The organism is Streptomyces sp. NBC_00576 (assembly GCF_036345175.1).
Lineage (GTDB): Bacteria > Actinomycetota > Actinomycetes > Streptomycetales > Streptomycetaceae > Streptomyces.
In genome coordinates this window covers 4775419-5232395 of the sequence record NZ_CP107780.1, presented here as the reverse complement: position 1 = coordinate 5232395, position 456977 = coordinate 4775419, and the positions used below count along the sequence as shown (strand labels likewise).

At 69.8% G+C, this 456977-nt stretch carries 415 protein-coding genes, 2 tRNA genes, 3 rRNA genes, 9 pseudogenes and 2 riboswitches (2 of these 431 only partly in view); of the genes and pseudogenes, 229 read left to right on the top strand and 200 right to left on the bottom strand.

Annotation, left to right across the window (positions count from 1 at the left end; translation table 11 throughout):
- Nucleotides 1-165, bottom strand: the beginning of a protein-coding gene (locus tag OG734_RS22440; RefSeq protein ID WP_330289312.1) for a LysR family transcriptional regulator. 801 nt of this gene lie to the left of the window's left edge; 165 of the gene's 966 nt are visible here — the first part of the coding sequence; the start codon lies at nucleotides 163-165; its stop codon lies off the left edge, out of view.
- 206 nt (nucleotides 166-371) lie between these two features.
- Between OG734_RS22440 and snpA the strand changes: the two genes are divergently transcribed.
- Nucleotides 372-1052 (top strand): snapalysin, encoded by a 681-nt coding sequence (snpA, locus tag OG734_RS22435; RefSeq protein WP_330289311.1) that lies wholly within the window; start codon nucleotides 372-374, stop codon nucleotides 1050-1052.
- A gap of 167 nt (nucleotides 1053-1219) precedes the next feature.
- Here the strand turns inward: snpA and OG734_RS22430 are convergent, their stop codons facing one another.
- The 3 genes from OG734_RS22430 to OG734_RS22420 form a co-directional block, all read right to left on the bottom strand.
- A complete protein-coding gene (locus OG734_RS22430) occupies nucleotides 1220-3163 on the bottom strand; it encodes an FUSC family protein (protein ID WP_330289310.1) in 1944 nt (647 codons plus the stop codon).
- Between the two features lie 50 nt (nucleotides 3164-3213).
- Nucleotides 3214-3987 carry an alpha/beta fold hydrolase gene (locus OG734_RS22425; protein ID WP_330289309.1) on the bottom strand — a complete coding sequence of 258 codons (774 nt, stop codon included), beginning with the start codon at nucleotides 3985-3987 and terminating at the stop codon, nucleotides 3214-3216.
- Nucleotides 3988-4126: 139 nt separating this feature from the next.
- Nucleotides 4127-5338 carry an RNA-guided endonuclease InsQ/TnpB family protein gene (locus tag OG734_RS22420; protein ID WP_330289308.1) on the bottom strand — a complete coding sequence of 404 codons (1212 nt, stop codon included), beginning with the start codon at nucleotides 5336-5338 and terminating at the stop codon, nucleotides 4127-4129.
- Between the two features lie 82 nt (nucleotides 5339-5420).
- Between OG734_RS22420 and OG734_RS22415 the strand changes: the two genes are divergently transcribed.
- Both OG734_RS22415 and OG734_RS22410 read left to right on the top strand, forming a co-directional pair.
- Nucleotides 5421-5624 carry a hypothetical protein gene (locus tag OG734_RS22415; RefSeq protein ID WP_330289307.1) on the top strand — a complete coding sequence of 68 codons (204 nt, stop codon included), beginning with the start codon at nucleotides 5421-5423 and terminating at the stop codon, nucleotides 5622-5624.
- 68 nt (nucleotides 5625-5692) lie between these two features.
- Nucleotides 5693-7051, top strand: a complete 1359-nt coding sequence (locus OG734_RS22410) for an aminotransferase-like domain-containing protein (RefSeq protein WP_330289306.1) — start codon at nucleotides 5693-5695, stop codon at nucleotides 7049-7051.
- On the opposite strand, the gene OG734_RS22405 is transcribed toward OG734_RS22410, so the two are convergent.
- Nucleotides 6957-7913 carry a hypothetical protein gene (locus OG734_RS22405; RefSeq protein ID WP_330289305.1) on the bottom strand — a complete coding sequence of 319 codons (957 nt, stop codon included), beginning with the start codon at nucleotides 7911-7913 and terminating at the stop codon, nucleotides 6957-6959. The genes OG734_RS22410 and OG734_RS22405 overlap by 95 nt on opposite strands.
- A 197-nt stretch (nucleotides 7914-8110) precedes the next feature.
- Between OG734_RS22405 and OG734_RS22400 the strand changes: the two genes are divergently transcribed.
- Nucleotides 8111-8548, top strand: a complete 438-nt coding sequence (locus tag OG734_RS22400) for an SH3 domain-containing protein (protein WP_330289304.1) — start codon at nucleotides 8111-8113, stop codon at nucleotides 8546-8548.
- A gap of 18 nt (nucleotides 8549-8566) precedes the next feature.
- Here OG734_RS22400 and OG734_RS22395 read toward each other — a convergent pair whose 3' ends face one another.
- Nucleotides 8567-8980 carry a hypothetical protein gene (locus tag OG734_RS22395; protein ID WP_330289303.1) on the bottom strand — a complete coding sequence of 138 codons (414 nt, stop codon included), beginning with the start codon at nucleotides 8978-8980 and terminating at the stop codon, nucleotides 8567-8569.
- A 135-nt stretch (nucleotides 8981-9115) separates the two neighbouring features.
- On the opposite strand from OG734_RS22395, the gene OG734_RS22390 reads away from it, so the two are divergent.
- The gene (locus OG734_RS22390; RefSeq protein WP_330289302.1) at nucleotides 9116-10327 is read left to right on the top strand and encodes a PP2C family protein-serine/threonine phosphatase; all 1212 of its coding nucleotides are present in this window, start codon (nucleotides 9116-9118) and stop codon (nucleotides 10325-10327) included.
- A gap of 115 nt (nucleotides 10328-10442) precedes the next feature.
- The gene (locus tag OG734_RS22385) at nucleotides 10443-11759 is read left to right on the top strand and encodes a hypothetical protein (RefSeq protein WP_330289301.1); all 1317 of its coding nucleotides are present in this window, start codon (nucleotides 10443-10445) and stop codon (nucleotides 11757-11759) included.
- On the opposite strand, the gene OG734_RS22380 is transcribed toward OG734_RS22385, so the two are convergent.
- Nucleotides 11756-13000 (bottom strand): amidohydrolase, encoded by a 1245-nt coding sequence (locus OG734_RS22380; RefSeq protein ID WP_330289300.1) that lies wholly within the window; start codon nucleotides 12998-13000, stop codon nucleotides 11756-11758. The two genes, OG734_RS22385 and OG734_RS22380, sit on opposite strands and share 4 nt — an antisense overlap.
- A gap of 136 nt (nucleotides 13001-13136) precedes the next feature.
- On the opposite strand from OG734_RS22380, the gene OG734_RS22375 reads away from it, so the two are divergent.
- The gene (locus OG734_RS22375) at nucleotides 13137-13961 is read left to right on the top strand and encodes a mechanosensitive ion channel family protein (protein ID WP_330289299.1); all 825 of its coding nucleotides are present in this window, start codon (nucleotides 13137-13139) and stop codon (nucleotides 13959-13961) included.
- A 114-nt stretch (nucleotides 13962-14075) separates the two neighbouring features.
- Here OG734_RS22375 and OG734_RS22370 read toward each other — a convergent pair whose 3' ends face one another.
- Entirely contained in the window at nucleotides 14076-14894 is an 819-nt protein-coding gene (locus OG734_RS22370; protein WP_330289298.1) for an NPP1 family protein, read from the bottom strand.
- Nucleotides 14895-15139: 245 nt separating this feature from the next.
- Here OG734_RS22370 and OG734_RS22365 point away from each other — a divergent pair, with 245 nt between their 5' ends.
- The gene (locus tag OG734_RS22365) at nucleotides 15140-18919 is read left to right on the top strand and encodes an nSTAND1 domain-containing NTPase (RefSeq protein ID WP_330289297.1); all 3780 of its coding nucleotides are present in this window, start codon (nucleotides 15140-15142) and stop codon (nucleotides 18917-18919) included.
- Here OG734_RS22365 and OG734_RS22360 read toward each other — a convergent pair.
- Nucleotides 18912-20087, bottom strand: a complete 1176-nt coding sequence (locus OG734_RS22360) for a glycoside hydrolase family 64 protein (protein ID WP_330293751.1) — start codon at nucleotides 20085-20087, stop codon at nucleotides 18912-18914. The two genes, OG734_RS22365 and OG734_RS22360, sit on opposite strands and share 8 nt — an antisense overlap.
- A gap of 220 nt (nucleotides 20088-20307) precedes the next feature.
- Between OG734_RS22360 and OG734_RS22355 the strand changes: the two genes are divergently transcribed.
- Together OG734_RS22355 and OG734_RS22350 are read left to right on the top strand one after the other, a co-directional pair.
- On the top strand, nucleotides 20308-20799 hold the full coding sequence (locus tag OG734_RS22355) for a hypothetical protein (RefSeq protein ID WP_330289296.1): 492 nt from the start codon (nucleotides 20308-20310) through the stop codon (nucleotides 20797-20799).
- Nucleotides 20796-21116, top strand: coding sequence for a transcriptional regulator (locus OG734_RS22350; protein WP_330289295.1), 321 nt, complete (start codon nucleotides 20796-20798; stop codon nucleotides 21114-21116). The genes OG734_RS22355 and OG734_RS22350 overlap by 4 nt, the downstream gene beginning before the upstream one ends.
- On the opposite strand, the gene OG734_RS22345 is transcribed toward OG734_RS22350, so the two are convergent.
- Nucleotides 21113-21433, bottom strand: a complete 321-nt coding sequence (locus OG734_RS22345; RefSeq protein WP_330289294.1) for a DUF6401 family natural product biosynthesis protein — start codon at nucleotides 21431-21433, stop codon at nucleotides 21113-21115. The genes OG734_RS22350 and OG734_RS22345 overlap by 4 nt on opposite strands.
- A 202-nt stretch (nucleotides 21434-21635) precedes the next feature.
- Here OG734_RS22345 and OG734_RS22340 point away from each other — a divergent pair, with 202 nt between their 5' ends.
- Nucleotides 21636-21830, top strand: coding sequence for a DUF397 domain-containing protein (locus OG734_RS22340; RefSeq protein ID WP_330289293.1), 195 nt, complete (start codon nucleotides 21636-21638; stop codon nucleotides 21828-21830).
- A 3-nt stretch (nucleotides 21831-21833) separates the two neighbouring features.
- Here the strand turns inward: OG734_RS22340 and helR are convergent, their stop codons facing one another.
- Nucleotides 21834-24065, bottom strand: coding sequence for an RNA polymerase recycling motor ATPase HelR (gene helR, locus OG734_RS22335; protein ID WP_330293750.1), 2232 nt, complete (start codon nucleotides 24063-24065; stop codon nucleotides 21834-21836).
- Between the two features lie 34 nt (nucleotides 24066-24099).
- Nucleotides 24100-25377 (bottom strand): glycosyltransferase, encoded by a 1278-nt coding sequence (locus OG734_RS22330; protein ID WP_330289292.1) that lies wholly within the window; start codon nucleotides 25375-25377, stop codon nucleotides 24100-24102.
- Between the two features lie 277 nt (nucleotides 25378-25654).
- On the opposite strand from OG734_RS22330, the gene OG734_RS22325 reads away from it, so the two are divergent.
- The 6 genes from OG734_RS22325 to OG734_RS22300 all read left to right on the top strand — a co-directional run bounded on the left by OG734_RS22325 (nucleotide 25655) and on the right by OG734_RS22300 (nucleotide 32550).
- Entirely contained in the window at nucleotides 25655-27154 is a 1500-nt protein-coding gene (locus OG734_RS22325) for an NCS1 family nucleobase:cation symporter-1 (protein WP_330289291.1), read from the top strand.
- Between the two features lie 218 nt (nucleotides 27155-27372).
- Nucleotides 27373-28716: a helix-turn-helix domain-containing protein gene (locus OG734_RS22320; protein WP_330289290.1), complete on the top strand. Its 1344-nt coding sequence runs from the start codon at nucleotides 27373-27375 to the stop codon at nucleotides 28714-28716.
- Nucleotides 28717-29212: 496 nt separating this feature from the next.
- Entirely contained in the window at nucleotides 29213-29587 is a 375-nt protein-coding gene (locus OG734_RS22315) for a TIGR03943 family putative permease subunit (protein ID WP_443064893.1), read from the top strand.
- Nucleotides 29588-29664: 77 nt separating this feature from the next.
- On the top strand, nucleotides 29665-30297 hold the full coding sequence (locus tag OG734_RS22310; RefSeq protein WP_330289289.1) for an RNA polymerase sigma factor: 633 nt from the start codon (nucleotides 29665-29667) through the stop codon (nucleotides 30295-30297).
- The gene (locus OG734_RS22305; protein ID WP_330289288.1) at nucleotides 30294-30944 is read left to right on the top strand and encodes a hypothetical protein; all 651 of its coding nucleotides are present in this window, start codon (nucleotides 30294-30296) and stop codon (nucleotides 30942-30944) included. The genes OG734_RS22310 and OG734_RS22305 overlap by 4 nt, the downstream gene beginning before the upstream one ends.
- 145 nt (nucleotides 30945-31089) lie before the next feature.
- Nucleotides 31090-32550, top strand: coding sequence for a glycosyltransferase family 39 protein (locus OG734_RS22300; protein WP_330293749.1), 1461 nt, complete (start codon nucleotides 31090-31092; stop codon nucleotides 32548-32550).
- A gap of 10 nt (nucleotides 32551-32560) precedes the next feature.
- On the opposite strand, the gene OG734_RS22295 is transcribed toward OG734_RS22300, so the two are convergent.
- Nucleotides 32561-33199: a hypothetical protein gene (locus OG734_RS22295; protein ID WP_330293748.1), complete on the bottom strand. Its 639-nt coding sequence runs from the start codon at nucleotides 33197-33199 to the stop codon at nucleotides 32561-32563.
- A 312-nt stretch (nucleotides 33200-33511) separates the two neighbouring features.
- Here OG734_RS22295 and OG734_RS22290 point away from each other — a divergent pair, with 312 nt between their 5' ends.
- Entirely contained in the window at nucleotides 33512-34210 is a 699-nt protein-coding gene (locus tag OG734_RS22290) for a GAF and ANTAR domain-containing protein (protein ID WP_330289287.1), read from the top strand.
- Nucleotides 34211-34271: 61 nt separating this feature from the next.
- Here the strand turns inward: OG734_RS22290 and OG734_RS22285 are convergent, their stop codons facing one another.
- Nucleotides 34272-35240 (bottom strand): hypothetical protein, encoded by a 969-nt coding sequence (locus tag OG734_RS22285; RefSeq protein ID WP_330289286.1) that lies wholly within the window; start codon nucleotides 35238-35240, stop codon nucleotides 34272-34274.
- A 268-nt stretch (nucleotides 35241-35508) separates the two neighbouring features.
- On the opposite strand from OG734_RS22285, the gene OG734_RS22280 reads away from it, so the two are divergent.
- Nucleotides 35509-36204: a type 1 glutamine amidotransferase domain-containing protein gene (locus OG734_RS22280; protein ID WP_330289285.1), complete on the top strand. Its 696-nt coding sequence runs from the start codon at nucleotides 35509-35511 to the stop codon at nucleotides 36202-36204.
- Nucleotides 36205-36367: 163 nt separating this feature from the next.
- A complete protein-coding gene (locus OG734_RS22275; RefSeq protein ID WP_330293747.1) occupies nucleotides 36368-37360 on the top strand; it encodes a nucleoside hydrolase in 993 nt (330 codons plus the stop codon).
- A gap of 112 nt (nucleotides 37361-37472) precedes the next feature.
- On the opposite strand, the gene OG734_RS22270 is transcribed toward OG734_RS22275, so the two are convergent.
- A complete protein-coding gene (locus OG734_RS22270; protein WP_330289284.1) occupies nucleotides 37473-38423 on the bottom strand; it encodes an LAETG motif-containing sortase-dependent surface protein in 951 nt (316 codons plus the stop codon).
- A gap of 335 nt (nucleotides 38424-38758) precedes the next feature.
- On the opposite strand from OG734_RS22270, the gene OG734_RS22265 reads away from it, so the two are divergent.
- The gene (locus OG734_RS22265; RefSeq protein WP_330289283.1) at nucleotides 38759-40435 is read left to right on the top strand and encodes a glycoside hydrolase family 13 protein; all 1677 of its coding nucleotides are present in this window, start codon (nucleotides 38759-38761) and stop codon (nucleotides 40433-40435) included.
- Nucleotides 40436-40452: 17 nt separating this feature from the next.
- On the opposite strand, the gene OG734_RS22260 is transcribed toward OG734_RS22265, so the two are convergent.
- From OG734_RS22260 to OG734_RS22250, 3 genes are all read right to left on the bottom strand, one after another.
- Nucleotides 40453-41196 carry a DUF4142 domain-containing protein gene (locus tag OG734_RS22260; RefSeq protein WP_330289282.1) on the bottom strand — a complete coding sequence of 248 codons (744 nt, stop codon included), beginning with the start codon at nucleotides 41194-41196 and terminating at the stop codon, nucleotides 40453-40455.
- 164 nt (nucleotides 41197-41360) lie between these two features.
- The gene (locus OG734_RS22255) at nucleotides 41361-42197 is read right to left on the bottom strand and encodes an ABC transporter permease (RefSeq protein ID WP_330289281.1); all 837 of its coding nucleotides are present in this window, start codon (nucleotides 42195-42197) and stop codon (nucleotides 41361-41363) included.
- Between the two features lie 52 nt (nucleotides 42198-42249).
- A complete protein-coding gene (locus tag OG734_RS22250) occupies nucleotides 42250-43179 on the bottom strand; it encodes an ATP-binding cassette domain-containing protein (protein ID WP_330289280.1) in 930 nt (309 codons plus the stop codon).
- Nucleotides 43180-43315: 136 nt separating this feature from the next.
- On the opposite strand from OG734_RS22250, the gene OG734_RS22245 reads away from it, so the two are divergent.
- The 6 genes from OG734_RS22245 to OG734_RS22220 all read left to right on the top strand — a co-directional run bounded on the left by OG734_RS22245 (nucleotide 43316) and on the right by OG734_RS22220 (nucleotide 47816).
- On the top strand, nucleotides 43316-44014 hold the full coding sequence (locus OG734_RS22245; protein ID WP_330289279.1) for a TetR/AcrR family transcriptional regulator C-terminal domain-containing protein: 699 nt from the start codon (nucleotides 43316-43318) through the stop codon (nucleotides 44012-44014).
- A 132-nt stretch (nucleotides 44015-44146) separates the two neighbouring features.
- Nucleotides 44147-44350, top strand: coding sequence for a hypothetical protein (locus OG734_RS22240; protein ID WP_330289278.1), 204 nt, complete (start codon nucleotides 44147-44149; stop codon nucleotides 44348-44350).
- Entirely contained in the window at nucleotides 44347-44937 is a 591-nt protein-coding gene (locus OG734_RS22235; RefSeq protein ID WP_330289277.1) for a GNAT family N-acetyltransferase, read from the top strand. The genes OG734_RS22240 and OG734_RS22235 overlap by 4 nt, the downstream gene beginning before the upstream one ends.
- A 389-nt stretch (nucleotides 44938-45326) precedes the next feature.
- Nucleotides 45327-45530: a cold-shock protein gene (locus tag OG734_RS22230; protein WP_006373337.1), complete on the top strand. Its 204-nt coding sequence runs from the start codon at nucleotides 45327-45329 to the stop codon at nucleotides 45528-45530.
- Between the two features lie 278 nt (nucleotides 45531-45808).
- Nucleotides 45809-47386, top strand: coding sequence for a DEAD/DEAH box helicase (locus OG734_RS22225; RefSeq protein WP_330289276.1), 1578 nt, complete (start codon nucleotides 45809-45811; stop codon nucleotides 47384-47386).
- Between the two features lie 142 nt (nucleotides 47387-47528).
- Nucleotides 47529-47816, top strand: coding sequence for an SCO5918 family protein (locus OG734_RS22220; RefSeq protein WP_330289275.1), 288 nt, complete (start codon nucleotides 47529-47531; stop codon nucleotides 47814-47816).
- A gap of 204 nt (nucleotides 47817-48020) precedes the next feature.
- On the opposite strand, the gene OG734_RS22215 is transcribed toward OG734_RS22220, so the two are convergent.
- A complete protein-coding gene (locus OG734_RS22215; RefSeq protein ID WP_330289274.1) occupies nucleotides 48021-51131 on the bottom strand; it encodes a beta-N-acetylglucosaminidase domain-containing protein in 3111 nt (1036 codons plus the stop codon).
- 95 nt (nucleotides 51132-51226) lie between these two features.
- Between OG734_RS22215 and OG734_RS22210 the strand changes: the two genes are divergently transcribed.
- Complete coding sequence (locus OG734_RS22210) at nucleotides 51227-52174, top strand: NAD(P)-dependent oxidoreductase (RefSeq protein WP_330289273.1); 948 nt, start codon at nucleotides 51227-51229, stop codon at nucleotides 52172-52174.
- A gap of 23 nt (nucleotides 52175-52197) precedes the next feature.
- Here the strand turns inward: OG734_RS22210 and OG734_RS22205 are convergent, their stop codons facing one another.
- The 3 genes from OG734_RS22205 to OG734_RS22195 all read right to left on the bottom strand — a co-directional run bounded on the left by OG734_RS22205 (nucleotide 52198) and on the right by OG734_RS22195 (nucleotide 53771).
- A complete protein-coding gene (locus OG734_RS22205; protein ID WP_330289272.1) occupies nucleotides 52198-52407 on the bottom strand; it encodes a hypothetical protein in 210 nt (69 codons plus the stop codon).
- A 163-nt stretch (nucleotides 52408-52570) separates the two neighbouring features.
- Nucleotides 52571-53341: a hypothetical protein gene (locus OG734_RS22200; protein WP_330289271.1), complete on the bottom strand. Its 771-nt coding sequence runs from the start codon at nucleotides 53339-53341 to the stop codon at nucleotides 52571-52573.
- 211 nt (nucleotides 53342-53552) lie between these two features.
- Complete coding sequence (locus OG734_RS22195) at nucleotides 53553-53771, bottom strand: hypothetical protein (protein ID WP_330289270.1); 219 nt, start codon at nucleotides 53769-53771, stop codon at nucleotides 53553-53555.
- 194 nt (nucleotides 53772-53965) lie between these two features.
- Here OG734_RS22195 and OG734_RS22190 point away from each other — a divergent pair, with 194 nt between their 5' ends.
- From OG734_RS22190 to OG734_RS22170, 5 genes are all read left to right on the top strand, one after another.
- Complete coding sequence (locus OG734_RS22190; RefSeq protein ID WP_330289269.1) at nucleotides 53966-54517, top strand: SigE family RNA polymerase sigma factor; 552 nt, start codon at nucleotides 53966-53968, stop codon at nucleotides 54515-54517.
- Entirely contained in the window at nucleotides 54514-55878 is a 1365-nt protein-coding gene (locus OG734_RS22185) for an outer membrane protein assembly factor BamB family protein (RefSeq protein WP_330289268.1), read from the top strand. Before OG734_RS22190 ends, OG734_RS22185 begins: the two co-directional genes overlap by 4 nt.
- A 171-nt stretch (nucleotides 55879-56049) precedes the next feature.
- Nucleotides 56050-57204: an ABC transporter ATP-binding protein gene (locus tag OG734_RS22180; protein ID WP_330289267.1), complete on the top strand. Its 1155-nt coding sequence runs from the start codon at nucleotides 56050-56052 to the stop codon at nucleotides 57202-57204.
- Nucleotides 57205-57206: 2 nt separating this feature from the next.
- Nucleotides 57207-57923 (top strand): ABC transporter permease, encoded by a 717-nt coding sequence (locus OG734_RS22175; protein WP_330293746.1) that lies wholly within the window; start codon nucleotides 57207-57209, stop codon nucleotides 57921-57923.
- Entirely contained in the window at nucleotides 57920-58588 is a 669-nt protein-coding gene (locus OG734_RS22170; RefSeq protein ID WP_330289266.1) for an ABC transporter permease, read from the top strand. Before OG734_RS22175 ends, OG734_RS22170 begins: the two co-directional genes overlap by 4 nt.
- Before the next feature lie 89 nt (nucleotides 58589-58677).
- On the opposite strand, the gene OG734_RS22165 is transcribed toward OG734_RS22170, so the two are convergent.
- The 4 genes from OG734_RS22165 to OG734_RS22150 are packed head-to-tail and all read right to left on the bottom strand — an operon-like array spanning nucleotide 58678 to nucleotide 63634.
- A complete protein-coding gene (locus tag OG734_RS22165) occupies nucleotides 58678-59277 on the bottom strand; it encodes a GTP-binding protein (RefSeq protein WP_329274357.1) in 600 nt (199 codons plus the stop codon).
- A complete protein-coding gene (locus OG734_RS22160) occupies nucleotides 59264-59725 on the bottom strand; it encodes a DUF742 domain-containing protein (protein ID WP_330289265.1) in 462 nt (153 codons plus the stop codon). Before OG734_RS22160 ends, OG734_RS22165 begins: the two co-directional genes overlap by 14 nt.
- Nucleotides 59726-59756: 31 nt before the next feature.
- Entirely contained in the window at nucleotides 59757-60233 is a 477-nt protein-coding gene (locus OG734_RS22155; RefSeq protein ID WP_330289264.1) for a roadblock/LC7 domain-containing protein, read from the bottom strand.
- On the bottom strand, nucleotides 60230-63634 hold the full coding sequence (locus OG734_RS22150) for a HAMP domain-containing sensor histidine kinase (protein WP_330289263.1): 3405 nt from the start codon (nucleotides 63632-63634) through the stop codon (nucleotides 60230-60232). The genes OG734_RS22155 and OG734_RS22150 overlap by 4 nt, the downstream gene beginning before the upstream one ends.
- A 414-nt stretch (nucleotides 63635-64048) precedes the next feature.
- Between OG734_RS22150 and OG734_RS22145 the strand changes: the two genes are divergently transcribed.
- On the top strand, nucleotides 64049-65008 hold the full coding sequence (locus OG734_RS22145; protein ID WP_330289262.1) for an ABC transporter substrate-binding protein: 960 nt from the start codon (nucleotides 64049-64051) through the stop codon (nucleotides 65006-65008).
- Between the two features lie 412 nt (nucleotides 65009-65420).
- On the opposite strand, the gene OG734_RS22140 is transcribed toward OG734_RS22145, so the two are convergent.
- Nucleotides 65421-65834, bottom strand: coding sequence for an SsgA family sporulation/cell division regulator (locus OG734_RS22140; RefSeq protein WP_330289261.1), 414 nt, complete (start codon nucleotides 65832-65834; stop codon nucleotides 65421-65423).
- A gap of 205 nt (nucleotides 65835-66039) precedes the next feature.
- On the opposite strand from OG734_RS22140, the gene OG734_RS22135 reads away from it, so the two are divergent.
- The 4 genes from OG734_RS22135 to OG734_RS22120 all read left to right on the top strand — a co-directional run bounded on the left by OG734_RS22135 (nucleotide 66040) and on the right by OG734_RS22120 (nucleotide 72098).
- Nucleotides 66040-67848, top strand: coding sequence for a sigma-70 family RNA polymerase sigma factor (locus tag OG734_RS22135; protein WP_330289260.1), 1809 nt, complete (start codon nucleotides 66040-66042; stop codon nucleotides 67846-67848).
- Between the two features lie 196 nt (nucleotides 67849-68044).
- Entirely contained in the window at nucleotides 68045-69784 is a 1740-nt protein-coding gene (locus OG734_RS22130; protein WP_330289259.1) for a lysyl oxidase family protein, read from the top strand.
- A 194-nt stretch (nucleotides 69785-69978) separates the two neighbouring features.
- A complete protein-coding gene (locus OG734_RS22125) occupies nucleotides 69979-70215 on the top strand; it encodes a hypothetical protein (protein ID WP_330289258.1) in 237 nt (78 codons plus the stop codon).
- 317 nt (nucleotides 70216-70532) lie between these two features.
- Entirely contained in the window at nucleotides 70533-72098 is a 1566-nt protein-coding gene (locus OG734_RS22120) for a carbohydrate-binding protein (RefSeq protein WP_330289257.1), read from the top strand.
- Between the two features lie 94 nt (nucleotides 72099-72192).
- Here the strand turns inward: OG734_RS22120 and OG734_RS22115 are convergent, their stop codons facing one another.
- Nucleotides 72193-72558, bottom strand: a complete 366-nt coding sequence (locus tag OG734_RS22115; RefSeq protein WP_330289256.1) for a hypothetical protein — start codon at nucleotides 72556-72558, stop codon at nucleotides 72193-72195.
- A 51-nt stretch (nucleotides 72559-72609) separates the two neighbouring features.
- On the opposite strand from OG734_RS22115, the pseudogene OG734_RS22110 reads away from it, so the two are divergent.
- From OG734_RS22110 to OG734_RS22090, 5 genes and pseudogenes are all read left to right on the top strand, one after another.
- A pseudogene (locus tag OG734_RS22110) lies at nucleotides 72610-72890 on the top strand (hypothetical protein).
- Nucleotides 72887-73184, top strand: a pseudogene (locus OG734_RS22105) (PIN domain-containing protein); the annotation flags it as partial. The pseudogenes OG734_RS22110 and OG734_RS22105, both read left to right, overlap by 4 nt.
- Nucleotides 73185-73490: 306 nt before the next feature.
- On the top strand, nucleotides 73491-73838 hold the full coding sequence (locus OG734_RS22100) for a DUF1036 domain-containing protein (protein ID WP_330289255.1): 348 nt from the start codon (nucleotides 73491-73493) through the stop codon (nucleotides 73836-73838).
- A gap of 142 nt (nucleotides 73839-73980) precedes the next feature.
- A pseudogene (locus OG734_RS22095) lies at nucleotides 73981-74318 on the top strand (UTRA domain-containing protein); the annotation flags it as partial.
- 102 nt (nucleotides 74319-74420) lie between these two features.
- The gene (locus tag OG734_RS22090) at nucleotides 74421-75089 is read left to right on the top strand and encodes a Type 1 glutamine amidotransferase-like domain-containing protein (protein WP_330289254.1); all 669 of its coding nucleotides are present in this window, start codon (nucleotides 74421-74423) and stop codon (nucleotides 75087-75089) included.
- A 168-nt stretch (nucleotides 75090-75257) separates the two neighbouring features.
- On the opposite strand, the gene OG734_RS22085 is transcribed toward OG734_RS22090, so the two are convergent.
- A complete protein-coding gene (locus tag OG734_RS22085) occupies nucleotides 75258-75728 on the bottom strand; it encodes an NUDIX domain-containing protein (protein ID WP_330289253.1) in 471 nt (156 codons plus the stop codon).
- A 2-nt stretch (nucleotides 75729-75730) separates the two neighbouring features.
- Complete coding sequence (locus OG734_RS22080) at nucleotides 75731-76477, bottom strand: helix-turn-helix domain-containing protein (RefSeq protein ID WP_330289252.1); 747 nt, start codon at nucleotides 76475-76477, stop codon at nucleotides 75731-75733.
- Nucleotides 76478-76806: 329 nt separating this feature from the next.
- On the opposite strand from OG734_RS22080, the gene OG734_RS22075 reads away from it, so the two are divergent.
- From OG734_RS22075 to tgmC, 5 genes are all read left to right on the top strand, one after another.
- Nucleotides 76807-77046 (top strand): hypothetical protein, encoded by a 240-nt coding sequence (locus OG734_RS22075; protein WP_330293745.1) that lies wholly within the window; start codon nucleotides 76807-76809, stop codon nucleotides 77044-77046.
- Nucleotides 76953-77279, top strand: a complete 327-nt coding sequence (locus OG734_RS22070; RefSeq protein ID WP_443064892.1) for a DUF7848 domain-containing protein — start codon at nucleotides 76953-76955, stop codon at nucleotides 77277-77279. Before OG734_RS22075 ends, OG734_RS22070 begins: the two co-directional genes overlap by 94 nt.
- Before the next feature lie 244 nt (nucleotides 77280-77523).
- The gene (tgmA, locus tag OG734_RS22065; RefSeq protein WP_330289250.1) at nucleotides 77524-77787 is read left to right on the top strand and encodes a putative ATP-grasp-modified RiPP; all 264 of its coding nucleotides are present in this window, start codon (nucleotides 77524-77526) and stop codon (nucleotides 77785-77787) included.
- 11 nt (nucleotides 77788-77798) lie between these two features.
- Entirely contained in the window at nucleotides 77799-78758 is a 960-nt protein-coding gene (gene tgmB, locus OG734_RS22060; protein ID WP_330289249.1) for an ATP-grasp ribosomal peptide maturase, read from the top strand.
- Complete coding sequence (gene tgmC, locus OG734_RS22055; protein ID WP_330289248.1) at nucleotides 78751-79875, top strand: ATP-grasp peptide maturase system methyltransferase; 1125 nt, start codon at nucleotides 78751-78753, stop codon at nucleotides 79873-79875. The genes tgmB and tgmC overlap by 8 nt, the downstream gene beginning before the upstream one ends.
- 88 nt (nucleotides 79876-79963) lie before the next feature.
- Here tgmC and OG734_RS22050 read toward each other — a convergent pair whose 3' ends face one another.
- The 5 genes from OG734_RS22050 to OG734_RS22030 form a co-directional block, all read right to left on the bottom strand.
- Nucleotides 79964-80266, bottom strand: coding sequence for a hypothetical protein (locus tag OG734_RS22050; protein ID WP_330289247.1), 303 nt, complete (start codon nucleotides 80264-80266; stop codon nucleotides 79964-79966).
- 317 nt (nucleotides 80267-80583) lie between these two features.
- Nucleotides 80584-81006 (bottom strand): hypothetical protein, encoded by a 423-nt coding sequence (locus OG734_RS22045; protein WP_330289246.1) that lies wholly within the window; start codon nucleotides 81004-81006, stop codon nucleotides 80584-80586.
- Nucleotides 81007-81389: 383 nt separating this feature from the next.
- Nucleotides 81390-82736: an alpha/beta fold hydrolase gene (locus OG734_RS22040; RefSeq protein ID WP_330289245.1), complete on the bottom strand. Its 1347-nt coding sequence runs from the start codon at nucleotides 82734-82736 to the stop codon at nucleotides 81390-81392.
- Nucleotides 82737-82939: 203 nt separating this feature from the next.
- On the bottom strand, nucleotides 82940-84208 hold the full coding sequence (locus tag OG734_RS22035) for a glycoside hydrolase family 1 protein (RefSeq protein WP_330289244.1): 1269 nt from the start codon (nucleotides 84206-84208) through the stop codon (nucleotides 82940-82942).
- Entirely contained in the window at nucleotides 84208-85608 is a 1401-nt protein-coding gene (locus OG734_RS22030; protein ID WP_330289243.1) for a mucin-1, read from the bottom strand. Before OG734_RS22030 ends, OG734_RS22035 begins: the two co-directional genes overlap by 1 nt.
- A gap of 194 nt (nucleotides 85609-85802) precedes the next feature.
- Here OG734_RS22030 and OG734_RS22025 point away from each other — a divergent pair, with 194 nt between their 5' ends.
- The 4 genes from OG734_RS22025 to OG734_RS22010 all read left to right on the top strand — a co-directional run bounded on the left by OG734_RS22025 (nucleotide 85803) and on the right by OG734_RS22010 (nucleotide 90560).
- Nucleotides 85803-86822 carry a LacI family DNA-binding transcriptional regulator gene (locus OG734_RS22025; protein WP_330289242.1) on the top strand — a complete coding sequence of 340 codons (1020 nt, stop codon included), beginning with the start codon at nucleotides 85803-85805 and terminating at the stop codon, nucleotides 86820-86822.
- A 385-nt stretch (nucleotides 86823-87207) separates the two neighbouring features.
- The gene (locus tag OG734_RS22020; RefSeq protein ID WP_330289241.1) at nucleotides 87208-88551 is read left to right on the top strand and encodes an ABC transporter substrate-binding protein; all 1344 of its coding nucleotides are present in this window, start codon (nucleotides 87208-87210) and stop codon (nucleotides 88549-88551) included.
- 112 nt (nucleotides 88552-88663) lie between these two features.
- Nucleotides 88664-89683 carry a carbohydrate ABC transporter permease gene (locus OG734_RS22015; protein WP_330289240.1) on the top strand — a complete coding sequence of 340 codons (1020 nt, stop codon included), beginning with the start codon at nucleotides 88664-88666 and terminating at the stop codon, nucleotides 89681-89683.
- A gap of 1 nt (nucleotide 89684) precedes the next feature.
- Nucleotides 89685-90560, top strand: a complete 876-nt coding sequence (locus tag OG734_RS22010; RefSeq protein ID WP_330289239.1) for a carbohydrate ABC transporter permease — start codon at nucleotides 89685-89687, stop codon at nucleotides 90558-90560.
- Nucleotides 90561-90578: 18 nt separating this feature from the next.
- Here the strand turns inward: OG734_RS22010 and OG734_RS22005 are convergent, their stop codons facing one another.
- The 12 genes from OG734_RS22005 to OG734_RS21950 all read right to left on the bottom strand — a co-directional run bounded on the left by OG734_RS22005 (nucleotide 90579) and on the right by OG734_RS21950 (nucleotide 110934).
- Nucleotides 90579-91064 (bottom strand): hypothetical protein, encoded by a 486-nt coding sequence (locus OG734_RS22005; RefSeq protein ID WP_330289238.1) that lies wholly within the window; start codon nucleotides 91062-91064, stop codon nucleotides 90579-90581.
- A 52-nt stretch (nucleotides 91065-91116) separates the two neighbouring features.
- Nucleotides 91117-92916, bottom strand: coding sequence for a hypothetical protein (locus OG734_RS22000; protein ID WP_330289237.1), 1800 nt, complete (start codon nucleotides 92914-92916; stop codon nucleotides 91117-91119).
- Nucleotides 92913-95108 carry a hypothetical protein gene (locus tag OG734_RS21995; protein WP_330289236.1) on the bottom strand — a complete coding sequence of 732 codons (2196 nt, stop codon included), beginning with the start codon at nucleotides 95106-95108 and terminating at the stop codon, nucleotides 92913-92915. The genes OG734_RS22000 and OG734_RS21995 overlap by 4 nt, the downstream gene beginning before the upstream one ends.
- Entirely contained in the window at nucleotides 95105-97798 is a 2694-nt protein-coding gene (locus tag OG734_RS21990; protein WP_330289235.1) for a hypothetical protein, read from the bottom strand. Before OG734_RS21990 ends, OG734_RS21995 begins: the two co-directional genes overlap by 4 nt.
- 312 nt (nucleotides 97799-98110) lie before the next feature.
- Entirely contained in the window at nucleotides 98111-101668 is a 3558-nt protein-coding gene (locus OG734_RS21985) for a tubulin-like doman-containing protein (RefSeq protein ID WP_330289234.1), read from the bottom strand.
- A 79-nt stretch (nucleotides 101669-101747) separates the two neighbouring features.
- Nucleotides 101748-104132, bottom strand: coding sequence for a VWA domain-containing protein (locus OG734_RS21980; RefSeq protein WP_330289233.1), 2385 nt, complete (start codon nucleotides 104130-104132; stop codon nucleotides 101748-101750).
- Nucleotides 104133-104281: 149 nt separating this feature from the next.
- On the bottom strand, nucleotides 104282-104767 hold the full coding sequence (locus tag OG734_RS21975; protein WP_330289232.1) for a Pycsar system effector family protein: 486 nt from the start codon (nucleotides 104765-104767) through the stop codon (nucleotides 104282-104284).
- Nucleotides 104768-105495: 728 nt separating this feature from the next.
- Entirely contained in the window at nucleotides 105496-106653 is a 1158-nt protein-coding gene (locus tag OG734_RS21970; RefSeq protein ID WP_330289231.1) for a hypothetical protein, read from the bottom strand.
- On the bottom strand, nucleotides 106646-109168 hold the full coding sequence (locus OG734_RS21965; protein ID WP_330289230.1) for a hypothetical protein: 2523 nt from the start codon (nucleotides 109166-109168) through the stop codon (nucleotides 106646-106648). The genes OG734_RS21970 and OG734_RS21965 overlap by 8 nt, the downstream gene beginning before the upstream one ends.
- On the bottom strand, nucleotides 109165-109515 hold the full coding sequence (locus OG734_RS21960; RefSeq protein WP_330289229.1) for a hypothetical protein: 351 nt from the start codon (nucleotides 109513-109515) through the stop codon (nucleotides 109165-109167). Before OG734_RS21960 ends, OG734_RS21965 begins: the two co-directional genes overlap by 4 nt.
- A 41-nt stretch (nucleotides 109516-109556) precedes the next feature.
- Nucleotides 109557-110225 (bottom strand): GTP cyclohydrolase II, encoded by a 669-nt coding sequence (locus OG734_RS21955; RefSeq protein ID WP_330289228.1) that lies wholly within the window; start codon nucleotides 110223-110225, stop codon nucleotides 109557-109559.
- Nucleotides 110226-110400: 175 nt separating this feature from the next.
- Nucleotides 110401-110934 (bottom strand): MarR family winged helix-turn-helix transcriptional regulator, encoded by a 534-nt coding sequence (locus OG734_RS21950; RefSeq protein WP_330289227.1) that lies wholly within the window; start codon nucleotides 110932-110934, stop codon nucleotides 110401-110403.
- Nucleotides 110935-111030: 96 nt separating this feature from the next.
- Between OG734_RS21950 and OG734_RS21945 the strand changes: the two genes are divergently transcribed.
- From OG734_RS21945 to OG734_RS21930, 4 genes are all read left to right on the top strand, one after another.
- On the top strand, nucleotides 111031-112170 hold the full coding sequence (locus OG734_RS21945; RefSeq protein ID WP_330289226.1) for a dihydrofolate reductase family protein: 1140 nt from the start codon (nucleotides 111031-111033) through the stop codon (nucleotides 112168-112170).
- 96 nt (nucleotides 112171-112266) lie between these two features.
- Nucleotides 112267-112340, top strand: a tRNA-Met gene (locus tag OG734_RS21940).
- Nucleotides 112341-112501: 161 nt separating this feature from the next.
- A complete protein-coding gene (locus tag OG734_RS21935) occupies nucleotides 112502-113626 on the top strand; it encodes a PP2C family protein-serine/threonine phosphatase (protein WP_443064891.1) in 1125 nt (374 codons plus the stop codon).
- 247 nt (nucleotides 113627-113873) lie between these two features.
- A riboswitch (cyclic di-AMP (ydaO/yuaA leader) is annotated at nucleotides 113874-114030 on the top strand.
- 11 nt (nucleotides 114031-114041) lie between these two features.
- Nucleotides 114042-115103 (top strand): M23 family metallopeptidase, encoded by a 1062-nt coding sequence (locus tag OG734_RS21930; RefSeq protein WP_330289224.1) that lies wholly within the window; start codon nucleotides 114042-114044, stop codon nucleotides 115101-115103.
- A 109-nt stretch (nucleotides 115104-115212) separates the two neighbouring features.
- Here the strand turns inward: OG734_RS21930 and OG734_RS21925 are convergent, their stop codons facing one another.
- The 4 genes from OG734_RS21925 to OG734_RS21910 form a co-directional block, all read right to left on the bottom strand.
- Nucleotides 115213-116586, bottom strand: coding sequence for a PrsW family intramembrane metalloprotease (locus OG734_RS21925; protein WP_330289223.1), 1374 nt, complete (start codon nucleotides 116584-116586; stop codon nucleotides 115213-115215).
- Between the two features lie 60 nt (nucleotides 116587-116646).
- Nucleotides 116647-117441: a tRNA (guanosine(46)-N7)-methyltransferase TrmB gene (gene trmB, locus OG734_RS21920; protein ID WP_330289222.1), complete on the bottom strand. Its 795-nt coding sequence runs from the start codon at nucleotides 117439-117441 to the stop codon at nucleotides 116647-116649.
- Between the two features lie 289 nt (nucleotides 117442-117730).
- On the bottom strand, nucleotides 117731-118954 hold the full coding sequence (lhgO, locus tag OG734_RS21915) for an L-2-hydroxyglutarate oxidase (RefSeq protein WP_330289221.1): 1224 nt from the start codon (nucleotides 118952-118954) through the stop codon (nucleotides 117731-117733).
- Nucleotides 118955-119077: 123 nt separating this feature from the next.
- Nucleotides 119078-120502, bottom strand: a complete 1425-nt coding sequence (locus OG734_RS21910; RefSeq protein WP_330289220.1) for an MFS transporter — start codon at nucleotides 120500-120502, stop codon at nucleotides 119078-119080.
- 822 nt (nucleotides 120503-121324) lie between these two features.
- Between OG734_RS21910 and OG734_RS21905 the strand changes: the two genes are divergently transcribed.
- Nucleotides 121325-123499, top strand: a complete 2175-nt coding sequence (locus OG734_RS21905; protein WP_330289219.1) for an asparagine synthase-related protein — start codon at nucleotides 121325-121327, stop codon at nucleotides 123497-123499.
- Between the two features lie 170 nt (nucleotides 123500-123669).
- The gene (locus OG734_RS21900) at nucleotides 123670-127158 is read left to right on the top strand and encodes an AfsR/SARP family transcriptional regulator (protein WP_330289218.1); all 3489 of its coding nucleotides are present in this window, start codon (nucleotides 123670-123672) and stop codon (nucleotides 127156-127158) included.
- On the opposite strand, the gene OG734_RS21895 is transcribed toward OG734_RS21900, so the two are convergent.
- Together OG734_RS21895 and OG734_RS21890 are read right to left on the bottom strand one after the other, a co-directional pair.
- On the bottom strand, nucleotides 127095-129068 hold the full coding sequence (locus OG734_RS21895) for a sigma-70 family RNA polymerase sigma factor (protein WP_330289217.1): 1974 nt from the start codon (nucleotides 129066-129068) through the stop codon (nucleotides 127095-127097). The two genes, OG734_RS21900 and OG734_RS21895, sit on opposite strands and share 64 nt — an antisense overlap.
- A gap of 187 nt (nucleotides 129069-129255) precedes the next feature.
- Entirely contained in the window at nucleotides 129256-130050 is a 795-nt protein-coding gene (locus OG734_RS21890; RefSeq protein WP_330289216.1) for a TetR family transcriptional regulator, read from the bottom strand.
- A gap of 380 nt (nucleotides 130051-130430) precedes the next feature.
- Between OG734_RS21890 and OG734_RS21885 the strand changes: the two genes are divergently transcribed.
- The 3 genes from OG734_RS21885 to OG734_RS21875 all read left to right on the top strand — a co-directional run bounded on the left by OG734_RS21885 (nucleotide 130431) and on the right by OG734_RS21875 (nucleotide 134583).
- On the top strand, nucleotides 130431-131810 hold the full coding sequence (locus tag OG734_RS21885; protein ID WP_330289215.1) for an NAD(P)/FAD-dependent oxidoreductase: 1380 nt from the start codon (nucleotides 130431-130433) through the stop codon (nucleotides 131808-131810).
- A 214-nt stretch (nucleotides 131811-132024) separates the two neighbouring features.
- The gene (locus OG734_RS21880) at nucleotides 132025-133707 is read left to right on the top strand and encodes an ATP-binding SpoIIE family protein phosphatase (RefSeq protein WP_330289214.1); all 1683 of its coding nucleotides are present in this window, start codon (nucleotides 132025-132027) and stop codon (nucleotides 133705-133707) included.
- 33 nt (nucleotides 133708-133740) lie between these two features.
- Complete coding sequence (locus OG734_RS21875; protein ID WP_330289213.1) at nucleotides 133741-134583, top strand: class I SAM-dependent methyltransferase; 843 nt, start codon at nucleotides 133741-133743, stop codon at nucleotides 134581-134583.
- A 30-nt stretch (nucleotides 134584-134613) separates the two neighbouring features.
- On the opposite strand, the gene OG734_RS21870 is transcribed toward OG734_RS21875, so the two are convergent.
- A complete protein-coding gene (locus OG734_RS21870; RefSeq protein ID WP_330293744.1) occupies nucleotides 134614-135888 on the bottom strand; it encodes an MFS transporter in 1275 nt (424 codons plus the stop codon).
- 147 nt (nucleotides 135889-136035) lie between these two features.
- On the opposite strand from OG734_RS21870, the gene OG734_RS21865 reads away from it, so the two are divergent.
- The 6 genes from OG734_RS21865 to OG734_RS21840 all read left to right on the top strand — a co-directional run bounded on the left by OG734_RS21865 (nucleotide 136036) and on the right by OG734_RS21840 (nucleotide 143390).
- A complete protein-coding gene (locus OG734_RS21865) occupies nucleotides 136036-136584 on the top strand; it encodes a MarR family winged helix-turn-helix transcriptional regulator (protein ID WP_330289212.1) in 549 nt (182 codons plus the stop codon).
- A gap of 690 nt (nucleotides 136585-137274) precedes the next feature.
- Nucleotides 137275-138801 (top strand): 16S ribosomal RNA (locus tag OG734_RS21860).
- Nucleotides 138802-139124: 323 nt separating this feature from the next.
- Nucleotides 139125-142247: ribosomal RNA gene (locus OG734_RS21855) — 23S ribosomal RNA — on the top strand.
- A 92-nt stretch (nucleotides 142248-142339) separates the two neighbouring features.
- Nucleotides 142340-142456, top strand: a 5S ribosomal RNA gene (gene rrf / locus OG734_RS21850).
- The 16S, 23S and 5S rRNA genes sit together here, the layout of an rRNA operon.
- Before the next feature lie 137 nt (nucleotides 142457-142593).
- Nucleotides 142594-143142 (top strand): GNAT family N-acetyltransferase, encoded by a 549-nt coding sequence (locus OG734_RS21845; RefSeq protein WP_330289211.1) that lies wholly within the window; start codon nucleotides 142594-142596, stop codon nucleotides 143140-143142.
- Between the two features lie 101 nt (nucleotides 143143-143243).
- On the top strand, nucleotides 143244-143390 hold the full coding sequence (locus tag OG734_RS21840; RefSeq protein WP_330289210.1) for a hypothetical protein: 147 nt from the start codon (nucleotides 143244-143246) through the stop codon (nucleotides 143388-143390).
- A 14-nt stretch (nucleotides 143391-143404) separates the two neighbouring features.
- On the opposite strand, the gene OG734_RS21835 is transcribed toward OG734_RS21840, so the two are convergent.
- From OG734_RS21835 to OG734_RS21805, 7 genes are all read right to left on the bottom strand, one after another.
- Nucleotides 143405-144901 carry a type IV secretory system conjugative DNA transfer family protein gene (locus OG734_RS21835; protein WP_330293743.1) on the bottom strand — a complete coding sequence of 499 codons (1497 nt, stop codon included), beginning with the start codon at nucleotides 144899-144901 and terminating at the stop codon, nucleotides 143405-143407.
- Between the two features lie 5 nt (nucleotides 144902-144906).
- A complete protein-coding gene (locus OG734_RS21830) occupies nucleotides 144907-146340 on the bottom strand; it encodes an ATP-binding protein (protein WP_330289209.1) in 1434 nt (477 codons plus the stop codon).
- Nucleotides 146341-146353: 13 nt separating this feature from the next.
- The gene (locus tag OG734_RS21825) at nucleotides 146354-147895 is read right to left on the bottom strand and encodes an SCO6880 family protein (protein ID WP_443065095.1); all 1542 of its coding nucleotides are present in this window, start codon (nucleotides 147893-147895) and stop codon (nucleotides 146354-146356) included.
- A 23-nt stretch (nucleotides 147896-147918) separates the two neighbouring features.
- The gene (locus tag OG734_RS21820) at nucleotides 147919-149253 is read right to left on the bottom strand and encodes a hypothetical protein (RefSeq protein ID WP_330289207.1); all 1335 of its coding nucleotides are present in this window, start codon (nucleotides 149251-149253) and stop codon (nucleotides 147919-147921) included.
- Nucleotides 149243-150130 carry a hypothetical protein gene (locus tag OG734_RS21815; RefSeq protein WP_330289206.1) on the bottom strand — a complete coding sequence of 296 codons (888 nt, stop codon included), beginning with the start codon at nucleotides 150128-150130 and terminating at the stop codon, nucleotides 149243-149245. The genes OG734_RS21820 and OG734_RS21815 overlap by 11 nt, the downstream gene beginning before the upstream one ends.
- 234 nt (nucleotides 150131-150364) lie before the next feature.
- Entirely contained in the window at nucleotides 150365-150673 is a 309-nt protein-coding gene (locus tag OG734_RS21810) for a hypothetical protein (protein ID WP_053742551.1), read from the bottom strand.
- Nucleotides 150674-151191: 518 nt separating this feature from the next.
- Nucleotides 151192-152547 (bottom strand): S53 family peptidase, encoded by a 1356-nt coding sequence (locus OG734_RS21805; protein ID WP_330289205.1) that lies wholly within the window; start codon nucleotides 152545-152547, stop codon nucleotides 151192-151194.
- 358 nt (nucleotides 152548-152905) lie between these two features.
- On the opposite strand from OG734_RS21805, the gene OG734_RS21800 reads away from it, so the two are divergent.
- On the top strand, nucleotides 152906-153508 hold the full coding sequence (locus OG734_RS21800) for a hypothetical protein (protein WP_330289204.1): 603 nt from the start codon (nucleotides 152906-152908) through the stop codon (nucleotides 153506-153508).
- Between the two features lie 63 nt (nucleotides 153509-153571).
- Here the strand turns inward: OG734_RS21800 and OG734_RS21795 are convergent, their stop codons facing one another.
- Together OG734_RS21795 and OG734_RS21790 are read right to left on the bottom strand one after the other, a co-directional pair.
- Nucleotides 153572-154009 carry a glutaredoxin domain-containing protein gene (locus OG734_RS21795; RefSeq protein WP_330289203.1) on the bottom strand — a complete coding sequence of 146 codons (438 nt, stop codon included), beginning with the start codon at nucleotides 154007-154009 and terminating at the stop codon, nucleotides 153572-153574.
- 116 nt (nucleotides 154010-154125) lie between these two features.
- Complete coding sequence (locus tag OG734_RS21790; RefSeq protein WP_330289202.1) at nucleotides 154126-154458, bottom strand: hypothetical protein; 333 nt, start codon at nucleotides 154456-154458, stop codon at nucleotides 154126-154128.
- A gap of 522 nt (nucleotides 154459-154980) precedes the next feature.
- On the opposite strand from OG734_RS21790, the gene OG734_RS21785 reads away from it, so the two are divergent.
- Complete coding sequence (locus tag OG734_RS21785; protein ID WP_330289201.1) at nucleotides 154981-155958, top strand: tyrosine-type recombinase/integrase; 978 nt, start codon at nucleotides 154981-154983, stop codon at nucleotides 155956-155958.
- A 142-nt stretch (nucleotides 155959-156100) separates the two neighbouring features.
- On the opposite strand, the gene OG734_RS21780 is transcribed toward OG734_RS21785, so the two are convergent.
- Nucleotides 156101-157024, bottom strand: a complete 924-nt coding sequence (locus OG734_RS21780; RefSeq protein WP_330289200.1) for an SDR family NAD(P)-dependent oxidoreductase — start codon at nucleotides 157022-157024, stop codon at nucleotides 156101-156103.
- A gap of 84 nt (nucleotides 157025-157108) precedes the next feature.
- Between OG734_RS21780 and OG734_RS21775 the strand changes: the two genes are divergently transcribed.
- Complete coding sequence (locus OG734_RS21775) at nucleotides 157109-157678, top strand: TetR/AcrR family transcriptional regulator (RefSeq protein ID WP_327691411.1); 570 nt, start codon at nucleotides 157109-157111, stop codon at nucleotides 157676-157678.
- A 224-nt stretch (nucleotides 157679-157902) separates the two neighbouring features.
- On the opposite strand, the pseudogene OG734_RS21770 reads toward OG734_RS21775, so the two are convergent.
- From OG734_RS21770 to OG734_RS21760, 3 genes and pseudogenes are all read right to left on the bottom strand, one after another.
- Nucleotides 157903-159411 (bottom strand): annotated as a pseudogene (locus OG734_RS21770) (Tn3 family transposase); the annotation flags it as partial.
- Between the two features lie 214 nt (nucleotides 159412-159625).
- The gene (locus OG734_RS21765; RefSeq protein WP_330289198.1) at nucleotides 159626-159991 is read right to left on the bottom strand and encodes a DUF397 domain-containing protein; all 366 of its coding nucleotides are present in this window, start codon (nucleotides 159989-159991) and stop codon (nucleotides 159626-159628) included.
- Nucleotides 159992-160001: 10 nt separating this feature from the next.
- Entirely contained in the window at nucleotides 160002-160850 is an 849-nt protein-coding gene (locus tag OG734_RS21760) for a helix-turn-helix domain-containing protein (protein ID WP_330289197.1), read from the bottom strand.
- Between the two features lie 198 nt (nucleotides 160851-161048).
- Between OG734_RS21760 and OG734_RS21755 the strand changes: the two genes are divergently transcribed.
- The 5 genes from OG734_RS21755 (at nucleotide 161049) to OG734_RS21735 (ending at nucleotide 165303) form a co-directional block, all read left to right on the top strand.
- Entirely contained in the window at nucleotides 161049-161495 is a 447-nt protein-coding gene (locus OG734_RS21755; protein ID WP_330289196.1) for an ATP-binding protein, read from the top strand.
- A gap of 208 nt (nucleotides 161496-161703) precedes the next feature.
- The gene (locus OG734_RS21750) at nucleotides 161704-162324 is read left to right on the top strand and encodes a Uma2 family endonuclease (protein WP_330289195.1); all 621 of its coding nucleotides are present in this window, start codon (nucleotides 161704-161706) and stop codon (nucleotides 162322-162324) included.
- Between the two features lie 86 nt (nucleotides 162325-162410).
- A complete protein-coding gene (locus tag OG734_RS21745; RefSeq protein ID WP_330289194.1) occupies nucleotides 162411-163196 on the top strand; it encodes a serine protease in 786 nt (261 codons plus the stop codon).
- Nucleotides 163197-163283: 87 nt separating this feature from the next.
- Nucleotides 163284-164291, top strand: a complete 1008-nt coding sequence (locus OG734_RS21740; RefSeq protein ID WP_330289193.1) for a C40 family peptidase — start codon at nucleotides 163284-163286, stop codon at nucleotides 164289-164291.
- Between the two features lie 286 nt (nucleotides 164292-164577).
- Nucleotides 164578-165303, top strand: coding sequence for a phosphatase PAP2 family protein (locus OG734_RS21735; RefSeq protein ID WP_330293742.1), 726 nt, complete (start codon nucleotides 164578-164580; stop codon nucleotides 165301-165303).
- 187 nt (nucleotides 165304-165490) lie between these two features.
- On the opposite strand, the gene OG734_RS21730 is transcribed toward OG734_RS21735, so the two are convergent.
- Nucleotides 165491-167047: an FAD-binding oxidoreductase gene (locus OG734_RS21730; RefSeq protein WP_330289192.1), complete on the bottom strand. Its 1557-nt coding sequence runs from the start codon at nucleotides 167045-167047 to the stop codon at nucleotides 165491-165493.
- 453 nt (nucleotides 167048-167500) lie between these two features.
- On the opposite strand from OG734_RS21730, the gene pstS reads away from it, so the two are divergent.
- The 4 genes from pstS (at nucleotide 167501) to pstB (ending at nucleotide 171646) form a co-directional block, all read left to right on the top strand.
- The gene (gene pstS / locus OG734_RS21725) at nucleotides 167501-168625 is read left to right on the top strand and encodes a phosphate ABC transporter substrate-binding protein PstS (RefSeq protein WP_330289191.1); all 1125 of its coding nucleotides are present in this window, start codon (nucleotides 167501-167503) and stop codon (nucleotides 168623-168625) included.
- A gap of 110 nt (nucleotides 168626-168735) precedes the next feature.
- Complete coding sequence (gene pstC, locus OG734_RS21720) at nucleotides 168736-169743, top strand: phosphate ABC transporter permease subunit PstC (RefSeq protein ID WP_330289190.1); 1008 nt, start codon at nucleotides 168736-168738, stop codon at nucleotides 169741-169743.
- Nucleotides 169740-170798, top strand: a complete 1059-nt coding sequence (gene pstA / locus OG734_RS21715) for a phosphate ABC transporter permease PstA (protein ID WP_330289189.1) — start codon at nucleotides 169740-169742, stop codon at nucleotides 170796-170798. Before pstC ends, pstA begins: the two co-directional genes overlap by 4 nt.
- Nucleotides 170799-170869: 71 nt before the next feature.
- The gene (pstB, locus tag OG734_RS21710; protein WP_330289188.1) at nucleotides 170870-171646 is read left to right on the top strand and encodes a phosphate ABC transporter ATP-binding protein PstB; all 777 of its coding nucleotides are present in this window, start codon (nucleotides 170870-170872) and stop codon (nucleotides 171644-171646) included.
- A 111-nt stretch (nucleotides 171647-171757) separates the two neighbouring features.
- Here the strand turns inward: pstB and OG734_RS21705 are convergent, their stop codons facing one another.
- The 3 genes from OG734_RS21705 to OG734_RS21695 all read right to left on the bottom strand — a co-directional run bounded on the left by OG734_RS21705 (nucleotide 171758) and on the right by OG734_RS21695 (nucleotide 173886).
- Nucleotides 171758-172186: a hypothetical protein gene (locus OG734_RS21705; protein WP_330289187.1), complete on the bottom strand. Its 429-nt coding sequence runs from the start codon at nucleotides 172184-172186 to the stop codon at nucleotides 171758-171760.
- Between the two features lie 73 nt (nucleotides 172187-172259).
- Nucleotides 172260-173258 carry an inorganic phosphate transporter gene (locus tag OG734_RS21700; protein ID WP_330289186.1) on the bottom strand — a complete coding sequence of 333 codons (999 nt, stop codon included), beginning with the start codon at nucleotides 173256-173258 and terminating at the stop codon, nucleotides 172260-172262.
- A gap of 7 nt (nucleotides 173259-173265) precedes the next feature.
- Nucleotides 173266-173886 (bottom strand): DUF47 domain-containing protein, encoded by a 621-nt coding sequence (locus OG734_RS21695; RefSeq protein WP_330289185.1) that lies wholly within the window; start codon nucleotides 173884-173886, stop codon nucleotides 173266-173268.
- 214 nt (nucleotides 173887-174100) lie between these two features.
- On the opposite strand from OG734_RS21695, the gene OG734_RS21690 reads away from it, so the two are divergent.
- Nucleotides 174101-174478 (top strand): metal-sensitive transcriptional regulator, encoded by a 378-nt coding sequence (locus OG734_RS21690; protein ID WP_330289184.1) that lies wholly within the window; start codon nucleotides 174101-174103, stop codon nucleotides 174476-174478.
- Nucleotides 174479-174525: 47 nt separating this feature from the next.
- Here OG734_RS21690 and OG734_RS21685 read toward each other — a convergent pair whose 3' ends face one another.
- The 10 genes from OG734_RS21685 to mshD all read right to left on the bottom strand — a co-directional run bounded on the left by OG734_RS21685 (nucleotide 174526) and on the right by mshD (nucleotide 184467).
- A complete protein-coding gene (locus OG734_RS21685) occupies nucleotides 174526-174714 on the bottom strand; it encodes a hypothetical protein (protein WP_327696482.1) in 189 nt (62 codons plus the stop codon).
- 183 nt (nucleotides 174715-174897) lie between these two features.
- Nucleotides 174898-175743: a hypothetical protein gene (locus OG734_RS21680; protein ID WP_330289183.1), complete on the bottom strand. Its 846-nt coding sequence runs from the start codon at nucleotides 175741-175743 to the stop codon at nucleotides 174898-174900.
- A 307-nt stretch (nucleotides 175744-176050) separates the two neighbouring features.
- Nucleotides 176051-176443: an NUDIX hydrolase gene (locus OG734_RS21675; RefSeq protein WP_330293741.1), complete on the bottom strand. Its 393-nt coding sequence runs from the start codon at nucleotides 176441-176443 to the stop codon at nucleotides 176051-176053.
- Nucleotides 176444-176526: 83 nt separating this feature from the next.
- Entirely contained in the window at nucleotides 176527-177654 is a 1128-nt protein-coding gene (locus OG734_RS21670) for a CHAD domain-containing protein (protein WP_330289182.1), read from the bottom strand.
- Nucleotides 177635-179866: an RNA degradosome polyphosphate kinase gene (locus tag OG734_RS21665; protein ID WP_330289181.1), complete on the bottom strand. Its 2232-nt coding sequence runs from the start codon at nucleotides 179864-179866 to the stop codon at nucleotides 177635-177637. The genes OG734_RS21670 and OG734_RS21665 overlap by 20 nt, the downstream gene beginning before the upstream one ends.
- 294 nt (nucleotides 179867-180160) lie before the next feature.
- Entirely contained in the window at nucleotides 180161-181153 is a 993-nt protein-coding gene (locus tag OG734_RS21660; RefSeq protein WP_330289180.1) for an ABC transporter permease, read from the bottom strand.
- Nucleotides 181150-182154, bottom strand: a complete 1005-nt coding sequence (locus OG734_RS21655; protein WP_330289179.1) for an ABC transporter permease — start codon at nucleotides 182152-182154, stop codon at nucleotides 181150-181152. Before OG734_RS21655 ends, OG734_RS21660 begins: the two co-directional genes overlap by 4 nt.
- Nucleotides 182151-183023, bottom strand: a complete 873-nt coding sequence (locus tag OG734_RS21650) for an ABC transporter ATP-binding protein (protein WP_443065094.1) — start codon at nucleotides 183021-183023, stop codon at nucleotides 182151-182153. The genes OG734_RS21655 and OG734_RS21650 overlap by 4 nt, the downstream gene beginning before the upstream one ends.
- 11 nt (nucleotides 183024-183034) lie before the next feature.
- Nucleotides 183035-183421, bottom strand: coding sequence for a GntR family transcriptional regulator (locus OG734_RS21645; RefSeq protein ID WP_318324005.1), 387 nt, complete (start codon nucleotides 183419-183421; stop codon nucleotides 183035-183037).
- Nucleotides 183422-183531: 110 nt separating this feature from the next.
- Nucleotides 183532-184467 (bottom strand): mycothiol synthase, encoded by a 936-nt coding sequence (gene mshD, locus OG734_RS21640; RefSeq protein ID WP_330289177.1) that lies wholly within the window; start codon nucleotides 184465-184467, stop codon nucleotides 183532-183534.
- 189 nt (nucleotides 184468-184656) lie between these two features.
- Here mshD and OG734_RS21635 point away from each other — a divergent pair, with 189 nt between their 5' ends.
- Nucleotides 184657-186480 carry a bifunctional metallophosphatase/5'-nucleotidase gene (locus OG734_RS21635; RefSeq protein ID WP_330289176.1) on the top strand — a complete coding sequence of 608 codons (1824 nt, stop codon included), beginning with the start codon at nucleotides 184657-184659 and terminating at the stop codon, nucleotides 186478-186480.
- Between the two features lie 100 nt (nucleotides 186481-186580).
- Here OG734_RS21635 and OG734_RS21630 read toward each other — a convergent pair whose 3' ends face one another.
- Nucleotides 186581-188695, bottom strand: a complete 2115-nt coding sequence (locus OG734_RS21630; protein ID WP_330289175.1) for a pectinesterase family protein — start codon at nucleotides 188693-188695, stop codon at nucleotides 186581-186583.
- Between the two features lie 123 nt (nucleotides 188696-188818).
- Here OG734_RS21630 and OG734_RS21625 point away from each other — a divergent pair, with 123 nt between their 5' ends.
- Together OG734_RS21625 and OG734_RS21620 are read left to right on the top strand one after the other, a co-directional pair.
- Nucleotides 188819-189808, top strand: a complete 990-nt coding sequence (locus tag OG734_RS21625) for a helix-turn-helix transcriptional regulator (protein ID WP_330289174.1) — start codon at nucleotides 188819-188821, stop codon at nucleotides 189806-189808.
- Nucleotides 189809-190263: 455 nt separating this feature from the next.
- Nucleotides 190264-191079, top strand: coding sequence for a maleylpyruvate isomerase family mycothiol-dependent enzyme (locus OG734_RS21620; protein ID WP_443064890.1), 816 nt, complete (start codon nucleotides 190264-190266; stop codon nucleotides 191077-191079).
- Nucleotides 191080-191123: 44 nt separating this feature from the next.
- Here the strand turns inward: OG734_RS21620 and OG734_RS21615 are convergent.
- The 7 genes and pseudogenes from OG734_RS21615 to OG734_RS21585 form a co-directional block, all read right to left on the bottom strand.
- A pseudogene (locus OG734_RS21615) lies at nucleotides 191124-191341 on the bottom strand (hypothetical protein); the annotation flags it as partial.
- A gap of 144 nt (nucleotides 191342-191485) precedes the next feature.
- Nucleotides 191486-192937, bottom strand: coding sequence for a HAMP domain-containing sensor histidine kinase (locus OG734_RS21610; RefSeq protein ID WP_330289172.1), 1452 nt, complete (start codon nucleotides 192935-192937; stop codon nucleotides 191486-191488).
- Nucleotides 192934-193671, bottom strand: a complete 738-nt coding sequence (locus tag OG734_RS21605; protein WP_330289171.1) for a response regulator transcription factor — start codon at nucleotides 193669-193671, stop codon at nucleotides 192934-192936. The genes OG734_RS21610 and OG734_RS21605 overlap by 4 nt, the downstream gene beginning before the upstream one ends.
- Before the next feature lie 103 nt (nucleotides 193672-193774).
- Complete coding sequence (locus tag OG734_RS21600; RefSeq protein WP_330289170.1) at nucleotides 193775-193972, bottom strand: hypothetical protein; 198 nt, start codon at nucleotides 193970-193972, stop codon at nucleotides 193775-193777.
- A gap of 29 nt (nucleotides 193973-194001) precedes the next feature.
- Nucleotides 194002-195132 carry a S1C family serine protease gene (locus OG734_RS21595; protein WP_330289169.1) on the bottom strand — a complete coding sequence of 377 codons (1131 nt, stop codon included), beginning with the start codon at nucleotides 195130-195132 and terminating at the stop codon, nucleotides 194002-194004.
- Between the two features lie 131 nt (nucleotides 195133-195263).
- Complete coding sequence (locus tag OG734_RS21590; protein WP_330289168.1) at nucleotides 195264-196289, bottom strand: LacI family DNA-binding transcriptional regulator; 1026 nt, start codon at nucleotides 196287-196289, stop codon at nucleotides 195264-195266.
- Nucleotides 196290-196395: 106 nt separating this feature from the next.
- Nucleotides 196396-197196: a response regulator transcription factor gene (locus tag OG734_RS21585; protein WP_330289167.1), complete on the bottom strand. Its 801-nt coding sequence runs from the start codon at nucleotides 197194-197196 to the stop codon at nucleotides 196396-196398.
- Between the two features lie 243 nt (nucleotides 197197-197439).
- Between OG734_RS21585 and OG734_RS21580 the strand changes: the two genes are divergently transcribed.
- The 9 genes from OG734_RS21580 to OG734_RS21545 all read left to right on the top strand — a co-directional run bounded on the left by OG734_RS21580 (nucleotide 197440) and on the right by OG734_RS21545 (nucleotide 203219).
- Nucleotides 197440-198303: an alpha/beta hydrolase gene (locus OG734_RS21580; protein WP_330289166.1), complete on the top strand. Its 864-nt coding sequence runs from the start codon at nucleotides 197440-197442 to the stop codon at nucleotides 198301-198303.
- A 48-nt stretch (nucleotides 198304-198351) separates the two neighbouring features.
- Nucleotides 198352-198606: a MoaD/ThiS family protein gene (locus OG734_RS21575; protein ID WP_235477113.1), complete on the top strand. Its 255-nt coding sequence runs from the start codon at nucleotides 198352-198354 to the stop codon at nucleotides 198604-198606.
- A 10-nt stretch (nucleotides 198607-198616) separates the two neighbouring features.
- A complete protein-coding gene (locus tag OG734_RS21570; protein ID WP_330289165.1) occupies nucleotides 198617-199753 on the top strand; it encodes a hypothetical protein in 1137 nt (378 codons plus the stop codon).
- Nucleotides 199754-200003: 250 nt separating this feature from the next.
- A complete protein-coding gene (locus OG734_RS21565; protein WP_330289164.1) occupies nucleotides 200004-200747 on the top strand; it encodes an LmeA family phospholipid-binding protein in 744 nt (247 codons plus the stop codon).
- Nucleotides 200748-201013: 266 nt separating this feature from the next.
- Nucleotides 201014-201094, top strand: a complete 81-nt coding sequence (locus tag OG734_RS47980) for an Ms5788A family Cys-rich leader peptide (RefSeq protein ID WP_351335063.1) — start codon at nucleotides 201014-201016, stop codon at nucleotides 201092-201094.
- A 176-nt stretch (nucleotides 201095-201270) separates the two neighbouring features.
- A complete protein-coding gene (locus OG734_RS21560; RefSeq protein WP_330289163.1) occupies nucleotides 201271-202110 on the top strand; it encodes a sulfurtransferase in 840 nt (279 codons plus the stop codon).
- A 66-nt stretch (nucleotides 202111-202176) separates the two neighbouring features.
- Complete coding sequence (locus tag OG734_RS21555; protein WP_055524959.1) at nucleotides 202177-202464, top strand: DUF1416 domain-containing protein; 288 nt, start codon at nucleotides 202177-202179, stop codon at nucleotides 202462-202464.
- 76 nt (nucleotides 202465-202540) lie between these two features.
- Nucleotides 202541-202804: a DUF3099 domain-containing protein gene (locus OG734_RS21550; protein ID WP_330289162.1), complete on the top strand. Its 264-nt coding sequence runs from the start codon at nucleotides 202541-202543 to the stop codon at nucleotides 202802-202804.
- A 28-nt stretch (nucleotides 202805-202832) separates the two neighbouring features.
- Nucleotides 202833-203219 (top strand): VOC family protein, encoded by a 387-nt coding sequence (locus OG734_RS21545; RefSeq protein WP_330289161.1) that lies wholly within the window; start codon nucleotides 202833-202835, stop codon nucleotides 203217-203219.
- Between the two features lie 9 nt (nucleotides 203220-203228).
- On the opposite strand, the gene OG734_RS21540 is transcribed toward OG734_RS21545, so the two are convergent.
- Nucleotides 203229-203591 (bottom strand): DsrE family protein, encoded by a 363-nt coding sequence (locus OG734_RS21540; protein ID WP_330289160.1) that lies wholly within the window; start codon nucleotides 203589-203591, stop codon nucleotides 203229-203231.
- A 277-nt stretch (nucleotides 203592-203868) separates the two neighbouring features.
- Between OG734_RS21540 and OG734_RS21535 the strand changes: the two genes are divergently transcribed.
- The 6 genes from OG734_RS21535 to ygfZ all read left to right on the top strand — a co-directional run bounded on the left by OG734_RS21535 (nucleotide 203869) and on the right by ygfZ (nucleotide 209152).
- The gene (locus OG734_RS21535) at nucleotides 203869-204444 is read left to right on the top strand and encodes an FABP family protein (RefSeq protein ID WP_330289159.1); all 576 of its coding nucleotides are present in this window, start codon (nucleotides 203869-203871) and stop codon (nucleotides 204442-204444) included.
- Between the two features lie 365 nt (nucleotides 204445-204809).
- Nucleotides 204810-205478 (top strand): hypothetical protein, encoded by a 669-nt coding sequence (locus OG734_RS21530; RefSeq protein ID WP_330289158.1) that lies wholly within the window; start codon nucleotides 204810-204812, stop codon nucleotides 205476-205478.
- Nucleotides 205471-207054: an N-6 DNA methylase gene (locus tag OG734_RS21525; protein ID WP_330289157.1), complete on the top strand. Its 1584-nt coding sequence runs from the start codon at nucleotides 205471-205473 to the stop codon at nucleotides 207052-207054. Before OG734_RS21530 ends, OG734_RS21525 begins: the two co-directional genes overlap by 8 nt.
- Nucleotides 207051-207692, top strand: coding sequence for a restriction endonuclease subunit S (locus tag OG734_RS21520; protein ID WP_330289156.1), 642 nt, complete (start codon nucleotides 207051-207053; stop codon nucleotides 207690-207692). The genes OG734_RS21525 and OG734_RS21520 overlap by 4 nt, the downstream gene beginning before the upstream one ends.
- A gap of 31 nt (nucleotides 207693-207723) precedes the next feature.
- Nucleotides 207724-208176: a Fur family transcriptional regulator gene (locus tag OG734_RS21515; protein ID WP_330289155.1), complete on the top strand. Its 453-nt coding sequence runs from the start codon at nucleotides 207724-207726 to the stop codon at nucleotides 208174-208176.
- A 10-nt stretch (nucleotides 208177-208186) separates the two neighbouring features.
- Nucleotides 208187-209152, top strand: a complete 966-nt coding sequence (gene ygfZ / locus OG734_RS21510) for a CAF17-like 4Fe-4S cluster assembly/insertion protein YgfZ (protein ID WP_330289154.1) — start codon at nucleotides 208187-208189, stop codon at nucleotides 209150-209152.
- 38 nt (nucleotides 209153-209190) lie between these two features.
- Here the strand turns inward: ygfZ and dtd are convergent, their stop codons facing one another.
- Nucleotides 209191-209616: a D-aminoacyl-tRNA deacylase gene (gene dtd, locus OG734_RS21505; protein ID WP_330289153.1), complete on the bottom strand. Its 426-nt coding sequence runs from the start codon at nucleotides 209614-209616 to the stop codon at nucleotides 209191-209193.
- Nucleotides 209617-209783: 167 nt separating this feature from the next.
- On the opposite strand from dtd, the gene OG734_RS21500 reads away from it, so the two are divergent.
- From OG734_RS21500 to OG734_RS21490, 3 genes are all read left to right on the top strand, one after another.
- Nucleotides 209784-210419, top strand: a complete 636-nt coding sequence (locus tag OG734_RS21500) for an RsiG family protein (protein WP_330289152.1) — start codon at nucleotides 209784-209786, stop codon at nucleotides 210417-210419.
- A gap of 278 nt (nucleotides 210420-210697) precedes the next feature.
- Complete coding sequence (locus OG734_RS21495) at nucleotides 210698-211969, top strand: GNAT family N-acetyltransferase (RefSeq protein WP_330289151.1); 1272 nt, start codon at nucleotides 210698-210700, stop codon at nucleotides 211967-211969.
- Nucleotides 211970-212321: 352 nt separating this feature from the next.
- Complete coding sequence (locus OG734_RS21490) at nucleotides 212322-213179, top strand: winged helix-turn-helix domain-containing protein (protein WP_330289150.1); 858 nt, start codon at nucleotides 212322-212324, stop codon at nucleotides 213177-213179.
- Nucleotides 213180-213206: 27 nt separating this feature from the next.
- On the opposite strand, the gene OG734_RS21485 is transcribed toward OG734_RS21490, so the two are convergent.
- Entirely contained in the window at nucleotides 213207-213395 is a 189-nt protein-coding gene (locus tag OG734_RS21485) for a hypothetical protein (protein ID WP_327696525.1), read from the bottom strand.
- A 181-nt stretch (nucleotides 213396-213576) separates the two neighbouring features.
- Between OG734_RS21485 and OG734_RS21480 the strand changes: the two genes are divergently transcribed.
- Complete coding sequence (locus OG734_RS21480; RefSeq protein ID WP_330289149.1) at nucleotides 213577-214467, top strand: FadR/GntR family transcriptional regulator; 891 nt, start codon at nucleotides 213577-213579, stop codon at nucleotides 214465-214467.
- The gene (locus OG734_RS21475; protein ID WP_443064889.1) at nucleotides 214467-215252 is read left to right on the top strand and encodes an HAD family hydrolase; all 786 of its coding nucleotides are present in this window, start codon (nucleotides 214467-214469) and stop codon (nucleotides 215250-215252) included. The genes OG734_RS21480 and OG734_RS21475 overlap by 1 nt, the downstream gene beginning before the upstream one ends.
- Here the strand turns inward: OG734_RS21475 and OG734_RS21470 are convergent.
- Entirely contained in the window at nucleotides 215243-215425 is a 183-nt protein-coding gene (locus tag OG734_RS21470) for a hypothetical protein (RefSeq protein ID WP_330289147.1), read from the bottom strand. The genes OG734_RS21475 and OG734_RS21470 overlap by 10 nt on opposite strands.
- A 177-nt stretch (nucleotides 215426-215602) precedes the next feature.
- On the opposite strand from OG734_RS21470, the gene OG734_RS21465 reads away from it, so the two are divergent.
- From OG734_RS21465 to OG734_RS21445, 5 genes are all read left to right on the top strand, one after another.
- On the top strand, nucleotides 215603-216487 hold the full coding sequence (locus OG734_RS21465; RefSeq protein WP_330289146.1) for a GntR family transcriptional regulator: 885 nt from the start codon (nucleotides 215603-215605) through the stop codon (nucleotides 216485-216487).
- Between the two features lie 215 nt (nucleotides 216488-216702).
- Entirely contained in the window at nucleotides 216703-218961 is a 2259-nt protein-coding gene (locus tag OG734_RS21460) for a phosphotransferase (protein WP_443064888.1), read from the top strand.
- 101 nt (nucleotides 218962-219062) lie between these two features.
- Nucleotides 219063-219716, top strand: coding sequence for a TetR family transcriptional regulator (locus OG734_RS21455; protein WP_330289145.1), 654 nt, complete (start codon nucleotides 219063-219065; stop codon nucleotides 219714-219716).
- A 41-nt stretch (nucleotides 219717-219757) separates the two neighbouring features.
- A complete protein-coding gene (locus OG734_RS21450) occupies nucleotides 219758-221863 on the top strand; it encodes a HelD family protein (RefSeq protein ID WP_330289144.1) in 2106 nt (701 codons plus the stop codon).
- Nucleotides 221864-221930: 67 nt separating this feature from the next.
- Complete coding sequence (locus OG734_RS21445; RefSeq protein ID WP_330293738.1) at nucleotides 221931-222446, top strand: HAD domain-containing protein; 516 nt, start codon at nucleotides 221931-221933, stop codon at nucleotides 222444-222446.
- Between the two features lie 30 nt (nucleotides 222447-222476).
- Here OG734_RS21445 and OG734_RS21440 read toward each other — a convergent pair whose 3' ends face one another.
- From OG734_RS21440 to OG734_RS21430, 3 genes are all read right to left on the bottom strand, one after another.
- Nucleotides 222477-224897: an excinuclease ABC subunit UvrA gene (locus tag OG734_RS21440; protein WP_330289143.1), complete on the bottom strand. Its 2421-nt coding sequence runs from the start codon at nucleotides 224895-224897 to the stop codon at nucleotides 222477-222479.
- 66 nt (nucleotides 224898-224963) lie between these two features.
- On the bottom strand, nucleotides 224964-225374 hold the full coding sequence (locus tag OG734_RS21435; RefSeq protein WP_330289142.1) for a VOC family protein: 411 nt from the start codon (nucleotides 225372-225374) through the stop codon (nucleotides 224964-224966).
- A gap of 10 nt (nucleotides 225375-225384) precedes the next feature.
- Nucleotides 225385-225840 (bottom strand): helix-turn-helix transcriptional regulator, encoded by a 456-nt coding sequence (locus tag OG734_RS21430; protein ID WP_330289141.1) that lies wholly within the window; start codon nucleotides 225838-225840, stop codon nucleotides 225385-225387.
- 102 nt (nucleotides 225841-225942) lie between these two features.
- Here OG734_RS21430 and OG734_RS21425 point away from each other — a divergent pair, with 102 nt between their 5' ends.
- From OG734_RS21425 to OG734_RS21405, 5 genes are all read left to right on the top strand, one after another.
- Complete coding sequence (locus OG734_RS21425) at nucleotides 225943-226845, top strand: sigma factor (protein ID WP_330289140.1); 903 nt, start codon at nucleotides 225943-225945, stop codon at nucleotides 226843-226845.
- A 146-nt stretch (nucleotides 226846-226991) separates the two neighbouring features.
- Complete coding sequence (gene rox / locus OG734_RS21420; protein ID WP_330289139.1) at nucleotides 226992-228440, top strand: rifampin monooxygenase; 1449 nt, start codon at nucleotides 226992-226994, stop codon at nucleotides 228438-228440.
- Nucleotides 228441-228522: 82 nt separating this feature from the next.
- Nucleotides 228523-229002, top strand: a complete 480-nt coding sequence (locus tag OG734_RS21415) for a helix-turn-helix domain-containing protein (protein ID WP_330289138.1) — start codon at nucleotides 228523-228525, stop codon at nucleotides 229000-229002.
- A 74-nt stretch (nucleotides 229003-229076) separates the two neighbouring features.
- Nucleotides 229077-229733 (top strand): hypothetical protein, encoded by a 657-nt coding sequence (locus OG734_RS21410; RefSeq protein ID WP_330289137.1) that lies wholly within the window; start codon nucleotides 229077-229079, stop codon nucleotides 229731-229733.
- 184 nt (nucleotides 229734-229917) lie between these two features.
- Nucleotides 229918-230256: a DUF2516 family protein gene (locus tag OG734_RS21405; protein WP_330289136.1), complete on the top strand. Its 339-nt coding sequence runs from the start codon at nucleotides 229918-229920 to the stop codon at nucleotides 230254-230256.
- A 24-nt stretch (nucleotides 230257-230280) separates the two neighbouring features.
- Here the strand turns inward: OG734_RS21405 and OG734_RS21400 are convergent, their stop codons facing one another.
- The 3 genes from OG734_RS21400 to OG734_RS21390 all read right to left on the bottom strand — a co-directional run bounded on the left by OG734_RS21400 (nucleotide 230281) and on the right by OG734_RS21390 (nucleotide 234203).
- Nucleotides 230281-231717 carry a PP2C family protein-serine/threonine phosphatase gene (locus OG734_RS21400; protein ID WP_330289135.1) on the bottom strand — a complete coding sequence of 479 codons (1437 nt, stop codon included), beginning with the start codon at nucleotides 231715-231717 and terminating at the stop codon, nucleotides 230281-230283.
- 351 nt (nucleotides 231718-232068) lie between these two features.
- Nucleotides 232069-233160, bottom strand: a complete 1092-nt coding sequence (locus tag OG734_RS21395; RefSeq protein WP_330289134.1) for a C40 family peptidase — start codon at nucleotides 233158-233160, stop codon at nucleotides 232069-232071.
- Between the two features lie 227 nt (nucleotides 233161-233387).
- A complete protein-coding gene (locus tag OG734_RS21390) occupies nucleotides 233388-234203 on the bottom strand; it encodes a class I SAM-dependent methyltransferase (RefSeq protein WP_330289133.1) in 816 nt (271 codons plus the stop codon).
- Between the two features lie 168 nt (nucleotides 234204-234371).
- Between OG734_RS21390 and mshA the strand changes: the two genes are divergently transcribed.
- Both mshA and OG734_RS21380 read left to right on the top strand, forming a co-directional pair.
- Nucleotides 234372-235676: a D-inositol-3-phosphate glycosyltransferase gene (mshA, locus tag OG734_RS21385; RefSeq protein WP_443064887.1), complete on the top strand. Its 1305-nt coding sequence runs from the start codon at nucleotides 234372-234374 to the stop codon at nucleotides 235674-235676.
- Nucleotides 235669-236181: a YbjN domain-containing protein gene (locus OG734_RS21380; protein WP_330289132.1), complete on the top strand. Its 513-nt coding sequence runs from the start codon at nucleotides 235669-235671 to the stop codon at nucleotides 236179-236181. Before mshA ends, OG734_RS21380 begins: the two co-directional genes overlap by 8 nt.
- Here the strand turns inward: OG734_RS21380 and OG734_RS21375 are convergent.
- A complete protein-coding gene (locus OG734_RS21375) occupies nucleotides 236168-236989 on the bottom strand; it encodes a helix-turn-helix transcriptional regulator (protein ID WP_330289131.1) in 822 nt (273 codons plus the stop codon). The two genes, OG734_RS21380 and OG734_RS21375, sit on opposite strands and share 14 nt — an antisense overlap.
- Nucleotides 236990-237038: 49 nt before the next feature.
- On the opposite strand from OG734_RS21375, the gene OG734_RS21370 reads away from it, so the two are divergent.
- The gene (locus OG734_RS21370) at nucleotides 237039-237503 is read left to right on the top strand and encodes a DUF2000 domain-containing protein (RefSeq protein ID WP_330289130.1); all 465 of its coding nucleotides are present in this window, start codon (nucleotides 237039-237041) and stop codon (nucleotides 237501-237503) included.
- A gap of 25 nt (nucleotides 237504-237528) precedes the next feature.
- On the opposite strand, the gene OG734_RS21365 is transcribed toward OG734_RS21370, so the two are convergent.
- Nucleotides 237529-238806, bottom strand: a complete 1278-nt coding sequence (locus tag OG734_RS21365; RefSeq protein ID WP_330289129.1) for an MDR family MFS transporter — start codon at nucleotides 238804-238806, stop codon at nucleotides 237529-237531.
- Between the two features lie 162 nt (nucleotides 238807-238968).
- Between OG734_RS21365 and OG734_RS21360 the strand changes: the two genes are divergently transcribed.
- Nucleotides 238969-239730, top strand: a complete 762-nt coding sequence (locus OG734_RS21360; protein WP_330289128.1) for a phosphoglyceromutase — start codon at nucleotides 238969-238971, stop codon at nucleotides 239728-239730.
- 909 nt (nucleotides 239731-240639) lie between these two features.
- On the opposite strand, the pseudogene OG734_RS21355 reads toward OG734_RS21360, so the two are convergent.
- Both OG734_RS21355 and OG734_RS21350 read right to left on the bottom strand, forming a co-directional pair.
- Nucleotides 240640-241338 (bottom strand): annotated as a pseudogene (locus OG734_RS21355) (tyrosine-type recombinase/integrase); the annotation flags it as partial.
- Nucleotides 241339-241377: 39 nt separating this feature from the next.
- Nucleotides 241378-242196 carry an IS5 family transposase gene (locus OG734_RS21350; protein WP_330285514.1) on the bottom strand — a complete coding sequence of 273 codons (819 nt, stop codon included), beginning with the start codon at nucleotides 242194-242196 and terminating at the stop codon, nucleotides 241378-241380.
- A gap of 1180 nt (nucleotides 242197-243376) precedes the next feature.
- On the opposite strand from OG734_RS21350, the gene OG734_RS21345 reads away from it, so the two are divergent.
- Nucleotides 243377-243610 carry a YozE family protein gene (locus tag OG734_RS21345; RefSeq protein WP_330289127.1) on the top strand — a complete coding sequence of 78 codons (234 nt, stop codon included), beginning with the start codon at nucleotides 243377-243379 and terminating at the stop codon, nucleotides 243608-243610.
- Nucleotides 243611-243839: 229 nt separating this feature from the next.
- On the opposite strand, the gene OG734_RS21340 is transcribed toward OG734_RS21345, so the two are convergent.
- The 9 genes from OG734_RS21340 to phoU all read right to left on the bottom strand — a co-directional run bounded on the left by OG734_RS21340 (nucleotide 243840) and on the right by phoU (nucleotide 252224).
- A complete protein-coding gene (locus tag OG734_RS21340; RefSeq protein WP_330289126.1) occupies nucleotides 243840-244082 on the bottom strand; it encodes a hypothetical protein in 243 nt (80 codons plus the stop codon).
- A 175-nt stretch (nucleotides 244083-244257) separates the two neighbouring features.
- Nucleotides 244258-244701 carry a hypothetical protein gene (locus OG734_RS21335; RefSeq protein ID WP_330289125.1) on the bottom strand — a complete coding sequence of 148 codons (444 nt, stop codon included), beginning with the start codon at nucleotides 244699-244701 and terminating at the stop codon, nucleotides 244258-244260.
- Nucleotides 244702-245198: 497 nt separating this feature from the next.
- A complete protein-coding gene (locus tag OG734_RS21330) occupies nucleotides 245199-245357 on the bottom strand; it encodes a hypothetical protein (RefSeq protein WP_330294043.1) in 159 nt (52 codons plus the stop codon).
- Nucleotides 245358-245381: 24 nt separating this feature from the next.
- On the bottom strand, nucleotides 245382-246815 hold the full coding sequence (locus OG734_RS21325) for a non-reducing end alpha-L-arabinofuranosidase family hydrolase (RefSeq protein WP_330289124.1): 1434 nt from the start codon (nucleotides 246813-246815) through the stop codon (nucleotides 245382-245384).
- 610 nt (nucleotides 246816-247425) lie between these two features.
- The gene (locus OG734_RS21320; RefSeq protein WP_330289123.1) at nucleotides 247426-247674 is read right to left on the bottom strand and encodes an SCO4226 family nickel-binding protein; all 249 of its coding nucleotides are present in this window, start codon (nucleotides 247672-247674) and stop codon (nucleotides 247426-247428) included.
- A gap of 13 nt (nucleotides 247675-247687) precedes the next feature.
- On the bottom strand, nucleotides 247688-249745 hold the full coding sequence (locus OG734_RS21315) for a HEAT repeat domain-containing protein (RefSeq protein ID WP_330289122.1): 2058 nt from the start codon (nucleotides 249743-249745) through the stop codon (nucleotides 247688-247690).
- Nucleotides 249746-249750: 5 nt separating this feature from the next.
- Nucleotides 249751-250887, bottom strand: a complete 1137-nt coding sequence (locus OG734_RS21310) for a sugar ABC transporter substrate-binding protein (RefSeq protein ID WP_330289121.1) — start codon at nucleotides 250885-250887, stop codon at nucleotides 249751-249753.
- Nucleotides 250888-251273: 386 nt separating this feature from the next.
- A complete protein-coding gene (locus OG734_RS21305; RefSeq protein WP_330289120.1) occupies nucleotides 251274-251426 on the bottom strand; it encodes a hypothetical protein in 153 nt (50 codons plus the stop codon).
- A 108-nt stretch (nucleotides 251427-251534) separates the two neighbouring features.
- Nucleotides 251535-252224 carry a phosphate signaling complex protein PhoU gene (gene phoU, locus OG734_RS21300; protein ID WP_330289119.1) on the bottom strand — a complete coding sequence of 230 codons (690 nt, stop codon included), beginning with the start codon at nucleotides 252222-252224 and terminating at the stop codon, nucleotides 251535-251537.
- A 203-nt stretch (nucleotides 252225-252427) separates the two neighbouring features.
- Here phoU and OG734_RS21295 point away from each other — a divergent pair, with 203 nt between their 5' ends.
- Entirely contained in the window at nucleotides 252428-253753 is a 1326-nt protein-coding gene (locus OG734_RS21295; protein ID WP_330289118.1) for a sensor histidine kinase, read from the top strand.
- Nucleotides 253750-254430 (top strand): response regulator transcription factor, encoded by a 681-nt coding sequence (locus OG734_RS21290; protein WP_189145194.1) that lies wholly within the window; start codon nucleotides 253750-253752, stop codon nucleotides 254428-254430. Before OG734_RS21295 ends, OG734_RS21290 begins: the two co-directional genes overlap by 4 nt.
- Nucleotides 254431-254544: 114 nt before the next feature.
- Here OG734_RS21290 and OG734_RS21285 read toward each other — a convergent pair whose 3' ends face one another.
- The gene (locus OG734_RS21285; protein ID WP_330289117.1) at nucleotides 254545-255231 is read right to left on the bottom strand and encodes a DUF461 domain-containing protein; all 687 of its coding nucleotides are present in this window, start codon (nucleotides 255229-255231) and stop codon (nucleotides 254545-254547) included.
- Nucleotides 255232-255889: 658 nt separating this feature from the next.
- Here OG734_RS21285 and OG734_RS21280 point away from each other — a divergent pair.
- The 6 genes from OG734_RS21280 to OG734_RS21255 all read left to right on the top strand — a co-directional run bounded on the left by OG734_RS21280 (nucleotide 255890) and on the right by OG734_RS21255 (nucleotide 262437).
- Complete coding sequence (locus OG734_RS21280) at nucleotides 255890-256372, top strand: CarD family transcriptional regulator (RefSeq protein ID WP_006380568.1); 483 nt, start codon at nucleotides 255890-255892, stop codon at nucleotides 256370-256372.
- 423 nt (nucleotides 256373-256795) lie between these two features.
- Nucleotides 256796-257548, top strand: a complete 753-nt coding sequence (gene ispD, locus OG734_RS21275; RefSeq protein ID WP_330289116.1) for a 2-C-methyl-D-erythritol 4-phosphate cytidylyltransferase — start codon at nucleotides 256796-256798, stop codon at nucleotides 257546-257548.
- Nucleotides 257538-258044, top strand: coding sequence for a 2-C-methyl-D-erythritol 2,4-cyclodiphosphate synthase (gene ispF / locus OG734_RS21270; RefSeq protein WP_330289115.1), 507 nt, complete (start codon nucleotides 257538-257540; stop codon nucleotides 258042-258044). The genes ispD and ispF overlap by 11 nt, the downstream gene beginning before the upstream one ends.
- A gap of 99 nt (nucleotides 258045-258143) precedes the next feature.
- A complete protein-coding gene (gene cysS / locus OG734_RS21265; protein ID WP_330289114.1) occupies nucleotides 258144-259547 on the top strand; it encodes a cysteine--tRNA ligase in 1404 nt (467 codons plus the stop codon).
- A gap of 109 nt (nucleotides 259548-259656) precedes the next feature.
- Nucleotides 259657-260598: a 23S rRNA (guanosine(2251)-2'-O)-methyltransferase RlmB gene (gene rlmB / locus OG734_RS21260; protein ID WP_330289113.1), complete on the top strand. Its 942-nt coding sequence runs from the start codon at nucleotides 259657-259659 to the stop codon at nucleotides 260596-260598.
- Between the two features lie 117 nt (nucleotides 260599-260715).
- Nucleotides 260716-262437: a DoxX family membrane protein gene (locus OG734_RS21255; protein ID WP_330289112.1), complete on the top strand. Its 1722-nt coding sequence runs from the start codon at nucleotides 260716-260718 to the stop codon at nucleotides 262435-262437.
- A gap of 136 nt (nucleotides 262438-262573) precedes the next feature.
- Here OG734_RS21255 and OG734_RS21250 read toward each other — a convergent pair whose 3' ends face one another.
- The 4 genes from OG734_RS21250 to OG734_RS21235 all read right to left on the bottom strand — a co-directional run bounded on the left by OG734_RS21250 (nucleotide 262574) and on the right by OG734_RS21235 (nucleotide 267002).
- Nucleotides 262574-263305, bottom strand: a complete 732-nt coding sequence (locus tag OG734_RS21250) for a nucleotidyltransferase family protein (protein WP_330289111.1) — start codon at nucleotides 263303-263305, stop codon at nucleotides 262574-262576.
- A 167-nt stretch (nucleotides 263306-263472) separates the two neighbouring features.
- Entirely contained in the window at nucleotides 263473-263922 is a 450-nt protein-coding gene (locus tag OG734_RS21245) for a hypothetical protein (protein WP_330289110.1), read from the bottom strand.
- 201 nt (nucleotides 263923-264123) lie between these two features.
- Nucleotides 264124-265260 (bottom strand): ABC transporter ATP-binding protein, encoded by a 1137-nt coding sequence (locus tag OG734_RS21240; RefSeq protein WP_330289109.1) that lies wholly within the window; start codon nucleotides 265258-265260, stop codon nucleotides 264124-264126.
- Nucleotides 265261-265586: 326 nt separating this feature from the next.
- Nucleotides 265587-267002: an RNA-guided endonuclease InsQ/TnpB family protein gene (locus OG734_RS21235; protein WP_330289108.1), complete on the bottom strand. Its 1416-nt coding sequence runs from the start codon at nucleotides 267000-267002 to the stop codon at nucleotides 265587-265589.
- A gap of 176 nt (nucleotides 267003-267178) precedes the next feature.
- Here OG734_RS21235 and OG734_RS21230 point away from each other — a divergent pair.
- A tRNA-Thr gene (locus OG734_RS21230) sits at nucleotides 267179-267252 on the top strand.
- 52 nt (nucleotides 267253-267304) lie between these two features.
- Nucleotides 267305-267805: a GNAT family N-acetyltransferase gene (locus tag OG734_RS21225; protein WP_330289107.1), complete on the top strand. Its 501-nt coding sequence runs from the start codon at nucleotides 267305-267307 to the stop codon at nucleotides 267803-267805.
- Nucleotides 267806-267834: 29 nt separating this feature from the next.
- Here the strand turns inward: OG734_RS21225 and OG734_RS21220 are convergent, their stop codons facing one another.
- A complete protein-coding gene (locus OG734_RS21220; RefSeq protein ID WP_330289106.1) occupies nucleotides 267835-268758 on the bottom strand; it encodes an aminoglycoside phosphotransferase family protein in 924 nt (307 codons plus the stop codon).
- Between OG734_RS21220 and OG734_RS21215 the strand changes: the two genes are divergently transcribed.
- Together OG734_RS21215 and OG734_RS21210 are read left to right on the top strand one after the other, a co-directional pair.
- Nucleotides 268757-269410, top strand: coding sequence for a rhomboid-like protein (locus OG734_RS21215; protein WP_330289105.1), 654 nt, complete (start codon nucleotides 268757-268759; stop codon nucleotides 269408-269410). The genes OG734_RS21220 and OG734_RS21215 overlap by 2 nt on opposite strands.
- Before the next feature lie 129 nt (nucleotides 269411-269539).
- Nucleotides 269540-272752 (top strand): Tat pathway signal protein, encoded by a 3213-nt coding sequence (locus tag OG734_RS21210; RefSeq protein ID WP_330289104.1) that lies wholly within the window; start codon nucleotides 269540-269542, stop codon nucleotides 272750-272752.
- A 246-nt stretch (nucleotides 272753-272998) separates the two neighbouring features.
- On the opposite strand, the gene OG734_RS21205 is transcribed toward OG734_RS21210, so the two are convergent.
- Nucleotides 272999-274240, bottom strand: a complete 1242-nt coding sequence (locus OG734_RS21205; protein ID WP_330289103.1) for an NAD(P)-binding protein — start codon at nucleotides 274238-274240, stop codon at nucleotides 272999-273001.
- A 211-nt stretch (nucleotides 274241-274451) separates the two neighbouring features.
- On the opposite strand from OG734_RS21205, the gene OG734_RS21200 reads away from it, so the two are divergent.
- Complete coding sequence (locus tag OG734_RS21200) at nucleotides 274452-275096, top strand: pentapeptide repeat-containing protein (protein ID WP_330289102.1); 645 nt, start codon at nucleotides 274452-274454, stop codon at nucleotides 275094-275096.
- A 371-nt stretch (nucleotides 275097-275467) separates the two neighbouring features.
- Here the strand turns inward: OG734_RS21200 and OG734_RS21195 are convergent, their stop codons facing one another.
- Together OG734_RS21195 and OG734_RS21190 are read right to left on the bottom strand one after the other, a co-directional pair.
- Entirely contained in the window at nucleotides 275468-275968 is a 501-nt protein-coding gene (locus OG734_RS21195; RefSeq protein WP_330289101.1) for a hypothetical protein, read from the bottom strand.
- Between the two features lie 267 nt (nucleotides 275969-276235).
- Entirely contained in the window at nucleotides 276236-276811 is a 576-nt protein-coding gene (locus OG734_RS21190) for a TerD family protein (RefSeq protein ID WP_330289100.1), read from the bottom strand.
- A 241-nt stretch (nucleotides 276812-277052) separates the two neighbouring features.
- On the opposite strand from OG734_RS21190, the gene arfB reads away from it, so the two are divergent.
- A complete protein-coding gene (arfB, locus tag OG734_RS21185) occupies nucleotides 277053-277490 on the top strand; it encodes an alternative ribosome rescue aminoacyl-tRNA hydrolase ArfB (protein ID WP_330289099.1) in 438 nt (145 codons plus the stop codon).
- Nucleotides 277491-277863: 373 nt separating this feature from the next.
- On the opposite strand, the gene OG734_RS21180 is transcribed toward arfB, so the two are convergent.
- Together OG734_RS21180 and OG734_RS21175 are read right to left on the bottom strand one after the other, a co-directional pair.
- A complete protein-coding gene (locus tag OG734_RS21180; protein ID WP_330289098.1) occupies nucleotides 277864-278334 on the bottom strand; it encodes a GNAT family N-acetyltransferase in 471 nt (156 codons plus the stop codon).
- A 59-nt stretch (nucleotides 278335-278393) separates the two neighbouring features.
- Complete coding sequence (locus tag OG734_RS21175) at nucleotides 278394-278918, bottom strand: flavin reductase family protein (RefSeq protein WP_330293736.1); 525 nt, start codon at nucleotides 278916-278918, stop codon at nucleotides 278394-278396.
- A gap of 430 nt (nucleotides 278919-279348) precedes the next feature.
- Between OG734_RS21175 and cdgB the strand changes: the two genes are divergently transcribed.
- Together cdgB and OG734_RS21165 are read left to right on the top strand one after the other, a co-directional pair.
- Nucleotides 279349-281085: a diguanylate cyclase CdgB gene (cdgB, locus tag OG734_RS21170; protein ID WP_330289097.1), complete on the top strand. Its 1737-nt coding sequence runs from the start codon at nucleotides 279349-279351 to the stop codon at nucleotides 281083-281085.
- Between the two features lie 249 nt (nucleotides 281086-281334).
- A complete protein-coding gene (locus tag OG734_RS21165; RefSeq protein WP_330289096.1) occupies nucleotides 281335-282345 on the top strand; it encodes a CBM35 domain-containing protein in 1011 nt (336 codons plus the stop codon).
- A gap of 42 nt (nucleotides 282346-282387) precedes the next feature.
- Here the strand turns inward: OG734_RS21165 and OG734_RS21160 are convergent, their stop codons facing one another.
- The 3 genes from OG734_RS21160 to OG734_RS21150 all read right to left on the bottom strand — a co-directional run bounded on the left by OG734_RS21160 (nucleotide 282388) and on the right by OG734_RS21150 (nucleotide 285571).
- The gene (locus OG734_RS21160) at nucleotides 282388-283332 is read right to left on the bottom strand and encodes a 1-phosphofructokinase family hexose kinase (RefSeq protein ID WP_330289095.1); all 945 of its coding nucleotides are present in this window, start codon (nucleotides 283330-283332) and stop codon (nucleotides 282388-282390) included.
- 32 nt (nucleotides 283333-283364) lie between these two features.
- Entirely contained in the window at nucleotides 283365-284495 is a 1131-nt protein-coding gene (gene nagA / locus OG734_RS21155; RefSeq protein WP_330289094.1) for an N-acetylglucosamine-6-phosphate deacetylase, read from the bottom strand.
- A gap of 131 nt (nucleotides 284496-284626) precedes the next feature.
- On the bottom strand, nucleotides 284627-285571 hold the full coding sequence (locus tag OG734_RS21150; protein WP_330289093.1) for an ROK family protein: 945 nt from the start codon (nucleotides 285569-285571) through the stop codon (nucleotides 284627-284629).
- A 123-nt stretch (nucleotides 285572-285694) separates the two neighbouring features.
- Between OG734_RS21150 and OG734_RS21145 the strand changes: the two genes are divergently transcribed.
- From OG734_RS21145 to OG734_RS21120, 6 genes are all read left to right on the top strand, one after another.
- The gene (locus OG734_RS21145) at nucleotides 285695-286981 is read left to right on the top strand and encodes an extracellular solute-binding protein (protein ID WP_443064886.1); all 1287 of its coding nucleotides are present in this window, start codon (nucleotides 285695-285697) and stop codon (nucleotides 286979-286981) included.
- Between the two features lie 132 nt (nucleotides 286982-287113).
- Nucleotides 287114-288418 carry an extracellular solute-binding protein gene (locus tag OG734_RS21140; protein ID WP_443064885.1) on the top strand — a complete coding sequence of 435 codons (1305 nt, stop codon included), beginning with the start codon at nucleotides 287114-287116 and terminating at the stop codon, nucleotides 288416-288418.
- Nucleotides 288419-288480: 62 nt separating this feature from the next.
- Nucleotides 288481-288714, top strand: a complete 234-nt coding sequence (locus tag OG734_RS21135) for a DUF3263 domain-containing protein (RefSeq protein WP_330289091.1) — start codon at nucleotides 288481-288483, stop codon at nucleotides 288712-288714.
- Nucleotides 288715-288856: 142 nt separating this feature from the next.
- Nucleotides 288857-289696, top strand: coding sequence for a trehalose-phosphatase (gene otsB / locus OG734_RS21130; RefSeq protein ID WP_330289090.1), 840 nt, complete (start codon nucleotides 288857-288859; stop codon nucleotides 289694-289696).
- Nucleotides 289697-289796: 100 nt separating this feature from the next.
- The gene (locus OG734_RS21125; protein WP_330289089.1) at nucleotides 289797-290213 is read left to right on the top strand and encodes a hypothetical protein; all 417 of its coding nucleotides are present in this window, start codon (nucleotides 289797-289799) and stop codon (nucleotides 290211-290213) included.
- 28 nt (nucleotides 290214-290241) lie between these two features.
- On the top strand, nucleotides 290242-292956 hold the full coding sequence (locus OG734_RS21120) for a ParA family protein (RefSeq protein WP_330289088.1): 2715 nt from the start codon (nucleotides 290242-290244) through the stop codon (nucleotides 292954-292956).
- Between the two features lie 15 nt (nucleotides 292957-292971).
- Here OG734_RS21120 and OG734_RS21115 read toward each other — a convergent pair whose 3' ends face one another.
- Both OG734_RS21115 and OG734_RS21110 read right to left on the bottom strand, forming a co-directional pair.
- Nucleotides 292972-294369, bottom strand: coding sequence for an alpha,alpha-trehalose-phosphate synthase (UDP-forming) (locus OG734_RS21115; protein WP_330289087.1), 1398 nt, complete (start codon nucleotides 294367-294369; stop codon nucleotides 292972-292974).
- Between the two features lie 136 nt (nucleotides 294370-294505).
- Nucleotides 294506-295450: a glucosyl-3-phosphoglycerate synthase gene (locus tag OG734_RS21110; protein ID WP_330293734.1), complete on the bottom strand. Its 945-nt coding sequence runs from the start codon at nucleotides 295448-295450 to the stop codon at nucleotides 294506-294508.
- Nucleotides 295451-295611: 161 nt separating this feature from the next.
- Nucleotides 295612-295760, top strand: a riboswitch (SAM riboswitch).
- Nucleotides 295761-295774: 14 nt separating this feature from the next.
- Here OG734_RS21110 and thrC point away from each other — a divergent pair.
- The 5 genes from thrC to OG734_RS21085 all read left to right on the top strand — a co-directional run bounded on the left by thrC (nucleotide 295775) and on the right by OG734_RS21085 (nucleotide 301516).
- Entirely contained in the window at nucleotides 295775-297094 is a 1320-nt protein-coding gene (thrC, locus tag OG734_RS21105; RefSeq protein WP_330289086.1) for a threonine synthase, read from the top strand.
- 111 nt (nucleotides 297095-297205) lie between these two features.
- A complete protein-coding gene (locus OG734_RS21100; protein WP_053746535.1) occupies nucleotides 297206-297481 on the top strand; it encodes a MoaD/ThiS family protein in 276 nt (91 codons plus the stop codon).
- A 454-nt stretch (nucleotides 297482-297935) separates the two neighbouring features.
- Nucleotides 297936-298142, top strand: a complete 207-nt coding sequence (locus tag OG734_RS21095; RefSeq protein ID WP_019057200.1) for a cold-shock protein — start codon at nucleotides 297936-297938, stop codon at nucleotides 298140-298142.
- A gap of 400 nt (nucleotides 298143-298542) precedes the next feature.
- Entirely contained in the window at nucleotides 298543-300171 is a 1629-nt protein-coding gene (gene groL, locus OG734_RS21090) for a chaperonin GroEL (RefSeq protein ID WP_330289085.1), read from the top strand.
- Nucleotides 300172-300391: 220 nt separating this feature from the next.
- Nucleotides 300392-301516: an NADH:flavin oxidoreductase gene (locus OG734_RS21085; protein ID WP_330289084.1), complete on the top strand. Its 1125-nt coding sequence runs from the start codon at nucleotides 300392-300394 to the stop codon at nucleotides 301514-301516.
- A 92-nt stretch (nucleotides 301517-301608) separates the two neighbouring features.
- Here OG734_RS21085 and OG734_RS21080 read toward each other — a convergent pair whose 3' ends face one another.
- From OG734_RS21080 to OG734_RS21060, 5 genes are all read right to left on the bottom strand, one after another.
- Complete coding sequence (locus OG734_RS21080) at nucleotides 301609-302283, bottom strand: Uma2 family endonuclease (RefSeq protein WP_330289083.1); 675 nt, start codon at nucleotides 302281-302283, stop codon at nucleotides 301609-301611.
- A 100-nt stretch (nucleotides 302284-302383) separates the two neighbouring features.
- A complete protein-coding gene (locus OG734_RS21075; RefSeq protein ID WP_330289082.1) occupies nucleotides 302384-302977 on the bottom strand; it encodes a Uma2 family endonuclease in 594 nt (197 codons plus the stop codon).
- Complete coding sequence (locus OG734_RS21070; RefSeq protein WP_330293733.1) at nucleotides 302974-303789, bottom strand: hypothetical protein; 816 nt, start codon at nucleotides 303787-303789, stop codon at nucleotides 302974-302976. Before OG734_RS21070 ends, OG734_RS21075 begins: the two co-directional genes overlap by 4 nt.
- Before the next feature lie 304 nt (nucleotides 303790-304093).
- Nucleotides 304094-304360, bottom strand: coding sequence for a DUF397 domain-containing protein (locus tag OG734_RS21065; protein ID WP_330289081.1), 267 nt, complete (start codon nucleotides 304358-304360; stop codon nucleotides 304094-304096).
- Nucleotides 304341-305183: a helix-turn-helix domain-containing protein gene (locus tag OG734_RS21060; protein ID WP_330289080.1), complete on the bottom strand. Its 843-nt coding sequence runs from the start codon at nucleotides 305181-305183 to the stop codon at nucleotides 304341-304343. The genes OG734_RS21065 and OG734_RS21060 overlap by 20 nt, the downstream gene beginning before the upstream one ends.
- 117 nt (nucleotides 305184-305300) lie before the next feature.
- Here OG734_RS21060 and OG734_RS21055 point away from each other — a divergent pair, with 117 nt between their 5' ends.
- Together OG734_RS21055 and OG734_RS21050 are read left to right on the top strand one after the other, a co-directional pair.
- Complete coding sequence (locus tag OG734_RS21055) at nucleotides 305301-305534, top strand: hypothetical protein (protein ID WP_330289079.1); 234 nt, start codon at nucleotides 305301-305303, stop codon at nucleotides 305532-305534.
- A 1-nt stretch (nucleotide 305535) separates the two neighbouring features.
- Nucleotides 305536-305730, top strand: coding sequence for a hypothetical protein (locus OG734_RS21050; RefSeq protein ID WP_330294042.1), 195 nt, complete (start codon nucleotides 305536-305538; stop codon nucleotides 305728-305730).
- A 69-nt stretch (nucleotides 305731-305799) separates the two neighbouring features.
- Here the strand turns inward: OG734_RS21050 and OG734_RS21045 are convergent, their stop codons facing one another.
- The 3 genes from OG734_RS21045 to OG734_RS21035 form a co-directional block, all read right to left on the bottom strand.
- Nucleotides 305800-306090 carry a DUF6355 family natural product biosynthesis protein gene (locus OG734_RS21045; RefSeq protein ID WP_330289078.1) on the bottom strand — a complete coding sequence of 97 codons (291 nt, stop codon included), beginning with the start codon at nucleotides 306088-306090 and terminating at the stop codon, nucleotides 305800-305802.
- Between the two features lie 182 nt (nucleotides 306091-306272).
- Nucleotides 306273-306854: a dihydrofolate reductase family protein gene (locus OG734_RS21040; RefSeq protein ID WP_330289077.1), complete on the bottom strand. Its 582-nt coding sequence runs from the start codon at nucleotides 306852-306854 to the stop codon at nucleotides 306273-306275.
- 69 nt (nucleotides 306855-306923) lie between these two features.
- A complete protein-coding gene (locus tag OG734_RS21035) occupies nucleotides 306924-308675 on the bottom strand; it encodes a hypothetical protein (RefSeq protein ID WP_330289076.1) in 1752 nt (583 codons plus the stop codon).
- A 165-nt stretch (nucleotides 308676-308840) separates the two neighbouring features.
- Between OG734_RS21035 and OG734_RS21030 the strand changes: the two genes are divergently transcribed.
- On the top strand, nucleotides 308841-309035 hold the full coding sequence (locus tag OG734_RS21030; RefSeq protein WP_330289075.1) for a type II toxin-antitoxin system VapB family antitoxin: 195 nt from the start codon (nucleotides 308841-308843) through the stop codon (nucleotides 309033-309035).
- Nucleotides 309026-309445, top strand: a complete 420-nt coding sequence (locus OG734_RS21025; protein WP_330289074.1) for a PIN domain nuclease — start codon at nucleotides 309026-309028, stop codon at nucleotides 309443-309445. Before OG734_RS21030 ends, OG734_RS21025 begins: the two co-directional genes overlap by 10 nt.
- Nucleotides 309446-309482: 37 nt before the next feature.
- On the opposite strand, the gene OG734_RS21020 is transcribed toward OG734_RS21025, so the two are convergent.
- The 4 genes from OG734_RS21020 to OG734_RS21005 form a co-directional block, all read right to left on the bottom strand.
- Complete coding sequence (locus tag OG734_RS21020) at nucleotides 309483-310073, bottom strand: hypothetical protein (RefSeq protein ID WP_330289073.1); 591 nt, start codon at nucleotides 310071-310073, stop codon at nucleotides 309483-309485.
- 122 nt (nucleotides 310074-310195) lie between these two features.
- Nucleotides 310196-310729 carry a GNAT family N-acetyltransferase gene (locus OG734_RS21015; RefSeq protein WP_330289072.1) on the bottom strand — a complete coding sequence of 178 codons (534 nt, stop codon included), beginning with the start codon at nucleotides 310727-310729 and terminating at the stop codon, nucleotides 310196-310198.
- A 58-nt stretch (nucleotides 310730-310787) separates the two neighbouring features.
- The gene (gene murQ, locus OG734_RS21010; RefSeq protein ID WP_330289071.1) at nucleotides 310788-311735 is read right to left on the bottom strand and encodes an N-acetylmuramic acid 6-phosphate etherase; all 948 of its coding nucleotides are present in this window, start codon (nucleotides 311733-311735) and stop codon (nucleotides 310788-310790) included.
- A gap of 116 nt (nucleotides 311736-311851) precedes the next feature.
- Complete coding sequence (locus OG734_RS21005; protein ID WP_443064884.1) at nucleotides 311852-312823, bottom strand: MurR/RpiR family transcriptional regulator; 972 nt, start codon at nucleotides 312821-312823, stop codon at nucleotides 311852-311854.
- Nucleotides 312824-312879: 56 nt separating this feature from the next.
- Between OG734_RS21005 and OG734_RS21000 the strand changes: the two genes are divergently transcribed.
- On the top strand, nucleotides 312880-313284 hold the full coding sequence (locus OG734_RS21000; protein ID WP_330289070.1) for a hypothetical protein: 405 nt from the start codon (nucleotides 312880-312882) through the stop codon (nucleotides 313282-313284).
- Nucleotides 313281-313592, top strand: coding sequence for a DUF4031 domain-containing protein (locus OG734_RS20995; RefSeq protein WP_330289069.1), 312 nt, complete (start codon nucleotides 313281-313283; stop codon nucleotides 313590-313592). Before OG734_RS21000 ends, OG734_RS20995 begins: the two co-directional genes overlap by 4 nt.
- Here OG734_RS20995 and OG734_RS20990 read toward each other — a convergent pair.
- Both OG734_RS20990 and OG734_RS20985 read right to left on the bottom strand, forming a co-directional pair.
- On the bottom strand, nucleotides 313574-314668 hold the full coding sequence (locus OG734_RS20990) for a GNAT family N-acetyltransferase (RefSeq protein ID WP_330289068.1): 1095 nt from the start codon (nucleotides 314666-314668) through the stop codon (nucleotides 313574-313576). The genes OG734_RS20995 and OG734_RS20990 overlap by 19 nt on opposite strands.
- A 40-nt stretch (nucleotides 314669-314708) precedes the next feature.
- Nucleotides 314709-315485, bottom strand: coding sequence for an HD domain-containing protein (locus tag OG734_RS20985; protein ID WP_330289067.1), 777 nt, complete (start codon nucleotides 315483-315485; stop codon nucleotides 314709-314711).
- A 46-nt stretch (nucleotides 315486-315531) separates the two neighbouring features.
- Between OG734_RS20985 and OG734_RS20980 the strand changes: the two genes are divergently transcribed.
- Together OG734_RS20980 and OG734_RS20975 are read left to right on the top strand one after the other, a co-directional pair.
- Nucleotides 315532-316233: a maleylpyruvate isomerase family mycothiol-dependent enzyme gene (locus tag OG734_RS20980; protein ID WP_330289066.1), complete on the top strand. Its 702-nt coding sequence runs from the start codon at nucleotides 315532-315534 to the stop codon at nucleotides 316231-316233.
- A 93-nt stretch (nucleotides 316234-316326) separates the two neighbouring features.
- Entirely contained in the window at nucleotides 316327-317028 is a 702-nt protein-coding gene (locus tag OG734_RS20975) for a copper homeostasis protein CutC (RefSeq protein ID WP_330289065.1), read from the top strand.
- Between the two features lie 281 nt (nucleotides 317029-317309).
- On the opposite strand, the pseudogene OG734_RS20970 reads toward OG734_RS20975, so the two are convergent.
- A pseudogene (locus OG734_RS20970) lies at nucleotides 317310-317645 on the bottom strand (PP2C family protein-serine/threonine phosphatase); the annotation flags it as partial.
- A gap of 7 nt (nucleotides 317646-317652) precedes the next feature.
- Entirely contained in the window at nucleotides 317653-318936 is a 1284-nt protein-coding gene (locus OG734_RS20965) for a cation:proton antiporter (RefSeq protein ID WP_330289064.1), read from the bottom strand.
- A 434-nt stretch (nucleotides 318937-319370) separates the two neighbouring features.
- Between OG734_RS20965 and OG734_RS20960 the strand changes: the two genes are divergently transcribed.
- Entirely contained in the window at nucleotides 319371-319712 is a 342-nt protein-coding gene (locus OG734_RS20960; protein WP_330289063.1) for a hypothetical protein, read from the top strand.
- A 25-nt stretch (nucleotides 319713-319737) separates the two neighbouring features.
- Here OG734_RS20960 and OG734_RS20955 read toward each other — a convergent pair whose 3' ends face one another.
- Entirely contained in the window at nucleotides 319738-322098 is a 2361-nt protein-coding gene (locus OG734_RS20955; RefSeq protein ID WP_330289062.1) for an arylsulfatase, read from the bottom strand.
- A gap of 281 nt (nucleotides 322099-322379) precedes the next feature.
- A complete protein-coding gene (locus tag OG734_RS20950; RefSeq protein WP_330289061.1) occupies nucleotides 322380-324365 on the bottom strand; it encodes a HelD family protein in 1986 nt (661 codons plus the stop codon).
- 454 nt (nucleotides 324366-324819) lie between these two features.
- Here OG734_RS20950 and OG734_RS20945 point away from each other — a divergent pair, with 454 nt between their 5' ends.
- A complete protein-coding gene (locus OG734_RS20945; protein ID WP_330289060.1) occupies nucleotides 324820-324996 on the top strand; it encodes a hypothetical protein in 177 nt (58 codons plus the stop codon).
- Nucleotides 324997-325008: 12 nt separating this feature from the next.
- Here the strand turns inward: OG734_RS20945 and OG734_RS20940 are convergent, their stop codons facing one another.
- Nucleotides 325009-326670 (bottom strand): DNA repair helicase XPB, encoded by a 1662-nt coding sequence (locus OG734_RS20940; protein ID WP_330289059.1) that lies wholly within the window; start codon nucleotides 326668-326670, stop codon nucleotides 325009-325011.
- 199 nt (nucleotides 326671-326869) lie between these two features.
- Here OG734_RS20940 and OG734_RS20935 point away from each other — a divergent pair, with 199 nt between their 5' ends.
- Nucleotides 326870-327412: a hypothetical protein gene (locus OG734_RS20935; RefSeq protein WP_330289058.1), complete on the top strand. Its 543-nt coding sequence runs from the start codon at nucleotides 326870-326872 to the stop codon at nucleotides 327410-327412.
- Between the two features lie 20 nt (nucleotides 327413-327432).
- Here the strand turns inward: OG734_RS20935 and OG734_RS20930 are convergent, their stop codons facing one another.
- Both OG734_RS20930 and OG734_RS20925 read right to left on the bottom strand, forming a co-directional pair.
- Nucleotides 327433-327747 (bottom strand): hypothetical protein, encoded by a 315-nt coding sequence (locus OG734_RS20930; protein WP_330289057.1) that lies wholly within the window; start codon nucleotides 327745-327747, stop codon nucleotides 327433-327435.
- 129 nt (nucleotides 327748-327876) lie between these two features.
- Nucleotides 327877-330435 carry a helicase C-terminal domain-containing protein gene (locus OG734_RS20925; RefSeq protein ID WP_330289056.1) on the bottom strand — a complete coding sequence of 853 codons (2559 nt, stop codon included), beginning with the start codon at nucleotides 330433-330435 and terminating at the stop codon, nucleotides 327877-327879.
- A gap of 225 nt (nucleotides 330436-330660) precedes the next feature.
- Here OG734_RS20925 and OG734_RS20920 point away from each other — a divergent pair, with 225 nt between their 5' ends.
- Together OG734_RS20920 and OG734_RS20915 are read left to right on the top strand one after the other, a co-directional pair.
- Nucleotides 330661-331719, top strand: coding sequence for a hypothetical protein (locus tag OG734_RS20920; RefSeq protein ID WP_330289055.1), 1059 nt, complete (start codon nucleotides 330661-330663; stop codon nucleotides 331717-331719).
- Between the two features lie 66 nt (nucleotides 331720-331785).
- The gene (locus OG734_RS20915; RefSeq protein ID WP_330293731.1) at nucleotides 331786-332457 is read left to right on the top strand and encodes an HAD family hydrolase; all 672 of its coding nucleotides are present in this window, start codon (nucleotides 331786-331788) and stop codon (nucleotides 332455-332457) included.
- On the opposite strand, the gene OG734_RS20910 is transcribed toward OG734_RS20915, so the two are convergent.
- The gene (locus tag OG734_RS20910; RefSeq protein ID WP_330289054.1) at nucleotides 332427-332684 is read right to left on the bottom strand and encodes a hypothetical protein; all 258 of its coding nucleotides are present in this window, start codon (nucleotides 332682-332684) and stop codon (nucleotides 332427-332429) included. The genes OG734_RS20915 and OG734_RS20910 overlap by 31 nt on opposite strands.
- Nucleotides 332685-332880: 196 nt before the next feature.
- Here OG734_RS20910 and OG734_RS20905 point away from each other — a divergent pair, with 196 nt between their 5' ends.
- Entirely contained in the window at nucleotides 332881-333264 is a 384-nt protein-coding gene (locus tag OG734_RS20905) for a cold-shock protein (RefSeq protein WP_006380984.1), read from the top strand.
- Nucleotides 333265-333317: 53 nt separating this feature from the next.
- Here the strand turns inward: OG734_RS20905 and OG734_RS20900 are convergent, their stop codons facing one another.
- From OG734_RS20900 to OG734_RS20885, 4 genes are all read right to left on the bottom strand, one after another.
- Nucleotides 333318-334199, bottom strand: a complete 882-nt coding sequence (locus OG734_RS20900) for a 1,4-dihydroxy-6-naphthoate synthase (protein ID WP_330289053.1) — start codon at nucleotides 334197-334199, stop codon at nucleotides 333318-333320.
- On the bottom strand, nucleotides 334168-334896 hold the full coding sequence (locus tag OG734_RS20895) for a futalosine hydrolase (protein WP_330293730.1): 729 nt from the start codon (nucleotides 334894-334896) through the stop codon (nucleotides 334168-334170). The genes OG734_RS20900 and OG734_RS20895 overlap by 32 nt, the downstream gene beginning before the upstream one ends.
- Nucleotides 334866-335345 (bottom strand): DUF2771 domain-containing protein, encoded by a 480-nt coding sequence (locus OG734_RS20890; RefSeq protein WP_330289052.1) that lies wholly within the window; start codon nucleotides 335343-335345, stop codon nucleotides 334866-334868. Before OG734_RS20890 ends, OG734_RS20895 begins: the two co-directional genes overlap by 31 nt.
- An 82-nt stretch (nucleotides 335346-335427) precedes the next feature.
- Nucleotides 335428-336879 (bottom strand): MFS transporter, encoded by a 1452-nt coding sequence (locus OG734_RS20885; protein WP_330289051.1) that lies wholly within the window; start codon nucleotides 336877-336879, stop codon nucleotides 335428-335430.
- Nucleotides 336880-337386: 507 nt separating this feature from the next.
- Between OG734_RS20885 and OG734_RS20880 the strand changes: the two genes are divergently transcribed.
- Entirely contained in the window at nucleotides 337387-338352 is a 966-nt protein-coding gene (locus OG734_RS20880; RefSeq protein WP_330289050.1) for a DUF3027 domain-containing protein, read from the top strand.
- A gap of 83 nt (nucleotides 338353-338435) precedes the next feature.
- Here the strand turns inward: OG734_RS20880 and OG734_RS20875 are convergent, their stop codons facing one another.
- A complete protein-coding gene (locus OG734_RS20875) occupies nucleotides 338436-339317 on the bottom strand; it encodes a prohibitin family protein (RefSeq protein ID WP_330289049.1) in 882 nt (293 codons plus the stop codon).
- Nucleotides 339318-339543: 226 nt separating this feature from the next.
- On the opposite strand from OG734_RS20875, the gene OG734_RS20870 reads away from it, so the two are divergent.
- From OG734_RS20870 to OG734_RS20845, 6 genes are all read left to right on the top strand, one after another.
- On the top strand, nucleotides 339544-342696 hold the full coding sequence (locus tag OG734_RS20870) for a sacsin N-terminal ATP-binding-like domain-containing protein (RefSeq protein ID WP_330289048.1): 3153 nt from the start codon (nucleotides 339544-339546) through the stop codon (nucleotides 342694-342696).
- 237 nt (nucleotides 342697-342933) lie between these two features.
- On the top strand, nucleotides 342934-343731 hold the full coding sequence (locus OG734_RS20865) for a hypothetical protein (protein ID WP_330289047.1): 798 nt from the start codon (nucleotides 342934-342936) through the stop codon (nucleotides 343729-343731).
- Between the two features lie 450 nt (nucleotides 343732-344181).
- The gene (locus OG734_RS20860) at nucleotides 344182-349122 is read left to right on the top strand and encodes a polymorphic toxin type 27 domain-containing protein (RefSeq protein WP_330289046.1); all 4941 of its coding nucleotides are present in this window, start codon (nucleotides 344182-344184) and stop codon (nucleotides 349120-349122) included.
- Nucleotides 349123-349156: 34 nt separating this feature from the next.
- Nucleotides 349157-349564, top strand: coding sequence for a hypothetical protein (locus OG734_RS20855; protein WP_330289045.1), 408 nt, complete (start codon nucleotides 349157-349159; stop codon nucleotides 349562-349564).
- 170 nt (nucleotides 349565-349734) lie between these two features.
- The gene (locus OG734_RS20850) at nucleotides 349735-350592 is read left to right on the top strand and encodes a hypothetical protein (protein WP_330289044.1); all 858 of its coding nucleotides are present in this window, start codon (nucleotides 349735-349737) and stop codon (nucleotides 350590-350592) included.
- Nucleotides 350593-350712: 120 nt separating this feature from the next.
- Nucleotides 350713-351648: a hypothetical protein gene (locus OG734_RS20845; RefSeq protein ID WP_330289043.1), complete on the top strand. Its 936-nt coding sequence runs from the start codon at nucleotides 350713-350715 to the stop codon at nucleotides 351646-351648.
- A gap of 36 nt (nucleotides 351649-351684) precedes the next feature.
- Here the strand turns inward: OG734_RS20845 and OG734_RS20840 are convergent, their stop codons facing one another.
- The 3 genes from OG734_RS20840 to OG734_RS20830 all read right to left on the bottom strand — a co-directional run bounded on the left by OG734_RS20840 (nucleotide 351685) and on the right by OG734_RS20830 (nucleotide 354806).
- Nucleotides 351685-354126 (bottom strand): HAD-IC family P-type ATPase, encoded by a 2442-nt coding sequence (locus OG734_RS20840; RefSeq protein ID WP_330289042.1) that lies wholly within the window; start codon nucleotides 354124-354126, stop codon nucleotides 351685-351687.
- 152 nt (nucleotides 354127-354278) lie between these two features.
- Nucleotides 354279-354569, bottom strand: coding sequence for a DUF2530 domain-containing protein (locus OG734_RS20835; protein WP_330289041.1), 291 nt, complete (start codon nucleotides 354567-354569; stop codon nucleotides 354279-354281).
- 54 nt (nucleotides 354570-354623) lie between these two features.
- Nucleotides 354624-354806, bottom strand: a complete 183-nt coding sequence (locus tag OG734_RS20830) for a ribbon-helix-helix protein, CopG family (RefSeq protein ID WP_330289040.1) — start codon at nucleotides 354804-354806, stop codon at nucleotides 354624-354626.
- A gap of 155 nt (nucleotides 354807-354961) precedes the next feature.
- On the opposite strand from OG734_RS20830, the gene OG734_RS20825 reads away from it, so the two are divergent.
- The 3 genes from OG734_RS20825 to thpR are packed head-to-tail and all read left to right on the top strand — an operon-like array spanning nucleotide 354962 to nucleotide 357464.
- The gene (locus tag OG734_RS20825; protein ID WP_319095470.1) at nucleotides 354962-355399 is read left to right on the top strand and encodes a MarR family winged helix-turn-helix transcriptional regulator; all 438 of its coding nucleotides are present in this window, start codon (nucleotides 354962-354964) and stop codon (nucleotides 355397-355399) included.
- A 47-nt stretch (nucleotides 355400-355446) separates the two neighbouring features.
- A complete protein-coding gene (locus OG734_RS20820; RefSeq protein ID WP_330289039.1) occupies nucleotides 355447-356850 on the top strand; it encodes an MFS transporter in 1404 nt (467 codons plus the stop codon).
- Nucleotides 356851-356864: 14 nt separating this feature from the next.
- Nucleotides 356865-357464 (top strand): RNA 2',3'-cyclic phosphodiesterase, encoded by a 600-nt coding sequence (gene thpR / locus OG734_RS20815; protein ID WP_330289038.1) that lies wholly within the window; start codon nucleotides 356865-356867, stop codon nucleotides 357462-357464.
- A gap of 168 nt (nucleotides 357465-357632) precedes the next feature.
- On the opposite strand, the gene OG734_RS20810 is transcribed toward thpR, so the two are convergent.
- The gene (locus tag OG734_RS20810) at nucleotides 357633-358625 is read right to left on the bottom strand and encodes an aldo/keto reductase (protein WP_330289037.1); all 993 of its coding nucleotides are present in this window, start codon (nucleotides 358623-358625) and stop codon (nucleotides 357633-357635) included.
- A 186-nt stretch (nucleotides 358626-358811) separates the two neighbouring features.
- Here OG734_RS20810 and OG734_RS20805 point away from each other — a divergent pair, with 186 nt between their 5' ends.
- Nucleotides 358812-359744 (top strand): nuclear transport factor 2 family protein, encoded by a 933-nt coding sequence (locus OG734_RS20805; protein WP_330289036.1) that lies wholly within the window; start codon nucleotides 358812-358814, stop codon nucleotides 359742-359744.
- Between the two features lie 155 nt (nucleotides 359745-359899).
- Here OG734_RS20805 and OG734_RS20800 read toward each other — a convergent pair whose 3' ends face one another.
- Nucleotides 359900-360379 carry a carboxymuconolactone decarboxylase family protein gene (locus OG734_RS20800; RefSeq protein ID WP_330289035.1) on the bottom strand — a complete coding sequence of 160 codons (480 nt, stop codon included), beginning with the start codon at nucleotides 360377-360379 and terminating at the stop codon, nucleotides 359900-359902.
- A 714-nt stretch (nucleotides 360380-361093) separates the two neighbouring features.
- On the opposite strand from OG734_RS20800, the gene OG734_RS20795 reads away from it, so the two are divergent.
- Nucleotides 361094-363013 (top strand): M20/M25/M40 family metallo-hydrolase, encoded by a 1920-nt coding sequence (locus OG734_RS20795; protein ID WP_330289034.1) that lies wholly within the window; start codon nucleotides 361094-361096, stop codon nucleotides 363011-363013.
- Nucleotides 363014-363155: 142 nt separating this feature from the next.
- Nucleotides 363156-365234 carry a M36 family metallopeptidase gene (locus OG734_RS20790; RefSeq protein WP_330289033.1) on the top strand — a complete coding sequence of 693 codons (2079 nt, stop codon included), beginning with the start codon at nucleotides 363156-363158 and terminating at the stop codon, nucleotides 365232-365234.
- An 81-nt stretch (nucleotides 365235-365315) separates the two neighbouring features.
- Here OG734_RS20790 and OG734_RS20785 read toward each other — a convergent pair whose 3' ends face one another.
- Entirely contained in the window at nucleotides 365316-365999 is a 684-nt protein-coding gene (locus OG734_RS20785) for a GDSL-type esterase/lipase family protein (RefSeq protein ID WP_330289032.1), read from the bottom strand.
- A gap of 199 nt (nucleotides 366000-366198) precedes the next feature.
- Here OG734_RS20785 and OG734_RS20780 point away from each other — a divergent pair, with 199 nt between their 5' ends.
- Nucleotides 366199-367185 (top strand): WD40 repeat domain-containing protein, encoded by a 987-nt coding sequence (locus OG734_RS20780; RefSeq protein ID WP_330289031.1) that lies wholly within the window; start codon nucleotides 366199-366201, stop codon nucleotides 367183-367185.
- A gap of 219 nt (nucleotides 367186-367404) precedes the next feature.
- Entirely contained in the window at nucleotides 367405-368982 is a 1578-nt protein-coding gene (locus OG734_RS20775) for a cellulase family glycosylhydrolase (RefSeq protein ID WP_330289030.1), read from the top strand.
- 73 nt (nucleotides 368983-369055) lie between these two features.
- Here the strand turns inward: OG734_RS20775 and OG734_RS20770 are convergent, their stop codons facing one another.
- Nucleotides 369056-369250 (bottom strand): hypothetical protein, encoded by a 195-nt coding sequence (locus tag OG734_RS20770; protein WP_330289029.1) that lies wholly within the window; start codon nucleotides 369248-369250, stop codon nucleotides 369056-369058.
- Nucleotides 369251-369366: 116 nt separating this feature from the next.
- On the opposite strand from OG734_RS20770, the gene OG734_RS20765 reads away from it, so the two are divergent.
- Complete coding sequence (locus OG734_RS20765) at nucleotides 369367-369756, top strand: VOC family protein (protein WP_330289028.1); 390 nt, start codon at nucleotides 369367-369369, stop codon at nucleotides 369754-369756.
- 119 nt (nucleotides 369757-369875) lie between these two features.
- On the opposite strand, the pseudogene OG734_RS20760 reads toward OG734_RS20765, so the two are convergent.
- Nucleotides 369876-370019: pseudogene (locus OG734_RS20760) on the bottom strand (phosphoserine transaminase); the annotation flags it as partial.
- A 592-nt stretch (nucleotides 370020-370611) separates the two neighbouring features.
- On the opposite strand from OG734_RS20760, the gene OG734_RS20755 reads away from it, so the two are divergent.
- Together OG734_RS20755 and OG734_RS20750 are read left to right on the top strand one after the other, a co-directional pair.
- Nucleotides 370612-371811, top strand: coding sequence for a cytochrome P450 (locus OG734_RS20755; protein ID WP_330289027.1), 1200 nt, complete (start codon nucleotides 370612-370614; stop codon nucleotides 371809-371811).
- A 13-nt stretch (nucleotides 371812-371824) separates the two neighbouring features.
- Nucleotides 371825-372037, top strand: coding sequence for a ferredoxin (locus OG734_RS20750; protein WP_330289026.1), 213 nt, complete (start codon nucleotides 371825-371827; stop codon nucleotides 372035-372037).
- Between the two features lie 300 nt (nucleotides 372038-372337).
- Here the strand turns inward: OG734_RS20750 and OG734_RS20745 are convergent, their stop codons facing one another.
- A complete protein-coding gene (locus OG734_RS20745) occupies nucleotides 372338-373636 on the bottom strand; it encodes a CynX/NimT family MFS transporter (protein WP_330289025.1) in 1299 nt (432 codons plus the stop codon).
- 111 nt (nucleotides 373637-373747) lie between these two features.
- On the opposite strand from OG734_RS20745, the gene OG734_RS20740 reads away from it, so the two are divergent.
- Nucleotides 373748-374425, top strand: coding sequence for a FadR/GntR family transcriptional regulator (locus OG734_RS20740; protein ID WP_443064883.1), 678 nt, complete (start codon nucleotides 373748-373750; stop codon nucleotides 374423-374425).
- A gap of 81 nt (nucleotides 374426-374506) precedes the next feature.
- On the opposite strand, the gene serC is transcribed toward OG734_RS20740, so the two are convergent.
- Both serC and OG734_RS20730 read right to left on the bottom strand, forming a co-directional pair.
- Nucleotides 374507-375625, bottom strand: coding sequence for a phosphoserine transaminase (gene serC / locus OG734_RS20735; protein ID WP_330289024.1), 1119 nt, complete (start codon nucleotides 375623-375625; stop codon nucleotides 374507-374509).
- Nucleotides 375626-375702: 77 nt separating this feature from the next.
- Entirely contained in the window at nucleotides 375703-379368 is a 3666-nt protein-coding gene (locus OG734_RS20730; protein ID WP_330289023.1) for an NACHT domain-containing protein, read from the bottom strand.
- 330 nt (nucleotides 379369-379698) lie between these two features.
- Between OG734_RS20730 and OG734_RS20725 the strand changes: the two genes are divergently transcribed.
- Entirely contained in the window at nucleotides 379699-380328 is a 630-nt protein-coding gene (locus tag OG734_RS20725) for an RNA polymerase sigma factor (protein ID WP_330289022.1), read from the top strand.
- Nucleotides 380325-381404 (top strand): CU044_5270 family protein, encoded by a 1080-nt coding sequence (locus OG734_RS20720; RefSeq protein ID WP_330289021.1) that lies wholly within the window; start codon nucleotides 380325-380327, stop codon nucleotides 381402-381404. Before OG734_RS20725 ends, OG734_RS20720 begins: the two co-directional genes overlap by 4 nt.
- A 30-nt stretch (nucleotides 381405-381434) precedes the next feature.
- Here the strand turns inward: OG734_RS20720 and OG734_RS20715 are convergent, their stop codons facing one another.
- Genes OG734_RS20715 through OG734_RS20695 form a run of 5 tightly spaced genes read right to left on the bottom strand, consistent with a single transcriptional unit; the run spans nucleotide 381435 to nucleotide 386253 of the window.
- The gene (locus OG734_RS20715) at nucleotides 381435-382658 is read right to left on the bottom strand and encodes a cytochrome P450 (RefSeq protein ID WP_330289020.1); all 1224 of its coding nucleotides are present in this window, start codon (nucleotides 382656-382658) and stop codon (nucleotides 381435-381437) included.
- Nucleotides 382655-383407, bottom strand: a complete 753-nt coding sequence (locus tag OG734_RS20710; RefSeq protein WP_443064882.1) for a GTP-binding protein — start codon at nucleotides 383405-383407, stop codon at nucleotides 382655-382657. Before OG734_RS20710 ends, OG734_RS20715 begins: the two co-directional genes overlap by 4 nt.
- Entirely contained in the window at nucleotides 383388-383771 is a 384-nt protein-coding gene (locus tag OG734_RS20705; protein ID WP_330289019.1) for a DUF742 domain-containing protein, read from the bottom strand. Before OG734_RS20705 ends, OG734_RS20710 begins: the two co-directional genes overlap by 20 nt.
- Nucleotides 383768-384229: a roadblock/LC7 domain-containing protein gene (locus OG734_RS20700; protein ID WP_330289018.1), complete on the bottom strand. Its 462-nt coding sequence runs from the start codon at nucleotides 384227-384229 to the stop codon at nucleotides 383768-383770. The genes OG734_RS20705 and OG734_RS20700 overlap by 4 nt, the downstream gene beginning before the upstream one ends.
- A complete protein-coding gene (locus tag OG734_RS20695; protein WP_330289017.1) occupies nucleotides 384229-386253 on the bottom strand; it encodes an ATP-binding protein in 2025 nt (674 codons plus the stop codon). The genes OG734_RS20700 and OG734_RS20695 overlap by 1 nt, the downstream gene beginning before the upstream one ends.
- Nucleotides 386254-386488: 235 nt before the next feature.
- Between OG734_RS20695 and OG734_RS20690 the strand changes: the two genes are divergently transcribed.
- A complete protein-coding gene (locus tag OG734_RS20690) occupies nucleotides 386489-389338 on the top strand; it encodes an FAD-binding and (Fe-S)-binding domain-containing protein (RefSeq protein WP_330289016.1) in 2850 nt (949 codons plus the stop codon).
- The gene (locus OG734_RS20685) at nucleotides 389335-390114 is read left to right on the top strand and encodes a metallophosphoesterase family protein (RefSeq protein WP_330289015.1); all 780 of its coding nucleotides are present in this window, start codon (nucleotides 389335-389337) and stop codon (nucleotides 390112-390114) included. The genes OG734_RS20690 and OG734_RS20685 overlap by 4 nt, the downstream gene beginning before the upstream one ends.
- A gap of 149 nt (nucleotides 390115-390263) precedes the next feature.
- Here OG734_RS20685 and OG734_RS20680 read toward each other — a convergent pair whose 3' ends face one another.
- On the bottom strand, nucleotides 390264-390584 hold the full coding sequence (locus tag OG734_RS20680) for a hypothetical protein (protein WP_330289014.1): 321 nt from the start codon (nucleotides 390582-390584) through the stop codon (nucleotides 390264-390266).
- Complete coding sequence (locus tag OG734_RS20675; protein WP_330289013.1) at nucleotides 390584-390895, bottom strand: hypothetical protein; 312 nt, start codon at nucleotides 390893-390895, stop codon at nucleotides 390584-390586. Before OG734_RS20675 ends, OG734_RS20680 begins: the two co-directional genes overlap by 1 nt.
- Before the next feature lie 145 nt (nucleotides 390896-391040).
- Here OG734_RS20675 and OG734_RS20670 point away from each other — a divergent pair, with 145 nt between their 5' ends.
- Both OG734_RS20670 and OG734_RS20665 read left to right on the top strand, forming a co-directional pair.
- The gene (locus OG734_RS20670; RefSeq protein ID WP_330289012.1) at nucleotides 391041-391283 is read left to right on the top strand and encodes a GntR family transcriptional regulator; all 243 of its coding nucleotides are present in this window, start codon (nucleotides 391041-391043) and stop codon (nucleotides 391281-391283) included.
- 27 nt (nucleotides 391284-391310) lie between these two features.
- Complete coding sequence (locus OG734_RS20665; RefSeq protein WP_330289011.1) at nucleotides 391311-391934, top strand: nucleotidyltransferase family protein; 624 nt, start codon at nucleotides 391311-391313, stop codon at nucleotides 391932-391934.
- An 82-nt stretch (nucleotides 391935-392016) separates the two neighbouring features.
- Here OG734_RS20665 and OG734_RS20660 read toward each other — a convergent pair whose 3' ends face one another.
- The 5 genes from OG734_RS20660 to OG734_RS20640 form a co-directional block, all read right to left on the bottom strand.
- Nucleotides 392017-393114 carry a HEAT repeat domain-containing protein gene (locus OG734_RS20660; RefSeq protein WP_330289010.1) on the bottom strand — a complete coding sequence of 366 codons (1098 nt, stop codon included), beginning with the start codon at nucleotides 393112-393114 and terminating at the stop codon, nucleotides 392017-392019.
- A gap of 243 nt (nucleotides 393115-393357) precedes the next feature.
- Complete coding sequence (locus tag OG734_RS20655; protein WP_330289009.1) at nucleotides 393358-393705, bottom strand: MerR family transcriptional regulator; 348 nt, start codon at nucleotides 393703-393705, stop codon at nucleotides 393358-393360.
- Between the two features lie 19 nt (nucleotides 393706-393724).
- The gene (locus OG734_RS20650; RefSeq protein ID WP_330289008.1) at nucleotides 393725-394663 is read right to left on the bottom strand and encodes an aldo/keto reductase; all 939 of its coding nucleotides are present in this window, start codon (nucleotides 394661-394663) and stop codon (nucleotides 393725-393727) included.
- 344 nt (nucleotides 394664-395007) lie between these two features.
- Nucleotides 395008-395322 (bottom strand): hypothetical protein, encoded by a 315-nt coding sequence (locus OG734_RS20645; RefSeq protein ID WP_330289007.1) that lies wholly within the window; start codon nucleotides 395320-395322, stop codon nucleotides 395008-395010.
- Nucleotides 395322-395603: a hypothetical protein gene (locus tag OG734_RS20640; protein WP_330289006.1), complete on the bottom strand. Its 282-nt coding sequence runs from the start codon at nucleotides 395601-395603 to the stop codon at nucleotides 395322-395324. The genes OG734_RS20645 and OG734_RS20640 overlap by 1 nt, the downstream gene beginning before the upstream one ends.
- A 194-nt stretch (nucleotides 395604-395797) precedes the next feature.
- On the opposite strand from OG734_RS20640, the gene OG734_RS20635 reads away from it, so the two are divergent.
- From OG734_RS20635 to OG734_RS20615, 5 genes and pseudogenes are all read left to right on the top strand, one after another.
- Nucleotides 395798-396034: a GntR family transcriptional regulator gene (locus OG734_RS20635; RefSeq protein WP_330289005.1), complete on the top strand. Its 237-nt coding sequence runs from the start codon at nucleotides 395798-395800 to the stop codon at nucleotides 396032-396034.
- 27 nt (nucleotides 396035-396061) lie between these two features.
- Nucleotides 396062-396265, top strand: a pseudogene (locus OG734_RS20630) (nucleotidyltransferase family protein); the annotation flags it as partial.
- Between the two features lie 39 nt (nucleotides 396266-396304).
- Complete coding sequence (locus tag OG734_RS20625) at nucleotides 396305-397435, top strand: lipid II:glycine glycyltransferase FemX (protein WP_330289003.1); 1131 nt, start codon at nucleotides 396305-396307, stop codon at nucleotides 397433-397435.
- Between the two features lie 156 nt (nucleotides 397436-397591).
- Complete coding sequence (locus OG734_RS20620; protein ID WP_330289002.1) at nucleotides 397592-398665, top strand: EamA family transporter; 1074 nt, start codon at nucleotides 397592-397594, stop codon at nucleotides 398663-398665.
- 151 nt (nucleotides 398666-398816) lie between these two features.
- Entirely contained in the window at nucleotides 398817-399422 is a 606-nt protein-coding gene (locus OG734_RS20615) for a dihydrofolate reductase family protein (protein ID WP_330289001.1), read from the top strand.
- Nucleotides 399423-399652: 230 nt separating this feature from the next.
- Here OG734_RS20615 and OG734_RS20610 read toward each other — a convergent pair whose 3' ends face one another.
- Nucleotides 399653-400078 carry a DUF4267 domain-containing protein gene (locus OG734_RS20610; RefSeq protein ID WP_330289000.1) on the bottom strand — a complete coding sequence of 142 codons (426 nt, stop codon included), beginning with the start codon at nucleotides 400076-400078 and terminating at the stop codon, nucleotides 399653-399655.
- 247 nt (nucleotides 400079-400325) lie between these two features.
- A complete protein-coding gene (locus OG734_RS20605) occupies nucleotides 400326-400772 on the bottom strand; it encodes a DUF1772 domain-containing protein (RefSeq protein ID WP_330288999.1) in 447 nt (148 codons plus the stop codon).
- Between the two features lie 91 nt (nucleotides 400773-400863).
- On the opposite strand from OG734_RS20605, the gene OG734_RS20600 reads away from it, so the two are divergent.
- Nucleotides 400864-401442 (top strand): TetR/AcrR family transcriptional regulator, encoded by a 579-nt coding sequence (locus OG734_RS20600; protein ID WP_330288998.1) that lies wholly within the window; start codon nucleotides 400864-400866, stop codon nucleotides 401440-401442.
- Nucleotides 401443-401688: 246 nt separating this feature from the next.
- On the opposite strand, the gene OG734_RS20595 is transcribed toward OG734_RS20600, so the two are convergent.
- Complete coding sequence (locus tag OG734_RS20595; RefSeq protein ID WP_330288997.1) at nucleotides 401689-403143, bottom strand: amidase; 1455 nt, start codon at nucleotides 403141-403143, stop codon at nucleotides 401689-401691.
- A 77-nt stretch (nucleotides 403144-403220) separates the two neighbouring features.
- Here OG734_RS20595 and OG734_RS20590 point away from each other — a divergent pair, with 77 nt between their 5' ends.
- Complete coding sequence (locus tag OG734_RS20590) at nucleotides 403221-403856, top strand: TetR/AcrR family transcriptional regulator (protein ID WP_330288996.1); 636 nt, start codon at nucleotides 403221-403223, stop codon at nucleotides 403854-403856.
- Between the two features lie 78 nt (nucleotides 403857-403934).
- Nucleotides 403935-404264, top strand: coding sequence for a hypothetical protein (locus tag OG734_RS20585; protein WP_330288995.1), 330 nt, complete (start codon nucleotides 403935-403937; stop codon nucleotides 404262-404264).
- Nucleotides 404265-404306: 42 nt separating this feature from the next.
- On the opposite strand, the gene OG734_RS20580 is transcribed toward OG734_RS20585, so the two are convergent.
- Nucleotides 404307-405101, bottom strand: a complete 795-nt coding sequence (locus OG734_RS20580) for a class I SAM-dependent DNA methyltransferase (protein WP_330288994.1) — start codon at nucleotides 405099-405101, stop codon at nucleotides 404307-404309.
- 165 nt (nucleotides 405102-405266) lie between these two features.
- Here OG734_RS20580 and OG734_RS20575 point away from each other — a divergent pair, with 165 nt between their 5' ends.
- Entirely contained in the window at nucleotides 405267-405638 is a 372-nt protein-coding gene (locus OG734_RS20575) for a DUF4440 domain-containing protein (protein ID WP_330293727.1), read from the top strand.
- Nucleotides 405639-406036: 398 nt separating this feature from the next.
- Here the strand turns inward: OG734_RS20575 and OG734_RS20570 are convergent, their stop codons facing one another.
- Nucleotides 406037-407401, bottom strand: coding sequence for a glutamate decarboxylase (locus tag OG734_RS20570; protein WP_330288993.1), 1365 nt, complete (start codon nucleotides 407399-407401; stop codon nucleotides 406037-406039).
- A 161-nt stretch (nucleotides 407402-407562) separates the two neighbouring features.
- On the opposite strand from OG734_RS20570, the gene OG734_RS20565 reads away from it, so the two are divergent.
- From OG734_RS20565 to OG734_RS20525, 9 genes are all read left to right on the top strand, one after another.
- Nucleotides 407563-407685: a hypothetical protein gene (locus OG734_RS20565; protein ID WP_330288992.1), complete on the top strand. Its 123-nt coding sequence runs from the start codon at nucleotides 407563-407565 to the stop codon at nucleotides 407683-407685.
- Nucleotides 407686-407839: 154 nt separating this feature from the next.
- A complete protein-coding gene (locus tag OG734_RS20560; protein WP_330288991.1) occupies nucleotides 407840-408652 on the top strand; it encodes a TIGR03084 family metal-binding protein in 813 nt (270 codons plus the stop codon).
- A 74-nt stretch (nucleotides 408653-408726) separates the two neighbouring features.
- On the top strand, nucleotides 408727-410379 hold the full coding sequence (locus OG734_RS20555) for an acyclic terpene utilization AtuA family protein (RefSeq protein WP_443065093.1): 1653 nt from the start codon (nucleotides 408727-408729) through the stop codon (nucleotides 410377-410379).
- Nucleotides 410376-411980 (top strand): acyl-CoA carboxylase subunit beta, encoded by a 1605-nt coding sequence (locus OG734_RS20550; RefSeq protein ID WP_330288989.1) that lies wholly within the window; start codon nucleotides 410376-410378, stop codon nucleotides 411978-411980. The genes OG734_RS20555 and OG734_RS20550 overlap by 4 nt, the downstream gene beginning before the upstream one ends.
- A 29-nt stretch (nucleotides 411981-412009) precedes the next feature.
- The gene (locus tag OG734_RS20545; protein WP_330288988.1) at nucleotides 412010-413881 is read left to right on the top strand and encodes an acetyl/propionyl/methylcrotonyl-CoA carboxylase subunit alpha; all 1872 of its coding nucleotides are present in this window, start codon (nucleotides 412010-412012) and stop codon (nucleotides 413879-413881) included.
- A gap of 81 nt (nucleotides 413882-413962) precedes the next feature.
- On the top strand, nucleotides 413963-415129 hold the full coding sequence (locus tag OG734_RS20540; protein ID WP_330288987.1) for an acyl-CoA dehydrogenase family protein: 1167 nt from the start codon (nucleotides 413963-413965) through the stop codon (nucleotides 415127-415129).
- 65 nt (nucleotides 415130-415194) lie between these two features.
- A complete protein-coding gene (locus OG734_RS20535; RefSeq protein ID WP_330288986.1) occupies nucleotides 415195-416763 on the top strand; it encodes a 4-coumarate--CoA ligase family protein in 1569 nt (522 codons plus the stop codon).
- Nucleotides 416760-417497 (top strand): enoyl-CoA hydratase family protein, encoded by a 738-nt coding sequence (locus OG734_RS20530; protein WP_330288985.1) that lies wholly within the window; start codon nucleotides 416760-416762, stop codon nucleotides 417495-417497. The genes OG734_RS20535 and OG734_RS20530 overlap by 4 nt, the downstream gene beginning before the upstream one ends.
- Nucleotides 417485-418093 carry a TetR/AcrR family transcriptional regulator gene (locus tag OG734_RS20525; RefSeq protein WP_330288984.1) on the top strand — a complete coding sequence of 203 codons (609 nt, stop codon included), beginning with the start codon at nucleotides 417485-417487 and terminating at the stop codon, nucleotides 418091-418093. Before OG734_RS20530 ends, OG734_RS20525 begins: the two co-directional genes overlap by 13 nt.
- Before the next feature lie 57 nt (nucleotides 418094-418150).
- Here the strand turns inward: OG734_RS20525 and pdxH are convergent, their stop codons facing one another.
- The gene (gene pdxH, locus OG734_RS20520) at nucleotides 418151-418840 is read right to left on the bottom strand and encodes a pyridoxamine 5'-phosphate oxidase (protein WP_330288983.1); all 690 of its coding nucleotides are present in this window, start codon (nucleotides 418838-418840) and stop codon (nucleotides 418151-418153) included.
- Between the two features lie 261 nt (nucleotides 418841-419101).
- On the opposite strand from pdxH, the gene OG734_RS20515 reads away from it, so the two are divergent.
- The 3 genes from OG734_RS20515 (at nucleotide 419102) to OG734_RS20505 (ending at nucleotide 421800) form a co-directional block, all read left to right on the top strand.
- Nucleotides 419102-420202 carry a citrate synthase 2 gene (locus OG734_RS20515; protein WP_330288982.1) on the top strand — a complete coding sequence of 367 codons (1101 nt, stop codon included), beginning with the start codon at nucleotides 419102-419104 and terminating at the stop codon, nucleotides 420200-420202.
- A 122-nt stretch (nucleotides 420203-420324) separates the two neighbouring features.
- Complete coding sequence (locus OG734_RS20510) at nucleotides 420325-420960, top strand: lipoprotein (protein ID WP_330288981.1); 636 nt, start codon at nucleotides 420325-420327, stop codon at nucleotides 420958-420960.
- A 432-nt stretch (nucleotides 420961-421392) separates the two neighbouring features.
- The gene (locus OG734_RS20505; RefSeq protein ID WP_330288980.1) at nucleotides 421393-421800 is read left to right on the top strand and encodes a RidA family protein; all 408 of its coding nucleotides are present in this window, start codon (nucleotides 421393-421395) and stop codon (nucleotides 421798-421800) included.
- On the opposite strand, the gene OG734_RS20500 is transcribed toward OG734_RS20505, so the two are convergent.
- Together OG734_RS20500 and OG734_RS20495 are read right to left on the bottom strand one after the other, a co-directional pair.
- Nucleotides 421790-422356 carry a YrhB domain-containing protein gene (locus OG734_RS20500; RefSeq protein WP_330293726.1) on the bottom strand — a complete coding sequence of 189 codons (567 nt, stop codon included), beginning with the start codon at nucleotides 422354-422356 and terminating at the stop codon, nucleotides 421790-421792. The genes OG734_RS20505 and OG734_RS20500 overlap by 11 nt on opposite strands.
- A gap of 23 nt (nucleotides 422357-422379) precedes the next feature.
- The gene (locus tag OG734_RS20495) at nucleotides 422380-422820 is read right to left on the bottom strand and encodes a GNAT family N-acetyltransferase (protein ID WP_330288979.1); all 441 of its coding nucleotides are present in this window, start codon (nucleotides 422818-422820) and stop codon (nucleotides 422380-422382) included.
- 57 nt (nucleotides 422821-422877) lie between these two features.
- Between OG734_RS20495 and OG734_RS20490 the strand changes: the two genes are divergently transcribed.
- A complete protein-coding gene (locus tag OG734_RS20490) occupies nucleotides 422878-423342 on the top strand; it encodes a GNAT family N-acetyltransferase (protein WP_330288978.1) in 465 nt (154 codons plus the stop codon).
- 209 nt (nucleotides 423343-423551) lie between these two features.
- Nucleotides 423552-424985 (top strand): PAS domain-containing protein, encoded by a 1434-nt coding sequence (locus OG734_RS20485; RefSeq protein WP_330288977.1) that lies wholly within the window; start codon nucleotides 423552-423554, stop codon nucleotides 424983-424985.
- Here OG734_RS20485 and OG734_RS20480 read toward each other — a convergent pair.
- Nucleotides 424973-425728 carry an SIS domain-containing protein gene (locus tag OG734_RS20480; RefSeq protein ID WP_330288976.1) on the bottom strand — a complete coding sequence of 252 codons (756 nt, stop codon included), beginning with the start codon at nucleotides 425726-425728 and terminating at the stop codon, nucleotides 424973-424975. The two genes, OG734_RS20485 and OG734_RS20480, sit on opposite strands and share 13 nt — an antisense overlap.
- A gap of 271 nt (nucleotides 425729-425999) precedes the next feature.
- Here OG734_RS20480 and OG734_RS20475 point away from each other — a divergent pair, with 271 nt between their 5' ends.
- Both OG734_RS20475 and OG734_RS20470 read left to right on the top strand, forming a co-directional pair.
- A complete protein-coding gene (locus OG734_RS20475) occupies nucleotides 426000-426692 on the top strand; it encodes a metal-dependent transcriptional regulator (protein ID WP_330288975.1) in 693 nt (230 codons plus the stop codon).
- Nucleotides 426693-427246: 554 nt separating this feature from the next.
- Entirely contained in the window at nucleotides 427247-428128 is an 882-nt protein-coding gene (locus tag OG734_RS20470) for an alpha/beta fold hydrolase (RefSeq protein WP_330288974.1), read from the top strand.
- 159 nt (nucleotides 428129-428287) lie between these two features.
- Here the strand turns inward: OG734_RS20470 and OG734_RS20465 are convergent, their stop codons facing one another.
- The 4 genes from OG734_RS20465 to OG734_RS20450 all read right to left on the bottom strand — a co-directional run bounded on the left by OG734_RS20465 (nucleotide 428288) and on the right by OG734_RS20450 (nucleotide 432457).
- On the bottom strand, nucleotides 428288-429103 hold the full coding sequence (locus OG734_RS20465) for a hypothetical protein (RefSeq protein WP_330288973.1): 816 nt from the start codon (nucleotides 429101-429103) through the stop codon (nucleotides 428288-428290).
- A gap of 83 nt (nucleotides 429104-429186) precedes the next feature.
- Nucleotides 429187-430800 (bottom strand): transporter, encoded by a 1614-nt coding sequence (locus OG734_RS20460; RefSeq protein ID WP_330288972.1) that lies wholly within the window; start codon nucleotides 430798-430800, stop codon nucleotides 429187-429189.
- Nucleotides 430797-431573 carry an ABC transporter ATP-binding protein gene (locus tag OG734_RS20455; protein WP_330288971.1) on the bottom strand — a complete coding sequence of 259 codons (777 nt, stop codon included), beginning with the start codon at nucleotides 431571-431573 and terminating at the stop codon, nucleotides 430797-430799. The genes OG734_RS20460 and OG734_RS20455 overlap by 4 nt, the downstream gene beginning before the upstream one ends.
- A gap of 230 nt (nucleotides 431574-431803) precedes the next feature.
- Nucleotides 431804-432457 carry a bifunctional DNA primase/polymerase gene (locus OG734_RS20450; RefSeq protein ID WP_330288970.1) on the bottom strand — a complete coding sequence of 218 codons (654 nt, stop codon included), beginning with the start codon at nucleotides 432455-432457 and terminating at the stop codon, nucleotides 431804-431806.
- 340 nt (nucleotides 432458-432797) lie between these two features.
- Between OG734_RS20450 and OG734_RS20445 the strand changes: the two genes are divergently transcribed.
- Both OG734_RS20445 and OG734_RS20440 read left to right on the top strand, forming a co-directional pair.
- Nucleotides 432798-434183 (top strand): transcriptional regulator, encoded by a 1386-nt coding sequence (locus OG734_RS20445; protein ID WP_330288969.1) that lies wholly within the window; start codon nucleotides 432798-432800, stop codon nucleotides 434181-434183.
- Nucleotides 434184-434313: 130 nt separating this feature from the next.
- On the top strand, nucleotides 434314-436149 hold the full coding sequence (locus OG734_RS20440) for a hypothetical protein (protein ID WP_330288968.1): 1836 nt from the start codon (nucleotides 434314-434316) through the stop codon (nucleotides 436147-436149).
- 35 nt (nucleotides 436150-436184) lie between these two features.
- Here OG734_RS20440 and OG734_RS20435 read toward each other — a convergent pair whose 3' ends face one another.
- Entirely contained in the window at nucleotides 436185-437537 is a 1353-nt protein-coding gene (locus OG734_RS20435) for an ABC transporter substrate-binding protein (RefSeq protein WP_330288967.1), read from the bottom strand.
- 117 nt (nucleotides 437538-437654) lie between these two features.
- Here OG734_RS20435 and OG734_RS20430 point away from each other — a divergent pair, with 117 nt between their 5' ends.
- The 4 genes from OG734_RS20430 to OG734_RS20415 all read left to right on the top strand — a co-directional run bounded on the left by OG734_RS20430 (nucleotide 437655) and on the right by OG734_RS20415 (nucleotide 440611).
- Nucleotides 437655-438155 (top strand): SCO4402 family protein, encoded by a 501-nt coding sequence (locus OG734_RS20430; protein ID WP_330288966.1) that lies wholly within the window; start codon nucleotides 437655-437657, stop codon nucleotides 438153-438155.
- Nucleotides 438156-438287: 132 nt separating this feature from the next.
- Nucleotides 438288-439181: a formyltetrahydrofolate deformylase gene (gene purU / locus OG734_RS20425; protein ID WP_330288965.1), complete on the top strand. Its 894-nt coding sequence runs from the start codon at nucleotides 438288-438290 to the stop codon at nucleotides 439179-439181.
- A gap of 6 nt (nucleotides 439182-439187) precedes the next feature.
- The gene (locus OG734_RS20420) at nucleotides 439188-439919 is read left to right on the top strand and encodes a hypothetical protein (RefSeq protein WP_330288964.1); all 732 of its coding nucleotides are present in this window, start codon (nucleotides 439188-439190) and stop codon (nucleotides 439917-439919) included.
- Between the two features lie 182 nt (nucleotides 439920-440101).
- Nucleotides 440102-440611 (top strand): NUDIX domain-containing protein, encoded by a 510-nt coding sequence (locus OG734_RS20415; protein WP_330293725.1) that lies wholly within the window; start codon nucleotides 440102-440104, stop codon nucleotides 440609-440611.
- Here OG734_RS20415 and OG734_RS20410 read toward each other — a convergent pair.
- The gene (locus tag OG734_RS20410) at nucleotides 440529-440774 is read right to left on the bottom strand and encodes a hypothetical protein (RefSeq protein WP_330294041.1); all 246 of its coding nucleotides are present in this window, start codon (nucleotides 440772-440774) and stop codon (nucleotides 440529-440531) included. The two genes, OG734_RS20415 and OG734_RS20410, sit on opposite strands and share 83 nt — an antisense overlap.
- Before the next feature lie 299 nt (nucleotides 440775-441073).
- Entirely contained in the window at nucleotides 441074-441352 is a 279-nt protein-coding gene (locus OG734_RS20405) for a GntR family transcriptional regulator (RefSeq protein WP_330288963.1), read from the bottom strand.
- A 291-nt stretch (nucleotides 441353-441643) separates the two neighbouring features.
- Between OG734_RS20405 and OG734_RS20400 the strand changes: the two genes are divergently transcribed.
- The 4 genes from OG734_RS20400 to OG734_RS20385 are packed head-to-tail and all read left to right on the top strand — an operon-like array spanning nucleotide 441644 to nucleotide 442480.
- A complete protein-coding gene (locus tag OG734_RS20400) occupies nucleotides 441644-441964 on the top strand; it encodes a hypothetical protein (protein WP_330288962.1) in 321 nt (106 codons plus the stop codon).
- Complete coding sequence (locus OG734_RS20395; protein WP_330288961.1) at nucleotides 441961-442158, top strand: hypothetical protein; 198 nt, start codon at nucleotides 441961-441963, stop codon at nucleotides 442156-442158. Before OG734_RS20400 ends, OG734_RS20395 begins: the two co-directional genes overlap by 4 nt.
- Complete coding sequence (locus OG734_RS20390; protein ID WP_330288960.1) at nucleotides 442155-442346, top strand: hypothetical protein; 192 nt, start codon at nucleotides 442155-442157, stop codon at nucleotides 442344-442346. Before OG734_RS20395 ends, OG734_RS20390 begins: the two co-directional genes overlap by 4 nt.
- Entirely contained in the window at nucleotides 442343-442480 is a 138-nt protein-coding gene (locus OG734_RS20385) for a hypothetical protein (protein WP_330288959.1), read from the top strand. The genes OG734_RS20390 and OG734_RS20385 overlap by 4 nt, the downstream gene beginning before the upstream one ends.
- Nucleotides 442481-442589: 109 nt before the next feature.
- Here OG734_RS20385 and OG734_RS20380 read toward each other — a convergent pair whose 3' ends face one another.
- Together OG734_RS20380 and OG734_RS20375 are read right to left on the bottom strand one after the other, a co-directional pair.
- Nucleotides 442590-443441 carry a helix-turn-helix domain-containing protein gene (locus tag OG734_RS20380; protein WP_330288958.1) on the bottom strand — a complete coding sequence of 284 codons (852 nt, stop codon included), beginning with the start codon at nucleotides 443439-443441 and terminating at the stop codon, nucleotides 442590-442592.
- A 12-nt stretch (nucleotides 443442-443453) separates the two neighbouring features.
- Nucleotides 443454-444206, bottom strand: a complete 753-nt coding sequence (locus tag OG734_RS20375; RefSeq protein ID WP_330288957.1) for a DUF6879 family protein — start codon at nucleotides 444204-444206, stop codon at nucleotides 443454-443456.
- Nucleotides 444207-444379: 173 nt separating this feature from the next.
- On the opposite strand from OG734_RS20375, the gene OG734_RS20370 reads away from it, so the two are divergent.
- Together OG734_RS20370 and OG734_RS20365 are read left to right on the top strand one after the other, a co-directional pair.
- Nucleotides 444380-444589: a hypothetical protein gene (locus OG734_RS20370; protein WP_330288956.1), complete on the top strand. Its 210-nt coding sequence runs from the start codon at nucleotides 444380-444382 to the stop codon at nucleotides 444587-444589.
- Nucleotides 444586-444948, top strand: a complete 363-nt coding sequence (locus OG734_RS20365) for a DUF6415 family natural product biosynthesis protein (protein WP_330288955.1) — start codon at nucleotides 444586-444588, stop codon at nucleotides 444946-444948. Before OG734_RS20370 ends, OG734_RS20365 begins: the two co-directional genes overlap by 4 nt.
- An 8-nt stretch (nucleotides 444949-444956) precedes the next feature.
- Here OG734_RS20365 and OG734_RS20360 read toward each other — a convergent pair whose 3' ends face one another.
- Together OG734_RS20360 and OG734_RS20355 are read right to left on the bottom strand one after the other, a co-directional pair.
- Entirely contained in the window at nucleotides 444957-446237 is a 1281-nt protein-coding gene (locus OG734_RS20360) for a zf-HC2 domain-containing protein (RefSeq protein WP_330293724.1), read from the bottom strand.
- Nucleotides 446238-446299: 62 nt separating this feature from the next.
- Entirely contained in the window at nucleotides 446300-446926 is a 627-nt protein-coding gene (locus tag OG734_RS20355; RefSeq protein ID WP_330288954.1) for a sigma-70 family RNA polymerase sigma factor, read from the bottom strand.
- A 364-nt stretch (nucleotides 446927-447290) separates the two neighbouring features.
- Between OG734_RS20355 and OG734_RS20350 the strand changes: the two genes are divergently transcribed.
- Entirely contained in the window at nucleotides 447291-447692 is a 402-nt protein-coding gene (locus OG734_RS20350; RefSeq protein ID WP_330288953.1) for an STAS domain-containing protein, read from the top strand.
- A gap of 145 nt (nucleotides 447693-447837) precedes the next feature.
- Nucleotides 447838-448356 (top strand): EF-hand domain-containing protein, encoded by a 519-nt coding sequence (locus OG734_RS20345; RefSeq protein ID WP_330288952.1) that lies wholly within the window; start codon nucleotides 447838-447840, stop codon nucleotides 448354-448356.
- Here OG734_RS20345 and OG734_RS20340 read toward each other — a convergent pair.
- Entirely contained in the window at nucleotides 448353-449897 is a 1545-nt protein-coding gene (locus OG734_RS20340; protein WP_330288951.1) for a class I adenylate-forming enzyme family protein, read from the bottom strand. The genes OG734_RS20345 and OG734_RS20340 overlap by 4 nt on opposite strands.
- A gap of 192 nt (nucleotides 449898-450089) precedes the next feature.
- Between OG734_RS20340 and OG734_RS20335 the strand changes: the two genes are divergently transcribed.
- The 4 genes from OG734_RS20335 (at nucleotide 450090) to OG734_RS20320 (ending at nucleotide 454465) form a co-directional block, all read left to right on the top strand.
- Entirely contained in the window at nucleotides 450090-451283 is a 1194-nt protein-coding gene (locus OG734_RS20335; RefSeq protein ID WP_330288950.1) for an amidohydrolase family protein, read from the top strand.
- Nucleotides 451283-452416, top strand: a complete 1134-nt coding sequence (locus OG734_RS20330) for an acyl-CoA dehydrogenase family protein (protein ID WP_330288949.1) — start codon at nucleotides 451283-451285, stop codon at nucleotides 452414-452416. Before OG734_RS20335 ends, OG734_RS20330 begins: the two co-directional genes overlap by 1 nt.
- A gap of 9 nt (nucleotides 452417-452425) precedes the next feature.
- Nucleotides 452426-453334, top strand: a complete 909-nt coding sequence (locus tag OG734_RS20325) for an acyl-CoA dehydrogenase family protein (RefSeq protein WP_330288948.1) — start codon at nucleotides 452426-452428, stop codon at nucleotides 453332-453334.
- Between the two features lie 513 nt (nucleotides 453335-453847).
- Complete coding sequence (locus OG734_RS20320) at nucleotides 453848-454465, top strand: ATP-binding protein (protein WP_443064881.1); 618 nt, start codon at nucleotides 453848-453850, stop codon at nucleotides 454463-454465.
- A gap of 394 nt (nucleotides 454466-454859) precedes the next feature.
- Here the strand turns inward: OG734_RS20320 and OG734_RS20315 are convergent, their stop codons facing one another.
- A complete protein-coding gene (locus OG734_RS20315; RefSeq protein ID WP_330288946.1) occupies nucleotides 454860-455795 on the bottom strand; it encodes a cyclase family protein in 936 nt (311 codons plus the stop codon).
- A gap of 106 nt (nucleotides 455796-455901) precedes the next feature.
- On the opposite strand from OG734_RS20315, the gene OG734_RS20310 reads away from it, so the two are divergent.
- The gene (locus tag OG734_RS20310) at nucleotides 455902-456813 is read left to right on the top strand and encodes an SDR family NAD(P)-dependent oxidoreductase (protein WP_330288945.1); all 912 of its coding nucleotides are present in this window, start codon (nucleotides 455902-455904) and stop codon (nucleotides 456811-456813) included.
- Nucleotides 456814-456955: 142 nt separating this feature from the next.
- Nucleotides 456956-456977, top strand: the 5' end (the start) of a protein-coding gene (locus OG734_RS20305; protein ID WP_330288944.1) for an acyl-CoA dehydrogenase family protein. Its footprint extends 1124 nt past the window's final position; 22 of the gene's 1146 nt are visible here — the first part of the coding sequence; its start codon is at nucleotides 456956-456958; its stop codon lies off the right edge, out of view.

Genomic DNA, 456977 nt, shown 5'->3' with positions numbered 1-456977 from the left:
GGCCCGCGTGCGGGTGAACAGCTCGCCGCCGAGTTCCTGCTCGATCCGGCGCAACTGGGTGCTCAACGAGGGCTGGGCCACGCCCAGTTGGCGGGCGGCCCGGTGGAGGCTGCCGGTGTCGGCTATGGCGCACAGCGCCCGCAGGTGCCTCACCTCTAGCTCCATGCGACCGGCTCCGCGTCGCGAATCATGCGCATGCACATATTCATGTCCATGCCATCGAACCCTAGGCCGGAACCGTACGTTCCGACAGACGCACAAAGGCGGTGATAGGGCCGCACTATCGCGACTTGCCATCATCACAGGCGCCGCACAGCCGCCGACACTCACGAGACGACCGACTGACTCATCCCCCACACAAGGAGTCATCGATGAGAAAGCCCATCTCTGGTGTCGTGGCGGCCGCGTTAGGCCTCAGCCTGGCAACTCTCGCCCTCGGTACGGCAGTTCCCGCATCCGCCGCACCCACACCCGCACCTGCACCCGCGTCCATATCCGCGCCCACCGCGAAGGTCGCGTACGCCGGGTCGGCCGAGGAAGCCGCCGGCAACCAGGCATTCTTCGAGGCCGTCCTGAAGTCCGTCGCCGAGAAGCGCGCCGCCAACCCGCGCTCGGCCGCCGCCGTCACCGTCATCTACGACGCGTCCCGCGCGCCCTCCTTCAGCGCCCAGATAGCCAGCTCCACGTCGATCTGGAACAGCTCGGTGACGAACGTGAGGCTCCAGTCGGGCACCGCGTCCGCCGCCGACTTCAGCTACCGCGAGGGCAACAGCTCCCAAGGCTCGTACGCCTCCACGGACGGTCACGGCAGCGGCTACATCTTCATCGACTACGCGCAGAGCCGGCAGTACAACCCGACCCGTATCACCGCCCACGAGACCGGACATGTGCTCGGGCTGCCCGACCACTACTCCGGGCCGTGCAGCGAGTTGATGTCGGGCGGCGGTCCCGGCACGTCCTGCACCAACGCCGTCCCGAACTCGGCCGAACGCTCCCGCGTGAACCGGCTGTGGGCCAACGGGCTCGCGAAGGCCCTCAGCAAGGTTCAGTAGTCAGTAGCAAGTGGGTTGACCCCCAGTGGTCCGCAGTGGTCCGCAGCAGACCCGAGTAACCGAGTAGTCCCCCAGTACCCCCAGCCCCACCCCCCACAGGCGCGGGCCGTCCCTCTGCACAGGGACGGCCCGCGCCCGTCTTGCCCGGCCGGTTACCTCGGGGTGGCTTACTTGGGCGAGGTGATCGCCCTCGCCGCCGCCACCTCCTGCCGTAGCGGCTCCAGCACACTGTCCGCCGGTCCGCTGAGGTCCGTACGCACCGCGTACAGCGTCTCGATACGGCGCAGTCCGTCCGACAACTCCCGTAGCTGTTCGGCGACTTGGGTGATCTCGGCGTCGGACGGTGGCTTGGCGCCCTGCTTGATGTGGACGCGGGCCGCGGTCGTCGCGTCGACGATGCGTTCCACCGCGACGACCAGGGGCCACCAGGCCGCCGCCCGTCGTCCGGTGGGCGGCGGTTCGGTCAGGGCGCGCTGGAACTCCGTACGGACGACGGAGAGATCGCGGTACAGGCGCCGTCGCATACGTGCCCGTGCCGCACCCTCGGTGTCCGGGCGGAACGCCGATTCCACATAGCGGGCCGTGTCCGCGACCGCGTCGGCGAGGCGGTCGCCGACGCGGGTGTGCCAGCTCTCCGGCCACAGGAGGTACCCGGCGACGAGGGCGATTGCGCACCCCATGAGGGAGTCGAGGAGCCGTGGCAGCAGCAGTGCCGTGCCCTGGTGGTTGAGGATGTCGGAGAGGAGAAGGATCACCGGGGTGATGGCGGCAGTCTGGTATCCGTACCCGCGTGGGGTGAGCGCCGGGATCAGCGTGGCGAGAAGGAGGATCACGGGTACGTCCCACCAGCCGCGTGGCACCTGGACGAGCACCGCGGCCGCGATGACCAGCCCCGCGACCGTGCCGAGGGCGCGCAGCAGGGCCCGGGAGAAGACGGAGCCGAAGTCGGGCTTCAGGACGAAGGTGATGGTCAGCGCGACCCAGTACGAACGCGGCACCGGGACGATCGAGACCAGCACCTGCGCGAGGCCGATACACAGGGCGAGGCGCAGTCCGTAGCGCCAGGAGTCGGCGGACAGGACGACGTCCCGGGCGGCGCCGGCGGCCCGTACGCGCAGGGCGCCCGGCCGCCCGAGCCGGTCCTCGACCCCGGAGATACGGAGGTCGGGGGAGCGGCTGCCGACCACTTCGGCGGTGTGGCGCAGCGCCTGTTCGACGGCGCGGGAGGTGTGGTCGGCCGGCGCGGGGATGCTCAGCCCGGTCGGGCCGCTGTAGCCCGTCTCGATGGCTTCGGCGAGGTGACGGACGGCTTCCGGGACCTCGGGCGGCAGCGGGCGGCCGGCCTGGTGGGCGGCTGGGGCGGCCTCGACGACCGGGGTGATGGCGTTCAACTGGGCGAGCAGACGCACCAGTTCGGGGCTGCGGCCGTGGTGGCGGGCGCGCCGGGCGAGGACGAGGTCGTACGACTTGTTGAGGGACTGGGTGACGGCGTACCGGGCGTCCTCGTACCCGTCGGTGGCGCAGGCGGTGAGGAGTTCGGCGACCGTACGGTAGGTCTGCGCGACCGCCGCCCGTTCCGGCACCCCCGAGCGGAGCGGCCAGGCGAGCAGGGCCAGCGCCAGTACGAGCAGGCCGCCGCCGGACATCAGCACCGGCGCGAGCCACCAGGGCCCCGGCAGCGGCAGCCCGGCCCCGATCACGGAGTTGAGGAGCAGCAGCAGTCCGGACACGGAGGCGACCGCGCCGATCGTCGAGATCATCCCGGAGACGAGGGCGACCCCGGTGACAGCGGCGACTGCGGTCCAGCCCTGGCCGTACACCAGCGAGCCGAGGGTGACGCCGAGCGCGCCGAAGAGCTGGGGGATCGCGATGTTGAGGATGCGCATCCGGTACGCGTCGGCGGTGTCCCCGATGACGCCCGAGAGGGCGCCCATGGAGGCGAGGGCGCCGTAGGCGGCGTGGTCGGTGGCGAGGCCGACGGCCAGGGGCAGCGCCATGGCGATGGCGGCGCGGGCCATGGCGGGGCGGTTGACGGGCGGGGCCGGCTGGGGCCGAAGGTTCCGCACCAGCCAGTCGGGAGGTGTGAGGCCGATGGGGAACTCGCGGGGCATGGCCCCCATTATCGCCGGAGCGCTGCCGGCGCAGCCTGCGATGCGGGGGCCTACGGGTGTTCAGGGGCCGGGTCGATCCGCGTCGCCAGGAAGTCGGCCAGGGCCTTGTTGAACTCCGCCGGGCGTTCCAGGTTGGGCATGTGGGCGGAGTGCTCGATCACGTGGAGCGTGGAGTCGGGGAGCGCCGCGTGCATGGCCTCGGCGTCGGAGACCGGGGTGAACTCGTCGTCGGCGCCCACGACGACCAGGACCGGGACGGTGAGCCTCGTCAGCAGGGGGCGGTAGTCGGGGCGCTGCGCGCGACCCCGGAGTGCTGCCGCCGCGCCGCGGGGGTCGGTGGCCGTCATCATGCGGTGGACGTGGGCCTTGACGCCCGCGTCGGCGTACGGGGCCACCATCTTGTCCAGCACCTCGTCGGCGTACCCGCGCATGCCCTCGGCGAGCAGACGGTCCGCCGTCGCGTTGCGGGCGAGGCGTCCCTGCGGCGTCTCGGGCGTGGGGAAGGTGTCGGCGAGGACGACGCCCCGGATGCGCTCCGGGAACCGGTCGCAGCACTCCATGACGATCTGGCCGCCCATCGACAGCCCTCCGAGCACGCACGACTCCACCTTCGCCTCGTCGAGCAACTCCTCGATGTCCTGCGCGAACCGCGAGAGCGGGGTGGCGGCTTCGAGAGCCGCCCGGGAGGTGCCGTAGCCGCGCAGGTCGGGGGTGATGACCCGGCGGGTGGCGGAGAACGCGTCGATCTGCGGGTTCCACATCGTGTGGTCGAAAGGGTGGCCGTGAACGAGGACAAGAGGTGCAAGAGGGGTAAGCGGGGGCATGTGGACGACCCTAGATCGCCCCGACTTCTCGGTGCAATAGGATCTTTGCGCTCGGTGCAATGTGAGAGAACTAGAGAACGGGTACGGGGGATTCGTGACTCCTCCCACGCGTAAACGCGCGGGCTTCTCCTGTCGGTGGCTAGGCCACGTCGGGAAGGACCAGCCCGGCCCTGACAGCGACGTTGAGTGCGCCGACCACGTCCGCGTTCGCGGTGTGGGTGCACGAGACGCATTCGAACCTTGCTTGCGTGGTGCGGTTCTCGCCGGACACGTGCCCGCAGGCGGGGCAGGTGCGGGAGGTGTTACGGGGGTCCACCGGGATCAGTACGCGACCGGCGCTTTCAGCCTTGTGCGCGAGGATGCCCAGAAACACCCCCCAACCCGCGTCGTGGATGCTCTTGTTCAGCCCGGCCTTGGCCGCCGCCCCGTTCGGCAGGAAGGTGCCGGGCGCGTCGGGGTCGGGCTTGGCCTTGGGGGTGCGGACCATGTTCGCGATACGGAGCTGCTCGTGCGCGATCGTGTCGTAGTCGCGGACCAGGGCGAGGGCGGTCTTGTGTGCGTGGTCGGTGCGCTGCCGCCTGACCTTGCGGTGGAGGTTGGCGACCTTCTCCACGGCCCGGCGGTGGCGGGCCGTGCGGTTCTCCCGCTTCCGGCGGGGGAACGCCCTCAGGGCCCGCTGCGCGTCGGCCAGGGCCTCAGTGTTTTTACGGCCGTGGCGGGGGTTTGCGATGTGCTCGCCCTCGGACGTGGTCAAAAAGTGGGCGACACCCATGTCGATACCGGTCACCGCACCCGTCGCGGGAAGCGGCTCGGCGGGGACCTCGTCGCACGCCAGGATCACGTACCACCGGCGACCCTCACGCTTGACGCTGACGGTCTTGACCCGGCCCCTGACCGGACGGTGCCGGTGGACACGGACGTGCCCGACACCTTGCAGGCGGACCCGGGTGACCGGGTCCTGGGGGGTGGAGTCCCAGCGACAGCCGTCGCCGTCCTTGGGGAACTCGACCGTGTCGAACCAGTTCACCCCACGAAACCGCGGGTACCCGGGCGTCTCCCCGGCTTTGACGCGGCGGAAGAAAGCCTGGAATGCCTTGTCCAGGCGGCGCAGCGTGGCCTGCTGGGACGAGAACGACCACCGGCCGTGACGCTCGGGGTCGAAGGCCCGGATGTCCTTGAGCTGCGCGGACTGCTCGCCGTACTTGATGCCGGTCTTCGAGACGTGCCGGTAGGCGTCGCGGCGTTCCTGCAACGCCCCGTTGTACAGCGAGCAGTGATCACGGAGCATCTCCGTCAGCGCCCCGGCCTGCTGGACGGTCGGCCGGAGCAAGAACCTGTACGAGCGGATCACCCTCCGGCCTCCCTTCCATTACGTGATGTGACATCACGCTACCATGCGTGCACTCACATCACGCAACGCCTACCATCGGCCCATGCCCCAACGCCCCCTGACCGGAGCCGAAGCCGCCGAATACCTCGGCATCAGCATCCGCCGCATCCACAACCTGAACGCCGCCGACAACGACTTTCCCGAGCCCGAATACACCGGCCGCACACCCACCTGGACCACGGGCCAGCTCGACGCCTGGCGCACCGCCCACCCCGCCCGCAGACACAACATCCGTACTCAAAGCTGAGGTCAGAGCAACACTGAGAAGCGATTCCCCCCACGCCTAAAGGCGCGGGTCCCCTCGCTAGGAGTCTGATGGACGACTACCGACGCCTCGCCGACCGGATAGCCGACGACATCGCCACCGGACGGCTCCGGCCCGGCGAACGGCTGCCTCCGCAGCGGGCGTTCGCGCGGCGGCGCGGGATCGCCGGGTCGACGGCCGGGCGGGTGTACGGCGAGCTCGTGCGGCGTGGACTGGTCGTCGGCGAGGTCGGACGCGGCACGTTCGTCCGGGCCGCACCGCCCGCACCGGCCGGGCGCGCGCTCGCCGAGCCGGCGCTGGGCAGTCAGGCCACGACGGTCAACCTGGAGCTCAACTACCCGTCCGCGCCCGGCCAGTCGGAGCTGCTCGCCCCGGCGCTCGCACCGCTCCTTCGCCCCGACGTGCTCACCGGGGCGCTGCGTCCGGCGCCCGCCACCGGTACCGCCGAGGCCAGGGCGGCGGTCGCCGGGCTGCTCGCCACCCCGGGCTGGCGGCCCGACCCCGATGGCGTCCTGTTCGCGGGCAACGCCCGGCAGGCGATCGCCGCCGCCCTCGCCTCCCTGGTCCGGCCGGGCGGCCGGGTCGGCGTCGAGGCGTTGACGTATCCGCTGGTCAAGGAGATCGCTGCCCGCCTCGCCATCACCCTCGTTCCGCTGGCCATGGACCAGGACGGACTGCGCCCCGACGCCCTCGCCGCCGCCCACCACTCTGCTCCCCTGTCCGCGCTGTACGTCCAGCCGACGCTGCACAACCCGACGTCGCTGACGACGGGCGAGGTGAGGAGGCGTGAACTCGCGGGTGTGGTCCGGGAGTTGCGCGTACCGGTGGTGGAGGACCGGATCTGGTCGTTTCTCCTGGAGCCGGGAGCGGGAGAGCAGCCCCTCGCCGCCCATGTTCCCGAACTGGCCCATGTCGTCGACGGGTTGTCGAAGCGGGTCGCGCCCGGGCTCACCGTGGGCTTTCTCGTCGTACCGCCGGACCGGGCGGAGGCCGTGGCGGCGGCTGTGCGGTCGGGTGGGTGGAGTGCGGGGAGGTTCGCGCTGGAGGCCGGGGTGCGGTGGATCCAGGACGGGACCGTGGCGCGGCTCGTGGCCGCCAAGCGGGTGGACGCGGCGCGTCGACAGCGGCTGGTGGCACGGGAGTTGGCGGCGGCGGGGGGCATCGTGCGGTCCGATCCGCACGCCTACTACGCCTGGTGGGAGCTGCCCGCGTCCTGGCGGGCGGACACCTTCACGGCCGCCGCGGCGGCGCACGGAATCGCCGTCACCCCGGGCAACGCCTTCGCCGTGGGTCCGCAGCGGGTGCCGGACGCCGTCAGGCTCGGGCTCGCGTCGGTTCCGGAACCGGAACTGGTCCGGGCGTTGCGGACGCTCGCCGCAGTCGCCCGGCGCGGCCGTACCGGTCCGTGACCCACATGCCGACGGCGACGGCGAGGCCGAGGGCGAGGAGCAGCCAGGAGACCGTACGGAGAGTGGCTGTCAGGGCGTCGTAGACGGCGCCGGCGGCGGGTGCGGAGACGCCCGGGGGCAGGTCGGCGAGGGTGAGGTGGCGGACGATCGCGAGCGCGACGCCGAGCAGCGCCCCGCCGAGCGCCGTACCGAGCGCGGTCGCCGTGATCGCCCGGCGGCGCTGGACGGCGAGCGCGATCCCGGTGACGGCGAGGATGCCGGCCGTCACCGGAAGCCAGAAACCGGCGACTTCGAGCACGCGAAAACCTTTCCGGAGCGGTACGAGGTCCTGCGCGGGCAGGACCGCGACCTCGGTGTGCGCGATGGGGATGTGGCTCGCCAACGGCACGTGGTCGGCGGTGAGTTGACGCTTGACCTGGGCGGTGACGGGGGCGAGGTCGATGGTGACGGCGCCCTCGCCGCCGTAACTGCCGTAGCGGCCGCCGGGGTCGTCTTGGTGCTGTCTGTCGGGGTCGTCGCGCAGGGCGTGCAGCACGGCCTCGTGGGTGGCGCGGTTCGCCGTGTCCCAGGCCGTGCGGAAGGCTTCGGTGCGGGTGAACGAGTGGACCGCGTCCTGCACGAAGTGGTTCACGGTGCCTTCGAGCGGGCCGACGTCGACCGCGTGCACGATTCCGGCGCCGACGTTGTCCGCGATCGCGTCCTGGACGTACGGGTTCTCGGCGAGCGGCGCCATCGCGGTGACGTACCGGCCGGTGTCGGCGAGCCCGTACGCAGCCCAGGCCGAGAGCACGCCGAAGGGCAGCAGCAGGCACGCGAGGGCGGTGAGCGCGGCCGAGAGGGCGCTCCGGAGACGGTGAGGCACCCCTCCAGGCAATGGCCCGGGGGTGGGAAGCGCGAGCCGGTTGACTGCATTTGGGTGTGCGGGACAAGCCTCAGCGGTGGAGCCTCCGGTGGAACGTTCACCCGGACGGGTGTTTCCTGGTTTGGGGGACATCAGTGCATTCGCGGTCCCATCCGCGGACTCGTTCGGGACTCATTCGGGGACTCAGGAGGCGGATCATGCGCACCACCTCGGCCCTGCTCACCGGCGGAATCCTTGCCGCGTCGATATCGGTCCTGCCGCTCGGTACGGCGACGGCGGCCACGCCAGGCAGCTCCGGCGGCTCCCACGGCTCCGGGGTCCGGGGCACCGTCGTCTCCGCCGGCGAGCTGAACCTGCGACAGCAGCCGACCATCGACTCGCCCGTCGTCGGGCAGCTGTCCCCCGGCAGTCACGGCCGCGTCGAGTGCTCGGTCGTCGGGCAGACCGTGCGCGGAAACACGCACTGGTACTGGCTGAAGGGCGTCGACGCATGGGCGAGCGCCGCCTTCATCGACACCGGAGGCCGGTCGGTGCCCAGCTGCACCGACCCTTGCCCGGAGTGGAAGGAAGGCGGCCACGGCCACTGGAGCGCCTCGGGGACGTGGAGTTTCAACTGGAACGTCACCTTCGGCTGACGCCACCTGGCGCTGGGATCAGCTCACCCGGTGACCGGTCGCGTCCTCGTGCGTGTAGTAGCGGTAGAACAGCACCGCGGTCACGGACCCCGCGACCATCAGCGAGTTCCCGGACGACCGCAGCACACTCGCCCCGGTCTGGCTGTAAAGGAACCCGAACGCGACCCCGGCGAACGCGCCCCAAGCCACCGCGTGCAGTTCGCGCTTGAGGCGCGGCGCCACTGCCCGTACGCCGATGAGCACCACCATGAACGCCAGCGCGCTCACAAAGCCGAAGAGGACGTTCCAGCCGGTGATGGGACCGCCGTCGCGCCGGTTGGCCGCGGCCCAGAAGCCGTAGACCAGCCCGAGTACGACGGGCAGCACCCGGTTCGCGGCCATGTGGGCCCGGGCGCTGAAGATGTCCGGGAAACCGGACGTCGTGTGAGCCATGAGAGTGCTCCTCACTTCTCGCCCCCGCCCTCCAGAGCACACCTGGGGAGGGCCGCTGGCAAGTCGAAAGACACATCGAAAGATACGTCGACAGACAAGTCGACAGAGGGGGGCGACCGTGTTTCGCTGGATTCCATGAAGCCGGTGCGCCTCGGGCGCCTGGTGGGGCCGGTGAGGCCGGTGGGCACGGACGAAGGCCCCGCCTTCTCGTCGCCCGCCTTCTCGGCACTCGCCGTCGCCGGGCGCAGCGTCGGCTGGGTGCCGCCGCTGGTGCTGCTCATCGGGATCGCGGTCCTCGACTGGAACACCACCGGCGAGTTCCGGATCATCTCGTGGATCGTGCTGGTGCCAGGGATCGCCGCCGCGCTCTGCCGGGTGGCCGGGACGGTCGCTTTCGCGGTCCTGTCCCTCGCCACCTATGTGTTCGTCGACGGCGCCTGGCCGCACCAGTACCAGACCGGGCTGCCCGACTTCATCCTCGTCGCCCTGGGCGGGGTCCTGGCCGTCCTCGCCTGCGTGGTCCGGCTGCGCGGCGAGCGGCGCATGCTGCACATGCGGGACGTCGCCGAGACCACCCGCCGTACGGTGCTGCGTCCGCTGCCGCCGGGCTGGGGCGGCCTCGACCACGCGGCCGTCTATCTCGCCGCCGACGCCTTCGCCCGCGTGGGCGGCGACTTCTACGACGTCCAGCCCGGCCCGCACGGCACCCGGGTCCTCATCGGCGACGTCCAGGGCAAGGGGCTCGACGCGGTCGAGGCGGCCGCCGCCCTGCTCGGCACGTTCCGGGAGGCCGGGTACCACGAACCGGCGCTCGCGACCGTCGCGGAACGTCTGGAGGTACGGATGCTGCGGCACGTCCGTTACCGGGCGGCCATGGGGCGGGACGACGGGGACCGGTTCGCCACGGCTGTCCTCATCGGCTTCCCGGAGAATCGGGGAGAGGCTGCCGCGGGGCTCGCCGTCGAGGTCGTCAACTTCGGGCACGAGCCTTCCCTGATCGTGTCTCCCGACGGCGTACGGAGCCTGCCGCCGGGGGACGGACTCCCGCTCGGGCTCAGTGAGTTGGCCCGGGGCGAGGGTGGGCCGGCGTCCGTGGTCCGGGTGCCGCTCGCCGACGGGGAGACCCTGCTCCTCGTCACCGACGGCGTCACCGAGGCCCGGGACGCCGACGGCACCTTCTTCCCGCTGCGCGAACGCGTCGCCGACGCCGTCGCCGACGATCCGCGCACCGCCGATCCGCAGCGCCTCGTGGCGTTCGTACGGGACGGCACGCTGCGGCACTGCGGTGGGCGTCTCGCCGACGACACGACGGTGTTCGCGGTGCGGCGCGGTACAAGCCGTCCATAGGGGGCGATAGAGGCGATAGACCTACCGCCAATCCCCCTTCGCAGTCGCACCGGTTACGGTGCTGCCTAGGGATGTGACGGACCTGAGGGGCGTGAGCGACGTGAGGGGAGGGGCCATGGCTGGAACATCGGGTTCAAGCGGCTCGATCGGCTCGATCGGCTCCACGACCGGAACCGCGCTGCTGCTCGCCGCCTCGCCCGTGGGCAAGGGCTGTCTGGTGGACGCGGCGTCCGTGCTGCCCGTGCTCGCCGCTGTCTCCCCCGCCGTGCTGTCCGGTGCCGACACCGCGAACGTCGTCGAACTCGCCGACCCGCTGGAGCCGCAGGCCGTGCTCACCCGGCTGCGCGCCGCCGCGGTGGCCCCCGGACCGCTCACCGTCTTCCTCACCGGACAGCTCCAACTCGACCGCAAACAGCACCTTCCGCATCTCGCCCTGGCCCGTACGACCCCCGCGACGATCCGCTACACCGGGTTTCCCTGGCACTGGTTCGCGGAGGAGCTGCGGTTGCGGGCGCCGGGAACCACGACGCTGTTCCTCGACCTGCACGCCGATGCCGCCGCGTGGCAGTACGTCACCGGGCGGGTGTTCGATGCGGGGCGGGGGGTGAGTGTGTACGGGCGGGTGGCTCCGCCGCCGCCTCGGCGGGCGGTGGCGGTGCCGGCGTACATGAAGACGGTCGCGACGATTCTGCGCAGCGGGTACCGGCCTGATGCGGGGCGGTTGCATCAGCAGGCGCTCGGGCGGTTGTCGTCGGAGGGGGTGGCGTACGGGGATGTGGTGCTGGCTTGGGACGCGGTGTCCGGGGCGGGTGTGAACGCCGGGTTTGTCTCGCCCCCGCCGCCCCTGCCCGTCCCGTCCGTACCTGGGGGCTCCGCCCCCAGACCCCCCGCGGAAGAGGCGCCGGCGCCGGCACCGGCGCAGGCAGCACAGGACCCGGCCGAAATGACATCGCGCCGAGCCGAAACGGCACCCCGGCGGCTCGAAGCCGTGAAGGACAGTGATCCGCACTCCTTCATCACCTCCGCCGTTCAGGCCGGCCGGCACGGGGACGCCGATGCGGTTGCCGCTCAGTGGGAGCAGGCCGCCTTTCGGGCGTACGGTGCCGCCTCCGAAGAGGCGCTGCACTGGACCGAGGTGCGGGCCGATCTCGCGATGTTCGCCGGGGATCCGGCCCGGAGTTGCCGGGCCTGGCTGACCGTCGCCGGTACGCGGCTCGGTGCCGGGCAGGCGTCGGACGCGCCCGCTGTCGAGGCGGCCGTCGACCGGGCCCACCACCAGTGGACGAGCCTCGGCGAGAGCGCCGACGCGCGTGAACTCGGCCCGGTGGTCGTCGAGTTGCGGCGCCGCGTGCCCGGTCGGCGCGAAGGGGCCGTACGGCACGCTGAACGGCAGTTGCAGAAGCTGGAGTCCGTCCAGCACGTGCCCGGTTAGGGCGACGACAGGACAGCCAGGGCTCCGGACACCAGTGTCCGCACCCCTGGGCCCACCGTCGACAGGTCCGGTGCGAACAGCGGGCTGTGGTTGCTCGGTACCGCCGCGAGCCTCGCCATCAGGTCGTCGCCGCCGTCCGCCGCGTTCCACACCTCGGCCGGTGTGGTCGTCACGAACCAGTAGGAGTACGGGAGTTGGTCCGTCGCCAGGTGGGCGAAGTCCTCGCTGCCCATCGCGGGGCCGGGGTCGAAGACCGTGCCCGCGCCGAAGACCTCCCGGTGGACCTCGGCCACCTGTTCGTCGAGCGTCGCGTTGTTGACCGTCACCGGGAAGGTCGCGCCCACCCGGATCTCCGGTTCGCGCGGGCAGCCCGCCGCCAGGCACTCGCCCTGGGCGATACGCCTGATCGCGGCCAGCATGCGCTCCCGTACAGCGTCGGACTGGGTGCGTAGGTTCAGGGCGATTCGGGCCGTCGACGGGATGATGTTGTGCCGGGTGCCCGCCTCGATCATGCCGACCGTGAGGACGGCGGAGTCGCGGGCCGCGATCTCGCGCGAGACGACCGTCTGGAGGCGCGTGACGAGGTAGGCCGCCGTCACCACCGGGTCGACCGTCGTTTCGGGGCGGGAGCCGTGGCCGCCCCGGCCGTGCACGATCACGTCGACGTCCGTCGAGGCCGACATGATCAGGCCGGGGATGTGCGGGTAGAGGCCGGCAGGGCCCGGCGCCGCATGTTGCCCCAGCAGCGCGTCCGGGCGCGGGAAACGCTCGTACAGGCCGTCCGCCAGCATCGCCCGCGCGCCCTCGCCCGTCTCCTCGGCGGGCTGGCCGACCAGCACCAGCGTGCCGCGCCACGCGTCCCGGCCCGCCGACAGCGCCTGGGCGGCCCCCGCCAGCCAGGTCACGTGCAGGTCGTGGCCGCAGGCGTGCATCACGCCCGGGACGGTGGAGGCGTACGGGAGGGCGGTTTCCTCCGTGACCGGGAGCGCGTCCATGTCCGCGCGGAGCAGGACCGTCGGGCCTTCGCCGTTGCGCAGGACGCCCACGACGCCCGTGCCGCCCACACCCTCCGTCGTCTCGTACCCGGACTTCCGCAGCGCCTGGGCCAGCAGGCCCGCCGTGCGGTGTTCCGCCAGGGACAGTTCCGGGTGGCTGTGCAGGTCGCGGTAGAGATCCTCCAGGGCAGGGAGGGGGAGGTCTGCGGTGAGGTCGAGGGCGGTGCCGGCGGCGGGAGAGGTCACGTGGGCAGCGTATGCCTCCGACCTGAGCACCCGATCACCCGTTCGGCTGCGCATTCGCGGCCGTCGGCCGCCGCCGCTGATATCCCCGAGGGAGGGGCCGGTAGCACCTACCCACCTACCGAAGGAAGGCCGTCCAATGGCCACCACCAGCACCATGCTTGCCATCGACTTCACCCAGGGGCTCGACGACGCCTGGTCGAAGATCGCCACGTTCGTGCCGAAACTCGTAGCGTTCCTCATCATCCTGGCCATCGGCTGGGTCGTGTCGAAGCTGATCGCCCGTGTTCTCGACCGCGTCCTGCGCAAGATCGGTTCGGAGCGGTTGGCCGAACGGGCGGGTACGGACCGGTTGTTGAGGGATTCCGCGTACGACCTGACAGGGATCGTCTGCAAAATCGTCTACTACGCGCTGATGCTGATCACCCTCCAGCTCGCGCTCGGCGTCTTCGGCGCCAACCCGGTCAGCACGATGATCAACGGCATCGTGGCCTGGCTGCCGCGCGGCATCGTCGCCGTCGTTCTCATCGTCGTGGCGATGGCCATCGCCAACGCCGTGCGCGGGATCGTCGCCGGTGCGCTCTCGTCCGTCTCGTACGGGCGTACGGTCGCCAACATCGTCTGGGGCTGCATCCTGGCGCTGGGCGTCATCGCCGCCCTCGGCCAGGCGGGCATCGCCCGTGATGTCACCCAGCCGGTGCTGTACGCCGCGCTCGCCACCGTCGTCGGCATCCTGGTCGTCGGAATCGGCGGCGGCATGATCGCGCCGATGCGGCACCGCTGGGAGCGGATGCTGACGGCGGCCGAGCGGGAGACCGCGACCGCCAAGGGAAGTGTCAGCGCGTATCAGGCGGGACGCGCGGACGCCCTCGCCAACCAGCCGGTCCGGGAACGGACCGAACAGTCCGGACGGACCGGGCAGACCGGACAGACCGATATGCCGCCGCGTACCGACGACATGTGACCGGGACGGTCGGGTTGGTGCCGCCGGTGGGACGGGGCGGGGGAGTTCTGGTCCCACCGGCGGCTGCTCAGGACGGCCCGGGCGTCACGAACCCGGGCAGCGCGAACCCGGGTGTCAGAACGCGGGGATGGCGGACGCGGCGCGGCTGTCGGCCTCCCGGGCCTTGTTGATGTTGCTCTGGAGGTTGCCGGTCAGCGGGAAGTTGGCGTCGCCCCACTTGGAGTTCCACAGCTGGTCGCGCGGGGTCTTGTCCATGTTCTCCATGGTGACCAGCGCCGGGTGGTCCCAGCCGCCGTCGCCCCACGCCACCGGGGTCTCGCCCCACTTGGCGAAGCGGAAGGCGTGCGTGCTCGCGCCGTCCTTGTGGTAGACGATCTCGACGCGGTTGTAGCTCGACTCGCCGTTCAGCCTGCCCATCGGCACCTCGTTGATCGGGTGGGTGCTGTAACCGCCGTGCCGGGAGGCGGACAGGAAGCGGGGACTCTCCTCGCCCTGCTTCTGGAAGACCACGACGGACTCCCAGTCGTGGCGGTGACCGAAGGCGTCGGCACCGTTGAGGGTCTGGTCCTTCTCGAAGTAGAGCCCGTAGACGTACGCGCACCAGCCGTTCTTGCACCAGCTCTGCGAGTACGTGTTGGCCTTGCCGAGGTGGTTGGTCCGGCAGCCGCCGGTGATCGACCCGGTGTTGTCCAGACCGCCGTTGAGCTTTCCGCTCGCGTCGACGGCCGCCGCGGGGAAGCAGCTGTCCGAGTCGTAGTCCCAGAGCGGCTGGTACTTCTTCTGGAAGGTGCTCGCGTTCTCCGGCAGCGGGTTCAGGATCGCGGCGGACGCGTTCGTCGAGATGCCGACGGTCAGCACGCCGGCGCTGAGCGCGACAAGTGCCGCTCGGCCGAGACGGGCGGTTCTGCGGTGGTGCGTGGATGCCTTGAACATTGCGGGTGCTCTCCACTGGGTCGTGCCGGGAACACGGCTCGGTCGTGCCGTCGTCCGGCGTGGCGGGACCGAGACTGGCAGCCGGAAAGTTGACTGGCACCCCTTTCATCAGGCCGTTCAATTCCGTCGTCGCGAGTTCGTTTTCACCACCCCGACCGTTTTCGTTGTGAACGGGTATGGCGCTCGGCCCGTTTTTCCCTGTGGTGTGGCTCCTGTGCCGTACGGGGATGGGGAGGGTGGAGCTCATGGGGCGTCCCGAGAGACCGGTGGACCCGCAGGCCGGTCCCGTGCAGCTGTTCGCCCATGAGCTGCGGGAGTTGCGGCGGACGGCGGGCGGCTGCTCGTACCGCCGGATGGCCGAGGTGGCAGGGTTCTCCGCGGCGACGCTGTCCGAGGCGGCGCGGGGGGAGCGGCTGCCGTCGCTCGCGGTGGTCCAGGGGTATGTACGGGCGTGCGGGGGCGACCCGGGTGAGTGGGAGCCGCGCTGGAAGGACGCCGAGGCGGAAGCCGCGTCCGCGGCCCGCGACGAGGACGGGGAGGCCGCGGCGCCCTACCGTGGGCTGGCCCCCTTCGATTCGGACGACCGGGAGTTGTTCTTCGGGCGGGACGAACTGGTCGGCGAGCTCCTGCGGCTGGTGCGGGAGCACAGGTTCGCGGTGGTGTTCGGGGCGTCGGGGAGCGGGAAATCCTCGCTGCTGCGGGCCGGGCTGATACCCCGCCTCCAGCAGGAGAGCGCCGGTCCCGAGCGCCCCGACCCTGCCGCGGTACGGGTGTTCACCCCCGGGGAGCGGCCGGCCGAGACGTACGGGCAGCTGCTCACCCCGAAGGAGGGGGACCCGGAGACCTGGGTGGTGGTCGACCAGTTCGAGGAGGTCTTCACCCTGTGCCACGACCGCGCCGAGCGGACCCGGTTCGTCGACCTCCTGCTGGCCGCCCGGGACCCGGACAGCCGGTTGCGTGTACTCGTGTCCGTACGGGCCGACTTCTACGCCCGCTGCGCCGAGCACCGGGAACTCGCGGACGCGCTCGGCGGGGCCGGGCTGCTGGTCGGGGCGATGACGGCGGACGAGCTGCGGGAGGCGGTGACCCGGCCGGCGGCGGCCGTCGGGCTGCTGGTCGAGCGGGAGCTGACCGCGCGGATCGTCGAGGAGGTCCTCGACCGGCCGGGCGCGCTGCCGATGCTGTCGCACGTGCTGCTGGAGACCTGGCGCCGTCGCCGGGGCCGGCTGCTGACGCTGGCCGCGTACGAGGCGGCGGGCGGGGTGCGCGGGGCGATCGCGGCGAGCGCGGAGGAGGTGTACGGGCAGCTGACCCCCGCCCAGGCGCGCAGAACCCGCCAGTTGCTGCTGCGGATGGTCGAACCGGGGCAGGGCGGCGCCGACACCCGGCGCCCGCTGACCCGGGCCGAACTGGCCGAGTCGACGACCGACCACCATGTGCCCGTGGTGGTGGAACGCCTGGCCCGCGCCCGGCTCCTCACCGTCGACGAGGACGGCGTCCAGCTCGCCCACGAGGCGCTGATCACCTGCTGGCCGAGGCTGCGCGACTGGATCGAGGCGGACCGGGAGTGGCTGCGCCACCATCGGCGGCTGGCCGAGGAGACGCGGCTCTGGCTGGAGCACGACCGTGACCCGGGAGCGCTGGTCCGGGGCAGCAGACTGGCCCGCGCCGAGGAACTGTTCGCCGGTGAGCCGGCCGGGGAACAGGGCCGGCTCACCCCGCCCGAGCGCGAGTTCCTCGACGCGGCGCTCGCGGCCCGCACGTCGCAGGCCCGGGCCACCGCCCGCGTCACCCGGCGCTCCCGGGTCCTCGTCGGCGCGCTGTCCGCCGTACTGGCGGTGGCCCTGATGGGCGGGCTGGCCGTCTGGCACCTGAGTGTCGACAACGCGCGCCATCACACCGACGACGCCGCGCGCCGGGTCGCGGACATCGCCGACGCGATGCGGACGACCGATCCGCGCACCGCGATGCTGCTGGGCGTCGCCGCCTGGCGGATCTCGCCGCTGCCCGAGGCCCGCCGGGCGCTGCTCGGCTCCCTCGCCCAGGCGGAACACGCCGTGTTCACCGACCCCGCGGCGGGCGACGGACCGGCACGTTTCCTCGCCGACGACGGCCGTACGCTGCTCAGCGTCGACGGCCGTGCCTGGCGGACCTGGGACGTCGTCGACGGCCGCCGCACCGCCTCCGGCCACCTCCCCGCCGGCGAGGTGCTCGCGGCCGGCCCCGACGCCAGGGTCGTCGCGGTCGCCGGGGACGCCGGCATCCGCCTGTGGGACACGGCCACCGGCCGCTGGACCGGCGACCCGCGTCCTCTCCCCCTCACCTCCGTCATCGACATCGCGGCGGGCGGTTACGTCGTGAGCGACATCGACGACGACCGGGTGCGCCTGCGGTCGGTCACGGACGGCGGCGTGCTGTTCGGGGGCCGGGTGGCGGGCGGGTCGGTGACTCAGGCCGTGAGCGCGGACGGCCGCCTGGTCGCCGTCTGCCCGGCGGGCGGGTCCCCGCAGGTCTGGGACATCGCCCGCCACCGCACCCGTCCCGGCCCCTGGCAACGGACCCGAGGCCTGTGCGACGAGGCGGAACGGACCGCCCTGGTGTTCGGCGCCGGCGGCGACCGGCTCGCCGCGCTCTCGGAGTCCGGCGTGACGGTATGGGACACGGTGTCCGCCCGCGGGGTCGCCCACCTCGACGAACCGGGCGCGGAACGGGCCGCGTTCACCCCGGACGGCACCTTCCTCGCGACCGCCGCCGGCGCGGAGATCCGGGTGTGGCGCCTGTCGGACCCGGCGGCCCCCGTGTTCCGGCACCCCCTCAACAACCAGCACCTGTACGGCCTTTCCTGGGACCCCACCCGCCGGACCGCCCTGCGCTACCTCGAAGGCGGCGCCGTCCACTGCCTGGAACTGGGCCTCGCGGTCACGCCCGCCTGGCGCGAGGACCCGCTGACGGCGGTACGCGTGAGCCCGGACGCCCGCACCTACGCCACCGCCGAACTCCTCGACGACGGCTACCGTTTCGAACTCCGCGCCACCTCCGACGGCCGCCTCCTGCGCGCCCTCCCCGCCCCGCCCCCGCCCGTGTCGGCCGACCCCGCCGACCCGGTGATCCCGGAACACACGTCGGCCCTCCTCGCGTTCAGCCCCGACGGCAAGGCGCTCGCGTACGGTGTCTCGGCGCCCGGCCGTGAAGCGTCCCCGCAACGCTTAACGGTCTGGGATCTGGGCCAGAACCGGGCCCGCGCAACCCTGGAACTCGCGACGCCCGAGTCCGCCGCCCCGGTGGCCGCCCTCGCGTTGGGCCCAGCCGGCGGCACCCTGTACGCGGCCCGCCTACCGGTCCTCGGCAAACCGGTCGACGAGGCGTGGGACACCGACACGGGCCGCAGAACGACGACCCTCAGCGGCCTGACCAGCACCCACCTGGCCGCCCACCCCGAAAGCGGCCTCCTTGTCGGCGACAACCGCACCGCGGATCCCCGCACAGGGAAGGTCGCCCGCAAGGGCCTCGTCCAGGGCGAACAGATCAGCGCCCTCGCCTTCGCCACCGACGGTTCACGCCTGGCCGCGGGCGACCTGACCGGACGGGTCGCCCTGTGGGACGGGGAGTTGAGCGACCGTACGGGCATCCTGCGCAACGTCTTCCCCGCTCCGCTGGGCAAGGAACCGGAAGCGGTGAGCGCGCTGGCGGTCAGCCCGGACGGCGCCACCCTGGCCGTCGGGGGCGGCACCGGCACACTCCAGCTCTGGGACATCACCACCCAACAGCCCCTGGGCGGCCCCCTGACCACACCGGGCGAGCCGATCGACACCCTCGCCTTCAGCGCCGACAGCGGCACCCTGTACGCGGGGAGCGCCCATGTCCCCCTCCAGCGGTACGCGGTGCACCCGGAACAGGCGGCCGCCCAGGTGTGCGCCCGGGCGGGCACGGGGGCGGACCTCTCGCGGGAACAGTGGCGGACGTATGCGCCGGGAGTGGCGTACCGGAGGGTGTGCGCCCAGGGCCAGGGCCCCTCGCTCAGCTGAACGGGTCGAGCGTGATGTACGCCGTCTGCGGGGCGCCGTCGTTGACCAGCGACTCGTGGTTGCCGACGTCGTCGAAGGCGAAGGCGTACGCCTTGCCGTCGGCCATCTGGGCGTGGATCTTGCGGGCGTAGTGGTTGGTCACCGTGTCCTGGTAGAAGCCGGCCGAACTCGGGTCGGGCTGGCTGGAGTTGGTCAGGAGGGTGGAGCGGTTGTAGCCGGCGCACAGGGTGCGGGAGATCGGGCCGTGCACCTGGTCGTTCGGTGCGTCCAGGAGTTTGTGGCAGCCGAAGATGCTGTCGGCGTCAGGCTTCTGGAAGGTGGTGACGACGGCGCCGGAGCTGTTGGTGAAGTTCATGACGTTGCCGGAGACCCGGCCGTAGTACTTGGTGGCCGGCTGGTCCGCGAACGGCGTCACCGTCAGGGTGGAGCCGGCGTACTTGGTCCACACGCGGTTGACGTAGTCGTCCATGACGGTGCGCGGCAGGGCGCCGGACTCGATGCCGTGGCCGGGGGAGAGGGCGCGCAGGATCGTGCCGTCGGACCGCGTTCTGACGAGGTTGGCCCAGCCGCCGGGCTGGCCCTTCAGGGCGTTGAAGAAGCCCGCGTAGCCGTCGGCCTTCAGGTGGCCGGTGTTCTTGACGGCGCCGGCGGTGTTCTTGACGCCGACCGCGTACGGGGCCGAGAACATGTCGACCTGTGTGCTGTTGATCCACAGACCGGCGTCATTGAGCGTGTACTCGGTCCAGTTGAAGAGGATGTCCGCGTTCGGGTCGGAGGGGTTCTGCACCGCGGGCTGCACGAGACCGCCCGTGGTCAGCCTGAAGACCAGCTTCTGGCCGTAGGAGAAGTAGACGCGGCCGGAGAACTTCGGCATCCGGAGTGTCATCGTCTGCCCGTTCGCCGGTCCGGCGATCGACGCGTCGGGCGCGGGGGTCGGCGGGTTGCCGCCCGTGGGCCAGGCGTGGAACGTGCCGTTCGCGTCGGCCCAGCCCTGCCGGCCCGTCGAGAGCTCGGTTCCGATGTTGTAGACGTAGATCTGGTCGCCGCGCCCCGAGTTGTTCCTGAACTCCAGCGGGATGGTGGTCGGCACCGCGGCTTCGGCGTGGGACGGCGCCGGGCCCGCGACCGTGAGTCCGGTGGCGACGGCCGCGGCGGCGACCAGGGGCACCAGCACCTTCCGTACCCTCCGCGCCTTCCGAATTTTCCGCACTTTCCGTTGGGCAAACACGTTGGTCCCTCCTCGTGTCGCTTGCTCGTCGCTTTCCTGAGAGCGCTCTCAGGCTGCTCTGGTGAGCGGGACACGTCAAGGTCTAGACCAAGGCTCGTCACTTGCCGTTCTGGAAACCCGCATCTTTCCATGCTGGAAACTATCGGCTACGCTTTCCGTCATGGAAACAAACGGGGTACGACTGACGCCGGAGCAGGCTCGTGCCGCACTGGCCGACACCGAGCAGGTCCGGGCCTCCGCCGCGGCACTGTCGGCCACACCATGGCCGACCTGGTTCTTCATCGCGCTCACGCTCTACATCGCGGCGCTTCCGATCACCTACGGCGGCATCATGGCCGACACGGACTGGCTGCTGCCGCGCCTCGCCTGGGTGGGCGTCATGCTGGCGATCACCGCGGTGTACGGGGCGCTGCTGGCCGTCGCGGCCAAGGGCTGGCGCGACAGGACCGGGGTGGCGCTGCGGCTGGACGTGCTGCCGAAGCGGGCGGCCGTGCCGCTCATGGCCGGCCTGCCCGTGCTGCTGGTGGGGTCGGCGCTCGCGTTCCGCGTCACCGGGCGGCCGGTGTGGCTGATCGCGGCCTCGCTGATCGGCGTCGCCGTGTCCGTCGGCTTCCACCTCGCCTTCGTCCGCCTGCACCGGAAGACCACGTGAGCGCCCAGGACCACGACCCGCTGGCGGGGTTCGACACCACCATCCACGCCCCGAACCGGCTACGCGTCTGCGCCCTGCTGGACACCGCCGACGAGGCGGAGTTCGGCCTGGTCCAGAACCAACTCGACCTCTCCGCCTCCGTGCTGAGCAAACACGTCACCGTGCTGATGGACGCCGGCTACGTCGAACAGCGCAAAGCCGTCCGCGACACCCGCCAGCGCGTCTGGCTCCGCCTGACCGAGCGAGGCCGGCAGGCCTACCAGGGGCACCTGGCAGCACTGCGGGCGATCGTGAGCCCGACGGATCCGGCGCTCTAGCCGAGGTTCTCCGAGTTCTCCTCAAGGAGGCTGTGCCGTTCCACCAGCCAGCTGATGGCGGTGAGGCGGCACACCGCGTAGTCGTGTCCTACGGGTTCACGCCAGTCGAGTTCGTCGAGTGCGTCGAGGAACCCGAGGGCGTAGTCGGTGAGGTGTTCGCGGTGCGGCTGCCGGGGGACGAGCCCGGGGCCGCCGGCCGCGATCCGTTCCCTGATCTCGGCGACGTGCTGATCCACGGCCGCCGTGAAGGCAGGCTCGAACGCGAACTCTGCGAAGCGGGGCGCGAACGCGCTGCTGATTCTGACCAGAGGGGACATCGCTCCACGGTATGTGGGAGGAGGGAGAGGGGGGAGAGGGGTATGTCATGGTTTCCATCACACCGACTCCTTACTCTCGCACTCGAACCAGACGGTCTTTCCGGTACGTGTGGGATGCGTGGGCAGGCTGTACCAGCCCCAGCGGTCGGTGACGGCCTCGACGATCAGGAGTCCGCGCCCGCCTGGGTGATGGAGGAACGCTATGGAGACCAGCCAGCAGCTGACGGCCGCAGCGTGGCGTAAGTCCAGCTACAGCGGCACGAGTGGCGGCGAGTGCGTCGAAGTAGCCTCCCTCACCCCCCACATCGCCGTCCGCGACTCAAAGGCCCCCGACCTGGGTGCTCTCACGCTCACGCCGGAGGCCTTCGCCGCGTTCGTCACCTCGGTGTCCGCCTAGGAACTAACGGGTGAGGATGACGAGTTGCTGGGTCGCCCGGGTCATCGCGACATAGCGGTCCACGGCCCCCTCGATGCCCTCGCCGAACGTCTCGGGGTCGATGACGACGACCAGGTCGAATTCGAGCCCCTTCGACAGTGACGGGGTCAACGACCGGACGCGTGAGGTCGTCGGCCGGAACCCGGGGTCGCCGATGACGCAGGCGATGCCGTCGGCGTGTGAGGCGAGCCAGGTGTCGAGGACGGCATCCAGGTCCGACACCGAACCGTGGACAACAGGAACCCCGCCGCTGCGGATCGAGGTCGGCACGTTGGCGTCGGGGAGGGCGGCCCGGATGACCGGCTCGGCCTCCGCCATGATCTCCTCCGGCGTCCGGTAGTTGATGCTCAGGGAGGCCAGGGTGACCCGGTCGAGCCCGATCCGCTCCAGCCGTTCCTCCCACGACTCCGTGAACCCGTGCCGGGCCTGGGCGCGGTCCCCGACGATGGTGAAGCTCCGGGACGGGCAGCGCAGCAGCAGCATCTGCCACTCCGCGTCGGTCAGTTCCTGGGCCTCGTCCACGACGACGTGGGCGAACGGCCCGGCGAGCAGGTCCGGGTCGGCGGTGGTCAGTTCGGACTCGTCGACCAGGCTGACCTTGGCGTCCTGGCCGCGCAGCATCCGCACCAGGCCTTCGCCGTCGTCACCGTCGGCGCCGGAGTCGGAGGCGGCGTCGATCAGGTTGTCGACGACCTGGGTCATGCGCTCACGCTGGGCGGCGAGGACGCTCTCGTGCCGGCGCTTTCGCCGGGCCGCCTCCGGGTCGCCGAGTCGCCGGCGTGCCGCGTCCAGGATCGGCAGGTCGGACACGGTCCAGGCGTGGGTGTCCGCGCGCTGCAGTTTCCGTACCTCGTCGGGGCTGAGCCAGGGCGCGCACATCCGCAGATAGGCGGGCACCGACCACAGGTCCGAGACGAGGTCGGCCGCTTCGAGCAGGGGCCACGCGCGGTTGAAGGCGGTGACCAATTCTCGGTCCTGCGCGAGCGACTTGCGCAGCTGGGCGGGTGAGACACCGTGGTCGCCGTCGTGGTCGTCGCTGTCGTGCTTGTCGGCGAGGATCGTGAGGAGTTCCTCCCAGACCTGGTCGCGGGCCTCGTTGTGGGGCACACCGGGCGCCGCTTCGAAGGCCACGGCCCAGTCGCCGGCGGTCAGCCGGACGTCGGACCAGTGGGTCGAGACCGTCATCCCCTGGGTGGGCGGTTCCTCGTAGAACGCGACGGCCTTCTCGATCGCCCTCACCAGGTCCGCGGACGACTTCAGGCGGGCCACCTCCGGGTCGGCCTCGACCGCCGCCGACGCCCCCTCGTCGACGAGGTCCCGCAGGGTGCAGGTCTGCACGCCCTCCTCGCCGAGACTGGGGAGGACATCGGCGACGTACGCCAGGTAGGGCCGGTGCGGACCGACGAACAGGACGCCGCCACGACGGTGACCGAGGCGGGGGTCGGCGTAGAGGAGGTAGGCGGAGCGGTGCAGGGCGACGACCGTCTTGCCCGTGCCCGGGCCGCCGTCGACGACGAGCGCGCCGCGTGATCCGGCGCGGATGATGGCGTCCTGGTCGGCCTGGATGGTGCCGAGGACGTCCCGCATCCGGGGCGACCGGTTGCTGCCGAGGCTGGCGATGAAGGCGGACTGGTCGTCGAGGGCCGCAGCGTGCCCGTCGAACCCGTCCGAGGCGAACACCTCGTCCCAGTAGTCGCTGATCCGGCCGTCGGTCCAGCGGTACCGGCGGCGGCTGGCCAGCCCCATCGGGTTGCCGTGGGTGGCCCCGAAGAACGGCTCGGCGGCGGGCGAACGCCAGTCGAGCAGCAGCCGACGGCCCGTGCTGTCGGTGAGGCCGAGCCGCCCGACGTACACGGCCTGCTCGGGGTCGTCCGCACTGACCATGTGGCCGAGGCACAGGTCCAGTCCGAAGCGGCGCAGGGCGCGCAGGCGGGCGGTGATCCGGTGGATCTCGGTGTCCCGGTCCATCGCCTCGCGGCCGGTGCCGCCGGGGGCCCTGCGCTCGGCGTCGAGACGGTCGGACAGTTCGGCGATCGACTGTTCCAGACACTCGGCGATGGCGGCGAAGTGCCGCTCGTCGCGGGCGATCAGCCTCGGGTCGGCCTTGGGGGAGAGACGGTCGGGAAGGTCGAACGTGCTGGTGGTGGACTTGGTGGTGGACGTGGTGGTGCTCCTGGTCCTGGAGGTGGTCCGGATGGTGGTCTCGGTGGTGGTCCGGGGGTTCACGGCATCAGCTCCGATCCGAGGTCTCGCGGCCGACCGTGTCGAGCAGCAGCTTCGCGGCGACCGTCGCGCCGTCGGTGCGGATCATGGCGGCCACGGTGGTGGCCCGCGCGCGGGTCTCGGGGGCCAGGGCGATGCCGAGCGCGGCGGACAGGGACTCGAAGGTCGGCGTCGGACCGTCGTGCGCGGCGCCGATGCCCAGCTCGGCGATCCGGGCGCCCCAGTAGGGCTGGTCCACGAGCTGGGGTACGACCACCTGCGGGGCGCCGGCCCGGGCGGCGGTCGTCGTCGTACCCGCGCCGCCGTGATGCACGACGGCGGCCACCCGGGGGAACAGCGCCTGGTGGTTGACGTCGCCGACGGCGAGGCAGTCGTCCTGGTCGTCGATCAGGGCGAGGTCGGCCCAGCCACGTCCGACGAGCACGCGCCGGCCGTGCGCGCGCACCGCCTCGACAGCCACCTGGGCGACGTCCGCCGACTCACGCATGGGCATGCTGCCGAAGCCCACGTAGACCGGCGGTTCGCCGGCGTCCAGGAACGCCGACAGCTCGGCGGACAGCGGCCGTTCGTCGGGCAGGATCCACGCGCCGGTCTGTACGACGTCCAGGTCTGCCAGGTCTGCCAGGTCTGCCAGGTCTGCGGCGTCCGCAGGGGACGTTGGCCACGGACCCAGAACCGGGTCGGCCGCGAGCAACGGCCGGCCGGTGAAGACATGCCGGAGGGCGTCGTCCACGACAGGCTGGCCGATCGACGTCCGATGGGCGTTGATCCCCGGCCCGTACAGGACGTTGAAGCTCTCGCTGGTCAGGTCCCACAGCACCCGGTTGTCGGTCTCGTCCGGCGGGAACGGCCGGCCCGGCAGTGCGTGCGGCCTGTGGTGGGGCGACGGCAGCATGGTCGGGAAGTAGGACACGTACCGGAACGGGATACCCAGCTCCTCGGCCACCGACCGGGCCGCGGCCACCGCCGGGACGAGCCCGGTCGCCACCACCGCGTCACAGTCCTCGGCCGCCGTCACGAGCGCCTCGTACTGCGCGGCGGTCAACGCGGCGGCACGCTGGGGCAGGCCCTCCGGTGTCATCGGAGCCGCCCCGGTCACCAGCGTGCGCACCGGCTCGGCGGCCGGCACGAACTCCACGCCGATTCCGGCCAGCAGCTTCGCGAACTCCTCGTCCGACGGTGCGCACACCCGCACCTCCGCACCGAGTTCCCGCAACGCCACCGCGAGGGCGGCCATCGGCTGGACATCCCCGCGCGACCCATAGGTCGACAGCAGAACACGCACTTCGATACTCCCCGTTTCCGCAGTTTCCGGCCCTAGGCCGGAGATTCTGCGGCACGACGGGGGCCTTGCCGCAAGCCCCCCGGTGCGCTATATCTTGAACATGGCAAGGGGTGCAGAACTCCTTGCCCTTTGTTTTTTCTCCCGCCCGCTCCCCCGTGATGGAAGAAAACTTCCATTGACAGGTCAGTTACATGCGCGGCACTTGGGAGAAACATCCGGCCCGTTCTCTTTAGGCCATCCGGCGCCATCGTGGCGACCCGCGCAGGAAGAGAACGCGATGACGGACACGGCCAGAGACACCGAGATCACGGGCAGGGAGGGGTACTCCCCCCGCCTGTACAACGAGGACCTAGCCCCGGCCACCGAGCGCAAGTGGGGCGCGTTCAGCATCTTCAACGTGTGGACCTCTGACGTACACAGTCTGTACGGCTACTTCCTCGCCGCCAGCCTGTTCCTGGTCGCCGGCAACACCTTCAAGTTCCTGATCGGCATCGGCGTCGGATCGCTGGTCATCTACTACCTGATGACGCTGATCGGCAAGGCGGGCGTGCGCACGGGCGTCCCGTACCCCGTCCTGGCCCGCGCCTCCTTCGGCACGTTCGGCGCGAACGTACCGGCGTTGGTCCGGGCGGTCGTCGCCACGTTCTGGTACGGCGCCCAGACCAGCGCGGCGGCGGGCGCGATCGTGGCCTTCCTGATCCGCTACGACGGACCGAAGCACCTGCACGAGACGAGCCGTCTGTTCGACCACAGCGGGCTGGAAGTCATCTGCTACCTCGCCGTCTGGGCGGCCCAACTGCTGATCATCAGCAAGGGCATGGAGACGGTCCGCCGGTTCCAGGACTTCGCCGGCCCGGCGGTCTGGCTGATGATGCTGGTGCTGGCGGTGGCCCTGTCGGTGAAGGCGGGCACGCTGTCCTTCTCCGTGGACATGCCGGCCAAGGACCTGGCCGCGCTGGCGAAGAACGCGACCGGCCTGGACGTGACGCCGGGTTCGTTCGCCGCGATAGCGGCCATCGCGGCGACCTGGGTGACGTACTTCGCCGCGCTGTTCCTGAACTTCGGTGACTTCGCCCGTTTCGCTCCGGACGAGAAGACCCTGAAGAAGGGCAACGTCTGGGGCCTGCCGGTCAACCTGATCCTGTTCTCGCTGGTGGCGGCGATGACAACGGCCTCCGCGAGCAAGGTGTACGGCGAGGTCATCCTCGAACCGGCGGCGATCTCGGCGAAGTTCGACAGCGCGTTCCTCGTGCTCCTCGCCGCCCTGACGTTCGCGGTCGCGACCCTGGGCATCAACGTCGTCGCCAACTTCGTCAGCCCGGCGTTCGACTTCGCCAACGTGGCCCCGAAGCACATCACCTTCAAGCGGGGCGGCCTGATCGCGGCGGTCATCGCTCTGCTTCTCTACCCCCTCCACCCCTGGGACAACGCCCCGAGCTTCGTCAACGCCATCGGCTCGACGATGGGCCCGATCTTCGGCGTGGTCGTCGTCGATTACTACCTCCTCCGCAAGGCCCAGCTGAACGTCCCCGACCTCTACAAGGAGGACGGCGAGTTCCGCTTCCAGGGCGGCTGGAACATCCGCGCCTTCGCGGCGGCGGCAGTCGGCGCGATCTTCTCCAGCATCCTCCCGACGTACGGGCCCGCGGGGTACGGGGCGGCCCTGGGGCCGTACTCATGGTTCATCGGGGTGCTGGTCGCCGGGACGATCTACTTCGGGGTGAGCGGAGGGAAGAGCCCGCTGACCGCGGGTTCCGAGACGCCCGCAGCCTCCTGACCCAGTGGCCCGGCATGGTGCGGCTCCGCCGCCCGTGCCGGGCCAGTGTTCGCTGCGATGATGAGTGTGGCGGCGGCGACGATCGCCGCGCAGACCGCTCTGAAGTGTGAGAGCACGGCAACCTCGCAACAACAGCGACGTATTAAGCACGCTTAACTCGTGGCTTAACGTAGAGGTTGGCGGACCTCAACGGCAAGTAGGCACCTGGGAGTTGGGCGATGGCGGAGCGGGACGACCCGGAAGTCATCGGGCGCAGGGTGCAGCGGCTGCGTATCGAGCAGGGGCTGACACAGCGGCAGTTGGCGGAGCCCGCCTACACCCCCGCCTACATCTCCACCGTGGAGGCGGGACGCGTACGCGCCTCCGACGAGGCGCTGCGGCACATCGCCGAGCAACTCGGGGTGGCGTACGAGGAGTTGGTGACCGGGCGGCCGGCCCACCTGGCCACGAACATCCGACTGCGCCTCACCGACGCCCAACGCACCCTCGCCACCGGCGAGACCGAGGCGGCCGCCAAGCAGTACGGGGAGTTGCGGGAGGAGGCCGCGCGGCTGGGGCTGGTCGGGGAAGAGGCGACCGCGCTGCTCGGGCTCGGGGAGTGCGGGGTGGAGACCGGGGATCTCACGGCCGCCCAGGAGCACTTCGAACTCGCCGAACGGTGTCTCGCCGACGAGCCGCTGACCGGGCGGGTGCCCGCCCTGCGCGGACGGGCCGTCGCGCACTATCTCGCCGGTGAACTCCGTTACTCCGTATACCTTCTCGAGTCCACGATCGACGAGCTGAACCGCACCGGGCTGCACGACCCGGACGCACTCCTCCCCCTCTACGCCAGTTCCATCGCCCCCTACATGGACATGGGCGCCCACGCGCGCGCGGCCCAGGCGGCCGAACTCGCCCTCGCGCTCGCCCCACAGGTGCGCGACCCGGCGCTGGTCGCCCGGATGCACCGCCAGGTGGCCCGGACGATGCTCGCCGAGGGACGGTACGCGGAGGCCGACGCCTCGCTGGCGAAGGCCGCCGAGCTGTACCGGCAGCTGCAGATCCGAACCGAACTGGCCAACTGCCACTGGATGCGCGGGTATCTGTACGCCCAGCAGAACGAACTCGCCCTCGCCGAAGCCGAGTTGAGGGAGGCGCAGACCATGCTGTCCGCCAAGCGCGCCGCGCTCTACAGCAGCCAGGTCACGGTTGAGCTGGCCGACGTACTGCACCGGCGCGGCAAGTCGGACGAGGCGGCGGCGCTGCTGCACGACGTACTGGGGGATCTGTCGTCGGAGCGCGGCGCCGTCCACTCGGCCGCCGCCCACCGGCTGCTCGGCATCATCGCCGAGGACGCCCGCGACACGGACCGGGCGGAGGAGCACTACGTACGCGCCCTCAGTGTCCTGGAACGCGCGGGCGCCGCCGGCGACCTCGCCGACCTGTGCCGGCTGCTCGGCGATCTGCTGCGCCGGACGGGCCGGGTGGAGGCCGCGCTCGACGCATATCGGACGGGGCTGGGGCATCGTACGGCCCCCGGGACCACGACTCTCGGCCCGGCGCCCGCACAGCCTCCTCTCTGACAGCCTCCTCTTTGACGAATCGGGGTCGGCGCACAGTACGGGCGGTTACCGTTCCTGTGGACTGAGAGGGAGTGAGTCCGCTCAGCCGCGCGCCCCGAACGGTCTTGGGCGAGCTGGTCCCCGGCGTTCTCGACCCCGGGTGGCGACACGCATCGTGTGCGTGGTCCTGGCCCGGGAGGCCCCCGCGGCCGGAGGCCGCTGATGAACACAGCCCTCGCGACCTGGCCGGTTGGGTACGGCCAGAGGCGACGGGGAGGCCCTGAACCATCACTCCGGTGGAGCAGGGGCCCCGCACGCTGACGCCGTACCCGGTGTCCCAGGTCGCACAACCACGCTAACCCGAACGGCCCAGCCCGCCGCAAGCCCGCACACGGACGATCACACGATCGAGCTAATTCGACCTCCTGCGCACTCCTTGGTGCGCAGCTCCAACCCTTCGGCCGGGCCTGTGAACATTTGACCGGACCGGGAGGCGGCTCAGCGGGCGGCGCAGGGCGTGGGGACGTTCCCCGCGCTGCCCGTCGGGAGTCCGCTGGAGCTGACGGTCGGCGAGTTCAGTTCGCGCGCGGTCTTCGACAGCGGACGGTCCCTGAAGGGCCGTACCGTCCGTCTGACCGGCTTCGTCACCCACGGGGACGACGGCGCCTGGTACGTCACCCGCCTCCTCGTCTCCTGCTGCGCGGCCGACGCCTCGACGAGCAAGGTCGAGATACGCGCCGCCGACGCCCCGGTCACCGACACCTGGGTCACGGTCACCGGAACGTGGGTGGCGAAGGGGAAGCTGGGCTCGGACGAGGCCTGGCCGCCTGTGCTGGACGCGGGGTCCGTGAGGAAGGTCGCGGAGCCGTCGAATCCGTACGAGAAGCGGTGACGGTTTCCCGGAACCGACCGGATCCGGGGGCGGTGAAAGGATTCCCCCGGTGCCGGACAAGGCAGGTCGTGGAATCCATGACGGAGACGGAACAGAGGGCCACCCGGGATCAGCGGGCCCGCTTCGAGGCGTTGGCGCACGTCGTGACGGAGCCGTTGCACCGCTATCTGCTGCGGCGCGCGGACCCCGACCAGGTCGACGACGTCCTCTCGGAGACGCTGCTGGTGCTGTGGCGCCGCATCGAGGACGTACCGGGTCTGGAGGACGTACCGGGTCCGGAGGCGTCGGAGCGCGTCCCCGACCCCGACGCCGTACTGCCCTGGTGCTACGGCGTGGCCCGCGGCTGCCTGGCCAACGCCCGTCGCGCGGACCGGCGTAGACGCTCCCTGCTGGAACGCCTGACGTGGACGGCAGCGGGCACGGCGCGGGAGACGGGGGACGCCGACCACACCGCCCTGCACGCGGCGCTCGCCCAACTCCGCGCGCTGGACCGGGAGGTGGTCCTCCTGTGGGCGTACGAGGAGCTGACCCCGAGCCGGATCGCCGAGGTGACCGGCCTGAGCGCGAACGCCGTGAGCATCCGGCTGCACCGGGCGAAGAAGAGACTGGCGGCCCAGCTGGAGCGAAAGACCGGCCCGCACCCCGGACATGTGACGGATGAAGGACAAGGAACCGGTACCGGAAACGGAAACGGAAGGAGCAGTCGATGAACGACGACGAGTTGCTGGCCCACCTGAAGGCCACGGACCCGGCACTGACCTCGAAGGCTCCGCGACCCGACGTCACCCGTCTTGTGGAGGCCACGATGAACACGAACACAGCCACAACCACAAAAACAGCCACAGCCACTCAGGGCGCACGGCCGCGCCGGCGCCTCGTACCGGCACTGGCCTTCACGGCACTGCTGCTGGTGGGAGGCGGTGTCAGCTGGGGTGTCGCGCGGGGCGGAGAGGGTCCGGCGGACAAGACGGGGGCAGGTGCGGCGGGAGTCGGTCGGGTGCCCCAGCTCGAGCCCCTGACCCTGATCCTCCCGGAGGGCAACCCGGGGACGGCGGCGTGCGCGGCACCCACGCCCGACCTCCTGCGCCGCCACGAACTCGCCTTCGAGGGCACGGTGACGGCCGAACAGGGCGACCGCGTGGTCCTCCAGGTCGACCACTGGTACCGCCTCGACCCCAATCTGGCCAACCCTTCCGACGAGGTCCGCCTCAGCAACGACGGGGCGTTCTTGGAGGCCCCGGACTTCCGGATCGGCGCCCACTACCTCGTCACCGCCGACGATGGCATGGTCCCGACGTGCGGCGGCACCACCGAGGCCACGGACGAGGCGAGGGCCATGTTCCGCGAGGCCTTCTGAGTTATCCGGTCGCGCAGGGGGGGCTGCGTTGCATATTTTCGTGATCATGACACCCCCAAGTGGCCTCCTGCAGCGCCGTGTTCACGTCCGGCCGGGTCGGCGGTTCCGGCAGGTCTGGGGGGTCTGGCACGTATGGCTGATCCCGATGATGTGGACTCTCGGCCTCGGCCTGTGGGGGCTGTCGCGGCAGGACAGCGTGTGGCGGGACGAGGCCGCGACCTGGCAGGTGGCCGAACGTTCCACGGCCGAGATCTGCCACCTGCTGACGAACGTGGACGTCGTGCACGGCTGCTACTACCTGCTGATGCACGGCCTGTTCGCCTGTTTCGGGGCCGGCACCACAACTCTGCGGCTGCCCTCGGTGCTGGCCATGGCGGTGGCGGCGGCCTGCGTGGCGGCCATCGGCCACCGGCTGGCCGACAGGTGGGTGGGCCTGGCGGGCGGGATGGCGCTCGGGCTGCTTCCGGCCGTGCAGTTCTACCTCCAGGAGGGCCGCCCGTACGCTCTGGTCGCAGCCGGGGCCGGAATCTCCACCTGGCTGCTGGTGAGGGTGTTCCACGGGCGGGACCGGCCGGTGTACTGGGCTGCCTACGGCGGCACCGTCCTGATCTGCGGGCTGCTGAACTGGCTCTCGCTGATGATTCTCCCGGCACACCTGGCGACTCTGGTCTGGACGCGAGCCGGGCGCGGGGTGTGGATCCGCTGGGCGGCGGCCTCCGCGGCTGCCGTGGCGGGTGTGCTGCCGCTGGCCCTGTTCAGCCGAGGCCAGTCCGAACAGGTGTCATGGATACCGCCGTTGACCTGGCACATGGTGATCGGCCCGGCGATCCTGCTGCTGATCGGCGGCGCAGGCGCCCTGCTGGACCGGCCCCGGGCGGGCCGCCTGTCGGTGGCAGCCGTCGCGTTACCGCTGCTCGCGGTGCCGCAGCTCGGCCTCATGGGTGTCTCCCTGATCCAGCCGCTGTTCCTGGACCGGTACATCCTCTTCAGCCTGCTGGGTCTGGCGCTGCTCATCGGCACGATCGTCGGCTCGGTGGCACGGGCCGCCGGACCGGGATTCCCGAGAGCATCGATGTGGATCCTCCCCGCAGTGATCGCCGTGGCGATGGCAGCACTGCTGCCGCAGTCGCTGGCCAAGCGGTCTCCGGCCAGCCGGGTGGACGATGTCCTGGCGATAGCGTCGGAAGTACGGCGGCTGGAAAAGCCCGGGAGCGCGGTGGTCTTCATCCCGGCAGCGCGCCGGGACACCGAATCCGTCTCTCCCCGCGCCTTCGCCGACCTGAGAGACATCGCCCTGGCCGAGAGCCCGGAGGAGTCCGGAACACTGAAAGGCGTGGAGGCGAACCCGAGCCGGATCCGTGCGGCGATGCTGACCCAGCAACGGATCCTGCTGGTGACGGACGCACCCGGGGTGGCGAAACCGGCGACGGCCGCCCGGGACAGAACGAAGATCTCCGTACTGAGAAAGTACTTCACCGCGGTGGCCGACGAACAAGTCCGCGGCCGACGGGTGACGGTGTACGAGCGGCTGGCGTCAGTGCCACGTGCCGCGGCGCCCGGCCTGACAGGCGGGCGCCGCGATATCCGTACGGGACAAGGCACTTGAGGTCGGTCGCTCAGCGCTTCGGGGCGCCGCTGCGGTACGTCGAGATGCCCAGGGCCAGCAGCCAGTAGCTGAGGATCGCGCCCATCGAGGCTGTCGTGCCCCAGCCGTTCGCCGCGTAGAAGTCGGCCGGGGCGTTGCCGAAGAACAGGGACGGTACGAAGGCCAGGTTGATGCCCGCCAGGACGTATGCCGAGCGGGTCGTCCAGCGGGGGAGGAGGTTCGTGCGGGCGATCGTGTAGCCGGTCGCCGCCAGGAAGAGGGCGAGCAGGAGGCGGCTGATCGAGCCGTACAGGATGTACGTGCCGTTCACCTCGATCGTCGGGTCGATCGAGTGGTCGGTGGCGATCACCGCGCCGGCCTCCAGGCCCATGGAGACGAGGACGATCGTCGCGTAGACGAGGCCCGTCGAGTAGGCCAGCGAGGCCGCCCACTCGTACGCCGGGTTCACTCGCTTCACCAGCTCGCGGAAGCTCGTCACGAAGACGATCAGGAAGGCGAGCGCGAAGATCCCGACCAGGAGGCGGGCCAGGACGTTCGCGTCCGGCGGTGGGCCCGAGTAGATGAAGTACAGGGGTACTTCGACGATCAGGGCGACTGCGGCGGCGATGCCCGCGATGCCGGTCAGGCGACGGACGGCCGTCTCGCTCAGGCCGGGCGAGTGGGGCAGGCCGGTGGCGTTGCTGAGGCCGGTTGTGTGCTGTGTCTTCGTCGTCTTGTTCATGTAAGGGATCGTGCCGGTCGCGGCGCTCTTCGTCCCTGGGCCTGAGTGGCCGATGTGGGGGTGGTGCCAGGTACACCTTCCACCGCCCACCGCCCATTGCCCACTGCCTTTGCGGGAACGGAGGGTGGTCGGTTCACAACGATGTGTGCACGCGTAAATTGCATGGGTAAACGGGATGTCGTGGGTACCCGGGACATCTGAAGAACTCGGAGGGACCGAAGGGCTCAGGAGGCGAAGACCGTGCGGTTCGGGGACGGCCCGGGCGACGAGCGGAAGGCCGAGGTGATCGCCGAGCGGGTGCGGGACACCTGCCCCGGTGAGATTCCCGCGCTGCTCTGCGATGTCGCCGTCGAGCTGCTGCCGGTGACCGGCGCGAGCGTGTCGCTGCGCGCCGACGGCGTTCCCATCCAGCTGACCTCGACCGACGACCGCGCCGCCCAACTCGCCGAGATCCAGGCGACCTTGGGCGACGGCCCTTGCCAGTCCGCCGGGAACTCCGGCACCCCCGTCCTCGCGTCCGACCTGACATCCGGCCGGGACGCCCGCCGCTGGCCGGTCTTCGCCCAGGAGGCGACGGCGGTGGGCGTCCACGCGGTGTACGCGTTGCCGCTCGGCAGCGACCGGATCTGCGTGGGCACACTGGACCTCTACCGCGACACCGCCGGCCGGCTGACGCCCGGCGAGCTGCAAACGGCCGGATGCCTGGCGAGGATCGTGACGGTGTCGCTGATGGACCTGTCCAGGAAGGCCCGGCTGGGGGGACTGGTCGCGGACCACGACGAGATCCACCAGGCCACCGGCATGATCATGGCTCAGCTCGGTGTCGGCGCGAACGAGGCCCTGGCTCGTCTGCGCGCGTACGCCTTCGCCCACGGCCGCACGGCGCTGGCGGTCGCGCGGGAGGTGGTGCGGCGCCGGAAGCGGCTCGATCGGGGGTAGCGGTAGCGGTAGCCGTAGGCGTCGGGGGTGCGCGTGTCGGAGGTGGCTCCGGGATCGCGGGTCAGTACAGGTCCTCGTCCTGCTCCTGGTCCCCTTGGTCCGGGTCCTGAGCCCGCTCCCTGTCCTGCGGCTGCGGCCGGACCGGCCCCCGCGTCGGGCTCTGGCTCGGCGCCGGACTCGAACTCTGCGCCGGACTCTGGCTCTGGCCCTCCACCGGCGTCTGTGGCGGGGCCGCGGGATCGTTCCTGGTCTGCTTCAGTCGGTCGGCACCGACCTGGATCGCGCGGACAGTGTCCTCCGTGCGGGGCTCGGTCAGGCCGCCGTTGGTGAGGACGATCGCGTCGTCGCCGACCCGTACCGCGGCGAGGTCCAGGGTGAGCGTCGCCGGGGCGCCGTCCAGTTCGCCCCGCGTCGACAGCCGCAGCCCCTGTCTGGCGTCCCCCGCCTTCGGCAGCCCGACCTCCGTGACGTGCACCTCCTGGCGGGCGCCGCCCGGCCCGACCGCCGTGAACCGGGCGCACTTCTGCGGCATCGTCCTGAGCCAGGCAAGCCGTTTGTCCACGTCGGCGTGGTGGGCGGCGTGGACCTGGTAGCGGAGCTGGCCGCCCTCGTCGTAGTCGTCGAAGCCGGCGACGGCACGGGCGCCGGACGGTTCGCCCAGCAGCTCCTCCGTGTACACGGCGTCGAGGAGGCGTCCGCAGTCGGCGTTGTCCGCCGTCGCCTTGAGCAGCGCGTCCCGCCAGAGCGCGGCGCCCTCGGTAGGGCCCCACGGCGCCCCGAGGTCGTCGTTGGTGAGAAGGGCGCCCCGGGCCTGGTCGTCGGTGAGGGCGGCCGGGGCGGACGGGGAGGCGGAGGCCCGCTGTGCGGCAGGGGAGGTGGGGGAGGCGGCGGATCTGGCCTGCCGACGTTCCGAGGTGTCCCTGGTGCTGCCGGCCCCGTCGTTCATGCAGGCGGCCGTCGCCAGCAGGGTGACCGTCCCGAGGGTCGAAGCAAGCAGACGTACCGCGCGGGGAGAGGGCCGACGGGTCATCAAGGGGTTCCTCCAGAGGTGCCGGTACGTCAGAGCTCTCCTCCGACGGCACCATCGGCGGCGCGATCCCACCAGCGGGCCGGGCCGTACGGGTGAGGGGACCTCCCGGCATGTGGTACCCGGCGGGAAACCGATACTGGCCATTGGTTTCAATGGCTGTTTGACTCACTGGTTGTCAGGTTCCCGGCCGTCAGAATCTTCGGCCGCCGGAGATTCCGGCCATCGGAGTGACCGACCGACTCCCCCCACCCACCTTGGAGCACCCGCCATGTCGAAGATCCTCTTCGTGATGACCGCCGCCGACCACTGGACCCTCGCCGACGGCACCCGGCACCCCACCGGCTTCTGGGCCGAGGAGGCCGTCGCCCCGTACGAGGCGTTCAAGGCGGCGGGGTACGAGGTCGTCGTCGCCACACCCGGCGGTGCCGTGCCGCCCGTGGACCGGGGCAGCCTCGCGCCCGAGGCCAACGGCGGCCAGGAGAACGCCGACCGGGTCGCGGGAGTCCTCGCCTCCTTCACCGAACTCCAGCACCCGCTCAAGCTGGCGGAGGTCGACCTCGCCGACTACGCGGCCGTCTTCTACCCGGGCGGCCACGGGCCGATGGAGGACCTCGCCGTCGATGCCGTCTCCGGCGGCCTCCTCACCCGCGCCCTGGAGTCCGGCAGGCCGCTCGGCGTGGTCTGCCACGCACCGGCCGCGCTGCTCGCCGCCGTGAAGGAGGACGGCACCAACGCCTTCGCGGGCTACCGGCTGACCGGCTTCACCAACGCCGAGGAGACCCAGGCAGGTCTCGCCGACAAGGCGGTGTGGCTGCTCCAGGACCGGCTCGTGGAGCTGGGCGCCGACTTCCAGGAGGGCGAGCCGTGGGCCCCGCACGTGGTCGTCGACCGCAACCTCGTCACCGGCCAGAACCCGGCGTCCTCGGCGCCGCTGGCGGCCGAGCTGCTCAAGAAGCTGGCCTGACCCTCGTAGCCCGCGATCGGACCGAAGCCCCGGGGCGAGCTTGAGTGCCCTGGGGCTTCGTCGTACATGCGGCCGAACTCTGCGAGTCTGTGCAGCCGGGAAAGGAGCCCTCACCGTGACGACCGCACAGCCCAGCAGCCCCGTACAGCCCGACACCCTTGCCCTGCGAGGGAGTTCGGCCCAACCCGGTACCGCCGGCCGCCCCATCCCCGTGATCATCGACTGCGACACCGGCGTCGACGACGCCCTCGCCCTGCTGTTCGCCGTACGCCACCCGGGACTCGACCTCCGCGCGGTCACCTGTGTCGCCGGGAACACGGACGTCGACCAGGTCGTACGCAACACGCTCACCGTCCTCGACCAGGCCGGCGCCCCCGATCTGCCCGTCGCGCGAGGCGCCGAGCGGCCGCTGATCGAGCCCGCGCGGCCCGCCACCCATGTGCACGGACGGGACGGCATGGGCGACCTCGGCCTGCCCGCGTCCACCACCCGGACGCCCGTCGACGTGGACGCGGTGACCCTGCTGCGCCGCGAGATCCTCGCCTCGCCCCGCCCGGTCACCCTCATCCCGACCGCGCCGCTCACCAACATCGCCCTGCTCCTGCGTACGCACCCCGAGGTGACCCGCAACATCGAGCGGATCGTCTTCATGGGCGGCGCGGTGGACGTCGGGAACGCCACGCCCGTCGCCGAGTTCAACGTGTGGCACGACCCGGAGGCCGCCGCGGTCCTGCTCACCGCCGGGGTGCCGATCACGATGTACGGCCTGGACGTCTTCCGGCGCGTCGTCGTGCCGGCGGCGGATGTCCAGCGGCTGCGGGCGAGCGACGAGCCGGGCGCGCGTCTCGCCGGTTTGCTGCTCGCCCACCGCGACCCGGCCACCTCCGGCGACCCCACTCCCACGGGCGGCCTCGGTGACGCGGGCGCCATCTGCGCGGTCGCCGACCCGGCGGGGCTGACCACCAGCCTGCTGCCGGTCGAGGTCTCCCTCGCCCCCGGCCCGGCCCGGGGCCAGACGGTCGTCGACCGCAGGCCGCGCCCCGGAGAGTCCGAGATCCACCAGGGCGCGCGTGAACAGCCGCTGGTGGACGTGGCGTTGGACATCGACGTGGAGCGGTACGTGAAGCTGTACCTCGGGACGGTCGAGAAGCCATAGGGCGCCTGGAACCCGGAAACGACATCCGCCCTGGTGCCGCTCGCAAGGAGCGGCACCAGGGCGGACGACATCTACCTGCCTAAGGCCTACCTGCCTACAGGCCTACGGGCGATCACGAACCGGCGCGAGCCGCCTTGCGTCGCTTCGTCGCCACCACGATCGCCGCGCCGCCGATCAGCAGTGCGGCAGCGGCGCCCGCGATCGGGCCGGTGGCGCTGCCGCCGCCGGTCTCGGCCAGCGGGGGCTGGGAGCTGTCCGGGCTCGCCGGGGTGGCCGGCGGGGTGGACTCCGGCGTCGACTCGGACGGCGTGGGCGTCGGGGTCGACGGCGTCTCGGAGGCGGGCGGGGTCGTCTCGGACACGGGCTCCGAGGGAGTCGGCGTACCCGGGGTCTCCTCGGCCGGAGGCGTCGGGGTCGGGGTGCCCGGGGTCTCCTCGGCCGGCGGAGGCGTGGTCGCGCAGTCCTTCGTACCGCCGTTCCAGGCGGCGATCAGCTTGTCCTTGATGACCGGACGGTCCGGACCCCTGGGCACGTCGCCGTGCTCGAAGCCGTCGTTGGCGTCGAGGGCGCCGTCGAACTTGACCTTGCCGCGGTAGAGGTCGATCTGCCCGAAGCAGCCCGCGTCGGGCACCGCGATGTCGAGCGAGTCGGTCTGGCCCTGCATGACCGTGACGGTGTCGAAGTCGACGAAGACCTGCTCGCCGGAGGTGCCGAAGGTGGCGCCGTGGGCGAGGTAGGAGGCGAGGGAGGCGGTGCAGGTGCTGGCGTCGCCGGCGGTGCGGACCTGGATGTGGACCTTGCCGTCGTCGGTGGGCTTGAGGTTCTGGTCGTCGACGCGGACCGAGTCGAAGAAGTTCTTCCCGTCGAGGGAGAACTGGCAGCGGTCGGTCTCGGTCTTCGTGCCCGCGCCGGAGCCGGGCTTGTAAGCGCCGGGCTTGGAGTCCCAGCCGTCACCGCCGGGCCCGGTGGCCCAGGCCCCCGAGGCGGAGGCCGCGCAGAGCGCGAGCGCGGCGGCGCCCGTCCCCAGGAGGTGCAGCGCGGTGACACGTCTCGCTATGGACATGCGGATCCCATCTTCGCGTGTGCAAGGACCCGGGCACGGCGGGAGGGCAGCGCGTTGCGGCCGGGCCGTGCCGGGGGAGTTTTGTCGAAGGAACGCTGGGCCCATTGGTCATATGCGCCACGGCGTTTCCACATCGTGGATCTTGCGGACCGGGGTGTCAACTTACGGGAATGCAAAGGACATTCGTGAGTCGCCACAATTCCGTCACACAGGGAGGGATGCGTTCCGGGGGCGCACGCGTTCACTTTCCCGGCGAAGTGGACAGAGTTGGGCTTGTCGTCCGCCGGAGAAGAGCACCAGCAACCCATGGAACAAGCACAGCAAGGAGACAACGAGTGCCCGAACCGACTCTGGACCTTTCCTCCCGGGACCCCGACTGGTGGCGCCAGGCAGTCTTCTACCAGGTGTACCCGCGCAGCTTCGCCGACGCCGACGGCGACGGACTGGGCGATCTGAAGGGCATCACCCAGCGCCTGACACATCTGAGCACACTGGGCGTGGACGCCCTCTGGCTCTCCCCCTTCTATCCGTCCGAACTCGCCGACGGCGGCTACGACGTCGCCGACTACCGTGACGTCGACCCCCGTCTCGGCACCCTCGACGACTTCGACGCCATGGTCGCCGAGGCCCACCGCCTCGCCCTCAAGGTCATGGTCGACATCGTCCCCAACCACACCTCGCGCCGGCACGTGTGGTTCGAGGAGGCGCTGCGCTCGACGCCCGGCTCCCCGGCCCGCGACCGCTACATCTTCCGCGACGGCAGGGGCGCGCACGGTGAACTCCCGCCCACGGACTGGCAGTCGGTGTTCGGCGGCAGCGCCTGGCAGCGGCTGACCGAGAACCAGGCGCCGGACGGCCAGTGGTACCTGCACCTCTTCACACCCGAACAGCCCGACCTCAACTGGGCCAACGAGGAGATCCGCGCCGACTTCCGCACCACGCTCCGCTTCTGGTCCGACCGGGGCGTCGACGGCTTCCGTATCGACGTCGCCCACGCCCTGGCGAAGGACCTCGACGTGCCGCTGCGCGACCTCGGCGCCCCGGAACTCAGCGGCGAGGAGGCCCTCGCCGCCCTCCCGCCGGGCACCCACCCCTTCTTCGACCGCGACGAGGTCCATGAGATCTACCGCGACTGGCGCAAGATCCTCGACGCCTACACCCCGCCCCGCATGGCGGTCGCCGAGGCCTGGGTCCCGGGCGCCCGCCGCGCCCTGTACGCCCGCCCGGACGAACTCGGCCAGGCCTTCAACTTCGAGTATCTGCAGGCGGGTTGGGATGCGGAGGAGCTGCGCCGGGTCATCACCGATTCCCTCGTCACGGCCCGCTCGGCGGGCGCCTCGGCGACCTGGGTCCTCTCCAACCACGACGTCGTACGCCACGCCTCCCGCCTGGCGCTCCCCCCGGGCACCGACCTGAACGCCTGGCTCCTGTCGGACGGCACCGCCCCGTCGGTCGACGAGGCGGCGGGCCTGCGCCGGGCCCGGGCGGCGACGCTCCTGATGCTGGCGCTGCCGGGTTCGTCGTACGTCTACCAGGGTGAGGAGCTGGGCCTCCCGGAGGTGGCCGACCTGCCCGCCCCGGCTCTCCAGGACCCGATCTGGGAACAGACGGCGCACACGAGCAAGGGCCGCGACGGCTGCCGGGTGCCGCTGCCGTGGACGACGACCGGGCCCTCGTACGGCTTCGGCGCGGGCGGTGCCTGGCTGCCGCAGCCGGCGGGCTTCGCGTCGTACGCCGTCGAGGCACAGGACGGAGCCGAGGGCTCGACCCTGGAGCTCTACCGCACGGCCCTCGCCCTGCGCCGCCGCCTGCTGGACGGCGAGGCGTTGACATGGTCGGCGGAATCCGCCCCCGGCGTCCTCGACTTCACGCGCACGGACGACTGGCGCTGCGTGACGAACCTGTCGGCCACGCCGGTCGAACTGCCGCCCGGGGAAGTCCTGTTGACCAGCGCACCACTGGAGGAGGACGGCAGCCTGGGCCCGGACACGACGGCCTGGCTCGGAAACTGAATCCACGAGTGCGGAACTCACCCCGCCGTGGGACTGGTCGGGCCGGCGGACGGACTGCCGCCGGTGTTCGGCGGCGGGGTGAGGACGACCGTCGGGGCGCCCGGCACGGGGACGGGCGGGGTGACGTCGGAGGCGGGCAGTTTCGGCGGGGAGGTCTCCTGGAACAACACCGTGTCGAAATTGACGAGCCCGGTCTTCTCCATGACCGTGATGTGGTCCAGAACAGTGGTGTTGGCCTGGTCGGCGAGGGCGCGTACCAGCGTGTTCTTGGTGGTCGACCGGATCTTGGCGACGGTGTTGAAGATCGACCCGTGGGTGATGCGCAGGATGTTGGCGAAGTCGCTGTCGAACTGCGTACCCCTGCTGTCCGCGGACAGCGTGGAGATGAACCCCTGCTGCTGTGGACTGGGCAGGTTGGGAATGGTGACCCCGAGCTGCGGAGCGATCGCGCGGACGGTGGCATCGAGGGCCGCGTGCCCGGCGACCAGATGCTGCCCGGCGGTGATGACGGCCGGCGAGGTCCCCTTCGCGATCGCCATCTGCCCGACCGGGTACTCCCACAGGCCGGCCGCCCGCACCTTCACCACGAAGTCCCGGTCGGCCTCCGTCAACGGCCCTGCGGAGGTCTGCGCGACGATCCGCGTGGGCGAACTGGACACGTTCTGGACACCGAGCATGGCGGGGTAGGCGAGCGCGGCCAGCGTCAGGCCCAGCGCGCCACCCACGAAGAGGGTGCCGGTCGAGCTCCGGGAGAAACGCACCTTGCCTCCTGATGCGACGGGAAGTCGTCGAGGAGGAATACGGATACGGGTGGTGGCCGGAACCTTTCGTCTCCGTATGGCCTCCGTAAAAGGTGCGCCATGAACGCGAGGCGGCGGGCCGGTCGAGGTGACCGGGCCGCCGCCGTCGAAGTCGCTGGTGCTGCCTATCGCCGTACACCCCGCCCGAAGGCCGACCGCGCCCACAGGTACCCGACCACCCCCAGCCCGACGCACCAGGCCAGCGCGATCCACGCGTCGTTGCCGATCTCCGTGCCGAGGAGCAGACCGCGCAGGGTCTCGTTGATGGGCGTGAAGGGCTGGTACTCGGCGAACCAGCGCAGCCCGGCCGGCATCGAGTCCGGCGTGACGACCGCGCTGCCGAGGAAGGGCAGGAAGGTCAGCGGCGTCGGCGCGTTGCTCGCGGCCTCGACCGTCTTGGCGCGCAGGCCCATCGCGGCCGACAGCCAGCTGAGCCCGAAGGCGAGCAGCAGCATCAGCCCGAGCGCGGCGACCCACTCGACGGGCGTCGCGTTCGGCCGGAAACCGACCGCCAGTGCGATGCAGGTGATCAGCACCAGGATGACCAGGACCTGCACCATGTTGCCGAGCACATGCCCGGTCAGCACGGACCCCCGGGAGATCGCCATCGTCCGGAAACGGTTGACGATGCCCTCGGTCATGTCGGTGCACACGGACACCGCCACCGAGATCGTGCCCGAGGTGACCGCCATCAGGATGATCCCGGGGACCACGTAGTTGGTGTAGTCGCCCCGGTCACCGGCGCCGATCCCACCCCCGATCGCCCCGCCGAACACGTACACGAACAGCAGCAGCATCAGCACCGGCATCGCGACGATCCCGATGGTCATGGAGGGATAGCGCTGCATGCGTTTGAGATTGCGCCGCAGCATGGTCATCGAGTCACGGAAGGCGTACGAGCGGGTGGGGACGGCGGCCGTCCTGTCCTGGGGGCGGGCCTGGGGCTGGGTGGCGGTGCTCATGGCGAGGTTCTCCTTCTTCCGAACGTTGCTTCTGTAGGTGAGTGGTCGGCGATCAGGTGAGCGCGAGGAACACGTCGTCGAGGTCGGGCGTGTGCACGGTGAGGGCCTCGGCGTGGAGCTGGGAGGCGTCCAGCAGGTCGAGCACGGCACGCAGGCCGGGCAGCTCGCCGTCGCTCGGAATCCGCAGCGCGAGCTCGTCGCCGTCGCGGCTGCCTGCGTCGAACACCCGGGCGGCGGCGTCGAGTTGACGCTGGTCGGCGAACCGGATCCGGATGTGGCTGCCCGGGACACGGCGCTTCAGCTCCGCCGCCGTCCCCTCGGCGACGAGCCGGCCGCCGCTGAGCACGGCGATCCGGTCGGCGAGCTGGTCGGCCTCTTCCAGGTACTGCGTCGTGAGGAAGACCGTGACGCCCTGATCGGTGACGAGCCCCCGGATGATCTCCCACATGGTGCGCCGGCTGCGCGGGTCGAGCCCGGTCGTCGGTTCGTCGAGGAAGATGATCCGCGGATCGCCGACCAGCGTCATCGCGAGATCCAGCTTGCGCCGCATACCCCCGGAGAAGGTGGCGGTGGGCCTGCGCGCGGCCTCGGTGAGGTCGAAGCGGTCGAGCAGATCGGCCGCGCGCCTGCGCCCCTCCCTCCTTCCGAGGTGATGCAGGTCGGCCATCAGCAGCAGGTTCTCCTCGGCGTTCAGCAGCCCGTCGACGGCGGCGAACTGCCCGGTGACCCCGATGGCCCGCCGTACGTCGTCGGCCTGCCGCCCCAGGTCGTACCCGGCGACCCGCGCCTCGCCGCCGTCGGCGCCGATCAGCGTGGACAGGATCTGGACGGTGGTGGTCTTGCCGGCCCCGTTCGGCCCCAGCAGCGCGAACACCGACCCTTCTTCGATCTCCAGATCGAGCCCGTCGAGGACGACCTTCTCCCCCTTCTCCCCGTACGACTTGCGCAGACCGGTTGCCTCGATCGCCTTGCTGGTGGCCATGACCCTCTCCTCTTCCTCCGACTTTTACACCGTGCAACTGCTTCGACTCGCACACCGTAAAAGAACACTTGCACGCCGTGCAAGTGGATTGGGCGAAAAACTTTTACGGTGTGCAAGTGGGGGTTAGGCTGAGGGCATGGCACGCGAGACACTGACCCGGGAACAGATCGTGCGAGCCGCGATCGAACTGCTGGACGCCGAAGGCATCGAAGGCCTGAGCATGCGCAAGCTCGGCCAGCGACTGGGCTCGGCGGCGACGGCCATGTACTGGCACGTCGGCAACAAGGAGAACCTCGTCGTGCTCGCAGCGGACGAGGCGTGGAGCGAGATCGCCGCACCCGACGTGGCCGAGGTCGGCTGGCGGGCGGCCGCGAGGCAGCTGGTCCACGACACGTACGCGCTCTCGAAACGCCACCCCTGGCTGATCCCGGCCGTCGGCCAGTACTTCGTCTACGGCCACGGCATGGCCCGTATGCAGGACATGTCGTACGCCGTGTACGAGGCGGCCGGCTTCACCGGCTGGGACCTCGACTGGGCGGTGAACACCGCCTACACGTTCGTCACGGGGGCCGCACTGGACGACGCGACCACGGCCGCGATGGAGCGGGCGCGGATCCGGCCGGGGCGGGGCGCGGAGGGGGAGGCGGAGGAGGACATCGTCACCTGGGCGACGGGTATCGCCGCGCAGTACCCGAGGCTGAAGGCGCGCCTCGACGCACAGGCGGGCGGCGACCCGGACGCGATGATCCGGGAGAAGTTCGAGTTCGGGGTGGAGACCATCCTGGACGGCCTGGAGGCACGGCTGCGGACCCGGACGGAGATGGCGGGTGGGTGACGAAACGGGGGAGATCGCGCGAGGCCGGTACGGAAGGGCTGCACGAAAGGGCAGCGCGGCCGGTCACGGCGGCCTGCCCGGGCCGCGGGCTGGCAGGATGGCGCCGGTCACCATCGAAGCAGGGGGAAGAACGTGGCTGTGCTCGTCCTGATAGGCATCCTCGTGCTCGTCGTCGGAGGATGCGTCTGTGTCGTGTGGGCGTCGCGGGGCGGACCGCGCTGGGTGCGCGGCGTGGCCTACGTGACGCTGACGGCGGGCGAAGTGCTGCGCAAGTCGTCCCGTTCGAACGGGAAGTCGGGCGGGCAGAGCTCCTCCTCGGGCGACGACGGCTCATGACGGCCGCCGCCATCGCCCTCGACGTGCCCGCGAGCGCTACCGCCCCCGCCCTTCACCTCCGCCCCTGGCGCCCGGCGGACGTCACCGCACTGGTCGAGGCGTGCCGGGATCCCGTACTGCGCCGCTGGACGAGCCATTCCGTCATCGAGAACGACGAGGACGGGCTGCGCTGGATACGGAGTCAGCGGCGGAGCTGGGAGGCCGGTGACCGGTTCTGCTTCGCGGTCCTTGAGGCTCAACCCGGGCCTGGGCAGGGTGAGTTGGTGGGACAGGTGGTCCTCAAGTGCGTCGCCCCCGGCAAGCGGTCGGCCGAGGTGGGCTACTGGACCGCGGCCCACGCACGGGGGCGGGGAGTCGCCCCGCGTGCCCTGGAGGCGCTCACGGTCTGGGCCTTCGACATGCCCGGCCCCCCTGGCACCGACGGCCTCCGGAGCCTCGAACTCCTGCACCAGGAGGACAACTCGGCCTCGTGCCGCGTGGCGCACAAGAGCGGGTACGAACTCGACCGCGTCCGGCCGGCGACGCCCCCCGAGTTCCCCCGCGACGGCCATGTGCACGTACGGCACAAGGGCACGGACCTCGCCTGAGGCCGCGCCGCCCGGACGTCAGCGGGCCGGACTCCCCGAGTTTCTGGGAGACGCGTCGGAGATGTCCCCCGCGCATACGCCTCGCCGCCCTGTTCGAAGATCGGGACGCCTCGGCAGGGCCGCGGCCGGGGCGCCCGACCGCCGCGGATACCTTGGGCGCCCGCGAGGACGTCCCCATGGCTGGGGACCGCGTTGAGCTGCGGAGACTATTCCCGCCGGACGTGTGACATTGCCGCACATCCCCGGGGGCGGGTTCTGTGCTAGCGTGGTTTTCAGTTGCAGTTGTGGTTCCCAAAGATTTCGGTGTTCTCTCCGGTCGGGGCAATCATTGCGGCGACGCGGGGTCCGCACGGTGCGGACCTCCCGAGCATGCCCCAAGGAGATTTGACATGGCCACCGGTACCGTGAAGTGGTTCAACGCGGAAAAGGGCTTCGGCTTCATTGAGCAGGACGGCGGCGGCGCCGACGTTTTCGCTCACTACTCGAACATCGCCACCCAGGGCTTCCGTGAGCTCCACGAGGGCCAGAAGGTGACGTTCGACGTCACGCAGGGTCAGAAGGGCCCGCAGGCGGAGAACATCCTCCCCGCCTGATCCGCGTGAACCTGGCGATCCACTAGTGGATCGACAAACCCACGTGATTGTGGCCGGGGCCCGCACCTAGGGGTGTGGGCCCCGGCTCACAGTTTTTTTCGGGACGGTTCAGTACCGGACACCGGTCGCCGTCCCTGATTCTTGGGGTCATCCCCTTCACCGCTCGTTTCCTTTCGGCCCGTCCCCACGGCCTTCCTGCCTGTGTGCTGCCGCTGTCGCGGCGGACGCTGTGCGCTGCCGTGAATTGTGTCGACGTGCCGCATTGAGGAAGGTTCTGCATGAACCGGTCGTTCGCCGACCTGGGCCTGCCGCCCTCGCTGCTGGCCTCCCTCACCGCCGAGGGCATCACCGTCCCCTTCCCGATCCAGGCGGCCACGCTGCCGGACACCCTCGCGGGCCACGACGTCATGGGCCGCGGCCAGACCGGCTCGGGCAAGACCCTGGCCTTCGGTCTGGCCATGCTGGCCCGCCTCGCCGGACAGCGCGCCGAAGCGGGACGCCCGCTGGCACTCGTCCTCGTACCGACCCGTGAGCTCGCCCAGCAGGTCGTCGACGCGCTCACGCCGCACGCCCGCGCCATGAACCTGCGGATGACCACGATCGTCGGCGGGCTGCCCATCGCCCGTCAGGCCCGTGCGCTCGGTGCCGGCACCGAGGTCGTCATCGCGACGCCCGGCCGGCTCCGCGACCTCGTCGACCGCCGCGACTGCCGCCTCGACCGCGTCTCCGTCACCGTCCTCGACGAGGCCGACCAGATGGTCGACATGGGCTTCCTGCCGCAGGTCACGCATCTGCTCGACCAGGTGCCGCGCAAGGGCCAGCGCATGCTGTTCTCCGCCACGCTCGACGCGGACGTCGGCCGGCTCGCCCGCCGCTACCTGCACGAGCCGGTGGTGCACCAGACCGACCCGCACGCCGGCGCCGTCACGACGATGGAGCACCACGTGCTCTACGTCGACGACGTCGACAAGAAGACGGTCGCCACCGAGATCGCCGCCCGCGACGGGCGCGTCCTGATGTTCATGGACACCCGGCGCAGCGTCGACCGCCTCACCAAGCACCTGCTGAAGAGCGGCGTCCGTGCGGCAGCCCTGCACGGCGGCCGTTCCCAGCCCCAACGCACGCGCACGCTCGCCCAGTTCAAGACCGGCGAGGTCACCGTGCTGGTCGCGTCCGACGTCGCCGCCCGTGGCATCCACATCGACGACCTCGACCTGGTCGTCAACGTGGACCCGCCCGGCGGCGCCAAGGACTACCTCCACCGCGGCGGCCGTACGGCCCGTGCCGGAGCCTCCGGCAGCGTGGTCACCCTGGTCCTGCCCGAGCAGCGCCGCGAGATGCGGAGCCTGACCCGGGCGGCGGGCGTCGACCCGAACACGGCCAAGGTTGCCCCCGGCGCCGCCGAACTGACCCGCATCACCGGAGCCCGGACGCCATCCGGCATACCCGTGGTCATCCCGGTGCCGGCGCCGACCCCGCCGGCCGCCCCGAAGGCCGACGGCTCCCGCGGCCGGTCCAGGTCCTCGCGGTCCCGGTCCGGTTCGGGATCAGGCTCAGGTTCGGGCTCCGCTTCCGCTTCCGCTTCCGGTACGCGCTCCCGCCGAGGGTCCGCCGAGGGCGGTGCGGCCACGGCGCGTACGGCGGGTGGCGGCGCCGCGGGCAAGGGCCGGACAGCGGGCGGTGGCACTGCCAAGAAGGCGTCGCGTCCGACCGGTGGCGGTGCCAAGCCGCCGCGGGTGTCGGGCGGGAACCCGTCGGCCCGTACGGAGCAGGACTCCACCGGCGAGCCACGCGGCCGTCGGCGCCGGGCGCCCCGGAACAGGCGCCCGGGATCCGACGCACGCCAGGCCGGCTGACCCCGGCCCCAGCGCCACTCACCCCAGCTGCACCTCAGCCGGTCGGTTTCAGGCCGGCCTGCGCCCGCATCAACCGGCCCGGAACAACTGCCGGGCCCCAGTACCACTGACCCCGGACCCTTCTCTGACCTGCGGAGGCACCATGCGTTGTGTGATCGCCCGATTCCCGTTCGACCTGATCATGAGCGAGGTCACGCACAAGATGGACGGGGTCGCTCCCGAGCCCATCACCAGTGCGGCCGTCGGCATCGGTGGAGTGGACTACCCCGTCAAGCAGGTGGGCGCGGTCATCACCCGCCTCGACCGGCGGGACTTCACCGAGAAGGAGATGATCGCTGCGCTGACCCGGCTCGGCTTCACGTGCCGTCCGGCTGCCGCGGCGGCCCCGGCCCGTCCTGCGGTCATCGACCCCTGGGCCGAGATGCAGTAGCACTCCGTCGGTTGGGCGGTGTCTGGTCTGCCGGTACTTTTTGGCTGCGGGTGCGTTGTGGTTGTTCGCGCCCACGCGGCGGAGCCGCAGATCGACACAGCCCCGCGCCCCTTGAACGGCCGGTGTGTTGTCTTCGGGCCGGTGGGGGCTTGTCGCGCAGTTCCCCGCGCCCCTAAAAACGGGGCGCGGGGGAACCGTTCGGATTTAGTTGACCGGTACCCCCGTAACCGTTGCGGCCAGCGGGTATGCGCCCGTTTTCAGGGGTGTGCCGACTGTGCCCGTCGCCGTTGTCACCGGGACGAGTGTGCCGGCGTCGGCTGTTGTGACGTAGGCCGTGGTGCCGTTCCAGTCGAGGGTGACGTCGAAGGCGGAGCGGCCGACGGTGACCGGGGTGCCCGGAGCGCCGGTCACCGTGTCGAGCGGGGTGATCGTGTCACCGTTGCTCGCGCTGACCCAGAGGGTGCGGCCGTCGGGGGAGACGGCGAGGCCGTACGCCTGCCCGGTGACCAGGAAGGTCGGGCGGGTGTCGTTCGTGGCGGTGTCGATGGGAGTGACCGTCGAGCCGCCGGAGTTGGACACGTACACCGTCCGCCCGTCGGGAGCCGCGACCACGTTGAACGGGTTCGGTCCGACCGCGATCGGTGTTCCGGCTTTGCCTGTTGCGATGTCCACCGGACTGACTGTGCTGTCGTGGATGTTCGCCACGTACAGGGTGGTGCCGTCCGGGGTGATCGCCATGTTCTCCGGGCCGTCGCCCACCGCGATCTTCGTGCCCGCCGTGCCGGTGGCGAGGTCGATGGGCTGGACCGCGTCGTCGGAGTAGTCCGCGACCCAGAGGGTCCGCCCGTCGGGGGTGAGGGCGAGGCCCGCCGGCACGTCACCGACCGCGACGGTCGCGGTGACCTTCGCCGCGGCGACGTCGATGACGCTCACGGTGTCGGAACCCTGGTTCGCCGCGTAGGCGGTACGGCCGTCCGAGCTGACCACGACCTCCCCCGGATTGTTGCCGACGGGGATCTCCGTCGACGTACCGGAGGCCAGGTCCACGGAACTGACGGACGCGCCACTGAAGTTGGCGGTGAGAGCACGTGTGCTTTGCCCGTCAACTCCTGTTATCTGCACGGGGATTGCTCGGCTGACCAGCCCATCTCCCGTGACAGCAACCGACCTTACGCCTGCCCCCGCCCCGCTCGCCGCCGTGAAGGTGAGCGTCGCGGTGACCTTGCCGCCTGCCGGGACGCTCACCGTGCCGGTGGACGGGGTGACGGTCAGGCCGTCAACTTCCTTGAGATTCCAGGTGGTTGTTCTGTCGGCGGTGGAGCGGTTGTCCGCGATGGTGAGGGTGGCGGTGGTGCTGCCGCCGGGGGCGAGGGACAGGGAGGTGGGGGTGAAGGACGCGTCCGGGCCCGGGTCGGGGGCCGCGCGCAGTGTCGCGTCGAAGAGGAAGCGGTCCAGTACGCCGGGGGCGATCTGCTGCGGGACCGAGTCGAGTTGCCTCCGCTGCGACTGGAGGCGGGCGTAGAGGGTGGATACGGCGTCCGTGTCGCCGTGTCTCTGCGCGAGCATCAGCTGTACGGCGGTGCTGCCTGCTTCTCCGTACGCGCCCAGCTTGTCGAGCCAGGCCGAAGTCTCGGTCAGGAAGCCTGAGTTGGGGAGGTTGGCGCGGAGGTCGGCGGGGGCGGCGGCCATCGCCCTGAAGTAGGCGGTGAGGGCGCGGGCCGCCTTGTCGAGGCCGTCGCCGCTCTCGTACGCCGTCGTGAACGCCTTGAGGAGCGGGGTGAGGGTCGGGGACTCGGTGGTCTCCAGGAGGGAGGAGTAGTTGTTCTCCGCGAAGACGCGGAGGGAGATGACTGTCGACCTGGGCGCGTTGGCCGCGAAGTCCTGCACCGAGGCGAGGAAGGCCGCTCGGGGGTCGTACGCCTTCGGGTTCCAGGCGTAGGACGCCGAGGTGAAGAGGGCGAGTCTGCTGGCCTCCGCCTGGATCATCGGGTTGGCGGTGATGCCCGTGACCTGGGTGGCCACGCCTGCCTCGCGGCCCGTGTAGGGGCCCAGGAGGAGGCGGCTGGTGGTGTAGTCGTTCACCGGGTAGTTGTCCCAGATGAGGATGGGGTGACCGAACAACTCCCGTGCCTGGCTGGCCTGTTCGGTGCTGATCGTCGGCGCGATGACTCCGACCCCCGTCCATTCGACCACGACGGCCGGGTCCAGCTTCTCGCGCAGCGCGGTCTTGTACGGGGAGTCGGCGAGGTCGGAGTACTCGGTCGGGACCATTTCCAGCGGGGTCACGTCGTCGTGCGCGTCGACGAAGTCCTTGACGACGCTGTTGAGGAGGGCGGACTGTGCGGCGCCGGCCGCTCCGCCTCCGGTGCCGAACTTCCGCTCGTCGGCGGGGCAGTTCCACGCGGTGTAGCTGATGTCGTCCAGCGGTACGGCGAACGAGCGCACGCCGATCGCGTACAGCGACTCGAACTTGGCGACCAGTGCGTTGACGTCGGCGGCCGAGGAGTAGCAGACCGAAAGTCCGGGGGAGAGGGCGTAGGTGAAGCGGACGTGGTTCGCGGCGGCCCGGTCGACCAGTTGTTTCAAGGTGGCCAGTTGGGCGGGCGGATAGTCGTCGCGCCAGTTGGCACGCAGGTACGGGTCGTCCTTGGGGGAGTAGACGTACACGTTCTGCTTCGTACGGCCGTAGAAGTCGAGTTGGGAGAGGCGGGTCTCGTGGGTCCAGGGGGCGCCGTAGAAGCCCTCGATCACTCCGCGCAGGGCGGTCGTCGGCCAGTCCCGGACGGTTACCGAGGGGACCGAGTCGTGGGTGATGAGTTGGCGGAGGGTCTGGGCCGCGTAGAAGGTGCCCGTCGGGTCGACGCCGGACAGGGCGACGGTGCCCTTGCCGGTGGCCAACGTGTAGCCGCCGGAGGGGAGTTGGGTGGGGGGTGCGGCGTGCAGGTGCTTGAGCGCCTTTGCTGTCGCCGGGTTCTCGGTGGGGCCGCCGACGTAGACGGTGAGGGCGGCGGGCGGTATCGGGCGGCCTGCGGTGACGGTACGGATCGTGCGGGCGCCCGCGTCGCGCAGGACGCGTTCGACGAGGGCGCGGGCGGCGGGGTCGGTGGCGCGGCCGATGACCTCGACGACCTGTTTCGGGACCGGTTGGGTGCCGTGGCCGGGGGTCAGCTGCTGGGGTGTCGGCCAGATGTGGGGGACGGTGGCCGCGGTGGCGGAGTGGGGCGTCGCCGCTGCGGCGGGGGCCGGGGCGGTGCCCAGCACACAGAGGGCCAGTGCGGCCAGGAGGCCGCTCGCTGACTTCAGTGCCGGGGTCACGGCCGGCTCCGGTTCACTATTTTATCCATCGTGTGGAATCTTGGTGGATGGATTCACCCGACGGCAAGACCGCGTCAACTTGCTTTACTGATCCCATGACCGACATCGACACCGATATCGACACTGATATCGGCACCCCCGCCCGCACCGTCGCAGTCCTCGGCACCGGCATCATGGGCGCCGCCATGGCCCGTAACCTCGCCCGTTCCGGCCACGCCGTCCGGGTGTGGAACCGGACCCGCGCCAAGGCCGAACCGCTGGCCGCCGAGAACGGCGTCCAGGTCTGCGACACGCCCGCCGACGCCGTACGGGACGCGGATGTCGTCCTCACCATGCTGTACGACGGTGACGCCGTCCGGGACGTCATGCGCGAGGCCGCGCCCGCGCTCCGGCCGGGGGCCGCGTGGGTGCAGTCGACCACTGCCGGAGTGCACGCGATCGGCGAACTGGGCACATGGGCAGGGGAGTTGGGGCTCGCCTTCTTCGACGCGCCCGTGCTGGGGACCCGGCAGCCCGCCGAGGCCGGGCAGTTGCTCGTGCTCGCCGCCGGGCCCGTGGAGCACCGGGCGGCTGTCGAGCCCGTCCTCGCTGCGGTCGGCGCCCGTACGGTGTGGACCGGCGAGGAGGGGGCCGCGGGCAGCGCGACACGGCTCAAGCTCGTCGCCAACAGCTGGGTGCTGGCCGCCACCACCGCGACCGGCGAGGTGCTGGCCCTCGCGCAGGCTCTCGGCGTCGACCCGCAGAGCTTCTTCGACGCGATCGCCGGCGGTCCGCTCGACATGGGCTACCTGCGCGCCAAGGCCGGCCTGATCCTGGACGACAAGCTGACTCCGGCGAGTTTCGCGGTGTCCACGGCCGCGAAGGACGCCCGGCTGATCGTCGAGGCGGGCGAGCGGAACGGCGTACGGCTGGACGTGGCCGCCGCGAGCGCCGAACGCTTCCGGCGCGCTGCCGAGCAGGGGCACGGGGACGAGGACATGGCGGCGGCGTACTTTGCGAGCTTCGAGGAGAAGGGGGAGAAGGGGGACGAGAAGGAGGAGTAGCCGAGGGCGTTTCCTTCTTGCCGTCAGCTCACCCGTACCTTTCGGCTGCCGCAGGTGGCGCACACGGCGTCGGTCAGGGGCGAGTGCATGGCGCGGCCGTCCTCGTCGACGTACTCCAGGGGGTTGAGGCAGCCGGCCGGGTCGAGGATGGAGACGAGGTCGAAGGTGCGGGTCCAGGCCGCGCCGCAGTCGAGGCAGGTGAAGGCGAAAGTCTCGGTGAGGGGCTCGGACATGCGGTGCTCCCTTGTGGCGAGGGCCGTCCGGGTGACTGGATCGACCCGCCGGGACGGAGCGGCGCGCACTGCTGCTGTCGGCGGACCGTCGAGCGTGCGCTGCGCTGATGCCCGCCCCGCCGACAGTCTGCGGGGCGGGCCACCTGGTCAGCGGGCCATCGGGTTACCGCAACGGTGTCAGCGAACCCGTGTCTGCCGTGCTCTCCATCCCCGTGAAGTCCTCTGCGGCGGGCAGCGCCGGCAGTGTGGCCGGGGGCAGCTCCAGCGGAGGCAGCGCGACCGGGGACAGCTCCACCGGAAGGGGTGGCAAGGTGCCCAGGAAGCCCCCGAGCAGGTTGCCCAGGGTGTCCAGGAGGCCGCCCACCAGGCCCGTGACCGTGCCCAGCAGGCCGCCCACCAGGCCGGTCACGGTGTCGACGAGGTCGCTGAGCGTGGCCGAGAGCTCGTCCAGGAGGTCCGAGATCGGGTCGGCCATGACTGCTGCCGCCCTGTTCGTTGTGCCGGTCCGTTGCGCCAGGCGCTGCTTGAGCGAGGCCTTGGCTGTTTCGACCGCCGTCGCGAACCCGGCAGCCTGGGGCGCGGTCAGGCGGCCGGTGCCTGTCTGCTCGGTGAGGTCGGTCAGGACGTTCAGTACCGGGGTGAGGACGTCGTTGCGGTCGGCGCGTTCCAGGGCGCCGAGCCGCTTCAGCGCCCGGTCCGCGTACGTGGAGGGCACGGACGGCACGGAGTACCCGGAGTACCCGGAGTACCCGGAGAACCTGGAGGACCACGACGTGTCGGCGCCGATGGAGGCGTAGACGTCCCGGCTCGCGTCGGTGACGGCGACGGCCGTGCCGACCGGTCCGAATATCAGTGCGGCACAGACGACGGACGACGGTAGGAGGAGCCCGCGGGAGCGGGGACCGAGGCCGGAACGGGATACGAGGGCGCGCATGCGCAGTCCTTTCGAGAGCTGCTCTCTTTGGACCCACGGTGAGAAGCTCCGCCACCCACCGCAACCGCTCGCTGACCTTCAGTAACCCCCAGTAACCTCCAGGATGCTCCCTGACGCGTCGCTGACCTGCGGATTTTCCCGTTGCGGCCCCTCGCTGCCCATCCGGGTGGCATTCGACTGTCAGGGGAGTTGTTGTTCTCCGCGGGAACGGTCAGATCTGCTGCCGGTGCGCCCCGTGCCCCTGCCGGCCCTGCTGCTGCCCGCGGCTCTTGAAGAGGCTGGCGCCCGCGCCGAGCGAGACGACCCCCATGCCGACACCGGTCATGGCGCCCTGCGTTCCGTCGACGACGAACGGGGCGACGGCCGCGACGACGAGGTTGAACAGGAACAGGAACCAGAGGACGGGCTTGGAGGCGAGCAGGGACTTCATGGGGGCTTCCTTCAAGGTGAGGCCCAGAAAGGGCCAGGCGTTTGCTTCCGAGATCAACGATCCCGGGAACGCCTCTCCGTCACGAGGGAGTGCTCTCCCGAACCCGGGGTGTAGCCCGCTACACCTTTACGACGGGACGAGGGATAGCCGCGGGTGGCTCACCGCGTCGTGAACGTTCGAGAAGGGGAGGGTCGATGAAGGCCTCGAATCACGACGAGTTCCGGGAGTTCGTAGCGATGCGCTCCACCGCGCTGCTGCGGCTCGCGGTACTGCTCACCGGAGGGGACCGGCATGCCGCGGAGGATCTGCTGCAGATCGCGCTTATGAAGGCCTACGGGCGCTGGGCGCACATCGGGCAGCACGAGGCCTATGTCCGCAAGGTCATGTACCGCCAGCAGGTCAACCGCTGGCGGCTGCGCAGACACAGTGCCGAGACGACGGTGCCGGTACTGCCCGAGTCCGGCACGGACGCCGACGCCGGGGCGGACACCGAGCTGCGGATCGCGCTGTGGGCGGCGCTCGGGCGTCTGACGAAGCGGCAGCGGGCCGTGGTCGTGCTGCGCTACTTCGAGGATCTGCCGGAGGCCGAGGTCGCGGCGCTGCTGGGGTGTCCGGTCGGCACGGTGCGCAGTACGGCGTATCGGTCGCTGGCCAAGCTCCGGGTGCTCGTACCGGAGCTCGGGCCCGGAGGGCCCGCGGAAGAGGTCCAGTCGCTCACTTATTCGCCGAAGGGGGTCCAGGGATGACGACGGAACAGGTGGAGGAGAAGGTCCGGGAGACGCTGCACGCGGTCGCCCTGGACCGGGTGCGGGCGCCCGGGGATCTGGCCGAGAAGGTGCTGCGGCGGCGTAGTCGGCGCCGTTTCTCGCAGGCCGCGGGGGTGGTGACCGCCGTTGCCGCGATCACCGTGGGGGCGGTGTTCGGCTTCGGGGGCGGTGGTGCGGCCGAGCAGCACCGGCCTGTGCGGCCGGCGTCGGCGCCGGATGGCTGGAAGGCTTGGGAGAGCGGCGACCCGGGCGCCAGTGAGCGGGGCTGTCTGGTGGACGGTGCCGCGCTGTACTGCGCCGGATCCGAGTTCGACGCCGCGAAGACGGACGCCAACACCGGCAAGCGGCTGTGGACGGTCAAGGTCAACCGTGAGGGCGACGGTTTCGACCATCCGTTCGCGGTGCGGGACGGGGTGGTCTACGCCTACCGCAATCACACCTCGCAGAACCTGCCGAACGGGGACTACGACGGCGGTACCGATCTGATGGCGGTGGACGCCGGCGACGGCCGTCTGCTGTGGGCGGTCGAGATGCCGCAGGGCGACCGCAGCGACCAGGCCGCCATGCTCATCGACGGTGCGGTACTGGCGAACACCCCGTCGCTGCGCACGATGTCGGCCCTCGATCCGCTGACCGGCAAGGAGAAGTGGCACTACACCTGGGACAAGGGCATCGCGTGTCAGCGGGCGGTGCTGAGCGACGTGCCCTATCTCCTGTGCACGTCGGACGCCGAGAAGCCGGACGACTCCAGGACCGACACCGACCTCTTCCGGCTCGACCCCGCCACCGGAAGCGCCAAGAAGGTCACGACCGTCCCAGGCAGGCAGGGGCTCATCGGGGCCTCGGAGGACCGGATGGTCCTGATCGAGGCGAAGGACGTGCTCAGCGACGACAAGAAGCTGACCACCGTCAGCGGCTCCGGGCAGCAGACCTCACACCGCTATCGGGTCGAAGGGACGACCCTGGCCGCGTCGGAGGTCGTCGGTGACCGTCTGATCTCCGTGTCCCGGCAGGGCAGGGCCTCGGTCTACTCGCTGACCACGGGACGGACCCTGTGGACCCGCCCGGTCGGCGTCGAGATGCCCGACCAGGACGCGATGCAGGGCATCGCGTCTCCGGTGGTGTCGGCCGGGCAGGGGGTCGTGTACTTCTTCAGCCCGACCGGAGATCTGTCCGGACTCGATCTGCGTACGGGCGAACAGGTCTGGGACGGCCACGTCGACACCGGCAGCACAGGGCCCGACTTCGGAGACTCGGCCCAACTCCTGCTCTACAAGGATGTGTTGATCGCCCGGAGTGGCAGCAGGATCGACTCCCTCCTGCCGCGGATCAGCGACTGACACCGGCCCCACGATCTCGACCGGTCGCGCACGGTCCGGGGCGCTCCGAGAACGGGTCTCTCCCGCGAAAACGGCCAAAACTTAAGCGGTTTAGACTCTCCCCGCAACGGCCCGAAACTCGGCTGGTCGAGAGTGGGCGGAAACAGCCAGACCCGAAGGGTATTCGGCGTTTTGATACGGATAGATTCAGTTTCCAAGCGATACCCGGACGGCACAGTCGCCGTCGACCGGCTCTCCCTCGACATACCGGATGGTTCGATCACCGTCCTCGTCGGCCCCTCGGGCTGCGGCAAGACGACCACCCTGCGGATGATCAACCGGATGGTCGAGCCGAGCGAGGGCACGATCCTCATCGACGGCGTCGACAGCCGTCAGCAGTCGGTCAACACCCTGCGTCGCTCAATGGGTTACGTCATCCAGAACGCCGGACTCTTCCAGCACCGGACGGTCGTCGACAACATCGCCACCGTGCCCCGGATGCTCGGCTGGAGCAAGGACAAGGCCCGCGCGAGGGCGCGCGAACTGATGGAACGGGTGGGACTCGACGCCTCGTTCGCCAAGCGGTACCCCTACCAGCTCTCCGGCGGCCAGCAGCAGCGCGTCGGCGTGGCACGCGCCCTCGCCGCCGATCCTCCGGTGCTGCTGATGGACGAACCGTTCTCCGCCGTCGACCCCGTCGTCCGTAAGGGGCTTCAGGACGAACTCCTTCGTATCCAGGAGGAGTTGGGCAAGACCATCGTCTTCGTCACGCATGACATCGACGAGGCCGTGAAGCTCGGCACGATGGTCGCCGTGCTGCGCACCGGCGGCCGGCTCGCCCAGTTCGCGCCGCCCGCCGAGCTGCTGTCCGACCCCGCCGACGCGTTCGTCGAGGACTTTCTCGGCGCTGACCGGGGCATCCGGCGCCTGTCGTTCTTCTCCTCCGCCGGTCTGGAACTGCTCACCACGCCGATCGTCGCGACCGACGCCACCGCCGAGCAGATCGCTACCCGCGGCGCGACAGACGCTCCGTACCTCCTCGTCACCGGTCTGGACGGCCGTCCACTCGGTTGGAGCGAGCCCGGCGAGCTGACGGCCGGACAGATCGACACCGGCCGACTGCTCTCGTACGGGCGGCCGTTCGTCGCCGGGCGGGACTCGCTGCGCGCCGCGCTCGACTGCGCCGTCCTGTCGCCCACCGGCTGGGCGGTCGCCGTGGACGCCGAGGGCCGGGCCGCCGGAGTCGTCTCGCAGGCGGCCATCGGCGAAGCCATTCGCGGCGCCCACGCGGCGGGCCGTGAGGAGACGCCTCCCACCGGGGCGAGCTTCCAGCAGGCCACCCGGTGAACGTGAACCGCTTCTTCGACATCCCCAGCGATCTCCAGCACGACTGGCTCGGCCTCATCGGGCTCCATCTGCGTGAGGCCCTGCTGCCGGTGCTGGGCGGGCTGCTGCTGGCGCTCCCGCTGGCCCAGCTGTGCGTGCGGCTGCGCTGGCTGTACCCGCCCGTGCTGTGGGTGACGACCGTGCTCTACGCCATCCCGTCCCTGGCCTTCTTCGTCGTCCTCATCGACTACACGGGGCAGACCGAACTGACGGTGATGATCCCGCTCACCGTCTACAGCCTGGTCGTGCTCGTCCCGGCGATCGTCGACGGCGTCCGTTCGGTACCCCAGGAGACCCTCGCCGCCGCGACCGCCATGGGCTTCGGGCCCGTACGCCGTTACATCCAGGTCCAGTTGCCGATCGCGGTGCCCGCCATCATCGCCGGTCTGCGGGTGGCCACCGTGTCCAGCATCAGCCTTGTCAGCGTCGGCATGCTGATCGGCAACCAGGGCGCGCTCGGCAATCTGCTCCACGACGCGCAGATCTACAACCGGCCGGAACTCGCCTGGAACTCCGTGATCACCAGTGCCGCCCTGGCGGTGCTCGCGGACGCGGCGCTGGTCGTCGTACGCATCCTGCTCACCCCCTGGATGCCGAGCGTCACGCGTGGCGCGAAGTCCAAGCCCGCCGGGGTCCGGCCCGAGCCGGCCGTGCCCGCCCTGGAGGACGCAGCCCGGTGAACGTCATCAACTTCATCCACGCCTTCTTCGGCGACAGCGCGCACTGGCACGGCTACGACGGCATTCCCACCCGGCTGTGGGAGCACGTCCAGTACTCCCTGGAGGCGCTCGCCCTCGCCGCCCTGATCGGGCTGCCCATCGGACTGATCACCGGTCACTACGGGCGGGGCGGCAACGTCCTCTCCCTGGTGGCCACCGCCGGCCGCGCCCTGCCCACCTTCGGCCTGCTGGTGGTGACGACCATCGCGCTCGGGTTCGGCATGCTGCCCGTCATGATCCCGCTGGTCGTCCTCGCCGTCCCGCCGATCCTGGTCACCACCTACGAGGCGATGCGCTCCGTGGATCCGCCTCCCGTGGACGCCGCGCGGGGCATGGGCATGCGCGAGTCCGGCATCCTGCTGCGCGTCGAACTGCCCGTCGCGCTCCCGCTGATCCTCGGCGGGCTGCGCTCGGCGGCCATCCAGATCGTCTCCACGGCCACCATCGCCGCGTACGTCAGCCTCGGCGGCCTCGGCCGCTACATCGTCGACGGTCTCTACCAGCACGACTACGAGAAGGTGGTGGGCGGCGCCACCCTGGTCGCCGGCATGGCCCTCGCGACGCTCGCCGTCTTCTGGGCGGCAAGCCGGGTGACGGTCTCACCCGGCGTACGCAGGAGCAACTGACCTGCTTTTAAGGGGCGCGGGGAACTGCGCGACCAGCCACAACTGGCCCGCAGTTCCCCACAACCGCAAGTACTGGTACCTGCCCGTACCTACCCGCCACTCCGGGCGAGCGCCTGCTCCAGCACAACCAGCAGAGCGTCCCGTACCGAGCCGCGCTCGCGGGCGTCGAAGACGAGCAGCGGAACGCCCTCGGACACGTCGAGGGCCCAGCGGACCTCGTCCAGCGTGTGCGCGGTCTGGCCGTCGAAGGCGTTCACGGCGACGGCGAACGGGATCTGCTTGTGCTCGAAGTAGTCGACGGCGGCGTAACAGTCGTCGAGACGGCGGGTGTCCACGATGACCAGCCCGCCGACCGCGCCCTCCACGATGTCGTCCCACATGAACCCGAACCGCTCCTGCCCGGGTGTGCCGAACAGATACAGCTTCAGCGTCGGGTCGATGGTGATGCAGCCGAAGTCCATCGCGACCGTGGTGGTGGTCTTGGTCGGGGTGTGGCTGAGGTCGTCCACGCCCGCCGCGACCTCGGTGATGGCCGCCTCGGTGGTCAGCGGCTCGATCTCGGAGATCGAGCCGACGGCGGTGGTCTTGCCCACGCCGAAGCCACCCGCGATCACCAGTTTCACCGGCAACGGCGGCCGTACGGCGGCCTGTCCGGCCGAGGTGCGTACGAGCGGTTCAGTCGGTGTCACGGAGGACCCTCCGGGAGTCGGGGATGGCCCGCAGACCATCGATAACCCTGCGCAGAACGGATGCGTCGTGGGTGACGCCGGAATCGGGCACGTGCACCGACAGCTGTCCCGCCGTCCGGAGGTCCTCGGCGAGGACCCGCACCACGTTCAGGTGCAGCCGCAGCCTGGCCGCGATCTCCGCGATGGACTGCGGCACGCGGCAGGCGGCGACGATGTCGTGCTGTTCGAAGGAGAGCCGGTCGAGCGCGTCGAGCCCGCCGGTGGTGGCCACCAGTTGGGTCTCCACGGGCATCGTCCGCCCGGACGACGCCTCGCCCGCGCCGCCCGCGACCCGGCCGGCGGTGACCAGAAAGGGCCGGACGGCGGGTGCGGGACCGACGGGAGCGGCGCCGTCCTCGCCGGCCCCACTGGCCCCGCCGGCTCCGCGCGGTGTGCGGCCCTCCGCCATCGGTGTTCGCTCTCTCTACGGTGGCACGCGCTCAGCGCGTATGCGTGGCGCCGACGCTGTTCTTCAGTTCCAGGACGACCTGCGGGCTGAGCGCGGTGCCCGCGCGGTTGGCGAACACCGTCATCTCGTAGGCGATGTTGCCCAGTTTGGCCTCTTTGCCGGTGACCACGCCGAGCACGGCGCCGCTGCCGATCGCGGAGACCAGGACATGGCCGCCCTCCAGGTCGATGATGACCTTGTTCAGGCCGCCCAGGCCGTAGTTGCCGGAGGCGCCCGCGGCCAGGCTGGTGATGCCCGAGACGATCGCGGCCAGCCGTTCGGAGTCGGCGTGCTCGCGCAGCGCCGACACGGCGATCAGCAGCCCGTCGGAGGACACCGCGATGGCGTCCACGACCCCTGCGGTCTCCGTGGCGAAACGGTTGAGCAGCCAGGTGAAGTCGGCTGCGGCGGCCCGCAGATCGGTCGGCTTGGCGTCTCCGGCGGGAGTCCCACCTGTCGACATGCTCACTGCTCGGCTCCTTCCGGAAGGTGGTTCTGGTGGTTCTGGTGGTACGGGGTGTCCTGGACGCTGATCGGGTCGGTGATCGGCTCGGTCCGGTCGGACGCGTCGGACGGCACTGTCCGGTCGGACCTCTCGGGCGAAACGTCGGGACGGCGGTCGTGCCGGTGGTCGTGCCGGCGGTCGGTCGGGTCTTCGGCGGTGGGGCTGGGAGTGAGGGGGCGGGACTCGACGGGGCGAGGGTGTTCGCCTGTGTCGCGGTGCGCGCGGGCCACGGCCGCCTCGAACTCCTCCAGCGAATCACGCACGGCATCCGCGTCGGCGGGGCGGACGGCCTGCCGCGCGGCCTGCTGGGCGGCGGCGTCGACGGTCGTCCGCAGTGTCGCCCCGCGCACCCGCCGCCGGAGCGGACGGGAGCCGTCGGGACCGACGGCGAACGGGTCGGCCCCCGCCTGCGCGGAGAGGGGACCGGCGGGACGGCCGAGCGGGGACGGTCCGGCCCCGTGGCCGACGGCGCCCCGCTCCGCCCCACGGACGGCCTCACCGGCGCCACCTGCCGCACGGGCGAGACCGCTCCCGGGGCCGGCGGGGTAGGCGTGCGGAGACGGCTCGGTACGGGCGGCGGGCTGGGACCCGGCCAGGTGGGCGGGCGACGACTCCGTCGTACGGGCGTCGTCGGCCCTGGGGCGGTCTTCCGCGTGGGCGAGGTCGCTCTCAGGGGCGGCCGGGTAGGTGTGCGGAGGCGGTTCCGTCGTACCGGCGGGGGTGGTGTGCTCTGCCGTACGGGTGTGGGCTCCGGGGCCGTCTTCCGCGTGGGTGTGGAGCGTCGGTTCGGAGGCGTGGGGCGTCGGGGTCCCGGCCCCGTCGGGGTGGGCTCGGGGGGCGGGCTCGGTTGTGGTTCCGGGCTCGGGCAGGTCGGCGCGGGTCGCGGAACCCGAGGGGGGAGCGGAACTTCCCGGCTCGGCCGCGGTGGTGGCCGGAACTCCGGGCTGCGCGGGGATGCCGGAGGACGTGGGCTCCGCCGTACGGGCCGAGAGACCGGGTTCGGCCGAGTGGCCGGAGGATCCGGTCGCAGCCGTACCGCTGGTGGAACCGGTATCGCCCGTCAGGGTGGCGGCAACGGACGCGTCGGCGCCGGTGGAGGCATGTGTCACGGTCGTGGCGGTGTCGCGCGCCGGGGACTCGGAGCCGGTCTCCGAAGGCAGCGGGGCCCCGGTCTCCTGTTCGCCGGGGGACGCGTCGCGGCGGGGGACCCGGCGGGGGAGTGCGGTCGCCTCGTCGTCGGTCGTGGCCCAGGACGGGACCGTGGACGGGATCGAGGACGACGGGGAGGGGCCGGCCGCGCGGGCCGACGGAGCGGCGAGAGCGGCGGGCGGGGCAGGCACGTCGGGGGAGCCGAGCCGGCCCGCCGGCTCCAGCTCACTCGTCGTCAGGAGCAGCGTCGACGGGATCAGCACCTCGGCAGTCACGCCGCCGCCCGGGGTACGGGACAGGGTGACGTCGACGTCCCAGCGGCGCGCCAGCGCACCGACCACGAACAGACCGAGCACCTTCGTCGGGACGACGTCGAGGCGTTCGCGGCGCACGAGGCGGGAGTTCTCCTCGGCGAGGCGCTCGGCGCTCATGCCCAGGCCATGGTCCGCGACGATGATCGACGCGCTGTCGTGGTCGGAGCCGACCACGACCTCGACGGGGCTGTGCTCGGGCGAGAACGACACGGCGTTCTCGAGAAGTTCGGCGATCATCAGTGTCAGGTCACCGATGATGTCGGGCTCCACCATGGCCTCGGTCGCGGCCCGCAGCCGTACCCGCTGGAAGCCCTCGATCTGGCCCAGCGCGGCACGGACGACGTTGGTGAGCGCGGTCGGCCCCGAGTCCAGCACGGTCTCGCGGATGCCGGCCAGCAGCATCAGGCTGTCGGCGTTGCGGCGCAGGCGGACCGCGATGTGGTCGATGGAGTAGAGACGTTCGAGCAGCGCAGGGTCGGTCTCGCCGCGCTCCACCGCGTCGATCAGCGCGAGCTGACGGGTCGTCAGGTTGCTGACGCGGCGGCCGACGTTGCCGAACATCTCGGCGACGTTGCGCCGGCTGAGCACCTGGCGCTCCAGCAGCGCGCCCGCGGTGGTCTGCACCTTGTTGAACGCCTCGGCGAGTTCGCCGATCTCGTCGTCCGCGGTGACCGGCAGCTGACGCAGCCGCGGGGAGCCGGGCTCCTCGGCGTCGTCGTCGGCGACCCGGGCGAGCTCGCGGCCCGCCACGTCGGCGACCTCCTGGGCGGCTCCCGTCAGCGCCAGCACCGGGCGGACCACGGAACGGCGGACCAGGATGGAGAAGGCGATCCACACGGCGAAGCAGAGCAGCGCCAGGCTCAGCAGCAGGGCCGCACGCCACTGGGCGTCGGCGGCGGTGTCGTCGGCCCGGTCGGCGATCTGGTCGATGAGCGAGGAGGTGATCTTCAGCCGGGTCTCGGCCTGCCCGCTGTAGTCGGGGTAGGAGGCGATGGCGGTCTGGAACGCCGCCCGGATCTCGGCCTTGGACTCGGCCTGCAACGCGCTGGGATCCACGGCCAGTTCGGCGTAGTGCTGGCCGATCGAAGCCTGCGAGGTGTTGTGCTCGATGCCGCCGAACTCCTCGGCCTGTGCCTCACCGGCGAACCGGCCGAACCGCTCGGCCTGGTAGGTGAACAGCTCGTAGGAGGCGACGGCGCCGGTGAACTCGATGAGCGCGTTGCTGTCGCCGGTCCGCGCGGAGAACACGCCGGTCTCGTACGCGCCGTGCGCCGCGTCGGCGCGCAGCAGCGAGTCGAGGAGGTTACCGGTGAAGGTGGTCGCGAGGTCGGCGTCGCGGTCCAGGCCCAGCCCGTCGATGAGGCCGTCGGCCGCACCCGAGTACGCCGGGTCGATGTTGGTGGCGGGCAGATAGCCCTGCTCGATGGTGGCCCGCAGACCGGCCAGGCCCTGGACCGCCTTGAGGGCCTGCACCTCGGTGTCCGGCAGCCGGTCGCCGAAGGCGTCGACCACCTTCCGTACCCGCGTGTCCACGTCGGCCTGCGTCTGCCGGTAGGCGTCGGTGGAGGGGGCGCCGCCGTCGAGGGACGCCTCGTGCCGCACGGAGAGCAGAATGGCCTGCTGGTGTTCGTCCTGGAGCGCGGAGACGAGCTGTGCGACCTGGGTGCTGGCGCGCACCAGCCGGGCGGCGTCCTCCGCGCGGTTGGACTCCTGCACCAGATCGACGATGAGGTACGTCAGCAGCAGCGCGATCACCGTCAGCGGGATGCCGACGAGTACGTTCAGCTTGCGCTGGAAGGGCCATCGGTCGGCGAAGCCCCGCAGGCGCCGGCGCGTGGACATCGGTGCCGTGGATGCGGTGGATGCCGACCGGGCGGACGCGTCCACCACTTTCGTGGACACCGGACCTCCTTCAAGAAGGTGTTGCAGACGTACGAGGGGCGTTCGCGTGTATGCCGACCTTCTGCACGCACGTGTCCGGATATGAACGTTACGGAAGCGGCCCCCGAACTCCGCTGTTGCCGACGCCGACTGCTGTGGCGGACGTCAACTCCGGCGAGACTATCCCCTCTTCGAACGGGTGAGCGCGTCGCCCTAAGTCAAGAATCAATTACGAAGCGGTATGCGGCGGCCTGTTGGGGGCCTCTCGGGGGGTACACAGGTGATCTCCCGATCCAGGCACAAGTGATCACGGACCGAAGGCAATCGATGAGTAATCGGTGACCCGGTTGCTCTTGACTGATCAAGAAGTGGCTGGATTGGATCAGGTCAGAGTATTTGAGCTCTCATCAACTCCCCCAGCCCGGAACGGGAACCGTGTATACCAACGCCCACAGCAGCAGGTCCCGCAGGAACCACCCAGGCGCGGCGGTCGTCGCCCTCGGGGCGGTGACGGTCCTGCTGGCGGGATGCTCCTCCTCGTCCGTCGACACGTCCGACCCGCTCGCCGGCGACAAGGCGGCCGGTGACACCGTGGTCGTCGGCTCCAACAACTTCGCCGAAAGCATCCTGCTCGCCGACATCTACGGCGAGGCCCTGAAGGCCAAGGACATCAAGGTGTCCTACAAGCCCAACATCGGCAGCCGCGAGACCACGTACGGCCTGCTCAAGAACGGTTCCATCACCGTCCTGCCGGAGTACAACGGCTCGCTGCTGGCCTACCTGGACGCGAAGGCCGCGCAGACCTCGCTCGCGACCGTGAACGCCGCGGCAAAGGCCAAGCTCGACTCCAAGCTGACGCTGCTGGAGTCGTCGCCGGCCGAGGACAAGGACTCCGTCACGCTCAACGCGGCGACCGCGAAGAAGTACAACCTCACCGCGACCTCCACGCTCGCCGACCTCAAGGGCATCGCGCCGGAACTGGTCCTCGGCGGCTCGCCCGAGTTCCAGACCCGCCAGCAGGGCATGCTCGGCCTGGAGTCGGTGTACGGGCTGAAGTTCAAGTCCTTCAAGGCCCTCGACGCGGGCGGCCCGCTGACCCAGGCCGCGCTGAAGAAGAACACCGTGCAGGCCGGGGACATCTTCACCACGGACCCGACCATCACCAAGGAGAAGTTTCTCGTCCTCCAGGACCCGAAGAACCTCTTCGGATTCGCGAACGTGACCCCGCTGGTCTACAAGAGCGGGCTCTCCCAGGAGGGCGTCGACGCGCTCAACGCCGTCTCCGCCAAGCTCGACACGAAGACCCTGCTCGACCTGGACACCCAGGTGCAACTGGAGAGCAAGGACCCGCTGGACGTCGCCAAGGCCTGGCTGAAGTCGGCCGGTCTGGGCTGACGTTCGCACGGACAGCCTTGACGGAACCGCCCTCACCGTCGGCGAGCTGATCGCGCTCGTCGACGGTGAGGCCGTACCTGCCGTACCTGCCGTACCTGCCGTATCTGCGGTTCCCGCCGTACCCGCCGTGGCCTCCGAGGCCCGTCGGCGGGCCGCTCGCTCCTGGCCCGCCAGGTCCGCGCCCTGCTCCTGGTGCGCGCCGGCCAACTCCTCGCCGGCGGCTCCGGCATCCGGCCCGCCAACGTCGACGCCTCCTGCTCAAGCGCCCCTCGCAGGGCGTGGAGCACCTCTTCGGAATGATCACGAGAGAGGCTGGGGCGGCACTCGCAGACGATCGAACAGCACCCGTGCTCTGGGCACGGCGCGCAGCGCCCTGTGCCCGTCCGCCGCGAGGAACGGCCGCGCACGGGGTTCAGACCCCGCCGAGCAGCAGGGCGAGCCCGCGTTCGACCGCCGGTCCCAGGTCCTCCATGCCCGGCGCGACAACGCCGTACGAGCGATGCAGGAAGCGCTGGAGCTGCGCCGTACGGAACCGGACCACGGCCAGTCCGTAGGGCGAGTGGAGTTCCACGACCGTGCGCGTCTGTCCGCACGGCCACAGGTGGACCTCGCCGATCCCGGCCGGGTTCTCCAGCCCCTCTTCCAGGAGCAGCCGGGAGAAGGTCCAGCTCACACCCTCGCCGTCGACCGAGACATCGCCGGGGAAGTCGATGTGGACGGCGAGGGGGTCGGCGGAGTCGTAGCGCAGGGTGACGACGAGCGGAAGTTCCTGGTAACCAGGGGTGATCAGGCGGGCGCGTGCGGACTGCTCCAGGGTTCTGTACATGATCGACTTCCCGTTCGGGTGAGGCGTTGGGCCAGTTGTGCCGAGCTGCCCTCTCGACCTCCGGTAGTGCCCGCGCATTACGCCGATACGAGAGTTACCCCATGTGACGTGCATCACCTTCTGTAATTATTTGAGTTTTTTGCCATCTAGCCTTACAAACTCATCCCCAATGCCTCATCCGCAGGTAACTGGAGCGTTCCTGCCCATGATTGACAACACCGCCACCGCCACCGCGACCGACGCGTACGCCCGCATCTACGAGGAGCAGCAGCCGCGTCTCGTTGCGTATGCGCGTTCGCTCACCAAGAGCAGCTGGGCCGCGGAAGACCTGGTCGCCGAGGCGCACTTCCGCGTGTGGCGACGGCTGTCGGCGGGGCACGAGATCGACAACGTGCCCGCGTACCTGATGACGACGGTCCGGCACCTGGCGTCCACCGTGGGCAGCAACTCGGCGCGCGAGACCCCGCAGGATCCGCAGGACGGGCCGGAGCGGCTGGAGAGGTCGGAACGGGTCGTCTCCCAGGGGCGGCACGTCGACGACCCCGCCGAACAGGTCTCCTCGGTCGACCTGTTGGTACGGGTGCTGGGCCAACTCCCCGACCGCTGGGTCAAGGCGCTGTGGCTCGCCGAGGCGGAGGGTCAGCCCCTGGCGGCGATCGGCCCCCAGATCGGTACCGGTATCAAGGAGGGCGCGACCGCCGTACTCCTCCACCGCGCCCGTGAGGGCATGCGCCAGGCCTTTCTGCGCGAGCAGCCCGGCGTCCCGGACAACACGGCGTGCGAGCCGTACTGGGTCCGCATGCCCGCGTACGTACGCGGCACCGCGACCCGCCGCCAGTCCGACCAGATCCTCGCCCACGCGGACATCTGCGACGACTGTCGCCACCGACTTGCTTTGCTGATGCGCACGAACGACCGCCTGCCCGCGCTGGTCGGCCCGGCGTTGCTGGTGCTGGTGGTGGGCGGCACGGGGAAGTACCTGCTGTCGTTCGCGGCGGGGTCCGCCGGCGCGTCGACCGCGGTGTCCGCCGCGGCCGGTCACGGTGGTGGGGTGCTGCACGCGGTACGCCATGGCGTGACCGGCGGCGCGAAGATGCCCAAGGCGCTCGCGCTGAGCGCGGGGGCGGCGGCAGCGGCCGTCGCGGTCACCATCGCGCTGACCTCTCCGCAGGTTCAGCTGCAGGAACGGTCCCGGGTCCCGCTGGCGGGCAACTCCTTGGCACCGGTGCCGGTGGCGGAGGTGCCGGCGAGGGTGCCGGTGCCTGTGCCGCTGAAGGTGAGTCCGGTGCCTGTGCCGGAGCGGGTGCCGGCCGAGGTGCGGGTCGCCTCGTCGGTGGTCACGGTGACTCGTGGGAGCGGTACCCGTGTTGATGCCGGTACGGAGACGCCCCCTGCGCCCGTTCCCGGCGCGCCGGTGGAGCCCGCACCGTCGCTGCCTGAACCTTCGGTCGAGGAACCGGTTCCGCCGGCGAGCGATAAGCCGGTGAGCGAGAAGCCGGGGAAGCCGGTGAAGCCGGTGAGCGAGAAGCCGGGGAAGCCGGAGGCTCCTGTGCCTCCCGTGACGTCGGTGGAGGTGCCTCCCGTGACCCCCGAACCCCCTGTGCCGCCGGTGGAGTCGGAGCCGCCTGTGCCTCCCGTGGAGTCGGGGCCGCCTGTGCCCCCGGTGGTGGTGCAGCCTGTGCCTCCCGTGGAGTCGGGGCCGCCTGTGCCCCCGGTGGTGGTGCCTCCCGCGCCTCCGGAGGTTCCTGCCCCGGAACCCGTCCCCGCTCCCACCCCTGAGCCAGAGCCAGAGCCGGTCGCTCCAACTCCCGTGGATCCCGTCCCTGATTACCCGGCCCCGGTGGACCCGGCCCCGGTGGACCCGGCCCCGGTGGACCCGGCTCCTGTGGACCCGGCCCCGGTGGACCCGGCTCCTGTGGACGAGACCCCCGTGGACGAGACCCCCGTGGACGAGACCCCCGTGGACGAGACCCCCGTTCCTGATCCTGGTGTTCCTGACCCCGGGCATTGCTGAACGGGCGGTCGATCGGGGCGTTTTCGGTTGAATTTCTCCTCGCCGAGCAACCTGGACACCGCTTCGCTTGTCTCACAGGTTGCTCACAGACATGGCTTGGGCGCGTGGGGTGCGTCCGTACGTAGGTCGGCCGGTCGTGGGATGTGTCCAGTCCGGTGCCACTTGACCATGGCACCGGCAGACAGACGAGGAACCGATGACCACTCAGCAGCACAGCACCACCAGCAGCAAGAGCGACAGCAAGCGCTTAAAGCATTCGGCACTCGCCGCGGGGGCCGCCTTGGCCGTCGTGGTGTCCGTGGCCGGAGCGGCCCCCTTCGCCGGGGCGGCTACGAGCGCCGCGCCCACGAAGCCGAAGCTCAGGCTCGTCTCCGCGACGGACTCCGTGACGACCCAACGCTGGGAAGGGGAACCCGGCGTCTACGTGGACCTCGGCACGTACGTCACCGTGGACGACATACCGCTGGAGTTCAAGGTGACCCGGAAGTCCTACAAGGACCCGGTGATCGCCGAGCAGATCATCCGCAAGGGCGGCAAGGCGGAGGCGAAGAGACTGCCCGCCGGCCTGGTGAAGGACTTCGCGGGCCTGCCCGGCTTCCTGGAGGTGTCGTTCAGGAACGCGGCCGGGGTGGAGGTCGCGAAGAACAAGGGCGCGTTCTGCCCGAACAACGCCGCAGGACGCATCCGCCCGGACGGCCCCGCGACCTCGCACTTCCCGGAGAGCTGCTCCAGCAACCCGTTCACGCTGGGCGGGGTGTGGGGCATCGAGAAGGGCTGGGCGGCCAACGCCAGCTCGATCGACTACAGCAAGCCGGTGGATCTGCCGGTGGGCGAGTACACGGCCAAGGTGTCGGTCGGGAAGCAGTACCGCGACCTGTTCGGCATCCCCAATGACCAGCCGACCATCAAGGTGACGGTACTGCCGCCGAGCGAGGACGACGGTGAGGGTGGTGAGGGCGGCAGAGCCGGTCTGGCCGCGCGATCCTCCGCCCACCACGCAGGGGGCCACGGAGCCCACGGGTCCCACGGAGCCCAGCACTCCGCCCCGCCCGCGTCGCACCACTACGGTCCGCGGGGCGCGGACATGCCCACTCTCCCGGCCTTCCCCAACGCGCTCGTCGACCGGGGTACGGCACACCACCTGGGTGACGGTCCGGGCCACACCGACGGTTCGCGCGTCGCGCCCGCGCTGAAGGCCGCCGCCAAGCGGCCCACGGGCAGGGCGGGCGTACCGGCCAACGTGCCCAAGCCGGACCTGCGTTCACTGCCGGCGTGGGACATCGCCATCACGGACGGCGAGGACGGGGACGTAGCCGGCAAGGACTACCTGGCGTTCAGCGCGAACGTCTGGAACGCCGGCCCGGCCCCGCTGGTCGTCGACGGTTTCCGTCAGCTGGGCAAGGACCTGATGGACGCCTACCAGTACTTCTACGACGCGAACGGCAAGCAGGTCGGCTACACGCCCACCGGCACCATGGAGTGGGACCCCCGGTCCGGCCACGAGCACTGGCACTTCACGGACTTCGCGAGCTACCGCCTGCTGAGCGCCGACCAGACGAAGGAGGTGCGCAGCGGCAAGGAAGCCTTCTGTCTGGCCAACACCGACGCGATCGACTACACGGTGAAGAACGCCAACTGGCACCCCTACAACACCGACCTGTCGACCGCGTGCGGTGAGAAGAGCGCCCTCTCGGTACGCGAGGTCCTCGACGTCGGCTCCGGCGACACGTACACCCAGTACCGTCCGGGCCAGTCCTTCGACGTCACCGGTCTTCCGAACGGCACGTACTACATCCAGGTCATCGCCAACCCGGAGAAGCGCCTCCAGGAGACCAACCTCAACAACAACGTCGCCCTGCGCAAGGTGATCCTCGGCGGCACGGAGGGCGCGCGGACGGTGACGGTACCGCCGCACGACCTGATCGACGTGAAGTAACCGGTTCCGGCCGGGCGCTGCACCTCCGAGGGGGAGAACCGCCCCCTCGGAGGTGCAGCCTGCTACACCCGCGATCGGGTGGGTCGCTCCATGGTTCCGCCGGCCGGGCAACGGCATTGTTGACCCCAACGAACCGAAGCCCGACGAACCCCGTGAACCCGACGGTTCACCGCCCCGGCCCGGAAGGACCTCTCATGAACGCCCTGCTGACCTCGAAGCCGAGCGCCCCGACGGCCATCCCGACGGACGCCCTGACGGGCGCCCGGACAGTGACTTCCTCCGAGAGCGACCTCACCCCGCTGCTCACGGCCTGGGACCAGGCCCATCCGGCAGTTACCTTCGTAGACGCGGACTGGCGGCACCTCCTGGACGAGATCGCCCACCCGCACACCACCCAGGCCTTCCACCGCCTGGCCGAGGCGGCGGCTTGATCCCGGCAACACCAGCGGCACCAGTAAAACCAGCGACAGCAGCGGCACCACCAATCCCGGCAACACCAGCAATACCAGCGGCACCAGAGGCCCCGGAGAAATCCGGGGCCTCTGTCGTGTGTGCGCACGGGGCAGGCGCAGGCCTTAAGGGCAGATAGCCCTCCACTCCACCCCCAATCGTCCATGCATGTGAACAACGATCATGTACAAGTCTATTGACGTGTCCAGGACTACCCCCCTAACTTCCGAGAGAAAGCGCTTTCCAATCCGGTCCGGCCCAACAGCTGTTCCCCCCGTCCTGGAGATGGAGAACCACGATGCAACTGAGATCCGTCATGGCGTGCGTCAGCCTGCTGGCAGGCACACTCGTCGCGCTGTCCGGAACCACGGCACAGGCCGCGACCACGCGCTACGAGGCCGAGACCTCACCGGCGGTCTGCACCGGCACCATCGACTCCGACTGGACCGGCTACTCCGGCAGCGGATTCTGCAACGGCACCAACGCGGCCAACGCGTACGCCCAGTTCACCGTATCCGCACCCGCATCGGGCACGGCGACACTGAGCGTCCGCTTCGCCAACGGCACCACCACCGCCCGTTCCGTGGGCATCATCGTGAACGGCACGACGGTCACGACGGCGACGTTCGAGGGCACCGGTACCTGGACGGCGTGGACGACGAAGACGCTGACGGTGCCGGTGGTCGCGGGCAGCAACACCATCCGCCTCAACCCGACGGCCGCCGCGGGTCTCCCCAACATCGACTACCTCGACGCGAACGTCCCGGACGGCGGCGGCACCACACCCCCGACTGCCTCAGCGCTGTACGTGTCCCCGTCCGGCACCGACAGTGCCGCGGGTACGTCGTCGGCGCCGACCACTCTCACGTCGGCGATCGGCCGCATCACCGCAGGCGGCACGATCTACGTCCGCGGAGGCACGTACAACCAGTCCTCCACGATCACGATCCCGGTGGGCAACAACGGCACCGCCTCCGCCCGCACCACCCTCGCCGCCTACCCCGGCGAGACCCCGGTCCTCAACTTCTCGGCACAGACCGAGAGTTCGTCGAACCGCGGCCTCCAACTGAACGCCAACTACTGGCACATCAAGGGCCTCGTCGTCGAACGGGCCGGTGACAACGGCATCTACGTCGGCGGCAGCAACAACATCGTCGAGCGCACGGTGACCCGCTTCAACCGCGACACCGGCCTCCAGCTCGGCCGTATCGCCTCCACCACCCCGGCCGCCAACTGGCCGGCCAACAACCTGATCCTGAGCGCCGAGTCGCACGACAACGCCGACTCGGACGGTGAGGACGCCGACGGCTTCGCGGCCAAGCTCACCACCGGCTCCGGCAACGTCTTCCGCTACGCGGTCTCGCACAACAACATCGACGACGGCTGGGACCTCTACACCAAGACCGACACGGGGGCCATCGGCCCGGTGACCGTCGAGGACTCCCTCGCCTACAAGAACGGCACCCTCACCGACGGCTCCCAGGCCGGCAACGGTGACCGCAACGGCTACAAGCTGGGCGGCGACGACATCGCCGTCAACCACATCGTCCGGCGCAGCATCGCCTACAACAACGGCAAGCACGGCTTCACCTGGAACAGCAACCCCGGCACGATGGCGGTGTCGGACAACGTCAGCATCGACAACACGGAGCGCAACTTCAACTTCGACGGCGGCACGTCGGTGTTCCGCACGAACACGTCATGCCGGAGCGGCAGCGGCACGAACGACCGGATCGTCGGCAACTCCGACACGTCGAACCAGTTCTGGTCGGGGGCGAACGGCTCCCGCTGCTCGTCCTACGCGGGCGCGCTGCACTGGTCCTTCGCTTCGGACGGGCGGCTGGTGGTGACGTTCGGAGGGTAGGGGTTTCCTATGCGCAGGACGCCCCCGGGTCGCTGACCTGGGGGCGTCTGCCGTGTCCGCAGGTCGCCGCTTTCCCCCATTCCAGCTAACTTCGTCACGGCCGATCGCTGACGTAGAACTCCGTCCATTCAATGCCCGGGACGCTGAAGTGCGCCCCGACGTTGGCAGCCGCGATGCCCATGAACTCGTGGTGGACGCCTGATCCTTGGCTGCCCAGACTCCATGGTGTCGCGATCTTCCACGCACACTCAAGGACGGTCATCAGCGCAAGTTCTGGAGTGGGGCACTGAAGCGGAGAGACCAGCCGCAACACGGCGAGCTCGGGGAACTTGCAGTACCGCTCATAGCTCTCGATGTCGACGGGGCGATCCAAGCGCGCCGCAATCCGCCCGACCACCCGCTCGGCGGCGCGGCGGTCGTTCGCGTGTACGTGACAGCGCCAACGGATTGTCTCGAACATGGCGGAAACCATACGGCCAGAAGCGGGCACTTGTGGTCCGAATCGGCCTGAATCCAGCCTTGGGGCCGCACCCCGTGCTCTCGGCTGAGCCTGGCGATCACCAAGAAGGCCGCCAAGCGCCGAGGGACAAGCGAAGCCGAGATCATCCGCCAGGGATCCACCTCGCGGCCATGGCGAACCGCGTCTGGGCCGAGCCCCTGTTCTCGCGCACCTTTGACGGCTCGGGCCGTACGCCGTCCAAGGCCGAGGTCCGCGACGCGGTGGCCGACGCGGTACGCAACCTGACGGAGACGGAGACGGACCCCGATCCGCGTTCGGGAACCGCCACGTGATCATCGTCATCGCCGACACGTCCGGGCCCGCTGGCCGCGCTGGACGCGAGTCACCCCGCGCACGGGGCGGCGAACGTGGCGATCCTGGCCGCGGGGCTCCTGGTCATGTCCCCACTCCTGCTGGCCGAGCTCGACCACGTAGCCACGCGCGAACTCGGGCGCGAGGACGCGGCGAGCGCGGTCGACGACATCCGGCGCTGGATGAGCCGGGGCCGTGTCGTCCTGCCGGAGATCACGGAGGCCCACTTGGGCGCGGCCCAGGCAGTCCGAGCCGGCGGGCGGCTAATTAGCCTGATCGGTCCCTGTGCCGAGGCCCCGTACGGGGCACCTCCCACCCGCTGCGGTAAGCCGCTCCTTCTCCCGGGAACCTCCGCCGTACCTGACCGACAGAAACAGGAGGTCCCATGTCGCACGAGGCTGCCGAGGCGGTCGATCCGAAAACCGATGCGGACGAAGAGGCACTGGAACATGCCATCGCAGCGGGTCGGTCCGGCGCTCCCCCCGGCGGGACGGACAATTCGAGCCCGCAAATCGCTCTGACCCGGTCCGACGGAAGCCCGGCTGCCCGCAGGCAGCCGAGCGGGGAGTAGGAGGCGTGCTGTGCCGCTGAGGTTCAAGAACAACTACGAGCGCGAAATCTGGGCGATGTTCGAGCGGTACCAGCCCAACTGCTCTGCCAGCAGCAACTGGCGGAAGGAGGGCTGGTGGCGGATCGGCCCCGGGGAGACCGCCGTCGTCTACGGCGGTGACGCAAAAGCCGTCAACCCGATCTGGTACGCCTACGCCTACGCGGGCGATGGCATCGAGTGGCGGGACAAATTCAAGGAGACGGTTCCGCACAGTATCTTCGAGTGGTGTTCGAACGTCTCGGACACCAACTCGCGGGAGATCCTCATGCTGGAGCTCACCGTGACGGCCCCGGACTTCACGTTCAACTTCAACCCGTAGTCGGCAGGCCCGACCGACCGATCCGGGCCGCCCGCCCCGCCCCAGGCGGGGCGGGCGGACGGTCTGGTCCGGCTCGCGGTCCGAGGTGCCACCAGGCGTTTCAAGCGGCTGAACTGCTGTGTGCGCGGCACGAGCCGCACGTGAACCAGTAGAGGTCAAGGAGGAGAAGGCCGGCCAGGACGTCTCTGCCCGGCTCGGGGCCGTACGGCGTGTGCTGGTCCGTCGGAGCGGTATCTGCTCGACGGGAAGCCCGTTGAGTTCGCCGCCTCCTACCTGCCGCTCGACATCGCGCGCGGGACTCCGATCGCCGAGGCCGATCCCGGGCCCGGCGGCATCTATGCCCGCCTTGAGGAACTCGGCCATCGCCTCGACCACTTCGAGGAAGAGATCCGAGCCCGCATGCCCTCACCCACCGAAGTCTGCGACACCGTCATGGCCGCCGACGCGTGCGTTCTGGCTTATCAACTCCCGGCCACGTGAACTCGCGGGGGCCGGACCGGTAGCCGCGAGGCAGCAGGGATGGCGGCGGTGGCGGCAACCTGATGCATTGCGCGTGCCTGACAGCCATGGTTGGCTCGCTCGGTGAAGCTTCTGTTGACGGCGAGTGGCCTGCGTAATGCGACGCTGCAAGATGCGCTGCGGGACCTGTTGGGAAAGCCGTTTGAGTCGGCGAACGTGGTGTACGTTCCCACGGCGTCCGTCGCCGAGCCCGGTGACCATGGGTGGTTCGTCGCGGATATGAACCGGCTGCACGGTCTCGGCTGGCGGGAGTTTGACATCCTGGAGTTGAACGGCCTGCCTCAACAGATGGTGCTTGAGCGGCTGTTGCACGCCGACGTCGTCTATGTCGAGGGCGGCAACCAATACCATCTCGCGCGCAGCATCACCGGCAACGGTCTGGCCGAGGGCTTCCTGGAAGTGCTGGAGAGCCGGGTCTATGTGGGGGTGAGCGCCGGGTCGATGATCTTCAGCCGGAATCTCACCGAACATTCCGCCGACGTCATCGGGGATGCTGCGGACCTGCACGTGCTGGGCGCTACGACGGTGGAGTCGCCGTTCGGGCTCTTCGACTGGTATCTGAAGCCGCACCTGTACTCGCCGGACTTCCCGGAGCGGGACGACGACTGGGCTGATCGCATCGTCGAGCGGGCGGACTTCCCGATCTACTTCATCGACGACGACACGGCTATTCGCGTCAGTGACGACAAAGTGGACGTCATCTCCGAAGGTCGGTGGCGGTTTCATCCGTGACGCAACCCGCGATGCGGGCGTCGATCTCCGAGCCGAACTCGCGTACTGCGCCTGGAACGTACCCACCGCCCGCCTGGAGGCCCGCGTGAAGTGAGCCTGGTCGGCGCGGCTGTGCTTGGCGGGCCAGGGGGGACCAAGCCCTGAGGGAAGTGGCCGCGAGGCCCTCAGTCAGCCGAGATAAGGCTGGTCGCGGTGCTCCAGAAAGTGTTGGAGGCGCAGCCGTTGGGTGTGGTGCACGGGCAGCGTGTCGAGCTCTTCCTGCGGAACGAACCGGAGTTCTGTGGACTCGTCTGAGATGGCGAGTCGGCCGCCGATGACGCGGGCGGTGAAGCAGACGTTGAACTGTCGGCGGACCTCGCCGTTCGTGTAGGCGATGATGTGCTTCGGGTCGGTGTATGTGCCAACGAGGCCTGTGATCTCGACGTCCAAGCCGGTCTCTTCCTTGACCTCGCGGACGGCCGTTCCAGGCAGCGAGTCTGTGAGGTCCATGCCCCCGCCAGGGAGCGCCCAGAGGTCGTTGTCCCGTCGGCGCTGGAGCAGGATGCGTCCCTGGTCGTCGGTGACGACAGCCGATGCTGCGACAACCATGCTGTTCGGCTTGGGTGCGTTCGGATCGTCGTAGTACTCGGTTCGTGCCACGGTCAACCTTCCTGGTGTACCGGCGTAGCTGTCGCCCACACCGCGTTGAAGCTGGCGGCGTAGGTGTCGAACAGGCCGCCTTCCCTGCTTCGGCGAAGATGCCACACAGGCGCGCCATACGCATTCACCCCCCAGACGTGGGCGTTGACCAACTGCTGGTCATCCGCTCGGTAAAGGGAGTTGTAGAGCGTGGTCCCATGCGTCCGGACTGCGATGTTCGGAGTCCCGATCAGAGGGCGGTAGTGCATCAGGGCCAGTCGGCAGCGCGACTCGATCCCGTGGCCGAACTTCTCCTCCTGGCCGCGCGCATGGACGTTCTCACTGTCAGCGTCACCGACCGCGATGCGGACTGTGCAGCCTTCAGCCGCCCGTTCCCGCAGCAGATCGTTCAGCCGGGGGTACGCCTCGTGCAGGAAGACGGCCGCGTACACGAGCACATCGATCTGCTCACGGGCCTGGGCCAGCATGTCCACGAACGTGGATATGGGGAGGTCCGCCCGCTGCTCGTAGAGCGCGACCAGTTCCGGGCTTATCGCGCGGGCAGAACGAGCCTGCCGAAGCGCCGGCCACAGTGCGTGCACATCTTCTCCCAGGGCTTCTGCCGCCTGAGCAGCCGTGGCACGACGCGGTGTACGCCCGAGATTCACCCAGCGCTCAACCGACTTGGGGTCGACCTCGACGGCCTTCGCAAGGGCGGCATGCGTCCAGCCTCCGGCCGCCATGACAGTACGTAGTCTCTCGTTCGGCATGAGTTTCCCCCCGCTTCTTGGGACGGCGCTAGGGACGTTCTACCCGATGAAGGACGTCCCCAAGTGGGGTTTGTGGGAGGTTCCTTCGTCCTGCTGACCAGCGTGAGGATCACAGACGACCCTGCGGCACCTTGAACGCCGGGGCAACGATCCACCTCGCTGAGGAGCGTCAACGTGCCGAAGAGAAGCGCCTGCCCTCGCACCCCGCTACTTCGGCTGCTGCTTTCGTTCTCTGGACGCCATCGTGAGGCTGGTTCATGGTCCGATACTCGAACGCTGAGCCCAACGACGTGGACAACGGCCCTGGATGCGACCGGGTGGCCTCGGTGATGTCCCCCGACTTCAATGCGGAACGGAGCCAGACACAACTGCCGGTGCAGACCCCGATGGTGGACAGGCGCAACGATCAAGTCGGCCTCGTCATGGGCCACACAGGTCCGTACGTCCAGCTGCGACCTCCGCGGGGCGGCAAGGAGTGGGACGTCCCATCCGGGGAACTGCGCCGGCCCACTCAGGCAGAGGAACTGAGCGCCCAGGTGGCTATGGCCAACGGGCGGTGGGGGCTGTGAGTACACGTGCTGTCCTTCGGTATGAGATGTGGACGCTCGAACCCGACCGTGAACCCGACGCTGAGCCGACGACGTACGCCATGCAGTGCGCGGTGGACGGCGAGACGTCGCCTCTGAGCGAGGACTTCGTCGAACCGCAGAACTGGGTGTTGCGGCACTGTGGTCAGCATCCGTCGCACCACACCTACCGGGAGGTCATCACTCGGCCGTGGCGCTCTTGGAGACGGATGTGATCCGCCGTGCGGTGGGCTGAGCGGCGCGTTCCCCCGAGCCGCTGCTGATCACCAGGCTCCCCAACTCCTGAGGCTGCGTCGTGGGCGTTGCCCGCGCTTCAGCCCTGGTCCCCTCTGAGATCCCCGCCGTCCTTACTGGACAGAGCCGGTCGAGATGTTCCCCCGATCGTGAGAAGCCCGGTAGGGGCGGGTCCCCTTGTAACTCATCAACAACGTCAGCGTCCACCCCGATCAAGGAGACACCTTGCACGCGACCACTACTCCGCCGACCTCGCCCCCGTGGGGCATGCGCCGTATGGCCCCCCTGCGCAACGGGGAACCAACTCCCTGGCAGTACGCGGGACTTGATCCGCGGACGCAGACCGGCCGCTGGATCGGCGGCGACGGTCGCATGACTCCGGTCGAACTCGGTAAGCACGGTACGTCCGTCAACACCTACCCGCCCACCCAGGTCGGCAAGGACGGCAAGGTGGACGGCGATTCCGGCCACGACGCGACCCAGGACTAGGAGACGTGCCCGTGGACGGACGCCCGGTGCTGGTCTCGACCGAGCACGAAGACGCGACCGCCGACCTGGTCATCGCGGAACTGAACCGGCGCCGGGTGCCGGTCGTGCGCCTCGACCCCGGACGGGACTTCCCCGACTCGGCGGTCCTGGCCGGCCGCCTCGGCCCGGACGGGTGGGGCGGCACACTCACGGTCGGAGAACGCTCCGCTCCTCTCGACGCAGTACGCGCGCTCTACCACCGACGCCCCAACACCTACAGCCCGGACGACGGCAGTCAGGAGGCGGGATACACCGCGCGGGAGAACCGGCGCGGCTTGGGCGGTGTCCTCGGCGCGCTCCCTGACTGCGTCTACCTGAGTCACCCGCAGGTCATCGCGCGCGCCGAGTACAAGCCCGCCCAACTGGCCGTCGCACAGCGCATCGGCTTCGTCCTTCCAGTAACCCTGATCACCAATGACCCGACCGAGGCCAAGGACTTCGCCGCCCAACAACCCACGCTCTACAAGCCGTTGCACGCCGCCGCGTACGACGTCGACGGCGAATCCGCGGGAATCTGGGCCGCCCCGGTGGAGCCAGGGGAACTCGACGGGACCGTGAGCCGCTGCGCTCACCTCTTTCAGGCCGTCGTACCCAAGACGTGTGATGTGCGCGCGGTGGCCGTCGGCGACCGTGTGTTCTGTGCCCGTATTGCCGCGCCGCCCGGTGTGGTGGACTGGCGCGCGGAGTACCGGAACCTGCGCTACGAGGCGGTGGAGTGCCCGGACGAGATCCGCAGCGGTCTCCTCGCCTTCCTCGCGGGCTTTGGACTCCGCTTCGGGGCCTTCGACTTCGCCGTGACCGCCGACGGAATCTGGTGGTTCCTGGAGTGCAACCCCAACGGCCAATGGGCCTGGCTGGAGGCGGCGGTTGGCCTGCCCATCACGACGGCCATCGCCGACCTCCTGCAGAACGGAGAATCCTCACGTGACTGACCCCGCATCCGCCGAGCGACTGCGTGCCGACCTCGTGCAGGACCTCATCAAGGCCGGCGCCCTGTGCACCCCCGTCTGGGAAGGGGCCGTGGCCTCAGTACCTCGTGAGGCGTTTCTGACGCATGGCTGGTTCGAGTACGACGACCGCTGGTATTGGCCCACGTTCCCCGCCGACTCCGTCGACAGCCTGTCGCGCGTCTACGAGGACGAAAGTCTCGTGACCCAGGTCGCCGGAGCCGTCTTTCCGGACCAGGTGGAGGGTCGTATCTCCGCAGCCCCGTCCTCCTCCTCGACGATGCCGAGCCTCGTGGTGCGCATGCTGGAGGAACTGGACGTCACGCACGGCACGCGCGTCCTCGAAATCGGTACAGGTACCGGCTACTCGACCGCCCTGCTTGCCCACGTCGTCGGCGATGACAACGTGACCACGGTGGAAGTGGATCCCGAGGTTTCCGCCCGGGCCGGCATGGCACTCGCGGGCCTCGGCTGCCATCCCTTGCGTGTGGTCGGGGACGGCTTGGCCGGACATCCTGGCGAAGCGCCGTACGACCGAGTGATCGCTACCTGCGGAGTTCGTACCGTTCCGGTGACGTGGATCGAACAGACCCGTCCCGGCGGACAGGTTCTGGTTACCGTCGGCGGCTGGATGCACGCATCCGAACTCGTGCGCCTCACCGTCCACGACGACGGCACGGCCAGCGGGCCCGTCCTCGACGGACACGTGTCCTTCATGCTCGCCCGGCCTCACACCCCGCCCCCGCTCGGTCTCCTGCCCGATTTCAGTGAAGCGGAGGCGGTACCCACCGTCCTGGGCGCCGATGCGCTGGACGACTGGACGCCACGTTTCATTGCCCAGTTCGCCGCGCCCCGAGCCCAACTCCTCACCCTGCCCCGCGACGGTGGCATCGACCAGGTCGTCATCGACGTGGAAGCCCAGGTGTGGGCGTGTGTCTCCCAGGATGCGGACGGGCGGTGGACGGTCCGGCAGGGAGGACGTGAACGGCTCTGGGACGACATCACCGAGCAGGTCATGGCCTGGCGCGCGGCAGGCGAAGCGGCAGCTGGACGTCTCCGCCTGCACGTGGGCCCCCGAGGGCAACGCCTCTCCTGGGACTGACCTTCTGCTTCTGGTGCGTCGACAGGCGGCCGGTCGGTTCGAGAGCTGCGGTCGTACAGGCCCAAAGGCCTGACTCTCGACGCGGATGTCAGGCAGCGCCGCTGATGCCCGGGGCGATGAAGCGCCTGTAGAGCGGGTGGAATTCGGGCTGGGGGTCGCTCTGCACGCCCAACTCGCCCTTGAGTACGGGTTCGATCCTGGTGGCGATGAACTGGCCGAAGTGCTCCTCCGACTCCCAGATGTCCAGCACGTGGAAGCCGTCGTCCGCGAACCACGCCACGTGCAGCACACACCCGTCGGGGGGCTCCTCTTCCCAGCGGACCTTCTTGCGCACCGCGTCGTACAGGTCGGGCGTGATCTCGGGCCAGACAAAGGTCATCGCGACTGCCATGAAGGTGCCTCTCAATCGCCTTGGCGCGGTGCATCCGCACGAGTGTGTGCACGACGACGCTAGGCAGCTCAGGCCGGCCGGGCACTTCGGCGCGGGCCGTTCGGGTAACCGGCCCGTGGGCCGGCGTGGGCTCGGCGCCTCCGTGGGCTGGGATTCTCGTTCTCGTGTGGCAGCAGTCGGGGCCGGAGGCCTTGTCCGATGCGTCGGCCCTCGACGGGACCGCGCGACCGACCCGCTGCGAGGGCCACTATGTCGCGGCGTTCGCAGCGGGTCGTCGGTGCTCTGTGCCCGGTGGGGTTTCCCTCGGAGGGCAAAACCTACTTGAGGTTGAGTGTTTGGGTTACGGAGGTGGGCTTGGCGGGTATGTTCGGCCTCTTGATTGTGAAGTTCTTGTTGAATGTTTGCGTGTCGCCATTGTCGTCCACGCAAGTGACCGTGGCGGTGGCCGCCAAACCCTTCGGCAGCTTCGGAATCTGCGTGAACGTCAGTGAGTACGTCTCTTGCTCGTCCTCGCCGGAGAGGTTGTCCGCCTTGGCATCCTTGCCCTTCGGCGTTATCGACACGTCAGTCACCAACGCATCCGCGAATCGCTCGCAGCTCGCGGTTCCCGTGACGATGACCTTGTTTTTTGCTGGATCGGCGTGTGCGGTGCTGGTCGCTGTCGCGGGAACCGCGACTACCAGCGAAGCCACGGCCGTGGCGGAGGCGAGCCTTCTTGTCCTGCTACTGAAATCCCGCATTGCAGTCTCCACTCGTCTGCTTCGGGCCGCGCTGACGAAGACGTCGAGCTGGGTGAATCCGGGCCACGGCGTCTAATTCGCCACCTGCGGTGTGCCGTCGCGTGGGTTGACGCGCCTGCCGCTGTGGGCCGCGCAGATCTCGCACTGCTCTGCTCGTGCGTGGGGTCGGTTGTGCTGCGCATGGGCTGGCGCTGAAGTGCTGCTTGTGCCGGTGTGTTCTGGCGTCCGACGCCCATCGATCTGCTTGCCGCCTGCGACTGCTGCGGCTGTGGCGCTTGCAATTCGACCGTAGCGAGCCCGGGGTGGTGTGTCCACTTTTGGGCTAATCGATGCGATTGACGCCTCAACTGTCGCAACAACGCCCCGGGCTGCTGTCCACTTGCTCAGGGCAGGATTCCCAGGCTCCCGCAGTTCGATCTCGCCGGCTTGCCCGAGAGGCGGTCCGTCAGCCACCTCACCGCGCTGCCCTGGTCCGTGAGGAGTGGGGCGAAGTGGTTGAGGAGGGGGCTGACCACGTTCGGGAGGATCACCGGTCTGTACGTGACGTCCGCGCCCTTCGCGCACCAGTCCGCGGCCAGGCGGCGGGCCTGGGCGTGTGGAACCAGGTTGTCGCTGATCCCCGTTGCTATGCGGATCGGGCTCGATGGTTCGAGGTTGCCGATGCGCTGGCTGTTCAGGAAGGTCTGGAGGGCCGGGGTGGACGCGATGATGTCGGAGATGGACTTGCCGTCCGTCGTCCATTTCGTGCTCTTCGCGTAGCCGTAGCCGAGCAGGGCGTCGCCCACGCACATCGTCGACAGGTCGGTCAGGGCTGCTTTGCCCTTCGCGTTCAGGTGGGCCTCCGCTATCGGCTTCAGTGTCGGGTCCGACTGGAGGAAGCCGTTGAGCGACCAGGCCAGCGCGCCCGCCAGTTCGCTTCCGTCGATCGCCTTCGTGGTCGCGGCCAGGTCGGCCGGTGGGGCACCCGAGTAGGTGCCGGCGAGGGTGATGTCGGGGGCGTAGGCAGGCTGGAGTTCCGCCGCTGCCGCCGTTGCTCCGCCGCCCTGGCTGTAGCCGAACAGGCCGACCCGGGACTCGGAGGTGACCGACGTGCCGGGGAGGGAGCGGGCGGCGCGTACCGCGTCCAGCACCGCGTGGGCCTCGTCGAGGCGGTTGACGTACGTGTGGAGGCGGTCCGTCGCTCCCAGGCCGGCGTAGTCCGTGACGACGACCGCGGCGCCCGTCGCCAGGAGGCGGTAGATCGCCACGTCCTCGTAACCGACCGACACCGTACGGCCGTTGAGGAGCAGCGGGTTCTCCAGGCCCAGGGAGGCGGCGCACTGGTCGCCCTGGCCCATCGTGCCCGGGGCCACCGCGACCAAGGGGCGCGGCCCGCCTCCCTTCCAGGTCGCCGTCGGTTCGATGTACGCGCCGGTGACCGCGACCGGGGCGCCGTTCGAGTCCGTGGACTTGTACATCAGGCGGGTTGCCCGGCCGGGCAGGGGGCCGTCGAGGGTGGGGAGGGAGATGGCCAGGGGGAGGGGTTCGGTGCGGATCACCGCGCCGTTGGGGGCGGGGAGGGTGGCCGGCGGCGTGTAGAACGCCGGGATCTCCACGCCCCGGGACACGACCGTCTCTGTCGAAGACGCGTCCGCTGCCGTGGCTGTTGCTGTTGCGTACGAGAGCGCCTGAGCGCCCAGACAAGTCGCAGCGGTGACTGCTGCGGCCAGGAGCCGTCTGCGTGCGGGCATGGCGAACCTCCTGTGAAGCGGGGGGCAGGAAGCAGAAGGAACCAGGAGGGGCAGCGAGGCCGCCTCTCCTTACTGAGTGGTTCACTGAGTGGTTCGCCAGGACCGTACCTACTGGTCGGTTACCTCGGGTAGCAGTCGGTAGGTTACGGTTGAGTAACTTGACTCGCTGTCTAATTGCGGGGTCGCTGCCGTCACCGTCGTACTCACGCCCGTGGCAGTACCCCCGCACGCGCCAGGCCGCCCAGCCAGACCGCCGACGGTCGTGGGGTGCGTTCGAACGTGTCGGGGTTGATCTCGATCAGGCCGAACGTCGGCTTGTAGGAGCCCCATTCGTAGTTGTCCAGGGCGCTCCAGTGCAGATAGCCATGTACGTCGAGGCCGTCCTCCAGTGCTGCCGTGACCTCCTGGAGCGCGCCCGTGGTGTATGCGATGCGGCGGGTGTCGTCGGAGGTCGCGATGCCGTTCTCCGTGACGATCAGGGGGACCGCGCCCACGATCCGTGCCGTGTGGCGCAGGGCGTGGCCCAGGGCCTGGGGGTAGAACTCCCAGCCTGTGAGCGTGCGTTCGGCTTCCGCCGGCGCCGGGACGGGGTGGCCGTCCGGGTCGATCCTCGTCCTCGTGTACGACTGGACGCCGATCCAGTCGTCGTCCCGGGCGGCCTCGATGAAGACGTCCTCGCGGGGGTGGCTGTAGGCCGCGGTCGCCGCCTCCGCGCCGGGGAGGGGCTGGTAGACCTGGTTGGCGATCGACCAGCCGACCCGGATGTCGCCGGAGGCGGAGAACGACCTGATGACCGCCGTCGCCCGGTGATGCGCCTGGATCAGGGCGTCCGTCGTCGCCTTGTCCGGCAGCGGGGTTCCGGCCGTCGGAGTCTCTCCCGCTGCCGCGCCCAGCTTCCGGATCGCGTCCGCCACCGCGATCATGTTCGGCTCGTTGATCGTGCACACATGCCGTACGTCGGTGCCGATGACCGGCGCGGTCGCCCGTACGTAGCGCTCCCACAGGTCGATCGCGCCCTCCGCAGTCCAGCCGCCCCGGTCGGCGAACCAGCGGGGGAGCGTGAAGTGGTGGAGGGTGACCATCGGGCGCAGGCCGCGTTCCAGGGCGCCGTCGACCATGCGGCGGTAGTGGGCGAGTTCGGCGCGTGAGAAGTGGCCGGGGGCCGGTTCGATGCGGGCCCACTCGATGCTGAAACGGTAGTCCGTGAAGCCGAGTTGGGCGAGGAGGTCCATGTCCTCGGGCCAGCGGTGGTAGCTGTCGGCCGCGTCGAGGCTGGGCTCGGCGATGCGGCCGTCGCCGCTGTGCTCCAGCTGCCACCAGTCGCTGTTGACGTTGTTGCCCTCGATCTGGTGGGCGGCGGTGGAGGCTCCCCACAGGAAGCCCTCGGGGAAGGGCAGGCCTTCAGCAGCGCAGTCAGGGATGCCGTCAGGGATGCCGTCAGGTGTGGTGGTTGGGGCGTTCGTGGCGGGCATCAACGTGGTCCTTCCTGCGGGCCCGGCCAGATCGCCGACGCGTCGTCGCGGGTCGGGTCGGGCAGGCGGATCGGGCGTACGGGGACGGGGGTGGGGAGTTCGCGTCCCTCCGTCGTTGCCGTCCAACTTGTCGGGTGGCCCGAGTAGTGGAGGGTCGTGAGGGCGTACACCCCGTCCGCGTACACCTCCACGTACTCGCCGACCGTGAGGACGCGCAGCGTGGTGGCCGGCTCGGCGAGGATCGTCTCTTCGAGACGGGCGCCGTCGGGGCCCGTGATGCGGAGGTTCTTGCCGTCGCAGGCCACGGTGAGGGCGGGGGCGTCGCCGGCCGGGGTGGTGGTGCGGAGGGTGATGTCGACCGGGGCCGTGACGTCGATGTCGCCCATCGCGTGGAGGGTGGGGGCGGTCGTTTCGGCGCCCAGGTAGGCGTTCAGGCCCGGCCACCATTCCAGGCGGGGCGGCGAATCCGGCGGTGTCACAAGGGACTTGGGCTGCGCGAGCATGCCCCGGCAGCGGTCGCCGGCGTCCGTGAGGCCGACCTTGCGGGGGGTGGTGTGTACGACGACCCGGGAGCCGTCGGGGGCGGTGACGACCCGGGGTGCGTAGGCGCCGGTCGGGGCCAGCGGGCCCCGGCGGGTCCAGGGGCCGCGCAGGGCCGGGGCCGTCCAGGACTCGATGCAGCGCGTCTGGCCCACCGAGCAGAGGAGCAACCAGCGGCCGTCGTCGAGGCGTTCGAGGACCGGGCACTCCAGCTCGTCCGTGTCACCGGGGGCGACGATCGGCGGGTGGACCGTCCAGTGCTCCAGATCGGGGGAGGTGGCGAGCGCCACGCAGCCGCTGACCTCCACCGGGAGCGAGGCGTCGCTCGCGCAGACGACCATCACCCAGCCGCCCGGGCCCCCGGGGGCAGTGTCCATCCCGGCCGCCACTCCTTCGTCGTCCCGTACGACGAACGGGTCGCGCCAGCCCATCCGGTCGCCGGTGCGGTACCAGCGCGGGTCCGCCTCGACGACCGGGGAGGTGCCGTGCCGTCGCCAGCCCGTGCCGTCGGTGCGGTCGGAGTACGCGAGGCCGACCGACTGGAGCGGAGTGCCGTCGGGGGAGAGCCCGGAGACCCCGGTGTAGAACATCGCCATCCCCGCGCCGTGCCGGAACGGATGCATCGTCCATACCGCCTGCTGGTCGAAACGGCCGGGCAGGCCGTTGCCGAAGGCGATGCCCTGTGGCTGCCAGTCGACCAGGTCGGCGGAGGTGGCCCGGCCGTAGGACGTCTCCATCCGGAGATGGTCGAACTCGGTGGTCCAGGGGCCCTGCAGATGCAGCACCGTGTACGTGCCGTCGTCCTCGTCGCGCAGAAGGGCGAAGTCGTTCAGGCAGTGGCCGGGCGGGGCGTATCGCATGCGCAGATCCTGTCGGCTCACAGCGCCCAAACGCGTGCGCTGAACATCGATCAAGGTGGACCATCTCGGGAATCGGCCCAAGTAAATATGAACGCAAACGCTTGCGCAACAGCCCGGTCAGGTTTACGGTCACGGCACTCGCAGGGTCACATCGACGTGACGCCGGACGCGAGAACCATCGGGAGGAACGCACCGTGACGGCCAGCATCAACGACGTCGCCCGCGCCGCCGGCGTCTCGGCGTCCACCGTGTCCCGCGCACTGCGCGGCCGGGCGGGCGTGTCCGAGGAGGTGCGGGACCGGATCGTGGAGGTGGCCGCCGGGCTCGGGTATACGGCGTCCCGGTCGGCGTCCAGTCTGGCGAGCGGGCGCACCTTCACCATCGGGGTCGTCGTCCCGTACGTGGGCCGCTGGTTCTTCGGCACCGTGCTGGACGCCGCCGAGCATGTGTTCAGCGCCGCCGGGTACGACGTATTGCTGTACAACCTCGGCTCGCCGGAGATTCGCAAGCGTTTCTTCACCAGGCTGCCGGTGCGCAAGCGCGTGGACGCCGTGCTGTCGCTGCTGATCCCCGACGAGGAGGAGACCGCCGCGCTGCTCTCCCTCGGGGTGCCGCTGGCGACGACCGTCGGTGGTGCCCGGCCGGGCTTCACCGTGGTCGGCATCGACGACCGGGCGGGAACCGAGATGGCCGTACGGCATCTCGTCAACCTCGGGCATCGACGGATCGGCATGATCGCGGGGGCCAGTGAGCCGCTGCACTGGACCACTCCGATCGAGCGCCGCCAGGGATATCTGGGGGTGCTGGCGGAGGCCGGGATCACGCACGATCCGGCGCTTGAGGCCGACGGCGAGTACACGGTCGCGGGCGGTGAGCGGGCGATGACCCAGCTGCTGGCCGCCGCGCGTCCGCCGACCGCCGTGTTCGCACAGTCCGACGAGATGGCGATGGGGGCGCTGCGTGCGCTGCGCCGACATCGGCTGAAGGTGCCGGACGACGTGTCCGTCGTCGGCTTCGACGATCACGAACTCGCCGAGGTCGTCGGGCTGACCACTGTTGCCCAGCCCGTCGCCGGGCAGGGCGCCGAGGCCGCCCGGCTGCTGCTCAGCCAACTCGACGAGCCCGGGGCGGAGTTGCCGGAGCAGGTGCGGATGCCCATCCGCCTCGTCCTGCGCGAGACGACCGCCCCGCCGCGCCCCCGCGGCCCGCAATAACCCGCTGGCCCCCCAGTAACCCCTGGCCCTCAGCAACCTCTGGCCCTCCAAGTAGCCCCTGGCCCCGGCAACTTCTGGTCCTCAATGACCCCCCGGCTCCAGCAACCTCTGGTCCTCAATGACCCCCCGGCTCCAGCAATCTCCGGTCCTCAATGACCCCCCGGCTCCAGCAACCTCTGGTCCTCAATGACCCCCGGCCCCAGCAACCTCTGGTCCTCAATGACCCCCTGGCCCCAGCAACCTCTGGTCCTCAGCAACCCCCCGGCCCCAGTTCCTAGGCCCCGCGAGTTCCCAGTCCCGCGTTCCCCACGCCGCGAAAGTCCAGTTCATCAGCGTTTGCAACTCCCAACCCTCGCCACAGCAATGACGCACGGAGGCACAGTCCATGAGCGCGATCAGCAGAAGGTACCGGCGCACATTCAGTACGGGCCTGGCCCTCGCCCTTCCCCTTGTGGCGCTAGCCGCCTGCGGTGGGGGCGGCGGGACCGACGCCTCGGCGGAGGCGGGCAGCGGCACGGGAACGATCAAGGTCTGGGCCCATCAGGGCGCGGCGAGTGAGGCGGCCGCGCTGCAGAGCGCGGTGAAGTCCTTCAACTCCTCCCAGGACAAGATCAAGGTCGAGCTGACGCTGATCCCCGACAACGACTACACCAAGACGATCACCGCCACCGAGGCCGCCAAGCTGCCGGACGTACTGGAGTTCGACGGCCCGACCATGGCGAACTTCGTCTACAACAAGAAGCTCGCCCCGATCGATTCGTACGTCTCCGCGACGACCATGTCCAACGCCACGGACGCCATCAAGGCGCAGGGTGAGATCGGCGGCAAGCACTACGGCCTGGGCATGTTCGACTCCGGGCTCGGCATGTGGGGCAACAAGAAGCTGCTGGACGCGGCCGGGGTGAAGTACCCGACCGGCCTGTCCGACGACTGGACGGCCGCCGAGTTCACCGCCGCCCTCAAGGTGCTCAAGGCCAAGGACGCCGACGGAAAGGCCCTCGACCTCCAGGAGACCGGCGGCTACGCCAACGAGTGGGGGACGTACGGCTTCGCGCCGATCGTCTGGTCGGCCGGCGGCTCGCTCATCAAGGACGGCAAGGCGGAGGGCGCCCTCGACGCGCCCGCCGTCGTCTCGGCGCTGAAGACCTTCCAGTCCTGGAAGCCCTACGTCGACCCCAACACCGACGGCAACGCCTTCGCCAAGGGCCGCGTCGCGCTCAGCTGGGTCGGCCACTGGATGTACCCCGCCTACAGCAAGGCTCTCGGCGACGACCTCGTCGCGCTGCCGCTGCCCGACTTCGGCAACGGGCCCAAGACCGGGCAGGGTTCGTGGGCCTGGGGCATCGGAGCCGACACCAAGAACGCCAAGGCCGCGGGCGCCTTCCTCGACACCCTCCTGGACGACACCAACGTCACGGCGATGACGACGGCCAACGGCGCGGTCCCCGCGACGAAGACGGCGCTCGCGAAGAGCGAGCTGTACAAGCAGGGCGGGCCGCTCCAGCTCTTCGCCGACCAGCTCGCCAAGCCCTGCGGCGACACCGACATAACCAAGTCCTGCGTGGCCGTGACCCGTCCGGTGACCGCCGGATACCCGGTCGTCACCGCGAAGTTCAGCGAGGCCCTCAACTCGATCTACGGCGGTGCCGACCCCAAGAGCGCCCTGGAGAAGGCCGCCCGAGCCATCGACCAGGACTTCTCCGACAACGCCGGCTACCAGCTCCAGTAGCACTCACTCGTCGGCGGGGCGGGCTGCCGACGCCGTACGCATCCACCTGTGTACGTACGTCGTACCCGCCCCGCCGGGAACAGGACCGAACCGGACCGAACAGGAGCCCTCCGTGAAATCCGTCGAACGGGCGCCCGGCGCGCCCCATGCCCGGGACCAGGCTCAACCCGTGACTCCACCCGTGACCTCCGTCAAGCCCGTGCGTCCCGCGCGTCCGGCGCGTTCCGGGCGCGGCAACCGTGACTGGCTGCACGGACTGCTGATGTCCGCCCCCGCCCTCGTCGGCCTCATCGCCTTCGTCGGTGTCCCGTTCGGCTACGCGGTCGTCCTCTCCTTCTACAACGTGCGCCTCGGCTCCCCGCTGGCCCCCAGCTTCTTCGGCCTGGAGCAGTACCGCCGGCTGCTGACCGACCCGGACCTCTCCGGGCCGTTCCTCCGCGCCCTCCTGAACAACCTCACCTTCGCCGTGGTCGTCGTACCCCTCCAGACGGGGCTCGCCCTCGGCCTCGCGATCCTGCTCAACCGCAAACTCAAGGCGATCGGGTTCTTCCGGTCCCTGTTCTTCATGCCGGTGGTCTTCCCGATGGCGCTGGTCGCCGTGATCTGGCGGCTCATCCTCGCCCGCGGGGACCAGGGCATGCTCAACTCGGCGCTGCACGCGGTGAGTTTCGGCAACTGGGGGGCCTTCGACTGGCTCGGCGACGGTGCCACCGCGATGGCCTCGATCATCGTGCTGTCCGTCTGGCAGGGCGTCGGCTTCCAGATGGTCATCCTGCTGGCAGGCCTTCAGCAGATCCCGACCGAGCTCTACGAGGCCGCCCGGCTGGACCGCGCCACCGCCTGGCAGCAGTTCCGCCATGTCACCCTGCCCGGCATACGCGGCACCCTCGTCTTCGTCGTGATGCTCACCTCGGTGCTGTCGTTCCGGGTCTTCGACCAGGTGTACGTCCTGATCCGCGGCGGCGGCCTGGACGAGGACGCGACGCGCACGGTGATGTACCAGGCGGTCACGACCGCCTTCGACCAGAACAACATCGGCCAGGCGTCCGCGATCACCGTCGTCTTCTTCCTGATCGTCGTCGCCATGACCATCGTCCAGCGCCGCGTGGTCCGGCCCGACAACGAGGACTGACATGAGTACGAGTACAAGTGCGGGTGCGCGAATTGAGAGGGCCAACAGGCAGCCACTGCGCCGCTTCCTCGACTACGCCGTACTGAGCGTGCTGGGGTTGCTGTTCGCGCTGCCGGTCCTCTACCTCTTCCTCGGCAGCCTCAAGCCGTCCGACGAAGTCCTGAACGGCCTCTCCGGCTTCCTTCCCACCCATCTCTCCTTCGACAACTACTCGGCCGTGCTCGACGCCCTCAACTCCGACAGCACCGGCTACTTCTGGCGCTTCATGGGCGTCTCGCTGCTGCTCGCGTTCGTCGTCGTGACAGGGGGACTGTTCGTCAACTCGATGGCGGCGTACGGGCTTTCACGCCTGAAGTGGCGGGGCCGGGAGGCGCTCTTCACCCTCGTCCTGCTGCTGATGCTGGTCCCGTTCGAGTCGGTGGCCGTCCCCCTGTTCTACATGTTCAACGGGCAGCGCAACACGCTTCTCATCCAGGCGCTCCCGTTCGTCGCCAACGCCTTCTCCGTCTACCAGTTCCACACGTTCTTCCGCTCGATCCCGACCAGCATCGAGGAAGCGGCCCGACTGGACGGCGCCGGGCCCTGGCGTACCTTCTTCGCGATCATCGTCCCGATGAGCAGGCCGGCGTTCGCGTCCGTCGCGATTCTGACGTTCCTCACCCAGTGGGGCTCGTTCCTCTGGCCGGTACTGATGGTCTCCGACCCCTCGGTACGGCCGCTGCCGCTGGAGATGAGCGTCTTCCAGGGCCAACTGCCCCCGGACTGGGGGCAGATCCTCGCCTTCGGTGTGCTCCTGGTACTGCCCGTCCTGGTGGTCTTCGCCTTCTTCCAGCGGTGGTTCGTCCAGGGGGTCGCCAGCTCGGCGGTCAAGGGGTGACGACTTGAGGTCGTCTGCTCAGCAGCCGGTGGCCGTCGGCGTGAACCTCAGTTTGTCGAGCCGGTCCGCGTCGACGGCCTTGGCGTAGGTCGCTTGGGTGACCTGGTACCAGACGGCGTCCTTGGAGGTGTCGCCGCCCACGTCGTTCAGACTCACGCACCAGCGTTCCTGACGGACCACCCGGGTGTACGTCTCCGTGCCGCTGCGGACGGTCGTGCACTTGCGGGAGCCCTTGCTGGACCTGCACTTTCTGACCATGTGCGGGCGGGTGGCCTTGGCCGTCTTCCTGGAGATGTGACGGACGTCGTCGCGGAGTCCGGTGACCGTGGTGGCCGTCGACGCGGCCCCCTCGCCCTCGTCGTACTGGTCGCTGCTGCCCCCGCCGGCGGTGGAGTCCCGCCACGGGTCGTCGTCGTCCTTCCCGCCGCCGCCACCGCATGCGCCGAGGGCGGCCATGATGACCACCGTCAGACCGGCCGCCATCAGGCGTCTCTTGCTGGACATTCCTTGTTCCCCGCCCGCCGTTGTCTTGAAAACGACGGTCAGCGTACCTCCCTCACATCACGATCAGCGCGATCGCGATGAGTACGACGATCATGGTGAAGAACACCCCGAGCACGCACCCCACGTTGTTCGACAGCTCGGAGAGCCGGGACATGGGGGTCTGAGGTTCCAGTGCGGTGAGCGGTGGCGGTGGGGGTGGGGGAACGGCCGGCTGTGGTCTCTCCTTGCGGGCCAGCGCTTCGTGCAGGAGCTGTCGCCATACCGTCGGCGGCAGGTCGGGGACCTCGCCGTTCGCCGGGGAGATGATGCTCTGCTCAAGCCAGTTGCTACCGATGGGGTGGGGGGCCCGGCTCATCCTGTGCAGCAGTTCGTACAGATGGTGCAGATAGCGTGGGTCGCGGGCCAGTGGGGCGACGGCCCAGGTGAAGAGGTCGGCCGCCCGGCCTGCCTGGGCCGCGCCCGACATGGGCTCCCCGGGCTGTCCATGGGGTGCCAGGTACAGGTTCTCGCTGAGTACCCGCTCGCACAGGGCGTGTTGCATCTCCAGGGGGCGTGCCTCGCGGCGCTGGTGGGTGCCCAGCTCGGAGAGGAGCAACTCCACTGAGTCCGAGGGGAGTTCGCCGGAGCGCAGCTCGTGCAGCAGTACCTCGTCGGGCAGTTCGCGCAACTGCGCCATCAGGTAGCTGCGTTGCATGTGGTTCCCGCGTTCATGTCCGCGCAGGTCCTCGTGGAGTTGGTGAGTCTGGTGAGCCTGGTGAGGGGGTGCGTACGGGGCTTGGGGCTCCTCGTACTTCGGTGCGCGGTACGGCGGTTGTGGTTGTGGTTGTGGCTGCGGTTGGTGGTGCTGTTGGTGGTGCTTCTCCCCGTACTGGGAGTGCTCGGCGTGCTCGGGGTACTTGGGTCGGCGGTCCGGTTTGAGGATCTTCTTCAGCAGGTCCTGTCGGCGCTCCCAGTCCATCGTCGCGCCGCCGCTCAGCTCCCTCGTCAGCTGGGGTACGCCCGGGGGAGCACTCCGGTGGGCGAGGAGGTGCTCGACCAGGCGGGACGCCGCCTGGTGCTCGAAACGGGGGTTCGCCGTCTTGCCGCCCATCACCCTCGCCAGGGGGCCGGAGCCGCCCGTGTCCTGTTCCCAGCGGGGGACGGACGTCAGGCGCAGGGGGTGGGTGTCGACGGTGTCGTACGTCGCGAACGTCCACTCGTGGCCCGGCCAGTCGTGGAAGAGGAGGAACAGGCCCAGGTAGACCAGCGGGGTCTCGTCCCGCTCCGGCCAGCCCGACAGCTTCTCCTCCTCGACGAGGAGCGACACTCGTTGCGCCGGGTCGCGCAGCCACTCGGCCGTCGCCAGCATCAGCGCGCCCCGCACGCTGTCCAGCCGGGCCTCCATCTTCGGCAGCCGCTGGCGCACATGGACGTCGAGTTCCGCGCAGTCGATCATCGGCTGCGAGCCCGTCGCCCGTTCCGCGGACTCCCGCTTTCCCCAGCCGCCGTACGCCAGAGCCAGGCACTGACGGGTCTTCAGGGTGCCCGGGGGGCCCATCAGGACGTGGCTGATCGTGCTGGGGCGGCCGGTGCGGTCCATGGTGGGCCAGCGCTGGACGAGCAGGACCTCGCCGTCGCGGGAGAGGGTGCGTACGACGCTGGGGCGGGCCGCGCCGGGACCGGACACCCATAGCAACGGGCCCAGTTCCCGGCCCAGTTGCTCGGCCCGGTCGGCCGGACAGGAGTGGGCGACCGCCTTCATGCCGGTGCCCTGACGGCCGCCCTGGTTGCCCTCCCAGCGGAAGACGATCTGATGCACCGAGGGCGCCGACAGCGTCGAGGACGTCCCCTGGAACTCGCTGAATTCGCTCACTTCTCTTCCCCTCCCCGTTCCTGTCCCCGATCCCGATCCCGTTCCCGTCCGGGCCCTCCGGCTCCGCGCGCCCCGGGCACCCCGAACGCCCCGGCCGAGTCTTCGGCCGAGCCCTCGGCCGGCACCGCCTCCCAAGCCGCCGCCTCGCCCCTCGCGAACGCCTCCGGGCCGCCCGGGACGTCGATCAGACCGTGCATCGCCAGCAGGGAGAGCAGCGGTTCCAGTACGCGCCGGGGCGCCGCGCCCGCCGGATAGCGGCCCTGGTCCTCCTGGCCGCCGGTGGCCGACGCGACGTGCAGGGTGCACCGGCGGATCGCGTCGAAGGGGCGAAGCCAGGCCTGGCCCGCATGGCGCCGCAGGAACGTGTGGACGTCCTGGCTCTCCTCGCGCAGCTGGACGGGGTCGAGGGCGGTGAGGGGCCCCCGGCCCAGCCAGCGGTCGACCGGGGACTGGAAGCGCAGCAGGTCCGCCTTGCCCAGGACCATCGTGGCCGCCACCTCCAGGTACGGGCCCGTCTTCGGGAGCCGGTCCAGGACCGTCGCGAAGGCGAGGTCGCCGTCCCGGTTCACCTCCACGCCCCCGCGTTCCCTCGCGTGGTCCAACTGCGGGAGCGGGAGCGCCAGTACGGGGTCGACGACGAAGACCAGGGCGTCCACCCCGAGCAGGAACCGCAGGGCCGCGTCCGTGCGGACGAGGTCCTCGCCGCCCAGGTCGAAGAAGGCGACCGGACGTACCTGCCCGTTGGCGTCGGTGATGAGGAGGGACTCGACGAAGCGGGCGAAGCCTTCGAGGCCCACGCCGGTGGTGTGGTCCAGGACGCGGCCGTTGCGCAGGGGCTGCACCCGTTCCCGTACGAACCGGGCATGCTGCTCGGGGTTGACGGACTGCCAGGTGAGGCCGAACGGTTCGAGGCCGCCGTCGGTGATCTCGGCGATCATCTGGGTCAGCAGATGACTCTTGCCGGTGGAGGACTGGCCGACCATCGCGACCGTCAGCGGCCGGCCGTACGTCAGATAGGGCACGGGGATGAAGTGTTCGGGGAAGTCCGGGTCCGCCGTGCACTTCTGGACGGCGCCCCGCATGACGTCCTGGCGGCGCAGCTTGCCGATGCCCGCGAGGTTCAGGGGCTGGTACTGCATGCGGCTGTCGGTGACGTACAGCGCGCCGAGGTCGAGCTGGATGGTCTCCAGGCAGTACGGGCAGAGCACCTCGCTCTCGCTCAGCCCGGTCCCGGCACCGGAGGTGGGCGCTGTGGGCGCCTGCCGTTTGGCGCGCAGGGCCTGTTCGAACACCTCCCGGTCCTGGTGTGTCTCCTCGGGGGGTGAGGTGAGTGTGGTGCGGCGGGAGGTGCCGGGGGACAGCAGGTCGAGGAGTTGGGCGGGGGTCGGGCGGGCAGTCGCGCGGGGCGCGAAGGCTTCGCTCAGGGTTTCGTTCAGGACGCGGTGTTCGGCCAGGTCGGCGGGGGCCCGGTCGGGGTGGCCGGGGCGGCCGGTCACCAGTCGGTAGAGCACCTGGGCGGCGCTCCACACCGCGTCCCGGGAGTCGACGTCGCCCTCGCTGCGGCGCTGTTCCGGCGACGAGTAGGGGGCCCGGCCCCACGGGGTCCGGGGGCGGCCGACGGCGGTGACTCCCTCCAGGCCCCAGAGCTGGAGGGAGGTGCCGTCCCAGAGCACGGTGGTGGGCGAGATACCGCGTGGGACGAGGCCCTGGCCGTCCAGGAGGCACAGGGCGAGCATCAGGTCGCGGGTGAGGACACGTTGGTCGGTCGACGACATCACGTGGGTCTTGGCGGCGGTGGCGCCGCGCGGCGGGTCGTACAGGAGGAACGGCTCGGCGGTGTCCAGCTCGTAGCCGATGAGCCGGGGGAAGAGCGGGGCGAACTCCGTGCCGTCGACCAGCCGGTGCAGTCGCAGCGCGGTGCCCGCCTCGGTGTCGAGGAGGGCGCGGGCGGCCGGTTCCGTCGCGTCGGCGGCGGAGAGGCGGACCTGTACGCAGCGCTGTCCCTGGCCCCGGTCGTCGAGCAGGGCGTTGCGGATCAGCGGGGGCAGTTGCGGGTCGCGCCGGGACTCGGGGCCGAAGCGGGCCCGGGCGACGCGGCGGCGGCCGGAGGGGGTGCTGAAGCCGAGCTTGGCGTCGGCGGGGCCCTCGGGACCCGCCGGCCGCTCCGGTCCGGGGTGCGTGGTGCTGGTCACCAGCGGTCGCCGTCCCCTCGCTCGTAGGCGCCGTCGTACGGACTGTCGTGCCCAAACCCGTCCCCGTACTCGTCCCCGTCCCCGTCACCGTCTCCGTCGTGGCGGGGGCGGAAGGTGTCGACGACGCCCGGGCGCAGCGGGGTGAGCCGGAGCAGGCCCGCGTAGCGTCCCGACGACGTCCACTCCACCTCCTCCGGCCGGCCCGAACCGTTCGTACGCCACACCTTCTCGACCTCGTCGCGTACGGCCAGCGGCGCGAACCTGATCCACACGGCGGCCGCCGGGTCGCGGCTGAGCAGCGCGCCCTGTTCGGGCGAGGACAGTTGGACCACGGCCTGCCGGTCGGTCTCCGCGCCGACCAGTCCGGCCGGCCCCCGCGGGTCGGTGCCCAGCAGGTTCGCCGGGGCGGGCCGGCTGCGGCGGGCGGTGGGGAAGGGCGGCGCGGCCAGCACCCCGTTGTGGCGCAGGTGCCTGCGGGCCGTCGACAGGAGTTCGGCGACCCGACCCTCGATGCGGGTCGCGGCGAGCGTGCCTGCCTGGCCGCGTTCCACGGCGCCCCAGTAGGACCGCATCGCCTCCATGGCGGCGTCGGCGAGGTCGGCGGTGAGCGTGGCGACCAGCTCCGGGCCGCCCTCGGCGGTCTCCCGGTCCAGCCAGCGCGGTGTCCCGTCGGCGCCGTTCGGCCGAGGGGCGTCGGGCGGGGCGGGGTGCTGCTTCCGGGCGGATGTGGAGGTGGGTGCGGATACGGGGGGATCGGTGTCGTCCGTGGGGTCCGTGGCGTCGGCGGGGTCGTCCCAGAGAGGGGCGTCCGGCCAGGCGTACGCGCTCATCCAGTCGTCGTCGTTGTTCTCGTCCGCGGGTCCGTCGCCGGCCCCCGAGAACGCGTCCGGTGTGCTCGACAGCCAGTCGTCCGCCGCGAACTCGCCGTCCCCGTACGTGTCGTACGCGCCGCCCCCGCCCTCGACGGTCGCCGTCCGGTCGGGCTCGGGCACCGCCTCGGCCTCGGCCGCCGCTGCCGTCGCCCGCAGTACCCCGGCGACGGAACGGGCCGCGTCGGCGCAGTTCAGGCGTTCCTCGACGGCCCAGTGCTCCTGGACGCCCTTGGCCAGCAGGGCGTCGAGGCCGTTGAGGGCCTGGCGGAGCGCGCGGGTGGCGTGGCCCGGGGCCCAGGCGTCGGCCGCCCCGCGCCAGAGGCGGCGGGCCGTTTCCGCCGCCGCGCACAGGCCGATCAGCAGACCGGACGTGCCCAGCCAGGGCGCGGGGTCGGCGGCGTACGCCACCAGCGCCCCGGTCAGGGCACCGCCCCAGGCCGCGATCTGCGGGCCCACCGCCCACCGGCCGGGGCGGCCCGCGCCACGCAGCCGGGACGCGCCGAGCAGCGAAACGGCCAGGAAGAGCAACGGGACGACGAGCGCCAGCGAAAGCAGCGGCCCCTGCCACAGCGCACCGAGCAGCCCCGCCACGGCGGCCACCGGCCCGGCCGCCGCGGGACTGCGCACCGGGTCGTCCGGCTCCCCGGACTGCCTGGCCACCGCGTCCGACCTGAACGCGGCGAGCTTCGGGAGGAGTGCCGAACCCGGTACCGGTTCCACCCGGCCGGCCAGGGCGGTGAACCTCTGGGCCATCGACCGCAGGGCGAGTCCCTGGCCGAGCAGTTTCTCGGCGTACTCGCGCAGGCCCTCGCCGATCCGGTCCCGCATGCCCTCCACCGTGGGCAACCGCAGCCCCAGATCGGTGAGTTGGGCCGCCGCCTCGGCGGTCGAGGACGCCGTGCCGGAGCCGGTGCCGCTGCGCAGGGCCCTGCCCACGAGTGCCTGGTAGGCGTCGAGGGCCTGGCGGGCCTGGTCGAGGTCCGCCTCGAAGGCCGCCCGGCGGCCGGGGCGCAGCAGTCCGGGGAGGGTGCCCAGGCCGGCCAGCGCCTCGTCGGCGTAGTCGAGGGCGTCCGCGCAGGCCTGGTAGGCGTCGTCCGCCGGGCCGCCCGGCTGCCGGTACTGCTGGTCCCGGCCGCCCCGGCCGGTCGCCAACACCCTTAGCGGTTCCGGGAGATCGGCGCCGGACACGACGGCCGCCGGCGGTGCGTGGTCGGTGTCCTGGCCCGCGAACCGGTTGAGCGCGTCGCGCCAGGCCCGGTCACGCACGTCGGGGGGCAGATCCTGTTCCAGGAGGCGTACGCCGGGTGCGGCGACGGCGTCGGGCAGTGCCGCCAGGTCCGTCAGCACGCGCCGGTAGACGTCCGGCACCGACAGCACGTCCACCAGGACGGCCAGGGCGTCGGGGTCGTCGGGCGCGGGCTGCTCCAGGGCCGTGCGCGCGGAGCGCAGGTCGCCGGCCCACAGGATGGCCGTACGGTCGTTGCGCAGGACGGCGGGGCGCAGCAGTCGCCGGTCGGGCCGGAACGCCTCGTCCTCGCCGGCGTACGAACCGGGTGCGCTGCCCACCAGCAGGACCAGGATCCTGACCTTGCCCACGGCCCGGTAGGCGGCGAGGAGTTCGTACTGCCGCTGGTGGTCGGTGAGCCCGGCCGGGGTGTCGGTCACCAGGAACAGCGGGTCCTCGGGCTCCGGTTGCCCGGCCTGGGCGAGCCGGCGGGCGACGCGCGCCCGCAGTGCCTGGGCGGTGTCGAGTTGCGCCGCCCCGGCACGCAGGTCGAGCGGGATGACGACGGGGCCGAAGCCCATGGGCACGCTCACCTGAGACCTCCGGGGATGCCCCGGCCCTCAGGCCGGTGCGGAACCGGACTCCTGCGGAGTAGGGCAGGGAACGGGGTTTCGCCAGGGCAAAAGGCCGCCCACGCGGTCGGGTACGCTGATCGCCGTGCGTTGCGAGAACCAAGCGCGTACGACGTGCTGATCGAGAACCAAGACAGCACATGCACCTCCAAGCTTTGCGGCACAAACCGGGCTGGTTTCAACCCGGCTGGTGTTGATCGTGGAAGACCTGTTGGGTCGCTGACCCGCAGGCGGCGTGAGCCAGGAATCCCCCTGCTTCGGCCGGGGGAGGATTCAATGGGCGTCTCCGTCCCAGGGGGAGCTGTCGCCGTCCCGGCGGTCGTACCGGCGCTCGTCGGGGTCTTCTCGGTCCTCGCGGTCGCCGTCGGGCTGGTCCCAGGGCGCGGTGAGGTGCTCCGCGCCGCGCGGGGACCCGTTGACCCGGCCGTAGTCACGGCTGTCACGCTCCTCGGCGGGGAAACGTGAACTGCCGCTGTACCTACCGGTGTTGTCGTAGCGGTCGTCATCGCTGCGGCGGCGGTCGCCGTACGGCTCGTCGTAGTCGTCCGGGGAGGCGCGGCGCGCGCGCTCGCCGGTGTTGTCGGCTTCCGGGGAGCGGGGTGGTGTCGTGCCCCAGTCGTCCTCGTCGTCGGCCGGGCGGCGGGGGGCCTCCGGCTGCGGGCGGCGGCGGGGGGTCGGGGTGCCGCCGCGGACGTGTTCCAGGAGGGTGCGCAGGGTCGGCTGGACCGCGCGTTGGTCGCCGAACTCGGTGTCCAGGGCGGCGGGAAGGGTCTCCGCCCAGAATTCCCACAGGGGGCGTACCCAGCCCTCGACGCGTTCGCCGTCGCGTTCGCGGCGCTCCGCGAGCAGGTCCAGCTGGCGTGGGGCGATCTTCTCGACGAGTTCGACGAACAGGGGGTGCGGGTCGCTGCCGCTCCTCGTCAGGCCCGTCGGCTGGGCGCCCATCAGTTCGCGGCAGTAGTCCTCGACGGTGCGCTCGTCGTCGAGGACGGTCCAGCGTTCGTAACTGCGCAGCAGTTCCGCCCAGCTCGACACGCCGCCGGGGAAGTCACCCAACCGCAGCCGTACGCCCGGTACTTGGGGACCCGTCTCGGGGTGCAGGCGCAGCCGGACGCGGTCCGGGGACGCCGTCTCGCCGTCCACCACGTCGACCTGGCCGTTCCACATGCAGCACAGCAGCCGGTGCAGGATGACGCGGCGGTCCTCCTCGCCGCTGACCATCCAGCTGTCCCGGTAGCCGAGCCGCTGGCGCCACCGCAGGACGTCCTGAGCCTGCTCGTTGTCCTTCGCCCTGGCCCACTGTCGGAGCACCTTGCGGGCCTCGGGGACCTGGGTGAGGCTCATCTCGCTGCGGAAGAGGACGACGGTGACCGAGTCGCTCTCGACTCCCCGGTACTCGACCGAGTTTCGCGCGTCGGAGGGCAGGCGGAGCGCCTTGCCGAGGTACTGCTCGACCTCGTCGACGGCCTCCACGCGCGGGTAGGTGACCAGCACCCGCAGGGGGCCGGTGCCCTCCGGGGTGAAGCCGACCGGCAGCAGCCCGGTCAGTTTGCGGCCGAACAGGTCGAGGGCCTCCTTGCTGACCTGGTCGGTGGCGTCCGAGTCGCCGGCCGCGGCGGCCAGCAGGGTACTCATCGACGGCAACAGGGGGCGCTCCTCCAGCCGTTCGCCGCCCTCGGCGAACAATCGGGTGATCCGGCCTTCCAGTTGTGCCTTCACGACCGACACCGCGCTGTCGGGGCTGCGCCGACTGATGCCGTGGACGTCGCGCCACGTCTCCCCGTCGACCAGCTTCAGCAACAGCGCCGCCGCGTCCTCCGTCTCGCGCAGTCCCTCGCGGCGGATCAGCCTGGTCACCAGGTCCTCGTAGAAGTGGTTGAGGGTGCGCTGCGGCGGCAGCAGGTACGAGATGCCCGTGCGGTCCTCGTACAGTTCGAGGCCCTTCTGCGCGGACACCTTGCGCTCCTGGTCGCTGTGCGCGCGGAACGCGTTGACGAGCCGGGCGATGTCGGCGCCCGCCGTGTCGGCCGGAGCCCGCCAGTGCTGCTGCTGTTCCCGCCAGGCCTCGTGCCAGATGGTCCGGCAGCGCCACTGGTACCAGGCGTCCTGCTCCTGGAGCGCGGCCTGGACGTCGTCGTCGCCCCAGCGGGCCGGTGACATGCCGGCCAGCCGGCCCTTGATGCGGGGGATCTTGGGCGGCTGTTCGGTGATGCCCGGCGGGCGTTGCGGGGCGCGGGAGCGGTTGTCGAGCATGCCGAGGAAGCCGAGCCGGGCGATCGGGTCGTCGGTGTCGGTGGCCGGGACGCCCCGGACGACCCGGTCGGCGTGGAAGGGGTCCACGTTCAGGAGGAGTTTGTCGATGGCGGGGCGCGGCGAGAAACGGTCGGCCATCGTGGCGGCGGAGCGTTCGGTGACGGACCGCAGGTCGGCCAGCAGCCGCTGCATGTCGGAGATCCGCTCGCCGAGCGCCGCCTCGACGGCCTTGCCGCCGCGTGGCAGCGGTTCGGGGTCCAGGACGGGCAACTGCCTGCGTTCCCACAGCTCTTCGAGGTGGGAGTCGGCGAACAGCTGCCGGATCATCGGCACCGTCGTCTCGCGCAGCGAGGTCCGGGGCCGTTCCACGAGGTCGGTGACCGCTTCCCGGAGCATCCGGCCGGCCACCAGGTCGGCGAGCTGGTCCATGGGGACGGTCATCGACGCGACGAGGCTGGTGGAGACGCCCTGGCGGCCGATGCCGGTGGGGGAGAGGGCGCTGCGGTGCACACCCCGGTTGATGAAGCTCGCGGCGAAGGTCTGGAAGTCGTCGTCGCTGACCGTGGTCCGGCCCCGGGTGCGGGTGTCGCCCAGTTCGGTGCCGATCAGCGACATCACCAGGGAGACGATGGAGCGGCGCAGGTCGTCGGCGCGGATGCCGGCGGTCGGGCTGAACAGGAACGAGGTGGGCAGGATGCCGGTCCGCAGCCGGATCGGCTGGGTGCCCGGGTAGCGGACGCCGAGTCCGGCGCTCTGGTCGAGGTCGCCGATCTCGGCGCCCTCGGTCGGCGCGTTCTGGCCGTCGACCAGCCGGAACAGGTCGACGAGGGCGCGCGCCGCGTTGAGTTCGGCCTCGCGTCCGCCGCCGGTGGCCGAGGTGAACGACGACGGCATGACGACCAGCGGGTAGATCTTCACGCCGTTGAACCGGCGCAGCTGGAAGGCGTGGTTGATGAGGTGCAGATAGTCGAGGAAGATCCCGGCACCCGTCCCGCCGGCCACCGAGAAGGCGACGAACACATCGCAGCCGGTGACCTTTCCGCCGCCCAGCTCGGCCAGTTCGCCGCCGGCTCTGGCCATCGCGTCGATCGCCTGGAGCAGCGGTGTCAGTACCGGGTTGAGGCCGTGCCGGAGCGTGGCGAACAGGGCGGCGCGGCCGACGGTCGGGAGCTGTCCTGCGCCGTTGTGGAGCGGGGTGACGCGGGGTTCGTCGGTGCGCGGCGGCAGCCAGTCGGCGACCTCGGCGCGCATGCTGGCCCGGAGCATCTTGGTGACCTCCGGCGAACTGTCGAAGTTCGGCAGCAGGTCGTGGGTGGCCCGTGAGGTACGGGAGTAGGCGGCGCGCAGCGACGGGTCGACGTTGAACTGCGGCAGCCGCATCAGGTCCGACTCGCTGTAGTCCGCGTACACGAACTGCAGGCAGTCGGGCAGCTGGTAGGGGGCGTTGCCGCTGAGCCGGCTCAGTGCCGAGCCGTCCGGGCCGCACAGCTCGGCGCGCAGCCTGCGCTCCAGCTCGGCGCCGACCAGGCCACCGGTGCCGCCCAGGCCGACGAAGAGCATCGGCTGGAAGATCTTCATGGGTTTCCTCCCCGCTCACGGCCGCTCGGCCGCGTGTTCGTGCTCGGTACGTCCGTGGGTGTGGGTGTGGGTGTGGGTGTCACAGGTACGTCTGGTCGTAGGCGCTCGCGCTGCCCTGTCCGCCGGGGTCGGTACCGGGCGTGGGACCCGTGGGGCCGCCGGCGGACGGTGAACCGCCCTTCCCGGAGCGGGAGGTGCGGGAGGTGCGGGTGTTGCGCGTCTTGCGCTTCTTGTGGGTCTCCTCGCCGAGGGCGAGGCTGAGCCCCTCGGTCAGCTGGACCGGGCCGCCCGCCGACAACGGGGTACGGCCGCTGCCGCGCCGGCGCAGCACCGCGCCGCCGTTTGGGTTGCGCTGGACGGCGTACGGGCCGTGCGTGCGGCGCTCGATGCGGGGACTGATGTGGGCCTCGGCGACGCCGAACTCGTACCACTGCTTCTGTCCGTGCCCGGCCACGTGTTCACCCGGCAGGAACTCGCCGTTCTCGTCGACCAGCCGCAGCACCAGACCGCGCGGGTCCCGGCGGGCGCGGCGCAGCCGGATCACGGCGAGGACGGCGGCGACGATCGCGGCGATCAGGACGGCGGCGACCAGGAACGCCCACCAGTACTGGTCCCAGACGCCGGGCTCGGGCGTCACGTGCACGGACAGCGGGGAGCGTACGAGGGTGAGGTTGTCGTCGGTGGTGTCGACGACGGTGACGTTGCCCGCCAGGGACAGCCCGTCGTCGGTGAGGCGGTCGCCGAAGACGTCGGCGGGGGCGACCTCGACGGTGACCTTCCGGGTACCGGACTCACCCGGTTTCAGGGTGAGTTGGGCCGGGGTGACCGTGAGCAGGCCCGCCTTGAGGTCGGTGACGGACAGCTTCAGGGTGTGCGGGGCGTCCGTGGTGTTGTGGACGTCCAGGGTGCCCGTGACCCTGGCGCCGGGGTGGACGTCGGCGGCGAGGAACTCCAGGGCGGTGGTGACGAGCGGCTCACCGTCGGCGAATCTGCCCTCCTCGCTGCGCGTGTCGGCGCTCAGGCCGGCGGCGGTCAGTGTGGCGCTCGCCTTCAGTGCGCCGTGGGCGCTCGCCGGGATCTCGGCGGTGCCGGTGAACGAGCCGTCGCTGGCCCTCTCGTCCTTGCCCTTGCCGTCGTCGGTGAGGGTGAGCGGGAGCGGGTCGAAACCGTCGCCGGTCAGCTCGCCGCGGACGCGCAGCCCCTCGTAGTCGCGCGGGTCCTTGATCTGGTAGCCCTCGCGGGTCTGGACCCGCATCGTCACGGTGACCTGGTCGCCGGCCTGCGGGGAGGACGGGTCCAGGCTGATGGCGCCGCCCAGTTCGCCCTGCCACAGCACACTGACGGCGACGGGCAGCGAGCGGTGCCCCTCCGGGGCCTCGGCGCGCACCTTCCACACGCCGGGCAGCGGGTCGACGATCTTCAGCGCCTCCACGGTGCCGGTGGAGCCCGCCAGTTCGAAGCTCGACTCGTGGAAGGTGCCGGACGTGGGCACCTTGTGGCCGGCCGGGTCGGTGTAGGTGATCCGCACCTTCGGGTCGCCCTTGTCGACGACGATGCTGCCCACGGTCGCCAGCGGGGAGATGGCGATCTTCAGGGTCGCGGGCGGGCGTTGCGGCTCGGGGCCCTCGACGTGGCGCATGCAGTGGGCGGCGGCGAAGATCCGCTCCAGGGTCGTGCCGACGTCCTTCGCGCCGGAGACCTTGCTGGCCCGGGGCTTGGCGGAGGGCAGTTCGGTACAGCCCTTCTGGTAGCCGCCGGCGGCTATCCGGTCGAGCTGCTTCTGGTCCGGCGCGGGCCCGAAGCCGAGCGGCCAGATCTGTACGCCCTGGGCGGCGGCCTCCTTCAGCGCCAGCGTCAGCTTCCGTTCGCCCTCGGCCGCGCGGTGCGCCTTGTCGCCGTACTTGGGGCTGTCCTCGACCTCCATCTTCCCGTCGGTGAGGAGGAACAGCACCCGGGGCCGCACCGCCTCGTTGCTGTCGACGGCGGTGAGGTCGTGCACGCCCTGCATGATCGCGCTCGGGAAGTCGGTGCCCGTGCCCTCGCCCGCCTTGCGCTTGCGCAGCGCCTCGACGCAGCCGCCGATCTTCTTGCGCCCCGCCGGGTCCAGCGTCGTGCGCGGGCACACCGGGTCCACCACGTGCTGACCGGCGCCCTCGGCGGCGGCGAAACCGAACACCGTGATCCGGGAGGACGAGGACACGTCACCCAGCGCGATCCGGGCGGCGGCGGCCTTCTCGACCGCCATGTCCGCGTCGGCGAGGCTGGCCGACTCGTCCACGGCGACCGCGTAGTCGACCGCCGGGAAGGCCGGTTCGGTCTCCGCCACCGGTACGGCGTCCCGACCGGAGTACCGACCGGTGGGCGCCGACAGGGATATGAGCACCGCGGTGGCGCCCAGCACGGCGAGCGCGGCGCGGCGCGCCCGGCCCCTTCTTGTCTCTCGTACTCCGTTGACTCGTCCCACGGCCGTCCCCTGTTTCCCGTTTTCCGGTGTTCCTGGATCGTCGCTACTCGGTGCGCGCCGGTTGCGTGGTGCGCGCGGATACGTCGTGATAGGTGAAGTTCCTGGCGCCGGCGCGACCCCGGCGCGACCCGGAGAGCCGCGGCGCGACCTCAGCGCGCCGTCATGCTCCAGGCCAGGGCCAGCGCCGCCGAGGGGGCGAGCGAGCCGACGCCCCAGCGGATGGCCCGGTACTTGGCGGAGAGGATCGCGCTGACGTCGACGGCCTGGACGAGCAGCCAGCCCGCCGGATCGCGCCCCGCCTCGGCGACCCGGGCGGCGAGTGTCGCGAGGTCGTGGCGGGCGCCCACCAGGTCGCCGAAGTACGTCACGTCGGCCCCTCCCTCCCGGCCCTCCCTGACCGTGCCGGTGCGCGGCATGAGCGCCCCGACCAGCGCGGTCACCGAAACCGCCCAGAGCAGGCCGGCGACGATCAGCGTCACGTCGGCGGGCCCGTGCCAGCCGGGGGCGCCCTGCCAGCCGATGAGGAAGGCGGGCAGCGCGAGCGTCCCCGACAGCAGCACCGCCGCCTTCGAGTCGGCCCGCCCGAGGTCCTCCCTGACGGTGCTGAGCAGCCGCTCGGCGACGCGCTCGCTCACGCGTTCCCCAGAGCGGTCGGGCCCGTGCCGACCCCCGTACGGCTCGGGCCCGACCTGTCCTGTGGTGCCGCCGGTTCCTGCGGTTCCCCGGGTCCCGCCGGTTCCTGCGGTTCCCCGGGTCCCGCCGGTTCCTGCGGTTCCCCGGGTCCCGCCGGTTCCTGCGGTTCCCCGGGTGCCGCCGGTTCCTGCGGTTCCCCGGGTCCCGCCGGTTCCTGCGGTTCCCCGGGTCCCGCCGGTTCCTGCGGTCCCCCGGGTGCCGCCGGTTCCTGCGGTTCCCCGGGTCCCGCCGGTTCCTGCGGTCCCCACGGTTCCGCCGGTCCCCACGGCTCCTGCGGTCCCGCCGGTCCCGACGGTTCCTGGGGTTCCCCGGGTTGCCCCGGTCCCGACGGTCGTGCCGGTTCCCCCGGTTCCCCCGGCTCCCCCGGTTCCCCCGGTCCCGACGGTTCCCCCGGTTCCGCCGGTTCCGCCGGTTCCGCCGGTTCCCCCGGTCCCGCCGATCCCCCCGGCTCCCCCGGTCCTCCCGGTCCTCCCGGTTCCCCCGGTTCCCCCGGCTCCGCCGGTACCGCCGGTTCCGCCGGTTCCGCCGGTCGTGCCGGTTCCGCCGGTTCCGCCGGTTCCCCCGGTTCCGCCGGTTCCGCCGGTTCCGCCGGTTCCGCCGGTCCCCCCGATCCCCCCGGCTCCCCCGGTCCCGACGGTCGTGCCGGTTCCGTCGGTTCCCCCGTCCCCGGTCATTGGTCCGTCGCCTCCCCGTCGTCGTTGTTGCCGTCCGCCCAGTCCCAGCCGTTGTCCCGGGGGCGCCTGCGGCGCGGCGGTTCCGGGGCGGAGTCGTCGTCCGGGTAGGGGTCCGCCGGATACGCGTCCTGGCGGCGGACGCGGGTGGGCGGTTCGTCCGACACCCAGTCCGGGGTGAACGGTTCGGCACCGGACGGCTCCAGCTCCGGAGCGGGCCGGCCGGGGCGGCCGTCACGGCCGTCGCGGCGGGCGGGCAGCGAGCCGATCGGGCCGGTGACCCCGCCCAGTCGCCCCCGGTTGAGGAGGCTGAGGGCCTGCGTCTCCACGTCGTTGGACTGGATCTGACCGCTCTCCACCATGTCGAACAGCCGGTCGACGCGCTCCTTCTCGTCCTGCCGGCCCTCCTGGCGGATCTTCTCCAGGAAGTCCTTGGCCTCCGTCGGCTCGGCCGCCAGCATGTAGCTGAGCTGCTCCAGCTCCCCGCCCTGCAACATGGCCCGGAACCGCGCCTGGTGCACCCGCGTCACCTCGGCCGAGGCATGCGCGTCGCGGATGCCGTTCATGTGCTCGATCGCCCGGTCGTCGACGCGCAGCCGGACGTACAGCCTTACGTTCAGGCCGAGTTCGGCCCCCAGCCCGCTCCAGCGTCCGCCCGCGCACTCCCGGGTGATGGCCCGGTTGGCCTGCTCGGCCTCGTGCACCCGGTAGGCCGAGGTGACCTCGTGGAGCCGTTCCAGGATCGGCGCGGTGAGCCGTTTCGCGATGTCCGTCACGACCTGGACGGCGGCCAGATGCGGGTCGTCCACCGTCCAGTGGATATCCACCTCGGCCTTGAAGAAACTGGTGCCGCCGGCCGCCGGCAACTCCATCTCCAGCGGTGTCTGATAGGTGCCGAGGGCGATCTCGCAGACGGTGTGGGGCCGGGCCAGCGCCCGCTTGTCGACGTGCCGCGTCCCGGTCACGGTGACGACGCTGTGGCCGCCGTTCCGGTAGAACAGCACCAGTGCCTTCTGGGCGCTGACCTGCGGCTGGACGCCGTTCGGCGGGTACTCCTTCAGGAACGGACCCGTCGGCCCGGCGGCGGCTCTGCGGGCCTGCAGCCGCTCCTTGGCCCGGGCCCGCGCCTGGGCCTGCGCCTGGTCGTTGTCAGCCATGACTTCTCTCCTCCTGGCCGCTCCGGGTCCGCTGGTTGACGGCGAGCCACCACAGGGAGCGCGCACGGACGTCGGGGAACGGGTCGTCCGGGTCGTTCATCATTCGGCGCAGCAGCCAGTCCAGCCGCCGCCGGTCGGTCTCCTCGGCGGCCAGCGCCGGCAGCAGCGCCGCCAGCCCCGGCCGTGTCCACTCGGTGCCGTCCTTGCGTACGGCGGTGCGCAGCATGCGCTCCAGCGCGTCCATGGCCACATCCTTCGAGCGGGCCGTGTTCAGCGCGGTCCACAGCAAGTCGGCGATGGGCAGGGCGAGTTCGGGCCGGGTGTCGGCCAGGGCGAGCGCCAGGGGCCAGTCGCCGCGCTCACCGAGCGAGGGCTCCGGCTCGTCGATGAGCAGCTTGTCGACCCTGGTCTCGGCGAGCCAGATCGCGGCCGCGAGCCCGAGGGTCTGGTGCGCCTCGCGCTTGTGCTGGGTCCAGTCGGCCATCCGCCGCAGCACCTTCGGTGCCTGCGCGCTGTCCGGCAGCGCCAGCAGCCGTACGACGTTGAACGCGGCGGCGGCGCGCAGCGACTGCTCCCCGTCGTCACGGACCCCGATGCGGGCCAGGGCGTCCAGGGCATCGCCGGTCGTGTCCGCGCAGTTGCCGTAGCCCAGCGCCGCCGCCGCCGTCGAGCGCAGGGTCCAGGTCGGGGACCGGCTCCAGTCCTCGATCAGCTTCCGTACGGTCTTGCGGTGCGAGGGGTGACCGGCCGCCTGGTCCATCATCGTGGCCGCGAACAGCCTGCGGTGGGCGGTGCCCTCGGCGAGCGGCCGGACCAGTTCGGCGAACCCGTGGTCGAAGTCCCGTACGCACAGCTCCCCGGCGGCGACCGCCGCGCGCACCCACACCTGGGGGCGCTGGTCGTCCGCCAGCAGCCGCAGCCAGCGCACGACCGGCGCGCGCACCGGGAAGTGCCGCTCCCACAGCTCGGCCAGCACCGCGGAAGGCAGGGCGCCGCCGCGGTACCAGATCAGCCGGGCCGGCACCCCGGCGCCGGCCACCTCGACCTCGCCGGTGATGCTCTCGGCGCGGGAGAGGGCCAGGTCGGCCTCCGGGTCGTCGCAGAACAGGGGGCGGGCGGGCGTCTGGTCGGGGTCGCACTGGACGGACAGTTCCCAGGTCAGCAGATGCGCGGCGGAGGACACCGCGCTGTGCGAGGCCCCGCCGAGAACGGCGAGCGCGATCCGGAACGCCACGGGGTGGAACAGGGCGGCGGTGCCCGGCCGTTCCGCGCTCCCCTCCCCGTCCCGCTCACCCTTGCGGACCCGTGCGGCGAGCGTCCGGTCCACGCCGGCGAACCACTCCTGGGCCTGGTCGGCGGCGAGGCTGCGGCAGCCGGCCAGCAGCTCCTGCTGCGACAGATCGCCCAGCAGCCGGCCGGCCAGCAGGGAGGCGAGGAGTTCGGCCTCGGCGGGCCGCAGATCCTTCAGCCCGACCGCCTCCACGACCTCCTCGCGCTGTGCCAACTCCTTGGCACGGGCGAGTAGTTGCTCTACTCCGGCGCCGTCCTCCGGAGCGGCGGCCACCTGGCCCTCCAGTCGCTCCTCCAGCCGTTCCCGCAGCCGGGTGGTGAGCAGTTCCTGGGTGGGCGCGGGCGGGCAGATCATGCCGTAGCGCCCGGCGAGCAGCGGGCCCGCCGCCGAGCCGACGGTGACGACGAGCACCGCGAAGGACTCGCACCGGGCCAGGGCGGTGGCCAGTTCGTCGAGGTCCATCTCGTCCGGGGGCAGCACGCCGGGCCGGGTGAGGGACAGTTCCAGGAGGTAGCCGGTACGACGCGGGAACTCGTCCCCCGTGCCCAACTGGCCCGCCAACTGCCGTACCCCGCCGTCCGGGTCGACCCGGCGCACCGGCGAACCGGCGGCGGGCTCGCCGTCCGTGCCCTCGGACGCGTCGGCGGTGACCTCGTCGAGAAGGGAGAGCGCCGTACTCGTCCGGCCGGTGCCGGGGGCGGCGCCGAGCACCAGCAGCCGGCGGGCGCGCAGCGCGTTGCGCAGCCGTACGTATCCGTCGGGGACCACGTGCACCCGGCGGAGCCTGCGCAGCTCGTCGGCGGGCACGGGGCCGCTGCGCAGGCGCAGTCGGGCGTCGGTGCCCAGGAAGATGTCGCCGAAGTGGGCGCTGCTGATGAACGAGCGGTCGACGCTGGTCAGATCCCGGCCGGACTCGAACAGCATCCGGGTGGCGCGGCGCGTACGGGAGGCGGCGGCGAGGTCGGTGGGGCCGTCCTCGCCCTGCTCCTCGGCGAAGGGGGCGCGGGTGTACTCCTTGAACCGCTCGGCGGCGAGCGCCCGTTCGTTCTCCTTGTCGTCCCGTTCGCTGTCGTCCTTCTCTTCTTTTCCGTCCTTCTCCTCGGAGCCCCCCTTCTCTTTCCCTTTTTCCTTCTCCTTCTCTTTGTCCCTGCCCTCGGGCTGGTCCCGTTCGGGGGTGCTGTCGGGGCTCTCGGGGGCGTCGTCCGACTGCTGGTCGTCGCTCATGCGCCCCCGCCCTTCCGCCGGCCGATGTGCACGGGCTGCTGGTAGGTGTTGTCGTGGTGCACCGAGATGTCGCCCTGGGCGGCGAAGCTGGTACCGGAGTCGGTACCGGGGTTGGTGCTCGGGTAGGTACCGGAGTCGTCGACCGGGATGTTCACGGGCGGGTCTGTACGGGGGGAGCCGGCCGTGGGCGCGGCGACCGGGCCACCGGGAGCGGCCCGCCCGGGCAGGTGGAACCAGGCGGTGGTCTCGCCCTCCTTGAGGGTCAGCCGGGCCGAGGTGTAGCGCTCGGGTTCGATGAACTTGCCGCCGCCGCTCACCACGTCCTCGTACAGGGAGCCCGAGGTCACCAGGACGAGGTCGGCCTTTCCGTGATCACCCCGGAGGGCTGTCAGCCGACGCTCAGCTCCGTGAGGCCGCCGTGCCCGCCGACGCCGCCCAGCTCGCCCAGCGGCAGCGTGTGCTGGGTCTGCAGGACCTTCGCGCGGAGGTAGCGGACGTTCGCCGGGGTGGTGAACACGCCTGTGGGGACGCGGTCGTGGACGTCCATGCCCAGGGCCCGGAGCTGGTTGCCCTTGTCCGGGTTGTTGGAGAGCAGGTCCAGTGAAGTGATGCCCAGGGCCTCAAGCATCTGGGCCGCCGCCGTGTAGTCGCGGGCGTCTTCCGGGAGGCCCAGCGCGGCGTTCGCGGCGTAGGTGTCGAGGCCCTCGTCCTGGAGGGCGTACGCGTCGAGCTTGTTGTAGAGGCCGATGCCCCGGCCCTCCTGGCGGAGGTAGAGCAGGACGCCGCCGTGCTCGGCGATGCGCTCGACGGCCTCGCGCAGCTGGGGGCCGCAGTCGCAGCGGGCCGAGCCGAAGACGTCGCCCGTGAGGCACTCGGAGTGCAGACGGACCAGCGGGGTGGTGCCGGGCGCCGGTTCGCCGAGGACCATCGCCACGTGTTCCTGACCGTCGGTCAGGCCGTGGAAGGTGACCAGTTCGGTCTCGACGCTGTAGCCGTCGTGGAAGCGCAGCGGCACCCGGACGCGGGAGCGCTGGGTGGCGGCGGGGAAGTCGGGCATGCGGGTCTCCCGTTGGTTCTCGATCGATCCTCGGATCTGCTTCCGCTTCCGCGGGTCCTGCTTCCGCCGGCCCCGCCTCAGCTCTGCGCTCTGCTTCAGTTTTGAAGCAGATCCTCACTCGAATGGTGACCCTACCTCATGCTTAAAAGTTAAAGCAACGGATTTGTGAGGTGGCTCATGCGTCCGCGTCGCCGGAACCGCACGACGAGGAGGACCGGCGCAGCCACGGCAGACCCTCCGGCGCCGACTCCGTCCCGTCCCCCTGGAGCGCCTGCTCGATCCGCGTACCGATCTCCTCCAACTGGCCCACCTGCTCCGGAGTCAGATGGTCGAAGAGGGCCGCGCGGACCGTGGCGACATGCCCCGGGGCGGTGCGTTCCAGCACCGCCATGCCCTCGTCGGTCAGCGCGGCGACGGTGCCCCGCTTGTCCCACTTGCAGGCCTCGCGCCGTACATGACCGTCCTTCTCCAGCCGCGCCACCGCGTACGTCAGCCGACTGCGCGTGATCTTCAGCTTCTCGGCGAGATCGGTCATCCGCAGCCGCCGTTCGGGCGTCTCGGAGAGGAAGGCCAGGATCGTGTAATAGAGGTGTGGCATCCCGGCGTCCTGCTGGAGCTGCCGGTCGAGCGCGTCCTCCAGGAGCAGGGAGGCCGCGATGTACGCGCGCCACGCGCGCTGCTCCTCGGGGGTGAGCCAGCGGGTCGTCATGCGACCAGTGTAGGTTTGTTTAAAACTTGAACCAAGCCGTGGTCCCGTAGGCGCCGGAAGCGAGCGCCGAAAGCAAGCGCCGGAAGAGAGTGCCCCATGCCCCTCCCGTACGTCCTGTTGTCCGCCGCCGTCTCCCTCGACGGCCACCTGGACGACACCGGCCCCGAACGGCTGCTGCTCTCCAGCCCCGCCGACTTCGACCGGGTCGACGAGGTACGGGCGTCCAGTGACGCGATCCTCATCGGCGCCGGCACCATCCGTGCCGACAACCCGCGTCTCCTGGTCAACTCGCCCGAGCGGCGGGCCGCGCGGCTGGCGGCAGGCAAGCCCGAGTACCCGCTGAAGGTGACGGTGAGCGGATCCGGGGAACTGGACCCGGCCGCCAACTTCTGGCACACGGGCGGCGAGAAGGTCGTGTACACGACGGACAAGGGCGCCGAGCAGGCCCGGCGGGCGAACCTCGGTGCCAGTGTGCACATCGTCTCCCTGGGCCCCGGCCCGCTCGACTGGCGGGCGCTTCTCGAACACCTGCACGATGTGCGAGGTGTGCGGCGCCTGATGGTCGAGGGTGGCGGCACCGTCCACACGCAGCTCCTCCAACAGGGCCTCGCCGACGAACTCCAGCTCGTCCTCGCGCCCCTCTTCGTCGGCGACCCCGACGCCCCCCGCCTCTTCGGCCCCGGCGGCTACCAGGGTGGCCGGCTCCGGCTCACCGAGACGCGCCGGATCGAGGACGTCGTCCTCATGCGGTACGAGCCCACCGCCCCCGGCGCCGGCCCGCTCGCCTCCGCCGCCGACCGGCACTGGCTGGCACTGGCGTGCGAACTGGCGGAGCGGTGTCCGCCGTCGCGCACGGCGTTCAGCGTCGGCGCGGTGGTGGTCGCCGCCGACGGTACGGAACTGGCGCGCGGGTACTCCCGGGAGGGCGGCGACCCGGTCGTGCACGCGGAGGAGGCGGCGCTCGCGAAGCTCGACCCGGCCGACCCCCGGCTCCCGGCGGCCACCGTCTACAGCAGCCTCGAACCCTGCGCCCGCCGCGCCTCCCGCCCCGCACCCTGCGCCCGGCTGATCCTCGACGCGGGCGTACGCCGGGTGGTGACCGCCTGGCGCGAGCCGGACACCTTCGTGGTGGCGGCGGACGGGAGCGGGCTGCTCGTGGGGGAGGGCGTCGAGGTCGTCGTACTCCCCGAGTACGAGGAGCGGGCCAAGGCTCCCAATGCCCACCTGCCGGGATGACGTGCCGCGCCGTGCCGTGCCGTGCCCCTCATCGAAGCCCCCGATTCAAACGTGGTGATCAGCGTCCCGCAGATGGCGTATAGTTGTGTTCAGCGGCGCGGGGTGGAGCAGCTCGGTAGCTCGCTGGGCTCATAACCCAGAGGTCGCAGGTTCAAATCCTGTCCCCGCTACTGAAGGCCCAGGGCCGGAAACCAAGAGAATTGGTTTCCGGCCCTGAGTCATTTCCCCGGTCGTTCCTCGACCGTTCCCGGCAGCTTCTTAGCCCGGTCGGTCCACCTGGCTCGCCCGGCGCACCCGCTCCCGGAAACCTGGACAGGACGCGGTGGGGCGGATGAGCCGGCGGGAGACGAGACAAGTGGCGCGGTCGGCGGGAGAACCGGAGGCGGTGGTGATCTCCCGGGTGCGGACCCTCGTCAGCGTCCTGCCCGCGCTCCTGATCGTCACCGGGATCGTCTACGACTACGCCACCCCGCGCGACTTCACCGCGGTCCCCTTCTTCACGGCCGCCCCGCTCATCGCCGCCCCGCTCTCCTCGTTGCGCACAACGGTGGTCACCAGTGCCGCCGCCCTCGTCGCCGCGTACGTCGTCCACCTCCGCCTCGGGTTCGCCGCGAACGCCGACTCGATCACCGAGACGGTCACCGTGGCCACGGTCGCCGTCCTGGCGGTCGTCATCAACCAGGTCGTGCGCCGGGGCGACCGGCGCCTCGCCTCGGCCCGCGAGATCGCCGAGGCCGCGCAACGCGCCGTACTGCCCCAGCCGCAGGCGCGTATCGGCGGTTTCGAGATCGCCGCCCGGTACGAGGCCGCCCAGGAGGGCGCCTTCATCGGCGGCGACCTGTACGCGGTGCAGGACACCGCGTACGGCGTGCGGGTTGTCCTCGGGGATGTGCGCGGCAAGGGGATGGGGGCGGTGGCGGCCGTCGCCGTCGTCATCGGGGCGTTCCGGGAGGCCGCCGAGCAGGAAGCGACCCTGGAGGCGGTCGCCCAGCGGCTGGAACGGGCCCTCGCCCGCGAGGGCACCCGGCGCGACGGGCTCGAAGCCGCCGAGGGTTTCACCACCGCCGTCCTCGCCGAGCTCCCGCACGGCGACGGGATCGTACGCATCGTCAACCGCGGCCACCCGCCGCCGCTGCTCCTCGCCGCCGACGGCACCCTGCGCACCCTCGACCCGGCCGAACCCGCGCTGCCGCTCGGCATGGGTGACCTCGGCACCTGGCCCGACCGTGCGGAGGAGACCACCTTCCCCGGTGGCGCGATGCTGCTCCTGCACACCGACGGGCTGTCCGAGGCCCGCGACGAGCACGGCGCCTTCTTCGACCCGGCCGCCCGGCTCACCGGCCGCGTCTTCCGCACCCCGGCTACTCTGCTCGCCGCCCTCGCGGACGAGGTGCGCCGGCACACGGGTGGCGGCACCACGGACGACATGGCGCTGCTCGCCGTACGACGGCCGTGACATCGGTTCTCAGTGATTGTCACCAAAGGTGACTGAATGATCTCACTGCGCATAACATCTGACACACCGTCAAAACTGATGAGTCACTTACGGCATGGTCAACTCGCCCGATTTTCACCGGTGGTGACCCAGAAAGTCCTCGGGAAAAGGGTTAACGATCAACGGGAACAGCTTGGAATCCGGTGGCCAGGTCTATTAACGTTCGATAACGCAGCGCGGTTGTCCCAGCCGTCACAAGAGTCGGCTCCGTGCGCACGCGCCGAATCCCGCAAGGGAACCGGGGAACCATCCCTTGGGGTGAATCGCTCGTCCGCCTCCGTGGCAACACGGCAGGTATACGCGCGTAGGAGACCTTCCTGCTCCGAACCCGTCAGCTAACCCGGTAGGCGAGAAGGAAGGAAAGGAGCACGCCCACGTGGCGTCAAACCCGGCTGCCCCAGAGGCCCCGTTCGTGCCGAGTCAGCGCAGCAGCGAGACCGAGGACGGGAAGATCCCGACCTTCGGCTTCGGCGGCCGCACCGACGAGGGCCCCTGGGAAGAGTGGAATCCCACCGCGGACTCCACCCGACCCGTTCGCGGCCGGCACCGCGTAGGCAAGCAGCGCGGCGGAGGGCTCGCCCGCAGTTCCACCGTTCTCGGCGTCGGCGTCATAGCCGCTGTCGGCGGGGCCGGCATGGCCACCGCGCAGACCGGCAAGCCGCCGGTCTCCATCTCCATCCCCGACCTGCCGTCCGTCGGCTCGCCCTTCGCGAGCGACGACTCGGACCCCGAGCCCCAGGGCTCCGCCACCGCGCTCAGCAGCGTCGGCGTGACCACCGAGGAGACCGAGCAGGGCACCAGCGACGCGGGCGAGGCCCTGCGCGCCCGCATCATCCTCCAGGCCGAGCGGCAGAAGGACCAGGCCGAGGCCAAGGTCCAGCGAGCCGCCGAGGACGCCGCCGCGAGGAAGGCCGCCGCCGAGGCCGCCAAGGTGAAGCGCGAGGCCGCCGAGAAGATCGCCGCCGAGAAGAAGAAGGCCGCGGAAGCCGCGGAGGCGAAGAGGGAGGCCGCGCGTCTCGCCGAGCTCGCCAAGCAGTACACGCTGCCGACCTCGTCGTACACGATCACCTCGACGTTCGGCCAGGCCGGCTCGCTGTGGTCCTCCGGCTACCACACCGGCCTCGACTTCGCCGCGCCCACCGGCACGCCGCTCAAGGCGATCCACAGCGGCACTATCACCGAGGCGGGCTGGAGCGGCTCGTACGGCTACCGCACGATCCTCACCCTCGACGACGGCACCGAGCTGTGGTTCGCCCACCAGTCGTCGATCAACGTCAGCGTCGGCCAGAAGGTCGCCACGGGTGACGTCATCGGCCGCGTCGGCGCCACCGGCAACGTCACCGGGGCCCACCTCCACCTGGAGGTGCACACCAGCAGCTCGGACAGCGCCGGCATCGACCCGATGGCGTGGCTGCGGAGCATGGGCCTGAACCCGTAGGACAGGGGCTACACAGTCCCTGATCCGTTCCTGTGAATTGCTGCAACGAGGCCCGTGGCGGGAAATCTTCTCCCGTACGGGCCTCGCCGCCGTCCCGTGCTCTGACGGGCTAGGAGCGGTACGGGTTGTAGGCCGGGTACGGAGTCACCGGCCCGTACCCCTGTTGTCCGTATCCCTGCTGCCCGTACGGCTGCTGTGCGTACGGCTGTTGCCCGTACGCCGGCCAGGTGACCGGGAGTACGGGAGCCGGTGCCGGTGCGATCGTGCGCGCCGCGTGGTCCAGGGCCGGGCGGGCCACCGCCCTGCGCTGCCACAGCTCGCCCAGCAGCTCCTGCTCCCGGACGACGAAGTCGGTGCCCGCGCGGCCGAGGCGCCCCCGGTGGCGCAGGAACGCGAGTGAGGTGGCGTACGCCTCGTACTGCGCCACCTCGCGCGCCGCCGGCCTGCCCAGGTGGCGGCGGGCGTACTCGCGGGCGAGGCGGCGGGCGCGCATCGAGCCGAGGGCGTACGGCTCGGCCGGGGCCAGCCAGCCGGCCAGCGCGTACGCCGGCAACTCGGCGCGCACGGTACGCAGTTCGCGCTGGCGGGTCCAGATGACCAGCCAGGTCAGCAGCCCGAACGCGGGCAGCATGAACGCGGCGTACACCGCGATGAACCCGTACTCCCCGAAGGTCGACGAGCCGTTCCAGAAGGCGTGCATGCTCATCGCGAGCAACAGCCCGGACAGCGGCAGCAGCACCCGGCGGACGTGCTGGCGCTCGCCCGACAGCGCGGAGATCCCGAAACCGATGCCGGTGAGGACCGTGAACAGGGGGTGCGCGAACGGCGACATGACGACGCGTACGAAGAAGGTCGCCGCGGTGACCGAGGCGATCCCGGTGTCCCCGGTGAGCTGGTCGGTGCCGAACGCGGTGCCGAGATAGAGGATGTTCTCGGTGAAGGCGAAGCCGGTGGCGGTGACCCCGGCGATGACGACCCCGTCGACGATCCCGGTGAAGTCGCGCCGCCGGAAGAGGTAGATGAGCAGTACGGCGGCCGCCTTGGCGGACTCCTCGACTATGGGCGCTATGACGGTCGCCCCGAGGGTGTCCGCGCCGGACGGGTCGGCGGTGGCCGTCGCTATCCATCTGGTCGCGAAGCTGTTGGCGACGATCGCTATCAGTGCCGCCGCGCAGGCGCCCCAGGCGAAGGCGAAGAGCAGGTTCCGCCAGGGCCCCGGCTCGACCCGGTCCAGCCACCGGAACGCGGCGACGAGCAACGGCACGGGCAGTACGGCGAGCCCGAGCCCGACCAGGAACCCCTCGGTGCCGGTCTGTTCGCGGACGAGGGCGAGGATGACGAGCCCGGAGAGCGCGAGCAGGCTGGTGAGGGCGCCGTACCGTACCCAGGGCCGCTGCCACCAGTGAGCGTGCCGCAGCGCCCCGCCGGCGGGACCGTCGGTGGGGCCGCTGGGGTGCGTCGGGTACGGGGGAAAGGTGGCCACGGCATTGACCCTAACGAGGGAGGGACGCGGCCCGCGACGGTGCGGGAAAGATGCGGTGCTCTACGAGTGCTGTACGCGGCGGAACAGCAGGTCGTTCACGACATGACCCTTCTCCAGTCCCTGGCCCTCGAAACGGGTCAGCGGCCGGAACTCCGGACGTGGCGCGTAACTGCCCCCGGGCTGGGTGTTCTCGAACTCCGGGTGTGCGTCGAGCACATCGAGCATCTGCTCGGCGTACGGTTCCCAGTCGGTCGCGCAGTGCACGTGTCCGCCGGGGCGCAGCCGGTCGGCGACAAGATCGAGGAACTCGGCCTGAATCAGCCGTCGCTTGTGGTGCCGCTTCTTGGGCCAGGGGTCCGGGAAGTAGACGCGCAGGCCGTCGAGGGAGTCGGGGGTGAGCATCTCGCGGAGCAGGATGATGGCGTCCCCGTTGGCGACGCGGATGTTGGTCAGCCCGTGCTGGTCGGCGAGGTTGAGCAGGTTGCCCTGGCCCGGGGTGTGCACATCGACGGCGAGGATGTTGGTACGGGGATCGTCGGCAGCCATCCTCGCGGTGGCCTCGCCCATCCCGAACCCGATCTCGAGTACGACGGGCAGGTCGTCCCCGAACAGCTCGCCGAGCCGGAGAGCGTGCCCGTCGATGTCGAGCCCCCACTTGGGCCACAGCCGCCGCAAGGCATCACCCTGCCCGGCGGTGACCCGGCTGCGCCGGGGCTGAAAGCTCCTGATCCGCCGCTCGAAGTGCGACCCGGCAGGATCGGCCTGCGGCCCACCGGGAAACCTGGGGGCACCCTTGGCGCGGACGAGAGCGGGCGTCGGCTCGGGGGCGGGGGCGGAGTCAATGGAGTCAGACACAGTGGGGTCGATTTTACCGCCGCGCCAGGATCATCCGTCTCGCCCGGCGGTTGAGAGGCACCGTCGGCCCAGCCCAGGCCGAGTTTCCCACCCGCGCACCCGTCTCGGCACGATTGCAGGGCGGCCTCGAACCTCTCGGTGCCGGCCCAGGCCCGCATCTCCAGCCCGTCCGGCGTTTGAGGACAAGGCCCCTTCAGGGCCGACAGCGGGGGTCTGGGGGCGCAGCCCCCAGGAACGGGATGGGACGGGTAGGGGCGGCGGGGGCGAAAAACCCCACGGCACCCTCGCCTCACCCACCCAGCACACCCAACGCCCGCCGAGCCACCTCCCGCCCGATCGGCAGCGAAGCGGTCGCCGCAGGCGACGGCGCGTTCAGCACATGCACCGCCCTCGCCCCCTCCTGGATGAGAAAGTCGTCCACCAGCGTCCCGTCCCGCAGTACCGCCTGCGCCCGCACCCCCGCCGCCGCAGGCACCAGATCTCCCTCCGACACCACCGGCAACAACCTCCGCACCGCCCGCGCGAACGCCCTCTTGGACACCGACCGCCGCAGCTCCCCGCCCCCGTACCGCCAGTGCCGCGCGGCTATCCGCCACGACCCCGGCCACGCCACCGTCGCCGCCAGCTCCCGCATCCGTACGGTCCCCCACCCGTACCCCTCGCGGGCCAGCGCCGGCACGGCATTGGGCCCGATGTGGACGCTCCCGTCGATCCCCCGGGTGAGATGCACCCCGAGGAACGGGAACGCCGGATCCGGCACCGGATACACCAGCCCCCGGACCAGCTCGGGCCGCGCCAGCGTGAAGTACTCGCCCCGGAACGGCACGATCCGCATTCCCGGATCGTCGCCGGTCAGCCGCGCCACCTCGTCGCAGTACAGCCCGGCGCAGTTGACCAGCACCCGCCCCCGCACGACCTCGCCGCCCCCCGGCCCCGCCGTCCGTACGGCCACCCCGAGCTCCGGCCGCCGGTCGATCTGGACGACCTCGGCCCCGTACCGGATCTCCGCGCCGGAGGACTCGGCGAGCTGCCGGGCGACCGCCACGTAGTCGCACACGCCCGTCGTCCCCACGTGTATGCCGGCGAGTCCCTGTACCTCCGGCTCGTACTCGCCGATCTGGGTGGGGCCCAGTTCCCGCACCGGAATGCCGTTCTCCCGGCCGCGCTGGACGAGGGCGTGCAGCCGGGGCAACTCATCCCGCTCCGTGGCGACGATCAGCTTGCCGGTGACGGCGTGCGGGATGCCGTACTCCGCGCAGAACTTGACCATCTCGGCGGCGCCCCGCACCGCGTACCGCGCCTTGAGCGAGCCCGGCCGGTAGTAGATCCCGCTGTGGATGACGCCGCTGTTGCGCCCTGTCTGGTGCCGGGCGGGGCCCGACTCCTTCTCCAGCACCGTCACCCGCGTACCCGGCGCGGCGCGCGTGATCGCATACGCCGTCGACAGGCCGACGATCCCCCCACCGATCACCAGCACGTCACAGTCGTAAGCGAACCCACGCGTCAGCTCCACCGCGCTCCACCTCCTGCTTTCGATAGTGCACTGCGCCACTGACAGTCACTTCAAACGCAGGAAGCGGACACACGTTGCAGCGTCTTCGGACGCGGTGAGTTACGCGGTGAGTTTCTACGGTTTCTACGCTGGAGTCATCAGCAGAGGCCGAGCCCGCTCGCGCAGCTCCACCACCCGCGGCTCGTCCCCGTACGGCTCCAGCCGGTGCAGAAGATCCTTCACGTACTCGGTGGTGCGCGCCGAGGAGATGCGCCCCGCGACCTCCACCGCCCGTACGCCCTGCTCGCATGCCGCGTCGAGATTGCCCGACTCGAGCTCGGCGACCGCCGAGACGACCAGCCGCAGTCCGTGCGAGCGCACGAACTCCTCCGTCGGCTTCGACAGTGCCTGCTCCGTGAAGCGGCGGACCTGGCGTGGTGCCTTCAGGTCGCGGTAGCACTCGGCGGCGTCGGCGGCGAAGCGGTCGTACCCGTAGAAACCGAGCCAGGACGGATCGTTGTCGCCGTCGCGGGCCCGCTCCAGCCAGCCCTCCGCCGAGCGCAGCGCCGCGCCGGCCGCGTGGGCGTCACTCGCGCGCGCGTGGGCCCGTGCCTCGACCAGCCGGAAGAAACTCATCGTGCGGGCCGTCGCGAGACCCCGGTTGCGCTCCAGGGCGGCCTGGGCGAGGTCGACACCCTCGTCACCGAAGCCCCGGTAGGTCGCCTGCAGAGACATCGAAGCGAGGACATAGCCCCCCAGCGGCACATCGGCCGCTGCCCGCGCGAGCCGCAGCGCCTGGATGTAGTACCGCTGCGCGGCCTCCTGCTGGCCCGTGTCGAAGGCCATCCACCCGGCGAGGCGGGTGAGTTCGGCGGACGCCCCGAACAGCGCGCGTCCCACCTCGTCCGAGTACGACCCCAGCAGCAGGGGCGCCGCCTCCACCCTTAAGCACTCGGGCACCATCGACGAACGCCAGTCGCCGCCGCCGTACTTGGAATCCCAGCGCCTGGCGTCCTCCGCGGCCTCCCGCAGTTTCTGCACATCGCTGTGGCCGACTTTCAACGGTGCCCCGGAGCCCTCGGCGGGGCTCGCGTCGCGTGCCACCGAGCTGTCGGCCGGGGTTATCAGCCATCGTGAGGCGGGCGTTGCGTATGCGCTCACTGCGAACGATCCGGCGAGCGACTGCCAGATGCCGCCGGAGCCGGCACGGCGGCCCGCGAGGTCGAGGCGGTAGAGGTCGGTGGCCGAGCGGACGGCCTGTCCGACGTCCCTGGGGAAGGCGAGGCCCACTTCGGGTGCGGGATCCGCGTCCGCCAGGCCGATCTCGTGGAGCGGCACCGGGCGGCCGAGTTTCTGGCCGATGGCGGCCGCGATGAGGTGCGGCGCGGCGCCCTGCGGCACCATGCCCTTCGACACCCAGCGCGCCACCGACGTCTTGTCGTAGCGAAGAGTCAACCCGCGTTGAGCGCCAAGGTCGTTGACGCGACGCGCGAGTCCTGCGTTGCTGATTCCCGCGAGGGCGAGAACGGTGCCGAGTTTTTCGTTCGGCCCGCGTTGCTCCCTGGACATGCGCCACCCCTCGACACAGACGGCTGCCGCGCTGGCATAACCATGCGGCATTCGTAAACCCAGCGTAGTTCGCCGCATCCCAAGCGTTAAGGGGCATTGTTCCGGATGGCGGGATTGTGGTCCGTACGGAAGTTCTGGGGATGTACGTACCGTTGCGGCGTGCCCCCGCTGTGTGGCCGTGCGCCTGTCCGTGCGCTCTTCTCCGGCCATGGCGGGAGCGCTTCCATGGATCCTGCGTGGGTCGGCCCGCTGTACTGGATCCAGTGGGCTGGGGGACACCGCCGCCTACATCCCCGCGGGCGGCGGACCGGTCCGGGAGGCGAGCTCCGCCTCCCGGACTGTGCGTCGGCTCTGCGCTCCGCAGAGCCTGTACGGAGCGTGCGCGAGCCTGTCCGCGCTTCGCCAACTTGGCCGAAAACAGACCCCGTCCTCTCGGGCCGATTACCCCTCCCACCATGGAAATTGAGGGCGCGTGGGGCGTCTTTGGGGAGCGTAATGGGGGCGCATTCAGGTCGCGGTCGTGGCGCGAACTCCCTGACAGCGCGGGTTGTGAACTTCCTGCCCGGGTTCGGCGATCCCCTGATTCCCATGCCGAAGCCCCTTGCCCTGAAGCTCGAAGAGCCTCGAAGAACCTCGAACTCCCTTGATCTGCGCGTGCGTTCGGGGCTACGCGGGCATGTTCCAGGGGGTGCACAGGAGTTCGCAGGGGCGCATTCCGGGGAGCGCGAGCGGCTCCGCCGTCCCTCCGAGGCGCGTCCTTCATGGCAGCATGGTGCCGAGTTCGTACGGTGCACTGGTTGTCCACAGCCTGTGGAGGCGTCGATGCGGTGGTTGGTGGGATGGAGCAGCACCGCAGCTGTGGCCGCCAAGTACGCGACAGGGCCTGGCGGTTACGCGGCCGACGGTGCCGGGGTCGGAAGCGGAACCGGAGTCGGGGCCGGATACTCGGCGGGTGCGACCGGTTACGACGGTGAGACGGTCCACCCGGTCGGTTCCCAACTCCTCTGGGGAGACCCGGATCCGCTCTGGGCGGTCGGCGACTGGCGCCCCGACGAGGTGCGCGTCGTGCGGGCCGACGAACAGACCCGCATCGCGGTTCTGGGCACCTGCGGAGCCACCGACGAACAGTTGCGGGTCGCCCTGTTCGCCGCCCGCGGAGGGGCACTTCGCCATCTGACGGCCTGGCCTGGCAGCTACACGGCGATCGTCCAGGTGGGCCGCAGACTCATGGTCTGCGGCGACCTGGCGGGCGCGCGCCCGGTGTTCTACACCCCGTGGGCGGGCGGCACGGCCTATGCGACGGCGGCCCTCCCGCTCGCCGACCTCATCGAGGCCAACCTCGACTTCGGCCACCTCGCCGCCCTTCTCGCGGCCCCGGATGTACCGGCCGCGCTGCACGACTCGACCCCTTACGACGGCGTGCGGCGCATTCCGCCCGGGCATGCGCTGATCCTGCGCGCCGGGGCGCGCGAGATCGCCGGGTACGAACCGGTCGCCTCTCTCGCGGTCGCGGCTGCCTCCGTGGACCCCGACAGTGCGGTGGACGGCGTACGGGACGCGCTGGTCGAGGCGGTACGCGCCCGGCTGTCCGCGCCTCGCCATGTGCCCGACGCCAACATGGACCCCGGGCCCGTGCCCGGGATGGGCCCCGCGGAACGGCGTGCGGCGCGCGGAATGCCCGTACCGGGGATAGGGGCCGACCTGTCCGGCGGCCCGGCCTCGGGAACGCTGGCGCTCCTGGCGGCTGGCCTGCCGGGCATGCCGGGGACGGTGCTGGGCCACGGCACGGGCGCGGGGGAGCGGCTCGTGGCGGTGACGTTCAACGACCTGGTGGTGGGCGGGCGCGAGGCGGAACTGGAACGGGCGGGGAACCTCGCGGCGAACCCGCGCCTGCACCACGTGGTGGTGGCGGGCGGCGAGGACGTCCTCCCGTACGCCGACCTGGAGGGCCCGCTGACCGACGAGCCGGGCCCGTCCCTCGTGACGGCGGCCAGACACCGCGCCCGCCTGGCCGCGGGCAGCGCGGACCACTTCACCGGCTACGGCGCCCGGCAGGTGCTGGACGCCCACCCCGCCCGCCTCGCCGACCTCCTGATGGACCGCAAACGACGCCACCTGGTCCGCCCGGTGGCGGCGCTCGCGAAGGCCGACAGCTCGGTGATGGTCCCCGCGCGCGTGTACGGCGCTGCCCGCAAGCTCGCCCGTACGCCCTACAAGGCCGGCATCGAGAACCTCGCCGACCGCCTGATGCAGCGCCGGTTCGACGAGCCCGGGGGTGCGGTGGGGGCCTCGCTGGCCGCGCTCACCTGGGCGAGACCCGGCCCGGCGGCGCGCTGGCTGACCGGTGAGGCGCTCGCTGAAGTATCGGTTCGCCTGAACTGGGCGACGGACCGCGCGGGCGTCGGCGTCGGCCCCGGGCAACGCCCCGGAGACTTCCGCGCGCGTACGGCACTGGCCCGCCAGGCGGCGGACGTACGCGTCCTGGAACAGGCCGCCGAGATCCGCTTCCAGCGCCTCCACACGCCCTTCCTGGACAACCAGGTGGTACGCGCGTGCCGGGCCCTCCCGGAAGCCCTGCGCGTCCAGCCGGGCGCCCGCGCGTCCATCCTCCGTACGGTCCTGGAAGGCGCCGGCGTCGCGGACCTGCCCCCCGGCTGGGGCACGCCGTCCCACGCGTCGGCGAACGCGGCGTCGCGGACGGGCCTGCGGGTGTCGGCGGAGTCCCTGATGGCCCTGTTCGACACCCCGTTGCTGGCGGAGGCGGGCCTGGTCGAAGCCCGAGTCGTCCGCAAGGCGATCAGGGCGGCCGCGGAAGGCGAACCCCTCCCCCTGGACGGTCTGGCGGATCTGGTCTCCCTGGAGGTATGGCTACGCCGCCTCCTCTCCCGCCGAGGCACCTGCTGGACCGGAACCCCGGCCCGCCAACGAGCCGTACCGGGGGGAATCACCCCCCAGAGGGGCGCGCTGGGAGCGGGCGCGGGCGCCCACAGTGGGTGAGGGCAGGAGCAGGAGTACCTCTTCGGCCCCGGCCGGTATCTCCAGCCCGTCTGGGGGTCCCCCCTCTGGGGGAGTTCGAGGACAAGGCCCGTTCAGGGCCGTCGCGGGGGTCTGGGGGCGCAGCCCCCAGGGATGGGACGGGTAAGGGCGGCGGGGGCGAGAATAGGCCGGTGCGGTACAGAATCCTGGGCGTCACCCAGGCCGAGGACGACCACGGCACCGCCGTACCCATCGGCGGCCCCCGCCTCCGCGCCCTCCTCACCGCCCTTGCCCTGCGCCCCAACCGCACCACCACCCCCGAAACCCTGATCGACGAGGTCTGGGCGGACACCCCGCCCAAGGACGCCCCCGCAGCCGTCCAGGCCCTCATCGGCCGCCTACGCCGCACCCTCGGCAAGGGCACCATCGCCTCGGACCCCGGCGGCTACCGCCTGGCAGCGCCCCAGGACCACATCGACCTCCACGTCTTCGAACGCCTCGTACGGCAGGGCAAGGCCGCCCTGGACAGTGCCGACCCCACGACGGCCGCGCGCACCCTCTCCGAGGCCCTCGCCCTCTGGCGCGGCCCCGCCCTGGCCGACCTCCCCGACCGCACCGCCGCGACCCGCCCCGAGGCCCTGCGCCGCGAGGCGACACGCGCGCGCGTGGAGGCCGACCTGAGACTGGGCCACGCCCACGACGCCGTGCCGGAGCTGCAGGAACTGACCGGGGCCCACCCGTACGACGAGCCGCTGCACGTCCTCCTCATCCGCGCCCTGCGCGACACGGGCCGCAGCGCGGACGCCCTCGCCGCGTACGAGACGGCCCGCCGAACCCTGGCGGAGGGCCTGGGCACGGACCCGGGCCCGGAACTACGAACATTGCACAAGGAACTGCTGGCACAGCAGATCGGGCCGCCCGCCCCACTCAGGCCAACCACCCCCACCCACAACGCCACCCCAGCCCAACACCCCCACCGCAACGGCAACAACAGCAGGAACGGCAACAACAGCAATAGCACCAACATTCGTCCCCGTCTGACATCTTTCGTCGGGCGGGAACCCGAGATCGAGGCCATCCGTTCGGATGTGCACAGGACCCGTCTCGTCACCCTCATCGGACCGGGCGGTTCCGGAAAGACCCGTCTCGCCGAGGAAGCCGCCGCCGGCCTCCCCCAGGCGTGGCTCGTCGAGCTCGCCCCGCTCGACCGGCCGGAGGCGGTCCCCGGCGCGGTGGTCAGCGCGCTCGGTCTGCGCGAGACCGTGCTCAGGACCACCGAGCTGACAACCCAGCAGGACGACCCGCTCGCCCTGCTGATCGAGTACTGCGCCCCGCGCAGTCAACTCCTGATCCTTGACAACTGTGAACACGTCATCGACGCGGCGGCCGAACTCGCCGAAACCCTCCTCACGCACTGCCCCGGGCTCACGATCCTCGCCACCAGCCGTGAACCCCTGGGCGTCCCCGGCGAGTCGGTGCGCCCGGTCGAACCCCTCCTCCCCGACCCGGCCCGCCGCCTCTTCGAGGAGCGCGCGGCGACCGTACGCCCCGGTGCGCACACCGCCCTCCGTGACACCGAGGCGGTGGCGGAGATCTGCCGCCGGCTCGACGGACTGCCCCTCGCCATCGAGCTGGCCGCCGCCCGCCTGCGACTGCTCACCCCTCGTCAGATCGCCGACCGCCTCGACGACCGCTTCCGCCTCCTCACTTCCGGAAACCGCATGGCGCTGCCCCGCCAGCAGACCCTGCGCGCAGTCGTCGACTGGTCCTGGGACCTGCTCGACGAGCCGGAGCGGACGGTGCTGCGCGAGGTCTCCGTCTTCGCGGGCGGCTGGGACCTCACCGCCGCGGAGGCGGTGTGCACCGGCCCGGTGGCCGACCTCCTTGGGGCGCTCGTCGACAAGTCCCTGATAGTCGCGACGCCGCACGAGCACGACGAGAACGACCAGAACGACGAGAACCACGCATTCGGCACGGGCGTACCCGGGATGCGCTACCGCATGCTGGAGACCATCCACGAGTACGCCACCGAGCGCGCCGCGGAGGCCCCCGAACTGCGTGCCGCCGTCGAGCGACGGCACCGCGCGTGGGTGCGCACGCTGGTCGAGACGGCCGAACCGTTGCTCCGCTCCGCCGAGCAACTCCCGTGGATCGCCCGCCTGGAGACGGAGCTGGACAACATCAGGGCGGCCCTCGACCGCACGATCGACGAGGGCGACGAGGAGGAGGCCACCGCCCTGGTCCTCGCGATGGGCTGGTTCTGGTGGCTGCGCAACTTCCGCCGAGAGAGCATGGAATGGCTGACGCGGGTCCTGGACCTGGATACAGGGCCGACTCGACAGACGGAGACGGACGGGCGAGAGGGAGAAGCGGGAGAAGCCGCCCGCCGCACGAACGGCTATGTGAACCGCCGAATGAACCTCCGTATGCTCCGCATCTTCCTGATCCACGACGCCGACCCGGCCACCGTCCCCCGAGACGAGCACTGGCAACGCCAACTCGCCGAGGTACGCGCCCACTTCGAGCGCGGCGGCCCGGAAGCGGCCCGGCTGCCCGGCATCGCCTGGCCGTTCACGTTTCTCTCCGACCGTCCGGGCTCCCCTGGTCCCGTCGACCTGGACAACGGCCAGGTGGCCGTTGCCGCCGCCCTGGACACGGCGCTCGCCAACTGCCGTGTCCACGGCGGCGACTGGGAGGTCGCCGTGACCCTGATGTTCCGTACGCACCTGGCCGTCGACTCGGCGGGCGGCCTGCGCGGCCGGCGGGTGGACGACGACCTCGCGGAACTGCGCGTGCTCAGTCGGCGCGTCGGAGACCGCTGGGTGCGGGCCCAGGTGTGCAGCGCGGCCGGGGAGGCCGCCATGTTGCGCGGCGGCTTCGATGAGGCCAAACGGGAGTACGAGGAGGCGCTGCGGCTCGCCCACGAGGTGGGCGCCCATGCCGAGGGACCGTTTCTCATGGCACGGCTCGGCGAGATCGCCTACCGCGAGGGCGATCGGGCCCGCGCGCTGACCGCGCTGGACGAGGCGAGCAGGGCGGCCGAGCGTTACGGGGTGGCGGACTCCCGGGCGTTCGTCCTGCTGCTGCGGGCGCAGATGGCGCTGGGGGAGGGGGATGTCGTCCGCGCGCGTGCGCTGTGCGACCAGTCCCGCGCGGAGATCGCGCACGGCACACCGCCGCCGCAGTTCACAGCGGGGCTGGACGCGATGGACGCCCTTGTGACGGCCGAGGAGTGCGGGCCCGAGGTGGGAGTGGCGAAACTGACCGCCACGCTGCGAGAGGCCGTGGCGCAGCGCTGCGCCGAGGTGATCACGGCGGCGCTGGTGGACAGCGCGGCGAGACTGCTGGCCCTCCTCGGCGATCTGCCCCGCGCGGTCCGCCTGCTCGCCGCCTCCGACAGCTGGCGGGGCGACCACCCGCGCCCGATGCCGGACCGCGCGCGGGCAGAGGAGACGGCGACCGAGGCCCGCGCGGCCCTGGGAGCGGACCGGTACGAGTCCGAACGCAGGACGGGATCGGAACTCAGCGTGGACGACGTCCTCGACGAACTCGCCCACCTGGACACCTCACCCGCCACTGAGCGCACCCCGACCACGCCCGTCCCGGGCACCCTCCGTCACCGGCACATGAACTTGGACTCCGCCCAGTCCGCGAGTGCCACCGAGTCGAACGGTGAGTGAGGTTCCACGACCAGCCGGATCGTCTTGCGCCCGGTGAGGTGGACGTGGACGGGTACGGCCTCCTGGCCGCCCTTGACCAGCTCGGACCGCCACATGCGCTCCCCGTCGGCGAACACCGAGAAGCGGACCTGGCCGAGGCCGAGCGTCAGGTCGTCGACACCGACCAGGGCTTCGTACGAGGCGCAGTCGCGGTTGAGGTCGATGGTGACCGAGGACTCCCCGTGGACGGTGACCCCGTGCTCGTACCGCTTGTCCGCGATCGCCACCCCCCACCGCTGCCACACCCAACTGCTCTCGCCGAGCCGCATCTCGGGCTTGGTGCCGTCGCCGGTGATGCCGTACTGCAGCTCGTTCCACTGGTAGTCGGCCGGGGCGGGCGCCGGCGGAGGAGGCGGTGGAGGCGGCGTCGGGGTGGGACTCGGGGCAGGTGCCGGGGGCGGAGGCGGGGTCGGGCTGGGGGTCGGAGTCGGGGTGGAACTCGAGGTGGGCCTCGGGGACGGAGCCGGGGTGGGGGTGGGGCTCGGGGTGGGCCTGGGCGCCAGAGCCGGGACGAGGGCAGGGGGCGCCGGCTCGGGTTCCTGCCCGGGCGGCGTCGGGCTCGGTGTCGGTGTCGGGCTCGGTGCCTCTGGCTGGATCACCGGCGCGGACGGGGACGGCCGGGCGACCGGCTCTTTCGGGACCTCGTCGTTGGCCAGCGCGAACACCACCGCCGCGATCCCGACGGCGACAACGCCCGCCGCGATGCCCGCCTTCACCGGCGCGCCCAGCGCCTCCGAGGCCGCCGCGCCGCCACCGGCCCCGCCGGACGACGAACCGCTCGCCGCGGCCGCCGCACCACCGACGCCCACCGCACCCGCTCCGGCTCCCCCGGCGACCAGCGCGGCGACCTTGGCGTACCCGGCGGCGCCGAACCAGCCGATGACCGCGATCGGTACGACGGCGGGGATACCGCTCGCGACTTCCTTGATCTGGCCCGCGGCCAGCCGGCACTTGACGCACTCCTCCAGGTGCTTGCGCAGCCCCCGTTCGGCCCGGGTACGCAGACCGCCGCGGGCGTAGGCACCGAGCCGGTCGGCGTATCGGGAGCACTCCTCGTCGGTGACGAGGGTCGCGCTGACATGTGCCTGGAGGTAGGCCTGCTTGAGCCCTTCCCGGGCCCGGCTGGCGAGCACGCGCGTGCCGTTGGCGTCGAGCCCGAAGAGGGTGGCGACCTCGCTCGGCGACTCGTCCTCGACCTCGGTGTGCCACAGCACGGCCTGCCACCGCTCGGGCAGCGACCGGAACGCCTGCATGGCCATGGACTGCTCGGCCTCGTGCATCGCGCGTACGTCGGCACCCAGGTCCAGAGTGTCGTTGTCGGCAGACACCGCGGACGTCGCAGACATCGCGGATCTCTCCGAGCCGCGCGCGGCCTGCGTCGCGAACACCGCGAAGTCGTCGACCAGTTGCTCACGCTTCGCCGACGTCGTCCAGTTCGCGGCGACCCGGCGGACGGTGGTGAGCAGATAGGCGCGTACCGCGTACTCGGGTCCTGAGCCGCCGCGCACCGCCTGGAGCACACGGGCGAAGACCTCGGCGGTGAGGTCGTCGGCGGTGTGGCCGTCACGGCAGCACGTGCGCGCGTACCGGCGTACGGCGCCGGCGTGGCGCCGGTACAGCTCCTCGTACGCCGTGTCGTCGCCCGAGCGCATCCGCCCGATCAGGTCGGTGTCGGACGGCGGCAGCACGCTGCCCCCGCGCTGCGCCGGGACGCTGCCCTCCATCGGGTCGTCGAGGTACTCCGGGTACTCCGAACCGTCCACGGAGCCGCCCAGGTACTGCACACCGCCCGGGCCGCCCTGGCTCGGCACCTGCGGCGAGGTCAGTCCGCCGCCGTCACCGAGAGACTCGTCCCGCCCGTCAACGCTCATCGCGGAAAGCCCCTGCCGCCTGCGCAGCTGCCTGCACATCGAGTCCCGAACACCGGGTCAGAGTGCCATATTGGCTTTTGTTCAGGGACCCCGGAACGAGCCAACCACTCATCCGTGGGGACTTCCCGCAACGAGGTACCAGCGTTCACCCGAACGGGGAATGCTCAACCGACACATTTGTGGACCGTCACAGGGGCCGCGACCGCAACCCCTCCAGCAGGATGTCCAGCAGCCGCGAAGAGGCCGCCGCCTGCTGAGCGGCGTCCGGCAGCGAGGGCGCCGCCGTCGCGATCACCAGCAGGACATCCGACACCGACACGTCCGGCCGCAGTGCGCCCGCCTCGCGCGCCCGCTCCACGAGCCGCCCCACCACGTCGAGCAGCGCCGCCGCGCCCGGGTCGTCCGCCAGCGGGGCCGCCTCGGCGTCGTCGGGTACCAGTCGCAGCTCCCCGGTGCCGAAACCGGCACCCGTCGGCTGGTTCCGCTGCTGCGGCACCCGCGCCTCATCGACACCGATGTCACCGGAGCCGCCGGAAGCGTCGTCGTCGGCGACGCCGACCCGCAGTATCTGCGGCGGCAGCAGCCGCCCGGCGCCCGAGGCCACCGACGTCCGCAGGAAGCGCGACAGCGCCGACCACGGCTCGTCCTCCTGGCCGAGCGCCGCACGTGCCTGGTCGGTCAGCCGGGAGGTCTCCTCCTCGGCTATCCGCCGGACCAGAACATCCTTGCTCGGGAAGCGCCGGTACACCGTGCCGACACCCACCCGCGCGCGCCGTGCCACGTCCTCCATCGGCGCGCCGTACCCCAGCTCGCCGAAGACCTCACGGGCTGCGCGCAGTACGTGCTCCAGATTGCGCTGTGCGTCCACACGCAGCGGCGCCGTACGCGATGTGTCACCACGTCCGTTGCTCGCCGCCGCGCTGACCGGTCCGCCTGGTGCGATGGCGGACGCGGATGACCAACGAGAATCCTGAATGTGCATAATGTTCCCCCGGTAATGACGTCTCCCCCCGGAGACTCCCCGCCATTGGCAGCCGGAGCGTACGGAACAGGCACTGAACAACGGGCCCACCCGTCGCGGAGCGGACCCGAAAGAGCGCATCCCCCTACACCCCGTCGGCCTACGAACATAGTTGAGCGAGGGTCAATTCAGAAGGGGCGCGTTCCGCGCGGGGTGCCGCCCGATCGGAGTAGGTGTCGGATACGTCCCGGATGCACCCCTTCCTGTCACCCGGCTCACACCCGCTGACCTGCGGTTTTGCCCTGCGCGACGACGATTCGGGCAACGTTGCGGTTCACCGCCCGCTGGTCACACAAATTGTCGGGCCTGTGGACAAACGCGAGCGCTGGGTGCGTCATGGGATGGTGAAGGAACGTGCGCGCATTCTCGTTGTCGGCGGCGGCTACGTCGGTATGTACACGGCCCTGCGCCTCCAGCGGAAGCTCCAGCAGGAGCTGAAACGGGGCCAGGTCGACATCACTGTCGTCACTCCAGACCCGTACATGACCTATCAACCGTTCCTCCCGGAGGCGGCGGCGGGCTCCATCTCGCCCCGCCATGTCGTCGTACCGCTGCGCCGGGTCCTCGACCGGTGCCGGATCGTCGTCGGCGAGGTCACGGCGATCGACCACGCCAAACGCACCGCGACCGTCACCACCCTCGCCACCACGGAAGAGGGAACGGGCGCCCAGCAACTGACGTACGACGAACTCGTCCTCGCCCCCGGCTCGGTCTCCCGCACCCTGCCGATCCCCGGCCTCGCCGAACACGCCATCGGCTTCAAGACGGTCGAGGAGGCCATCGGCCTGCGCAACCACGTCATCGAACAGATGGACATCGCCTCCTCCACCCGCGACCCCGCGATCCGCGACGCCGCCCTGACCTTCGTCTTCGTGGGCGGCGGCTACGCCGGTGTCGAGGCGCTCGGCGAGCTGGAGGACATGGCCCGCTACGCCGCGCGGTACTACCACAACGTCAAGGCCGAGGACATGAAGTGGATCCTCGTCGAGGCCTCGGGACGCATCCTGCCCGAGGTCGGCGAGGAGATGGGCAAGTACACCGTCACCCAGCTGCGCCGCCGCAACATCGACGTACGCCTGGAGACCCGCCTCGACTCCTGCGCGGACCGGATCGCCGTCCTCAGCGACGGCGCCCGCTTCCCCACCCGTACGGTCGTGTGGACCGCAGGCGTCAAACCCCACCCCCTCCTCGCCGCCACCGACCTCCCGCTGAACGAGCGCGGGCGCCTGAAGTGCACCGCCGAGCTGCGGATCGAGGGCACCACGCACGCGTGGGCCGCGGGAGACGCCGCGGCCGTCCCCGACGTCACGGCCGCGGAACCCGGCAAGGAGACCGCCCCCAACGCCCAGCACGCGGTCCGCCAGGCAAAGGTCCTCGGCGAGAACATCGCCCGCTCCCTGCGGGGCGAACCGCTCGAAACGTACTCCCACAAATACGTCGGTTCAGTAGCCTCCCTGGGACTCCACAAGGGTGTCGCACACGTCTACGGGCGCAAGCTGAAGGGCTACCCTGCCTGGTTCATGCACCGCGTCTACCACCTGAGCCGGGTGCCCACCTTCAACCGCAAGGCCCGGGTGCTCGCCGAGTGGACCCTGTCGGGACTCTTCAAGAGGGAGATCGTCTCCCTCGGTTCGCTCGAACATCCCCGTGCGGAGTTCGAACTCGCGGCCGGTGGAAAGCCTCCCCAGCACCCGAACCAGGACCCGAAGGGGTCGTCCTGACCGGATCCAGGAACTCCACCGACGCGGCCGGCGTCTGAAGGATGTCGGCCCGGCCGACCACACTGCCAGACTGGTCCACGACCTGGGGCGAGCCGCCGCTCGCCCTTCGAAACGCATGAGGCTTTCCGCAAGTGCTGCATCTCCCGGGGAACACCACCCGTACCTCCGGCCGACCCGCTGCCGGCCTGTGCCGACAAACACGAGGCAAGGATTCGTGAACTTCACGCGCTGGAGCGCCCGACTTCCCGGAACGCAGCGCCGCGCCGCAGCGCGGACCGATCACACGATCACTCCGGACCGACTCGGCGAGAGCTCCGGCCCCGGCTCTGTACCTGCCGCCCGCGCCGAGCAGCTCACCGACGGGACGCCCTGCCTCCCCGTGGTCGACGACCTGCCCACCCGGGAGGTCCTCGACCGTATCCCGGCCCTGGTCGCCCTGGTCCACGGCGCCGACCACCGCATCGCGTACGTCAACGACGCCTACACGGCGGCCTTCGGCGTACGCCCCGAGGGCACCCCCGCCCGCGACGCGGCCCCCGAACTCGACGAACTGGGCCTGCTGCCCCTCCTGGACCAGGTCCTGCGCAGCTCCAAGCCCCGCACGGTCAAGTCCCGCAAGGCACACAGCGGACGCTCCTACACGATCACCTGCACCCCGGTCGACGTGACGGCCACTCCCGAAGGAAGTGGCGGCGTCCTCATCTTCGCCGCCGACGTCACCGACCACGCCGAGGCCGCCGAACGCCTGCGCGCCAGCGAACGCAGCCAGCGCGAGACCGCGGTGACCCTCCAGCGCTCCCTCCTCCCCCAGGAACTGGAGGAACCGGACGACCTCCGCGTCGCCGCCGTCTACCATCCCGGCGGCACGGAAGCGGCGGTGGGCGGCGACTGGTACGACGTCATCACCCTGGGCGGCGGCCGCACAGCCCTCGTCATCGGCGACGTCATGGGCCGAGGAGTGCGCGCGGCAGCGGTCATGGGCCAGCTCCGTACGGCGGTCCGCGCGTACGCCCGCCTGGACCTCCCCCCGCACGAGGTCCTCCAGCTCCTCGACGGCCTCGCCACGGAGATCGACGCCAACCAGATCGCCACCTGCGTGTACGCCGTCCACGACCCGAACGAGGGCAAGCTGGTGTACGCCTCCGCGGGCCACCTCCCGATCCTGGTCCGCGACGAGAACGGTGTCGTCCAACGGGCCGACGAACCCACGGGCCCGCCCCTCGGCACGGGCGACTGGATGCACGCCTCCGGCTCGATCCCGCTGACCCCGGGTTCCACGGCGGTCCTCTACACCGACGGCCTGGTGGAACGCCGCAACGAGGACCTCGACGAGGGCATCGCCGCCCTGGAGCGCGCCCTCGCCGGCGCCACGGGCAGCCCTCAGGTCGTCTGCGACCGCCTTGTCCGCTCGGCAGGCGTCACCGCGGACCACGACGACGACGTGGCGGTCCTGGTGCTGCAGCACCCGGCCCGCACCGGCCCCGACAGCGACCTGTTCCGCAACGCGGCCCTGGAACTCCTGGGCGGCATCGAAGCGGCCCCACGCGCGCGTGCGTTCGCCTCAGGCGTCCTGACGAGCTGGCGCTTCCCCACCGAACTGCACGACCTGGGTGTCCTGGCGGCCAGCGAACTGGTCGCGAACTCCCTCCAGCACGGCACACCCCCGATGCGCCTGCGCCTGCGCCGCACCGACCGCCGGCTCATCGTCGAGGTGACGGACGGGGACGACCACCTCCCCCTGCGCCGCACCGCGGAACCCGGCGACGAATCGGGCCGGGGCATCGCCATCATCGCCACGGTCGCCACGAGCTGGGGATCACGCCGGACACCGGGGGGCGGCAAGGCGGTGTGGTGCGAGTTCGTGCTGCCGGGAGGCAAGGCTTCGCGCGTCCCCTAGGCGAACCCACCGCGGCCTGCTAGTAGGTCCCCCATGGCAGATCCCACAGGTTTCCCCCTCAAAGACAACGCCACACACGACGCCACGCACAGTGCCACGGAACACTACGAGCGCTACAGCGCCCTCATGATGGCGCCCTTCGTCACCGAGGTCATCGAGGCCGCCGACCTCTTCCCGGGCGCCCAGGTCCTTGACCTGGCCTGCGGCACCGGCTTCGTCGCCCGCGCGGCCGCCGCCCAGGTCGGACCCACAGGCCATGTGGCCGCCGCCGACCTCCTGGAGGGCATGCTCAGGATCGCCGCCCGCAACGCGCCCCGGATGTACCCGGACATCGAGTTCACCCAGGCCCCGGCCGACAAACTCCCGTACCCGGACAACTCGTTCGACGCGGTCCTCTGTCAACAGGGCATCCAGTTCTTCCCCGACCTGGACGCCGCACTCACCGAAGCCGCCCGCATCACCCGCCCGGGTGGCCGTTTCACGGCCACGGCCTGGACCCCACCCGCGGATCGCTCCCCGTACTTCGCCGCCCAACTCAAGGCGGTCACCGAACACGGCACCCCGGAGGAGGAGGCACGTTTCGCCGCCTCCCTCTCCTACCCCGCCGACCGCCTCACGGCCGCCCTGACCACCGCCGGCTTCAACGACATCACGACCCGCGAGGTCACCTTCGCCATCGCCTTCCCGGACGTCGCGGGCTTCGCAGCCGGCTACCTCGCGGCCGTTCCCTGGGGCCAGTCGATCGAGGAGGCGGGCGGCCCGGCCCGCTTCACCGAGGCAGCGGAAACGATCCGCGAGGCCCTGGCCACCCACACGTCCCCCGACGGCTCGGCAACCCTCCCCTTCACCTCGACCGTGGTCACAGCCACCCGCTGACAACAGGACGCCCCGAGCCCGTGCCTACTACTACGTAGTAGGCACCACGGACTCCACCGGAGCCCCACCCTGCGCGACCACCCGACTCCGCCTCGCCAGAGCCGGCTGATTCTGTACGGGGGTCAGCTGCCGTCCCAGCCGTACGGCGAGGACGCTGATCCCCAGCGAGAACAGCAGGAACATCACGATGTACGGCCCGTGCAGCGAGGCCCCCAACGGCCCACCCACCGCCGGACCGACCGCCAGCGCGAGCTGCTTCACCAGGGCGAACGCCGAGTTGTACTGCCCCGCCATCCCGGCCGGCGCCAGATCGGCCACCAACGGCGCGATGGTCGGCGACAACATCGCCTCCCCGAGCCCGAACAGCGCGTACGTCGACACGAACGCGGCGGTCGCCATGGCCTGGCTGCCGTGCCCGAGCCCCGCATACCCGGCCACGCCCCACGCGACGGCCCAGAGGATCCCCACGGCCGCGATCACCCGGGACCGCTTCTGCCGCTCGACGAACCTGAGCACCGCGAACTGCGCGACCACGATCACCGCGGTGTTCGCCGCCAGCGCCGAACCGAGCGCGGACGTCGAAATCCCGGCCGCCTCGACCCCGTACGCACTCAGCCCCGACTCGAACTGCCCATAACAGGCGAAGAAAAGAACAAACCCCAACACACACAGCTGCACCATCGCCCGGTTCTCGAGCAACTGCTTCCAACTGCCCTTGGCCTGAGCGGGGGCACCGTCGATCCGCGGCGAACGAGGCATCCGTACGGTCCTCATGATCACGGCCAGCAGCAGGAACATCGCCGCCTCGATGGCGAACAGCAGGGTGAACGAGCCGACCCGGGTCGTATCCACGAGATGCCCGCCGATGAGCCCGCCGACGCCGAGCCCCAGGTTCTGCAGAAAGAACTGGGTGGCGAAGGCCCGCGACCGCGTCTCCGCCGACGAGAAGTCCACGATCATCGTCGCGAGCGCCGGCTGCATCACTGCCTGCCCGGCCCCCAGCGCCACAGCGGCCAGGAGTACGGCTGTCGCGTTGGCGGCGAGCCCGAGGCCCAGCGCACCCACAGCGGCGGTGACCAGGGCGACGAGCAGCACCGGCAGCGGGCCACGCCGGACGATGGCACGCCCGGCGAACGGCAGCACGATCAGCGCTGCCACGGCGAAGACGGCGAGTACGAGACCCGCCGTCATTGCTCCCAGTCCCCGCACCTGCGCCACATAGACGTACAGATAGGGGACGGTGAAGCCGAGCCCGAACGCGCTGAGTGCGTTGCCCACATGGATCCGGCGCATCTCTGCGCCCATCGCCCTGGTCACTTTCACCTGCCTTGATCGTGAAGTCGTACGCCAACCGAAGGGGTTAGAGGTGAAGACTTCGAAGCTAAAGTTAAGAGTTGAACAGTACACCTCGAAGGACTTCGACGCCAATCGCTCGCATGGGATACTGCGCACATGGGTGACACCCCCGCCGTCGGTGAGCCGACGCTCGATGAGCAGATCGCCGCCTACCAACGCGAGTTCAGAGACCTGGACCCCCAGGTCGAGAAGATCGTCGCGGCTCTTGGCCGGCTGAACCGCCGCATGAACGTGGCGTACGGCCGCCAGACCGCAACGCTCGGCATCAGCAACGCCGAGTGGGAGGTCCTCAAGGCGCTGGTGCTTTCCGGTGCCCCGTACCGCATGGGCCCGAGCGACCTGGCGAAGCGGCTGGGCCTGACTCCGGCCGCGATGACGCACCGGATCGACCGGATGGTGACGGAGGGGCTGGTCACCAGGGAGCGCGACGAGTCCAACCGCGTCCGCGTGATCGTGGAGCTGACGGACGAGGGCCGCGAGAAGTGGTTGGAGGCGATGCGTCTGGCCACTGTCTTCGAGGAGGACCTCCTCCAGGACCTCTCCCAGGACGAGCGCACGAGGCTCGGCGACGTTCTCACCCGTCTCCTGCGCAGAGTGGAGCACGCTCAGCCGGACGCCGGCGGGCGGCTCAGCGACCTCGACTAAAGATCTTGACAGCGGCGCCCCGGAGGTGGGAAGGGGGCGCTTGACATCCCCCTCCCCGATCCGTAAAGTTCTTCGGGTTGCCACGGGGCCGTAACGGTTCTGCGGCAGCACCTCCGCCGCAGCAGCGGCAACCCAAACCATCAGCATGATCTCCCAGTCGGGATGATTTCGGCTTGCCCGAATTCAATTCGAATGGGGCTCCATGGAGTTCGATGGAGCATGGCGGCCCGATTGGGAATCGCCGAGAGGATCCGCTAGGGTTTGAGACGTCGGAACGGCCCAACAGCCGGGAAGACAAGCCCCGCTGACTGGGAATCAGGCCCGAAAGGATCTGATAGAGTCGGAGTCGCCGGAAAGGGAAACGCGAAAGCGGAAACCTGGAAAGCACCGAGGAAATCGGATCGGGAAACGGTCTGATAGAGTCGGAAACGCAAGACAGCAAGACCGAAGGGAAACTGCCCGGAGGAAAGCCTGAGAGAGTCTCTCGGGTGAGTACGAAGGAAGCGTCCGTTCCTTGAGAACTCAACAGCGTGCCAAAAATCAACGCCAGATATGTTGATACCCCGTCTCTCCCGTTCGGGAGGGCGAGGTTCCTTTGAAGTAGTAAACACAGCGAGGACGCTGTGAACGGTCGGGCTTATTCCGCTTGACTGTTCCGCTCTCGTGGTGTGACCCGATTACGGGTTGACATTCACGGAGAGTTTGATCCTGGCTCAGGACGAACGCTGGCGGCGTGCTTAACACATGCAAGTCGAACGATGAAGCCTTTCGGGGTGGATTAGTGGCGAACGGGTGAGTAACACGTGGGCAATCTGCCCTGCACTCTGGGACAAGCCCTGGAAACGGGGTCTAATACCGGATAATACCTTCCCTCGCATGGGGGTGGGTTCAAAGCTCCGGCGGTGCAGGATGAGCCCGCGGCCTATCAGCTTGTTGGTGAGGTAGTGGCTCACCAAGGCGACGACGGGTAGCCGGCCTGAGAGGGCGACCGGCCACACTGGGACTGAGACACGGCCCAGACTCCTACGGGAGGCAGCAGTGGGGAATATTGCACAATGGGCGAAAGCCTGATGCAGCGACGCCGCGTGAGGGATGACGGCCTTCGGGTTGTAAACCTCTTTCAGCAGGGAAGAAGCGAAAGTGACGGTACCTGCAGAAGAAGCGCCGGCTAACTACGTGCCAGCAGCCGCGGTAATACGTAGGGCGCAAGCGTTGTCCGGAATTATTGGGCGTAAAGAGCTCGTAGGCGGTCTGTCGCGTCGGATGTGAAAGCCCGGGGCTTAACCCCGGGTCTGCATTCGATACGGGCAGACTAGAGTGTGGTAGGGGAGATCGGAATTCCTGGTGTAGCGGTGAAATGCGCAGATATCAGGAGGAACACCGGTGGCGAAGGCGGATCTCTGGGCCATTACTGACGCTGAGGAGCGAAAGCGTGGGGAGCGAACAGGATTAGATACCCTGGTAGTCCACGCCGTAAACGGTGGGAACTAGGTGTTGGCGACATTCCACGTCGTCGGTGCCGCAGCTAACGCATTAAGTTCCCCGCCTGGGGAGTACGGCCGCAAGGCTAAAACTCAAAGGAATTGACGGGGGCCCGCACAAGCAGCGGAGCATGTGGCTTAATTCGACGCAACGCGAAGAACCTTACCAAGGCTTGACATACACCGGAAAGCATCAGAGATGGTGCCCCCCTTGTGGTCGGTGTACAGGTGGTGCATGGCTGTCGTCAGCTCGTGTCGTGAGATGTTGGGTTAAGTCCCGCAACGAGCGCAACCCTTGTTCTGTGTTGCCAGCATGCCCTTCGGGGTGATGGGGACTCACAGGAGACTGCCGGGGTCAACTCGGAGGAAGGTGGGGACGACGTCAAGTCATCATGCCCCTTATGTCTTGGGCTGCACACGTGCTACAATGGCCGGTACAATGAGCTGCGATGCCGTGAGGCGGAGCGAATCTCAAAAAGCCGGTCTCAGTTCGGATTGGGGTCTGCAACTCGACCCCATGAAGTCGGAGTTGCTAGTAATCGCAGATCAGCATTGCTGCGGTGAATACGTTCCCGGGCCTTGTACACACCGCCCGTCACGTCACGAAAGTCGGTAACACCCGAAGCCGGTGGCCCAACCCCTCACGGGGAGGGAGCTGTCGAAGGTGGGACTGGCGATTGGGACGAAGTCGTAACAAGGTAGCCGTACCGGAAGGTGCGGCTGGATCACCTCCTTTCTAAGGAGCATTTCTTACCAGGAGCCTTCGGGAGCCTGGTCAGAGGCCAGTACATCGGCGAATGTCTGATGCTGGTTGCTCATGGGTGGAACGTTGATTATTCGGCCGGTTTCACGGGTTGGAGGCTGCAAGTACTGCTCTCGCAAGAGGGCGTGGAAAGCATGATCTCCGGGCGGGGACGGGTCGGGCACGCTGTTGGGTGTCTGAGGGTACGGCCGGTAACGGCTGCCTTCAGTGCCGACCCCGGTAAAGATCTGCTTCGGCGGGTTGTGACGGGTGGTTGGTCGTTGTTTGAGAACTGCACAGTGGACGCGAGCATCTGTGGCCAAGTTTTTAAGGGCGCACGGTGGATGCCTTGGCACCAGGAACCGATGAAGGACGTGGGAGGCCACGATAGTCCCCGGGGAGTCGTCAACCAGGCTTTGATCCGGGGGTTTCCGAATGGGGAAACCCGGCAGTCGTCATGGGCTGTCACCCACATCTGAACACATAGGGTGTGTGGAGGGAACGCGGGGAAGTGAAACATCTCAGTACCCGCAGGAAGAGAAAACAACCGTGATTCCGGGAGTAGTGGCGAGCGAAACCGGATGAGGCCAAACCGTATACGTGTGAGACCCGGCAGGGGTTGCGTGTGCGGGGTTGTGGGATCTCTCTTTCACGGTCTGCCGGCCGTGAGACGAGTCAGAAACCGTTGATGTAGGCGAAGGACATGCGAAAGGTCCGGCGTAGAGGGTAAGACCCCCGTAGTCGAAACATTAACGGCTCGTTTGAGAGACACCCAAGTAGCACGGGGCCCGAGAAATCCCGTGTGAATCTGGCGGGACCACCCGTTAAGCCTAAATATTCCCTGGTGACCGATAGCGGATAGTACCGTGAGGGAATGGTGAAAAGTACCGCGGGAGCGGAGTGAAATAGTACCTGAAACCGTGTGCCTACAAGCCGTGGGAGCGTCGCTGTATGTGCTTGCACATACAGTCGTGACTGCGTGCCTTTTGAAGAATGAGCCTGCGAGTTTGCGGTGTGTTGCGAGGTTAACCCGTGTGGGGAAGCCGTAGCGAAAGCGAGTCCGAATAGGGCGTTTTAGTAGCGCGCTCAAGACCCGAAGCGGAGTGATCTAGCCATGGGCAGGTTGAAGCGGAGGTAAGACTTCGTGGAGGACCGAACCCACCAGGGTTGAAAACCTGGGGGATGACCTGTGGTTAGGGGTGAAAGGCCAATCAAACTCCGTGATAGCTGGTTCTCCCCGAAATGCATTTAGGTGCAGCGTCGTGTGTTTCTTGCCGGAGGTAGAGCACTGGATAGGCGATGGGCCCTACCGGGTTACTGACCTTAGCCAAACTCCGAATGCCGGTAAGTGAGAGCACGGCAGTGAGACTGTGGGGGATAAGCTCCATGGTCGAGAGGGAAACAGCCCAGAGCATCGACTAAGGCCCCTAAGCGTACGCTAAGTGGGAAAGGATGTGGAGTCGCACAGACAACCAGGAGGTTGGCTTAGAAGCAGCCACCCTTGAAAGAGTGCGTAATAGCTCACTGGTCTAGTGATTCCGCGCCGACAATGTAGCGGGGCTCAAGCGTACCGCCGAAGTCGTGTCATTCATACACATATCCCCAACGGGAGTATGGATGGGTAGGGGAGCGTCGTGTGCCGGGTGAAGCTGCAGCGGAAGCTAGTGGTGGACGGTTCACGAGTGAGAATGCAGGCATGAGTAGCGATACACACGTGGGAAACGTGTGCGCCGATTGACTAAGGGTTCCTGGGTCAAGCTGATCTGCCCAGGGTAAGTCGGGACCTAAGGCGAGGCCGACAGGCGTAGTCGATGGATAACCGGTTGATATTCCGGTACCCGCTGTGAAGCGTCAAACATTGAACCAGGCGATGCTAAGTCCGTGAAGCCGCCCCGGAGCCTTCGGGCAAGGGGGAGTGGTGGAGCCGGCGGACCAGACCTGCAGTAGGTGAGTGATGGGGTGACGCAGGAAGGTAGTCCATCCCGGGCGGTGGTTGTCCCGGGGTAAGGGTGTAGGACGGTGTGTAGGCAAATCCGCACATCATGAGTCTGAGACCTGATGCCGAGCCGATTGTGGTGAAGTGGATGATCCTATGCTGTCGAGAAAAGCCTCTAGCGAGTTTCATGGCGGCCCGTACCCTAAACCGACTCAGGTGGTCAGGTAGAGAATACCGAGGCGTTCGGGTGAACTATGGTTAAGGAACTCGGCAAAATGCCCCCGTAACTTCGGGAGAAGGGGGGCCATCACCGGTGATTGAATTTACTTCATGAGCTGGGGGTGGCCGCAGAGACCAGCGAGAAGCGACTGTTTACTAAAAACACAGGTCCGTGCGAAGCCGTAAGGCGATGTATACGGACTGACGCCTGCCCGGTGCTGGAACGTTAAGGGGACCGGTTAGTCACTCTTCGGGGTGGCGAAGCTGAGAACTTAAGCGCCAGTAAACGGCGGTGGTAACTATAACCATCCTAAGGTAGCGAAATTCCTTGTCGGGTAAGTTCCGACCTGCACGAATGGCGTAACGACTTCTCGACTGTCTCAACCATAGGCCCGGTGAAATTGCACTACGAGTAAAGATGCTCGTTTCGCGCAGCAGGACGGAAAGACCCCGGGACCTTTACTATAGTTTGATATTGGTGTTCGGTTCGGCTTGTGTAGGATAGCTGGGAGACTTTGAAGCGGGCACGCCAGTGTTTGTGGAGTCGTCGTTGAAATACCAGTCTGGTCGTGCTGGATGTCTAACCTGGGTCCGTGATCCGGATCAGGGACAGTGTCTGATGGGTAGTTTAACTGGGGCGGTTGCCTCCTAAAGAGTAACGGAGGCGCCCAAAGGTTCCCTCAGCCTGGTTGGCAATCAGGTGTTGAGTGTAAGTGCACAAGGGAGCTTGACTGTGAGACCGACGGGTCGAGCAGGGACGAAAGTCGGGACTAGTGATCCGGCGGTGGCTTGTGGAAGCGCCGTCGCTCAACGGATAAAAGGTACCCCGGGGATAACAGGCTGATCTTCCCCAAGAGTCCATATCGACGGGATGGTTTGGCACCTCGATGTCGGCTCGTCGCATCCTGGGGCTGGAGTCGGTCCCAAGGGTTGGGCTGTTCGCCCATTAAAGCGGTACGCGAGCTGGGTTTAGAACGTCGTGAGACAGTTCGGTCCCTATCCGCTGCGCGCGCAGGAACATTGAGAAGGGCTGTCCCTAGTACGAGAGGACCGGGACGGACGAACCTCTGGTGTGCCAGTTGTCCTGCCAAGGGCATGGCTGGTTGGCTACGTTCGGGAGGGATAACCGCTGAAAGCATCTAAGCGGGAAGCCTGCTTCGAGATGAGTGTTCCCACCCACTAGATGGGGTAAGGCTCCCAGTAGACGACTGGGTTGATAGGCCAGATCTGGAAGCCCGGCAACGGGTGGAGGTGACTGGTACTAATAGGCCGAGGGCTTGTCCTCAGTTGCTCGCGTCCACTGTGTTGGTTCTGAAACCACGAACAACCCCACACCCAAGGTCACGGGTGTGGTGCGGTTGATGTGTTTCACCGTGTTTCGGTGGTCATAGCGTGAGGGAAACGCCCGGTTACATTCCGAACCCGGAAGCTAAGCCTCACAGCGCCGATGGTACTGCAGGGGGGACCCTGTGGGAGAGTAGGACACCGCCGAACAAATATTGCGAAAAGCCCCGTACCGGGTACACCGGAACGGGGCTTTTCTGCGTTCCAGGGCTATTTCAGGAGGGTGCCCTGGGGAGGTAGAAAAAAATATGCCGCTCGCGGTCCAGGCCGGCACTACCGTGATCTGTATGAGTAGCTTTGTGGTCCGCTCCGTGCGTGCGGACGAATGGCGTGCTGCCAAGGGGCTCCGGTTGGCCGCGCTTCGGGATCCGGCAGCGCCGATCGCCTTCTTGGAGACATACGAGGAAGCCGAGGCCAGGCCGGACTCCTTCTGGCAGGAGCGGGTGGCCGCGGCAGCAGAGGGGATGCGAGAGCGGCAACAGATCATTGCCGAAGGCCCGGACGGGGAGTGGGTCGGGAATGTGGTCGTACTGATCGAGGAAGCTGGTACGACCGACTGGGCGGGGTTTCCGGTCGAGAGGAAACAAGGTCACCTCGTCGGGGTGTACATGCGGCCCGAGCATCGAGGGTGCGGGCTGACGGAGGTGCTCTTCGACGAGGCCTTGGAGTGGGCGTGGGCGGCCGGCGTGGAGCGGGTGCGGCTTCTGGTGCACGAGAACAACGGGCGGGCGGGGGCTTTCTACCGGAGGGTGGGGTTCCTGGCGAGTGGATGGACCGTGCCCGCGCCCGAGAGTGTCGAGGGGCGGGAGCTGGAGTTCGTCATCGACAGGCCGTGATCCAGGCGTGCGGATCCGAGGACTGCGGGAGGGCCGCAGACGTACAACGGACTGTCCTTCTACGGCGTACTCCCCGTGGCACGGGAATCAAGAGTGACGACGTGGAAGAACCGCTCGGACCGTTCCAGGACATCTGGGATGCCTGGCAGGAAGCGGACGACGAGATCGCCCGGGCTCGGGCCGAGCACAGAATGAAAGGTCAGGCGTCGCAGATCCTGGGCAAGTACGCGGACCAGTACGGGATTTGAGCCCCTCGGGTTTTCTAGCGAGCCGGGATTTCGTCGTTGGGCCATCTTGCTCTGAGTTGTTCTCTTGACCGGAGCAGGGCCAGGGTTGGCATACCCCGGTCCGCTCCGGTGGCGATCAGCTCGGGGAGCTGGGGAAGCGGAGCGACCGCCGCGACGTCGTCCAGGACGAGTGTCAGTGGTGGGTCGAGGCGACCGGAGGATGACCGTTCGGCCATGCGCCGGCCGCGCTCGACCACGCTTGCGGCCAGTGCCGTCAGGAGGGGCATCGCGCCCGGGTTCGTCCTGGGGTCCTCGATCGGTTCACCGACCACATAAAGCGTGCCCCCTTCGGCGATGAAGGAATCCAGCACGAGGGCATCACTTCGATTCGCCGTGCACGCCTCGCGGATGTTCACCATCGAGAGCGCGGCGAGGGCACGGCTCGTCAACTCCTGTGCCATGTCCCGGCGTTCGGGATGCGCGGTGAGGGCGGCTTCGAGTTCACCGGCGGCGCCGGAGGCTGCCTTGGGGTTGGTCCGGAGGATGCGTACGGCTTCCTGGACGTTGGTGCCCTGGGACCAACGGTGTACGTGGCGGATCGTGCGGGCGTCTATTGCGGCGGCGTGGAGGTAGCTGCGGAGGAGGGTCTCGGCGGTTTCCGTGGTTGTCCGGTCGATCTTGGCGGTGGGGCGGACCGGGGTGAGGAGGGCGGCTGCTCTTGCGGCTGCGGTGGGTCTGTCTTCGCAGCCTGTGGTGGGGGGCCAGTGGAGGCGGGCCGGGGTGTCGCAGAGGTGGGTGGGGTCGTAGAGGAGGGTGGGGCCGAGTCTGGCTCGGGCGTCCTTTGTCTCCTGCCAGAGGGTGGGGTTGGAGGTGATGATGAGGGCGGGGCCCTCGGCGTCCTGGATGGCTTGGGTTGCGGTGAGGGCGCGGGTGTCTGCGGGGCCGTAGAAGACTTTTTCCCATCCACCCACCCGTTTGGCGTCTGTTGCCATGGGCGCCGTCGAAATCATCTCCGAGGGTTCCGGTGGAAGAGCCGTCGGGGGAGGTGGTGAAAGAACCTTCGGGGGCTCCGGTGACGGTGCTTCCTCGGGGGGCTGCGGCTGTCTCTTCGCCTCGGTCGGCGGTTCCGTTCGTTGTACCGGTACCTCGTGGTGAGTTGGTGCAGGAGCTGCCCTTCTCGCCGCTCTTACCGCCTTCCACCGTGCCAGGGTGCCCACCACGAAGATCGTCAGGACGAACAGGATCATCAGCTGGCCGATGAACAGGCCCCAGAACAGCCCCCATCCCGAGAGCTGACCCGCGGATGTCGCCGGCCAGGCGCCCGGAACATCGCGTGGCTCCGTGATGAGGTGGCGCAGCGCCTCCGGAGTACGGGTGAACGTGATCCCCTGTGGCCAGGCGCCGTGGGAGAGCAGGCCCGCGAGGCCTGTTGCCGACCAGACCAGTACCGTCAGGCCGAGCAGGAACCCGATCAGGCCGACCAGCAAGCCGTCGGAGACGCCGCCGCCCCGTTGCTGTTCGTCCGCTCTCATGGTCGTCACGCCACCGTTGACTCGGAGGAGTCGTCGAGGTCGCTGAGGTGCTGTTCGACGAAGGACGCCGCGCGTTCTTCGGCCTCCAGTTCCGCGGCTCTCAGGGCGTCGTCGGTCAGCTGGAGGTCGCGGTCGCGGGACGACTCCGTCATCGCCCGGTCGGTGAAGACGAGGGCGCGTTCTGTCTCGGTGACCAGGTGTTTGACGACCTGGACGTTGCCGTTGACGTCCCAGACGGCGATGCCCGGTGTCAGGGTCGGGATGATTTCCACCGCCCAGCGGGGTAGGCCGATCACTCTGCCTGTCGCCCTCGCCTCGTCGGCTTTCTGGGCGTAGATCGTTCGTGTTGACGCCATTTTGAGGATCGCGGCCGCTTCTTTCGCCGCCGCTCCGTCCACCACGTCGGAGAGATGGTGGACCACCGCCACGAAGGACAGGCCCAGGCGGCGGCCGAACTTCAGCAGGCGCTGGAAGAGTTGGGCCACGAACGGGCTGCTGATGATGTGCCAGGCCTCCTCGACCAGGAAGATGCGCTTCTTCCGGTCGGGGCGGATCCAGGTGTGCTCCAGCCAGACGCCGATGATCGCCATCAGGATCGGCATGGCGATGGAGTTGCGGTCGATGTGACTCAGGTCGAAGACGATCAGCGGGGCGTCCAGGTCGATGCCGACCGTCGTCGGGCCGTCGAACATGCCTCGGAGGTCGCCGTCGACCAGGCGGTCCAGGACCAGGGCGACGTCGAGGCCCCAGGCCCGTACGTCGTCTATGGCGACGTTCATCGCTTCCGCCGACTCCGGTTCAGGGTGGCGGAGTTGCTCGACGATGTCCGTCAGTACCGGCTGGCGTTCGAGGATCGTTTCGTTGACGTAGGCGTGCGCGACCTTCAGGGCGAAGCCGGAGCGTTCGTCCAGGCCGTGGCCCATCGCCACTTCGATGATCGTGCGGAGCAGGGCCAGTTGGCCTGTGGTGGTGATGGCGGGGTCTAGGGGGTTGAGGCGGATGCCCATGTCCAGGGCGGCCATCGGGTCCAGGCGGATGGGGGTTATCCCCAACTCCTCCGCGATGAGGTTCCATTCGCCGACGCCGTCCTCGCCCTGCGCGTCGAGGACGACCACCTGGCGGTCCCGGAAGCGGAGTTGGCGTAGGACGTAGGTCTTCTCCAGGGCTGATTTGCCGTTGCCCGATTCGCCGAGCACCAGCCAGTGCGGGGCGGGGAGTTGTTGGCCGTACAGCTGGAAGGGGTCGTAGATGTAGCCCTTTCCGGAGTACACCTCGCGGCCGATGATGACGCCGGAGTCGCCGAGGCCGGGGGCGGCCGTGGGGAGGTAGACGGCCTGGGCCTGGCCCGTGGAGGTGCGGACGGGCAGGCGGGTCGACTCGATCTTGCCGAAGAGGAAGGACGTGAAGGTGTCGGTGAGGGCGGTCAGCGGGTCCCGCATCAGCGCATCAGCCCTACCTTCGGATTCCGGTGGCGAACGGGAGTGTGTTGACGAACGCTCGGTGGTGCTCTCTGTCGCACCACTCCAGCTTCAGGTACGACTTGCCCGCCGACGCCCTTATCGTGCGCTTGTCGCGCGCCAGGGCCTCCGGTGAGCGGGAGGAGACGGTGATGTAGCCGACCAGGTTCACGCCGGCCGCGCCGCTCGCGAGGTCCTCACCGCGCTGGTCGATGCGGTTGTGCGAGGCCACGTCGCGGGGGTCGACCGTGCGGTTCATCTTGGCGGCCCGGCTCGCCTCCGCGTCGTCGTTCGTCTTCTCCGTCAACATGCGCTCGATGGCTACCTCGGTGGGTTCGAGGTCCATCGTGACGGCCACCGTGCGGATGACGTCCGGGGTGTGGACGAGGAGCGGGGCGAGGAAGTTGACGCCCACCGGGGTCATCGGCCACTCCTTCACCCATGCGGTGGAGTGGCACCAGGGGGCGCGCGTCGACGACTCGCGGGTCTTCGCCTGGAGGTACGTCGGCTCCATGGCGTCCAGTTCGGCCGGCCAGGCGTTGCGCTTCGTCATCGCCTGGAGGTGGTCGATCGGGTGGTCAGGGTCGTACATGGAGTGGATGAGGGAGGCCAGCCTGCCCTGGCCGAGGGGCTGGCGGACGCGGATGTCCGCCTCCTGGAGCCGGGAGCAGATGTCCGTCAGTTCGCGGGCCATGACCACCGCGAGGCCTGCGTCCCGGTCGACCTTCCGGCCGCCCTGGGGGCGGGCCGCGCGGGCCATCGTGTGTGCCTCGGCGGCCAGTTCACGGTTGAAGTGCATACAGGCGACGAGGTACGCGCGGTGCTGCTCACTGCTTGTCGACACCATGGACTGGAGCTGGTCGTACGAGTGCTGCAGCCACGGCGGGGACTTCTCGTCGCCGCGTACGGCCACGTCCTTGGCGTGGGCGTCCGGGTCGGCGGGGAGGGTGCGGGCGAGCATCTGGAGGCGGGTGACAAAGCCGTCGCCGTTCGCCACGTGCTTGAGCAGCGTGCCGAAGCGGTCGACCAGGGCCTCCTGGTCCTCGCTGTCGCGCAGGCCGACGCCCGGGCCTTCGATCTCGATCGCCGCCGTCACCGTACGGCGGTCCGCGTGCAGGAGTACGGCGATCTCGTCGGGGCCGAACGGGGCAGCGAGCCAGTTGATGCGGCCGATGCCCGGGGGCGGGCCGATCTCGACCTCGCGGCCGTCGATCTGGGTGCCGGCCTCCATGACGGAGCTGCGGTAGGCGGTGCCCTGGCGGAGCGAGCGCTTGTAACTGCGGTTGATCTCGAACCACTTGTAGAACGTGCGGCGCTTGTACGGGACGTACACCACCGCGAGTGCCAGCATCGGGAAGCCGGTCAGCAGCACGATGCGCAGGGCCAGAACGGGCACGACCAGGCCGCACACCATGCCGAGGAAGGCGCCCACGATGATGAGCGCGATCTCGCCGGACTCACGGTTGCGGCCGACGATCGCGTTCGGCCGGGCGCGGCCGATGAGATATGTACGGCGGGGCGAGACCGTGTGGGACACGTGGGCGACATGGGAATCCGTCGTCAACGCCCGTCACCTCCAGGGCGGTTGGATCGGTTGCTGTTGCCGGCGTGCGGGCTGCTGCGCGGCGGGGGTGCGGCGGAGGGGACAGATCCGCCGCCGCCCGAGGGCCGTGAGCTGTGCGCGGCCACGCCGCCGGACGCGGGGTTGGCCGGGCGCGGTGCGGAGGACGACTGGCCGCCGCCTCCACCGCCCCCGTTGTTGTCCGCGCGGGTGCTGTGGGTCTTGATGCCCTGGGCGACGAGGGTCGCCGGGGAGCTGATGACGGCGGCGGCCTTGCCTTCGGCGCCCTGCATGATGCGGTTGTTGCGGGAGCCCGCGATCTCGTCGCCGAAGCCCGGTACGAAGCGGTAGATCATCGCGCTCGCGAAGATGGCGAGGAGAATGATGGAGAGGCCGGAGACTACGGCGGAGAAGGCGTCGGGCCCGTCGTTCGTGGACAGCGCGCCGGCCAGGCCGAGGACGATGGCGATCACCGGTTTGACCAGGATGACCGCGATCATGATGCCGGCCCAGCGGCGGACGTGCCCCCACAGGTTCTTGTCGACCAGCCCCGCGTACACGACCGTGCCGAGCAGCGCGCCCACGTACAGCAGAGCGGCCCGGATGACGAGCTCCAGCCAGAGGATGCCGGCCGCGAGGATCGACACCATGGACACCACGATCAGCATGATCGGGCCGCCGCCGATGTCCTCGCCCTTGGCCAGCGCACCGGAGAAGGTGCCGAAGAACGTGTCGGTCTGGTCGCCGGTCGCGCTTGCGAGGACCTCGGTGACACCGTCGGTCGCCGAGACGACGGTGTAGAGGATGAGGGGCGTGAAGGCCGAGGCCAGGACGGTCAGCCAGAGGAAGCCGATCGCCTCGGAGATGGCTGTGGTGAGGGGGACGCCCCGCATGGCCCGCTTGGCGACCGCGAGCAGCCACAGCACCAGGGTGAGGACGGTGGAGGCGGCGAACACGACCGCGTACTGCTGGAGGAACTTGGCGTTGGTGAAGTCGACGCTCGCGGTCTCCTTCACGGCCTCGCTGAGCTTGTCGACCGTCCAGGAGGCGGCGTCGGCGCAGCCCTTGGCGAGGGAGGACAGCGGGTCGAGGGTGGAGGCGGGGTTGGTGACGGATCGGGATCCGGCGCCGCTCTGCTCGCCTTCACAGATCTTCTTGGCCTCGCCGAAGAGCAGTGCGCAGTCGGAGTTGCCGGCCGTCGGGGAGGGCGTGGGTGACGGCGTCGGTGCCGCGTACGCCTGGGACGCCAGGAGTACGGCCGCCGTCTGTACGGCTGTCAGCGCGCCGGCGAGCTTGAGCACGAGGTAGGGCCTACCTGGCGTGTTACCGGGCATAGGTGAACCCTCCGTACTCGTCGATGGCCTTGCTGATCTCGTCGGAGGCGGCGGCCCGGTCGTCGCCGGGAACCGGGTTGGGGCCGTCCTTCTCCGAGTAGGAGACGATCTTCCAGTCGCCGCCCGACCAGCGCATGTCGTACGTCCAGGTCTTCCACGACGAGGTGACCGGGCTGGTGGAGGTCTCGCCGGCGATGCCGGTCAGGCCGACGTACCAGACGTCGACGGTGGCGGTGGCGTCGCCGTACGCCACGGTCTTGGTGCCGACCGGGGTCACGCGGGAGACGAACGTGCTGCCTGCGGGGGCGTTGCCGTTCGCGTCGAGCCCGAGTCTCGTGAGGAAGCTCGCCGAGTAGGCCTTGTCGAGGGGGGCCTTGAGTTTGGCGGCGGCCTCGGCGGTGAAGAGGGTGTCGAGGATCGTGTTCCGGCTGTCCTTGCGGAACATGCCGGTCGAGCCCAGCGACACCGCGTAGTTGGCCGCCGCGGACTGGACGCCCTGGCGGTTGTGTGCGAACCCGGACGGGATGCCGGCTGCCTTCTTCGTGACGGGCTGCTCGCCGGAGGCCGTGGTGGGCGCCGTTTCGGGTTGGCCGGCGCTGTCGCTGTTGCCGCCGGAGCCGCTGCCCGCCGTGGAGGAGGACGTGGACGTAGGCGAATCGTCTCCTCCGCGGTTCGCGACGGCGATCGCCGCGATCAGCAGGGCGACCACGGCGACCCCTGTCACCATGCCCCGCGAGGACTTGGGGCGCTGGGCGCCGCCGTAGGTGCCGCCGTTTCCCTGGTCGTGGTAGCGGGTCCGGGTCTGGCCGGTGCCGCCGTACCCGCCGTCGTCGGGGCGCGCGGAGTCGCCGTTGCTCTGGCTGTCACCGAGGCTCATTGCGCGCCCGTCCCCTCGAACTCGGTATCGAACTCGTGTCGAATCCACGCGTACGGGTACGCGTGACAGTACGACGGTAGCCGTGCTGGTTCCCGCGCGGGCGCGGTGTGGTGACTCGACATCAGGGAGACGCAACCTCAGTCGGTGGGCACGACGGGTGGGTGGGTGGTGGGAGGAAGAACCGGGTTCGTCCGGCGGTCCGACTGACGGTGCGCCACGCGCAGGTGGCGCCGGCTACACCGCCATGCCGTACACGATGGTGAAGAGGGTGCCGAGTGAGCCGATGATGAACACGCCTGTCAGGCCCGCGATGATGAGGCCCTTGCCCTGTTCCGCGCTGAAGGTGTCACGCAGCGCGGTGGCGCCGATGCGCTGCTTGGCCGCACCCCAGATCGCGATGCCCAGGCACATCAGGATGGCCACGGCCATCACGACCTGGACCATCGTCTTCGCTTCGGTGCCCAGGCTGCCGAAGGGGCCCCAGTCCGGAGCGATCCCGCCGATGATGGTGTTGATGTCGCCCTTTTCGGCCGCAAGCCACATGTAAGTCACCGCCCCTGTCGGGTAGTTCCGCGCGCCCCCTGCCGCAGTGCAGAGGTCAGGTCCATTCTCGCCGACAATGATGCTGCCGGATGTCGACTTGGCGTCATTGATTGGCGGGTTTCGTACGAATACCTTGCCGCCGACCCACGCGGCACCCTATGGGGTGAGCGTGGGGCGGTGTGCGAGGGGTTGAACGGATCGTATGGTCACTCTGTGTATCACGGCAGGTTACGCCGGGCAATGAGGTGTGGGCGGAACCTGTGGTGTGGTTCCGTCGTTGACCACCGATGGCCACCTGTGACCACCCGCACGGTCACGGACCGCTTCTGACGGTCCGTATCCAGGTGAAGGCTATCGCGGACCTCGGACATGGCGACGGGCCGCGGCTGGTAGCCGCGGCCCGTTCCCCAGTGCCCGCCGGTGATCCCCACGACCTCCGGTGGCGTTTGTGTGTTGAGTTGTGCTTTGACCTACGTATTGGCTGGATCTGGTGGTTCTGGGTCAGCCGGTGAGGTGGTTCAGCCGGTGAAGGCGCTCACACCCTGCGGGGTGCCCCAACCGGTCGGGCCGTCGTAGCCGGACCTGGCGGTGCAGTAGTAGCTCGTGGAGCACGTGCCGTTGTTGCCCGAGGTCACGTCGTTGAGGGCCGAGGTGCCGGCCTTCGTGTAGGGGAACGAGGCGGGGTAGGAGCTGCTCGACGGGGTGCCGGCGAGGGCGTAGACGCCCGCGATGATCGGGGAGGCGGCGCTGGTGCCGCCGTAGGTGGCCCAGCCGGACTCGCCGTAGGTGTCGTAGACCGAGACGCCGGTCGCGGGGTCTGCCACGGCGGAGACGTCGGAGATCATGCGCTTGGTGCAGCTCGTGTCGGTCTGCCAGGTCGGCTTCGCGTCATACGAGGAGCAGCCGGAGCCGGTGCCCTCGGTGCTGCTGGTCTTCCACACGCTCTCGGTCCAGCCGCGGGTGGTGGAGGCGGTGGACAGCTTGGTGCCGCCGACGGAGGTGACGTACTTGGAGGCTGCCGGGTACTCGGAGCCGTAGCCCGAGTCGCCCGCGCTGACCGTGATGGCGACGCCGGGGTGGTTGAAGTACGAGCTGTCGTAGCTGGTGTCGGAGGAGGACTCAGACCCGCCGTAGCTGTTGGAGACGTACTTGGCGCCCAGGGTGACCGCGCGGTTCACGGCGGTGCCGAGGTTGGCCATCGAGGACGAGGTGGCCTCGACCAGCAGGATGTTGCAGTTCGGGCAGATCGCGCTGGCCATGTCGAGGTCGAGGGAGATCTCGCCGGCCCAGCCGCTGTCGGCGGCGGGGAGGGAGGTCGTCGAGCCGGTCTGGCTGACCTTCTTGAAGCAGCCGTTGGCGACCGTGCAGGCGGAGAGGCCGTAGTACGAGCGGTAGGCCGCGAGGTCGGACGCGGCGTTCGGGTCGTCGTAGGCGTCGACGATCGCGATGGTCCTGCCGGCGCCGTTGGAGGAGGCGGCGGAGGTCAGTCCGTAGGCGGACTGGAGGTCGCTGGGGCCGTAACCGGTGGGGGTGGCCGAGGTGGCGTTCGGCTTGATGGTCGCGGGTGCGGTGCCCTTCCTCGCCGCCTGCGCCTCCTGGAAGGCGGTGGTGCCGCCGGTGACGCGCAGGGCGTTGCAGGACGCGTGGCCCTTCGCCGGGGTCTCGCCACACTGGCTGGTGTAGGTCACGTGGGCCTTGGCGACCTGTGCGGCGATGGTCTTGGCGGTGACCTTCGGGGTCGCGGGGGTGGCGGCGCCGGCCTGGGCCGCGGTGCCGAGTCCGGCGAGAGCGAGCGCTGCCGTGGCCACGGCGGCGGTACCTATGCGGCGCCATCTGCCGTGCGTGGACTGGCTGCTGGGGGGTGACGTACGCAACGTACAGCCTCCTGTTAGGGGGTGGTCAGGGGCGGTGCGGGTGGGGGGTACAGGGGTGGTGCTTGCCGCCGGTGCGGTGTCCCCGGCGGCGGGTTGGCGGCCCGCGACGACCATCGCTTGTTGAGTACGTGACAACAAGATGGGTTGCGGAATCCTGACTTCCGCGTGACTCAAGGGGGTTGCTGGGTTACCGATCTCTGGCGTGGTGATGGGTGGGGGGAGGGGGTGGCTTGACCTTGAGCACGGGGCGTCCACAGCCTGTGCACATTTGTGTGCGGGGACGCGCGTAGAAGCGTGTGGGGTGGTTGTGGGGTGGAGTGGTGTGGTTCGGGGTTTGGCGGGGGTTCAGCTGCGGCTTGTGGTGCGACTGTTGGCGGGGGTGGTGCGGCGGGTGCTGGGTGGTGGTCAGCCGCAGCCGTGGTGGATGCCGAGGCGTTTGCTGACGGTGGTGTCGGCCGATGTTGACGCCGGCGCCGGGGTTGGGGCGGTGTGGATGGTGTGGCGCCCGGGGGCTGCGCGAGAGTCTGTGCCGCAGGAGCACATCGCGTTCGTGGAGTGGTACGAGGAGCAGTGGCGGTACGTGGGGGGCGGTATCTCCTCCGCGAACGATCCCGCCGATGTCGATGTCGACGTGATCGAGGTTCGCGGCGGCTCGGGCGCGCTCAGCCTCACCCGGCGCCTCGACCCGCCGCGCTCCTTCGAAACGGCCCCCTGGATCGCCTGCGTCTGCGTCTACCTGGGGCCGGACGTCGACCACATCCTCGTCGGTGACCGCAGGTTCGACGCGTCTGGGCAGCGCAGGGTTGTCGCTGTCTGGAAGGGGCCGCAGATCAGGAGGGGGGTGCGGCCGGTCATCGTGGCTGTCGGGTGTGACGGTGGTGAGTTATCCCGTATTGGGCCGCTCGACAGCTTGGACAGCCGTACGTGGGCTCGGGTGTGGGGGGAGTCCGAGGGGCCTTAGCTTGTCTTTTAACCTCTGTGCGCTTGTGCCTGCGGGTGCCTCTCCATAGGCCGCGGTTTCTGATCACGCGGAAGGGGAGAGCTGTTCGCGCACCCATTCGGGATCGGGGTTGGTGTGCGGCTGGCCCGCCACGACGACGGTCGGCACGGTCTCGTTGCCGTCGTTGGCTGCTCTCACCGCTGCGGCTCCTGTCGGGTCGCGCCAGATGTTGACCCAGTGGAACTGGCGGGCGCTGCGGCCCAGCCGGATGCGCAGTCGTATGCAGTACTTGCAGCCCGGTCGCCAGAAGACGACCGGTCGGCCGTCGACCGCGCTGCGGCGTTGTGCCTCTTGCCCACCGATCGACCTCGGGAAGATCAGGGGTGAGTTCACGCCGGCGAGCGCCAGGAACGCCAGCAGGAGTGCTGCGGCTATGCCGGGGCTCCCCTTGAAGATCTGCCCAGCCGCGACGGCTGAGCCGCTGAGTACAAGCAGCATTGGCAAGGTCCAAGCGCGCATCATGGTGATGCAGGCTACCGATGAGTCGAAATGCCCCTCGAACTAGGCCGCTCACCTGGGCATTCGCCGGACAGGTGGACGGCCCCCGCATGAGCATGCGTTCCGTCAGAGAACCGCACTCATACGAAGGCCGCAGGGGTGAGTCTGTTCTTGGTCACTGGCCGGACAGCCCGCTTGGTGAAGCGCGAGGCTAGGCCAGGCAGGCCCTGCACCAGGATCACAAGATGGCCGGTGAACAGGTGCCTCGCCGACACCTCGCCATACCGTTCGATGTGGTTGAACACGGCCAGGTGGTCGGGGGCGGCGCGGGTACGCCAGTTGGAGACCTGCTCGCGGGTCAGATCCTTGAGGACCAGCTCCTGGAGGACGTCCTCGCCTCTCGGCTCCGGCGCGGGCGCAAGGGGGACCGGATGCGGGCCGGGCAGCGCGACCAGGCCAGGGCGATTCCGCAAGAACCTCAATCTGGACGAGATGGCTGTGGCCGGTGGCCGCGTGGCCACGAAAGATCAGACGGCGGATGCACCCCACTCGCCGGAATCGCATCCTTCCCGGTGATGGCCCGATCCTGATCATCCGAGAGGACACCCATGTCGCCCAGCCCGTCCCGAGGCGCGCGCCGAACTGTTTCCGGTCTCGCCACCGCTCTGCTGGCCCTGGCCGGCCCCCTGGCGGCCCCGGGCTCACCCGCGGCGGCCGCCGCGGAAACCGGGCAGGTCAGTACGGTCACCTATACGGCGGCGGAGCGGACCGCCGCCCTCTCGTACTGGACGGGGGTTGAGGAACATCGGAACGAAAACCGGCGCTAAGGATCTGTCGGCCCTGGTGGGCGGCTGACGGAGCGTCGGCGGCCGGACCCGTCTGAAGTCTTCCCGCAGATAACGCCCTATTATCTGCGGCATCGCTGATCACGACCTGCGGCGACGTTCTCGGGGCCGTGCGCGAAGCGGCCCCGTTATCTGTGGCAAGGGGAAGCGGTGCCCGCTGTCGTACGACTGCCCGCCGGGAAGGCGTTGACCGTCCGCGCGGCGGCCGACGTGTTCCTCGACTCGCTGGACAACGCGAACACGCTCCGGTCGTACGGAATCGGCGTCGGCAAGACCGCCGAACACCTCGGCGAGGCCCGCCCGCTCGCCACCGTCGCGGACGACGAGATCGGCGGCGCCCCCGAACAGCTGTGGGGCGAGGCGGCGGTCAACACGTGGAACGCCCGCCGGGCGGCGGTGCTGTCCTGGCTGGGCTGGTGTGCCGAGCGCGGGTACGACCGCCCGAAGGTGCCAGCCTGGGTGAAGCGGATGCCCCCGCCGGACTCGGAGACTCCGGCCCGCTCGAAGATGGCGGTCGACCGACTGATCGCCCGCCGCGACGTCCATCTCCGGGAGAAGACGCTGTGGCGGATGCTCTACGAAACCGTCGCGCGGTCGGAGGAGATCCTGGGCGTCAACATCGAGGAGCTGGACCTCGCCGGGCGCCGGGCTCCGGTGAAGGCCAAGGGCGCGAAGCCGCGCACCCGCCGCCGCGGCGTTACGCGCGAGGACTACGTCCTGGAGCCCGTGTACTGGGACGCCGGTACCGCCCGCCTGCTGCCCCGGCTGATCAAGGGCCGTACGCGGGGGCCGGTGTTCGTCACCCACCGCAAGCCGGGTCCCGGCAAGGTCATCGCGCCGCGTGACGTGTGCCCGGACACCGGGCTGGTCCGGCTGTCTTACGGCCAGGCCCGCGCCCTGCTGGAGGCGCACACGGCCATCGGCGGCGTACCGGGCACGGGCTGGGGCCTGCACGAATACCGGCATTCCGGGCTCACCCACCTCGGCGAGGCCGGGGCCAGCCTGCCGATGCTGATGGCCAAGTCCCGGCACAAGAAGCCGGAGAACGTACGGCGCTACTTCCACCCGTCGGCGGAAGCGATCGCCGAGGTCACCAGCCTGCTCGCACCCGGCGACGCGCGCCGCTGACCCTGCTGTCACCGGTGTGCCCTACCGCCGTCCCGGCGCCCCACGCCGCCAGGGGCATAGTCGGCCAAGGTCCTCCGGGGCCCGCGAGTAGCAGCGCAGGCCGACTCTCTCCTCCTGGTCGGCCGGATCGCGGGTGGAGGCCTCAGACGGAGAACCGGACGTCGGTGAGCTGCTCGGACACGGCCCACAGGCGCTGCTGGACGGCCGTGTCGTGGGACTTCTTGCTGGAGGCGACCACCTCGGGGTATCCGCGGGTTCCGCCCATGCCGTTGGGGCCGTAGAACTGGCCTCCGGTGACGGCGGGATCGGTGGCCGCCCTCAGGGTGGGCAGCGTTCCCATGGCGGCCGGCTGGGTCAGCAGAGGCTGGACCAGTTCGGCCCCCTTGCGCACCAGGCCGCTCATGTTCTGAGTGAGTTCGGTATCCGACGCGCCGGGATGCGCGGCGGCGGCGATGGTGGTGTGGTGCGGGGCGAGGCGGCGCTGGAGTTCGTAGGTGAACATCAGGTTGGCCAGCTTGGCCTGACCGTAGGCGGCGACCCGGTTGTAGGAGCGGTCGAACTGCAGGTCGTCGAAGTGGATGTCGGCCCGGATGCGGTGGCCGAAGCTGCTGACGGTGACCACCCGGGAGCCGGGCACGGGCAGCATCAGGTCCAGCAGCAGGCCGGTGAGCGCGAAGTGCCCGAGGTGGTTGACCCCGAACTGCATGTCGAACCCGTCCTCGGTCTTCTGCCGGGGTGTGAACATCACGCCCGCGTTGTTGATGAGCAGGTCGATCTTCGGATGCGCCGTGTGCAGCTCATCGGCGGCCGTGCGTACCGATTTGAGGGAGGCGAGGTCCAGGCGCTGGAGGCTGAGCTTGGCGCCCGGGGCACGCTCGCTGATGCGGGCGAGGGCCTCGCGGCCCTTGTCGAGGTTGCGCACGGCGAGGACGACGTGCGCGCCATGCTCGGCCAGGGCCCGCGCGGTCTGCAGCCCGAGGCCGCTGTTGGCGCCGGTGACGACGGCGACCTTGCCGTCCTGGGTAGGTATGTCCTGTTCGGTCCACCGGTCGGTCGTGCTGGCCATGATCAACCTCCATAAGGTGAATGACGCTTCATGTTGTAGAGTGAAGCATCATTCATCTTTCGTCAAATGGTCCCGGAGGGCTCCATGACCTCACCCCGACCGCTGCGTGCCGACGCGGCCCGCAACCGCGCCAGGATCATGACCGCGGCGCATGAGCAGATCACCGAGCACGGGCCCGAGGTGTCGATGGAGCAGATCGCCGCTGCTGCGGGCGTCGCGGTCGGAACCCTGTACAAGCACTTCCCGAACAAGAGCGACCTGGTCGCATCCGTGGTCGCCGCCTCGTTCGAAACACTCGCCGATGACGCCGAAGAGTGTCTGCAACGCGAGAGTCAGGGTTCACCCGCCATGGCGGAGCTGACCGGCTTCCTCAGCCGTGTGATGGACACCGTCGCCCACAACCGCGCCGTCAAAGCAGCCGCGTACGCGCTCGGCGCCGACCACGCAGCCCACCCCGCCATGCAGGAGGTGGAGACCCGCGTCACCCAGGCCCTCGGCCGGCTCATCCGCACCGCACAAGCCCAGGGCGGTCTGCGCGCCGACTTCACCGTCGACGACCTGTACCTGATGCTCTTCACCCTCCCCGCCGACCAGCCACCCACCGCCCGCGCCCGATGGCTCGCCCTCCTGCTCACCGGGCTCACCGCCCGCTGACCGACCGGGTACGCCGCCGTCGCGGCCACCGCCGGGACGCCCTCTACGACCGCCTCGCCTGCCGACAGAAGGCGTACCGGGCCCGCCGACGGGCCGCCGAGCGGGTCCGCGAAGCCGTAACGGCCCCGGCCGGTGTGACGACTCGCGGAACCAGCTCCGGGGCTCTGGCCAGCACGGACGCCTAGGTCAAGATGGTGGCGACCTCGACGCGCCGCCGTACGACGTCACTCGTCGTCAGCAGCGTCCTTGTCGCGCAGCGGGCGCATACCGCCGGGCAGCTCGGGCAGCTTGAACGAGTACCGGCCCAGCATGTTGATGTGTTGTCGCACGAACGGCGAGAGGCGGGCGACATCCTCGTCGCGGACGTCGAACCCGTCCGCCCGCAGCTGGTCCACCGCGGCGTCCATGTACCTCGTGTTGAAGAGAACGACGGCGTTGAGGACCAGGCCGAGCGCGCCGAGCTGGTCCTCCATGCCGTCCTGGTAGCGCTGGTAGAGCTGCCCCGAGCGGCCGTGGAAGATCTTCCGGGCGAGTGCGTGGCGGCCCTCCTGGAGGTTGGCCTGCGCCTTGATCTGGCGGTGGTAGCCGGGCTCGTCGGCCAGCCGCAGGATGTGCAGGGACTTGGCGATCCGCCCGTAGTGCGCGATCGCGTCCCCCAGCGGGGTCGGCCGCCCGTCCCGCGACAGCATCCGGATCACGTCGTACGCGCGTACCGCGCCGGTGTGGATGGAGCCGATGATCCGCAGGATGTCCTCCCACCAGCGCTCGATCCGGGCGAGGTCGACCCGGCCGCGGGCCGCTTCCTGGAAGGCGCCGTAGTCGGCAGTGCGGTCGATGCGCCACATCTTCTGGTCCGGCAGGTCAGCGAGCTGCGGCGCGTACGCGAACCCGGCCAGGGTGAGGAGTCCAAAGACGATGTCGCTGTACGAGGCGGTGTCGGTGACGATCGTCTCCGGGCGCTTGCCGCCGTCGCGGTCGTAGAGGACATCGAGCACGTACAGGGAGTCGCGCGGGGTGCCGGCCACCACCTTCCCGCCGAGCCCCGCCGCCTGGTCGTTGATCATGTTGAGCCAGGTGGCGCCGCCCCGGCGCCCGAAGTACTTGGGGTTCGGCCGGGCGTAGACCGAGGGGACGGGGACGACGAACCGCATGCCGTCCACGGAGGTGACCAGCCCGCCGCCCCACGCCTGCGCGAGGCCGATGGACTCCTGGTGCTCGATGAGGGTGGCGTTCGCGGCCCGGTAGGTGGCCAGCCGCAGATACGTCTGGTCGACGTGCGACAGCCTGCCGTACTTCAGCTCGTCGATCCCGCCGATGACCGGCGTGTAGCCGATGTTGCAGCCGTGCGCGACCAGCAGCGCGGCGACCGTCACGTGCAGGTCCTTGAGCCGGGCCTCGCCGCCGGTGATCGAGGTGAACGCCTGGTCGGCGCCGGTCCACGAGAACACCTCCAGCAGGACCTCCGGCAGGTCGACGCGGGGCATCATCGCCTCCACTGCCTTCCGCAGGTCGAGGAGCGAGGCGGGTTCGGGCTCCGGTTCCAGGGCGGCGAAGTGCAGGCGGCCGTCGTCGTCGAACACGATCTGGGAGTTCGCCGGCACCCGCCCGGCGACTTCCCGGTATGTGCCGTCCAGCAGCGCGGCCCGCGCCGCCAGGTGCTCACCCGTCTCGCCGGGCAGGTTCAGGGAGGCCAGCACGGTCGGGCGGACCTGCTCCCATCCCTCGCCGTCCAGCATTGCCCCGGCTGCGTCTGGTCGTCGTCGCGGTCGACGGGGGCGGGCCGAGGTTGTGCCGGGGGTGCTCTATCCGCAGGCGGTTCCCGCCGCCTGCCTCTTCGGCAGCCACCCGCCCAGGCCAGGCTTCAGCCGACGTTCGAGGATCTACGGATCAGCCGGGCGCGGCCATGCGTACTCGTCACGCTCCGCGTGACGCCACCGCCGGGCTCTCTTAGGCGAAGTGGTCGAACTCGCCTGCCCGTACGCCCAGGACGAAGGCGTGCCATTTGCGTCGGTCGGTGGTGACGACGGTTTCGGGGGCGGTGGTCGAGCGGAGGTGGACGGGGGCGTCGGGGGTATCGGGGGTTTGGTTGAGGGTGACTTCGATTTGGGGGGTGGTTGTCTTCGGTGGGGGCGTGTCGGTCTTCAGGGTGGTGAGGAGGGTGCGGAAGGCGGTGGGGGTGGTGGTGAGTACGGCTCCGGTGGGGTCGCCGGATTCTGTGAGGTGGATTGCTCGGGGGGTGGTGGGGGTGGTGGCGATGTGTATGCAGGAGTCGCCTTCGGAGCAATAAGAGGATTTCTGCCAGTGCGGGGTCATGGGCGTTCCTTCACAGTTCTCGCATCACGGTGTGGATGAATTCGCGTGTTTTATCCGGATTGAGCGCGACGGCCTCGATGCGGTCGAAGAGGGTTCGGTATTTGTGTAGTTGCGCCTCGGCGTCGAGGAACACAAGGCCGTGGGACTGGTCGAGGTGGACGGTGTCCAACTCCGGCACCGGGCCGTGCGCGTAGTAAATGGACTGACCCGACCCTGGGTAGGCCCCCGCGTCAAAGGTGATGGCGCGCAGGGTGACGTGGTCTCGGTCGCTCATTTCGAGCAGGTGTTGCAGTTGCTGTCGGGCAACCGAGGACCCGCCGACCTTCATGCGTAGGGCTGCCTCATGGACGATCGCCTCGTACGGGGTGGGGTTGTCGTCGCGGTAGAGCACCGCCTGTCGTTTGATGCGGAACGAGAGGCGGTGTTCTACGTCAGGGGGCGGAAGTTCAGTGACCGCCTGGTGGAAGATCTCGCGTGCGTAGTCGCGGGTTTGAAGCAGGCCGGGGATACGGGCAGTTGTCGCGCCGCGCAACGACTGGGCGTGGTGCTCCAGTTCGGCCAGATCGAGGAGCGAGCTGGGGACCAGATCGCGGCACTCCTCCCACCAGCCCCGTTTGCGGTCGCGCGTCATGCGGGTGAGTGCTTCGACGAGAACCTCGTCGGGGCACTCGTAGTGGAGGGCGAGCATGCGCACACGGTCGGGGCTCACGCCCATGCGGCCGGCTTCCATGTTGCTGACCTGGTTCTGCTTGATGCCGAGGAGTTGCGCCGCCTCGGTCGACGAGAGTCCCGCGCGCTCGCGCATCTTGCGCAACTCGCTGCCCAGTCGGGCCTGGCGGCCGGTGGGGGCGCTCTTCATGGGCACTGTCGTTCTCCCTCAACACCACTTCGTCACCCACACGGGTGGTTAAGTCAGAGCTGACCGCATTTTTGACTAACACCTTATTGGTTCGCGCTACCTTGATTCTCAGGCGCCTCGCCCAGAAGCACACCGCTCGACGGAGCGACGAAGTCACTGGGCAACCGTCCAACTCCCCTCAGTGATCGGAGACTTCCGATGGCCACCGTATCCCCGGCCTGGCACTACACCCTTCAACTCCCGCGCGATCCACGCTCGCCGGGTATCGGCCGCGCCACCGTGCGGACCGTTCTGGCCGCCCGCGGGCTCGCCGGAGCCATTCCCGCCGCCGAACTGGTCGCGTCCGAGTTGCTCACCAACGCCCACCAGCACACCAAGGGGCCGTACACCCTCCGCATCGTTCAAATCGGCGAGCCGGACCGGTTCCGGGTCGCCGTCTGGGACACCGATCCGAGGGTGCCGGTCGGGTTTCGGGTCGACGGCGCCTCCGTCGACGCACCTCCGGCGGACGGTGAATGTGGCCGGGGGCTTCATCTCGTACGGGCCTGTGCGGACTCGTTGGGTGTTTCCGTGCTGCGGGAGCTGGGGGCCTCGAAGGGCGGGAAGCTGCTGTGGGCCGAGTGTCAGTGGGGTGGCCTAGGGTGACGACAGGTGAGCGGATTGTGATTGAGGGGGCGGTGTGACGCAGGTCGAGCAACGGCGCAAGGGGGCCCCGTGCACTCGTACGGGCTCTGAAGCCGAGGCGGCGGACGGAGCCGCACAGTACGGTGGATTCGACGCTGAGCGGGATGTCGGACCTCCCACCGACCCCGTTCGCGCAGCCGCAGAGGTGGAGGGACGGAGGCAGCGAGCCATGTCCGTGTCGCCCGGTGCCTCGATGTATCCGCGACCTCGGCCGGGGAATCTGCGCGAGATCGCCGAGAAGATCGAGGACGCGACGGGTCTGCGGGTGCAGATCCTGGGAGGAAAGCTCGTGATGTCCCCTACTCCGCGTGGGAAACACGCGGGTGTGGTCAAGCAGGTGCGCCGGCAGCTTGAGGCGGTTGTTCTGCCTGACGGGCTGGACGTGTACGAGGTGTCCTCGATCGCTCTGCCCGAGGATCCGGACGACTACGCGACACCAGATCTGATCGTGCTGCCCCTCGAATGGGAAGAGGACGACGACTGGCTGGCCGACGCCGCGGATGCCGCGCTCGCCGTCGAGGTCATCTCCCAGTCCGAGAAGTCCCGGGACATCAGAGACAAGGCCGACTGGTACGCGGTCGTTCGTGTGCCTGTTCTCTTTGTCATCGATCCCAGGAAGGGCACCTGGGCCCTGCACACCCACCCGGACAACGGCGCCTACCGTGACGTGCTGCCGGGCAAGTTCGGGGAGTCCGTGCTGCTGCCCGCGCCGTTCGGCATCGAGATCGTGACGGACGGTTTTCCCGTGTACGGCGTGGCTCCGAGATCGTCCCGCACGTCCGGGGGGTGACCCTCTTTCAGGTTTTGCGGGTTCACGGAAGATTCTCAGCAACGAGCCGTGGTCGTTCTTGATTTCGGGCGGCACAGTGGCCCCTGATGAAGCGCCTCACTCGTTCCCCTGGCAAGCGGCGGCACGTGCTTTTTCCCGTGGTCGCGCTGCTTGCCGTCACCTCGGTCTCCGGTGCCGGTCCCGGCAGCACCGCCTCAGGGTCTCTCGGGGTCGTTGCTGCGGCCCGTGCGGTGCCGCCGCGTAGTGCGCGGGTGGGGGCGTTGTTCGGCGGTGACTTGGAGGGCGGGCACTTCTGTACGGCTTCCGTCGTGCGCAGTGGCGGGCGGGATCTGATACTCACCGCCGCGCACTGTCTGAGTGGAGACGGGGACACCGACGTCGTCTTCGCGCCCGGGTATCGGGACGGTCGGGCGCCGTACGGGCTGTGGCGGGTTACCAAGACCTTCGTGCCGGGGGCCTGGGGCGATCGGTCCGACGAGGACAGTGACTTCGCCTTTGCCGTCGTCGCCTCGAAGGGCGGGCGCGATCTGGAGGATGCCGTGGGGGCGAATGTCTTCGTTTCCGGGCGGGCTACCGGGGCCGGCAGTGTCGTCGTCACCGGGTATCCCAACGTGCTGGACATACCCCTCACCTGTACCAACCGGGCCACCGTGCAAAGCCGTACGCAACAGCGCATCGAGTGTCCCGGCTTCACGGACGGTACGAGTGGGAGTCCCTGGGTGGATGCGGAGGGGGACGTGGTGGGGGTGCTCGGGGGGTTCGAGCAGGGGGGCTCGACTGATGACGTGTCCTACAGCGCTGTGCTCGGGGGTGCGGCTGCCGCTCTGTATCGGGAGGCCACCGGGGGCACCGGTTTTCCCGACTCCTCTTGACGGGCGGCGCGTTTCGTCATGATCACCCCGGGGTGTGGGTAGCGCCTCTACACTGACGTGGGCGTACTCCCTGGCGGTGAGGGGCGGTTGACGGTGCGTAAGGCATGGATCGTGGCGAGTGTTGCCGTCGGGGGCACCCTCAGCTTCGTGATGCTGCTCGTCGTGGGCGTCTACCTTGTGGCCGGGAACGTTGCCGGTGGGGTGGCCAGCGGGAGCGTCGCGCTTGCCAAGGGGGCCGTGCCGGCCGCGTATTCGGCGCTCGTGCAGAAGTGGGGCAATCTGTGCCCCGCCATCAATCCCGCCCTGCTTGCCGCACAGCTGTACCAGGAGAGCGGATTCAATCCGAATGCGAAGAGTCCGGCGAAGGCGGAAGGGATAGCGCAATTCATCCCCGGAACCTGGGCCTCGCACGGAATCGACGGCGACGGTGACGGCGACCGCGATGTATGGGACCCGAATGACGCGATTCCATCGGCCGCGTCGTACGACTGCGAGCTCGCCTCGTACGTGAAGGACGCGCCCGGAGACCCGACGCACAACATGCTCGCCGCTTACAACGCGGGGGCGTACGCCGTCATCAAATACGGGGGCGTACCGCCGTATTCGGAGACCCAGAACTATGTGAAGACCATCACCACGCTGCAGACGAGCTTTGCCGCTCCTGTGGGTCGTGTCGACCCCTCCGAGCAGGCGGCAGGGGCGATCAACTACGCCCAGGAGAAGCTCGGCACGCCCTACCTCTGGGGCGGCACCGGTACCGCTGAGCAGCAAGGACGCTTCGACTGCTCCGGGCTCACGCAGGCCGCGTACGAGAGTGTGGGCATCCAGCTGCCGCGCGTTGCCAACGATCAGTACAACGCCGGTGCGCATCCCTCGCGGGACGAGCTGTTGCCGGGCGACCTTGTCTTCTTCTCCGACGATCTCACCAACTCGCGGGCTATCCGGCATGTCGGGATTTATGTGGGCGGCGGTTACATGATTGACGCGCCGCGGACTGGTGCGGTCATTCGGTTCGATCCGATCGACACCCCTGATTACTTCGGGGCGACCCGGGTCACCGAAGATGGCGCGAAAGCGCTGCCCACCGCGGTGTGAGCGCAGCGTGAAACCATCCCCTGAGCTGCGAGTATGCGTCTCTCTTCGATAACGTCTGCGTGATCATTCGGTGGAGAGTGGAACGTATAAACGGAGACCGTGCGTTCCTGTTCCAGTAGAGGATTCGATGGCGCTTGGATCGGGCGTCGCGTTTGTCGTGTTTGTCGCGTGTGCTGGTGTGGCACGTGTCAAGCATTGGCAGCGGTGGGTCCCTGCGTCACGGGTGAGCAGGAGCAGCGCACGGAAACAGTGCGCTCTGGAAATGACGACGAAGGGCCGCAGCACCATGGCTGGACTCGCCGAAACCGGGTCGAATCCCGACGTCGACCTGCTCTACGACATCAATGGCCTGGCCAAGGACGCGCCCCGGTGGTTCGACCGGGTGGTCGAAGTCGTCGGCGAGTACGGGCTGTTGGCGGCCATGGTGCTTGTCGTGGTCTGGTGCTGGTGGAGTGTGCGGCGGCGGGGTGACGGTGATGCGGCCGTGTCCGTGGCCGCCTTGGTCTGGGCGCCGCTTGCCGCGGCCATCGCTGTGTTGGTGAACATCCCCATACGGGGTTTCGTCGAGCGGCCTCGGCCGTTTCTCGATCATCAGGGGCTTGAGGTACTTGTCTCCGGGAAGACCGACTACTCGTTCGTGAGCGACCACGCGACGATCACCATGGCGATGGGGGTCGGGCTGTTCGTGGCGAACCGGAAGTTCGGGCTCGTGGGGATAGGGCTCGCGCTGGTGGAGGGGTTCTGCCGGGTGTACATGGGGGTGCACTACCCGACTGATGTGGTGGGTGGGTTCGCGCTCGGGACGGCGGTTGCCCTGCTGTTGTCGCCGCTGGCGATGGCGCTTCTCACTCCGGTGACCCGGGCTGTTGAGAGGTCGGGTTGGGGTGGGGTGCTCATTCGGGCTCGGGGGGCGGCGGGCTCGGGTGGTGCGGGGTCCGGTGCCGGGGCGGGGCGGGGGGCTGGGGTTGCTGGGGGTCGGGCGGAGACCGAGGAGCGGGATCTGGCGGCGTGATGGGCGGGCGGGTTTCTCGCCCCCGCCGCCCCTACCCGTCCCATCCTGAACCTGGGGGCTGCGCCCCCAGGCCCCCCTCCGGCCCTGAACGGGCCTTGTCCTCAAACTCCCCCAGAGGGGGGACCCCCAGACGGGCTGGAAATGCGGGCCGGTGCTGGAGGGGTGCCTGACCGCAGCCGACCGGCGGCTACAGCGCCTGCGGGTAGGTGAACACGCGCTTCGGGTCGTACTGCTGCTTCAGCTTCGTGAGGCGTGTTGCCGCGTCGCCGTAGTACGCCTTGCGCCAGTTCTTCAGGGTGGGGTCCGTGTAGTTCTGGTAGGCGGCGCCCGAGGCGTACGGGGCCATGGCGTTGTGGGCCGATGTCAGCCAGGACTGGGCCGCCGTGCCCGTCGTACCCGGGCGCCAGGCCGCGATGTACTGGGCCAGCATCCTGGAGCGCCGGTGGACGAATGCCGTCGCCGTCGGGGAGACCCGGTTCACCGCGCCGCCGAGTGCCGTGAACGCGATGCTGCCGGAGCCGCCCTGGACCGAGGCGATGCGGGAGAGGAGCGTCTGGATGCCCGCCGTGGACAGTGAGCGGTCGAAGAAGTCCGAGCGGGCCGCGTAGGTTTCCCGGCCCAGCGCGCCCTGCGGGGAGCGGCCCGGGGTTCGGCCCGGCAGGTGGCATTGCGCGTCCGTCGCGAAGGACGAGCAGCCCGCGTACACCTCCATCGCCTCCTCGTACGAGCGGCGCTTCAGGGAGACGCTCGATGCCGGGGAACCGATTCTGTCCGCCAGGCGGTCCACCGCGTTCTGCAGTTCGGTGTACGTGCCCAGGGAGAACGCCGAGATGGAGATGGTCGGGGTGCCGCCGGCCGCGTTCGCCACGTGCAGGGACGACCAGATCTCGTCCGGCTGCGTCGGGCCCCACTCCTGCCATGCCCTCATCACCGCCGCCGCCTTCCGCCACGGCCAGGACATGTACGCCGCCACCGCCCTGGGTGCCGGGTGGGTGCGGAAGTGGAGTTCGGTGACGATGCCGAAGTTGCCGTTGCCCGCGCCTCGCAGGGCCCAGAAGAGGTCCTTGTTCGTGGTGGCGTTCGCCGTCAGTTCGCGGCCGTCCGCCGTGATCAGGGTGGCCTGGGTGAGGCTGTCGCAGGTCAGGCCGTATGCCCGGGACACCACTCCGTGGCCGCCGCCCAGCGTCAGGCCCGACACCCCCACCGTCGGGCACGAGCCCGCCGGAATCGTGACGCCCTTCGCGGTCAGCGCGCGGTAGACGTCGATCAGTTTCGAGCCCGCGCCCACCACCGCTGTGCCGCCGCCCGCCCTGACGCGGTTCAGTTTCGACACGTCGACGATCAGGCGGCCGTTGCCCGAGGACCAGCCCGCGTACGAGTGGCCGCCGTTGCGGATCGCCACGGGGACGGAGTGGGCGCGGGCGTACGACAGGACCGTACGGATGTCGTCCGCGTGGGCGACGTACGCCACCGCGGCCGGCTTGAGTCCGTCGAAGCGGGTGTTGTAGAGCTGGCGGGCCGATGCCCAGGAGGCGTCCCCGGGGCGGATGAGCGGGCCGTCGAGGTCGCGGCCGAGGGCCGTCCAGTTGGCGGGGGCCGAGGCGCTCGTCGCGGTGAGAGGGGTCGTCCCCGTGGGCGTGGTGGCGGCCGTGCCTTCCGCGCTGCCCTCCGCGGTCGTACACGCCGCGGTCGTCATCGCCGCCAGGGCGGCCACGCCGCCTCCCATGAACGTACGCCGCTGCATGGTGCTCCTCGGTGTCACGGTTCCTCGGCTCCGAGGTTTCCTAGGTTTCTAGGTTCCTCCGTTTGAGCCCGGGTTGGCTCCCACCGAACGAGACGGGTTCCATGGAATGTGGGTTCCCTCACCGGCCGCGTTTGCGGAGGAAAGGGAAACGGAGGGGACGGAAAGGGAAGGGGGTATTCCGGGCTTGTACAGCAGAGACCGGGCGGCCGGGGCCGATCCCCGGGTCGGGACCCACACGTGTTCTCCCCGTGAGCGTTCCGTGACCTCACCGCACCGACCGCAGGGGTTCACCCCCCGTTCACTTGCGCCCGTAGGTGGCTTCACCTGATCTGCCTACTTTCGGCCTTACCGGTGCTGCGTGTGCCCTCCTGGGCGCCCCGGCACCATCAAACTTCGCGACCTCGCACGCCGCCGGATTTCAGGCCGGCGGCTCCTGGAAGGAAACACCCGACAGTGAAGCTTCAGCGCATGAACCGGCGGGCCCTCACCCTCGGTGCTCTCGCCGTCTCCGGCGCCCTGGCCCTCACGGCGTGCGGCTCCGACGACACCGGCACCGACAAGACCGCCGGCGGCGCCTCCACCGCGGCCAACAGCTCCATCAAGTGTGACGACGCCAAGGGCCAGCTGCTGGCCGACGGCTCCTCCGCGCAGAAGAACGCGATCGACGCCTGGGTCAAGGCCTTCACTGCCGCCTGCCCCGGCGTCCAGATCAACTACAAGGGCGGCGGCTCGGGCGCCGGCGTCACCGCGTTCACGCAGGGCACGGTCGCCTTCGCCGGTTCCGACTCGGCGCTGAAGCCCGAGGATGTCACCGCCTCCAAGCAGGTCTGCACCGGCGGTACGGGTATCGACCTCCCGGCGGTCGGCGGAGCCATCGCGCTCGCCTACAACCTCCCGGGTGTCGACAACCTCGTCCTGGACGCCCCCACCCTCGCGAAGATCTTCGACAGCAAGATCAGCAAGTGGGACGACGCCGCGATCAAGGCGCTGAACCCGACCGCGAAGCTGCCGAGCACCAAGATCCAGGCCTTCCACCGCTCCGAGGACTCCGGCACCACGGACAACCTCACCAAGTACCTGATCGCCACCACCCCCGAGAACTGGAAGTACGAGGGCGGCAAGGCCTGGCAGGCGAAGGGCGGCCAGGCGGCCTCCGGTTCCAGCGGCATCGCGGCGCAGGTCAAGCAGACCGAGGGCGCGATCGGCTACATGGAGCTGTCGTACGCCAAGGAGCTGTCCACGGTGTCCGTGGCGACCGGCGCCAGCGCCCCGGTCAAGCCGTCCTCCGACTCCGCCACCAAGGCCATCGCGGCCGCCACGGTCGTCGGCACCGGCAGCGACCTCTCGCTGAAGCTGGACTACAAGACCAAGGCCGAGGGCGCGTACCCGATCACCCTGGTCACGTACGAGATCGCCTGCGACAAGGGCAACAAGGCGGACACCCTGCCCGCCACGAAGGCCTTCCTCCGCTACATCACCAGCGAAGAGGGCCAGGGAATCCTGAGCGGGATCGACTACGCGCCGATCCCCGCCGACATCATCGCCAAGGTTCGGACCACCGTCGAGAGCCTGGCCTGATCTGAGCGTGCGGTCGGGTTCCGCCTCCGAGGGGGACCCGGCCGCACCGTCCGGTGCACCGCCGCCAGGAGCCGCATCCCCGGGTGCGGCCCCGCAGACCGGAGAACCCGATGGACATAACCACCAAGAACGCAGACACCTCACCCCACCCTCCCCAGCCGCCCGCGGTCGAGCAGAAGCGCGCCGCCCGTGGTGCCACCCGCCTCGGTGACCGGATCTTCCTCGGTCTCTCCCGCGGCTCGGGCATCCTGCTGCTGGCGATCATGGCCGCGATCGCGATCTTCCTCACCTATCGCGCGGTCAACGCCATCAGCAAGGACGAGGGCAACTTCCTCACCACCTTCGAGTGGAACGCGAACCTCAACCCGCCGGTGTTCGGCATCGCGGTCCTGGCCTTCGGCACGGTGGTCTCCTCGGTCATCGCCATGGCCATCGCGGTTCCGGTCGCCGTCGCCATCGCGCTGTTCCTCACGCACTACGCCCCGCGCAGGCTGAGCGGTCCCATCGCTTACGTGATCGACCTGCTCGCCGCCGTACCGTCCATCGTGTACGGCCTGTGGGGCGCCATGATCCTCGTGCCGAACATGAACGGCCTCTTCGGCTGGCTGAACGACTACCTCGGCTGGACCGGCATCTTCTCCTGGGAAGAGGGCGCGCCCCGCTCGATGCTGACCGTGGGCATCCTGCTCGCGATCATGATCCTCCCCGTCATCACGAACGTCAGCCGTGAGGTGTTCCGGCAGACCCCGCGGATGAACGAGGAGGCTGCGCTGGCCCTCGGTGCCACGCGCTGGGAGGTCATCCGCATGGCGGTGCTGCCCTTCGGCCGCTCCGGTGTGATCTCCGCGTCGATGCTCGGCCTCGGCCGCGCGCTGGGCGAGACGATGGCCGTCGCCACCGTCCTCTCCCCGAGCTTCCTCATCCAGACCAGCCTGCTCGACCCGGGCGGCGGCACCTTCGCGCAGAACATCGCCGCCAAGTTCGGTGAGGCGTCGGAGTACGGCCGTGACGCGCTCATCGCCTCCGGTCTGGTCCTGTTCGTCATCACTCTGGTGGTCAACGGTGCGGCCCGCGCGATCATCGCCCGCCGCGCCGAGTACTCGGGGGCCAACGCATGAGCACCGTCGTAGCCGAGAAGCGCCCCAGCACCCTGCAGGGCGCCAGGCTCCCCAAGTGGTTCCCCTGGGCGCTGGCCGGCGCTTCCGTCGCGCTCGGGATCGGCATCAGCTTCGCCGCCGGCCTGGACAGCAGCATCCAGTGGGGCCTGATCGCCGCGATCCTCTTCGTCGTCGGTACGTACGTCATCGCCACGAGCGTCGAGGGCAAGCGTCAGGCCAAGGACCGCATCGCCACCTCGCTGGTCTGGGTCGCGTTCCTGCTCGCCCTGGTGCCGCTGATCTCCCTGCTGTGGACGACCGTCTCACGCGGTGTGAAGGTCCTCGACGTCTTCTTCCTGACCCACTCGATGGGTGTCGTCGCCGACAGCGAGCCGGGCGGTGGCATCTACCACGCCATCATCGGCAGCCTGGAGCAGGTCGGTCTGGCCACCGCGATGGGCGCGCCGATCGGCGTACTCACCGCGATCTACCTGGTGGAGTACGGGCGCGGCACGCTGGCCAAGGCGGTCACGTTCTTCGTGGACGTCATGACGGGCATCCCGTCGATCGTCGCGGGCCTCTTCATCCTGAGCCTCATGCTGCAGTTCGACATGCAGCCGTTCGGCTTCGCCGGCTCGCTGGCCCTGGCCATCCTGATGATGCCGGTGGTCGTCCGTTCGACGGAGGAGATGCTGAAGCTCGTACCGAACGAGCTGCGCGAGGCGTCTCTCGCGCTCGGCATCCCGAAGTGGCGCACCATCCTGAAGGTGGTCCTGCCGACCGCCATCGGCGGTATCACCACCGGCATCATGCTGGCGGTCGCCCGTATCGCGGGCGAGACGGCACCGGTCCTGCTCCTGGTCTTCGGCAACCCCTTCATCAACAACAACCCCTTCGAGGGTGCGCAGGCCTCGCTACCGCTGTACATCTACCAGCAGTACGCGAACAGTGGTGGTGCGGAGGCGGCGTACGACCGTGCCTGGGCGGCGTCGCTCACGCTGATCGCCTTCGTGATGATCCTCAACCTCGGAGCTCGCGGTATCGCCCGCTGGAAGGCCCCGAAGACAGGTCGCTGACGCGGCCGTACGACAGCGACCTGTAGCCGGCCTGGCGGCCGGCTGACCCCTCGAAAGAAGCAGTGATATCCATGGCCAAGCGAATCGACGTAAGCGGCCTCAGCGCCTACTACGGCTCCTTCCGCGCGATCGAGGACATCTCGATGACGGTCGAGCCGCGCTCGGTGACGGCCTTCATCGGCCCCTCCGGCTGCGGCAAGTCCACCTTCCTGCGCACCCTGAACCGCATGCACGAGGTCACGCCCGGCGGGCGCGTCGACGGCAAGGTCATGCTCGACGACGAGAACCTGTACGGCACGGGGGTCGACCCGGTGGCGGTACGGCGTGAGGTCGGCATGGTCTTCCAGCGGCCGAACCCCTTCCCGACGATGTCGGTCTACGACAACGTGGCGGCGGGGCTGCGGCTGAACGGCTCGTACAAGAAGTCCGAGCTGAGCGACGTCGTGGAGAAGTCGCTGAAGGGCGCGAACCTCTGGAACGAGGTCAAGGACCGCCTGAACAAGCCCGGTTCGGGTCTGTCGGGCGGGCAGCAGCAGCGACTGTGCATCGCGCGGGCGATCGCGGTCGAGCCCAAGGTGCTGCTGATGGACGAGCCCTGCTCGGCCCTCGACCCGATCTCGACCCTCGCGATCGAGGACCTGATCGGTGAGCTGAAGGAACGGTTCACGATCGTCATCGTGACGCACAACATGCAGCAGGCGGCGCGGGTCTCGGACCGTACGGCGTTCTTCAACCTCGCGGCGGTCGGGCAGCCCGGCAAGCTGATCGAGATCGACGAGACGGAGCGCATCTTCTCCAACCCGTCGGTCCAGGCGACGGAGGACTACATCTCGGGCCGCTTCGGCTGAGTCGAGGTCCCCTCCATACCCCTCGCGGTGCTGCATGGCGGTGCCACCGCGAGGTCGAATAGGGCCCGCCCCTGGATTCGCTCCGGGGGCGGGCCCGTTCGTGTGATCCGGTCAGGGGTTGCTGCCGTTGGCGCGTATGGATCGCCAGGTGCTGCAGGTGTCGTCCAGGACGTTACCGTTGTCCTGGAGACAGACCTTGATGTAGACGACGGCGGTCTCGGCGGGGTTCTTGTTCCGCCACACGCATTCGAGGGCGCCCGCGCCGTTGCCGTTGTAGATCTTGGTGGTGTCGCCGCCGCTGCCGATCTTCCAGTATCCGGCGACTCCCGCGCCGTCACTCGAGTTGTCGCACACCTCGAACCTGTCGCCCTCGGCGTAGAAGTCTATTGTGCCCGCCATGTACGCGTACTTGCCCGATGCCACGGAGCGGGCGGTCAGGTCGCCGTAGGCCGCGGCGGGTCCCGCCCCGAAGAGCAGGGTCGCGGTGACGGCCGCCCCCATGCCGACGCCGTACACGAGTCTCTTGCGGTCGAACTTCATACTTCCCCCTGTAAGTCGGCCATTGATTCGAACACTTGAGTGTCGATCGAGCGCACAGTAACAACGGGAAGGCCTACAGGAAGGCCAGTTTCACGATCCAGAAGCCGACCGCCGCCACCACAGCCGCCGCCGGCATGGTGATGAACCAGCCCAGGACGATGTTCTTGGCTATCCCCCAGCGCACCGCCTTCACCCGCTTCGTCGCGCCCACGCCCATGATCGCGGAGGTGATGACGTGGGTCGTGGAGACGGGAGCCTTGAACAGATACGCCGTGGCGAACATGATCGACGCGCCCGTCGTCTCCGCCGCGAAGCCCTGGGGTGGGTCCAGCTCGATGATCTTGCGGCCCAGGGTGCGCATGATGCGCCACCCGCCCGCGTACGTGCCCAGGGACAGCATCACCGCGCAGGCGATCTTGACCCAGACCGGGATCGGGTCGCCGTATTCCTCGACGTCCGCGATGACCAGGGCCATCACCACGATGCCCATCGTCTTCTGGGCGTCCTGGAGGCCGTGGCCCAGGGCCATGCCTGCCGCCGACACCGTCTGGGCTATACGGAAACCGCGCTTCGCCTTGTGCGGGTTGGCGCGGCGGAAGATCCACATGATCGCCGTCATCACCAGGTAGCCGGCCAGCAGGCCCACCACCGGGGAGACGAACATCGGGATGACGACCTTCTCCAGGACGCCGGACCAGTAGACCTTCGTACCGCCCGCCAGTGCCGCCCCCACCATGCCGCCGAACAGCGCGTGCGAGGAGGACGAGGGGAGGCCGAAGTACCAGGTGACCAGGTTCCAGGCGATCGCGCCGACCAGCGCCGCGAACAGGATCGCCATGCCCGAGGAGCCCTCGGGCGTCTCGATCAGGCCCTCGCTGACCGTTTTCGCGACGCCACTGCCCAGGAACGCGCCCAGCAGGTTCATCACCGCGGCCATCGCCAGCGCCGCGCGGGGCGTCAGCGCGCGTGTGGAAACGGAGGTCGCGATCGCGTTCGCGGAGTCGTGGAAGCCGTTCGTGTATGTGAATCCGAGCGCGACGCCAATGGTCACGATCAGTGCGAAGGTGTCCATGAAGAGGTCAGGACTCCTTGACGGCGATGGTCTCCACCGTGTTCGCCACGTGCTCGAAGGCGTCGGCCGCCTCCTCCAGCACGTCCACGATCTGCTTGAGCTTCAGCACCTCGATCGCGTCGTACTTGCCGTTGAACAGGTGTGCAAGAAGCTTTCTGTGGATCTGGTCCGCCTGGTTCTCCAGCCGGTTCACCTCGATCCAGTACTCCGTGAGGTTCTCCATCGTGCGGAGGTTCGGCATCGCCTCCGCCGTCAGCTCCGCCGCCCGCGCCAGGACCTCGATCTGCTGCTCGACGCCCTTGGGCAGCTCCTCCACGTTGTAGAGGACCACCAGGTCGACGGCCTCCTCCATGAAGTCCATGATGTCGTCGAGTTGGGAGGCGAGGTTGTAGATGTCCTCGCGGTCGAACGGCGTGATGAACGAGGAGTTCAGCTGGTGGAAGATCGCGTGTGTGGCGTCGTCACCGGCGTGTTCCGCGGCGCGCATACGCTCTGCGATCTCGGCCCGGCCGGAGGCGTCCGCCCCGAGCAGTTCCATGAGGAGTCGCGAGCCCGTGACGATGTTGTCCGCTGACGCGGCGAACATGTCGTAGAAGCTCGTCTCCCTGGGGGTCAGACGAAATCGCACGTGAGGTCCTCGGAGTCCTTCGGATTCGGTCAGGCTGATGCTAGGCGCAACATCCGGCCACGGCTAACGGGTCGGCCCCCAGTGTCGCCCATCGGACAGAGTGGACTGCACAGTGGTCTATACCCGGCCCTATACCCAGCAAAGTTGGTTACCATATACCCGGCAGGGGTATATCTGCGGTTTTGTGTCTGAGTTCTGTCAACGGGAGGATGCGATGACGACCACCGAGGCCGGCGCGGAGACGCCCGATGTGGCGACCGACGTGGTGAGTGATGTGGTGAGCGATGTGGTGACCGATCACGATCGGGGTGTGCACGGGTACCACAAGCAGAAGGACGAGCACCTGAAGCGGCTGCGCCGGATCGAGGGGCAGATCCGCGGGCTCCAGCGGATGGTCGACGAGGACGTCTACTGCATCGACATACTCACGCAGGTCTCCGCCTCCACCAAGGCTCTCCAGTCCTTCGCGCTCCAGCTCCTGGAGGAGCACCTGCGGCACTGTGTCGCGGACGCGGCCCTCAAGGGCGGTACCGAGATCGACGCGAAGGTGGAGGAGGCGACCAAGGCGATCGGTCGTCTGCTGCGTACCTGAGTCCGCGTACCTGAGTCCCTGGCCCACCCCGTTACGTCCGTCGGTTTTCAGCCAGCCGACGTGACCTTGCGTCCCTCGCGCTCCTCCGCCACCCTCAGCACCTCGTCGATGCTCTCCAGGCTGAGCCGCTCCTCGCCGGCCGCCGAGGCCGCGATGATCAGGTCGCCGCACAGTTCGATCTCGGCGAGGGCCACGTGGTCCTGAACTGCCGTACCGCCGACCGGAGCCACGTGCATCACCTCTTCTCTGCCGTCACCGCTTCCTAGAGTAGGGAGCGGTCTACACGCCGCGCATGGCACGGACGGGCTAGTCCTTGCCGCTACGGCGGACGCAGCAGGGGTGTGCCGGGTTGCTCGCGCGGCTCGGGTGCCCGGCCTTTCCGCTTCCCCTGCCGCTTCCCCGTTTTCCGTACGACAGTCTCACTGTTCGGCGATCCGGCCCGCGTAAATATCCGCCGGCCGCGGCAGCCGTACGTGCACGGGGGCCCCGAAGTCGTACAGCAGCGTCGTCGAGGCGACCGCGACCGTGCCCTTCTGCTGCCCGTTGACGAAGCTGAACCGGTGCAGGAGCTTGCGGATACGGCCCTCGTCGTCGAGGTAGACGTCGAAGGGGACCCTGGCCGTGGCGAACCCTTTCGCCGCCGCTTCCAGCGGGCCCCTGTTGCCCGGCGAGGCGCTCTTCGCGGCGTCGGCGAGGTCGGCGGTGCCCCGGTAGTGCCGTACCTCGGTGCCGCCGACCCGGGTCCGGCCGACGTACGTCGCCTCGCGCGTCCCGCGCAGTACCTCGGCGGCGGCGAACGGGTCCGTGGCCCCGCCCGTCACCAGGTTGCCGTCGGACAGGGTCGCCGTGTCCACCCGTACCCACTTGTCGGCGGGGACGCCCGCACCCCGGTTCTTCATGAACAGGGCGCCGGGTGCGAGGAGTTCGGTGATCGGGCGGTGCGGGCTGGCGCCCGCCGGGTCCTGGGGGAGCAGCACCCTCAGGCGGCCGAGCTGCTTGCCGTAGTCGTAGACGCCCTCGCCCCGGATGGTGACCCGGGTGCCGCCGGTGGCCATCTCCATGGACGTGGTGGTTCTGGACGTGCCCGCGTCGACCAGTGTCGCGGCGGCGCGGTGCAGAACGCGGACCGTGTCGCCGGGCGGGCGCGCGTCCTCGGTGGTGGCTCTGCTGTCGGCCGTGCAGCCGGTGGCGCAGACCAGGAAACCCGTCGTCGCCGCTGCCATGACGACCGTCCCGCCCGCTCGCCAGTGTCGCCGCCGGTTCATCGCCGCCCACCCCCAAGCCGGGCCGTCGGTCCACGGCCGCCGTCGTCCCGCTTAACGAGGGGTGGGGGAGGTTGTCACGCGCATACCAGTGCTTTGCCGTGGATGGGTACCGTTGTCGGTGTGGCACAGCAAGATCGAAGCGAACCTTCTCAGTTGCCCGACGAACACTCCGTTTCCATGGTGGAGCACGGGCCGTTCTGCTTCGCCAGATGCGTCTGCGGGTGGCGCGGGCCGGCCCGTCGGGCCCGCAGTCTGGCCCGGACGGACGGCAAGGGGCATGTGGGCGACCGGCCCTAGCTTGCCCGCCCTACTCCGTCGGCAGGGCCGGAAGTTCGTCGATCAGGTCCTTGTCGCGGGGCTGGGTCAGGCGTTCGCGGGCCGCCGCTGAGGGCAGCCACAGGATGCGGTCGACCTCGTCGTTCGGGGCGAAGGCGCCGGACGTTGCCTCCGCCGCCCAGTAACTCACCTGTTTGGGGCGGCCGTTGGCCTCGTAGTGGGAGGTGGTGAGGGGAGCGCCGGGGGCGGCTTCGTAGCCCGTCTCCTCCTTGACCTCGCGCAGCGCTGCGACGAGTGTCTCCTCGTCCCGCTTCAGGCGGCCCTTCGGGTGCGACCAGTCGTCGTACTTCGGCCGGTGGACGAGGCAGATCTCCAGGCCGCCGTCCACGGGCGAGCGACGCCACAGGACGCAGCCCGCGGCCAGTACGGGGCGTTCGTCGGGATGTTCGTCGGGGTGTTCTCCCGGTCGTTCTTCGGGGCTTTCTTCGGGGCGTTCTTCGGCGGACGTCACCTCGTACTCATCGCCTTCTTCTCCCAGGACTGCTGGAACGCGAACCGTGCCGCCTCGACCTCGTGGCGCTGGTCGGCGTGGAGCACGCCGAGTGCGTACGCCGTCGCCGGGGCGATGCGTGGGGTGCGGGCCGCCGCTGCCGCCGCCGCGGCGGCCTCGGACGCGTCCCGGTGCCGGTTGAGTGCCGTGCCGGCCGTCAGCATCCGTACGTCGACGCGGGCTTCGTCGCCCTCCAGGACCTCGTGGGCGTAGCGGCGCAGGCGCAGGAGGAGGCGTACGTGGTGCCAGGGGGCGTCCTGGGGGTGGGGGGCCGGGTCGGGGGAGAGGCCGTGGACGAGGGCCTCGGCGTTGTAGGGGTGGCCGGCGGTGAGGAGGGGGAGGGCGGTCACGGCGTCGCAGAGGCGGTCGTGGGCCGCGGTGGCCAGGGGGCGTAGATCGGCGGTGGTGGCGGTGGGGGTGAGGGGGACTTCGCTGGCGAGGACCGCGACGTTGTCGGCCACCGCGTGGAAGCGGCTTGAGCCGAGGGCCTGCAGGGCTGCCGAGTGGGCTCGGGTGCGGGCCAGGGTCAGTTGGCGTTCCAGCAGGGCGCCTGCTTTCGCTGCACCTACTGTCAGGTTGCTGCGGTCCGGGGGCGCCGGGTGGGACTGGGGGCCGGCGGTGCCGGGTTCCGCTTTCAGTGGGACGGGATCCGCCCCAGCGGAACGACTGCCCACAGCTGGGCGGGTTCGACTGTCCACAGCTGGTTGCGTCGGGAAAGGTGCCGCCCCCGACAGGCGCTGCAGGGCCAGTAGCAGGCGTTCCTGGCGGGCCGCGTAGGCGTGTTCCCTGGCCAGGGTGCCCGAGAGCCAGGCCAGTTCGGGGTGCATCGCCTCCGACCAGGTGGGGTCCAGGAGGGGGCGGAAGGTGTGGAGGGTGCCCGTGATGCGGCGGGCCGCGTGGTGCAGGGCGCGGGCCGCGTTCCCGGGCTCCTGCCCGGGGGAGGCGGAGCCCGGGCCGGTCTCCCTGTGCAGGCGCAGGGCGCGGAGGAACTCCGTCGCCTGCGCCCGTAGGTAGTCCGCCAGGGCGTCCGCCGTCACGGGGCCGGCCGTCGTGGGGTCGGTCGGGTCAAGGTGTTGCTGGGCCACGCCTGCGCCTCCGGGCGTCTATGAGCATCTCCTGGACGTGCCGCAGCGGATGGCCCTCGGAGTCCGTCGCGTGCCGGGTCCACTCGCCGTCCGGGCCCAGGTGCCAGGACTGGGTGAGGTCGGACATGCCGGTTTCCAGCATTCGGCTGAGCGCGGCCCGGTGGGCCGGGTCCGTGACCCTGACGAGTGCCTCGATGCGGCGGTCGAGGTTGCGGTGCATCATGTCGGCGCTGCCGAACCACACCTCGGGCTCGCCGCCGTTGCCGAAGGCGAAGAGCCGGGAGTGTTCGAGGAAGCGGCCGAGGACGGAACGGACCTTGATGTTCTCGGAGAGGCCGGGGACTCCGGGCCGTACGGCGCAGATGCCGCGGACCCAGATGTCGCACGGGACGCCTGCCTGGGAGGCGCGGTACAGCGAGTCGATGAGCGCCTCGTCCACCATCGAGTTGACCTTGATACGGACATACGCGGGGCGTCCGGCACGGTGGTGCTGGACCTCCTTGTTGATCCGCGAGATCAGGCCGTCCCGCAGGGACTTGGGGGCCACCAGGAGGCGTCGGTAGGTCTCGCGGCGGGAGTAGCCGGACAGGCGGTTGAACAGGTCCGAGAGGTCCGCGCCCACCTGCTGGTCGGCTGTCAGGAGGCCCAGGTCCTCGTACAGGCGGGCCGTCTTGGGGTGGTAGTTGCCGGTGCCGACATGGGAGTAGCGGCGCAGCGTGTCGCCCTCCTGCCGGACCACCAGGGACAGCTTGCAGTGGGTCTTCAGGCCGACGAGCCCGTACACGACGTGGCAGCCGGACTCCTCCAGCTTCCGTGCCCACTTGATGTTCGCCTGCTCGTCGAAGCGGGCCTTGATCTCGACGAGCACGAGGACCTGCTTGCCGGCCTCGGCGGCCTCGATGAGGGCGTCCACGATCGGGGAGTCGCCCGAGGTCCGGTACAGGGTCTGCTTGATGGCGAGGACGTCGTCGTCGAGCGCCGCCTGCTCCAGGAAGGCCTGGACGGAGGTGGAGAAGCTGTCGTACGGGTGGTGGAGGAGGACGTCCCGTTCGCGCAGGGCGGCGAAGATGTCCGGCGCGGACGACGACTCGACCTCGGCCAGGTCGCGGTGGGTGCCGGCGATGAACTTGGGGAACTTCAGCTCGGGCCGGTCGAGGGAGGAGATACCGAAGAGGCCGGTGAGGTCCAGCGGACCCGGCAGCGGGTACACCTCGGCCTCGGTGATCTTCAACTCCCGTACCAGCATGTCGAGGACGTACCGGTCGATGGACTCCTCGACCTCCAGGCGCACCGGCGGCCCGAAGCGGCGCCGCATCAGTTCCTTCTCCAGGGCCTGCAGGAGGTTCTCGGCGTCGTCCTCCTCGACCTCCAGATCCTCGTTGCGGGTGAGGCGGAAGGCGTGGTGCTCCAGGACCTCCATGCCGGGGAACAGCTCTTCGAGGTGCGCGGCGATGACGTCCTCGAGGGGCACGTACCGGCTCGGGGAGGCCTCCAGGAAGCGGGACAGCAGCGGCGGTACCTTCACGCGCGCGAAGTGGCGGTGTCCGCTCACCGGGTTGCGGACGATCACCGCGAGGTTCAGGGAGAGGCCCGAGATGTACGGGAAGGGGTGCGCCGGGTCGACGGCCAGCGGGGTGAGGACCGGGAAGATCTGGTGGCGGAAGAGGGTGAACAGGCGGGCCTGCTCCTTCTCCGTCAGCTCGCTCCAGCGGACCAGGTGCACGCCCTCCTCGGCGAGCGCCGGGGCCACGTCCTCCTGGTAGCAGGCGGCGTGCCGGGCCATGAGCTCGCGGGAGCGGGCCCAGATCATCTCCAGGACCTCGCGGGGCTGGAGGCCGGACGCGGAACGGGTGGCCACACCGGTGGCTATGCGGCGCTTCAGGCCGGCCACCCGGACCATGAAGAACTCGTCCAGGTTGCTGGCGAAGATCGCCAGGAAGTTAGCCCGTTCGAGAAGGGGGGTGTCGGGATCCTCGGCCAGTTCGAGCACCCGCTCGTTGAACGCGAGCCAGCTGCGCTCCCGGTCGAGGAAGCGGCCCTGCGGCAGCAGCTCGCCGTCGTAGGGGGCCTCCTCGTACTCGTCGAGGTCGGCGTCGATGTCGGGTTCCAGGTCGGAGACCACGGCCGACACTGTGTGCGGGCGGTGGGACGTCAGAGAACCGACGGACGGCTGCGCGTGCTGGACCTGCGACTGGGCGTTTGGCTGGCTCATGACCCCATTGTTCCGCGCCCGGGCCGGTACAGGCGCGTCGGAACGCGCGGGTGTGAGCGCGGCGGGGGCGGACTGGGCCGCTCCGGTCCCGTTGGCGCCCTCTGGGGGCGGTGAAGACTCAGGCACGGCGGGCGTCATTGGGTGAGCCTTGCAAGCCTGGCTGAATCACTGGTTACGGGGACATGACGTGCGGGATATCGGCGGGCGGCTCGCGGGGGGCGGGTATGCCCCTTCTCCCCGGTGGAAGGGGCATACCCGGGTCGGCGCGGCGGCGCTGAGACCGTGCGCCGGGCCTCAGACCGTGCGGCGGCGCAGCAGCCAGAAGGCGGCGGCCGTCGCGGCGGCGGCGAGGGCGAGGACCAGGCCGGTCTCCATGAGCTGGAGGGGCCAGAAGTGGGAGGACGGGTGGTAGTCGCGGTAGTAGCCGACGACGTCGTGGCGGGCGAGGCACTGGGTGTCGGCGACGCAGATCGGGTCGGTGATGTGCTTCCCGGTGGAGGTCAGGGCGCCGTCGTCGACGACCATGCCGATGTAGTCCGGGTAGCCGTTCTTGCTGGTCAGGGTCTCGACCGGCCACAGGTACGGACGCAGCAACGAGATCACGAACTCAAGGGTCAGGAAGGCGAAGAAGGTGGTGCCGAGAGCGGCCATGGACCGTCGTACGAGCAGTCCCATCAGGGCGCCGACCGCAAGGCCGAGCAGGGCGTACGCGGGGACGAGGGCGCCGTTCGCGAAGTAGTTGCTGTTGTCATGCCACTGCCGGGGCCCCCTCCCGCGGAACAGCTCGGCGTGCGCGCCCCACGCCAGGTGGTGCAGGAGAGCGAGGAGGAGGGTGCCCGCGGTGATCAGTACGGCCGGTACGGCGAGCTGGGCGGCGAGCCAGCGGGCCGGGGACACGGACTGGGTCCAGGCCAGCTGGGCCGTGCCGTTCTCCAGCTCGCGGCCGATGAGCGCGGCGCCCGCCCAGAGGGCCGCGAGCAGCGGTAGCAAGTTGATGAGGCCGCCGCTGATGTCCTCGGCGGTGTCGTAGCGGGTGTACGCAGGGCCGGCGAAGTCGCAGCTGTCGCCGGTGACCGCGTCGACGCAGCCCCTGCGGACGAACTCGGTGAAGGCCGCGTCGGTCCCCCAGCCGTATATCCACAGCGTCGCCCCGGCGGCCACGGCGACCAGCAGCAGCAAGAACCAGAGGGCCCAGCGGTGCAGGCGGAGGGTGGCCCGGACGAGGCCCGGGAGGGCGAGGGTGCGCCGCGGTCTCGCGGGGGCCGTGCGTGCGGTGGTCGTGGTCATCGGGTGGCTCCCGTGCGGCGCTTGAGGAGGACGAACGCGGCCAGTGCGGCCACCGCCGCGAGGGCGAGGAGGAGGCCGGTCTCCATGAGCTGGAGGGGCCAGAAGTGGGAGACGGGGTGGAAGTCGAGGTAGACGCCGGCGACGTCGTTGCGGGTGACGCACGCGGTGCTGTCGCCGCAGAGCAGGTCGGGGATGCGGGCGCCGGTGGAGGTGTAGGAGCCCTTGCCGACGATCATGCCGTCGGGGGCCTCGAACCCGATGGGGCTCTTCCGGGTCTCGGCCGGCCACAGGTGTGGGCGCAGGGACTGGAACTGCTGTACGACGATGCCGATGCCGACGATTCCGATGCCCAGCCCGGGCAGCGAGCGGCGCGCGATCATGCCCGCGAGGACGCCGAGGGCCAGGCCGAGCAGGGCGTAGGCGGTGGCGGAGATGCCGTTGGCGTTGAAGATCTGGGGGTCGTACCAGTTCCAACTGCCGTACCAGCGCGCCAGTTCGGGGTGGGACGTCCACATCATGCGGTGCAGGACGGTGAGGAGGAGAGTGCCGGTGACGATCAGTACGGCCGGTACCGCGAGCTTGCCGGCCAGCCAGCGCGCCGGGGACACGGACTGTGTCCAGGCCAGCTGTGCGGTGCCGTTCTCCAGCTCACGGCCGATGAGCGCGCCGCCCGCCCAAGCGGCGGTCAGGAACGGGGCGACGGCCATGAGACCGCTGCCGAGGGCCATGCCCGTGTCCCAGCGGCTCATGTTCGCGCTCGCCATGTCGCAGCCGAGGTTCGGAGTGCCGTCACCGCAGCCCGACCTGGCCAGTTCCGCCAGGGCCGAGTCCGCGCCCGGCCCGTACGTCCACAGGATCACGCCGGCGGTCACGGTGACGTACAACAGCCAGAACCAGAGTGCGGAGCGGTGCACGCGCAGCAGGGTCCAGGGGAGGCCGTGGAGACGGCGGGTGCGCTGCTTCGCGGGTTGCTTGGGTGCCGCGAGTGCGGTGGCGGTCATACGGCGGCCTCCGCCGACTCGGCTTCGTCGATGTGCAGCGCCGGTGCCGCGGGGGAGCGGAGGTGGGCGAGGACCAGTTCCTCCAGGGTGGGGGTGGCGCTCTGCCAGGTGCCGGCGAGGCGGCCCCCGGAGCGGATGAGGGCGGTGGTCTGGCGGCCCGTCGTACGGGACTCGATCACCGTGTGGCCGTCGAGGTCGGCGGCCGGGCCGGTGACCAGGGCGTGGGCGCCGAGCAGGTCGTCCAGCGGGCCGGCGAGGCGGACCTGGCCGGCGCCCAGGAGGAGGACGTGGTCGCAGGAGCCCTCCAGCTCGGCGACAACGTGCGAGGACATGACAACCGTGGTGCCGTTGTCGGCGGCGTCGGCCATCAGGGTGCCCATCAGCTCGTGCCGGGCGAGCGGGTCGAGGTCGGCCATCGGCTCGTCCAGGAGCAGCAGTTCGGGGCGCTTGCCGAGGGCGAGGGCGAGTGCGACCCGGGTGCGCTGGCCGCCGGAGAGGGTGCGGATCTTGGCGTCGGGGTCGAGGGCGCCGTCCGCGACGACGCCCTCGGCGACGGCCGCGTCCCAGCGCCGTGGGTTGAGCTCCCGGCCCAGGCGGAGGGTGTCCGCGACGGTGAGCTGGGGGTGCAGGGGCTTGTCCTGGGCGACGTACGCCATGCGTTCACGCGCCTCCGCCGGGCTGGTGCCGAGGACGGTGAGCGTGCCCTCGGTGGGCCTGAGCAGCCCGGCCGCGTGGGCCAGCAGCGTCGACTTGCCGGCGCCGTTGGGCCCGACGACCGCGCAGACGCGCCCGGCCGGCAGCCGGAACGTGCACTCGCGCAGCGCCCAGCCCTTCCGGCCGAACCGCTTGCCCAGTCCGGCCGCCTCCATGGCGGTGTCGCTCATCCTTGGTCCCCCTTGAAATGCGTGTCGAGTACGGAAGTGAACAGCGCCGCCACGTCGTCCCGTTCGAGTCCGGCCGCGCGGGCCCGGCCGGCCCAGTCGGCCAGTTCGGCCCCGAAGGGGGAGTCCGCCGGGGCGGCCCCCAGCGACTTGCGGACGAACGTGCCGAGGCCTCGCCGCGCCTCGACCAGGCCTTCGCGCTCCAGCTCGCGGTAGGCCTTCAGGACGGTGTTCGGATTGATGGCGGTGGCCTCCACGACCTCACGGGCCGTGGGCAGCTTGTCGCCGGGTTCCAACAGGCCCAGACGTAGGGCCTGTTTGGTCTGCTGGACGATCTGCAGATAGGTGGCGACGCCGGTGCGTCTGTCGATGCGGTACTCGACCACTCGTACAACCACCCTTTCACTAATTGAGTAGTGAAAGGGTGGACCAAGAGAGGGGGCGGTGTCAAGATCACCGCCCCCTCGTCCGACGACTGCCCGCGCGTACCCGCGTGCTACGACTCTGTTCGGTACATGAGGTCCGTCTCGTGGGTCTCGAAGCCGAGTCGCTCGTACAGGCTCACCGCCGCCGTGTTGTCCGCGTCGACGTACAGCATCGCCGTGGGCAGCCCGCGCTGGGCCAGATGGCGCAGGCCGATCGTCGTGAGCGCCCGGCCGAGGCCGCCGCCCTGGGCCCCGGGGCGCAGACCGATGACGTACACCTCGCCGAGGCGCTCCGCCGCGTGCGTCTTCGTCCAGTGGAAGCCGATGAGTTCGCCCTCGCGGAAGGCGAGGAAGAAGCCCTCCGGGTCGAACCAGGCCTCGGCCTTGCGGTCGTCGAGGTCGCGCTGGGTGAGGGAGCCCTGTTCGGGGTGGTGGGCGAAGGCGGCGGCGTTCACGGCGAGCCAGGCCGCGTCGTCCTCGCCGGGGAGGAAGGTCCGTACCGTCACGTCTTCCGGGAGCTTCGGCTCGGGCAGCTCCAGGTCGGTCAACGGCCGGCGCAGCTGGCGCAGTTCGCGGAAGAGGGTCAGGCCGAGGACCTGGGCCAGATGCCGGGCGGCGGAGTGGCCGCCGTGCGCCCACACGCGCAGCCGCTTGCCGGAGGCGGCCAGCAGGGCCGAACCGAGGGCGCGCCCGTGACCGTGACCGCGGTGGGCCGGGTGGACGACCAGCTCGGCGGCCGGGGCCTCGACCGGGTCGGTGTCCTCCAGCTGTGCGTAGCCGACGAGTTCACCGCCGGCGGTCAGGAGGAAGTGCGACACGCCCTGGCGGGCGCCCCCGCGCAGTTGGAGCCGTCCCTGCTCGGACACCGCCTGCTGGCCGTCGGTCCGGGCGGCGTCCGCGAGCAGTGCGAGGACTGCGTCGGCCTGCTCGGGGGTGAGGGTGGCCAGGGTGTCGATGGAACGAGACAGGCCGGGGGGGGCAAGGGGCGCGGTGTCGTCGCTGGTCATGGCTATGAGGGTAAGGCCTGCCCGATTCATGGCGAATCTCCCGGGGAGGCAACCGTTCCGTAACCCTGAACCCCTGTCGCGCTACGCGCGTTGACCCTAGGCTGCGCCGGGACGGGACTGAATTCTCACGGTCTTCTTACGTCGCACCTGCTTCTTACCCCGTACTTGCTTCTTACTTCAGGGGGGCACATGCCAGCCACACCCCAGCCGTACCACCGCCGCAGACGCCGTACGCACGCGCTGCTCGCCGGCGCCGCCGGCATCGTCACGGTCGGCGCACTCGCCGCCGCCGCTCTTCCGGCCAGCGCCGGCGACAGCTCGTACAAGCCCGCCGGTAAGGGCCAGAGCAAGCCGAGCCGCTACCAGGACGTGCAGCTGCTGTCCTTCAACGACCTGCACGGCAACCTGGAGCCGCCGTCCGGCTCCTCCGGCCGGGTCACCGAGATCCAGGCCGACGGCACGACGAAGACGATCGACGCGGGCGGTGTCGAGTACCTCGCCACGCACCTGCGCGAGGCGCGCGGGGACAACCCGTACTCGATCACGGCGGCCGGCGGCGACATGGTCGGTGCCTCCCCGCTGATCTCGGGCCTCTTCCACGACGAGCCCACCATCGAGGCGCTCAACGGCCTCGACCTCGACGTCACCTCGGTCGGCAACCACGAGTTCGACGAGGGCGCCAAGGAACTGGGCCGCCTGCAGAAGGGCGGCTGCCACCCGACCGACGGCTGCTACGTCAAGGGCAAGAAGTTCAAGGGGGCGGACTTCCCCTACCTCGCGGCGAACGTGCTCGACGAGAAGACCAAGAAGCCGATCCTCAAGCCCTACTGGGTGTGGAAGAAGAACGGCGTCAAGATCGGCTTCATCGGCGTGACCCTTGAGGACACCCCGGGCGTCGTCTCCGCCGAGGGCGTGAAGGGCCTCAAGTTCAAGGACGAGGTCGAGACGATCAACAAGTACGCCAAGGAGCTGGAGAAGCAGGGCGTCAAGTCGGTCGTCGCGCTGATCCACGAGGGCGGCCTCCCGGCCTCGTCGGCCTACAACTACGACTGCAACGCGGCGGGCGGCGGCTCCGGCATCTCCGGGCCGATCGTCGACATCGCGAAGAACATCACCCCGAAGGTCGACGCGCTGGTCACCGGCCACACGCACGCCGCGTACGCGTGCACGATCCCGGACCCGTCGGGCAAGCCGCGCACGGTCACCTCGGCCGCGTCCTTCGGCCGCCTCTACACGGACACCACGCTGACGTACGACCGCAAGACGGGTGACATCGCCCGTACGGCCGTCCGCTCCGCGAACCACGTGGTCACCCGGACCGTCGCCAAGGCCCCGGACATGACCGACCTGATCGCCCGCTGGAACACCCTCGCGGCGCCCATCGGCAACCGCGCGATCGGCTACATCTCCGGCGACATCAACAACACCGGCACCGAGTCCCCGATGGGCGACCTCATCGCCGACTCGCAACTGGCGTACGGCAAGAAGCTCGACCCGGAGACCGACCTCGCGCTGATGAACCCGGGCGGTATCCGCGCGGGGCTCACCTTCGCGGCGAAGGGCGCCGAGGGCGACGGTGTCGTCACCTACGCCGAGGGCTTCACCGTCCAGCCGTTCTCCAACACGGTGAACCTCCAGAACTTCACCGGCGCCCAGCTGATCTCCGTACTCCAGGAGCAGGTGAGCGGCACGAACGCGGCCTCGCCGAAGGTGCTCCAGGTGTCGTCGGGGCTCACCTACACCCTTGACCTGACGAAGGCCGGCGCCGCGCGCCTGGTCGCCGACTCGGTCAGGCTGAACGGTGCGGCGATCGACCCGGCCGCCTCCTACCGCGTCGCGACGAACAACTTCCTCGCGGGCGGCGGCGACGGCTTCCCGACGCTGGGCCAGGGCACGAACGACCTGGTCGGCGCGGACGACCTCGCGGTGCTGGCGGACTACCTGACCGCCAACTCCACGGCTACGACACCGATCGCGCCGCCGGCGGCCAAGCGGATCACGATCGTTCAGTAGCGGTAGTGGTGCGCTAGCAGTGCGGTAGCGGTGCGCTAGCGGTTGTATCCCAGAGGGCCCAAGGCATGTCGCCTCGGGCCCTCTGTGATGCCCTGTCCGGTCAGCCGGCCGTCGGCGTCCAGTCGCCCAGCCAGTCGGCGACCTCCTGGCCCGTGGCCTGGGCGTCGGTCAGCTGCGGGCGGTCGGTGCTCGCGGCGCCCGAGCCCGCGCCCTTGTTCTGGTACTCGGCGAAGCGGTCGTCCTTCCAGGAGAAGCCGCTCATGTCGGTCCAGGGGGTGGTCCTGATCGCGGCGCTCAGGGTCGTGTTGCGGATGGTGGTCTGCGGGTCGAGGCTCGCGTCGCCGCCCGCGTGCCAGGGGCGGCCGAGGTAGAAGCTGCGGTCGGAGACGTCACCGTTCACCGTCGAGTTGGCGATCAGGATGCCCTTGCGGTTCGCGGCGGTGCTGGGGGCCGTGACATAGCCGGCCGAGGTGCCGTTCCAGCGCTTCTTCAGCGTGATGACGGACTTGTCGATCACGGCGGTGGCCCGGCCGAAGATGAAGTCGGTGTTGCCGATGACATAGGAGTTGGTGATGTAGACGCGCCCCAGCTTGTCCTTGGACGCGGTGTCCACCAGCAGGGTGTCCTGGTCGCCGCTGACGATGACGCCGTCGAGGAACACCTTGTCGGCGGAGGTGCGCAGGGCGACCGCCTGGTTGGCGATGTCCTGGTGCGCGGCCTCGTCGAAGTCGTTGGAGATGGTCAGGTTGCGGGCCTGGAAGTCGTCCCCGTCGACGGCGACCGTGGCGCTGCCGCCGGTGCCGTACGTGCCGGAGCCGTCGGGCTTCGGCGTACCGGACGCGTTGTTGTAGACGATCGTGGTGTCCTTGCGGCTGCCGCCACTGCCCTGGATGGTGACGTGCGGCTTGTTCGACGGGACCTTGACCAGCTCGCGGTACGTGCCCGGCTTGACGGAGATGACCACCCGGGAGGCGTTGTTCGCGGGTACGGCGTTCACGGCGGCCTGCACGGTCCGGTACTGGCCGGAGCCGTCAGCGGCGACGGTGAGCGTGGTCGCGGCGGCGGCCGTTGTACTTGTGGTGGTAGCGGTGGTAGCGGTGGTCGCCTTGGCCACCGAACTACGCGGCCCTACACCGGACTTGAGGAGAGCGGGCACGTCGGCGGCTTTGTCGAGCGTGTAGGTGTAGTAGGTCTTCGGGTCCCAGGCCGCGCCCGATCCCCCGCTCTCGTTCTTGCCACTGGTCCCCGCGAAGACGTTGCCGCGCTGGACGAGGGTGGCGGTGGCGTCCCGTACGACGGGGTTGGTCATGCCCTGGAAGTAGGAGTTCTCCAGCACCATGTTGGTCTTGCCGCGCGAGTAATTGCCGTACGAGGACTTGATGGTGGTCCCGGCCTCGTCCTCCAGGTAGTTGTTGTAGAGGTGCGCGTGGGCCACGTTGTCGGTGGACGGGTTGCGCTGCTCGGTCTCGCGGATCCAGTTGTGGTGGATCGTGATGTCGGCGGTGGTGTTCTCGGTCCAGCCGATGCCGAACGCCTTGTTCTCCTGGCTCAGCTTGTTCCAGGACACGGTCAGGTAGGTGGTGTCCTTGCGGCTGTCGATCAGCCCGTCGGCCATGTGCCGCAGGTCGTTGTGGTCGATCCACACGTGATGCGCGCCGTCCATCTGGATGGCGTCGAAGTCGTGCTCCTTGTCGTTCCAGATGCCCTGGTACGCGTCCCGGATGGTGAGATTCCGGATGATGACGTTGTGGACCCCGGTACCGAGGAAGAACCCACCACCGACGATGTGCCCGGAAGTTCCCGCCCCGATGATGGTCTTGTCGGAGGCGACCTTGATCTCCTTGCCGACCGGGTTCATGTTGATGGTCGCCGCGACGACGATGATGTACGGCTCGGACGCGGTCGCGTACTTCTCCAGGTCGGCGAGCGTCTTCACGGTGACGGTCTGGCCGTCCCGGCCACCGTAAGTCCCGTTCTGACCAAGGGCGTTGACCGACGCGAAGCCGTTGGCAACGTCGGTGACACCGGCGAGCGCGGAGGTCGTGGCAGCCGCGGCGGCCGCCTTGGGCTGCGCGTCCTGACCGAACACGCCGAAGACACCGCCGTAGGCCATGGCTCCGGCGGAGGTGAGGGCCAGCGGGATCCCGGCGAGCAGAGCGGTCTTGCGCCGGCGGTGACGACGAGGGGTACGGGGCTTGCTGCGGGTTTCGCTCACGGCTGCTTCCGATCAAGTGAGGGGTTAACTGGAGGGAGAACCACGTCAGTTGGCTGTCGCAGCTGAGGAAGGAAAGGTTGCCGTGCTGACGAGACGAAGATCGGGAACCGGAGGGGAAGCGGAATGATCGGGACGGTGTTCCGTACGGAGGACGTACCTGCGCCGGACAGGTTCGACTACTGGCAGGAACTGGTCGGCCGGACGCGCTCCAGCGCACTCGTCAGCGAGCACGCCGCCGACTTCTGGGCGGAGCAGCGACTGCTGGAACTGGGACCGGTGGTCGTGAGCCAGATGTCGTTCATGCCGACGCGCTACCGGCGGACCCCGAAAATGGTGCGCCAGGAGGACCCCGAGTTCTATCACCTGACCCTGCTGCTCGACGGCGGACTGGCGCTCGACCACGCCGGGCAGGCCAGCACGTTCACCTCACGTGACCTGCACCTGGCCGACAGTTCGCAGCCGTACGACGTCAGGTCGGCGGACGACCGGCAGGGCGGGATCGTCACGGGGATGGCCGTGGACTTCCCCAAGGCGCTGCTGCCCCTGCCGCCGCACCGCGTACGGGAGTTGCTGGGCCTGAACCTGCCGGGGCGCGACGGCGTCGGCGCGCTCCTGGCGGAGTTCGTCGTCGGGCTGAACCGGCAGATCGGCACGCTTCAGCCGTCCGACGCGCCCCGCCTGGGCACGGTCGTCCTCGACCTCATGTCGGCCTGGTTCGCGCAGCTGCTGGAAGCGGAGTCCGCGTTGTCGCCGGAGACCCGGGGGCGGGCCACGGCAAAGCACGTCCAGGACTTCATCCGGCAGAACCTCCACGACTCCGAACTGGCACCGCCGGTGATCGCCGCCGCCCACAACATCTCGCTCAGCTACCTGCACCGCATCTTCCAGCAGCAGACACAGGGCGAACCGGTCGCGACCTGGATCCGCCGCCGACGCCTGGAGAACGCCCACCGCGACCTCGCGAACGGCTCGCTGCGCTGCACGCCGATCCACGTCATCGCCGCCCGCTGGGGGTATCCGCGCCCGTCCGACTTCACGCGGGCTTTCCGCGCGGAGTACGGGATGTCCCCCAAGGAGTACAGGCAACAGGCGCTGTTCGAGTTCGGGCGGTAACAGGCCGGAAGTAGACGCAGCGCCAAGAAACTGTGGACCGACTGCCAACGACAACAGGGCGCCTGACCGGCATTGTTGATTCCGCAACGGGGGAAATCTCGGTCGCGAAGCGGAGCCGCTGCTCGGCTTCGCGACCGAGGAAACCCGGTATCACCACTCCGCCGGGTCCATCGGGCTCCGCCCACCCCGGCTGACCGCGATCCGCAGGACGTCCGCCTCGCACAACGCGCGGGTTCTGAGCGGATTTTCGCGAACGGTGATCTGCGGCAACGCGGTTACTCCAAGGCCTGTCGCAGGACTCTCACAGATGAACATTTATGGCCATGACCGTGTGTGACGCACGGTCGGCGGCGGAGAGGTCCTCCATCATTTCTCCGCGGTGGTGAGGGTCCGCCCGCGATGGCGGCTGTGAAAATCGCTGTCCGATTGTCGGAACGCAGTGGTAGAGATTCCGGGTGACAATGACACTCGAGTTCCCCGTTCTGCTGCGACTGATCGACGAACGGTCGACTGCCTTCCGCGCCGCGGTCGCCTCCGCGCCCAGCCTCGACGTACAGGTGCCGACCTGCCCGGAGTGGACGCTGTTCGATCTGGCGCAGCACATCGGCGAGGGGCGCCGCGACTGGGCCGCCACCGTCGCCGCAGGGCCTGCTCCGGCCAAGTCCGCAGCGGAGGGCGCCCCGGCTGCGCCTCGGGAGCGCGAGGCCCTGCTGGCCTGGTTGGCGGAGTCCACGGCGCAACTGCTGGACGCATTGCGGAAGGCCGGCCCGGATCGCGGTTGCTGGACGTGGTGGGAGACGTCGCAGTCGCCGCAGACCTCCCGTGCCGTAGCTCGGCACCAGCTCCAGCAGTTCGCGGTGCACACCTACGACGCCCAGATCACCGTGGGTGCCCCGCAGCCGCTGCCGGCCGAGGTGGCCCTCGACGGTGTCGACGAGTTCCTGTCCACCTGCGTCGCAACGACAAGTGCCTGGCCACACAAGCCCGCTGCCGTCGACTTCCACGCCTCCGAGGGCCGCTCCTGGCGCCTCTCGCTCTCCGCCGACGGCGCACGGACCGCCCGTCTCCCCGGGCCCGGCACCATATCGGCCACCGCTGCCGGCCATGACCCGGCCGCCGCCTCCGCCTCCGCCTCCGCCTCCGCCTCCGCTCGGGGCACGGCCGGCGAGCTGGTCCTCAGCCTGTACGACCGTATCCCGTTCGACTCCCTGGAGCTCGACGGCGACCGACGTCTCTTCGACCAGCTCAGCGCCTGGGACCCGGATGAGTAGGACGTGACGATGCGCCACCTCGTACGCCCTGGGGCATGCCGCTAGCGGGTCGTCCAAAGCGCCACGGCGTTCAGGACCAGGCCGAGTGAGCCGAGCTGGTCCTCCATCCCGTCCCGGTGGAGGGTCTTGGCAATCCGCCCAGGGAGCGGGCCACCCGCAGCATGTCCGGCCATGCCGTGAGAACGTTCTTCACATTGACCTTGTTGCGGGCCAGCGCCTCCAGCGGCCCGTACCCGCCCGCCGTCTCGGCGCTGCCCGTTCGCTCCGAGGGGGCCGTACCGGACATACCCTCGATGCCGGAGCGGACCCCGAAGGCGCTGCGCGAAGCCGTCGCCCGGCACGCCGGAATTCGCTGCGCTGCGAGGCGGCTGGAACCCGGTCAGTGAGCGGCGGCACCCGCATGCTCCTAAGCCGTCTCCGGCGGCGGCACCGGTGCCCCCGGCAGCCGTACGGTAGCCACCGTGCCGCCACCCGACGCGCGTGCCAACGTGACCTCGCCGCCCGCCTGTTGGACCGTGCGGGCGACGATCGACAGGCCCAGGCCGGAACCGGGCAACGCCCGTGCGCTCGGGGAGCGCCAGAAGCGGTCGAAGACGTGGGGGATCTCGTCGGCGGGGATACCGGGCCCGTGGTCGCGGACCGTGAGGACACCGGCCGCGAGCTGCACCTCGATCGTGCCGCCCTCGGGGCTGAACTTCACCGCGTTGTCCAGGATGTTGACCAACGCTCGCTCCAGGGCGGAGGGCTCCGCCCGGACGAACCAGGGCTGGATGTCCGCCGTGATCGTCAGTTCGGGGCCGCGCAGGCGGGCTCGGCGCAGGGCCGACTCCACGGTGTCCTCCAGGGAGACCACCTGGACGCGTTCGCCCCGCTGGCCCTCCGAGCGGGACAGTTCCTGCAAGTCGCCTATCAGGGCGGCCAGTTCGGTCATCTGGGCCTTCACCGAGGCGAGCAGCGCCTTGCGGTCCGCCTCGGGAATCGGGCGGCCCGTCTCCTCGCTGCGGGTCAGCAACTCGATGTTGGTGCGCAATGAAGTGAGGGGGGTGCGGAGTTCGTGGCCCGCGTCCGCGATCAACTGCTGTTGCAGCTCACGGGAGTTGGCGAGGGCTGAGGTCATCGAGTTGAAGGAGTGGGAGAGGCGGGCGATCTCGTCGTCGCTCTCCTCGTCCACGGGGATGCGGATGCTCAGGTCCTCGGTACGGGCGACGTGTTCGACGGCCTCGGTGAGCTTGTCGACCGGGCGCAGACCCGCGCGGGCCACGGCCAGGCCTGCGGCCCCGGCGCCTACGACTCCGATGCCGGAGACAAGGAGGAGCAGGAGGGCGAGGTCATTGAGTGTGGACTGGGTGTTCTTCAGGGGGAGGGCGACGAGCAGACCGGCGTTGGAGGTGGTCTGCGTGTTCGGATCTGTAATCGTGAACATGGGCAGAACGAGGACCCGTACGTCGTCGCTTTCCGAGTCGGTGCCGTTGCGGTACGTGCCCCGAGTGGTGTTCCCCTTCTTGATCAGGTCCTTGTCGCCCTGGGTGACCTTGACTGTGCCGGCGGAGTACGGAAGGACGCAGGCCTTCCCCTCCTCCGTGACCACCTCGAAGTAGGTGTTCCGGGGTCCGTTGCCGAGGTCCTGCGAGGTCTGCTGGGTGCAGTTGTTGACCGCGGACTGGGACTGATCCTGAAGCCGCGGCATGCTCAGCGACTTCTGCAGGTCCTGGTCGACCTGGTCGTACAACTTCCCCTGCACGATGAACCAGCACGTCACCGAAACCGCCGCCACCGCGAACGCCACCGCCGCCGCGACCAGCAGCGCCAGCCGGGACCGGATCGGCAGGGACCGGTACCGGCGTACCAATCTGCTCATTCCGCGCCGCCCTGGCGCAGCACATACCCCACACCCCGCACCGTGTGGACGAGGCGCGGCTCGCCGCCCGCCTCTGTCTTGCGGCGGAGGTACATGACGTACACGTCGAGGGAGTTGGAGGAGGGTTCGAAGTCGAAGCCCCAGACCGCCTTCAGGATCTGCTCACGGGTGAGGACCTGGCGAGGGTGGGCCAGGAACATCTCCAGGAGGGTGAACTCCGTGCGGGTCAGTTCCACCGCCCGGCTGCCGCGGGTCACCTCGCGCGTCGCGAGGTCCATGCGCAGGTCGGCGAAGGTCAGGGCCTCGTCCTCCGGGAGGCTGCCCGCCACCGCGGCTGCCGCGAAGGAGCTGCGGCGCAGCAGGGCTCGTACCCGGGCGAAGAGTTCGTCCAGCTCGAAGGGCTTGACCAGGTAGTCGTCCGCGCCCGCGTCCAGGCCCGTCACCCGGTCGCCGACCGTGTCCCGGGCCGTCAGCATCAGGATGGGCGTGGTCGTGCCGGCTCCGCGCATACGTCGGGCCGCCGTCAGGCCGTCCATCCTCGGCATCTGGATGTCCAGGACGACCAGGTCGGGCTGGTACGCGGTCGCCTTCTCCAGGGCGTCCGCGCCGTCGACCGCGACCTCCGTGTCGTATCCCTCGAAGGCGAGGCTGCGCTGGAGTGCTTCGCGCACTGCCGGCTCGTCGTCGACGATCAGGATGCGCTGGATGTCGCGGTCGCCTTCGGCGGGGCTCATGGTCGTGGATTCCTCGGGTGCGGTGCGGGGGGACGTGCCGGGCTTCTTCAGCCTCGCACGTTTCCGGTCTGCTGCGGCGAAAAAGGATCAGCGGTGGAAGGGATCAGCTGAGTGCGGGACGGCGACTGCGTGTCGTTGCCCTGCGGGTGGCCGTCGTACGCGTGACCGTCGCGACCTCCGGGGGCCTGGTCGTCGCCGTCGGCGGGTGCAGGGCGTTGGCCACGCCGAGGGCGAGGTCCAGGGCGGCCGGGCCCGTGTCCGCCGTACCGACGGTCAGCTTGTGCGAAACCTGCTTGATCATGACGTACCCCTGTCTCTGTTTCTCGTGCGTCAGGTGGTGGAGCCCGAGCGCAGCGTCGCCAGGTCGGACTTGACGGTGTTGATCGGGATGGCGAAGCCGAGACCCGCGCTGCCCGCGTCCGACGAGGACGAACTCGCCGAGTACATCGCGGAGTTGATGCCGACGATGTTGCCGTTCATGTCGATGAGCGCGCCGCCGGAGTTGCCGGGGTTGAGGGACGCGTCCGTCTGGAGGGCCTTGTACGTCGTCGTGGACGAGCCGGTGTCGCCGTTGAACTCCTGGCCGCCGAACTCGAACGGCCACCCGCCGCCGCTGCCACCGCCCTGCTGTTGCTGCTGGCCCTGGCCCTCCTCCGTGGCGACGGTGACGTCACGGTTGAGGGCGGACACGATGCCGCTGGTGACCGTGCCGGTCAGGCCCTCGGGGGAGCCGATGGCCACGACCTGGTCGCCGACCTGGACGCCGGCGGAGTCGCCGAGGGTCGCCGTCTTCAGACCGGAGGCGTTGTCCAGCTTGATGAGGGCCAGGTCCTTCTTGCTGTCGGCGCCGACGACCTTCGCGGTGTACGTCTTGCCGTCGCTCGTCGACACCTTGATCGACGAGGCGCCGGAGATGACGTGGTTGTTGGTGATGATCTCGCCGTCGGTCGTGATGATCACGCCGGAACCGGTCGACGAACCGGCGTTCGAGGTCGCGTTGATCTCGACGATGCTCGGGCTGACCGCCGAGGCGACCCCGGCGACCGTGCCCTTGGCGCTCGACGGCACCACGTTGGTGCTGGTGCTGCTGGAGGTGACGGCGGAGTCCGAGTTGGTCAGCTCCTGGATGCCGTACGCCGTGCCGCCGCCTATCGCCGCGGCGACGATCGCCACGGCGGCGAGGAGGGCGAAGGGGCCCTTGGCGCGCTTCCTGCGCCCGGCGGGGGGCGTACTCTCCGGGGCCGGAGCCTCCGCGGGGAGGGTGGCGGTGGCCGCGGGAGCGGCTGCGGGCTGCTCGTACGTGGCCTGCGTGGTCTGGTACGCGGGCTGCTGGACCGTCGGCGGCTGGTACGCCGGCGGGGGCGGCCACTCCGGGTTCACGGGGGAGCTCTGGGTGGAGGACTCGTAGGAGTTCTCGGGGGAGTTCTCGTACTCGCCGCTGCGGCGGAAGCTCTCGGTCATGGAACAGAGCTTGGCGCCCCAGCATGAGAGCTGGCTGAGTGCTCCCTGAGAAGCCCGGCAGAAGCTCGTACGCCCGATATAAAGACGTGCGGGCCCCGTACAAAGACGTGCGGGCCCCGCAGTACCGGCTCCTACTCGCAGCCGCAGGAACGCCGAGTCACCAACCGCGACGGGAACTGCTTCAGCCGTTCGCGGCGCGCGCCCGCCACCCGTACCCCGTCGTCGAGGACCAGGTCGACGGCCGCGCGGGCCATGCCCGGGCGGTCGGAGGCGACGGTGGTGAGGGGCGGGTCCGCCAGGGCCGCTTCCTTGATGTCGTCGAAGCCGGCCACCGCCAGCTCGCCGGGCACGTCGATACGCAGTTCGCGCGCCGCGCGCAGCAGGCCGATCGCCTGGTCGTCGGTGGAGCAGAAGACGGCCGGGGGGCGGGTGGCCGGGTCGGCGAGGATTTCCAGGGCGGCCTTGTAGGCGTCGTACCGGTTGTAGAGGACCTCGAAGAGACGGCCCTCGGTGGAGATGCCGGCCTCGTCCATCGCGCGCCGCCAGCCCTGGACGTGGTCGGAGACCGGGTCGCCGACCGCCGGGGTCTCGGCGATGCCGCCGATACAGGCCACGTACTCGTAGCCGTGCTCCAGCAGGTGGCGGACGGCGAGGTAGGCGCCGCCGAGGTCGTCCGTGACGACGGCGACGTCGTCTATCGCCTCGGGGCGCTCGTGGAGGAGGACGACCCGGGCGTCCCAGGCCTCGATCTCCGCCGCCGCGTTGTCGTTGAGGGCGTGGCTGACCAGGATCAGCCCGGAGACCCGCATACCGAGGAAGGCCCGCAGATAGTGGACCTCGCGCTCGGCGATGTAGTCGGAGTTGCCGACCAGCACCATTTTTCCGCGCTCGGACGCGGCCTGTTCGACCGCGTGCGCCATCTCCCCGAAGAAGGGCTGGCGCGCGTCCGGCACGATCAGGCCTATGAGGTCCGTGCGCCGCGACGCCATCGCCTGGGCGACTCGGTCGGGCCGGTAACTCAGTTCCTTGATAGCGGCGAGGACACGCTCGCGCGTGGCCGGGGCAACCGGCCGGGGTCCGTTGTTGATGACATAGCTGACGACGGCGGTGGAGGTCCCCGCCAGTCGAGCTACGTCATCCCTAGTCACCTTGGCCACGCGCGGAGTCTACGCGGATGGACCCGCTCTGGGCAGGGCGTAAGGCGTTCGTTCTACCCGCCCGGAGCGTGGACCATGCCGTGCGCCGTCACCCGGCTACCGCCGGTCACGCCTCGGCGGTGACCTCGGAGGACTCCGCGACGGCGTCCAGGGCCGCCGTATCGCCCGTAACGCCCGCATCGTCCGACTTCGCGAGGGCGGCCTTGGCCTTCGCCTCGTCGGTCGCGCGCTCGCCCTTCTCCGGCGTAACGAATCGATAACCGACGTTCCGGACGGTCCCGATCAGCGACTCGTGCTCGGGGCCGAGCTTCGCGCGCAGCCGACGTACGTGCACGTCGACCGTACGGGTGCCACCGAAGTAGTCGTAGCCCCAGACCTCCTGGAGGAGCTGCGCGCGCGTGAAGACGCGGCCCGGGTGCTGGGCGAGGTACTTCAGGAGCTCGAACTCCTTGAAGGTGAGGTCGAGGACCCGGCCCTTCAGCTTCGCGCTGTACGTCGCCTCGTCGACCGAGAGGTCGCCGTTGCGGATCTCCATGGGGGAGTCGTCGTTGACGATCTGCTGCCGGCCCATGGCCAGGCGGAGACGAGCCTCCACCTCCGCCGGACCGGCGGTGTCCAGCAGAACGTCGTCGATACCCCAGTCGGCGGTGACGGCCGCGAGGCCGCCCTCGGTGACGACGAGGATGAGAGGACAGCCGGGCCCGGTGGAGCGAAGGAGCTGGCACAGGCTGCGCACCTGAGGCAGATCGCGTCGGCCGTCGATCAGGATGACGTCGGCACCTGGGGTGTCGACGAGAGCGGGTCCCTCAGCCGGAGCCACGCGCACGTTGTGCAGCAGCAGGCCGAGAGCGGGGAGTACCTCCGTCGACGGCTGGAGGGCATTGGTCAGGAGGAGAAGTGAACTCATCGCGTCCCACCTACCCGGATAGTTGTCGCCATACGGTCGTGCACGGTTCGCTCGCCCATAACGTCTGGTTCCTCCTCGGTCCCTGCGAGGACGTTTGCGGCACTGCTGTGCGATCTATGTGCTGTACACCTGCGGTTTCTGGAGCGTTCCGCTCGTATCCCGCTTCGTATACAGCGCCGCCGAAAGCACAAAAGGACTCGGGGGCTGCGCTGCCCGAGTCCTCTGCCAAGCAGAATAGCCCACATGTGCACTGGTCCGGCAGGTGATGTGACGCGATCTTTCGTCGTCCCGAACTCTGAGACGGCCGGTCGCACCCCTCTGAGGAGGTTTCTGACCACCGACGACGGGGTGACGATCGATGCCGTATACGAGCCGGGAGGCGTTGTATACGACGCCTCGGCGCCACCTTCCGATCATCTGGCGTTCGTCGTCGCGCACGGTTTTACGGGGGATGTGGACCGGCCGCACGTTCGACGGGTGGCGGAGGCGTTCGCGCAGTACGGGGCCGTGCTGACGTTCTCCTTCCGGGGGCACGGGGCGTCGGGCGGACGCTCGACGGTCGGCGACCGGGAGGTCCTCGATCTGGCCGCCGCGGTCCGCTGGGCACGTGACCTCGGGCACACCCGGGTCGCCACGGTCGGCTTCTCGATGGGTGGCTCGGTGGTCCTGCGGCACGCGGCCCTTTACGGACCGCAGCGCGGGGGGCGCACGGGGGCGGCGTCGGACGTGGTGGTTTCGGTGAGTGCGCCGGCCCGTTGGTACTACCGGGGTACGGCCCCCATGCGGCGCGTGCACTGGCTGATCACCCGTCCCGAGGGCCGCCTGGTGGGCCGCTACGGACTCCGGACGCGGATCCACCACCGGGACTGGGACCCGGTGCCGCTGTCTCCGGTGGAGGCTGTACCGCGGATAGCACCGACCCCGCTGCTGATCGTGCACGGCGACCGGGACGGCTACTTCCCGGTGGACCATCCCCGAATGCTCGCGGCAGCGGCCGGCGACGCGGGCGAACTGTGGCTGGAGCCGGGGATGGGGCATGCGGAGCATGCGGCGGGCGATGAGCTGTTGCGCCGTATCGGGGACTGGGCTGTCGCACGCGCGGGCTAGCCTGGGCGGTGTCACAGCCGATCGATCGAGGAAGCAGAGAACAGGCAGATGCCAAAGGTCACGGTGCGCTACTGGGCCGCCGCGAAGGCCGCGGCCGGGGTCGCCGAGGAGCCGTACGACGCGGCCACCCTCGCGGAGGCGCTCGACGAGGTCCGCGAGCGACACCCCGGCGAACTCGTCCGCGTCCTGCGCCGATGCTCGTTCCTCATCGACGGTGACCCCGTGGGCACCCGCGAACATGAGACGGTACGGCTGGCCGAGGGCGGCACGGTCGAGGTGCTCCCGCCGTTCGCAGGAGGGTGAGCGCAGCGCTATGAGCAACCAGCAGCCGTATGGGCAGCAGGACGACGGGCAGTACGACGGGCAGTACGGCGATTCGTACCAGAACCAGAGCCAGAACCAGGACCAGGGGTACGACCCGTATCAGCAACAGCAACAGCAGCCGCAGGCCCAGGCCTGGCCCGGGCAGCAGCAGGCGTACGACGACGCGCAGGCCCAGCAGTACACGCAGCAGTGGCAGGGGCAGACCTGGGAGACGCAGATGCAGGCCCCGGTGACGACGCCTCCGGCGGCCCCGGCGGCTCCTGCCGCGGTGGCGGAGGCGCCGGGGACTCCGTACCTGCCGTCGCAGGGGCACGAGGCCGGTGCGGCGGACGCCGGGTACGGGCCCGCCACGGTCGCCGGCAACGCTCGTATCACCGATGCGCAGCGGGCCAGGCTCGAGGGACGTTCGCCGATCATCGAGCCCGGGCTGCAGCCCGCCGCCCTCACGGCGGTGCTGGGGCTGCTCATGTCCGGTACGGCGGCCATCGGCTCGTACGCGCTGGTCGTGCCGCTGGTGATCCTGCAGGCGGTCACGGCGGCCGGCTGGTTCCGGCTGAACGGTATGTGGCCCGCCCGGCAGGGCATCGCCCTCGCCTTCGCGGGCGCGCTGACGGCGGACGTCGCGCTGCTGGCGGCGGGGCGCGAGAACGCGCCGGCGGCGATCCTGGGGACGCTCGGGGTCTGGGTGCTGCTGACCCTGGTCCTGCAACTCCGGTCCCACGCGGACCCGGACACCCGGATGTACGGGCTGATGGCGACGATCGCCTCGGCGGCGCTGGCGATCATCGCGGCGGGGCACCTCGCGGCGGATCCGGACGCGGTGACCGTCGGGGCGGCCGCGGTCGCCGTGGCCGTTCTCGCCCGCGCGTTGCCGTTGCCGACGGCGGCGTCGGTGGGGGTTGCCCTGCTGGCGGCTGCGGGGGCCGGGATCGCGGTCGGGGGGATGACGGAGCTGGGGAGCGAGGGCGCGTTGCTGGGGGTGGCGGCGGGGGTCTGTGCGCTCGTCGGGCACCGGGTGGCGAGCTACGACTACCCGTCGAGGTTCGTGCACTTCACGGCGGGGGTGGCGTTGCCGTTGGCGGCGGCTGCACCGGCGGTGTATCTGGTGGGGCGGGCGTTGGTCTGAGGGGTGTGTTTCCCACCTGCCCCCTCGGCGCCGGCCCGCACTTTCAGCCCGTCTGGGGGTCCCCCCTCTGGGGGAGTTTGAGGACGAGGCCCGTTCAGGGCCGTTGGGGGGTCTGGGGGCGCAGCCCCCAGGAATTGGATGGGACGGGTAGGGGCGGCGGGGGCGAGAAACCGCCCGGCCTGTCACAAGCGATCTACAACCACACCCACCCCACCCCTGGCGGAGCCACCCCCCAGGTACCGTCGCGAACATGCGTGCACTCCGAATACTCCTCATCGTCGCCGTGATCCTCGGCGGACTCTTCGTGATCGCCGACCGCGTCGCCGTCGGATTCGCGGAGGACGAGGTCGCGGACCGCCTCAGGACCAGCGAGGGTCTGGCCACCACCCCGGACGTGTCGATCAACGGCTTCCCCTTCCTCACCCAGGTCGCCGGCGGCGAACTGGACGACGTCAAGGTCGGCATCAAGGACTACGAGGCCGCCACCGGAACCTCGGGCCAGAACATCCGCATCGACGACCTGAACGCCCAGATGCGCGACGTCGAGTTCACCGGCGACTACAGCTCCGCCACCGCGGCCACCGCCACCGGCAGCGCGACCATCACGTACGCCGAGCTGCTGAAGGCGGCCAAGTCGACCGAGTCGGGGCCCGTGGAAGTGATCCCGGGTGTGACCGCCACGGTCGTGGGCCTGTCGGACGGCGGCAACGGCAAGATCAAGGTCGAGGTCGAGGCAACGGTGGCCGGCAAGAAGCTGGCGCAGCCGGTGTCCGTCCTCAGTACGGTCACGGTCGACGGCGACACGGTGAAGGTGAAGGCGGACTCCCTGCCCAACCTGGGCATCGACCTCGCCGACGGCAGGATGCGCGCGGTGACGGACTTCGAACAGAAGATCGAGGGCCTGCCCGGCGGCATCAAGCTGGACTCGGTCGAGGCGGCGAAGACCGGTGTGGACATCACGGTGAAGGGTTCGAACGTCAGCCTGGCGGGGTAGGACGCGTCAGGGCCGAGACCGCGCGCAGGGCCCAAGCCTCAACCCCAGAGCCCAAGCGTAGAGGCCGAGCCCAGCCCGGGCGTCCAACTGGCGAGACGCTTCCGTCCGTACCGCAGATGTGACGACGGACGCACCCCCCACCCTCCTCGCCCGCACCCCGCCAATATCCGCCTCACCCCCTCCCGCGTCCCACATTGTGGACGATCGCATCTCATCATGCGACACGCCGGTGACATCCCCGGCAATCCGTCCCTACGATCGACGCTATGCAGCGACAGGCGGACCTCACGAAGCGGCGGGCAGTAGACCTGTGCCGCGTCGCCGCCATGCTCTGTCGCCCTTTCTGAGCGGGAGCGCGCGGCGTCCAGCAGCGCATCCCTCCCGCGTCCCCCGGCGCCCTGTCCCAGGGCCCTCGTGCGCGCGTCGCAGCAGGCCTGACCGCACACGACCGGGTACGACCGACACGTACGTACCCCTCTGCTTACGCACCACCCCGCCGCAACTGCCCCGGAGGAGAAACAGCATGAGCCGCAGCGACGTCCTGGTCGATGCCGACTGGGTCGAGGCCAACCTCGACAATGCCGACATCGCCATCGTCGAGGTGGACGAGGACACGTCCGCCTACGAGAAGAACCACATCCGCAACGCCATCCGGATCGACTGGACCAAGGATCTTCAGGACCCGGTCCGCCGCGACTTCATCGACGAGGAGGGCTTCGAGAAGCTCCTCTCGGCGAAGGGCATCGGCAACGACACCCTCGTGGTCCTCTACGGCGGCAACAACAACTGGTTCGCCTCGTACGCCTACTGGTACTTCAAGCTGTACGGCCACGACAGCGTCAAGCTGCTCGACGGCGGCCGCAAGAAGTGGGAATTGGACGCCCGCGAGCTGGTCGAGGAGGTCCCCGAGCGGGCCGCCACCGACTACAAGGCCAAGCCGCAGAACAAGTCGATCCGCGCCTTCCGCGACGACGTCGTGGCGGCCATCGGCTCGCAGAACCTGGTCGACGTCCGCTCGCCCGACGAGTTCAGCGGCAAGCTGCTCGCCCCCGCCCACCTCCCGCAGGAGCAGTCGCAGCGCCCGGGCCACGTCCCGTCCGCCCGCAACATCCCGTGGTCGAAGAACGCCAACGACGACGGCACCTTCAAGTCGGACGACGAGCTCAAGGAGCTCTACGCCGACGAGCAGGTCGACCTCGCCAAGGACACCATCGCGTACTGCCGTATCGGTGAGCGTTCCGCGCTCACCTGGTTCGTCCTGCACGAGCTGCTCGGCGTGGAGAACGTCAAGAACTACGACGGCTCCTGGACCGAGTACGGCTCCCTGGTCGGCGTTCCGATCGAGCTCGGCGCCAACAAGTAAGCGACTCCCCCGTTCACCCCGACCGGCCTTCCTTCCGTCCGGTCAGACCTCTTGATGGAGAAAGACATGTGTGGAGCGAAGGCCGGCGGCCCGGACGCCTCGACGATCAAGCCCGGTGAGACCACGATCCAGGGTCAGGTGACCCGCGACGGCGAGCCGGTGGTCGGATACGTCCGCCTCCTCGACTCGACCGGCGAGTTCACCGCCGAGGTCCCGACCTCGGCGACCGGACAGTTCCGCTTCTACGCGGCCGAGGGCACCTGGACCGTCCGTGCCCTCGTCCCGGGCGGCACGGCGGACCGTACGGTCGTCGCCCAGACGGGCGGCCTCTCGGAGGTCGCGATCGCCGTCTGACGGCAACAGCAGCACGACGATGGGCCGCACCCTCAGGGGCGCGGCCCATCGCCGTGTACGGGCCTACCCTGGACGTATGTACGCGCGACGGCGCCACGCCTACTTCGCCATGATGGGAACGTGCATCGGACTCTTCGTCCTCGCCTGCGCGGTCGTACGCCTCTGGTCGGTGCCGGTGGCGGTCGGTATGTGTGTGGTGGCGATGGTGATCCCGCCCCTGGCGGCGATGGTCGCCAACCGCCGGGGCCCGGACGACCGCTGGTGGGACGACCCGTCCGGCGACCCGAAGTCCGACGAGTGGTGGGACGAGCTGGACGGCAAGAGACGGCGGCAGCAGTAGCCGGGATCAGCAGCCGGGAAGGGGACCTGTGGGGCGTACGAGAGTGTCCACCGTCGTGCTCGACGCGCATGACGCGCACGAACTGGCCGGCTTCTACCGCCGCCTCCTCGGCTACGAGATCCGCCGCGAGGAACCCGACTGGGTCCTGATCGGCCCGCCACCCGGCACCGAGGGCGTCTCCCTCGCCTTCGAGACGGAGCGCGCGTATGTCCCGCCGGTCTGGCCCGGCCGCGACCCCGGCGACCAGCAGATGATGCTCCACCTGGACATCGAGGTCGACGACCTCGCCGCCGAAACCGAGCGGGCCGTGGCAGAGGGCGCGAGACTCGCCGAGTACCAGCCCCAGGACGACGTACGAGTCCTGCTGGACCCGGCGGGCCACCCGTTCTGTCTGTGGGTGGAGACGCCGGAGTAGGACGGCGGCTCAGTAGACGAGCGCCTGTGTCCCGTCCGCCATCGCCTCCTGGACGAAGACCTGCGCGCCCGCGATCCGTACGCCCTCGATGACGTCCTTCTCGGTGATGTCCCGCCGGGCCGCGCACTGGGTGCAGAGGGTGAGACGCCCGGCCGAGAGGACCGAGTCGATCAGGTCGGGCAGCGGCGCGGCGTGCGGCAGCTCGAACTCGGCGGCCCGCCCCGGCAGCGCGAACCACGCCGACTCCCCGGTCAGCCACAGGGACACCTCGACCCCACTGGCCACGGCCACCGCCGCGACAGTGAACGCCTGAGAGCAGCGCTCGGGGGCGTCGGCCCCCGCCGTCACCTTGATCACGAGCTTCTTCGCCATGGCCGCATGGTAGGCCGGTCCGACTCGGGGCGCCGCCCTGGCCGAGTGAGCCGGGCCCGGGCCGCGTAAGCTGGGCCCGGCTCTTGTGCACACAACCGATCGTCCGAGGAGCACCCCGTGCTTGAGGCATTCTTCGAAGCCCTGCTGGTTCTGGTCGCCGTCGGCGTTCTCGCCTTCGCCGGTCTGACGGTCAAGAAGCTGTACCAGGGCCAGCGCTGACCACCGGCAATACGACCGTCGACACCATCCCGGACCGCGTCAAGGAACTCCGCAGCTCATGATCGAGATCCCGTCCGACCTTCACAAGGACCTCCTGCCCTTCGTCTTCCTGCTCGGCAACTGGGCAGGCGCCGGTGTGTACGACTTCCCCGGCGACGAGAAGTGCAACTTCGGGCAGGAGGTCACCTTCACGCACGACGGACGTGACTTCCTGGAGTACCACTCCCACTCCTGGGTGCTGGACGCCGACGGCAACAAGGTCAGGCCCCTGGAGTCCGAGTCCGGCTACTGGCGCATCGACGCCGACCGCAAGGTCGAGGTCGTCATGGTGCGCCAGGACGGTGTCGTCGAGGTCTGGTACGGCGAGCTGGCCGCCAAGAAGCCGCAGATCGACATCGTGACCGACGCCGTGGCGCGGACGGCGGCCTCGGGGCCATACAGCGGCGGCAAGCGGCTGTACGGGTACGTGAACAGCGACCTGATGTGGGTCGGCGAGAAGCAGACCCCGGACGTCGAGCTGCGCCCGTACATGTCGGCGCAGCTGAAGAAGGTCGTCACCCCGGAGGACGTCGAACGCTGGGCGAAGGCCCTGCCGGACGATATGCCGGACGACGGGATCGCCTTCTTCAAGTAAGAGCGAGCGGCGAACAAGCATTGAACCTAGGGCCTCGCGGCGTCCGCGAGGCCTTTTTCACGGCCTTGGGGGCTTAACAGGGCTGAGGGCGGGTGGCGGGCACTCACAGCAGGGGTTAACAGTTGTAGCTGCACTGCAATGCGCTTGAGGGAGTCACTGCTTTCGGCTATCCTCGAGACCAACGCACGGAACCCCGGCCGCAATTGGACTGCGGCCGGGGTTCCGACAAGCTGTGCCCTGGGTGGCATGCATACAGAGGCGGCCCAGAACGTACGCCGTCGACTCTAGCACAGCGGCTCATTCTGCTCATTCCGTATGGAGAAAACGTCCCGGGCATCCGTGTGCCCGGAAGAAGGGGGGAAACAGTGGTCGACAGGATGCCCGAGTGGATCAAGCGGTACTTCTCCAAGCCGCGGCTCAAGCCTTACCTGCGTGCGGCCGGGGGAGACCCCCGGGCCGCGATGCGGCTGTACCGGTGGAACGTCGAGGCGTCGGCTGCTCTGTACATCCCGCTGCAGTGCGTCGAACTCGCCGTGCGCAACGCCCTGCACGACTGCCTGGTCGCCAAGTACGGCCGGCCCGACTGGTGGGAGGTGGCGCCGCTCGACGGGGGAGGGCATGACCTCGTCGTCAAGGCGCGTAAGAAGTGTGAGGACAAGGAGAGGAAGCGGTCGAAGGAACAGAAGCGGAGGAGGCGGCCGGTCACCGTCGACGATGTCGTCACGGAGCTCACCTTCGGTTTCTGGACAACCCTGCTCGTGTCGCGCTACGACCGGGTCTTCTGGGTGCCCACCCTGCACAGGGCGTTCCCGCACGTCGGCCGTCGCGACGACTTGTACGACGACCTGTGGGCCGTGGTCCGCCTGCGCAACCGCGTCATGCACCATGAGCCCATCCATGGCGACGGCCTCGCCGCCGACCATGCCAGGATCTATCGGGTCCTCGACGCTCTCGACCCCGACCTGAGCAAGGAGGTCCGGGCGATGGACCAGTTCCCGTCCGTGCTGGCGCGCAAGGAGGATGCTCTTGAGTGACTTCGGCGAGGTGCGCGTCTCGCGCTCCGACATCGCCCGGCTGGCCGGCGTGAAGCGCCCCGCCGTCACCAACTGGGAGCGGCGCCACGCGGACTTCCCCGCCCCCGTCGAAGGCGGCGACCTTGACAGGTTCCGCGCCGACCAGGTCCTGGAGTGGCTGTCCGGCCGTACGATCCCGTCCAGCGCTCTGGAGCCGGGCGAGCTCACAGGGACGACGTACGGCGACCGTTTCCGGGCGGGCCTGAGCGGGCGTCGGTCGGGGAGTTTGCTGTCGGCCGTGGAACAACTGGCCGCACGGGACGCGGAGCGGCTGCGTGGCCGGCTGCGCATGTCCGAATACCTGTACGTGTTGCTGTCCCTGGTCTTCATCCAGATCCGGGAGCCGGACCGGTGGTCGGCGCACTTCGTCAAGGACCCGGAGACCGCCATGAGGCGTCTGGTGCCGGGTGAGGAGAGTTACGGCCAGGTGCCGCTGCCCGAGGTCGTTCGGATTCTGGACAGCAATCCGCCCGGATCCCCGGGCGAGAGCCGCCAGGCCTTCGACCGCCTTCTCGAGTTCCTGCGCAGCACGGGCGCGGGAGCGGCCGAGGAGTTCTACACGCCCCGGTCGGTGAGCCGGGTCATGGCGAGGGCCCTGGCCGCTCAGGGTTCCGCGAAGCGGTTGCACGACCCCTTTGTCCGTACGGGGGAGCTGCTGTCCGCGTACCTGGACGCGGTCGCGGAACAGGGCGGCGGGGTGCCGGAGTCCGTCACCGGCCGCGCGGACAGCTTCGAGGCCATGCAACTCGCCGAGATGAACATCGACCTCCACGGCGCGCAACGCCCCCGTGTCCTCCCCGGATCCAAGTACCCCGCGCGGAGCGACGACTTCGGTGACCTGCCTGGCCCGTTCGACGCGGTGATCACCAATCCGCCCTTCGGCAGCGTGGGCCAGTCGCCGTATTACAAGCCGAGATACTGGCGCTACGGCGAATCCCGTTCCGGGGAGTTCGACTGGCTCCAGTACGTCGTCTCCCGCCTCGCCCCCGAAGGCCGCGCCGCCGTTCTCATGCCCGCAGGCGCCGCCTCCCGCGGCAGCGCCGAGCGGCGGACGAGGGCCTCGATGATCGAGGACGGCGTCGTCGAGTGCGTGATGTCCCTGCCGGCGCGGCTCTTCGAACTGACCGCGGTCCAGACGCACATCTGGTTCCTTCGCGCCCCTCGCGGCCGCCCGGAGCAGGTCCTCTTCGTGGACGGGTCGGATCTGGGCAGCATGGCCACCCGGACACGCCGCGCGCTGGCGGACGAGGATGTGGACCGGCTGGTGCTGGCGTACACGTCGTGGCGCGAGTCCGGACACGGTGTCCAGCCGGGACTCAGCCGGGCGGTGGGGTTCGCGGAGATCGCGGCACAGGACCACCGACTGGAACCGGCGCTCTACGTACGTGAAGAACTGCCCTCGCCGGGCGCCGTTGACGCTGTGGCCGCGGCGCGGAACCGTCTGGCGGAGCTGTCAGAGGAACTCGAGAGGCTGCACGAGCAAGCGAAGACAATCGACCGCCTCGCAGATGTGCGGCTGAGGAGGTACGGCCTGTGAACGACGCAACCGGCGGCCCGGGGCCCCTGCCCGCAGGCTGGCAACGCCTCGCTCTGAAGGAACTCTGCTCCTTCCAGGTGGGGCCGGCCGTCAAAGGGGAGGATCGTACGGACTCGCACGCTGGCGTGCGACTCGTGCTGCCCCGGGACGTCGTCCACCAGCGGATCACGCCCGCCGAGAGCGTCGGGGTCGTCCCCGAAAAGGCGCGCACGCTGCGCAAGTACCGGCTCGTCCTGGGCGATGTACTCCTCATCCGGACCGGGACCGTCGGCCGGTGCGCCATGGTCACCGGGGAACAGGAGGGTTGGCTGTACCACGCGAACCTGGTCAGGCTTCGGCTCCAGGACCCAAACCTGTCCATGGCGGCCTATCTGACCGGATATCTGAGCGCGGGATTCGCACAGGGCTGGATCCACCAGCGGTCGGCCAGCGCGGTGATCCCGTCGGTGAGCGCCCGTGAGCTGGGTGAGCTGCCCGTGTTCGTGCCCCCGCCAGAGGAACAAGAGTCCATTGGCGCCACGCTTGCCGTGCTCGACGAGAAGGTCCGCGTCCACACGGAAATCGCCCGGGCGACCGGCGAGTACCGGGCGCTGCTCGCCGATCTGCTGATGACGGGTGCGCTGTCGCCCGGGGCGTGACGTTTGTGCGCGGCAGCCTAGACTGGACGCCGTGGTAGGCACCGATTGGAAGAGCGACCTCAGGCAGCGCGGTTACCGGCTGACCCCGCAACGCCAGCTTGTCCTCGAAGCTGTGGACACCCTTGAGCACGCGACCCCCGACGACATCCTCGTGGAAGTGAGGAAGACGGCGTCGGGGGTCAACATTTCCACGGTCTACCGGACCCTGGAGCTGCTGGAGGAACTGGCGCTGGTCAGTCACGCCCATCTCGGACACGGCGCACCGACGTACCACCTCGCCGACCGGCACCACCACATCCACCTGGTCTGCCGCGACTGCGAGAACGTGATCGAGACGGATGTCTCCGTCGCCGCGGACTTCACCGCGAAGCTTCGCGAGGACTTCGGGTTCGAGACCGACATGAAGCACTTCGCGATCTTCGGCCGCTGCAAGGACTGCTCGCTGAAGGCCTCGACCGGCAAGGCTTCAACTACCGAGTCGTAGGCTTGTCCCTATGAAGAGCCCTCTGCTGTCCCTGCCCGGCGCCGTTCCCGCCGAAGGCGTGGACGAAGGCGTCGCCGCCCACTACGGCGAACTGTTCCGCGAACAGCGTGCCCTCGCCGAGGGCACCGGCTTCGTCGACCTCTCCCACCGCGGCGTGATCGCCGTCACCGGCGACGACCGGCTGAGCTGGCTGCACCTGCTGCTCACCCAGCACGTCAGCGACCTGCCCGTGGGTCAGGCCACCGAGGCACTGGTGCTGTCCGCGCACGGCCACATCGAACACGCGCTGTACCTGGTCGACGACGGCACCACCACCTGGGCGCATGTGGAGCCGGGGACCCAGGAGGCGCTGATCGCCTACCTGGAGTCGATGAAGTTCTTCTACCGCGTCGAAGTCGCCGACCGGACGGACGAGTTCGCGGTCGTCCATCTTCCCGCGGGGGCCATCGCGGAGGTGCCTGAGGGCGTCGTCGTACGCGAGACCGCGTACGGGCGTGACCTCTTCCTGCCCCGCGCCGAGCTGGAGTCGTACGCCGAGAAGGCCGGGCCGGCGGCGGGGCTGCTGGCGTACGAGGCGCTGCGGGTCGAGCAGCACCGGCCGCGCCTCGGGTTCGAGACCGACCACCGGACGATCCCGCACGAGCTGGGCTGGATCGGCACGGCGGTGCATCTGCAGAAGGGCTGCTACCGGGGGCAGGAGACGGTCGCCCGGGTCCAGAACCTGGGCAAGCCGCCGCGCCGGCTCGTGTTCCTGCACCTGGACGGCAGCGAGGTCCACCTGCCGCCGCCCGGCACGGAGATCCGGCTCGCCGACGACGGGCCCGACGGGCGGAAGATCGGCGTCATCACGACGTCCGTACGGCATCACGAGCTGGGTCCGGTCGCGCTCGCGCTGGTGAAGCGGAACGTGGCGGTGGACGCGCGGCTGGTCGCCGATACGACGGCGGCCGCGCAGGAGGTCGTGGTCGAGCCGTAGTTCTTCTCGTCCTCGGTCTCTCGACCCCTTCTCGGCCCCTACATCTCCACGAGTACCGTGAACGGGCCGTCGTTCGTCAGGGAGACCCGCATCTGGGCGCCGAAGCGGCCCGTCGCCACCGTCGCGCCCAGGGAACGGAGTTGGGCGACCACCTCGTCGACGAGCGGTTCGGCGACGTCGCCGGGGGCTGCCGCGTTCCAGGTGGGGCGGCGGCCCTTGCGGGCGTCGCCGTACAGCGTGAACTGGCTGATGACGAGCAGCGGGGCGTCGATGTCGGAGCACGACTTCTCGTCCGTCAGCATGCGGATCGACCAGAGTTTGCGGGCCAGTTGGGCCGCCTTCTCCTTCGTGTCCTCGTGCGTGACCCCGACGAGGACGCACAGGCCCTCGCCCGCGATCTCTCCGGTCACCTCGCCGTCCACGACGACACTCGCGCCGTCCACTCTCTGCACCACTGCACGCATACGCCCATCATGCCGTGCCGTTCGGAGCGGTCCCGCAGCGCCCATGGAGGGATTCTTTTTGATCCTTAAGCCCCTATCTGGGGCCGTTCGGGGGGACTCGGTCACATAGCGGCCACTTGGGGTGGCACGATGCTCCCATTCGCCTGTCGAGGGGACGGTAGAGGCACATGAGCACACCGAGTACCGGGCGGCCTCATACGGCCGCCCGGCCGCCCGATCAGCGCACCGGCACCGGCACCGACGGTACGGTCACTGCGGTCGCTGCTTCGGCTACTTCGATCGGTTCGTTGCTGGCCGCCGCTCCACCCGGGCACGACCTCACCGTGCTGCGGCTGTCCGAGCTGCGCGCCCTGCGCCGGGACGCCCAGCGGGACGAGGCCGACCTCAGTTACGTACGACGGCTGCTGCAGGGGCGCATCGACATCCTGCGGGCGGAACTGGCGCGGCGCGGGCCCACGTCCGTGGTCGCCGTGGGGGAGGGGTCGGTCGTCGAGCGGCTGTCGGAGATCCTGACGGACGCGCCGGCGCGGCAGCGGTCGTCGGCGCGGCACGTGACGCTGGGGACACCGCACAGCGAGGAGTACGGGCGGCTGGCGGCGGAGATGCTCGCCGAGGTCGAGCTGTCGGACCTGGACGCGCGTACGGATGTGGAGCTGACGGCGGCGATGGGGCGGCTTGTGCGGTACGAGCAGCAGGTTTCGCTGCGGCGGCAGGGGTTGCAGCGGACGGCGGACGACTGCAGCGGGGAGATCGCCCGGCGGTACCGGGTGGGCGAGGCGCAGGTGGAGGACCTGTTGATCTGAGGGTGCGGTCCGGTGGTCGGAGTTGTCTCGCCCCCGCCGCCCCTACCCGTCCCTCCCCCAGAGGGGGGACCCCCATCGGGGGCGCTGCCCCCGAACCCCCGCTCCTCAATCGCCGGAGGGGCTAATTTTTAGCCCGTCCGGCGTTTGAGGACGAGCGCGTTCAGCGCGACGGGGGGTCTGGGGGCGCAGCCCCCAGGTTCAGGATGGGACGGGTAGGGGCGGCGGGGGCGAGAAAAACCCGCGCGACACCCTGCCCACCCTCGTCCTAGCCTGACCCCATGACCTCCCGTGCCGACATCGACGTGCGCACCGTCAACGAGGACGGACTCCGGGAGTGGACCAGGGCCCTGAGCACCGGGTTCCTCCGGTCGCCCGAAGTCACCGACGTGGAGCTGGAGGCGCGCCGCGGGGGGTTCCTGCCGGGGCGGACCCTCGGCGCCTTCGACGGTGAACGATGCGTGGCGACGTTCCGCTCGTTCCCGCAGGAACTGAGCGTGGGCGCCGGCGCAACCGTCCCCGCCGACGCGATCTCGAACGTCACCGTCTCGCCCACCCACCGCCGCCGAGGCATCCTCACCCGCATGATGACCCAGGACCTCGACGCCGCGAAGGAGCGCGGGGACGTCGTCGCCACGCTGATCGCCGCCGAGTACCCGATCTACGGGCGGTACGGCTTCGGGCCCGCCACCTGGGCCTCCCAGTGGTCGATCGACGTACCGCGCGCAGGCCTCGACCCCCGCTGGGCGGGCCCGGCGGACGGCGGCCGTATCGACCTTGTGGACGCGGCGGACGTACGGAAGCTGGGGCCCGAGCTGCACTCGCGGCTCGCGCGGCAGCAGCCGGGGGTCGTCAGCCGTGACGAGCGCTGGTGGCAGGTCAACACGGGGATGGTGCGGTTCGGGGAGTCCTGGGACGAGCCCTTCTACGCCGTCTACCGTTCGGCGGACGGCGAGGTCGACGGGCTTGTCTCCTACGAGGCCGACGACAAGTGGGACGCGAAGCAGCCGCAGGACACCGCCGACGTGAACTGGCTGATCGCCGTGACGCCGGCCGCCGAGCGTGCCCTGTGGCAGTACCTCTGCTCGATCGACTGGATCACGAAGGTCAAGACCGGCTGGCGCGCCCCGGACGACCTGCTCCCCTTCTTCCTGCCGAACCCGCGGGCCGCCAGGCTCGTCACACACGCGGACTGGCTGTGGGTGCGGATCCTGGATGTCGTACGGGCTCTGGAAGCGCGTCCGTACGACGGGACGGTTGGCGGCGGCAGCCGCGGTCTCGTCCTGGAGGTCGTCGACGCGGCCGGGTTCGCCGGGGGACGGTACCGGCTGGAGGTGTCCGCGGAGGGCGTCGGCTCCTGCACGCCCGGTGTCCGCGACGCCGTCGAACTCACGCTGGATGTACGGGAGTTGGCGGCGCTGTGGCTCGGTGACGAGTCGGCGGTGCGGTTGGCCGCGCTGGGACGGGTGCGGGAAGAACGAGCGGGCGCCGCCCGTGTGGCCGACGCCCTGCTGCGTACGTCCAGGCGGCCTTGGTGCCCGGACATCTTCTGATCCGACCTGACCTTTCCGACCTGACCTTTCTGACCTGATCTTTCTGACCTGACTTCTTCTCTCGTTCTTTCTCGTTGTACTCATCCGTAGCTGTTCAGTTGTGGTTGTTGTGCGGTGTGGCTGTCGTGCGTTGTGGTGCGGTCGTGGTGGCTGCCGAGCTCCCGGCTCCCCTCCGGAGGAGAGTTCGGTGGCCAACCTCTGGAAGGTTTCACCATGTTGTCGAAGTTGGTAGCCAACTTCACAGTACTTATCTCCACTTGGAGGCGTCTCATAACCACCTTCCCTTGAACTGCCGAAAGATGGCGGGAAGTTGTAGTGTTTGGTTGTGGAGCCTCAGAGGTCACACCGCGAAGTGGCCGACGCCCTGCGCAGCCGGATCAGGACCGGTGAGCTGCGGCCAGGCCAGCGCATGCCCACTCAGGCCAGGCTGGCCCAGGAGTTCGGCGTCGAGCGAGGTGCCGTACGGGAGGCGCTGCGCATCCTGCACACCGAGCGTCTGCTGACCAACGTCAGCAAAGGCAGCCCGGCGACGGTCGCCCCCGATCCCGGACCGGCGCTGACCGGCCCCGCGGCTCCGCCGCTGCCCACCACCGTCGCCCTCGCGCCCCGTATCGAGGCGGCCTTCGCGGCGCCGCACGTCCGGATCGGCGCCCTGTGTCTGACGTCCGTGTCGCTCACCCTCGCCATCGGGGAGGCGCTGCGCCAGATTCATGCCGGACGGCTGAATCCAGCCAGTATCGACGTCCGGGTACTGCTGCCGAGCCGTGACATCGACCTCGCGTTCCCGGCGCCGGTGGAACTGGCGGACGGGTCGCCTGCCGGGGCTTCCGCCACCGGGCGGCTGCAGCGCCGCTGGCTGACCCACCGCAACGCCCAGGGGCAGGTGCTCCGGCACAACCTGCTGGCCCTGCGCAGCACGCACGGTATCGACGTGCGCGTCTCGTTCCGGGCCCTCCCGTTCACGCCACCGGTGAAGCTGTATCTGCTCAACAAGACGGAGGCGCTCTTCGCGTACTACACGCTGAAGAGGCGCGAGGAGGAGATCGACCACGAGCGGGTGGAGATGTACGACGCCGAGGGCGTCCGGTCGATGTTGTTCGCGTTCGAGCAGGGCGCCGGGCTGCGCGACACGACGTTCGTGGAGCAGTCGCACCTGTGGTTCAACGCACTGTGGGAGACGATCAGTTCGGAGCTGACGCTCACGGACTGATGTCTCCCGGGGTCGGCCGAACCACCGTTACAGGGTGGGTCCGGTGACCAGCAGGGCGAGTACCACGGCTCCGATGGAGCTGATGGTCGCGTTCCTGGCCTTGATGCCTATGGTGAGCAGCAGCAGTCCGACGACGCCGGAGGTGCCGTACTGCCAGCTGACGAACTGCTGGAAGCCGCTGATGAAGACGGCGGCGAGGAGGGCGATGGCGGGCATGGTGGTTCCTCCTTCAAGCTTCAGGGGCGGTGGCAGGTGCTGGCAGGGTGGTGGAGAAGTGGTGAAGCTTCTGCCAACTTCATCAAGTTGGTAACCAACTCTGAATAGGTTGTCCCCACTTGGCCACTACTCATAAACAACTTTTAAACAACTCCCCAAAGATGGATCGGAGTTGTAGCGTTTGGTTGTGACTCAGGAGAGCGTGGCAGTGAACGGCAGCAGAAGACAGTCGCCCCAGGAGATCGCCGCCGCCCTGCGTGACCGCATCCGCACCGGCGACCTGCAGGCTGGTGACCGCCTGCCCACTCAGGCCGAGTTGGCCGAGGAGTTCGGCGTCGAGCGAGGTGCCGTACGGGAGGCGCTGCGCATCCTGCACACCGAGAAGTTGCTGACCAACGTCAGCAAGGGCAGCCCGCCGCGCGTCGCCGACGTGACCCCGCCCAGGGAAGGGCCCCAGCCGACGATGGTGGGGCTGGCGCCGCGCCTGACGGAGGCGTTCCAGGCGCAGCATGTGCACATCGACGTCGTGTGCCATACGGCGGAGACCCTGACGGTGGCCGTCGGTGAGCAGATCCGGCTGATCCATGACGACCGTATGCGCCCGAAATCGATCGACGTCCGCATTCTGATGCCCTCGCGCAAGATCAGTCTGGCCTTTCCGATCTCCGTGGACGGTGGCGGTGACGACGACCCCGTCCACAAGCGCTGGCTGGAGATGCGCAACGCGCAGGGCCACGTGCTGCGCCACAACCTCCAGGCGCTGCGCAAGTCGCACGGCATCGACGTCCACGTCACCTTCCGGGCGCTGCCGTTCACGCCGCCGGTGAAGCTGTACCTGCTGAACGGGGAGGAAGCGCTGATCGGGTACTACCTGCTCACGCGCCGCGAGGAGGAGTACGAGAGCCAGACGCTGGAGATGTTCGACGTCCTGGGCGCCGAATCACTTCTCTTCTCCTTCGAGAACCGGGAAGGCCGGCAGACCAGTCAGCGGGACACCGCGTTCGTGGAGCAATCCCAGAAGTGGTTCGACGCCCTCTGGGAAACCATCACGACGGACCTGACACTCTCCTAGTGACTTCAGATACGAGGCAGACCGGGCCGGCCATCGCGAAGACCGCGAGCGAGATCCAGAACGAGAACGAGACGGTGGAGAGCCTGCGGCAACTGATCGCACCCGCACGAGTGGTCCTCTGGGACTTCGACGGGCCGATCTGCCGGCTGTTCGCGGGCTATTCGGCGGAGCTGGTGGCGATCCGACTGGTGGACTGGCTCGAAGGCCGGGGGCTGCACGGCCTGTTGACGGCGCGAGAACTGGAATCCCTGGATCCGCACCGGGTCCTGCGCGCCGTCGACCGCAGGCACCCCGGCAGCGACCTGGTGGCGGAGCTGGAGGAACGCCTTACCCAGGAGGAACTCAGGGCGGTGCCCAAGGCGATGCCCACGCCGTACGCCGACATCCTGATACAGACCTGGAAGGCGGTCGGATCCAGACTCGCGATCACCACCAACAACTCCCCGAGAGTGGTACGCACCTATCTCACGGACCGAGCCCTGACCGGGTGCTTCGCCCCGCATGTCTACGGCCGCACCCAGGACCTCCACCTCCTCAAGCCGGACCCCCACTGCCTCAACCGCGCGCTGAACGCGATGGGCGCGGCCCCTTCTGCGGCCCTCATGATCGGCGACACCCCCTCGGACTACTTCGCGGCACGAGAGGCCGGAGTGCCGTTCCTGGGCTACGCGCGTCACGAGGAGAAGGAGAAGAAGCTCAGAGCAGCGGGTGCGGAAGCGATTGTGGAGTCGTTGGCGCCGGTACTACGGGCGGTCCGCAGGCAGGCTGGGGCTGCTCAGGCCTGAGTCATCATCAGCACGAGTACGACGGCCGCGCCGACGGCCAGGCCGTTGTGGCGTACTCGGATTCCGATGAGGAACATGCTCAGGGCCACAATGCCCAGCGCGCCGAGCCGCGATTGCAGCGCGGCCCCCATGGCGAACCTGCAGAGCGCCCACGTCACTTGGAAGAGGATCATGCCCCCACCCGCCCCTTCGACTTCCCGGATTGCGTCCAACTGGACTGGCGATTGGACTGGTTGACTACTTGACTGAGTTGTTCCCAGTCCAATTGATCGACTAACCAGGGCGATCGGTGGACTGCTTGCCTGAACGAAATTGGTTTCTCAAGAGGTTGGGAGAGGTACGTTCGTTGTGTGACCGGACGACGGACGCCAGACGGCCGTGGCAAGGAGTTCTGGCGCCTCTCGGAGGCGCTGCGGGCTCGCCTGGCCGACGGAACCTATCCCCTGGGTTCCCTGCTGCCGCCGCAGCGCGAACTTGCGGCAGAGTTCACGGTCTCCCGGGACACGGTGCAGCGAGTGCTCAGGGAGCTGAACAACGAGGGCTGGATCGAGTCCCGGCAGGGCAGCGGCTCCAGGGTCGTCAAGGTGCAGCAGGTCCAGTCGTCGACGAGATCAGGGCAGGAGATGACGCTGGGGCCGCTGATCAGCGAAGCGTTCAAACGCTCCGAAGTCACTCTCGATGTCTACACGCTGACGGCTGAATCGATGGCCACGCACCTGCAGCTCCAGGTGGAAGAGATCCGGGCCGGCCGGATCAAGCCCGAACGCATTGCCCTGCGTGCGCTCCTGCCCTCCGAATCACTGGACCTTCCTTATCTGCGTGCGGTGAACCGGGAGGACACTCCCCGGCTTCGGGAGCGTCTGCACGACATCGCTCGGCGGTCCACGGGGTCGATCTTGAAGAGCCTGCGGGAACTGCGCGCCGAAAAGCTGGTGCCGACCGTCGAGCTCCACATCCGTCATGTAGAGATTGCCCCGACGTGGAAGCTGTATCTCATCAACGAGGTCGAAGCTCTTCAGGGCCTGTACGTGCCCATCAAGCGTCCGATCGTGATGGATACGGGTGAGGAGATCCCGGCGCTCGACGTCCTTGGCCTCGGAGCCCCGCTGGCGCACTTCGTCAAGGACGACGACCCGACGTCACAGGGGTCGCGCTTCATCCAGGACGCACAGCGCTGGTTCGACGCCATGTGGGACCACGTGGCGGAGGAGCAGTCACAGGACACAGCGCCGTAGCGGCCGTGCTGTAGCATCTGCGCACCGCGTGAGTAAACCGCTTTCGTTCCTGCGTAAGAGAAGGCAAACAAGCCTGCCTCGGACGACCTGAAGCAAATGGGTGGCAAACCACTCATTCTGGCTAACGAGCCTTGACTCCGGTCGTGCGGGACGCATTCCGATCGTAACGTTTGCCTGCCTTTCGTCACCTCGCGCGAGCAACTCAGGAGCGGCCAGTGGGCGCACCCCCTGTTCCCCGGCCGCTGCTACGGGAACGTGTCGCCGTCGAGCGGCCCGACCCTGTGTCGGCGTTCGTGCTGCAGGCCTCGCAAACAGGGATGGCGGCCAGCGGCCACCACAACCAGAACTACGTCCTCCCACTGACGGAATCCGCGGCGCGGGCAGTGCGCCGCGAAGCCGGTACGTCGGTGATCGTGCGGGTGAGACGAACCGACGCGTTGCCCGTGGTGATCAGAACCTGGGAGCGGGAGTCGGCGATTCTGGGTGCCATCCAAGGGATCCTGCCCCATGTGCCGGAGTGTCTGGTCGCGCACCGGGACTTCGCGATCCACAGCTTTGTGGACGGCGTACCGCTCTCCAGTGTCTGCGCGGACGGCAAGCCCGTCGACGGTCTGGTGATCAGGGCGCTGGCGCAGTTGCTCGCCCGGATGTCCCAGGTCCGCCGGGAGGTGCTGCCGCCGCTGCCGGACAGCTGGCCGCGCAATGACGACAAGGACGGCCAGGGTTTTCTGCGGATGCTGGCGCGTTGCGCGGACCGTCAGATTCGTCAGCCCAATTGGGCTGTCTACGGTGGGCTGTTCGCGGCCCTCGGTGTTCCCGAGCACGCTCTCACCGGACTGGCCGAACGGGTGCCCGCCATGGCCCGTCGCCCGTACAGCCTGCTCCACGCGGATCTCCACCGGGACAACGTGATCGTCACCTATCGTGGCGAGCCGCCGCTGATCTGCGTCGACTGGGAACTGGCCACGTACGGCGACCCCTTGCACGACCTCGCCACCCACCTCGTACGTATGAAGTACCCGGACTCCCAGTGGGACGAAGTGGTGGGTGCCTGGGCCGAAGCCATGCAGGCGACCAGGCCCGCAGCCGTCAACGGCCTCCACCGGGATCTGCCGCACTATGTCGCCTTCGAACGGGCGCAGTCCGTGTTCCCGGACGTCATGCGGGCGGCGAGGTCTCTGGAGGAATCGTTCGACCAGAAGAGTCTGGACGAGGCGACGGTCGCTGTGTGCAGTGCGCTGGAAGCGGCGGCCGGCCCGCTGGGGCTGACCGGTGTGCCGAGTGTCGCCGAGATCGAACGGGTCCTGTCCCGCTGGCAGGCGTCTTCGTCCCATGAGAGCGCGGGTTCCCGTCCGGTTGTCGGCTGGGAACCGGACCGGCGGCTCTCCGAGCACCCGGACTTCCCCTACCCCGCGGTGCTGTCCGCGCTGATCGCGGAGGGTGCGGCGCCTGCGGGCCGGGTCTTCAAGGGGACCGCCCACCTCAATTCCGTGGTGCGAGTCCCGGAGGCCGACCTCCCGGTCGTGGTGCGTCGCAAAGTGGCCGACGTCTGCCGGCGCGAGCCCAGTTTCCTGAGCGAGCACGCGGTGCTGCAGGCCATCGAGCAGTCCGGGGTCCCCGTGACAGCTCCCAGGGTGCTGGCCCTCGGCGAGAGCTACCACAAGGACAGCCACCACAAGGACCCCTTCGCCATCCACACGTACGTCGGTCCGAGCGACAGTGATCAGCCTCCGAGCCACCCCGTGGGCGGGCTGCTGCCGCACGAGGCCGACCAGCTCGTCGACCAGCTCTGCGCGCTCAGGAACGTGGACTACCGCCCCCTGGACCCGGCGGCAGCCGAGCCCGACTTCGTGTTCTACACCTGGCTGAGCCGTCAACTCATGGATCTGGTCCGCAGCTTGCCGAAGGGATCCCAGCAGCTGGCCCGGCTGCTGGGGCTGCCCGACGCCACCCGCCTGGGCCAGATCCTGTCCCGGCACCAGGTGACGCCCCGCGCGCTCTCGCTCCTGCACGGTGATCTGAACCCATGGAACCTCGTACGCCGCCACGACGCGGAGCCGTTGACCATCATCGACTGGGAGATGGCGATGGTCGGGGATCCGCTGTACGACCTGGTACGCCACATGCATCTCACACCCACCCGGACCGAGATCCGCGACCGCATGTTCAAGCGCTGGGAGCGCGGCCTGCCCGCCACCTACACCAAGGACTGGGAGCGGGACTGGCGGGTCTACCGCTGGATCGAGACCGTGCGCTCCGCCTACGTGGACCTCGACCGTCTGGTCACGGGCGAGAGTCTGGACGCGCCCAACGTCCGCAGGGCGGTGGATTCCTACGCGGTGACGCTGGCGGTGGCGACCGGCTCGCTCGGCCTTCCGCTGCGCGTGACGGCGAACCCGTACCTGGCGCGGGCGTTGCCTTATGGCGACCACGGCGATGGCACGAAACGGGTGGGCTTTCGCGCGGGGGGATGAGGCGCTCTGCCGGTCCCTGGACCCGGACCCGGTTCGGGACCTGGTTTCCGACCTGGTTTCCGACTTGGGAGTGCGCGGGGTGGAGTGCGTAGTCTCGCCCCATGGCAGGAACAGGGCTGCGTGAGCTCAAGAAGCAGCAGACGTACCAGAACGTGTCCGACATCGCGATCCGGCTCTTCCTCGCGAAGGGCTTCGACGCGGTCTCCGTCGCGGAGGTCGCTGCCGCGGCCGGGATCTCGAAGCCGACACTGTTCCGGTACTTCCCGGCCAAGGAGGACCTCGTCCTGCACCGCTTCGCGGATCACGAGGACGAGGCGGCACGGGTGGTACGGGCGGCCCGTGCCGATACGGGTGCGGGGGCGTCGCCGGTCGACGCGCTGCGCCGGCACTTCCTCGACGGACTGAGCCGCGAGGACCCGGTCACCGGGCTCAACAGCGCCCCCGAGGTGCTCGCCTTCCACCGTCTGCTCTACGGCACCCCGTCGCTGGTCGCGCGGGCGTACGAGTACCAGCAGCGCTCGGAGGCCGTACTCGCCGTCGCCCTCGGTGACACCCTCGCGGCCCGGCTCGCGGCCGGCCAGATCATCGCCGTACAGCGGATCCTCGCGCAGGAGAACTGGCGGCGGATCGCGGCGGGGCAGGCGGTGGAGGCGGTGCGGGAGGACGCGGTCGCGGCGGCGGAGGGGGCGTTTCGGCAGCTGAAGGCGGGGCTGCCGTGGCTCGGGTCGGCGAATGCGGGAGACGCAACCGGGTAAAATATTTAACTGGGTTACGTTATTTTGGTAGGCTCGCTGGAATGACGCCGCCGGACCCTGCCCGCATCGATCCGCACCCCCACTCCCACCCCCAGGCCCTCCTCCGTGACTCCCTGGGCCGCGAACGCGCCCATCACGACATCTGCCGCACCGCCCTCGCCGCGATGATCGACGGCGCCCGGGAACACGTCGCCACCGGCGCGGACGTCTCCGCCTCCGGGGCCGACGCGGAAGTACTCGGGTACCAGCTGCGCAGCAAGGCGAAGGAACTGGGCGAACTGCCCGACGGGCCCCTGTTCTTCGGTCGGTTGGACTTCGACAGCGGTGGCCGGGGCGGCGAGCACAGCGGCGCGAGCTACCACATCGGGCGCCTGCGGATCAGCGAGCACCCGACCCGCCCGCCCCTCGTCGTGGACTGGCGCGCCCCCGTCTCCCGGGCCTTCTATCAGGCGAGCGCCCGCGACCCGCAGGGCGTGGCCGTACGACGCCGGTTCGGCTGGGCACCCGGCAGCACGGGCGACTCCGCCGACCTGACCGGCCTGGAGGACGAGCACCTGGATGAGAATCCGACGGAAGTGGGCCCGGGTGAACATGAGTTGGCGGGCGGCTCGGACGGCCTGGTCGCCCGCGAGATCGCTCGCCCCCGCGTCGGGCCCATGCGGGACATCGCCGCGACGATCCAGCCCGAACAGGACGACCTCGTACGGGCGGGCCTCGGCGTCTCCGTCTGTGTGCAGGGCGCCCCCGGCACCGGCAAGACGGCCGTCGGGCTGCACCGGGCCGCGTACCTCCTCTACACGCATCCCCAACGCGTCCAGCGCGGCGGCCTGTTGATCCTCGGCCCCAACCGCACGTTCCTCTCGTACATCTCCGAAGTCCTGCCCGCCCTCGGCGAGACGGGGGTACGGCAGTCGACGGTCAGGGACGAGATCGCGGCCCATCCGGTGCGCGGAGAGGACGACGAACGGGCCGCAGTCGTGAAGCACGACGCGCGGATGGCGGAGGTGCTGCGCCGGGCGCTGTACGCACGGGTGGTGACGGAGGGATACGCCAACGCCCTTGAGGTGCCGGACGATTCGTACCGCTGGCGGATCCCGGCGGCCGAGCTGGCGCGGATCGTGGCCGGCGTACGGGCCGAGGAACCGCCCTACGCCGTGGGGCGCGAGCGCGTACGGACGCGGGTCGTGAGCCGGATCCAGCGGGAGGCGGAACGGCGGGCGGGGCCGCAGCCGAACGCCTGGGTGCGGCGGATCGAGCGGGCGCGGACGGTCGGGGCGTACGTCGAGGCGGTGTGGCCGAGGGTGCGTCCGGAGGAGGTGGTGGCCGAACTCCTGGGAGACGCGGGGGCGTTGGCACGCGCCGCCGAGGGGGTGCTGGCGGAGGAGGAGCAGCGGGCGGTGTGCTGGGCGCGTCCGCCGAGGTCGTGGAAGTCGGCACGCTGGTCGGCCGCCGATCTGGTCCTCCTCGACGAGGTCGCCGGTCTGATCGAACACCCCGAGGGATACGGCCATGTCGTGATCGACGAGGCCCAGGACCTCTCCCCGATGGAGTGCCGGGCGATCGCGCGCCGGGTACCGTACGGCTCGCTGACAGTCCTGGGCGACCTGGCTCAGGGCACCACACCGTGGGCGGCACGGGCCTGGGGGCCCTTGTTGGCCCACCTGGGCAAACCGGACGCGATGGTGGTCCCGCTGACCACCGGGTTCCGGGTGCCGAGGACGGTGGTCGCCTTCGCCAACCGGCTGCTGGCCCGCCTGGACGTACCGGTGCCACCGGCCCGATCCCTGCGGGGTGATGGGGAGTTGAGGGTCGTGGAGGCGACCGACATCGCCGGTGAGGTGGTGGCCGCGGTGCGCCGGGCGCTGGACGGGGAGGGGTCGGTGGGGGTCGTGGCGGCGGACGGGGAGGTGGCCGGGGTGCGGGAGATGCTGGATGCGGCGGGGGTGGCGGTGAGCGGGGGGCGGGTCGCGGTGATGCCGGCGAAGGCTGTGAAGGGGCTGGAGTGGGACCACGTGGTCGTGGTGGAACCGGCGGCGATCGTGGAGGGTGAGGGGGCGACCGGGCGGGGGCTGCATCGGCTGTACGTGGTGCTGACGCGGGCGGTGTCACGGCTGGAGATCGTGCATGGGCGGGCGTTGCCGTTCTGAAGGGGGGAGGGGAGCTGTGACTCACGGACCGGCGGGGCCTCTGTCCGTCCCGCCGCCTCTCCGCCCTCTGCCTCCTCTCCTCTTCCTGGATGTCGATGGGCCGCTGATCCCGTTCGGCGGCACGGCGGAGCAGTATCCGGACGGCTATCCGACGTACCGGCCCGCCCGGCGGCTGCGCGTCCCGGCGGCGGAGACGAACCCTCTGCTTCCCCGGATCGACCCCGCCCTCGGGCCTCGACTGGCCGCGCTGGGCTGCGAGTTGGTGTGGGCCACGACCTGGATGGACGAGGCGAACGAGTGTGTCGCCCCGTGGCTGGGCCTGCCTGCCCTCCCGGTGGTGGACTGGCCGGAGCCGGATCCCGACGACCTGCCCGGCGTGCCCGGCGTGCACTGGAAGACCCGCCCGCTCGTCGAGCTGGCGGCCGGGCGGGCCTTCGTCTGGCTCGACGACGAGGTGTCCGACACCGACCGTCGCTGGGTGGCGGAACACCACCCGGGCCGGGCCCTGTTGCACCGGGTCGACCCTCACCACGGGCTGCGGGACGCGGACTTCGCGGCCGTCGAGGAGTGGCTCCAGCCGTAGGACGACGGGCAGTGGTCGCGGCCCCTGCGGTCAGGCCCCCACGTACCCCGCCAGGTGCTCCCCCGTGAGGGTGCTGCGGGCCGCGACCAGGTCGGCGGGGGTGCCCTCGAAGACGATGCGCCCCCCGTCGTGGCCCGCGCCGGGGCCGAGGTCGATGATCCAGTCGGCGTGGGCCATGACCGCCTGGTGGTGCTCGACGACGATGACCGACTTGCCGGAGTCGACGAGCCGGTCGAGCAGGCCGAGGAGGTGTTCGACGTCGGCGAGGTGGAGGCCGGTCGTCGGTTCGTCGAGGACGTACACGCCGCCCTTGTCGCCCATGTGCGTGGCCAGCTTGAGGCGTTGGCGTTCGCCGCCGGACAGGGTGGTGAGCGGCTGGCCGAGGCTGAGGTAGCCGAGTCCGACGTCGGCGAGCCGGTCGAGGACGCGGTGCGCGGTCGGCGTACGCGCCTCGCCCGCGCCGAAGAACTCCTCCGCCTCCGTCACCGACATCGCGAGCACCTCGCTGATGTCCCGGCCACCGAGGTGGTACTCGAGGACCGCCGCCTGGAACCGCTTCCCCTCACAGTCCTCGCAGGTCGTGGCCACGCCGGCCATCATCGCCAGGTCGGTGTAGATGACACCGGCACCGTTGCAGGTGGGGCAGGCGCCCTCGGAGTTGGCGCTGAACAGCGCCGGCTTGACGCCGTTGGCCTTGGCGAACGCCGTACGAATCGGGTCGAGCAGTCCGGTGTACGTCGCCGGGTTGCTCCGTCGGGAGCCACGGATCGGGGTCTGGTCGACCGCCACGACACCGTCGGCGACAGCACCCCGGGTCTCGACCAGCGACCCGTGGATCAGCGAGCTCTTGCCGGACCCGGCGACACCGGTCACGACGCACAGCACCCCGAGCGGGATGTCGACGTCGACGCCCTGGAGGTTGTGCTTCGTCGCGCCGCGGATCGGCAGCGTGCCGCTCGCCTTCCGTACCGTCTCCTTGAGGGTGGCACGGTCGTCGAAGTGGCGGCCGGTGACGGTGCCGCCGGTCCGCAGCCCCTCGACGGTGCCCTCGAAGCAGACCGTGCCGCCCGCCGTACCCGCGCCGGGGCCGAGGTCGACGACGTGGTCGGCGATCGCGATCACCTCGGGCTTGTGCTCCACGACGAGCACGGTGTTGCCCTTGTCGCGCAGCCGCAGCAGCAGGTCGTTCATGCGCTGGATGTCGTGCGGGTGCAGGCCGATCGTCGGCTCGTCGAAGACGTACGTGATGTCGGTGAGCGAGGAGCCGAGGTGGCGGATCATCTTGACGCGCTGCGCCTCGCCGCCGGACAGGGTGCCCGAGGCGCGGTCGAGCGAGAGATAGCCGAGGCCGATCTCCACGAACGAGTCCAGCGTGTGCTGGAGTGCGGTGAGCAGCGGCGCCACCGAGGCGTCCTTGAGGCCGCGGACCCACTCGGCCAGATCCCGGATCTCCATGGCACAGGCGTCACCGATGCTGATCTTCTTGATCTTCGACGACCGGGCGCCCTCGCTGAGCCGGGTCCCCTCGCACTCGGGGCAGACGGTGAAGGTGACCGCCCGCTCCACGAACGCCCGGATGTGCGGCTGCAGCGCCTCCTTGTCCTTCGACAGGAACGACTTCTGGATCTTGGGGATCAGCCCCTCGTAGGTGAGGTTGACGCCGTTGACCTTGACCTTGGTCGGCTCGCCGTAGAGGAAGTCCCGCATCTCCTTCTTGGTGAAGTTGCGGATCGGTTTGTTCGGGTCGAGGAAGCCCGACTGGGCGTAGAGCCCCACCGTCCACTGGCTGTCCGACTTCCAGCCGGGGATGGTGAACGCGCCCTCGGCGATCGACTTGGAGTCGTCGTAGAGCTGGGTGAGGTCGATGTCGGAGACCGCGCCCCGGCCCTCGCAGCGCGTGCACATACCGCCGGTGCGGTTGAACGTCGCCTTGACGGTCTTGGTCTTCTCGGCACCGCGTTCGACGGTGATCCCGCCGCTCGCCCGGACCGAGGCCGTGTTGAAGGAGTACGCGCTGGGCGGTCCGATGTGCGGCTGGCCGAGTCGGCTGAAGAGGATGCGCAGCATCGCGTTGGCGTCGGTGGCGGTGCCGACCGTGGAGCGCGGGTCGGCACCCAGCCGCTGCTGGTCGACGATGATCGCGGTCGTCAGCCCTTCGAGTACGTCGACCTCGGGCCGCGCGAGCGTCGGCATGAACCCCTGGACGAACGCGCTGTACGTCTCGTTGATCAGCCGCTGCGACTCCGCGGCGATCGTGTCGAAGACCAGCGAACTCTTGCCCGAACCGGAGACACCGGTGAACACCGTCAGGCGACGCTTCGGCAGCTCGATGCTGACGTCCTTGAGGTTGTTCTCGCGCGCACCGTACACACGGATCAGATCGTGGCTGTCGGCGCTGTGCGGTGCGGCCGGCGCGTCCGGCTGCGGGTCCGTCCTCGGGGTCCTGCTCATCGGGTCTCCGTCTCGTCTGGGTTTGCTGTGGGCTGCCGCAGGCTGCTCCCGAGGGCCTGGGCCTGTCTAGCCCTTCGGCTTCTGCGAGATCCGTACCAGGTTGCCCGAGGGGTCGCGGAACGCGCAGTCGCGCGGGCCCCACGCCTGGTCCATGGGTTCCTGGAGCACCTCGGCGCCGGACGCCCGTACCTTCTCGAACATGGCGTCGAGGTCGTCGGTGCGGAAGACGAACATCGGCATGACGCCCTTGGTGAGCAGTTCCTGCAGGGCGTCGCCGTCGGCCGGGGAACGGCCCGCGTGCGGTTCGGAGAGGACGAGTTCGAGGTCCGGCTGCGCGGAGCTGCCGAGGGTGACCCAGCGGAATCCGCCGGATGCGACGTCGTTGCGGACCTCGAAGCCGAGTGCGTCGCGGTAGAAGGCGAGCGCCTCGTCGGGGTCGTTGACCGTGATGTGGCAGTACTGGAGTGCGATGTCCATGCCGACAACGCTAGGCGGCGGCCGTACGGCCCGCTTCTCGAATCCTGCTCGAAACGGCCGTGCCCGGCGCGTTTCTGCTCGGCCGGGTGTACACCTTCGCCACACAGGCGGGCATCGCCGTCACCGCGTCGTGCTCCCGGCCGCGGTACGCGCTCGGTGTCTCCCCGACGACCTCGGTGAACCGTGAGCTGAACGAGCCCAGCGAGGTACAGCCGACGGTCATGCACGCGTCGGTCACACTCATGCCGGCGCGGAGCAGCGTCATCGCCCGCTCGATCCGGCGGGTCATGAGATAGCTGTACGGCGTCTCGCCATAGGCCGCCCGGAACCGCCGCGAGAAGTGCGCCGGTGACATCAGCGCGTGCCTGGCCATGGTCGGCACGTCGAGCGGACGCGCGTACTCCCGGTCGATCAGATCCCGTGCCCGGCGCAGATGCGCGAGGTTGGCGAGTTCCTGCGGGTCCATTCCGCGACGGTACCACCGGGCTCCGGCGCCGGTCCTGAGCCGAGCGGACGCCCGGCATAGGATCCAGCCGGTACCCGTGGCGGCGGCGGAGGCATCGGCATCATGGACGAGCTGGACGACCTGGACGAAGCCGCGGAAGTGTTCCAGCGGCTGCGTCCGCGCCTGTTCGGCATCGCCTACCGCGTCCTGGGCAGCGTGTCCGAGGCCGAGGACGTGGTGCAGGACGCGTGGGTGCGCTGGCAGGGCACCGATCGCGGCGCGGTGCTGGATCCCGGGGCGTTCCTGGCGAGGACCACGACCCGTCTGGCGATCAACGTGGCGCAGTCGGCGCGGGTCCGCCGTGCGGCGTACGTGGGTCCGTGGCTGCCGGAGTTCGTGGACACCGGGGTGGATCCGCAGGTCGGCGCGGAGCGGGGCGAGGCGCTGGAACTGGCCGTACTGCTGGTCCTGGAGAAGCTGAATCCCGTCGAGCGGGCGGCCTATGTGCTGCGGGCGGCCTTCGACTATCCGTACGAAGAGATCGCGGGCATGCTCCAGCTGGGCCAGGCCAATACGCGCCAGATCGTCAGCCGGGCCCGCAAACGACTGTCCGCCGACCGCCGTGACCCCGTCGACGCGGTGGAGCATCGGCGGCTCCTCGAAACCTTCGTCGCGGCGGCACGGCACGGTGACGTGGCCGCGCTCGAGAACGTGCTGTCCGCCGATGTCGTCGCCTACGCGGACGGCAACGGCATGCGCGGTGTGGCACGGCTTGACGTCGTGGGTGCCGGGCGCGTGGCCAGGATCAGTGCCTTCACCAGGAAGTTCTTCCCGGGGGCCGACTACGGCGTGGCCGAGGCCAATGGCCAACCCGTCATGCTGGTCGTCAAGGACGGCATAGCCGTCGCCCTGATGAGCGTCACGGTGGGACCGGACGGTATCGACGGGCTGTACTGGATCCTGGCGCCCGACAAGCTGCGGGCGTACGAGCGCTCGACACAGAGGCTCATCACCGGTCGGCCGTAGCCAACCTCCTCCACTCTCAAGCTATAGCCCACCGGGGGGCTTGCGGCAAGACCCCCGTCGTGCCGCAGAATCGTCGGCCGAGGCAGCCCGGGCCTATGGAAATCGCGGAGATTGCGGTAATCAAGGCTGCCAACATGGGGGTTTTCATGATTGACGTGATCGTGGTCGGCGGCGGACCCACCGGCCTGATGCTGGCCGCCGAGCTGCGGCTGCACGACGTGCGCGTGGTCGTACTGGAGAGGGACGCGGAGCCCACCCCGGTGGTCCGTTCGCTCGGTATGCACGTGCGCAGCATCGAGGTGATGGACCAGCGCGGTCTGCTGGAGCGGTTCCTCGCGCACGGCAAGCAGCATCCGGTCCGCGGCGTCTTCTTCGCCGCCATCGACAAGCCGGCGCCCGACCGGCTGGACACCGCGCATCCCTACGTACTCGGCATCCCGCAGACCGTCACCGACCGTCTGCTGTACGAGCACGCCCTCGAACTCGGCGCCGAGATCCGGCGCTCCGCCGAGCTGGTCGGGCTGAGCCAGGACGAGGAGGGGGTGACCGCGGAGCTCGCCGACGGCACGCGGCTGCGCTCGCGCTACCTCGTCGGCTGCGACGGCGGCCGCAGCACGGTACGCAAGCTGCTCGGCGTCGGTTTCCCCGGCGAGCCCACTCGGGTCCAGGCGCTGCTGGGCGAGATGGAGGTGGGCGTACCGCAGGAGACGGTGGCCACCGTGGTGGCCGAAGTCCGCAAGACCGAGAAGTGGTTCGGCCTCGGACCATTGGGGGGCGAGGGGGTGTATCGCGTCGTCGTGCCCGCCGAGGGGGTGACCGAGGACCGCTCGGTCCCGCCGACCCTCGACGAGTTCAGGCAGCAGTTGCATGCGTACGCCGGTACCGACTTCGGCGTGCACTCCCCGCGCTGGCTCTCCCGCTTCGGCGACGCCACCCGGCAGGCCGAGCGATACCGGGTCGGCCGGGTGCTGCTGGCCGGCGACGCGGCGCACGTCCACCCGCCGGTCGGCGGGCAGGGGCTCAACCTCGGCATCCAGGACGCGTTCAACCTCGGCTGGAAACTGGCCGCCGAGATCACCGGCCGGGCACCCGAGGGACTGCTGGACAGCTACCACACCGAACGGCACCCGGTGGCCGAGGACGTGCTGGACAACACCCGCGCCCAGACACTGCTGATGTCCTCCGCCGAGCCGGGCCCCCGGTCCGTGCGCCGGCTGCTGTCCGAACTGATGGACTTCGAGGACGTGAAGCGGCATCTGATCGAGAAGCTCACCGCCATCGGTATCCGCTACGACTTCGGCGAGGGCCACGACCTGCTCGGCCGGCGCCTGCGGGACGTGACGCTGAAGCGGAGCGATCGCCTCTACGACCTGACGCACGGCGGCCGGGGCCTGCTCCTCGACCAGACGGGCCGGCTCTCGGTGTCGGGCTGGGAGGACAGGGTCGACCACGTCGTCGACGCCAGCGGGGAACTGGACGAACTGAAGGTGCCCGCGGTGCTGCTACGGCCGGACGGGTATGTGGCGTGGGTCGGTGAGGATCAGGGGGATCTGCGCGGCGTGCTGGCCAAGTGGTTCGGCGCTGCTGGGAGTTGAGCGCGCGGGTACGGCAGTGGCGTAGCGCACTATTGCAAGCAGACGCTTGCAATAGTTAGCAACGGTGCGGCACAGTAGAGACATGGCATCGCTCAACGTCGGCAATCTTGGTGAGTACCTGCGCGAACAGCGGCGCACCGCGCAGCTGTCCCTCAGGCAGCTCGCCGAGGCCGCCGGGGTGTCCAATCCCTATCTGAGCCAGATCGAGCGCGGGCTGCGCAAGCCGAGCGCGGAGGTGTTGCAGCAGGTCGCCAAGGCGCTGCGGATCTCCGCGGAGACGTTGTACGTGCGGGCCGGCATCCTCGACGCCGAGCGCGATCGGGACGACGTGGAGACGCGCGCCGTCATCCTCGCCGATCCCACGCTCGGCGAACGGCAGAAGCAGGTGCTTCTGCAGATCTACGAGTCCTTCCGCAAGGAGAACGGGTTCGAGATCGCGGAGACTGCCGAGCCGGCCGATCCGGACGGCGCCCCAGTCTCAACGGACGTCCCCGTGCCGGACGTTCCGCGCACAGACATAGGCACCGGCAGCGACGCCGACCCGCACCAGACGGCCAGTTGATGCAAGCCAGACCAGCCTGACGTACGCGGCAACCCAAAACCCTCAGTTCGAAGCAACCCGGGAGGACCATCACCATGGCCATCACCGAAGACCTGCGCAAGACCCTCAGCGACCCCACGCCGTTCTACTTCGCCGCCGGCACCGCCGACCTCGCCCTTCAGCAGGCCAAGAAGGTGCCCGGCCTGGTCGAGCAGCTGCGCGCCGAGGCGCCGGCCCGGATCGAGGCCGTACGCGGCACCGACCCGAAGGCGGTTCAGGAGAAGGCCGCCGCTCGCGCCAAGGAGGCGCAGGAGAAGGCCGCCACCCGTGCCAAGGAGGCACAGGAGACCATCCAGACCAAGGTCGGCGAGTTCATCAGCACGCTGGACGGCGACTTCAAGAAGCTCGGCTCCACCATCGACGCCGACCTGAAGAAGCTCGGCGAGAGCGCCCAGGACCTCGCTCTGCGCGGTGTCGGCGTCGCCGCCGAGTACGCCGTGAAGGCGCGCGAGACGTACGAGAAGGTCGCCGAGCACGGCGAGCAGGCCGTGAAGACCTGGCGTGGCGAGGCCGCCGAGGAGATCGAGGAACTGGCCATCGCCGTAGAGCCGAAGGCCGAGCCGAAGGCTGAGCCGGTCGAGGTCAAGGCGACCGAGGCGAAGGCCGAGCCCGCGCCGGCCAGGAAGCCCGCCGCCAAGAAGGCCCCGGCCCGCAAGCCCGTCGCCAAGAAGACGACTCCGCCCGCCAAGTAGGCGAAAAAGTTTGAACAGTCAGAACAGTTAGAACAGTTTGTACGGGGCTTCCACTAGGGGGCTTGTACGGGGACGGGCCGGGCACTCCATGAGAGCCCGGCCCGTTCTTGGAGTATCCGTTTCGCGGTTGCGGGTACGGTGACCGCGTAGGGACCAACCGAGTCTGGTGGTGGACGTAGTGCTGATGCAGGGATTCGTTGGGTTCATGGGGCTGCTGAGCATGGCCTTTACCCTTTTCAGCGGCTTCGCGCTCTTGGACGCCGCTGTGCGCCGTGAGGACGCCTATCGCGCCGCCGGCAAGCAGACCAAGCCCTTCTGGCTGATCATCCTCGGGATCGCCTTCGTGGTGAGCCTGATCTTCGGGATCCTGTCGTTCCTGCCGATCGCCGGCCTCATCGCGACGATCGTGTACGTGGTCGACGTACGACCGGCACTGCGCGGTCTCCCGGGCGGTGGCCGCAGCCGCAGAGGCGGCGGCTCCAGCAGCGACGGTCCGTACGGGCCCTACAACGGCGGTCGCTGACCCCCTGACTGCTCTTCCCGCGGTCTACGCCCCGCGGTCCAGCAGCAGTACCGCCAGGTCGTCCGTCAGCTCCCCGCCGTTCAGCTCGCGCACCTCGCTCACGGCCGCGCGCAGCAGTTTCTCGCCGCGCAGGCCCTGCGCCAGCTGGCGGCGGATCATCGCCACCATGCCGTCCTGGCCGAGCCGTTCCCGGCCCGCGCCGATATGGCCCTCGATCAGACCGTCCGTGTAGAGCATCAGCGTCCACTCGGCCCCCAGCTGCACCTGCGTACGAGGCCAGCGGGCACCCGGCAGCAGTCCCAGCGCCGGGCCGTTGTTGTCGTACGGCAGCAGTTCCGCGATGACCGGGGAGTCGGAGAGTCCGGTGAGTGCGGCGAGTCCGGCGAGTGCGGGCGCCGGGCGGACCAGCAGCGGGGACGGGTGGCCGGCCAGGCACAGGCCCGCGCTGCGGCCGTCCGGCGCGATGTCGACCGTGCAGAGCGTCGCGAAGATCTCGTCGCTCTCACGTTCGTGTTCGAGGACCTGCTGAAGCGTGCCCAGCAGCGCGTCGCCGCACAGCCCCGCCAGGGTCAGCGCGCGCCACGCGATGCGCAGCTCCACGCCGAGCGCCGCCTCGTCGGGGCCGTGCCCGCACACGTCGCCGATCATCGCGTGGACGGTGCCGTCGGGCGTACGGACCGTGTCGTAGAAGTCGCCGCCGAGCAGCGCGCGTGAGCGGCCGGGGCGGTAGCGGGCGGCGAAGCGCAGCGAGGAGCCGTCGAGGAGCGGGGTGGGGAGCAGGCCGCGTTCCAGCCGGGCGTTCTCCTGGGCCCGCAGCCGGGACTCGGTGAGCCGGCGTTCGGCCTTGTCGGAGCGTTTGCGCTCCACCGCGTAGCGGATCGCGCGGCTCAGCAGCCGGCCGTCCAGCTCATCGCGGAAGAGGTAGTCCTGGGCGCCGACGCGCACCGCTTCCGAGCCGCGCGCGGCGTCGCCGGAGGCGGTGAGCGCGAGGACGGCGTGCCGGGGCGCGAGCCGCAGTACGTGCTTGAGCACCGCCAGCTCGTCGTCGTTCCCGTCCTCGGCGTGGTGGGGTGCGGGCAGCGCGAGGTCCAGGAGGATGCAGTGGACGTCGTCGGTGAGCAGCCGCTCGGCCTCGGTGAGGTTGCGGGCCGTACGGACACGGATCGGTTTGCCCGCGGCGTCGAGGAGTTCGGGCACGACCGGCGAGCCGCCCGGGTCGTCCTGGATCAGCAGCAGGGTCAGATGTGTGCCTGGGGCCGTGCCGGAGGGGGCGGCGTTGGCGTTGGCGACGGAGTCAGCGGCGTCCATGCCGGTCGTCGCCTGCTTGCGCGGAGCCGATTCGCCGCCCGGTCCGCTGGGGCCGGGGGTGCCTGTCGAGGTCCCTCCGGGCACGGCCGGGGTCGGCGCCTGACCGTTTTCCGCGGCCGGGATCGCTCTCTGCCGCGGTATGGGTACGGGCATCGTCGTGGGTTCCTTCCCTCCCCCCGAGGGCACGATGGGCGAGGGGTCTCGATCCACCGACCGGGACCATAGCGGTTGACGGGCCCGCAGCGGAATGGTTGGCGGTGCGTCCACAGGGTGGCGACGGTGTCACATGCCTTGTTCCGTAACGCACTTGGGCACAGGGTTGCCCGCCCGGAGATGACGAATGTCACGTCCACCAGAGGGGCGGGCGGCGCCGGTGGGTGCGGTGGGTCACGTGGGGCGGGTCACGCGGCGGGTGGAATGTTCCGGATGGCGCAAAAGGTGCCGTATTCGGCGAGTTGCCGCAGGCCGACCCCGGGTCCATGCACCCGGGTTCACACACCCGGCTCACGCACCCGGCCGCACCACCCCGAGTATCGGCATCGACCCCGCCCCCGCGATCGTCACCGTCCGCCCGGGCCGCGGGGCGTGCACCATGGCGCCGTCGCCCACGTACATCGCGATGTGACTCGCGTCGTCGAAGTAGACGATCAGGTCACCGGGACGCATGTCCTTGACGTCGACGTGCGGAAGCTGCGCCCACTGCTGCTGCGAGGTGCGCGGGATGGCGACCCCGGCTGCCGCCCAGGCCGCCTGTGTGATGCCCGAGCAGTCGAACGTGTCCGGGCCTTCGGCGCCCCACTCGTACCGCTTGCCCATCTGCGCCGTCGCGAACTCCACGGCCTTCTTGCCCTGCGCCGTCGCCTTGCCGTCGATGTCGCCGAGGATGCCGGAGCTGAGCCAGGACGTCTGCGCCTTGGAGGCGGCCTCGCGCTCCAGCTCCGCGAGGCGCTCCTTCTCCTTCTTCTCCAGCTGGGACTCCAGCTTCTCGGCCGCCGCGACCTGCTGCTTGATCTTCGTCTGTGCGGCGGCCTTGGCCTTCCGGCTCGTCTCCAGCTTCGTCCACTGGGCCGAGGCGTCCTGCGCGTACAGCTCCAAGTCCTGCTGGGTGCGCGTCATTTCGGCGAGCAGGCCCGTGGTCGCCTTCTGTCCCTGCCGGACCCGGCTGACGCCCTCCAGCCACGCCTGCGGATCGTCACTGAGCCACAGCCGCGCCTCCGGCGGCAGGCCTCCCGAGCGGTACTGGGCTCGGGCCGCGGCACCTGCGCGGTCCTTCAACTCGGCAAGCCGTTCCTGCCCCTTGACGATCTCCCGGGCCAGCTCGACGATCTCGGCGGACTGCCGCTCGGCCTGCTCCTCCGCCGCGTTGTACGCGTCCGTGGCGACCGCCGCGTCGTGGTAGAGCTTCTCCAGCCTCTTGCGTACGGCTTCCAGGTCCTTGTTCGGCGGCAGCGTCACACGCGGAGTTGGCGTGGGCGTGGGTGTTGGGGTCGGCGTCGGGGCGGGGCTCGCGAACGCGGTGCCCGCTCCGCCGAGGACGGTGATCGCGCAGACCAGTCCCACGGCTGCCGCGACCAGACTCCGCTTGCCGGCTCCCATTTCCCGCACCCCCGCATATTTCGCCCATTTGATTAACCGTCAGTAACTTACGGACGCCTGGGGGATGGTGCCATGTCACCGCAGAAAGCAACAGGCCTCCCGCAAGGTGCCTGCCCTCCCCAAGTCCCCAGCATGTCCCCGGCATGTGTGACGAACGGCGCACGGAGATCGTTGCCCGCGACCTGTGGGCAATTTGAGGCACCTGGAAACAGGGGGGTGCCGGCAAGTCAGCCCCGAGGCGCCAACGCCCCCCACGCCACGGTCACTTCCCCCTGCCGCCAGCGCGCCGCCCCGTCCGTCACCGGCCAGTCCGCCGTCAGGTCCCGCACCGCCCGGATCCAGCGCTGGCGGGCCCCGTACGAGGCGTAGGGCGCCGCGGCGGCCCAGGCGCGGTCGAAGTCGCGCAGGAAGGCGTGCACCGGTTCGCCGGGAACGTTCCGGTGGATGAGGGCCTTCGGGAGGCGCTCGGCGAGGTCGGAGGGGCGGTCCAGGGAGCCGAGCCGGGCCGCGAAGGTGACCGTGCGCGGCCCCTCGGGCCCGAGGGCGACCCACACGTGCCGGCGCCCGATCTCGTCGCACGTCCCCTCGACGAGCAGCCCGCCCCCGGGGATGTCCGTGACCGGCGCAAGCCGAGCGCACAGGCGTGCCCAGACCCCGGCGACCTCGGCCTCCTCGTACTGCCGCAGCACGTTCGCCGCGCGGATGAGCGCCGGCCGCTCCGGCACCGGGATCTCGAACCCGCCGTGCCGGAAGACGAGCCCCTCGTGCTCGTACGGTTTCGCCGCCGCGACCCGGGCCGGTTCGATCTCGACGCCCACCACGCGCGCGCGTGGCGCCACGGTACGCAGCCGCGCGAGCAGCTCGACGGCCGTCCAGGGCGCGGCGCCGTACCCGAGGTCCACCGCGACGGGGGAGGGGGCGCGGCGCAGCGCGGCGCCGTGCGTGGCCGCGATCCAGCGGTCCATGCGGCGCAGCCGATTGGGGTTGGTCGTCCCGCGCGTCACCGTTCCCAGCGGGCGGGTCGTCGATGCGCGGGGAGCCATGGGTACGAGGGTAAGGGGCGGCGCATTATCGAACGGTTGAGCGGAAAACGGTAATGATTTCGCAAAGAGGAAATGGGTCGCCTCCTCCTGGCGTTGACCCTTCGGAGCTGTGCGAAGGGCGAACCGCGCAGAGCAACAACAGCCGGGACCGAGAAGGAGGAACGCCACGTGAGCCAGTACATCGGCCTGCTGGGCCGCCGCCGCAGGCCCCGCCGGGTAGCCATGCTCTCCGTGCACACCTCACCCCTCCACCAGCCCGGCACGGGCGACGCCGGCGGTATGAACGTGTACATCGTCGAGCTCGCGCAGCGCCTCGCCGCGATCAACATCGAGGTCGAGATCTTCACCCGGGCCACCACGGCCGCCCTTCCCCCGTCCGTCGAGCTGGCCCCCGGCGTCCTCGTGCGCCACATCGACGCGGGCCCCTACGAGGGCCTCCCCAAGGAGGACCTGCCGGCCCAGCTGTGCGCCTTCACCCACGGCGTCATGCAGGCCTGGGCCGGCCACCGCCCCGGCCACTACGACCTCGTGCACTCGCACTACTGGCTCTCCGGCCACGTCGGCTGGCTCGCCGCCCAGCGCTGGGGCACCCCTCTGGTGCACGCCATGCACACCATGGCCAAGGTCAAGAACGCCGCCCTGGCCGCGGGCGACAACCCCGAACCGGCCGCCCGCGTGATCGGCGAGATGCAGGTCGTGGCCGCCGCCGACCGTCTCATCGCCAACACCTCCGAAGAGGCCGACGAACTCGTACGGCACTACGACGCCGACCCCGGCAAGGTCGCCGTCGTCCACCCGGGCGTCAACCTCGACCGCTTCTCCCCGGCCGACGGCCGCGCCGCCGCCCGCGCCCGCCTGGGCCTCCCGCAGGACGCCCTGATCCCCCTCTTCGCGGGCCGAATCCAGCCCCTGAAAGCCCCCGACGTACTGCTCCGCGCGGTCGCCGTCCTCCTGGACGAGCGCCCCGAGCTGCGCGCCAACATCGTCGTCCCGATAGTCGGCGGCCCCAGCGGCAGCGGCCTGGCCAAGCCGGAAGGCCTGCAGAAGCTCGCCGCCCGCCTGGGCATCGCCGACGTCGTACGGTTCCGCCCGCCCGTCGGCCAGGACCAGCTGGCGGACTGGTTCCGGGCGGCCTCCGTCCTGGTCATGCCGTCGTACAGCGAATCGTTCGGCCTGGTCGCCATAGAGGCGCAGGCGGCGGGCACGCCGGTGCTGGCGGCGGCGGTCGGCGGCCTCCCGGTGGCCGTCGACGAAGGACGTACGGGATTCCTCGTACAGGGCCACGATCCGGCCGCCTACGCGCGCGTGCTGCGCGATTTCGCCGACAACGACACCCTGACCGCCCGGATGGGCGCGACGGCGGCCCAGCACGCCCGGCGCTTCGGCTGGGACGCCTCGGCCGCCGCCACGGGGGACGTCTACACGGCCGCGATGCAGGCCCACAGGCGTCGCGTACGCTCGCTGCATGGCTGATTCGGCGTCGATCATCGAGCAGGTCCTCACCGAGGCCGACCTGGACTGGGAGAGCCCGAAGCCCGGCAACTACGTCGTAAAACTCCCGGGCACCCGCAAACTCTCGACGACGGTTTCGCTCCTCGTGGGCAAGCACTCCCTCTCACTCAACGCCTTCGTGATCCGCCACCCCGACGAGAACGAGGTGGGGGTCCACCGCTGGCTCCTGGAACGCAACCTCAAGCTGTACGGCGTGAGTTACGCGGTGGACCGCATGGGCGACGTCTACGTGACGTCCAAGCTGCCCCTGTCGGCGATCACCCCGGAGGAGATCGACCGCCTCCTCGGCTCCGTCCTGGAGGCGGCCGACGGTGGCTTCAACACCCTCCTGGAGCTGGGTTTCGCGTCGGCGATCCGCAAGGAGTACGCCTGGCGGGTGTCCCGGGGCGAGTCGACCCGAAACCTGGACGCGTTCGCCCACCTGACCCAGCGCCCAACGACGGCTACGACTGCTACGACCGACTGACGTCGCGACCGAGCCGGTACCGCCCGGGCGGCACGCCCACCAAGCGCTTGAAGTGCCGCGTGAGATGGGCCTGGTCGTAGAACCCGGTGGCCGTGGCGACCGCCCCGGGAGACTGCCCGTCGAGGAGCAGCCGCCGGGCGCGCTCGACACGACGGGCCGTCAGATACCGGTGCGGCGGCATCCCGAAGGCCGCGCTGAACGCCCGTACGAGATGCGCGGGATGCGCGTGCACGAGCCGCGCGGCCTCGTCGAGCGTGATCCCGTCGACGAGCCGCTCGTCGAGCAGCGCGCGCAACTGCCGGGCGAGCGGCGGATCAACACGCGCGGGACGGGGTACGTCCGCCGCCCGTAACCGCGTACGCAGCCGCTCCGCGACGAGCGCCAGCCGGCTCGCGGCCTCGAACTCCTCCCCGGCCCGCACCAGCGCGCCGTGCAACTGCCCGACGCGCAGCCGCAGCAGGGGATCACGCAGATCGGGCCGGTCGACGGCGGCCCCGATCAACTCGTCGCCGAGATGGGTGGAGTCGAGATAGAGCACCCGCTTACGGAACCCGTCCGGGGTCGCGGGCGACCCGTTGTGCGGCACATGCGGCGGCAACAGGGTCACCGTGTCGTGCGGGGTGCCCCGCTCGTGCCGGTCGAGGTCGTACCGTACGGCGCCGTCGTCGACGATGAGCAGCGTCCAGGAGTCGTGTACGTGCATCGGGTAGGCGTACTCGACGAAGTGGGCGTGGAACACCTCAAGGACACCCGGGACGCGCGGGCGCCAGGCGGAGACGTCTCGCTGCTGCGAGGGTGCGGCGGCCACGCAAAGAACGTACAAGACGCAGAGGTGCGCGGGTCGGCAGTCTCAAAGCATGAACGCACCGCACACCACCCAGGCCCCCACCCCCGAACCCACCCCCGACCCCATCCGCTTCGACACGAAGATCGCCGTGGTCCTGCGCGAGGACCTGGAACCCTGGCAGCGCCTGAACGTGACCGCGTTCCTGGTCAGCGGCCTGGGGACGACGGTCCCCGAGGTGATCGGCGAGCCGTACGAGGACGCGGACGGCACGCCGTACATGCCGATGTTCCGTCAACCGGTCCTCGTCTTCGAGGCCACCAAGGAGACCCTGAAGACGGCCCACGGCCGGGCGGTCTCCCGCTCTCTGCCGTGCTCCGTCTTCACGTCCGACCTGTTCGCCACGGGCAACGACCGGGACAACCGGGCGGCGGTACGGGCCGTGGGCGCGGGGGAGCTGGATGTGGTGGGGGTGGCGGTGTACGGACCGAAGAACGCGGTGGACAAGGTGGTGAAGGGGGCGCGGATGCACCCGTGAGCCGGGGTGCCTACCGTCCGGGCGGTCAGACTGCCTGTTCGGCCACAGCCTCGGACACCGAGGCTCCCGACGGCGAGTGAGCCGGGCCCGTGCCGTCGTTCCCTTCCGCAACCCGCTCCATCAGCACCCAGTACCCCACCCCCGCCACCGTCCCGATGACCGCGCACAGGCCCCACAGCCACTCCGCGCCGAAGTGGTCGATGACGAAGCCGGACATCAGCGGGGCGACCAGCCCGGCCACCGCCCAGGACATCGTGTACATGCCCTGATAGCGACCGCGCCCGTGCACCGGGGACAGCCGCACGACCAGCCCCGTCTGGGTGGGCGCGTTGATGATCTCGGCCAGGGTCCACACGCACACCGTGAGGACGAAGACGCCGACCGATCCGGCGAACGCGGTGAGCCCGAACCCGTACCCGGCGAGAAGAGACGAGGCCACGAGAAGCCGACGGGCGTCCCGGTGCTCGATGAAACGGGTGACGGGGATCTGCAGCACGACCACCAGCACGCCGTTGACGGCGATGACCATCCCGAAGTCCGCCGGGGTGAAGCCGGCCTCGCCCATCGCGATCGGCAGCCCGACCGCGCCCTGCTGGAAGATGAGAGCGACGAGGAAGCACAGCCCGACGACGCTCATGAAGCGCCCGTCGCGCAGCACGGTCCCGAGCCCGACGGAGGCCTCCGCCTGCTCCTCCTTCGTGGCCGGCGTCGGCCGTGACTCGGGCAGCTTGAGGAAGACGACGACCGCGCAGGCCAGCGTCATACCAGCCTCGACGAGGAACCCGGCGACATAACTGACCTCGGCGATGAAGCCGGCGCCGGCGGAGGAGACGGCGAACCCGAGGTTGATCGCCCAGTAGTTGAGGGAGAAGGCGCGCACGCGGTCCTCGGGCCGCACGATGTCCGCCATCATCGCCTGCACGGCCGGCCGCGAGGCATTGCTCGCCATACCGACGAGAAAGGCGACGGCCGCGATGGCGACGGGATCGTGCACGAAGCCGAGCAGCGCGACGGAGAACGCCGTGGACGACTGCGCGATGAGAAGTGTGGGGCGCCGTCCGAGCCGGTCGGTCATGACCCCGCCCCCGATCGACGAGACGACCCCGCCGAGCCCGTGCAGCGAGACGACCAGACCTGCGTACGACGCGGAGTAGCCGCGGTCGAGGGTCAGATAGATCGCCATGAAGGTGGCGACGAAGGCCCCGAGCCGGTTGACGAGGGTGCTGGTCCACAGCCACCAGAACTCGCGGGGCAACCCGGAAACGGACTCTCGGGCAGCGCGTTTCAAGGCGGCCAGTGACACAGGTATCCCCCACGGACGTAAGCGGCTCGAACGGTGATGACACCTTACGAGCGGGTCTCGCGGGGGAGCCACTCAATTAGCAGATCCCGTCAACCGTCCCGTCAGCTGTCCGGTTGCCGGGCGGCCGCGCAACGGATCAGGACGTTCTATTACGCTCGGGGCATGGCCGACGCACCGTACAAGCTGATCCTCCTCCGCCACGGCGAGAGCGAATGGAACGCGAAGAACCTGTTCACCGGCTGGGTGGACGTCAACCTCACCGACAAGGGCGAGAAGGAGGCGGTCCGCGGCGGTGAGCTGCTCAAGGACGCCGGCCTGCTCCCCGACGTGCTCCACACCTCCCTCCAGAGGCGCGCGATCCGCACGGCCCAGCTGGCCCTGGAGTCCGCGGACCGCCACTGGATCCCCGTACACCGTTCGTGGCGCCTGAACGAGCGCCACTACGGCGCCCTCCAGGGCAAGGACAAGGCCCAGACGCTCGCCGAGTTCGGCGAGGAGCAGTTCATGCTCTGGCGCCGCTCGTACGACACCCCGCCCCCGGCGCTGGAAGACGGCACGGAGTTCTCCCAGTCGGACGACCCGCGCTACGCGACGATCCCCCCGGAGCTGCGCCCCCGCACGGAGTGCCTGAAGGACGTCGTCGTCCGCATGCTCCCGTACTGGTACGACGGCATCGTCCCGGACCTCCTCGCCGGCCGCACGGTCCTGGTCGCGGCCCACGGCAACAGCCTCCGCGGCCTGGTCAAGCACCTCGACGGCATCTCCGACGAGGCGATCTCCGGCCTGAACATCCCGACGGGCATCCCCCTCGCCTACGAACTGGACGCCGACTTCAAGCCGGTAAAGCCGGGCGGCACCTACCTCGACCCGGACGCGGCTGCGGCGGCGATCGAGGCGGTCAAGAACCAGGGCAAGAAGAAGTAGGAATAGCGATCATGCCCCTGAGCTGCGCATACGGCGCTGCTCAGGGGCATTTTCATGCCGTGGAACCTATCTGGAACCTATCTGGAACCTCAGCCCGTGTGATCCTGCGGCCGGAGAGCCTTCCGGGCCAGGTCCCGGCTGCCCGGCATGAGGTGCACGTACATCGTCAGAGTCAGTCCCGGTTCGGAGCGTCCGAGGTACTGCTCACGGCCCTGACGCACTCCTCTGTATGAGATGGCGAACACGCTAGTTGCGAACGGTCTGAAGCACATGAGTGGCAACCCACTCATTCTGGCTACTCAGCCTGGACCCTGGTCGTGCGTGTCCCTACGGGGGTGTCACTGTGTTGCACCGACAGACGAACCGCCCGGCCGCCGGGATCTTGGCGGAGCACGACGGCCGGGCCTGGACGAAGGACAACGAATGTCCCTCACTGCCATTGTGGTCCTAGCATTAGCTGGCGCAGCCGTCATCCTGGCCTATCGCAACGAGAAACTAGGCGCCGCTCTCATGACAGGAGCCGCCGTGCTGGCAGCGCTCTACGTATTGCTTGGTACTCAAGACGCTATGGAGGACGCGCCGCCGTCCCCCGTCCCGGCGGCCAGTACAACTGCGCTGGGACGGGGGACGGCGGGTGTGCACCCCAGTGAGGCTGTGCCACCGCCCTGATGAGGCGAATATGGGCGCCTCCACGCGCGGCCCGCTAGACCTAGCATCCGTTCGGCCGTGCCGCTGTCACGGAGGGCGGTAGAAGGAGCGGCCTACGGCGTCCCCTGAGGCTCGCGCATCGACCACCGTTGGGGTTGTCGCCGTGCTCCTGTCCCGCAGGTCTTGTCCTGGAGGCAGGAGCACGGCGACGGCTGAAAGTGGCTCTGTCCAGGGGATCTGGCTCGTTGCCCACTGTGGGCCTCAGGGTCCCGGATCTTGCGGCCGGAGCACGCGGCCGAGAGCCTTCCGGGCACGGTCCCGACTACTGGGCATGAGGTGCGCGTACACCTTCAGCGTCAGGCCCGGGTCGGAGTGCCCGAGGTACTCGGCAAGGGCCTTGATGCTCTCTCCGGCGTCCAGGAGCACGGACGCGTAGAAGTGCCTGAGCGCGTGCATGCCGTGCTCGCGAGCGGCGGCGTGCTCGCGGCTCTTGGCCTTTGGGATGACGCCTGCCTTCGCGAGAGCGGGCTTCCAGTGGTCCTCGTTCAGCGACGTGCGCCAGACGTGCCCGCCATTGGGGCCCATGAAGATGAGCCGCTTCGTCACGGGCTGGCCGTTGGCCCGCATCCACGGCAGGGTGATCTCTACCGGCGGGAACCGCATGATGTGCTCCTTGAGTGCATCTGCCACGGGATCGGGCAGCGGTACGTCACGGAGCTTGCCGCCCTTCGGCGGAGCGAACACGGCCTTGCTCAGGCTCAGCTTGAGTTGCTGCACCACATGCAGGTTGCCGCTGTCGAAGTCGATGGCGTCGACCGTAAGTCCGAGGATCTCGCCTTGCCGCAGACCACAACCGGCGCCCAGGTCGACCATGGGCCGGAACCGTTCGACCATCGCGCCGCGTACGGCGAATACGCGCTCCGGCTCCCAGGGAACGACCCGCCGCGCGCCCACGGCCGGGCGGCTCTGGCCTGCGGGAACGGGCTCTTAGGGGTCCTTTCAGAATGCTGGATTCTTCCGGGCCAGGGTCATGCAGTGGGCGAGCTGGAGGAAGGCGTCGTGCATGTCGTCGCGTGCTTCCCAGCGGGTTCGTAGGCGGCGGGGGCCGTGGAGCCAGGCGATGGCGGACTCGGCAACCCACCGGACTTTGCCCAGGCCGGAGCCGTGCGGCTGGCCGCGCCGGGCGATCTTCGGTGTGATGCCGCGCTCGCGCAGACGGCGGCGGTAGATGTCGTGGTCGTAGCCGCGGTCGGCGTATAACGTGCGGGGCTTGCGCCGGGGCCGGCCCCGCTTGCCGCGTACCGGTGCCAGCCCGTCGACCAGCGGCAGGAGCTGGGTGACGTCGTTGCGGTGACCGCCGGTCAGGGACACCCGCAGCGGGATGCCGTGCGCCTCGGTCAGCACGTGATGCTTCGAGCCCGGCCGCGCGCGGTCAACCGGGCTCGGACCGACTTTTGGGCTGCTGCGCCCCCGCTTGGCCTGCACGTGCGAGGCGTCGATCGTGGCGCGGGAGAAGTCGAGGCGATCAGCCGCCCGAAGCCGGTCCAGCAGCACCCGCTGGAGTTCCTCCCACACCCCGGCCTCCTGCCACTCGGCCAGCCGCCGCCAGCACGTGGGACCCGAACCGAACCCCAACTCCTGCGGCAGGAACTCCCACTGGACACCGGTGTACAGGACGAACAGCACCCCCTGGAGCGTCTTGCGGTCATCGATCCGCTTGCGCCCCGGGTGCCGGAACCGCCGCTCATGCTTCGGCAGCAGCGGCTCGATCACCGCCCACAACTCGTCACTGACCTCCCACGGCTTCCGCCGCGCCATGATCACACCCCACAAAACACGGAGTCACATACAACCCCACCGTGCCACAAGAGGATCATTCTGCAAGGACCCCTTAGGGGCAGTGCGTGTCTGGACGCTAGTGGACGCTAAATAAATTGTTTAGCGTCCGCAGGAACAGTGCAGGTCAGAGGGTGTGATGGATGCCCGGTGGAGGCTGCGGACGCTGTTTTCCCTCAACTCTCTAGTAAGAGCAGAGGGAGGCTCTTCAGGAGGGCAAGGGTGTCGGGTGCGAGCCCCGAAGTCGCGGCGTAGCGTGGAACCCGTCGGAGGCATGTGCAGAAGCCGCGGCGAAGTACTGCGGGCCATGCTCCTGACTTACGGCGGGACACGTCATGGTCATCGCACGCACGGTCGTGGCAGCTGCGACCACAACGGTTTTCATGCTCGGATGCGCGGCTGCTGGCCTCGGTGCTGCGCAGCTCGCCTCCCAGGCGGACACCACCGTCACCCAAGCCGACCGTCAGAAGCCCCGGCCGATACAGCCAGCCTCCCCTCCCGGACTCGTGCAGTCCGGCGTAGACCGCCCTGACGAGGCAAACACCCCAACCACCGGGCGTACGAACCAGTTCAAGTAGGCGCCGCACGCCATTCAGCAACCGCAGGACTCCATCATGGTCATCGCACGACGGGCCGTAGTAGCAGCGGCCTCGGCGGCTCTCGCCCTGGCTGGCGCTGCTGGCATCAGTGCTGCACAGCTCATCGCCCAGGCGGACGCTACCGTCACCCAGGCCGACAAAAAGCCCCGCCCGCTACAGCCAACCTCCCCTCCCGGACTCGTGCAGTCCGGCGTAGACCGCCCTGACGAGGCAAACACCCCACTCACAGGGCGTGGGAACCGGCTCAAGTAGACGCCGCACGCATCAACAAGCCCCCCACTGAAGAGCCATGGTGAGCCGCACAGAGCGGGAGAGGCCCGACCGTGTGCGCCCACGTCCGCCGTCTGCCCCTTGGAAGGCACCCAGGACGGCTTTTACCTGCGGGGTGGGCCGGGTCGCCCCGCAGGTAAAAGCCGCCCTCAGACGCCTTCCAACGGAGCGGCGCCTCCGGGGATCAGCACCAGGTGACGGCTGGCGCGCGAGCATGGCGAGCCTAGAGATGTGCGGGCCGCTGGCCGTTCCGCGTTGGGTTTGCCTCGATGCGGCGGCGGAAGGATGCGGATATGCCCAAGCCGAGGAACTTCACTGCGTGGTTGAAGACCCATGCCGATCAGCGCAACTCCATCGGGGATCTCGCTCGGGATGTCTCCGCCGATCCCGACTGGCCCTCAGGGAAGGGAAGGCAGGGTCAGCTTGACTACCTCGAAGAGTGCGGTGCCATCACGGCGGCTATGGAGACACTCGAACGTGCATGGACTCAGTACGAGGCGTATCGGGTGGCCCAAGGCGATGCCTGAGCCCTCGGGAGGTTGAGGTCCACGGGCGGGAGCTTCCGTGATAGCGGCAGGGGTCACCCCTCCGGGGGCCCGTATCGGGCCGATTTCCAAGGTCCGGGAAGGCCGGTCGCTATCTGCTAACGCGCTGGTCACCTGCGGTTTTGGCCGCTAGCGGGTCGCTAACGCTAGCAGTCCCTGCCGCTAGCGTTAGCGATGCCATGAACCACGTTCTTGAGAAGTTCGGACAGCATCAGGGATTGCGCACCACAACCCCAGAGATGAACCACTGGACCAGAGTGGCAGCAAGGTGAACACCTGCCCGAGCCGCCTCCAAAGTCTCGGGCACCGTGGCGGTCTGCTTTCCATGCCGGGAGATTTGCCCATCCCAGAGCGCGCGCATCATCGCCTCGACAGGGGCGATCGGGTCCTTGCCAGATGGAGTGTCCAGAGCAGTGGTGAACTTCGCCCGAGCGTTGCCGATCTCGCCGAGCATGGTGCCGAGAGTAGCTCTGGCATGGTTCGGCTGTACCACTGAGTGAGCAGCGGATTCCACTGCCTTGATGGACTCGCTGTATGCGCGCACCGCGTCGGGTTGACGGCCGTATGCGGCTTTCCAAGCGGCAGCGAGGTGCTCGGAGGCTGATCCGGCTGAAGACTCGGATGCCGCTTCAGCGACAGTGTGGCTGACTGCATCGCGGACGGCTGGCGCGATCCGAACCTCCAGCCCGTCTTGCTCTGAGTTGATGGAATAAGCCGACCCCCCCCTGGTCCAAGATGAACTCCAGGTCCAGGAGCGACTTACTGCTTAGCCGTCCCACTTGAGTCATGATTTGCAGCATCTCATCGACGACGTCCAAGAGATCATCGTCGATGATCTGGCCGAGGTAGGCCGCAACGCTGCGGCGAGATGGCACCACGATCCGCAGTCGCAGGGCTACGGCCTCCGCCACCGTGGTCTTTTCCAGGGACGTGTTGGTCTGGAGGACAGAGTCAACCCACTCCCGAAGGGGCCTGCCAAGATGATCCGGGACACCGTCGTATGGAGCGTCGTCGTCGATGGCCTCAGCAAGGCCGGCGCGAACGGTGAAGCGCTGACGTCCAGTTGTGGTCATGGAGCGGAAGCCTACCGACCACAGCATCGGCAAAAGTATCGATATAAGGGGCTCGCGAGCAGCTTCAGCGTTGTGGCGAATGGAGCCTCTGGCCGGGCCAGTCCTGGGACCTCCGAGGACGACCACCGACGACAGACGACGACCACCAACAACCGCTCAGTCGCAGGTCAGTTGATGTGCGCACGCCTCTGACCAGGGCCAAAAAGCGGGCCCGCCAGACCCAGGGCAAGAAGAAGTAGCTTTCGTGATCATGCCCCTGATCTGCACTTATGGTGCAGATCAGGGGCCTTCGTCTGCTCTGGGCCCTCGCTGGCCCTGCTTCGCTTGTGTCTTGAACTGGGCAGCGACGGCTACACCGCTGCTCCCGGAAAGGTTGCTGCCCGGTCCAAGTTTTTCGGACCTCGCTGCCGGCCGTGCGACCTCGGGCGCGCGCAGACCGAAACACCCCTTGCCCAGCGGGCAAGGGGTGTTTCGGTGGGCTGAACCGGATACCGGTGTCAGCAGGGGGAGTTGGTCTGCGTGAGCAGGCCCATCCGGTAGGGCATCTTGATGTAGCCGTCACCGCAGGCCACGAACTGGAACTGCTGGTTGGTCCCGTCGTCCAGTGCCTTGCCGCTGTTGCGGTTGACCATGACGTACCAGGCGTTCGTGTCCACAGTGGCCACCGTGGATCAGGCGGGTCAGCGCTGCAGGGTGAGCAGGCCCGGCCGGTACGGCAGTTTCAGGTAGTCGGTGCCCTCCGGTGTGTTGGTGGGGAGGCCCTGGTAGAGGAACTGCAGGTTGCAGGGATCGATGGTCATGGTCTGATCGGGGTTGTTGCGGACCAGGTCACCGTGGCTGACGCCCTGGGCCCAGGTGGAACCGCTGTTGGCCTGGCCCGCGAAGGGGCTGCTCTCGCTGCCGGCCTGGACGGTCCACGGACCGTTCAGGCTGGAGGCGGTGAACGAGCGGAAGTAGCGGTTCGTCCCCTGCGCCTCAACGATCATGAGGTACTGGTTCTGGCCCTGGACCTTGTAGACCTGCGGCGCCTCGAACAGAAGGTCCCTTGTGTCGCTCATGACCGTCGTGTACGAGGAGCCGAAGTTGCCCGGGAAGTTCCCGATCGGCATGCTCGCCCGGTAGATGTTGCCGTTGTCAGCGGCGAAGAACAGGTACATGTTCTGGTCGTCGGCGATCATGGTCGGGTCGATCGGGGCGTTCTTCTGGTCCGGCCCGGGGCCGTCGGGGAGGCTGCCGGTGAACAGCGGCTGCCGGGCGGACCAGCCGTTGGGGTTGGTGGGGTCGCTGGACGTGCGGTAGTAGAGCGGCCACTGACCCCACTGGTCCACCAGCACCCAGACGTTCTTGGGCGCGAAGTAGAACACTTGGGGCGCCACCGCGGACTCGTTCATCTGGGTCTGGCCGGCCGTCGCCATGTCCGACCAGTTCGTGAAGGGACTGAACCCCGTCGAGCCCCACTTCGTTCCGTTGGAGGTGGTCGCGTAGACCAGGTGCTTGCCGTTGTACGTGGTGGTGGTGAAATCCTTCAGCGCGACCTGCCCGTTCGCCGGCTCCGCCAGTGGGCCGGTCGATGTCCAGCGGTACGTCGACGGAAGAGCACACGCGTTGCCCGCCCCGGACAGGCCGGTCCACTTCTGGTTGGTGCCGCCGTGGCACGACCAGATCTGCACCGCCGTGCCGTTGGCCTTGCCCCAGCCCGAGACCTCCAGGCACAGCCCGGACCGCACGCCGACGATCGTGCCGTCGGAGTTCACCCGCCACTGCTGGTTGTCACTGCCGTTGCACGTCCAGATCTGCACCGGGGTCCCGGGCGTGGTGGCGCCGCCCCGGACATCCAGGCACTTGTTGCCGTACACGGTCAGCTGGCTGCTGTCCGTCGACGTCCACTGCTGGTTGGTTCCGCCGTGGCAGTCCCAGATGTGCACGTTCGCGCCGTCGGTCTGGCTGAAGCCCTCCACGTCGAGACACCGGCCGGAATCAACACCGCGCACATCGCTGGTGGTGGCCGCCTGAGCCGGGCCGGCCACGAGCAGCGCCGCCAACGCGGCCAGGGCCGCAATCACGGCGGCGAGCACTGCGGACGGGCGTCTGAGGCTGAAACTACGTCTGTGCATAAGGACCTCGTCATCCTTGAGCAGGCGGCTCCGGTCTGGCCCGTCAGAGGCTGTCCGGATGTCGGTGCGGCACGACCCTGGCTGTCCGGTATACCGAACAAAGGTCGAAGTACCGATCGGGAGAATGCTAGACATCCCATGAATGACGTCAATACTTCTCGCAAAATCCGCGAGCAGAAACGTTCGCAGGCTGAAACCAGGTGGCTTCAAGTCCCGTGGTTGTACGGGTCTTTGGCGTGAGGGGCAGGTAGCGGTGCGGGCGCGGGCATGGTGCTCCCCGGAGGCAGGGGCCTCGACCCTGTGCCGCATCGCCCGCGGAGGGGCGGCGCGATAGGCGATCATCGCCCCATGGAGCGAGTCCTGGATCTCGACGAAGCTGGCGACGGCCGACGCGGGACCGTCTCCCGATGAGTGCGCGGCCGACAGAACTGACTTTTCTGTCAGTACCGGGCCGTCCAGGGGCTGTTCCGGGGCCGCTCAACAGTGGCTGATGACAACCAACGACGAGCAAGAAGAAGTAGCCCTCGCGATCATGCCCCCGAGCTGCGCATACCGCGCGGAACGGGGGCATTTTCGCGGCCTGGGCCCTGGACCCTCTGACAGGGGACCCTCACACCGCCAACGGCACCGGATGGATCTCGTCGGCGAGATGCCCCGCGCGTTCGTGGATGCGTTGGACCGCTTCCGCCGACGGGGCCTCCGAGAGGCAGTAGACCGTGCCGGAGGCGGGGTCCGCCCAGGCCTTCTCGAAGTGGACTCCCTCGTCCTTCTCGATGTCCAGGTCGGCCTGGTGGGCCTGGTTCAGCTGGTCGGCGGTGATGCCTTCCATGCCGTGGTGGACGTCCATGAACTGGGGCATGGCGTCGCACCTCCTATCCCTGATCTGGTCCCTGGTCTGGTCCCTGAGCTGGTTGGTCCGGTCGCTCTTCCTGCTTCGTACCGCTTGCCTGTACTTCATCTTCTGCCCGTACGGCCGCCCCGGCGACCCCGACCGCAGCCCGCGCCAGCAGCCCGTCGATCGTGCCCCGCAGCGCCTCGTCGTTCAGTACGGCGCGGTAGTCCCCGTAAGGAGACAGCCGCCGCTCCCTCGCCCGGATCGTGCACAGGGCCGCCTCGATCTCCGGAGTGATCCTGCCGATGCGGCTCAGCGCCTCCAGAGCCAGGTGGAACGAACCGTAGCTGTCGTCGCCCTCGGCGATTTCTGTGACGAAGCGGGCCAGCACCGGCAGGGTCGGTTCCGGGTCGCCGGTGATCGACCAAAGGGCCGTCGCCGACGCCAGCCGGAGCCACCAGCTCTGGCTGGTCACCATGAGGGCGCGGATGCGGGGCGCGTACGCGGAGGCGGCCGGGCCGAAGTCGGCCAAGTGGTGCACCGGGCCGCCGTCCAAGGGACCCTCGGCCGCCAGCACCGCCTCGCCGAGCAGCCTCAGCGTCCGCTCACCGTTCCCCTCCGGGTCGCCGCCGATGCGCCACACGGCCCACGCCACCTTCCAGCGGTTGGCCTCCCAGTCGAGGATCGCGCAGTCGCGCAGCGCCGGTACGGCCGTCACCGCACCCTCGCCCATGGCCACCAGCACGTCGGCCACCGTCAGCGAGGTGCGGGCGCTGGCCAGCAGCGGCAGTACGTCCGGGAGAGCCGGCAGCGACACCGGGCCCCAGGCCTCCAGGACCTTGCAGAACTCGTGCGTCAGCGAACCGGCGATGTCACCGTTGCCCGCGTTGTGCCGCAGTGCCGCACGCAACGACGGCAGCAGCGCCGGCGCATGTGCCCGCAACGGGATCAGTACCTCGAAGATCTCCGGGCGACGCGGGTCCCCCAAGGTGTAGGAACGGCCGTACTGCTCGCGGTACGGCTCGTACAGGCTCTCCACCAGCCCCGGCAGTGCCCGTGCGTCGCCGATCCGGGCCAGCGCCCAGCGGGCGTGCTCCCCGACCGTGCCCTCCAGCATCTCGTCCTCGCCGGTGTCGTCGAGGCGGGCGGCGAGTTCGTCGGCGTACGGCGCCGAGCGGGTGCCGAGCACCGCGAGCAGATGGGCCGCCCGCACCCGTACCGTCGGGTCCCGGTCGTCGAGCCGGGCGGCGGCCAGGGGCGCGAGAAAAGGTTCCGCGGACCGACGCTCCACCAGCAGCCGCCACGCCTGGTCCAGGACGCACCGCCGCAGTACGACGTCCTCCGCGTCCCCTGAACACCTGTCGGCGAGGCCGAGGACGAAGCGCGTCGCCGCCGCCGAGTCGTCCGCCTGCTTCAGCAGCAGCCAGAGCGAGCAGTCGACGGCGGTCTCGAAGGCGTACGCAGTTTCCTCGCCGGGCTCGGTGCCCCGTACGGCGATCACCGGACGGTTGACCGGGTCCGTCAGGACGTCCACCATCAGGTCGACGTGCCGGGCGGGGACCGCCGGGTCGATCGCCGCCCAGGCCTGTACGGCCGTCAGGCGCAGCACCGGGTCGTCGTCGAGCAGGAGGCCGTGCAGCAGGGCGGAGACCTCCGGCTCCCACTCCGTCCCGGCCGCCGCGGCCGTCAACGTCGACAGCAGCAGGTCCCGTACGGTCGCGTCCTCCTCCGCCCGCCAGCGCTCGAGGAGCTTCGCGGGCGCCGGAGTCAGGCCCAGCGCCGCGTACCGTACAGCCCGGTCGGGATCCGAGAGCAGCGCCTCGGCCGCCGTACGGTGGCGTTCCCACGCCGCCGGCCAGCCGGGGTCCACCGCCTCGGGCGGGGCGGTCGCTGCCTTCCGGGCCAGCGTGCCGACCAGGTCGACGAGGTCGACCCGTACCCCGCCGGGAGACGCGGCGAGCCGCAGCAGGTCGGGGAGCGCTGCGGTCGCCGCAGCGGTCAGATCATTCCTGCCCGCGCCGACGTGGGTGTAGAGGGCCCAGCAGTCCTCCTCCGTCAGCTCCGAGCCCCGGCTTCGGCGAAGCAACTCGCCGGTCACGCCCGTTACTTGAGGCCGATCGCAGCGCAGGCCGCCGCGTACTCCGGGGTGCAGATGTCCTGGATGGTGTAGACGCCGTCCTGGATCACGGTGTCCTTGATGTTGTCCCGTGTGAGGGCCACCACCGGTACCAGCTGCGACGGGATCTTCTTCTGCGTCGGGCTGTCGACGCTGTCGCGGGTCAGCGCGTCGAACTCGATCGAGCGGCCCTGGACCTTGGCCACCGCCATGGACGCGGCGTTGTTGGCCTCCAGGATGAACGACTTGTAGACGCTCATGTACTGCTCGCCCGAGACGATCCGCTGCACCGCCTGGAGGTCCGCGTCCTGCCCGGTCACCGGCGGGATCTTCGAGGCTCCCGCCTCCTTCATCGCGTCGATGGCCGCGCCGGCCATACCGTCGTTCGCCGAGTAGACCGCGGCGATGTTGCTGAGCCCGACGGACCTGATCGCCGTCTCCATGTTGGTCTTGGCGACCTCGGGCAGCCAGTCCTTGGTGTTGTACGACGCCGCGATCTGGACCTTGCCCTCGAGCTCGTTCATCGCGCCGGTCTGGAACCGCGCCGTGTTCGGGTCGGTGAGCGAGCCGTTGATCATGACGATCTTGCTGGTCGCGGCCTTCTCGCCGAGGGCCTCGACGATCGAGCGGCCCTGCACCTCACCGACGAGTTCGTTGTCGTGGGAGACGTACGCGTCGATCGGGCCCTCCGCGAGCCGGTCGTACGCGATGACCGGTATGTCCGCCTCCTTGGCCTTCTCTATCGCCGGCGCGATGGTCTTGGCGTCGATCGCGTCCACCACGAGGACGTCCACCTTCTCGGCGATCATCTCCTCGAGCTGCTTGCCCTGCTTGGCCTCGTTCGCCTCGGCGTTGGCGTAGAGGACCTTGCCCTTGCCGTTGGTGAGGGCGGTGACCTGCTTCTTGAAGAGCGGGTAGTCGAACTTCTCGAAGCGCTTCGTCTTCTTGTCGGGCAGGAGGAGCCCCACCGTGATGTCGTCGCCCTTCTTCGGCGCCGCGGAGCCGCTGCTTCCGCCGGTGCCGTCGAGGACACCGCACGCGGCGAGCGAGAAGGCCGAGGCAGCAGCCGTCACCGCGATGGCGGTACGGCGTACGGCGGTCCGACGGGGGGTACGAGCGTTCACGGCAGGTGCCTTCCAGGCGGGGAACAGCATGACGAACCCAGATACAGAACAGATACGGAAGCCAACGCGGCGGCAGCACGTGACGTCAAGAAGTGCTGGTTAACGAGATGGCAACAGGGTGCCTGCTGTGCATGGACAGCGCCTGAGCGTCAACTGCTGTGAAGTGTATGCCGGTTCAACGATGATCGATGTCGCCTTCTGATGCTCCGAACAGGGCGAACGGGCCCCACCGCACACAAACCCCACACAAAAGGACCCCGCCTCCGCGATGGAGGCAGGGTCCCTGGGACGCCGAGCCGCACTGATGCCGATCTGGAGCCGAATCCGAGCCGGAATCTGATGTCGTACCTGAAGCCGTATCCGATGTCCTGTCCAGTGGCGATGCGTCAACCGCACTGGCAGGGATTGCCCGACTGGCAGCCGCATCCGCAGCCGGAGCCGCAGCCGCAGGCGCCGAACAGGGGCAGGTTCTTGATCTCGGCGGGGTGCTGCGTCTCGCGTTCCTGCGTCGGGTCGGGCGTGCTGGGGGTCTCGGCCATGGGGCCCTCCTGGAGAGCTGGTCCTGGAGACGGGTGCCTTCTCGTACTTTCTCCCCATTGCATGCCCGTCCCGCCGGGCGCATCAACGGCGCACAGAGGCTCGGAGGGTTACGCGCCCTCGACCCCGGTGGGCGGCTGCACGTCCTGCTGCAGCTCGTCCGCGTGCTCACCCGTCACCAGGAACACCACACGCTTGGCGACCGACACCGCGTGGTCCGCGAAGCGCTCGTAGTAACGGCCCAGCAGCGTGACATCGACCGCCGTCTCGATGCCGTGCTTCCAGCGCTCGTCGATCAGGTGCCGGAAGAGTGTGCGGTGCAGGAGGTCCATCTCGTCGTCGTCCGTCTCCAGCTGCATCGCCAGGTCGACGTCCTTGGTGATGATGACCTCGGCCGCCTTCGCCATCAGGCGCTGCGCGAGCTGGCCCATCTCCAGGATCGTGGCGTGCAGGTCGCGCGGGACCGCGCGCTCCGGGAAGCGCAGCCGGGCCAGCTTGGCGACGTGCTGGGCCAGGTCGCCGGAGCGTTCCAGATCGGCGCTCATCCGCAGCGACGTGACGACGATCCGCAGGTCGGTCGCCACCGGCTGCTGGCGGGCCAGCAGCGCAATGGCGCGGCCTTCCAGGTCGTGCTGGAGTTCGTCGACCCTGGCGTCGGCCTCGATGACACTTTCGGCCAGCTTCAGGTCGGCATCGAGTATCGCCGTCGTGGCACGCCCGATAGCCGACCCGACAAGTCGGGCCATTTCGACCAGACTATCGCCGATCGAGTCAAGTTCCTCGTGGTACGCGTCACGCATCAGGTGTCCCTCTCTTGACGTCCGTTCGGGGGCAAGCACCGGGCCCCGTGACCCCCACGCTCCCACGTTCGGCCCTGCACGCGTCGTTTTCCGCCCCGACAAATGAACCAATACTGGCTCCAAGGTGAACTCTGGGCGACGAGTGTTCGAGGTCGCACCCTGATGGCTGTGGCCGGGTCGTATCCCATGCCTAACCTGAGTGCATGGACGTGAACGCGGCAGTCGCCGCAGCGGCAGCGATCGCCGGGGTACTCACCGGTGTCATCGCCATGCTGGCGTTCCGCTGGAGCGAGCGTGACCAGAAACGGCCCACCCGCACCTCCCTGCACACCGACCCCGTACTGCCGCCCGGCGTCGACACGGTGCTGTCCGTGCTGCGGTCCTCGGCCGTCGTACTCGACGAGGCGGACGCCGTCGTCAAGGCCAGCTCGGCGGCGTACGCCCTCGGACTGGTCCGTGGCGGAAAGCTTTCGGTGGAGCCGATGCTCCAGATGGCCCGCGACACCCGGCGCGACGGCGAGATACGCCAGGTCGAGCTGGACCTCCCCAGACGCGGCACCGGCCGCGGCGAAGCCCTCGCCGTCTCGGCGCGCGTCGCCCCGCTGGGCTCACGGCTCGTGCTCCTCCTCGTCGAGGACCTCACCGAGGCCCGGCGCATCGAGGCCGTACGACGCGACTTCGTCGCGAACGTCAGCCACGAGCTCAAGACCCCCACCGGCGCCCTCTCCCTTCTCTCCGAGGCAGTCATGGGCGCCTCGGACGACCCCGAGGCCGTCGAGCGCTTCGCCGGCCGGATGCAGATCGAGGCGACCCGCCTCACCAGCCTCGTCCAGGAACTCATCGACCTCTCCCGGGTGCAGAACGACGACCCGCTGGAGGACGCCGAGCCGGTCCGCGTCGACGAGCTCGTCGCCGAGGCCGTCGACCGCTGCCGCCACCAGGCCGGCACCAAACACATCACCATGGCCGCCGGAGGCACCGCCGACCTGCGCGTCTGGGGCAACCGCGGCCAGCTCGCCGCCGCCCTGGGCAACCTCGTCGAGAACGCCGTCAACTACTCGCCCTCCGCCACCCGCGTCGGCATAGCGGCCCGCCGGGTGAACGCGCCTGGCGGGGACCTGATCGAGGTCGCCGTGACCGACCAGGGCATCGGCATCTCCGACAAGGACAAGGAGCGCATCTTCGAGCGCTTCTACCGCGTCGACCCGGCCCGCTCCCGCGCCACCGGCGGTACGGGTCTCGGGCTGGCGATCGTCAAGCACGTGGCCGCCTCGCACGGCGGGGAGGTCACGGTGTGGAGCTCCGAGGGTCAGGGCTCCACGTTCACCCTGCGGCTGCCGGAGGCGGGCACCGGCCGCCGAGCCCGCGCGAACCGGCCGCACCTGTACGACCATGACTCACACCCCGAGTCACTCCCAGACTCCGACCCCGAAGCCGGGGACGGACCGTCCGACCACGGCGAAGTGGCCGACCGGACCACCGGTACATCCCCTTACGATCCGCTTCACGCCCCGGAGGTCCATCCGTGACCCGAGTGCTCGTCGTCGAGGACGAGGAATCCTTCTCCGACGCCCTGTCGTACATGCTCCGCAAAGAGGGTTTCGAGGTCGCCATCGCGGCCACCGGGCCCGACGGACTCGACGAGTTCGAGCGCAACGGCGCCGACCTGGTCCTGCTCGACCTGATGCTGCCGGGCCTGCCCGGCACGGAGGTCTGCCGTCAGCTGCGCGTCAAGTCCAACGTCCCGGTGATCATGGTCACCGCCAAGGACAGCGAGATCGACAAGGTCGTCGGCCTGGAAATAGGGGCCGACGACTACGTCACCAAGCCCTTCTCCTCCCGCGAACTGGTCGCCCGCATCCGCGCCGTCCTGCGCCGCCGCGGCGAGCCCGAGGAGGTCAGCCCGGCCGCGCTGGAGGCCGGCCCGGTCCGCATGGACGTCGACCGCCACGTGGTCACCGTCTCCGGTGCCAAGGTCGACCTCCCGCTCAAGGAGTTCGACCTGCTGGAGATGCTGCTGCGCAACGCCGGCCGCGTGCTGACCCGTATGCAGCTCATCGACCGGGTCTGGGGCGCCGACTACGTCGGCGACACCAAGACCCTCGACGTCCACGTCAAGCGCCTGCGCGCCAAGATCGAGCCGGACCCGGGTGCGCCCAGGTACCTGGTGACGGTCCGCGGTCTCGGATACAAGTTCGAGCCGTAAACCGGCCCCAACACCCGGCCGCCGCACGTACGTCGAAGGGCGGGACCTCCTGGAGAGGTCCCGCCCTTCGACGTACGCGCTCGTGTACGACGGCCCGGTGGCCGCCGACCGCGGTTACTGACCGGCGACCGCCGCATCCGTGGCCGTCGCCGAGATGTTCGGCGTGGTCCCGGCCTCGGGCGTCGTGCCGGGCCCCGTGGGGGTCGGGCTCGGGGAACCGGCCGTTGCCGGCTCGCCGGAGGTGGAGGGCGAGGGGGAGGCGCCGGTGGCGCCGCCCGGTACCGCCGGGGCCTCCGTCGGGCCCCATGACGCGTAGAAGCCCTCCGCCGGGACGACGAACGCGCGCAGGCTCACGTCACCGGTCTTGCTGAAGGTGAAGGTGATCTTCTGCGCGTTGCCGTCCTGGACCGCCTCGCGGCTGCTGGCCAGCACGGCGGACGCGTTGTTCGCCCCGCCGATGATGAGCGAGCCGCCGGCCGGGATGCTCAGGCTGCCGCCCTTGGCGGGCTTCAGCTCGGCGGTCTTGCCGGTGCCGGGGACGGTGATCGACTCCAGCGTCTGGGCGGTGGCGCCGGTGTTGAACACGGTCGCCGAGACGGCGGCCGGGCCGGTCGACTCCAGCTCCGGCTGCGTGATGACGACGACGTTCTGCAGCTTGATGACGCCAACGGTCTTGGCCGCGTTGTCCGGCTTGATCTCCAGCGTCTGGGCGTTGTTTCCGGCTGCGCACCCGGCGAGCGTGGCGACCGAGAACGCGAGGGCGGATGCGGCGAGGGCGCCGCGTCGAAGGCTGCTGCTCACGGCGGCGGCAACTCCTTGGAACGCACGGGCAGCTCCTTATAAAGCCGCCCTAAGTGACTGTCAGCGGCCTTAGGTTACCGAGCCGTTCCCGTGCCACCGCACCCGACCCGCCTCTAGAGGCGGGCGGGGGAGCCGGCTCAGGAGAGCGCGGGTGCCTCGGGAGTCACTTTGACCCCCTTCTTGATCCTTCTCAGGGCACGGCAGTCCGGCATTCACATAAGCGCCGTCGGCAAACAGAGGATCCTGTCCTGCAAAATTCCGGTGAAGGAATGGACGGCATCGGGAAATTGATCACTCATGGAGAGTCTGCTCGGCCATCCGCCGGATCATCAAGCGTCGTGATCAATTCCGGATTCGTCCCGCGCCCGACTCCGCTCACCGAACGGAGTAGCGTAAGTCGCACACTTGGAAGCGGACATAAGTGGATGTTTGGTCGCCCGCAAGGGCCTCCGGGTGTGTGTGGCGTCCGGGTTTCACTTCGTTCGGAGAGCCGCTCCGACCTGCGAATACCCCCCTCGCCTTCGTCTCCGGGGCCCTGCCGAAGCACGTTCCTGTTGCAGTTGTCAAGCCCCGAGATATGCCCTGACCTGCGAAAACGCCATTCAGAAGCCGCCGTTTCCGTGTTACCCTGGATAGCCACGGAAGGGGTACCTGTCACATGACGTTCAAGGTTGGCGACACCGTGGTCTATCCCCATCACGGGGCCGCGCTGATCGAGGCCATCGAAACTCGCCAGATCAAAGGCGTGGACAAGACCTACTTGGTGCTGAAGGTCGCCCAGGGTGACCTGACTGTACGTGTGCCAGCGGACAATGCGGAGTTCGTCGGCGTACGTGATGTGGTTGGTCAGGAAGGGCTGGACCGGGTCTTTGAGGTCCTGCGCGCTCCGTATGCCGAGGAGCCCACGAACTGGTCGCGTCGTTACAAGGCAAATCTGGAGAAGCTCGCCTCCGGCGATGTCATCAAGGTTGCGGAAGTCGTACGTGACCTGTGGCGTCGTGAGCGTGAGCGCGGACTGTCCGCCGGTGAGAAGCGCATGCTCGCCAAGGCTCGCCAGATCCTGGTGAGCGAGCTCGCGCTGGCGGAAAACACGAACGAGGACAAGGCCGAGGCCCTGCTCGACGAGGTGCTCGCGTCCTGAATCCGACTGAACGAACCTGACTGAACGCAGGCCCTGAAAAGCCCGCGCACTCAGTTCGGCAGCACAGTCAGCTCATCAAGCAGCACAGTGAAATGCCGCGGTGCCCGATGACGTATCCAATGTCGCCGGGCGCTGCGGCATGTTCATGCCCGGATGTCCTGCGATCTGCGAGGTATCGCGGACGAGGTATCCGGGACCCCAGCAGCAGCTGCGGATTCTCCAGCAGATTTCCCCACCGGCAGTTGGTTCTCCGCAGTCGTACTTTCTCTGCGGTCTGCCAGTAGCACTGAAGTACTGATACTTGTGTGCCGGGCCCGGAACCGACTCGACCGGAAGTCACGGAAGGGTCCGATCGAGGCTCGCGCCCGGCACTCCTCCAGGCCATACCCACGTGGGCTCGGCACACAAACCTGACAGGAACCGATGTCTGACGAATCGCGCCCCACACCGCCCGGGGCACGTACGGCCGCCGTGATTCCGGCCGCCGGCCGGGGCGTACGCCTCGGCCCGGGCGCCCCCAAAGCGCTTCGCGCGCTGAACGGCACGCCCATGCTCGTACACGCGGTGCGCGCGATGGCCGCGTCCCGCGCCGTCTCGCTCGTCGTCGTCGTGGCCCCGCCGGACGGCGCCGCCGAGGTCAAGACCCTCCTCGACGCCCACGCGCTGCCCGAGCGCACCGACTTCCTCGTCGTACCCGGGGGCGAGTCCAGGCAGGAGTCGGTGAAGCTCGGCCTGGACGCGCTGCCGCCCGGCATCGACATCGTCCTCGTGCACGACGCCGCCCGCCCACTCGTACCGGTGGACACGGTGGACGCCGTGATCGAGGCGGTACGGGAAGGTGCGCAGGCCGTGGTTCCCGCGCTGCCGCTCGCGGACACCGTCAAGGAGGTCGAGCCGGCCATGACGCCCGGGGAACCGGAGCCGGTGCTGGCGACACCGGAGCGGGCGCGGCTCCGCGCGGTCCAGACACCGCAGGGGTTCGCCGTCGCCACGCTCGTACGGGCCCACGCGACGGTCACCGAGAACGTCACCGACGACGCGAGCATGGTGGAACAGCTGGGCCTGCCGGTCGTGGTCGTGCCCGGCCACGAGGAGGCGTTCAAAGTGACGAGGCCACTGGATCTCGTACTCGCGGAGGCGGTACTGGCACGGAGGAGGCTGAACGATGGCTTCTGAGATTGCCGCAGGGGGGCCGGTTCTGCCCCAGGTCGGTATCGGTACCGACATTCACGCTTTCGAGGAGGGCCGCGAGCTGTGGTGCGCCGGCCTGAAGTGGGAGGGCGAGGGGACGGGGCTCGCGGGTCACTCCGACGCGGACGTCGTCGCCCACGCCGCGTGCAACGCGCTGTTCTCGGCGGCCGGCCTCGGCGACCTGGGGCAGCACTTCGGTACCGGACGCCCGGAGTGGTCCGGGGCTTCCGGGGTGACGCTGTTGACGGAGGCGGCGCGGATCGTCCGGGCGGCCGGGTTCACGATCGGCAACGTCGCCGTGCAGGTGGTGGGGCCGCGGCCCAAGATCGGGAAGCGGCGCGAGGAAGCGCAGAAGGTGTTGTCGGAGGCGGTGGGGGCGCCGGTCTCGGTGTCCGGCGCTACGACGGACGGGCTCGGGTTCCCGGGGCGGGCGGAGGGACTGATGGCGGTGGCCACGGCACTGGTGGCCCGGACGGGCTGAGCCCCCGAAGGGCTGGGTCGTAGACGGCAATGTCACGAATATGTGGCCCTTGTGGACAAGGGTCGCAGCGCACCGGGTGTGGGCCACTACCCTGGACCCGTGACCATTCGCCTGTACGACACCAGCGCCCGGCAGATCCGTGACTTCGCCCCGCTCACGCCGGGTTGTGTCTCGATCTACCTCTGTGGCGCCACCGTGCAGGCCGCCCCGCACATCGGGCATATCCGGTCCGGCCTCAACTTCGACATCCTGCGCCGCTGGTTCACGTACCGCGGGTACGACGTCACGTTCATCCGCAACGTCACCGACATCGACGACAAGATCATCAGGAAGGCCGCCGAACAGGAGCGCCCCTGGTGGTCCATCGGTTTCGAGAACGAGCGGGCCTTCAACGACGGTTACAACGCGCTCGGCTGCCTGCCCCCGACCTACGAGCCGCGTGCCACCGGGCACGTGACCGAGATGGTCGAGATGATGCGCGGGCTCATCGAACGCGGACACGCCTACGAGGCCGACGGAAACGTCTACTTCGACGTGCGCTCCTTCCCCGGATACCTGCAGCTGTCCAACCAGGAGCTCGACAACCTGCTCCAGCCCTCCGGGGACGGCGAGACCGGCAAACGCGACTCCCGTGACTTCGCCATGTGGAAGGCCGTGAAGCCGGGCGAGCCGAGCTGGGAGACGCCCTGGGGGCGCGGACGGCCCGGCTGGCACCTCGAATGCTCCGCCATGGCGCACAAGTACCTGGGTACCGCCTTCGACATCCACGGTGGCGGACTCGACCTGATCTTCCCCCACCACGAGAACGAGATCGCCCAGGCCAAGGCCTTCGGCGACGACTTCGCCGCGTACTGGCTGCACAACGCCTGGGTCACCATGAGCGGCGAGAAGATGTCGAAGTCCCTCGGCAACTCCGTCCTCGTCAGCGAGATGGTCAAGGCCTGGCGCCCCATCGTCCTGCGCTACTACCTCGGCACCCCGCACTACCGCTCGATGATCGAGTACAGCGAAGACGCCCTGCGCGAGGCCGAGTCGGCGTTCGCCCGGATCGAGGGCTTCGTCCAGCGCGTCGTCGAGAAGGCCGGGGGTGTCGTCGAGCCCGCCGCCGAGGTGCCGCCCGCCTTCGCCGAGGCCATGGACGACGACCTGGGCGTGCCGCAGGCCCTCGCCATCGTCCACACCACCGTCCGGCAGGGCAACTCCGCCCTCGCCGCCGACGACAAGGAAGCCGCCGTCGCCCGGCTCGCCGAGGTACGCGCCATGCTCGGCGTCCTCGGCCTCGACCCGCTCGACCCGCACTGGGCCGGGGACGTCGGCGACCGGGGTGAAGATCTGCACGGGGTCGTCGACAGTCTCGTACGACTCGTCCTCGATCAGCGTGAGGCCGCCCGCGGGCGCAAGGACTGGGGCACCGCGGACGCCATCCGCGACCAGCTCAACCAGTCGGGCCTCGTCATCGAGGACGGCCCGCAGGGACCGCGCTGGACCCTCGGCCCGCGCTGACCATTTCCCCGCAAATACCTGCATTTCCTTGATCGATTGGGCCGCCCGGGTCTCCGGGCGGCACACTCATAGACGTACACACGCACGCCTTCACACAGACAGGTAGGTCATGGCCGCTAACAACCGCCGCATGTCCGGCAAGAAGGGCGCGCAGGTCGGCAGTGGCGGCCAGCGGCGCCGAGGGCTCGAGGGCAAGGGCCCGACGCCGCCCGCCGAGGCGCGCAAGGGTCACAAGAAGAACCGTATTGCCGGTGCCAAGGCCAAGCAGATCCAGCGCCGGCCCGCACCCAAGGGGCGCGGCGGTAAGGCCTCCTCCGAACTCGTCGTCGGACGCAACTCGGTCGTCGAGGCACTCCGCGAGGGCGTCCCGGCCACCACGCTCTACGTCCAGCAGTTCATCGACAACGACGAGCGCGTGCGCGAGGCACTCCAGCTGGTGGCCGAGCGCGGCGGGATCCACCTCATGGAGGCCCCCCGTCCCGAGCTCGACCGGATGACCAACGGACTCAACCACCAGGGCCTCGTCCTCCAGGTCCCGCCGTACGTGTACGCCCACCCCGAGGACCTCGCCAACGCCGCCTACGACAACGGCGTGGACCCCCTCATCGTCGCCCTCGACGGTGTCACCGACCCCCGCAACCTCGGCGCCGTCGTCCGCTCCGTCTCCGCCTTCGGCGGGCACGGCGTCGTCGTGCCCGAGCGGCGCGCCGCCGGCATGACCGCCGGCGCCTGGAAGACCTCCGCCGGCGCCGCCGCCCGTACGCCCGTCGCCCGTGCCACCAACCTGACGCGCGCCCTGGAGGCGTACCAGAAGGCCGGGATCCTGGTGGTCGGTCTCGCGGCCGACGGGGACGCGGACCTCAGCGATCTGGCCGCCCTCGGCGGGCCCGTCGTCATCGTCGTCGGCAGCGAGGGCAAGGGGCTGTCCCGGCTCGTCGGGGAGACCTGCGACCACCTCGTACGGATCCCGATGCCCGGTGGCACCGAGTCCCTCAACGCCGGTGTCGCCGCCGGGATCGTGCTGTACGAAGCGGCCCGCCGACGCGCCTGAACACGCGTGCATGACGTCACCCGTACGGGGGAATCCGGGCGGGTGACGTGACCTTGACGGGGTCCGGACACATCCGCCAGGTCAAAGCAGTGTCCTAACCTCACGTCACTCGGTTAGATGAGTGTGGACACCAGAACACCCCGCACACCCACGGGGGACCGCTCGTCGGGATACGACGACGCTCCCGCGCTGAGCATGGTGAAGGTGCCGAGCGATCCGGCGCAGGTCATCGTCAACCATGCGAGCTTCCGCGTGCAGTTGGGGGCCTCGACGCGGCGGGCGGCACCGTCGTCCCGCGTCGCCCGGCACCTCGGCGCCTCCGAGGACACGGCGCGCATCCCCGTCGCAGGCGCCGGCGGCGTCACGGCCGTCCGACGCCGGGCACCCGTCGTCTGGAGCGGGAAGTCGGCGCCCGACGACACCGGCGCCCACCGGCTGCTCCAGGCCGTACGGGGCTCCAGCGTGCGCCACGGCGAGCAGCCGCCGGTCGCCGACGCCGGAGCGACGCAGGTCATCCCCCGCATCGACGACGAACTCGACTACGCAGGCAGCACCCTCGACCAGACCGTCGAGACGCCGATCGTCGGCAGCCAACGCACCCACGGCTCCGACCCCGACACCGGCCGCCTGCTCCCCAACATGCGCACCGCCGGCAGCGCATACGAGGAGACCGGATACGGCGACTCCGGATACGGCCAACCCGGCTACGGGGACGACGAGTTCGACTACGAGGGCCACGAAGGCCACGAGCGGGACACCGACGGGAGACGGAAGCGCCACGCCAACGACCCCGTACGGCACGCCTATTACCCCGGCCGCCGGATGAACCTCGGCGTCGTCCTGCTCCCGCTCCGCATCTTCCTCGGCTTCATCTCCATCTACGCCGGCATGGGCAAGCTCTGTGACCCCGTCTACTTCGACGGCGGCAAACGCGGCTCCATGATGAAGTGGCTCAACACCCTGCACCCCTGGGAAGTCGCCGAGCCACTACGGCAGTTCGCTCTCCAGCACCCCGTCGGCTCCGGACTCGTCATCGCCTTCCTCCAGGTCATCGTGGGAGTCCTCACGGTCCTGGGCCTGTGGCAGCGCGTCGCCGCGGTCGGCGGCGCGCTGCTCTCCGGCGCACTGCTCGTCACCGTCAGCTGGAAGAGCGTCCCCGTCTACGACGCCCCCGACATCATCTACCTGGCCGCCTGGTCGCCGCTGATCATCGCCGGCGCACCCGTCTACTCCATCGACGGCCGACTCGCCGGCAGCGCCTGGCGCCGACTCGGACCCCGTACGGACATCTGGGAACTGCGGGCCTACGTCCTGCGCCGCGGTGCCCTCGTCACGGCCGTCGTCATCGGGCTCACCCTCCTCATCGGCTCGCTCCTCGGCGGCGCCGTCCGAGACGCCGACCGCGTCGTCGTCCCCGGCCCCGGCGAGGCCCCGCGCAACGAACTCCCCGGCTCCCCGCTCCCGGAGGAGTCCGGCGAACGCCGCGCCTCGAAGAGCCCCTCGGCGGCCACCAAGTCACCGACCCAGAGCGCCACTTCGGCCGCACCCACGACCGGCGACGCCGCCACCACCCCCGAGGAGGCCCGCGAGAGCGGCAGCGTCACCGGAAGCCGGCCCAGCCAGACCCAGGGCAGCGCCGGCCAGGCCCCGCCGCAGCAGACCACCCCGGCCCAGCAGGCGCCCAGCACCAGCGCCGGACCGTCCTCGTCGGGCAGCACGGGCACCCCCGGCGGCACCAACGGCGGCTCCACGGGCGGCAGCACCGGAGGCACTGGCGACGGCAGCACCGGCGGCTCCTCCACGGGCCAGCCGGGACTGGTGGGCGGCCTCCTGGGCTAGCAGCGGTAACTACGAGGATGGGGTCCCGCACTGTGAAAGTGCGGGACCCCATCGACGTAACCGCCGTAACAGCCATACGTACAAAGGCCTTTGGCGAGGAGGCGAAGAGGCGAAGGGCCGGCCGACGGCTAACGCCTCAACGGCCCAGCGCCGCCAGCTCCTTCGCGGCCTCCGTCAGGTCCTTCGCGGTGTCGATGGCACGCCAGTAGGCACCGTGCGGGATCGGGAAGCCGGCCAGGCGGAGTTCCCGGGCCAGGTGGGGGAACGTGGTGCGTTCGTGGTCGCCGCGCTCCGGGAGCAGGGCGGCGAACTCGGAGGAGAAGACGTACACGCCCGCGTTGATCTCGAAGGTCGACGGAGGGGACTCGATGAAGTCCGTGATGTGACCGAAGCCGTCCGTCTGGACAGCGCCCCACGGCAGCCGCGGACGGGCCAGCGCGAGGGTCGCCACAGCGTCCCGCTCGGCATGGAAGTCGGCCATGTCACGCAGCGAGAAACGGGTCCAGATGTCACCGTTGGTGGCGTACCAGGGCTGATCCGGGGCGGGAAGGTGTGCGGCCGCGTACTTGAGGCCGCCACCACGGCCCAGGGGCTCGGTCTCGACGACCGTCGTGACGTTCAGCGGCAGATCGGCCGTCTCCAGCCACTTCTGGAGGACTTCGGCGAGATGGCCACAGCTGACCACGACATCCGTCACACCCTCCTCGGCGAGCCAGACAAGCTGATGGCCGATGATCGGCGTCCCCGTGCCGGGGATCTCGACCATCGGCTTGGGCCGGTCGTCGGTGTACGGGCGGAGCCGGGAGCCCTGGCCGCCGGCGAGGACCACGGCCTGAGTGGGGCGCGACGTGGCGTTCGGATCGGTCATGTTCGAACTGTACGGGGCGCTCCGCGGGTTTGGCGGGCGAGGTCTGGGGGTGCGGACGGGGTGGAACTGGGGGTGGGGATCTGCGGGTCCGGTGGGGGCTGGGCGCGCAGATCCCCGCGCCCCTGGAGGCGGCCCCCTGCGGGGGCGCCTCCAGAGGCGTCTGACGCCTAGCCGTGGACCGCCGCCACTCCCGTGGCGAAGGACGTGTCGCAGACCGGGCGGGCGAACGACTGGGCGCGCGACGGGCCGTACATGCGGACCGCGGCACGGCCCAGGGCGCGGGCGATGGAGGTGCAGTGCCTCGCCAGCGTCGGGTGGCCGTTCACCGCCTGCTGGAGGTGGGTGAGGGCGATGCCGGGGTCCTTCTCCTGGAGCTCCAGGAGAAGCTGGTCCCGCAGGACGTCCTGCGGTGCGGGGGCAGCGGCGGCCCGGGCGGCCAAGTCCTCGGAGGCTGCCGTGAGCACCGAGTCCGAGGGATTCCCCGACCAGTTGACTCGGGTGACCGCGAGGGTCCCGGACAGCACCAGGACGACGGGCAGGACAAGGGCGAGGCTACGGCCGATCCGGCGGGCGGGGCCACGGCCACTTCGCGTCAGTTGGTTAGTGGAGTGCTTCACGCGAGTGAGGGTAGCGCTCGGTGCTGATTTGGCGACATTTAGTCACCCAATCGGGGGATGAACTGGTGCCTTTTTATGGGTAGGGCGTTGACGTACGCGATTCGAAATGACTGGTCTGCCGGGGTATCGGACATCGGGGAGCGCGCGCATGCGAAGGGCCCCGCAGCAAGCCGCAGGGCCCTTCGGTGTTCAGGTCGCGTCTCAGTCGGTGAGGCGCTCGCCCGTGGAGGTCGAGAACACGTGGGTCTCGCCCGGACGCGGCACGACGTGCAGCGTGGCGCCCTTGTCCGGGACGGCACGGCCGCTGACGCGGACGACCAGGTCCTTCAGCTCGCCGTCGACCTTGGCGCTGCCGTAGACGTAACCGTCGGCGCCCAGCTCCTCGACGACGTTCACCGTGACGGCGAGACCGGCCGGGGCGTCCTCCGTGGCCTTGGACAGCGCGCTGGCGGCGGCACCGTTGTGCTCGACGATGTCGAAGTGCTCCGGACGGACACCGACCGTGACCGTGGTGTCACCCTTGTCCGCGGCGGCCTTGAGAGCCTCGCGGTTGACCGGGACGACCGAGTTGCCGAACTTCACGCCGCCGTCGGTGATCGGGACCTCGATCAGGTTCATGGCCGGCGAGCCGATGAAGCCGGCCACGAAGAGGTTCTTGGGACGGTCGTACATGTTGCGCGGCGAGTCGACCTGCTGGAGCAGACCGTCCTTCAGCACGGCCACCCGGTCGCCCATGGTCATGGCCTCGACCTGGTCGTGGGTGACGTACACCGTGGTGATGCCCAGACGACGCTGCAGCGACGCGATCTGCGTACGCGTCGACACACGGAGCTTGGCGTCGAGGTTCGACAGCGGCTCGTCCATGAGGAACACCTGGGGCTCACGCACGATGGCACGACCCATGGCGACACGCTGACGCTGACCACCGGAGAGCGCCTTCGGCTTACGCGCCAGGTAGTCCGTGAGGTCGAGGATCTTCGCCGCGTCCTCGACCTTCTGACGGATCTCGGCCTTGTTCACGCCGGCGATCTTGAGCGCGAAGCCCATGTTGTCGGCGACCGTCATGTGCGGGTACAGCGCGTAGTTCTGGAACACCATCGCGATGTCCCGGTCCTTCGGCGGCAGGTGCGTGACGTCGCGGTCACCGATGCGGATGGCGCCGGCGTTCACGTCCTCGAGCCCCGCGAGCATGCGGAGCGAGGTGGACTTGCCGCAACCGGACGGACCGACGAGGACGAGGAACTCGCCGTCCCCGACCTCGATCTCCAGACCATCGACGGCGGGCTTCTCGGTGCCCGGGTAGATGCGGGTCGCCTTGTCGAACGAAACAGTGGCCATGGGTACTAGGCCCCCTTCACCGGCAGGAACGTGCCGGACGATCCGTAGTGGAAGGTGGTGTAGTCCACGTACGCGGACTGGTTCAGGACGGTACCCGGGGTTTCGGCGTCTGTCAGTACCTGGGGGGATGTGAACTTCGCGAGAATTTTCGAGACGGAAACTTACGAGTAGGCAGAGCACCGCACTTTTGACCTTGCCGTGAGGCTTCCTGCTTCATCACGCACCGCCGACGCACACAGCCTTCATGAACTGCGCCCGAACGGTCTTACACGCGCTCCACAGGCATTCCGGCCGACGGCCCGTCGGTCCGTACCACCCAGCCGCCGCTAAGCGGCCAGCAGACAATCCTCCAGCTCCGACGCCCTGATCAGCGCCGGTACTCCCTTCGTGGGCGGCAGCCCGGCCGCCACCAGCCAATACAACCGCAGGCCCTCGTCACGAAGGTTCACAGCCGCATTCACATCCCGGTCATGGACGACCCCACACTCGGCACACGTCCACTCCCGGACCCAGACATCCAACTTCGGACCCTTGGTATGACACGCGGAGCAGCGCCGCGTGGAGGGGAAGAACCGGTCGACGATCACCAGCGTCCGCCCGTACCACTCGCACTTGTACCGCAGCTGCCGCAACAACTCGCCCCAGGCGGCATCGATGATCGCCTCGTTCAACTTCGCCTTCCGACGACGACCCTTGCCACGCGCCGGACGCATCAGATTCGCAATGGCCAGATCCTCCACCACGAGCACTTGGTTCTCGCGCACCAGGCGGGTCGTGAACTGGTCCAACATGTCCCTGCGAACGTCACCGATGAGCGCGTAAAGACGCGCGATCTTCCGCCTCACCTTGTCCCGGTTGGCCGAACCCCTCACCTTCTTGTGCAGCTCCCGCTGCAACCGCGCCAACCTCTCCGCGTACCGCCTCAACAGACGCGGATGATCGACCTTCGTCCCGTCGTCCAGAGTGACCAGCGACGCCAACCCCAGATCCAGCCCCACCGCCATCGGCGCCAGCGAACCCGGCACAAAGGCGGTAGGCAGAGGCGCGATCCGCTCCTCCACGAGCGTCGACACGAAGTAGCGCCCAGCCCGGTCCCGCGTCACCGACAAACGCACCGGAACGGTTCCCACAGGCAGCGCCCGCGACCACCGGACATCCAACGGCACCGACTGCTTCGCCAGCGTGATGAGCCCCGTACCCGGCCGCTCCAAATCCTCCACCCACCGGAAACCGGTCCGCACATACGTCGCCGAATCCCGCGAACGCCCCTTCTTCTTCCGCTGCGGATACTTCCCCGACCCCTTGAAGAACCGCCCAAACGCCTGATCGAGATGCCGCAACGACTGCTGCAGCACCGTCGACGACACCTCCCCAAGCCATGCCGTCTTCTCCGCCCGCTTCCAGCCCGTCAACGCCCGACACGACTCCGCGAACCCCACATTCACCCGATGCCGCTCCCACGCCCCGGACCGCAGCGCCAGCCCCTCGTTGTAGACCCACCGACAGGCACCGAACGTCTTCGCCAACTGCTCCGCCTGCTCGGCGGTCGGGTAGAAGCGGAAGCGGTACAGGCGGTGCTGCGTATCCGGCTCCTTGACGTGCGCCTTCAACGGAGTCGCCGTGCGCTGGTGGTGCTTGCGGCGGTCGCCGATACCGAGGGCCTCGCGCTTGATGCGCTCGGCCTCCTCGCCTGTCACCGCTTCCAGCCTCGGCTTCTCCACCGACTCCCCCGGCTTCCCCATGAATCCCTCCCCGACGATCCGATCTTCGGAACGCACGTCAGAGCGATCAACGAACGGGTGCGCGGATGGTTACGTTTGGTTTTCGACGCCCAGGTCAAACACGAACTCCGTGGCCTGGGGGATCGCGCTCTGTGTACAGTGGAGCCGCCTTCGCGTACGGCGTTGTGGTGCGCGGTGCCTCCTTAGCTCAGCTGGAACGAGCAGATCACTTGTAATGATCAGGTCGTCGGTTCGAATCCGACAGGGGGCTCAACAGTCCAGGTCAGCTCCGAGCTGACCTGGGCTTCTTTTATGCTCGCGCCATGACTGATCAGCGCGAGGTTGTGGTCGTCCGCTGGCCGGAGCAGTCCCCTTCCGCTGATAGCGGGCTGGCCGGGCTGTTGGCCGCCTATCACCTGCGGACCGAGGCCGAGAAGGGCCAGGCCGTTGCCGACGTGGACGGGCTGCCGGGGCGGTATCGGGCGGAGATCTCGGATCCGCGGGCCGCGTTCGTCGGCGATGTCGTGCTGGTGGCCCTGAGCGGGGGCGCTGCCGTGGGGTGTGTGGTGGTGGCCGCTTCCGTCGGTGGGCGGTCGGAGATCAAGAGGTTGTGGACGGATCCGGAGTTCCGGGGGCGGGGGATCGCTTCCGGTCTGCTCCGTGCCGCGCTTGCGGGTGCTGCGGAAGGTGGGGTCAGCAGCGTGCGGCTGTCCGTGTGGGAGTGGCGGGTCGGGGCCATTGCTCTGTACGAGCGGTTCGGGTTCGTCGTCACCGAGTCGTGGGATGGGCGGGAGCGGCTGGTGTGTATGGAGTGCGTTGTGTGAGTAGTGGTTCCGGTTGCCGTCGCCGTGGGTCAGGGGTGGCGTAGTCGGCGTGCGATCTCCAGGTCCGGTTCCTCTGGTGGGTCGCCGTCTTTGATGTGCCACAGGGTGTTCTGGAGTACCCGGGCGAGGGTCCACGCGCGTGCCCGTTCGCGGTCCAGGGACAGGGCGTCTGTCAGGGCGTCGAAGCGCCAGAGGATGTCGTTGGCGTCGAAGCGGTTGTTGATGGCCGGCCAGAGGTCGAAGGCGGGGTCTCCGGCCAGGGGTTTCGGGTCGATGGCGAGCCAGGGGGCGCGGTGGGCGGCGAGGACGTTTTCGTCGTGGAGGTCCCAGTGGAGGAGGCGGTCGCCGGGTTCCGGGGCCACTTCGCGTAGGGCTGCCGCGCAGTCCTTGAGGAGGGTGCGGGCTTCGGGGTCCGGGATTTGGGGGAGTGCCTGTGGCGCTTCGTTCAGCATTCCTTCTGCGATGTCGCCGAGGAGGCGGATGCCGGGTGGGGCCGGTATGGCGGTGAGGTGGGTCAGGAGGTCGGCGATGATCAGGGTGGCTTCGTGGGCGTCGGGGTGGTGGGACAGCATTCGGGTGTGGTCGAGGCGTTCCAGGAGCATCGTTCCGGTGGTGGGGTCGTGGTCCAGGAGGCGTACGGCGTGGTCGCCGTTCCAGTGGCGGAGGGCGGTTGGTTCGTCTTTGCTCTCGTCGTCCGGGAGTTGGAGTTTGAGGGCGGCTGGGGTGTCGTCGGCGCGTAGGACCGGGAGGACCAGGGCTGTTACGCCGTGCATTGCCTGGCCGTCGATGCGTAGGTTCCAGTGGTCGAGGAAGTCGGCGGTGCGGGTGGGGAGTGCGGTGATGAAGGCGCGGCCTGCCTCCCCGTTGTACTTGAGCTGTGTGGCGGCCAGTTCGTCGGGGACGCGGATGCGGATCACTTGGCGACTGTATGTGCGTGCGTAAATTTGGGGCATGCGATTTTCGGCGGGTCCGCGCGGGGTGTGGGCTTACGTTCGTAGTGCTCCGGGCACTTATGTGTGGCTGCTGGTCCTGTTCTTCACGACGGTGGCCATACATCACATGTCGGCGGAGTTTCAGGAGGAGTTCCTGCGGCAGCGGTCGACGAACATCAATGAGTTGTCGGACCATCCGGTGCGGGTGTTGATCTCCAGTGCGATGTGGATCGACGGGTGGTGGACTCCGTACCTCGTTCTGTATTCGGTGTTTCATGCGTCGGTCGAGCGGTGGTTGGGGACCGTGCGGTGGCTTGTGGTGTGTGTGAGTGCGCATGTGTTGGCGACGTTGGTCAGTCAGGGTGCGGTGTGGCGGGCGATCCGGGACGGTTCTGCGCCGGCGTCGGCGGCGGACACGATGGATTTCGGGGTGAGTTACGGGCTGGCGGGGGTGGTGGCCGTGCTCGCGTATCGGGTGGCGCGGCCTTGGCGGTATGCGTATGTGGGGGGTGTTCTTGTGGTGTACGGGGTGCCGCTCGTCTTGTCTCGTACGTTCACTGATCTCGGGCATTTCACTGCGGTGCTTGTTGGGTTTGCCTGTTGGCCGTTGACGGGTCGGCGGGGTGGGGAGGTGTGGAGTCCGAGGGAGACGCTGGGGGCGTTGAGGCGTTGATGTTCGGCCTTGTCGCTTGGCCCTCCGTTTGTTGCCCGGATGTGGGCGGGTGTTGTGTCAGATCTGTGTGCCACCATCGTCACGTTGGCCTTCATGGGCCTCAACGACCATTGTTCCGGGGGGATTTCGATGTTTGGCTTCTGCCTGTCCGAAAGACGCGGGCGGTCGGCGGTGCCGCTGCTCGTCTGGGCCGTCCTGGTCGCGCTGCTCGGCTCGTTGTTGACGTTGACGACGACGGTGGGGGCGGCGCCCGCGCGGGCCGTTGAGTCGGAGTGTGCGCCGCTCGCGCTCGCGCCGTTCGGTGATCCGGGGGAGGCCGTGGCCCGGGGCACGCTGGAGGGTGGGGCGCAGGCCTGTTACACGGTGACGGCCCAGGCGGGGCGGCATCAGGTGTCTGTGGAGGATCCCCGGGACGGCGCTTACGCGAATGTCGTGGATGCCGACGGTGCGTCCGTCGAGTGCACGGCGCCTGGTTACGGCGTGCGGTGGTGTGATTTTCCGGCGGCGGGTGTGTACACCGTGGTGGTCGACAACTCGGGTTCCTCCGGGGCCACGGACTATCAGCTGGCCGTTGTCGCGCTGGCCGGGTCCGAGGGTTGTGCCGAGCCTGTCGGTACGTCCTGGGGGCAGCCGGTGACGAGCGGTACGGCGGTCAGCCCGGTCGAGGTCGACTGCCGGTCGTTCCGGGGCGCGCCGGGTGAGCGTGTTGTCGTCTATCGCGGCTCGAATGTACGGCAGTGGATCACTGACGCGAGCGGTACGGACATCTGTGTGCGCGACGACGAGGACGGGTGTGTGCTGCCTGGTGATGGCCCGTATCGCGTGCTGTCGTACGTCTTCAACGACGACCAGCTGCCGTATGACTACGAGTTCCAGGTCCGAAGGCTGTCTGACGCCGAGGGTTGCCCGGTGGTGGCGGTCGGTGTGTATGGGACGGTGCCCGAGGCGGGTGGGGTGCGTTGCCGTTCGCTGAGTGTGCTCGCCGCGGGCCGGTATCTGGTGAATCCGATCGGCCGTGAGCAGGGCGACGATCTGTGGTCGTACGTCTATGACGGTGCGGGCAGGAAGGTTTGTCAGGCGGGTGGTTGGTGCGCGTTTCCCGCCGCCGGTACGTACACGCTGGTGGTGGGTGACCCCACTGCGGTCAGCGACTCGGAGTACGCCACGGTGTTCCTCGACCGGACGGGCACCGAGGGGTGTCGTACGGTCGGTTGGGGGCTGTACCAGGGTGAGTTCGGTGGTCCGGGTCAGTACGACTGTCTGGTGCTGCCGGGTGCGCGGGGGGTGCCGTTCGGGGCGTTGACCTCGCTCGGCGGGCGGCCTGATGCGGACTACGAGGTTGTCGACAGCGCGGGTGTCGGGCAGTGCGACGAGACGACGCTGAGTGCGGGCACGTGTGCGCCCACCGGCACTGCGCCCTATCGTCTGCTGGTTCACTCGGATTCTGGGACGTTGGCGGGGGCGTACGGCATCGACCTGGTTCGTACGGACACTGCGCAGGGTTGTGCCGAACTGCCTGCCGGTAGTTTCGACGTGAACGGTGCCAAGGCGTCCTTCGCCACTGGGGGCGGTGTCTTCGCGCACTGTCTGACCATCCCGGCGAACGGACACACGAAGGCGGAGATTTTCCAGTTGATCGCCACCTCGGGCGGGGTGAGCGCGGGTTTCTCGGTGGTGGACTCCACGGGCAAGCAGGTCTGTGAACGCTGGGCCACCACCAATGGCTGGACGGTGTGTGGACTCACTCCGGGCAGCGCTCACACGGTGCTCGTCAATGGCTGGGACAAGGTCGCCACGTACACGCTGGCGCGCCGGGACGTGACGGCTAGCGCTGGTTCGGCGGGTTGTGTCACGAGTGCGGCGGCCAAGGTGGGTGGCGCGTCCCTTGTCGGTGCGTATGGAGGTCCGGGCACCCTCAGTTGCCGTCGGATCACCACGTCGGGCGCCACGGATGTGGTGCACATGAACGTGCGGGACGCTCTGGGCACCGGCAACATCGCGGTCATCGGTGCTGACGGGAACACGGAGTGCTCGTATCGCAACAACGCCTGTGCGGTTACCGGTTCCACCAGTCACCAGGTCCTCGTGCAGGTCCCGGCGACCCTGAGGGCGCCGGATGCCTTCCGTTTGGACGCCCTGCGGATCGCGACCGCCGAGGGTCCGGCGCCGGAGTGCGTGAAGGTGCCGTCGGTGGCGTACGGGTATGGGCCGATCCTGGGCAGGCTGGACGAGGCGCACACGGCGGTGTGTGCGGCGCTGCCGACGTCCGGGTTCGACCACTTCAAGACGGAGATCAAGGACACGACCGGCGCCGCGGACACGGCGGTGCCTGCGCTGTACAACGCGTCGACCTGGGCCAATGGCTGCATCCACTACATCCCGGAGGGTTACGACTGCGACCCGCTCGGCTCATCCTGGGCGAGTACTCCGAGTGTGTTCGTGCTCGGTCTGCCGGAGAAGGTGTCCGCTACCTCCTACAGCGCCAGGCTGGTGTGCTCGTATGCGCAGTGCGGCCCTGAGAAACTCGATGTCACAGGGGTGAGTCCGGCGACGGGAGCCGCCGGCACGAAGGTCACTCTCACGGTGACGGGGGCCGCGCTTCCGGCGGATTCCGTGGTCAGGCTGGCGCAGTCCGGTAGGACGTTGACCGCGCGGACGGTAGGCGTGTCCCCGGACAACCGGACGCTGACGGCGACCCTCGACCTGACCGGCGAAACCGCTACCGGTACGTGGAGCGTCAGCGTGATCGCGCGGGGCCGGGAGTTCCAGCGGGGACTCTTCACCGTGGCCGAGCCCCAGCTGAGGAGCACCGCCCCGCCGAAGGTGACCGGCACGGTCAAGGTCGGTGCCAAGGTGACGGCGGCGCCCGGGAGTTGGTCGGCGGCTCCGTCCTCGTACAGCTTCCAGTGGAAGGCCGACGGCAAGGCGATAGCGGGGGCGACTGCGGCGGCGTATGTCGTTCCCGCCGGGCAGCTCGGCAGGAAGCTGAGTGTGACCGTCACCGCGGTCAAGGGCGGTTGGAAGAGCGGGTCGGCGACCTCGGCCGCGGTGGCCGTGGCGAGGGGGGATGCGCCCAAGGCGACGAAGCTGCCGGTGATCGGCGGGACGGCGAAGGTCGGGAAGGCGCTCAAGACGTCGGCCGGGACGTGGAGTCCGGCGGCGACGTCGTACGCGTACCAGTGGTACGCGGGCGGTCAGGCGATCGCGGGGGCGACCAAGTCCTCGCTCGTGCTGAAGGCGGCCCAGAAGGGCAAGAAGATCACCGTGAAGGTGACCGCGCGGCGGGCCGGGCACCAGGACGGGGTCGCGGTGAGCAAGGCGACGGGGGCGGTCGCGCGGTGAGTTGAGGCGGCCGGGGCGGCTGGTGGACGGTCGTTGTCGGTCGTTGTCGGTCGTTGTCGGTCGTTGTCGGTCGTTGTCGGTCGTTATCGGTTCGGCGGTTCGGCGGTTCGGCGGTTCGAACGGTGAGGGGGCGGGCCTTGGTGGGCTCGCCCCCTCAACTGTGCGTCATGGCTCCAGTACCACCTTGCCGGTCGTGCCGCGGTTTTCGAGGGTGTGGTGGGCGGCTGGGGTCCCTACTCTTTGACCTCAAGCGCGCTTGAGGTCAAGAGGGTTGAGAGGGTCGAGATGGTGGAGGCGGTCGCGGTTTCGGCGGTTGCCCAGTGCCAGTGAAACGGCGGTCAGCGCGCTGTTGAAGGAGACCTCCGCGAGGACGCCGGGGGCGGCCACCTGGTCGCCGGCGAGGTAGACGCCGTCGCCGCGTTCGATCGCGGGCCGGTCGCGCCAGCTCGTACCCGGCAGGTCGACCGCGCCGGTACGGCCGTTCGCGGTGGCCTCGCGGCGCCAGGTGACGCGTTCGCGCCAGCCGTCGAAGGCCAGGTCGAGCAGTTGTTCGGCGCGGGCGATGCCCTCGGTACGGGAGGCGCGCGGGGCGATCGGGAACTGGCCCTGGAGGAGCTGCTCGCCGGCCGGGGCGAGGGTGCGGTCCTGCGCGGTGAAGCGTTCCAGCCAGCCGGGTGCGTCCAGGTCGGAGACGACGAAGGGGTCGCCGCGCCGGGTGCGTACGGCGAGGTCGAGGAGGACCGTACGAGCGCCGGTCCAGGTGAGGGTGTCGTCGCCCAGGAGGCGTCGGGCGGTGTCGAGGGAGGTGGCGACGATGACGGGCGTGCCGGTGGGGAGCGTGTCGACTCGGGACAGCGTCTCCACCCGTACACCCAGGTTCCAGGCGCGGGCGGCCATCCGGTCGATCACGCTGGCCCAGCCGCCTCGGGGGTAGTGGGCCTCGGGTGGGAGGGCGGCGGCGCGGCGCAGTCGTTCCTGTACGAAGGCCGCGGACAGGGTGCCGGGGTCGTGGTGGAAGAGGGCGACGGCGGAGTAGTGCGCGGCGGCCAGGGCGCCCTTATCGCCTGCCTGCTCGGTGGCCCAGGTCATGAAGTCGACGTCCATGGGGGCCTGTTGGGCGCTGCGGCGCAGCAGCTTGAGCATGGCGAGGGGTGGGGTGCGGCGCAGGGCGCCCTGGTGGCGGAAGTGGAATCGGGCGGCTTCGAGGGGCGGGAGTGGGGCGAGCGGTCCGATCAGGTCGCGGCGTGTGAGCCAGGTCCAGTGCGGGCCGCCGCTGTAGAGGGCGTGCGGGCCGTCGTTCGTACGGTAGGGCCCCTCGGCGGTGCGGCCCCGGCCGCCGAGGGTGTGGTGGGCCTCGTACACGGTGACCTTGGCGCCGGCCTCTGCGGCGGCGATGGCGGCGGTCAGGCCGGCGAAGCCGCCGCCGATGACGGTGATGGGTGTGCGGGCGGGGGTGCCGGTGCGGGTGTGGGTGCGGACCGGGTGCATGTTCTGGGTCTCCCTGTGGTGGGCGCCTTTCTGCCTTCTGCCCGTAGGACGGCTCGCGGGGGCGGAATGTGACATGGGGTGGTGCGGGGAGCGTTTTTGCAGGTCAGGGGGATTGTCAGTGGTGGGGTGCAGGATGGGGGGCATGGCGAGGCGAGTGGTGGGTGGAGCAGGTGGTTCCGGGGCCAGGGCCGGTTCTGGTTCTGGTTCTGGGGTGAAGGGGGCTCGGCGGCCCGAGGTGCGGTTGCCGTCGCTGGAGCCGTTCGGAGGCGGGGAACTGGAGGCGGACGGGGACTACGACGGGCTGGATTTCCGGGAGGCCGACTTCGCTGGGCAGGACGGCGGCGGTGCCCGTTTCATGGACTGCGCGCTGACGGGGTGCGCGCTGGACGAGACGCGGCTGCATCATGCCCGGCTGCTCGACTCGGTCCTCACGGGCATACGGGGCGTCGGCACGAACCTCGCCGAGTCGACGCTGCGTGATGTGGAGCTGGTCGATGCCCGGCTGGGCGGGGTGCAGTTGCACGGTGCTGTGCTGGAGCGGGTGTTGGTGCGGGGCGGGAAGATCGACTATCTGAACCTGCGCAAGGCGAAGATGAAGGATGTCGTCTTCGAGGGGTGTGTGCTGGTGGAGCCGGACTTCGGGGGTGCGGTGCTGGAGCGGGTGGAGTTCGTGGACTGTGTGCTGAAGGGGGCGGACTTCAGTGAGGCGAGGCTGAGAGACGTGGACTTTCGGCGGGCTGCGGAGTTGGGGTTCGCGCGGGGGGTGGATCGGTTGGCGGGGGCGGTGATCAGTCCTGTGCAGTTGCTTGATCTGGCGGGGGTGTTCGCGGCGGAGTTGGGGGTGCGGGTGGAGTAGGTGGGGGTGTGTTTCCCACCCACCCGCCCGTCTCGGTCTGTTTGGCGGGCGCCCTCGAAAGCGGCACATTCGTCTCGCCGGGCGGCTGAGAGGCAACGCCGGTGCAGCACAGGTTGTGTTTCCCACCCGCCCACCCGTCTCGGCACGATTGCAGGGCGGCCTCGAACCTCCCTCGGCGCAGGCCCGCATCTCCAGCCCGGGTGGTGCCTCTTCAGCCCGGGCGGTACCTCTTCATGGCCCGCATCTCCAGCGTCGGCCTGCACCATTCAGCCTGTCCGGCGTTTGAGGACGAGGCCCGTTCAGGGCTGTGGCGGGGGGCCGGGGGCGGCAGCCCTCGGGGGATGGGGCGGGATTCTCGGGGGCGCTGTCGCTCAGCGCACCCTCGGGAAGCGGGCCTGCAGTGTCCAGATGGCCGGGTTTTCGCCGAGGGCGTCGTGGAGGTCGATCAGGTCGGCCAGGACATCGTGCAGGAAGTCCCTCGCCTCCTTGCGGAGTTCCGCGTGGGAGAAGGTGAGCGGGGGCTCCTCCGCCGGCATCCAGTCGGACTCGATGTCCACCCACCCGAAGCGGCGCTCGAAGAGCATGCGGTCGGTGGACTCGGTGAAGTCCAGCTCCGCGTACTGGGGGCGGGCGGCGCGGGAGCCCGCGGGGTCCTGGTCCAGCTGCTCCACGATGTCGCACAGTGCCCACGCGAAGTCGAGCACCGGCACCCATCCCCAGGCTGTGGACAGTTCCCGGTCCGCCTTGGTGTCGGCGAGGTAGACGTCTCCGCAGAACAGGTCGTGGCGCAGCGCGTGGACGTCCGCACGGCGGTAGTCGGTCTGTGGGGGGTCCGGGAACCGGTTGGAGAGGGCGTAGCCGATATCGAGCACGGAGGTGATGGTGTCACGGCGGGATTGCCATCCATGAACCCGTGTCCGCACGGGCGCGACCCGTGGCGCGACGCGCGACGGGTCATACCCGTGACTCGCCGACGGCGGGGGTGAGGAACTCGTCGACGGCCTGGGACATCCCCGTGTGCGGGCACTGCGCGGGCACTGTGTTGCACGGCGACGCGGGCACGCGAAAGCCCCCGTCCAAACGCCAACTCGCGTTCGGGCGGGGGCTTTTCAGCCGCCGTGTGCAGCTCGGCGATCGACTCAGACGTTGACGCCGAAGTCCTGGGCGATGCCTGTAAGGCCCGAGGCGTAGCCCTGGCCGACGGCGCGGAACTTCCACTCCGCGCCATTGCGGTACAGCTCGCCGAAGACCATCGCCGTCTCCGTCGCCGCGTCCTCGGAGAGGTCGTAGCGGGCGATCTCGGCGCCGCCCGCCTCGTTCAGGATGCGGATGTAGGCGTTGCGGACCTGGCCGAAGTTCTGCGAGCGGTTCTCCGCGTCGTAGATCGAGACCGGGAAGACGATCTTGTCGATGTCGGCCGGGAGGCCGGCGAGGTTGACCTTGATCGCCTCGTCGTCGCCCGCGCCCTCGCCCGTGCGGTTGTCGCCGGTGTGGACGATCGTGCTGTCCGGGGTCTGCTTGTTGTTGAAGAAGACGAAGTGGGCGTCCGAGTAGACCTTGCCCTGTGTGTTGACCGCGATCGCCGAGGCGTCGAGGTCGAAGTCCGTGCCGGTGGTGCTGCGGACGTCCCAGCCGAGGCCCACGGTGACGGCGGTCAGGCCCGGAGCCTCCTTGGTGAGCGAGACGTTGCCACCCTTGGACAGGCTTACAGCCATTGTTGGGAGTCCTTCCCTCGTTTTGACATACGTGCGTACATGCGTACGTGCGTGCGGGGCGGGAGCCCCGTACGGGGACGAAGCTACCGTCACCCCTATGAACGCCGACGGGGGTCCCGAAGGTTCCGCGTGCCTTTACTTTCTTTACCTACCTTGACGGCCTGTCGTGCTGTCGTGCTTGTCGTGATGCAAACAGGTTGTGATGAAAACGGGGTGACGTGGACCGGACAGTCGCGCGACCATGGTGGGCATGGCCGGTCCCTACCTCATCCGCGGCTCCGTCTCGCTCCCCGAGGCCGAGCTCATGTGGCGTTTCTCGCGGTCCGGTGGTCCGGGCGGGCAGCACGTCAACACCAGTGACTCCAGGGTGGAGCTGAGCCTCGACCTCGCGAGTACCGAAGCGCTGCCCGACGTCTGGAAGCAGCGCGCACTGGAGCGCCTCGCCGGCCGGCTCGTCGACGGAGTCGTCACCGTCCGCTCCTCCGAGCACCGCTCCCAGTGGCGCAACCGAGAGGCGGCGGCCGTACGCCTGACCGCCCTCCTCGCCGAGGCCACCGCACCTCCGCCCAAGCCCCGCACGCCCACCCGTATCCCGCGCGGAATCAACGAACGCCGGTTGCGGCAGAAGAAGGCACGCGCGGATGTGAAGCGGGGTCGTACGGGACGGGACTGGGGTTAGTCGCTAAGGGTCCTGTTAACGGTCCTCGGTCAGCCGGTCGCCCTGGAGTGGAGGGGTGGCCGAGGAGTGACCGAGGGTGGCGGCGGATGAACGATCGTGAATTTCCGGACCGCCGGGAAAAAGAACCGCGGAACGGCCCGTGGAATGAATTTCTCGCCCTGCCATTCGTGTTGCACGCATCGAAGTCGTCTCCGGGCCGTTGCCCATCGAATGCCCGGTGCGGATGCCGAAGCCGATGAAACCGTTCGGGGGAGACCGGCGGCGCGGCGGGGGCTCCGGCGCGCCGGGTTCCGCGTGTGTCGTCGGCGGCGCGCGGCTGGAGCGAGTCCCGACATTTACGTTCGTACACGCAAAGATCGGCGTGATCGACTTTCTAGGCCAGTTTCAGCACCCCGACCGTCTGGCCCCCGCTCGTCTCGCCGGTGGGGCGAAAGCCCAGGGAGAGATAGAAGGGCTCGGGACCGGTCGGGCCGGGGTGCCAGGTGACGTAGAGGTCGGTGCCGCCGCGGCGGCGGACCTCGGCGGCGACGGACTCGACGGCGAAGCGGCCGTAGCCCTTGCCCTGTTCGTCGGCGGCGATGTTCAGGCGCCACAGGCCGGAGCGCAGGTCGGTGCCGGTGTCGCCCCAGTTGATGTCGAAGAAGGCCATGAGGAAACCGACGGGCCGCTCGCCGTCGAGGATCAGCCGGGGCCAGGCGGTGCGCGGATGGACGTATGCCTCGGCCAGGGACTTCACGACCGGGTCGACCGCGTGTTCCTGGTCGGGCCGGACCCGTACGGCGACGGCCGCGTCGAAGTTGTCGGAGCTGATCCGCTCCAGCCGGAGCGTGTCGTCGTTCGTCATACGGGCAAGCTATGCCGCCTGGCGCCGGCGTGACCAGCGGGTTTCCCGTCGGCCCGGCTTCAGCCCAACTGCCGGTACCGGCCCCGGAAGTACGCCAGCGGACCCCCGTCCGCGCTCGGTGCCGTAGCCGTCGCCGTCAGGACGCGGCCGATCACCAGGGTGTGGTCGCCGGCCGGCACCCGCTGTTCCGTACGGCACTCCAGGGTCGCCAGGGCGCCGCCCACCAGGAGGGCGCCGGACGCCTCGCCCCTGATGGAGGGGAGGTCCGCGAAGAGGAGGCGGTCGCTGATGCGGCCCTTCATCGCGAAGCGGCCCGCGATGTGCCGCTGGTTCTCGGAGAGGACGGAGACCGCCCACAGAGGCTGTTCGTCGAGCAGGTCGTCCATCCGGGAGCCCTCGCGCACGCTGACCATGACCAGGGGCGGGTCCAGGGAGACCGACAGGAAGGCGGTCGCCGTCATACCGACGTCCTCACCGCCGGGGGCCTGCGGGTCGTCCGGGTCGAGCGACAGCTCCTGTGCGGTCACCAGGACCACGCCCGAGGCCAGGCGGGACATGGCGGCGCGGAAGTCGTCGTTGCTCACTCCCCCAGGATGCCCGGCGGGACGGGAGGCGCGTGGGGCGGGGGAGGCGGTGGTGGCTGTGGTGGTGGCGTGTGGGGCCGGCGGGGTGGGTACGGCAGGGGGAGTCAGCACACGGAAAAGCTATTCGCCGTTTCCCTGTCACCGCATCGGGCCAGCGCCCGAAGCGGGACCTAGGACTCCGGACCGAGACCCAATGATCGGGAACGGCCACGCGGACTTCTTCTCGCCCGTATCCTCGCTCGTAGTATCCGCACAGATACAAAGTTTGCGTTCAGTAAACGCACAGGAAGAACCCAGAAACTCCACTCAATTGCTCATCTTTCGCTGTGACTTGAGTCACAGGTGCCCATTTTTGTTGACCCTGTGTACCGAGTGGGCAGCGCGCTGTGATTCAGTGGCGGGGAAGGTGAGAAAGGCGGAAGGAGGGCGAATGGAGACCGACCAGGAGCCGTATGTCCGTCTCGCGACCTTGCGGCAACTGCACCAGGTCATGGCGGACATGAACACCGCGCGCAGTCTGGCGGACACCCTTCAGACCGTCGCAGACGGCGTCGTCAACGGCCTTGGGTACGAGTTGGCCTGCGTCAACCTCGTCCGCCCCGACGGCGATCTCGTCGTCGCCGCCTTCGCCGGGAACTCCGCCGCCGAGGCCCTCATCACCGGCCGGGTCGGCTCGCGTGATTCCTGGGAGCGTCGGCTCGCCATGGGTGAGACCTGGGGCGACCTGGTCTTCATACCGCACACCGAGGGCTGGGTCCTCGACGACGACGATGTCCCGCAGTGGTACACCGACGGCCCCGCCCCGCGCTTCGAGGACGAGTGGCACCCCTCGGACCGGCTCTTCGCGCCGATGTTCACCCCGAGTGTGCCCGGCGGCACATGCGGCGAACTGATAGGCGTGCTGTCCGTGGACCGGCCGCGCAACGGTCGCCGACCGGGCGCATGGGGTAAAGAAGCGCTCCAGATGTATGCGTTTCAGGCCGCCATCGCGATCAGCAACGCGCGTCTACGTGCGAATATGCAGCGGGCACTGGTCAGACTCGAGCGTGAACAGCAGGCACTGAGGGCCAGTGAGGAAAGCTTCCGTCAGGCCTTCGAGTACGCCCCCTCCGGCATGGCCATCGCCGAGATGGGCGGCGACCAGCACGGGCGAATACTCCGGACCAACGACGCCCTGTGCCGCCTCCTCGGCCGCCCCGCCTCCGCGATGCGCCGCTACTCCTTCTCCGACCTCGTGCACCCCGAGGACATCGGCACCCTGCTGCGCACCTCCGCCGAGGGCGGGCGCACCGAGCTCAGGCTCTGCCGCCGTGACGGCTCGTATCTGTGGGTGTCGCTGCGCAACTCCGTCGTCGCGGACGCCGCCGACGGCCCGCGCTTCCTGCTCACCCACGTCGAGGACATCGAGGAGCGCAAGCGCCGCGAGCTCCAGCTCGCCCACCGCGCCTCCCACGACTCCCTCACCGGCCTGCCCAACTCCGCCGAACTGCGCGCCCGGCTCAGCTCTCGCCTCTGCCAGCGCCCGCAGACGGCGGTGCCCGGCCTGGTCGAGTCCGTCGACGCGGCCTACGGTCACGCTCAGGTGGACGCCTACGGCACGCACGACCAGTACACGACGGCGCCGGTGCCTGTGCCTGTGCCGGACGGCGGACTCCAGCCGTACGACGTGAACGGCCACCAGTTCGACTTCCGCGCCGCCCCCGACGCATACGGCGCGTACGACCACCACGTCCACACCGTCGCCCCCGAGGGCGAGCAGGACGACGGGACGAAGGGGCTCGCGGTCCTCTTCTGCGACCTCGACGGCTTCAAGTCGATCAACGACCGCTTCGGGCACAACTCCGGCGACGCGGTGCTGATCGAGGTGGCCCGGCGGCTCAGCGGAGCCGTGCGCGACGGCGACACGGTGGCCCGGCTCGGCGGCGACGAGTTCGTGGTCCTCGCCGACGGCCTCGGCCGGGCCGACGCCCAGGACCTCGCCGTACGCCTGCGCAACGAGATCATCCAGCCGATCCGGGTCGACGGCCGCGCGATGCGGGTCGGTGCGAGCTTCGGCATCGGGTGGGCACACTGCGGAATGACGGCGGACGAAGTCCTGAAGTCGGCCGACGAGCGGATGTACATCGAGAAACGATCTCGTCCCAGACAGCACCGCCGGGCGGGATGACCTCCAGGTCAGCGGCCCTGTGGGGCTTTGTAGCGACCCTGTGGCAGGCCTGTAGCAGTTCTGTGCGGCCGGAGTCACCCGTTTGGGGCAGCGAGAGCGGGTAGGCTCGTCATTCGCATTGCATTGCAATGCACTGGTTGCCTGCGCGGCTCGTTCCGCAGGCCCTCGCAACACCCCCGCAGTGCCTCGCACGACCTCGCAACACCTTGTGACCAGCCCCACCCCGCACCTGTTGAGGAGTACCTAGGGATGACGCCCGGCAATAGCGGCGCGAGCACGCCCGAGGACGACGATCCGTTCGGCTACCTGTACGAAGACGGGCGGGCCAACGGAGCCCAGCCGCCGAGCAGCGGCTACGGCTACCCGAACTCGGTCGGCCGGGTGCGGCCGGTCGGCGAGCGTCAGTACAGCCCGCCGGCGGGCCCGGGACAGGCCCCCGGCCAGGGCCCGGGCCAGCAGCCGGCGTACGGCCAGACCGCCCCGACCGCGCAGTACGGCCAGGCGATCCCGCAGCAGCAGGGGGCGTACGGCAGCCCGAACGCCCACTACCAGGCGCCCGAGGCGTTCGGCGGCGGCCCCGCGGCTCCGCAGCAGCCCGCGTACAGCAACGGTGGCGGCCGAGGCGGGCGAGGCGGTGGCCCCAACACCAAGGGGCTGCTGATCGGTGCGATCGCGGTGGTCGCCGCGGTCGTCATCGGGATCGGCGTGGCCATGATGGGCGGCGACGGCGACAAGGACAAGGACAACGAGGCCGGCCCGACCCCGACAACGGGACAGAGCGCCTCGCCGTCCCCCTCGACCAGCAAGTCGGCGCCGGCCACGGAGGAGGACCTCCCGGCCATCGACGCGAAGGCCCTGCTCCTCGGCGGCGGCGCCGCTCCCGCGTCGGACGTCAAGGGCGCGAAGGCGGCCGACGGTGTCTATGTGGGCAACTTCAACAACGTGGGCGCGTCCGTCACGTGGAACGTGAGCGGCATTCCGGCGGACGGCAAGTACTCGCTGTACGTCGGTTACGGCGTACCGGGCAAGGACGCCGACGCCACGCTCAGCGTCAATGGCACGGCAGCCACGAGCCCGGTCAATCTGAAGAACCACGCGAAGGCCGCCGAGGGCGACTACGCGAAGGGCTGGACGGAGACCTACAACTACGTCGAGCTCAACAAGGGCACCAACACCATCAAGATCTCGTGCGAGCAGGGCAACCAGTGCGACGCGAACATCGATCAGCTTTGGCTGGTCAAGGGTTGGGTCGGCGACTGATCTGGCTGACCTGAAGGGGGCGGGGTCCCGTCGGCGCAGGCCCTAAGCCGCCGTCGCCTCGCCCGTCACCGTCACCCGGCCCAGCAGCTCCTCGTACGTCGCCCGGTCGAACTCGCCCGCCACCGGGGCCAGTACGGTCGCCGCCGACAGGGCCACCGCCCGGGTCAGGCGTTCGGGCCACGGGAGCCGGTCGACCAGGCCCGACAGCAGGCCCGCGACCGCTGAGTCGCCGGCGCCCGTCGGATTTCCCCGGACGTGGGCCGGCGGGGTTGCCCGCCAGCGGCCCTCCGGGGTGAGTGCGAGCAGTCCGTCCGGGCCCAGGGAGGCCACCACGGCCCGTGCACCGCGCTTGCGGGCGTTCCGGGCCGCCGTCAGCGGCTCGTGGGAGCCGGTGAGTTCGGCGAGTTCACCGGCGTTCGGCTTGACCAGGTCGGGGCGGGCCGCGACCCCGCGTCGCAACGGTTCACCGCTGGTGTCGAGCAGCACGGGTACGCCGGCTGCCCGGGCGGTGCGGACGAGGTCGGCGTACGCGCCCACCGGTACCCCCGGCGGCAGGCTGCCGCACAGGGCCACCGCCGAGACGGACGGCAGCAGTCCCTGGTACGCGTCCTGGAAGGCGGACCACTCGGCCGGGGTGATCTGCGGTCCTGGCTCGTTGAGTTGGGTCGCGTCCGTGGGCTGTGCGACTCCGGCCGTTTCGTCGATCACCGCTATCGTGCGGCGAGTTGAACCCGAGACCGGGACCAGGGCGTCCAACACACCTGGTGCGGCGGTGAGTTGCTCCTGTACGGCCCGTCCGGTCGCGCCGCCCGTGAAGCCGGTGACCGTCACCTCGTGGCCGAGGGCGGCCAGGACGCGGGCCACGTTCAGACCCTTGCCGCCCGGGCGTTCGGTCACCGAGGTGACCCGGTGGGAGGCGTACGGGCGTAACTCCCTTACGCGGTACGTGATGTCGAGCGCGGTGTTCAGCGTCACCGTGAGGATCATCCCGTCGGCCTCCCCCCTTCAGCTCAAGGTACTCAAGGTAGTTGGGGCTCCACTACCCAACTCCCCTTGCGCATCACTCCCTTGAGCGCGAAGTCCGCGTCCAGCAGCACCAGGTCCGCGTCCTTGCCCGGTTCCAGGGAGCCCACCCGGTCGTACATCCCCAGCAGCCGGGCCGGGTTGGCGGACAGTGCGGCGACCACGTCCGTGACCGGGAGCCGGTCGACGGTGACCGCCCGCCGGAACGCGCGGTCCAGGGTGAGTGTCGAGCCCGCGATCGAACCGCCCTCGACCAGCCGTGCCACACCCTCGCTGACCTCGACCTCCAGCGGGCCGAGCAGATAGCGGCCGTCGCCGAAGCCGGCGGCGTCCATCGCGTCGGTGATGAACGCCACGCGGTCCGCGCCCGCGTGGTGGAACGCGAGTTGGAGGGCCGCGGGGTGCAGGTGCGTGCCGTCGTTGATGAGTTCGACGGTGACGCGCTCGTCCTCGAGGAGGGCGGTGATCGGGCCGGGGGTGCGGTGGCCGAGGGTGGGCATCGCGTTGAAGAGGTGCGTGGCGACGGTGGCGCCCGCGTCGATGGCCTGCACCGTCTGCTCGTACGTCGCGTCCGTGTGCCCGATCGCCGCGAGGACGCCGTGTTCGACGAGCAGCCGTACGGAGTCGAGGCCGCCGGGGAGTTCCGTGGCGAGGGTGACCATCCTGGCCTGGCCGCGCGCCGCGTCGATCAGCTTCCGTACGTCCGCCGGGTCCGGGTCGCGCAGCAGCGCCTCGGAGTGGGCGCCCTTGCGGCACGGTGAGATGAACGGGCCCTCGAAGTGCACGCCGGCGATGTCGCCCTGCTCGGCGAGTTCGGAGAGGAGGCCGGCCTGGGCGGTGAGGGTGTCCATGTCGCCGGTGACGGTGCTGGCGACGAGGGTGGTGGTGCCGTGGGTTCGGTGGGTGTGGATGCCCTTGAGGACGTCTTCGGCGGTGCCGGCGGTGAAGGAGGCTCCGCCGCCGCCGTGGTTGTGCAGGTCCACGAAGCCGGGGACCAGCCAGTGGTTGGTTACGTCGATCACGTGGGCGTTCTCTGAGGCGTGCTCGGTGAACTTGGTGCCCTCGACGGCGAGTTGGGCGTCGTTGATGATGCCTGTGGGGAGTACGACCTGGGCGCCTCTGAACACCAGGTTGTGGGGTGGGTGCGGGCCGGTGGGGGCTTGTCGCGCAGTTCCCCGCGCCCCTGGGTGGGTTGCCGCTGGGTGCGATGCCAGTGGGCCCGTCTCCACTGGGTCCGTTGCCCCTGGGGTCGTTGCCATCAGGGCGTTACCTCCGTGAGGTCGGTCATGGTGGTCAGGAGATCCCAGGCGAGCAAGCCCGCGCCGAGGCAGCCTGCCGTGTCGCCGAGGGCTGCGGGGACGATGGTCGGAAGCTTCTGGAAGGTGATCCGTTGTTGTACCGCGGTGCGCAGCGGTGTGAACAACGTGTCGCCGGCCTCGGCCAGGCCGCCGCCGATGATCAGGGTGCGGGGGTCAAGGAGGGTGAGGGCGGTGACCAGGCCGTCGGCGAGGGCGTCGATGGCGTTCTGCCAGACCTGGTGGGCCCGCGGGTCGCCGGAGTCGACCGCCTTGGCGCAGTCCGCCGCGTCCGCGCCGGGGGTGTCGGAGGCCGCGGCCCATGCCTCGCTCACCGCCGACGCCGACGCGTACCGTTCCAGGCAGCCGCGCTGGCCGCACGGGCACGGGGTCCCGCCGGGCCGTACGACGATGTGGCCGATCTCGCCCGCGAAGCCGTGCGCGCCCGCCTCCACCCGGCCGGCGACGCCGATCGCGCCCGCGATGCCGGTGCCGAGGGCGACGAAGAAGAAGCGGTCGGCTCCCTGGCCGGCCCCGATCCGTCCCTCCGCGAGGCCACCCGTCCGTACGTCGTGGCCGAGTGCGACCGGCAGGCCGAGCCGCTGGGTGAGCAGTTCGCGCAGGGGTACGTCGCGCCAGCCGAGGTTCGCCGCGTAGACGGCGAGGCCGCGCTCCGCGTCGACGATGCCGGGGACGGAGACTCCGGTGGCGGCGGCGCTCTCGCCCAGGTGGGTGATGCCGTGGGCGCGGAGGTCGGTGGCGAAGCCGAGGATCGCCTCGACCACGGCGTCGGGGCCGCGCTCGCGGCCGGTCGCTCGGCGCGCCTGGTGGAGCAGAGCGCCGTCCGGCCCGATGAGGGCGGCTTTCATCGCGGTGCCGCCCACGTCGAGGGCGATGACATGTCTCACGGGGACAGTGTGGCCCGTCTACCCTGAAGAGGTCTAGTCCACTTACGTGGTGTAGACCTTATAGGGCTAAGAAGTTGAACGTACCAATGAACATGTATGTGAACGACCAGTTGGGATTCTGTAGTGCAGCGGCGTAGGACAGGGATGATCGCGGCGGTGTCCGCACTCGGCATGACGGCAGCACTCGGAGGCTGCGGAGGTACCGGCTCGGGTGAGGTCACCCTGAAGCTGGTCGCCGCCGACTACGGCGACTCCGACGCCAACAGCTCCCAGAAGTACTGGGACAGCCTGGTCAAGGAGTACGAGGACGCCCACCCGGATGTGAAGGTCGACGTCAGCGTCTACTCCTGGAACGACGTCGACCGCAAGGTCAAGGAGATGGTCGTCGCCGGTGACGCGCCCGACCTGGCGCAGATCGGCGCGTACGCCGACTACGCGGCCAAGGGCGACCTGTACCAGGCCGACGAGCTGCTCTCCATCCCCACACAGGCCGACTTCGTCGCCCAGCTGGCCGACGCCGGCAAGGTCAAGCGCACCCAGTACGGCATGCCCTTCGCCGCCTCCACGCGCCTCCTCTTCTACAACAAGAAGCTCTTCACCGCGGCCGGCCTCACCCCGCCCACCACCTGGAGCGAGCTGGCCGCCGACGCCGCCGCGCTGAAGGAGGAGGGCGTGAAGACCCCGTACGCCCTCCCGCTCGGGCCCGAGGAGGCGCAGGCCGAGACCATGCAGTGGCTGCTCAGCGGCGGCGACAGCTACACCAGCGCCGTCGGCACCTACGGCATCGACTCCCCGCAGAACATCAAGACGTTCACGTGGCTCAAGGACGAACTCGTCGGCAAGGGCCTCACCGGCCCCGTCGCCCCCGGCAAGCTCAACCGGGCCGCCGCCTTCGCCGCCTTCGCGCGCGGCGAGGTCGGCATGCTCAACGGCCATCCCTCGCTGATGAAGGCCGCGACGGCCAAGGGGGTCGACGTCGGCATGGTGCCGATGCCGGGCGCGGAGGGCTCGACGCGGTCCGCGATGGGTGTCGCCGACTGGATGATGGCCTTCAAGAAGAACGGTCACCTGAGCCAGATCGGCGACTTCCTCGACTTCGTCTACGACGAGAAGAACGTGCTCGCCTTCTCCCGCGAGTACGACCTTCTGCCGGTCACCACCTCCGCCTCCCGGACGATGTCCACCGCCGCCCGGGACAAGGACCTCGCCCCCTTCCTGGAGGAGCTCCCGACCGCCCAGCTCTACCCGGTCGGCAAGACGTCCTGGGCGCAGGTCAGCGCGGACATCAAGCAACGGATCGGTACGGCGCTGGCGGCGAACGGCAGCCCGGCGACGGTCCTCACCGAGCTCCAGGCGCAGGCCAACTCGGAGGAGGCCGCGGAGAACAACGCGGAGAGCAGCGCCGAATAGCGCCGAATAGAGCCGAGTAGAAATGTTGCACGGCCGAAACGCCCGGGGCATTGGACCGGGCCCCTCGATGCGGGAGGCTCTACGCGCGTCCACAGAGCGTGGCGCGCGTGCCTCCCAGGGGAGCGGTCTGCCGTGCGACAAGTGTGGGGCGGGTATCGCGGGCCGGTCTTCGCCGCCGTGACGATGCTGAGTCTGGGTTCCGTCCTCGTGCTGGGCGGCTGCGGCTCGGGCGGCGACGGTGAGGGGTCCGGCGGCGTCACCCTCACCGTGGTCGCCACGAACTACGGCGACGACGTCGTCAAGAACTCGGAGTCGTACTGGAACGGGGTCAGCACGGCCTTCGAGGCAACCCACCCCGGCATCCGGCTCGACGTCAGGGTGTACGAACCCGGCGAGGCCGAGGCGCAGGTCGCCAGGATGGTCGCCGCCGGCAACCCGCCCGACATCGCCCAGATCAGCGGCTACGCCGACTACGCGGCCAAGGGCGATCTGTACCGGGCCGACGACCTGCTCTCCATCCGCGTCCAGGGCAACTTCCTGCCCAACCTCGTGGACGCGGGCACCACGAGCCGTACCCAGTACGGCCTGCCGTTCCTCGCCTCGACCCGCCTCCTCTACGTCAACAAGACCCTCTTCGCCGAGGCCGGCCTCGAACCCCCCACCACCTGGGCCGAGTTGAGGAAGGCGGCGCAGGCCCTCGACGAGCGGGGCGTGAAGTACCCGTACGCGCTCCCGCTCGGGCCCGAGGAGGCGCAGGCCGAGACCCTGCAGTGGCTGCTCGGCGGGGGCGGCGGCTACACGGGGGACACCGGCGACTACGACATCGCCTCCGCCCGCAACGTCTCCACCCTCACCTGGCTGCGCGACCGCATGGTCGGCGAGGGCCTGACCGGCCCGGTGCCCCCGGACCGCCTCAACCGCAAGGCCGCGCTCCAGGCCTTCGTCGACGGCGAGGCGGGCATGGTCAGCGCGCCGGGCGCGCTCGTACGGGAGATCGAGCGGTCGGTCGAGCCGGTCGCGTACGAGGCCGTCCCGATGCCCGGCCGTACGGCGGGCACGACGACGGCGACGGTCGGTACGACGGACTGGATCGCCGCGTTCAAGCACGGCGGGCATGCCACGGAGATCGGTACGTATCTCAACTTCCTGTACGAGGACAAGAACGTGGTGGATCTCGCGGGGACCTACCAGCTGCTGCCGGTGACGTCGTCGGCGGCCACGTCCATGCGCGCGAACAAGACGTACGAGGCCCTGTGGGACGGCCTGGACGCGCTCGGCGCCGCCCAGCTGTACCCCGTGGGCAAGCCGACGTGGACGGCCACCAGCCGGGACATCCAGGAGACGATCGGCGGGGCGGTGCTGGCACGGGGGAATCCGGGGGCGGTGCTGGGGGCGATACAGGAGCGGGCCACGGCGGCGGAGGCGGCCTCGGGCTGACGCCGGATGCCAGTGCCGGATGCCAGTGCCGGATGTCAGTGGCGGGGGCTACGGTTTCTTCCATGGACGGGGAGCAGCTGGAGCGACGGGAACAGGACATTCTCGCGCTGGAGCGCCGGGGGTTCGCGGGGCCGGGGGCGAAGGAGCGGGCGATACGCGAGGAGCTGAGGTTGGCGCCGGTGCGTTATTACCAGCTGCTCAACGCACTGCTGGACGACCGGCGGGCACTGGAGTGTGATCCGGTGACGGTGAACAGGTTGCGGAGGGTGCGGGACGCCCGGAGGGGGGAGCGGTAGGCGACGCCGGGTTTCCTCGCCCCCGCCGCCCCTACCCGTCCCATCCCTGAGGGCGCTGCCCCCAGACCCCCCATCGCGCTGAACGCGCTCGTCCTCAAACGCCGGACGGGCTGGAGGGGTGCCGCCCGATAGGGTCGCACCCATGGACTCCCTGCCTACGCCCGTGACAGTGGCCGGCCGGGACGGGCTGGATGCCGTCCTCGCGAACCCTGCCGGCGCCGTCGTCGTCCTCGATTTCGACGGCACCCTCGCTCCGATCGTCGCCGACCCCGAGCAGGCCCGCGCCCACCCCGACACCCTCCCCGCCCTCTCCGCCCTCGCCCCCAACGTCGCCTCCGTGGCCGTCCTCACCGGTCGCCCCGCCGGTGTCGCGGTCCGGCTCGGCGGGTTCGCGGGCGCGCCCGGCCTGCAACACCTCGTCGTCCTGGGCCACTACGGCACGGAACGCTGGGACGCCGTGACCGGCACGGTCAGTGCCCCCGCCCCGCATCCCGGCGTCGCCGCAGTCCGTGCCGAACTCCCCGGGTTCCTCGAACGCTTCGGCGCCTGGCAGGGCACCTGGATCGAGGAGAAGGGCCGGGCCGTCGCCGTGCACACGCGGCGCGCGGCGGATCCGCAGGCCGCGTTCGAGGCCCTGCGCGAGCCCCTCGCCGACCTGGCGACCCGGCACGGTCTGATCGTCGAACCCGGCCGCCTCGTGCTGGAGCTGCGCCCGCCCGGCATGGACAAGGGTGTCGCCCTCCAGGAGTACGTCCGTGAGACCGGCGCGACCTCGGTCCTCTACGCCGGCGACGACCTCGGCGACCTCCCGGCGTTCGCGGCGGTGGAGAAGCTCCGCCAGAACGGCATCCCGGGTCTGTTGGTGTGCAGCGGCAACGCCACCGAGGCGGTGACGGAGCTGGCGGAACGCGCCGACCTGGTCGTCGACGGCCCCGCAGGCGTCGTACAGCTGCTGACGGCCATCGCGGCACAACTACCCTGATTCTGCGGGCACCGTCCCGTTGGGGGAAGACGTGACGGGCTGACACCCGAGGCGGTGATTGTCACGCAAAGCCGCGGGGTGTCACCGTACGATCACCCACATGGTCGACGTAGGGGTGAGGCAGCTGCGACGCAGCAGGGACCGACTGGAGCGGCACGGGGAGGAGCTGGCCGACAGCGACGATCACGCCACGGCCGGCCTGCTGCTCTTCTACAGCGCCGAGTGCGGTCTGAAGGCAGAGGTGATGCAGCGGCGGAGCCTGCGGGACACCTCACAGCTCCCCAATGACCTGCGCACCCACGACCTGCGAGTACTCGCCAAGGAACTCAGGTGGTCGCCGCAGACCCAGAGCGCTCTCCAGGGCTGCGCCAGACCTCGGAACAACGGCCAGGCGGTTCCGAAGGTCGAGCCTCCGGCGCTGCACGAGGCGTGGAGGTACGGTGCGGATCTGGAACCGGACGACGAGAAGCAGGCGCTGGACGCCTTGCGGACACTGATCTCGGAATCCCGGAAGTGACGTCGTGAGCAGGGAAGCGGGATCACACGTGGACATCGGTGACCACAGCGGTGTTGTACCGGGCCGCCTCTTCACCTGGGTGGATGTCGACGAGCACCTCTCGTATCTGGCCGAGGCCGGACAGTGGCCCGAGTGGCTACTCGAAGCCGATGCCTGGTGGGACCAGTTGGCGCTGACGGTCCGTTCGCACGCGACCGAGGACATGGTTCGGGCATGGTTGGACCGTGCTTTCGGCCGCGGTTCGGTGATCGGGGAGCCCGGGCGGCCGATGCTTGCCCTGGACCGGCCTCGCGGGCTCGGTGCCGAAGGCATCCCCGTGACCCTTGACGCGATCGACGACCGCTCGCCGGAGCGGCGGGTGCCGCGTCTGACCGAGCGCAGAACGACGGCTGAGCTGGCTCAGACGCTCCCTCGGCCGCGATCCGACCGATTCGCGGGCGATGTGCAGGTCATCGCCTTCCACTCCTTCAAGGGCGGAGTGGGCCGCACCGTGCATGCGGTGGCGCTCGCCGACCAGCTGGCCAGGCAAGGGCGCCGAGTACTGCTCATCGACGCCGACCTTGAGGCACCGGGCATCACATGGATGCACCAGGCCCAGGGCGGGACGAGTGACATCAGCTACGAGGACGTGCTGGCTCTGCTCCACGGCACGGACGACGGGGGTACCGCCTCGGTCACCGAGATCGTGCGTGACTACCTGGCAGGTCAGTTCGTGGTGGGCACCGGACCCGGACGGCTCGCGATCCTTCCCGCCACACGCCGGTCCAGGCTCGGCCCGCCGCGTGTCGAACCGGTCGACCTGCTGACACATGACCGGTCGGCCTACTTCCTCACCGAGTCCCTGGCCGAGGTGGCCTCGGCAGCCGAACTCGACACCGTGATCATCGACTTGAGGGCAGGAGCGTCCGAACTGTCGGCGCCTGTCCTGCTCGACCCGCGCGTGCAGCGGGTGTTCATCACCACGCTCAGCCATCAGTCGCTGGACGGCACTCTGCGGATGATCGGGCAGCTGGGCGCCAAGGCACCCGCGCTGCTCGGCCAGGACCCCGCCCCCGCAGCGGTGGTCACGCAGTACCGGATGGACGTCCACGACGACGAGGCCGAGGGAGCGAGGCGGAAGTTGTCCGACGCTCTTCTCGGGACGCTGAGCGTTTCGGAAGGCGATGAGCAGGAGGGGGACCTCGACGTCGACACCCAGGCGCTGACCGCCGCGCTGGTCAGCCCGTTCCGCGACGAGCTGCTCGCGCTGCCGGGCAGCTGGGACGAGGTCGTGGAGGTCGTACGCCGCTGCGGTCTGGGGGAACGGGTCGCGGAGTTGGCTCCGCAGCCGTCGTCAGGTGGGGGCCTGCGAGCGGAGGAGAGCGGTCCTGTCGGCATCGAGGAGCTCAGGACGATGCTGCGGGACCGGGCGGCCTCGCTCGTCTTCGCAGAACGGACCGGACTCGACGGCGCGCTGGGATTCCTGTCCACCGAGCCGCTGCGTCGGCTGATCGGTGACCACCGCGGGTCCCTGCCTGTGGCGGTGGTGGTCGGTGCGAAAGGCGCCGGAAAGACCTTCACCTACGCGCGGATGTGCGCCGCGGGAAGCTGGTCCGGCTTCGCCGAGAAGGCGGGGCTGAAGGTGCTGGACGACGCGCTCGTCGTGCCTGTCCTGGATCCCGCCAACCTCGACCAGGAAACCACCGGAGAGCGGAGCACCAGCCCCCAGGATCTGCGCGACCTCGCTGCGGGCGGCGAGGGGACGACTCGTACGCAGATCCTTCGGCTGCTCAACGAATCTCTGAGGTCGCCTGAAAATGGCACGGACCCGGATTTCTGGCTCTACATCTGGCTGCGCTGCATGGCGCTGGCAGGCGGCAGCGAGGCCGCCCGGGACATCGACTACGACGCCGAACACGAACTGCTGGAACTCGGACGTCAGCGACAACTGCTCTTTGTCTTCGACGGGTTGGAGGACTTTCTCCAGGAACTCGAAGGCGAGGCCAAGCGTGTCGCGCTGCGTGCACTGCTCGTGGACGTTCCCGAATGGCTGCGATCGCTACGAGGACGGCCGCTCGGTCTGGTGGTGTTCGTGCGCCGGGACCTGGCGGCGTGGGCCATCCGGCAGAACCTCGGCCAGTTCCTCGACCGGTATGACCCCTACGCGTTGCGTTGGGATGCCCAGGAAGCCCTGAGGCTCGCTCTTTGGGTCGCGGTGACTGCCAAAGCCGTGCCAGAGCCGCCGGAGCGGGAGCTGATGGAACTCTCGTACGAGGAGATCACGCGGGCTCTGCATTCGGTGTGGGGGGCGAAACTCGGTTCGGACAGCTCCCGCGAGGCCTGGTCGGACCGCTGGGTACCAGCGGCGCTGGCGGACTTCAACGACCAGGTGCAGGCTCGCGATGTCGTGCGCTTCCTCCGGGAGGCTGCCAATCTGTCAGCGGGAGACGAGCGGACGGACCGGTTGCTCGTCCCCACGGCCATGCGTACCGCACTTGTCCAGTGCAGTTCGGAGAAGGTCAAGGAGATCGGACAGGAGAACAAGAAGCTCGGCGATCTGCTGCGCGGGTTGGAAAGGTACGCCCACGAGGTACTCATGCCCTTCAGCGCCGACGACGTCGGACTGGACGCCAACGGCATCGAGGTACTGCGTGACGCCGGAGCGCTGGCCGCCGACTCGGATGGTCGCTACCGACTGCCCGAGATCTACCGGCACGCCCTCGGTTTCCGAACCCAGGGACGGGCCCGTGTCGTACGGCGTTGAAGCAGTAACAGCCCGTCAGCCCAGCGCGTTCAGCTGGTCCAGGAACCACTGGGCCGGCGGCAGCGCGGTCGCCGCCGCGGCCAGCCGCTTCGTGCGTTCCGCCCGTTCGCCGGCCCCCATGTTCAGCGCCTCCTCCAGCGCCCGCGCCGTCTGTGTCACGTCGTACGGGTTCACCACGATCGCGTCCTCGCCCAGCTCCTCGTACGCCCCCGCCTCCCGTGACAGCACCAGCGCGCACCCTTCGTCGGAGACCACCGGGATCTCCTTGGCGACGAGGTTCATGCCGTCGCGGATGGGGTTGACGAGGGCCACGTCGGCGAGGCGGTAGGCGGCCAGGGAGCGGGCGAAGTCGTCCTTGACGTGGAGGACGACCGGGGTCCAACCCGGGCTCCCGTACGCCGAGTTGATGTCGTCCGCCACCCGTTGCACCTCGGCCGTGTAGTCGCGGTACACCGCCAGGTCCTGCCGGGAGGGGTATGCGAACGCCACGTGCACGACCCGCTCCTGCCACTCCGGGCGGTCCTCCAGCAACTGCCGGTACGCCAGCAGGCCCCGCACGATGTTCTTCGACAGCTCGGTACGGTCGACGCGCACGATCGTCTTCCGGCCGTCGCCGCCGATCTCGGCCCTCAACGCGGCCATCCGCTCCTCGACGTCCGGCTCGTGCGCGCGCCTGCGCAGGAAGTCCGCGTCCGCGCCCAGCCCGTGCACCCCGATCCGCGTGTCGCCGAGGCCGCCGACCAGGTCCCTACAGCAGGCGGTGAACGCGTCGGCCCACCGGCGGGTGAGGAAGCCGAGGCGGTCCGCGCCGAGCATGCCGCGAAGGAGCTGCTCGGAGATGTCGTACGGCAGCATCCGGAAGTAGTCCGCCGGTGCCCACGGCGTGTGCGAGAAGTGCCCGATGCGCAGGTCGGGGCGCAGTTCGCGCAGCATCCCCGGGACCAGGCACAGGTGGTAGTCCTGGACCACCACCGACGCGCCCTCGGCCGCCTCGTCCGCCAGCGCCGCCGCGAACGCGCGGTTGTAGGCCTCGTACGACGCCCACTGGCGCCGGAACTCCGCGTCGAAGACCGGCTCCAGCGGGGTCTGGTACAGCATGTGGTTCACGAACCAGAGCACCGAGTTGGCGATGCCGTTGTACGCGTCCTCGTGCACGGCCGCAGGGATCGCGAGCATGCGCACGCCCGGCTCGCCCTCTCCCCGCCGTACCGCCTCGCGGTCGCCGTCGCCGAGGGCCGAGCAGACCCACAGGGCGTTCGCGTCGGGCCCGATCGCCGACAGCCCGGAGACCAGCCCGCCGCCGCCGCGCCGGGCGTGCAGCGAGCCGTCCTCGCGGACCTCGTACGTGACCGGGCCACGGTTGGACGCGACCAGCACCCGGTACTCACCTTGCACACCCTGCGTTGAAGCCATACGCCTCAACCTAGCCCGGCCCGGAAACGCTCAAACGTACACACGTACGCCTCAGCCGTATACAAGACCGCACAGGACCTGCTCCGGGACCTGTTCCGGGACCTGTTCCCGGGCCTGTTCCGGGACTCGTCCCGGCCTACGCGACCTTCCTCCTCGCGTACTCCGCGATGTCCGCCATCGGCGGGCGTTCCTCCGTGTCCACCGAGTACGTACGCGGTTCGAAACCGTTGTCTCCGCGCTCGAACTGGGTGAGCGAGGGGCGGATCAGATGGCCGCGGGCCAGCCGGAGCTGTGCGGTGCGGTAGATCGCGGCGGACATCCGGCCCAGGGCCTGGCCGTCCTGGTGGCGGTGCTTGCGCACACCCACGTCGACCTGCGCCAACGCGTCCAGGCCCACCAGGTGCAGGGCGTCGATCAGCATGCCCAGCTCCACGCCGTAGCCGACGGGGAACGGGAGCTGTTCGAGGAGTGAGCGGCGGGCCGCGTACTCGCCGCCGAGCGGCTGGACGAAGCCGGCCAGCTGCGGCCAGTGCATGTTGAGGAGGGGGCGGGCCATCAGTTCGGTGACCCGGCCGCCCTGGCCCGCTGCCTGGCCGAGCGGGCGGTCGTACATCGCCTTGACGAGATCCACACCCGGGTCCGTGAGCAGGGGGCCCACGATCCCGGAGACGAAGTCCGACGAGAACTCCTTCAGGTCCGCGTCGATGAAGCAGACGATGTCCCCGCTGGTGACCAGGAGCGAGCGCCACAGGACCTCGCCCTTGCCCGGTACGGCCGGGATACGCGGCAGGATGTCGTCGCGGTGCACGACCCGGGCGCCCGCCGCGGCGGCCACCTCGGAGGTGCGGTCGGTCGATCCCGAGTCGATGACGACGATCTCGTCGACGAGCGGGACCTTCAGCATCAGGTCACGGCGGATGACGGCGACGATCTCGCCGACCGTCTCCTCCTCGTTCAGCGCGGGCAGGACGACACTCACCGTGGCGTTCGAGGAACGCTTGGCGGCGATCAGCTTCTTGAGCGGGCGGTCACCAACGGACCAGGAGCGCGTGCTGAGCCAGCGCTCGACGTCTTCCAGCACCTGCGGCTCTCCCTTACGTTGCATGGGGGGAAGCGCGATCTTCTATCTCGCGGTTCGGACGGCTCCCACCACCATCCAAGCCTTCGGTTACAGTCTTGAACAACGCGGGTGACCATCGCATGTCCGAGGTCGCCGGTGTTCACAACCTCACAACTTCATACCGCTCATCCAGAGGGGCAGAGGGATACGGCCCGATGAAGCCCCGGCAACCCTCCAGCCGGTCTTGTCGCATGTTCATGTGGCGAGGCTGCCGGCTCGGGAAGGTGCCAAATCCGTCTCATGGCGAAATGCGTCGTGAGGAAGATGAGGAAGGGCCTCGCCTCCATGGCTGCGCAAACTCAAACTGTCGAGAGCACCGAGAGCACCACTGCCGGCTCCGGCACCCCTGTAGATCTCGGTCCCGCCACCGCACTCTCCTGCCGCGAATGCGGCCACCGCGTCCCCCTCGGTCCGGTGTTCGCCTGCGAGGAGTGTTTCGGCCCGCTGGAGATCGCCTACGACTTCGGCATCCATTCGGCGGCCGACACCGAGGAACTCCGCAAGCGCATCGAAGCGGGACCCGCGAACATCTGGCGCTATGCGCCCCTGCTGCCGGTCCCCGCGAACGTCGCCGAGAAGCCGAACATCAACCCCGGCTGGACCAAGCTCGTCCAGGCCGACAACCTCGCCCGTGAGCTGGGTGTCGACGCCGGCAAGCTCTTCGTCAAGGACGACTCCGGCAACCCGACCCACTCCTTCAAGGACCGGGTCGTCGCCCAGGCCATCGAGGCCGCCCGCGCCTTCAACTTCACCACCCTCTCCTGCTCCTCCACGGGCAACCTGGCCGGTGCCGTGGGCGCCGCCGCCGCCCGGGCCGGTTTCCGTTCCTGCGTGTTCATCCCGCACGACCTGGAGCAGGGCAAGGTCGTCATGGCCGCGGTGTACGGCGGCGAGCTCGTCGGCATCGAGGGCAACTACGACGACGTGAACCGCTTCTGCTCCGAGCTGATCGGCGACCCGGTCGGCGAGGGCTGGGGCTTCGTCAACGTCAACTTGCGCCCGTACTACGCGGAGGGCAGCAAGACCCTGGCGTACGAGATCTGCGAGCAGCTCGGCTGGCAGCTGCCGGACCAGCTCGTCGTGCCGATCGCCTCCGGGTCGCAGCTCACGAAGATCGACAAGGGTCTGCAGGAGCTGATCAAGCTCGGGCTGGTCGCCGACAAGCCGTACAAGATCTTCGGCGCCCAGGCGGAGGGCTGCTCGCCGGTGTCCGTGGCCTACAAGGCCGGGCACGACGTCGTACGGCCGCAGAAGCCCAACACCATCGCCAAGTCGCTGGCGATCGGCAACCCGGCGGACGGGCCGTACGTGCTGGATATCGCGCGGCGGACCGGCGGGGCGGTGGAGGACGTGAACGACGAGCAGATCGTCGACGCGATTCGGTTGCTCGCGCGTACGGAAGGGATCTTCGCGGAGACCGCCGGTGGGGTGACCGTGGGTGTGGCGAAGAAGCTGATCGAGAATGGTCTCCTCGACCCGACGCTCACGACTGTCGTGTTGAACACCGGGGACGGTCTCAAGACGTTGGACGCGGTGGCCGACGTCGGGCTGACTGCGACGATTCGGCCCAGCCTTGAGTCTTTCCGGGACGCCGGCCTCGTATAGCCGTTGTTGTCTGCGGGTCCGTGGGGGCTGGTCGCGCCCACGCGGCGGTAGCCGCACATCCAGCACAGCCCCGCGCCCCTTTGGGGCGCTCCACCTGACCGGAGGTCAATCGTGAGCGTTTCCGTCCGCATCCCCACCATCCTGCGTACCTACACCGGTGGACAGGCCGAGGTGGCCGCTGAGGGTGGGACCCTCGCTGAGGTCATCGCTGATCTGGAGAAGAACCACACGGGGATCGCCGCCCGCGTGCTCGACGATCAGGGCAAGCTGCGTCGCTTCGTCAACGTGTACGTCAACGACGACGACGTCCGGTTCGAGCAGGGGCTGGAGACGGCGACGCCGGACGGTGCCGGGGTGTCGATCATTCCGGCGGTCGCCGGAGGCTGATCCCGGGTTTGATACCCGCGAGTAGTAACCGTCGGTAACATTGATTACCGAGAGTTCATCGAATTGCCCCCTCCGTGAGAGAAGCGGAGGGGGCAATTCTGTATGGTTGAGCGCGGTACAGTTGGGGAAGCCGCACCACTTCGCTCGCCGCACGCGTATTAATTCCTGCCGCGCACCCAACGAGAAGTAGCCAAAGTGTGCAGGCCTTTTGCGTTTTTTGTTCTCTTTGTGGGGCCCGGCTTGCCCTGAATCCGCGTGAATTCTCCGCATATTTACTGACCTGGCGTGCCCGGATTTCTCGTCCGATTGACCTGTTGCAGAGGGCAGTTGGACAGATACATTCGGCCGCGGTCGACGCGTTCCGGCGCACACCTCCACCGGTTGGGGGGGTGAGGTCTGACCCGGATCCGCGAAGTGCGGATCCGTGCAAGGGCCAGTAATAGGGGAGTTAGGCATGGCTCAGGGCACCGTCAAGTGGTTCAACGCGGAGAAGGGGTACGGCTTCATCGCGGTCGACGGTGGTGCGGATGTTTTCGTCCACTACAGCGCGATTCAGATGGACGGCTACCGCACCCTCGAGGAAGGTCAGCGGGTCGATTTCGAGATCTCGCAGGGCCAGAAGGGGCCGCAGGCGGACATGGTCCGTCTGGCGACCAGCTGAAGCAACGCGCCGGCGCATCGCAAGCGACGTTCTTCTTCCTTCGTTGAAGGATTCGAAGGGCTCGTACCCCGTGGGACCTCACGGGGTACGAGCCCTTCGGCATGCCCGCGGCATGTCCGCCAACCTGTCGGCCAACCCGTCGGCATGCCTGCGGCGGTCCGTGGATGGCGTGGGCGACCCCCCTGTTCACCTGCGGATCTTCGAGAGCCGCTTGCACTCGGTAGGGGCGAGTGCTAATTATTGGCGTTAGCACTCTGAAGGTGAGAGTGATAACGAAGGACCGGGTGGGTGAGGTCCGCAGGCCAGGTGGTGCAAGGAATCACCGAGGCAGGCAGGCCGTCCGTCGCGGGCGCCAGCGCGGTCCGGAGCAATCCACCCCAGTCCGGGAGGACCACTTCACATGGCCAAGATCATCGCGTTCGACGAGGAGGCACGGCGCGGTCTCGAGCGCGGGATGAACCAGCTCGCCGACGCCGTCAAGGTCACCCTCGGCCCCAAGGGCCGAAACGTCGTCCTCGAGAAGAAGTGGGGCGCCCCCACGATCACCAACGATGGTGTTTCCATCGCCAAGGAGATCGAGCTCGAGGACCCGTACGAGAAGATCGGCGCCGAGCTGGTCAAGGAAGTCGCGAAGAAGACGGACGACGTAGCCGGCGACGGCACGACGACCGCGACTGTCCTGGCCCAGGCGCTGGTCCGCGAAGGACTGCGCAACGTGGCCGCGGGTGCGAACCCGATGGCCCTGAAGCGCGGCATCGAGAAGGCCGTCGAGGCCGTCTCCGGTGCGCTGCTCGACCAGGCGAAGGAGGTCGAGACCAAGGAGCAGATCGCTTCGACCGCCTCCATCTCCGCCGCCGACACGCAGATCGGCGAGCTCATCGCCGAGGCGATGGACAAGGTCGGCAAGGAAGGCGTCATCACCGTCGAGGAGTCCCAGACCTTCGGTCTGGAGCTGGAACTCACCGAGGGCATGCGCTTCGACAAGGGCTACATCTCGGCGTACTTCGCGACCGACATGGAGCGCATGGAGTCCTCGCTCGAGGACCCCTACATCCTCATCGCCAACTCCAAGATCTCCTCGGTCAAGGACCTGCTCCCGCTCCTGGAGAAGGTCATGCAGTCGGGCAAGCCGCTGCTGATCATCGCCGAGGACGTGGAGGGCGAGGCTCTCTCGACCCTGGTCGTCAACAAGATCCGCGGGACCTTCAAGTCCGTCGCGGTCAAGGCCCCGGGCTTCGGTGACCGCCGCAAGGCGATGCTGAACGACATCGCGATCCTCACGGGTGGCGAGGTCATCTCCGAGGAGGTCGGTCTCAAGCTCGAGAACACCTCCCTGGACCTCCTGGGCCGTGCGCGCAAGGTCGTCATCACCAAGGACGAGACCACGATCGTCGACGGCGGCGGCTCCGCCGACCAGGTCGCCGGCCGGGTCAGCCAGATCCGCGCCGAGATCGAGAACTCGGACAGCGACTACGACCGCGAGAAGCTGCAGGAGCGCCTGGCGAAGCTCGCCGGCGGTGTTGCGGTCATCAAGGCCGGTGCCGCCACCGAGGTCGAGCTCAAGGAGCGCAAGCACCGCATCGAGGACGCCGTTCGCAACGCGAAGGCGGCCGTCGAGGAGGGCATCGTCGCCGGTGGCGGCGTGGCCCTGCTCCAGGCCACCTCGGTCTTCGAGAAGCTCGAGCTGACGGGTGACGAGGCGACCGGCGCCAACATCGTGCGTCTCGCCCTGGAAGCCCCGCTCAAGCAGATCGCCGTCAACGGTGGTCTCGAGGGTGGCGTCATCGTCGAGAAGGTGCGCAACCTTCCCGTCGGCCACGGCCTCAACGCCGCGACCGGTGAGTACGTCGACATGATCGCCGAGGGCATCATCGACCCGGCGAAGGTGACGCGCTCCGCGCTGCAGAACGCCGCGTCGATCGCTGCGCTCTTCCTCACCACCGAGGCCGTCATCGCCGACAAGCCGGAGAAGGCCGGCGCCGGCGCCGGCGCCGGTGGCGGCATGCCGGGCGGTGACATGGACTTCTGATCGACCTCTGGTTGATCACCGTCCTTCGTACCGAGGGCGGCACCCTTCTCCTTACGAGGAGGGTGCCGCCCTCGGGCGTTTATCCCGTGTAGTGGCCGGGATCACAGCAGGCGTTCCCCGGCGGGCGGAATGGAGGGCCGGAGGGCCGTAGTTGATGCATATGCAAGCAACTGCGTCTGTACCTCCGTTCGTCTCCCGTCCCCTTCCGAGGAGCCCCCACGTGACAGCCCCCGCCCAGACCTCCCGCGCGGCCCAGGTCCTCGCCCGCCCTGTCACGCTGAACGGTCTGACCGTGCCGAACCGGATCGTGATGGCGCCGATGACGCGCAAGTTCTCGCCCGGTGGCGTCCCCGGGGAGAACGTGGCCTCGTACTACGCGCGCCGTGCGGGCGCGGGAGTCGGTCTGATCGTCACCGAGGGCACGTACGTCGGACACGAATCCGCCGGTGACAGTGACGGCGTCCCCCGGTTCCACGGCGAGGAGCAGCTCGCGGGTTGGGCGAAGGTCGCCGACGCCGTGCACGCGGCCGGCGGGAAGATCGTGCCGCAGCTGTGGCACATCGGCATGACGAGGGAGGCCGGGCAGCCCCCGTACGCCGACGCGCCGCCGGTCGGCCCGTCCGGTCTGCGGCTGGACGGCACCGCCGGCGGTGGCAAGGAGATGACGCAGGAGGACCTGGACGACGTCATCGACGCGTTCGTCGAGGCCGCGGTGGCCGCCGAGCGCATCGGCTTCGACGGAGTCGAACTGCACGGCGCCCACGGCTACCTGATCGACCAGTTCCTGTGGGCGGACACCAACCGTCGCACCGACGCGTACGGGGGCGACCTGGTCGCCCGTACGAAGTTCGCGACGGAGATCGTGGCCGCCGTACGCGAGGCCGTGTCCGCGTCCTTCCCGATCATCTTCCGGTACTCGCAGTGGAAGTCGGGCGCCTTCGACGCCCGCCTCGGCGAGACCCCCGCGGAGCTGGAGTCGATCCTCACCCCGCTCGCGGCGGCCGGCGTCGACGCCTTCCACGCCTCCACGCGCCGCTACTGGCTCCCGGAGTTCGACGGCTCGGACCTCAACCTGGCCGGCTGGACGAAGAAGCTCACCGGCAAGCCCACCATCACGGTCGGCTCGGTCGGCCTCGACGGCGACTTCATCCGGGGCTTCGCGGGCGAGGGCTCCCCGATCAAGAGCATCGACGACCTCCTGGACCGCCTGGAGAACGAGGAGTTCGACCTCGTGGCCGTGGGCCGCGCGCTGCTCCAGGACCCGGAGTGGGCGGCGAAGGTCCTGGAGGACAGGACGGGCGAGCTGAAGGCTTACGACGCGTCGGCGCTGGGGTCTTTGAGCTGAGCCGAGTCGGGCCACGGTTGTGTGGTTGATGGTGGGCGGCTCCTTCTCGGGGCCGCCCTCTGGATTTCGGGCCGTGGGGTGTCGGCCGAGGCTCAGTCGGCGTAGTCCTTGAGCTTCTCGGTGTTGAGGGTGACATTCACGGGTGCGGGGAGGTCGACCACGGCTCCGTACGGGTACGAAGGGTTCTGCTGGTAGGAGCCGTTCTTCGGCTCGCTGTACACGACCAGGGTGTGGTTGTCCCGGTCGATCAGCAGGTACACGGGGATGCCTGCCTCCGCGTAGCCGCGCGCCTTGTTGATGCGGTCTCGTCGGTCGGTGTCGCGGTCGTGGGAGGTGACTTCGACGACCATGAGGACACCGTCCGGCGAGGCCCAGTTCTTGTCCTCGGCGATGAAGTGATCCAACGGCGCCAATGCGGCATCCGCGGTGGCGTTCCCTTTGCGGTAGGCGCCGATCTTGAGATCCTGTTCGTGGTACATGGCCAGTTCGGGACGCAGTTGCATGAACAGCCGAATGAGCCACACCACGATGGCCCTGTGGCGATTGTCCGGCAACGGCTTGACCTCTAGCTTTCCGTCGATGAGTTCGAGCTTGACGCCCTCCGGGGCCCTGCGGGCGAGCTCTTCGAAGTCCTCGACCTCGATGTGATCGCCCTTGACGTACAGCCGTCCATCGAGGAATTCGAGCTGCACGTTCTCGGGGGCCTTACCGGCCAGCTCTTCGAAGTCCTCGCGGGACATCTGCGGGCGCCTGGTGCCAAAGGTCATGGTGGGCTCGCCTCCTTCCCACCATGGTGCCTCGGCTGTGTGCCTCCGGACCGTTGGAGCGGTCATACGTGTTGCCTTTCGCGTCGGTCGGGAATCCCGGTCATGGCTCGGTGTTCCGCGCCATGTAGTTCTTGAGCCTCTCGGTGTTCAGCGCGACGTCCACCGGAGCGGGGAGTTGGACGGTCGTTCCCCAGGGGTACGAGGCGACCAGCTGGTAGTGACCGTCCTTGGGCTCGCTGAAGACGGTGATGGTGTTGTCGTCGCGGTCGATGAGGATGTGGACGGGGATGGCGGCGGACGCGTAGCCGGTGCGCTTTGCGTCGTGGTCGCGATGGTCTTTGCCCGAGGCGCGGTGGACGATTTCCACGACCGCCGAGACATCGTCCGGACTTGCCCAGTGGCTGAGGCCCGGACGGTGGTCCCTCGGCAAGAACAGGGCGTCGGGCAGATAGCGGCCTGCCAGCGAGGCTTCTGTGCACAGCCCGGTGTACGGATACGCATCCCAGAGCCTGTCCTCCAACGTGAACTGACTCAGCAGGGACATCAGGATCGCGCCGTCCATACCGACCGGGCGCGGTTTCACCTCCACCCTGCCCCGGACGAACTCCAGCCAGACGGTCTCGGGTGCCCCACGGGCCAGGTCCTCGAAGTCGTCGAGCGGCATCTGCGGAACGTGCGGGTGCGTTCTGGTCATGTACGGCTCTCTTCGCGGCGTCGGGACATCTCGGCGCGGATACCGGCTGCGCGGGAGTGGATCGCGGAGGCGGGCAGGGGCGAGGCCGGACGGTGCGGGGTCTCGCCCCGGCAGGTGCCGCAGATGCCGCCAGGCAGGGCCTCCGGGCGGCCCGGCACACCGCACTTCGCGCACTCCAACACGCGCAGAGACGGCCGTACGGCAGCGGGCTCCGGCGGGATTTTGCTGGTCAGGCGGCGACGGATCAGGCCGGCCGGGTGGTGGACCGGCGTCGGCAGCCCGTTGGTGAGGGCGTGCAGTACGGCCTCGTCGCTGGCTCCCCGCGCGAACCACTCCCCGACCAGCGGAGCCAGCGCCGCACAGTCCGCCTCGGACAGGGAAAGGGCGGGGGCGGTACGGCCGAGGGCGACGAGCAGGATGAACGCGCGGGAACGGGTCGGACGCCGGTGCGGTTCCTCTGCCTGCTCCTGCGGTACGTCGCCCCGGGTGAACGCCGCCCACCAGTCGTCGCCGCGTGCCGTGCGGGTGAACCACGTTCGGGTGATCCAGAGTTGGCTGCCGGTGCCGGTCAGGTGTTCGCGGCCCCGGCGCAGGTGGCCCGCCTGCCGGAGGTTGTTGAGGGTCGTACGGAGGGCGCACTGTCCGTACGGGAGGTGCTTGGCCAGCGTCTTTACGGAGATGTCGGCGCCGCCGGGCAACCGGTCGATGTACGCGGCGACTGCTGCCTCGCGGGCCGGGAGATGCGCGAAGTCGTGGTTCGTGCGGGGGCGTTGGTCCGGGGCGTCGCGTTTGCCGTAACCCGGATTGGCCATCGGGTGGGGCGGAGGCGCGTGCGCGGGCAGGACGGCAGCACTAAACTTGGCTTCAGCCACGGGATTTCCTTTAAGCGGTGTGATCTCGACGGTCAGACCCCTGTCAGGTGTTAGCCGCATCTGACTGGGGTCGTTTTGTTTGCTGTCTCGGAACGCTAACCCGTCGTGACTCTGCGTGGCAAGCCGAACGCGTCAAGTCAACACGCGGGGTGGGAGGGCGGGTTGAGGCCCGCCTCCCATTCCTAAAAAAGAGGGCTCGGGGCTGGCCGCTTGAGCTTCGGAGCGGGTGGCGGGGCCAACAGCCCTACTGCTGCTTGAGGTCGGCGACGAACGCCGTCCACGCCTCCGCCCGGAACGCGAGCTTCGGGCCCAGGGGGTTCTTGGAGTCACGGACGGGGACGAGGGCAGGGTGGCCGTCGGAGACTTCCAGGCAGTTGCCGCCGTCGCCGCCGCTGTACGTCGACTTGCGCCAGCGGGCGATCTCCAGGCAGTTACCGCCCTCGCCGCCGCTGTACGTCGACTTGTGCCAGGTGGCCGTATTCAGGGCGTGCTCAAGAGTGCTCTTCTCCATGTTCGTAATCCTGCGCCACCGACTCGATGAGGGCCAGCGAATCCTGAGGCGAAAGTGCCGCCGCCTGGAGGAGGTTGAACGTGAGGGTGTGGCGGGCGACCGTAGCCGGGTCGTCCAGCAGCTTCCCCATGTTCGGGCCCTCGACGAAGGAGAGCGGCGGTGCGTCGTCGAACTCCATGAGCTTCAGAGAGCCGGTCATCGAGGCGTGAGCCCCGGCGCCGAACGGCAGCACCTGCACGATGATCCGATGCTGCCGGATCAGTGCCGCGACGTGCCGCAATGCTTCTGCCATCACCGCTGCGCCGCCGACCATCCTCCGGAGCACCGCCTCGTCCAGAACCGACCACAACAACGGGGATGTTGGGTTGTCGAGGAGGCGCGCGCGGTCGAGGCGGCTGGCTACGTCTTCGTCGATCTCGGCGTCTGAAGCCGTTGGCTTATAGGCACGGAACACCGCCGCCGCGTACGCCTTTGTCTGGAGCAACCCGGGAATGAGGAGGTGGGAGTGTTCCCTGATGGCCGTAGCCATCTCCTCGGCCTCGGCCGCTTCCGTGAAGTGGTCGGGGTACTTCGACTTGGCGAGGGCGGCGCAGTTGCGCTCGAAGAAGTCCTTGGTGCCCAGGATCTGGTCTATCTGCACGGCGAGATCGTGCATCATCCGCCTTGTCCCGGACTCCAGTTGGCCGATGAACGAACCGCTGACGAATAGCGGTCGGCCCAGTTCGTCCTGGCTCAGGCCCGCCGCCTCGCGGGCGTGGCGCAACTCGGCGCCCAGGAAGGCCCGGGGTGAGGAGGACGGGTCGAGGTCCTTCGGTGCTGCCATCGCAACTCCCTGTCGCACACATGGCGTTGTTGGGTTGTCCCCTCTGGCCAGGTTAGACACCTATTCGCCACGCTGTGTGGAGAACATCAACACTCAGAGTGGAGAGGGACAGGCGCGATGGAGCTGCTGTCGAACGGGCGGGTACAGCCGACCGAGGAAATCGTGGCGCGGTTGCGGGCGGCGCTGAAAGAGGTCGGCGTGGCGCTGCCGTCGCTGGGCGTCGACCCCGTGAGCGGGGCGAGCGGCGAGCCCTTCGCGCTGGTGGTCCTCGGGCGCTGCAACGTCCGTACGGCGACGCGGCTGGTCGCCGTACTGGAGGGCGTGGCCGTGGGCGGCGACGAGGGTGCGTGAGGTGGCGTACGCCCTCGATGTGCGCGACGGGCGGATCGGGGAGGTCATGGGGCGCGAGGGCGGGTACGTGCAGCTGCGGCCCGTGGGCGGCGGGTGCGAGTGGGACTGCCCGCCGGAGGCGTTGGGCGAGGCGGCGCCGGGGGATGTGCTGCGGGCGCGGGTGCGGCGGGTCAACCGGGAGGGGCGGCTGCCTTGAGGCGAGCGGGTGATCCGGCCCGGGCGAGGCCGGGCCGGATCAGGTGAGCTGAGGTCAGGTCAGGTCAGGTCAGCAGAGGCGGCCGGTGTAGAACGCGCCGTCGATCTTGCTGCTGCTGCCGAGCCAGGTGTCGCCGGGGGCCACGCACTTCTCGTAGTTCGGGCCCCACACCTCGACCTCGATGATGATGCGTGAGCCGTCGCTCGTGCAGTGGTTGTAGTACGCGTCGCTGCCCGTCTCGTAGAACCCGCAGGGGTTCGCGGCGGCGGTGGCCGCGGGTGTGGCGACCGCGAGCACCAGGGCGCTGGTCAGGGGGGCGACGACGGCGAGGGTGGTGGACAGGAAGCGGCGGACGTTCAAGGAGGGTCTCCTGGCAAAAAGGAATGATGCGGACACCGGCAGCATTAACGATCACCGGCCGCTGATCTGCCCCTTTGCCCCGGACGAGGGACGTGGTTCACCCGGTCGTGTGGATCAAGGTTTGCGGTATCAGGGGGAGTGCCAGAGCACCTTGCCTGCGGGGGGCTGCTTCTCGATGTCCTTCATCGGCTCACCCGGTAGCGCAGGTGCAGTACCCGGTCGCCCTGGATCACCGTGTGCGGGTCCTCCAGCAGGTACTGCGATTCCGTCGATCCGAAGTACCGCTTCCCCGAGCCGAACACGACGGGTACGACGTCCATCGCCACCTCGTCCACCAGGCCCAGCGCGAACGCCTGACCGCCGACCTCGCCCGCCGCCACGGCGACGATGCGTTCCCCGGCGAGCTCCCTGGCCTTCGCGATCGCCTGCGTGACGTCGTCGACGAAGTAGTAGGACGCCTCGGGATGCCATCCGTCGGGCCTGGGCCGGTGCGAGACGACGACCACGTGTTCGCCGGCCGGCGGTGACCCTTCCCAGCCGTTGGTGATGTCGAACAGGTGCCGTCCGACCACGATCACCCCGATGCTCGCCCACATCGGCCTGACGTACTCGGCGGACGCTTTGGAGATCTCGAAGCCCGCGCCCTCCTTGCCGAGCTGGGTGTCGCCGTTGAAGTACCAGTCGAACAGGGGGCCGACCTGGTCGTCCGCGTCGGCGATGAAACCGTCCACAGAAACGACGTTGTGCATGACCACGGTGCTCATCACAGCTCCTATGGGTGTCCGAGGGCTCGCGTACTCCTCGTATCCATAGACCGGACGCGGCCCCGAAACTCATCGCTGTACGACGCTGCTCCCGGGCAACCGGTATCGGTAGACGAACGTCGGGAAGCCCTCGCCCGTCTCCTGCGCCCAGGCCTGTACGACCGGCTCCCCGTGCTCCGCTCGGGCATCGGCAAACGCGGTCACGCAGCGGGCGTGGACGTCGGTCCGGTCGGTGCGGCGGGTGAGGGCGAGGAGGGAGCCCAGCGTGGCGACCGCCTCGGCGGGGCGGTCGGCCGACAGGTGGGCCCGCGCCGCCGCGTCGAGCGTGATGGCCAGGCCGGACCGGGTCGCAGCGAGCGCGGATGCCTGCCGGTCGGCTTCGGCGGCGTCGCCTTCCCGCACGTCCTGCAGGACCGACTCCGCCTCCTCGTAGCAGGTGACGGCCGCCGGGTGAGCGCCGCTGCGGCGCAGGGCGCGGCCCAGGATCTGCAGACGACGGCCTGTGAGGACGTGGTAGGTCTGCCAGTCGGACTCGGCCAGCCGCCGGGTGAGGGCCACCGCTTCGCGGGCGGCGGTGACCGCGCCGTCGGCGTCGCCGTCGTCCGACCGGCGCAGGCTCAAGTTGGCCAGGACGCGGGCGAGTTGCGGCTCGTAGGCGTCGGGGTCGCGGTCCGCGGCCTGCCGGTAGGCGGTCGCACTGCGCTCCGTCACCTGTACGGCGGAGCGGTGGTCTTCCGACGCCCGGTGGCAGTCGGCCAGCCGTTCCAGGTGTTCGGCGAGGTGGGGGCCGTAGAACTCCGGATTCTCGGCGGTGAGAGAGGAGCACAGGTCCACCAGCTCCTGGAGGATGCCCAACTCCTCGACGTGTTCCTCCAGTTCGCCGAGCAGGTCCGCCAGACAGTTGAGCGTCACCGTCAGCCACTGCTCCCCGGCCGCCCTGTCCCGGTCGGCCAGGGCGCGGGCCTCGGCGACGGCCTCGCCTGCGGTTGTGCGCGCTGTGGGCAGATCGCCGGCGGCCTGGTGGCAGCGGGCCAGGTCAACGAGGAGCCGCACGCGCAGCGGGCGCACACTGTCGGGCAAGGCCCACATGAGGGCGCCGCCGGTTGCCTCACGTGCCTCCCGGCCGACGGTCAGGGCGTCCTCGTACCGGCCCAAGTGCCGTAGCCCGGAGGTGAGTTCGCTCAGGACGCGGGCCCGCACCAGCAGTACGGGTCCCAGCTTCCGCAGCGGCATGGCCCGCAGCGCTACGGTGCACTCCTCGTAGACCGCCACGGACTCCTCCGTACGTCCGAGGGTGCCCAGCACCAGCGCGTACGTGCGCAGCGCACCGGACAGGTGGGCCGGTGCCCGCTCCCGGCGGGCGGGCATGAGCGCGCGGTACGCCGTCACGCAGTCCCCGGTCGAAGCCAGCGCCTCGTCGAGCCGGCCCACGTCGAATTGCGCCTGCGCCCGAAGGTGCAGCACGGAGGCCTGCTGGGCCGGCGACCAGCGTGCGCCCGGTACGGCCCGCGCGGCCTCCAGCGCGGTGAGCGCCTCTTCGTAGCGGCCGACGAGGAGAAGCGCGGTGGCGTGCTGGGTCAGGGAGCGGGCAAGAAGGCCGCGGTGCCGTGGACGGGGGTCCTCCGTCTCGACCAGCGCCCGGTACACGGCGACGGCCTCCTCGGCCCAGGCGAGTCGCAGCGTGGGCGGCGACGGCCGCAGCAGCACCCAACCGGGGGCGAGGCAGCGCATCAGCGCGGCGCCGAGCAGCGGCCCGCCCAGCCGGGGAGTCAGCCGGGCCGCGGCCCGTGGCAAGGGCAGTAGCGTGCGCACCAGTCCCATAGGGCCCCCTCCTGGTCGTCAACGAGAGGACGAAGAAGCGCCCGCGACGGTTGCGGTTCGGAAGGGCGGATCGCGAGCGGCAGTGGTTCAGACACCTCTTTCAGGGAAATCCGTGCATACTGAGGAGAGGAGATCGTGTGTCTGGAGGAAGCTATGTCGCGTACCATGATCGACCTCGACGATGCACTCATTGCTGAGGCTGCGGAAATACTGGGCACTACGACCAAACGAGCCACGGTAAACGGTGCCCTGGCGGAGTTCGTGGCGGCGGCGAAGCGGCAGCGGTTCATGGACATGCTGGAAGACGGGGTCTTCAGCGATCTCGGCGATCCGGAAGTGATGGCGAAAGCGTGGCGGTAGAGCGGTATCTCGTCGACAAGAGTGCGTGGGCGCGTACCGGAAATCCGTCGGTCAGGGCTGTGTTGATGCCGCTCGTGCAGCGAGGGCTCCTGGCGACGTGCGCTGTGGTCGACCTTGAGATCCTGTTCAGTGCCCGTAACGGGGAAGAGCATGCGGCGGGACGGTCGGTCCGCAAGGGTTTCGAGTGGCTGCCTCTCACCGATGAGATCGGCGTTCGGGCTATCGAGGTCCAGGGGCTTCTGGCGGAGAAGGGTATGCACCGCGAGGCGTCCATCCCGGATCTGCTGATCGCTGCCACGGCTGAGCGGCACGGGGTGACGGTGCTTCACTATGACGGCGACTTCGAGCACATCGCCGAGATCACCGGGCAGCCCGTCGAGTGGGTCGTGGAGCGTGGGTCCGTGCCGTAGCCAGGGCTCCTCTGGCCCGTGAGGCTTCCGGGGAGAGCTACAGGTTCCCCATCGGCTCGATGTCCACCTTCACCGGTGTGCCCCAGATTCGCAGGACCTCGTAGTCGGTGAACTCGTGGACCAGGCGGTAGGCGATTCCGGGGCGGGGGGCGCGGCGCTCGGCGGAGAGGTAGCGCTCGGCCTCGATGCGGTCGCGGCGTGGGGTGCCGCAGAGCTGCCAGACCTGGCCGGTCCAGACCTCGGGGAGCCAGCGCTGCTGGGGCTGGGGGCGGTCGGCGCGGACGCCGTAGCGGGACATCGTGCGCTCGGGGGGCGCCGTGTCCGGGTCGGTGGGGCGGGCCTGCGGGTAGGTGCCGTTCTGCTGGGAGCGGCGGGCGCTGCGGCGGCGCGTCTCGCAGAGGAGGCAGAGGTCATTGGCGCTCTCGTCGACCGGGCCGTTCGGGTGCTCGGCGCAGCGGGTCGTGGGCGCCGAGCCGGTCACCGTGTCGTCCAGGATCGCCAGGGCCCGTTTCAGGTCGGCCTTGATCTCGTGCAGTTTCGTGTCGCCGGTGTCGCCGGAGAGCGCGTCCCCGTGCTCGCCGAGGACGCGCAGGGCTCGCCCGAGGGCGGTCAGCTGGGCGTGGTTCACGGTGGTCGTCCCTTCGGCGTGCTGCGGGTGCGCTGAGCGCTCAGCGGTCTCCACCGTCGCACACGCCACTGACAACGCGAGCGCGAGTACGGGTATGCCTGTGCCTGGGCACAGGCACAGCCCTATGCCTCGAACTCCGTCAGGTCGATCGCGTGCACGATCAGCTGGTGGCCGTACACAGGGTGGGTCGTCTGGCGTTCCTCTGTCAGGCCCAGCTTGCGGATGATGTTCTCGGAGGCGTCGTCGCCCCCTCTGCTGATGCTGATCACGCGGTCGAGGCCACGGTCCTGGAGGGCGAACTCCAAGGTGGCGTGGGCGGCCTCGGAGGCGTATCCCTGGCCCCAGAACTGTGAGCCGAGCAGCCAGCTGATCGCCACCTCGTGCGCCAGCTCCGGCAGGAACCCGGGCACGGACAGGCCGACCGCGCCGATCAGTTCACCCGAGGCGAGCAGCTCGACGGCGAAGAGGCCGAAACCCTCCTCGTCCCACTCCTCCTCCCACCGCTCGATGGCCTCCGCCGTGTACTCCAGGTCACGCACCGAGCCGTCGTCGATCCAGCGCATGACCTGGGAGTCCGCGTGGATCTCCGACAGGGGCACGAGGTCGTCGTCGGTCCAGCGGCGGAGCAGGAGTCGGGGGGTGTGGATCTCGGTCATGGCGCCCATCCTGCCCGACGGCCGAACGCGCGCATGCATCAGTGGCCTCTCAGGCCCGTCAATGAAGGGCCGCTGCCAGCGCCGCGCGCAGGTGGCCTTCGTTCTCCGCGAGGAGACGGGCTGCCGTCGGGCCGTCGACCGAGCCGAGGACGACCAGGATCGCGTTCTTCGTCTCGCCGTCCGTCGCCGCGAGCGCCGCCTCGATCTCCTCGTCGTCCGCACCGGTCGCCAGGGCGACGATCCGGCGGGAACGGGCCCGGAGTTTCTCGTTCGACGCCCTTACGTCGACCATCAGGTTCCCGTACGTCTTGCCGAGGCGGATCATCGTGATCGTCGACAGCATGTTGAGGACCAGCTTCTGGGCCGTGCCCGCCTTGAGCCGCGTCGAGCCGGTCAGCAGCTCGGGGCCGACGACGATCTCGATGCCGTGATCGGCGGCCGCCGCGAGCGCGCTGTGCGCGTTGCAGGACAGGCCGATCGTCAACGCGCCCAGCGCGCGGGCGTGTTCGACGGCGCCGACCGCGTACGGCGTACGGCCGGACGCCGAGACGCCGACCACCGTGTCCAGGGCGGTGACACCGAGCGCGTCGAGGTCACCGGCGGCCAGCTCCTTGGAGTCCTCGGCGCCCTCGACCGAGGTGACCATGGCCTCGGGGCCGCCCGCGATCACGCCCATGACCTGCGCGGGGTCCGTGTTGAAGGTGGGCGGACACTCGGACGCGTCCAGCACACCCAGCCGGCCCGGCGTACCCGCGCCCGCGTAGACCAGCCGGCCCCCGCGTGCCATCCGGGCCGCCAGGGCGTCGATCGCGGCGGCGATCTCCGGGAGCCGGTCGGCGACGGCGGCCGGGACGGTCGTGTCCTCGGCGTTCATCAGCCTGGCGATGTCGAGGGTGGGAAGCTGGTCGATCTCGGCCAGTTCCGGGCGGAACGCCTCGGTCGTCAGCGTCTCCAACTCCTCCTTCAGAGCGCGGTAGTTGGAGGAGGCGTCAGCGGTTGAGGTCATGGCGTGCGGCTCTTCTTTCCGATCTTCCGGTAGGGCGGCTGCGGCTGCGGCTGCCTACCGGTGTTACGGCTGTCGGTGTGCGGCCCGGACGGGGAGGCGCCCGGGCGCGGGCGGGCCTAGCGGCGTGATGTCGTGCCGCTGCTGCGCGGGGTGTGGCGGTGGGCGAGGGCCTCGTAGGAGGCCGAGAGCGCCGGTGCGGCCGTCTCGTACGTCCGCTGCGCCACGCCTATGAACAGGCAGTCCACGACGAGGAGTTGGCTGGTGCGCGAGGACATGGCCGCCGGGCGCAGCTCGCTCTCGCGGGCCGTGGAGGTGGTGAGGATGTGGTCGGCGTACTGCGTGACGGGCCCGTCGGGCCGCCCCGTGATCGCGACGGTCGTGGCCCCGCGCTCGAAGGCGACGCGCAACGGCTCGATGACGTCCCCGGTCGACCCCGAGTGCGTGATCGCGATGGCGACGTCCTTCGCGCGCAGCTGAACAGCGTTGGTGACGGCGAGATGCGGGTCGCTGTGGGCGTGCGCTATCAGCCCTATGCGCAGCAGCTTCTGGGTGAGGTCCTGGGCGACCAGCCCGGAGGCGCCGACGCCGTAGATGTCGATGCGACGGGCGGCGGCCAGTGCGCTGACGGCGGCGGTCAGCTGGACCACATCGAGCCCGGCGGCCGTGTCGGCGAGGGTCTGCTGCTCGTCGTACGCCAGTTTCGCCACGACGTCCGCGATCGGGTCGTCGACCGCGATGTCGGCGGTCACGGCGGGGGAGCGCCCCGACTGCTGGTGTGCGGCGAGGCCGGCGAGCGCGAGGCGCAGGTCGCGATAGCCGGGGTAGCCGAGCAGCCGGGCCGTACGGACGACCGTCGCCTCGCTGGTGCCGGTGAGTTCGGCGAGGCCGGTGACCGTGAGGGCCGCGCAGCCGGCCGGGTCCGCGGCGACCGCCTCGGCGACGCGCTGCATGGAGCGGGTCATGGAGGGCGCCAGTGTGCGCACCTTGGCGGCGAGGGCGGCGGGCGCGGGCGGGGCGACACCCGGGATGCCGCTGGGCGCGCCGGAGGTGCCCGAGCTTCCGAAAATTTCCTTCACGTCTCGGCTCACATGATGAAAGATATTTTCCATTCGGGACTACGGTCAAGAGTGCGCACAATGGGTGCATGACCCCCACCGGCGACCCCAGTAATCCCGTCACCCTTCTGGAGCAGGCGTTGCACGCGGCACGTGCCCTGGTGCTCGCCGACCTGGCCGCACGCGAGGTCGCCGAGGCGGACGTCGTCTCGATGGTCGAGGAGTCGGTCGTACAGCGCCGCTGGTGGGTCGAGCAGTGGCCGGACGGCGCGGCCTTCGTGGCGGGGCTGGTGGCACAGGACGTCCAGGACGCGCTCCTGGAACGGTTCGGCCGCTGGCCGCTGTGCCCGGTCTGCGGCGCCGGCGATCCACACGCCCTGGAGGTCGAGCCGGAGTTGGGCCCCGACCCGCAGTGGGTGTGCCACAAGGCGGGGGTGCGGGTCGCGGCGGTCGGAGGGCTGGCGGCGGCCTCGGGCGGGATGGCGTCGTCGTGACCATCTACGTGGATCCGCCGGTCTGGCCCGGGCACGGCCGCCTCTGGTCACACCTCGTGAGCGACGTCTCGTACGAGGAACTGCAGTCGTTCGCCGACGAGTTGGGCGTACCCCGGCGGGCCTTCGAACGCGACCACTACGACATTCCGTCGCATCGGTACGGCGAGGTGGTGGCCGCCGGGGCGGTGGAGGTCAGCAGCCGCGAGGTGGTGCGGCTGCTGCACGGGGCGGGACTGCGCAGGCGCAAGGAAGCGGGCGGTGAGCGGGGCGGGCCCGGTCGGCCGGGTCGTCAGCCGCGCAACTCGTAGGCCTGGAGCCCCTCTTCGTCGAGTTCCTCGCTCACCGGCACGAACCCGGCGCGGGCGATCACCGCCCGGGACGGGGCGTTCAGCGGCTCGATGGTCGCGAACAGGGACCGTACGTCGTCCCGCGCCAGCGCCCACTGGGCCAGCGTGCGCAGCGCCTCCGTGGCGTAGCCGTTGCCGCGGGCGGCCTCCGCGAGGTCGTAGCCGACCTCGGCCTTGCCCTCCTCGTCGGGGGCGCCGTGGAAGCCCATGCCGCCAACGGCGCGGTCGTCCTCCCGTCGTACGAGGACGAACAGGCCGAACTCCGGGCGGTGTACGCCCGCTTCGTACGCCTTGGTCACCATCCCGGCGGCGTCCCGCGTGCCCTCGAAGGGGCCGCCCTCGATCCAGTCGAAGCCGCCGGTGCCGCCCGCGCCCAGGTCGGCGGCGGCCGCCGGGGTGACACCCTCCAGGCGGAGGCGTTCGGTGTCGAGGACGAGGTTGTTGGTCCAGCGCCACTCGGCGAGTTGGGCGCGGCCGGGAAGGTTGGCGCGGCCGGTCGCCCAGAGCAGGGTCTGCCAGTGGTCGGGGCCGGGCTGGACGTTCGGGAAGATCCGGGTGAGAACGAACTCCGCCAGGTGCGCGGGCGCTTCGTAGGTCAGCCCCAGGCCCTCGGCCATGTCGTAGGCGTGCAGCAGCACTTCGGCGATGCCCATCGCGGCGAAGCCCTCACGGTTCGCGCTGCGGAAGGGGAACGGGTGGAAGCCGCGCGCGGCGCGGGGGGCGGTGCGGACTGCGGCGGTGAGGAGGGCGCCGGTCGTCGTGATGACGTCGAGGATGCCCTCGTTGTCGGCGGGATCCAGACCGCCCTCACGGCCGTCGATGGTGATGGCGAAGGGGACGTAGCGGTTCTGCGCCCGTCCCGCCAACTGGCCGGCGTACGCGACGAGATCACTGGCGACGTGCTCAGCTGTCTGTCGGCAACTCCACTCCAGGCGCCCCGCGTTGACGTCCGCCCAGTCCTGTCCCACCGCCGGCCGCAGCAGCGCCACCATGCTCGCGACTGCCTCGTCTACTTCGTCTCCACCCGTGCTCAGCATGCGGTGAGGATAGGGGGTCGGATGCTGTCAGGGACACGGATTAAAGCCGCTCCAGCTCCGCCGCGATGTTGGCGCGCGCCGCCTTCTCCCACCGCTGCGTCCCGTACGGCGTTCGGAACAGCCGTGGCAGGGCGAGGAGTTGGCGCAGTACCGCGGCCCGGCCCTGCCTGAAGGCGTCGTCCGGGACGAAGGCGTACTCCTCGCGGACGGCGGCCGTGTAGGCGGCGTACGTGTCCGGGGGAGCGGCCAGGATCGCGAGGTCCGCGTCGCACAGGACCTGGCCGTTGAGGTCGTCGGGCGCGGGGGCGTGGGTGACGGTCAGGCGGACCAGGCGGGCCACCTCCGCGGTCTTCTCCGGTGCCACTCCGGCCTCGGGCAGGGCGCGTTCGGCGAGCCGGGCGGAGCGCTCCTCGTTCTCGGAGCGGTCGGGGGCGTACACCGCGTCGTGGAACCAGGCGGCGAGGCGTACGAGGGCGAGGGCGAGGTCGGGGTCGGGGGCGGGGATGGGGGTGGGGGTGGAGGCGGGGGCGGGGGCGGGTGTCCCGGCCTGGTCGAGGTCCAGTTCCCGTTCCAGTACGTCGATGTGGTCGAGGACCGCGGTGAGGTGGGTGAGCGTGTGGTAGCGGCGCTGGGGTTCCTGCCAGCGGGCGAGGAGGTTGTCGGCGTAGGGGGTGGGGTCGGGAGCGGGGGCGTTCTCGGGGGCATTGCCGGGGGTGGTTTCGGGGCTGGTGTCGGGGGTGGCGCGGGCTGCTTCCAGGGCCTGGGTCCAGCGGGCGCGGAGGGCGTCGAGGGCATCGAGGGCGGCTTGATCGGGCATGCGGGCATTCTCCCGTCCGGGTGCGTCGGCCCCTAGCGTGGGAGGCATGACGTCTTCTGCCGATGTACCTGACGTACGTGACCCCGAGCTGCCCGGGCGGCTCCTGACCGTCGAGCGCGACACGCTGATTCCGCTGTTGCGGGCCCGCCCCGAGGCCGACTTCGGGATCGTCACCTCCGGGTGTCCCGAGTGGACCGTGCGGGAGGTGCTCGCGCACTGTTCGGCCGCGTTGCTGAGGGTGGTCGAGGGGCGCTTCGAGAAGGGGGTGTTCTCGCCCGAGTCGAACGACCGGGACATCGCCGAGCGCGCCGACTGGACGAACGCGCGGGTCGTGGACGAGCTGGAGAAGGGGATGAGCGCGGCCGGGGCCGTGATCGCCAGGGCCGGCGGGGCGCTGGACGGGCTCGCGCTCGGGGAGTGGGTGCACGCCGGGGACGTGCGGGAGGCTCTCGGGGAACCGGGGGCCTACGCGGGGCCCGGGCTGCCGTACGCGCTGGCTCTGCTCGCGCGGCTCAGCCGGGAACGTGGGCTGGTGCCGCTGCATGCCGATGTCGATGAGCTGGACGAGCCGTTGCGGCTGGGGGATGTGTCGGGGGTGCGGACGCCGGGGCGGTTCATCGGGGGTGGTGCGGCGCTGGTGCGGTTGTATGCGGGGCGGTCGGTGGTGGGTGCGGGTGCGGGGGCGGATGTGGGTGCGTTCGAGTTGGTGGGGGTGGAGGTGGGGGAGTTGAACATGTACGGAGGGTGAGTGACGTGGGCGGGCTCGTGGGCGTACTCTTTGGATTGGACTAGACCTGTAGTCGATCCACAGGGAACCGACGGGAACCAGGGAAGGGGTTCGATGAGCCAGCGCGCAGTCCTGGAGGTGATCGCCCTCGGTGTCGAGGACGCCGTAGCCGCCCGTGACGGAGGTGCGGACCGGCTGGAGCTGGTCACCGACATGGCGGCCGACGGGCTGACGCCGGACGTCGCGACCTTCGCCGGGATCCGGGACGCAGTCGACCTCCCGCTGCGGGTGATGCTGCGGCTGACGGACGGGTTCACCGCAGGGGATGCCTGGGCCGTCGACGCGCTTCTGCGCGCGGCCAGGGAGCTGCGGGGTGCTGGTGCCGACGAGTTCGTGTTCGGGTTTCTTGGCATCGAGGGTGCCGTCGATTTCCCGGTCGTCGAGCAGATCGTCGCCGAACTCGACGGCTGCCGTTGGACGTTCCACCGCGCGATCGACCGGGCCGCCGATCGGGACGCCCTGCGCAAGGAGTTGCACGGGCTGCCCGGTCTCGACACGTATCTCACCGCCGGCTCGGCGGCCGGCGTCGACGACGGGCTTCCGACGCTGCTCGCCGAGGCGGCGCGGTGCGAGGAGCCTGGGTATGAGCAGCGGCTGCTGGTGGGGGGTGGGCTGCGTCTGGAGCATGTGCCGCGGCTGCGGGCGGCGGGGGTGGACGCGTTTCATATTGGGGGTGCGGCTCGGCCCGGGGGGTGGGGGCAGCCGGTGTCGGTGGGGGCGGTGGCGGAGTGGCGGGGGGTGTTGGACGGGGGCTGATGTGGGGGTCTTCTCGCCCCCGCCGCCCCTACCCGTCCCATCCTGAACCTGGGGGCTGCGCCCCCAGACCCCCCATCGCGCTGAACGCGCTCGTCCTCAAACTCCCCCAGAGGGGGGACCCCCAGACGGGCTGGATGGTGCCGGCCCCCGCAGAAGGGGGTGCCGCGGACGGTGCTGGAGGGGTGCCGGCCGGCGCAGAAGGGGTGCCGGACGGTGCTGGAGGGGTGTCGGCCCGCGCTCAGTGCGACCGGTACGAGCGCCGAGCTTGTCGGCGGGTGTGGTCAGAGGCGGAGGACGACCAGGGCGGTGTCGTCGGTGATACCGGCGGGCGGGATCAGGTCGGTCAGGATGGCCTCGGCGAGCTGGTCGGGGTCGGCGGTGCGGTGGCCGGTGAGGGAGTCGGCGAGCCGGTGGAGGCCGGTGTCGATGTCCTCGTGGCGGCGCTCGATGAGTCCGTCGGTGTAGAGGACGAGCGTGGAGCCGTCGGTGAAACCCGTCCGGCTCTGTGTGCGGGATTCGTGTTCGGGGCGGGCTCCGAGCGGGGGATCGGTCGCCTGGTCGAGGAACGTCACGGTGCCGTCCGGGTGGCAGAGCAGGGGCGGCGAGTGCGCGCCGCTGACCCCATCAGCGTGGGCCGTCGTCGTGCGCGAGGGTGTTCTCCCGGAGGTTCGGTTCCGCGCGGAGTGTCCTGGTGAACCATCCTCCGTAGCGGTTGCCCAGGAGGGGCGCTGAGGCTCCGTGGAGAATGATGCTCAGGCCGACGGTCACGGCGATGACCTCGCTCAGCAGGGTTCCCCCGGGCAGGTGTTCTTCCAGGGCGAGCAGGCCGAACACCAGAGAGGCGAGCCCGCGCGGGCCGAACCAGCCGACGTACGCGATGGAGGCGGGCCGCAGGCCGGTGCCGGCCAGGGCGAGTGCGACGGGCAGCATCCGGACGATGGTCAGGCTGAGCAGCGCGTAGACGACCATCCGCCACGTCAGGTGCTCGAGTGTCGGTCCCAGGATGACCGCGCCGAAGACGAGGAAGCTCAGCGAGGCGAGCAGGAGGCCGAGGCGTTCGGTGAACCCGGTGCTCCGCGCGGGGTCTGAGTCCTTGGGACGGATGCCCAGGTCGGCGGGGGTACGGCGCAGGTGGATGCCGAAGGCCAGGCCGGCGACCCAGGCGCCGATGAAACCGCTGCCCTCGCCCTTGGCGCACAGGACGTACGCGATGACCGGGACGCCGAGAACCAGGAACTGCCGCCAGTCGGAGCCGCTCCACCCCCGGGCGAGCGACCAGCGCAACAGGCTCGCCCCGGCCCAGCCGGCCGCGACTCCGATCGCACTGCTCAGCAGCAGCGCGCGCAGGAAGGTCTCGGCGATGCCCGGATGGCCGTGGCCCTCACCCGCTGCCGCGAGTGCCAGCACGAAGAACGGAAGGGCCAGGCCGTCGTTCAGACCGGATTCGACGGTCAGGCCGCCACGGACCAGCCGCGGCACCTGCTTGTTGGAGAAGGCCTGCTGCCCGAGCGCGGCATCCGTCGGCGCGAGGATGATGGCGGCCAGGGCCAGCTCCCACACACCCAGGCCGGGCAGCAGGGGCCAGGCCACCAGCCACCCCAGAGCCATCGTGACCGGCAGGCCCACCGCGAGCAGCCGCAGCGGCAGGAACTCCTCCCGGCGCAGGTCCCGGGCCCTGATTCCTGCCGCGTCCGCGAACAGCAGGAGCACCAGGGCGCTCTCCAGCAGCGTCCGCGTGACCTCGGGATCCTTCGCGCGGTCCAGCAGGTCCAGGCCCAGCGGGCCGATCGCCACACCGACGAGCATGAACACCATCGGTCCCGAGAGCACCGTGGTCGACAAGCGACGGGAGAGCGCCCCGTAGCCGACGACCGCACCCCCGGCGACCACGACGGCCCAGCCGTTCATCCGCACTCCTCACACTGGACATCCGTCGTCGTCAGGGCGGCTGCGTCGGGGGCAGCGTGACGGGTTCCCGGGCACGCCATCTCACCCCCGCGGAGGCACGAAGCCTGACCCTATGTCGCCTCCGGCCAGGCCCACGGAACCCTTGGGCCGAACCCGCGCAGCCCGGCCCGGTCGGCCCAACGAGAGGCGACTGCACCGAGCCGAACGGGGTGAGCGAGCGCTGCGGCACTGAGCAACGCTGGTAGAGCCGGCCCGTGACGCACGGACCTCGACCGACCTCGACCTGCACAGCGCGTTCGTCGTCGGCGATCGGCTTCGCCGTGGCGCGACCCTTCTACCCGGCACCGCTTCCGATGAATGCCCTGCTCACAAGGGTCGCCACCGTGTGACAATCGGAGTCGGCCGGTGTTTTGTGCGCAAGTGAGGTGTTCTCGATGGCGGTGACCGTACCGGTGGGCGATGCCCGGGTCGTCGCGGTCCGCGCCGCGCTGGAACCGTTCGCGTGGCAGTCGTTCACCGCCGAGTTCGTCTGCCACCGTGCGGTGGCCGCCATGGACGGTGGGCAGGCAATTCCCCGCCCCCGGGGTCCGCGGAACGGGCTGAGCCCGCAGGACGAGTGCGCCGAAGCGCTGGTGGAGGTTCTGAGGGTCTGCCGGTGGCGGTCGCTCACCATCGACGGTCTGAGCCGGCTGCTGGTGTGCGCCGCGGAGACATGGCGACAGGAGCGGGCCTGGTTCGACGTCCGGCTGGGCCTGCTGCTGGACGGTATCGGCTGACCACCAGCAGGCCCGGCCAGGGCCCTCACTGCCGGGCCATGTGCATGCGCATCTCGCTCGGGGCGTCGACGATCAGGTCGCCGGACAGGTCGACGGTCACGCTGTGCAGGGTGCCGGTGAATCGGAACGGCGCCCGGTAGTCGGAGGTGACAGCCGAGCCGGGGTTCGCGCCGCAGGCCATGCCTCCAGGGTTGAAGGCGACCGGGGTCGTGAACGGCATGTCGATCTCGGCGACCAGGCGGTCGTCGACGTACAGCTGGGCGCGACCGGGCGAGCCCTTGCCTGCCGCGATGTCCGGGCTTCCGGTGGGCTCGAACTCGAAGCGCAGCGTGTGACGGCCTTCTGGGACGGTCTCGTCCGACGCCACGTGGTGCAGCGTCCGGTGGACGTAGTTGTGGGCGTAGTTCAGGTGGTTGTCCTTGACGTAGAAGGACCAGCCTCCGGCGTTGGTGCCCTGGCACAGCAGCACGCCCTCGGCGCCGCCCGGCGGGATCTCCACATCGGCGGTGATGCTGTGCGGGCGGTTGAGGACCCGCGGGGCGACGGCGGCCGACAGGACCTGTGTGCCGGGACGCAGGGTGTAGCTGGTCCGGGCCGCGGCGATCTGCGGCCGTTCGAGCATCATGCGTTCGAGGGCGCTGCCGTCGATCGGCAGCACGTTGTACTTGCCGGCCTCGACGTACCACAGGGCGATCATCTCGATCAGTTTGCCGCGGTGCTCCTGGGCGAGGTCGCGGGTCTCGGCGACGTCCTCGTCGACGTGGTAGAGCTCCCAGTGATGGGCGTCGAGGTCGTCCAGGTCCGTCATGGTGATCGGGGTGCCGAACGGCTTTCCGGCCTCGACGAACGAGGGGCCGGGCCAGGGACAGACCGCACGCCAGCCGTTGTGATCGATCGCCCGGTGCCCGAACATCTCGTAGTACTGAGTGCGGTGACGAGTCGGTGTGGCGTCGTCGTCGAAGGTGTGCGCGAAGCTGACCCCGTGCAGAGGCGACTGGGTGACGCCCCGGATGGCGGCGGGCGGCTCGATGCCCAGCACGTCGAGGACGGTGGGCACCATGTCGATGATGTGCGCGAACTGGTCACGGATCTCGCCGCGGGCCCGAATGCCCGCCGGCCAGTGGACCAGGAACGGGTCGCTCACGCCACCCCGGTAGGTCTCCCGCTTCCACCGCCGGAACGGCGTGTTGCCCGCCCACGTCCACCCCCACGGGTAGTGGTTGAACGTCTCCGGGCCGCCGATCTCCTCTATCCGCGCCAGGCTCTCCTCCAGAGACTCCGGCGCGTTGTTGAAGAACTGCAGCTCGTTGGTCGTCCCGGTTGCCCCGCCCTCGGCGCTGGCGCCGTTGTCGGAGACCACCATGATCAGCGTGTTGTCGAACTCGCCGATCTCCTTCAGGAAGGCCATCAGCCGCCCGATGTGGTGGTCGGTGTGGGAGAGGAACCCGGCGTAGACCTCCATCATCCGCGCCGAGAGGCGGCGCGCGTCCGGCGACAGGGACTCCCAGGCCGGCACGTCCGGGTCGTGCGGGGACAGCTCGGAGTCCGCGGGCACGATGCCGAGCTGCTTCTGCCGGTCGAAGGTGCGCTCGCGGTAGGCGTCCCAGCCGTCGTCGAACATGCCCCGGTAGCGGTCGGCCCAGTCCTTCGGCACATGGTGCGGGGCGTGCGTCGCACCGGTGCAGAAGTGCAGGTAGAACGGCTTGTCAGGGGCGACCTGCTTGGCATCCGCGACGAACGACATCGCTCGATCGGCCAGGTCCTCGGTCAGGTGGTAGCCCTCCTCCGGCGTCGCCGGCTGCTCGACCTGGTGGTTGTCGTACACCAGATCCGGATGCCACTGACTGGTGTCGCCGCCCAGGAAGCCGTAGAACCGCTCGAAGCCTCGTCCCAGCGGCCACCGGTCGTAGGGTCCCGCGGCCGACTCCTGTTCCGAGGGCATCAGGTGCCACTTGCCGACCATGTACGTGTTGTAGCCGTGCTGGAGCAGCATCTCGGACAGCATCCCGTTCTCGAACGGGATCTGCCCGTTGTAGCCGGGATACCCGGTGGCGAGCTCGGTGATCGACGCCATGCCGTTGGCGTGGTGGTTGCGGCCGGTCACGACGCAGGAGCGCGACGGCGAGCACAGGGCGGTGGTGTGCATGTTGCTGTACAGCAGCCCACCCGCCGCCAGTGCGTCCAGGTTGGGCGTCTCGATCGGGCTGCCGTAGCAGCCCAGCTGGCCGTACCCGGTGTCGTCCAGCACGATCATCAGCACATTCGGCGCACCCGGCACCGCCCGCACCGGCTGCGGCCACGCAGGCGTCGACTCGTCCGTCGTCCGCCCGACCACCCCAGGGAATGCCCGCCCCGGCTTGTACTCACTCCAGGATGTCTGCGACATACACGGCCTCCGTTCCACCGGCGCGCACTTCTCACCTCGGCCGGCATTCGACGTCTCTGAGCCATGAGGCACACCGTGAGTCCACCGGCCGGGCACCAGGCCCGCGGTCCGTCCACGAAGCATCGGTGCCCCGCGCCCCAGCGGAGACCTGCCTTGCTTGCCTACGGCACTCGATTACACGCTAGGCCGCTGGGATCAATGCCGCCAACTGGACATGTCCGCGTTCGGGCCCGAGGGTGCCTGGCGGACGGGCCGGGACGGGCGGGTGGGAGAGAAAACCGTCAGGACAGTTCACGCGGCAGCGGCGCCGTGTGCGTCACGATCAACCCCGACACCGCTCGGGTCAACGCCACGTACAGGCGCCGCAGGCCCGTGCGTTCGTCGGGTTCGCCGTCCACCACCGCCCGGGGTTCGTCCAGGACCACGTAGTCGTACTCCAGGCCCTTCGCCAGCGACGCCGGGACCAGGGTCAGGCGGGTCTCGTACGTCGTCTCCTCGCCGGGGGACAGGAACCCGATGCCCGCCTCTCCCAGCGCCTCCGCCAGCGCCGGGATCCTGGCGTCCGCCGCGATCAGGCCCGTCGAACCCTCGTTCCGCAGCAACTCCTCGCAGGCCGCGACCACTTGACCGTCCGCAGAGTCCGCCTCGCTGATTGCCCGTACCTCGAAGAAACCCGGGTTCTCGCGGACCGACGCCACCGGGGTCAGACCCGGCGCGATGTGCGGCAGCAGGCGTGAGGCATACGTGATCACGTCCGTCGGGACGCGGAAGCCCGCCGTCAGTTCCTCCACCACCGCATCCGACTTGCCCAGGTGACCCAGCGCCTCCTCCCAACTCCGCGTCGCCCAGGGCGTCGTACCCTGCGCGAGGTCGCCGAGGACCGTCGCCGAACCCGTCGTGCAGCGCCGGCCCACCGCCCGGTACTGCATCGGCGAGAGGTCCTGCGCCTCGTCCAGGACGACATGCCCGAGCGAGTGCGTGCGCTGGACCAGGTCGGTCGTCTCGTCGATCAACACGGCGTCCGCGGCTGACCACTTGGCCGACTTCACCGACCGTACGGGCTTCGCCCAGAGGATCTCCTTCTGCTCGTCCGCGTCCAGGATTCCGGCCGCGTGCACGGCGAGGAAGTCGGCGTCGCTGAGGAGGTGCAGGACGAGTTTCGCGGGGTCGACGGGCGGCCAGAGGGTCTTCACGGCCGCCTTCACCGCCGCGTTGCGCGCGACGGCGTCCTGCACACGGTCGTCGGGGGCCTCGCCCGACCGTTCCATCTGCACCAGCACCACATGCGCGATGCGCTGCGGCAGAGCCTCGCGGGCGGCGCCGTAGCGAATCCCACGATCCAGCAACTCCCGGACGATGCCCTCGAGTTCGTACGCCGGGACGCGCCAGCGCCTGGATCCGCGCACGACCATCACGGGCTCGGTGGGCAGGGTCACGTGGGAGTAGACGGCACTCCGGAGGACGTCCGCCATCCGTGCGTCGCCCTTGATGACGGCCGCCGCCGCGTCGTCCGTGCCGCGCACCTCGACGTGGGCCACCAGGTCGTCGACGGTGGCCTGCTTGACGTCCAACTCGCCGAGGGCGGGCAGCACTTGCTCGATGTAGTGGAGGAAGGAACTGTTCGGCCCGATGACGAGGGTGCCGGTGCGGGCCAGCCGCTCGCGGTGGGCGTAGAGGAGATACGCGACCCGGTGCAGACCGACGGCCGTCTTTCCGGTGCCGGGACCCCCCTGCACGCACACCGAGCCGCCCAGCCCGCTGCGTACGATCTCGTCCTGCTCGGGCTGGATGGTCGCCACGATGTCGCGCATCGGGCCCACGCGCGGGCGCTCGATCTCCTGCTGGAGCAGTTTGCTGGTGGTGGCTGCCTTCGATGGATCCGCGGGGTCGGAGAGGTGCTCGTCCTCGTACGCCGTGAGGTCTCCGCCGGTGTACCCGAACCGGCGGCGCAGGGCGACATCCAAGGGGTCGGTCTTGGACGCCCGGTAGAACGGCTGGGACACCGGGGCGCGCCAGTCGATGACCATGGGGTCCCCGTCGGCGTCGTGGACGTGCCGCCGCCCGATGTAGAACTGTTCCCCTTCCGCGCCCTCGGCCTGCTCGGCGCCGGGAGCGTGCAGGTAGTCGAGGCGGCCGAAGAACAGCGGGGTGTGACTGAGGTCGGCGAGAGCCTTGATCCGCTCCCCGATCTGACGGGAGAGGACCGCCGCGTTGACCCAGTTCGCGGTGACGTCCTTGATGTCGAGGGACTCCGCGTCCTCACGCATCGCGCGAAGGGCCGCCCGGGAGGCGGCGAGGTGGGAACGTTCGCGGCCGAGTGGATCGTCGGAAACAGGGCCGGAAACAGGGCCAGAAGCGGGGTCGGAAACGGTGCTGGACAAGGGGGTGCCTCCGGGTGCCTGCGCGTGACTGCTGCGGGGTTGTGACGTCGAGAGCCGACCGGTTTCCGTCCGGGCGGCGGCGCTCCACGACGGGAGGCGGGCAAGAGCGGAGATTTTAGGGGACTCGGGCGGGCGGAGGCCAATCAGTTTCCGCGCACCACAGCGCAACCCCGGCTCACACGCCAGCGCGTACGACAGCGCGTACGGCGCCCGTAGTCCCCTAGGGGACAGCCTCCACCTTCCTGTGGGGGAGACGTCCACCCTCAGTCGTACAGGGAGACGACGGAGGTTCGGCCCGCAGGCCGATGGCATCGGCGGGCCCGGAAGCGAGCATGGACACATGAGCGCAGCAACCTTCACCCCGGCCACTGTCCACTCCGGCGCCACCCCCGTGCGGGGAGCCCACCGGCACCCCTTCGGCGACGCCCTCCGCGCCGTCAAGGTGTTCGCGGGCGCCGCCCTGAGCGTCGTACTGCTCGGTGAGTACGGGGAGGAGGCGGGCGTGCGCCGCAGGTGAGCGGTGTGCAGCTCAGCTCTCGGTACCCTCGATGTCCCCGGCGAGCAGCTCGTCCGCGTCCATGATCCGGTACGCGTACCCCTGTTCCGCCAGGAACCGCTGGCGGTGTGCGGCGAAGTCCTGGTCGATGGTGTCCCGGGCGACCACCGAGTAGAAGTGGGCCTTGTGGCCGTCGGCCTTCGGCCGCAGTACGCGGCCCAGCCGCTGAGCCTCCTCCTGACGTGACCCGAAGGTCCCGGAGACCTGGATGGCGACGGTGGCCTCCGGCAGGTCGATGGAGAAGTTCGCGACCTTGGACACGACCAGCACGCTGATCTCGCCCTGGCGGAACGCGTCGAAGAGCTTCTCGCGCTGCGAGTTCGGGGTCTCGCCCTTGATGACGGGCGCGTTCAGATGCTCGCCCAGTTCGTCGAGCTGGTCGATGTACTGGCCGATGACGAGGATCTGCTGTCCGGCGAAGCGCCGCACGATCGCCTCCGTGACCTTGCGCTTGGTCGCGGTGGTCGCGCAGAAGCGGTACTTCTCCTCGGTCTCGGCGGTGGCGTACGCGAGCCGCTCCGACTCCGTCAGGTTGACCCTGACCTCCACACAGTCCGCGGGCGCGATGTAGCCCTGCGCCTCGATCTCCTTCCAGGGCGCGTCGAACCGCTTCGGCCCGATGAGCGAGAAGACGTCCGACTCGCGCCCGTCCTCGCGTACGAGGGTCGCGGTGAGACCGAGCCGCCGCCGGGCCTGCAGATCGGCGGTGAACTTGAAGACGGGCGCGGGCAGCAGATGCACCTCGTCGTAGATGATGAGCCCCCAGTCGCGGGAGTCGAACAGCTCCAGGTGCGGATAGACGCCCTTCCGCCTGGTCGTCAGCACCTGGTACGTCGCGATGGTGACCGGCCGGATCTCCTTGCGCGTCCCGCTGTACTCGCCGATCTCCTCCTCGGTCAGCGACGTCCGCTTCACCAGCTCGTGCTTCCACTGCCGGGCCGAGACGGTGTTCGTGACGAGGATGAGGGTGGTGGCCTTCGCCTCGGCCATGGCCCCGGCCCCGACCAGCGTCTTCCCCGCCCCGCACGGCAGGACGACCACTCCGCTCCCGCCGTGCCAGAAGTTCTCCACGGCCTGCTGCTGGTACGGGCGCAGCGCCCACCCGTCCTCGGCCAGCCCGATCTCGTGCGCCTCGCCGTCGACGTACCCGGCGAGGTCCTCGGCCGGCCAGCCCAGCTTCAGCAGCACCTGCTTGATCTGCCCGCGCTCGGAGGGGTGCACGGCCACGGTGTCCGGGTCGAGCCGGGCGCCGACGAGCGGCACGATCCGCTTGGAGCGCAGGATCTCTTCGAGAATCGGACGGTCGGTGGTCGTGAGGACCAGTCCGTGGGTCGGGTGCTTGCTCAGCGTGAGCCGTCCGTAGCGGTCCATCGTCTCGGCGATGTCGACGAGCAGCGCGTGCGGCACGGGATAGCGGCTGTACTGCACGAGTGCGTCGACGACCTGCTCGGCGTCGTGCCCGGCGGCCCGCGCGTTCCACAGGCCCAGCGGAGTCACCCGGTAGGTGTGGATGTGCTCCGGCGCCCGCTCCAGCTCGGCGAACGGCGCGATGGCCCGACGGCAGTCGCCGGCCTGCTCGTGGTCGACCTCAAGGAGCAGGGTTTTGTCCGACTGGACGATGAGTGGACCATTCACGTACGTGCACATCCCTTCCGTACGGCCTACGGCCAAACGTCCAGTGTGCCTTACCTGCGCATGGTCACGGCGGGGCGCGGATCACACCGCAGCACAGCCCGCATCACAGTCGACGGGCCCTACGGGCAACCCCGGGGCAGAGATGTCTGTCTGGTACGGCGGGAGCGGCGCGGGAGCGCGGCGCGGTGAGGAGCCTGCGGTGCAGTCGGTGGGGCGATGGGCGTCGGGGCTGGGAGCCGTGGCGGTGCTGATGGCGACGGGGGTGTGGGTGCTCGGGTCGGGGACTGTCGACAGCCGTCTCTGGGGTGAGGTGCGGCCGGTGATCGAGGCCCGGCTCGTGGCCGACTCGCGGGGCAGCGGGTACGGGGAGACGGTGCCGGATCTCCGGGCGCGGTGGTTCTGCCGGGCCGAGGCGCTGGACCTCGGCGAGGACGACGGTGTCGTACGGGCGGGTGTCAACACGCTGTGCATGGAGTACGGGGTCCGCGCGGGCGCTCTGGTGGAGTGCGGCGGCGCCCGGTACCCGCAGGTGCTGCGGCTGGCACGGGAGGCGGACGGCGACTACCGCGTCGTGTCGCGGGAGGAGCCGCCGGACGGTGCGGGATACGGGGAGTGGACGGAGGACAACTTCAGCTTCTTCGCCGAGTCCGACGCCGACGACACGATGTCGTCCACCGCCCTGGAGACCGCCGCCCGCTCCCACTTCGGCCTGCCCGCGCACGCCCGGGTCGCGGCCTGCTGACCGGCCTGCTGACCGGTCGGCTACTTCAGTTGCGGCAGATTGAGGTTGTTGACCAGCGGCCCCTCGATGGTGACGCCCTGGGTGACGAGGGACTCGACGCCGGCGACGGGCAACGGCAGCGGCAGTGCGGACGGGGCCGCCGACGACTCGGACGCGAGTACGACGACGAGCGCGGCCACGGAGACCAGCACTGCGGCGGCGGACATGGCGACGAGGGAACGGGTGCGGACGGGGGGCTTGGCACGCATGGGGACGTCAGGGGCCTTTCGGGACGGGAGCAGCCGGACCAGCTTGATCAGGGCGTCCGGTGGCTGCCCAGCGGGCCGTTCACGCATGCGGGACGGGCCTGAAGCTCCCCCGTGCGTGGGAAGTCTCCGGCGTGGCGTGCATGAATTCGGGTCGACACCCGTGTGGGTGACCGCACCGCGTGACCGACTGCGTGACCGACCGCGTGACCGGGGTGTCTACGGCTGGTCGTCCGCCAGCTCCGCCACCCCCGTGATCCGGTGCAGCGGATACGTCCGTACCTCGTCCGCCGTGTGGTCGTACGCCGTCACGAAGCCGCCCTCCACGCGGATGGGGGCGATGACACGCTGACTGGCGGCGCCCTCGGCGTTGACGTACCCGATCCACACGGCCTCGCCGGTCATCACGGCGGCCTGCACGGTGGCCAGGGTCTCGGCGGGGCTGGTGCGCGGGAGGTCGCCGTTCGCGGCCGGGGTCTCCGTCGGCTTGCGGGGGGTCGTCGAGGCCAGGTCGCCCGCCCTGATCGCCCGGATCGCCGCCGAGAGCAGCGTGCCGTCGGGAGCCGGCGGGCCGTCCGGTACCGGGTCCGGGGCCGTGCGGGCCGGGGTGCGGTGGGCGTGGGCGCGGGTGATCAGGACGTCGCCCTCGGCGGACTCGGCGGCCGGCGCGAAACCCATGCCTCGCAGACCGTCGAGGAGGGTCGCCGGGTCGGTCTGCGCGGCCAGCACCGTGGGCGCCAGCCGCCGCAGGCGCAGGTTCGCGGACCGTTTGTCGGCGAGGATCTCGCTGAGCACCGAGTCGTCGTCGCAGCGCACGTACGCCGAGGCCGCGCCGATCCGCAGGTGTCCGTGTCGGCGTGCGACGTCGTCGATGAGGTAGGCGAGGGGCTGCGGGACCGGCGTACGGGAGTGGGCGGTCAGGAAGTCGTGCAGGTCGGAGGCGGAGCGGCCGGCGTCCAGGGCGCGTCGTACGGAGCCGGGGGTGAAGCGGTAGACCGTCGCGCCGCCCTTCGACTCGACGTCCGCGAGCACGCCGAGAATCTCGGCCAGGGGGCGCTTGAGGGGGCCCGGGGCCACCGCCGTCAGGTCCGCCTGGAGGAGGACGTGGTCGAGCGGTTCGGGGAGGAGAGGGGTGAGCAGGCGGGCGGCGGTGGCGGAGGCGACGGCCTGCTCGGGCGGTGAGAGGGGCTCGGGGACGGGATGCGCGGGATGGTTGTGGTGGTCGTGGTGGTGGACCGGGAGTTTGTCGCCGGGGCCCGTCGGCTCGGCCGGCTTCACCGGTGCGGCGGGGGCGCCGAGCAGGGCCCGGCCCTGGGACGACAGTGCCCCCCGGCCCGTGATGCCCAGCGACTCGGCCTCGGACAGGGTCCAGCGGGCGAGCCTGGTGCGCAGGTCCTCGTCGCCCTCCCGGTCCTGCTGTGGGCCGCGCGTCGGACGCTCCCAGTGCAGCCGGGCCAGCACCGACTCGACGGTCGGGGCCGTGCCCTCCGGGAGCGCGGCCAGCAGGGCCAGCACCCGGTGGCGTACCTCCGGCGCGGCGGACCGGTCGAGGGCCGGGCCGAGGGCGGACAGCGTACGGTCCTTGGCGTCCCGGCCGCCGATCACTCCGGGCGTCCGGGTCGCCGTCAGCCACGCCTCCGCGAGTCGCGCCCAGCGTGTGGCGGCGGGCTGCTCCAGCCACTCGTCGTACGCCGGGGTCGCCGCGTAGCGCTCGTCGGCCTCGCCGTCGGACGCCAACAGGCCTGCCGCGTAGGCGAGTTCGACCCAGAAGGCGGCGACCGGCTCGGACACGTCCAGGGCGACGGCCGTCCGCTTGAGGTCGCGGACACTCAGCCCGCCGGCCCGCAGCACCGCCGGGCCGCCCTCGTCCCAGTCCTTCAGCAGCTCCTCGACGGTCGCGAGAGCCGTGTACGCCTGTCCGGCCGCCGCGTTGTCCACAACCTGTGGACGATGGGCGGCGGCCGCCTCGACCCCGGGCGGCAACGGCTCGGTCGTACGGTGCGCCCGCCCGTCGCGCAGATGCAGGGCCACCTCACGCGGCAGTACGACGGTGCCGGGCGCCGTGGGGAGCAGGAGTCCCCGGTCCAGCAGCCAGCGCAGATGGGCGGCCGGCTCCGCGGTGACCTGGCCGTACGGCGGCCCCCAGACGAGGCGCCGCAACACGTCCACGGAGTCCGATGAGGCACTGTCGAGCAGCGCGGCCATCCGCTTCCGGTCGGTGAACAGAGCCGTCAGGGAGGCCACCGCGCTCACCGCGTCGTGCGTCGACGTGAGTCCCGCCGCCGCCACGATCTCCTGGACCCGGCCCGGCGACATCCCGGCAGTCGCCTCCGCGACCGTCGGACCGAGCCCCGTCGGCGACGGATGCTGCGGCGAGGGCGCCAGCAGCTCACGGGCGGTACGCACGAGGCGCAGCCGGTCCGTACCGCCCCACACCAGGGCCTGCTCGCGCAGCACGGAGAGGGCGCGGGGCAGGGCTGCGACGACCGCCGGATCGGTGGCGTCGCCCGCGAGGAGAGCCAGCAGATCGTCGTAGGCCGCCGGGTCCGGGGCCACGGCCAGCGCCTGTGCCGTCTGGAGCGTGAACCTGTCCAGGCGCTCCAGGGCGCGCACGACCGACGCGCGCGTGCCGGCGCGGGTGGCCAGCTGGGTGAGGTCGGTGGGGACGGGGGTGATGAGGTCCGGCCGGCTGCGCAGCAGCGCGGCGAGTGACGCGTCGTCCCGCGCGCGTAGCGCCTCCGCGAGAGAACGCGGCGCCGGTGTCTCCTCGGTGCTCATCCCGCCCACGGTAGCGGGTGGGTGCGGTGAGGTGTCTTTTTGTCGGTGCGGGGAGTTGGGTGGGCGTCTTCTGGGGGCTGCGCCCCCAGACCCCCCTACGGCCCTGAACGGGCCTTGTCCTCAATCGCCGGACGGGCTGAGGGTGCGGGCCGGTGCTGAAGGGGTACTGGCCGTGCTGAAGAGGTACCGCCGCCCTTGATGGAGATGCCGGTAACGTCTGGCTTCGTGGGTATCGAGAGCGACCAGGTCGTCTACGAGTATCTGAGCAAGGTCGGCGACCTGGCCCAGCAGCGACAGTTGCCGTCCGGCGCCCGGATGCGTCTGGTCTCCGGGCTGCGCGACGAGATCGACCGTCGTCGCGCCAAGGCGCCGGTCGACAGCCCGGCCTCCGTACGCCGCATCCTCGACCGCATCGGCACCCCGGACGAGGTCGTGGCCGGCGCCGGCGCGGGTCCCGGTGCGCCCGAGGCGCCGCGTGCCTCCGTGCCCGTACAGCGCGACCGCGAGGAGCCGCAGCGCAAGGGCAAGAGCAAGGGGCTCGGGCGTCTTGTACCGCGTCCGCGTCCGGCGGAGGCGTCCAAGGCGGCGGAGCCGTTCGCTCCGTTTCCTTCGGGGGGTGATCCCGCTCCGCCCCATCTCGGGGGTACGGACGGGCTCCCGGACACCGACTGGTGGCTGGCGCGTCGCACGGGCCCGCTCGGGGATCTCACGGACGTGGACAGCCTTCCGCCCGGGTTCGTCGGCGGGGTGGAGATCCCAGACCTGCTCAAGCCGCCACCCAGGTTGGAGAAGGCAGGGGAGAAGGCGAGGGAGCGGGCGAAGCCTGCTGACGAGGCTTCCGAACCCGCCGTCGCCGAAGGGCACGAAGGATACGAAGGAGGCGACGAGGGGGAAACCGATACCGCACCGCGCCGGCGTCCCCGGCTGCGCATCCCCCTCCCCTCCGGCCGCTGGAGCAACCCGCTGCTCCTTCTCGCCGCCGGCCTCCTCGTCGCGGGAGCCGTCCTCGGCAACCTCTACGCCCTCCTCATCGGCTGGGCCATCGCCTACGCCTCGCGCCGGCTGTCCCAGGCCGAGACGAAGTGGGCGGTCGTCTATCTGCCCGGAGCGGCGGTCGCGGCCGGCGTCGGATGGCTGTGGGGCCGTACGCAGGGACGCTGGGGCGAGCCCATCGCCGAGGGGCACATGAACGAGGCCCTCACCCAGACCTGGCCGTGGGTCCTACGGGGCGCCGCGATCGTTTCCGCCCTGTTCCTGGTCTGGCGCTCCCAGCGCTCGCGCTGAACACCGTCACCGACCGCTCTCCGACCGCTCTCCGACCGCTCCCGCACAATGGTGCATATGACATCCATGGCCTCGCCGGCGTCCTCCCGCGCGCTCACCGTCGGGTTCGACCTCGACATGACCCTCATCGACTCCCGCCCCGGCATCCACGCCTGCTATCTGGCGCTCGCCGAGCGGACGGGCACGTTCATCGACGCCGACCTGGCCGTCACCAGGCTCGGACCGCCACTCGCGGACGAGCTCGTGCACTGGTTTCCGGCCGATCGCATCGAGGCCATGAGCGATCTCTACCGTGCGATGTATCCGGCCATCGCCATCACCGCGACCCCCGCGATGACCGGCGCCCGCGAGGCGATCGCGGCCGTACGGGAGTCCGGCGGGCGGGCGATCGTCGTCACCGCCAAGTACGAGCCGAACGCCAAACTCCACCTGGCGCACCTCGGTATCGAGCCCGACGAGGTCATCGGAAACCTGTGGGCCGAGCAGAAGGCGGTGGCGCTGCGCGAGCAGGGCGCGAGCGTGTACGTCGGCGACCACGTCGGAGACGTACGCGGCGCGCGAGCCGCCGGTGCCCTGTCGGTCGCCGTGCCCACCGGGCCCTGCGACGCAGCTGAGCTGCGCGCGGCCGGTGCGGACGTCGTCCTCGACGACCTCACCCGCTTCCCGGCCTGGCTGGCCTCCTATGACGGAGACCCGGGCGACCCGGGCTACTCGGACGCGACGGCCGCGCGCGCCTGACGGCGGCCCTCGGCCACCGACCGGAGCACCCCGGCGCCCGCGACGAGGAAGCCGACGCCCATCAGCATGCTCAAGCCGAACATGAACGTCGGGAATGGCGTCGTGCCGAGGAGAAATGGGGCCACGGTGACCAAAGTGGCCACCGCACCGACGAAGAACACGATGGCACCGGCACGGATCAGCCGATCTCCGGCCGCGGCGGAATTCGTTTGGGTTTTGTCACGCACTCGACCAGGGTAGTTCCCTGCCCGAAGGAACAACCCGGTGGCGTCTTGTCACCCGCCTGTCGACCATTAGCCTTGGTACCGGCGGGTCCAGCGACCCGCCCAAGTGCTATCAAGACCCGTTTTCCCGCCAGCAGTTCGTAGCAGTTTCAAGCAGCCCGAAGCAGTTTTCCGACGAGTATGAGGACGAGGAACAGACGTGCCCACCGGCAAGGTCAAGTGGTTCAACAGTGAGAAGGGCTTCGGCTTTCTCTCCCGCGACGACGGCGGTGACGTCTTCGTCCATTCCTCGGTCCTGCCCGCCGGAGTCGATTCCCTCAAGCCGGGCCAGCGCGTGGAGTTCGGAGTTGTCGCCGGCCAACGCGGTGACCAGGCGCTTTCCGTCGTGATCCTGGACCCGACCCCGTCGGTCGCGGCCGCACAGCGCAAGAAGCCCGACGAACTGGCCTCCATCGTCCAGGACTTGACGACCGTCCTGGAGAACATCACGCCGATGCTGGAAAGGGGCCGTTACCCCGAGAAGACCTCGGGCGCGAAGATCGCGGGCCTGCTGCGGGCGGTCGCCGACCAACTGGACGTGTAAGACGGGCAAGACGTGCAAGACGTCTCCGGAGATTGCGAAGACTTCGGAGACCTCTAGGGGAAATCGAGTGCGTTCGGGCCGAGGGGCGGCACCAGCCCCTCGGCCGCCGCGCGTGTCAGCAGCCCCCGGACCGCCGCATAGCCGTCCTCGCCGAGGTCGGCGGTGAACTCGTTGACGTACAGGCCGATGTGCTGGTCGGCGACCTTCGGGTCCATCTCCTGTGCGTGCTCCAGGACATAGGCCCTGGAGGCCTCAGGGTCGTCCCAGGCGGCGCGTACGGAGGTCCGGGCGGCCTGGGCCAGCAGTTCCAGCGTTCCGGCTCCCAGCGACCGTTTGGCGATGATCGCGCCGAGCGGGATCGGCAGCCCGGTCGTCGCCTCCCAGTGCTCGCCCATGTCCGCGAGCTTGTGCAGCCCGTAGTTCCGGTACGTGAAGCGCGCCTCGTGGATGACCAGCCCCGCGTCGACCTTCCCGTCCCGCACGGCCGGCATGATCTCGTGGAACGGCATCACGACGACCTCCCCGACCCCGCCCGGGACCGTGTCCGCCGCCCAGAGACGGAACAGCAGATACGCCGTCGACCGCTCGCTCGGCACCGCGACCGTACGTCCCGTCAGGTCGGCCCCCGCCTCACGGGTGAGCACCAGCGGGCCGCAGCCCCGGCCCAGCGCACCCCCGCAGGGCAGCAGCGCGTACTCGTCGAGGACGTACGGCAGCACGGCGTACGACACCTTCAGTACGTCGAACTCGCCGCGCTCGGCCATACCGTTGGTGATGTCGATGTCCGCGAAGGTCACGTCGAGCGCGGGCGCGCCCGGCACCCGGCCATGGGCCCAGGCGTCGAAGACGAAGGTGTCGTTCGGGCAGGGCGAGTACGCGATCTGCAGCGGCTGTCCGGTCTGCTCAGTCTGCGGGCTCGTGTGGATGCTGCTCATGTGGGTTCCAACTCTCCAGTACCGGCGTGAGCTTCCCGAAGGCCTCCGTCAGGGCCGTGAGCGCGTCGCCGATGCGCCAGGCGGCGCGGTCGCGGGGGCCGACGGGGTTGGACACGGCCCGGATCTCCAGCACCGGCACACCGTGCGCGGCGGCGGCCTCGGCGACGCCGAAACCCTCCATCGCCTCGGCCAGCGCTCCGGGGTGCCGGGCGCGCAGTTCGGCGGCGCGTTCGGCGCTGCCGGTGACGGTGGAGACGGTCAGGACGGCGCCGGCGCGGGCTCCTGTCACGGCCGTGACATCTCGTACGAGTGCTTCCGGCGGACGGTGGGTGACGGTGCCGAAACCGAGCGCGGTGACGGATACGAACCCGTCCGGGGTCTCGGCGCCCAGGTCCGCGACGGTGATCTCGTCGGCGACGACCAGCGAGCCGACCGGTGCCTCGGGCTGGAAACCACCGGCGATGCCCGTCGAGACGACGAGGCCGTACGGGGTGCCGCGGAGGGCGGCGGTGGTGAGCACCGAGGCGACGGACGCTGCGGAGGCGGCGGTGCCGACGCCGACGGCGATGACGTCGACCGGTCCGTCATCGGCTGGGAACGCCTGTGCCACCGCGTCCCGTTCGACGGGGACCGCGGTGGCGACCAGGACTCGTACCCCTGACGTCGTCAGGAGTCCTTCTTCAGCCGGAACGACCAGAGGCCGTTGACCCCCTTCTCGCCCTCCTTGATGGAGACGAGCGTCGAGTTTCCCTGGGCGCCGTACTGGGCGTTGAAGAAGACGCTGCCCGGGATGTTGCGGTAGGTCTTGGTGCTGGAGTCGGTCAGCGGCTGACCGTTCAGCAGGATCGTCCAGCCCTTGTCGGCGATGTCCGGGTCGACACCGAAGCGCACAGTCTCTTCCGGGTCGACCTTGATGCTCTTGATGTCCGTGTCCTTGAGGCACTCGGCCACGTCGGCGGTCTTCAGCTCCTTGCCGTCGTCGTAGCAGGAGGCCTCCGAGCTCACCGAGGAACGGCCGACGGTGATCGTGGAGATCGGCGTCGGCTTGTCGCAGGCGGACAGGACGAGCAGTCCGGCACCAACGGCGCCGACGGCGGCAACAGCGCGGCGACGGCGCGCAGTGGAAGCGGAACGCAACGAGGTCATGGCCGAAGGCTATCGGGCACCCGCGGCACGGTCGTCACGTGGGTACGGCGAGCCGGGCGCAGGTAGGACCCGCTGAGTGGTGTCAGGCGACGCGGGGGTGGGCTCGGCCCCCGTGACGGGCCGAGCCGACCAGGCCCTTGACCGTGGTCAGCCAGCCGACGGCGACGATCGCGGCGGCCACCCCGAGGCCCAGTCCGCCGACCAGCGGCAGCGCGATACCGACCGCGCCGCCGAGCACCCAGGCCATCTGGAGCAGCGTCTCCGAGCGGGCGAACGCGGAGGACCGGACGAGTTCGGGGACGTCCCGCTGGATCAGCGCGTCCAGGGACAGCTTGGCGAGCGCCTGGCAGAACCCGGCGACCGCGGCCAGACAGGCGACCAGGGCGGCGCTGAAGAAGAGCGCGGCGACGATCGACGCGCCGAGGACCACGGCGACGACCGTCACGATGATCAGCTCCGGCGCGCGTTGCCTCACGGCCGCCCCGACCGCCGTACCGAGCGCGTTGCCGACGCCCGCCGCGACGGCGACCATGCCCAGCGACCACGCGGCGCTCTCACCGGTCAGCGGATGCTCACGGAGCAGGAAGGCGAGGAAGAAGGTCAGGAAGCCGGAGAGGCAGCGCAGGGAGGCGTTGGCGGCGAGGGCGTGGGTGACGGCCGTACCGACCGTGCGCAGGCCGGGTCGCTTGACTGGGTGGAGATGGGGCCCGTGCAGATGCTCCGGGTCCGCCGCGAGCAGAGCGGTGTCCTCGCCCTTGGCGGAGTCCACCTTGGGTGGGAGCGAGAAGGACAGGAACGTACCCGCGATGAAGATCACGAAGGCGCCGTAGAGCGGCCAGCGTGGACCGAGGGCCTGGAACACCGCGCCGATGGGGGCCGCGATGCCGGTGGCGAGCAGGCCGCTGAGCGTGACCCGCGAATTGGCCTTCACCAGGGAGAAGCCGGGTGGCAGGAGGCGGGGTACGACGGCGCTGCGGACCACGCCGTACGCCTTGGAGGCGACCAGAACACCCAGCGCGGCCGGGTACAGCTCGATGCTCCCGGTGGCGACCGCGCCGGCGAGCAGCAGGGCGAGGAGGGCGCGGGCGAGCATCGCGCCGGCCATCGCGGCGCGGCGGCCGTGCGGGAGACGGTCGAGGAGGGGGCCGATCACGGGAGCGAGGAGGGCGAAGGGCGCCATGGTGATGCCGAGATAGATGGCCACGCGCCCGCGTGCCTCGTCGGTGGGGACGGAGAAGAAGACGGTGGAGGCGAGGGCGATGGTGATCATGACGTCGCCGGCGCCGTTCACCGCGTGCAGTTCGATGAGTTTGCCGAGCCCCGACTCCCCGGCGCCATGCGCGTGGGTGGCCTTGCGGATGCCCCGGGCGGTGCCGGTCACCGGAAAGTGCAGGGCACGGCCGACCGCACGCACGGACCCGTTCACCCGGTCCCGTACGCCACGCCGGCCGCTTTTGGTGCCGGTGCCGCTCCGGTTGCTCTCCTCGGCCCCGCCGATTCCGGTGGCGCCGTGGGGCGACCTCTCGGTTGCCACCCCGCCATAGTGCCCCGAGAACGGCGTACCTAGTGCGGTTACCGCGCGTATGGGGCCGAGTGGGGGCCGAGTGGGGTGGGGGAGGAGGGGGCCGGAGGGGGCCGGACTGGTCTCTCGGACGGTTCGGACGGGTCCTCTCGGACGGTTCGGGCCGGTCCTCTCGGACGGTTCGGGCGGGGTGTTTTCCGGCCATCGGGGGTTGGGAAGAGTGAGGTGAGAGACGAGTGCGAGGGGAGCCGGAGTTGCCACGGTTCGATGTCGGTCGTCGAGAACCGTCCCGTCGGTGTGGGCCCCGGGCGCTGGAGAAGGTAGCGTGCGTAGCGCGCAGTGGCGGTTGTTCTCGGCCGCGCGCCTCTCGGTCATCCCGCAGAATGGATGACGTAGGTGCGCCCGAGCGCGATCGGGCGCGAACGTTGACGCGGCCCTTTGGTCCGCTCCGTTCGCAACCGTTCGCACCCCGTCGGGACGGGCGCACTCGTGAGACGGCGTAGGAGAGAAGCGATACCTGTGAGCGCAGCGACAACGCGAAGCCGCACCCCCGACCGCCTGTGCGCCGAGGCCGTCGACCTCGCCCTTTCGGCGGCGGAGGAGGCGGCGGCACCAGGGGTGGTGGGTGAACACGCGGGCCTGGTCTCAGAAGGAGACCGGGTCGTCACGCACTTCTTCGAGTGCAAGGAGTTCGGCTACCGGGGCTGGCGCTGGGCGGTGACGGTCGCCCGGGCGTCCCGGGCCAAGCTGGTCACCCTGGACGAGGTGGTCCTCCTCCCGGGCCCCGACTCCCTCCAGGCACCGGAATGGGTGCCGTGGAGCGAACGCCTTCGCCCCGGGGACATGGGCCCCGGGGACCTGCTCCCGACGGACGCGGAGGACCTGCGTCTGGAGCCGGGCTACTCGGGCGAGGACGAGCCCCTGCCGAACTCCGTGCTGGCATCGAGGTCGGCGCCGGCCTCTGTTCCGGCTTCGGTGGAACTGGCCGCGGATCTGGCGGACGCCGAGGACGCGGACATCACGGCGGGCTCACCGGCCGACTACACGGTCGTACCGGCCCGCGGTTCGATCGCGTCGGTGGCGGAGGAACTGGGCATGCGCCGGGCGCGTGTCCTGTCCCGGTACGGCCTCCATACCGCCGCTGACCGCTGGGAGGACGCCTACGGCCCCCAGACGCCCATGGCCCAGGCCGCGCCGGCGACGTGCGTGAGCTGCGGGTTCCTCGTGGCGATGGGAGGGTCGCTCGGGCAGGCGTTCGGCGTGTGCACGAACGAGTTCGCCCCGGCGGACGGGCGTGTGGTGTCCCTCGCGTACGGCTGCGGAGGGCACTCCGAGGCAGCGGTGATGCCGAAGCCGCCGGTTCCGCCGCCGCCGGTGATCGACGAGACGATGGTGGACCCGTTCCCGCTGCGGCCCTCGGCGGATTCCGGGTCGGTCTCTGTGGGCGGCGCGGACGCGGACGCGGCGGAGCTGGGGCACTCGTAGGGAGTGCGGTGGGGGGCTGGGGCGCGGGACCGCGCCCCAGCCCCCCACCGGTCCGCAGCGAACGAACCGCCTGTCCAGCGGAGCTAGTTCTTGCCGTTGTCCACGATGACCGGCGTGCCGTTCGCGTTCGTGCCGCACGGCACCGCGTACACCGGGTTGGCCTTGGCGGCTTCCTTGTAGGCCTCCAGGCACTGGTTGTACAGCACCTTGTCGCTCAGTGACTTCGAGAGGATCTCGTTGGCGCGGGCGATGCCCTCCGCCTCGATCCGCTTGCGCTCGGACTCCGCCTTGGCCGTACGCGCCGCCTCGACGGCCCGCTCGGTGGACTGCTCCTGCTGGATCTTCTTGTCGATCTGGTCCTGCAGCTTGTCCGACGGCTTCACATTGCGCAGATTGACGTTGGTGACGTCGATCCCGCGCGGCGCCAGACGCTCCTTGATGAGGGCGGCGATCTGCGAGCCGATCTGCTCGCGGGCGGAGGCGTAGCCCTCCTCGCTGGTGTGCTTCGCGAAGACGTTACGGATGATCTCGCGGCTGTCCGGCAGAACCAGCCGCTCCTCGACGGCCTCCTCACTGCCCGCCAGCCGGTACAGCTCGACCGCCTTGGCCGGGATGACGGCCCACTTGATCGTCACGTCCGCGTACAGCACCCCGCCCTGCGCCGACCGGACCTCGACCACGTCCTTGTCGTAGAGGTCGAGGTCCACGGGACGGGTCGAGAAGGACGTGACCGAGGTGAACGGCGACTTGAACTGGACGCCGGAGGTCATCGGTTTCCCGATCTTGCCGAAGGTCACCGGCACCCCGACCTCGTAGGCGCTCACAACATGCACGCACGCGAAGACACCGGTCAGCACGGCTGCGACGGCGCTGAGTACCGCCCCGATCTTCCAGCCGCCGACGTCCCGGCCCCGGCCGACGAAAAAGAGCACGACCGCCGCTATGAGCAGCAGTATGGACAGCACGAACACGAAAATCCCCCCTGAGGAACAGGTACCTGATACGTGGTACCCGGTATGTGGATCGGCGCCGCCTCGGGCGTGATCCGCAGGGAATGGTAAGGGGCGCCGGTTTCAGGGCTTCCGTCCCCTGGGGCATATGCGGCTCCTGGGGCCGACGGGGCAGGTGGGCGGGCGCCCCGTCCGGCGCGCGGTACCTTCTTGCTCACGCCGATGAGGAGAGTGAACGTACGTGAGCAAGTTCGTGCGACCGGCAGCTGAGGGCGCGGATCCTTTCGGTACGGCCCGTCTGCGCCGGGGTGTTCTGGACGCGTGGGCCACCAGCCCCGCCCGGTTCCGTGAGGATGCCAACGCCGAGGAGGATCTCGTCCTCGGTGGCTACCGGGACCGGCTCGTCGTAGAGCTCGCTCAGAACGCGGCGGATGCCGCGGCGCGGGCCGGGGTGCCCGGGCGGTTCCGGCTCACTCTCCGCGAGGGTGTCCTCGTCGCCGCCAACACCGGCGCCCACTTGGACGCCACCGGCGTGGAGTCCCTGTCCACGCTGCGCGCCTCCGCGAAGCGGGACGCCCAGGGCGGCCAGGACGGCAAGGAGACGGGCGCCGTCGGACGGTTCGGGGTCGGCTTCGCCGCCGTCCTCGCCGTGAGCGACGAGCCCGCCGTCGTCGGGCGGCACGGGGGTGTGCGGTGGGCGCTCGCCGAGGCCCGCGAGCTCGCCGCCGAGACCGCCCGGCACAGCCCCGGACTCGGTGACGAGGTCCGGCGGCGCGACGGTCATGTGCCCCTCCTCCGGCTGCCGTTCGCCGCCGAAGGCACCGCCCCGGCCCCTTACGACACGGCCGTCATCCTCCCGCTGCGCGACACCGCCGCCGCGGATCTCGCGGAACGGCTGCTGAGCGGCGTCGACGACGCGCTTCTTCTGACGCTGCCCGGTCTGGAAGAGGTCGTCATCGAGGTGGGGGACCAGGCCCCTCGTACGCTGCGTCGGTTCACCGAGGAAGCCCTCACCCTCGTAGAGGACTCCCGGGACGGTACGAGCCGTTGGCGCACCGTCTCCGCGCACGGCCCGCTGGACGCCGCCCTGCTGGCCGGGCGGCCGGTCGAGGAGCGGCTGCGTCCGCACTGGTCGGTCACCTGGGCCGTGCCCGTCGACGCCGACGGGACTCCCGTACCGCCCCGGACCAGCCCCGTCGTGCACGCGCCCACGCCGAGCGACGAGCCGCTGGGCGTACCGGCGTTGCTCATCGCCTCCCTCCCGCTGGACACCGCCCGCCGGCATGCCGCGCCCGGCCCGCTCACCGACTTCCTCGTGCAGCGCGCCGCCGACGCGTACACCGAACTCCTCGCCGACTGGCACCCCGTGGGGGAGGGCATCATCGCCCTCGTGCCCGGCCCGCTGGGCAAGGGCGAGCTGGACGGGCAGTTGCGCCAGGCGATCCTCGAACGGCTGCCGCGAACCGCCTTCCTCCCACCCGCACTCGACCCGGGAGACGACGACGAGCTGCCCTCCGCCCTGCGCCCCCGGGACGCTGAGGTCGTCGAGGGCGCCGGGGCCGAGACGGTCCGCGTTCTCGCCGAGGTGCTGCCCACGCTGCTGCCCGCCGGGCTCGAACGCCGCGTGGAACTACGGACGTTGGGTGTCTCCCGCCTCCCCCTGACCGACGCCGTCGACCGGCTCGCCGGCCTGGAGAAGGCGCCCGAGTGGTGGCACCGGCTGTACGACAGCCTGGCCGGCGTCGACCCCGACCGGCTGACCGGACTGCCCGTGCCGCTCGCCGACGGGCGTACGACCATCGGCCCGCGCCAGGTCCTGCTGCCCACCGGCGGCGAGGTACAGGGCACCGCCCCCGAGACGCTCGCCCGCCTCGGCCTGAAGGTCGCCCACCCGGACGCCGCCCATCCCCTCCTGGAGAAGCTCGGCGCCCTCCCGGCCACCCCGCGCGCCGTCCTCACCACCCCGCAGGTACGGGCCGCCGTCGCCGCCTCCCTCGACGAGGACGCCGCCGGCCTCTCATGGGACGACGAAGACACCCCGGACGCCGAGGAGTTGGCCGACACGGTCCTCGCCCTCGTCCGGGACGCGGGCCTCGAACCCGGCGACGAGCCCTGGCTCGGCGCCCTCGCCCTCCCCGACGAGGACGGCGACCTGGCCCCCGCCGGTGAACTCGTCCTTCCCGGCAGCCTGTTCGCCGAGGTGATCAGGGAGGGTGAACTGGCGGCGGTGGATGGTGAATTGGCGGACAGGTGGGGCGAGCAGCCGCTGGCCGCGTGTGGCGTCCTGGCGAATTTCGCCTTGGTCCGCGCCACCGACGTCGTCCTCGACCCGGACGAACTGGAGCCCCGCGACAACGACTTCGCCGAACCCGACGACCCGGGCCTGCTCGACGCCGTGGACGTGTGGAGCGAGGACATCCTCGACCGCTTCCCCGACTCGCCCGTACCTCCCGTCGCCACGGAACTGGTCGCCGTACGCGACCTGGACCTCGTCGACGACGACCGCTGGCCCCAGGCCCTCGCCCTCCTCGCCCAGCCGCCCCTGCGGGACGCGATCGTCCAGCCGGTGCGTGTCCTGCTGCCCGACGGCACGCACGAACTCGTACGCCCGTACACGGCTTGGTGGTTGCGCGGAAACCCGGTACTGGACGGGCGCAGGCCGGCCGGTCTGTTGGCGGCCGGCGGCGACCCGCTGCTGCGCGGCCTGTACGAGGAGGCCGACGCCACCGGGTTCGACGACGAGCAGGTGCTGCGGGCACTGGGCGTACGGACGTCGGTGGCCGCCCTCCTCGACGAGCCGGGCGGCGCGGCCGAACTCCTGGACCGCCTCGCCGACCCCGAGCGGGAGGTGAGCGGCGCCCAACTGCACGCCCTCTACGGGGCGTTGGCCGACCTCGACCCGGAACAGGTCACGCTGCCCGACGATCTGCGGGCCGTGGTCGACGGGCACGTGGAAGTGGTGGACGCGGCGGACGCCGTGGTGGTCGACTCACCCGACCTGCTGCCGTTCACGGCGGGGGTGCCGCTGCTCCCCGTACGCCCGGCACGGGCCGCCGAACTGGCTGAGCTGTTCCAGGTACGGCGGCTGAGCGAGTCGGTGACGGGCGAGGTGACGTCGGAGGGCGCGGAGCACGACGTACCGGAGTCGGTACGGGTACTGCTCGGTCCGGCGACCCCGGCCACGTACGTCGAGCACGAGGAGCTCGTCGTCGACGGCGTGGAACTGGACTGGCGGAGGACCCGGGACGGTGTGGTGCACGCCGCGACCCTGGAGGGCGTCGCGGCGGGCCTCGCCTGGGCGGCCGGACAGTGGCCGCGGCGGTTCGAGGTGGCGGCGCTGATCGAGGACCCGTCGAGGACGACGGAACTGGCGCGGGATCGCTGGTTCGACTGAGGTGAGGGGTGGGGGTGTGCTCGCCAACGCCGCCAGGAACGGTAATGCGAGCACAAAATCCCCGTGTTCTTCGCAACATTCCGCAACTTCCGTACAACCATCCCCACCCGTCACAGATCTGAGCGGTCGAGTCAACAGACTCCAAGATCACTCGGGCCCGGGTGCGACGCGAGCCGCACGGATGGACTCCGTGCGGACCAGCACCGCCGGGCCCCCTTTCTCCACTTGGGGAAACGCATGCGCATACGTGCCACTGTGGCCGCCGTCACCGGCGCCCTGGCCCTCTCCGCCTTCGCCGTGCCTGCCGCGCAGGCCGCCTCGGCGCCCGACGTCACCTTCACCAAGGTGACCGTCAACAACGGCAAGCCGATCGTCGCCCGCGCGACCGGGACCACCTCCGTGCCGGTGACGTACACGTTCAAGCACGCCGCTGGTCTCAGCATCAGCTCGAACAAGCTCCTCACCGGTCCGGTCCTCTACGTCGGCGCCACCCTCGACATCGCGAAGGTCCGCCTCGGCGGCGACGAGCCGGGCACCTGCACCGCCACCTCGTCGACCGTCGCCAGCTGCAAGGGGTTCATCGACCTGCACACCAGCGGCGAAGACGGCAGGCTCTTCAACACCGACGCGCGTAAGTGGAGCGTGGGCGCCGTCGCCATCACGGACAGGGGCGACCTCAAGACCCAGGGCGGCCTCGGCATCACCCAGATCCTGTTCCACTCGAAGCTGTCCACCACCGACGCCACCCCGGAGCCGGTCAGCAAGGGCGCGACCATCACGGTCAAGGGCACCCTGACCCGCGCCAACTGGAAGACCCGCAAATACGAGGGCTACACCAACGCCCCGGTGGCCCTCCAGTTCCAGAAGAAGGGCACCAGCGCCTTCGTCACCGTCAAGACGGTCAAGGCGGGCGCCGCCGGCGCCCTGAAGACCACGGTCAAGGCGTCCGTCGACGGCACCTACCGCTACGCCTTCGCGGGCTCGACGACGACCGCGCCTGCCGCGGCGGGCGGTGACTACGTCGACGTGAAGTAGGCGGCTTCCCGGTGACAGGTGATACGACGTTGGCCCCGGCGGAAGAGATTCCGGCGGGGCCAACGTCTGTTTGGCGGGTCGTGCTCCAGGCTTCGGTTCGACTGTGATATAGGTCTCAAGGTGACGGAGGGTGTGGAAGGCCCTTGGTTCGGTAAGAGGTCGAGGAGCAGGTTTTTCGCGAGCTCCACACAGCATCCGCCCGGTTTCCTCATGGGTGCCACGGTTACCAGGTGTAACTGCCGTGTGTGACAACGTCCTTGCCCTGTGGATCAGCGACGTGTCTATGGTGGCGTCCGCTCCTGGACGGACCTGACCAGTCCGCCTGTCCGGGAGCGTCCGGCGTATCCACGGGGGGATCGCCCAACATCATGTGCGGCCCCATGTGCGGGCCTGCCGTGTCCCTCCCAGGAGTGCGCCTTCAGCAGCCACCCCTTAGAGAGAGGGATACGCGTGTCGCGTAGACCTGTACGGAAGCAGGCCAGACGCCCGAGACGGCTGGCAAGTCTGGCGACTTCGATCGTCCCGCTCGCCTCCCTGGCGCTTCTCGCCACCGTAGCGGTGCAGCCGGCTTCGGCTGTCGGCCAGAATCCGCGTACCAGCCCGGCCGTCGACTCCTACGACGGGTTCGATGCCAAGGCCGCCGAGCAACTGCGCTTCGACCAGTGCCTGATGGCCGACGGTCTGCGCAGGGGCGGGCCGAATCAGTTCGGTCTGGCCAGCACCTCCCTGCCGCTGCCGGCGGATCAGCTGCACCAGAAGGCTGACCGCACCTACGGCACGGGCGCGTTCGCCGTGGCATGGCAGAAGGACAGCGACGACTCCGACGCCTGGGTGAAGAAGACGGAGGACACCCGTCAGTCGTGGAGCACCGCCGTCAGCGGCCTGGACAACTACCCCGGCGCCGCCGCGAAGGAGAACTTCTTCGACAAGACGGGGCTGCTGCCCTGGCTCTACCAGTCGTACTTCAAGTCGGTCGACCTGCAGTCGCCGTTCTACGACCCGTCACCGCAGGCGGACGACAAGACGAAGAAGGCCGCCCTCGCGATCGGTGATCCGCTGTACACCAGCGGTGGGACGAGCCAGGAGCAGGAGGCCTGGAAGCTCTGGAAGAAGAACTCCGGGCCCATCGTTCCGAACGAGATATTCGTTCCGCGGGTGTTCGCCGATGACGCCCGTGTCTTCCTGGCTTCCGGGGGCTTTCCCAGGACCGCGCCGGCGCCGGGCACCCCGGAGTTCCGCATCGCGGTGGAGGACCTGAAGACCCGGTTCGCCTCGTGTGCGTGGCACGGTCCGATCGACCCGGACCGGGTGCTCGGCAAGGAGGTGGCGCAGGCGTCCGCCGAGTGGCAGCAGGAGATCGCCTCGCAGGCCACGCAGCGCAGCCAGATCCTTGCTGCCGGCAACAGCGGCGGCAAGGCGTTGCAGGACGGCGCGTTCGCCTTGGGCAAGCTGCTGGGGCAGTCGTGGATCGCGGACTACTCCACCCGCTGGCTGGACTACTACACCGAGGGCGGCTTCAACTGGATCGGCGACGGCCAGTTGGAGATCCAGGTGCCGGGCGCTGCCGGCAAGTGCATCGAGGTCACGGGCGCCGCCAAGACCAACGGCACCCCGGTGCAGATCAACACCTGTAGCGGCGGGGTCGCCCAGAAGTGGCAGTTGTGGGCCTCCTACGACGGCGGCTACACCCTGCAGAACCCGAACTCGGGCAAGTGCCTGGAGGTGCTCAACGGCGGCAACGCCGACGGCACGAAGATCCAGATCCGTGACTGCGGCAGCGCCAAGGCCCAGCAGTGGAAGTTCGACGTGCGCAGCGCCAGTCCGCTGGTGAACGCCGCGTCCGGCAAGTGTCTGCACCTGCCGACGTTCGACAACAGCAAGGACGCGGTGCTGTCGACGTGCAACGGCTCCACCGCGCAGAAGTTCCGGATCATCGCCAAGACCCACACCGGCAGCGCACCCGCGAAGGCCGATGTGGACAAGGCCAAGGCGGCCATCACCGCTGCGCAGGCCGAGGCGAAGAAGCAGCTCGCCGTGCTCAAGACGCAGTTGGAGACGGCGAAGAAGGCCGTCACCGCGTCGGACACCGCGCTCCAGGCCGCCTACGGCATCGCTGACACCAATGGTGCTCCGCGGGGCCGTGGTCTGCTGGTGGGTCTGCAGAAGAACCAGGTGACCAAGGGTGCGGCTGCCGCGCTGCAGGCGCTGGAGAAGGCCGGTGAGACGGCGGAGGCCGCGACGCGTGCGTCGGCCGGGGACAGCGCGACCATCGCGCAGCGCGCGTTGGCGCAGGCGGCGCAGTCGAAGGCGGAGTTCCGCAAGGAGGCCGCCGAGGCGGCGGAGTTGCAGGCCAAAGCCGCGGCGGACGCGGCCAAGGTGCACCGGGACAACGCCAAAAAGGACAAGGAGACCGCGGAGGCGAAGCTCGCGGTCGCGGTGAAGGCCGAGGGCGACGCGAAGGCGGCGGCCGCCGACGCGCACGCCAAGCGGCTGGCGGCGGAGGCCGAGGAGAAGACGGCCAAGGCGGAGAAGGAGAACGCGGCCGCCAGGCAGGCAGAGGCCGCCGAGCACCGCAGGAACGCCGAGTCTGAGGCGACGAAGGCCAAGGACGCCAAGGACCAGGCCGAGGCCGCAAAGAAGACCGCCGAGAGCAGGCGCGATGACGCGGTCAACGCCAAGGACCACGCCAAGGAGATGCGCGACGACGCGTGGGACGCCGAACAGAAGGCGGACGCGGCCCGAGCGAAGGCCGACGCCAAGCAGGCCTACGTCGACTCCCTCGACGCCGGTGACGCGGCGGACGCGGCCCGCGCCGCGGCGAACGACGCGGACAAGGCGGCCGACAACGCCGAGGCCGCGGCGGGCCGGGCCCGTTCTGAGGCGGACGCCGCCACACGGGCCGCGGCAGCCGCGGACGCCGCCGCGACGCGTGCCGAGGCGGCCGCGAAGCGCGCCCGTTCCGACGCGGATGCCGCGCAGGCGGCCAAGCTGAGGGCGGATGCGGCCGTTCGGACGGCTACCAGCGCCGCGGCGGACGCGATCACGGCTTCGCAGCATGCCGCGTCCGAGGCGAAGACGGCGGTGCAACTGGCCGACGAGGCCGAGCGGCACGCCAAGGACGCCAGGACCCAGGCCGACGGTGCCAACAAGGAGGCCGGCAACGCGGTGGCCGCCGCGGCGAAGGCCGCCGGGTTCGCGCACGTCACCGCGCAGGCCGCCGCGGACGCGGGTAAGGCGGCCCAGCAGGTCGCCGCCCCCGCCAATGACGCGATCGAGCTGGGCTCCGCGTATGTCGACGCAGACTCCGCGGCCGGTCTGGTGGTGCTGACAGGGCAGTCGTCGAAGACGATCGCGGAGCAGCAACAGGCCGTCGCCGACGCGCATGCCAAGAACGCCGTCGCCGAGGCCGACGCCGCGAAGAACCTCGCCGACCAGGCCAAGGGCGACGCCAAGGAGGCGTACACCCACGCGGCGAACGCCGCCAAGTACGCCGCCGACGCCCGCACCTACTCCAAGGAGGCCCTGGGCTACGCGGCCGACGCAGCCAAGGCCGCGGCGGCGGCGCAGGCGTCACTGGCCCGCACGATCGAGTACGACCGGCAGGCCGCCGCAGACGCCGCAGCCGCCGACAAGGCGGCCGGCAACGCCGAGGGCTACGCCAAGGACGCCCGCGACTCCGCCGACGCGGCCGCACTCGACGCCGAAGCCGCCCGCTCCGCCGCCGCCCAGGCCGAACAGGACGCCAAGGACGCCCGCGCCGCAGCCGACCGCGCCGCCGTCGCCGCGACCGAGGCAGAACAGGCCGCCAAGGACGCCGACGCGTACGCCAAGGAGGCCGAGGAGACATCCAAGCGAACAGAGACCAAGAACCGCAACGACCAACTCGAGGCCGGTACTGGCGGAGTCGACGGCGTCTTCTACAAGACGCGGGCCGAACCCGTCGGCGACCCGGAGATCCTGAACAAGGAGAACTGCAACGCCATCGTTCACGTCGGTGACTGCGTCATCACCGCGAACATCACCTCGAAGACCATCGTCGACATCTACCTGTGCACGGCCACGAACATCCCGGATGTGCAGTCGGGATGCCCCGCCACCGAAACCCTGTACATCGACACCGTCGAGCTGAAGCCCGAGACCGAAAAGGTCACGTACACGATCTCGGCGCTGGAGTTCAACGACGCAGTCGCCAAGGGATTCGTGAAGGCCCTCACCGAGGACTTCGTCGGCTGCTGGGACAGGATCACGACGGGTGGCGGCGGAACCCTGGGCAACTGCGGGTGGGCGGTCTTCGACGTTGCCCTCCTCGTCTTCGGCAATGTCGCCATCAAGGCCATCAGGAACGCCGTGACGGCTTTTGACGCCGCCATGAGAACCGGCATCGCCATCGACGACGCATGGAGGGCCCTGCGCGCCGCCGGCCTCACCGAGGCCGCCATCGAGGGACTCACCGCGAAGCTCGCGCTGACGAAGTGCTTCCCGGCCGGCACCAAGGTCGCGACGGAAGACGGTCCCAAGTCCATCGAGGACATCGAGGTCGGCGACCGGGTCTGGTCGCAGGACCAGGTCACGGGCAAGAAGACCCTGCAGCCGGTGCTGAACCTGTTCAACCGGACCGTCGACTCCGTGGTCCGGATCATCACCGCCGACGGCCAGGTCGAATCGACCGACTCGCACCGCTTCTGGGTTCGTGAACGGGGCTGGGTCGAGGCCGACGAACTGCGCGCCGGAGACACCCTCGAGCCGCGGGAGGGCAGCGCCACAAAGGTCCTCGGCACCGCGGTCGTCAAGGGACCCGTCGAGGTCTTCAACTTCGAGGTCGCGCGAAACCACACGTACTACGTGTACGCGGGATCGACGCCGGTCCTGGTGCACAACGAGTGCCTCAAGGCGCTCGCCGACAACCTCGTCAGGGACGGCGACCACATCGTCCTGGGGATCAACCCGTACTCCGAAACGCTGGCCAGAGGGACCCTGGGCGGTACCGGCGGACTGAGCGGTGCCTGGGCACGGACGTTCAACCACAAGCTTCTCGGCAGGCCGGCCCCTGGCGGTGACGGGCGTCCGATCTGGATGGTCGGCGTCGAGAAGGCGCTGGACAACAGGTCGGTGAAGTTGAGCATTTCACTGGACGGTGTCGTGGACGCGAAGACCGCGGCAGAGGCCCTGAGTAAGCTCGTCGAACGCGGGAAGCCGCTGGTGGGCGGCGACTGGCAGACGGTGGCCAGGGTGAACAGCAACAATGGCACCGCATGGGAAGTGGCGACGCTGCGTCTCAAGGTGATCCTTGGCCGTCGGGACTTCGAAGCCGTCGACTGGTACTTCACCAAGCCGGGCGACAAGGCGCCGAGCCTCGTCAAGGACATGCCGACTCCGGACTGGGCCCAGTGACCCGAAGACCCCGAGGACAGGAAGAACACAGAGAATGCCGGATTTCGTACGAGAGGGACGTCTGTTCCGGGTGGTCAGCTTCGCGGCGTCGCACCGGCAGTTGCTGCTGCGCAGCGACGCCACCGCCGTCGACGATACGGACACCCGCGTCGAGGTGTACTTCGGGCACGTGGAGCTCATGCTGCTCAAACCCATCTACCAGAAGGGGATCCACGTCCGTCCGGCGTCGGAGGCGGAGTTCGCGGTGTTGAAGGAGCGTCATGCCCTTCCCGCGGGGGATGCGGCCTTCACCTGGATGATCGAGCCAGGCGGGGAGAGCTTCGTCGTCTCCGCCGAACCCTCGTGGCGTGAGGCGGACCGCAAGTTCGAGGACCCGTCCCTGTTCGACTTCGCCCAGCCCTGGCCCCCGGACTTCCCCGTGGAGTACGGCAGCGTCGGCTGACGCGGAGATGACACACTGAGGGCGCCCCCTGCCACAGGGGGCGCCCTCAGTGCCGTGCACGCCCCTTCACTGGTGAAGGACCGGATGGACATCGTCGGCACCCGTCGGAGCCTGGCCGGCGCCGAGGCCGTGCTCGACCACCGTCGGTCCCCTTCTCCTATTGGGAACGCATGCGCATACGTGCCACCGTGGCCACCGTCTCCGGCGCCCTGGCCCTCTCCGCTCTTGCCGTGCCGGTCGCGCGGGCCGACGGATCGGTGTCCCGTGTCGAGGTCGCCAAGCCGTACGCGCTGAACGCCGCCTTCTCCAACGTCAAGGTCAACAACGGTAAGTCGATCGTGGCGGGCACCAGCGGCACGCTGACCGTGCCGATCACCTACACGCTGACCCACGGCACCGACGTCGACCTCGCCGCCGAGGACTTCTTCACGGACGTCGAGCTGTACTACGGCAGCTCGTACGGCACCTCCGAAGCCGGGTTGTACGGCGACGACTGGGCCCACTGCACGGCCGCCTCGCCGACCGTCGCCAACTGCACCCAGTCCATCGTGATCCACCCGGCTCAGGACCTGTTCACCGCGACCGCCGGAAAGTGGAAGGCGTACGCGTACGCGAGAGCCCTGAACGGTCAGGACACGGGCAGCGACGACTACGACGTGACCAAGACCGGGCTCGTCGAGAAGGACGGCATCGCCGGACCCAGCGTCCTGCGCCTCGCCAAGCTGACGGTCAATGCTTCCCCGGAGCCGGTGAAGAAGGGGAAGACCATCACCGTCACCGGCAGGCTGGCCCGGGCCAACTGGGACGGCGCCAACTACACCGGGTACGGGAACCAGCCGGTGAAGCTGCAGTTCCGGAAGAACGGCACCAGCACCTACACCACCGTCAAGACGATCAAGACGGTGGCGAACGGTGACTTGAAGACCACCGTCACGGCGACCGCCGACGGCTTCTTCCGGTACCTCTTCGCGGGGACCACGACCACCGCTGCCGTCACTGCCGCGCCCGACTTCGTCGATGTGAAGTAGCCGCCGTGTAAGGGGCCCGCAAAATTACGTCCCCTCCGCACAACCAACCACTGCCGCCATGAATCTGATCATCGGGGCCAACAGGCTTCACGATCACTTTTCTCCACGTGGGGAACACGCATGCATATACGTGCCACCGTGGCCGCCGTCTCCGGCGCCCTGGCTCTCTCCGCCTTCGTCGTGCCGGCCGCGCAGGCCGACGTCCACGCCTCCGGCGGTGACTCCAACTACCGCGCGGCCGTCGCGAAGGTGCTGGGGGTCGGCAAGACCGCGTTCATCACGTCGCCCGTCGATGACGGCGAGCCGTACCCGTTGAACGTCACCTTCTCCAACTTCAAGGTTGCCAAGTCGATCACCGTCGGCGCCACCGGTCATGTCGTCGTCCCGGTCACCTACAAGCTGACCCACGGCACCGAGGTCAACATCAAGGCCTCCGACTTCATGAGCGGCCCCGTTCTCTACAGGGGATCTGACGCCGAATCGCCCGACTCGCTCGGCGTGCTCGGCGGAGAGAAGGCCGCCACCTGCACCGCCACGTCGACCACGGTCGCCAACTGCAAGGCCAACGTCGACATCTATCCTGCTGAGGGAGACCTGACTGTCCCCGACGCCGGTGCCGTCTGGACGGCCGGCGCATTGGCCATCGCCTTCAACGGCCAGGACCCCGAGGGCGAGGTCATCGACCCCTCCAAGATCGGCATCGCCCAGCAGGGCGACCTCGGCACCACAACCGTCAGGCGCCTCGGCAAGCTGACGGTCAACGCCTCCCCGGAGCCGGTGAAGAAGGGCAAGACCATCACCGTCACCGGCAGACTGACCCGGGCCAACTGGGACGGCGCCAACTACACCGGGTACGGGAACCAGCCGGTGAAGCTGCAGTTCCGGAAGAACGGCACCAGCACCTACACCACCGTCAAGACCATCAAGACGGTGGCGAACGGCGACCTGAAGACCACCGTCACGGCGACCGCCGACGGCTTCTTCCGGTACGTCTTCGCCGCTACGCCGACCACCTCGGACGCGTTCGCCGCGCCCGACTTCATCGACGTGCAGTAGTCAGTAGCCCGTAGCCCGTGAACTAACCCCGCACCCCTACGCCGGGAAGCGGCGGTCCACCCACCTCCACAGGACCTCCAGGGTGGCCGCCGCCACCGCCGCGATGCCCACCGCGATCCACGGCATCGTCACGCCCACCAGCCTCAGCGCGAAGAACTCCTGGAGCGACGGTACGACGAGTACCAGCAGGAAACCCGCGCCCATCGACGCGACCAGGGCGATCCGCCACCAGGTGTACGGGCGGGCGATGATCGCCAGTACCCACATGGAGATCAGGAACAGGGTGAGGGTCGCCGCGCTCGTCTCCGCTTCCAACGCGCCCTCGCCCGTGTAGTAGTGACGGGCGATCAGGTATGTCGCGAAGGTTGCCACGGCCGCCAGGACGCCGCCCGGGATCGAGTAGCGCATCACCCGGCGTACGAAGTGGGGTTTCGCGCGTTCCTTGTTGGGGGCCAGGGCCAGGAAGAAGGCCGGGATGCCGATAGTCAAGGTGGAGAGCATGGTCAAGTGGCGGGGTAGGAAGGGGTATTCGACCTGCCAGCAGACCACCAGGACGGCCAGGAGGACCGAGTAGACCGTTTTGACGAGGAACAGCGTCGCTACTCGGGTGATGTTGCCGATGACCCGGCGGCCCTCCGCGACCACCGAAGGCAGCGTCGCGAAGCTGTTGTTGAGGAGGACGATCTGCGCCACGGCCCGTGTCGCCTCCGAGCCCGATCCCATGGCCACGCCGATGTCGGCGTCCTTCAGGGCCAGTACGTCGTTCACGCCGTCGCCCGTCATCGCCACCGTGTGCCCGCGTGACTGCAACGCGCCCACCATGTCCCGCTTCTGCTGCGGGGTGACCCGGCCGAAGACCGTGCCCTCGTCCAGCGCCTTTGCCATCTCGCCCTGAGAGGACGGGAGTTGGCGGGCGTCCAGGGTCGTGCCGGTCAGGCCCAGTTTGCCCGCCACCGCGCCCACCGACACCGCGTTGTCGCCGGAGATGACCTTCGCGTCGACGTCCTGCTCGGCGAAGTAGCGGAGCGTGTCCGCAGCGTCGGGGCGCAGGCGCTGTTCCAGGACGACCAGGGCGGTGGGGGTCGTGGTGGTGGCCACTTCCGGGTGGTCGAGTTCGCGGGTTGTGCGGGTGAGGAGGAGGACACGTAGGCCGGCCTGGTTCAGGCGGTCCGTCTCGGCGAGGGCCGGGTCCTCGGAGGCGAGCAGCACGTCCGGGGCGCCCAGGAGCCAGGTGCTCGTCTCCCCGTTGCCCTCGCTGAACGTCGCGCCGCTGTACTTGCGGGCCGAGGAGAACGGCAGCGACTCGGTGCAGCGCCAGTCCTCGCTGTCCGGGTAGGCGTCGATGATGGCCTGGAGAGAGGCGTTCGGGCGAGGGTCGGACTCGCCGAGCGCGCCCAGGACGCGTCGTACGTACGTCTCGTCGCTGCCGCCCAGGGAGCGCAGCTCGGTCACGTCCATGCCGCCCTCGGTCAGTGTGCCCGTCTTGTCCAGGCAGACCGTGTCGACGCGGGCCAGGCCCTCGATCGCCGGCAACTCCTGCACGAGGCAGTCCTTCCGGCCGAGCCGGATGACACCGATCGCGAAGGCGACGGACGTGAGCAGGACGAGGCCCTCCGGGACCATCGGGACGATGCCGCCGACCGTACGGGCGATCGAGTCCTTCAGGTCGTTGTCCTTGACGACCAGCTGGGTGATGCACAGGCCGATCGCGGCCGGGACCATCATCCAGGTCACGTACTTGAGGATCGTCGAGATTCCGGTACGGAGTTCCGAGTGCACGAGTGTGAAACGGGACGCTTCTTCGGCGAGCTGGGCCGCGTACGCCTCGCGGCCGACCTTCGTGGCGGTGAAGGCGCCGCCGCCCGCGACGACGAAGCTGCCCGACATGACCTGGTCGCCGGGCTGTTTGACGACGGGGTCGGCCTCGCCGGTGAGCAGCGACTCGTCGATCTCGAGCCCGTCGGCCTCGACGCACTCGCCGTCCACGACGATCTTGTCGCCGGGCCCGATCTCGATGAGGTCCCCGAGCACGATCTCGGAGGTGCTCACCATGGCGGCGACGCCGTCGCGGCGGACGGTGGGTTTGGCTTCGCCGATCACGGCGAGGGAGTCGAGGGTCTTCTTCGCCCGCCACTCCTGGATGATGCCGATTCCGGTGTTGGCGAGGATGACGTACCCGAACAGGCTGTCCTGGAACGGGGCGACGAACATCATGATCAGCCAGAGGACGCCGATGATCGCGTTGAACCGGGTGAAGACGTTGGCGCGGACGATCTCAGAGACGCTGCGGCTGCTGCGTACGGGGACGTCGTTGACCTCGCCGCGGGCGACGCGTTCGGCGACTTCGGCGGCGGTGAGGCCGTGGGCGCGGGGGCCCTCGCCGGGTGCGCCTTTGCCGGGCCCGCTGCCCGAGGTGGCGCTGGGGAGGGGTACGGGGTGCGCAGGATCGAGTTCGGCGTCGGCGTCGATGTGCGTCATGTGTTCGACGTTACGTGCGGATTTACGGCTTCACCCGGTGAGTGCACCAAAGATCCGACCTGGGGAGGAGGGGTGGCGGTGGGAAATGGTGCGGTGGTTGTAGTCGGGGTCGGGGTAGGGGTCGGGGTCGGGGGCTGCGCCCCCAGACCCCCCTACGGCCCTGAAGGGGCCTTGTCCTCAAACGCCGGACGGGCTGAAGGTGCCGACGTCCTTTTGATTGCCGCGTCCCGGCCTCGGACGTACCAGATGCCGATCAGGCCCAGGCCCGCGCCCGCGAGGCACGTCCACACCCACCACTCGTGGTTGTGGTCCTCGTACCAGCCGTAGAAGGGGAGCTGGGCCAGGAAGAGGACGAACCAGAGGATCGTGCCGCCCGTGATGGTGGCGACGACGGGGCCCTCCAGGGGCTCCGGCGCCTCGTGCTTCGGTGTCCACTTCGCCATGTGCACAGCTTACGAGGCCGCCCGTCGGCTGCGCCGTGGGCCCGTGAACCCCGCTCACGTGACCCCGTAGAACCTCTCCGTCTCCTCGACCGCGCTCTGGAACCGCTCGTCGAAGTCGTCACGGATGAGGGTCCCGACCACGTAGTCCTGGACGCTCATTCCCCTTTTCGCCGCATGGTCCCGGAGCCGGTCGAGCAGCTCCCCGTCTATCCGCAAGCTCAGCACGCTGGTCCCCATGAAGACGAGGGTCGCGGGCCGGTGCGGGGCCGCGGGGGGCTTTTTATGGTCGTTTCACTCGTATGGGTGATGTGGAGGTTCGGTGGCCCTTGTCACGGGCATCCTCGCGCGCCGAGAGTGGTCTTTAGTCAGAGTAATGAGTTACGCTAAAGAACATGCCGGACCTAACCCATGGCGACGACGCTGCCGCCGTGAACTCACTTCGCTCCGCCGTGATGCGCCTGTCGCGCCGACTCAAGCACCAGCGGGTCGACGAATCGCTGAGCCCCACCGAGATGTCGGTGCTCGGCACCCTTGCCCGCTGCGGCTCGGCCACGCCGGGTGAGCTCGCCCGCAAGGAGCATGTGCAGCCGCCCTCCATGACCCGTATTGTCGCGTTGCTGGAGGGCAAGGGACTGGTCCGGCTGGAGCCGCATCCCGAGGACCGGCGCCAGAAGGTCGTCACCCAGACCGAGACCGCCGAAGCGATGCTCGAAGAGAGCCGTCGCAGGCGGAACGCCTGGCTGGCCGGTCTGGTCGAGGACCTGGACGAGGACGAGTGGGCGAAACTGCGCGCCGCCGCCCCCGTACTGGAGAAGCTCGCGCATCTGTAAGCAGGACCAGCAGCACCAAGCAGCACCAAGCAAGGAGGCGATCCCCTTTGAGTTCGGGAACCGGAGCAGACTCCGCACCCGCACCAGCCGCCCACGACCCCCAGCCCGCTCCCCCTGAACGCACTCGCAAGTCCTCGATGTTCAGCTCTCTGCGCGTCCGTAACTACCGTCTGTTCTTCCTCGGCCAGGTCGTCTCCAACATCGGCACCTGGATGCAGCGCATCGCCCAGGACTGGCTGATCCTCAGCCTCACCGGGTCCTCCACCGCCGTCGGCATCACGACGGCGCTGCAGTTCCTGCCGATGCTGCTCTTCGGCCTGTACGGCGGTGTCCTCGTCGACCGGCTGCCCAAGCGCCCCACACTGCTCGTCACGCAGGCCATGATGGCCGTCACCGGCCTCGCGCTCGCCGCCCTGACGCTCAGTGGTGACGTCGAGGTCTGGCACGTCTATCTCGCCGCCTTCGCCGTCGGTCTCGCCACGGTCGTCGACAACCCGGCCCGGCAGTCCTTCGTGTCCGAGCTGGTCGAGCCCGAGCAGCTCCAGAACGCGGTCAGTCTCAACTCCGCGAACTTCCAGTCCGCCCGCCTCGTCGGACCCGCCGTCGCCGGTCTGATGATCACCGGCGTCGGCACGGGCTGGGCCTTCCTCTCCAACGGACTGTCCTTCGTCGCACCCATCGCCGCCCTCCTCCTCATGCGCGGCCGTGAACTGCGCTCCGTGGAGCGGGCGCCGCGTGCCAAGGGGCAGCTGCGTGAGGGTCTGCACTATGTCGCCGGGCGGCCCGACCTGATCTGGCCGATCGTCCTCGTCGGGTTCATCGGCACCTTCGGCTTCAACTTCCCGGTCTTCCTCTCGGCGTACGCGGACGACGTCTTCCACGCGGGCGCCGGCGCGTACAGCCTCTTCAACACGCTGATGGCGGTCGGCTCCCTGGCGGGCGCCCTGCTCGCCGCCCGGCGCGGTACGGCGAAGCTGCGCGTCCTCGTCGCGGCGGCCGTGGCCTTCGGCGCACTGGAGATCGTGGCCGCGACGGCCCCCTCCCTGTGGCTGTTCGCGCTGCTGATGGTGCCGATCGGGATCGCCGGCCTGACGGTCAACGTCACGGCGAACACCTCGGTCCAGATGTCCACCGACCCGGCCATGCGCGGTCGGGTCATGGCCCTGTTCATGATGGTCTTCATGGGCGGTACGCCGGTCGGCGCACCGATCGTCGGCTGGATCACGGACCAGTACGGCCCCCGGGTCGGCCTCGCCTTCGGCGGCATCGTCGCGACGGCCGCCGCCCTGACGGTCGGTCTGGTCCTGGCCCGGGTGGGTGGCCTGCGCGTCTGTGCCGTCTGGAACTCCGGACACCCGCGCGTCAGCCTCGTCAAGCGGCAGGAACAAGGACATGAAGAGGAGCGGGAGCAGGACCAGGGGCGGCGGGAGCCGGTGACCTCCGTGGCGTGAGTACGGTGAGCGCCATGAGTGCCACCAGTGCCATGAACACCGCCAGGCTCTTCGCCGCCGTGCTGCCGCCCGACGACGTGTCCGAGCAACTCGCCGCCGCGGTCGCCGGGTTGAAGGGCCTGCCGGGCGCGGACGGGCTGCGCTGGACCGGCGTACCCGGCTGGCACTTCACCCTCGCCTTCTACGGCGAGGTGGACGAGGACGTCGTACCGGAACTGTCCGAGAGACTGGCACGGGCCGCCCACCGTACGGACGCTTTCGCGCTGTCGGTGCGCGGCGGCGGGCAGTTCGGGCACGGGCGGGCGCTGTGGGCGGGCGCCGCCGGTGACGTGAGCGTGCTGCGGCTGCTGGCCGACCGGGCGGAGGCGGCGGGGCGGAAGGCCGGCGTGGAGATGGGGGAGCACCGGCGCTACAAGGCCCACCTCACCGTGGCGCGCAGCCGCGAGGCCTTCGAGGTGCGGCCGTACGTCGAGGCTCTGGACGCGTTCACGAGCCGCACATGGACAGTGGACGACCTGGCGCTCGTACGCAGCAATCTGCCGAAGTCGGGGGTGCCGGGGGAACAGCCCCGGTACGAGGTGGTCGCCCGTTGGCCCCTAGGAGCGGCCGGTTAGGCTCGACGGCGTGAATCCGAAAATCCGGAACCGGGTAATGGCCGGTGTGCTCGTACTGCTGTTCGTGGCGGTGGCCGTGGCGGCGGCGGTCGGGAAGTGACGTAAGCCGGATTCCGGCCTGCGTCGCGACCGCCGCCCACCTGTCCTGTTACGACTGCCGCCCGCGCCTCACCAGGCGAAGGCCTCCGGTGACGGGCCCGGGCCCGGGAAGATCTCGTCGAGCGAGGTCAGCAGGTCGTCGCTCAGCTCCAGCTCGACCGCCCGTACCGCCGATGCCAGCTGCTCGGCGGTGCGCGGGCCGACGATCGGGCCGGTCACGCCGGGGCGGGTGAGCAGCCAGGCGAGAGCCGCCTCTCCTGGCTCGATGCCGTGCTTTTCGAGCAGGTCCTCGTACGACTGGATCTGGGCGCGTGAGGTGGGGTCGGCGAGGGTGTCGGCCGCGCGGCCACTCGCCCGCCGGCCGCCCTGGACCTCCTTCTTGATGACTCCGCCGAGCAGCCCGCCGTGCAGCGGCGACCAGGGGATGACGCCGAGGCCGTACTCCTGCGCGGCCGGGATGACCTCCATCTCGGCGCGCCGCTCGGCGAGGTTGTAGAGGCACTGCTCGCTGACGAGCCCGATGGTGCCGCCGCGCCGGGCGGCGATCTCGTTGGCCTGGGCGATCTTGTACCCGGGGAAGTTGCTCGAACCCGCGTAGAGGATCTTCCCCTGCTGTACGAGCACGTCGATCGCCTGCCAGATCTCCTCGAAGGGAGTCGAGCGGTCGACGTGGTGGAACTGGTAGACGTCGATGTAGTCGGTCTGGAGCCGCTTCAGCGACGCGTCCACCGCGCGGCGGATGTTCAGCGCGGAGAGCTTGTCGTGGTTGGGCCAGGCGTCGCCTTCCGGGGCCATGTTGCCGTACATCTTGGTGGCGAGGACCACCTTGTCGCGGCGCTCACCGCCCTTGGCGAACCAGTTCCCGATGATCGATTCCGTACGGCCCTTGTTCTCGCCCCAGCCGTAGACGTTGGCCGTGTCGAAGAAGTTGATGCCCGTTTCCAGGGCCGCGTCCATGATCGCGTGACTGTCGGCCTCGTCGGTCTGGGGGCCGAAGTTCATGGTCCCGAGAACGAGTCGGCTGACCTTGAGTCCTGTGCGTCCGAGCTGCGTGTACTTCATGACTGTTCAGCCAACGTCGTGGAGTGCGCTCTAGGCAAGGGCGGGCTGGGCGGGGGCGACGGACCTTGACACTAACTTGTGGTTAGTGCTTACGTATGCGCAGCGTCACTCGCTTTAAGTTTCAAGATTCTGGCTCGACGTCAAGATCTGGTTCGTCGTCAAGACCCTGAGAGAGGGACCATCGCCGTGACCCCCCACAAGCCCGCCCGCCGCATCCTCGTCGCCGCGCTCGCCGCGTCCGCCCTGCTGGGCGCCGCGACCGTACCCGCCGTCGCCTCGCCGTCCGCCGGAGGGCGCCATGCCTTCGGGTACGTCGGTGAAGGCGCCCGGCTCGACTACCAGAAGGGCGTCGCCGTAAGCGTCCTCAAGGGCGTGTTCGAGCGGGGTGACACCGCTGTCGTGGACAGGTTCGTGCGGACCGACTACATCCAGCACAACCCCCTCGCGGCCGACGGCTCCGGGCCGCTGAAGAACCTGGGCGTCGCGATGCACCAGCAGTTCCCCCAGGCGAAGTACGACGTCAAGCGAGTCATCTCCGAGGGCGACCTCGTCCTCGTGCACTCCAACGTCGTGCTGACGCCGGGGAGCCGGGGCTCGGCCGTCTTCGACATCTTCCGGTTCCGGGGCGGGAAGATCGCCGAGCACTGGGACACCGGGCAGAACGTGCCGGACACCAGCGCCAACGGCAACGACATGTTCTCGACGGTCAGCCGGCCGCAGACCGGTCAGCCGGGGTCGCGGTGGCTCACCGCCCACAACAAGAAGCTCGTGACCAAGGCGTTCGACCAGCTCATCGTCGACAAGGATCTCTCCGCGCTCGACAAGTACTGGGGAAGCGAGTACCACCAGCACAATCCCAACATCGCGGACGGTGTGGCCGGCGCGCGGCAGGGGCTCGGAGGGTACTTCCAGGCGTTCCCGGAACTGGCCGTCTCCCGTAAGCGGGTCGTGGCGGAAGGGGATCTGGTCGCCGTTCACAGCCACTACGTGAACGCGCCGGGCGAGCGGGGCCAGGCCGTCGTCGATCTGTTCCGGGTGCGGAACGGGAAGATCGTCGAGCACTGGGACGTACTTCAGGACGTGCCGGCCACTTCGGCCAACGACAACACGATGTTCTGAGACGAGAGCGATGTTCTGAAGTGAGAGCGGCGCTCTGAAGGCAGATCGATGCTCTGAGGTGAGAGCGGCGCTCCGAGTTGCGGGGCCGCCGCCCGGCCCCCTGCTGGGCGGGCCCGACCGGGTCGCCCAGCAGAGGTCGTTCGACTTCGCCGTCGTCAGAGCTGGGCGAACATGCCGGGCTGGTAGTCGCCGGCGGGCTGCTGGACGATGACGTTCATCCGGTTGAAGGCGTTGATGAGGGTGATCGTGAGGACCAGGGCGGTGAGCTGCTCCTCGTCGTAGTACTTGGCGGCGTTGGCCCAGGCCTCGTCCGTGACCCCGCCGGCCGCGTCCGCGATACGGGTGCCCTGCTCCGTCAGTTCCAGTGCGGCGCGCTCGGCGTCGGTGAAGACCTTGGCCTCTCGCCAGGCCGCGACCAGGTGGAGGCGCTGCGCGGTCTCGCCCGCGGCGGCGGCGTCCTTGGTGTGCATGTCCGTGCAGAAACCGCAGCCGTTGATCTGGCTGGCGCGGAGCCTCACCAACTCCTGCGTCGCGACCGGCAGGGCCGAGTCCGCGGCCGCCTTGCCTGCCGCGACGAGGTGCTTCGTGGCCTTGGTGGCGGTGGGGCTGGCGAAGAGGTTCAAGCGGGCTTCCATGGTGGGCTCCTCCGTCTTGTGCTGCCCTTGTCGGGCGTTACACATGGACGACGGAGCGGCTCGCCAGGATGTGACTCGAGCGAATGTGACGTGCGTCACTCTATGGCGCCCGGGAATCGGTCTTGCTCACCGCGGAGACGGCGGCTGGTTCCGGAGCAGGGGGATTTGAGGCCGCGGAGGTAGCAGTCGTCGAAACCGGAGCCATGACTGCTTCTGTACGTACCCGGACCGGCTCTATGACCGCGGAGGGGTCCAGTGCGACCGCGGTGCTCAGCAGGGGAACCGGAACGGAAGAGTTGACGGGGTGCGAGCGGACCCGGGCTCCGGGACCGGATCGCCGCCCTTTGCACAACGCCTCCCATTCTCCTCCGCCTCTCCGGTCCTCGCTCGTCGTCAGTGCCGGCGCCCCCTGCTGATGCCGCATCAGCAGAGGGGCGGGGTCGGGCCGAACTCGGTGTGGCAGAACGCTCCTTCGGGGGAGTTTCGGGCCTTCCCGCTCCGAATGCGATCACATGTCAGGGCGCGGAGACTGGGGGTATCGCGATAGCACCCGGCCTGTTGCGGCCCTCACTTCACGGAGGCGCAGAGATGCCAGCGGAGATGCCGACCGAGATGCCAGCCGAGACCCCCGTAGTGTTTTTCGACATCGGCGCGACACTCGCCGATGCGAGCTTCGAAGTTGACGGTTCATTGACTCTGCGGCCGCGACCCCGTGTGTTCGAGGTGCTCGACGCGCTCGCGGGGGTGCGCAGGGGCATCATCTCGAACCCGGGTGAGGGAGCGGCCGCACGCGCCCGTGCGAAGGCCGCGCTCGACGAGGCCTTCGCGGGCCGCTTCACCGACGACGGCCTCATTCACTGGGGTCCGAAGACCGCGCGCGGGATCTTCGACAACGCGGTGGCGAGCGCGGGTGTCCCGGCCGACAACTGCGTCTTCGTGGGTGAGGATCCCGACGAGCGTGCGGTCGCCCGCGAGGCCGGTCTGCGCGGGGCGGCCCATCCCGTGTTCACGCGCGCGGCCGTGGAGGGCCGGCGCGTCTTCTGGGCGAGGATCGAGCTGCCCGAGGGCCGGAGCCTGGCCGAGCTGGAGGCGGTCGCGAGCAGCGCCGAGGTCGTTCCGGTGCATGTCGCCGACGGCGGGCTCGTCCTCGCCATGACGACCGCGCAGGGCGTGGACGCTCTCGAACAGGGCGGGTTCACGGTCCGCCTTCAGGATCAGGTGGAGGAGACAGCGGCATTCCTCGTACGGGACGACCGCCAGGTCGCGGCCCCGCCGGACCTTCTGTACGCCTCGGCCGAAGAACGGGCGCGGGGGGCAGCGGCCCTGCGGGCGTCGGCCGCGTTCGACTTCGTCGCGAGCGAACTCGCCGGGACAGGCCGGTCCAGGGGGCTGGGGCGGGACGGGCGGGACGGGCGGACAGTCGTATCGCTCGGGCCGGCCCCGGGGGGCGTCTACATCGCTGCCGCCGCCGGTGTCCCCGTCGAGGAGGTGCACATCGAGGGTGCGAAGCCCGGCCACACCGAACGTCTGCTTCCCGACCCGGCGTTGCTGTCCCGTCCGGGCGAGTCGGACGCCGAGGGGCTCGTCCAGGGGTCGGGCCGGGGACTCGCCTCAGCCGCCGGATTCGCCGCCGCACCCTCCGCCGCGACGATCGCTTCGGTACGCGCGGCCGTCACCCCGGCGGTCATACGCGACCACGTGGCCCGGATCTCGGGCGTCGACCCGCTGGTCGATGGTGAGCCGAGGAGGGTCCGCAGCCGCGACGCGGCGAGCGACGAGAACCCGCTGGTGGCCGACGCGCTCGCCCACCGGCTCCACGATCTCGGCCTCGCGGTCAGACTCCACAGGTTCACCTGGCGGGGCCACCGGCTCTCCAACGTCGAGGCCGAGTTCCCGGTCGCGGGGTCGGACGGCGCCGTACTCGTCACGGCACACCTCGATTCGACCGCCGACCAGGGCGAGTACGTCGACGAGAACGGCCACCCGCGCCCGTACGACCCCGCTGTCGACCCGGCGCCGGGCGCGGACGACGACGGGAGCGGCGTGGCGGCGGTCATGGCGGCGGCCGAGTGCCTCAGCGAGATCGTCGCCACCGGAAGGGAGCCGACCCGGACGCTGCGCTTCGTCCTGTTCAACGCCGAGGAGCAGGGGCTCGTCGGCAGCAAGGTCTACGCCCGTGCGGCGGCAGCGGCAGGGGACAGCATCGCGGGCGTACTGCAGATGGACATGATCGCGGGCTTCCAGAGCGACGGGGGCGGCGCGGGAAACGGCGCACGTCCGGTCGAGATCCACGCGGGTTCGGCTGTTCCCGGCCCGGCGGTGGGCGCTTCGGACACCCTCGGCGACCTCGTCGAGGCGGCCGTGGGGGAGGTCGCGCCCGACCTCACGACGCAACGGCTCACGGGTGCCGACGACCCGGCCGCGGGCCGGAGCGACCATGCGAGCTTCCACGAACGGGGATGGGCCGCAGTCGCCGTATGCGAGAACTTCTTCGACGACACCGCGCCCGCCACCGGCACCCAGCAGTACCACAAGCCGGGCGACACCCTCGGGGACCAGGACCACAACACGGACTACGCGGCTTCCATCGCGCGCGGGGTGACCACAGCGGCCCTGACGCTCGCGGGCCTGTGAGCCCGCCGTCGGTCCCTGACCAGCGAGCCTCGATCCCCAACAACACCCAAGCCCCGATTCCCCATCTCCACCCCCACCCCCATCTCCACCCCCATCCCCATCCCCATCTCCACCCTCAGCCTCAAGGCAAGGAGCGGACGCGATGACTAGGACGATCGACAGACGGGACACCGGATACGACCATCTCGCCAGTACTGCTGGGGCCGCCTCCTTCCTCGACGAGACCGACCGGGTGGCAGCAGAGGTCGACCACACCCTCACCGCCGAGCGCAGCAAGGTGAACCGCTTCACCGGGCATCTGACCGAACTGCGGGTGGACGGCGCCCCGGGTTTCACCGACGCCGACATCGCGCACATCGAGGCCGGCGGGCACGCCACGGATGACACCCGGGACGCCGGCTATCTCGCCAAGGCCAAGGAGTACGTCTCCTCTGTCTCGGAGGCGATCGGATTCGCGGCGGGCGAGCCGGTCGAGTTCGAGGCCGACCCGACGGTGACCAGGACGAGCGACGGGATGCGCGTCGTCAGCCTGCAGCAGAGGCACAACGGTATCGAGGTGTGGGGGATGCAGCCGAAGGTGTGGCTGCACCCGGACGGCACGGTCGACCGGGTCGTCGGCGACACGGTGAGTGTGCCCGCGAGTCTCTCGACGAAGCCCGCGGTCTCGGCCGAGGCCGCCCTGCGGGTGGCGGCCGCGAAGGCCGCCGAGCCGGTGACTCTCCGGGGGCCCTTCGGCGACAGCGAACTCCCGCGTCTCGACATCTCCTACGGATTCGGGCGCCTGTCGGTGCAGCCGCAGGCCGACCAGCCGATGACCTTCGACGGGGGAGCATTCGAGGAGGCCGTTCCCGCCCGGCTCGTCTACCTCTACATGGGCGGCGATGTCCGCCTCACCTGGTTCTTCGCGTTCACACGGCCGAACTTCACCGTTCAGTACCACGCTTTTGTCGAGGCCGACGAACGGACCGTGGACAGGGACGCGCCCGAACTCCTCTACTTCTACGACACGAACAACCATGCCGTGGGCGGACTGGTCTTCCGGGAGAACCCGGTCGACAGTCCCTTCGGCGAGGTCACGTTCCCGCTGTCGCTGGACGCCTATCCGATCCAGGTGACGCCCGAGGTGCTGCCCGAGCTGCCCGAGGGGTTCCCGCTGGCCTGGACGGTGTCCAGCAACGGAAGGCTGGCGACCGACGGCAACAACGTGCGCGCCGTCAACGGCAGGAGCCGACAGCCGTTCCAGGTCCCGGTCGACGCGGTGGGCGACGCGGTGTTCAACGCCGACGCGAACACACCCGAGCAGCTCGTCACCAACATCTTCTACTTCTGCAACTACGCCCATGACTTCTTCATGATGCTCGGCTTCACGGAGAAGAACGGGAACTTCCAGGCCGTGAACAGACCGGGACACGGGAAGGGCGCCGACGCGGTCCTCGCCCTGGCGCACCCGGGACCGGTGGCGGGCACGGCCAACATGGCCACAAGGGCCGACGGACTGACGGGCGTGATGAACATGGGGCTGGTCACGGGCACCGGCCGCCACACGGCCAACGCTTTCGACGTCGTCATCCACGAGTACGTCCACGGGGTGACGAACCGTCTCGTCGGCGGGCTGTTCGACGCGAACGGCCTCCTGGAGGATCAGTCGGGCTCCATGGGCGAGGGCTGGAGCGACTACTTCGCCCTGACGATCATCAACTTCGCACGTGCGCGGGAGCACACGGTCGTCGGCGACTGGGTGGTCGACAACCCCGGCGGCATCCGGCAGCGGCCCTACGACGCGGACTACCCCGGAACCTTCGGAGACATCGGCAGCAGCAGAGGAGAGGTTGAGGGCGCCGGCAACGCCGACCTCAGTTACCGGGAGGTGCACGACGTCGGCGAGATCTGGTGCGCGGCGCTCATGGAGCTGACCCGCAAGGTCACCGCCGCGCTGGGCAGCAAGGAACGGGGATACCGGCTGACCTGGCAGGCGGTCGTCGACGGTCTGAAGCTCACCCCGAAGAACCCGTCGTTCCTCGTCGCGCGCGACGCGATCCTGCGGTCCTTCAAGGCGATGGAGGGCGGACGGCTGACCAGCGACGAGTACAGGGCGGTCCAGCGCGCCGCCTGGGAAGCCTTCGCGCGATACGGGATGGGCTTCGACGCCTTCTGCCCGAACGCGTCCTTCGACGGCTGCCAAGGCGGCAACGAACTGCCCCCGGTCGGCCACGCGGACTGAGGCGACCGCAGCCGCAGCCGCAGCCGCAGCCGCAGCCGCAACGGCCCAGGCTCACGGCGACCAGGGGACCGCCTGATCCGGTCAGTGTCCTCCGGCCCCGTACCGCTCCCCCAGATCCCAGGCCTCGTACAACGAGTCCGCGAACGCTCCCGCGATCTTGTGCTCGCCGCTCGCGTTGGGATGTGTGCCGTCGTACGTGTCGTGGTGGATGTCGTACGACGGTGGCGGCGACGTCAGGAGCAGGGGGGAGCGGGGTTCGTCCAGGTCGGCTGCCGTCTTCGCCAGGAGTTCGTTGAAGCGGGTGACCTCGGCGGCGAAGGGCGGGTCCGTTTCCGCGCGGACGTTCGGGATCACCGGGAGCAGGGCGATGGCGATGCGGGGGTTGGACCGGCGGGCCTCGGCCACGAAGCGGCGCGCGTTGGCCGCCGTCTGTTCCGCGTTCGTGTAGAAGCCGAGGTCGATCAGGCCCAGGGAGACCAGCAGGACGTCCGGCTTGTGGGCGCGTACCGCGTCCGCGATCAGCGGGGTCAGGTGGTGCCAGCCCTCGCCCCAGCCGGCCAGGTGGGCGCGGGGGAAGTCCGGTTCGGCGTACTCGTACGAGTCGGCGGTGTCCGTCGCCTTGTCGTACAGCGCCTCGCGCGGGCCGACGATCCGGAACGGGCCGCCGTACGTCTCCCGCAGGTGCTGCCACAGCCGGTAGCGCCAGGTGTGTTCGCCGGCGCTGCCGATGGTCATGGAGTCGCCTACGGGCATCAACCTGAGCATCCGCTCATGATGCGGGATGGGAAGGACAGAGGAAGGGCCGTGAGGCAGGTGTGCTGTGTGAGTCAGGCCACCCGATGTCAGGTGTATGTCAGCTTGTGGGCAGTTGTGCGTCGGTGAGTCGGCGATCCGGTGGCGGATCCGGCGGGGCGCTCAGGGTCGTGAGCGTCGTATCGATCGCCGGGATGGCACGCTTGAGGGCATGCGCCGATCGCTCGCCCTCCTCGCCGGGGGCCTACTCGTCGGGGCGCTCGCCGCGCCCGCCTCCGCTGCCGATGGTGACGAGGGCTTCACCATCAAGGACCCGCGGATCACCGAGTCCAGCGGTCTCGCCGCGTCCCGCCAGCACCCCGGCATCTACTGGACCCACAACGACAGTGACGACGGGGCCTTCCTGTACGCGATCGACAGCGCGACCGGGCAGACCGTCGCCACCGTCACCATGACCGGCGTCGGCAAGCCCCGCGACATCGAGGCCATCTCGATCGGGCCGAACAACCAGATCTACGTCGGCGACATCGGCGACAACGACGGCGTGACCTGGGATTATGTCTGGATTTACCAGCTCGCCGAGCCCAAGGTGCTCAAAAACCAGACGATCCGCGCCACCCAGTACGTCGTGAAGTACTCGGACGGTTCCCGCGACGCCGAGTCCCTCGTCGTGCACCCGAAGACCGGGCGCGTCTACATCATCGACAAGCAGGAGGACGGCGGGCATCTGTACGCCGGCCCGGCCAAGCTCTCCTCCTCCGGCACCAACCTCTTCCGGCCCGTCGCCCCCGTCGACATGTGGGCCACCGACGCCGCCTTCTCGCCCGACGGGCAGCAGTTGGCCGTACGCGGGTACTTCGGGGGCGTCTCCTACGCCTGGAACGGCGGCAAGCTCAAGCGGCAGGGGCAGCTCGACGTGCCGCTGCAGGGGCAGGGGGAGTCGGTCACGTACAGCCGCGACGGTTCCAAGATCATGTACGGGAGTGAGGGTGCCGAGAGTGGGGTCGCGGCCGAGGACGCCCCTTCGTACGGTAAGTCCGGTGACTCCGACTCGCCTGGTGGCAACGGGAGTTCGGCCTCGGGTAACGCGGGGGGCGGGGGCTCGGAGGGGAACGTCAAGACCGGGGCCATCGCTGTCGCCGTGCTCTTCGTCGCTTTTCTCGGGGTCAGGCGGCTTCGGCGGCGGCCGTCGGCGTGATCGTCCCGGCGGGCGTTTCCGCGAGCCGAACCGCTGAGCGGCCGAGCGTTCTGGTGAGCCTTCCGGTGAGCGCTCCGGGCGACTGCTGAACTCCGTACGCATTCCGGGGTGCCGCGAGTATTGACGTGGGCATGTTGTGTCAGTTTCCTGGGAGGTGCGCGGTATGTGGGAGCGCTCCCATCGATTCCGGGGCCGCGCCTCCCGAGAGGAACGAGCGACATGTTCCGCTTCCACGACTTCGGCAAGGGCCGCAAAGTCCGCAGCTGGCGAAGAGTGCTGTGTTCCGTTGCCGCCGCGCTCCTGTTACCGCTGGGAGCCGGTGTGCAGGCCGCTCACGCGGTGGACGCCGACGCGGCGGACGTCCGCGCGGCGGCCGCCGGTGCCGGCTACTGGCACACCAGCGGGCGGCAGATCCTGGACGCGGCCGGGCAGCCGGTCCGGATCGCCGGCATCAACTGGTTCGGCTTCGAGACCGGCAACTACGTGCCCCACGGCCTCTGGTCCCGCGACTACAAGAGCATGATCGACCAGATGAAGACGCTCGGCTACAACACCATCCGGCTGCCGTACAGCGACGACGTCTTCAAGTCCTCCACCGTCCCCAACAGCATCGACTTCAGCAGCGGCAAGAACGCCGACCTGCAGGGCCTGGGCTCCCTCCAGGTCATGGACAAACTGGTCGCGTACGCCGGTCAGATCGGCCTCAAGGTCATCCTGGACCGGCATCGGCCGGACTCGGGCGGACAGTCGGCGCTCTGGTACACGTCGGCGGTGCCCGAGTCGACGTGGATCGCCAACCTGAAGGCACTGGCGGCGCGTTACTCCGGTCAGGACGCGGTCGTCGGCATCGACCTGCACAACGAGCCGCACGATCCGGCCTGTTGGGGCTGCGGGGACACGGCGAGGGACTGGCGGCTGGCGGCACAGCGGGCGGGCAACGCGGTTCTCTCCGTGAATCCGCAGCTGCTGGTGTTCGTGGAGGGCGTGCAGACGTTCAACGGGGTCTCCGGCTGGTGGGGCGGCAACCTGATGGGGGTCGCGCAGTATCCGGTGCAGCTGGATGTGGCGAACCGGGTGGTGTACTCCGCCCACGACTACGCGACGAGCGTGGCCCAGCAGAGCTGGTTCAGCGATCCCTCGTTCCCCGCCAACATGCCGGGGATCTGGGACAAGTACTGGGGCTACATCTTCAAGCAGAACATCGCGCCGGTGTGGGTGGGGGAGTTCGGTACGACGCTCCAGTCGACGGTGGACCAGCGGTGGCTGGCCGCGCTGGTCGACTATCTGCGGCCGACCTCGACCTACGGCTCGGACTCCTTCCACTGGACCTTCTGGTCCTGGAACCCCAACTCCGGTGACACGGGCGGGATTCTGAAGGACGACTGGCAGACGGTCGACACCGTGAAGGACGGGTACCTGACGAGCGTGAAGGCGCCGGGCTTCCCCGGGAACGGTGGCGGTGGCGGGGGAGGGGGCGGTGGCGGTGGCGGCAGTACGGCGGCCTGCGCTGCCTCCTATGCCGTCAGCAGTGACTGGGGCGGCGGATTCAACGCCGAGGTGAAGGTGACCAATTCGGGGACGGTGGCGCTCAAGTCCTGGAAGGTGACCTGGACTTGGGGAGGTTCACAGGCGGTCACGAGCATGTGGAACGCGTCGTACACGCAGAGCGGATCGACGGTCACCGCTGTGAACGCGGTTCACAACGGAAGTGTGGCGGCGGGGAGTTCGGCGAGCTTCGGGTTCGGGGGAGCGCCTGGGGGTGGGGGTGTGCCGGTGGTGAGTTGTACGGCGACGTGAGCGGCTGAGGCTGCGGGACGGGGGTGCCCGGTGGCTGCGGGGACACTGGGCACCCCGTCCCAGGTCGACGTATCTAGTGATCCATCGACATCACGACGTACAGACCCGCCACGGCCGCGACCGCACAGACAGCGACCGCGACGATCAGTACGCAACCGAGCACCCCTGTTGTGCCGGCGACCGCCGCCCAGCCGAACCGCGTTGCCCGCTCGGCGCGTTGGACCGCGTCGCGGTACTCGCTGTCGTCGTCCCAACTGCGATCAGTCACGCGATCACCTCCCCCGGCCGGACTGTACGGCAGGTAGGATCTACGGCGACATCGCGTGTCGGTCACCGGCTGGGTGAGGCATGGAGGTGTCGGGAGATGCCCTTCGGAGGCATTCCTTGTCAGTCGAGTTGAACCACACGATCGTCCACGCCCGAGACAATCGGGAGTCCGCTGAATTCTTCGCGAACCTGCTGGGTCTCGAAATCACCGCCGAGTGGGGCCCGTTCATCGCGATCGAGCTGAGCAACGGCGTCACACTGGACTTCGCCACGATCCCCGCGGACAGCATCACCCCACAGCACTACGCCTTCCTGGTCTCCGAGGAGGAGTTCGACACGGCGTACGCGCAGATCAGCCGACACGGCATCGAGCACTACGCCGATCCCCAGCGGAAGCAGCCTGGCGCGATCAACCACAACGACGGTGGCCGCGGCGTGTACTTCATGGACCCGGCGGGCCACGCCATGGAACTCATCACCGTGCCGTACGGCGGCTGGACCTCGTAGGTCTCGTAAGCACACGCGCCGAGGGCCGCACTCCGGAGTGGAGTGCGGCCCTCGGCCACTGATTGTGCCAATTCCGTCGCGGACGGCTCCGAAGAAGGGGCCTTGGTGGCTACAGCTTCTCGATCACGTACGTAGTCGATGCGCTTCGTCAGCGCCTCGACGTCCGTCGGGGCGCTCTCCGGGAACATCGCCACGCGGAGCTGGTCGCGGCCGAGCTTGCGGTAGGGCTCCGTGTCGATGATGCCGTTAGCGCGGAGGACCTTGGGCGAGGGCGGCGGCCCATACTGGGTGGACGCAGGAAACAGGGTCTCCAACAGTGCGGCGATTGCCTTCGGGACGCTGAGGGATGCTGAATTCGGCCCGGCCGTAACCCTATGGACCGCCTGTCGTTCTACCTGATATCCGCCGCGTGCTTGAAATGCGCGCGGTCCCCGCCACTGGCACCGCGGCTTTCCGCGGTGGCCGGTTCAGCGTCCGGCGGGGCGACGATCCCAGGGTGTGCCCGCTCGAAAGAGCCGGGGCAGTCCAGACGTCGGCATCGCGTCACCGCCAGTGACGCCCGCATACGGGCTCTACCCAAGGATCGGCCCGGACTCGTCCGCGCTCGTTACCGCTTCCACCCCTCGGGACCACGCGACAACCCAGGATCCTTAAGAGTTCCAGAGACGCTTGAACCGGATTTCCGAGGTGCGGCCGTCCCGTGGTGAATCCCACCGTCCGTTTCCCCGCTCAGGGGCGGCGATCCCCGGCCAGATTGCCCCGCCACCGATCTGGCCGAACTTGCCGTCGCTCTATGGATGCCCTGGGCATCTAATGAAGGTCTGCACGACGCACCCTTCGTCTGCGAGGTCTTCCATGACGGAAACGGAACCTGTCGCCTTCCCCCAGGACCGGACCTGCCCCTACCACCCGCCTGCCGCCTACGCACCCCTGCGCGCCACCCGCCCGCTGTCCCGGGTCACCCTCTACGACGGCCGTCCGGCCTGGCTGGTCACCGGACGAGACACCGCCCGGGCCCTGCTCGCCGACCCGCGTCTGTCTACCGACCGCACCCGCGACGGATTCCCGGCGCTCACGGCACGGTTGGCGGCGGTCAAGAACCGGAAGACCGCTCTGCTGGGCGTCGACGACCCGGAGCATCGCGTCCAGCGACGCATGACGGTTCCCGGTTTCACGCTCCGGCGGGCCACCGAAATGCGCCCGCGCATCCAGCGGATCGTGGACGAGCGCATCGACGTGATGATCGCCCAGGGGCCGCCCGCCGAGCTGGTGAGCGACTTCGCGCTGCCGGTCCCCTCGACCGTGATCTGCGCCCTGCTCGGGGTGCCGTACACCGACCACGACTTCTTCGAAGGACAGTCCAGGCGCTTGCTACGCGGCCCGAAGGCCGAGGATGTCATGGATGCCCGGGATCAACTGGAGGAGTACTTCGACGAGTTGATCGACCGCAAAAGCAAACAGCCGGAGCCGGGCGACGGCGTGCTCGACGAACTCGTGCACCGGCAGCTGCGAGACGGGGAGCTGAACCGTGAGCAACTGATCGCCCTGGCGATCATCCTGCTGGTCGCCGGCCACGAGACGACCGCCAACATGATCTCGCTCGGCACCTACACCCTCCTCCAACACCCCGACCGACTCGCGGAGTTGCGCACCGACCCCGCGTTGATTCCGGACGCGGTCGAGGAGCTCATGCGGATGCTGTCGATCGCCGACGGACTGCTGCGGATGGCGCTGGAGGACATCGAGGTGGCCGGGACGACCATCAGGGCGGGTGACGCCGTCGTCTTCTTGACCTCGGTCATCAACCGCGACGAGGACGTCTACGTCGACCCCGACACCCTGGACTGGCACCGGCCCGCCCGCCACCACGTCGCGTTCGGCTTCGGCATTCACCAGTGCCTCGGCCAGAACCTCGCCCGCGCCGAACTGGAGATCGCCTTGCGCACGCTGTTCGTCCGGCTGCCCGCCCTCCGCCTCGCCGCCCCCGCCGACGAGATCCCCTTCAAACCCGGCGACACGATTCAGGGGATGCTGGAACTCCCCGTGACCTGGTAAGAGGCTCCGTTTCATGCCTGACGACACCCACATCGAGATCGACCAGGACGTCTGCATCGGGGCGGGCCAGTGCGCCCTGACCGCCCCGGGCGTCTTCACCCAGGACGACGACGGCTTCAGCACCCTCCTGCCCGGCCGAGAGGACGGCGGCGGCGACCCCCTGGTCCGGGAGGCCGCCCGGGCCTGCCCCGTCGCCGCCATCACGGTGTCCGAGACGGTCGGCTGACCGCCTGGTGACTTTCTTGTCCCTACGAGGGGTCACAACGCTGCGCGTACCGCGCTGCCCGAGGGCGCGGGTCCTCAGAGAATGGGCCCATCGAGGCCCGCTTTCGCTGTTGTCCACGAAGTGAGTCGGCGGTGGTTGATGAGGCTGTGGCTATGCCGACGAGGACGAGGAAGTAAGTGCACGCAGGGGGAGCGCTGGGAGGTGTAACGAGCATGAGCTGTACGGCGACATGGGGGTGTTTCTGGAGCTGGTTCAGTGGCTTCGGGATTTGGGGGAATTCGGGGAAAGGTATGTTTCTCTTCAGCCGATCTGGCGATTGCGGCCCGCCAGCAGGCCTGCCGCGATCTGGACCAGGGTCAGCAGCAGGATGAAGGCCAGGGGCAGCCGCCAGCCGTCGGAGCGGTCGTAGAGAACGCCTACGACTACGGGTCCGGGAATCGCCAGCAGATAGCCGAAGCCCTGTACGAAGCCGGAGAGCCGCACGACGGCGGCGCCGTCCCGGCCGCGCATGCCGATCATCGTCAGGGCCAGCGGGAAGGAGCAGTTGGCCACGCCCAGGAGGAGCGCCCAGAGCCAGGGCGCGGCGGCCGGATCGACCCACAGCCCCGTGAATCCGGCCAGGCCGCACGCGCCGATCGCCGCCGCGATCCCGCTCTGGTGGCGAAGCTTCCCGGCCATGGCCGACAGGGCGAAGGACAGGGGTACGCCGAGCAGGGAGGTGCCCGAGAAGAGCAGGCCCGCGGTCTGGGCGGAGAGTCCGGCGTCGCGGAAGATCTGGGGCAGCCAGCCGATGATGATGTAGGCGGAGCCGGCCTGGAGTCCGAAGTAGGCGGTGAGTGCCCAGGCGGTGCGGTCCCGGGAGAGCCGGACCCGGGGAGGGTGCTGCGGGTCGTACGGGGCGTTCGCGTTCACCGGCTCCGCTCCCGGTGGCCGCCGGCGGCGGGCGAGGGCCAGCCAGGGGGGTACGGCCATGGCGGCCAGGATCGACCAGGCCCCCAGGCCGTATCGCCAGTTGCCGCCGAACGCCTCGGTCAGCGGGACGGTCGCGGCGGCTGCGGACGAGGCGCCGACGTTCAGAGCCATGGAGTACAGGCCGGTCATCGTGCCCACCCGGTCGGGGAAGCGCTCTTTGACGACGGCCGGGAGCAGCACGTTGGCGATGGCGATGCCGGCGAGTGACAGGGCGGTCAGCGCGACGAACAGGGCGGGGTTGGCGGCGAACGGCCGCAGTGCGAGGCCGGCCGTGAGCACCGTGCCGGCGGCGGCGATGGCGCCGGCCGCGCCGTAACGCCGGGCGAGAGCCGGGGCCGCGGAGCCGATCAGGGCGAAGCACGCGGCGGGGATGGAGGTGAGGACTCCGCTCAGAGTGCCGCTCATGGACAGGCTGTCGCGCACCTCTTCGAGAACCGGCCCCAGGCTGGTGACCCCCGGCCGCAGGTTGAGTGCCGCGAGTACGAGCGCCGCCACCGCGAGTCCCCGCATCTCTCGGGAAGTCCGGGAGGTGGGGGAAGTGGGGGAGGTGCTGAGGGGGGTGTCGGGGGTGTTGGAGGTGTTCTGGCCGGGGTGCGAGGCGTGCCTGTTGAGCTCACTCTTCGACATAGGGCCTATCGTAGACTCATCCTATGACTCGATGTCTAGTGGTTCGGAGGTAGATTCATGGGATGAGTCTCAGGTGGGTCCACCCGACAAGAACTGTCATAGACTGATGGGATGACTATGGATCCCGTTCGCCGCCAGGCGCTTTCCGACCAGGTGATCACCCGACTGCGACGGCAGATCACCTCCGGGGCCTGGCCTGTGGGCTCACGCATCCCGACCGAGACGGAGCTGGTCGAGCAGCTCGGCGTGGCCCGGAACACGGTGCGGGAGGCGGTCCGGGCCCTGGCGCACACCGGCCTGCTGGAAATCCGCCACGGCTCCGGGTCCTATGTGCAGGCGACCAGCGAACTCGCCGGCATGATGCGGACCCGCTTCGAAAGGGCCCGGACGGAGGACGTCACCGACGTCCGCAGCGCCCTGGAGATCCGGGCGGCGCGTCTGGCCTGTGTCCGCCGCACCCCGGACGACCTGGAACGGCTCGAACTCCTGCTGCAACAGCGGCAGCAGGCATGGTCGGCCGGAGACCGGCTCGGTTTCGCGAACGCGGATGTCGCCTTCCACCTGGCCGTCGTCAGCGCGTCCCACAACACCGTGCTGGCCGAGTTGCACGCGGACCTCGGTGAGGTGATCCGGGACTCGCTGCTGGACCATTTCGGCGACACACTGCGCCCCGAGCAGTTCCAGGACCACGCCCGTCTCGTCGAGGCGATCCGCGAACGCGACAGCGACCGGGCGGCGCACGAGTCCGGCTCCTACATGGACTGCGCTCCCGCCGAGAAGTACGAGTGACGGTCATCGTTCTCCCGTACGACGACGGGGGCGCCCGGTGATCAACACCGAGCGCCCCCGTCGTCGTCGTACGGGAAGCGGTTACAGCTTCTCGATCACGTAGTCGATGCACTTCGTCAGCGCCTCGACGTCCGTCGGGTCGACCGCCGGGAACATCGCCACGCGGAGCTGGTTGCGGCCCAGCTTGCGGTAGGGCTCCGTGTCGACGATGCCGTTGGCGCGCAGAACCTTGGCGACGGCGGCGGCGTCGATGTCGTCCGTGAAGTCGATCGTGCCGATGACCTGCGAGCGCTTGGCCGGGTCCGTCACGAACGGGGTCGCGTACTTGACGTCCTCGGCCCAGCCGTACAGCGTCCGGGCGGAGGTGGCCGTGCGGCGGACCGCCCAGTCCAGGCCGCCCTGGCCGTTGATCCACTCCAGCTGCTCGTTGAGGAGGAACAGGGTGGCGAGGGCCGGCGTGTTGTACGTCTGGTTCTTGCGCGAGTTGTCGATCGCCGTGGGGAGGCTGAAGAACTCCGGGATGTGGCGTCCGCTCGCGTGGATGCGCTCGGCGCGCTCGATCGCCGCCGGGGAGAACGCGGCGAGCCAGAGGCCGCCGTCCGCCGCGAAGGACTTCTGCGGGGCGAAGTAGTAGACGTCGGTCTCGGCGACGTCGACCGGCAGACCGCCGGCGCCGGACGTGGCGTCCACGAGGACGAGGGAGCCCTCGTCGGCACCCGGTACGCGCTTGATGGGAGCGGCGACACCGGTGGACGTCTCGTTGTGGGTGAAGGCGTACGCGTCGACGCCCGCCTCGGCCTCCGGGTCCGGGTGGGTGCCCGGGTCCGAGGAGATGACGGTCGGGTCGGCGAGCCAAGGGGCGAGCTTGGCGGCCTTCGCGAACTTCGAGCTGAACTCACCGAAGGTGAGGTGCTGCGACTTGTTCTCGATCAGGCCGTGCGTCGCGACGTCCCAGAACGCGGTCGAGCCGCCGTTGCCGAGGATGACCTCGTAGCCGTCGGGGAGCTGGAACAGCGCGGAGATACCCTCGCGCACCTTGCCCACCAGGTTCTTGACCGGGGCCTGGCGGTGGGAGGTACCGAGGAGGGAACTACCGGTGGCGGCCAGCGCGTCCAGCGCTTCCGTCCGCACCTTGGAGGGGCCCGCGCCGAAACGTCCGTCGGCGGGCTTGATGTCAGCGGGGATCTGGATGTCAGCCACGGGCGGGAGCCTATCGGCTCCGCGAAACCTGGGCGAAACGTCGTCCGTCGGATGAGACGAGGTCAATGCGGATGAGGTCAACGCGGACGGGTGCTGCCTGTGTCGTCCGGGTCGATGTCCCGGGCCCGGTCGCTCATCTGGTCCCAGAAGCGGCGCATGCCGGCTATGGGCACCTTGCGCTGCCAGGGCGCCTCCCGGCGGAATCGCAGGGAAGCCCACGCCCAGGGCTGCCACTTCTTCAGCACGTCGCGCTGGTGCAGGCAGAAGACCTCGCTGAACTCCATCCGCAGGTTCTCCACCTTGGCCGGGTAGGGGCACATCTTCATCCGGCACTCGTCCGTGCAGCTGGATCCGGGCTGCGACGCGCGTTCCGCGCCCCGGACGGGGTTCAGCCTGGTGCGGTCCTTGCGTACGCAGGACGGCAACTGGGCCGGCTCGCGGGCACAGACGTCCAGGATGCGGAACAAGTCCTTCGGCCGGTACGACCGTTCGCCGAGCACCAGCATCAGCAGTACGTCCGCGAGCAATTGCTGTGCCGTGGGGTCCAGGGTGCTCCACCCGGTGGACGGCGGGATCCACAGATTGTGGGCCCGCTGCTCCCCGGGCAGCCCGACCTCGGTGCCGATGCGGGAGGCCAGGGCCGCCTCGTCGATCCACAGGAACCGCTCGGGTCGCCGGGTCTGCAGAGCGCGCACCGCCAGCTTGGCGGCGCCCTCGACCAGAGGGTGCTCCGCCCGGTTTCCGCCGCCCAGCGACAGCCACTCCTTCACCTGGCCCCTGGGGTCCGACCCGTGGCCGCGGATCGGCTGGTCGGCGTTGACGTCGTCGGGCAGGCTCCACAGGGTCAGGGCGTGCAGAAGCGTCAGACGCGTGTACCAGAACGTGCTCTGCTTCAGCAGCTCCTGGGCCTGCTTGACGAGGAACTCGCGGGCCTTGCGGTTGGACCGGGGGCCGGGCCGCCGGTTGGCGGCGTACTTGAATCCCTGGGCCAGCGCCGCTCCCAGGCCGACGGGGGCGCCGGGGCCGTCCTGGCGAATCCTGGCATCGGTTGTTTCCCCGGTCGCCATCCGGACCCAGCTGTCCAGGTCGTCGCGAGGGCTGGCGAGGTGGCGGGACATCATGGAGGACTCGACGAGCAGCGGGAGGAGCCAGGCCCGCATCGTGTTGCAGGCCCAGTTCCCCTTCTCCGCCAGGGCCTCCTCCTCGGCGTACCTGCGTTCCTTCCGTTCCCTCACCTCCATCAGGTCCCGCTGCGACCTGCGGTCGTTCCTGTCCGCCTCCTCGGGGGATGGCCTCATCTCCTGGCCATTGCACTCGCGTTGGGTCACGATCGACGTACAAGCCGCGGAAAGTCTGTCGCACAGCGCCTGGTACGCCGGTTCGCCGCCTGCTCCTATCTCCTTGACGATCGCCTCGCGCACCCGGCGGTCCGTCTCCTTGCGGCCGATCCCGAACAGGACGCCGTACGGCGGGTATACCGGGTGCTCGCACCCCGGGTTGCGGCTCCGGGCGGCGGCCACGCGGCGTACCGCCGTTCCGCACTGCTTCACCAGGGCGAGTTTCGCCTCGCGGAGCCTGGTGGGGTCCTCGTTCTGGCCGAGACGGTTCCAGTCCTTCGAGATCTCCGAGACGAGGTCGTACTGTCTCGGGGCGCTCCCGACGCTGTCGATCTCCACGGCGGCGCCGTAGATCTCGAGCGCCCTCAGCCGTGGGCCGCCGCGCTCGTCGGGCTCGCCGTTACCGGTCGCCGGAAGCTGTTCGGCCACCTGCTGGGCGCGCTCCGCGGCGGTCAGCAGATTCTTGGCCTGCTTCTCCAACAGCTCGCACATCGTGTCCACGGGGCATGGCCGCCCGCGCGCCGCGGAGTCACCGCAGGTGCACTTCCCCTTCTGCGACCGGGAGTACAAGGTGAGAGCGATGAGGAGTTCCCGTCCGCCCCGCCGCAGTGCCCGGGCGAGGTGCGCGTCCGGGTGTGTTTCCGGGTGTGCATCCGGCGGACCGTCGGTCGCCGGGTTCTCGAACATCTTGTCCAGGAAGCGGGATCCGAGATAGGCCTGCACGATGCTGTGCTGAAAACGGACCTTGTCACCGTCCTCGTGGACCAGGCCCATCCGGGTGCCCCAGGTCGCTGCGATCCGGGCGTCCACCCTGGGGCCCATCCACCGGTCGGCGCCGTCCGGGGTTCCCTGGCAGGGGTGTTCCTGGCCCTGGTGTTCCCGACACCGGTGTTCCTGTCCCTGATGTTCCTGTCCCTGCCCGGAGGCGCCGGGCTTGTGGGTGTACTCCTTCGGCGACCACCGCAGATCCGCCATCCGGTCGTCCAGTTTCTGCGCGGCGCGCTTGTTCCACGGTGCGTCCGATGTGAGTTCCCCGAGGTTGACGTCGGCGCTGTCCGAGGCCAGGCCGATGCACGCCAACGCGGAGATGTACTCCACGACCGCCAGCCTCGTGTCGTGGTCGATGGGCAGTTCGGGGTGGACGTCCCCGTCGACCAGCGCCTGGATCCACGTCTCCATGAGTTCCGCCCGCAACGTCCAGCTGTCATGGAGCTGGAGGTCCGGATTCCCGCCCCCGGTCCACAGGGGTTCCAGCAGGTCCTTTCTGTGCAGATCCTTGGCGATCTTGAGATAGATGGGGGATTCCGCCATGTTGGCGGCTTCCACGATCCGGTCGAGCAGGGTCGGATCGGAGCGCCAACTGCCGCTGCGAGCGATGTAACACAAGGCCGCCTCGTTGCTCAGCGGCTCCAGCTCCGAGACGGCCGCCTGCATCGCGCGCAGCGGCTCGTGCGGCCGCGAGGCGATGACCAGCGGCAGCCCTTCCTGGCCGGCCCTGCGTATCGCGTCCCGGATCAGATTGTCGCGTCGGCCGCACAGGTGGTCCTGGCCGAACGCCTCCTCCAGACCGTCCGCGAGGACCACGATCCGGTCGGCCCGCTGCCGAAGCCACCTCCAGATTCGGTCGATCTCGCCGTCGGACCGTACCTTCGACCGCACGATGTCGCGGAAACGCGCAAGCGCCATTTCGTCGAAGTTCAGCGGCTCGTCACCCTGGATGTCGCGCAGCCGTATCGGGATGGGAACGGCCCCCGCGGCCGCGAGTTTCTGGGCGAGCCGGACCAACAACGCCGTCTTCCCGACACCGATGCCCCCGACGACGACATGAGGCCGTCGGACCTTCTTGTCGCCCAGGTTCTTCATGATGGCGTTGCAGAGCTGGTCGCGTCCGACCACCTCGTCCATCAGGCTGCCCGCCGTCTGCACCAGGCGGCTGGGCTCGTACCTCGCCTGGTACGTGCAGAACCGGCGGACCTGCCACAGCCGCCAGGACAGAAACAGGAGGGTCGAGGCGGCCAGTACGAGTATGGGCATCGCGACGCCGCTGACCACGTCGCATGCGGCGGAGTTGTTGTTGGCCTTGTTGTCGTCGCCCCCGCACAGCTTGTGCGGTCCGAAGCCGCCCACCCACGACGTCTTTCCGACGAGATCCAGCACCGCGACGAAGACCCACGCGAGCAGTCCAGCGGTCAACAGGGCGACGACCGCGACCAGCGCGGTCGTCCACGGCGGATTCCACCACCGTCTGGCGCGCGTGACGCCCCGGTGGATCAGCCACCGGGTGCGGAGGTGCCAGAAGGCGGCGACGAACGGGCGCCGGCCGTGCGCCCACAGTTCCCGGAGAGGGCCTCCCTCCGGCGGACCTGTGACGATCTTGACCTTGCGCTGATGGAGTGCGTATCCCATTGACCACCACTCCGTCGGCTCCGCCGGGATCGGCCGGGGGCCGACGCTTCCGGTTTGGGATGTAGAGGTGGAGGGATCCCTTCATCCAGTTCACCAGCCCTTGCGTGACGTCGCCACTTGGCGGAACTCGGCCAGTTGGGGCGGCTGGAACTCGCCCCCGCCGCCCCTGCCAGAGGGGGGACCCCCGGACGGGCTGGGAATGCCGGCCGGTGCTGGAGGGGTGCGGGCCGGTGCTGCCTCGAACCTCCGTGAACCCGATCCCCGTTTCTTGGCAAGTACTGAGAGAACGCTGTCCAATTCCTCATGACCCTCTGACGACACGGACCGTCCATGACTGATTCCCTCTGCCGGCCCTACCAAGGGGCCGGTGCGGAGGCGGATGCCGTGCTGATCGCGGCGTCGCTCGACGAACCGGAGCGCTTCGCGGCGCTCTTCGACCGGTACGCGCCCGCCATCCATCAGTACGTCGCCCGGCGACTCGGTCATGACGCGGCCGAAGACGTCACCGCCGACACCTTCCTCACCGCCTTCCGGATACGCGCCCGCTACGACAGCGAGCGCGCCGGCGTCCGCCCCTGGCTGTACGGCATCGCGGCGAAACTGATCAGCCGGCATCGCCGTGAGGAGGTGCGAGCGCTGAAGCTCCTCGCCCGTACCGGGCACGATCCCGTGGCCGAGACCTGGACCGACTCCGCCGACGACCGCGTCGCCGCGCAGGCCGCCTCCCGGCCCCTCGCCAAGTCGCTGGCCAAGCTCTCCGAGGGCGACCGGCACGTACTGCTGCTGTTCGCCTGGGCCGAGTTCAGCTACCAGGAGATCGCCGAGGCACTGGACATCCCGGTGGGCACCGTCCGCTCACGGCTTAACCGGGCGCGTCGCAAGCTGCGCGCCTCGGCCGGTGCGCACAGCCCCTTCAGTGAAACGTTCGAACCGCACGCACCCGAAGGCGACCTCACATGAACGATCTCTCCGAACTTCCCGAAGTGTCCGCACTGCGTGAGATGCGTTCCGATGTACCCCTTCCCAGCCCTGAACTCCTCGCACCGCAAAGGGAGTTGCTCACGGCGGCGTTCCGGGAGGAGACCGTCGGAGCTGGGAACGGGGCCATGGGTACGCCCCTGTCCCTGTCCCTCCCCCGGCGTCGTCTCGTCCTCGTGGGTGCCGCGGCGGTAGCCGGTCTCGCCGTCGCCGGTGGTGTTGTCGCGTCCCTGTCCGGCGACACCACCAGTACCGCATCGCCGGCCGGCCAACTGCTCTCCGCGCAGGCCTCCGCCGACACCCTCGAACTGGCCGCGGCCACCGTCGAGAAGCTCGGCGCGAACGAGCCCCGTCCGAAGCAGTGGGTCTACGAGAAGAGCACCTCCTTCGGCAGCGACGGGCCCCAGACGTCCGAACAGTGGACCCGCTGGGACGGCACCGGCGCCGCCCGCCTGCCCGGCTCCCCGTCCGCGGGCAACTTCGAGGACTTCGACCCGAACAAACTGCAGGTCTGGTACGGCCCCAACCAGGAGGAGAAGTGGAAGGAGGAGGGTTACGACGACCGGTCCCAGCGTCAGTTCTACCGCTTCCTCGCCACCCTCCCCAGCGACCCCGACCGCATGATGAAGCGCATCCGCCAGGAGCACGCCATCGGCGACATCCCCGGCGAGACGCCGGCGGAACGCGACTGGCGGGAGATCGACGTCCTCTACCGCTCCGTCCTCATCCCGCCGAAGGTCCAGGCGGGCCTGTTCCGCGCGCTCGCGAAGATCCCCGGTGCACGGGTGGAGAAGGGCGTCGAGGACCCCCTCGGGCGTCCGGCGATCGGCGTGACCGTGACCTATGCCAAGCCCAGCGCCGCCGGCTGGACGGGCAAACAGGAGATCTTCTTCGACCCCGAGACGTACGCCTATCTGGGGGAGGTCCAGGGCGTCGGGCCGATCGAACTTCCCGAGGGAATGAGCCAGTCGCCGGAGGATCTCCAGGAGTCGGATCCCGGGATCATCACGGCACGGGCCGCCTGGGGCGTCGTGGACAAGCCCGGCGCGCGCCCCTGAGGTGACCCGGAGGCGCCCCTGAGAAAGGGCCTACAGCGGTACGACGCCCAGCGCCGGCGTAGGAGTGAACCGCACCGGCAGTTCCGTAAGCCCCCGCAGCCAGGGGGACGGGCGGCGGGTCAGGGACTCGGCGGGGACTGCCAGGTCGATGTCCGGGAGGCGGTCCAGGACGACCTCGATGCCTGTCCTCGCGATGACCTCCGCGACCTCCTGCGCCGGGAACGGGCACCGGTGTTCCCCGTGTCCGAAGGAGAAGTGGGCGTTGTTGCCGCCGGTGAGGGCGGAGCCGTCGGTGCGGACCTGGGGGTCGGAGTTGGCGCCCTGGAGGCCGAGGAGGAGCAGGTCGCCCGTACGGATGTGCCGGCCGCCGAGCCGGGTGTCGCGGGATGCCCAGCGGCCCGGCATGGTCTGCACGGGCGCGTCCTCCCACAGGACCTCGTTCATGGCCTCGGCGACACTGCTGCGGCCGCCGAAGAGGGAGGCCGCGAACCGTTCGTCCGTGAGCATCAGGCGCAGCGAGTTGCCCATCCAGTGGGCGGTCGGATCGTTCCCCGCCGCGATCATGATCATCAGGTCGTGGGTGATCTCCTCGTCCGTGAAGCCGTACGGGTTCGCGAGCATCCGCGAGACCACGTCGTCCGAGGGGTGCTCCTTGCGGGCGGCCAGCAGTCGGCCCATCGACGCGATCAGGTGCTGCTGACCGGCCATGCCGGTCGCCTGCCCGTCGGTCATGGCGAGCGCCGCGGTGACCAGGCCAGGACCGTCCTCGTCGGCGAAACCGAAGAGCCGGGCCATGACCCGTACCGGCAGCCGCATCGCGTACTCCTGGACGAGGTCCGCCTCGCCCCGGGCGCAGATCGAGTCGATCAGCTCGTCCGCGAACTGCTCGGTGTACGCCCGCAGTTCGACCGGATCGGCTTCCTCCAGCGCGCCGCCGACCATGGCGGCGCGCCGGCGGTGGCGTTCGCCGACGGTGTAGAGGATCGAGGGCTGGCCGCGGCCGATCATCGGCAGGTGCGGCCAGTCGGCGGGGATCCTCGCCCACTGGTTCCAGAGCCCCGAGTCCCGGCTGAACAGCTCGGAATCGCCGGTGACCTGATGCAGTTCGCGGTAGCCGAGCACCAGCCACGCGGGTACGTCCCCGTCGAGCAACACCGGTGTCACCGGCCCGTGTTCGTGCCGCATCTCCCGGTACAGCCGGTCGGGTTCGGTTCGCAACCGGGGGCCGTTGAGGGGGACATGGGCGGCGGTCACCGGGGCAACTCCTCGTTGGATGCGGACACTTGACCATCGTACGAACGTGAAAGTGAGAGTGAACCCGAACCCGAACCCGAACCCGAACCCGAACCCGAACCAGAACGGGAACGCTGGTAACGGTGTTTCGCGTGTTCCACGAGCGCGATCAGTACCCGCTTGCTCGAACTCCGGGCGCGCGCGTCGCAGTGTACGAGCGGTACGTCGGGGTCGAGGTCGAGCGCGTCGCGGATGGCCTGCGGGGCGAAGTCGGGGCCGCCGAAGTCGTTGTTGGCCACGACGAACGGTGTGCCGTGCTGTTCGAGGCGGTCGATGGCGTACCAGGAGTCGTCGAGGCGGCGGGTGTCGACGAGGACGACCGCGCCGAGCGCGCCGGCGAACAGCCGGTCCCAGAGGAACCAGAAGCGTTCCTGGCCCGGCGCGCCGAACAGGTACAGCACGTTGCGGGCGTCGAGCGTGATGCGGCCGAAGTCGAAGGCGACGGTCGTCGCGTTCTTGTCGCGCACCGCGCTGACGTCGTCGACGGCCTCGCCGGCCCGCGTCATCGTCTCCTCGGTACTGAGCGGACGTATCTCGCTGACCGAACGCACCAGCGTCGTCTTGCCGACCCCGAAGCCGCCGACGACCACGATCTTCAGCCCGTTGTCGGCGGAGGCGTGGAGCGGTGGCCGTGGGTCGGCCGCCGGCCGTGGGCCGGCGTCGGGGCCGGGGCCGCCGGCTCCTGCCGGGTCAGAGGTTGCGGAGTCCAACGAGCACCTGCTCCAGGATGTCGGGGTCGGTAACGGCGGTCCGGCGCGGATGGCGGGCGCTGACGCGGCCCGCGGCGAGGAGGTCGGCGAGCAGGATCTTCGTGATGCCCACCGGCAGCCGCAGCACGGCGGCGACCTCCACCACCGCCGTGGGGCGCTCGGTGAGCCGCAGGATCGCCGCGTGCTCGGACTGCATCCCCGGTACCGGACCGCTCTCGGCGACGACCAGCGTCACCAGATCGAACGGATTGCCGGGCGCGGAGCGGCTGCGCCCTCCGGTGAGGGTGTAGAGACGGTCCGGAGAATCGTCCCTTCCCGGGCGGTTCCCCGGTTGTCCTGCCGGTTGTCCCGCCGGTCGGCTCATGCCGTACGGGGCTGGGCCGTACGAGGCTGAACTGTTCTGGGCTGGGCGCGCAGGTGCTCCCCGAGCTGCTCGACGAGTTCGCTCATGTTGTGGCCGACAAGACCGGCGTCCGCGTCCTCGGCGGTGACGACGGCGAGGTGCGCGCCCTGGCCGGCCTCGACGATGAACAGCACCCCGCCGTAGAACTCGGTCATCGCGGTCCGCACGCCTCCGGTGCCGTCCCCGAACTCCACGGACGCGCCGTGCGACAGGGACTGGATTCCGGCGGCGATCGCGGCGAGCTGGTCCGCCTGGTCGACGGACAGCTCCGGCGTACGGCACAGCTTCAGGCCGTCCCGGGAGAGCACGAGCGCGTGCCGGGCACCCGGGGTGCGCTCCAGGAGACCCTCGATGAGCCAGGTCAGCTTCTCGTCGGCGGTCGTCGGGCCGGGGCCGAGGCCAGTACCGGTGCCGGTCATCAGGTGGGGTCGCCTTCCGGGTGGGAGGTGGAGGTGGGGGACGGCGGCGCGGCTTCAGCCGGGGGTGCGGGTGCAGGTGCGGGTGCCTGTTCCGGGCTCGTACTGCCCTGGAAGGCCGCCTGGTCAGGCACGGTGCCGCGTACGGCCTGCCGGAAAATCCCGAAACGGGCCACACGCTCGCGCGTGTCGTCGGGTTCGGGGTCGGGCGGCGCGAGAGGGATCGAGAACCTCGACTCGTCGGCCCGTGCGGCTCCCCGGGCGCGCTCGGCCTCGGCGAGCGTACGGCCACGGCGTCGCTGCGGCAGCACACTGGAGGGCACGTCCGCGGTGTGGCTCTCCGAGTGCTCCGGTGCCGGTGCCGGTGCCGGTGCCGGGGCTGGGGCATGGTCGGGGGACTCGTGGGTGGGCACGGGGTCCGGGTCCAGGTCGCCGACGGCGGCGCGAGCGGCTCCGTACGACTGCTCCGGGTACGACTGCCCCGCGTACGGCTGTTCCGCGTACGGCTGCCCCGCGTACGGCTGTTCCGCGTACGGCTGCCCCGCGTAGGGCTGCTCCGGGTACGCCTCCTGCGCGGAGGGCCCGTCCGCGTACGGTCCCGTCGGATACGGCTCCTCCGGGTACGGCCAGTCCGCGTGAGCCTCCTCCGCGTACGACACCCGCGGGTCCTGGTCCTGGCCCTGTTCCTCGGAACGGGCCTCCCAGGGTTCGCCGGGCGTGGGCACGGGCGCCGTGGGTGCCTCCGGTACCGGCGGTGCCATCCGCGTCGGCGGTGTCGGCGGTGTCGGCATCGGCAGCGGCTCCGCCGCGACCGTGTCCCCGGCCAGGATGTCCTGTGGGATGAGCACCAGGACGCCGGTGCCCCCGCGCGCGGAGGGGCGGAAGGAGACCTTGAGGCCGTACTTGCGGGCCAGCCGGCCGACGACGGAGAGACCGAGGCGGGTGCCGGTGAGGCCGCCGAGTCCGACGCTGACGGTGCTCTCGCCGTTCCTCCCGGGCGCCCCGTTCCGCCCGACCTCGCCGGAGACGGCCTGTTCGGCGCGGCGCAGCTGCACCTCGCCCATGACCAGGCCGCTGTCCTCCACGGACACGATGACCCCGGCGGGCACCTCCTCGACGTACACGTGGACCTCGGCGGTCGGCGGCGAGAAGTTCGCGGCGTTGTCGAGGAGTTCGGCGAGCGCGTGCATGACGCCCTCGGCGGCGTGTCCGGCGACGGCGGCGTCGCTGGTGGAGTGCACGCGCACGCGTTGATACCCGCTGATGCGGCCCATGGCGCCGCGCAGGATCGACTCCATGACGATCGGGCGGGCCCAGCGGCGGCCCGAGCGGGCGCCCGAGAGGACGGCGATCGAGTCGGCGAGGCGGCCCGCCTGGGCGGTGCGGTGGTCGAGGTGGAGGAGGTCGGCGACGACGTCCTCGTCCGTGTGCCGGTCCTCCATCGCGCGCAGGTCGGCGAGGGTGCTCGTGGCCAGCGCCTGCATACGGCCGGCCGCGTTGGCGGTGGCCGCGAGGGCCGCCGCCCGCTCCTGGTTGGCCCGGCGCAGCTCTTCGGCGAGGCGGGCGTTGCCCTCGGTGAGCAGGGTGATCTCGTAGGCCTTCTCCCGCTGGATGCGGGTGAACTCCTGGGCGGAGGCCTCGGTGAGACGGGCGCGTTCGCGGGTGAGATCGGCGGACACGCGCGCGTGTTCCCGTTCGAGATCGGCGGTCAGCCCGGCCCGTACCTGGTTGAGCTCCTCGGTGAGGCGGGCCCGGTCGTGCAGCAGGCGACCGGAGTCGTCGGTGACGGTCGCGAGCTGTTGGCGCAGCAGCCGGGAGGACCGGATCCCGTGGGTGGCGACGGTGACGGCCACGCACAGCACCAGCGCGGCGACGGCCCCGCCGAGCGTGAGCGGGGCGCGCGCCTCGTCCGGCGCCCGGGCGACCGCGCCGGCCACCGCCAGCGCGGCGAGCACGGCGGTGAGCAGCGGGGCGGGCAGGAGGGCGCGGTAGGCGGGGCGTTCGCCGGGTTGGCGGGGCGCGGTCATCAAGCGGTCCTCGGTCGGTCTCGGTCGATTCCTCGGTCGGTCCTCGGCGGTGTCCTCGGTGCTGTTGCCTGCGTTCGGTTCGTGAGTGTGAAGTAACTGTTGGTGCTCAACTGGCCGTAACTATAGGGGAGTTAGTGATCGAATTTGAGGTGTTTCGGTTCGGTCCTCACAAACCGTCCACGTCTCACGGGGTGCCCGGACAGTCACTGTCAGTGGCGGGAGGCATGCTGGGGGCATGACGGATCTTCGGCCGCTGGAGGCGGAACTGCGGGGGGCCGTTCGGGGCGAGGTCGGTTTCGACGCGACGTCCCGGGCGCTGACCACCATGGACGCGTCGAACTACCGGCGCGTCCCGCTGGGCGTGGTCGCACCGCGCGACGCGGACGACGTGGCGGCGGCCCTGGCCGTCTGCCGGGCGCACGGTGTGCCCGTCGTGGCGCGCGGCGGGGGCACGTCGATCGCGGGCCAGGCGACGGGCACGGGGGTCGTTCTGGACTTCACCCGGCACATGAATCAACTCCTCTCCCTCAACCACGAGGAACACACGGCGGTTGTTCAGCCGGGCCTGGTCCTCGACCGCCTCCAGGAGGCCGCCGCCCCGCACGGCCTGCGCTTCGGCCCCGACCCGTCGACCCACGGCCGCTGCACGCTCGGCGGCATGATCGGCAACAACTCCTGCGGCGCGCACTCCGTCGCCTGGGGCACGACCGCGGACAGCGTGCGCGAGCTGACGGTGATTCGCGCGCGCGGCGACCGCCTCCGTCCGGGCCGGGACTGGGCGGGCGCCCCGGACGGCCTGCGCCGGCTGGCCGAGGGCGAGTTGGCCCGCCTGCGCACGGGCTTCCCGGATCTCCCTCGCCGCATTTCCGGGTACGCGCTGGACGCGCTGCTCCCCGAGAAGGGCGCGGACGTCGCCCGCTCCTTCTGCGGCTCGGAAGGCACCCTGGGCATCGTCACGGAGGCGGTCGTACGCCTGGTCGAGGCCCCGCGCGCACGTGCGCTGGCCGTGCTGGCGTACGCGGACGAGAGCGCGGCGGCGGAAGCGGCGGCCGGCCTGCTGCCGTACGGTCCGCTGACGGTCGAGGGCATGGCCGCCGACCTGGTCCGCACCGCCACGGACCTGCCCCGGGGCGGCGCCTGGCTGTTCGTGGAGACGGGCGGCGCGGAAGCGGCTCAGGCACGCGCGCGTGCGGACGCGATCGTGCGCGCGGCGGACGTCACCGACGCCCTCGTGGTGTCCGACCCGTCCGGCCAACGCGCCCTGTGGCGCATCCGGGAGGACGCGAGCGGCACGGCGACGAGGATGCCGGACGGCACGGCGGCGTGGCCCGGCTGGGAGGACTGCGCGGTACCGCCGCCCCGACTGGGCGCGTACCTACGGGACTTCAGGGGGCTGCTGCGAGACCACGGGCTGCGCGGCACGCCGTACGGCCACTTCGGCGACGGCTGTATCCACGTACGCATCGACTTCGACCTTCTGACGGCGCCCGGTGTGGCCCGCTTCCGTCGCTTCTCGGAGGAGCTGGCGGAGCTGGTGGTGTCGCACGGCGGCTCGCTCTCGGGCGAACACGGCGACGGCCAGGCCCGCGCGGAACTCCTCCCGAGGATGTACGCCCCCGAGGTGATCGCCCTCTTCGAGCGCACGAAGGCCCTCTGGGACCCGGACGACCTCCTGAACCCCGGCATGCTGGTCCGCCCCGCCCGCCTCGACGAGAACCTCCGCTTCGCGGTCCTCCCCCGCGAGCCGGTGGACGTGGCCTTCGGCTACCCGGCGGACGGCGGGGACTTCTCGGCGGCGGTGAGCAGGTGTGTGGGCGTGGCCAAGTGCCGTACACCGGCGCCGACGCTCGGTACGGGGGGCGGTGGAGGCTCGGATGTGATGTGCCCGTCCTTCCGGGTGACGGGTGAGGAGGCGCACTCCACGCGCGGGCGTGCCAGGCTGCTGCACGAGATGCTCGCCGGCGAGGTGATCACGGACGGCTGGCGGTCGGAGGAGGTCCGCGACGCGCTGGACCTGTGCCTCTCCTGCAAGGGCTGCCGCTCGGACTGCCCGGTCGAGGTCGACATGGCCACGTACAAGGCCGAGTTCCTCCACCACCACTGGTCCGGCCGACTGCGCCCGGCGGCGCACTATGCGATGGGCTGGCTGCCGGTGTGGCTGAGGGCTGTCGCTCGTACACGTACGGCGTGGGTGCTCAACTCCCTCGCCTCGGTAGGCGTGTTGGCGGCGCTGGCGAAACGGCTGGGCGGAATCGCGCCCGAGCGGGAGATTCCGGCGGTGGCGAGGGAGACGTTCAGCCGGTGGTGGGGGAGGCGGGTCCCCGGGAGGGACAGCGGGCGCCGGATTGTCATGGTCTGGCCCGACACCTTCACGGAGCACCTGACACCGTCGGTGGGGCGGGCGGCCGTACGCGTACTGGAGGCGGCGGGCCTGGAGGTGACGCTGCCGCCGCCCGCCCGCACCGGGGTCTGCTGCGGCCTGACTTACGTCTCGACCGGCCAACTGGACCGAGCCCGGGCGGTGTTGCGCCGCACGCTCGACATCATGGAACCGGTACTGGAGACGGGGACCCCGGTGGTGGTCCTGGAGCCGAGCTGCGCGGCAGCACTCCGTACGGACCTCCCGGAACTGCTGCACGACGACCCACGCGCGCGGCGCCTCGCGAACGCGGTCCTCACCTTCGCGGAGACCCTGGAACGCCACGCCCCCGACTGGACCCCGCCCCGAGTGGACCGCCCGGCGACCGGCCAGACCCACTGCCACCAGCACGCGGTACTGGGCGACGCGGCGGACAGACGGTTGCGGGAGGCCGCCGGCCTGACGGGTGAACTGGCAGGCGGCTGCTGCGGGCTGGCCGGCAACTTCGGCTTCGAGAAGGGCCACTACGAGGTGTCGACGGCCTGCGCGGAGGAGCGGCTGCTGCCGGCGGTGCGGGAGGCGGGGGAGGGGGCTGTGGTGCTGGCGGACGGGTTCTCGTGCCGGACGCAGCTTCAGCAGTTGGGCGGGGTGCGGGGGCGGCATCTGGCGGAGGTGCTGGCGGAGAAACTCGAAACGGAACTGGAACTGGAAGGGGACGCGACATGAGCGCGGCCGAGTTGAACCGGGTGGCCGTCCTCTCCGACATCCACGGGGTGCTCCCGGCCCTTGAAGCGGTGCTCGCCGAGCCGGAAGTGGCCGCCGCGGAGCGCGTCGTCCTGACGGGGGACATCACGGCGGGCCCCCAGCCGGCAGAGGTTCTCACCCTCCTCCGAGAACAGGGCGACCGGGTGCTGTGGATCGCCGGGAACGCGGACCGGGAACTGGTCGAGTACCGACGAGGAAAGCGGACGTCGATCCCCGACCCCATCGCCCCCTTCGCAGCAGCCCAACTCACGGACACCGACGTCGAGTTCCTGGCGGCCCTGCCCACCTCCCTCACCCTCCCCGTCCGTGGACTCGGCGACGTCCTCTTCTGCCACGCCACACCCCGCGACGACGAGGAGATCGTCCTGGTGGACTCCCGCCCCGATCGCTGGACAGAAGTCTTCGCGGACGTCCCCGAAACGGTCCGCACGGTGGTCTGCGGGCACACCCACATGCCGTACGTCCGCCTCGCCCACGGCCGCCTCGTCGTGAACCCCGGCAGCATCGGCATGCCGTACGGCCGCCCGGGCGCCCACTGGTGCCTCCTCGGCCCCGGCACCGACCTGCGCGTGACGCGGTACGACATCCCGGCCGCGATCACCCGCCTCGTCGCGGAGTGCGCGTACCCGGAGATCGCCGACTGGGCCGACTACTACCTGAACGCCCGGGCGACGGACGCGGAGGCGTTGGGCGCGTTCGGGCCGCGTGACGGGAGAGGAGAGGCGCCGACGGGGTGAGGCGGGTGAAGCCGGGCGGCGTGACCAAGGGCGGTTCAGGGCGCCTCGGTCGAGCTATCGCTGAGCAGGCGTGGCCATGTGGGCACGGTGATGGGGCCCGGGTCGGCTTCGGGCCCGCCATCGCGTCATCAGGCTGGCGGCCCTGCCGCTCAGTTCAGCCGGTTCAGCCGTTGCCCCCGGCTCTCGGCCACGCGGAGCGCATCCCGGAGGGCTTCCGTCAATCGCTCGGCCAGAAAGCGGAGTTCGCCGCGTGGCGTGTCCGGGAGCAGTTCGCGGGCGTGGGCGAGGAGTTCCGTGCCCATGCCGAGCTGGATGGACTCCGTCGCGTCGGCCAGGCGGGACACGGGGCCGCCGTGGTCGTCGGCGATCAGGTAACAGGGCTTGCCCTCCTGGCCGGTCCAGGGCAACAGACGTGGCCGGTGCGGCAGTTCGGGGGCATTCGTCGACTCCGGTTCCGTTTCCGCTCGCATCAGGCGACCTCCGTCCCGTGGATCCAGTACGGGCCGGGCACGTCGATCCCCAGGGTGGCCGTCGCCAACTCCCGGTGCCGTAGCCGCTGTTCATGAGCGGTGAGGTACGGGCGTACGGACCTGGTGGTGGTGCCATCGATACGGGTGCCGGCGTCCAGGCTGTAGGGGCTGCGGTGGGTGGGGAGTGGGGTTCGGGCTGGGGGCGGACTGGTGGGCGTGAGGGGGGTGGTCGGGTGTGTGCGGCGGTGGGTGCCGTGTGGGGTGGCTAGCAGGCCCACCCAAGTGATGAGGCGGCCGATAAGGTCGCTCATGTCATCAGCTCCTGTCTGGTTCAGCTGGTGGCCGTGCCCCCGAACGGCTTGCTCCCGTTGCGGGGGTCTTCTCGGCTATCCAATCGCGGTCTACCGAAGTCTACCGCGGTCGCGCGGTCTACCGCAGAGTTTTAGCGTCAACTGCATGACACCCGAGCTCGATCGAACCCGACCCGTCTGGCGCCAGGTCGCCGCAGTCATCACCGCCCGCATCGCCGACGGGGAGTACCCGGTGGGTGCCCGTGTGCCGTCGGTCGTTGAACTGTCCGCCGAGTTCGGCATCGCGAGTTCCACCGCCCAGAAGGCGCTGGCCCACCTCAAGGCGGAGGGGCTGATCCGTGCAGAGGTCGGCCTGGGCTCTTTCGTCGCCGAGCGCCCCGAGGTGTAAGGCGTTGCCCTGTGGTATGCAGGGCCGATGATCGGTCGGCTTGCCCTCGATGAACAACTCGGGGCTCTGCGCGAGGTGTTGTCGCGCAACGACGTGTTGGTGGAGGTGCTGGCCCGCACCGCGACGCTGGATCTGCCCGGGTGGTATCTGACGGCCGGGTGCCTGTTCCAGACCGTGTGGAACGTGGTCACGGACAGGCCGCCCACGGACGGCATCAAGGACTACGACGTCTTCTACTTCGACGACGGTGACCTGTCGTGGGAGGCGGAGAACAGGGCGATCGGTGCTGGGCGCGAGGTCTTCGCCGGCCTGCCCGCCGAGGTCGAGATCCGCAACGAGGCCCGGGTCCACCTCTGGTACGAGGAGAAGTTCGGCGTCCCGTGCCCGCCGTACCGGTCCACCGAGGCGGCGATCGACAGTTTCGCGGCGACGACGTGCTGTCTGGGCGTACGCCTGGAACGGGACGGCCAGTGGCGTGTGTACGCGCCGCACGGGCTCTCGGACGTGTTCAACCTCGTCGTCCGGCCGAACCCGGTCCTTGCCCCGCAGGCCGTCTACGAGGCGAAGGCGGCGCGGTGGGGGGAGCAGTGGCCCGAGCTGACGGTGCTGGACTGGCCTCGGCCGAGGGGGTCACGGGACAGCCGGAGCTGATCGCCAGGGGGTACCGCTCAGTGGCCCTGGGCTGCCGCCGGGCGACGGGCGTCGAGCACCCGGGCCGTCGGCGGCCATGTGATCAGAGCAGGGCTCGGATGGCGGCCCGCTGTTCTGGCAGGCCGACTTTCCTGAGCCAGCGGAATTTGTTGCCGATGTTCCCCCAGCAGTTGTCATTGGCGGTGACGGCTTGCAGGAGCTCTCGTTGCGCGGCCGACAGTGGCAGGCCGGGGCTGTAGCCGGTGGGGAAGGCTTTGACGAGCAGCGGACCCCAGTCGCGGTCGACGGTGAAGTCGCTGGCGAGCGGTATAAGGGCCATGGCCGCCGGAGCCAGGTCTTCGAAGGCATCGACGCGGTCAAGGACGGCCTGCAGGAGGGTGAAGCGGAGCCAGCCGTCGAATTGAGGGAGTGCGTCGGGGAACCAGTGGTCTGCCTCGACCGGGTTTTGCAGGGCTTCGAGCAGGACGGCGGTGGCGCGTGGCATGCGCGCGCATCCGCTGGCCAGGGCGGCGCAGGTGCGCACGGCTGGATCAGGATCGTTGAGGAGGCCGGTGGTGTCCTGGCCCCAGGCGCCCAAGGCCAGAGCTGCGGAGGAGCGTTCTCGGCGGCTGCCGTCCGCTGCGAGAACGCTACGCAGGCGGTGGGCGGCGCGGGGAACGAGTTCGGCGAGGCCGGGTGCCTTCAGAAGCAGGGTGACCGCTCCGAGGGCTGCCTCTCGGGTGTCCGGATGCGGATCGTCGAGGAACGGTTCGACCGCGTCGTAGAGCTCGCGTCGGATACTCCGGCATGCGTGGATCGCTTCGAGCTCGTCTTCGTCCTCGCCGTCGTACTCATCCCCGCACTCGTCCTCGCTGCCGGGAACCTCGCCGTAGGAGGCCGAGTCGGCGATCTGGCCGAGCCAGTCGAGTAGTGCGGCCCGTAGGGGTCGGGTCCGGTCGTCCCAGGGGAAGAAGCTCTCGTGCTCGGCCAATGTTTGGCGGTGGGTCAGGATCGCTGCGACGAACAGTGCGGCCGGCGGGGTGGAGCTGTACAGGGATCCTTGATGCAGCACGGACATATCGAGCATTCCCAGTGCCTCGGCCTGCACCTCGGGATCCTCGTTCAGGAGTTGGCACAGGTACGGCGGGGTGTCCTCGGCGCTCCCATATGCATGCTGCAGGGCGCCCCATTCAGTTGCCATGAGCAGCTCTCTGGCCGTCGAAGGCAGTCGCGACCAGATGGGGGTGCCACGTTCCTCGTCTCGATTCGTCACATGCACACCCTGCCGAACAGCACTGACAACCGGTTGCGCAGGGCTACCGGGGGTCCCGGCAGGCATGTCTCACCTGAGGTTGCGCCGTTGCCGGCTCCGACGGCGTGGAGTTCGGGATCGTGGGCAAGGCGGGGTGGACAGGGCGGGAGCCGAGTGCGGGGCTCCCGGCCCTCAGCTGTAGTAGGCGATCTTCTCGTCGAGAACCTCCATGGCCCGGCACAGAGCCGCCGCCCGCTGCTCCAGGGCGGACCGGCGCCCGCGAAGGAAGGCGACCCGGTCCTGCGGAGAGTGTTCGGCGCGCAGAATGGCGACGAACTCCCGCAGGTCCGCGATGCCGAGGCCGGCCTCGCGGAAGCACGTGACCAGGCCGATCCAGAAGAGGTCGTCTTCGGTGTACTCCCTGCGCCCGCCGGCGGAGCGCCGGATCGGGCCGATGAGCCCTTCGCGCTCGTAGTAGCGCAGTGTGTCGATGGAGACACCAGTACGGTCGGCGGCGGTGGCCGGGGCGATGGTGGTCATGAGGCTCCTTGGGCGGCTGCTATCGCGCTTCGTCGAAGCGCGCCAGGTGCTCGTCGCTGAGCCGCACACGGCGTGCGGCGAGTGCCTCCTCGATCTGCTCCACCCGGCTCGCGCCGACGATGGGGTCGATCCCCTGCCGCATCAGCCATGCCAGGACGACCTGGTTCCGCGTGGCCGAGAGCTCGCGGGCGACGTCGTCCAGGACCGAGAGCACCTGGATGGTTCCGGGGTGGTCATATGTTTGCGGAAGCGGTTTGTCCGCGCGCACGTAGGAACCCCACATCAGCGCGCTGTACGACCATACGGCGAGCCCCTCCGACCGCGCGAGGTCCAGGTCCTCGGCGGCGAGCATGCGGTGGCCGGCCTCCGCGAGAGGGGTGAGCGGGCGCGGCTGGACGAGTGAGTGGCGCAGTTGCAGGGCCGTCCACGGTTCCACGCGCTGCTCCCGCGCGAGTGACCGGGCGCGCTCGACGCGCCAGGCGGCGTGGTTCGCCGCCCCCACCCGCAGAGCTACTCCCTTTGCGACCAACTCGCCGAATGCGCCGACCGTCTCCTCCAGTGGAACGGTGCGGTCCTCGGCGTGGGCCCACAGCAGATCGATGTGATCGACTCCCAGACGTCCCAGGCTCTCCTCCACACCGGCGTGGACGGCGGGGGCGGAAAGTCCTTCGGCGCTCTTCGGCCAGGAGTGCGGGACGAGCGGGTTCTGCCGGACCTTCGTCGCGATCCGTACCGCGTCGCGCGCGCCCGGGCGGGCCCGAAGCCACGCGCCTATCACGCGCTCGCTGGCGCCGCCGACGCCACTGGGGTCGTTCCAGAAGGAGTAGCAGTTCGCGGTGTCGAGCCAGACACCGCCGCCGGCGACGAAGGAGTCGAGGATCGCGAAGGCCCGGTCGGGATCGACGCGGGTGCCGAAGTCCATTGTTCCGAGGACGATCTGGGGATCGGTGGTGTTCATGCCGCCCATGCTCGTATCTGGAGCGCGCTCCAGGTCAAGGGCGGTCGTGGCGGACGGTCCGGGACCCGGTCTCCGCCTCGTGCGACGGACGCGCGTGACGATGCCCCCGTCGGCCGCGATCTTGGTAAGCGGCCTACCGAACAGCTCGCACCAGCGGAGGAGGTCCGCCTTCGGATTGGGTTCGATCACGCTGGGCAGTCTTTCTGCCGGCACTGGCAACTGGCCCTGGGCGGCGGATCAGCTTCCGAAGTCACCGCGAACGACAACCGCGGCCAGTGACACAGCGATGAGGGCCCGGACGGCTCCGGGCCCCCAGCACGGCGTCGGGCGGGTGTCCCTGCGGCTCAGTTCAGCCGGCTCAACCGCTGTCCCCGGCTCTCGGCCACGCGAAGCGCATCCCGGAGAGCCTCCGTCAACCTCTCGGCGAGGAAACGGAGTTCGCCGAGTGGCGTGTCCGGGAGTAGTTCGCGGGCGTGGGCGAGGAGTTCGGTGCCCATGCCGAGCTGGATGGACTCCGTCGCGTCGGCCAGGCGGGACACGGGGCCGCCGTGGGCGTCGGTGATCAGATAACAGGGCTTGCCCTGTTGGCCGGACCAGGGCAACAGGCGTGGCTGGTACGGCAGTTCGGGGGCGTTCGTCGACTCCGGTTCCGCTCGCATCAGGCGACCTCCGTCCCGTGGAACCAGTACGGGCCGGGCATGTCCAGCCTCAGGGTGGTCATGGCCAACTCCCGTCGCCGCAGCCGCTGTTCATGGGCGGTGAGGTACGGCCGTACGGACCTGGTGGCGGTGCCGTCGATACGGGCGCCGGCGTCCATGCCGTAGGGGCTGCGGTGGGTGGGGAGTGTGGTTCGGGCGGGCGGTGGAGCGGTCGGTACGAGAAGGGAGACGGTCGGGAGTGTGCGGCGGTGCGTGCCGCGTGGGGTGAGCAGAGTGCTCACCCAGATGATGAGACGGCCGATAGGGTCATTCACTGTCATCAGCTCCGTTCAAGTTGACTGGTGGCCATGCCCCGGGGCGGCCGGAATCCGTTGCCGGGGTCTTTCAAAGCTATACCCTACTGCGGTCTACTGCTGCATGAGCGGTGAACTGTGAATCGCGCAGAATACGGCCGTCTGCGCATGGTGGTGCGGTGATGGAATTTGCTGCCGATATCCCCCGCTGGCGCCAGGTGGCCGAGGTGATCCGCCGCCGTATCGAGGACGGCACGTACCCGCCACGGACTCGCATCCCGTCCGTTGTGGAGATCACCGCGGAGTTCGGTATCGCCGCCGTGACTGCGCAGAAGGTGCACAAGGGCCTGCGCGCGGAGGGGCTCATCTACACCGAACCGGGCCTGGGCTCTTTCGTTGCCGAGCGCCCCGAGGCGTAAGGCGTTGCCCTGTGGTAGGCAGGGCCGATGATCGGTCGGCTTGCCCTCGATGAACAACTCGGGGCTCTGCGCGAGGTGTTGTCCCGCAACGACGTGTTGGTGGAGGTGCTGGCCCGCACCGCGACGCTGGATCTGCCCGGGTGGTATCTGACGGCCGGGTGCCTGTTCCAGACCGTGTGGAACGTGGTCACGGACAGGCCGCCCACGGACGGGACCGCCGGAGTTGATCTCCTAGGGTGGTAGGCCGAACCTGCTGAAGGAGCCCCGCTCGTGCCACTCCGTGTCCAGCCCATCAGCCGTGCCGAGCATCTGGGGTTCGTCGCGGGCCGGCCCTCCGCCAGCCATATGCAGGTGCCCTCGTGGGGTGACGTGAAGCCCGACTGGCGGGCGGAGAGCCTGGGTTGGTTCGACGATGAGGGGGCTGGGAGGCTCGTCGGCGCCGGGCTGGTGCTGTACCGGCCGTTGCCCAGGCTCAAGCGGTACCTCGCCTATCTGCCCGAGGGGCCGCTGATCGACTGGGCGGCGCCGGATCTTGACCGGTGGCTGGTGCCGATGGCCGCGTATCTGAAGAGCCAGGGCGCCTTCTCGGTCAAGATGGGGCCGCCTGTCGTCGTACGCCGGTGGAGTGCGGACGCGGTGAAAGCGGCGATCGCCGATCCGGCGGCACGGCGGCTGCGCGACGCCGAGGCCACCTCGTACGAACCGCACGCCTTTGATGTCGCCGACCGGCTGCGACGGATGGGCTGGCAGCAGAGCGAGCCGGGCGGGGAGGACGGCGGGTTCGCTGCGGGGCAGCCCCGGTACGTGTTCCAAGTGCCGTTCGCCGGGCGGTCGTTGGAGGACATTCACCGAGGGCTCAACCAGCAGTGGCGGCGCAACATCAAGAAGGCCGAGAAGGCGGGCGTGACGGTGGTCCGGGGTGGCTACGAGGATCTGCCGGCCTTCTACTCCCTCTACGCCGAGACGGCGGAACGTGATCGCTTCCTTCCGCGCCCGCTGCCCTACTTCCAGCGCATGTGGAGCGCGCTGACCGCAGAAGACCCCGACCGTATGCGTCTCTATCTCGCCCATCACGAAGGCGAAGTGCTTGCAGCAGCCACGATGCTCACCGTCGGCGAGCACGTCTGGTACTCGTACGGAGCCTCCACGAGCCGTCGGCGCGAGGTCCAGCCCAACAACGCCATGCAGTGGCGCATGATGGCCGACGCTCATGAGCTGGGCGCCGCCGTGTACGACCTGCGCGGCATCACGGACACGCTGGAGGACTCCAACCACCTGCTCGGCCTGCTGCGCTTCAAGGTCGGTACGGGGGGTGAGGCGGCCGAGTATCTGGGGGAGTGGGACCTGCCCCTCAATCGGCTGCTGCACAAGGCGCTGGATCTGTACATGTCCCGGCGCTGACGGAGGGAGGGCGGGGAGGTAGGCGCGCCGGAGCGCGGGCCGGGGCGCGTCAGGTGTACACGGGTTCGCATGCCCTTCCTGGTCCATTACTCTGGACGGTAAGGTGCATCTCATTGTACGGAGATCGCGCGTAGATCCTGGGAAGGCCCTGTAAAGATGCCCAGTGTTGAGCGTCTGCCCTCGTGGGCCGTCGTGGCCGGACCGGTTGTGGCGGCCGGGGTGGGTGACGCCGCGTTGCCTTCTGCCAACCTGCCCGCTGTGGTCGCTCCCGCCCCGGGGGGCTCTCGGGGGCGGCACCGCGGGGCGCGTAAGGGGTGGGGGACCCTCGGGGCCGTTGGGCTGGTGCTGTCCGGGGGGATATCCGTGCAGTTCGGCGGGGCGCTCGCCGTGACGCTGTTGCCGAGGGCCGGGGCCTTCGGGATCGTGACGCTGCGGCTGGTGGCCGCCGCCGTGATCATGCTGTTGGTGTGCCGGCCCAGGGTGCGTGGGTACTCGCGCGGTGACTGGGGAGTGGTCGTCCTCTTCGGGGTGACCATGGCCGCCATGAACGGGCTGTTCTATCAGGCCATCGGACGGATTCCGCTCGGCCCCGCCGTCACGCTGGAGGTGCTCGGGCCGCTCGTCCTGTCCGTCATCGCCTCCCGGCGCGCCCTCAATCTCGCCTGGGCCGGTCTCGCCCTCGCCGGCGTCTTCCTGCTCGGCGGGGGCGGCTTCAACACCCTCGATCCCGTAGGGGCCGCCTTCGCCCTTGCCGCCGGTGCCATGTGGGCGGCGTACATCGTCCTGAGTTCCCGTACGGGGCGACGGTTCCCGCAGGCCGACGGGCTGGCGCTCGCCATGGTGGTCGCCGCGGTGGTGTTTCTGCCGTTGGGGGTCGTCGAGTCCGGAGAGCAGCTGCTCGACCCGACCACCGTGGCCCTGGGTGCGGCGGTGGGCGTCCTGTCCTCCGTGCTGCCGTACACGCTTGAACTTCTCGCCCTGCGACGCCTGCCCGCCTCCACCTTCGCGATCCTGATGAGCCTGGAGCCCGCCGTCGCCGCGACCGCCGGGTTCCTGATCCTCGACCAGGCCCTCTCCGCCCCCGAGGCCCTCGCGATCTCCCTCGTCATCGTGGCGAGCATGGGGGCGGTACGGACACAGGTGGGCCGGAAGAAGGCCCCGGTCGGCGGTGTCGAGGAGGCCACTGGATCGGCTCAAGTGGCCCGGAAGCCCCTGGAGTTGGAGGCCTAAGGCCTGTCATTTGGATCATCCCGGCGTCCAAGAGGCACCGCCCCTCACAGCCGGGCTGATCCAACGACGGCCCGAGTACTGCGCCCGTGGAAGTTCCGGCGATGAGTTTCCGGCGGTTGTGCGGTCTACCTGTCGACGAAGGGAGCGCACCATGCGCAAGATCACCATTTGCACGTTCCTGTCGCTGGACGGCGTCATGCAGGCGCCGGGCGGTCCGGACGAGGACGCTGAGAGCGGCTTCGAGCACGGCGGCTGGCAGAAACCGGTGGCCGACGACGAGGTCGGCACGGCCATCGCGGGCTGGTACGAGCACTCCGACGCGATGCTGCTCGGCCGCAAGACGTACGACATCTTCGCGTCGTACTGGCCGACCGCCGATCCCCGCAACCCGTTCACCGATCGGATGAACAGCATGCACAAGTACGTGGCGTCTCGGACCCTGACGTCCGTCGAGTGGCAGAACTCCACGCTGCTGGAGGGCGACATCGCCGACGCCGTACGCGATCTGAAGGCGTCCGACGGCGGCAACATCAACGTCGTCGGCAGCGGCGACCTCGCCCAGACCCTCATGCGGCACGGCCTCGTCGACGAGTACCGGCTGACCATCCATCCGGTGATCATCGGCACCGGCAAGCGGCTGTTCGCCGACGGAGCGATCCCCACCGCGCTGGAGCCGGTCAGCGTCTCGACGACGAAGGGCGGCACCATCGTCGGCGTCTACCGGCCGAACGGCAAGCCCAGCTACGACAGCTACTGAGCGGTTTCGTTCGGATCACCGAGCGGAGCAGAGGAAGATGCCCGCGACGTGGAGTCGGGCCAGGTAGATGGTCGCGGTCTTCGCGTAACGGGTGGCGATGCCGCGCCATCCCGGAGAATCGAGACCAGGCCGCCGCCCACTGGAAGAAGGTCGTGCGCCTCGTCTTCCCGGCGGGCACTGACCGGCGAATACCGACGCGCCGGCGAATACCGACGCGCGCCAAGGTGGCGTCAGGCGGGCTGCATGGCGGGCGTTGCCGGAGCGGCCGCGGTCTTGCGGGTCTCTCGCATTATCAGCAGGCCGTTGACCACCATCAGCGTCGCGGTCAGGCCGTGGACGCCGAGCGCGGTGGCCACGGAGCCGTGGTGGGCCAGCACGGTGGTCATGTCGCCGTACGCGGCGAGGGCCTCCACCAGCAGCACCCAGCCCAATGCCCGGCGGTGGCCTGTCACCAGCAGGATGCCCAGGACCAGGGCCAGGACGACGTCGCGGATTCCCTTGATGATCAGGAAGCCGTCGCCGTCGCCGGACGGCCAGCTCGGCAGGCCGAAGCTCGGCGCTGTCGTCTCCGGGCTCAGGATGAACTCCACCCCGAACCAGAGGATGAAGAGGATGAAGGCGGCGACCAGGACAGTGTTGATCTTCTTCAGCGACATTGTTCTTCTCCTTGCGAGTCTTCGCCGGTTTGGTGAGCTTCGTGGAGCTTGCTGAGTCGTGTGGAGCCTGGTCGGGCCGCGCGGACGCGGCTGATCGAGGGGCGCAGTTTGTCGGGATCGCAGTTGTGGGACCTGAGCGGCAGCTGCATTCCCGGATGTCGGGAGTTCGGTGGCCCGCTGCCGCCCGGGGAGCGGGGATCGTGCGCCGCCTGCGCGGTCTCGGGCCGCCGGGCCGCGGGCCGCGGGCTCAGGTGAGGGCGGCGACGAGCAGGGTGAAGGCGGCGATGATGACGGCGACGCGGACGTAGTGGAAGCGCTCCCAGCGCTGCATCTGCTGCTTCCAGTCGGCGGGCCGGTTGTCGGGGGTCCAGGTCTTGTTCCGGTTGTTGATCGGGACGAGCAGCAGGAGCGACATGACCACGCTGAGGAGCAGCAGCGCGCCGGCGGCGGCGACGAGGCCGGTGCCGTGGTGGTGCCGTCCGGCGATGGCCCAGAGCGCGACGAGGACGAGTGAGCCGATGTACCAGACCGGCATCACGGCGCCGAGCATCCGGCCCCCGTGGGCGTGGCCGAGTTGGCGGCTGTCCTCGGGGAGGGCGTTGAGGATCGGGTTCATGACGAAGGCGACGGAGAACTCCACCCCCACCATCACGCCGACGGCCACGGTGGTGAAGACCTCGAGTGCGTTGAGCATGGTGACCCCTCCAGATATCTAGTGTTGCTAGCCGATGAGGCAACGCTAGTACTACTGCCGCTCCATTGTCTAGCGGTGCTAGGATCGAATCATGTCGGTACAGGAACGCAAGGAGCGCGAACGGGCGGGCCGCGAACGTCTCATCGTGGCGACGGCCCGCGAACTCGCCGAGCAGCAGGGCTGGGACGCGGTCACTACCCGCCGGCTCGCCGAGCGCATCGAATACAGCCAGCCCGTCCTCTACAGCCACTTCCGCGGCAAACGGGAGATCATCGGCGCCGTCGCCCTCCAGGGCGCCACCGAGCTCGCCGCGGCGGTGCGCGCCGCGACCGCCGCCGCGGACGGCCCGCGCGAGCGGGTCGCCGCCCTCGCCCGCGCCTACCTCGACTTCGCCGCACGCAACCCGGCGGTCTACGACGCCATCTTCCAGCTCGACGGCGGTCTCCCGTACGCACAGGAGGACACCCCGGCACCCCTCAAGGACGCCTTCGCCGCGCTACTGGAAAGCCTCGGCGAGGTCGCCGGGGACGGCATCGACCCGGGACTGTTCACCGAGACGTTCTGGGCCGCCCTGCATGGACTGGCCACCCTGACCCGGGCCGGACGGCTCCCGCCGGAGGACACCGAGCGCAGGGTGGAGCTGGTGGTGGACAGGCTCGCCATGGTCTGACACACCGTCCCGGCGGGCAGGCAGCCGGGGCCATCGGGCGGTCGGCCGTCGATGTGCGGCAGTAGCCGATGAGCATCGTCGGAAACTGCCCGAAGGACCTTTCCCCGACGTTGATTTCCGACGTGAGTTGCCGACACTGTTCACTTTGGGTTCGTGATCACACGCGTGAGTGTCGGCAGGCGATCGTTTGCCGACACCCGGCCAGCAGGGAGGGCCCGTCTCCCTGCCCCGCTGTCTTAGCACTGCCTACCGCGCGGCCGCTGGGACCTCCGGGCGAGGGTCGATCGGTGTGAGCACTCCGAGGCGGTCCTCGACCTCCTGGGCGGCATCCAGGCACAGGTCCTCCCGGAACGCGCGCCCGACGATCTGCACGCCGGACGGCAGGCCGTCGGTCACTCCGGTCGGTACGGCGACCCCGGGTACGCCCGCGAAGCTGGTCACCGTGCACAGGCGCATGCCCGAGCCGACTCGGTCCCGCCCTGCCTGGTCGCGTGACTCCAGCCCCGGCTCGACGGCCGGCTCTGTGAACACCGGCCCGAGCAGCAGCGGGTACTCGTCGAGGAACTCCGCCCAGGAGCGGCGGATGCCCAGCCAGACCCCCATCAGCTGCATGAACTCCGCCGCGGTCGCGGGCGGGGTCTTCTCCATCGTCATCTCGATGTAGCGATCTCCGCCCTCGCCGAGCAGTGTCCGCACCACCGGCCAGGTCGGGGCGAATTCGGTCACGACGATCCGGTGGTACGCCTCAAGTGCCTCATCCAGCCGCGGAACGTCCGCCATCTCCCGCACGTCGTACCCGGCGTCCCGCAGCGCGTCGGCCGCGGCCGCGACAGCACCGCGGACCGTGGAGTGGACGCCGTGGCCGCCGGGATCGGCGACGACCGCGACCTTCACCGGTCCCGGCAGCGGCTCACCACGGACGGGCACCGGTACGGCCCGCGGGTCCCGCGGGTCGGTCCCGGCCAGCGCCTCGTATGCCAGCCGCAGGTCGGCGATCCTGCGGGCCAGGGGCCCGTCGGTGACCAGCATCTGTGAGGCTGGTCCTGGGTCGTCCGGGCCGAGAATACGGTGGTCGGCGGGGAATCGCCCGGCGGTGGGCTTCAGTCCCGCCACGCCGCAGAACGAGGCCGGGATCCGTACTGATCCGCCGGAGTCGTTGCCGAGCCCGAGCGCGGCCATGCCGGTGGCTACGGCCACTGCGTCGCCGCCGCTGGTGCCCCCCGGAGTCCGGCTCCGGTCCCACGGGTTGACGGTGTCGCCGAACAGTTCGCTGCGGGTGTGCATCCCGGCCAGGATCAGGGTGGGTATGTTGCTGTGCCCGATCGGTATGGCTCCGGCGGCACGCAGCCGGGCCACCGGGGGTGCGTCGGCCGTCGCCACCAGATCGCGGAAGCGCGCGATACCCATCGTGGTCGGCACGCCTTCGACGGCGGTGGTCTCCTTCACCGTGAACGGCACCCCTGCCAGAGGCCCCAGCTCTTCGCCTGCGGCCCGGCGTAAATCCGTCCGCGCCGCGGCTTCACGGGCACGCTCGGCCATCAGCTGAGTGACCGCGTTGACCTGCGGGTTGACGTCGGCGATGCGGTCCAGGTGGCTGTCGACCAGTTCGGCAGCCGATATGTCTCCACGGCGGACCGCCTCTGCCTGGGCTGCGGCCGGCATCTTCCATAGGGCATCCCGCACGGTTCTTGTCCTCCCCATTCAGGTGTCGAAGGGCTCGCGGCGGAACCATAACCCAGAAGCGATACGCTCGTATTGGAAAAAGGAGGCGCCCGAACATGCCCAAGCAGGTGGACTACGAGAGCCGACGCCGACGGATCGCCGAGGCCGTCTGCCTCCTCGCTGACCAACACGGGCCTGAGGGGGTGACCATGCGCGACGTCGCCACCCGAGCGGAGGTCTCCCTGGGCGCCGTTCAGCGTTGCTTCGGCAACAAGGAGGAGATGCTCCTGTTCGCCGTCGACCACGTCGGCGAGCGCATCACCGAACGTGTACGGGCCCACCTGTCCAGCAGCCCGGCCCTGTCGGCCGCTACCGTCCTGGGCCACGCGGCCACCGAGATCGCCCTGCTCCGCAGAGAGCACCGCGCCGAGGCACGGGTGTGGCTCGCGTTCGTTGCCCAGGCCGCCGTCAGCGAGCCACTCGCCGCCAAACTCCGCATCAGTTACGCCGCTCTCCAGGGCCTCCTCGTCCGCCTTATCACGGAGGCCGACGAGAGCGGCCGGGCCGACGATGATCCCGCGACGCTCGATCCGCAGCGTGAGGCCCGGGCCCTTCTCGCCCTCGCGGACGGCCTGACCAGCCATGTGCTCATAGGGCACTTGACCGCTGAGGAGGCCGAGGACGCCCTGCACGCGCATGTGGTCCGCCTCTGGGGACGTCTCCACACCAGCCGTCCCGGAAAGGCCGTCTGACACTCGTGGCGCTGATCGCCTTGCGCGCGCCGTGTCGGCTGCGCCTGGCCACCGGAGACGCTGCCGTCGTACGAGCGGTTGCTGAACCTGGGGCGGGAGGCGCTGGCGGACGGCAGACGTTCACGCCGCGACGACCCCGGGATGGGCATCGACATCGACGTGAGGGACGACGAGCAGTTCGGCGTGCTGCTGGACCTGGCACCGCACACGATCAACGCCGAGGCGCGCCAAGGAGACCGGCGGATCCTCAGCGCAAACGACTCGGGCACCTCGCTGTGGCTGGCGGTCACACGGGAGCAGGAGGCGGAACTGCTGGGGCGACTCGGGGAGTTGGGGGTCCCGGCGGCCGTACTCGCCGATGCTCCGCGACGCCGCCGCAGATGGTGGAGCGGTCGACGACCGAGGTGACCTGGGGGACCTGGGTGACCGAGCCGCGCCCGGTGCCTTGGTTCAGACGGCCGGCTTCTCCCACACCGACACATGCTTCGTGCTCTCGCTCGTGAACGGCTCCCGCGTCCACCCCTCCCACCGCTCGCGCAGCCGCATCCCGGCCAGCTGGGCCATCAGATCGAGCTCGGACGGCCACACGTACCGGAAGGGAATCGACCGGTAGGACCCGCGCCCGTCCACCACCTCGACGTAGTTCGAGCTGGTCGCCTGGGTGGCGACGTCGTACACGTCGAAGGCCCAGCGCGTCGGGCTCGTGTGGAACGGCACGACGTTCTGGCCCGGCGGCAGCTTGCGCAGCTCGGGCACCATGACCTCGACGACGAAGGTCCCGCCGGGCGCCAGGTGTGCCGCGACGTTGCGGAAGCACGCCACCTGCGCCTCCTGCGAGGTCAGGTTCATGATCGTGTTGAAGACGAGGTAGGCGACGGAGAAGTCCCCGTCTGTCGTACCGGCCCGCGTCGCCGAGAAGTCCCCGATCGTCACCCCGATCGCGTCCCCGCCCTGCTTGGCCCGCATCCGGGCCACCATCGCCCGGGACATGTCGATCCCGTGCACCTCGACCCCGCGCCGCGCCAACGGCAACGCGATACGTCCCGTCCCGATCCCGAGTTCGAGGGCCCGCCCGTCACCTGCCAACTCGGCGAGGAAATCGGCCGCCGGTTCGATGGCGGCGGGGGCGAACATGTCGGAGGAGGGGTCGTCGTACTTCGCGGCTACGGGTTCTCCGAAGTAGCCGTCATCGGCATTGTCATCGACGGCTCGGCCTTGATCGGTACTGGCGTCTGAGGCAGTCACCGGGGGACCGTACTGCGGGAGAGGCTGCGGTGCATCCGGATTTCCGCCGCCTGGAGCCGCCCGCTCCGTCTCCGCCACCCCGCCCGCGTAGGGCACTGTTGGCGCATTGAAGCAACCTCTGGAGGAGCACCCGTGTCCGAAGTCAAGGCCGAACTCGACCAGTTGATGCGCGCCTTCCTCGGTGCGTTCACCAACACCGGCGACAGCCGGCCGAACGTCGACGTGGTCCGAGAGGTGTTCATTCCACAGGGAATGATCATCAAAAACGTCGGAGGCGAGCTTGTGATCTACGACCTTGACGCGTTCGTCGAGCCCCGGGAGAAGATCCTCACCGATGGGACGCTGACGGAGTTCTCCGAATGGGAAGTCGCCGAGCGGACCGAGATTTTCGGATCGATCGCGCACCGGTTCAGCGAGTACCGCAAGTCCGGCTTCCTCGACGGTGAGTGGTTCGAGGGCGCCGGCCGCAAGACCACCCAGTTCGTCCGGACGCCTGCCGGCTGGCGGATGAGCTCGATGGCCTGGGACGACGAGTAGGAACACAACCGCCCACGCGGGCCACCGTGAATCTGCGTTGGCCTCGGCATTTCATGACGGCTTGGCAGTGCAACTGGCGGGCTGTTTCGGCGCGTTGGGCTGTGGATGGCCAGCGCGAGGCCCTGGCTGTCACGTCGGGTGGGCGCCCGGTTCCACGGCTCCGGCGGGGTCGGTCCTGCCCGCATGGAAGGGCGGCGGTACGGATACGCGGGTAGGGCCCGATGCGCTTCCTCACTCGGAGAGCGCCTCTTTCACGCGACGACCTGGACCCTGGACAAGTCCCATCGTTGCGGGTCAGGAGCACTCTCCGCGTTTCTGATCACCTGCCGGACGCCCTGCCGCGTGAAAGCGCGCGACCAGGCTCAGTTCTGGAGCCCGAGTGCCGACACGGAGGGGTGTCAGTACCCGGTGCCGCGCTTGACCTGGGCCCGCTCGATCCCGTGGGCTGCACCCTTGTCGTCCAACGTGCGACACGCGTCCTCAATGTCCTGGCTCAGGCGGTCGACCTGCTCGCGGCTCAGGGTCTCCTTGACCAGGGCGCGCAGGATCTTCACCCGCTCCGCGTTGGGCGGGAGCGTGTATGCCGGAACCATCCAGCCGCGCTCGGCCGAGAGTTGCCAGGCGATGTCGGACTCGTCGTAGGCGTGCTTGCCGACGAGGCGGAAGGCGACCAGCGGTAGCTGTTCGAGGTCGCTCCCGATCACTTCGAAGCGGCCGCTGCTACGCAGGTTGTCCGCCAAGGCGCGGGCGTTCTCCTGCATGATCTTCATGACGTAGGTGTAGCCCTGGCGACCGAGCCGCACGAAGTTGTAGTACTGCGCAAGCACCATCGACGCACCGGTGGAGAAGTTCAGTGTGAACGTCGCGTCGGTCTTGCCCAGGTAGTTCTCGTAGAACACGAGGTCCTTGGCCAGGTCGGATTCCTCGCGGAAGATCAGCCATCCGATGCCGGGGTAGACCAGGCCGTACTTGTGTCCCGACACGTTGATCGAACGGACTTGCTGTAGCCGGAAGTCCCATTTCGAATCCGGGTAGAGGAAGGGCCATACGAATGCGCCGCTGGCGCCGTCGACATGGATCGGGATGTCGAGGTCCCGCTCCTTGCGGATGTCCCGCAGGAGCTTGTCGATCCCCACGACATCGTCCTTGTGGCCGGTGAACGTGGTGCCCAGGACGGCGACGACGCCGATCGTGTTCTCGTCGAGGTGGGGCTCCACATCCTCCGGTCCGATCGTGTACTTGCCCTCGGCGAGCGGCACGATCCGCGGCTCGACGTCGAAGTAGCGGCAGAACTTCTCCCACACGACGTGGACATCCCCGCCGAAAATCAAGTTGGGCCGGTCCATCGACAGGTTGGCCGCCTGGCGGCGCTGGCGCCACTTCCACTTCAGCGACAGCGCACCGAGCATGATCGCCTCGGAGGAGCCCTGGGTCCTGCAGCCGGTCGTCCTGCCCGGTGCGTGGAAGAGGTCGGCGAGCATGCGCACGCAACGCTGCTCGATCTCGGCGGAAATGGGATACTCCGCATGATCGATGAAATTGCGGTGGAGGTTCTCGGCGATCAGCTGTTGCGCCTCCGGCTCCATCCACGTGGTGACAAACGTGGCGAGGTTGCGCTGTGGGTCGCCCTCCATGGCCAGATCCACATCCACGAGCCTCATCGCGTCCATCGCGGCCATGCCCTCTTCGGGGAAAGTCTCCGAGGGTGCGGGCGCGGTCAGGAATCGGTTGCCGAACAGTGCCGCGTCGTCGCTTTTAGTCATATGGACAATTCAAACGGTGACGGATCCTCCCTTGGTGAGGGACACACCGAGTCGGAACGGCAAGCCACCGATCCGGCCCCCTCGGGCGCTCGGGCCCTCCTGCTCCATTCCCGGCGTGGCCGCGACACTGATCAACAGCAAGGCCCGCCGTCGTCTGGCCCGTGACCGTGACCGTGACCGTGACCGTGACCGTGATCGCCACGACGCCACTGACCGGCCGGGCCCTGCTGTGGGTGCTCGCTCCCTCCGCCCTCACCACCACGGAGAAACCGCAGGCGCAGTGATGGCAGAAAGTCCGAGGTTGGCGTCCCCCGCTCCGACTAATGCAAGCACGCTTGCTTGTTTCTGGTGTCGCTGCCATCCTTCGAGAACGGACCGCTCCACGCCGCACCACGCCGCAACGCCCGGCACGCCGTCGTGCCCGAAAGGAAGCGCCTCGTGTCCGACCAGTCGGCCGTCATCGACGACCTACGCCAGGAGGGCGCCCAACTCGACCAACTGGTAGCCGAGTTGGGCCCCGAGCAGTGGGCCCTCGACACCCCCGCCCCCGCCTGGACCGTCGCCCACCAGATCGCGCACCTCGCCTGGACCGACCGTGCCGCACTCCTTGCCGTCACCGACGCCGGCGCCTTCGCGGGCGAGGTCGAGAAGGCGCTCGCGTCACCCGAGGGCTTCGTCGACGAGGGTGCCGCGCAGGGCGCCGCACAACCGCCCGCGCGGCTGCTCGCCGAGTGGCGTGCGGGCCGGGCCGCGCTGGAGGCGGCCCTGCGCGCGGCCCCCGCCGGAACACGCTTCCCCTGGTACGGCCCACCCATGTCCGTCGCCTCCATGGCCACCGGCCGCCTGATGGAGACCTGGGCCCACGGCCAGGACATCGCCGACGCGCTCGGCGTCGAACGCGCCCCCACCGACCGGCTCCGGCATGTCGTACGGATCGGCGTACGCACCCGGGACTTCGCGTACGCCGTACGGGGCCGCACCCCGCCCGCCGACGAATTCCGCGTCGAACTCGCGGCCCCGGAGGGGCAGTTGAGCAAGCCGGGCGAGTTGTGGACGTACGGCCCCCCGGACGCACCCCAGCGCGTCACCGGGCCCGCCATCGACTTCTGCCTCCTCGTCACCCAGCGCGCCCACCGCACCGACCTCGCCCTGCGCGCCGAAGGCCCCGACGCCGACCAGTGGCTCGACATCGCCCAGGCCTTCGCGGGACCCCCGGGCAGCGGACGCGCACCGAACGGGGCCACGCGGTGACGGCTCCCCAAGGCCACCCGGCGCCCCTCCGCATAGGCAACGCCTCCGGCTTCTACGGCGACCGTTTCGAAGCCATGCGCGAGATGCTCACCGGCGGCCAACTCGACGTCCTCACCGGCGACTACCTCGCCGAGCTGACCATGCTCATCCTGGGCCGCGACCGCCTCAAGAACCCGTCGGACCCCTCGGCGGGGTACGCCCGTACCTTCCTGCGGCAGTTGGAGGAGTGCCTCGGTCTCGCCCATGAGCGGGGGGTACGGATCGTCGTCAACGCCGGTGGCCTCAACCCTGCGGGCCTCGCGGAGAACGTCAGGAAACTCGCCGACCGACTCGGCATCCCCGCCCGCGTCGCCCACGTCGAGGGCGACGACCTCACCGCCGGCCACCCCAACAGCCTTGCCGCACATGCCTACTTGGGCGCCTTCGGCATAGCCGCCTGTCTGCGCGAGGGCGCGGACATCGTCGTCACCGGCCGGGTCACCGACGCCGCCCTCGTCGCCGGGCCGGCCGCCGCCCACTTCGGCTGGGGGCCGCAGGACCACGACCAGCTCGCGGGCGCGGTCGTCGCCGGGCATGTGCTGGAGTGCGGTACGCAGGCCACCGGCGGCAACTACGCCTTCTTCGCCGAGCACGTCCGTCAGGACCCCCGCATCCTCCGCCACCCCGGCTTCCCCCTCGCCGAGATCCACGCCGACGGCACGAGCGTCATCACCAAGCACCCCGGCACCGGCGGCATCGTCGACATCGGCACGGTCACCGCCCAACTCCTGTACGAGACACAGGGAGCCCGGTACGCCGGCCCCGACGTCACCGCCCGCCTCGACACCGTCCGCCTCACCCAGGAGGGTCCCGACCGGGTACGTATCCACGGCGTACGGGGGGAAGCGCCCCCGCCCACTCTCAAGGTGGGCCTCAACCGGCTCGGCGGTTTCCGCAACGAGGTCACCTTCGTTCTCACCGGACTCGACATCGAGCACAAGGCCGCGCTCGTCCGGGGTCAGATGGAAAGCGCGCTCAGCGCGGCCAAGTCCCGCCCCGCCGACATCAGTTGGACCCTCGCCCGCACCGACCGCCCCGACGCCCCCACCGAGGAGACCGGCAGCGCCCTGCTCCGGCTCGTCGTACGCGACCCGGACCAGAACACCGTGGGCCGCACCCTCAGCGGCGCCGCCGTCGAACTCGCCCTCGCCAGCTACCCCGGGTTCCATGTCCTGGCGCCCCCCGGAAAGGGCGCCCCCTACGGGGTCTTCGAGGCGGAGTACGTCCCACAGGACGCCGTGGACCACACGGCCGTCCTGGACGACGGCCGCCGGATCCCCGTACCGCCGCCGCACGACACCCTCGTACTGGAAGAACTGCCGGAGGCACCCCTCCCCGAACCCCTGCTGTCAGCACCGACGAGATCCGCTCCCCTGGGCCTTGTCGCCGGTGCCCGCAGCGGCGACAAGGGCGGCAACGCCAACGTCGGTGTCTGGGTGCGCACGGACGAAGCCTGGCGCTGGCTCGCCCACACCCTCACCGTCACCCGATTCCGCGAACTGCTCCCGGAGACCGCCGACTTGACCGTCGTACGACACACCCTCCCGCACCTGCGCGCCCTCAACTTCACCGTCGAGGGCATCCTCGGCGAGGGCGTCGCCGCGCAGCACCGCTTCGATCCGCAGGCCAAGGCGCTCGGCGAATGGCTGCGCTCCCGGCACCTCGACATACCGGAGGTACTGCTGTGACGGTCCTGGCTTCCGTAGTGGACACCGCAGGCCCCGAACACGCGTCCCACCGCGAGTCCATGCTCGGCAAACTCGCCGCCCTCGACGCCGAACACGCCAAGGCCCTCGCTGGCGGCGGCGAGAAGTACATCGCCCGGCACCACGCCCGCGGCAAACTCCTCGCCCGCGAACGCATCGAGCTGCTCCTCGACCCCGACACCCCCTTCCTGGAGCTGTCGCCGCTCGCGGCCTGGGGAAGCGAGTACGCCGTCGGAGCTTCCCTCGTCACCGGTATCGGGGTGGTCGAGGGCGTCGAGTGTCTGATCACGGCCAACGACCCGACCGTGCGCGGCGGCGCCAGCAACCCGTGGAGCCTGAAGAAGGCCCTGCGCGCCAACGACATCGCCCTCGCCAACCGGCTGCCCTTCATCAGCCTCGTCGAGTCCGGCGGCGCGGATCTCCCGTCCCAGAAGGAGATCTTCATCCCAGGGGGAGCCGTCTTCCGCGACCTGACCCGTCTGTCCGCCGCCGGGATTCCCACGGTGGCGGTCGTGTTCGGGAACTCGACGGCCGGTGGGGCGTACATCCCCGGGATGTCCGATCACGTGATCATGGTCAAGGAGCGCGCCAAGGTGTTCCTCGGCGGGCCGCCCCTCGTCAAGATGGCCACCGGCGAGGAGAGCGACGACGAGTCGCTGGGCGGCGCCGAGATGCACGCGCGCGTGTCGGGCCTCGCCGACTACTTCGCCCTCGACGAGCACGACGCCCTGCGCCAGGCCCGCCGGGTCGTGGCCAGGCTCAACCACCGCAAGGCGTACGCCGATCCGAGCCCCGCCGACGTCCAGTCCCCCAAGTACGACGCGGAGGAGCTGCTGGGGATCGTCCCGGGTGATCTGAAGGTGCCCTTCGACCCCCGCGAGGTCATCGCCCGCATCGTCGACGCCTCCGACTTCGACGAGTTCAAGCCCCTCTACGGGACCAGTCTCGTGACCGGCTGGGCCGCGCTGCACGGCTATCCGGTCGGCATCCTCGCCAACGCCCAAGGGGTCCTCTTCAGCGAGGAGTCGCAGAAGGCGGCCCAGTTCATCCAGCTCGCCAACCAGCGCGACATCCCGCTCCTCTTCCTCCACAACACCACCGGCTACATGGTCGGCAAGGAGTACGAGCAGGGCGGCATCATCAAGCACGGCGCGATGATGATCAACGCGGTCTCCAACTCCCGCGTCCCCCACCTCTCCGTCCTCATGGGGGCGTCGTACGGCGCCGGGCACTACGGCATGTGCGGGCGCGCCTACGACCCCCGCTTCCTCTTCGCCTGGCCCAGCGCCAAGTCCGCCGTCATGGGCCCCCAGCAGCTCGCGGGCGTGCTGTCGATCGTCGCCCGCCAGTCGGCCGCCGCCAAGGGGCTGCCGTACGACGAGGAGGGCGACGCCGCGCTACGGGCCATGGTGGAGCAGCAGATCGAGTCCGAGTCCCTGCCCATGTTCCTCTCCGGGCGGCTGTACGACGACGGCGTCATCGACCCGCGCGACACCCGAACCGTCCTCGGCCTGTGCCTCTCCGCGATCCACACCGCCCCCTACGAGGGCGCCCGCGGCGGCTTCGGCGTCTTCCGAATGTAAGGAAATCAACAGTGCCTGGGGAATCAACTGTGATCACCTCCGTACTCGTCGCCAACCGCGGGGAGATCGCCTGCCGGATCTTCCGCACCTGCCGTGAGCTGGGCATCCGGACGGTCGCCGTGCACTCGGACGCCGACGAGAACGCCCTCCACGCGCGCGTGGCCGACGCGGCGGTACGGCTGCCAGGGGCCGCCTCCGCGGACACCTATCTGCGCGGCGACCTGATCGTGCGGGCGGCGCTGGCGGCGGGCGCGGACGCCGTGCACCCCGGGTACGGCTTCCTGTCGGAGAACGCCGGCTTCGCGCGTGCCGTACTCGACGCGGGGCTCGTGTGGATCGGCCCGTCCCCGGCCGCGATCGAGGCGATGGCGTCCAAGACGCGCGCGAAACAGCTGATGGGGCTCAAGCCGCTGACCGGCGTCACCGAGGCCGACCTGCCGGTGCTGGTCAAGGCGGCGGCGGGCGGCGGCGGGCGCGGAATGCGCGTCGTACGTCAACTTGCCGAGCTGGACGGTGAGTTGGAGGCGGCCCGTGCCGAGGCCCACAGCGCCTTCGGTGACGGTGAGGTCTTCGTCGAGCCGTACGTCGAGGGCGGCCGGCACATCGAGGTCCAGGTCATGGCCGACACCCACGGCACGGTGTGGGCCCTCGGCACCCGCGACTGCTCCCTCCAGCGCCGCCACCAGAAGGTGATCGAGGAGTCCCCGGCTCCCGGAATCCCGGAGACGCTCACCGCGGAACTCCACGAACTGGCCGTACGGGCGGCCCGTGCCGTCGACTACACGGGCGCCGGCACGGTCGAGTTCCTCGTGGGGGAGGACGGCAAGGCCCACTTCCTGGAGATGAACACCCGCCTCCAGGTCGAGCACCCCGTCACGGAGGCCGTCTTCGGCATCGACCTGGTGGCCCTCCAGATACGTGTCGCGGAGGGCTGTGCTCTTGAGGCTCTCGAAAACGGCCCCCCACGCGCGCGTGGCCACGCGATAGAGGCCCGCCTGTACGCCGAGAACCCGGCGGCGGACTGGACGCCACAGACCGGCACCCTGCACCGCCTCGCCGTCCCCGAAGCGGAGAACATCCGCCTGGACACCGGCTACACCGACGGCGACCCGATCCCCGTCCACTACGACCCGATGCTCGCCAAGGCCGTCGTACACGCCCCCACGCGCGCGGAGGCGATCCGCAAACTGGCGGGCGCCCTGGAACGCGCGACGATCCACGGCCCGATCACCAACCGCGACCTCCTCGTCCGCTCCCTGCGCCACCCGGAGTTCACGACGGCCCGTATGAACACGGGCTTCTACGACCGCCACCTCCCCGAACTCACCGCCCCCACCCCCGACCCCCACGCCCCCCTGGCCGCCGCCCTCGCCGACGCCCACGGCCGCTCCCGCTTCGGCGGCTGGCGCAACCTCCCCGCCCAGCCCCAGGTCAAGCGGTACGCGACGGCGGACGGCGAGGAACACGAGGCGACCTACCGCCACACCCGCGAGGGCCTGACGGCGGAGGGGGAGACAGAGGAGGGGGTACGGGTCGTCCACGTCGACGCGCGGCTCGTCGTACTCGAAGTGGCCGGCGTACGACGGAAGTTCGAGGTGACGAGGTACGCCGACCAGATCCACGTCAACAACACGACCCTCACCGCCCTGCCCCGCTTCCCGGACCCGACGGCACAACACGCCCCGGGTTCCTTGCTGGCGCCCATGCCCGGCACGGTGGTGCGGGTGGCGGAGGGCCTGGCCGCAGGAGCCTCCGTACAGGCCGGAGAGCCCTTGCTGTGGCTGGAGGCGATGAAGATGGAACACAAGATCGCGGCCCCTACGACAGGCACGCTCACAGCTCTCCACGTAGTCGCCGGGCAACAGGTGGAGGTCGGCACCTTGCTGGCGGTGGTCTTTTAGGGGCGCGGGGAACTGCGCGACAAGCCACGACGCACCCGCACTCGCCCCACAACCGAACCCCCCTCCCCCTTAGGACCCCTCATGACCGCAATGATCGAATCCGAGGAACACAAAGCCCTGCGCACCGCGGTAGCCGCCCTCGGCAACCGCTACGGCCGCGAATACATGACGAAAGTCGTAGCCGACGGCCGCCACACGGACGAACTCTGGTCAGACGCCGCCAAACTCGGCTACCTCGGCGCCAACCTGCCGGAGGCATACGGCGGCGGAGGCGGCGGCATCGCCGAACTCTCCATCGTCCTCGAAGAGCTCGGCGCCGCAGGCTGCCCCCTCCTCATGCTGATCGTCTCCCCGGCGATCTGCGGCACTGTGATCGCCCGCTTCGGCACGGACACCCAAAAGCAGGACTGGCTCCCCGGAATCGCCGACGGCACCCGCACCATGGCCTTCGGCATCACCGAACCCGACGCCGGCTCCAACAGCCACCGCATCACCACCACCGCCCGCCGCGACCCGGACACCGGCGACTGGCTCCTGACCGGCCGCAAGGTCTTCATCTCGGGCGTCGACATCGCGGACGCCGTCCTGATAGTCGGCCGTACCGAAGACTCCCGTACCGGTCGTCTCAAGCCCTGCCTGTTCATCGTCCCGTGCGACGCCGAAGGCTTCTCGCGGCGCCGGATCGACATGGACATCGAGTCCCCGGAGAAGCAGTTCGAGCTGACCCTCGACGACGTACGGCTGCCCGCCGAAGCGCTCGTCGGCGACGAGGACGCAGGACTGCTCCAGCTCTTCGCCGGGCTCAACCCGGAACGCATCATGACGGCCGCGTTCGCCATCGGCATCGGGCGGTACGCGCTCGGCGCGGCGGTCCGGTACGCCACTGAGCGCACCGTCTGGAAGGAGCCCATCGGCGCCCACCAGGCCGTCGCGCATCCGCTCGCCCAGGCGCACATCGATCTCGAACTCGCCCGCCTGATGATGCAGAAGGCCGCCGCCCTCTACGACGCCGGTGACGACGTCGGCGCCGGCGAGGCGGCCAACATGGCCAAGTACGCGGCCGGGGAGGCCTGTGTGAAGGCCGTCGACCAGGCCGTGCACACCCTCGGCGGCAACGGTCTCACGCGGGAATTCGGCCTCGCCTCCTTGATAACCGTCGCCCGGGTGGCTCGTATTGCTCCAGTGAGCCGGGAGATGATTCTCAACTACGTCTCCCATCAGACCCTGGGCCTGCCCAAGTCGTACTGAGAGCCGTACTGAGAGCCGTACCGAGCAGCGCACCAATTGTGGCTGCCCTTGCGCGAGGAGGAACCATGTTCCGCAGCGAGTACGCAGACGTCGAACCCGTCGAACTGCCCATTCATGACGCGGTGTTGGGCAGGGCAGCCGAGTTCGGCGACGCGCCCGCCCTCGTCGACGGCGTGGACGGCACCACCCTCACGTACAACCAACTGGACAGTTTCCACCGGCGGATAGCCGCCGGACTCGCCGAGGCGGGCGTGCGCAAGGGCGATGTCCTCGCCCTGCACAGCCCGAACACGATCGCCTTCCCGACCGCCTTCTACGCCGCCACGCGCGCGGGTGCCTCCGTCACGACCGTGCATCCCCTCGCCACCGCCGAGGAGTTCGCCAAGCAACTGCGCGACTCGGCCACGAGCTGGATCGTCACCGTCTCACCGCTCCTGGAGACGGCCCGGGCCGCGGCCGAACTGGCTGGCGGCGTAAGGGAGATCTTCGTCTGCGACAGTGCGCCGGGGCACCGCTCGCTCATCGACATGATCGCCTCGACCGCGCCCGAACCGCAGATCGACATCGACCCGGCCGAGGACATCGCAGCCCTCCCGTACTCCTCGGGAACGACCGGCATCCCCAAGGGCGTCATGCTCACGCACCGCTCCATCGCCACCAACCTCGCCCAGCTCGCGCCCACCCTGCGCATCGGCCCCACCGACCGCATCCTTGCGGTACTGCCGTTCTTCCACATCTACGGCCTGACCGCCCTGATGAACCTGTCCCTGGGACACGGCGCCACAGTGATCGTCCTGCCGCGCTTCGACCTCGACACGTTCCTCGCCGCCATCGAGAAGCACCGCATCACCGGCCTGTTCGTGGCCCCGCCGATCGTCCTGGCCCTCGCAAAGCACCCGGCCGTCGAGAGTTACGACCTGTCGTCCCTGGAGTACGTCCTCAGCTCCGCCGCCCCCCTGGACGCGGCCCTCGCCGCCGCCTGCTCCGCACGGCTCGGCCTGCCGCCGGTCGGTCAGGCGTACGGCATGACGGAACTGTCGCCGGGCACGCACGTCGTCCCCGTGGACGACATGAGCACCGCCCCGCCCGGGACGGTCGGCAGGCTCCTCCCGAGCACCGAGATGCGCATCCTGTCCCTCGACGACCCCGACCAGGACGCCGCCGTCGGCGAGGCCGGCGAGATCGTCATCCGCGGCCCCCAGGTGATGAAGGGCTACCTCGGCAACCCCGAGGCGACGGCCGCGATGATCGACGGGGACGGCTGGCTGCACACCGGGGACGTCGGCCATGTCGACGCCGACGGCTGGCTGTTCGTCGTCGACCGCGTCAAGGAACTCATCAAGTACAAGGGCTTCCAGGTGGCCCCCGCCGAACTCGAAGCCCTCCTCCTGACCCACCCCGGGATCGCCGACGCCGCCGTCATAGGCGTCTACAACGAGGACAACAACGAGGTCCCGCACGCGTACGTGGTCCGCCAGCCGTCCTCGAACGACCTCTCCGAAGGAGAGGTCATGATGTACGTCGCCGAGCGCGTCGCCCCGTACAAGCGCGTCCGGCACGTCACCTTCATCGACGGCGTACCGAGGGCGGTCTCGGGCAAGATCCTGCGCCGCCGGCTGAGGGAGAAATCTTGACACCGGCAGTGGCCGCCACGCGCGCGCGTGGCATCGTCACCCTCACTCTGGACGCGCCCGCGACCCGCAACGCCCTGTCCGCGCACCTCGTGCGGGACCTGGGAGACGCGCTCGCGGACTGCGGCAAGGACCCGGCCGTACGCGCGGTCGTCCTCACCCACACCGGGAACACGTTCTGCGCGGGCGCGGACCTGAAGCAGCCGCCCGACCCGGCGGCCTTCGTCGGCCTGCTCCGGCTGCTGCTGGAGCTGCCGAAACCGGTGGTCGCACGGGTCACCGGTCACGTACGGGCGGGCGGCCTCGGGCTCCTGGGCGCGTGCGACATCGCGATCGGCGGCACGCAGACGTCGTTCGCGTTCACGGAGGTACGCATCGGAGTGGCGCCCGCCGTCATCTCCATGCCGCTGCTGCCCCGCCTCGACCCGCGCGCCGCCGCCCGCCACTACCTCACCGGTGCCCGCTTCGACGGCGTGGAGGCCGCCCGTACCGGCCTCCTCACCGAGGCGGCCGAGGACGTCGACGCGGCCCTGGAGCCGGTCCTCGACGCGCTGCGCAGGGCGGCGCCGGGCGCCCTGGCGGAGACGAAGCGGCTGCTCACGGCCAAGGTGCTGGAGATCTTCGACCGGGACACCACCGAGCTGACCGCCCTGTCCGCACGACTGTTCGCCTCCGCCGAGGCCCGCGAAGGTATGACGGCCTTCCTCGAACGACGGGACCCGGAATGGACGCTTTGAAGGCTGGGCCCCGGGCCCAGCGCGCCCCAAAGCAGGACCGCAGCCGCGCAACCCGCCAACGCCTGCTGGAAGCCGCCGTGGCCTGCCTCGCCGAACACGGCTGGGCCGGCTCCACGGTCTCCGTCGTCGCCGAACGCGCCGGCGTCTCCCGGGGCGCCGCCCAGCACCACTTCCGTACCCGCGAGGACCTGTTCACGGCCGCCGTCGAGTACGTCGCCGAGGAACGCTCCACCGCCCTGCGCGCCCTCTTCCCCGAGGGCGCCGCCGACCGCCGCGCGGTGGTCACCGCCCTCGTCGACCTTTACACCGGCCCCCTCTTCCGCGCCGCCCTCCACCTCTGGGTGGCCGCCTCGAACGAGGAGCAACTACGCCCGCGCGTAACGGAGTTGGAGGCCCGAGTGGGTCGTGAGACGCACCGCATCGCCGTGGACCTGCTGGGCGCGGACGAGTCCCGCCCCGGCGTTCGGGAGACGGTCCAGGGCCTGCTGGACATGTCCCGCGGCCTGGGCCTGGCGAACCTGCTCACGGACGACGCCGGACGCAGGGACCGGGTGGTCGCGCAGTGGGCGACCCTGCTGGACGAGTCCCTGAACTGACGGCAACTGCGCCCCTGTTGCCGCTGCTGCCCCTGCTGCCGCTGTCGTCCCTGATGGTCAGGGACTGAGCCGCTCCACCCGCCAGCTCCCGTCCGCCTCCGCCACGTACCGCAGCCGGTCGTGCAGCCGGTTCTCGCGCCCCTGCCAGAACTCCACCGTCTCCGGGGCCACCCGGTACCCGCCCCAGTTCGGCGGCACCGGCACCTGCTCGCCCTCCGGATAGCGGGCCGCCAACTCGGCGTACGAGGCGTCGAGTTCGTCCCGGGAAAGGATCACCGAGGACTGCTCGCTGGCCCAGGCGCCGAGCTGGGAACCGTGCGGCCGGGTACGGAAATAGGCGGCCGTCTCGTCGCGCCCCGTGCGGCGCGCGATCCCCGTGACGGCGACCTGGCGGCCCAGCGGGAGCCAGGGGAACAGGAGCGAGACGTACGGATTGGCGGCCAGGTCGCGCCCCTTGCGGGAGCCGTAGTTGGTGAAGAAGACGAAGCCCTGCTCGTCGTACTGCTTCAGCAGCACCGTACGAGAAGAGGGCCGCCCGTCGGCATCGGCCGTGGAGACGACCATGGCGTTGGGTTCGATGAGCCCGGCGTCAGCGGCGGCCTGCCGGAACCAGCGCGCGAACTGTTCCATGGGACCGTCGGCCAGCTCGCCCTCGGCGATGCCGTCGGCGCGGTACTGCTTGCGCATGACGGCGGGATCGACTGGATCGAGAGCATCGGGGGGGACGGCGTCGCGGCGGTCGGTCACACGGTCATCTTGCCGTATCGGCGACATCACTGTGTGGCACTGAGTGCCGCAGGACTCCCCAAAGGTGGCACTCAGGGATATCGTGCTGTTGCCGTCCGGTTGAACGACCGATCGAACGGGGCATCACCCAGGTGACCGTTTCGGACCGCGAGCAGTGCGTAAATGGCCGTGGAACCGAACCGGGCACAGAAATCGCGCACCCGGGCCACACGGCCGTACAGCTGTCGCCAATCTGTCGCACACATCACGAGGAGCCGCCTGATGTCCGACTTCGTACCCGGACTTGAGGGAGTAGTCGCGTTCGAGACGGAGATCGCCGAACCGGACAAGGAGGGCGGCGCACTCCGGTACCGGGGCGTCGACATCGAGGACCTGGTCGGCCATGTCTCCTTCGGCAACGTCTGGGGGCTGCTCGTCGACGGCGCCTTCAACCCCGGCCTGCCGCCCGCCGAGCCGTTCCCGATCCCGGTCCACTCCGGCGACATCCGGGTGGACGTCCAGTCGGCACTGGCGATGCTCGCCCCCGTCTGGGGCCTGCGCCCCCTCCTCGACATCGACGAGCAGACGGCCCGCGACGACCTGGCCCGCGCCGCCGTCATGGCCCTCTCCTACGTCGCCCAGTCGGCGCGCGGCCAGGGCAACGCCATGGTCCCGCAGCGCGAGATCGACAAGGCGCAGTCCGTCGTCGAACGCTTCATGATCCGCTGGCGCGGCGAACCGGACCCGAAGCACGTGGCCGCGGTGGACGCCTACTGGACGAGTGCGGCCGAGCACGGCATGAACGCGTCCACGTTCACGGCACGGGTGATCGCCTCGACGGGCGCGGACGTGGCGGCGGCGCTGTCGGGCGCGGTAGGGGCGATGAGCGGCCCGCTGCACGGAGGCGCGCCTTCCCGAGTCCTCGGCATGATCGAGGAGATCGAACGCACCGGCGACGCGGACGCGTACGTGAAGCAGGCCCTGGACAAGGGCGAACGCCTGATGGGCTTCGGCCACCGTGTCTACCGCGCCGAGGACCCACGCGCGCGCGTGCTCCGCCGCACGGCCCGCGAGCTGGGCGCCCCGCGCTTCGAGATCGCCGAGGCCCTGGAGAAGGCTGCGCTGGCGGAGCTGCACGCCCGCCGCCCCGACCGGGTCCTGGCGACGAACGTCGAGTTCTGGGCGGCGATCGTCCTGGACTTCGCCGAGGTCCCGGCCCACATGTTCACGTCCATGTTCACGTGCGCCCGCACGGCCGGCTGGTCCGCCCACATCCTGGAACAGAAGCGCACCGGCAGGCTCGTACGCCCGTCGGCCCGCTACATCGGCCCGGGCACCCGGAACCCGCGGGAGATCGAGGGCTACGAAGGCATCGCTCACTGAGTCCGCCACCCGGTCAGGACGGCGCCCCGCCGGGCTGCCCTGACCGGGTACGACGGCCGGTACGAGGGGCCGCCGCCCGCTCCGATAACGTGTCCCGCCCGAGCGAGGGGAGACACGTTCACATGGTGGTCGGGGCGGGGAACAGACGGCGCGGGTTGGTCCAGGTGACGCTGCTGGTGGCGTCGCTGGCAGCGCTGACCGGCTGTTCGGAAGCGGCGGACGACGACGCGAAGGTGGAATCGACCGCGAGCGCCTCGGCGACGGCGGCCGGGACCAGCGCCAGGAGCGGCGGCAGCATCGGAGCCGCCGGCTCGGCCTGCGAGCTCCTCGTCACCTTCGACACAGCCGAGGACTGGACGGCGGAAGCCGTCGACGAGCCTCCGCGTCAGGGCCCGGTCGCCCTCGTGTGCGAGGTGGACGCCAAACCCGCCGGGCACATCGGCTTCCTGCGAGTCTGGACCGGCGCCCCGGGCGCCGACGACGCGCGCACAGTGCTGGAGGCCTTCATGGCCGCCGAGGTGAACGCGAGCAAGGCGCAGTACAGCACGTTCAAGGCGGGCGCCCTCACCGGCGCCGAGGTGAAGTACGCGTACAAGAGCGAGTTCGACGACGCCCCGAAGACGGAGCGCGCCCTCGCGGTCACGACCCCGCGCGGCCCGGTCGTCGTCCACCTCGGAGGACTGGACACCGAGGAACACGAGGCGATGCTCCCGGCTTTTGAACTGGCCAAACGAACCCTGAAGGCTCAAGAAGCCTGAGGGCTCAAGAATGCTGAGGGCTCAAGAACGCTGAGGCCTGAACGCAGGCGACCCGCGAACTCGGTCCCCCTGGAAGAGGGGCCGGCCGGACTTGCCGGCGAGCTCGCGGGTCGGGTGACTGCGTTGGATTCGGCCGGCTGCGTGTCAGTCGCCCACGCTGGTCCGGCACCGCATTGAACGTGGTGGCGAGCCGCTAGCCCGCAGCCACCTCACGCGTCCGGGTTTCACTCATTTACCCGATCACCTCCTTTCAGCGTTGCCCACACTGTAGATACGAGGGTCACCGTCGTTCAAGCGATTTTCCGAGACGTTGAACTGCGTGGTCACCATCTGGTTCCCCAGTCACCAAAAAGTGCGTTCTTCCATGTCAGCGGCCACTCTCCTACGGTTCCTGAGTAACCACTGGAAACCAAGAACGAGACGGGACCGCTCATGCCCATCACCCTGCTGAACCCCGAAGGACTGCCCAAGATCGACGTGTACAGGCAGGTGTCGATCGCGACCGGGTCGAAGCTGGTCTTCGTCGCCGGGCAGGTCGCCTGGGACGCCGACGGCGTCACGGTCGGCGAGGGTGACCTCGCCGCGCAGGTCGAGCAGTGCTACCTCAACGTGGGCACCGCCCTGACAGAGGCCGGTGCCTCCTTCGACGACGTGGTGAAACTGAACTTCTACGTCGTCGACTGGAGCCCCGACAAGATGCCCGTGCTCCTGGAGGGCGTCTCCCGGGCGGCCAAGAAACTGGGGATCACTCCGGTGCCTCCGGTCACTCTTGTCGGCGTGGTGACACTCGACATCCCAGACCATCTGGTCGAGATCGAAGCCACCGCGGTCATCGATTGACGGGCCCTCCCGGGCGGATGGTCGTCACGGTGAGTACAGGATCGATCGGTTCGACGAGTCGCTCGACGGCGACGGCCACGAGGTGGGCGGGCGCATCTCCGTCCAGCAGTCCGGTCACGTACTGGAGCGCCCGCGCCGGAGACAGCGCCGGCAGCCTCTGCCGCAGGACGCGTACGGAGTGGATCCGCCCGCGCGTGGCGGCGAGTTCGCGTATCTCGTCGTGCAGGTCGTCCACGGCGGTACGGATGACCTGGCCGCGGATGCGGACGCGGTAGTCGGCCTCCCACTCCCCGCCCTTCGCGGAGAGGACCCCGATCGAGTGCAGCCCTCCGTCGACGCGGTCGACGAGGTACGGGCCGGCGCCGATCAGCATCGAGCCGTGCCCCCCGGTGCGCACGAACTCCTCGGACTGGCAGTGGACGAGCCACACCAACTCGTGCGCCTCGACACGCGCCACGACCACGCGCACCGGGGCCACGCCCAGCGCCGACGACTTCCGGTACTCGCGGTCCAACTCCTCCTCGACGATGTGGACCGCGGCCTCGCGCCCGATCACGCGGAGGCGCTCCTCACCGCTCGTCACGGCAACTCGCGCACCATGAACACGTCCACCGGATCCTCGCTCTCCATCCTGAACCCGTGCCGCTCGTACAGCCGCCGTGCCGGGCTGCCCTGGAGCACGTTCAGCCGGACGAGGACACCCTCGCCGTCGCACCGTTCCAGCAGCTCACGCAGTACGCCCGAGCCGATGCCGCGGCCCTGGAGGCGCGGGTCCAGGTAGAGGTGCTCCAGCCAGTGGGCGTCCTCGGCCGGGCGCAGCGCCACGCAGCCCGCGAACTCGCCGCCGACCTCGATCACCCAGGTGTGTGACGCCTCGAACCGGTCCCGGAAGCGCTGTCGGACGCGGTGCTCGTCGTACCGTCCGAGTCGTTCCAGATCGGCCCGCATCACCACCGCGCGCAGCTCGACCACCGTCTCGATGTCCGCTGCCGTCGCCGGTCGTATGTCCCAGTCCGCCATGATCGGTACGCTACAACTCCATTGACGCTGCCCTGAAGCGTGCGATTTCCTGGCGCCGTGTCTGATCTTCGTATCGTGCCCGTGGGTGATGTCGATGAGGTCGCGCTCGAGGACTGGCGGCACGTCCACAACGTGATCGTTCCGCCCGCCGCCATGTCCCTCGACGACGTACGCGCGCGTAGTGGGCGGTTTCGGCTGGAGGTCGCGTATCTGGGCGACGCCCTGGTGGGGTGTTCCACCGTTCGGCCACCCGCAGGTGACGGGGACGTGGCCGTGGCCACCGTCATCGCGCGCGTGCTGCCCGGTTTTCGGCGGCGGGGGCTAGGGGCAGAGATTTATGGGCGAGGGCTTGCTCTTGCGCGGGAACTCGGGGCCGACCGGATCGAGACCGTCGTGTTGGCAGCCAACGAGGACGGGCTCTCTTTCGCGCTCAAGCATGGGTTCGTGGAGGTCGAGCGGTATGTGCTGGACGGGGAGAGCGACCTCTGGGTCGATCTGCGGCTGGCGGGCGCGAGATCATGAAGTGCCTCGGACATTCCGCACGGTCGGTTTGGTCCGGTGGTGGGCGGGGCAGGAGGGGCTTGTTCCCGGACACGGCGAATTTCCGCCGTACAACGATTTCCTTCAAACTTGGGGGAACGCGATGTGTGCTGCGTCACGTTCGAGTTGAATGATGGTGAGTGAGCGAACCGTCGCGCAGTACGTGCGGACGCAGCCTGCAGGGGGTCCAGGTGAGTGCTTCCCGGCGTAGTGGGACCACCGACGAGCTGGGGCCGGACGAGCCCGAGAGGGACGGCCCGGAAGGTTCGGACGGTGGTGGATTCGACCTGCTCGCAGCCCTTCTCGACGGCATGGACGCCGCCCTGTGCGCCTTCGACGCGGACGGTGTGGTCACCCACTGGAACCGGGAGGCCGAGCGGATTCTCGGATGGACCGCCGCCGAGGCCGTCGGGCGGCACGGGTTCGCCGGATGGGCCGTGCGCAGCGCCGACGCCGAGGAGATCGAGGGGCGGCTGCTGTCCGCGATGCACGCCCCGGGGCGTCAGGTGCACGAGTTCGCGCTGCTGACCAAGGACGGCGGGCGCGTGCTCGTACGGACGCAGTCCGCCGCCGTGCGCGGGCCCGACGGCAAGCCGGCCGGGTTGTACTGCGCCTTCAGTGAGGTGCACGCGCAGATAGATCTTGAGCGGTCGATCGCGCTGAGCGAGGCGCTGTTCGAGGACGCCAGCTGGGGTGTCGTGCTCGTCGACGCCGATCTGCGGCCCGCCGTCGTCAACGCGCACGCTGCCCGCTCGCTCGGCATCGGGCGTACCGCCGTACTCGGTCGGCCCCTCGGTGAGCTGCTAGCGCAGGGCGTCGAGGAGTTGGAGAGCGCGCTGACGCACGTACTCGCCGAGGGTGCGCCGCCCGCGCCCGCCGAGATGTGGGTGAGCGTGCGGACGCCCGAGGGTGAGAAGCGGCGCTGCTGGCGGAGCGGGTTCCTGCGGCTGGCTTCGCCGCTCACCGAGGAACCGGTTCCGCTCGGTGTGGGGTGGCTGTTCCAGGACATCACCGAGAGCAAGCAGATCGAGCAGGAGGCGGCTCAGCTGCGGTTCCGCAGCAACCAGCTGCACCGCGCCGCGCGGGCCGCCGCCGAGTGCGAGGACCCCGCCGAGGCCGCGACCACGCACCTGGACTTCGCCCTCGCCGGCTTCGCCGACCACGCGCTCATCGACCGGATCGCCGTCATCGGCGGCGCGGCGGCCGACGGCTCGGCGGACGGCGGGGACGGGCCGGTACGGCTGGTCCGCGCCGCCGCCACGCCCTCCGGCGCGCCGGGGCCCAGCGTCCTCGCCGGCCAGGCCGGACTGCCGGTGCGCTACGGCGAAGGGCATCCGGCCGTGCAGTGCGTGGAGCGGGTCGGGTCCGTGCGGGCGAGCGCCGGGTCGTATGCCGCCGAGCAGGCCCGCGCGTGGGCCGTGCAGCGGCAGTGGCCGCCGGAGTCGGTCCACGCGCTGTGCGCGGTGCTGCGCAGCCGGGGGCGCACTCTGGGCGTCGTGACGTTTCTGCGGGGCGCCGGACGGAGCCAGTTCGAGCGCACGGACGCGATGTACGCGGAGGACGTGGCCGCCCGGATCGCGACCGCCCTGGACCTGGCCGGCCTCGGTCCTGCTCAGCGCTCGTAGAAGATCCGGTCCCCGTACTGCTTGAGGATGCGCGCGTTCCAGTCGTGGCCGCCGTCCACGTTGCCGGAGCGCAGCAGCGGAGGCTCGATGCCCCGTTCCGCCAGGATGCCCGCCGCCGTCGCCATGACCGACTGGAGCAGGGCCGAGGTGACGACGGTGGAGGCGGGGGCGAAGGGCGCCGGGACGGTGTCGAGGGTGAGTACGGCGTCGCCGGGGGCGATCTTCGAGTCCAGTACGACGTCGCAGTGGTCCTTGAGGAACGTGCCCGAGGCGTTCCGGGGTGTCGTCTCGGTCGCGTACGCCACCGAGGTCACGCCGATGACCTTCACGCCGAGGGCACGCGCGTGCACCGCCATTTCCACCGGGAGGGCGTTGCGGCCGGAGAGGGAGATGATCACGAGGACGTCCCCCGCGCGCAGCGGTGACGTGTCCAGGACGGCCGTGGCCAGACCGTCGACGCGCTCCAGGGCGGAGCCCAGGGTGGCCGGCATGACGTCGACGCCGACGACACCGGGCACGGCAAGCAGGTTCATCAGGGCGAGGCCGCCCGCGCGGTAGACGATGTCCTGCGCGGCGAGCGAGGAGTGCCCGGCGCCGAAGGCGAACAGGCGACCCTCGGCCGCCACGGTGTCGGCGATGAGTGTGCCGGCGGCCGTCACGGCGTCCGCCTCCTCGTCGCGCACCCGCTGCAACAGCCCGATCGCGGCGTCGAGGAACTGCCCGGCCAACTCGCTGTCGCTCATCGGTAAGCCCTTCGGGAGGTCGGCGTATCGGTCCGTGTCGCCGATCACGGTGAGGTCTGGACCAGTGCCCTGTCAACAGCGCCGCAGCCGTTACCGCGTCCCTCGCCGTACCCTCGGGTGAAACGTGCTGTGTACCCGGCCGTGGGGATCCGTAACCGTGTGGTTGCGACGCGGCGGCACGGTTGTCAGTGGTATGCGTCAGAATTGAAGCCAGGGCCAGCGCACGCGCCGGAGCCGTCGAGCCTCCGGCACATCTCATCAAGGGGCACGAATGTCCGGACTGATCGATACGACGGAGATGTATCTCCGCACCATCCTCGAGCTGGAGGAGGAAGGTGTGGTCCCCATGCGCGCCCGGATCGCCGAGCGGCTGGACCAGAGCGGCCCGACAGTCAGCCAGACCGTAGCCCGGATGGAGCGTGACGGTCTGGTCGCGGTCGCCAGTGACCGGCACCTGGAGCTCACCGACGAGGGCCGCCGCCTCGCCATCCGCGTCATGCGCAAGCACCGCCTCGCGGAGTGTCTGCTCGTCGATGTGATCGGCCTGGAGTGGGAGCAGGTCCACGCGGAGGCGTGTCGCTGGGAGCATGTGATGAGCGAGGCTGTCGAGCGCCGGGTCCTCGAACTCCTGCGTCACCCCACCGAGTCGCCGTACGGCAACCCGATCCCGGGCCTGGAGGAGCTGGGCGAGAAGGACGGCGCGGACCCGTTCCTGGACGAGGGCATGGTCTCGCTGGCCGACCTCGATCCCGGTGTCGACGGTAAGACGGTCGTCGTACGGCGGATCGGCGAGCCCATCCAGACGGACGCGCAGCTGATGTACACGCTGCGTCGCGCGGGTGTGCAGCCCGGTTCGGTGGTGAGCGTGACGGAGGCGGCCGGCGGGGTGCTGGTCGGCAGTGGCGGCGAGGCGGCCGAGCTGGAGGCGGGCGTGGCCTCGCACGTGTTCGTGGCGAAGCGCTGACCCGGCCCCCGTCGCGGTACCGATCGGCGCACCGTCAACTCCTGTGACCGAGGAGGAACTTGCCGTGTCCTGGGGTCCGTGCCGTGCCAGGGCGCCAATCCAAGATTCAGTGTGCGGAATCGCAGCGCTGCGCCGCTGCGCATGCCACGCTGTCGCGAGAGGCATATGACTTGAGGGGCTCTTGACCGGGTGCGGCAGTGGTGGTGCCCGGCGGGGAGGGGGAGCGTGAGGATGTGCCGCAGATGTGAAGAGGGCCCCGGCGCCAAGTGGCGCCGGGGCCTGTCCTCCCCTGTGCTGACCCGGAGCCCCGAGCTCCCAGGGTCATCCCCTTCGGACCGTTTTCCCCGAGCGGTCCGCCTCCCGCAGAAGATCTCCCCCCGGCCACGCGGATCATTCCTTGGGCGGGGTCACTCGAACGAGGGGTGTTGCGGCCGGAGACCGTATTTTCGAATAGCCATTCGATAATCTGTGGGTGACAGCGAGCGAGGGGCGCACGCTGTACGAACCAGTGACCGACAGAGGAATCTTCGATAGCTAGGGGGGTGCCAGGACCTGTGGCGCGGCGTATCGATGTGACCGGAGCAGGCGGCGTACGACTTGCCGCCTGGGAGTTCGCCGACCCTCCCAAAACCGGTGAGGGAGAGGCCCGGGTCGGAGCACCCGACCGGGCACCCGGCGTGCTGTTACTGCACGGGCTCATGGGCCGTGCCTCGCACTGGGCGTCCGCCGCCCGCTGGCTGGGCGAGCGGCACCGGGCCGTCGCACTCGACCAGCGGGGCCACGGCCAGAGCGACCGTCCGTCCGGCAACATCTACACCCGCGAGGCGTACGTCGAGGACGCCGAGGCGGCGGTCGAACAGCTGGACCTCGGCCCGGTGGTCCTCATCGGCCACGCCATGGGCGCCCTGACGGCCTGGCAGCTCGCCGCGAAACGCCCCGACCTGGTGCGCGGCCTGATCATCTGCGACATGCGGGCCTCGGCGCTGGGCGCGGCCTCCCAGCGCGAGTGGGAGGACTGGTTCAAGGCCTGGCCCGCCCCCTTCGCCACCCTCGCCGACGTACGCAAGTGGTTCGGCGAGGACGACCCCTGGGTGGAGCGCCCCAGTCCCTCGCGCGGCGAGTTCTACGCCGAGGTGATGCAGGAGTCCCCCGACGGCTGGCGCCCCGTCTTCGAACCGGAGCAGATGCTCAAGTCCCGGGAGACCTGGGTGTACGACGCGCACTGGGAGGAGCTGACGCAGGTCCAGTGTCCGGCCCTCGTCGTGCGCGGCCTGGACGGCGAGCTGGGCCGGGCGGAGGCGCAGGAGATGGTCCGCGTCCTGCCGAGGGGCGAGTACGCGGAGGTGGCCGACGCCGGCCACCTCGTGCACTACGACCAGCCGGAGGCCTGGCGCGCAGCGATCGAACCGTTCCTGGACGGCGTACTTACGCGGTAGCGCTCCGCTGGGTCGGCGGTTCTTCGGCTGTGGGCCGGTGGGGGCTTGTCGCGCGGTTCTTCGCGTCCCTGAGGGGCGCGGGGCGCGGCCGACTTCATTACCGCTTCCGTTTCCTCCCGTCACCGCGAGGAGGCACCAGCGGCGGGCCTCGTGGAACGGTCAGTTCCCGGACTGCTCGCGCAGGCCTGTGATCATGGCGAGTGTCTGCTGCGCGCCGGCGCGTGCGGGGTGGCCGGCCGGGAGCTCCCGCAGTCCGCGCGCGTACATGTCCTGCGCGCCGTCGAGGTGTTCCGGATGGCCGTTCTGGACGAGCCCGAGGAGCACACCGCCGAGGTCGACGAGGCGCACCGCGTGCATCGGATGGTCGTCCGGGGTGTCGCGCAGTGCGGCGTGGGCGTGTTCGGCGGCCTCGTTCAGGACGTCGCTGTCGCCGCTGACACGCCCTTTGCGGAGCAGGGAGTTGGCGAGATTCGACTCCTGGCCGACGCGCTGTTCGCCCTGCCTGGCACCGCTGCCTGCCGGCATGAGGGCCAGACAGCCGCGGTAGAGGGTGATGGCCTCGTCTATGGCCTCCTCGTCCTCCGTCCTGTCGTAGGCCTCCTGGAGGGCGGTGGCCAGGGAGGACATGTGCCGGGGGAGTTCCGTGTCGCCGGGCGGGGACTTGTCGACGGCCTGGCGGCCGTAGTCGATGGCCTTGACCAGATCGGCGGCGGAGTGGTCGCGTTCCCAGCTCAGCCGGTGCAGCGTGCACAGCGAGGAGAGCGCGGCGGCGTGGCGGACGTCGTCGACCGGGTAGACCTCCACGGCCAGTTCGGCGGCCTGCAGCGAGCCGCGCAGCAGCTTCGGGTCGCCGGTACGGCCGTACGCCAGCCGCAGGTCGTCGGAGACACCGAGGGGTTCGAGGTGATCGGACTCCGCAGCGGACCCGGCCTTGTCGTAGCTCCTGGACTTGGATCTGCCGAACCATCTGGCCATGCGCAGGCTCCCCCCCTGAAAAGATGCCGTCCCCTCTCACTCCCCGCGATTGGCAGGCCAAACACCCCATGCCGTAGGCAAGTTCAGCCCTTGCTGACCGCCGCCAGGATCTCCGGCAGCCTGCGTGCCGTGCGCGGGGCGGCGAGCCGCAGTCCGAGCAGGGTGAGCAGGGCGCCGTATCCGGCGCCGGCCGGCAGCAGCAGCCAGGTCCACCGGTCGCCGCCCGAGTCGACGTTCAGCCAGATGGTGGCGGCGATGACCGGGGAGCACAGCAGGGCGGCCCCGACCATGCCGCCGAAAATGGCGATCGTGGCGAGCCCGGACTGTCCGGGGGCGACGTTCTTGTAGCCCTCCTGCGGGATCGAGTACGGGAACCTGGCCGACGACCAGGCCCCGGCCGCCAGCATCGCCCCCAGCAGTGCCAGGGACAGCCCAAGAGCCTCCGGCAGCGTGGCCCAGTCGTCGAGCAGCGCGGTGGTGAGAACGACCACGAGGGTGGCGTACGGCAGGCTGACCACCAGCAACGCCAGTGCTCGGCCGCGCAGTTCGACGTACGCGTCGCGGGTGGACGAGATCGTCATCGCGACCATCCAGAAGGCGGAGGTGTCCTGGCCGAACTGGTTGTACATCTGGATGCCGAGCATCCCGGCCGCGAAGCAGGCGAAGTAGATCGAGCCGGTGCCCTGCATCGCGTTGAACACCGGCACGATCAGCCCGATCGCGAGTGAAGTCACCCACGCGGCCTTGGTCTTGGGGTCGCGCCACGCATACCGCAGACTCCGTTCCATGACGGTCCCGGTGCGCCCGCCCGGCAGCAGCCGCGCGAGTCCGCCGGCCGTCCGCTCCCGAGTGCCGGAAGGCTCGTCGACCTGGAGAGTGGACCCGTCGGGAGAGGTCATCAGCCGGGTGAGGGTCCGCGACCAGGCCCCAAGCAGCAACACCAACGCGCCCGCGCTGAGCGAGAGTTGGGCGGCCGCAACCCCGTACGACCCCTCACTCACCGCGTCCACCGCCCCGACGGCGGAAGCGGGCGGCACCCACGCCAACACATCGGCGACCGGGTCGAGTTGACCGAGCCCGGCCGAACCGATCTGCTGCACACCGAAGTTGACGAGCTGCGCCCCGACCGCGATGACCAGCCCGCTGAGTACGGCGAGATCGCGCCCCTTACGGCTGCTGAGCAACCGGATGTTGGCGGCGGCGACGGCCCGCGCGAGCGCCACGCAGACGAGCAGGGCGAGGGGGACGGCGACGAGCGACACGACGAACGCCGCTCCGCCGTGCGCCAGGGAGATCACCGACCCGACGAGCAGGGACAGCGTGAACAGCGGCCCTATGCCGACGAGGGAGGCCGCGAGCAGCGCCCGGACCAGCGGCCGGGGGCGCAGCGGGAGCATCACCAGCCGGGTCGGGTCGAGGGTCTCGTCGCCGCTGGGAAAGAACAGCGGCATGACGGCCCAGCCCAGCGCCATGACCGCGAGGAGTATGACGGTGACGGACGCGGCGTGCTCGTTGCCGCGCAGGGCGATCAGCCCGAGAAGCTGGGTCGCGGCGAGCAGCAGCACGACGACCAGCGAGACGACGTACACGGCCCGCCGCCCCGCCGACTGCCGCAGCCCGTTGCGCAGCAGCGACAGCTTCAGCCGTACGACGACTGGTGTGATCGAGGTCGCTGTGCCCACCCCTTCTGCACTCATCGGGCGCCGCCGCCCAGCCAGTCGAGGTGGGACCCGTGGTCGCGCCCGCCGGCGCCGACGAGTTCGAGGAACGCCTGCTGCAGGGAGGGCGCGTCGCCCCGCACCTCGGCCAGCGGGCCGTGCGCCCGGATACGCCCGGCCGCCATCACGGCGACCCAGTCGCAGAGCGACTCGACCAGCTCCATGACGTGGGAGGAGAAGACGACGGTGGCACCGGAGGCCGTGTACCGCTCCAGCACACCCCGGATGATCTGCGCCGACACCGGGTCCACGCCCTCGAACGGCTCGTCGAGGAACAGGACTTCGGGATTGTGGAGGAGAGCGGCGGCGAGGCCGATCTTCTTGCGCATGCCGGTCGAGTAGTCGACGACGAGCTTGTGCTGGGCGCCGGCCAGATCGAGGACTTCGAGAAGCTGGGCGGCCCGCTTGTCGACCTCGAAGCCGGGCAGGCCACGCAACCGCCCCGAGTAGGCGAGGAGTTCACGCCCGGACAGCCGCTCGAAGAGCCGAAGCCCTTCGGGCAGCACCCCGATGCGCGCCTTGACCTCGACCGGGTCGCGCCACACGTCGTGCCCCACGACCTCCACGGTGCCCTGATCGGGCCGCAGCAGCCCGGTCACCATCGACAGCGTGGTGGTCTTCCCGGCCCCGTTCGGTCCGACGAGTCCGACGAACTTCCCCGCGGGCAACTCCAGATCGATCCCGGCAACAGCAACCTGCTGCCCAAACCGCTTCCAGAGGCCCTGTACGCGCACGGCGACACCTTCAACCATGCGAGAGACCCTAGGCGAGACCTTCTGTCTTTTGGCTCTTCGGGGACGCGCACTTCTGCAGGGGGCAACGGCCGGCCCTTTTAGGGGCGCGCGGACTTCCACGGGCGGTCACGGCAGGCTTTTAGGGGCGCGGGCCTGTATCTGATCTGCGGCTCCGCCGCGGGGCGCGACCAGCCACAGCCGGTCCGCAGCCGCCGAACAACCATTCCAGGCACCCCAAACCGCGAAAGTTACCGATCTCGCCCGCAGGCGTAGGCGAGCGGCGAGATCAACTCCTCCGCATCAGGCAGCCACCGATTCGCAGGCGTAGGCCGGCAGGCCCACTGCACAGCCCCCCGAGTCCCGTACCGAGTGGGCGGCGCAGCCACATACGCTCCCTCGCCCATCGCGACCAGGTCCAGCGAGGCAGGCGACCACCCCAACTTGCGCACAAGGTCAGGCACCTTCGCCGACGCCCCCGGCAGCACAAAGAACCGCATCCGCCGATCCGGCGTCAACGTCACCGGCCCCAGCGTCAGTTCCATCCGCTCCATGCGCGCCAGCGCGAGGAACCCGGCCGTCTCGGGCACATCGATCGCGTCGAAAGTATGGCCGGTCGGCAGCAGGATCGACGCCGTCGGCTGCTCGGTCCACAGCCGGCGCGCGACGGTCGCGCTGCCGGTGGCCTGCGCCGCCCAGTCGGGCTGCGACGGGTGTGCGCCGGGCAGGGCGCACGCTGTGTCGCCGCAGGAGCAGCGCTGCACCCCGTCGACTGCTTCCAGCCACGTTCCGGGAAACACATCCCAGTGGCGTTCTTCGGCGTAACGGACGGCGGTTTCCAAGAGGGATTCGCCGCGTTGCTTGGGGATTTGGGCAGCATCAGGGCCCGCGATGGTCTCTTCCACGATGAGGACAACTCTAGTGGGAATCATGAGTTACGCATGTCACATGCGCGGGGGAGGTGCATCGATTCCGCATCCGGGGCGCATGGAGGCACGAGCGGGGGCGCGCAGGAGGATCCGGGGCGGGGCTGGGTAGGCAGGGGTGGGGCTGGGCAACCGCCTTTACCCCGGCAATCCTCACATGCTTCGCATTGTCGGCATGTCTGCGGGGCATTGATCTTCAAGGCCGGATCTTTTCGCCGTACTCGTCCGCTGTCAGGACGCGTACGGAAGGGGTTCCGGGCACGGAAGACACGTCAACTCGGTGCGTGGGCACGGCACCGCAGCCACAGGGGGGTACGCCATGGCCGCAAGGCCTCTCGTCGCGCGGCAGCCGAACGAACGGTTGCAGGCGCTCATCCAGGAAGCGGGCTGCTCGAACGCCGGGCTGGCCCGCCGGGTCAACATGTGCGGTGCGGAGCACGGCCACGATCTGCGGTACGACAAGACGTCCGTGGCCCGTTGGCTGCGCGGACAGCAGCCCCGGGGCCGGGCGCCCGCGATCATCGCCGAGGCCCTCGGCCGCAAACTCGGCCGTACGGTCACGATCGACGAGATCGGCATGGCCAACGGCAAGAACCTCGCCTCGGGCGTCGGACTCCAGTTCTCCCCGACCGTCCTCGGCGCCATCGAGCAGGTGTGTGAGCTGTGGCGCAGTGACGTGGGCCGGCGGGACTTCCTCTCCGGTTCGTCCGTCGCCGCGTCCGCGCTCGTGGAGCCCAGCCGCGACTGGCTGATCTCGTCCCCCGACTCCCAGGTGTCGCGCCAGGCGGGGCCACGCGTGGGGCCGTCGGACGTGGCGGCGGTGCGCGCGATGACGCAGGCACTGACGGACCTGGACCACCAGTACGGCAGCGGACATGTGCGTCCGGTGCTCGTGCACTACCTCAACAGCGTCGTCTCCGGGCTGCTGGCGGGCTCGTACCGGGAGGCGGTCGGGCGTGATCTCTTCGCCGCCGTCGCACGGCTGACGGAACTCGCCGGGTACATGGCCGTCGACACCGGCCAGCCCGGTCTCGCCCAGCGCTACTACATCCAGGCGCTCCGGCTCGCCCAGGCAGCCGGGGACCGGGGGTACGGAGGGTACGTACTCGCCGCCTCCATGAGCCATCTCGCCGCGCAGCTCGGGAACCCGCGGGAGATCGCGCAGTTGGCGCGGGCGGCGCAGGAGGGGGCGCGTGGCAGGGTGACCCCGCGCGCGGAGTCGATGTTCTACGCGGCCGAGGCCCGCGGGCACGCGTTGATGGGCGACGCGCGGGCGGCCCAGCTGGCGTCGGGGCGCGCGGTCAACGCGCTGGAGGCGGCCGATCCGGAGTCCGGGGACGACCCGGCGTGGATCGCGCACTTCGACGGGGCGTACCTGGCCGACGAGTTGGCGCACTGCCACCGGGACCTCGGCCAGGCCGAGGCGGCGGCGCGGTGCGCGCAGGAGTCGCTGGACGGGCACCCCGAGACGCGGGCGCGGCGCCGGGCCATCGGGCTGGTGCTGCTGGCCACGGCACAGGTCCAGCAGCGCGAGGTGGAGGAGGCCTGCCACACGGGTCTGCGCGCGGTGGATCTCCTCGGCACCCTGCGCTCCAACCGGGGCGCCGAGTACCTGGACGACCTCCACGCGCGCCTGGAGCCGTACCGCGAGGAACCGGTGGTCCGGGAGTTCGGGGCGCGGCTGGACCTGCGGGCGGCAGCGTGACAGGAGACACAGTGGGACGCTGAGTGGCTGGTGGGGGAGTGGTCTGGTCCTGTGCTGCGTGGAATCGGATTCCGGGGACCCGGTAGCGTTAACCGACGATTCCGAAGGTCCCCCATTAGTTGGAGTCCCGGTGACGCAGAGTGGACAGGGCGAGGAGCCCTCGCCGCGCGTGGCGCGCGAAGGCATCGTGCTGCCCTCCGACGGCGGCGAACCGCTGCTGCCGGGTATGACGGGGGGCAGCGCAGGCCGGCCGGTTCCCGCCCCGGCGCCGCCCCCGGCCCCGAACCCGACCGGTGGTCAGGCATGGGGACAGCCTTGGGGCCCGGACATGAACCAGCACCAGGCTCAGCACCAGGCTCAGGAACAGCCTCAGGCCCAACCTCATGCGGCCGAGGGCTGGCCGACGCCGCCCGACGCCCAGCAGCACCAACAGTGGGGCGCGCAGGGCCAGTTCCACCCCCAGCAGCCGCAGTCGCAGCAGCAGCCCGGGCAACAGGCGCCGTCGGCACCGGCGTGGGACAACGACCCGCGCGCGTCCGGTGGTTGGGCCCAGCAGCCCGGCTACGGCGCCCAGCCGACCCCGGGCGCCCCCCTCCCCGTACCGCATGCCGCGCACGGCTCCCACAGTGCCGAGTCCGCGCCGCTGCCGCCTGCGGCCCCGCAGTACGGGCAGCAGGCGCCTCAGCCGTACGGGCAGTACGGTGGCGCCCCGCTGCCCCCCGAGGGCGGTGCGGCCGTCCCGTACGCCGCCGCGCCCGGTGCTCCGCTGCCGCCCGTCGACGACGGCGCGACGCAGTACATACCGCCCGTTCCCGGCACCCCCGGGCCGGTCGCCGACCCGGCCACCCAGTACCTCCCGCCGGTCGCGGCGCACGGCCCCGCGCCCATTCCGGGCGCCCCGCACGTCAACGAGGCGGCGACGCAGTTCCTGCCGCCGGTGGGCCCCGGCGCGCTGCCGCCCGAGACGCACGCCGAGGCGACCACGTACCTGGGCCGCGTACCGCAGGCGGCCCCCGGCGGTTCCGACGCCGACGCCACCCAGTACATCCCGCCGGTGCCCGGAGGGTCGTACGGCATACGCCCGGGCGGCACCGACGACCGTCAGCCGCCCGCCGACTTCGACAACCTCTTCCGCAGCGGCCCCGGCGCCGAGGCACCGGCCGGCGCCACCCAGCAGCTGCCCCGTGTCCAGCCACAGCAGCACCAGCAGCCGTACCAGCCACAGCAGCCCGCCCCCGTGCCGCCCTACGCCCAGCAGCCTCCGTACGCCGCCCAGCAGGCCCCGTACGGCTTCCAGGCCGCCCCCCATGACATGGACGACAGCCACGGCGGGCGGAGACGCTCGCGGGTGCCCGTCATCGCGGCCCTCGGGGTCGGTATCGCCGTGCTCGGGATCGGCGCCGGGGCCCTGCTGAGCAGCGGGGGCGGGGACAGCGACAAGGACGCGGACAACAAGACGGTCGCGGCGACCTCGGGCGCGCCGGAGGAGTCCAAGGCGCCGGCCGCCGACCCGGCCAAGGCGCAGGCCGTCGAACTGGACAAGCTGCTCGCCGACAGCAACAACAGCCGCGACGCGGTGATCAAGGCCGTGGCGGACGTCAAGTCCTGCAACAACCTCGGCCAGGCGGCCACGGACCTGCGCGGCGCGGCCCAGCAGCGCGGCGAGCTGGTCACCCGGCTCTCCTCGCTGCCCGTCGACAAGCTTCCCGAGCACGCCCAGCTGACCGCCGCCCTCACCAAGGCGTGGCAGGCGTCCCAGTCGGCCGACAACCACTACGCGGCCTGGGCCGACCAGGTGGCAGGCAAGAACGGCTGCAAGAAGGGCCAGGCCCGTACGTCGGGCCAGACGGCGAAGGGCAACCAGCAGAGCGGCATCGCCACCACACAGAAGGCCAAGGCGGCCGAGCTGTGGAACACGATCGCGAAGTCGTACGGCCTGACGGAGCGCCAGTCCACGCAGCTCTGACCCGACGCGGCGGTCCCTCCGAGAGGGGCCGCTCGTCAGTCCTCCACGCTCTCCAGCAGCTTCGACGTGTCGACGAAGCCCTTGCGGGCGGCGACGAGCCGGCCCTCGCGGACGATCTGGAGGGTCACCTGCGTGTTGACCAGACGCGGGAAGCCGACCACCGCGAGCAGGTCCTCGAAGCGCCAGCGCAGCGTCGGGGTGAGGCCGCCGGTGGGGACCCGGAGGCCGTCGTCGAGGGCCCGCCGGACGGTGAGCGAGGAAACCTCGCCCCCTTCCAGCGACTCGACGACCGCCTTCAGGACGGTGTACGCGATCCAGGTGGTCTGCACACCCGCGTCCTGCGGGTCGATGCGGTTGTCGCCGAATGCCTCTTCGCTGATGACCTTCTTCATCGGGTCCCAGCGGGCGTCACTGGCGGCCGGGTACCAGCCGGTGATGTACGAGTCCTCGTACGGGCCCGACTTTCCGCCGTTCGCGTTGATCACCGTCTGGTCGACGCTGCCGAGCACGGCGGCGGTGCGCACGTCCGGGTAGTCCTGGCGGTCGCGCCGGAAGGAGTCCATGAAGGTGTTCGTACGGTCCCCGAGCGCCGGCACCACACACCCCTCGTCGTCGGTCCCGGTCCCGGTCCCGGTCTTCCCGGTTTCCGTGTGCGTCGCCCGTTCCAGGGCGAGCTTGGTCTGCGTCCCGTACTCGGTGGCGTCCTCGGCGGCCAGCTGGTCCAGCGCCGGGGCGTGGCCGCCCGCCCGCAGGCCGGAGTCGAGGAGCTGGGGGAGCTGGTCGCCCGCGATGGAGTCGGGGCGGATCAGGGCGACGGGGCCGCAGACGGTGGCGAGTTCCTTGCCGAGACCGGCGAGGAGGGCGGGCGAGCCGCCGTTGACGGGGTAGGACATCGGGTTGGTGAACTCGTCGTTGGTGACGCCGTAGCCGCCTATGTACGGGATTCCGGCGGAGGCCAGCGGGCCCAGGAAGTCGTCGCCGAACTGGCTGTAGGAGCCGACGACCGCGACGACGTCCTCGTCGGCGGCGCGCCGGGCGCACTTTGCGGCTGCCACCCGCTCGTTGTGATCGTTGCAGGTCAGGACCTTGAGGTTGCGCCCGTTCAGGCCGCCCGTGGCGTTGATCCAGCGCGCGTACGCCTGCGCCATGGCCGGCATACCGGGTTTGTTGGTCGCGTCGGTGTTCTCCGGCGCCCAGGTCATGACGGTGATGTCGCCGCCGACCGAGCCGTCCGAGGTCCCGGGGACGACCCCGCAGCCGGCGGCGAGTGCCGCGCACACGGCCAGCGCGCCGACGGACCGTACGGCCCGGACTCCGGCCCCGGATCGGGTGAGGTTGCTGCGGAGGTTGTTGCGGAAGGTGCTGCGGGTGCGTCGCCTGCCGGTCATGGGCATGCACGATTCCGTCACACAGCCAACCCGCGTGTGACCCTCGGTCAACAGTTGGTGACGTGGAGGTGAATTACGGGGGGTGTTGATCTCATTTTCGAAGGGAACGTACGATCGATGACCGTGCAAGGTTCGGAAGACTCTTCCCGTCGCGGCCGTCGCTCCCTCACCATGGGCGGCATGCCACTCAACGACATGCCGTGGTGGCGCTGGCGCAGCAATGTGCGCTCCGCGCTGCACATGCTTTCCGATCCGGTGTTCCAGCGGGACGTCTGGCTGGCCGGCGTCGACGGGTACGGGGACGTCACCGACGCCGTGTACCGCCTGGTCGAGGACACCTGGCTGGACAGCTGGTCCGCCGAGAAATACGTCGGCACGATCTTCCGGGACTCCCAGGAAGCCGCCCTCGTCGACACCGCCGTACTCCGCGTCCTGCGGATCATGCACCAGGTCGGCCCGGACGCCCCCGTCTCCGCCTATCTCGACCACGCCGGGTGGCCGGAGGCGGTCCGCGCGGCCCGGGACGCCCACGTGCGCCTCGCGGCGAGCGACGGCGACGAGACGGACGTGCCGCCGCGCACGCTGGAGGTACTGCGGATACTGACGCGCTCGGCGTAGGGCGCGGGTGGTCCGTCCGGGTGGTCCGTCCGGGTGTTCCCTCCGGAGGTTCCGTCAGGGTGGTCGGTCCGGTGCGTTCCGGGTGGCGGACGGAAGTCGGCCGGTCCAGACGGATATGGGACCCTGTCCGGCATGAACGAGCAGTCCAGCCGAGCCGCGGCCCCCGCCGAGCAGCCCAACGAGCAGTACGTCCTCACGCTCTCCTGCCCCGACAAGCAGGGCATCGTGCACGCCGTGTCGAGCTACCTCTTCATGACCGGCTGCAACATCGAGGACAGCCAGCAGTTCGGCGACCGGGACACGGGACTGTTCTTCATGCGCGTCCACTTCTCGGGCGAGGCGCCGGTGACGGTGGAGAAGCTACGGGCGAGCTTCGCGGCGATCGGTGACGCCTTCCACATGGAGTGGCAGATCCACCGGGCCGAGGACCGCATGCGGGTCGTCCTGATGGTCAGCAAGTTCGGCCACTGCCTCAACGACCTCCTCTTCCGCGCCCGCATCGGCGCGCTCCCCGTCGACATCGCGGCGGTCGTCTCCAACCACACGGACTTCGCCGAACTGGTCGCCTCGTACGACGTCCCCTTCGTCCACATCCCGGTGACGAGGGACACGAAGGCCCAGGCGGAGACGCAGCTGCTGGAGCTGGTGCGCGCGGAGAACGTGGAGCTGGTCGTCCTGGCTCGCTACATGCAGGTCCTGTCGGACGACCTGTGCAAGGCCCTGAGCGGCCGGATCATCAACATCCACCACTCCTTCCTGCCTAGCTTCAAGGGCGCGAAGCCCTACCACCAGGCGCATGCACGAGGCGTGAAGCTGATCGGCGCGACGGCCCACTACGTCACGGCGGACCTGGACGAGGGCCCGATCATCGAGCAGGAGGTCGAACGCGTCGCCCACGACGTCACGCCGGACCAGCTTGTCGCTATCGGGCGCGATGTGGAGTGCCAGGCGCTGGCGCGGGCTGTCAAGTGGCATGCGGAGCGGCGGATTCTGCTTAACGGGCGGCGGACTGTGGTGTTCGCGTAGAGACAGGTGAACAGCGGCGAGGCGCCCCGAACGGAGACCGCGGCACCCTGGTGGCGGCTGCGGCGGGGCACGGATGCCAAGGGCAGGTCGTCCTGGGTGCGGGGGCGTGTTCTCGCGTCGCTCGCCGTGCTGACTTCCGGTCTGCTGGCCTTCCACACCGCCGTGCCCAACACCGTCGGCAACCTGGGCAGCCTGGTGGAGGCATTCCTCCCCTGGCTGGGCCTGGCCGTCCCCATGCTCCTGGTCCTGGCCCTGCTGCGCCGCTCGGCCACCGCGCTGGTGGCCCTGCTGCTCCCCGTGGCCGTCTGGGCACACCTCTTCGGCGGGCTGCTCCTCCCCAGTGACGGCGACGCCGGCGCACCCGACATCACGGCGCTCCAGCACAACGTCAGCGACGAGAACGCCGATCCCGCAGGCACCGCGGAAGCTCTGATCAACGCCGGCCCGGAACTCATCGCTCTGGAGGAGCTGACCCCCTCCGCGCTGCCGGTCTACGAGAGGGCTCTGGCACCCGAGTACCCCCATCACGCGGTCGAAGGCACCGCAAGGCTGCCCCAACGCGTGGTGCGAGATGGGCGCGGGCTCAGCCCCGGAAGAGGTCAGGCAGGCACTGCTGGCCGAGCACGGGTCCACTCGGCTTCGCCTGGCGACCAAGGAGACCAGTCTCGTTCCGGTGTTGCGAGTCTTACGCGAGATGCGCGACCTGTCGTTGGGCGAAGCCCGGCTGGAGGCCGCTGACCTGAAGGGAACCGGCCTGGTCGGCGCGTCCGTAGAAATGGCAAGTTATTGAGAATCGAGACAGGAGCATGACCTTTCGTTCGGTGTAGTGGAGTTCGCCCGACGGGCTAATGGCCTGACCCTCTGGGCATTTCGGTCGGGTGTCAGTGGTGTCTGGGACCGTGTGCGTCGTGGATGAACTCGTGGAACGTGTCGATGCTCAGGACCGAGTGCTGGGAGTGGTCAGCCGGAGGGAGGCCGTCCGGGAGGGCTGGCTGCACCGGGTTGGCGTGGTGGTGTGCCGCGATAGGCAAGGTCGCTTTCTCGTCCATCGGCGTGCCGAGCAGCTGTCCCGTTTCCCAGGGCACTACGAACTTGGTGTCGGGGGCGCTGCGGGAGTCGGCGAGTCTTATGAGCAGGCGGCTGCCCGCGAGCTCAGTGAGGAGCTGGGGGTGCGGGCGACAGTGTGCCTTCGGTTCAAGTTCCTCAACCGGGGTGGGCTCAGCCCTCACTGGCTTGGGGTGTGCGATGCCGTGCTTCCGGAGATCGTCGCCCCCGACTCGGGAGAGGTGGCCTGGCACGGGTGGCTGACCGAATCCGAGCTGCGGCGGACTCTGCAGCAGTGGACCTTCACTCCTGATAGTCAGGAGATTTCCGATCGGTATCTTGCATGTCGCGCTGACCCGGCGTCTTCGCGGAGAGGGTGTTCGTGAGCTGGGCCAGAGGAATGAACCCGCTGGTTGTTCCGAGCTCTCTGGGGGTTGGGCCGGCGGGTGTGGGGGTGTCGGCGAGGCGTTCGGCAAGGGTGGTGACCGCTTTGCTGTCCCCTTCGAGGGCTTCGCGTTCGGCGTCGGTCAGGTCGAGCTGTTCGAGCATCTGGTCGATGCCGTCCTTGACGGCCAGGAGCTGGCCGCGGGTGGAGTCCTTGGGGACGTAGAACGGGCAGCGTGCGCGGGCCAGCCGGTGGGGGGCACTTGGCGAAGAAGTCGTAGCTGCAGTAGCCGCTGCCCAGGTCGTAGTACGTCCAGGGCTGTTCGCCGCCTGCGGCGGCTCCGGTGATGATGGACTCGCGGTCGATGAGGACCTGGATGGTGCGGACGTTGCGGGCGAAGTAGTCGGGCTGCATCGGGGATGCGTGCCGGGCAGCATGGCGGTGTGAGTCCCGCCGCTGCCACCTAATCCCCTTTCTGGCCGTTCTCCTCCGTCTCGCCGCTCTTCGAGTCGGCAGGCAGCACGTACGACCCCTTGCCGGGGACTGTGTAGATCAGCCCGCGTTCCCGGAGTTCGCGCATCGTGCGGCGGGCGGTCATCTGGGCGATGCCGTATTCATCGGCCAGCGAGGCAGGCGTAGGGATCATGCGGTCGGGTGCGTACTCCCCGCTCGTGATCCTCGCCTCGAGTACGTCTGCGAGTTGTGCGTAGAGAGGGCGCCCGGATTCCGGATCAAGACTCATGACTCGACATTAGGCAGTCGTACATCTGTCCACATTATTAGCTCTAGCTACATCGTGATGCATCTAGGTACGTCACGCACTACTGTGAAGGCTCGACGAAACAGAGACCCCGGCGGTGCGCGAACACCCCGGGGCATGGCCACCAACCCTCTGGAGGTTGACGACGTGCGCAACCGTAGCGCGGTCGCACTGCACCGGGCCTTGTGCCCAGTAGCGCTGCTGATTCTGTGTTTGGTCCTGCCTGCCACCGGTAGGCGGCGTAAGGCGGCGCTTGAACCACGCCGAACCAGCGTGACCAGCGAGGACGTGAAGGATCAACGCCGCCTCGTGGCGCATCTGGTCACCCCGCGTTCCCCGTACAGCACCGACCGCGCGCCACTCGACGGAGCATCGTCGGCCCTGTCGCGGCCGTACCTGCCCGAGCACCTTGACGTCCGGCCCTCCGAAGTGGCCGCAGTGCCTCGTACAGCGAGCGTGCGTCCCCATTGGACGGCACGCGAACGAGCCGTGCGGTTGCGGCGTCGCGCCGTCGCGGTGCTGGCCGCTGACTTCCGGATCAGCTTCGACACCCGCGACATTCACTCCGTGCTGGACGGGGGGAGGTCCCGATGACCGGCGTTACGACCGCTGCCAGGTGCGGGAGGGTCCGCGCCTCGATGTTCTCCCGGGCCCCGATCTTCAGCGAGGCCGGGGCATGCGTACGGGACGAGGGGCACAAGGGGTACCACCGGGACGCGCGGGGCGGCATGTGGGACGTCCGCCCCATCCGGTTCGAGTCGAACGCCGAGAACGGAGTGCCCGAATGAGCGCTGCCCCGGAGTCGGCCCTGGCGCCGGAGTCTCCGTACGTGTCCGGACGCTGCACCATCGGCACCCACGACAAGTGCCGGGACGCCGAACCTCGTGAGAGTGGTGTTCCCGGGCTGCGTTACCTGGTGTGCACCTGCCTGTGTCACCGCCCGATGCCGGTCCTGGTGGCGGGAGTGTGTGTATGAACGCCATTGCCCCTGCAGAACATGAGGGTCGGCGCAGGACGCGGCTGAAGTCCTATGGGCGGGCACTCGCCCGCATGGTCATGTCCGGGGCTGCGGTCCTGCTCGTTCTCGACGTCCTGGCCATCATCCAGTAGAGCCGGACCGAGCCCCACCCAACGCTGAAGTCCGCTACGGTCCCCTCTGCTCAACCCACGCTGCGGAGGGGGTCTTTCCCGTGTCCGTAGTCCGGCGACCACGGTGCCGTCAAGGCAGGTTGAGCGCCCGCCGGGCTCGGTTGATGACGTTGTGGGCGTCGGCCCCGTACACCGCGGACTCCCGCAGCGTGTTCCAGACCCGTAGGTAGGTCGCGACGGAGTCGGCGTCGTTCAGCCACAGTTCCGCGTGCCAGTCCTCGGTGATCACGAGTCTGTCGTCCAAGATCCAGAAACCGTTCGCCGTGGGGATCTTGAGGGAGGCGCTCAGCGGGATGATCCCCAGCTCGACAGTGTCCATGCCGATCAGGCCCGCGAGCCGGTCGAGTTGGCCGGCGAGGACGGCCGGAGGACAGATCAGAGCGTGGAGAGCCGCTTCCCACACCAGTGCGTGGAACCGGTGGCCGCCTTCGTAAAGCCACTCCTGGCGCTTCATCCGCGCGCGGACAGCCGCGTCGGTGTCCCGCACCGAACCCTGGAGATCCGCGTACCGCAGGAACATGTGGCGTGCGTAGTCGGCCGTCTGGAGAAGGCCGGGGACGACGGCCTCCTCCCAGGCGTAGATGGCTCTCGACCGCCCGACCTCAAGGTTCCAGCTGTCCTGTACGGGACGGTGCCCAGCAGCCAGTTGACGACGCCAGGAGCGGATGTGGGACTCGAAGCCCTTGAGACGCGCGTCCAGTTCGGCGAAGGCTTCCGGTTGGCCTACGCCTGCGGCCCATGCGCGCAGGTCTTCGGTGGTCGCGGTCTGTCGGCCGTTCTCCAGCTTGTAGATCTTGGAGTGTGGCCAGCCGAGCCGTTGGGCGAGGTCCGTGCCGGTGAGCCGGCCTCCAGGTGCCGAGAGCCGTAGTTCCCGGAGACGTACTCCGAGAGTTTCCCGGGCCTGCTGAAAGTCTGTGCCCACCGGCCTCGCTCGCTATCCGTTCGCGCTGAGCTGCGCCGCGAACTGGTCGTACGGTACGGCGTGATGCATCGCGGCATCCCGAACCTGGCAGTACCGGAGCACCTCCGCAGGCTCCGTGATCACCTCGACGTCGTGGAGGACGTCATCGTCGTCGAAGTTCAGCAGGACGATCAACCGGCTGTCGAAGATCCAGAAATCTTCGGCGGGAAGCCGCTGCGCTTCGGCGTCGCTGCGCCACAGGTATCGCATGTCCTCCCCGGCCGCTGCGTTGCGCGGAGCGTCGGTGAGCAGGAAGAGCTGGCCGGTGGTGGGCTGTTGGTCGACAATCCGCACGCGGCCGATGGTCTTGCCTGCCTCGGTCTGGGTGCGGATGTTCTGCGACCACTCGTCGTCGTAGTCGAGGGTGATGCCGCCGGTCTCGACGAACTCGGCGTAGGTGGGGTCCTCGCGGTCCGATGAGTAGCCCTTGCGGGTCTCCAGGCGCCAGGCCGTGTGCTCGAACGTCTCGAAGAGCCGCCGGAACTCGGCCAGGTCGATCAACTTGGGCACTCGGTCGATCTCCTTGGGGCCGTGGTTGACGATGAGTTCCCTCGGTACGACGACCGCCGCGTCTGCGGGGCCGAAGTGCCGGAGCTGGGCAAGGTCCTCGAGATCGGTGAGCTGCTCGCCCTGGACGATGACCTGCCCGGAGTCGAGATCCTCGTGGATGGCTGGGCAAGAGCCGTTCTTGCTGTCCGTGCCGTTGAAACGCAGTCGTCGTGCCACGGTCGCCTCCCCTTGGTGTGGGTGCTGTCCCCACCAGCTTCACCGAGCGTGCTGTGCCGATCTACAGGGTGCACTCCTTCGTGTGAGACCACACGAGAACATTCAGCAGATTGAGAGAACATTCGAGAACATTGCATGGTATGTGTCAAGTCCCTCTGTCTACCGTCCTGTTCATGGTGAAAGCACCCAGCTCGCAAGACATCGACCCCTTCACCGCCGTGGAGTCCCTGAGAACGGCACTCGACCAGGTCGGCATCGTGCTCCCGTCGCTCGCCGTCGACGCGGCCTCGCCCGCCCTCGGTCTTGTGGAGCTCGGGCGTGTACGCGCGGACGTGGCCCTGAGGCTGGCGCACACGCTCCGGCAAGGGGGCTCGGCGGTATGACGGTCAAGCGGCAAGTCGAAATCCTGGACGCAGAGCACACAAGGGCGATGCGCGACTCGGCGGTCCGGTTCATCGACGAACCGTCGTTGCCCCGGTACGAGGACGTGCAGCGCTATGGTCACGCCTTCCACCGCGACCTGTGGCGGCTGATCCCACGCATCCAGCAGCTCACCGGGTACATCCGCGAGGGCGACGTGCAGGCAAAGGCGGCGCTGGCCGGTGTCGGCGAAGCCCACCGTCGGCTCGACGAGATCGAACGTGCGGGACTGAGCGGCGAGTTCGAGCGAGTCAAGCGACTCGCCCGCTCCGTCGTGGCCCTCTGCGATCACCACGAGAACCTCACCAGGTCGACGTCGTGAGGGTGTCCCTACATCCGGCTCAGTGAAGCCGCCGCGAACAGCACATCCCTGATCGCCTCCCTGTCGCCGTCCTGCCCGGCAGCCGCTTCCTCCGGGGGCACATGGCCCGCCGCCAGTTGGCAGAACTCCACGCCGTCCAGGGCGACATGGGCGACCTCGTGGGCCGCTGAGGGGAGGGCGGCCGGGGAGTCCAGGGGGATGAGCCATTCGCCGCCGCCCAAGCCCTCGATCTCCAGGCGGAGACTGCGGCCGGGTTCGCCGGCCGGGACCAGGTGGCGGGTCGTCCGGCTCGGGGAGGCGAGGCCTGCCTGGCGGCGGGCGGCCAGGGCATCCGGGAGCATGCGGGCCGCCAGGTCGATCATGCCGAAGAGGTGGCGCGGGGCCGGGGGTTGGTAGGGGTAGTCGACCGCGTCCGCGATGTCGCCCGCGTGTACCCAGCATTCGAAGGCACGGTCCAACATCGCCTCGTGCAGCGGCAGTTCGAAGTCGCCGTACGAGATCGGCAGCTTGCCCGAGCCTCCGCCCGCGAACGACACGTGCCGCACGATGTCATGGCTCTGCTCCCGCCAAGGCACCCGTACGGAGCGGGTCGGTGGGAAGTACGAGGCACGCCAGTACGCCTCCGTACGGGCCGCCGGAGTCGGTGCCACCGGGGTCTTCTGCTCGCCGGTGAGCGGGTCGTCGAGGCCCAGTGCGACCGCGACCAGGCCGTCCACGCTCAGCAGGTGCGCGATGACACCGGCGACCGTCGTGCGGCGCGTCGTCTGCTCGTCGTCCTTGAACCAGCGCAGCCGAACCGGCGCGTGCCACTCCGCGTCGCCGAAGTCCTGGAGCAGGGCGTCGAGGCGGGCGGTCTCCGCGTCGTACGGGGTCGCCCACACCGGAACCGGGATGCGCGGCGGGCGCCGGTCGAGGCAGCCCTCCAGGACGCGGGTGCGCAGGGTCGGGTCCAGGTCGAGGGGCTCCGGGCGTTGCAACAGCTCGACCGCCTCTCGCAGTCGCCGTGCCTCGTCCGCGCAGGCCCCGCATTCCCCGAGGTGCTCCTCGACGGCCAGCGTCTCCTCCGGTGCACAGGCGGCCAGCGCCCACGCCCCGAGCAGCGACCTCAGCACGTCGTGTTCCAGGACCAGGGGTACGGGGGGTACGGCGGGTGCGGCCGGTGCTTCGGGCAGGGGGCGGCCCGTGTCCTCCACCGAGGAACGTGGCATCGGTATGCGGGGCAGGCCCTCGCCGGAGCCCGGGCTCTTGCCGTCGCCGTTCTCGGGGCCCTGGGGACCTTGGGGACCCATAGGGCCGTACCCCTCGTGTCCCTCGTACCTCTCCCGGTCCTCGTCCTCCTGACCCGCGCCGCTCACACCGCACCCCCGTATTCGGGGGGTGCCCCTGGTGCGCCCGTGTCGTGGGCCGTGGACAGGAGTTGGAGGCCCAGGCGGAGTCGGCGGCGGGCCTCGGCCTCCGTGACGCCCAGGTCGGCGGCGGTCTGGCGGTAGTCGCGGCGCTGGAAGTACGCCAGCTCCAGGGCGGCGCGCAGCGGGGCGGGCATCGACGTGACGATGTAGTCGGCGCGGGCGGCGACGGAGGCGCGGCGGACCCTGCGTTCCAGTTCCTCCAGGAAGCCAGTTGAGGAAGCCGGGGGGCCGGCGTGTGTGTCGTCCGGGGCGTCCGGGTCGCCTTGGGCCAGTGCCGCCGTTTCCGTCTGGCGCAGGCGCTGGACCGCGAGGCGGTGGGTCAGGGTGGCCAGCCAGGAGCGCAGGGGGCCCTGCTTGGGGTCGTAGGTGTCGGGGTGCTGCCAGACGTGTGCGAAGACGTCGCGGGTGACGCGGTCGGCCGCCTGTTCGTCGCCGAGGACACGGTGGGCGAGGCCGTGCACGAGGGAGGCGAAGCGGTCGTAGAGCTCGCCGAGCGCGGCTGCCTCCCCGCGCGCGAGCCGCTGCTGCATCTTGCGGTCCCAGCGGGGCGGTGTGTCCTGCTTCGCCATGCTGCCCCCTCACCCTCCGTACTACTGTCCAGGCCCAAGTCCAGGTCCGGCGGTTGCCCACCCTCTCCTCGAATGTAGTCGGCCCCCCTGACAGCCCACTCTGCTTTGCGGCATTGTGCGCCCTCCGAGGCGCCTTGGATGGTAGAGAACCGACGGAGACCGACCGATTGTGACGTAGTTTGCGTCGTTTTCGATCGAACAGGATCGTGGGTGACTGAAACAAGTCCCTTGCAAAGCGCCTGCAAGTCTCTTGCGATCTGGGCCGAGTCGAGGTGCGGTGTTTGATGGCATGGCTGTTGGGCAGCCGCGTCACAGGAAGCGTAGTTCGAGCTTCCGTTTCTGCCGGACGAGCCGGACGAAAGGCGTGATGGTGGCGTTCAAGGTGACCGACGGCGAGCGCGGCGGCTGGATCGTGATTCAGGTGTCCGGAGAGATGGACCTGGTCACCTCGCCGGAGTTGCGACAGCGGGTGCACAGTGCGGTGGCCGCGGGCCGCCACCGTATCGTCCTCGACCTTTCCGAGGTCGTCTTCTGCGACTCCAGCGGCGTCGGCGTCCTCATCGCCACCCGCCGGCTGATGCGCTCCTGTCAGGGCAGCCTGCGCCTGATCCTGCCCGCGCAGGGCGCCGCGGACGGCGCTCACGCCCACCACGTCAACCGGGTCCTCGGCGCCCTGGGAGTCCGTCGCCTCTTCGACGTCTACGGGGACCTCACCACCGCCGCCGACGAGACGGCGGCCCCGCTCCAGGCCGTCACGCCCGCGTGACGCCGTTGTCGCGGAATTCCCCCAGTCTTGGCACAGGCGTCGTTTTCTTGCCCCCGTTGTCACCTGCACGTCGTACGCTCCGTGCCAGAAGACCTCGACGCAGACGCAAGCAGGCGTAAGCAGACGTAAGGCAGGCCCGACAGACATGGTCAGCTCCGAGTACGGCCAGAAGATCGCCTCCCGGTTCACCACGTTCGACCAGGACGGCAACGGCTACATCGACCGGGCGGACTTCAGCGTGGCGGCCAAGGCGCTGCTCGCCGAGTTCGGCACCCCCGCCCGGTCCGACAAGGGCCAGGCCCTTTACGGCGGCGCAGAGGCCTTCTGGCAGGGCATGGCGGGGATAGCGGACCGGGACGGTGACCAGCGGATCACCCGCGACGAGTTCGTGAACGGCGCAGTGAAGCGGCTGCACGACAACCCCGGCCGGTTCGCGGAGATCGCCCGCCCCTTCCTGCACGCGGCCCTGGCCGTCGCGGACCTGGACGGCGACGGCGCGGCGACCCTCGCGGACACCGAGCGCGTCCTCAAGGCACTCGGCGTGCCCGAGGACATCGCCGCCGCGGCCGCCGCCACGCTCGACACCGACGCCGACGGCCGGGTCGGCGAGACGGAGATCGTCGACGCGTTCGCCCGCTACTTCGACGTCTCCGACTCGGACTAGGGCGCCGGCTCCGGCTCTGACGAGGACTCCGGCTCCGCGTAGCGCTCGCGCAGCTTGTACTTGAGCACCTTCCGCAGGGTCTCGCCCCGCGGAAGGGCGTCCACCAGCTCCAGCCGCTCCGGCAGCTTGTGCACGGACAGCCCTTCCGAGCGCAGGTACGAGGTCAATGAGGCGAGGGTCAACTCGCCCGCGCCTTCCGGCTGTTCCACCACCGCGCACACCAACTCCCCCCGCTCCGCGTCCGGCAGCCCCACCACCGCCACATCGCCCACCCCCGGATGCGTGTGCAGCAGGTCCTCGATCTCCTTCGCCGAGATGTTCTCGCCCTTGCGGATGATGACGTCCTTGAGCCGCCCGGTGAGCACCAAGTGCCCGCTCCCGGTGAGGAATCCCAGGTCACCGGTGCGCAGAAAGCCGTCCGCGTCGAAGGCCTCGGCGGTCTGCGCGGGGTCCAGATATCCCTGGCACACGGCCTCCCCCCGCAGCCGCACCTCGCCCTCCACCACCCGGATCTCCATCCCCTCCGGCGGACGGCCCTCCGTCGTCGCCAGGTTCTCGACCGTGTCGTCCGGCGCCCCCATGGTGATCATCGGCACCTCGGTCATCCCGTACCCGTGGGTGAGCTGCACCCCCATCTCGCGTACGACGGAGTGGTAGACCTCCGGCGGCTTCGGCGCCCCGCCGCCCGCGAGCAGCCGCAGGGTGGGGATCACCGGAACGCCCGGCTGCTTGCGCTGCTCGGCGAGGAACATGGAGTAGAAGGCTGTGGACCCGCCGGCCACGGTCACCCCGTGCTTGCGGTACCCCTCCAGCGCGTCCGGCAGTGCGAACTGCTCGAACATCACCGCCGGGAAGCCGTACAGCAGGAGCATCACCGTGTAGTCGGGGCCGGCGATATGGGCGTACGGGAAGGCCATCGAGCCCACGTCGGACTCGGTGAGCCGCAGCGCGTGGGCGAGACATGAGCCGCCCGCTATGAGCGAACGGTCCGTGTGGAGAACGCCCTTGGGGTCGGAGGTCGTGCCCGAGGTCCAGTAGATCCAGCGGACGGAGGTGCCGTCGGCGGGCGGGGGCGGCAGCAACGACGGGTCGCCGTCCGGGAGTTCGTCGTTGTCGTACGCCTGGAATATCCCCTTGGCCCCGAGCCGCCGCGCCATCTCCGTGTGGCCGAAGCCGCGCCACACCCCCGGCACCGCGAAGAACTCCGCCTTCGACTCCCGTAGCGCGAAGCCGACTTCGCGGTCCCGGTAGAAGGGGATGACCGGCGACTGCACGGCGCCGAGGCGGGCCAGGGCGAAGGAGAGCAGCGCGGTCTCGATACGGGTGGGCAGCTGCCAGGCGACGACCGTGCCGGGGCGTACGCCCATGCCGTACAGTCCCGCGGCCACCCGTTCGGAACGGGTACGGAGTTCGCCGAAGGTGAGCGAGCGGTCGTCCTGGAGGAAGACGGGCCGGTCGGGGGTGAGTTCGGCGCGGCGGGCCACCAGTTCCCAGAGGGTACGGGCCGAACCCAGGGCGTGTGCGGTGTCGACGACGTTCACGTTGCCCCCTGTGGCTGGAGAAACAGGTAGCTGAACAGGTAGCTGAACAGGTAGCTGACGAACCATCAGATTGTGCGGCGAGCGTAGGGCTTCACGCCTTGTCGGTCCATAGGTGCGGGACTAACCTTCTAAGGGTGTGGAACTGACGGTCCGTCAGATAATCATCACCAGCTGGCCAGGCGGAGGGGACCCATGACCGAACTGCCCCGCATCATCAGCGTCGACGACCACGTGATCGAACCCGCGCACCTCTTCGAGACCTGGCTGCCGGCCAAGTACCGGGACAAGGGGCCGAAGCCCTTCACCGCCGGCATCGGCGAACTCGCCTACGTGGGCGGCAAATACCGGATCACGACCGACCCCGACGGCCCGGTCACCGACTGGTGGCAGTACGAGGACCTGCAGTTCCCGTACAAGCGGATCATCGCGGCCGTCGGGTTCTCCCGGGACGAGATGACCCTCGACGGCATCACGCGCGAGCAGATGCGGCGCGGCTGCTGGGACCCGAAGGCCCGGCTCGCCGACATGGACCTCAACCACGTCGAGGGCTCCCTCTGCTTCCCGACCTTCCCGCGGTTCTGCGGGCAGACCTTCGCCGAGGCCGCGGACAAGGAGGTCGCGCTGGCGTGCGTGCGCGCCTACAACGACTGGATGGTGGAGGAGTGGTGCGGCGACAGCGGCGGCCGGCTGATCCCGCTGTGCCTGATCCCGCTGTGGGACGTCGAGTTGGCGGTCGCGGAGATCCGGCGCAACGCCGAACGCGGGGTGCGGGCCGTGACGTTCTCGGAGATCCCGACGCATCTCGGGCTGCCGTCGATCCACTCCGGCTACTGGGACCCGTTCTTCGCGGTGTGCGAGGAGACCGGGACGGTCGTCAACATGCACATCGGCAGCAGCAGCCAGATGCCCGCCGCCTCCCCGGACGCGCCACCCGCCGTACAGGCCTCGCTGAGCTTCAACAACGCGATGGCGTCGATGATGGACTTCCTGTTCAGCGGAGTGCTGGTGAAGTTCCCGGCGCTCAAACTCGCGTACAGCGAAGGGCAGATGGGCTGGATCCCGTACGCCCTGGAGCGCGCCGACGACGTGTGGGAGGAACACCGGGCATGGGGTGGGGTGCGGGACCTGATCCCGGAACCCCCGTCGACGTACTACTACCGGCAGATCTTCTGCTGCTTCTTCCGCGACAAGCACGGAGTCGCCTCGATCGACGTCGTCGGCCGGGACAACGCCACCTTCGAGACCGACTACCCGCACGTCGACTCGACCTTCCCGCACACCAAGGAGGTCGCCCTCGACCATGTGAAGGGCCTCGACGACGAGACCGTCTACAAGCTGATGCGCGGCAACGCCATCCGCATGCTCGGCCTCGACCTGGACAAGTAGTGGACCTCTCCGACACTCCCCAAGAGGCCGAATTCCGGGCGCGGTTGAGGGAGTGGCTGGGCAAGGCGCTCCCCTCGCTGCCGGCCAAGCCCTCGCCCGACGACTGGCCCGGACGGCGCGCGTACGACCTCGGCTGGCAGCGGACGCTGTACGACGCCGGGTACGGCGATGTCCACTGGGGCGCCGACCCCGCCGTACGGATGATCTACCTGGAGGAGACGGAGAAGGCCGGCGCGCCCTATGTGGGCGCGAACTTCGTCGGACTGCTGCACGCCGGGCCGACCGTCGCCGCCGAGGGGACCGACGAACAGCGGGCGCACTGGCTGCCGCCCATGCTGCGCGGCGAGGAGGTCTGGTGTCAGGGGTTCAGTGAGCCGGACGCCGGTTCGGATCTCGCGGCGCTGCGCACGCGCGCGTGGCGCGACGGCGACGACTACGTGGTGAGCGGCGCCAAGATCTGGACCTCGCACGCCGAAGTCGCCGACTGGTGCGAGCTGTTGGTGCGCACCGACCCGCACGCGCCCAAGCATCGCGGGATCACCTGGCTGGCCATGCCCATGGACGCGCCGGGTATCACCGTACGACCGTTGCGTACGCTCGCCGGCTCGAACGAGTTCGCGGAGGTCTTCCTCGACGAGGTCCGGGTGCCCGTCGCAAACCGGGTCGGCGAGGAGAACGACGGCTGGCGCGTGACCATGGTGACGTTGTCCTTCGAGCGCGGTACGGCGTTCGTCGGGGAGGTGGTCGCATGTCGCCGGGTGCTCGCCGAACTCGCTGTGGCAGCACGGGAGAACGGGCGCTGGGACGACCCCGTGCTGCGGCGACGGCTCGGGCGGCTCAACGCCGAGTTCAGGGCGCTGTGGCGGCTGACGCAGTGGAACGTGAGCGAGGCGAGCGAAGGGGTGCCCGGGGTCGGCGGGTCGGTCTTCAAGCTGCGGTACTCGCACGCCCGGCAGGAGTTGTACGAGGCGGCTGCCGAGGTCCTGGGGGAGGGCGGCGCGGCGCTGGATCTCGAACAGCCCTGGGTGCTCGACCGGTTGTCCTCACTGTCGTACACCATCGCCGCCGGCACCTCCCAGATCCAGCACAGCATCGTGGCCGAACGCGTTCTCGGGCTGCCGAAAGGGCGGTGACATTCGCACATGCGCTTCCAACTCACCGAAGACCAATGGGCGTTGCGGGATGGCGTACGGGGGCTGCTGGCGGCGCGGTTCGGGCGCGAGCGGCTGCGGGCGGCCATGGAGGGCGCCGGGGGCGCGGAGGTGGAGCCCGAGCTGGACCGGGGGCTGTGGCGGGAGCTGGGGTCCGCCGGGTTCTTCTCGCTGCGGCTGCCGGAGGAGGCGGGCGGGGTCGGACTCGGGCTGCCCGAGGCGGTGTTGGCGTTCGAGGAGGCGGGGCGGGTCCTGCTCCCGGGGCCGTTGATCGCCACGCATCTCGCGGCCGGGGTGGTGCCGGGGGCGGCGACGGGGGAGGCGGTGGTGACCGTCGTGGATGGTGGTGGGGTGGTGGAATGGCTGGGTGCCGCCGACGTCGTACGCGGGGATGCCGCGGGGGCGGCGCCGATGCGGTCCGTGGATCCGCTCACGCCCCTCCACCGGGTGGCCGAGCCGGACTCCGGCGACCGTACGGACGTACTCCTGACCTCTCTCCTCACCGCCGCCGAACAGCTCGGCACCGCCGCCCGGGTGTGTGAGCTGGCCGTGCAACACGCGCGGACCCGTGAGCAGTTCGGGCGGCCGATCGGGGCCTTCCAGGCGGTGCAGCATCTGTGTGCCGGGATCCTGGTGCGCGTCGAGGTGGCGCGGGCGGCGGTGTACGCGGCCGCCGTCACCGTCGATCCGGCGGACATCGCGGCGGCCCGGCTGCTCGCCGACGAGGCAGCCGTGCGCGGCGCCCGCGACTGCCTTCAGGTGCACGGCGGGATGGGATTCACCTGGGAGGCGGACGTTCATCTGTATCTGAAGCGGGCCTGGGTACGAGCCCGGCGACCCGGTTCGATTACGGAGTGTGAGGAGCTGCTCGCCGCTGAGTTACTGGCAGAAGCGCCGTGACAAGGGGCGGAGCGGTGGGTGGCCGGATAATGTCGCCGATCGTGGCGCGATAGAAATGTGATCGAGGTGTTGTGAGATCACTCAGCGTCGATATCGGGTTGTGTCCTACGCGTGACTCGTAACAGCCCGGAGTCGTGTGCCCACTCCGGTACCTTCTGTGGGATGCGAGTGGTTCAGAGGTCGAGCCATCCCGGTGTTGCCCATGAGGCGGCCCCGGATCCGGCGGTGCGCGCCGCTCGCGGGGCGGGTCGGCGCTCTGCGCCCGCCTGTTCGACTACCCGTGGCGAGCGTCGCACAGTATGCCTCAGGCGTACTCCTTCGCGTTGGAATATGCCCGAAGCGCTTGTTGGCGTGACTGTACGTCAACCATGCTTTCTCGTAAGGGATTCACGTTCCGTGATCCCCGATCTGGCCGTTGGCCCAACCGTTGTTCTGGGCATGCGGAAAATGGCTACGATCGTGGCCCTCGTGCGGCGCGAGGCGATGTGTCCGCCGGTTCGGATGGTGTGAGCGGTGCAGGTGCTTCAAGTGCAGCTGGAGATCCGGCCCGACCCCACGGAGGTGGGGCGGGCCCGGAGATGGGCGCGGTCGCGGATTGCCGGGTCCGGGGTGGCGGACGACGACCCGCTGGCCGAGACGCTGATCCTCCTTGTCTCCGAACTGGTCACCAACGCGGTGGTGCACACCGGGCGTCCGGCGGTTTTGCGGCTGTCGTTCCACGGTGTGTTCGGTGCACAGCCTGGTGCACAGCCCGGTGGGCAGCCTGGTGTGCAGTCCTGCGCCCAGGGTGTGGCCGGCGGGATCGTCCGGCTGGAGGTCGCCGACCTGAGCGCCCGCCCGCCCGCACCCCGGCATGCCGAGGGTGACGAGACCAACGGGCGCGGGCTGGAGCTGGTCGACGGGCTCGCCGACCGCTGGGGCTGGAGCCCCGAAGGCATCGGCAAGCGCATCTGGTGCGAACTGGACCGCTGCCCGGCCCCGGTGCCCTACGGGGACGGGTGTGGTGGTGCTGCCACTGCCAAATCCAGTGCCGGCTCCACTGGTACGGCCACTGCCAACTCCACTGCTACGGCTACTGCTACGGCCACGGCTTCCGTGTACGGGGGCATGGCGGCGTACGAAGCCGTCTGACGGGACGTCCTGGCGGTGTAGTGCTGTTTTGTGCTGCCCGGCGCGGCGCGTGGCGGGGCACGGTGGCAGAAACGCCGGTGTTTCCGGGCCGGTTGTGGTGCGGTGCGCCGGGGTGTGCCCCTGTGCGCGGTTGTCGCAAAACGGGCGTAAGCGATAAATCTCCGAACGGGTGTTGACGTGACGTGACCGCATGAACACGCTTGTGTTCAGCGCGATTCGCCGGAGGGGACGGCGAGGGTTCGGTGACGGGGGCCCTCGACGAGTGCGGATCGTGATTCGGCGTCAGCCTCCTCAGGGCCACGGGAGGCGGGGGTGGGAACGCCGAAGGCGGGTGGCGGCGCGCGATGCCGTACTTGGGGTGGGCAATGGCGCGCCGCCGACCGGCCGACAGAGGTCAGAGGATGGCCACGGGCGCCACGGGACTGCCCGTGGCGCCCGTGAACGGTTCCGGGGTCGCCGACAGTAGGAACTCGTACCGGCTTTCTTGTCCACAGGCTGTGGACAACTTTTCGAGATTCCAGTTCTGACCCTGTGGCATCCCCATCTCCACCAGGTCGAGCGCGTGTACGGGCATCCAGAGATCCTCCGACTCCGGCGGAAAAATCTCAAAAGTCAGCGTGTCGTTCGCGACCGCCGCGACATCCCGTGCGTGGAACCACTCCGGCGTACGGATCGACAGCCCGGGCGAGGGGTACATGTACCCGTGCTTGTCGCCGGCCAGGTACACCTGGATCTGCCCGGTCCGTACGAGCACGATGTCGCCCGCTCGTACGCGTGTTCCGGCGAGCTTCTCCGCCGCCTCCAGGTCCTCCGGGGTGACCGCGTGTCCCCCGTCGAGCCGGTCGACACCCAGGGCGCGGGCCACATCCAGCAGCACCCCCCGCGAGACGACGTGCCGTGCCTTGTCGGCGCCGGCGAACTCGGCGCCGGAATGGGCCGTGATCGTGTCCGCCGGGCGGCCGTTGTAGAGCTTCCCTGAATGGGAGGCGTGGGCGAGGGCGTCCCAGTGGGTCGCGCACTGGAGCCCCAGGGTCACGATGTCGTCGCTGGTCGCCACGGTTCCGGAGCCCGGCGGACCGAACAGCTCCTGGTTGATCTGGGTCATGGCGTGTACGGGGTTCAGCCGGCCCGGAATCGCACCCGTCTGGACGCCGTCCTGCTGGAGCGGGAGCGCGAGGGGGATGCGGCGGCCGGTGCGGACGGTCGCGGCGGCCTCGCGCACGACGGCGTCGGTGATGAGGTTGAGGGTGCCGATCTCGTCGTCCGCCCCCCAACGCCCCCAGTTGTTCACGCGTTTGGCGATGGCGTGGAACTCGGACGGCAATGACATGAGTCCGGTCCTTCCTGGAGTCCGGTCGCTCCCGGGGCTTGCCTCCGGATATCCGCCGGGACATAAAATCTAACGGACCGTCAGAAACCGCGGGAAGGGGCCGGACATGGGGAACTTCTTGGCAGGCAAGGTGATCGCCGTGACGGGCGCGGGGCGGGGGATCGGGCGGGCGGTGGCACTGGGCGCGGCGGCCGAGGGCGCACGGGTCGTCGTCAACGACTACGGGGTCTCGATCGACGGCGCCTCGCCGACGAGCGAGATCGCCGAGGGCATCGTCAAGGAGATCGAAGCGGCCGGCGGCGACGCGGTCGCGGTGGCCGACGACGTTTCCACGATGGCCGGCGGTCAGCGGGTCGTGGACGTGGCGTTGGCGTCGTACGGGCGCCTGGACGGTGTCGTGTGCGTCGCCGGGATCCTGCGTGAGCGGATGCTGTTCAACATGTCCGAGGAGGAGTGGGATCCCGTCGTCGCCACTCATCTGAAAGGCACGTTCACGGTGTTCCGGGCGGCTTCGGCGGTCATGCGGCAGCAGCGGGCCGGGACGCTGATCGGTTTCACCAGCGGGAATCACCAGGGGTCGGTGTCGCAGGCCAACTACAGCGCGGCGAAGGGCGGGATCATCTCGCTCGTACGGAGCGCCGCGCTCGGGCTCCACAAGTACGGGGTGACCGCCAACGCGGTGGCGCCGGTCGCTCGTACGCGGATGTCGGCGAACGTACCCATGGAGTTGGCGGAGATCGGGGAGCCGGAGGATGTGGCGGCCCTGGTCGTGTATCTGCTGTCCGACCGGGCGAAGGAGCAGCAGATCACCGGGCAGGTGTACACGGTTGCCGGGCCGAAGATCGCGGTGTGGGCGCAGCCGAGGGAGTTGCGGGCGGCGTATGCCTCCGGCGGGTGGACGGCTGAACGGATCGCGGAGTTTTTGCCGGGGTCGGTGGGGGTGGATCCGATGCCGATGCTTGTGCGGTTGGAGGAGATGGAGAGGGCTGCGCAGGAGGGGGGCCGACCGAACGCCTAGTAACTCGGGGGTGCTTGTGGTTTTGGCGGGTGCGGGTGCGGGTGCGTTGTGGCTGTTCGCGCCCACGCGGCGGAGCCGCAAATCAGATGCAGCCCCGCGCCCCTAGGTCGGTCTGCGCGTCCCATGTTGAGAGGAGAGCCCTGTGGAATTTGGATTTGGCGTCG

Coding starts and splice junctions, on each gene's coding strand:
- snpA (WP_330289311.1), top strand. CDS start 372: ATGAGAAAGCCCATCTCTGGTGTCGTGGCGGCCGCGTTAGGCCTCAGC.
- OG734_RS22430 (WP_330289310.1), bottom strand. CDS start 3,163: ATGCCCCGCGAGTTCCCCATCGGCCTCACACCTCCCGACTGGCTGGTG.
- OG734_RS22425 (WP_330289309.1), bottom strand. CDS start 3,987: ATGCCCCCGCTTACCCCTCTTGCACCTCTTGTCCTCGTTCACGGCCAC.
- OG734_RS22415 (WP_330289307.1), top strand. CDS start 5,421: ATGCCCCAACGCCCCCTGACCGGAGCCGAAGCCGCCGAATACCTCGGC.
- OG734_RS22410 (WP_330289306.1), top strand. CDS start 5,693: ATGGACGACTACCGACGCCTCGCCGACCGGATAGCCGACGACATCGCC.
- OG734_RS22400 (WP_330289304.1), top strand. CDS start 8,111: ATGCGCACCACCTCGGCCCTGCTCACCGGCGGAATCCTTGCCGCGTCG.
- OG734_RS22395 (WP_330289303.1), bottom strand. CDS start 8,980: ATGGCTCACACGACGTCCGGTTTCCCGGACATCTTCAGCGCCCGGGCC.
- OG734_RS22390 (WP_330289302.1), top strand. CDS start 9,116: ATGAAGCCGGTGCGCCTCGGGCGCCTGGTGGGGCCGGTGAGGCCGGTG.
- OG734_RS22385 (WP_330289301.1), top strand. CDS start 10,443: ATGGCTGGAACATCGGGTTCAAGCGGCTCGATCGGCTCGATCGGCTCC.
- OG734_RS22375 (WP_330289299.1), top strand. CDS start 13,137: ATGGCCACCACCAGCACCATGCTTGCCATCGACTTCACCCAGGGGCTC.
- OG734_RS22370 (WP_330289298.1), bottom strand. CDS start 14,894: ATGTTCAAGGCATCCACGCACCACCGCAGAACCGCCCGTCTCGGCCGA.
- OG734_RS22365 (WP_330289297.1), top strand. CDS start 15,140: ATGGGGCGTCCCGAGAGACCGGTGGACCCGCAGGCCGGTCCCGTGCAG.
- OG734_RS22355 (WP_330289296.1), top strand. CDS start 20,308: ATGGAAACAAACGGGGTACGACTGACGCCGGAGCAGGCTCGTGCCGCA.
- OG734_RS22345 (WP_330289294.1), bottom strand. CDS start 21,433: ATGTCCCCTCTGGTCAGAATCAGCAGCGCGTTCGCGCCCCGCTTCGCA.
- OG734_RS22340 (WP_330289293.1), top strand. CDS start 21,636: ATGGAGACCAGCCAGCAGCTGACGGCCGCAGCGTGGCGTAAGTCCAGC.
- OG734_RS22325 (WP_330289291.1), top strand. CDS start 25,655: ATGACGGACACGGCCAGAGACACCGAGATCACGGGCAGGGAGGGGTAC.
- OG734_RS22320 (WP_330289290.1), top strand. CDS start 27,373: ATGGCGGAGCGGGACGACCCGGAAGTCATCGGGCGCAGGGTGCAGCGG.
- OG734_RS22310 (WP_330289289.1), top strand. CDS start 29,665: ATGACGGAGACGGAACAGAGGGCCACCCGGGATCAGCGGGCCCGCTTC.
- OG734_RS22305 (WP_330289288.1), top strand. CDS start 30,294: ATGAACGACGACGAGTTGCTGGCCCACCTGAAGGCCACGGACCCGGCA.
- OG734_RS22300 (WP_330293749.1), top strand. CDS start 31,090: ATGATGTGGACTCTCGGCCTCGGCCTGTGGGGGCTGTCGCGGCAGGAC.
- OG734_RS22285 (WP_330289286.1), bottom strand. CDS start 35,240: ATGACCCGTCGGCCCTCTCCCCGCGCGGTACGTCTGCTTGCTTCGACC.
- OG734_RS22280 (WP_330289285.1), top strand. CDS start 35,509: ATGTCGAAGATCCTCTTCGTGATGACCGCCGCCGACCACTGGACCCTC.
- OG734_RS22270 (WP_330289284.1), bottom strand. CDS start 38,423: ATGTCCATAGCGAGACGTGTCACCGCGCTGCACCTCCTGGGGACGGGC.
- OG734_RS22255 (WP_330289281.1), bottom strand. CDS start 42,197: ATGAGCACCGCCACCCAGCCCCAGGCCCGCCCCCAGGACAGGACGGCC.
- OG734_RS22250 (WP_330289280.1), bottom strand. CDS start 43,179: ATGGCCACCAGCAAGGCGATCGAGGCAACCGGTCTGCGCAAGTCGTAC.
- OG734_RS22245 (WP_330289279.1), top strand. CDS start 43,316: ATGGCACGCGAGACACTGACCCGGGAACAGATCGTGCGAGCCGCGATC.
- OG734_RS22235 (WP_330289277.1), top strand. CDS start 44,347: ATGACGGCCGCCGCCATCGCCCTCGACGTGCCCGCGAGCGCTACCGCC.
- OG734_RS22230 (WP_006373337.1), top strand. CDS start 45,327: ATGGCCACCGGTACCGTGAAGTGGTTCAACGCGGAAAAGGGCTTCGGC.
- OG734_RS22225 (WP_330289276.1), top strand. CDS start 45,809: ATGAACCGGTCGTTCGCCGACCTGGGCCTGCCGCCCTCGCTGCTGGCC.
- OG734_RS22220 (WP_330289275.1), top strand. CDS start 47,529: ATGCGTTGTGTGATCGCCCGATTCCCGTTCGACCTGATCATGAGCGAG.
- OG734_RS22210 (WP_330289273.1), top strand. CDS start 51,227: ATGACCGACATCGACACCGATATCGACACTGATATCGGCACCCCCGCC.
- OG734_RS22205 (WP_330289272.1), bottom strand. CDS start 52,407: ATGTCCGAGCCCCTCACCGAGACTTTCGCCTTCACCTGCCTCGACTGC.
- OG734_RS22200 (WP_330289271.1), bottom strand. CDS start 53,341: ATGCGCGCCCTCGTATCCCGTTCCGGCCTCGGTCCCCGCTCCCGCGGG.
- OG734_RS22195 (WP_330289270.1), bottom strand. CDS start 53,771: ATGAAGTCCCTGCTCGCCTCCAAGCCCGTCCTCTGGTTCCTGTTCCTG.
- OG734_RS22190 (WP_330289269.1), top strand. CDS start 53,966: ATGAAGGCCTCGAATCACGACGAGTTCCGGGAGTTCGTAGCGATGCGC.
- OG734_RS22185 (WP_330289268.1), top strand. CDS start 54,514: ATGACGACGGAACAGGTGGAGGAGAAGGTCCGGGAGACGCTGCACGCG.
- OG734_RS22160 (WP_330289265.1), bottom strand. CDS start 59,725: ATGGCGGAGGGCCGCACACCGCGCGGAGCCGGCGGGGCCAGTGGGGCC.
- OG734_RS22140 (WP_330289261.1), bottom strand. CDS start 65,834: ATGTACAGAACCCTGGAGCAGTCCGCACGCGCCCGCCTGATCACCCCT.
- OG734_RS22135 (WP_330289260.1), top strand. CDS start 66,040: ATGATTGACAACACCGCCACCGCCACCGCGACCGACGCGTACGCCCGC.
- OG734_RS22130 (WP_330289259.1), top strand. CDS start 68,045: ATGACCACTCAGCAGCACAGCACCACCAGCAGCAAGAGCGACAGCAAG.
- OG734_RS22125 (WP_330289258.1), top strand. CDS start 69,979: ATGAACGCCCTGCTGACCTCGAAGCCGAGCGCCCCGACGGCCATCCCG.
- OG734_RS22120 (WP_330289257.1), top strand. CDS start 70,533: ATGCAACTGAGATCCGTCATGGCGTGCGTCAGCCTGCTGGCAGGCACA.
- OG734_RS22115 (WP_330289256.1), bottom strand. CDS start 72,558: ATGTTCGAGACAATCCGTTGGCGCTGTCACGTACACGCGAACGACCGC.
- OG734_RS22080 (WP_330289252.1), bottom strand. CDS start 76,477: ATGCCGAACGAGAGACTACGTACTGTCATGGCGGCCGGAGGCTGGACG.
- OG734_RS22075 (WP_330293745.1), top strand. CDS start 76,807: ATGTCCCCCGACTTCAATGCGGAACGGAGCCAGACACAACTGCCGGTG.
- OG734_RS22050 (WP_330289247.1), bottom strand. CDS start 80,266: ATGGCAGTCGCGATGACCTTTGTCTGGCCCGAGATCACGCCCGACCTG.
- OG734_RS22045 (WP_330289246.1), bottom strand. CDS start 81,006: ATGCGGGATTTCAGTAGCAGGACAAGAAGGCTCGCCTCCGCCACGGCC.
- OG734_RS22040 (WP_330289245.1), bottom strand. CDS start 82,736: ATGCCCGCACGCAGACGGCTCCTGGCCGCAGCAGTCACCGCTGCGACT.
- OG734_RS22035 (WP_330289244.1), bottom strand. CDS start 84,208: ATGCCCGCCACGAACGCCCCAACCACCACACCTGACGGCATCCCTGAC.
- OG734_RS22030 (WP_330289243.1), bottom strand. CDS start 85,608: ATGCGATACGCCCCGCCCGGCCACTGCCTGAACGACTTCGCCCTTCTG.
- OG734_RS22020 (WP_330289241.1), top strand. CDS start 87,208: ATGAGCGCGATCAGCAGAAGGTACCGGCGCACATTCAGTACGGGCCTG.
- OG734_RS22010 (WP_330289239.1), top strand. CDS start 89,685: ATGAGTACGAGTACAAGTGCGGGTGCGCGAATTGAGAGGGCCAACAGG.
- OG734_RS22005 (WP_330289238.1), bottom strand. CDS start 91,064: ATGTCCAGCAAGAGACGCCTGATGGCGGCCGGTCTGACGGTGGTCATC.
- OG734_RS21985 (WP_330289234.1), bottom strand. CDS start 101,668: ATGAAGATCTTCCAGCCGATGCTCTTCGTCGGCCTGGGCGGCACCGGT.
- OG734_RS21970 (WP_330289231.1), bottom strand. CDS start 106,653: ATGGCTGACAACGACCAGGCGCAGGCCCAGGCGCGGGCCCGGGCCAAG.
- OG734_RS21965 (WP_330289230.1), bottom strand. CDS start 109,168: ATGAGCGACGACCAGCAGTCGGACGACGCCCCCGAGAGCCCCGACAGC.
- OG734_RS21955 (WP_330289228.1), bottom strand. CDS start 110,225: ATGCCCGACTTCCCCGCCGCCACCCAGCGCTCCCGCGTCCGGGTGCCG.
- OG734_RS21950 (WP_330289227.1), bottom strand. CDS start 110,934: ATGACGACCCGCTGGCTCACCCCCGAGGAGCAGCGCGCGTGGCGCGCG.
- OG734_RS21945 (WP_330289226.1), top strand. CDS start 111,031: ATGCCCCTCCCGTACGTCCTGTTGTCCGCCGCCGTCTCCCTCGACGGC.
- OG734_RS21935 (WP_443064891.1), top strand. CDS start 112,502: ATGAGCCGGCGGGAGACGAGACAAGTGGCGCGGTCGGCGGGAGAACCG.
- OG734_RS21910 (WP_330289220.1), bottom strand. CDS start 120,502: ATGTCCAGGGAGCAACGCGGGCCGAACGAAAAACTCGGCACCGTTCTC.
- OG734_RS21905 (WP_330289219.1), top strand. CDS start 121,325: ATGCGGTGGTTGGTGGGATGGAGCAGCACCGCAGCTGTGGCCGCCAAG.
- OG734_RS21895 (WP_330289217.1), bottom strand. CDS start 129,068: ATGAGCGTTGACGGGCGGGACGAGTCTCTCGGTGACGGCGGCGGACTG.
- OG734_RS21890 (WP_330289216.1), bottom strand. CDS start 130,050: ATGCACATTCAGGATTCTCGTTGGTCATCCGCGTCCGCCATCGCACCA.
- OG734_RS21885 (WP_330289215.1), top strand. CDS start 130,431: ATGGTGAAGGAACGTGCGCGCATTCTCGTTGTCGGCGGCGGCTACGTC.
- OG734_RS21875 (WP_330289213.1), top strand. CDS start 133,741: ATGGCAGATCCCACAGGTTTCCCCCTCAAAGACAACGCCACACACGAC.
- OG734_RS21870 (WP_330293744.1), bottom strand. CDS start 135,888: ATGGGCGCAGAGATGCGCCGGATCCATGTGGGCAACGCACTCAGCGCG.
- OG734_RS21865 (WP_330289212.1), top strand. CDS start 136,036: ATGGGTGACACCCCCGCCGTCGGTGAGCCGACGCTCGATGAGCAGATC.
- OG734_RS21845 (WP_330289211.1), top strand. CDS start 142,594: ATGAGTAGCTTTGTGGTCCGCTCCGTGCGTGCGGACGAATGGCGTGCT.
- OG734_RS21835 (WP_330293743.1), bottom strand. CDS start 144,901: ATGAGAGCGGACGAACAGCAACGGGGCGGCGGCGTCTCCGACGGCTTG.
- OG734_RS21830 (WP_330289209.1), bottom strand. CDS start 146,340: ATGCGGGACCCGCTGACCGCCCTCACCGACACCTTCACGTCCTTCCTC.
- OG734_RS21820 (WP_330289207.1), bottom strand. CDS start 149,253: ATGCCCGGTAACACGCCAGGTAGGCCCTACCTCGTGCTCAAGCTCGCC.
- OG734_RS21815 (WP_330289206.1), bottom strand. CDS start 150,130: ATGAGCCTCGGTGACAGCCAGAGCAACGGCGACTCCGCGCGCCCCGAC.
- OG734_RS21810 (WP_053742551.1), bottom strand. CDS start 150,673: ATGTGGCTTGCGGCCGAAAAGGGCGACATCAACACCATCATCGGCGGG.
- OG734_RS21795 (WP_330289203.1), bottom strand. CDS start 154,009: ATGATGCGCGCTTGGACCTTGCCAATGCTGCTTGTACTCAGCGGCTCA.
- OG734_RS21780 (WP_330289200.1), bottom strand. CDS start 157,024: ATGGCCAGCACGACCGACCGGTGGACCGAACAGGACATACCTACCCAG.
- OG734_RS21775 (WP_327691411.1), top strand. CDS start 157,109: ATGACCTCACCCCGACCGCTGCGTGCCGACGCGGCCCGCAACCGCGCC.
- OG734_RS21765 (WP_330289198.1), bottom strand. CDS start 159,991: ATGACCCCGCACTGGCAGAAATCCTCTTATTGCTCCGAAGGCGACTCC.
- OG734_RS21760 (WP_330289197.1), bottom strand. CDS start 160,850: ATGAAGAGCGCCCCCACCGGCCGCCAGGCCCGACTGGGCAGCGAGTTG.
- OG734_RS21755 (WP_330289196.1), top strand. CDS start 161,049: ATGGCCACCGTATCCCCGGCCTGGCACTACACCCTTCAACTCCCGCGC.
- OG734_RS21750 (WP_330289195.1), top strand. CDS start 161,704: ATGTCCGTGTCGCCCGGTGCCTCGATGTATCCGCGACCTCGGCCGGGG.
- OG734_RS21745 (WP_330289194.1), top strand. CDS start 162,411: ATGAAGCGCCTCACTCGTTCCCCTGGCAAGCGGCGGCACGTGCTTTTT.
- OG734_RS21735 (WP_330293742.1), top strand. CDS start 164,578: ATGGCTGGACTCGCCGAAACCGGGTCGAATCCCGACGTCGACCTGCTC.
- OG734_RS21730 (WP_330289192.1), bottom strand. CDS start 167,047: ATGCAGCGGCGTACGTTCATGGGAGGCGGCGTGGCCGCCCTGGCGGCG.
- pstC (WP_330289190.1), top strand. CDS start 168,736: ATGGACATAACCACCAAGAACGCAGACACCTCACCCCACCCTCCCCAG.
- pstA (WP_330289189.1), top strand. CDS start 169,740: ATGAGCACCGTCGTAGCCGAGAAGCGCCCCAGCACCCTGCAGGGCGCC.
- pstB (WP_330289188.1), top strand. CDS start 170,870: ATGGCCAAGCGAATCGACGTAAGCGGCCTCAGCGCCTACTACGGCTCC.
- OG734_RS21705 (WP_330289187.1), bottom strand. CDS start 172,186: ATGAAGTTCGACCGCAAGAGACTCGTGTACGGCGTCGGCATGGGGGCG.
- OG734_RS21700 (WP_330289186.1), bottom strand. CDS start 173,258: ATGGACACCTTCGCACTGATCGTGACCATTGGCGTCGCGCTCGGATTC.
- OG734_RS21690 (WP_330289184.1), top strand. CDS start 174,101: ATGACGACCACCGAGGCCGGCGCGGAGACGCCCGATGTGGCGACCGAC.
- OG734_RS21685 (WP_327696482.1), bottom strand. CDS start 174,714: ATGCACGTGGCTCCGGTCGGCGGTACGGCAGTTCAGGACCACGTGGCC.
- OG734_RS21680 (WP_330289183.1), bottom strand. CDS start 175,743: ATGAACCGGCGGCGACACTGGCGAGCGGGCGGGACGGTCGTCATGGCA.
- OG734_RS21665 (WP_330289181.1), bottom strand. CDS start 179,866: ATGAGCCAGCCAAACGCCCAGTCGCAGGTCCAGCACGCGCAGCCGTCC.
- OG734_RS21660 (WP_330289180.1), bottom strand. CDS start 181,153: ATGACCACGACCACCGCACGCACGGCCCCCGCGAGACCGCGGCGCACC.
- OG734_RS21655 (WP_330289179.1), bottom strand. CDS start 182,154: ATGACCGCCACCGCACTCGCGGCACCCAAGCAACCCGCGAAGCAGCGC.
- OG734_RS21650 (WP_443065094.1), bottom strand. CDS start 183,023: ATGGAGGCGGCCGGACTGGGCAAGCGGTTCGGCCGGAAGGGCTGGGCG.
- mshD (WP_330289177.1), bottom strand. CDS start 184,467: ATGACCAGCGACGACACCGCGCCCCTTGCCCCCCCCGGCCTGTCTCGT.
- OG734_RS21635 (WP_330289176.1), top strand. CDS start 184,657: ATGCCAGCCACACCCCAGCCGTACCACCGCCGCAGACGCCGTACGCAC.
- OG734_RS21625 (WP_330289174.1), top strand. CDS start 188,819: ATGATCGGGACGGTGTTCCGTACGGAGGACGTACCTGCGCCGGACAGG.
- OG734_RS21610 (WP_330289172.1), bottom strand. CDS start 192,937: ATGAGCAGATTGGTACGCCGGTACCGGTCCCTGCCGATCCGGTCCCGG.
- OG734_RS21605 (WP_330289171.1), bottom strand. CDS start 193,671: ATGAGCCCCGCCGAAGGCGACCGCGACATCCAGCGCATCCTGATCGTC.
- OG734_RS21600 (WP_330289170.1), bottom strand. CDS start 193,972: ATGATCAAGCAGGTTTCGCACAAGCTGACCGTCGGTACGGCGGACACG.
- OG734_RS21595 (WP_330289169.1), bottom strand. CDS start 195,132: ATGACCGAGAGCTTCCGCCGCAGCGGCGAGTACGAGAACTCCCCCGAG.
- OG734_RS21585 (WP_330289167.1), bottom strand. CDS start 197,196: ATGAGTTCACTTCTCCTCCTGACCAATGCCCTCCAGCCGTCGACGGAG.
- OG734_RS21580 (WP_330289166.1), top strand. CDS start 197,440: ATGTGCACTGGTCCGGCAGGTGATGTGACGCGATCTTTCGTCGTCCCG.
- OG734_RS21575 (WP_235477113.1), top strand. CDS start 198,352: ATGCCAAAGGTCACGGTGCGCTACTGGGCCGCCGCGAAGGCCGCGGCC.
- OG734_RS21570 (WP_330289165.1), top strand. CDS start 198,617: ATGAGCAACCAGCAGCCGTATGGGCAGCAGGACGACGGGCAGTACGAC.
- OG734_RS21565 (WP_330289164.1), top strand. CDS start 200,004: ATGCGTGCACTCCGAATACTCCTCATCGTCGCCGTGATCCTCGGCGGA.
- OG734_RS47980 (WP_351335063.1), top strand. CDS start 201,014: ATGCAGCGACAGGCGGACCTCACGAAGCGGCGGGCAGTAGACCTGTGC.
- OG734_RS21560 (WP_330289163.1), top strand. CDS start 201,271: ATGAGCCGCAGCGACGTCCTGGTCGATGCCGACTGGGTCGAGGCCAAC.
- OG734_RS21555 (WP_055524959.1), top strand. CDS start 202,177: ATGTGTGGAGCGAAGGCCGGCGGCCCGGACGCCTCGACGATCAAGCCC.
- OG734_RS21550 (WP_330289162.1), top strand. CDS start 202,541: ATGTACGCGCGACGGCGCCACGCCTACTTCGCCATGATGGGAACGTGC.
- OG734_RS21540 (WP_330289160.1), bottom strand. CDS start 203,591: ATGGCGAAGAAGCTCGTGATCAAGGTGACGGCGGGGGCCGACGCCCCC.
- OG734_RS21535 (WP_330289159.1), top strand. CDS start 203,869: ATGATCGAGATCCCGTCCGACCTTCACAAGGACCTCCTGCCCTTCGTC.
- ygfZ (WP_330289154.1), top strand. CDS start 208,187: ATGAAGAGCCCTCTGCTGTCCCTGCCCGGCGCCGTTCCCGCCGAAGGC.
- dtd (WP_330289153.1), bottom strand. CDS start 209,616: ATGCGTGCAGTGGTGCAGAGAGTGGACGGCGCGAGTGTCGTCGTGGAC.
- OG734_RS21500 (WP_330289152.1), top strand. CDS start 209,784: ATGAGCACACCGAGTACCGGGCGGCCTCATACGGCCGCCCGGCCGCCC.
- OG734_RS21495 (WP_330289151.1), top strand. CDS start 210,698: ATGACCTCCCGTGCCGACATCGACGTGCGCACCGTCAACGAGGACGGA.
- OG734_RS21485 (WP_327696525.1), bottom strand. CDS start 213,395: ATGCCCGCCATCGCCCTCCTCGCCGCCGTCTTCATCAGCGGCTTCCAG.
- OG734_RS21470 (WP_330289147.1), bottom strand. CDS start 215,425: ATGATCCTCTTCCAAGTGACGTGGGCGCTCTGCAGGTTCGCCATGGGG.
- OG734_RS21455 (WP_330289145.1), top strand. CDS start 219,063: ATGGCAGGAACAGGGCTGCGTGAGCTCAAGAAGCAGCAGACGTACCAG.
- OG734_RS21450 (WP_330289144.1), top strand. CDS start 219,758: ATGACGCCGCCGGACCCTGCCCGCATCGATCCGCACCCCCACTCCCAC.
- OG734_RS21440 (WP_330289143.1), bottom strand. CDS start 224,897: ATGAGCAGGACCCCGAGGACGGACCCGCAGCCGGACGCGCCGGCCGCA.
- OG734_RS21435 (WP_330289142.1), bottom strand. CDS start 225,374: ATGGACATCGCACTCCAGTACTGCCACATCACGGTCAACGACCCCGAC.
- OG734_RS21430 (WP_330289141.1), bottom strand. CDS start 225,840: ATGGACCCGCAGGAACTCGCCAACCTCGCGCATCTGCGCCGGGCACGG.
- OG734_RS21425 (WP_330289140.1), top strand. CDS start 225,943: ATGGACGAGCTGGACGACCTGGACGAAGCCGCGGAAGTGTTCCAGCGG.
- rox (WP_330289139.1), top strand. CDS start 226,992: ATGATTGACGTGATCGTGGTCGGCGGCGGACCCACCGGCCTGATGCTG.
- OG734_RS21415 (WP_330289138.1), top strand. CDS start 228,523: ATGGCATCGCTCAACGTCGGCAATCTTGGTGAGTACCTGCGCGAACAG.
- OG734_RS21410 (WP_330289137.1), top strand. CDS start 229,077: ATGGCCATCACCGAAGACCTGCGCAAGACCCTCAGCGACCCCACGCCG.
- OG734_RS21405 (WP_330289136.1), top strand. CDS start 229,918: ATGCAGGGATTCGTTGGGTTCATGGGGCTGCTGAGCATGGCCTTTACC.
- OG734_RS21400 (WP_330289135.1), bottom strand. CDS start 231,717: ATGCCCGTACCCATACCGCGGCAGAGAGCGATCCCGGCCGCGGAAAAC.
- OG734_RS21395 (WP_330289134.1), bottom strand. CDS start 233,160: ATGGGAGCCGGCAAGCGGAGTCTGGTCGCGGCAGCCGTGGGACTGGTC.
- OG734_RS21390 (WP_330289133.1), bottom strand. CDS start 234,203: ATGGCTCCCCGCGCATCGACGACCCGCCCGCTGGGAACGGTGACGCGC.
- OG734_RS21380 (WP_330289132.1), top strand. CDS start 235,669: ATGGCTGATTCGGCGTCGATCATCGAGCAGGTCCTCACCGAGGCCGAC.
- OG734_RS21370 (WP_330289130.1), top strand. CDS start 237,039: ATGAACGCACCGCACACCACCCAGGCCCCCACCCCCGAACCCACCCCC.
- OG734_RS21360 (WP_330289128.1), top strand. CDS start 238,969: ATGGCCGACGCACCGTACAAGCTGATCCTCCTCCGCCACGGCGAGAGC.
- OG734_RS21350 (WP_330285514.1), bottom strand. CDS start 242,196: ATGGCGCGGCGGAAGCCGTGGGAGGTCAGTGACGAGTTGTGGGCGGTG.
- OG734_RS21345 (WP_330289127.1), top strand. CDS start 243,377: ATGCCCAAGCCGAGGAACTTCACTGCGTGGTTGAAGACCCATGCCGAT.
- OG734_RS21340 (WP_330289126.1), bottom strand. CDS start 244,082: ATGCTCGGCGAGATCGGCAACGCTCGGGCGAAGTTCACCACTGCTCTG.
- OG734_RS21335 (WP_330289125.1), bottom strand. CDS start 244,701: ATGACCACAACTGGACGTCAGCGCTTCACCGTTCGCGCCGGCCTTGCT.
- OG734_RS21325 (WP_330289124.1), bottom strand. CDS start 246,815: ATGCACAGACGTAGTTTCAGCCTCAGACGCCCGTCCGCAGTGCTCGCC.
- OG734_RS21320 (WP_330289123.1), bottom strand. CDS start 247,674: ATGCCCCAGTTCATGGACGTCCACCACGGCATGGAAGGCATCACCGCC.
- OG734_RS21305 (WP_330289120.1), bottom strand. CDS start 251,426: ATGGCCGAGACCCCCAGCACGCCCGACCCGACGCAGGAACGCGAGACG.
- phoU (WP_330289119.1), bottom strand. CDS start 252,224: ATGCGTGACGCGTACCACGAGGAACTTGACTCGATCGGCGATAGTCTG.
- OG734_RS21295 (WP_330289118.1), top strand. CDS start 252,428: ATGGACGTGAACGCGGCAGTCGCCGCAGCGGCAGCGATCGCCGGGGTA.
- OG734_RS21280 (WP_006380568.1), top strand. CDS start 255,890: ATGACGTTCAAGGTTGGCGACACCGTGGTCTATCCCCATCACGGGGCC.
- ispD (WP_330289116.1), top strand. CDS start 256,796: ATGTCTGACGAATCGCGCCCCACACCGCCCGGGGCACGTACGGCCGCC.
- ispF (WP_330289115.1), top strand. CDS start 257,538: ATGGCTTCTGAGATTGCCGCAGGGGGGCCGGTTCTGCCCCAGGTCGGT.
- rlmB (WP_330289113.1), top strand. CDS start 259,657: ATGGCCGCTAACAACCGCCGCATGTCCGGCAAGAAGGGCGCGCAGGTC.
- OG734_RS21255 (WP_330289112.1), top strand. CDS start 260,716: ATGAGTGTGGACACCAGAACACCCCGCACACCCACGGGGGACCGCTCG.
- OG734_RS21250 (WP_330289111.1), bottom strand. CDS start 263,305: ATGACCGATCCGAACGCCACGTCGCGCCCCACTCAGGCCGTGGTCCTC.
- OG734_RS21240 (WP_330289109.1), bottom strand. CDS start 265,260: ATGGCCACTGTTTCGTTCGACAAGGCGACCCGCATCTACCCGGGCACC.
- OG734_RS21235 (WP_330289108.1), bottom strand. CDS start 267,002: ATGGGGAAGCCGGGGGAGTCGGTGGAGAAGCCGAGGCTGGAAGCGGTG.
- OG734_RS21225 (WP_330289107.1), top strand. CDS start 267,305: ATGACTGATCAGCGCGAGGTTGTGGTCGTCCGCTGGCCGGAGCAGTCC.
- OG734_RS21215 (WP_330289105.1), top strand. CDS start 268,757: ATGCGATTTTCGGCGGGTCCGCGCGGGGTGTGGGCTTACGTTCGTAGT.
- OG734_RS21220 (WP_330289106.1), bottom strand. CDS start 268,758: ATGCCCCAAATTTACGCACGCACATACAGTCGCCAAGTGATCCGCATC.
- OG734_RS21210 (WP_330289104.1), top strand. CDS start 269,540: ATGTTTGGCTTCTGCCTGTCCGAAAGACGCGGGCGGTCGGCGGTGCCG.
- OG734_RS21205 (WP_330289103.1), bottom strand. CDS start 274,240: ATGCACCCGGTCCGCACCCACACCCGCACCGGCACCCCCGCCCGCACA.
- OG734_RS21190 (WP_330289100.1), bottom strand. CDS start 276,811: ATGGCTGTAAGCCTGTCCAAGGGTGGCAACGTCTCGCTCACCAAGGAG.
- arfB (WP_330289099.1), top strand. CDS start 277,053: ATGGTGGGCATGGCCGGTCCCTACCTCATCCGCGGCTCCGTCTCGCTC.
- OG734_RS21180 (WP_330289098.1), bottom strand. CDS start 278,334: ATGACGAACGACGACACGCTCCGGCTGGAGCGGATCAGCTCCGACAAC.
- cdgB (WP_330289097.1), top strand. CDS start 279,349: ATGGAGACCGACCAGGAGCCGTATGTCCGTCTCGCGACCTTGCGGCAA.
- OG734_RS21165 (WP_330289096.1), top strand. CDS start 281,335: ATGACGCCCGGCAATAGCGGCGCGAGCACGCCCGAGGACGACGATCCG.
- OG734_RS21160 (WP_330289095.1), bottom strand. CDS start 283,332: ATGATCCTCACGGTGACGCTGAACACCGCGCTCGACATCACGTACCGC.
- OG734_RS21135 (WP_330289091.1), top strand. CDS start 288,481: ATGGACGGGGAGCAGCTGGAGCGACGGGAACAGGACATTCTCGCGCTG.
- otsB (WP_330289090.1), top strand. CDS start 288,857: ATGGACTCCCTGCCTACGCCCGTGACAGTGGCCGGCCGGGACGGGCTG.
- OG734_RS21125 (WP_330289089.1), top strand. CDS start 289,797: ATGGTCGACGTAGGGGTGAGGCAGCTGCGACGCAGCAGGGACCGACTG.
- OG734_RS21115 (WP_330289087.1), bottom strand. CDS start 294,369: ATGGCTTCAACGCAGGGTGTGCAAGGTGAGTACCGGGTGCTGGTCGCG.
- thrC (WP_330289086.1), top strand. CDS start 295,775: ATGGCTGCGCAAACTCAAACTGTCGAGAGCACCGAGAGCACCACTGCC.
- OG734_RS21095 (WP_019057200.1), top strand. CDS start 297,936: ATGGCTCAGGGCACCGTCAAGTGGTTCAACGCGGAGAAGGGGTACGGC.
- groL (WP_330289085.1), top strand. CDS start 298,543: ATGGCCAAGATCATCGCGTTCGACGAGGAGGCACGGCGCGGTCTCGAG.
- OG734_RS21080 (WP_330289083.1), bottom strand. CDS start 302,283: ATGACCTTTGGCACCAGGCGCCCGCAGATGTCCCGCGAGGACTTCGAA.
- OG734_RS21075 (WP_330289082.1), bottom strand. CDS start 302,977: ATGACCAGAACGCACCCGCACGTTCCGCAGATGCCGCTCGACGACTTC.
- OG734_RS21070 (WP_330293733.1), bottom strand. CDS start 303,789: ATGGCCAATCCGGGTTACGGCAAACGCGACGCCCCGGACCAACGCCCC.
- OG734_RS21065 (WP_330289081.1), bottom strand. CDS start 304,360: ATGGAGAAGAGCACTCTTGAGCACGCCCTGAATACGGCCACCTGGCAC.
- OG734_RS21060 (WP_330289080.1), bottom strand. CDS start 305,183: ATGGCAGCACCGAAGGACCTCGACCCGTCCTCCTCACCCCGGGCCTTC.
- OG734_RS21055 (WP_330289079.1), top strand. CDS start 305,301: ATGGAGCTGCTGTCGAACGGGCGGGTACAGCCGACCGAGGAAATCGTG.
- OG734_RS21040 (WP_330289077.1), bottom strand. CDS start 306,854: ATGAGCACCGTGGTCATGCACAACGTCGTTTCTGTGGACGGTTTCATC.
- OG734_RS21035 (WP_330289076.1), bottom strand. CDS start 308,675: ATGGGACTGGTGCGCACGCTACTGCCCTTGCCACGGGCCGCGGCCCGG.
- OG734_RS21030 (WP_330289075.1), top strand. CDS start 308,841: ATGATCGACCTCGACGATGCACTCATTGCTGAGGCTGCGGAAATACTG.
- OG734_RS21015 (WP_330289072.1), bottom strand. CDS start 310,729: ATGACCGAGATCCACACCCCCCGACTCCTGCTCCGCCGCTGGACCGAC.
- murQ (WP_330289071.1), bottom strand. CDS start 311,735: ATGACCTCAACCGCTGACGCCTCCTCCAACTACCGCGCTCTGAAGGAG.
- OG734_RS21000 (WP_330289070.1), top strand. CDS start 312,880: ATGACCCCCACCGGCGACCCCAGTAATCCCGTCACCCTTCTGGAGCAG.
- OG734_RS20990 (WP_330289068.1), bottom strand. CDS start 314,668: ATGCTGAGCACGGGTGGAGACGAAGTAGACGAGGCAGTCGCGAGCATG.
- OG734_RS20985 (WP_330289067.1), bottom strand. CDS start 315,485: ATGCCCGATCAAGCCGCCCTCGATGCCCTCGACGCCCTCCGCGCCCGC.
- OG734_RS20980 (WP_330289066.1), top strand. CDS start 315,532: ATGACGTCTTCTGCCGATGTACCTGACGTACGTGACCCCGAGCTGCCC.
- OG734_RS20975 (WP_330289065.1), top strand. CDS start 316,327: ATGAGCCAGCGCGCAGTCCTGGAGGTGATCGCCCTCGGTGTCGAGGAC.
- OG734_RS20965 (WP_330289064.1), bottom strand. CDS start 318,936: ATGAACGGCTGGGCCGTCGTGGTCGCCGGGGGTGCGGTCGTCGGCTAC.
- OG734_RS20960 (WP_330289063.1), top strand. CDS start 319,371: ATGGCGGTGACCGTACCGGTGGGCGATGCCCGGGTCGTCGCGGTCCGC.
- OG734_RS20955 (WP_330289062.1), bottom strand. CDS start 322,098: ATGTCGCAGACATCCTGGAGTGAGTACAAGCCGGGGCGGGCATTCCCT.
- OG734_RS20950 (WP_330289061.1), bottom strand. CDS start 324,365: ATGCGTGAGGACGCGGAGTCCCTCGACATCAAGGACGTCACCGCGAAC.
- OG734_RS20945 (WP_330289060.1), top strand. CDS start 324,820: ATGAGCGCAGCAACCTTCACCCCGGCCACTGTCCACTCCGGCGCCACC.
- OG734_RS20930 (WP_330289057.1), bottom strand. CDS start 327,747: ATGCGTGAACGGCCCGCTGGGCAGCCACCGGACGCCCTGATCAAGCTG.
- OG734_RS20925 (WP_330289056.1), bottom strand. CDS start 330,435: ATGAGCACCGAGGAGACACCGGCGCCGCGTTCTCTCGCGGAGGCGCTA.
- OG734_RS20915 (WP_330293731.1), top strand. CDS start 331,786: ATGGCCTCGCCGGCGTCCTCCCGCGCGCTCACCGTCGGGTTCGACCTC.
- OG734_RS20900 (WP_330289053.1), bottom strand. CDS start 334,199: ATGAGCAGCATCCACACGAGCCCGCAGACTGAGCAGACCGGACAGCCG.
- OG734_RS20890 (WP_330289052.1), bottom strand. CDS start 335,345: ATGACCTCGTTGCGTTCCGCTTCCACTGCGCGCCGTCGCCGCGCTGTT.
- OG734_RS20865 (WP_330289047.1), top strand. CDS start 342,934: ATGCGCATACGTGCCACTGTGGCCGCCGTCACCGGCGCCCTGGCCCTC.
- OG734_RS20855 (WP_330289045.1), top strand. CDS start 349,157: ATGCCGGATTTCGTACGAGAGGGACGTCTGTTCCGGGTGGTCAGCTTC.
- OG734_RS20850 (WP_330289044.1), top strand. CDS start 349,735: ATGCGCATACGTGCCACCGTGGCCACCGTCTCCGGCGCCCTGGCCCTC.
- OG734_RS20845 (WP_330289043.1), top strand. CDS start 350,713: ATGCATATACGTGCCACCGTGGCCGCCGTCTCCGGCGCCCTGGCTCTC.
- OG734_RS20840 (WP_330289042.1), bottom strand. CDS start 354,126: ATGACGCACATCGACGCCGACGCCGAACTCGATCCTGCGCACCCCGTA.
- OG734_RS20835 (WP_330289041.1), bottom strand. CDS start 354,569: ATGGCGAAGTGGACACCGAAGCACGAGGCGCCGGAGCCCCTGGAGGGC.
- OG734_RS20830 (WP_330289040.1), bottom strand. CDS start 354,806: ATGGGGACCAGCGTGCTGAGCTTGCGGATAGACGGGGAGCTGCTCGAC.
- OG734_RS20825 (WP_319095470.1), top strand. CDS start 354,962: ATGCCGGACCTAACCCATGGCGACGACGCTGCCGCCGTGAACTCACTT.
- thpR (WP_330289038.1), top strand. CDS start 356,865: ATGAGTGCCACCAGTGCCATGAACACCGCCAGGCTCTTCGCCGCCGTG.
- OG734_RS20810 (WP_330289037.1), bottom strand. CDS start 358,625: ATGAAGTACACGCAGCTCGGACGCACAGGACTCAAGGTCAGCCGACTC.
- OG734_RS20800 (WP_330289035.1), bottom strand. CDS start 360,379: ATGGAAGCCCGCTTGAACCTCTTCGCCAGCCCCACCGCCACCAAGGCC.
- OG734_RS20790 (WP_330289033.1), top strand. CDS start 363,156: ATGACTAGGACGATCGACAGACGGGACACCGGATACGACCATCTCGCC.
- OG734_RS20785 (WP_330289032.1), bottom strand. CDS start 365,999: ATGCTCAGGTTGATGCCCGTAGGCGACTCCATGACCATCGGCAGCGCC.
- OG734_RS20780 (WP_330289031.1), top strand. CDS start 366,199: ATGCGCCGATCGCTCGCCCTCCTCGCCGGGGGCCTACTCGTCGGGGCG.
- OG734_RS20775 (WP_330289030.1), top strand. CDS start 367,405: ATGTTCCGCTTCCACGACTTCGGCAAGGGCCGCAAAGTCCGCAGCTGG.
- OG734_RS20755 (WP_330289027.1), top strand. CDS start 370,612: ATGACGGAAACGGAACCTGTCGCCTTCCCCCAGGACCGGACCTGCCCC.
- OG734_RS20750 (WP_330289026.1), top strand. CDS start 371,825: ATGCCTGACGACACCCACATCGAGATCGACCAGGACGTCTGCATCGGG.
- OG734_RS20745 (WP_330289025.1), bottom strand. CDS start 373,636: ATGTCGAAGAGTGAGCTCAACAGGCACGCCTCGCACCCCGGCCAGAAC.
- OG734_RS20740 (WP_443064883.1), top strand. CDS start 373,748: ATGACTATGGATCCCGTTCGCCGCCAGGCGCTTTCCGACCAGGTGATC.
- OG734_RS20730 (WP_330289023.1), bottom strand. CDS start 379,368: ATGGGATACGCACTCCATCAGCGCAAGGTCAAGATCGTCACAGGTCCG.
- OG734_RS20725 (WP_330289022.1), top strand. CDS start 379,699: ATGACTGATTCCCTCTGCCGGCCCTACCAAGGGGCCGGTGCGGAGGCG.
- OG734_RS20720 (WP_330289021.1), top strand. CDS start 380,325: ATGAACGATCTCTCCGAACTTCCCGAAGTGTCCGCACTGCGTGAGATG.
- OG734_RS20705 (WP_330289019.1), bottom strand. CDS start 383,771: ATGAGCCGACCGGCGGGACAACCGGCAGGACAACCGGGGAACCGCCCG.
- OG734_RS20700 (WP_330289018.1), bottom strand. CDS start 384,229: ATGACCGGCACCGGTACTGGCCTCGGCCCCGGCCCGACGACCGCCGAC.
- OG734_RS20695 (WP_330289017.1), bottom strand. CDS start 386,253: ATGACCGCGCCCCGCCAACCCGGCGAACGCCCCGCCTACCGCGCCCTC.
- OG734_RS20690 (WP_330289016.1), top strand. CDS start 386,489: ATGACGGATCTTCGGCCGCTGGAGGCGGAACTGCGGGGGGCCGTTCGG.
- OG734_RS20685 (WP_330289015.1), top strand. CDS start 389,335: ATGAGCGCGGCCGAGTTGAACCGGGTGGCCGTCCTCTCCGACATCCAC.
- OG734_RS20680 (WP_330289014.1), bottom strand. CDS start 390,584: ATGCGAGCGGAAACGGAACCGGAGTCGACGAATGCCCCCGAACTGCCG.
- OG734_RS20675 (WP_330289013.1), bottom strand. CDS start 390,895: ATGAGCGACCTTATCGGCCGCCTCATCACTTGGGTGGGCCTGCTAGCC.
- OG734_RS20670 (WP_330289012.1), top strand. CDS start 391,041: ATGACACCCGAGCTCGATCGAACCCGACCCGTCTGGCGCCAGGTCGCC.
- OG734_RS20665 (WP_330289011.1), top strand. CDS start 391,311: ATGATCGGTCGGCTTGCCCTCGATGAACAACTCGGGGCTCTGCGCGAG.
- OG734_RS20660 (WP_330289010.1), bottom strand. CDS start 393,114: ATGGCAACTGAATGGGGCGCCCTGCAGCATGCATATGGGAGCGCCGAG.
- OG734_RS20655 (WP_330289009.1), bottom strand. CDS start 393,705: ATGACCACCATCGCCCCGGCCACCGCCGCCGACCGTACTGGTGTCTCC.
- OG734_RS20650 (WP_330289008.1), bottom strand. CDS start 394,663: ATGAACACCACCGATCCCCAGATCGTCCTCGGAACAATGGACTTCGGC.
- OG734_RS20645 (WP_330289007.1), bottom strand. CDS start 395,322: ATGCGAGCGGAACCGGAGTCGACGAACGCCCCCGAACTGCCGTACCAG.
- OG734_RS20635 (WP_330289005.1), top strand. CDS start 395,798: ATGGAATTTGCTGCCGATATCCCCCGCTGGCGCCAGGTGGCCGAGGTG.
- OG734_RS20620 (WP_330289002.1), top strand. CDS start 397,592: ATGCCCAGTGTTGAGCGTCTGCCCTCGTGGGCCGTCGTGGCCGGACCG.
- OG734_RS20615 (WP_330289001.1), top strand. CDS start 398,817: ATGCGCAAGATCACCATTTGCACGTTCCTGTCGCTGGACGGCGTCATG.
- OG734_RS20610 (WP_330289000.1), bottom strand. CDS start 400,078: ATGTCGCTGAAGAAGATCAACACTGTCCTGGTCGCCGCCTTCATCCTC.
- OG734_RS20605 (WP_330288999.1), bottom strand. CDS start 400,772: ATGCTCAACGCACTCGAGGTCTTCACCACCGTGGCCGTCGGCGTGATG.
- OG734_RS20600 (WP_330288998.1), top strand. CDS start 400,864: ATGTCGGTACAGGAACGCAAGGAGCGCGAACGGGCGGGCCGCGAACGT.
- OG734_RS20595 (WP_330288997.1), bottom strand. CDS start 403,143: ATGGGGAGGACAAGAACCGTGCGGGATGCCCTATGGAAGATGCCGGCC.
- OG734_RS20590 (WP_330288996.1), top strand. CDS start 403,221: ATGCCCAAGCAGGTGGACTACGAGAGCCGACGCCGACGGATCGCCGAG.
- OG734_RS20575 (WP_330293727.1), top strand. CDS start 405,267: ATGCGCGCCTTCCTCGGTGCGTTCACCAACACCGGCGACAGCCGGCCG.
- OG734_RS20570 (WP_330288993.1), bottom strand. CDS start 407,401: ATGACTAAAAGCGACGACGCGGCACTGTTCGGCAACCGATTCCTGACC.
- OG734_RS20555 (WP_443065093.1), top strand. CDS start 408,727: ATGCGCGAGATGCTCACCGGCGGCCAACTCGACGTCCTCACCGGCGAC.
- OG734_RS20540 (WP_330288987.1), top strand. CDS start 413,963: ATGACCGCAATGATCGAATCCGAGGAACACAAAGCCCTGCGCACCGCG.
- OG734_RS20535 (WP_330288986.1), top strand. CDS start 415,195: ATGTTCCGCAGCGAGTACGCAGACGTCGAACCCGTCGAACTGCCCATT.
- OG734_RS20525 (WP_330288984.1), top strand. CDS start 417,485: ATGGACGCTTTGAAGGCTGGGCCCCGGGCCCAGCGCGCCCCAAAGCAG.
- OG734_RS20515 (WP_330288982.1), top strand. CDS start 419,102: ATGTCCGACTTCGTACCCGGACTTGAGGGAGTAGTCGCGTTCGAGACG.
- OG734_RS20510 (WP_330288981.1), top strand. CDS start 420,325: ATGGTGGTCGGGGCGGGGAACAGACGGCGCGGGTTGGTCCAGGTGACG.
- OG734_RS20505 (WP_330288980.1), top strand. CDS start 421,393: ATGCCCATCACCCTGCTGAACCCCGAAGGACTGCCCAAGATCGACGTG.
- OG734_RS20495 (WP_330288979.1), bottom strand. CDS start 422,820: ATGGCGGACTGGGACATACGACCGGCGACGGCAGCGGACATCGAGACG.
- OG734_RS20480 (WP_330288976.1), bottom strand. CDS start 425,728: ATGAGCGACAGCGAGTTGGCCGGGCAGTTCCTCGACGCCGCGATCGGG.
- OG734_RS20475 (WP_330288975.1), top strand. CDS start 426,000: ATGTCCGGACTGATCGATACGACGGAGATGTATCTCCGCACCATCCTC.
- OG734_RS20465 (WP_330288973.1), bottom strand. CDS start 429,103: ATGGCCAGATGGTTCGGCAGATCCAAGTCCAGGAGCTACGACAAGGCC.
- OG734_RS20460 (WP_330288972.1), bottom strand. CDS start 430,800: ATGAGTGCAGAAGGGGTGGGCACAGCGACCTCGATCACACCAGTCGTC.
- OG734_RS20455 (WP_330288971.1), bottom strand. CDS start 431,573: ATGGTTGAAGGTGTCGCCGTGCGCGTACAGGGCCTCTGGAAGCGGTTT.
- OG734_RS20445 (WP_330288969.1), top strand. CDS start 432,798: ATGGCCGCAAGGCCTCTCGTCGCGCGGCAGCCGAACGAACGGTTGCAG.
- OG734_RS20435 (WP_330288967.1), bottom strand. CDS start 437,537: ATGACCGGCAGGCGACGCACCCGCAGCACCTTCCGCAACAACCTCCGC.
- OG734_RS20430 (WP_330288966.1), top strand. CDS start 437,655: ATGACCGTGCAAGGTTCGGAAGACTCTTCCCGTCGCGGCCGTCGCTCC.
- purU (WP_330288965.1), top strand. CDS start 438,288: ATGAACGAGCAGTCCAGCCGAGCCGCGGCCCCCGCCGAGCAGCCCAAC.
- OG734_RS20410 (WP_330294041.1), bottom strand. CDS start 440,774: ATGCTCGAACAGCTCGACCTGACCGACGCCGAACGCGAAGCCCTCGAA.
- OG734_RS20405 (WP_330288963.1), bottom strand. CDS start 441,352: ATGAGTCTTGATCCGGAATCCGGGCGCCCTCTCTACGCACAACTCGCA.
- OG734_RS20395 (WP_330288961.1), top strand. CDS start 441,961: ATGACCGGCGTTACGACCGCTGCCAGGTGCGGGAGGGTCCGCGCCTCG.
- OG734_RS20390 (WP_330288960.1), top strand. CDS start 442,155: ATGAGCGCTGCCCCGGAGTCGGCCCTGGCGCCGGAGTCTCCGTACGTG.
- OG734_RS20385 (WP_330288959.1), top strand. CDS start 442,343: ATGAACGCCATTGCCCCTGCAGAACATGAGGGTCGGCGCAGGACGCGG.
- OG734_RS20370 (WP_330288956.1), top strand. CDS start 444,380: ATGGTGAAAGCACCCAGCTCGCAAGACATCGACCCCTTCACCGCCGTG.
- OG734_RS20365 (WP_330288955.1), top strand. CDS start 444,586: ATGACGGTCAAGCGGCAAGTCGAAATCCTGGACGCAGAGCACACAAGG.
- OG734_RS20360 (WP_330293724.1), bottom strand. CDS start 446,237: ATGGGTCCCCAAGGTCCCCAGGGCCCCGAGAACGGCGACGGCAAGAGC.
- OG734_RS20355 (WP_330288954.1), bottom strand. CDS start 446,926: ATGGCGAAGCAGGACACACCGCCCCGCTGGGACCGCAAGATGCAGCAG.
- OG734_RS20345 (WP_330288952.1), top strand. CDS start 447,838: ATGGTCAGCTCCGAGTACGGCCAGAAGATCGCCTCCCGGTTCACCACG.
- OG734_RS20335 (WP_330288950.1), top strand. CDS start 450,090: ATGACCGAACTGCCCCGCATCATCAGCGTCGACGACCACGTGATCGAA.
- OG734_RS20325 (WP_330288948.1), top strand. CDS start 452,426: ATGCGCTTCCAACTCACCGAAGACCAATGGGCGTTGCGGGATGGCGTA.
- OG734_RS20315 (WP_330288946.1), bottom strand. CDS start 455,795: ATGTCATTGCCGTCCGAGTTCCACGCCATCGCCAAACGCGTGAACAAC.
- OG734_RS20310 (WP_330288945.1), top strand. CDS start 455,902: ATGGGGAACTTCTTGGCAGGCAAGGTGATCGCCGTGACGGGCGCGGGG.